Here is a 461,373-nt window from a genome sequence, read left to right on the forward strand (position 1 = left end):
GGTAGAAGGTGCCGACCATCGGCGACTTGACGATGTGGCCAACCGGCTCTTCGTCGACCGGAGCCGCAGGCGCAGCAGCCGGGGCAGGCGTGACTTGCGGAGCCATCATCTGTTGCGGTTGCATCATCATCATCTGGCCTTGGGCAGCAGGTGTCTTGACGATGCGGACCTTGCTTTCGCCCTCGGTGACTTCGAGTTCGGCGATGTCTGACTCGGCAACCAGATCGATCAGTGTCTTAAGTTTTCGTAAGTCCATGTAGAACCCCTTGGAATGGTTGCGTGTTGCAAATAGATGGGAGCCGGAACAATAACGGGTGAACCGGCAAATATAGGATGAAAATGCAGCTCAGGAGGCGCTGGTCGCGCCGGGCAACGGCGTCTTGCGCCGGTGTCGACAGGCCCCGACAGCGGCGACGCATTCTGCGAAGTCAGGGATCACCGATGTGTCCCGACCATGAAAGGCCGCCCGTCCGACAGGGCAGGGTGCCTGATTGCGTACCAGTCCTGGCACGATTCATTACGCAAAAGCAGCTTTGTAGCCATCGAAATTGCTTACTCCGTTTGACGACGATCGCCGCATTTTGCCGTGGAATGGCGTCGGGTGGCAAGGAAAACCCATGCAATACTCTTACAGGCCAGCAATATCTCGCCGGACTTCCTGCATGTTCAGCCGGCCCAGATAGGTCTTGCGAACCTGGCCGTCGCTACTGATGAGCACCGAAAAAGGCAGGCCACCGGCCTGATTGCCGAACTGGCGGGTCAGTTCGCTGCCGCCCATGCCGCCAACATAGAGCGGATAGCTGACCGGTAACTTCAAGGCGAACTCGCGCAGGCTGGACGGCGAATCGATGCCGATACCGATCACATGGATCGACTTGCCTGCCAGTTCGGTATGCAGGGCCGATAATTCCGGCATCTCTTCGACACAGGGCGCGCACCAGGTCGCCCAGAAATTGACCAGCAGCGTCTGGCCTTTCCATTGCGCCAGCGCCTGCGGCTGATCTTTCAGGTCGGGCAATGTCATGCCGAACAGATTGCTTACCGCCGTCACTTGCGGTGCGGCCGGTGCCAGCCGGTGCCAGCCGAACCACGCGCCGGCACCGGCGAACAGCACGGCGGCCAGCAACAGCACACTTGTCGATCTTTTCATGGGTATTCGCTTTTTATGAGTTGTCGGACGGCGGCCAGGTCGGCCCGTTCAATCTTGCCGTGATTGCCGCGCAGGTCATCGATCGCATGCAGTGACAGGTGCACGCCTTCGTTGTGCCACATGAAGCTGACAATTTCGAGTGGATCGCCACCGGGACGCTGACGGGCACCTTCGGAGACGTCGAACTGGACGTCCTTGTTCAGCAGGTAGATCTCGACATCTTTCGGGCTTTCGGCGAACAGGTGCAGGTGGATATCGGAATGATTGCCCGCCGTGCCATTGAGTACCGCGCCGACCAGATACGGCGAGAATTGGGTCAGCTCGGTCATCAGTTCAATGGCCAGTTCGCGCAGTTGCTGCAAACGGGCCGGTTGGGTGTCACCAAAGAACAGCTCGTTATAGAGGCGCACTTCCGCTTCGATTTCAGTATTGTCCGGGAGCACGTCGCCGCGCGGCTTGCTGTTACCCAGTAGTTGCTTGACGGCCTTGCGTTTGGCGGTGCCGAAATCGGCCCCGTCTTCGGCAATCATGCGCGCCGCCGCGGCAGCGATTTCGGCGCGCAGCAGTTCGGTTTCGGAGGGGGTGTGAATGTCCATGCAGCCGATGATAACCCGTCGCGCCGGCGCTGCGGCGAGGTAGCGCAGCAGGAGGATTTTTGCTCCGTCCGACGATCGGTTCGGCACCTCACATTTTTGTTATAATCCGGCCCCTCCTGCTTCGCCATCACTTTTCCTACTACGCACCCGACCGTTCGTAACCGGAAGCTGTTTTGATCGACGCATCCATTCACGTCGTCACAAATGCAACCCCGAATTCAGAACATGACCCTTCGCATTAAAACGTTATCGTTGAAGCCGCGCATTGCCGCCGCCACTCCTGTCGAACCTGTCGTCGTGATTGCGCCTGGCGCGCCTGCGGATGGCGAGGTAGCGGCCGGACCGGTGATCGTGGTGCGGCGTTCGCGTCTGGCACGGCATGACGCGCCGGGGTGCGTGGCGTCCAATGATGTCAATGCCGAAGTCAACGCGGAGCCGGTCGTGGAGCCCGTGGTCGAGCCGGTTGTTGAGCCTGTCATCGAGCCGGTGCCGGTCCCGGTCCCGGTAGTCGATCCCGTGATCGATCCCGTGATCGAACCGGTGATTGATCCCGTGACCGTACCGGTGACGGATCCTGTCATCGCTCCTGTTATCGCTCCTGTCAGTGATGCGGTCGACGAATTCGTTAGTGCCTACGAAGCGGTCCCGCAGCCGTCCGGTCCGCCACCTGTCGTGATCCAGAAAGTATCGCGCCGCGCGCTCGTCCGGCCGCAGGTAGCCGAGCCGGTGGCCGGGGTGCCGGTCGAAGCCGCCGTGGCACCCGTCGTCGTGCAGAAAGTCGTGCGCCGTTCGGTCGTGCTGCCGGCGGCCGTGAGTGCGCCTGTCGTCGTGAGTAGCGAACCGGTCCATTCGCTGGCGCTGGCCAAGAAGGCAGCCAAGCTGGCGTCTCCGGTGACAACAACCCGTAAAACAGCGAGCCCTGCCGCACGTGCCGGCGCGGTCAAGGCAGCGCTACAGCCTGCCGCCACAGTCGCCGTGGTTGCCGCTGCCGTCGCCATGACGATTTCGCCTGCCGTGATCGCCGCTTTTGCTGCCCCTGCACCGCGCGCGGCCAAGGGCAAGGATGGCGGATCGCGCTCGACCATTCCGACCCCGGCACTGAGCCTGGAAGAACAAGAACTGCGCCTGCTCAAGATCAAGACCCTGATCAAGATCGGCAGCGACCGCGGCTACCTGACCCACGCCGAAATTAACGATCACCTACCCGACGAAGTCGCCGAAGGCGAATCGATGGATCGCATCGTCGCGACTTTCAATGACATGGGCATTGCGGTCTACGAAAAAGCGCCGGACGCCGACACGCTGCTGCTGTCCGACAAGGTCGCGTCCAGCCACGATGGTGCCGAAGCAGCGGTGGCGACAGCGCTGTCATCGATCGATGCCGACTTCGGCCGCACCACCGATCCGACCCGCATGTATCTGCGCGAGATGGGATCGACCCCGCTATTGAGCCGCTCCGAAGAAGTCGAGATCGCCAAGCGCATCGAGGCCGGCCTGGCCGACATGATGCAAGCCATCTCGGCCTGCCCGATGGTGGTGGCTGAATTGCTGGCCGTGGCGCAAAAAATTGCAGCCGATGAAACCGCCATCGACGATGTCGTCGACGGCGAAGCCGATGTGCCCGCCGCCGATGCGTCGCAGGCCGAAGCCGAGCTTGAGGTGACTGAAGAGACCAGCGAATCCGATGAATCGGATGAGGCTGACACCGCCGCCGATGTAGTCAGTCAGGCCGACAGCGACATGCTGTCCGCCGCGCAGCTGGCCAACCTGAAGCGGACCAGCCTGGCGCGTTTCGAGACCATCGGTCAACAGCACGCACGCATGCTGGTGGCCGCCGCCACCGATGGTTTTCATTGCAGCGCGTATGCCGATGCCCAGGCCATCATCTCGGCCGAAATGCTGCGCATGCGCTTCACGGCCAAGATGGTCCAGAAATTAAGCGAATCACTGCGCGCCCAGATGAGCGAGATGCGCGGGATCGAAAAGCAAGTGCTGGAGCTGGTGGTCAATCGCGGCGGCATGCCGCGCAGCCTGTTCATCGCGACCTTTCCCGGCAATGAAATCGACCTCGGCTGGATCGATCTGGTGGTGGCCGGACAGCAAGCCTATTGCGTCACGCTGGCCCGCCAGATACCCGCCATCAAGGAATTGCAGACCCGGCTGATGGCCTTGCAGGAGCGCGTCGGTTTGCCGCTGCCGCAACTGCGCCGCGTCAGCAAGCAAATGTCGACCGGCGAATTGCGGGCCCGTCAGGCCAAGCGCGACATGACCGAAGCCAATTTGCGGCTGGTTGTATCGATCGCCAAGAAGTACATCAACCGCGGCATGCAATTCCTCGACCTGATCCAGGAAGGCAATATCGGCTTGCTCAAGGCGGTCGATAAATTCGAGTACCGGCGCGGCTATAAGTTTTCGACCTATGCGACCTGGTGGATACGCCAGGCCGTGTCGCGCGCGATTGCCGATCAGGCCCGCACGATCCGGGTGCCGGTGCACATGCTCGAAACGGTCAACAAGCTCAACCGGATTGCCCGCCGCATCCTGCAGGAAACCGGCGTTGAAGCCGACCTGCCGACGCTGGCGCTGCACATGGAACTGACCGAACAAAAAGTGCGCGAGATCATGAAGATTGCGCGCGAGCCGATTTCGATGGAGTCGCCGGTCGGTGACGATGGCGATTCGCAGCTCGGTGACTTCATTCAGGACAGCACCACCACCGCGCCACTCGAAGCGGCCGTCGATGCCTCGATGCGTACCGCCATCAAGGAAGTCCTCGATGCCTTGCCACCGCGCGAAGCGAAAATCCTGCGCATGCGCTACGGCCTCGATACGCAGTCGGATCACACGCTCGAAGAAGTCGGCAAGCAGTTCGAAGTCACGCGTGAACGGATCCGTCAGATTGAAAGCAAGGCGCTGGTCAAACTGCGCCATCCGTCGCGGGCCGACAAACTGAAGATATTTGTCGAAGGTAACTGACAAGACGCTACTTGTGGGTAATACTCGGCTCCCGGCCGGTTGTTTGGCTTGAGCCGCGCTGCACTGCCTGCCCGCCACGGAGAATCGATGCTTCAGTTATTACCGTTTTGTTGCGCATGAAGTTGGACCTGCATTCCTGGCGGACTCGCCTCGGTGCGGCACTGAGTTTGCGCATCCGCATCGTCGCTGCAGTGCTGCTGACGATGTTGGCGGCTACGGTCACCGTGATGCTGGTGTCACTGTCGCTGGGCCGGCAGGAAATGAAAGAAATCATCACGACCGAGCAGGGCGCACTGCTGACCCGCACTGCCGATCAGATCGATCAGAAATTCGAACGCCGCCTTGCCTCGTTGGCACTGCTGGCCAAAAAAATCGCGCAAACGAACGCGGCCGGCCCGCAGGCATTGCAGCATTATCTGGAAGACCAGTCCGAATTATTGGTGTGGTTCGATAACCTGCTGGTGGCCGGGATCGACGGTGCGGTGCTCGCCAACATGCATTACCCGGCCAGTCGTAGCGGGGTTAGCCTGACCGGTCGGGATTATTTTCAAGACACCCTGTCACTGCGCACCGGTGTCATTTCGCGGCCGGTCAGCAGCGTCATCACAAACCGTCCGGTAATACTGATCACTGCACCGGTATTTGACTCTTCCGGCAAGATGGTGATGGTGCTCATTGGTACTATCGAGCTGGCAAAAGATAATTTTGTTGCCAGTCTGGGTAAGGCGCACATCGGCAAGTCGGGCTATTTTTTCATCATGACGTCCGATGGCGTGTTTGTGTCGCATCCGGATACCACGCGGATATTGCAGCCGGCGCATCCGTTTCTGGCGGCCAGTCCCGCGCTGGTACGTGCGATGGAGGGCTTCGAAGGAACCATCGAGTCGCCCGACAGTCTCGGTGCCCCCAGTCTTTTTTCATTCCGCCGCCTGTACAGCACCAGCTGGATCGTGGCATCGGTACAGCCAGCCCGCGAAGCTTTTTCGACCATCGACCGCGCCGAACGGCGCTCTCTGTTATTTGTGTTGTTGCTGGCGCTGTGCGTAGGACCACTGGCGTGGTGGGCGATCGACCGCCAGTTGCGACCGCTCGATCAGCTGGCCGGTCGCATCGATGCGGTCCGGCAGCGGCCGTCGCTGGTAATGCTCCCGGTGGTGTACGCCGCGACCGAGTTCGGGCGGCTGGCACAGTCGTTCGACGAACTGATGCGCGAGCGCCTGCTAGCCGATAGCCGTTATCAGCGCAGCGCCGAGGAATTGCGGGCAGCGACCGACAGCAAGCTTGATGCATTTTTCGTTCTGCAAGCCGAGCGCAACGCAGCCGGCGAGGTGATCGATTTTCGTTTCAGTTATATCAACGACATTGGCTTGCGGCTGTTAGGACTGGCGCGCGAACAGGTCATCGGGCAAGGCCTGTGCGAGCTATTGCCGGTCAACCGGACCGACGGGTTTTTTGACCGTTACGTGCAGGTCCTGCAATCGGGCATCCCACTGAAGGAAGAGTTCGCCATCGACACGCCTGGCATCCATGCGACCTGGTTGGCGCATCAGGTCACGCCGTTAGCCGATGGCGTGGCGATCACCTCGCGTGATATCAGCCAGCGCAAGCGGGACGAACTGGAACTGTCGACCAACCGTACTTTCCTGCAATCGCTGATTGATCATTTGCCGGTGATCGTCTATTCGAAAAGCATGCAAGCGCCGACCTACGGTCAGTTCGTGTTGTGGAACAAGGCAGCCGAGCGGCTCACCGGATTGACTGCGGCGGTGGTGATTGGCAAGACCAGCGGCGAACTATTTGCGCCGGACAGCGCGGCGGTCTATGACGAGCATGACCGGAAAATCATGGCGCGCCGCACGTCCATCGGCATACCGGGTCATCCAATGCGCGCGCTGGACGGTACGGTACGGATGTTGCGCACGCACTCGCTGCCGGTGTTTGATGCGGCCGGCGAGGTCGACTTCATACTCGGCATTTCGGAAGACATCACTGAACTGCATGCCGAACAACTCGCGCTGGAAGCGAGCGAGGAACGTCTGCGCGTGACACTCAATTCGATTGGCGACGCCGTCATCACGACCGACATGCAGGCCCGGGTGACCTACCTGAATCCGGTTGCCGAGCGCATGACCGGTTGGCTGTTGAGCAACGCGACCGGCCGGCCGCTGACCGAGGTGTTCCGGATTTACGCGGGCGATGACGACGTGCCGCTGTCTGATCCGGTGGCCGGGGTGATTGCCACCGGTGTCGCCAGCAGCACGCCGGGCAGTGCGATGCTGGCCGGCCCCGGCGGGGCACGCGCTGCGATCGAGGATATGGCATCACCGATTCGCGATGCCGGTGATGCGATGCTGGGCGTGGTGTTGGTATTCCACGATGTCAGCCAGGCCCACCGGATGGCCGAACAGATGACGCATCTGGCCGCGCATGATGCGCTGACCGGACTGCTCAACCGGCGCGAATTCGAGCGCCGGCTTGAACAGGCGGTCGCGTCGGCCACCCGCGACGGCATGGAACACACGGTGATGTACCTTGATCTGGACCAGTTCAAGATCGTCAACGATACCTGCGGCCACGTCGCCGGCGATGAATTGCTGCGCCAGCTGACCACGCTGCTGCACGCAAAACTGCGCCAGAGCGATACGCTGGCCCGCCTCGGCGGTGACGAGTTCGGCGTACTGCTCGAACACTGCGGCACCGTGCCGGCGCTGCGCGTGGCCGAGCAGTTGCGCCAGACCGTCAGCGATTTCCATTTTGTGTGGCTCGACAAATCCTTTCCGATCGGGGTGAGCATCGGCCTGGTCACGTTCGGCGCGGGCATCACGACGCCGGATATTTTGCGCATGGCCGACAGTGCCTGTTACGTCGCCAAGGACAAGGGTCGCAACCGGGTCCATGTGTACTCCGAAGAAAATGCCGAGCTGGTTCACCGGCAAGGTCAAATGAGCTGGGTAACGCGCTTGCGGCAGGCGCTCGACGAAGACCGTTTCGTGCTGTTCTGCCAGCCGATCATGGCACTCGGTCAGCGCCAGGGCAGCCATGAAGAGCTCCTGCTGCGCCTGCGCGCCGACGACGGGTCGCTGATCCCGCCGATGGCCTTCATTCCGGCGGCCGAACGCTATGGCCTGATGCCGGCGCTGGACCGCTGGGTGATCCGGCGAGCGCTGGCCACGCACGCGTTGCGTCACCCGCCCGGTGGCGCACCGGCGCTGGTGGCGATCAATCTGTCGGCTACCTCGATTTGCGACGAGACCTTTCTGCCCTTCGTGCTGGCCCAGTTCGCCCTGACCGGCGTGGCACCGTCGGAAATCTGCTTCGAGGTTACCGAGACCGCGGCCATCGCCAACCTTGGCGAAGCTACCATCCTGATGCGTGCACTCAAAGCGATAGGCTGCAAATTTTCGCTGGATGATTTTGGCAGCGGGATGTCGTCGTTTACTTACCTCAAGCATTTGCCGGTGGATTACCTGAAGATCGATGGCAGCTTCGTCAAGGACATGATCGACGATCCGGTCGACCGCGCAATGGTCGAAGCGATCCACCGGATCGGCCATGTGATGGGCTTGCAGACCATCGCCGAATTCGTCGAGAGCGAGGCCATCATTGCGGCGTTGCGCGAGATCGGGGTCGATCATGCGCAGGGGTATGCGATTGGCAAACCGGTGCAGTGCGATGTGAGTTGAGGCGTGCGCTCAGGCGCAGGGTGCAATAACCGCAGGGCATTGCACCGGTTGAGTTCCGGCGACCGTTTCCTTATCTAGTCACCGTTCGTCCTGAGCTTGTCGAAAGAAGCTTGTCGAAGGAAGCTTGTCGAAGGCGCACAGTCGTGCGCGCCTTCGACAAGCTCAGCACCGTAAGGAGCAATAACCGAAGGGCATTGCACCGAATGGTCCGCTTGCGGTTGATGAAATTGTCTGTACTCCGTCACGACCAAGCCGGGAGCGGCCCGGCAGCCGGTCACTTCTTTTTGCTTCGCCAAAAAGAGAGTAACCAAGAAAAAGGCGACCGCGATGCGGCTGCCCTTCGGGTTCCCAAAAGCCGAAGCCAGTCAGGGGGAAGGCCGCAAACTCGCTACGCTCAGACAGTGCGGCCTTCTGATCCCCTGCCTGACTCCGACTTTTGGCAGCTGCCTCAATGCGGAACAGGTCAACGGCCACTTCAACAGCAACCGCCACTTCAACAGCAACCGCCACTTCAACAGCAACAGCAACCGCCACTTCAACAGCAACAGCAACCGCAACAGCAACTTTAAAAGCAGCTTCAACTTCAACAACACAGGGTTGCCGTTGCTGTTGAAGTGGCCGTTGCTGTTGCTGTTGCTGTTGCTGTTGCTGTTGCTGTTGCTGTTGCTGTTGCTGTTGCTGTTGCTGTTGCTGTTGCTGTTGCTGTTGCTGTTGCTGTTGCTGTTGCTGTTGCTGTTGCTGTTGCTGTTGCTGTTGCTGTTGCTGTTGCTGTTGCCGTTGCCGTTGTCGTTGCCGTTGAAGTGGCCGTTGACGTTGACCTTCCCCGCATTGAGATAGCTGCCAAAAGTCGGAGTCAGGCAGGGGATCAGAAGGCCGCACTGTCTGAGCGAAGCGAGTTTGCGGCCTTCCCCCTGACTGGCTCCGGCTTTTGGGAACCCGAAGGGCAGCAGTCTCGCGGTCGCCTTTTTCTTGGTTACTCTCTTTTTGGCGAAGCAAAAAGAAGTGACCGGCTGCCGGGCCGCCCCCGGCTTGGTCGTGGCGGAGCACATAAAACACAAACTACCAACGACCGTAACCCAACCCAAGCCAACCCAACCCAACCCAACCAGCGAACCGTACATACGAAAAACGTGAGCGCTCATGCCCGCCAACCCCGCTTACGCCAGCGGTGACACCGTCTGTCGCGCCACCAACGCCGCTGCCGCCGAGCGGGTTTCGACCCCGAGCTTGACGAAAATATGTTCCAGATGCTTGTTCACCGTGCGCGGGCTCATGCCGAGGATGTCGGCAATATCGCGGTTGGTCTTGCCCTTGGCCAGCCACGCCAGCACATCGTGTTCGCGCGGCGTCAGCTGGTAACCGGCAAGCGTCGGCGCTGCCGCAGCGGCTTTGGCGGTGATGACTTCATCGAACAGCAGCAGCAAATCGCCACTGCGTTCACCACGCGAAAAACGGATGCACAGCGCGCTGTCCTGTTGTTGCACCCGCAGTGGTGCCACAGCCCCCGGATCGGCGCCGGCCAGGACCAGGTGTGCATCGATCCAGCCGCTCAGCAAGGGCGGCAGCGCACCGGTATCGCGCTGCGCAAAATACTGCTCCATCCAGGCCAGCGCCTTGCTGGTCTGCCATAGCGGCAAGCCTTGCCGGTCCAGCACGATGACCGCGTGGGCACTGGCTTCGCTGGCCGTGTTCGCCAGCGAAATCTGACTCGCGCTGCGCAGTTGCGCGACGATGCGCACGATCACTTCGCGCGGTTGCAAGGGCTTGATCACGTAATCATTGCCACCGACCTCGAAGCCGCGCACCACGTGTTCGGTCTCGGTCAGGCCGGTCATGAAGATCACCGGAATATGACGCGCGCCGGGCAGCGCGCGGATGCGCCGGCAGGTCTCGAAACCGTCCATGCCCGGCATCACCGCATCGAGCAGGATCAGGTGCGGCGTGACGTAACCGAGTCGCTCCAGTGCAGCGGCCCCGTCAGTGGCGACCAGCACCAGGTAACCGGCTTCATCGAGCGCATCCGAGAGTACCGCGAGGTTCTCGGGGACGTCGTCGACGATCAGGATCACATGCTGGTCAGAGGGCAGGGGGAGCATCGTGGATGGCTTCTTTTAGTCGGGCGGCAAAGTCGTTCAGGCGGAAGCGCCTGACCAGTTCGCGTAGTTCGGTCGTGAAGGCGAGTTGCGACGGCGTATGCTGTTCCAGCTCGGTCAGCTTGGCGAGGATGCCTTTGACGTAACCGATCGCGCCGAGTTCGAGCAGCGCTGCGAGCTCCTCGGGCGGGGGCCGCGTCGCCGGTGCCCCGGGCAGGACGGCCGGCAGCGGCATGGCGATCCAGTCGAGCTTCAGATGCAACTTGATCTTGGCCAGCAATTCGAGCAGCGAGACCGGCTTGACGATAAAGCCGTCATGGCACGGGAAGCCGGCGCGCCCGGCGGCGAGGTCGAAGGCATTGGCCGAGACGATCAGCAGCGGCAGCGTCGCGGTGCCAGGAAGCGCGCGGATGGCGCGGCTGACGGCCCAGCCATCCATCTCCGGCATCGCGATATCGAGCAGCACCAGGTCCGGCGGGGCGGCACGGATGCTGGCCAGACAGGCGGCGCCGCTGCCGGCCTCGGTGATGGCAAAGCCCATCGGCAGCAGCATCTGCGCGAGCATCGTGCGCTGGCCGGGCTGGTCATCGACGATCAGGATGCGCCGGCGCGTACCGGTGTAGCCCGACAGCGGATCGACCAGCGTTAGCGCCGCACGCGGCGCATGGACCGTCGGCAGATACAGCTTGAGCAGGAAGCAGCTGCCGCGTCCGGGTGTACTGGTGACGGTCAGTTCGCCGCCCATGATATGGGTCAGCATGTTGCTGATGGTCAGTCCCAGGCCGGTGCCGGCGGCGGCGCGCAGGTCGGCGCTGACGGTGCGCTCGAACGGATAAAAGATGCGTTCGGCTTCGTCGGCGGTCATGCCGATGCCGGTGTCCTCGATCGAGAAGTGCGCCATGTCGCGCCCGTAGTTCAGGCGCAGCGTGACCGCGCCGGTATCGGTGAACTTGAGCGCGTTGCCGAGCAAGTTGATCAGGATCTGGCGCACCCGCTTGTGGTCGGCGCGGACCACATCGGGCACGCGGTCGTTGCAGACGAAGGCGAACGCCAGGCCTTTTTCGGCAGCCAGCGGGGCGAACATCTGCACGATTTGCTCGAGGAAGGCGGGCAGCGCCAGTTCGTCGGTGTCGAGCCGCATCTTGCCGGCTTCGATCTTGGCGATGTCGAGCAAGCCATCGATCAGGCTGAGCAAATGGTTGCCGCTGCGATGGATCACGTCGATCGCATCCTTGCGGTGCGGCGGCATGGCCGGATCGAATTGCAGGATTTGCGCGTAGCCGAGGATGCTGTTGAGCGGCGTACGCAATTCATGGCTCATGCCGGTGATGAAGCGGGTCTTGGCGAGATTGGCCGACTCGGCGGCTTCCTTGGCGCGCTGCAGTTCGGCATCGGTTTTTTCGTGCGCGGCGATTTCCTGCAGCAGCAACCGGGTCTGGCGATCCGACTCTTCATGCGCGATGCGACGGCTGTCGGCAGTGAGCACCAGCCACCAGACCCCGACCCCGGTCAGCAGCATCAGGCTGAAGAACAACTTGACGAAAATCCAGCCGAGCTTGTCTTGTCCGGCGATTGACGACAACGTCGTCTGCTCCTGCGCGTACAGCAGCCACAGCAGCAGCGCCAGCCCGCTGCCAAGCAGGACGAGCACAATCAGGTAGCGGCTCAGTCGGGTTTGCAGGCGATCGGCCAGCTTGGCCGGCAATACCGCCATCAGCTGTTCGGGCAAGCGCGCAGCGACCTTGCAGCGATCGTTGCAGCGTACGTCGAGCGTGCAGCACAGCGAACAGATCGCGCCCTGATAGGCCGGACAGTGCGCCATGTCCTCGGTCTCGAAGGTGTTCTCGCAGACCACGCAACGGCGCGTGACCAGCCCGTCGCGCGGCAGCGTATCGGCTCGCGCAAGGTAATAGCGCCCGCGCGTGGCAAGCGCAATCAGCGGTGCCAGCAGCAGCGCGCTGCCGAGCGCGATGAACGGGGCGAGGGCCTGCGGCAGGCCCCCGAACAAGCCCGCCATCGCCAGCGCCGATAGCAAGGTCGCACCGAGCATCGCACCCACGCCGACCGGATTGATGTCATACAGATGCGCGCGCTTGAACTCGATATGCGGCGGACTCAGGCCGAGCGGCTTGTTGATGACCAGGTCGGCGACCACCGCACCGATCCATGAAATCGGCACCAGCGAATAGATCCCCAGCACATGCTCGAGCGCTGCGAAGACCCCCAGCTCCATGAGCAGGATCGCGATGAGCACATTGAACACCAGCCACACCACGCGGCCCGGATGGCTGTGCGTGAGCCGTGCAAAAAATTCGACCAGGCCAGCGATCCGGCATACGCGTTCGTGACGTTGATCTTGACTTGCGACACCACGACGAACAGCGTTACCGCCGCCAGTATCCAGGCCGGATTCGAGAACACGTAGCCGAACCCGACCAGGTACATCCGGGTCGGTTCGATGGCCTGATCCATCGGCACTTGATGCTGGATCGCCAGGAAGGCCAGTAGCGCACCGCCCAGCATTTTGGCTGCGCCCAGCACGACCCAGCCGGGTCCGGCCAGCAGCAGGGCCGACCACCACCGCACCCGGTTGACCGCGGTTTTTTCGGGCAGGAAGCGCAGAAAATCGACTTGCTCGCCGATCTGCGCGATCAGTGCAAAAGCGACCGCTGCGGCCGCCCCGAACAGCGTCAGGTTGAACGACCCGCCGTCTTCGGCGCGGCCGGAAAAATGCATCAGGTCGTTTAGCGCAGTCGGTTCTTTGTAGAGCACGCACGCATACGGCAGCACCAGCAGCACGATCCAGATCGGCTGGGTCCAGAGCTGCAGGCGGCTGATCCAGGTGATGCCCCAGGCCACCATCGGAATGATCACCAGCGAACAGGCGATGTAGCCGAGCGCCAGCGGCAAGCCGGCATACAGCTGCACCGCCTGCGCCATGATCGACGCTTCGAGCGCAAAGAAAATGAAGGTGAACGACGCATAGATCAGCGACGTGATGGTCGAGCCGATGTAGCCGAAGCCGGCACCGCGCGTCAGCAAGTCCATGTCGACGCCGTATTTGGCGGCGTAATAACTGATCGGCAGGCCGGTCAGGAAGATCAGCACCGACACGCACAGGATGGCCCAGAACGCATTCGAGAAACCGTAGCTCAGCGTGATTGCGCCGCCTATCGCTTCAAGCGCGAGGAAGGACACGGCCCCCATCGCGGTATTGGCCAGGCTGAACTCGGACCACTTGCGAAACGCGCGCGGCGTGAAGCGCAACGCATAGTCTTCGAGCGTCTCGTTGGCGACCAGGGTGTTGTAGTCGCGGCGTATCTTGATGATGCGTTGGGGCGCTGCCGTAGGCACAGGGTTCTCCGGCGGAAGGGGACTAGGGGCAAGCAGTCTTAGCAAGTTTTAAACCAGCGGATGCGACCTTGTGGCGCAGGATTTTGTGCGACATCGGGACGACGGCGCACTGGAATGGAGGATGTTTGCCTTGGCGTGGTGCGCGTGCACGGAACCATATCGCCGGATCGGCTACTCATGGCGAGTTCAACTACCTCGAGAAATTAACATGGGCAACATGATCAGAAGAATGCCGTGCGTACGCGCGTCGCAGGTAGCAGCAAATGAATCGCCGTCGGCCGTAGCCAGCGTGCGGGAACCAGCCGATGTGCCAGTAACGTCATCATCATCATCATCATCATCGAGCAGTGAAGCGGCGCCATCCGGCTTGCCCGATCAGCCATTGGCTGCCGCAGCAGACGGTGCCGGACCATCACGCTTGCCTTTGCCGGCCGGCAATGTCATGCAAGTGCAATTGCAGCTATCTGACCTGCCACCCGAGGTTCTGGTGTGCGTTGCCCGTTACCTGGGTGTCGGTGATCGTGGCAATTTCAGGCTGGTATCACGGGGTTTCAGGACGGCGGGTGCCGAAGCGACCCGCCGCGTCGCGCTCGATCATCCTGCGCACCTCGCCCCGGCATTAGCGGCCTTCCAGGTTGGTGGCATCGAACACCTCAGACTCACTGATGGCCAGTTCACCGATGCGCATCTGCAGCTTCTTCAGCAAGGTCCGGGGCAACACCAGGCGTCCGTGCGGCGCCTTGAGTTAAGCGGCAATACCCGTCTGACCGACGCCGGCCTGGCGCATCTGGCGGGGTTGATTTCGCTGGAGCACGTGGACATGCGGCCGTGCACGCGGGTCACGGATGCCGGGCTGGCCGCCCTGGCAGCGCTGCCCGCATTGCATACCCTTGAGCTGGCCGAGTTGCCGCAAGCCAGCGGTGCTCCGCTGGCGCAGATGCCGCAATTGCGGTACCTGACTTTGCAGCGCTGTCCGGGTATTGCCACGGCGACGCTGGAGGCACTGGGCAACCGGGCGATCCTGCAGCATCTGGCGATCACGCATCGCGGTAATTTGACGGATGACGAAGTGGCGATGCTGGCGCCGCTGACCCGGCTGCGCCACTTGAACCTCAATGCCAGCGGTGGCTTCACTGGTGCCGGGCTGGCCAACTGGACGCAAATGCCCGCACTGCTGCATCTGGACCTGACCTTTTGTCGGGCGCTGGTGGATGCGAATTTGGTTCATCTGGCTAAGATGCCCAATTTGCAGCATCTGAACCTCTCGTTTTCGATGCAGCTCTCCGACGCCGCACTGGCCCATCTGCCGCCGTTGCGTGCCTTGCAGCATCTGGACCTGTCGGGGATTTATCGGCTTACCGATGCCGGGCTAACCCCGCTATCGGCATTGACTGCATTGCAGCACCTGGATGTGCATTCCTGCAATCTGCTCACGGGTGCCACGCTGGACAGCTTTCAGGGGATGCCGTCGTTACAGCACCTCAATCTCGGATTTTGTAGTTCGCTTGATGATGCCGGCCTGGCGGCTGCGGCTCGCCTGCGGCAGTTGCGTCATCTCAATCTCACTCGATGCAGGAACCTCACGCAGGAGGGACTGGCAGCCTGTCTGCCGCAACTGGCAGGATTGCAGCATCTACAGGCCAGCGGCACATACATCGCAGATCGGCAAGTGCAAGACCTGTTCGCACAGGGTTCGTTGCAACAGCTGGCGTTGCAGAATTGCGTAGACCTGACGGAACGCGGTTTGGCGCAGCTGGTAACGATGCCATCGTTGCAATCGCTGGATTTGCGTGGCTGTCCGGGCGTTGCCGGTGCGGCGATGGCCGGGTTGGGGCGGCAGAGCGCGCTGGAAACGCTGGATCTGACGCGTTGTATCGGCGTGACCGGAGACGATCTCAGGCATTTTCAGTCACTGGGCAAGCTGCAGACCTTGCGACTGACCGGATGTGCGCGCGTCAACGACGCCGGACTGGGCCACTTGCAAGCATTGCCGGCACTGAAGACGCTGGATCTTACCGGTTGTGGCTATCTGACGGACGCCGCATTGCTCCAGGTCCCCCATTTTCCCGCGCTGGAAAAATTGCATCTGCACGGTTGCCATTTGATTTCCCCGATGGCCATCCTTGACCTGCAGCAGCAGATGCCGGGATTGACGATCCTGCCATAGCAGTTCCCCGCAATCTGATGGACAAGACATGCCGCAGCATGTCGCGTCCCTCTTCCCTCCGGGTCTCCTGACCCGCATTGCCGCCAACAGGCTACGTACTCCACCGGTCACCGCACTTACGTCAAACGACGTATTGATGCACTGCAGCGCAACTCCTAATCTACGTCTCAAGGCAAACCGGTTTCCAGACAGGCAACACCGGCCAGTGTTGAAACCGGTTCGCCAGCGTATTTCCCGCCGCATCACAATCTGAAAGGAGCACTGCATGTCACCTCGTTCCCCTGCCGATATCAAGTCGGCGCAGCGTCGCAAGGTCCTCATGGGCCTGGCTGTTGCCTCTACGCTGGCCTTCCCGGTGATGGGCTTTGCCCAGTCTCCGGCCACCGCCAAAATCAACACGACCAAGCTGGCCATCACCGATACCGAAGTCACGGTCGGCCAGTTGCATTCAGCGACCGGCACGATGGCCATCAGTGAAACCGGTTCGATCCAGGCCGAGCGCCTGGCGATCGACCAGATCAATGCGATGGGCGGCATCCTCGGCCGCAAGATCAAGATCATCCAGGAAGACGGTGCCAGCGACTGGCCGACCTTCGCTGAAAAAGCCAAGAAACTGCTGGTCAGTGACCGCGTTGCCACCGTCTTTGGATGCTGGACTTCGGCCTCGCGCAAAGCGGTGTTGCCGGTGTTCGAAAAAGAAAACGGCCTGTTGTACTACCCGACTTTCTACGAAGGTCTCGAGCAATCGAAGAACGTGTTCTACACCGGCCAGGAAGCCACTCAGCAAGTGCTGGCAGGTCTGGACTGGATCGCCAAGGAAAAGAAAGCCAAGACTTTTTTTCTGGTCGGCTCCGACTACATCTGGCCACGCACGTCCAATAAAATTGCACGCAAACATATCGAGAACGTGATCAAGGGTTCGGTCGTCGGCGAAGAGTACTACCCGCTCGGCAACACCCAGTTCGGCTCGCTGATCAACAAGATCAAGCTGAAAAAACCGGACGTGATTTTCACCGACGTCGTCGGTGGCAGCAACGTCGCGTTCTACAAGCAACTGAAAGCCGCCGGCGTCACCGCCAAGACCCAGACCTTGCTGACGATTTCGGTCACCGAAGATGAAATGCTCGGTATCGGCGGCGAAAACGTCGAAGGCTTCTACGCGTCGATGAAGTATTTCCAGAGCCTCGAGAACCCGAATAACAAGAAATTCGTTGCCGACTTCAAGGCCAAGTACGGCGCCAATGCGGTGATGGGTGACGTCACCCAGGCGGCCTACCTTGGACCCTGGTTGTGGAAAGCGGCGGTCGAAAAAGCCGGCAGCTTTGATGTCGACAAAGTCATCGCCGCCTCGGCCGGACTGGAACTGAAGAACGCGCCGGAGGGCTACGTCAAGGTCCATGAAAACCATCACCTGTGGAGCAAGACCCGCATCGGCCAGGCACAAAAAGACGGCCAGTTCAAGGTGGTCTACGAGTCGGAGCTGATCGAGCCGAATCCGTTTCCTAAGGGTTATCAGTAACACCCCCCGTAGCGTGGGCACGGTGTCTTCGTGCCCACGCTACAACGGCTTTACCGCACGCCGCAGCACCCGATTTCATACGCAGCATCAACAGGAGTCACCATGGAGTGGTTATCAGAATTCGGCGCCATCTTCGCGATGCAGGGCTTCAACGGCCTGTCGGTCTTTTGCGTGCTGTTGTTGATGGCACTCGGACTGGCCATCATCTTCGGACAGATGGGCGTGATCAACATGGCGCATGGCGAGTTCCTGACCATAGGCGCTTACATGACGTATTTGCTGTCGCACCTTACGACAACCTATGCGCCGGCTTTCCAGCCCTACTATTTTTTCCTGGCGATCGTGCTGTCGTTTCTGGCAGCCTACGGCGTCGGGTACCTGACCGAGCGGCTGATGATCAGCCGCCTCTACAAACGTCCGCTTGATACCTTGCTGGCCACCTGGGGCCTGAGCCTGCTGATGCAGCAAACCTTCCGTTCGATCTTCGGTGCCAAGGAAGTCAGCGCCACTTTGCCTGACTGGTTGATGGGCTCGTTCAAGCCAACCGACAGCATCGATATCCCGATCAACGGCGCCTTCATGATGGGCCTGACCGTCGTCATGACCGGCGGCATTTTTCTGTTGCTGTTCCGTTCGCGCTGGGGCTTGCAGGTGCGCGCGACGATGCAGAACCGGCTGATGAGCGGTGCCGTCGGCATCAATACCCGCAAGGTCGACCGCACGACGTTCGCCCTTGGTTGCGGCGTCGCCGGCGTGGCCGGATCGGCCTTCACGACAATCGGTTCGACCGGGCCTACCAGCGGATCGCTCTACATCGTTGACACTTTTCTGGTGGTCGTGTTCGGTGGTGCGCAAAGCCTGATCGGCACGATTGCCTCGGCGTTTTCGATTGCCCAGACCCAGTCGACGTCGGAGTTCTTTCTGTCCGGATCGATGGCCAAGGTGCTGACTTTGTCGGCGGTGATCGTGATCCTGATGCTGCGTCCGCAAGGACTGTTCTCTTCCAAAGTCCGCAAGTAATCCATCCACCTCCAGGGACCGACCATGAACACACTGTATGAAAAAATACTGGGAGGACGGCAGGGTGCCATCGGCCTGCTGGTGCTGGGCGCATTGCTGATCGTCGTGTTCCCGTTGCTGCTCGACAGCTTCCGCCTCGGGCTGGTCGGCAAGTATCTGTCGTATGCGTTTGTCGCGGTCGGTCTGGTGCTGTGCTGGGGGTACGGCGGCATCCTGAGCCTGGGCCAGGGAGTGTTCTTCGGCGTCGGTGGTTATTGCATGGCGATGTTTCTGAAGCTCGAAGCGTCGGACCCGATCAGCACTAAAATCCAGTCGACGCCGGGCATTCCGGACTTCATGGACTGGAACCAGATCACCGAACTGCCGATGATGTGGCAGCCATTCCATAGCCTCGGCCTGACCATCCTGCTGGTGCTGGCCGTACCAACGCTGATCGCGTTCATCCTGGGCGTGGCGATGTTCAAGCGCCGCGTCGGCGACGTGTATTTTTCTATCGTCACGCAAGCCGTCGCTGCCATCCTGGCCATCCTGATTGTCGGCCAGCAAGGACTGACCGGCGGCGTCAACGGCATCACTGACCTGAAGACTATGCTGGGCTGGGACATCCGCACCGATTCGGCCAAGCTGATCCTGTACTTCGTCACCGTCGCCTTGTTGTTAGCTTGCGTACTGTTCGGCCGCTACATCCTCACTTCCAAGCTGGGCCGCCTGCTGATGGCGATGCGCGACAAGGAAGAGCGTGTACGTTTTTCCGGCTATGACGTGGCCAGTTTCAAGATCTTCGTGTTCTGCGTCGCGGCAGCTTTCTCGGCCATCGGCGGCGCGATGTTCACGCTGCAGGTCGGCTTCATGTCGCCGTCGTTTGTCGGTATCGTGCCGTCGATCGAGATGGTGATCTACGCCGCTGTCGGTGGTCGCATGTCGCTGCTGGGCGCGATCTACGGCACCTTGCTGGTGAACTTCGGCAAGACGTATTTTTCCGAAACCTTCCCCGAACTGTGGCTGTTCCTGATGGGCGGTCTGTTCATCACCGTCGTCATGTATTTCCCGAACGGAATCGCCGGATTGTACGAGTCGCATGGCCGCAGATGGGTAGAGAAACTGCTGCCGGCAACCCGCCGCAAAGGGACCGTCCAAGCTGCCGCCGAACTGGAGACCGCCACATGAGCAACGCACCCATCGGCGTCAAGAATGCCAACCGGCCGGTCCTGTCCGTCGAAGGCCTGACCGTCTCATTCGATGGTTTCAAGGCCGTCGATAACCTGAACCTGTACGTCAACCGCAACGAAGTCCACGTCGTGATCGGCCCGAACGGAGCCGGCAAGACCACGGTGCTTGATCTGATCTGCGGCAAGACTCAGGCCACCGCCGGCAGCATCCGCTTCAACGAGCGCGAACTGACGAAGATGGCCGAGTACGACATCGTCCGCGCCGGTGTCGGCCGCAAGTTCCAGACGCCCTCGATCTACGAAAACCTGAGCGTTTTCGATAACCTCGAAATGTCGTTCCCGCGTGGCCGTTCGGTGTTCGGTGCGCTGGTGTTCGAGCGTTCGGCTGACGTGATTGCCCGCGTCAATGAAGTCGCCGCCGAGATCTTCCTGAGCGAGCAATTGCATGCGCAGGCCGACCTGCTGTCGCACGGCCAGAAGCAGTGGCTGGAGATCGGCATGCTGCTGATGCAGGAGCCGGAACTGCTGATGTTGGATGAACCGGTGGCCGGCATGAGTGTGTCCGAGCGCAGCAAGACCGCCGAGCTGCTGGGCCGTATCAGCCAGGGCCGTTCGGTGCTGGTCATCGAGCACGACATGGAATTCGTCAAGAGCATCGCGCACCGGGTCACCGTGCTGCACCAGGGCAAAGTGCTGGCCGAGGGCAGCATGGAATCGGTGCAGGCCAATCCGAAAGTGATCGAAGTCTATCTGGGTCACTGAGACCGAAAGGAAACACCATGTTGAGCATCACCAATCTCGTTTCCGGCTACGGCCAGAGCCAGGTCATCCATGACATCAGCCTGAATGTCGAGAAGACCGAAATCGTCGCCATCATGGGTCGCAACGGCATGGGCAAGACCACGCTGTTCAAGACGCTGATGGGCGTGCTACCCAAGCGTAGTGGCAGCATCCGCATCGGCGGGCACGAAATCGGCGGCATGGAAAGCTACCAGCGCGTCGAAAGCGGTATCGCCTATGTACCGCAGGGCCGGATGATTTTTTCCAACATGACCGTACTTGAAAACATCCAGACCGGCTTGCCCGCCAAAGCGCGCGGCAAGGTACCCGAAGAACTGTATGCGCTGTTCCCGGTGCTGTTCGACATGCGCGGTCGCAAGGGCGGCAACCTGTCGGGCGGCCAGCAACAGCAGCTGGCGATTGCCCGCGCGCTGGCGACCGAACCGAAAGTGCTGTTGCTCGATGAGCCGACCGAAGGCATCCAGCCGTCGATCATCAAGGACATCGCGCGCAGCCTGAAAGAAATCCGCACGATGCGCCAGCTGACCATCATCGTCTCGGAACAGGTGCTCAGCTTCACGCTCGACATCGCTGACCGTTTTCTGGTGATCGACAAGGGCCGTTTTGTTTATGAAGACACGCGCGCCAATGTCGATGCGCCGACCATCAGCAAGTACTTGTCGGTGTGAACGGTGCAATGCCCTGCGGTGATTGCACCCTACGACGGCGCTACACGTAGGGTGCAATCACCAACGGGCATTGCACCAAATGCACCACCAACCTACGCCAAGGCCAATGTGGCTGGCGTCGATAAAAATTGAGTTGTACGCAATCTAATCAAGGAGTCCGCATGAGACACGGTGACATTTCCAGCAGCAACGACAGCGTCGGCGTCGCAGTCGTCAACTACAAGATGCCACGCCTGCACACCCGTGCCGAGGTACTCGACAACGCCCGCAAGATCGGCGAGATGCTGGTCGGCATGAAGACCGGCTTGCCCGGCATGGACCTGGTGATTTTTCCGGAATACTCGACCCACGGGATCATGTACGACGCGCAGGAGATGTTTGACACCGCGTCCACCATCCCCGGCCCCGAGACCGATGTCTTTGCGGCAGCCTGCATCAAGGCCAATGTCTGGGGCGTGTTCTCGATCACCGGCGAACAGCACGAAGAGCATCCGAACAAGGCGCCGTACAACACGCTGATCCTGATGAACAACAAGGGCGAGATCGTGCAGAAGTACCGCAAGATCATGCCGTGGACGCCGATCGAAGGCTGGTATCCGGGCGACACGACTTATGTCTGCGAGGGTCCGAAAGGCTTGAAGATCAGCCTGATCATTTGCGACGACGGCAACTATCCCGAAATCTGGCGCGACTGTTCGATGAAGGGCGCCGAGCTGATCGTGCGCTGCCAAGGCTACATGTATCCGTCGAAAGAGCAGCAGGTGCTGGTCTCGAAGGCGATGGCCTTCATGAACAACGTGTATGTGGCGGTGGCCAATGCAACGGGTTTCGATGGCGTGTATTCGTATTTCGGCCACTCGGCGCTGATCGGCTACGACGGCCGCACGCTGGGCGAATGCGGCACCGAAGAAATGGGCATCAACTACGCCGAACTGTCCGTCAGCAGCATCCGCGACGCGCGCCGCAACGGGCAATCGCAAAACCATCTGTACAAGCTGCTGCACCGCGGTTACACCGGCACCATCAATTCCGGCGAAGACCCGGCCGGCAAGGCCGACTGTCCGTTCGATTTCTACAAGACCTGGGTCAACGATCCGCAAGCCGCGCGGGCGCAATCGGAAGCGCTGACGCGCGCGACGGCCGGCACGCCGGAATGCCCGATCGCCGGCATCCCCAACACCCCGAATACCTGATTTTTTTCTGCCCAAGGAGAATCGCGATGATTGGCTTCATGCACTACAACAAATTCGGCACCGCCGGATTCACCGATAGCGGCAAGGCGCGTTGTGCGTCATCGGCACAAACCTGTCCGGTTTGTTTGCTGTCGTTCACTGCTTCCGGCGGCGTGCTGCCGGACGGCACCGTGCTGCAGCAGGACGCGTGGGTCAAGCTGGTCTGCACCACGATCAAGGATGAGACCGTCAGCGGCGGTTATCAGGCCGGGTGCTTTGCAGGCGCGTTTCCGTCCTCCTGATTCATCTTCCTGATCCCCGATTTTTGTTACCTAACAAGGAGCAACCATGCAGCACTTCACCATCAAACCGGGCGTCCCACTGGCCGAACAACCCGAACTGGGTCACAACCGCTGGCATCCGGATATTCCGTTCCTGTCACGCGTCAAGCCGGGCGAAGAAATCATCATCGAATCGCTCGACTTTCTCGATGGCCAGATCCATGACAACGACGACGTCGCCGATGTTCGCGATGTCGACCTGACCCGCGCCCATCCGCTGACCGGCCCGTTCTACATCGAAGGTGCCGAACCCGGCGACTTGCTGGTGGTCGACCTGCTCGACATCAAACCGATCACACCGGTCGGTTTTTCGGGCGTGTTTGCGAAGTCGAATGGCGGCGGTTTCCTGGCCGATTATTTTCCCGAACCCGCCAAGGCAATCTGGGATTTGAAAGGGTTATATGCGACCTCGCGCCACATCCCCGGCGTGCGTATCGCCGGCCTGACGCATCCGGGCCTGATGGGCTGTTTGCCATCAATGGACTTGCTCAATGAATGGAATCGTCGCGAAGCGCCACTGGCCAAGCTGGGCCTGGCCAAACCGCCGGATCCGAAGACGGCGGTGCTGCGTGGCGTGACCGGTTCGGCATTCGACCGGATGGCAGCCGAGGCGGCGCGTACCGTGCCACCGCGCGAACATGGTGGCAATACCGACATCAAGGACCTGTCGTCGGGCACGCGGATTTTCTTCCCGGTGTATGTGAAGGGCGCGGGCTTTTCGATGGGCGACTTGCACTTCTCGCAGGGCGATGGCGAAATCGGCTTCTGCGGCGCGATTGAGATGGATGGCGCGACCCACGTCGCGTTCGACCTGATCAAGGGCGGCATGGCCAAGTACGGCCTGACCGCACCGATCTTTTTGCCCAGCGTGGTCAAGCCGCACTACAGCAAGTACATCACCTTCGAAGGCATCAGCGTCGAGAACGGCAAGAACTACTACCTCGATGCGACCGTCGCGTATCGCCAGGCCTGCCTGAAGGCAATCGACTACCTGACCCGCTTCGGCTACACGGGTCCGCAAGCCTACATGTTGCTGACGGCCGCACCGGTCGAAGGTCGCATAGGCGGCATCGTCGACATCCCGAACTGCGCCTGCACGGTATCGATCCCGACCGAGATTTTTGATCAGGACATCACGCCCAAAGGCATGCTCAACGACCTCGCGCACTGGGGTCGCAAGCAGCCGTAACACGTCAGTATTGCGGCGGGATCTCCGATCCTGCCGCGTTCTCTTTTCAAGGAAATCACCATGCCGTTCTATGACATCCACTGCAGCGAATGCGAAGGCATCTTCGAACGCATGCTCAAGGTCAGCGACCTGCATACCGCGATCGACTGCCCGTACTGCAAACAGCAAACCGTCGCCCGTCCGGCCCTCAATGCATCGCGCGTGAGCTTGCAAGTGACCGACACCTGGAAGCCGCGCACCGGCGCCGAACGACTGGCCGGCAATGGCGTGGCGGGGCAAGGCACCAGCACGCGGCGCATCCGCAATAGCGTGCTACATAACTGCAAGGGGCATAGCTGCAGCATTTGTGAATTGCCTTGAGGGGGATATTTTCAATCCGTCAGGTGGCGTCAGACGGCTACGAAATTTGCTTATCGTTCAGGGATGTATGCATTTTTTTCATGAAATGAATAAGCCGTGATGCATTGAAAAGTCCGTCCGGATAACTCTCTTACACTCTCCGCTAGGCTGACGCCGCGCTTACTGCACGGCACCACTACTTCCATGCACGCACGTCATGCATGTTGCCATTCGGAGGGAATAATGAGCAGTTCAACATCTGGAAACATCACCGCCGAACAGGTCGATCGCCTGTTCCAGGAGATCAGCAGCTTGCTGCTGACGGCGCGACGCGAGGTGCGCAGAACAGTCAACGATGTGATGATCCAGACCTATTGGCAAATTGGTCGACTCATCGTTGAGGAGGAACAGAGCGGTGCGGCCCGTGCGATGTATGGCAAAGGAACGCTCGAGTCACTGTCGCGGAGGTTGACTGCGCAGTTCGGCAAAGGCTACTCGCTGGCAAATTTACGAAATTTCCGTCAATTTTTCCAAACATATTGCGCTGACGACATTCACTACACGGCAGGTAGCGAATTGAGCTGGTCCCACTATCGCTTGCTGATGCGCATCGAAAAAATCGAGGCGCGTCGCTGGTATGCACAGGAAGCTATCGCTCAACACTGGAGTGTCGCTGCGCTCGACCGGCAAGTCAGCACGCTTTATTTTGAGCGCTTGTTGTCCAGTCAGGACCAGGCCTCTGTCAAGACGGAAGCGAAGCGCCTGATAGAACGCGATGCATCAGCAGATCCACGTGACTTTATTCGCGACCCTTACGTTCTTGAGTTTCTAGGTGCCGAACCTGGTGCCGCCTTGTACGAAAAAGACCTGGAACAAGGATTACTCAACCAGCTGCAACAGTTTTTGCTTGAGTTAGGAAAAGGTTTTGCATTCGTCGCTCGGCAGAAGCATTTTCGGATCGAGAGCGAAGATTGCTTTGTCGACCTGGTCTTCTATAATTTTTTGCTGCGATGCTTTGTGCTTGTCGAGTTAAAAGTGGGCGAGCTTTCACATCAGGATGTGGGGTAGATGGACATGTATGTGCGTGTCTGCGACCAGAAATTGCGGCAGCCAGCGGATAACCCGACGCTTGGACTGATACTTTGCTCGGAGCGCAACGATGCGGTCGCCCGGTATTCGTTGCTCGCCGATAGCCCGCAATTGTTCGCCAGTCGTTACCGTGCGCTGCTTCCGACCGAAGAGGAGCTTCAGGCAGAGCTGCGTCGTGACCATGCATTGATCGAGTCAAGGAAGGCGCTGGACGACGGCGATTGATGACTAGTTGCAGATTGTTTTAACTGCTGTTCGTGCGCCCCAGCCACACATGCAGCGGCAACCCGGCAGCAAAGCCCCCCCCGATCAGCCAATGCACCCACGACCAGGCCGGCCGGGACATCTCGCCGGCGAGGTAATACAGACCGTAGCCGGTCAGGACCAGCAACCCCGTCAGCGCGATCATGCTCCAGCCGGAGCTGCGGTTGCGTCGCGCCCGCAAACCGCGCCGGATATGGTTGTTCAGCATGCTGCCGAGCAGGAATAGCAGCGCCATCGCGGCGCCACCGTGCAGCTTCATCGACCACGGTTCGAACGGACTGACCGACTCGCCGAATTCGGTGACCGGCCGCAAGAAAAAATGCGCGACGAGCCACGCCACTCCGCTCAGCGTCAGCAATGCGATCGTCAGATAAACGCTGCGGCGCTGCCAGCGTTCCATCGGCATCGACATGGCTGCGGCTTGGCGCGACGGATGGTGCAGCGTGTGTTTGGGTGGGCGCATGGATCAGAGTATGAATGCCTGCGCGCGATGTCGCGCCAGCAGCGGATGCGTGGCATCGCCGCTGGCCATGACGATCTTGGTCAGCGCATCGGCGTGCAGGCAATCGGCGGCCTGCACGGTGACACTGCGACGGCTGTTGATTGGTTCGCCACTGCGGCCATCGACCAGTGCACTGACGGCGCGCCCGCCGATTTCCCCGGCCGAAAAATACGTCGCCGAGGTGGCCAGTGCCGCGTTGGCCAGATCGACCGTGACGGTGCTTCCGGTGACGGTCGACGGGTCGCGGATGGCGATGGCAAACGGGGTTGCACCGAGCACCCGGACATCACCGCCGGCATTGACGCAAGCCGATGTCACGCCGGCCTGCTGCAAGACGGCGATGGCCTGGTCGACCGCGTAACCCTTGGCGATGCCGCCGAGATCGATCAGCACGTCGCGGGTTTTGTGCACGTGTCCATCGGCGGCAAGCAGCAGTCCGCAATCATTGGCGTCGTAGGCCGGCAAAGCGCGGCCGGGTGACGGCAAATATTCCCAGTGCACCAGCCGTGTCGCGCAGCTGATATTGAAGATCGCGTCACTGCCGGCATGCAGTTGCAGCGCGAGCCGGATGACGCAGGCGGTGTGAGCATCGATGGCAACGGTGGAGCCGACGGCAGCGCGATTGAGGCGGGCGACATCGCTGCCGGCGTCATGGAAACTCATCAGCCGGTGCACTTCGCTGATACGGGAAAACGCGGCTGTGAAGGCGGCATTCAGTGGTCCGGCATCGAGCACATCGCCAATCCGGATATCGACCAGCGTGCCTAGCCACGGTTGCGCGCGGCACTTCATTTTTTGAGAGCGACCTGCACGACGGCAGCGATGCGGCGTACGCCATCGGTGACATGATTCGAGGACAGCGTTGCACCGCTGATGTTGCTGATGCCCTCGCCGACGGCCAGTCCGGCTTGCGCCGATTTACCGACGAACTGCTTGCGCCATGCGGGGCTGCGGATTTCAAAGCCGTGGCTCTCGCGGTAGGTCAGGATTTCGATTTGTCGTACCGTCGCATCGGGGCTCAGTGCCACCGCATACGAAATCAGCTCGTACTTGCCGATCACGTCATCGAGCACGACATAGCCCAGCAGCGTCTCGCCGCGCCATGCCGACAAGACGCGCCATTGCACCGAGCGCGCCGGCAGGCCGGCAAGCTTTTGCACGTCGCGCATTTGCGCGGCAGTCAGTTCCAGTGGCTGCGGCTTGAACGTGGTGGCGTCGGCAAACATGACTTGCTGTGCTTCTTCCGCCGTCAGGTATTGGGTGGCGAACGCGCTGCCGCTGGCCAGCAGCGCGCAGGTGACCAGCGCGCTGCCGGTGCGGCCCATCAAAATGCGTAACCCATGCCGAGATTGACGCGGTCGCGGGTCCGGTCGATCTGGAATTTCTGGTAATCGGCCTTCAGTACAACGCCTTCACCGACCCGCAGATTGGCACCGGCAGTGGTGACTTTTTCGGTCGGCCCTGTCGCGACCTCGGCGCCTTGCACCTGCCCGGCATAGCTGCGCGCGGTGTTGAATTGCTCATAGCGGACGAACGGCGAGAAGACGTAATCCTGCGATTTCCAGGCTTGATAGGCGGCTTGTACATACCAGCCATCGAACGATGACGGTACCGGCGTCGGGTTGCCGGCAAACGTCAGGTTCAGGTTGGTCGTATTGCTGATCGTGCCGCGGGCGTACACGCCGGCCAGATCCCATTTGCCGGGGGTGTACCGGGCATGCACATCCCACAGCGTCACGCGGGATTTTGGTGCGGCGAAGTTGGCTGCGCCCTGCGCGACGTCACCGCTAAAGACAGAGCCGCCGAGCAGCAAGCCCGGTACGCCACGCCAGTTCAGTGCGGCGTGGCCGCCGAGGTTGCGTGATTTGGCAAGCTGACCTTCCTGATGGATCGCGGCCAGCGGCGATTCGCGGCCATCGGGCGATGCCGCATCCCACTTGCCCAGATCGAATCCGGTGGTCAGGCCGAGGTCCCAGGTCAGGCCGTTGTCGAGTGTTGACGACAGACCGATACCAGCTTCGCGCCAGGTCGACGGGATGATCGCGGTTTCGACAAAATTGCGTTCGACACCGTAAAACGCGGTCGGCTCGTGGTTGGTATTGAGCAGGCCGGCCGGCATCAGGAACAGGCCGACCTTGGCACGCAGGCCATTGTCAAATTCGCGCTCGATGTACAACTGCTCGACTGCGGCTTCGCCCTTGTCGTCGGCCGAGGTGACCGCGTGCTCCCATTCGAATTCGGAGACCAGCTTGGTCTTCGCATCGAAGCGATGCTGGATGCCGATGACGGCGCGGCGGACATCGGTCTGAGCGGCGCTGGCATCCTTGCTCGGGCGGTTGTAATTGATTTCGCCGTAGCCGGACAAGACCGTTTGCGGTTCGCTGCTCATGCCGCCTGAGGTGCCGGCCTGGCTGGAAGCGACCGGTGTTGGCCCGGCCAACTGGCGCGCTTCGACGGCATCGCTTTTTTTGCGGGTGGCGGCCAGTTCGGCCTTGACCTGATCGAGCTCGGCGGCGAGCTTGTCGAGTCGTTGCATCAGGTCGGCTTCGCTGGCATGCGCCAGCAGCGGAAGGGTACAGAAAGCGAGCGCAACAGCGCGTGCGGCAAGGGTCAGTTTCATGGTGGGGATGTGGAGTTAAGGGTTGATCTGATAGCCATCGTTGAGCGTGCCGAGAAACGTGATCACGTCGTCGATTTCCTGCGCTGACAAGGCCGGCGCCATGCCAGGCAATCGGTTGTACGGCACTTCGACGGTGTTGACATTTTTCTTGTAGGCCGCAGGCAGGTCGTCAAACTTGTCAATGCTGCCGTCGGCGGCACGCGGGTACCACTCTTCCGGGTTGGTATCGCGCCGGACATAAAAGCCGAGCACGTCGCGCAAATTGGTGAACCGGCCATTGTGGAAAAACACTTTGCGTGTGGTGACGTTGCGCAAGCCCGGCACCTTGAAGGCGCCGCACAGATCGGTGCGGCCGCTCAGGTCATTGCGGATAGGGCCGCACAGACCGAGGTCAAAATAGGCCGGGTCGGCATTGGCTGGAATGGCCGGATTGCGCGGTACGCCGATATTGTCGTAGCTGAAATCAGTGAACAGCGGCGAGCTGCCATCGGCTCCGCGGGCGCTGACGTGGCAGGCCGCACAATTGCCCTTGGCGGGATTGTTGAACAGGGCCAGGCCGCGCAGTTCTGCACTGCTCAGCGCGACTTTGCCGGCCAGGAACTGGTCGTATTTCGCGTCGAACGGGAAAAAATCGTGGTCCTCTTTCTGGTACTGCTGCAACGCGAAACCGATGCGTTCGACGGCCTGTTCGGGAGCCGCCAGGATGTCGCTGCCGAACACCTGGCGGAATTCTTCGACATAGGCGGCTTTTGCCAGGCGAGCCGTCAGATCGGCTGCGCTGATGTTGGCCATTTCATGCGCGGCCAGCAACGGCACCCGGGCCTGTCCGGCCAGCGTTGCCGCACTGCCGTCGCGGTTGAACCCGGCGGTCGGCGTGCCGTCTTTGGCAAAGAAGAACGCCGGCAGCAGGTTCAGATAGCGCAACGACGGTACGGCGCGCGTACCCGGTATTTGCTGGTTGACACCGCCAAGTTGCACGGACAAGTCGTTCGATTGGGCATGAGCGTTGGCCGGATTATGGCAAGTGGCGCAGGCCATCTGTCCGGAAGCCGACAAGGAAGTATCGCTGAAGATTTTTTGGCCCAGCAGCGCTGCTGCACTGAGGGTAATGGTCGCGGGGGGCGTGGCTACTGGAGTCACTGCGGTGCCACCGCCACCGCCGCAGCCAGACAGAAGCAGCAAAGTGAACAGGGCTGTGCGGGTGCTGCTCAGCAGCGGGAAATGGCGTCCGACGGATGATCGGCAAGGAGTGCTTGATAGCATGGGAATAGGCGGGCAACGAGTTTGATCGGGCTGGATTGTCTTCCAATGAGAATGATTCTAATTTAGAAGCAGGAATTCGGCAAGCCCCCGTCCACTCGGTTCCCGTGTTTTGAAATTTATTTTTGGCTGATTTGTCGACCGCAGGGTGCAATAACCAAAGGGCATTGCACCGAACACACTCAACCCGCCAGCGGCACCAGCAAACTACGCAGCAATTCGCTCGCACCGTCCCACACGATCTGCACGCCAAGACACAGCAGAATGAATGCAGACAGCCGCATGAAAATCACCGTACCGGCTTCGCCCAGCGGTTTCAGCAGACGCTGCGCGTAGCGGAACGCCAGATACAGCAAGCAGGCAATGACCAGCAGTGCCAGCACGCCGCCGCTCATGTGCGCCAGCGACAGCGTCAGGCGCTGGTCATTGAGCGATACGCCGACCGTGATGGCCGCCGCCAGCGAACCGGGGCCACAGCTGATCGGGAAGGTCAGCGGGTAGAACGCCTGGCGCAGCGAGTGCTCATTCGAATACTGGTCAGCCAGTTCGGTCCGGCGATCGTCGGTGACATGGCTGGCGTTGAGCAAACGCCAGGCGTTGGCCGCGACGATCAGGCCGCCGCCTACCCGCACGATCGGCAGCGAGATGCCGAAAAATTCCAGCACATACGAGCCGATCAGCATCGAACCCGCCATCAGCGCAAACATGTTGCGGGCAATCTTGCGTGCCAGCAGCGCGCGCGTCTTGGTCGATGCCCCATGCGTCAGGCTGAGAAAGATCGGTGCAGTCGCTGCCGGATTGAGAATCGGCAGCAGCGCCGCCAGCACGAAGAGAAAGCTTTTGCCCAGTACCAGTAATAGTTCAAGCGCCATGTCAGGACGCTGCTTCGGGTGGCGTCGTGAGCGCGCGCATTTTTTTGCGCAACAGTTTTTCCTGTTTCTGTTCGACCAGCCAGTCTTCACGGATGGCACGCCACAGCGAGTACGCCATCAGCATGATGACCACGGTGAATGGCAGCGCGAATACGATGGTCGCCGTTTGTACCGCTTTGAGCCCGCCGGCCAGCAACAGGCTGATCGCAATCCCGGCCACCAGCACGCCCCACATGACCTTGACCTTGTTCGGCGGATTCGGATTGCCACCGGTGCTCATGATGCCCAGCACCAGCGTGGCCGAGTCACCCGAGGTGACAAAGAACACCATCACCAGCACGGTCGCCACGCCCGACATCAGTGTGCCGAACGGCAGCGCATTGAACATCGTGAACAGCGCCGTCGAGACATCGCCCTTGACTGCTTCGGTCAAGGGCACGCTCTGCCAGATTTCCAGATAGAGCGCGGTACCACCAAAGACCGAGAACCAGACGAAGGCAGCCAGTGTCGGTGCCAGCACGGTACCGATAATGAATTCGCGGATGGTGCGGCCGCGCGAGACGCGGGCAATGAACAGGCCGACGAAAGGTGACCAGGACACCCACCAGGCCCAGTAGAAAATCGTCCATCCGCCGACCCAGCCGCCTTCGCTGAACGGCGTCATGCGCAAGCTCATGCGGACGAATTCACTGAGGTAGCTACCCAGTGTGTTGGTGAAAGTATCGATGATGGCAACGGTCGGGCCGATCACGAATACCGCCAGCGCCAGCAATCCGGCGAGGATCAGGTTGATCGTCGACAGCCATTTGATACCGCGCTCTACGCCGGTGACGGCCGAGGTCACGAACAGTGCCGTGGTGATGGCGATGATGGCGACCTGCGAGGTATCGCTGACCGGCAAGCCGAACAAGGCATTGAGGCCGCTATTGATTTGCAATGCACCGATGCCCAGCGAGGCGGCGACGCCAAATGCCGTGGCAATGACCGCAAGCACGTTGACGACGATGGCCGAGTGCTTGGCCGCACGCCATGGCAAGGCTTCGATCGAGGTACTGATCAGTGCCGCACCGCCGCGACGGAACTGGAAGAACGCAATCGCCAGCGCGACGATGCTGTAGACCGCCCATGGATGCAGTCCCCAGTGGAAGAAGCTGTAGCGCATGGCGGCATTGGCAGCGGCCGGCGTGTTGGCAGCGATGCCCGGTGGCGCAGTACCGTAATGCGAGATCGGTTCGGCCACGCCCCAGAACACCAGACCGATACCCATGCCGGCGGCAAACAGCATCGCAAACCAGGCCCCGACCGAAAATTCAGGTTCGTCGTCTTCATTGCCCAGCTTCATGTTGCCGTAGCGGCTGAACGCTAGATACACCGCCAGGATGACCAGGCTCAGTACAACCCACAGATACAGCCAGCCAAAGTCGTGAGTGATGAAGGCAAGCGCCTCGTTGAACACGTCACGCAGGGAGTCCGGAGACAACAGGCCCCACAGGACAATGGCCAGAATGGATCCGGCGGAAAGAATGAGTTGCATGGGTCAGGTCCAGGTAATTCGCTGTCGTTGACAGCGATGTTTGCCGAAAAGAGGTTCTATTCCGGTCAAAGGGGCGCGATCTTAACAGACCGCTGACGCGCGAGCGAAAACCCGGCCGCGGTCAACATCTCCGGGTCGGTGCGTACATTGCGCGTGCGAGTGTCGGCATGGTCGCAGCTTGTGGCTGGCGCGTATGTGTGCTGCCGCGCTTTCAGCGGGGATGAGGCAGCAAGGGAACGAAAAGGTGGCGATTGACTGGGGCAACCGGTGGCGATGGGACTGCGGAAGCGAGGCGTTAGCCTTTTTATGGACGGGGATGGATACTTGGTACGCGCGAGATCGGTGGGTGCATCGAGCAAAAAAGTGTCCTGGCGAAGGCCGGGAAATTGCTGACGTGTCGCTCACTACACGGCTGTATTTTTTCGCTTTTACGCAAGGCTAACCAAGAGGAGGTTGACTACGATGTCTCAAAAATTAATCAGACCCACTGATGAAGAAGACGCTGCCATTACCGCGGCAGCATTGGGCGATCCGGATGCGCTGCCGCTGACTGACGCAGAACTCATCAAGTTGCGCCCGGTGTGTGGCCAGTCGTCTGACCGCGGAACAAAAGCCGGTAGGGTGCAATAACCGCAGGGCATTGCACCAAATGCACCGGATGCGTCGGATGCACTCCCGCTATCCGCCCGGTTGAACCACCCAAAAAAAACCCCGGGAATCACTTCCCGGGGTTTTTTATCAGCCAACGTCAAGCAGGTCAGTGACCGGAAGCACCCTCGGCACCGATACCGGTTTCCGAGCGCACTTTCTGAGCCGGATAACCAGCGCGATCGAGGCGGGCCCGCTCGCTGCGGTCGGTGATCGAGAACAACCAGATACCGACGAAACCGGCCGTCATCGAGAACAGCGCCGGTGACGTGTACGGGAAGATCGCCTCGGTATGGCCGAGCACATCGACCCACACTGATTTCGACACGACCGTCAGGCCCACTGCAGTGATCAAGCCCATGAAGCCGCCGATGGTGGCACCGCGGGTGGTGCAGTCTTTCCACAGCACCGACATGAACAGGACCGGGAAGTTGGCCGAAGCGGCAATCGCAAACGCCAGCGACACCATGAATGCGATGTTCTGCTTCTCGAACACGATACCGAGGATGACAGCGATGATGCCCAGGCACAGCGTGGTGATACGCGAGACTTTCAATTCGCTGGCGCTGCTGGCTTTGCCTTTTTTGAAGACAGTGGCATACAGGTCATGCGATACCGCGGATGCGCCGGACAAAGTCAGTCCGGCTACCACGGCGAGGATGGTGGCAAAAGCGACCGCCGAAATGAAGCCCAGGAACACATTGCCGCCAACCGCTTTGGCCAGGTGAATAGCGGCCATGTTGTTGCCGCCCAGGAGCTTGCCGGCCGCATCCTTGAATTCAGGATTGGTGCTCACCAGAACGATGGCGCCGAAACCGATGATGAAGGTCAGGATGTAAAAGTAAGCAATCCAGGTGGTGGCCCAGAAGACCGATTTGCGGGCTTCCTTGGCGTTCGGTACGGTGAAGAAACGCATCAGGATGTGCGGCAAACCGGCGGTACCGAACATCAGTGCCATGCCGAACGAAATCGCCGATATCGGATCCTTGATGAAGTTACCCGGACCCATGATCGATTGTCCCTTCTCATGGACTTCGACCGATTTCGCGAACAGCGCTTCCGGACTAAAGTTGAACTGCTGCATGACGATGTAGGCCATGAAGGTAGCACCCGACAACAGCATCACCGCTTTGATAATCTGCACCCAGGTGGTCGCGGTCATGCCGCCGAACAGCACGTAAATCATCATCAGGCTACCGACCACGACGACGGCGATCCAGTACTCCAGACCGAACAGCAGCTTGATCAACTGGCCGGCACCGACCATCTGGGCGATCAGGTAAAACGCGACGACGACCAGCGTGCCGGATGCCGCGAAGATGCGGATCGGTGCTTGCTGGAAGCGATAGGCAGCAACATCGGCGAAGGTGAAGCGGCCGAGGTTACGCAGGCGCTCTGCCATCAGGAAGGTGATGATCGGCCAGCCGACCAGAAAGCCGATCGAGTAGATCAGGCCATCGTAACCATTGAGGTACACGGCGGCAGAAATGCCGAGGAACGAAGCCGCCGACATGTAGTCGCCGGCAATTGCCAGGCCGTTCTGGAAACCGGTGATGCCACCACCCGCCGTATAAAAGTCCGAGGCCGATTTGGTTTTGGAGGCGGCCCACTTGGTAATGAACAGCGTAAAGATAACGAACGCACCGAACATGCCGATGGCGGTCCAGTTGGTCGGTTGTTTGGCAACCTGACCGAGATCGGGGCCGGCAGCGTACACGGTGCCGGCAACGGCCAGCAACGCCGCTGCCATGAAAAGACGTTTAATGAACGACATTACAGAACCTCTTTGTGAATAAGTGCGGTCAGCGTGTCGAATTCGTCATTGGCGCGCCGGACGTAAATGCCGGTGATGATGACGGTAAAAATGATCACGAATAATCCGATCGGTATGCCCCAGGTCATGACGCCGGCACCGATTTTTGCTCCCAACAATTCCTTGTCAAAAGCAATCAGCGTGATGAAACCGTAGTACACGATCAGCATCAGCCAGGTCATCGTCCAGCCGTAAGACGAGCGAGTCGCCACCAGCTTCTGGTAATTGGGATTGGCCATCACCCGTTCTGCGAGGTTGTGTTCCATTTTTGTCTCCTGTTTTTGTGTCGTACGTCCGTGCTGTCTGTGGGAAAGGTCGCTAATGCGTGCTACCCACTCGCTGAGAATCAACGTGCGGCGAACACTAGCAGTCTTTTCTTACCGTCATCTTACGGTCGGGAAAAACGTCGGTAATCGATGCTTCCCGGCAGCGTCTTGTCGCAGCGGGTGCCGCCGCCGCCGGGTATGTGGCGCAACGTACAGACTTGATCGCGCAAGCCGCGCATTGTGAAAAACACGCTTGTCGCGCGAGTCCGCACGCGACGCCGGCCCGGCGCACAAGGGTGCGTCCGGCCCCACAGGAGAATTCACTATGGTTGCAAAAATCAATGGCCACACCATGACCGATACCCCGGTCTGGTTCATCACCGGTTGTTCCACCGGCTTCGGCCGCGAGCTGGCGATCCAGGCGCTCGAACAGGGCTATCGCACCGTCGTGACGGCCCGCAATCCTGCCGACGTCAGTGACCTCGCTGCGCTGGGCGACGCGCTGGTGCTGGCCCTCGACGTGACCGACCAGGGTCAGGTCGATGCCGCCATCGAGGCCGCCATTACGCATTTCGGTCGCATTGATGTGCTGGTCAATAACGCCGGCATTGGCTATTTCGGCGCCATCGAAGAGAGCGACGAAGAGCAGGTCCGGCGCATGTTCGAGATCAATATCTTCGGCGTGAGCCGCATGATCCGCGCCGTGCTGCCGGCGATGCGCCGCCGTCGCGCCGGCTTCATCGTCAACCTGTCGTCGATCGGCGGGTTGCGCTCGTTTCCGGCAGTCGGGTATTACAACGCGACCAAGTACGCGGTCGAGGGTTTGTCCGAAGCCTTGTGGCAGGAAGTCGAACCGCTGGGCATCAAGGTCATGCTGGTCGAGCCGAGCGGATTCCGCACCGACTGGGCCGGTCGTTCGGCCAATGACATCGTGGTGCCGATCGATGATTACGTCGCCACGGCCGGTGCCTGGCGCGCCCAGGTGCGGGCTTCGTCGGGCAAGCAGCCGGGCGACCCGAAGCGCGCCGCCCACGCCATCATCAGCGCCGTCTCGGCGGCCCAGCCGCCACACCGGCTGCTGCTGGGGAACCAGGCTTATGACGGCGCGATCGAAAAGCTCGACCAGTTGCGCACCGAATTCACGGCGTGGGAAGCCGTCTCGCGCGGCGCTGATTTTCCGCAGGATCCTGCCGTCCGATAACCTTTTCCGGAGAACACCTCATGAGTCAATGTCAGATCGCTGTCCTTGTCGGCAGCTTGCGCAAGGATTCCTACAACCGCCGGATGGCCACCGCCATCGCCCGGCTGGCACCGCCGGAATTTACCTTCACCCAGCTCGAGATCGGCGACCTGCCGCCCTACAACGAAGACGATGATGCCCATCAGGCCGCGCCGGTACTGCGCCTGAAAGCCGCGATCAGCTCGGCGCAGGGTCTGCTGTTCCTGACGCCCGAATACAACCGCTCGATTCCCGGCGTGCTCAAGAACGCGATCGATCACGCGTCACGTCCGTACGGCAAGAGTTCCTTTGCCGGCAAGCCTGCCGGTGTGCTTGGCGTATCGCTGGGAGCGATCGGTACGGCGATGGCGCAACAGCATTTGCGCAATGTGCTGGCCTACCTCGATGCGCCGACGCTGGGGCAACCGGAAGCCTTCCTGCAGGCCAAGGACGGCCTGTTCGATGAGTCCGGCAACATCGGTGCCGACAGCAAACAATTCCTGCAGGGCTGGATGGACAAATATGTCGACTGGGTCAAACGTCATACCGTCTGAGTTTTCCTCACAAGAAGGGGGGCGCGGAGTGTCGCTGCAAGCCGTGACGGCAGAGTCGTTGGGTCTATCACGCGAGATGTGTCGCGTAGCTCGAAAAGGGCGGGGTACCATCAGGCGTGGTAATCGATTTCTCCCGCTGCCGGTTGATGCCGTTGATGGGTACTGCCGGCCTTGAACAACGACTTGTGACTAGGAGTGCGCAATGACCTACTCAACCCTGATGGTCCAGCTTGAGCTGGGACAGCCTAATACCGATGTGCTGCGCATCACCGCCGATCTGGCGCGTCGTTTTGACGCTGCCGTGATCGGCATTGCCGCCTGCCAGCCGATGCAGATGGTAGTCGGCGACGGCTATATCTGCGGCGATCTGATTGCCGAAAACGATCAGCTTGTGGTGGCCGAACTCGACGCCGCCGAACAGCAATTCCGTACCGCGATGGCCGGTTGTTCCGGCGCACTATCGTGGCAAGGCAACCTCTCGTGTTCATCAATCGCCGACTACATTGCCCGCGCCGCGCGCGCGGCTGACCTGATCGTGGCCGGGACCGCGCCGGATGCACCGGCCGACGTGCAGCGTCGCCTGAGTCTCGACGACCTGGTCATGCAGTCCGGACGGCCGCTGCTGGTGGTGCCGCCCGGGGCGACACTGTTGCAACGCGTGCTGGTCGGCTGGACCGACACGCGGGAGACGCGGCGTGCCATCGTCGACGCCTTGCCCGTACTGAAAATGGCCTCACAGGTTGAAGTAGTTGAACTCGGTAAGGCCGGCGATCAGGACACGGCCCGTGCGCGACTCGATGACGTCTGCGGCTGGTTGCGCCGCCATGGCGTCGAATGCACCACCGTCGCAACCTTATCCAATGGCGACGACGCTAGGCAGTTGCAAGACATCGCCGCCGCGCAGCATTCCGACGTCATCGTCGCCGGTGCGTTCGGGCATAGCCGCTTGTTGGAGTGGGTGCTGGGCGGCATGACGCGCAGCTTGCTGGCACCGGTGGGACGCTGTTCGTTGTTGTCGCATTGAGGGTTGTGAAGACATCGTCGGAGGGCAGTGTTGCGTGCGTCGAACCCGCAGGTAGTGTCTGATTTTTGAACTCGGCTGGTGCAATGCCCTTCGGTTATTGCACCCTACCAATTAAGCGGGGCACCTCCACAAGACCGTTCGTACTGAGCTTGTCGAAGGCGCACATAACAGACAGTAGGGTGCAATAACCGAAGGGCATTGCACCGCGCGCTGATCAATGCTTCGCTGTCCCCCACACTTCCGCCACCCGTGCATCGCGCCCGCAGCCGTTGCGGTAGTACGCATAGCGGATCGGGTTTTTCTTGTAGTAGTCCTGGTGGTATCCCTCAGCCGGATAGAAGGTTGTCAGCGGGATCGTCTCGGTCTCGATTTGCTTGATGACGCCGGCTTTCAGAATCGCTGCCTTGCTGCTATCGATGGCGGCGCGCTGGGCATCGTTCTCAACAAAAATCGCACTGCGGTACTGGCTGCCGACATCACAGAACTGGCGATTCTTGACGGTCGGATCGATGTGATGCCAGAAGTAATCGAGCAGTGCGGCATAGCTGACTTTTGCCGGGTTGTAGACAACCCTGACGACTTCGATGTGGCCGCTCTTGCCGGCGCTGACCTGCTCATAGGTCGGATTGACCAGCTTGCCACCGCTGTAGCCGGACTCGACTTCCAGCACGCCCGGCAGTTTTTCGAAGTCGGCTTCGATACACCAGAAGCAGCCGCCGCCGAAGACGGCGCTGGCTGTGGTCGCCGCTGCCGGCACCGGCGTTTGCGCATGGGCCGCTGCACTGAGCAGCAGCGCGGATAAAAACAGGGACAAACGATTCATGTGCGTAACTCCGGAAGAGCCTGGTCGGCGGGGATGAAGTGCAGCGCGACGCCATTGTTGCAATAGCGCAGGCCGGTTGGTTTGGGTCCGTCGTTGAACACATGACCCTGATGGCCGCCGCAGCGGGCGCAATGGTATTCGGTACGCGGAAAGAGGATCTTGTAATCCGTTTTTGTCGCGACGCCGGCCGGAATGAAATCGTAAAAACTGGGCCAGCCGGTGCCGCTGTCGAACTTGGTGGCGCTCTTGAAGAGCGGATTATTGCAGGCGGCGCAGACGAAGGTGCCACTGCGTTTTTCGGCGTCGAGCGCGCTGCTGCCGGGGCGCTCGGTGCCTTCCTCGAACAGCACGTTGTAACTGGCGGGCGGCAGCAACTGCTTCCACTGCACAGGCGTCTTGCTGACAGCAAAAGCGGCCGGTGCGGAGAAGGCCGACGGTGCCAGCTGGAGTAGCGTCGCGCCGCCGAACAGGCCGGATAATTTCTGGATCAGTTGACGTCGGTTCATGATTTCTCCAAAACACAAAGTGGGTCAAAGTTTAACTGCAGTGGCCCTTTGTCGCTGGCGCCACGCATCGCTTACAGGCGATTGCGCCGCCGCCGGATCAGCAGGTACACCGCCGGCACCACGAACATCGACAATAGCGGTGCGGTGATCATGCCGCCGACCATCGGTGCGGCAATGCGCTGCATCACTTCGGAACCGGTACCGGCACCCAGCAGAATCGGCAGCAGGCCGGCGATGATGACGGCCACCGTCATCGCTTTCGGGCGCACCCGCTGCACCGCACCGGCCCGGATTGCGGTCAGCAGGTCGGCCTCGCTCGCCTCGCCGCGCGCCAGACTGGCATCCCAGGCCTGGCGCAGATAGAGCAGCATGATCACACCAAACTCGGCCGACACGCCGGCCAGCGCAATGAAGCCGACCGCGCTGGCCACCGACATGTGCTGGTCCAGCAGCCACAGCAGCCAGATACCCCCGGCCAGCGCAAACGGCAGCGTGGCCAGAATCAGCACCGCTTCATCGAGACGGCGAAAGGTCAGGTACAGCAGCAGCGCGATGATGGCCAGCGTGGCCGGCACGACGATGCGCAGGCGCTCGGTGGCGCGTTCCAGATATTCGAACTGGCCCGACCACGAAATCGCGTAACCGGCCGGCAGCGTCACTTGCTGCGCGACGGCTTGCTGCATCTCGCGCACCGCCGAGCGCAAATCGCGTTCGCGGATGTCGACATAGACCCAGCCGGACAGCCGCGCGTTTTCGCTCTTGAGCATGGGCGGACCATCGCTGATGCGGATCGCCGCCAGATCGCCCAGACGAATCTGCGCACCGCGCCCGGTCAGCACCGGTAAATCGCGCAGCGCGCCGACCGAGTCGCGCAAGCCTTGCGGATAGCGCACATTGATCGGAAAGCGCTGCAAGCCCTCGACGGTTTCGCCGATATTATCGCCACCGATGGCAGCCGCGATGATGCTCTGTACTTCGGATATCGGCATGCCGTAACGCGCCGCCGCCGCGCGGTCGATATCGATGTCGATATAGCGTCCGCCATTGAGCCTTTCGGCCAGCGCCGAACTGATGCCGGGCAGCGGTTTGACGATGTGTTCGATCTGCTGCGCAAGGCGGTCGATTACCTTCAGGTCGGGCCCGGCGACCTTGATGCCGACCGGGCTCTTGATGCCGGTAGCGAGCATGTCGATGCGGTTGCGGATAGGCGGCACCCACAGGTTCGATAGTCCCGGCACGCGCACGATGCGGTCCAGTTCCTCGACCAGCAGTGCCGGTGTCATGCCGGCGCGCCATTGGTCGCGCGGCTTGAAGCGGATCGTGGTCTCGAACATTTCCATCGGGGCCGGATCGGTCGCGGTCTCGGCGCGACCGGCCTTGCCGAAGACAGTGGCGACTTCGGGTACGGTCTTGATCAGCCGGTCGGTCTGTTGCAGTAATTCGGCCACCTTGCCGATGCCAACCCCGGGCAGTGCCGACGGCATGTACAGCAGGTCGCCTTCATCGAGCGGCGGCATGAATTCGCTGCCCAGTTGGGATGCCGGCCATAGCGTCAGCAGCGTCGCGCAGCAGGCCACGACGACGGTGGTTTTCGGGAAGCGCAACACGCCATCGAGCAAGGGCCGGTAGGCCGCGCCGAGCCAGCGGTTCAGCGGATTGGTGTGCTCGGCCGGAATCCGGCCGCGGATCAGGTAGCCCATCAGTACCGGGATCAGCGTCACCGACAGCAGCGCCGCCGCCGCCATCGCGTAGGTCTTGGTGAACGCCAAGGGCGCGAACAACTTGCCTTCCTGGGCTTGCAGCGTGAACACCGGAATGAACGACAGCACGATGATCAGCAATGAGAAAAACAGTGCCGGCCCGACCTCAACGGCAGCATCGCCGATCACGCGCCAGCGTTCTGCCGGCAATAGCTTGCGCTCCGGATGATCGTGCTCCCAGGCTTCGATGTGCTTGTGGGCGTTTTCGATCATCACGACGGCCGCATCGATCATCGCGCCGATCGCAATCGCAATCCCGCCCAGCGACATGATGTTGGCATTGACGCCTTGCATATGCATGACGATGAAGGCCGCCAGGATACCGATCGGCAGTGTGATGATGGCCACCAGCGCCGAGCGCAGATGCCCGAGGAATAGCGCGCAGACCAGCGCCACCACCAGGAATTCCTCCAGCAGTTTTTCGTGCAGGTTGCTCACTGCGCGTTCGATCAGGTCCGAGCGGTCATAGGTCGTGACGAGCTCGACACCGGCCGGCAGGCTGCTTTTCAGCGTGGCCATCTTGGCTTTCACGGCAGCGATCGTGCTCAAGGCATTTTTGCCGGAACGCAGGATGATCACGCCGCCGGCGACTTCGCCTTCGCCATTGAGTTCGGCCACGCCGCGCCGCATTTCGGGGCCGATGCGCACCTGTGCGACATCACCCAGACGCACGGCCACGCCGGCATCACTGGCGCTCAGACCGATCGCGCGGAAGTCTTCCAGCGAGCGCAGGTAACCGTTCGAGCGGACCATGTATTCGGCTTCGCCCAGTTCGAGCACGGCACCGCCGGTTTCCTGATTGGCACGCTTGACGGCCTCGATCACCTTTTCGTGCGTGATGCCGTACGCACGCAGCTTGTCCGGGTCGAGCACGATCTGGTACTGCCGCACCATGCCGCCCAGACTGGCAACTTCGGCCACATCGGGCACGGTCTTGAGTTCCGGTTTCAGGAACCAGTCCTGCAACGCGCGTAGCTGCGACAGGTCGGTCTTGCCAGTGCGGTCGACCAGCGCATATTCATAAATCCAGCCGACCCCGGTGGCATCCGGTCCGAGCGTGCTGCGCGCTTGTGGCGGCATGCGTGCCTGTGCCTGTCCGAGCGATTCAAGCACGCGCGAACGGGCCCAGTACGGATCGGTGCCATCCTCGAACAACACGTAGACGAACGAGTCACCAAAGAACGAATAGCCGCGCACGGTCTTCGCGCCCGGCACCGACAGCATCGTCGTACTCAACGGATACGTGACCTGGTCTTCGATCAGTTGCGGTGCCTGCCCCGGATAAGACGTACGGATAATGACCTGCACGTCGGACAGATCCGGCAGCGCATCGAGCGGCGTCTTGTTGAGTGCCCACAAGCCCCAGCACGTGACGAATAGCGTGCCCAGCAAGACCAGCACGCGGTTGGTGATCGACCAGCGAATCAGCAGCGCGATCATGGCGCGGCCATGCGGCTGGTGACGCCTTTCAGGCTGGCGTCGGAGTCAATCAGGAACTGGCCCGAGCTGACCACTTTCTGGCCGGCTTGCAGGCCGCTCAGCACGATGGTTTTGCCATTTTCTTCGGCACCGGTCGTGATATCGATGGGTGTGAACGTGCCACCGTCATTGGCGAGCATCACGACGGTGCGCGTGCCGGTGCGGATCACCGCTTCGGTCGGCACCAGCAGCACCGGTGCGCCGGCCGGTGCCGAAAATTGCAGCGTCGCGAACATGCCGGGCACCAGCACTGCGCCCGGATTATTGAGTTCGATGCGCACTTTCAGCGTGCGCGTGATCGCGTTGATGTCAGGCAGGATCGCATCGACCCGGCCGCTGAATGTCTTGCCGGGTAGCGCGGCGATCTGCGCACTCACGGCCATCCCCGGGCGGACCCGTGCGACCAGACTTTCCGGCAGTTCGGCTTGCAGCCAGACGGTACCGGTGCCATTGATCCGCAGCAGCGGCGCCCCGGCCATCACGGTGCTGCCGGCCCGTATCGATAACTCGGTGATGACACCGTCGACCGGCGCGCGCAAGGTCATGCGCGGCTGCACCTTGCCGCTACCGGCGACCAAAGCGATCTGCGTGTCGTTCATGCCGACCAGCACCATGCGCTGGCGTGCTCCGGCCAGCAGCATCGCGTTATCCGGCAGGCGCTGCACGGTCAGGAATTCTTCCTGCGCGGCGATCCAGTCCGGCACAGTCAGTTCGACCAGAGTCTGGCCTTGTCGCACCGGATCCAGCACGGCGCGTACCGGCAGACGTTCGACGAAGCCGTTCGCGCGCGCTTGCAGCACCACCACGTCGCGCTCGTTCCAGGCAATCGTGCCAACGGCGGCGAAGGTAGCCGGCAGCGCGCCGGACGTCACCAGCGCCGTGCGTACGCCGAGGTTTTGCTGCATGCGCGCACTGATGGCGACGCCACCCTCGTCGCTGCCGGCATCGGCATAGACCGGCACCAGCGCCATATCCATGAACGGCGACGGACCGGGTTTATCGAACTTCTGGCCGGGCACCATCGGGTCGTGCCAGTACAGGACTTTCTTGTCGGCGGCCTTTTCCGGGACGGTGCCGGCAGTGGCCGGCATCGCCATGGACTGGTGTTTGCCTAGCTGATACAGACCGGTGCCGAGGGCAATCGCGGCGATGGCAATGAGAGGGAAAAGCAGGCGGTTTTTCATTGGGTGACTCCGGATTCGTCGAGCAGCAGAAAGTTGAGTTGGGCCCACAGGCGGGCGGCGCTGGCAGCGTGATCGAGGGCCATCAGGGCGACCCCGGTTTCGGTACGCCGCGCCAGCAGCAGGTCCGGCAACGTCGCTTTGCCGCCGTTCCAGGCGGCCAGCACGGCAGCACTGCGCTGTTGTGCCAGCGGGATCAGTTCCTGCTCGTAGCGCTGGTGGCGTGCACGGTCGGAGCGCCACGCGTCGATCAGATTGCGGGTTTGCGCAGTGCGCTCACGCAGTGCTTCGTCGCGCTCGGCACGCGCTTGTCCGGCAGTGGCCAGACGTGCTGCCAGCGTGCGGTCCTGGCGATTGGCCTGGTCCAGCTGGAACGGGATCGACAGCCCGACCGACAGCATGTTCGAGTAGGCCGGGCCGCGTTGTGCATAGCCGACCTCGATGGTCCAATCGGATTTTTTCTCGGCCAGGGCCAGATTGGCATCGGCAGCGGCGACCTGTTCCTGCGCCGTCAGGACGGCGATCTGCGATTCGCGCGACAGGTCGGGGCTGCGGGTGTCGAGCGCAAGGTGATCGATGTCGGGCGGGGCGGATAAGGTGCCGGTGTCGGTTGCGCCGGTCCAGCGCGACAGCATCGTGGCGGCCGCGCGCAAGCGTTGCGACAAGTCGTCGCGCTGGTCGTCGATCAGCGCCAGCGCACTGCGCGCTGCCAGTACATCGGCGAGACTGCCGCGACCGCCTCGATAGGCCCCGTCGGCGGCGAGGATTTCCTGCTGCGCCTGCGTTGCCTGAAGCGCCACCAGCGCGACTTTCTGTTCGGCGTAATAGCGATCCAGCCAGGCCATTGCGGTCGCGCGGCGCAGTTCGGCAGCGGCGGCGCGCTGCTGTGCGTCGGCTTTGTCGGCAGTGCGCAATTGCACGTCGCGTCGCAAATTGCGCTTGTCGCTACTGGTGAGTTCCTGCTGGATGCCGACCCGCCGCATCGTCATGAAATCACGCCCGAGACTGCCCCGGTCGGGGCCGTCGGCCGGGATATTGTCGATACCGATCTTGAGCATCGGGTCCGGCAGCTGGCCGGCCGCAACCGCCAGCGAACGGGCCGCGTCGGCGGCCGCCTGATGGCTGTCGAGCTGGCGGGAATAATCGAGGGCTTGCTGCTGGGCGGCCGCTAGCGTGAGCGGGGCGGCGTGCAGCGCGCTGGCAGCCAGCACGGTGCTGGCGAAAAGGACGAACGAATGACGCATGATTTCTCCGGATAACAGGACACAACGGTGGCGCGCAGGGCGTCACCACGGACAGGTTCAGTACCGGAAAAATCAGAGCTGGAAGCGGCAGTGCAGGAGGTTGCTGGGGGGAGCGGTGGTACGCGCCAACACGAAGCCGGGCAGCAGGCTGCGCGGTGTTGGCAGCGTGGCCGGGGCCAGCAGTTGTACCAGCGCGGTTGGGATAAACAGCGCGACCGGCGGCGCGACGGGTTTGTCCGGAGCTTGGTGGCCATCGTGCTGGGAGGCATGGCACAGCGCCGGTTGCGCCGTGTCCATGCCGACACAATCAGGCATCGCCTGCACCACCATCGCGCTGGTCTGCCCCGGACACGCGTACGCGGCCAGCGCCAGCTGTGCAAATAGCACGCCGGCAATGACAACGAAGACGACCAGCAGGCGTCGCAGGGACAAAATTTTCATGCGCGCAGTCTAACCGAATTTCGGCGTCACGCTAGCCGGGAACGTCGGTGCGCGTCGATGCCGGGTTGCCTGCTCATAGGAATACGCCAGCTTGATCAGCATGCCCTCGGCATACGCACCGGCGACAAACGACACGCCCACCGGCAGACCCGCCACGTAGCCGGCCGGCACCGTGATGTGCGGATAACCGGCCACCGCTGCCGGACTCGAAAAACTCTCGCCGTAGTGATCGGCATTGACCGGATCGGTCAGCCATGCCGGTCCGCCGGTCGGTGCAAACAGCGCATCGAGTTTGAACTCGGCCAATACCTGATCGATACCTTCGGCACGCGAATAGCGCTGGTTATTGGCCAGCGCATCGCGGTATTCCTGGCTGTCGAGACCGCCCTTGGCCTCGGCCCGCAAGAATAGTTCCTGGTCGAAGAAACCCATCTCGATGGGCCGGTGGATCAGGTTGAAGGCGATCACATCCTTGAGCGAACGCACCGCTGCGCCTTGCCCGAATTCGGCCAGATAGACATTGAGGTCGGCCTTCAGTTCATACAGCATCACTTCCAGTTCCGAGTCGCCGTACTTGCTGATATTGGGTAGTTCGACGTCGATCAGGATTGCGCCTTTGGCTTTCAGGACCAGTAGCGCCGCGTCGGCGATATCCTGCACGGCCGGGTGGGAGGAGCGGGCATTGGTGACTACGCCAATGCGGGCACCGCGCAAACCATCGGCATCAAGGAAGCGGGTGTAATCGCGGGCTTTGCCGGCGCTACCGGCGGTGGCGGCATCGCGTGCATCGACGCCGGTCATCGCACCCAGCAGCACGGCGGCATCGGCGACGCTGCGGGTCATCGGGCCGGGCGTGTCCTGGCTGTGCGAGATCGGAATGATGCCGTCGCGGCTGATCAGGCCGACCGTCGGTTTGAGGCCGACCAGCCCGCAAATCGACGCCGGCGAAGTGATCGAGCCATCGGTTTCGGTACCCACCGCAATCGCTGCAAGGCTGGCAGCGATTGCCGCCGCCGAACCGGAGCTTGAGCCGCTGGTATTGCGATCCAGCGCATAGGGATTACGGGTCAGGCCGCCGCGCGCGCTCCAGCCCGAAGTCGAGCGGGTCGAGCGGATATTGGCCCATTCGCTCAAGTTGGTCTTGCCGAGGATGACGGCACCGGCAGCGCGCAATTGCGTGACCAGAAACGCATCGCGCGGGGCTTTCGCGCCGACCAGCGCGAACGAACCGGCAGTCGTTTGCATCGCATCCGCGGTGGCGATGTTGTCTTTGATGAGGACCGGGATGCCGTGCAGCGGACCGCGCGGACCGGTTGCCTTGCGCTCGGCATCGAGCGCGCTGGCAATCGCCAGCGCGTCGGGATTGCGCTCGATGACGGCATTGAGGTGCGGGCCTGATTTATCGAAGGCCTTGATGCGGGCCAGGTAATGCGCGGTCAGCGTCCGCGAGCTCAGCGACCCGCTGCGCATGGCGGCCTGCAATTGGGCCACATCGGCCTCGACCAGGTTGATCTTGCTGCCGGCCGCATCGGCGGGCGCCGCGATAGTGCCGATGGCGCCTGCAGCGGCGCTCAACTTGATGAAATTTCTGCGATTCATGGTGGCTCCGTGGTGATGCAATAAAAAAGCCCCGCCGCGGTGCCTCTGGCGGGGCGGCCATCGTTGCAGGCTAACTTAAAACTTGTACGCTGCGCCAACGTTAATGAAGCGTCCGACCGCGCCGGCTTGATGCAGGCCGGCGTCGAAGAAGGTACCACCCGCGCCGCCGTAGGTCTGGTAATCCAGCGGTGGTGCCTTGTTCAACGCATTCTGCACTGAGGCGTGGAAAGTCCAGTGCTTGTCGTACTTGTAGCTGCTGTAGACATCGAGCGTCGTGAAGCTGGCAACGCGGCAATACTGTGCCGGTACGGCTGCCGAAAACGCCGGACCGCTGAACGAATTGTTGATCGCACTGGCGCAATCGACAGCGCCAACGGTCGGGTCGGTGACCTTGAAACTACTGATCCAGTTGACCGTGCCGGCGATGCTCAACGGACCGTTCTCCCAGGTCGTGATCAGATGAGCGCGGTCACGCGGATTGCCGGTATCGCCCGAGACGCCCGACGGACCATGCGTGCCGGCCAACTGGTAGACGGTGCCATCGGCGCCGACCTGCTCGTACTTGAACATATGCGATTCCTGGAATTCGACGGTCAGCTTGCCGGCGGCTTTCAGGTTCATCGTGTAGCGCATGTCGAGGTCGACGCCGCGCGTATGGGTACTCTGGGCATTTTCATACGGGAACGGCGCGAACAGGATATTGCCGGCACCCGGGGTCTGGTTGACGCTGCCGCCGGCGCCATTGAATGGCTGAATGGTCGGCGACGAGCGCACCAGATTATTGACAAAGCTGTAGGTCGGGTCCCCCGAGCTGGAGATGATCTGGTTGGCAATGCGGATGTCATAGAAATCCGCCGACAGATTGAACTGCCTGGTCGGCTCGAAGATGATGCCCAGCGTGTAGGACTTCGAGGTTTCGGGTTTGAGCCTGGCATTTGGTTGCTGCACGCCGAGCAGGCCAATGGCGCACTGGCGCGGATAGTTGCCGGCCAGCGTGGCCGGATCGACACCCGGCGCGGTGTTCGGGCAAAGCGTGTTGTCGCGGTAAGTGGTGTAGTAAAACGACTGGCCGGCGTTGCCGTTTTCGGCCGGATTCGGTGCCCGGAATCCTTCGGCATAGGTGCCGCGGAAGGTCACCACTTCCAGTGGTGCAAACTTGAAGCCGACTTTCGGGCTGGTTGCGCTGCTGCTGCCGTTGTACTTGTCGAAGCGCACTGCGCCGTCAAGCTCGAGGTTCTTGAGCACCGGGGCGACCAGTTCGAGATACGCCGCCGCGATGTTCTGGTTGCCGATCGCAAAGGCATTATTGCCAACCTGTGTGCCATTGGCAAAGGCATCAGCGGCTTGCGAATTGAGTTCACGGTGGGTGAACTCGGTGCCGACACCAATGGCCAGCGGACCGCCCGCCAGATCCATCAGCTCACGCGTGCCGCGCAGGCTGACGAATTCGAGGATGTCGGTGGCTTTCGAACTGGTTTTCGGCGCGACGAAGGCATTGGCGGCGGCGCTGTTGCCACCGGCTGCCTGGCCAACCAGATACGGCGTGGCCGGATTGTTCAGCGCCGATTGCAGGTTCAGGAAATTGATCGAGCCATGACCGGTCAGCTTGACGATGTTTTCCGTGAAGCCGGCCGAGGCAGTCACATCCCATTTGCCGAGCGTGCCGCTGAGGTCGCCGACAAAACGGTAGGTCTGTGAATCGACGGCGGTCGAACTGCCGCCCAGGTTGGCGAAGTTGTATTGCAAGACCTGCGTCGCGCCGGTGGTGTTGCCCGGATAGGTCGATGGCACCGTGATGAGCAACGGCGCATTGGCCGGCGTGATGAACGGGATGCCGCCCGGCTTGTAGGCCACTGATGACAAGCCGCTCAGGCCGCCAGTGCTGGAATAGCCGTTGATCTGCTCGGCTTGCGAATCGAACAGCGAGCCCTTGAGCTTGAGTTCCCAGTCGCCGCCCAGTTTTTGCGTGTGCGAACCGATGATATTGATGTTGCGGGTTTGCGGCTGGACTTCGAGGTTGGCAGTACGGTACGCGCATTGTCCGGCCGCGAGGCGGGTGGCATCGCAGCCCGGCAGGAAGCCGCTGATGTTGCCGCTGACCGGATCAAGCAGGTAGCCGGTGATGCTGCCCGGATAGCCGGCATTGAGATTGTTCGGCACGCCCGACGTCAGGTTGTTGCCGCCCTGGCTGCTCAGGTCGGTATTCGTGAAGGCCATGTTGCCGCGCTGCGAGACCAGGATTTTGTCCTGCTTGCGGTATTCGATGGACAGGTAGGTATTGCGGCCGTCTTCGGCCAGATTGCCCCAGCCGATGATGCCGGAAGCGTGGCTGGTGGTGCCGCCACCGCGCGTGCTGGTGCCGGTTTCGGCAGCGATTTCCTGGCCGACATAGGTTTTTTTCAGGATCACGTTGACCACGCCGGCGACGGCATCCGAGCCGTACACCGACGACGCGCCGTCCTTCAGGACTTCGATGCGGTCGATTGCCTCGAACGGAATCTGGCTGATATCGACGAAGCTGCGCTGGCCGTCATCGGACAAGGCATACGGTGCCATCCGGTGGCCATCGATCAGCACCAGCGTCGCGCCCACCGTCAGGCCGCGCAAGGCGACGCCGCTGGCACCGCCGGCAAAAGCGCCGTTGAACGATTGCGACAGCGTGCCCGCCCCGTTGGCCGTGATGTTGCGCAAGACGCTGGACACATCGGTGTAGCCCGATGCCTTCAAGTCCTGCAGCGTGATGACCTGCACCGGACTGGGCGTTTCCTTGTCGACGCGACGGATATTCGATCCGGTCACCTCGACCCGCTGGACCTTGTCGCCGTCAACTTGTTGCGCATGGGCGTTGTGGATCGCCAGCGGCATCAGGGCCAGACTGCCCAGTGCCAGCGCATTGATCTTGATGGTTCTCTGCATGGATTTCATCGTTGATTCCAGTCTTCATCCTCGGGTTGCCGGGCACAGGATAGTGTCCCGGCAGATACAGCGGTGCGCGCAGTTCGGGAGCGCTTGCTCCCCTGCTGTCGGTTGGTAAAGAGGTGTGTTGTGCGCTCAGTCGGGACGGATTTCCCGGACCAGTGCAGTCGCGCCGTAGATCACGGACAGGGTTTCGAGGATGGCACCGCTGTGCACGGCGACCGCCCGGTTGAGGCGCGGATCGAACCAGAATGCGCCGCCCAGCGAGTGGATATTGCCGTCGAAGATCAGGCCGACGATTTCGCCATTGCGGTTGACCATCGGGCTGCCGGAGTTGCCGCCGATGATGTCGTTGGTGGTCGAAAAATTGAACGCTTGCGATAGATTCAGACGCGATTTCGCTGCCAGCCACGAGGCCGGCAAGGCGAACGGGGCGACGCCGGTATCGCGTTCGAACGCACCGCCGATCGTGGTGAATGGCGCGACCGGCTTACCGGCTTCTTCCCAGCCCTGCACTTCGCCATAGGACAGGCGCAACGTGAAGGTGGCATCCGGATAGTCGCCGGTGCCGCGCTGGGCGAAGCGGGCTTGGGCGATCAGTTCCGAGTTGCGTTCGACGATGGATTCGACCTCGCGTTCGTAGTCCTTGCGCAGCGTCCGTGCGGCCGGATCGATGGCCAGTGCGAGCCGTATGAACGGATCATCGGAGCCTTCGATGGCGGCCTGGCCGCCTTCCCACAGCGCCTTGCGTGCCGCGATGTCGCCGAGACGGGTGTTGCCGATCAGCGCGGCGGCGAGTTGCTCCGGCGATTGCCGGCCCAGTACCTGCTTGACCAGCGGATGGTCGCTACCGAGCCGTTCGCGCAGCTTGGTCAGCGAAAAGCCGAACTTGACCTGTTCGAACACGGGGTAGACCGGCGCACTGGAAAACAGCTGCTGTTCCAGTTCAGGCAGCTTGCCGTCAGTGAACTCCGGCAGGCGCTGGCCGTTCGGCAGGCTGCGTTCGCGGGCGGCACGCACCAGCAGGCGGGCGTACTCGAAATACGTGCTGTTGAAGGCGCGCCCGCGTTCGATCATGCCGTAGGGTTTTTCCAGTTGGCGATAGGTTTGCTGGGCGGCGGCGATGGCGTCCCAGGCCGGGCCGACGGTGCCGGCAAGGGCGCTGCTGGCGGCGGTATAGCGACGCAGTTCGACCTCTTCGGCCAGCTTGCGTTCGCGCAGGGCCGGGTCAAGCAGGGCGCTCAGTTCGCCGAACATCGCCTTGTAGCTGTTTTCAACGCCAAACAGCGTGCCTTCGGAAATTCGTGCGGCTTCCGGATTGCTCTTGCCGAACTGCGCCAGCACGCCGCGCAATTCGGCCAGTTCCAGCAAGCCACCGATCAGGCCGAGGTCGCGGATCGTGTCGAGTTGCGCCATCGTCAACTGACGCTGGGTCGATCCGGGATGGCCGGTGACGAACACCAGTTCCTTGTCGGCAGCGCCGTTTTTGCTGAAGGGCAGGAAGTTGGTGATGGCGGCCGGCTTACCGTTTTCGTAGGCGCGCACCAGCGCAATATCGAGGTCGAAGCGCGGGAAGTTGAAGTTGTCCGGATCACCGCCAAAAAAGGCGCTGTCTTTCTCCGGCACCCAGACCAGCCGGGTGTCCTGGAAGCGATGGTAGCGGTACAGGTGATAGCGACCGCCGTGATACAGGTCGACGACGTCGCAGCGCACGGTCTCGCGCTCCTTGCCGATACAGGCCGAGGCAAGTGTGGCCTTGATTCCGTTTTGTGCTGCCTTGAATGCCTCGCCCTGCAAGCCGCGGGTGGCGTTCTTGACCTGGCTGGTCACGTCGGTGATCAGCTCGAGCCGGTTCAGCTCGATTTCCGGACAGCGCACTTCCTGCTCGCGCTGGCGTGCCAGGAATCCATCCTGCATGTAGTTCTTGCTGGCGCTCGAGAGCTGATCGACGCATTCGGAGGCGCAGTGGTGATTGGTCATCACCAGGCCATCTTTCGAGATGAACGACGCCGAACAGCCGCCGGCAATCCGCGCCGAACCTTGCATCATCCGGTTGGTCCAGGCGGCAGTAGGAGTGAAGTCATAGCCAGCCTGCAAGCGGGCGGTCGGCAGGTTGTCCAGCGTCCACATGCCTTCGGCCGCAAAGCTCAGGCCGGGCAACGCAAACAGGATGGCTAGAAACGAAGTATTACGCACGAATATCTCCCAAGTTTTAATTATGGGAAAGACAGTAGCATAGGTTAAAAAACAATGTTTTTTAGAAACTTAGATTCGCGGAGGGAGGGGTATTGCGTGGTGTTGCGCCATCAGAGATAGCGCAAATTTGGTCAGGAAAAAAATAGAAGCGTGAAGATTTTGTCGCGGAACGGTGGGTGGGCACGGGAGAATCGTGCCCACGCGAATGTACCGCCGGACGGTCGGAAGTGGCGGGCGTCGAACGGTGCAATGCCCTACGGTTATTGAACCCTACGACGCTACGACGCTGCGCTGTTGATCTAGCCCAGCAATTTCAGCAAAGCCTTCGCAGCCGGCTCCGACGAGGCTGGATTCTGGCCGGTGATGAGCAGGCCATCAGTGACGACATACGGCTCCCAGTCGGCCAGCTTGGAGTAGGTGCCGCCGTTTTGCCGCAGCATGTCTTCGACCAGGAAAGGCACGACATCGGTCAGCCCGACCGCCTGTTCTTCGGTATTGGTGAAGCCGGTAACAGCCTTGCCGGCGACGACGGATTTGCCATCGGCGCCTTTCGGATGGCGCAGCACCGCGGGTGCGTGGCAAACTGCTGAGACCGGTTTGCCGGCTGCCAGCAGGGTTTCGATCAGTTTGATCGAGGTGGCGTCTTCGGCCAGATCCCACAATGGCCCGTGGCCACCCGGATAAAAGACCGCATCGACACTGCTGACATCGACACTGGTGAGGGTCACGGTGTTGGCGAGGGCGGCTTGTGCTTCAGCATCTTCCTTGAAGCGTTCGGTGGCCTTGGTTTGCGCTGACGTGTCATCGCTTTTCGGGTCCAGCGGCGGTTGGCCGCCCAGCGGCGAAGCCAGCGTCAGCGTCACGCCGGCGTCCTTGAAAAGGTAATACGGTGCGGCGAATTCTTCCAGCCAGAAACCGGTCTTGTGGCCGGTATCGCCGAGTTTGTCGTGTGAGGTCAGTACCATCAGGATATGCATAGCGAGCCTTTCTATCGGGGATGTGGGTGTTTTTCGCTGCGCAGCATGACGCTGGCAAGGAAAGCAATCGTGGAGCGTACGCTGCCTCCGGCGTGCTTGTCAGTGCGCTGGCGCACTTGCGACGACGCTTTGGTCATACCGTCCGGATACCTGAAAATTCTTTCCAACGATGCTAGACTCGGCCGGCTTTTCGTAATTCGGGCAGTAAGCCTTTTTCAAGCCAACTGATTTCCCACCTTGAGGATTCACCATGACCATGAACCGCAGAACGTTCGTTATCCATTCGCTGGTCGGCTCCGCCGCACTGGTATCGGCCACACTGAGCCAGGCGCAAGCCGCCAAAGTCGCTGAAACCGATGCGCAAGCCGTCGCGCTGGCCTACAAGGAAGATGCTACCAAGACAGATAAAGTCAAATACCCGAAATACGCTGCCGGCCAACATTGCGCCAGCTGCCAGTTGTACGCCGGTGGGGCGACAGGCTACGGTAATTGCGCGCTGTTCCCGGGCAAGCAAGTTGCCGCCGCCGGATGGTGCAGCGCCTACGCCAAGAAGGCATGATCGACCGGTCATCGACCTGTTGACCCACAAAAAAACACGCCGTGAGCGTGTTTTTTTTCGCCGTTCGCGGCTGACTGTCTTTTACTATGTCCACGCCGGTGACGTGCCGGCTCAACAGGATTGCCCATCATGGAAGTCGAACTGAAATTGCTGATCAATGCGAATGATGTCGCCGCTTTGCGCGCCCATCCGCTGCTCAAGGAATTTGCCCGCACCGCGCCGCGTGACCAGGTCATGCACGACCTGTATTTCGATACGCCGGAGCTGCAGTTGCGCACCGCCGGTGCCGGCTTGCGGGTCCGGCGTGTCGGCGATGAATGGATACAGACACTGAAGGCCGGCGGCAGCGTGGCCGGCGGTTTGCACAGCCGGCATGAATGGGAAACCCGCGTGGCCGGGCCGGTGCCCGATCTGGCGCTGTTGCGTGCGCTGGTCGATCGCAAAAGCGCCTGGGGCCAGCTGTTGCGTACGCCGGGTTGCGAAGAACAATTGCTGCCGATTTTCAGCACGCAGGTGACCCGCACAATCTGGGACTTGCAGCTGGCCGGCGGCGATGACATTGAATGCGTGCTCGACATCGGCTTTCTCGAGCGGGACGGCCAACGCATTCCGGTCAGTGAAATCGAGCTTGAGCTCAAGACAGGGGACCCGCTGCATCTGTTCGACGTGGCACTCGCGCTGCAACAGGATGTCGCGCTGCAGATCAGCAATCTGAGCAAGGCCGATCGCGGTTACGCGCTGTACGTGCCGCAACCGGTAGCCGCCGTGAAAGCGCAAGCGCTGGTGCTGCACCGCCAGATGACCATCGTCCAGGCGTTCCAGGTGATCGCTGCCAATTGCCTGGCGCAAGTCCAGGGCAACGAGGCGGGCGTGGTGCACCGGCTCGATACCGAAAGCCTGCACCAGATGCGGGTCGGATTGCGCCGCTTGCGCTGTGCCCTCGATCTGTTTCGCGGCTTGCAGCCCTTGCCTGCGCCGTTGCAAGCCGATCTGGACTGGCTCATGGAGCAGCTCGGCGCGGCGCGCGACTGGGATGTACTGGTCGGGACGACCTTGCCGGCGGTCGCGGCAGCGGCCCGCGGCGAAGTGCGGCTGGCCGGACTCGGGCTGGCGGCACTGGTGCATTCACGCGAGAAGCACGCCGCAGCAGCGGCCGCGGTCGGTTCGCCACGCACCACGCGGCTGATGCTGGGGCTGGCGCGCTGGTTGCTGGTGGTCGGCGCGCAGCCGGATCATCTGATGAAGCGCCTGCCGGGATACAGCCGTGGTCTGCTCGAACATCACCAGCAGCGGCTGCGCCGGCGCGGCAAGCAATTGGACGAGAGCAGCGCGCAGGCGCGCCATCGCCTGCGTATCGCGGTCAAAAAAATGCGCTATGCGATTGAGTTTTTCAGTGCGCTGTACCCGGCGAAAAAGATGCGGCGCTACGCCGAAGGACTGGCGATGCTGCAGGACCAGCTGGGCAGCAGCAACGATGCGGCGGTGGCTGATCGCCTGCTGCGGCAGTTGCAGGACGGGCCGCTGGAACTGGCCTGCAGCGCCGGCTTCGTGCGCGGCTTCCTCAGTGCCGGCGCGGCGATCGATGACCGGCTGATGCGCGAGCAGGCGCGGCGCTTTGGTGCGAAGAAAATTCCCGGGTAACGGCGCGGCGCCGGATCACGAAGCACGCCTTTCCGGCAGCTTCCTCAGCCCGGCGTGTGCCGGCTGCGCGCGCTGCGGCGGGTGCGCCACTGCCGCACGATCGCGAAGCGCCAGCCGGCATGCGTCAAGCCGAACAGCGACAGGCTCAGCAGCGCCGCGAGCAAAGGCATCCCGAGCAGCAGCGGCTTGCCGGCTGTCCGGATCCATTCCAGCCATTGTCCGCTACCGGCACCGAAGGCCTGTTCCGGCCAGGCCAGCGGGTGGCCAAGGCACAGCGCGCCCAGCATCCAGGCCAGGCACAAGAGGGGCAATGCGGTCAGCGGATTACTCAGAAAAGTCAGTACCACGGCGGTCGGCAGATGGGCCTTGAAGCGCACGGCCAGCAGCGCGGCAATCAGGGTTTGTGCCGGTAGCGGCACGATGCTGATCGCGCCACCGATGGCCGCGCCCAGCGCTACCGAGCGACGGCGCGGTATCCAGATGTGCGGTTGCGCACTACCAAGAAAGCGCGCGATCTGCGGATGCTTCTTGATCATGTCGGCGCCGCGTAACCATTCACGCAATGATTTGGCCATGCGCTTATTCCTTGGGAAAAGGGAGTTGCAGAGGGCATTGCAACGTTCGCAACGGTGGCGGACGGGCTGCCCGTTTGCGCCATGTCAGGGCCGCGATGACAGCCAGTCCGATCAGCAGGCTGACCGCCGCCAGTAGTAGCAGCGGCGGGATTTTCAGCAGGTTCAGCCCCAGTTTCCTGAGGCCTGCCATGTTAATCACGCGCACCGGGCTCCTCGCTGTGCAGGGACGTGTCCGGCATCACGTCGGGTTTCGCGTAGCGCGGTGAACTCCGTCTGTGGGTCACGACGCGGGCGCGGTAGGCGGCGCGTTTGATGGCGGCGTTGATCGCCTTGTACATGTCGCTTTGCACTTCGCGGATCACCACGGCCGGCTGGCCGGGAATGGTCACGCTGATCTGGCAGGCCATGTCGCAACCGCCGCGCGGTCCATTGAGATCGCGCAAATGTACGACGATACGCATCACGCGGCTGCTGACACGGGCGAAGGCCGCACTGAGGCGGCGTTGGAGATAATCCTGCAGCGAGGGAGTAAGGGAGAAATCCTGGGCAACCATCTGGAGGTTCATGAAATGATCCTTTCGTGGAGTAAGGAAGCGTTGATGGTACGCACTTCACGCCCGGTAAATGCCTGCCTAAAGCTGTCGATAGGTTCGGTAAAGAGAAAGTAGCGACCGGACTTGCTGCGCAGGCGTGCCGATAAAGCCGGTGACGGGTACTTTTCTTCTGTTAGTTGCCGGAAGTAACAGTTTATTTGGATATTGCTGCCGCAAGAAGGTTGGCTGTATAAAGATCAGGGCCAAGCAATATTGCGATCGGCTAACGCGATATCGCCCAAGGGAACGAAAAGTCAATTCCGCAGACTAAATCACTTTTCAGTGCGCCGGTTACCGCGGCTCTGCGTCCCGTCCTCTGTGCATTGATCACCGCCTCTTACAGGATTCCCATGCATTCAACAACTCCGCGGCCGGCGTCCGCCGGTTCACTCTGGTATTTGCTCGCATTGCTGTTGGCCGCCTGCGCCGCGCTGGCCGGCAACAGTGCCTTGGCCTTTGATTTTGCCGACGTCGCCCAGCGTGCCAGGCTGCTGTCGCAAAGTACCTATAAAAAACCTGCCAGCAATCTGCCCAAGAGCATCGACAACCTCAGCTACGATCAGTACCGCGATATCCGCTTCAATCCCGACAAATCGCTGTGGCGTAGCGCCAAGCTACCTTTCGAGGTGGCTTTTTTTCATCAGGGATTGTTTTACGATCACCCGGTGAAGATCAACGAAATCATGAACAAAAGGGTGCGCGAGATCAAATTTGATCCGCAGTCCTTCCATTACGGTAAGAACGTAGTGGATCGAAAGCAGCTTGAACAACTCGGTTTTGCCGGGTTTCGGGTGCACACGGCGCTGAACTCGAAAAAGTACAAGGATGAAGTGGTGGTGTTCCTGGGGGCCAGTTATTTCCGGGCGCTCGGCAAGGGGCAGGGTTACGGTGCATCGGCACGTGGCCTGTCGATTGATACTGCGCAAAATTCCGGCGAAGAGTTCCCGCAGTTTTCCGAGTTCTGGCTGGACCGTCCCGATGGCAATGCCAAAGAACTGACGATTTACGCGCTGCTCGATTCGCGTCGTGCCACCGGGGCCTACCGGTTCACCATCAAGCCGGGCAGCGATACGGAAGTGGACGTCAAGGCCCAGTTGTTCCTGCGCGAGAATGTCGCGACGCTGGGGATTGCACCGCTGACCAGCATGTACTTTTTTGGCGAGAACCAGCGTTCGACGGTTGAGGACTATCGGCCCGAAGTGCATGACTCGGATGGCTTGTCGGTGCAAACCGGCAGCGATGAATGGATCTGGCGGCCACTGGTCAATCCGAAGCGCTTGCTGGTGACGTCATTTGCCCTCGAGAATCCGAAAGGCTTCGGGCTGATGCAGCGCGAACGGAATTTTTCGAGCTTTCAGGATCTCGAAGCGCGCTATGAAAAACGGCCCAGTGTCTGGATAGAACCGACCGGTAAATGGGGCAAGGGTCGTATCGAACTGGTCCAGTTGCCGACGGCCGATGAAACCAACGACAACGCGGTGGCGTTCTGGACGCCGGAACAGAATCCGAAACCGGGACAACCTTTCAACGTCGAGTACAAGATGCGCTGGGAAAAAGAATCCGAGACCCGCCCGCCGCATGCCTGGGTGACGCAAACCCGGCGCGGTCATGGGTACACCAAAAAAGTCGATGAAAGCCTCGCGCTGATTATCGATTTTGAAGGGCCGGCTTTCAAGAAATTACCGGCGGAGACAAAGCTCGAAGGCGCCGTCACGATCGATGCGAACGGCAAGCTGATGGAAACCAACACCTACCGTAACGAAGTCACGGGTGGCTGGCGCATCGCCGTGCGGCTGGACCGCAACGACGATGCCAAGCCGGTCGAACTGACCGCGCACCTGCGCAACGGAAAAGAAGTCCTATCTGAAACCTGGAGCTACATATTGCCGCCCAACTGAGTCCTCTCCCGGCATCACCCGATGCGCAATGCGCTGCCTATCTCGACCGCTTGCCGCTGACACCGGCCCGTCGGCTGGTGCTGGAAGCTGCTGCCCGTGCCGCCGGTGATCCGCCAGCGGCGATGCAGGCGATCCACGCTGCTCTGGCCGGCGATGACGATGCTGCCTGTCCGGCCTACGCCTCGGTGGCGGCACGTCAGCAGCTGGCAGGGATGGCGGTATCCGGTGCGGCCCGTCCCGCAGGGGGCAAGATCACCGCGACCACGCCGGCGCTGAAACGGACCGCGATGGTGCCGCAGCCATGGGGCGAACTCAATCCGCTGGTGCGCTGGTTTCGCGCGATGGCCGGCCGCTACGATAGCGAGTCGCAGGCTATCCGGCGCGGACCGCCTGCGGCCGATGCACCCGATCCGCGCGGAAACTGGCAGCGTGGCGGCAGCTTGCGCCGCATCGTGTTGCTGATCCTGATGGTCGGACAAGGCGGTATGGCGACCTACTTCATGAGCCAGGTGCTGCCGTACCACGGTGCCAAGCCGATGGAAATGGTCACACTGGCGCTGTTCGCTATTTTGTTCGGCTGGGTATCGGTCGGATTCTGGACCGCGCTGGCCGGTTTTCTGGTGCTGCTGCGTCGCGGTGACCGTTATCTGATTTCGGCTGCCGATGCCGGTGCCCCGGTTGAGGCATCGGCGCGCACGGCCATCGTCATGCCGATCTGTAACGAAGACGTTGGCCGGGTCTTCGCCGGTTTGCGCGCGACCTATGATTCGGTCAGGCGCAGCGATGCGCTGGCGCAATTTGATTTCTTTGTCCTCAGCGACAGCAGTGATCCTGACCTGTGCGTCGCCGAGCTGGCCGCATGGCAACAGCTGTGCCGCGACGTCGACGGCAGCGCGCGGATTTTTTACCGGCACCGCCAGCTACGCGTCAAGCGCAAGAGCGGCAACATCGATAATTTCTGCCGGCGCTGGGGTGCCAGTTACCGCTACATGATCGTGCTCGACGCCGACAGCGTGATGAGCGGCAGTTGCCTGACCGCGCTGGTGCGATTGATGGAAGCCAACCCCGGCTCCGGCATCATCCAGACCGCGCCGCGCGCGTCCGGCCGCGACACGCTGTATGCGCGCATCCAGCAATTCTCGACCCGCATCTATGGCCCGCTGTTCACGGCCGGCCTGCACTACTGGCAGCTTGGCGAATCCCATTATTGGGGACACAACGCAATCATCCGGCTGGCACCGTTCATGCGCCATTGCGCGCTGGCACCGCTGCCGGGAAGCGGCGGACTGTCCGGCGATATCCTGTCGCATGATTTTGTCGAAGCCGCGCTGATGCGGCGCGCCGGCTGGGCAGTCTGGATTGCCTATGACCTGCCCGGCAGCTACGAAGAAATGCCACCGAACCTGCTCGACGAGCTCAAGCGCGACCGCCGCTGGTGCCATGGCAACCTGATGAATTTCCGCCTGTTCACCGCACACGGCATGCATCCGGTACACCGCACCGTGTTTGCCACCGGCGTGATGGCCTACCTGTCGGCACCGCTGTGGTTCTTGTTCCTGGGGCTCTCGACCGGCATGCTGGCAGCGCACACGCTGCTGGTGCCCGAGTACTTCACGGCACCGCGCCAGTTGTTTCCGACCTGGCCCGAATGGCATCCCGAAAAAGCCCTCGCGCTGTTTACGGCGACGGCGACCTTGCTCTTTCTGCCCAAGATATTGAGTGTGGTGCTGATCTCGTTGCAAGGGGCGCGGCGCTACGGCGGCACGCTGCGCCTGCTGCTGGGAATGCTGATCGAGCTGGTGTTTTCGGCCTTGCTGGCACCGGTACGCATGCTGTTCCACACGCGTTTCGTGACGGCGGCTTTTCTGGGCTGGGAAATGCGCTGGAAGTCGCCACCGCGTGGCGATGCCGAAACCAGCTGGGCTGAAGCGGTGCGCAAGCATGGCTTGCATACGCTGCTCGGTCTGGTCTGGGGCGCGGGCGTGTACTGGCTGGAGCCGGGATTCCTGTGGTGGCTGCTGCCCATTGTCGGTTCGCTGGCCTTGTCGATTCCGCTGTCGGTGCTGTCGAGCCGGGTGTCGCTGGGAAGGCGCTTGCGGCGCCTCGGCCTGTTCGTGATTCCCGAAGAAATCAAACCGCCGCCGGAGCTGCGCGCCACCACGGCTTACCTCGCCGCGACCTCGCCGGCACCGACATTTGCCGATGCCGTCGTCGATCCGCAACTCAATGCATTGGTGTGCGCCTGCGCGACCGCGCGTCCCGGCTTGCCGGCTGCCGCGCAAGCCAGTCATGCCGCGCTGGCCCGGATCGCGCTGGAGCAGGGTGCTGCCGCGCTGACACCGCAGCAGACCAATCTGCTGCTGCAGGATCCGCTGGTGCTATCGCAGTTGCATCTGGCGGTGTGGAGCACACCGCAGGCGCACGCGCAGTGGCGTGACCTGATCGCCGCTGGCTAATCCGTGATCATCCGGTCGACGGCGATGGCGTCCAGTGCTGCGCGCAGCAAGGTCACATCCAGCGGCTTCGAAATATAGTCGTCCATGCCCGCGTCAAGACAGATTTGCCGGTCCTCGCTGAGCGCGTTGGCAGTCATCGCGATGATGGGCGTGTGCTTGCCTTGCAGCAGTTCGCGCTCGCGTATCCGGCGCGTCGCTTCCAGACCGCCCATGTCCGGCATTTGCAAGTCCATCAGGATCACGTCGAAGTCATGCTGTGCCGATAGCGCGATGGCCTCAAGGCCATTACTGGCCATGCTGAAACGGTGGCCCCATTTCGTGAGCAAGACTTCGGCCAGCCGCTGGTTCACCGGATTGTCTTCCGCGACCAGTACAACGAGTGTGTTGTTGACTGCAACGGCGATTGACGGCGACGGGTCATCTTTCGCGCCAGCTAACGCCGTCGACATCGTCGGCCGGCTGGTCGCGAACAGGGCATCGAAAGTGAACACGCTGCCGCGTCCCTCCACGCTGCGCACGCCCAAAGTCCCGTCCATCGCCGCGACCAGCTGACTTGAAATCGCCAGCCCCAGACCGGTGCCGCCATATTGGCGGGTGGTCGAGGTATCGGCCTGCGTGAACGCCTCGAAGATGCTGGCCTGCTTGTCGGCGGCGATGCCGATGCCCTGGTCGCTGACGGCGAATACCAGCCGGACTGTCGCGGCACTGGCGGCGTCCAGCGTCACCTGCACCGTAATCTCGCCTTGCGCCGTGAACTTGATCGCATTGCCAATGAGGTTGGTCAGCACCTGGCGCAGTCGTCCGGGGTCACCCACCAGTATGCCGGGAACCTCGTTGCCGACGTCGATGCCCAGATGCAGGCCTTTTTCTGTGGACTGGACCGCCAGCAGCTTGGCGGTGCTGGCCAGCAGGGCAGGCAGGTCGAACGCGATCTGTTCGAGTTCGAGCTTGCCGGACTCGATTTTCGAGAAATCAAGGATGTCGTTGATGATGGTGAGCAAGGCCGCCGACGAGGTCTTCACCAGCGTCAGGTATTCGCGTTGTTCGCCATCGAGCCGGGTGTCCAGCGCCAGGTCGGTCATGCCGATGATGCCGTTCATCGGGGTGCGGATTTCGTGGCTCATGTTGGCCAGGAATTCGCTTTTGGCCCAGTTGGCCTGTTCGGCCTGGTCCCTGGCCTGTGTCAGTTCCGCCACCCGCCCGCTGACGGCGCGCGACATCGCATTGAAAGCGGTGCCGAGCTGGCCGAATTCGTCAGGCCCTTCGCTGACGCTGGCCGGCGTCAGGTTGCCGTCGGTGACGGCCTTGCTGGCGCGGGTCAGCGCACCGAGACTGCGTGTCATCCACAGTCCGAGCAAGGTCAGCAGTACCAGCGAGAGCAACAATTCGCTGCCGGCAATGATGGCGCCCTGGATCAGTACGGCCCGACGGGCGACCAGGATATGCGACAGGTCCAGGCCGAAATGCAATTCGCCGAGCGACTGACCAAAGCTGCGGATCGGCATCGCAACGTGAAAGACCGGCTCGCCGGTTTGTTGCGCCAGGTCGAAGTTCTTGTCGGGCATGGGCAGCATGCGCTCTTCTGGCCAGCCGCTGCCGGCGACCCGGTTGCCTTGCTGGTCGATGACCACCAGATACTGCACGCCGTTCCGGCTCAGACTTTCATCGAGCACCGATTGCACGGTGGCATAGTCGCGCTGGGCCAGCGGTGCCACCGTGGCGGCAATCAGGATGGGGGCGATCTGCAGCGAATGCTGCTCGACCTGGTCGAGCATATTGTTGTTGGTCAGGCGCAGGCTGTTCGAGACCAGTAAGGTCAGCATCACGGCCTCGACCACGATGGCCGCCAGCAACAGGCGTCCGCGTACCGATTTGAAGGGATTGGCCATCGGTCAGCGCAGGTTTTGCCGGACTTCCCGGGCGTACGGCTCCATGGCTTCCAGCTCGCGCGGCTTAAGCTTGCGATAGCCCTCCAGCTTGTACTTCAGGAAATAGGCTTTGCCTTCCGGCGTATCGGCAAAACTCCACAGCGCGGCGTCTATCCTGTCGCGCAGCGGCAGATCGCGCTTGTTGAGCAGGTAGACTCGACCGGCTAGCGCATCGCTGATCACCAGAAAACGCAATTGCGGCTGGATGTCGCGCGCCAGGCTCTGGTAATTGGCCAATGAAATGAATCCGGCGGCGGCATCTCCTGCCAGCACCAGTCGCGCCACGCTATCGGAAGCGCTGACGTAGCGCAGTGGCTCGGCGTTGCCATTGTTTTTCAGCCAGTTCTGGCCCCACAAGGTCACCAGCGAGGTCGACGACAGCCCGAGTACCGGCTTGCCCTTCAGGTCCAGCGCGGTTTTGTAGTTGCTGTTGCCGGCAACCAGCGCGACGGTACGGAAGTCGGCACGGTAAGTCAGCAGCGGGCTGTAACCGGCATCGGTCTGACCCATGCGGGCCTGGTGCCCGGTGGTGATGGCAATGTCGTATTCCTGGGCCAGCATGCGGCGCGCAAACTCCGTGAAGTCCGGCGCAGTGACGACCTCGACCGGCATGCCGAGGCTGGTCTCCAGATGCTGGCGCAGTGGCTGGTACATTTCGAGAATGACGCGCGCACTGCTGTGCGGGGCAACGCCGATACGCAATGTGGTCGGTGCCTGGGCGAAGGCCGCCGTGCAGGTGAGCAGGAGGGCGATCAGCGTACAGAAAAAGGGTCGCATGAAAAAATCACTTGAGAGAGGGGCGTTCAGAAGGGGTACGCACGGATTATAAGTGGTGGTAATGAAAGTTGCTAGGAAGTAATTTACTCAAAATACGTGAATCCATCCTTGGTGGCATGATAGGCAAGAAATTTCTTTTTGTTAATAAATCCGGCAGATTGGATACCAGTATGCTGAAGCCTTTTGTTCCCCTTTTTGCAAAGTCCCGCAATGAATCACTCCCCCCTTAACATCCGTCTGTCCCGCCTGAGCTGCCTGCTGCTGCTTGCCGTCAGCGCCAGCCACGCATTTGCCGCCTCCGAAGAAATCCAGGTCTACATGGATGAAATGAATGCGCCCGGCGCGTTCGGCCTGGATATCCACAGCAACTACGTCGCCAGGGGTAATCGCACACCGGACTATCCGGGGGCTCAGGCTCCCGGCAAGGTGTTTCGTCTGACACCGGAATTGTCGGTTGGCCTGACGCCGACGCTCGATCTTGGTGCTTACCTGCTGACCTCGGTCGGTCCCGGCGGGATGACCTCGATCGATGGCGAAAAACTACGTCTGAAATTCATCGCCCCCAAGGCTGCGGAACAAGCGTATTTCTGGGGCGCGAACCTGGAAGTCGGCCGCGTCGCGCACCGGCTCGACGAAAACTCGTGGAATGCCCAGCTCAAGGGCATCATCGGTTATCGCACGGCGCGCTGGACGATGGCGGCCAATCCGAACATCGACTGGAAAATTTCCGGTCCGGTGGCCGGTCCGGCGATGCTGGGTATGGATTCCAAGCTGGCTTACAAGACGGATGCGGGCTACGAGGTGGGGGCGGAGAGTTATAACGGCTTCGGGCAGATCAAGCATCTGGGCCATCTGAACCAGCAAAGCCAGACGCTGTTCGGCGTCATTGATACCGACATCCATGGGTGGGATGTCAATCTGGGTGTCGGGCGCGGTTTGACGCCGGCGAGTGATCGCTGGGTGCTGAAGGCGATTGTCAGTGTGCCGTTGAAGTCGCTTTGATTATTTGGTGGAGATGGTGCAATGCCCTTCGGTTATTGCACCCTGCTGCCTGAGCTTGTCAAAGGCGCATAGTTAAGTGCGCCTTCGACAAGCTCAGGGCGAACGGTCATTTAAAAGCGCCACGTTCCGGTAGGGTGCAATAACCGAAGGGCATTGCACCGCACACGCTCAAAGGACTCGCGTCACAGATCCGACGAAAATCAAATCCCGCCCATGCACAAGTATTTGATCTCCAGATACTCATCCATCCCGTAGCGCGACCCTTCGCGTCCCAACCCCGATTGCTTGACGCCGCCGAACGGCGCAACTTCATTCGAGATCAGTCCGGTGTTGATGCCGACCATGCCGTATTCAAGCGCCTCGGCAACGCGCCAGACGCGCCCGATGTCGCGCGAATAAAAATAACTGGCCAGCCCGAAATCCGTATCGTTGGCAGCGGCAATGACTTCCTGCTCGCTTGAAAAACGCACGACCGCAGCGACCGGTCCGAAGGTTTCTTCACGCATGATCTTCATGTCGGCCGTGACATTCGACAGCACCGTCGGTTCGTAGAAGGTGCCGCCCAATGCATGCGGCTTACCGCCGGTGACCAGCGTGGCACCCTTGGCCAGCGCATCGCGGACATGGTCTTCGACCTTGGCGATGGCTTGCCCGTCGATCAGCGGACCCTGCACGACACCGGCGCTGCTGCCATCGCCGACCTGGATTTTGGCTGCGCCTGCAGCCAGTTTTTCAACGAAGCGGTCGTAGATCGATTCATGCGCATAGAAGCGGTTGGTACAGACGCAGGTCTGGCCGGCATTGCGGTATTTCGATTGCAGCGCACCTTCGACGGCGGCATCGAGGTCGGCATCGTCGAACACGATGAACGGCGCATGGCCACCCAGTTCGAGCGCCAGTTTCTTGACGGTCGGGGCCGATTGCTGCATCAGGATGCGGCCGACCGGGGTTGATCCGGTGAACGACAGGTGGCGTACCAGCGGGCTGGCGCACAGGACCTTGCCGACCTCGATCGAGTGGTCGGCATCGGCCGTGATGATGTTGATGACGCCGGCCGGCAAGCCGGCACGATGGGCCAGTTCGGCCAGCGCCAGCGCCGACAGCGGAGTCTGTTCCGCCGGCTTGATGACGATGGTGCAGCCGGCGGCGACAGCAGGCGCGACCTTGCGGGTAATCATCGCAATCGGAAAATTCCACGGCGTGATCGAGGCACACACGCCGATCGGTTGCTTGAGCACGACCATGCGCTTGTCGCTCCAGGTCGAGGCCATCACATCACCCGAGACGCGCTTGGCTTCTTCGGCAAACCATTCAATGAAACTGGCGCCGTACATCACTTCGCCTTTGGCCTCGGCCAGCGGCTTGCCCTGTTCGGCGGTCATGATGGCAGCCAGATCATCGGCATGAGTCAGCATCAGATCGAACCATTTGCGCATGATGGCGGCGCGTTCCTTGCCGGTCTTTTTCGACCAGGCCGGGAAGGCGGCGGCGGCGGCAGCTATCGCTTGCTGCGCTTCGGCCGGCCCCAGGTTGGGCACCGTGCCGAGTACCGCATCATCGACCGGATTGGTGACGGCGAAGCTGCTGGAGCCGGCGATCCATTCGCCATTGAGGTAGGCGTGCTGGCGCAGCAAAGTCGGGTCATTGAGGGTCAGTGGCAGGGCAGGCTGTCTTGGCATGGGGGCTCCTTGGGTTGTTTTATTGTGGCACGAGGATAACCGAAAGCCCGTGCCGTCGGGCTGATCCGTCGCCGCGGGCCCGGCCGGTGACGCGTCGGGTAAAATCGTCGCATTCCAATTTGTTGAGATCCCATGCACATCCATATTCTCGGTATCTGCGGCACCTTCATGGGTGGCCTGGCAGTGCTGGCGCGACAAGCCGGCCACCGCGTCACCGGCTGCGATGCCAACGTCTATCCGCCGATGAGCACCCAGCTGCAGGAGCAGGGCATCGAACTGATTGAAGGTTTTGATCCGGAACAGATCTCGCTGGCACCTGACCTGTTCGTCATCGGCAACGTGGTCAGTCGTGGCAACCCGCTGATGGAAGCCATCCTCGACCGCGGCCTGCCCTACACGTCCGGTCCGCAGTGGATAGGCGAACACATTTTGAAAGACCGCTGGGTGCTGGCCGTGGCCGGCACGCACGGTAAGACCACTACCGCATCAATGCTGGCCTGGATCCTGGAAGACGCCGGCTATCAGCCGGGCTTCCTGATCGGCGGCGTGCCGCTGAACTTCGGCATCTCGGCGCGGCTGGCCGGTGACGGTGGCGAGTCGGCGTTCTTCGTCATTGAAGCCGATGAATACGACACGGCGTTTTTCGACAAGCGCAGCAAGTTCGTTCATTACCGCGCCCGCACTGTCGTACTGAATAATCTCGAATACGACCATGCCGATATTTTTCCGGACCTGGTCGCGATTGAAACCCAGTTCCATCACCTCGTGCGCACCGTGCCGCGCATCGGCCGCTTGCTGGTGAATCAGCGCGAAGCGGCGCTGCATACGGTGATCGAACGCGGTTGCTGGAGCGAGCTCGAATGGTTCGGTGGCGCGGAGGATGCCACCGGCTGGCAGCTCGATGAACATGCCGACGGCAGCTTTACGGTTATCTTTCACGGCGCGCCGCAAGGCACCGTGCACTGGATGCTCAATGGCGAACACAACCGCATGAATGCGCTGGCGGCAATCGCTGCCGCGCGCCATGTCGGTGTGCCGATTGCGCAGGCAATTGCCTCGCTGGGCGCGTTCCAGAACGTGCGCCGGCGCATGGAATTGCGTGGCGAAGTCGATGCGATCCGGGTCTTCGATGACTTCGCCCACCATCCGACCGCGATCACGACAACGGTGGCCGGCTTGCGCCAGGAAGTCGGTGCAGCGCGCATCCTCGCCGTGCTGGAACCGCGCTCGAACACGATGAAGCTGGGCACCATGAAAAGTGCGCTGCCGGGCAGCCTGGCCGAAGCCGATCTGGTGTTCGGCTACGGTGCCAAAGGCGACGGCAAGACCGCGCTCGGCTGGAATCTGGCCGACGCGCTCGCGCCGCTGGGACCGAAAGCGCAGGCCTTCGACGACTTGCCCGAACTGGTCGCTGCCATCGTCGCGGCGGCGCGGCCCGGCGACCAGATTCTGGTGATGAGCAATGGCGGTTTTGGTGGTGTCCACCAGAAAATCCTCGATGCGCTGGTGCTGCAACGGACGGCGCGATGATCCTGTACCTGCACGGGTTTCGCTCGTCGCCGCACTCGTTCAAGGCGCAGGTGATGGCGCAGCGCCTGCAGGCACTTGGTCGATCCGCCGAGTTTATTTGTCCGCAATTGCCGGCCTCGCCGCGCGCGGCTATCGCACTGGCGCAGCAACTGGTGGCCGGCATCGACCCGGCCACGCTGACGGTGATCGGTTCGTCGCTCGGTGGTTTCTATGCGACCTGGCTGGCCGAACAACTCGGTTGCCGCGCGGTGCTGCTGAATCCTGCGATCACGCCCTTGCATGACTTGAAAAAATACATCGGCAGCACAACCCAGTTCCACTCCGATGAACCGTTCGACTTCAAGCCCGAATACATCGACGAGCTCGACGCCATCAGCGTCGCGCAGATCACGCAGCCAGAGCGCTACCTGTTGCTGGCCGCGACCGGCGACGAGGTGCTCGACTGGCACCAGATGGTGGCCCACTATCCGGCTGCCGTGCAGCATGTGATCGCGGGCAGCGACCATGGCATCAGCGAGTTTCCGGACTACGTCGATGAAGTACTGACTTTTTGCGATCGCCCGCCGGAGCCGGCGTGACAGCGGTCGCGCCGGCGCAGTGGTCGACCCATGTCAACGCCTTGAACCCGTCGCCGCAGCAACGCGCGTGGCTGACCGCGTCCGGTTCGCTGACCGCGCGGCTGATCGCGCATAGCGAGCATTTCCGGGTGCGCCGGATCCGGCAGGCGAGCGGTCCGGTCGCCGCCGACGAGCAGTGCATCCTGCAATTGCCGCGCCGGGTGCTGGTGCAGCAACGCAATGTAGTGCTTGAATGTGATGGCCGGCCGGTGGTGTTTGCCCATACCAGCGTGCCGCTGACGGCGACGGCCACCGACTGGCCGCTGTTCGGCAGCCTAGGCGAACGCTCGCTCGGCAGCACGCTGTTCGGTGATCCGCTGGTGCAGCGCGGCGCGCTGGAATTTGCCCGGCTTTCGTCGCGTCATCCGCTGATGCGCCGGCTGGTGGCGACGCTGGGCGCGCAACCGGACTTGCTGGCACGGCGCTGCCTGTACCGGCGCCGGCACGGCATCCTGCTGGTCTGCGAAATTTTCCTGCCGGCGATTATTGGGCTGGTACCGGTCTCCAATGGCACAATAATGGTTTAGCCGATTTCGGCCCGCGTCCCTCGCGCAGACATTCCCCTCTTCCCACAGCAAAGCGATTAATGAATTTATTTTTTGAAGAATCCGGCGATTTCAAGGCCGGCGTGATGATGTCGCAAGCCGGCGAGGCCTATCAGGTCGAGATGCAGTCCGGCAAGCGCACCAAGGTCAAGGTCCGCGACGTGCTGCTGCAGTTCGCCGCACCGGCGCCACAAGAGCTGATTGCCGCCGCCAAAAGCGTGTGTGACGAGATCGATCTTGATTTCCTGTGGGAAGTCGCCGGCGAAGAAGAATTCGGTTTTGCCGACCTGGCCGTCGAATACTTCGGCAAGGCACCGCAACCGGAACAATCCGCCGGCCTGCTGTTCCTGTTGCACAGCTCCCCGATCTATTTCTACAAGAAGGGCAAGGGTCGCTACAAGGCCGCGCCCGAAACCGCCCTGAAAGCAGCACAGGCAGGCATCGAAAAGAAGAAGCAGCAGGCCATCGTGCAGGCGCAGTACGTCGAGCAGCTCAAGGTGCACGCACTGCCCGAATCGATGCGGCCGCTGGTGCGGCAATTGCTGTTCAAGCCCGACAAGAACAGCCTCGAATTCAAGGCGCTCGACGCCGCCTGCAGCGAGCTGCAAACCACCGCGCCGCGCCTGATGCTGGCCTGCGGCGGGCTGGATTCGGCCAAGCAGCTGCACTTCGAGCGCTTCCTGTACGACCAGTTTCCGAAGGGGCTGGCTTTTCCGGCGTTCACGATTCCCGCCGCGCCGAAGTTGCCGGTGGCCGACGTGCAGGCGTTCTCGATCGATGACGTCACGACCACTGAAATCGATGATGCGTTCTCGGTCACGACGCTGGCCGATGGCATGGTGCGCATCGGCATCCACATCGCTGCGCCGGCGCTCGGCATCCAGCGCGACGACGCCATCGATGCGATGGCGCGCGCGCGGATGTCGACGGTCTACATGCCCGGCGACAAGATCACGATGCTGCCGGATGACCTGGTGCAATCGTTCACGCTGGCCGAAGGCAAGACCTGCCCGGCAGTGTCGCTGTACGCGACGCTGGATCCGGCCGACTGGTCCGTCATCAAGACCGAGACCCGCGCCGAAGCGGTGCCGATTGCCGCCAACCTGCGTCACAACACGCTCGATGAATTTGTCACCGAAGAGAACCTGGCTGCCGGTACCGGCGAGTATCCGCACAAGGTGGAGATCGCGCTGATCTGGCAATGGGCGCTGGTGCTGGAGCAGGGCCGCATGGCAAAGCGCGAGGGTTTCGGTTTGCGGCCCGAGCAGAACAACCGGGTCGATTTCAATTTTTATGTCGATGATGATGTCGTCACGATCGCCAAGCGCAAGCGCGGCGCGCCGCTCGACAAACTGGTGGCCGAACTGATGATTTTTGCCAACAGCACCTGGGGCAAGCTGATGAACGATTGCGGTGTGCCCGGTATCTATCGCGCGCAGGGCGGCGGCAGCGGCGGCTGGGCCACCAAGATGGCGGTGCGCATGGTCACGCACGCGGCACCGCATCAGGGCCTGGGCGTTGATCAGTACGCGTGGAGCACTTCGCCGCTGCGCCGCTATACCGACCTGGTCAATCAATGGCAAATCCTGGCCTGCGTCGAGCACGGCGTCACCGCGCCGCTGGCTGCGCCATTCAAGCCGCGCGACGCCGACCTGTTCGCGATCGTCTCGGCCTTCGATGCGACCTACAGCGCTTACAACGAATTCCAGTCGAACATGGAGCGTTACTGGTGTCTGCGCTGGCTGGGCCAGCAAGCGTCGCACCGGCTCGAGGCGGTGGTGCTGAAGGATGAAATTTTGCGCCTGGCCGATCTGCCGCTGGTCATCAAGTTGCCGGGTATGCAGGCATTGCCGCGTGGTACGCAGGTCTTGCTGGACCTGGCGCGCTGGGATGAGGTGGATCTGAGTGTCGAGGCCCGCCTGATTGAAGTGGTGCCCGCAGCGGTCGAGGAACTGGGCGAGGACGAGGAAGAAACTCAGGAAGCCGACGCGGTGGCGGAAGTCGATGCCGATACCGAGGTCAATCACATCGTTGCTCCCGACCTGGACACGATTGTCGACGGTGCGCCACTGGCCGATGGCATCGGGCACGGTGACGGGCAGCCGATACCGTAGAATCATTGCTCCCTGATATCACTGACTGACCGCCCGTGAAGCTCATCCTGCGCAATCCGACCCTGACCATCGCCATCGCCGTTTCGGTGCTGGTGCATGGCGCGTTGCTGGCGGTGCGCTTCACGTCGCCGGAACTGTTCCGGCAAAAGCCGGACGATCCCGGTCTGGAAGTGATCCTGGTCAATGCCAAGCACAAGGCACCGCCACTGAAAGCCGAGGTGCTGGCGCAGGCCAATCTCGATGGCGGTGGCAATGCCGAAGCGGGCCGTACCAAGTCGCCGTTACCGGACCTGCGCCGCACGCAGGATGGCGACAGCGTGCAGGCTACCCGGCGGCGTGTCAGTGATCTCGAACAGGCACAAAAGAAGCTGCTATCGCAGATTAACAAGCCGACGCCGCTGGTCATCCCGTCCTTCTCCGACCTCGACCGGCTCAAGCAGCCGCTGCAGCCGGATGGCAATGACGCGCAGGACAGTACCAAGTCGATTGCCCGCCGCGAAGCCGAAATCGCCCGCAACATCGAGGAATACAACAAGCGTCCGAAAAAAACCCAGATCACGCCGAACACCCGCGAGGTCGGCTATGCGATGTATTACAAGTCGCTGCAGGACCGCATTGAAAAACGCGGCACGGTCAATTTTCCGCAGCAGGATGGCAAGAAGCTGTACGGCGAACTGGTGCTGTACATCCCCGTTTATCAGGACGGCACGATCTACGAGCGTGACGGCGGCCCGCGCGTCGAGCGCAGTTCCGGCAATCCGGCGCTCGACAATGCGGCGCTGCGCATCGTCCGGCGCGCCGCGCCGTTCGGTAAATTTCCGCCCAACATGCGTTCTTCCGACAAGGACGATGTATGGGAAATCATCACCCGTTTCAAGTTCACCCGGGAAGACGCGCTTGAGGCGGAACTTCGCGGTGGCAATAATTAAGGCGCTTTCCGTTGAATCCTTCCTCATTCCCTGCCGCTGACCGCTATGCCGTCATCGGCCATCCGGTTGCGCACAGCAAATCGCCTGACATCCATGCGGCCTTCGCCCGCCAGACCGGCCAGATCCTGACGTACGAGAAACTGCTGGCGCCGCTCGACGACTTTGCCGGTAGCGTGCGCGCACTGATTGCCGCAGGGGGCCGTGGTGCCAATGTGACGGTGCCATTCAAGCTCGATGCCTTTGCGCTGGCGACGACGCTGAGCGACAGGGCGCGGGCCGCCGGCGCCGTCAACACCTTGCGCTTCGACGCTGCCGGCGTGTTTGGCGACAACACCGATGGTGCCGGACTGGTTACCGATATCGTCGTCAATGCCGGTGTCGCGCTGCGCGGTAGCCGGATCCTGCTGCTCGGTGCCGGCGGCGCGGCGCGCGGTGTCATCCTGCCGTTGCTTTCGGGCCAACCGGCGCAACTGGTGATCGCCAACCGCAGCAGCGACAAAGCCATCGCGCTGGCGGCGCAATTTGCCCCGCATGGGGCTATCGTGGCGCAGGATTTCGCTGCGCTGGACGGGCAGTTCGATATCGTCATCAATGCGACTGCCGCGAGCCTGGCCGATGCCTTGCCACCGATCGCGGGCAGTTTGTTCGGCGCGCACACACTGGCTTACGACATGATGTATGGCGCACAACCGACGATCTTTTTGCGCTTTGCCGTGCAGCATGGCGCGCGGGTGCGCGATGGTCTTGGCATGCTGGTCGAGCAAGCCGCCGAATCGTTCCTACTGTGGCGCGGCGTGCGTCCGGAGACGGCGGCCGTGCTGGCCGGCCTGCGTGCGGCGCTGGCATCATGAAATCCCTGCGCAAGTTTCTGCTGTTGCTGGTGGTCGTGCCGCTGGTCATCGTGCTGGCGGTCCAGGCCTATTTTTTCCTGCAGATCTGGTGGTGGGTCGACCACAATCCGGGCTCGACGAGCTTCATGCGCGAGCAGGAATCGGTGCTGCGTGACAAAAATCCCGACTTCCGGATCCAGTACACCTGGGTGCCGTACAACCGCATCTCGAACAACCTCAAGCGCGCCATCATCGCTTCGGAAGATGCGCATTTTTCCGAGCATGAGGGAGTCGATTGGGACGCTTTGCAAAAGGCCTACGAAAAGAATAACCGCCGCGGCAAGGTCGTCTCCGGTGGCTCGACCATCACCCAGCAGCTGGCCAAGAATTTGTTCCTGTCGGGCGAGCGCAGCTACGTGCGCAAGGGCCAGGAGCTGGTGATTACCTACATGCTCGAATTCCTGATGGACAAGGAACGCATCTTTGAAATTTATCTGAACGTGGTCGAGCTGGGCGTCGGCGTGTTCGGTGCCGAAGCGGCGTCGCAGCATTATTTCCGGGTGTCGGCCGCCGGTCTCGGTGCCAGCCAGGCCGCACGGCTGGCCGGCATGTTGCCGCGACCACGGTTCTACGACAAGAACCGCGGCTCGGGTTATCTGGCCGGGCGCACCGGGTTGATCTTGCGACGGATGGGGTCGGCGGAATTGCCTTGAGGTGACGTGTTCGTGCGCGCGCTTGCGCCACAAACGCCGCTCAATCCGGGTCCTGCGTTCGGCTGATCAGCACCGTCGCAATCCGGCGGTCCTGCATGGCTGCAATTTCAAAGCGCAGACCATCGAGCTCGATGGCGTCGCCGACGGCCGGCAAGGTCGCAAAGCGCGCCAGCAGGAACCCGGCGATCGACGTGTAATCGTCCTCGTCGGTGACCAGCGCGCCGGTTTCCAGCACTTGTTCGAGGTAGCGTAAATCAGCGCTGCCGGCGACCTGCCAGTTATTTTCGGCCAGCAATTGCACGGTCGGTTGCTCGTCTTCGTCCGGAAATTCACCGGCGATGGCTTCGAGAATATCGAGCGGCGTGACCAGGCCCTGCAGCGTGCCGTACTCGTCGGTGATCAGGATCAACTGGCCGGACGAGCGCTTGAGCGCTTCCATGACTTTCATCACGCCGACGGTCTCCGGCAGGATGATAGGCGGGTGCACGCTGGCGTGCTCGTCGATCCGGCCATGGAGGTCGATGTCGGCGATCAGGTCCTTGGCGCGTGCCACGCCGATGATGTTATCCATCTGTCCGCGCGATACCGGGAAGGTGCTGTGCGGGATGGCGAGGATCTGGCGACGGATCGCCGCCGCGTCTTCGTCGAGGTTGATCCACGATATCTCCGAGCGCGGCGTCATGATCGAGCGGATCGACCGTTCGGCCAGGCTCAGCACGCCGCTGACCATGTTGCGTTCTTCGGCACCGAAGGTCGCCAGTTCGGCCTCCGGTTCGGTACTGGCAGCCAGTTCGCTTTGTTCGGCACGGGTACGACTGCCCAGCAGGCGCAGGATGGCTTCTGCAGTGCGGTCACGCAAGGTCAGGTGTGCAGCCTTGCGCATGAAATTGCGCTGCATCAGCTGATTGAAAAATTCGATCAGGATCGAGAAGCCGATTGCCGCATACAGATAGCCTTTCGGAATCTTGAAGCCGAGACCTTCGGCGACCAGGCTCAGGCCGATCATCAGCAGGAAGCTCAGGCACAGCACCACCACGGTCGGATGTGCATTGACGAACCGCGTCAGCGGCTTCGACGCCAGGATCATGATGGCCATCGAAATGATCACCGCCGCCATCATCACGCCGAGTTCGTCGACCATGCCGACGGCTGTGATGACGGCGTCCAGCGAGAACACCGCATCAAGCACGACGATTTGCGCAATCACCACGCCGAGACTGACGTAGACGCGCGGGCCGCTTTGCACATGGGTGATGCCTTCGAGCCGTTCATGCAATTCCATCGTCGCCTTGAACAGCAGGAACAGGCCACCCAGCAGCAGGATCAGGTCGCGTCCCGAGAAAGCCAGCGGGCCGAGCGAGAACAGCGGCGTCGTCAGCGTGACCAGCCACGAGATCATCGTCAGCAGGCCCAGTCGCATGATCATCGCCAGCGACAGACCGATCAGACGTGCTTTGTCACGCTGATGCGGTGGCACCTTGTCGGCCAGGATCGCGATAAAAATCAGGTTGTCGATGCCCAGTACGATTTCGAGGACGACAAGTGTCAGTAAGCCTACCCAGATAGTCGGGTCGAAGAGCCATTCCATGTGTAATGCCTTGTGCAATAAGAGGATAAAAAGCGCGCGCTGGCGCAGACCGAAGCGGTCCGGAAATCAAAGAAGGTGGCGGGGGCGGTCTTGTCGTGGCGGGGGCGTCGGTACCGGGAAAAACAGTATGCGCGGTACGACCGGCACGTAACCCGGCAACGATGTCGTGGCAGCGATGCTGCGCAGGCAGAAAAAGGTCGGGCTGGTCAGTGCGCTCAGGTCAGTGCTGGCCATCGGCAGGTCGGCCTCATCAGTGACAACCGATTGCGGGCACGACGAGGTGGTGTCGACAGCCGCAGCCGAAGCATGGCCATGAGCAGGAAAATTGAAGCCATCGGCAAGCAGTTGCAACGGAAGCAAACACATCAGGCACAGGACGAGGACTCGTCGCATAGATTCCGGCAGGGTTTCGAAGCGACCGAGTATAACCACAATTGCAGCTCGGCCTTTAATGGTGACTTGCGGTTGCCATGCGCCCGCGATTTTTTCGTCGCCGCCAGGAAGCTGTTTGAAATAGATTGCTGATCTTCCATCCAGGCACGCGCAACATTGCCGGCCTGCTGACCTGCCGATTGGTTGGTGGACCAGAACAGATGGGCAATCAGCTCAGGGCGAGGTCCTCAAAGACGATCCGGGCTGCTGCGATAGTCGCATCGATGACCGCGTCGTCATGCTGTGCCGACACAAAGCCGGCCTCAAAGGCTGCCGGGGCGAAATACACACCATGGTCCAGCATGCGATGGAAGAAGTCATTGAAACGGGTCTTGTCGCTGGCCATCATCTCGGCAAAATTAGCCGGCACCTGCGCCGAAAAATACATCCCGAACATGCCTCCGATGGCATCGGCGCAAAACGCGATGTCGTGTTCTGCAGCGGCGGCCGTCAGGCCCTGCACCAGGCGCAGGGTTTGTGCGGACAGCCCATCGTAAAAACCGGGTACCTGGATTAGCTTGAGGGTGGCCATGCCGGCCGCCACGGCCACCGGATTACCCGACAAGGTGCCGGCCTGATAGACCGCACCGACCGGCGACATCTGCTGCATCAGGTCGGCCCTTCCGCCGAAGGCCGCCACCGGCAAGCCCCCGCCGATGACCTTGCCCAGCGCCGTCAGGTCCGGCACGATGCCGTAGATCGATTGCGCGCCACCGAGCGCCACCCGGAAACCCGACATTACTTCATCGAAAATCAGCACGGTGCCGTACTCGGTACACAGCCGGCGCATCGTTGACAGGAATTCCGGTGTCGCCTTGATCAGGTTCATGTTGCCGGCGACCGGCTCGACGATCACACAGGCGATCTCGTTGCCCACGTCGCGGAAAGCCCGCTCCAGTTGTTCCGGGTCGTTGTAGTCGAGGACCAGCGTGTGCTTGACGAAATCCTGCGGTACGCCGGCCGAGGTTGGATTGCCGAAGGTCAGCAAACCGCTGCCCGCTTTGACCAGCAACGAATCGGCGTGGCCGTGGTAGCAACCTTCGAATTTGATGATTTTGTCGCGTCCGGTGGCACCGCGCGCCAGGCGCAGCGCGCTCATCGTCGCTTCGGTGCCGCTGGAGACCAGCCGGACCTGCTCGATCGACGGCACCAGCCGGCAGATTTCTTCGGCCATCAGCACTTCGCCTTCGGTGGGCGCGCCGAAGCTCAGGCCCAGTACGGCCGCATCCTGCACCGCCTTGACGACGACCGGGTGGGCGTGGCCGACGATGGCCGGCCCCCACGAGCCGATGTAGTCGGTATAGCGCTTGTCATCGGCGTCCCAGAAATACGGGCCGTTGGCGCGAGTCACAAAACGTGGCGTGCCGCCGACCGAACGGAAAGCGCGTACCGGCGAATTGACGCCGCCGGGCGTGGTCAGTTGCGCACGGGCGAACAGGGTGTCGTTATTGGAAGTCATGAGGGCTACGCATTCAGTAAAAATCAGTGTGGGGAGGTATCGTCGGGCGCATCGCCGGCATCGGCGTCGATATCCTGCATCGCCTCGCGCGCCCAGAAATAGCGGTCCGGGATCAGCTTGCCCATGCCCAGGCGCTGAGCCCCGAGCAAGGCAGCGTGAGTGAATTCCTGTGCCTCGAAGACGGCTTCGGGCGCTTCCAGTCCGTTTGCCATCAGCGCAGCAATAGCCGCCGACATGGTCGAGCCGGCGCCGGTGAAAGCGCCCGGCAAACGTGGCCAGTTATCCTGACGGATTACGCCGCCGTCGCTGTAGAGCGTGTTGGTGACTTCATGCACGGCGCCTGGCGTACCGGTTACCAGCAGGAAGGCGCAACCCAGTTCGATCACATGCAGTGCATCGACTTCCAGCGTGTCTTCGACGGTCGGCTCGCGCCAGGTTTCTGCCAGCCGGTCCAGTTCGCCAGCCGACAGCAGCAGCAGGGTTGCCTGTGGCAGCAGCAGTTCACGGATGGCCATCAGCACATCGTCGCCATCCTGCACGTCATCCGGAATGGCCGTGATGAACGGATCCAGGATCAGCGGGATCTCAGGGTAATCGGAGACGATTTCGGCGATCACCGAGACGTTTTCGATGCTGCCGACGGCGCTGACCTTGAACGCGGCTACGGCCATGTCTTCGAGCACGACACGCGCCTGGTCGGAGACCCAGTCGGATTCGGTGATCTCCATGTCTTCGATTTTGGTGGTGTCGCTGATCATCAGCGCGGTGACGACCGACAAGCCGTGGCAGCCCATGGCGGCAAACGATGCAATGTCGGCCTGAATGCCGACGGCACCGGTAGGATCGGCCGCGCCGAAGGTAAGGACGATAGGAGAAGTTTGGTTTTGCACGGCGGGTAGATTAAGATGGCGACTTCGCATTTTACTTGATTGAAGGGCAGCTAACTGTGAGCAACAACGGAACTTCGGACGCAGCGGTAAAGCAGGACTATCAGACATGGATGTGCCTGATTTGTGGATGGGTGTACGACGAGGAAGCGGGCTTGCCCGAAGAAGGTATCGCAGCAGGAACCCGCTGGGCGGATGTTCCGATGAACTGGACCTGTCCGGAATGCGGTGCCCGCAAAGAGGATTTTGAGATGGTGACCATGTAACGGATTGCCGACAGCCGCCCCTTGTGCAAGGGGCGTACGCTTTGATGTGCGGCAAGATATGTTAAAAGTTGGTAGAAAGCATCTTGCTTTTTCGTCGAGTTGCCCTTTATATTGACTCAAGTTAATCGAGAGCCTGCCATGACCACAGCCACTGAACAGTCGGATCCCGCCAGCCTGAAAGTCATGGTCATCGACGACAGCAGCACGATCCGGCGTTCCGCCGAAATTTTTCTGGGTCAGGCCGGTTACCAGGTAGTACTTGCCGAGGACGGTTTCGACGCGCTGGCGAAGATGAACGACAGCCGTCCTGCATTGATTTTTTGCGACATCCTGATGCCGCGACTCGATGGCTACCAAACCTGCGCACTGATCAAGAAAAGTGCACGATTCCATGCCACACCGGTCATTATGCTGTCCTCCAAGGATGGCTTGTTCGACAGGGCTCGTGGCGCACTGGTCGGTTCCGATGCGTACCTGACCAAACCATTTACCAAAGACAGTTTGCTTAAGATCGTGCGCGAATTCACTGCTACGACGCAAGCTGTACCGGTTTTACCTGAAAGTCCCTGATGGCTATCCACAAGATCCTGATCGTCGACGATTCGCCGACCGAGCGCTATTTCCTGACCGATGTACTGGTCAAGAACGGATTTTCAGTCGCGACGGCCGAGAATGGCGAAGAAGCGCTGCGCAAGATTAAGGCAGACAAGCCACAACTGATCCTGATGGATGTCGTGATGCCCGGACAAAATGGTTTCCAGGTCACACGCGCGATTTCGCGTGACCCTGAAACCCAGGACGTGCCGATCATCATCTGTACCAGTAAAGGCCAGGAAACCGACCGCATATGGGGCTTGCGCCAGGGCGCGCGTGATTACATTGTCAAGCCGGTCGATCCGCAGGAATTGTTGGCCAAAATCGCCGCGCTCGGCTAGTCCGGAAGCCATGAATCAGCCCCAAACCGAACCAGTGACGGCACATGCCGAGCGCGGCTATCGCAAACCGGACGCGACTGCGCGACGTCAGCGCATGCGTGATTTCCAGTCGCAACTGTCAGAGCGGATGCAGCAGGCGCGCATCAGTACCCGCGAGCAGACCAGCCAGCTCGGTCTGCAGATTGGTCCCGAACACTGCTTGTTGAGCTTGCGTGAGGCTGGTGAAATTGTCGCCGTCGGCACCATCGCTGGCGTACCGCTGACGCAGCCGTGGTTCCTCGGCCTGGCCAATGTCCGTGGCAATCTGGTCAGCGTGGTTGATCTGGCACAGTTACGCGGCCATGGTCCCACCATCATCGACAAGCAGGCCCGGATCATCGCCTTCGGTCCGTCACTGGGGTTCAATGGGGCGGTATTGGTCTCGCGTGTGCTGGGCTTGCGCGACGTGGCCGCGATGACGCTCCAGCCCGGTCCGGTGGAAGGGCGCATGGCGAACCGCTACCGCGACACGGACGGCACTATCTGGCGGCAGCTCGATGTCTCCGCTCTGATAGCGGATCCGCAATTTCTTCAAGTGGGTGAATGATGTCCGGGGCGACAGTGCGCCGGTATTGCAACAGGATTCAGGAGATCCGTTAATGGCATTGAAGCTTCCTTTATTTTCCGGTGCCGGCGCTGGCGCCGATGCTGGTTCCGACAAGCAGACCCCGCCCATATCGTCCCGGGAGCCCGGTCAGAATGCGACCTTCATCGGGGACGTACTCGAAAATCGCGGCGATATCACGCTGCCGCTGATTGGCCACCTGCCGCTCCAGGAACAGGTTCGGGTGCTGTTCCTGCTGATGGCTGCGGCATTGGTGGCGGTCGGGGTATTCGTCTTCCTCAATGTCAGCTATTCGACCCAGACTTCGACCCAGACCCAGATCGCCGGCGATGCGCTAATGCATACGCAGCGCGTGGGCAAAGCAGCACCGAATGCCATTCAGGGCAACCCGCAGGCATTCATCCAGCTCGACGAATCCCGCAACGAGTTCAATCACGATCTCGACGTGCTGCGCAACGGCGGCACCTTCCAGGGGCGCAGCATCCTTGCGCCGGCTGCCTCGCTGGCGCCGTTGCTCGAGCAGACCGGACAACTCTGGGCTAGTACCGACAAGGCCGCCGCGACCATCCTCAAGCTCCGGAAAGAGCTGTCCGGATTCGGCGCAACGCTCAAGCAACTCAATGCCCTGTCGCCGGACCTGCTTGAACTGACCGAACAGATCGCCACCTTGAAAGTACAAAACGGGGCCAGCCCGCGCGAAATTTCCGCTGCCGGTCAACTGGTCATGCTGACCCAGCGGCTGGGGCGCAGTGCCAATGAATTCCTGACTTCCGAAGGCGTTAATCCCGATACGGCGTTCCTATTGGGCAAGGATGCCAACACCTTCCGCGACATCGTCGAAGGCTTCCTCAATGGCAGCGAGGTACTGCGCCTCGGTGCCACCCGCGACAAAGATAGCCGCGACAAACTGCTTGAACTGCAGACCCTGTTCGTCAAGTATCAGGTAGCCGTGTCGGCGATCCTTGGTAACCTGCAAAATTTCATTGCGGCCAAGCAGGCCGAGCAATTGGTCTTCTCCGAAAATGAAACCCTCAAGCAGCGCCTCAGTGCGCTGCAGCAGTCTTACCGCGACCGGCAGGATGCACAAGCCTGGCCGTTGTATGCGATGGGGCTGTCAGCTTTGCTGGCCGTGCTGGGGGCGATCGGGATTGCGCTGGTGCTGCTGCAGGACAGCCGGAACCGGCGCAAGGAATCGGATATCCGGCGGCAGCAAGCCGAACTGCAGCGCTTCGAGGCGGAGCGTCAGCAAGAAGAAGCCCGCAGTGCCAACGACCAGAATCAGGCCGCCATCTTGCGCCTGATGAATGAACTGCAGGAAGTCGCCGATGGCGATCTGACGGTACAGGCCACCGTATCCGAAGACATCACCGGCGCGATTGCCGACTCGGTCAATTACACCGTTGAAGAATTGCGCGGACTGGTCGGGCGCGTCACCAATACCGCCGAGCAGGTGACCTCGGCCTCGAACGAGGCGCAGCAAATTTCAATTGCGCTGTTGAGTGCCTCGCAGCGCCAGTCGCGCGAAATCCGGGAAACCGGTCAGGCTGTGCTCGATATGGCGCTACAAATTACCGACGTCTCGAAGTCGGCCAACGAGTCGGCCGATGTGGCGCGGCAGTCGGTGAGCGCCGCCGACGAAGGCGCCCAGGCGGTCGAAAACGCGATCAAGGGCATGCACGAAATCCGCGAGCAAATCCAGGAAACCTCGAAGCGCATCAAGCGTCTGGGTGAGTCCTCGCAAGAGATCGGCGAGATCACCGAACTGATTTCGGACATCACCGAACAGACCAACGTGCTGGCGCTGAACGCGGCGATCCAGGCAGCGTCGGCCGGCGAGGCGGGACGCGGCTTTTCGGTGGTGGCCGAAGAAGTGCAGCGCCTGGCCGAACGCTCCGGCGAAGCGACCAAGCAGATCGGCGCGCTGGTGCGCACCATTCAGACCGATACCCACGATGCTGTCGCCGCCATGGAGAAATCCACCCAAGGCGTGGTCGAGGGGGCGCGACTGTCGGACGCGGCCGGTGCCGCGCTGTCTGATATCCGGCGGGTGTCGAACCGGTTGGCCGAACTGATCCAGGGCATCTCGCTATCGACCGAGCAGCAGGCAAGCTCGGCCAATGGCGTGGCGCAGAATATCCAAAACATCCTGAGCGTCACCGAGCAGACCCAGCACGGTACGCAGCAAACCGCCTCATCGATCCGCGAACTGGCGCGACTGGCCGAAGAACTGAAAAACTCGGTGTCGCGATTCAGGGTAACGGCCTGACAGGCTTAGCATCGTCGATGTGGATGATCCGCCCTTCATGGGACGGATTGCTTTTTGAATTTCCGCGAGGTAGTCATGAGCTCCCCAATTAGCGTCACTGCGCCAGGTGTGCGGGATAATTTCGATGCCGGATCACTGTCCTGGATCATGGCGGAAATCCGCGAGGCACTGGACCAATCCCGGACTGCGCTGATCGAAGCCATCCGGCAGGATGACGATGCCCGTCCGACCACGCTGCGGCACGCCCGCGCGTTTCTGCATCAGGCCCACGGGGCCTTGCAAATCGTCGATATCGAAGGTGTCACCATTCTCACCGAAACTGCCGAAGACCTGCTCGAACGGATGGAGTCCGGGCAGGTGCCTGCCTCGCCGCAAGCCGGGCAGGTGCTCGACAATGCCTATCAGGCCTTGCTCGGCTACCTCGATGAATTACTGGCGGGCGTGCCGCAACAGCCGGTGCGACTGTTTCCGTATTACCGTGCGTTACTCGAATTGCGTGGTGCCGAACGGATTCATCCTGCCGATCTGTTTTTTCCGAATCTGGCGGTACGTCCGCAACCGGTTCTGGTCCGCGTTGCCGGTGCGGCACCGGTCGACTATGCAAAGCTGCGTAAGCGTTTCGAGATGGCCTTGCTACCGTTTCTGAAAAAAACGGCGGAGCCGGCGCTGGCCAGTGTGGCCGAGATGCTGGACATCATCGCGCTGGTCGAGCAGGCGCAGCTGACACCGCAGGCGCGCAATTTCTGGTGGGTGCTGCGGGCATTTGCCGAGGGCGTGGCGACCAGCCAGATTCCCGCCGAGCTGTATGTCAAGCAGCTGTTTGCCAGGATTAACCTGCAAATCCGGCGTCTCAGCGAAGGCTCGGCCAGCATCGCCGAACGTCTGCTGCGTGATGCGCTGTTCTTCATTGCCCGCATTGAGCGACCGTCGCCGCTGGCGCAGCAAGTCCGCGCTGCCTATGACCTCGCCGGCAGGGTGCCGCAGGATTATGCGCGGCCCCGGTATAGCGCCGTCGATAGCGATGCGCTGGAGCAGGCGCGCGAGCATCTGCTTCATGCGAAGCAATTGTGGAATCGCCTGGCTGCCGGTGACGCCAGCGTGGCCGCCGCATTCGAAGCCGACACGCATCACCTGGCCGAGGCCGGTACCCGGCTCGGTGCGCCGGCGCTAGCCAAGTTCCTGCGTGAATTCAATGGCATCGCCCGTCATGCTGCGCACAGCCGGCCGGGCGACCAGCTGGGCCTGGATGTCGCGACCGGCCTGCTGTTTATCGATAACGCGCTGACCAATCTGGGCAGTCTCGACGAAGGCTTTGCCACGCGGGCCGATGCGCTCAGTGCGCGCCTGCTATCGCTGGTGGCCGGCGAGGAGCCGCCTGATGCCGGCGGCTGGCTCGACGACATGTCCCGTCAGGCGCAGCAGCGCCAGACCATGGCGGCACTGGCCGGAGAGATGCAATCGAACTTGCGGCAGGTCGAAAAAACCCTCGAAGATTATTTTCGCGACCCGCGCCAGCGTGCCGGTTTGCCATCGTTGCAGCCCGTATTGCACCAGATCGGGGGTGCGCTTGCGGTGCTCGATCAACAGGATGCGACACGGGCAGTCCGGCATATCGAGCGGGCGGTGCAGGCCTTTGCTGATCTGCCCGGAGATGCCGCGCCGGAGGCCGCGGCCTGCTCGGCCGTGGCCCAAAATATCGGCGCCTTGAGTTTCTTCATTGAAACACTGCAATTGCATTCCGACGCCGCCCGCGGGCACTTTAGCTTCGACGACGAGCAAGGCATTTTTCGTGCCGCGCTGACCGGAAAAAAGCCAGCGCCTGAGCGGGCACCGGCACATGATGCGGGCTTGCCGGTGCAGCCCGATCATGACCTCGCTCAGGCCAATCTCAGTGCCGTTCTGGCAGACATATCGCTTGATTTTGCAGACATTCCGGCCGTGCCGGAAGACGTGACCGTTGAGCAGGAAATGCGTCAGCACCAGCAGCAATGTGCCGACCTGGCTGTCGCGCTGGTCGAGCGTCCGGATGATCCGGCGCTGCAGGAAAAATTACGCAGTGTGCTGCAGCAAGTCCAGCGTGACGCCCGACTGCTCGACCATCCCGAAGCCGGTGAACGGGCGAGCGCAGCCATCGCGCTGCTGGCGCAAGCAGATTTTGTGGCCTCGTCCGGAGCGCTGGTCAGCCTGTTGCCCGGCGGCGCCGCGTTGCCGGTCGCACCTGCCATACCGGCACCGCAGACCAAGGCTGCCGTCGATGCCGAGCTGCTGGAAATTTTTCTGGCTGAAGCGGGTGAAGTGCTGGACGCGGTGCGCACGACGCTGCCGCAACTGCAAGCCAATCCGCAAGACAACTTTCACCTCGCTAGCCTGCGCCGGGGTTTTCATACGCTCAAGGGCAGCGGCCGCATGGTCGGCCTGGACGCCTTCGGCAATGCGGCATGGAGCATCGAACAAGTACTCAACCGCCATGTCGCCGATGAAAAAGGCGCGACGCCCGAGGTGCTCGGGCTGATCGGACAGGCCGGACAATTGCTCACCGCCTGGGTCGGCGAGCTCAGTACCGATGGACACTCCGGGCATGACGGACTGGCACTGATCGATGCCGCGCAGCGCCTGCTGGATGGTGCGCCGCTGCGGCTCGATGTGCCGGCGGCCGGCGAAGAACCTATCGCGCCTGTCGTCGAGCCGGAAGCCACGGCGGCACCGGTGACGGCCGTCGGTAGTGCTGAAGTGATCGCCTTCCCGGGCACGACTGTGCCGGTGCGCGACGACAACGTACGGCGTATCGGTGACCTAGAAATCAGCGTAACGCTGCACAGCATCTATCTGGCCGAAACCGATGACCTGGTGCGACTGCTGTCGCACGACCTCGACGAGTGGCGACATGAACCGGAGCGACGTGTCTCGGTGCATGCCGTGCATGCGGCGCATTCGCTGGCAGGCAGCTCGGCCACGGTCGGGTTCAAGGCAATGCAGGAACTGGCGCACGGCCTCGAAGACATCCTGCAACTGCTGGCGCGCAAAACTGTCGTACTGGAAGCGGCCGATTTCGACCGGATTGCGCAATGCCTGGTCCTGATGAAGGGCATGCTGCAGGAATTTGCGCTAGGCGACTTGCCCTTGCCGCAGCCGGTGCAGCTCAACCTGCTGATAGCGCTGTTGCATGAGCTCGACGCCCGCGCGGCCGTGGTGGTCGCGTTGCCCGGTGCAGACGAACCGGACGGTGCTGTCGCCGGCCCCGAGGCCGAACTCGAAGAACTGCTTCAACCTGCGTTGCTCCCAATGCCCGTTACAGCGGCTGTCATCGATGAACTCGATGCCGATCTGCTGCCGATTTTCCTCGAAGAAGGCCGCGACATGCTGCCGCAAATGGGCACCGCATTGCGCGGCTGGCAAAACGAGTTGACCAGTACTGCGCTACCGCAATCGGTGCTGCGCCTGCTGCATACGATCAAGGGCAGCGCCCGCATGGCCGGGGCGATGCAGTTGGGCCAGTACCTGCACGACACCGAAAGCCAGATCGAGACGCTCTTGCACGTCGGTCAGCCGCATCACGCTGCGCTCGACGCATTGCTGGCACGGCATGATCACAGCCTGCACTTGTTCGACTTGCTGCAGAATCCGGCAGTGGCACCGGTCGATGAAGTGCCGATGCCTGAGCGCGCGGTGCCCGCCGGTCTGTCACCGCCGGAGACCGTTACGCCGGCATTGTCTGCCGCTGCCACCGGCACCGCGACCATGGTGCGCGTGCGGGCCGATATCCTCGATCGCCTGGTCAACCAGGCCGGCGAAGTCTCGATCTCGCGGTCGCGACTGGAGACCGAAGTCGGCACGCTGCGCCAGTCACTATCCGAACTGACCGACAACGTCGCCCGCTTGCGCGATCAACTGCGCGAAATCGAACTACAGGCCGATAGCCAGATCACGTCACGCAGGGCGCTGTCGCCCGATGGCGAATTCGATCCGCTCGAATTCGATCGCTACACGCGCTTGCAGGAACTCACACGGATGATGGCCGAGAGCGTCAGCGACGTCGCTTCGGTCCAGCAAAACCTGACCCGTACTGTCGACGAGGCCAGTGTCGAACTCGTCAGCCAGGCACGCTTGACGCGCGAGCTGCAGCAAGACCTGATGCGCGTGCGCATGGTGCCGTTCTCCAGCATCGCCGAGCGGCTCTACCGCGTGACGCGCCAGGTATCGAAGGAAGTCGACAAGCGGGTCAACCTCGATATCCGCGGTGGCAACGTCGAGATCGATCGTGGCGTGCTCGAAAAAATGGCAGGGCCGTTCGAGCACCTGCTGCGCAATGCCATCGTCCACGGTATCGAGCACCGCGAACAGCGCCGCGCTGCCGGCAAAAATGAAACCGGCGAATTACGCGTCGAAATCCGCCAGGAAGGTAACGAAGTCGTGCTGCAATTTTCCGACGACGGTGGCGGGTTAGACCTGCAGCGCATCCGCAGCAAGGCCCTGGCGACCGGCTTGCTGGCACCCGGACGGGAACTTGCCGAGGCTGAGCTCACCGACCTGATTTTCAATCCGGGTTTTTCGACGGTTGTCGAAGTGACCGAACTGGCCGGGCGCGGCATCGGCATGGATGTCGTGCGTGCCGAAGCCGGCAGCCTCGGCGGTCGGGTGGCGATTGCCACGCAAGCCGGGCAGGGTGCGCATTTCACTATCCACTTGCCGCTGACGCTGGCGGTAACGCAAGTCGTCGTCCTGCGTACCGGCGACAAGATCTATGCCGTGCCCTCGGTGCTGGTCGAGCAGGTGCAGCAGCTCAAGGCCACCGCGCTGGCCAGTGCCTACAGCGACGGTGCCATCCAGTGGCAAGGCCAGCGCGTGCCGCTGTTTTATCTGCCAACCTTGCTGGGTGACCGCCAGACCATTGCCGTCACCCAGCAATATGCACCGGTCATCATCCTGCGCAGCGGCAATGACCGCGTCGCGATCCATGTCGATGACATCCAGGGCAATCGCGAGGTCGTGGTCAAGAACATCGGCCCGCAACTGGCGCGCATGGTCGGCATCGCCGGTGCCACGGTGCTCGGCTCCGGCGAGATCATCCTGATCCTCAATCCGGTGCCGCTGGCACAACGCGCGCTGCTCGAGACCGCGCGTCTGCCACTCCTCGACAATATCGGTACCGTCGCAGATGCCCGCCAGCCGGTGCAGGGCTTGCGCGCGCAATCCATCGTCATGGTGGTCGATGACTCGCTGACCGTACGACGTGTGACGCAACGTCTGCTGGCCCGCGAGGGGTTTCAGGTGGTGCTGGCCAAGGATGGCATCGATGCGCTTGAGCAATTGCAATCGATCACGCCCGACATCATGCTGGTCGATATCGAGATGCCGCGCATGGATGGGTTCGACCTGACCCGCAATGTACGCGGCGATGAACGCACCCGCGCCATCCCTATCATCATGATCACCTCACGCACGGCCGCCAAGCACCGTAATTACGCGATGGAACTGGGTGTCGATGCGTATCTGGGCAAGCCGTATCAGGAAGCGGATTTGCTGGGAGAAATTCGTGAATTTTTGGGACGCAAAGTGAGTGGCGGCTGACGCTTTGCCGGCTGCTCTGCGGGAGGAGCGGTGCAATGCCCTACGGTTATTGCACCCTACGCGGAGAAGCTGCTTTAACAAGTAGGGCTTTGCACCACGCGCACTACGCGGAGAAGCTGTTTTAACAAGTAGGGTGCAATAACCGACGGGCATTGCACCACGCGCACCGTTCGCAACCGCCAAGACCCTTAGCTTGCAGTCGGAATCAATCTGCGTCGGATTCCGCGTCCGTGACGGTCACTTTCTTGACCACCGCATAGCGCGCCAGCGTCTGCTTGCGCGCCACATCATGCTGCACCACCGGCAGCGGGTAATTGACACCCAGTTCGACGCCGGCGTGATCCAGCTCCATCTTCGTCAGTAGCCACGGCGCATGAATCTGCTTGTTACCCAGTTGCGCCAATTGCGGCAGATAGCGGCGGATGAAGCGGCCGTCGGTGTCGAATTTTTCGGACTGGGTGATCGGGTTGAAGATGCGGAAATACGGTTGCGCATCACAGCCCGACGACGAGGCCCATTGCCAGCCGCCGTTGTTGGCCGACAGGTCGAAGTCGATCAGTTTTTCAGCAAAGTAGGCTTCGCCGCGACGCCAGTCGATGCCGAGGTCCTTGATTAAAAAACAGGCAGTAACCATCCGCAACCGGTTGTGCATGTAGCCGGTCTGGTTGATCTGCGCCATCGCCGCGTCGACCAGCGGATAACCGGTGCGACCATCGCACCAGGCCTGGAACAGGGTATCGGCAGCCGGACCGGTTTCCCATTGGATCGCATCGTAATCGGGCTTGAACGCACCGCGCACCACGTGCGGATGATGCTGCAAAATCATGAAGTAAAAATCTCGCCAGACCAGTTCGGCCAGCCACGTATTCGCGCCGCTGGCATCGGCTGCGATACGCGCCGCTTCGCAAGCGCGTCGCGCCAGATGGCGGATCGACACGGTACCGAAGCGCAAATGCACCGACAGGTACGACGGTCCCTTGACGGCAGGGAAGTCGCGGGTCTGCTTGTACCTGTCGATGCGCTCCATGAAATTGTCGACCAGTTGCTGGCCTCCGGACATGCCAGTGGGTATGTTCAATTGTGCAAAATTAGAGGGTGCAAAACCGAGTTCGGCCAGCGTCGGCATGACGTGCGCGATCGCACTGACGGCGAAGCGGTCGGCAAGCGGCTCGACCGGATGGGCGCGCACGTGCACATCGGTGCTATCGAACTGCAATTGCCTGAGCCAGGCATTTTTGTACGGCGTGAAGACCGAGAACGGTTTGCCGGCCAGCGACAGCACTTCATCGTTCTCGAAGACGACCTGGTCCTTGCTACTGTGCAGCGCGATGTCGTGCTGCTGCAGCGCGGTGGCGATGGTGGCGTCGCGTGCGATCGCTTGCGGTTCGTAATCGTGATTGATGAAGACTGCCTCGACGCCCAGTTCAAGAGCCAGCGCGGGAATTGCCTCGACCGCGCGGGCATGACGCACGATCAGCGCACCGCCGAGCTTGACCAGTTCAGCGTGCAATTCGGTCAGGCTGGCATGCAGGAATTCGATACGGCGGTCTTGTCCGGGCAAGTGCTGCAGGATGTCACTGTCGAAAATGAAGACGCAAAACACAGCGCGGCTTTGCGTCAGTGCGTGATGCAGCGCGGCCTGGTCGAACACGCGCAGGTCGCGCCGGAACCACATCAGTGAGCGGGAATATGGCAAGTCAGGCAAGGAGGCAGTGGTCATGGAGGTCCGGGCAAAAAGGAAGGGCTGGCGTCATTATCCCTGTTCTGCGCAGGCGTGTCCGGCAGGGAGTCGACCCCGGTGCCCGGCCCCGCAGTGAGCACTTCAGGGCACATCAAAGCTGCTAGAATGCGGCCATGGCGACGCGCAAAAAAACTCCCCCAAGAACTGCCGGCAACGAGCCGCATCAAGACCCGGCCGGACTGGCCGACATCGATGGCGCGCCGTTCGGCATGGACCTGACGAATCACTTCCTGATCGCGATGCCGGCGATGGCCGATCCGGTTTTTGGCGGCACCGTGATTTATCTGTGCGAACACAATGCCCGCGGCGCCCTCGGCGTCATCATCAACAAGCCCACCGACATGACGCTGCAAGTGCTGTTCGAACGAGTCGACCTGACACTCGAAATCAATCCCCGGCATCCGACGTTGCCGGACCATCCGGTGATGTTCGGCGGACCGGTACAGCTCGAACGCGGCTTTGTACTGCATGCGCCGCCCGGATCGTTTTCATCGATGATGAAAGTCACTGACGAGATCGCGCTGACCACCTCGAAAGACGTCCTCGAAGCGGTCGCCGGCGGCCAGGGGCCGGAGCGCTTGCTGGTCACGCTGGGCTGCTCCGGCTGGAGCGCCGGCCAGCTCGAAGATGAAATCATCCGCAATGGCTGGCTTACCGTTGCCGCCGACCCGGCTGTCATTTTCGACCTGCCGGTCGAACAGCGCTTCACCGCCGCAATCCGCCTGCTCGGCATTGATCCGAACATGCTCAACGCCGGGGCGGGGCATGCCTGAGCAAGCCCGTTGATGGAAACCGTCCTCGGGTTTGATTTCGGCCTCAAGCGCATTGGCGTGGCTGTCGGTAATACGGTAATCCGGCAGGCGCAAGCACTCACCATCATCGATGCCGCCACCAACGACGCCAAGTTCGCCGCTATCGCCGCGCTGGTCGCCAGCTGGCAACCGGCCCGCTGTATTGTTGGCATGCCGTTCCATCCGGACGGTGCCGAACATGAAATGTCGGTACGCTGCCGCCGTTTTGCCAATCAATTGCATGGCCGCTACGGTTTGCCCACCGTGTTGGTCGATGAACGCTATACCTCGGCCGTCCTCGGCCAGCAGCGCGGCGAGCGGATCGACGATCGTGCCGCCGCGCTGATTTTGCAACAATACTTTGACGATAATGCCGATGCCCACTCTTCCCCATGAACTTGATGCCGAGGCGCTGTATGCCGACCTCGAGCGACAGATTGCCGCCGTACTCGGCAGCACCGAACACGTCGCGCTGGTCGGGATTTATTCCGGCGGTGCGTGGCTCGCCGAGCGACTGGCCAAAGCCCTGAAGATCGAAGACCGGCTCGGCTTCATTGATGTCTCGTTCTATCGCGATGACGTCGCCGAAAAAGGTTTGCACGCAGCCGTCAAGCCCACCCAGATCGGCTTCGAAGTCGAGGGTGCCACCATTCTGCTGGTCGACGATGTGCTCTACACCGGACGCACCACGCGCGCGGCCATCAATGAACTGTTCGACTACGGCCGTCCGGCGCGCGTCCTGCTGGCGACGCTGATCGATCGTGGTGGCCGCGAATTGCCGGTTGCGCCGGACTTCGTCGCCGCCACCGTCACGCTCGCGCCCGACCAGAACCTGATCCTGCAACAAGGCGCCGATGGCGCGCTCTCCCTCACGGTGAATCATGCATAACCCGCAACTGAACAAGGATGGCGACCTGCAGCATCTGCTGACCATCGAAGGCCTGCCGAAACGTATCGTGCTGGATATCCTCGACACCGCACAATCGTTTGTCGGCATCAGCGACCGCGAAGTCAAGAAGGTCCCGCTGATGCGCGGCAAGAGCGTCTTCAACCTGTTTTTCGAAAACTCGACGCGCACCCGCACCACCTTCGAGATCGCCTCGAAGCGTCTGTCGGCCGATGTCATCAACCTCAATATCCAGGCCTCGAGTGCGACCAAAGGCGAGTCGCTGCTCGACACCATCGACAACCTCGCAGCCATGCATGCCGACATGTTCGTCGTGCGCCATGCCTCGTCCGGTGCGCCGCACCTGATCGCGCGGCATCTGGTCGAGACCGGCCAGTCGCACGTCCACGTGGTCAATGCCGGCGACGGCCGTCACGCCCATCCGACCCAGGGCTTGCTGGACATGTACACGATCCGGCATTACAAAAAAGACTTCAGCAATCTGACGGTCGCCATCGTCGGCGACATCCTGCACAGCCGCGTGGCGCGCTCGGACATCCATGCATTGACCACGCTGGGCGTGCCGGAAATCCGCGCGATTGCGCCGCGCACGCTGCTGCCGGCCGGCCTCGACCAGATGGGTGTGCGGGTCTTCACCGACATCAACGAAGGCTTGAAAGGCGTTGACGTGATCATCATGCTGCGCCTGCAAAACGAACGCATGAGCGGCGCGCTGTTGCCCTCGGCGCAAGAGTTTTTCAAGAGCTATGGCCTGACTCCGGAGCGCCTCGCACTGGCCAAGCCCGACGCCATCGTCATGCATCCCGGACCGATGAACCGGGGTGTCGAAATCGACTCGGCCGTGGCCGACGGCAAGCAGGCCGTGATCCTGCCGCAAGTGACGTTTGGCATCGCAGTCCGGATGGCAGTAATGAGCATATTGGCGAGCAAATAAAACATGAAACTGCATATCCAGCACGGCCACCTGATCGATCCCGCCAACGGCATCGACGCACCGCATGACGTCTACATTGATTCCGGCATCATCGTCGGCATCGGCACCAGGCCGGACGGCTTTGAAGTCAGTCGTGTGTTCGATGCCACCGGCCTGGTTGTCGCGCCCGGCCTGGTCGACCTGAGCGTGCGCTTGCGCGAACCCGGCTACGAATACAAGGCCACCCTCGAATCCGAAATGCAGGCTGCGTTGCAAGGTGGCGTGACCAGCCTGGTCTGCCCGCCCGACACCGATCCGGTGCTCGACGAGCCTGGCCTGGTCGAAATGCTCAAGCACCGCGCGCGCATCCTGAACCAGTCGCATGTGTACCCGCTGGGCGCGTTGACGCGCGGCCTGAAGGGCGAGGCGCTCAGCGAAATGTACGAACTCACCGAAGCCGGCTGCATCGGCTTTTCGCAAGCCGATGAACCGGTGCTCGATACCAACGTCCTGCTGCGCGCCTTGCAATATGCGCAGACCTTCGGCTACACGGTCTGGCTACGGCCGCAACATCCGCACATCGGCGTGACCGGCATCGCGCACAGCGGACCGATCGCCTCGCGGCTGGGTTTGTCGGGCGTACCGGTGATGGCCGAAACCATCTCGCTGCAAACTATTTTTGAACTGGTGCGTGCCACCGGCGCGCGGGTCCACCTGTGCCGGATCTCCTCGGCGGCCGGCATCGAACTGGTGCGCGCGGCCAAGAAGGAAGGCTTGCCGCTGACTTGCGACGTCGGTGCGCATTACCTGCATCTGACCGACCTTGACATCGGCTTCTTCGATTCGAACGCGCGCCTGTCGCCGCCGCTGCGTTCGCAGCGCGACCGCGATGCACTGCGTGCCGGCCTGCTCGATGGCACCGTCGATGCGATCTGCTCCGACCATGCGCCGGTCGACGACGACGAAAAACTGATGCCGTTTGCCGAAGCGTCGCCGGGTGCGACTGGTCTGGAGTTATTGCTCTCGCTGGCGCTCAAATGGGCCGACGAAGACATCGATGCCAAGGCCGGACCACTGTCGCGGGCGCTGGCCAAGATCACGGTGGATGCGGCCCGCGTGGCCGGTTTGCCCGCCGGGAAACTGTCGGTCGGCAGCGTCGCCGATCTGTGCATTTTCGATCCGGCAGCGCGCTGGAAAGTCGAAGCCAAAGCGCTCGCCAGCCAGGGCAAGCACACGCCGTTCCTCGGCTACGAACTCGGTGCGCGCGTGATGGCGACCGTGGTATCGGGACGGCTGGCTTACCTGCGCGGCGCATGACCGCATTGCGCTTGCTGCGGGTTTTCCTGCATGTGCTGCGCGGGCTGTGGACCTGTGCGCTGGTGTTTCCGCTGGTCGGTGCGGACGGGCGCGCACGCCGCATCCGCAGCTGGTCGATCGACCTGCTGGCGATTTTCCGGTTGACGGTGGTGGTGCGGCATGCCGGCAGCGGCGCGCTGGCACCGCGTGCACTGATCGTCGCCAATCATGTGTCTTGGCTGGATATCTTTGTCATCAACGCGATGCAGCCGTGCCGCTTCGTGGCCAAGTCGGATATCCGCAGCTGGCCGGTGCTGGGGTTTCTGTGCGCGCGTTCGGGGACAATTTTTATTGCCCGCGGCCGCGTGCGCGACGTCCGGCGGATTTTTCAGGACCTGGTCAGCAGCATCCGCAATGGAGAACATGTGGCGTTTTTTCCGGAGGGGACCACCTCGGCGCAAGGATCGCTGCTGCCATTCCACGCCAACCTGTTCGAAGCCGCCATCGATGCCGGTGTGCCGATCCAGCCGCTGGCGCTGCGCTATGTCGATGCCAATGGCGCGCTCGCGCCGCAAGCAGACTTCATAGGCGAGATGACCTTCGCCGAAAGCATGATGGTGATCCTCAAAGCGCCGAGGCTAACCGCCGAGCTGATCGTATTGCCACTGATCGATAGCACTGGTGCCCACCGGCGCGAGCTAGCCCCTGCAGCGCGGACCGCTATTGCGGGGGCGCTGGGATATTCCGGTTGATTATTCATCCGGCACCTGAAACTGCGGGCAACTGACCTGCACCAGCTTGCGGTCCGACAGACGCACTGCACTCAGTTGACCACCCCACAGGCAACCACTGTCGAGGCCGATCAGGTTCGGCCGTAGCGTCAGTCCGCGTGCCGACCAGTGGCCGTAGACCACCGTCACACCGGCACTTAGACGCCCCGGTACATCAAACCACGGCACCAGTAGCTGTGCCGACTCGTCGGGATTTTTCAGGACCATGCTGCCGTCGGGCTTGCACAAGCGCATCCGCGTCAGGCCATTGACGATGCAGCGCAGGCGCTCGGCACCGGTCAGCGCATCGTCCCAGCGCTCGGGGGCGTTGCCGTACATCGTGCGCAGGAAGTCGACCCAGTCCGGGCCACGCAACGCGGTTTCGACTTCGCCCGCGCGCGCCAGCGTTTGCGCCACCGTCCACTGCGCCGGCACACCCGCATGCACCAGCAGATGGCCGTCCACCCATTGCGCCAGCGCCTGCCGGCGCAGCCAGTCGAGCAAGTCATCGCGGTCCGGCGCGCTTAAAATTTCATCGAGGGTGTCCGACCGGCTGCTCTTGCGGATACCGTGCGCGACTGCCAGCAAATGCAGGTCATGGTTGCCGAGTACGCAGCTGGCGCGTTCGCCGAGGCTGCGGATCAGGCGCAGCGTATCCAGTGAGCGCGGGCCGCGATTGACCAGATCACCGACGAAGAACCAGCGCGCGTCCGGATCGTCGCGCAAGACCTTCTCCATCAACGATTCCAGCTGGCCGGCACAGCCCTGCAGGTCGCCGATCGCGTACAGAGAGGGCCGGGCGGATAAATTATTCGTCGAAATCATGTAAGCAGTCTTGCAAGAAAGGGGAAGGGTGGATGTTTGCCTTTAAAATCACGCATCGGCATTCTGTCACGCCTGCAGCATGCCCCGCATTTTTGAACTCACTGAAAGAGTCTCCACATGTTGCCACTCTCGAAAAATATCTTCAAAGCCTATGACATCCGCGGCATCGTCGGCACCACCCTCGATACCGGCATTGCCCACAGCATCGGTCAGGCCTTCGGCAGCGCGATGCTGGCCAAAGGCGAGACCGTCGCCGTGATCGGCCGCGATGGTCGCCTGTCCGGCCCCGAACTGACGGCCGCACTGGCCAAGGGCTTGCAAGCCGCTGGCGTCGACGTAATCGACCTCGGCGTGGTCGCCACGCCGATGGTCTACTTCGGCACCAACGTGCTCGAAACGCGCTCCGGCATCATGGTCACCGGCAGCCACAATCCGCCCGACTACAACGGCTTCAAGATGGTGCTGGCCGGCGAAGCGATCTACGGCGACACCATCATGGCGCTGCATGACGCCATCGTCGCCAAAGACCTGCGCAGCGGCGCCGGCACCTACCGCACCCACAACATCAACCAGGCGTATCTGGAACGCATCCTCGGCGACGTCAAGCTGGCGCGGCCAATGAAGATCGTCGTCGATTGCGGCAACGGTGTCGCGGGCGCGTTTGCCGGCGACCTGTATCGCGGCATGGGTTGCGAAGTGACCGAACTGTTCTGCGAAGTCGACGGTACGTTCCCGAACCACCATCCCGATCCGGCCCACCCTGAAAACCTGCAGGACCTGATCCGCGCGCTGCAATCGGGCGACGCCGAAATCGGCCTGGCCTTCGATGGCGACGGCGACCGGCTCGGACTGGTCACCAAGGATGGCCAGATCATTTATCCCGACCGTCAATTGATGCTGCTGGCCGAAGATGTGCTGAAACGTCATCCGGGCGAGCAAGTGCTGTACGACGTCAAGTGCACGCGCCACCTCGCGCCGTGGATCGCAGCGCGTGGCGGCGTGCCGCTGATGTGGAAGACCGGACACTCGCTGGTGAAAGCCAAGATGCGTGAAACCGGCGCGCCTATCGGCGGCGAAATGAGCGGCCACATCTTCATCAAAGACCGCTGGTACGGTTTCGATGATGGCCTTTACGCCGGCGCGCGCATGCTCGAATTGCTGAGCCGGATGAGCGATCCGTCGGCCGTGCTGAACGCGTTGCCGCAATCGACCAGCACGCCCGAACTGCAGCTCGAACTCAACGAAGGCGAAAGCTTCGCGCTGATCGACCAGCTGAAAGCCGAGGCAACATTCCCCGGCTCGGATGAGCTGATTACCATCGACGGCTTGCGGGTCGAATATCCGGATGGCTTCGGCCTGGCGCGCGCGTCGAACACGACACCAGTAGTCGTGATGCGCTTCGAAGCCGAAACGCCCACCGCGCTGGCGCACATCCAGTCGGAATTCAAACGCGTGATCCTGGCCGCCAAGCCGGACGCCAAGCTGCCCTTCTGAGGACGGCGCGGCATTGAATATCCTGCTGGTGCGCGTGTCGTCGCTGGGCGACGTCGTGCACAACATGCCCATCGTGGCTGACATCCTGCGTCACGTGCCGGATGCCCGTATCGACTGGGTTGTCGAAGAAGGCTACACCGCGCTGGTACGCCTGAACCCGGGCGTGCATCGCGTGATCCCGTTCGCCTTGCGACGCTGGCGCAAGAGCCTGGCGAGTGCCGCCACGCGGGCCGAGATGGGTGCGTTCCGGCGCAGCCTGCGCGAGGTCGAGTACGACTTCGTCTTCGATACGCAAGGCTTGCTGAAAACCGCTGCCGTCATGCGACTGGCCCTGCTGGCACCGGCCGGCCAGCGCGTCGGCCTGGCCAACGCCACCGAAGGCTCGGGCTACGAAGCGATCTCGCGCATCTTCCATACCTTCAGCGTGCCGGTCGGCGTGCGCACGCATGCGGTCGAACGCGGCCGCGTGGTGGTGGCGACGGCGCTCGGGTATGCACTTGATACGCCGGCTGATTTCAATTTGTCGGCACCACCGGCCGGGCCGCGTCCCGACTGGTTGCCGATGCAACCGTATGCGGTGTTTTTTCATGCCACCGCGCGCGCGGCCAAGCAGTGGCAGGTCGCGCACTGGATCACGATTGCTGCCGACCTCGCCGCGCGCGGCATACCGGTCCTGCTGCCGTGGGGCAGTCCGTCCGAAAAGATCGCTGCCGGACAGCTCGCCGCGCAGATGCCGAACGCGCAGGTACTGCCCAAATTATCGATGATGGACGCGGTCCTGCTGGCGCACGATGCCGCGCTGGCGATCGGTGTCGATACCGGTCTCACGCATATCGCCGCCGCCTTCAACCGGCCCACCATTGAGCTGTACATCGATTCGCCGCGCTGGAAAACCGAAGGCAACTGGTCGCCCGATATCATCAACCTCGGTGATGAAGGACAATCGCCAACGGTCGACGACGTGCGTCGTGCGATGGCGGCGCTGCTGTAATGGTGCGACGCTTGTATTCGCTGGCCTGGTGGCTTGCCGTGCCGCTGATACTGGCGCGGCTGTGGTGGCGCGGGCGGCAGGAACCGGGTTACCGGCAGCACATTGCCGAGCGTTTCGGCCTTGCACCGCGCCGCACCCGCACGGCGCCGCTGCTGTGGCTGCATGCGGTGTCGGTCGGTGAAACCCGCGCCGCCGAACCGCTGATCGATGCGCTGCTGCTGGCCTATCCGGGGCATGACCTGCTGCTCACGCACATGACGCCGACCGGTCGCGCCACCGGTGCTGATCTGTTCGGGCATTACGGTGCGCGCCTGCAGCAAGCCTATCTGCCGTATGACACCGGCACGATGGTCGGCCACTTCCTCGACAATTTTTCGCCGCGCATCTGCATCCTGATGGAGACCGAACTGTGGCCCAACGTGATGGCGTGCTGCACCGCGCGCGGCGTGCCGGTGGTGCTGGTCAATGCGCGCCTGTCGGAACGCTCGCTGCGCAAGGCGCAACGGCTCGGTAAGCTTATTGCCGACGCGGCGGCGCAGCTGACCTGCGTCGCGGCCCAGACTCCCGACGACGCGACGCGCATCCGCAGTCTTGGCGTGCGCGATGTGCATGTCACCGGCAGCATCAAGTTCGATGTCACGCCGCCGCCGCTGGCGCTGCAGGCCGGTACGCAATTGCGTCACCAGATCGGCGCACGGCCGGTGCTGTTGTGTGCGAGTACGCGCGCCGGCGAAGAACTGCTGCTGCTTGATGCGCTGGCCCGCAGCGACCTGCCGGCCGAGGTGCTGCTGCTGATCGTGCCGCGTCATCCGCAACGCTTCAATGAAGTCGCGATGCTGATCGCCGAGCACGGCCTCGACATGCAGCGCCGTTCGGTGGTCGGCGCGCAGGCGGTCGATGCGAAGGTACTGCTGGGCGACACGATGGGCGAGATGTTCACTTATTTCAGTGCCGGCGATATTGCCTGGATAGGCGGCAGCCTGTTGCCGCTGGGCGGACAAAATCTGATCGAAGCCTGCGCGGTCGGCAAGCCGGTCCTGCTGGGTCCGCACACCTTCAATTTCGCGCTGGTCAGCGATGAAGCGATCGCGGCAGGCGCTGCCCTGCGCGTGGCCGATGCCGATACGCTGTTGAGTACGGCAGCGCTGCTGTTGCGCGATGAGGCCTTGCGGACGGCGATGGGCGAGCGTGCGCTGCAGTTTGCACAGCAGCATCGCGGTGCGACGCGCCGGACGATGGCGGTGGTGGCGGCGGTGATGCCGGATGATGCGCTAAACCGACGCTGAGGTGCCGGCGGTGGGCGACGTGTTTATATTGACCGATGATGTGTACTGGTTGACTTACAAGGAATGGCCATGAGCCCTGCCTCACCAAAAAACGTTACCGAACCAGCCACCCATATCACTCTGTCACTTGCGGTGGTCAACGAAGCCAGTGCGTTGGGAATGAATGTTTCGCAAACCTGCGAACGCTTGCTCCAGGACGCAATCCGTGTCGAGCGCGAACGGCGTTGGGCAGTGGATAACGCTGATTTCGTGCAAGCCTACAACCAGACCTTCGATGCCGAAGGATTGCCACTGGCACAGTGGCGCGCTTTTTAAAATGCCGCGCTTTGACGTGTATCGCAACCCAGGCGATCACCAGTTTCGTAGGGTGCAATAACCGAAGGGCATTGCACCGCAAACGGACCACGTGGTGCAATGTCCTTCGGTTATTACACGCTAACGACAATCGGGAAGGCAGTTACGGTGCACTAACTTGCGGAAAAGCGCCGATTTTCCCAGCCGTTTTTACAAAGGCCTTGTCGAAAGTTTTAAATCCAGCCTCTTCTGAGCTCATGGCCAGATGCAGTGCGTCCCCAAAATCTAATCCGCTTTCATACCATTGCGTGGCGTGAGCCAGTGCATCGATATGGTGAGGCCTGAAATTTTCCAGTCCGCATAAAAGCCGGATTGATTTGGCGATTTGCGATCGCTCGCAATCGCAGGATTCCAAGACCCAGACCAACTCCAGGAATACGGTAATGGGTGCCGTGCAAATATCGGACCCATGCAACAGTTTTTATGCGGCGGCTGCTTGCGCAGGGGAATCGTTTAGCAAATATCGAACAAGAATGTTGGCGTCCAGCGAAATCATGGGCGGACCGTGCCTGACGGGTGTTTATTTGCTGGCATTGTCGTTTGCCTTGAGACGGCCTTTGATGCATGCCTTGATCTCGTCATCGTTGGGCAAGGTTCTTCCCGGTTTAGCCAGGAAGCCACGAACTTCGGCTGGAATCGTTTTCGGGAAGTGCGTGGAGGGCGTCAGTGTCAGTCCGGTTGCGGTCGACCTGATAACAAGTTCCGTGCCGGCAGGCCAGTGCAAGTCATCCCGCATGGCTTTCGGAATAACGATCTGACCTTTGCTGGAGAGTTTGACTTTTTCCATGGTGTTGTTCACGAAGAGGTAAGGTTTTGATCTTACCTTACCGCGATGTGCCGTCAAACCCTCCCTGTGCTTTCGGCGGAACCGAACTAGCGACAACAACTCACGATGACTTACCCTGGCTGGGCCGTTGCCGTCAGTCCGCCACCCAGTGACCGGTATAAGTCCACCGCATTGGTCAGCCTGAGCAAGCGCGTCTGCACCAGCGCCTGCTTCGCAATGAACAGTTCGCGCTGCGCATCGACGACGTCGAGCGCACTGGAAATGCCGTTATCAAAGCGCTGTTGTGCCAGTGTCAGTCGCACGGTCTGCGCCGTGACGACGGCTTGCTGGGCGACGACCTGCTCTTCCAGCAAACCGCGCGCCACCAGCGCATCCGATACTTCACGGAAGGCGATCTGAATGACTTTTTCGTAGTCGACCACGGCAAGATCGGTACGGACCTGCGCCAGCGTCAGGTTGCTGCGATTGCGTCCGGCATCAAAGATCGGCAGCACCAGTTGCGGGGCAAATGACCAGCTGCCGGAGCCGGCCTCGAACAGGCCGGACAGCGCATTGCTGCTTGAGCCGGCCGCGGCGGTCAGCGAAATGCGCGGGAAGAAGGCGGCACGCGCTGCGCCGATATTGGCATTGGCCGACTTCAGGCGCTGTTCGGCGGCACGGATGTCGGGCCGGCGCATCAGCAGGTCCGAAGGCAGGCCGGCCGCGATGCTGGTGATGATGTTTTCATCGGAGAGCAAGGGTGCTGCGGGCAGGTCGGTGGTGGCGCGGCCCACCAGCAGCGTCAGCGCATTGCCGGCCTGGGCGCGCTGGCGTTGCAGCGTCAGTTGCGCGACACGGGCGGTTTGCACCAGCGTTTCGGACAGGCGCAGGTCAAGTTCCGACGAGGCCCCGACGTCATAGCGCTGTTGCGCCAGTTGGTAGGCCTGCACGCGACCTTCCAGCGTCTGGCGTGCCAGCATCAGTTGTTCGTCAAAGCCGCGCTCGGACAGATAGGCCTTGGCGACTTCGGCAACCAGGCTGATCTGCACCGACAGCCGCGCCTCGGTGGTGGCCAGGAATTGCGCCAGCGCCGCGTCATTGAGGCTGCGCACCCGACCAAAAAAGTCCAGCTCGAACGCGGCCAGGCCAAGACCGACCTGATACGTGCCGCCAATGGCCGGTTGCCCTGTCATCGACAGCGAACCGGGAACGCGGGCGCGGGCACCGCTGGCCGTACCGTTGATCGCGGGCAGCAGGTCAGCGGACTGCACGTTGTATAGCGCACGTGCTTCTTCGATGCGCAACGCGGCGGTGCGCAGGTCGCGGTTATCGATCAGTGCGGCGGTGATCAGCGCTTGCAGCCGCTGGTCCGGAAAAAACGTGCGCCAGCCGGTATCGGCGGCGCTGACGGTGCCGTCGGCGTTACCGGCAAACGTGGCCGCCACCGGTGCGGCGGGTTGCACGTATAGCGGGGCCATCGAGCAGGCACTCAGCAGACCGGCGGCAAGCATTATCAAAGTCAACCGGGTCATTCTTGTTCTCCCTGCTTGGTTTCATGGTGGGCGGCCAGTGCCAGCTTGCGCTCACGTTCGCTGCCCTTGAAGAAGGTCCGGATAATCACGAAGAACACGGGCACGAAGAACACCGCCAGCACTGTCGCGGTAATCATCCCGCCCATCACGCCGGTACCGATGGCACGTTGACCGGCCGAACCGGCACCGGATGCCAGCACCAGCGGCAGCACCCCGAGGATGAAGGCCAGCGAGGTCATGATGATCGGGCGGAAACGCAGGTGGACCGCTTCCAGCGTCGCCTCGATCACGCTCTTGCCCTGCGCTTGCAGATCCTTGGCGAACTCGATGATCAGGATCGCGTTCTTGGCCGACAGGCCGATCGTGGCAATCAGGCCCACTTTGAAATACACGTCGTTCGGCAAATCGCGAAAACTCGCCCCGAGCAGCGCACCCAGTACGCCGAGTGGCACCACCAGCAAGACCGCAATCGGGATGGTGGCGCTTTCGTACAGCGCGGCCAGCACCATGAAAACGATCAGCAGCGACAGCGCGAACAGGGCAGGTGCTTGCGAGCCGGAGGTTTTTTCTTCCAGTGACTGACCCGTCCACTCGAAGCCGAAGCCGGCTGGCAGCTGCTTCATCAGGTTTTCCATCTCGGTCAGTGCTTCGCCGGAGCTGCGACCCGGCGCTGCATCACCCGAGATCTTCATCGCCGGATAGCCGTTGTAGCGCACCAGTTGTACCGGACCAACGATCCAGCGGGAAGTCACGAACGACGACATCGGCACCATCGCGCCGCTGCTACTGCGCACATACAGCTTGAGCAGGTCTGACGGTTGCTGGCGTTCCGGCGCATCGGCTTGCACGATCACGCGTTGCTGGCGACCCTGGTTCGGGAAGTCGTTGATGTACGACGAGCCGAGTGCGGTCGACAGCGTGGCATTGATGTCGGCAAACGCGACGCCAAGCGCATTGGCCTTGTCGCGGTCGATATCAAGTTGCAGTTGCGGTGCATCGTCGAGTCCTTCCGGACGCACGCCGACGAGTACCTTGCTCTGTCCAGCCAGTCCGAGCAGCTGGTTGCGTGCCGCCACCAGCGCAGTATGGCCGAGGCCGGCCCTATCCTGCAGACGGAACGTGAAGCCGGTGCCGTTGCCCAGTTCGGGAATCGGCGGTGGCGTGACCGGGAAAACGATCGCGTCGCGGATGCTCGAGAACTCGCGCATCGCGCGGCCGGCCAGTGCGCTGGCGGACTGGTCGGCATTGCGCTCGCTCCAGTCTTTCAGCGGCACGAACACCAGGCCGGCATTCTGGCCATTGCCTGAAAAACTGTATCCGGCGACGGCGACGGTACGGGCCACTTCAGGCTGCTTGAGGTAAAAATTCTCGACTTCCTCGAGTACTTTCAAGGTCCGTCCGGTACTGGCACCGGCGGGCAGTTGCACGTTGGTGACGATGTAGCCCTGATCTTCGGTCGGCAGGAAGGCCGATGGCAGACGGGTGTATAGGAAGCCGACAACCAGCAGGATGCCGCCATAGACCAGTGTGTAGCGCAGCGTGCTGTTGAGCATCTTGCCGACAAAGCTCTGGTAGCCCGAGGCAGTGCGGCCAAAGCCCCGATTGAACCAGCCGAAGAAACCTTTCTTTTCGGTGTGGTGGCCGGCTTTGACCGGTTTCAGGATGGTGGCGCACAGTGCCGGCGTTAGCGTCAGCGCCAGCAGCGCGGAGAACGCCATCGAGGACACCATCGACAGCGAAAACTGCCGGTAGATGGCGCCGACTGCACCACCAAACATGGCCATCGGCAGGAATACCGCAATCAGTACCAGCGTGATACCGATGATCGCGCCGGTGATCTGGCCCATTGCCTTGCGGGTGGCGTCACGCGCCGACAAGCCTTCTTCGCTCATGATGCGTTCGACGTTTTCAACCACCACGATCGCGTCGTCGACCAGAATGCCGATGGCCAGCACCATGCCGAACATCGTCAGGACGTTGATGGAGAATCCGAACAGTGACATCACGCCGAACGTACCCATCAGGGCGATAGGCACGACGATGGTCGGGATCAGCGTGGCGCGGAAATTTTGCAGGAACAGATACATCACCAGGAACACCAGCAAGATGGCTTCGAGCAGCGTCTTGACCACTTCCTCGATCGAAATCTTGACGAAGGTCGAGGTGTCATACGGAATGTCGTAGCGCACGCCCTCCGGGAAGAATTTGGACAGCTCTTCCATTTTGGCGCGCACGGCCGTTGCGGTGCCAAGGGCATTGCCGGACGGGGACAGTTGCACTGCGATAGCGGCGGTCGGTTTGCCGTTCAGGCGTGCCGAGGTGCCGTAGGCCTGACCGCCGATATCGATACGGGCAACGTCGCGCAGCAGCACCGTCGAGCCATCCGGATTGGCACGCAGGACCACTTTGCCGAATTCTTCCGGCGTTGCGAGCTGGCCGGTGACGATGATCGGTGCCGAATACTGTTGCGTAGTCGGGCTGGGCAATTCGCCCAGCGTACCGGCCGTGACCTGCGCATTTTGTGCACGCACGGCGCTGGTGACATCGGCGGTGGTCAGCTTGTAGCCGACCAGCTTGGCCGGATCGAGCCAGATCCGCATTGCCCGCTCGGTACCGAACAGCTGGGCTTCGCCGACCCCCGGTACGCGTTTGAGTTCATTGAGGACATTGCGCGAAATGTAGTCGCCCAGTGCGATCGGATCGAGCTTGCCATCGGTCGACGATAGCGACGTAAACAGCAGAATGTTGCTGCGCGATTTGGTGACCTGCACGCCCTGCTGCGTGACGACTTGCGGCAAGCGCGCCTCGACCCGTTTCAGGCGGTTCTGGACATCGACAGCGGCTAGATTGGGATCGGTGCCCGGCTCGAACGACACGGTAATGCGAACCTGGCCGTTGGCCTGGCTTTGCGATTCCATGTACTTCAAGCCCTCGGCACCGTTCATTTCCTGTTCGATCAGGCTGGTGACGCTGTCATCGAGCAACTGGGCAGACGCGCCCGGATAGGTTGCGGCGATGACCACGGAAGGCGGAGCGATGGAAGGGTATTGCGAGACAGGCAGGCTCGTGATGGAGAGCGCACCCGCCAGCACGATGAACAGTGCCAGCATCCAGGCGAAGACCGGTCGGTCAATAAAAAAATGTGCCATGCCGGACTCCTTATTTCGCTGCAGCGGCAGCCGGTGCCGGCTTGGCTCCGGCGGCAGGAGCAGTCATTGCCGCAGGGGCGGTGTCAGTGTCTTTCCACTGGATTGTCTTGACGGTGGCTCCCGGTTTGATCTTCTGGAAACCTTCGACGATGACTTTGTCACCGGCATTCAGGCCGTCGGTGACGATCCATTTGTTGCCTTGCGACGTGCTGGTCTTGATCTTGCGCACCACGACTTTGTCTTCTGCGCCGACCAGCATCACGGTCGCTTCCTGACCAGTGCGCTGCACCGCTTGTTGCGGCACCGTGATGGTGGCTTCGTTAATGGCTTGCTCTATGTTGGCGCGGACATACATGCCTGGCAGCAGCAGCCGGTCCGGATTCGGGAATTCGGCGCGCAGCGTGATGGCCCCTGAGCTTTCATCGACGCTCAGATCGGAAAACAGTAGCTTGCCGGATTGCGAATACGTCTTGCCGTCTTCAGTCACCAGTGTCACTTTGGCCAAGCCCTTGCCGGCACTTTGTAACTGGCCGCTGGCCATCGCACGCTGCAGGCGCAGCACTTCGATGCTCGACTGTGTCATGTTGACGAATACCGGGTCGACTTGCTGGACGATGGCCAGCGGGGTGGCTTCACCGAGGCCGACCAGCGCACCTTCGGTCACCAGCGCACGGCCGATGCGACCGGAGATCGGCGCGGTAACCGTGGCGTAGCCCAGATTCAGGCTGGCAACCTGGCGTGCGGCTTTACCGGCGGCGAGGTCGGCACCGGCTTGCGTCTTTGCGGTGACCGCATCGTCGTATTCCTGCTTGCTGATGGCGTTGGTTTTGACCAGTGGCGCATAGCGCTGCACTTTTAATGATGCTTGTGCGAGGTTGGCATCGGCTTTCGCCACGACGGCCTGGGCGCTGTCATAAGCGGCCTTGAAGGCTGCCGGATCGATCCGGTACAAGACGTCGCCGGCCTTGACTTCACTGCCTTCGCGGAACACCCGCTTCTGGACGATACCGGCAGCACGGGCACGCACCTGGGCGATGCGGCTGGCTTCGATGCGACCCGGCAGTTCAGTGGTCACCGGCATGCTGCCCGGTGTCACGGTGACGATGGCCACTTCGGTGGGCGGCGCCTTGGTGGCAGCCGGAGGCTTATTGTCACTACAGGCAGCAAGCGCCGCGAGCAGCAACAGGGAAGCGCTCAAGCGCAACGTGGAATCAGGTCGGGTCAGGCGCATGGAATTCTCGCAATGGAAGGTCGTACTGTTATTGGTATAGGGACGGGTGCGACACGGGTCGCTAAAGTTGGTGCGGTGCATGAAATGTGAGTTTCTTCGTGCATGCCGGCCATGTCGTGTTGGATGGTAGTATACATACATTCAATGATGTATGTATTGTGCGGTGCAGTGCAGCATTTTTATCCAGGCAATTATGTCCCGATCGACAAAAGAAGAAGCCCTTGAAACCCGCAGCCGCATCCTCGATGCGGCTGAAAATGTCTTTCACGCTCACGGCGTGACACGCACGTCGCTGGCGGATGTGGCGACAGCCGCGAACGTCACGCGTGGCGCAATTTACTGGCATTTCAAGAACAAGGGGGATTTGTTCAATGCCATGTGTGAGCGAGCGCACTTACCGCTGGAAGCGATGGTGTTAGAGAGCGCCGATCATCCCGACCGCGAACCGCTCGACCAGCTGCGCGCCGGCATCCTGTTTGCGATCAACGACATCGTTCACAACCCGCAGACGCGGCGGGTCTTCGAAGTCATTTTTCACAAATGCGAGCTGGTCGATATCGATGACCCGATCCGTGTCCGTCAGCACGAAGGCTTCAATGACTGCATGCACAATATCGAGCGATTGCTCATTCTGGCGTGCGCGCAGGGCCAGTTGCCGGCGACGCTGGATACGCATCTGGCGACGGTCAGCCTGCATGCGATGCTCGAAGGCCTGATCAATAACTGGCTGTTTTCACCGCAAAGTTTTGATCTTGGCAGGCAGTCCGGACGGCTGCTTGATGCGTGCTTTGCTATGTTGCGCTGTGCGGAGTCGTTGCGAACGACTTAATCCCGTGAGGAGCGTTGCTGCGTCTGCGTGCGTTCATACACGTCGGCGTCGCGCACCGATCCGCCCTCTGCCTGGGTCAGCAGCATCAGCTTGAAGTACTTGTGATAAGTGGTTTCGGCCGCGCACAGCGCGACGATCAGCCCGGCCCGGCCATCCAGAAAACCGCGCTTGAACACGAACGAACGCAGGAAGGCCGACAGGGCGTGCACGAACGCCTTGCGCAGCGTGGCGCGTTTGCCGGCCGCAAAGGCCTGGCGGGCGCCCAGCTCCGAATACTGTTCCACCTTGCGCAGAAAGTCGCTGTCGTCGCGGTAACTGTAATGAATGATCGGACTGTGCAGGTAGCCGATTTTGCCGCCGTTGACCAGCACCCGTTCGTGCACCAGGCTGTCCGAGAACCGGCCGCTGCCGCGTCGCCATAACCGGATCACGTGATCCGGATACCAACCCGAATGACGGATGAACTGGCCGCAGAAACTCGACAGCCTTGGTAGCGCATACGCATCGTGTTGCGGAGCGGCGATGACGGCGAGGATTTCGTCACGCAATGCCGGCGTGATACGCTCGTCGGCATCCAGCGACAAGATCCAGTCACCATCGGCAGCGGCCAGCGCGCGATTTTTTTGTGGACCGAAGCCGGGCCAGTCGGTCGTCTCGATGACGCTGGCACCAGCAGCGCGGGCCAGTCCGACAGTGCCGTCCGTGCTACCTGAATCTACTATAATCCACTGGTTTGCAAATCCGACGCTGTCCATGCAGGCGCCGATATTTCGTGCCTCATTTTTTGTGATGACAATGACAGAGAGTTTCATAACACCTAAGGTGGGATCGCACAATTGTTCACGGGGTGCTTGCCCGAGGCCGGCAGCGGCGCTCAAGGTACATCCCGGCATGCTGCCACTGCGGCAGCCAGTCCGGAGAATTGTAAACGCTTTCTTCCGCCGTTCCCGCCTGCTTACCCCGTAAAGTCCCCGATGAAATTGCCTCCCCATCTGATGCGCCTGGCGCGCATGCTCAAGCCATTCCGTGGTCGCCTCGGGCTGGCCTTCCTGGGGATGGCGATCACCGCCTCGACCGAACCGATGTTCCCCGCGGTGATGAAAACCCTGCTCGACAATGGCTTCGTCGGCAAATCGACGATCCCGCTGTGGACCGTGCCGGTCGCCGTGATCGGCATGTTCGTGCTGCGCGGGCTCTCGACTTTTCTGACGACCTACATGATGACCTGGGTCTCGACCCATCTGCTCAATATCCTGCGCCGGCAAATGTTCAGTCGCCTGCTGGATGTGCCGGCGCAATTCTACGAGCGCACCTCGGTCGGACGTGTCATCAACTCGATGATGTTCGAGGTCCAGCAAATCATTGAAATGGTCACCAAGGTATTCACCTCGCTGATCCGTGACAGCCTTACTGTCATCGTGTTGCTGGCATTTTTGTTGTGGTTGAACTGGCGTCTGACTATCGTCGCGCTGGTGTTGCTGCCGCTGATGGCGATTGTGGTCCGGATGACCGGCAAGCGGCTGCGCAAGCTCACGCGTGACTTCCTCGATGTCAATGCCGAACTGACGCAGGTCATCGAAGAAACCACCCGCGCCCAGCAGGTCATCAAGATCTTCGGTGGCCATGACTATGAAAAAAGCCGCTTCGAACAGCGTGCGGTCAAGCTGCGCAATTATTCGATGCGCATGGCCAGTACCTTCGCCGCGACCGTCCCGATCACGCAGATCATGGCCTCTTGCGCGGTGTCGGTGGTGATCGTGATTGCGCTGTTGCAGTCCGGCCAGAACCAGATCACCGCCGGCGGTTTCGTCTCGTTCATCACCGCGATGCTGATGCTGCTGACACCGCTCAAGCACCTGGCCGAAGTCAACGGCCCGCTGCAACGCGGCATCGCTGCAGCGGAAGCGGTCTTCGCGCTGATCGATACGCCGCCCGAACGCACCAATGGCGTCGCGCTGACCGGCCGCTCGGTTGGTCACATCGAATTCCAGAACGTCTGCTTTGCCTATCCCGAGCAGACCTTGCCGGCGCTGGCCAATATCAACCTGACCATCCATCCCGGCGAGACGGTCGCCTTCGTGGGGATTTCGGGCGGCGGAAAATCGACGCTGGTCAATCTGGTGCCGGGGTTTCATACGCCGCAATCGGGCCAGATCTGCCTCGACGGCGCGCCACTCGATTCGTTGTCGCTGACCAGCCTGCGCTCGCAGATGGCCATGGTCAGCCAGAACGTCGTCCTGTTCGATGACACCGTCGCTGCCAACATCGCCTATGGCGATCCGGAACCGGATCGCGCACGGGTCGAAGCCGCCGCCAGCGCAGCGCATCTGACCGAAATGATCGCGGCCTTGCCGAAAGGTTTTGACACGCCGATTGGCGATAACGGCAGTCGCTTGTCCGGTGGCCAGCGCCAGCGCATGGCGATTGCCCGCGCGATCTACAAGGACGCACCGATCCTGATTCTCGACGAAGCCACCTCGGCACTCGACAACGAATCCGAGCGCGCGGTCCAGTCCGCGCTGGTCGACCTGATGCAGAACCGCACCACGCTGGTCATTGCCCACCGGCTCTCGACGATTGAGCGGGCCGACCGCATCGTGGTGCTGGTTAGCGGTCATATCGTCGAATTGGGCACCCATGCCGAACTCCTGGCGCGCGATGGCGTCTACGCTAGCCTGCACCATTTGCAGTTTGAAAAGGAAGCCGTCTGATGACCCTGCATGATCCGTACTTTTTCTTCCTCTCGATCGCCACCTCGCCGCCCGTCTGCGTGGCGCACCGGTGACCCGCACACTGGTTATTTCTCCCAACTGGATCGGTGACGCCGTGATGGCGCAACCGCTGCTCAAGCTGCTCAAACTGGCCCATCCCGACCGGCCGATCGACGTCCTGGCACCGGCCTGGGTGGCACCGGTGTGGTACGCGATGGCCGAAGTCGATAGCGTCATCGAAACACCGTTCCGGCATGGCGCGCTGCAGTTGCGCGAGCGCTGGCGGTTTGCGCGCCAGCTGCGCACGCGTGATTATGGCGCTGCCTACGTGCTGCCCAATACGCTCAAGTTCGCGCTGATCCCATGGCTGGCCGGGATTGCGCAGCGGGTCGGCTATGTCGGCGAATCGCGTTACGGATTGCTCAACACGCTGCACCGCGACGACAAGCAATTGCCGCGGCCGATGGTGGCGTTTTACGCCGCACTGGCGCAGCCGCCGGCGGCCTCGGTGCCACAGCCGGCCGAGTTGCCACGGCCGACACTGACGGTGGAGGCGGCGCAGGTGAACGCGGCCTGGCAGAGCGCAAAACTGCAGGTCGGACGGCCGCTGGTGGTGTTCGCGCCGGGTGCCGAATTCGGTTCCGCCAAGCGCTGGCCGATTACCCATTTTGCCGAGTTGGCCGGGCTGCTGCAGCAGGCGATTCCGGAGGTGCAGGTCGTCATCCTCGGTTCGGAGAAGGATCGCCCGGTCGGCGAGGCGATCACGACCATCATGCCGTTCGTCACCAACCTGGCGGGCAGTACCGCGCTGACAGAGGCGATTGCGCTGATCGCCAAGGCCGATGCGGTAGTCAGCAATGACTCCGGATTGCTGCACATTGCCTCGGCGCTCAACCGCAAGATCGTCGCGTTGTACGGACCGACGGATCCGGCTCATGCGCCACCGTTTGCGGATGTCTTCCGGACGATTTACCTGGCGCTGGAGTGCGCGCCCTGCAAGCAGCGCGAATGTCCGCTGGGGCATCACCGGTGCATGAAGGATATTGCGGCGGGGAGGGTGATGGAGGCGTTGCGGGAGATGGATGGAGCGGCGGTAGCGGGTTAGGCCGACGGTATTGGCGTACGGATGTGCTGCGCCTGATGCAATACCCTGCGGTTATTACACCCAACATCCTGCGGAAAGCCGCTCGTCCTGAGCGGCTCACCCGCCAATTACTCCTCGCGCAACCACACCTGCGTGCGCCCCAGCATCGGCATGCCGATATACCCGCGCACATTGAGTTTTTTGCCTTCGTCACTGAGCGTCATCTTGCTCTTGTAGACCTTGCCATTGTTCGGATCAAGAATGGTACCGCCGGTAAATTCGCTACCTTCAGCGCGCATCCCGTTGACGATGGTCATGCCCAGGATAGGCTGGCCCTTGTTGGCACCCTCGCACTTGTCGCAATTCGGATGCTTGTCATCGGTCGACGGGAAGATTTTTTCTATCTTTCCTTTCAGCTCGCCGTTGCTGTCGCTGATGCGGATCAGCGCCTTCGGCTGACCGTTGCCGTCATCGATGCTTTTCCAGAGTCCGACCGGCGAACTCTGGGCCAGTGCGCCGGTTGCCAGCAACAGTCCGACGGTCAGTGCCGCCAGGTTTTTTGTCTTGATCATGCATGTCTCCTTGTAATGGAACGGCTCAGGCTACAGGTAATTTGGCGTACTGTTCGCGCAGTTTTTCCAGCGTGCCGATAAAGCCGGCCAACCGGTCCTGTTCGCCCTGTACCACCGCTGCCGGTGCCCGCGCCACGAAGGCTTCGTTGCCCAGTTTGGCGTGGCCCTTGGTGATCTCGCCTTCGAGGCGGGTGATCTCCTTGAGCAGGCGTTCGCGTTCGGCGGCGATGTCGATCTCGACCTTCAGCATCATCCGTGCATTGCCGACGATAGACACCGGTGCCGGCGACTCCGGCAGCGCATCGACCACCTGCACCTCCGACAGTTTGGCCAGCGCCTGCAGGTACGGCGCGAACGATTGCAGTTGCGCCGCATCGGCACCCGCAGCGGTTTCGAGGATCAGCGGCACGCGCACCGCCGGCGACAACTGCATCTCGCCGCGCAGGTTGCGGCAGGCATCGGTCATGGTCTTGAGCTGCGTCATCCAGCTTTCGGCGGCCTCGTCGATCCTGTCCGCTTGCGCCACCGGATAGGCTTGCATCATGATCGAATCACCAGTCGCAGCGAGCACCTTGCCCGACAGCGGCGCGACGGTTTGCCACAGTTCTTCGGTGATGAACGGGATGATCGGATGGGCCAGGCGCAGCGTGGTTTCGAGCACCTTCAGCAGCGTGCGACGGGTGCCGCGCTGGTGCGCTTCGTTGCCGTGCTGGATCTGCACCTTGGCCAGTTCGAGGTACCAGTCGCAGTACTCGTCCCAGATGAACTTGTAGATCGACGACGCGATATTGTCGAAGCGGTAGTCGGCAAAACCCTTGGCGACATCGGCTTCGGTGCGCTGCAAGGTCGAAACGATCCAGCGGTCGGCCTGCGAGAATTCCAGATAACCCGACTCATCGCGTTCCTCGACGCCGCAATCCTTGTCGACCGTATTCATCAGCACAAAGCGGGTCGCATTCCATAGCTTGTTGCCGAAGTTGCGATAGCCCTCGCAGCGCGCCAGATCAAAATTGATGTTGCGACCGAGCGAGGCATAACTGGCCATCGTGAAGCGCAGCGCATCGGTGCCGAAGGCGGGAATGCCATCGGGGAATTCCTTGCGGGTGGCTTTCTCGATCTTGGTCGCGTCGCGCGGATTCATCAGGCCGGTGGTGCGCTTGGCGACCAGCGCATCAAGCTCAATGCCATCGATCAGGTCGATAGGGTCCAGCGTATTGCCCTTCGACTTGGACATTTTCTGGCCGGCGCCGTCGCGCACCAGGCCATGCACGTAGACGGTATCGAACGGCACCTTACCGGTGAAGTGGGTGGTCATCATCACCATCCGCGCGACCCAGAAAAAGATGATGTCGAAGCCCGTCACCAGCACCGTCGATGGCAGGAACATCTTGTAGTCGGGGGTTTCTTCCGGCCAGCCCAGTGTCGAAAACGGCACCAGCGCCGACGAGAACCAGGTATCAAGCACATCGGCATCACGCCGCAGCGTCTTGCCCGGCGCTTGCGCCTGCGCTTCGGCTTCGGTACGGGCGACATAGATTTTGCCGTCCTCGTCATACCAGGCCGGAATCTGATGGCCCCACCACAGCTGCCGAGAAATACACCAGTCCTGGATATTGTTGAGCCACTGGTTGTAGGTGCTGGTCCAGTTCTCGGGAATCATCTTCACTTCGCCGCTGGCGACTTTTTCCAGTGCGACTTCGGCGATCGATTTGCCCGGGAAGTGTGTGCCTTCCGGTGCCGGCTTCGACATCGCCACAAACCACTGGTCGGTCAGCATCGGTTCGATCACGACGCCGGTACGGTCGCCACGCGGGACCATTAATTTGTGCGGCTTGACGCTGTCGAGCAAGCCGAGCGCATCGAGGTCGGCGACGATTTCCTTGCGTGCCACGAAGCGGTCCATGCCCTGATATTTGGCCGGGCCGTTCTCGTTGACCTTCGCGTCCAGCGTGAAGATATTGATCATCGGCAGTTGATGGCGCTGGCCGACTGCATAATCGTTGTTGTCATGCGCCGGCGTGATCTTCACGCAGCCGGTGCCGAATTCCTTGTCGACATAGCTGTCGGCGATGATCGGGATTTCACGGTCACACAGTGGCAGCTTGAGCATCTTGCCGATCAGGTGCACGTAGCGCGCATCGGTCGGGTCGACCGCCACGGCGGTGTCGCCGAGCAGGGTTTCAGGACGCGTCGTGGCCACCGTCAGGTGCCCGCTGCCATCGGCCAGCGGATAACGGATATGCCACATGAAGCCTTCTTCTTCCTCCGACACCACCTCCAGGTCCGACACCGCCGTGCCCAGCACCGGATCCCAATGCACCAGTCGCTTGCCGCGATAGATCAGGCCTTGCTCGAACAGCCGCACGAACACTTCGGTGACGGTGCCCGAGAGCTTCGGATCCATCGTGAAATATTCGCGGCTCCAGTCGGTCGAGGCACCCATCCGGCGCATCTGGCCAGTGATGGTCGAGCCGGATTGTTCTTTCCATTCCCAGACTTTCTCGACGAATTTCTCGCGGCCAAGGTCATGGCGCGACAGCTTTTGCGCATCGAGTTGCCGTTCCACGACGATTTGTGTGGCAATACCAGCGTGATCGGTGCCGGGAACCCACAGTGTATTGAACCCACTCATCCTGTGATAGCGGGTCAGGCCATCCATGATGGTTTGATTGAAGGCGTGACCCATGTGCAGCGTGCCGGTGACATTCGGTGGTGGCAATTGAATGCTGAAGGCCGGCTTGTCAGCGTCGAGGGTGGCGCCGTAATAACCGCGCGCTTCCCAGGTGGACCGCCAGTGCTTTTCAATTTCGGCGGGCTCGAACGACTTGGCTAATTCCATGATGGGTGTCTGGTAGAGAAAAGAAGTCCGCATTATAAGGCAGGCATGGTGCAGGAAGCCGTTGTCCGGGCGGGCGTTGGCAGCCTTCTTCGTACAGATCGTCGATTGCCTAAAAGGACCGCATCATGACCGTCATCACCGGCACCGGTGTGCTGATAGTCAGCTTGAGCTTGGTTTTATTTACGGTATTTGCGGAGAAAAAATCGCAATCACGGCGATCTCTTTGGCAGTGCTGATGATCGCTATCAAGTCGAATCGCTCATTCCCAAGAAATAAAAACTATCTGGTCGCATAGGCATGTCAATAGTAGCCAAATGAATATCCGGGAGGAGCAAGGATGCCCACACTAAAAATGGCGATTGTTTGTACGGTAAGAAATCCTGCTGCGTCATTCAAGACGTGGATTAATTACCATTCGAAGCTGGTCGACAAGATATACCTCTATCTTGACAGTTCAACCCCCGCGATATTGTCAGGTCTGCCTACCAGTCCGGTAGTTTCTGTCTGTCCTGGTGCATGGCTGAGCACTTTTTCAGGCCCATCCGGAGTCATGCAGCGGCAATGTGTCAATGTGCGGCATGGTCTCAAGCAGTGTTCGATAGACGGAATTGACTGGTTAATTCATATTGATTCCGATGAACTGATGTATTCGCCGGTGCAGAGTTTGAAAGATTACTTCGCTCATGTCGATCCGAATGTGAGCAGTATTCAGTTTATTAATCATGAAGCAGTCAGTGCCTATGCGGCAGACGATCCGTTTCGGGAACTGAAGATTTTCAAGAAAAACAGGCGATTTGATCGATCAACCGATACGCCTCTGGCCGAAGGATCTCCTTATTACCAGGGATATACTTTTGGAAAGTCTGCGGTACGCGTCCAGAAATGCCTTGGTCCTGTCAGTGTTCATGAATTTGAAACGAGCAACGGAAAGATGGTTCGGGAGCATCAGGTTTGTGTTTTGCATTATCTGAGTGCGACCTATAAGGACTGGATAAAAAAATGCTCGGAATTGGGCAGCTTTCAGTCCTTCTGGTATGACGATGTAAAAAGTCCGATGCACCAGTCATTTTTAGTTCAAAGCCGCGATATTTATCTCAGCGCAATGCAATCGGGTGATTGGAGTCTGGCTCGTGAATTTTATGTGAATAATTTAATGTCAGATACTGAAAAAGAAAAGTGGCTGCAAAGCGGAGAGTTATTATTCATTGATCCGTTTGCAATGAGGTCTCAATAGGATGATTTATTTACTGACACCCTATTTTTTAGTGATTACGTTGATTGCGTTGACTGGCAGGGGATACTCAAAAAGCCAATTTGCTTCCTGGTCGTTGCGATCCCGCTGAAATTGAACATCAGGAATCGGGCTAGCGCCAGCAGAGTATTTTTCTTCGGTGCGTGTCTGGCCGATGTCAGAATCGCTAAGGTCCTTGCACTTGCGCGATGAGGTAGAATCCATTCGTGCTGCGCTAAAAAGGCAGCACAAAATCACCACCAAGCTAGGGGTCCTGACCGCAAAACATTCGCGCTCGGGTGAGAAATACCCTTGAACCTGATCTGGATAATGCCAGCGAAGGGAAGCTCCGGAACCCACTTCATGTTCCGTTATTCCTTCGCTTTTTCGCTCAAGCAAAGGAACATCATGAACGACAAAGCCCCCTTTCTCAGTACCAATCGCAAAACCATCGACAACGCCAAATTCGACGCCAGCACCGCCATCGTCGACGAAGCCGCCGTCCAGCCACTGCCCAATTCCAGCAAGTTTTACGTACAAGGTTCGCGGCCCGACCTGCGCGTGCCGATGCGCAAGATCGTCCAGTCCGATACTGCCGCTTCGTTCGGCGCAGAAAAAAATCCGGCGATTTACGTCTACGACACCTCCGGCCCGTACACCGACCCGGATGCCGTCATCGACATCCGCAGCGGCCTGTCGACGCCGCGCCTGCCGTGGATCCTGGAGCGCAATGACACCGAAGAACTGGCCGGTCCGTCGTCGGCCTACGGCATCGAACGGCTGAACGATCCGGCGCTGGCCGAACTGCGCTTCAACCTCAAGCGCACCCCGCGCCGCGCACTGGCCGGCAAGAACGTCACCCAGATGCACTACGCCCGCCAGGGCATCATCACGCCCGAAATGGAGTACGTGTCCATCCGCGAAAACATGCGCCGGCGCGAATACCTCGACGAGCTGAAAGCCTCCGGGCCGATGGGTAATCGCCTCGCCGACTTGATGGGCCGCCAACATCCGGGCCAGTCATTCGGCGCCGCCATCCCGGCCGAGATCACGCCCGAATTCGTCCGTTCGGAAATCGCCCGTGGCCGCGCCATCATCCCCGCCAACATCAACCATCCCGAAATCGAACCGATGATCATCGGCCGCAATTTTCTGGTGAAGATCAATGCCAATATCGGCAACTCCGCCGTCACGTCGTCCATCGGCGAAGAAGTCGAAAAGATGACCTGGGCGATCCGCTGGGGTGGCGACAATGTCATGGACCTGTCTACCGGCAAGCACATCCATGAAACCCGCGAATGGATCGTGCGCAATTCCCCGGTGCCGATCGGTACCGTGCCGCTGTATCAGGCGCTGGAAAAGGTCAACGGCAAGGCCGAAGACCTGACCTGGGAAATCTTTCGCGACACGCTGATCGAACAGGCCGAGCAGGGCGTCGATTACTTCACAATTCATGCCGGCGTGTTGCTGCGTTACGTGCCGATGACCGCCAAGCGGCTGACCGGTATCGTCTCGCGCGGTGGCTCGATCATGGCGAAGTGGTGTCTGGCGCATCATGAAGAATCGTTCCTGTACACGCACTTCAACGACATCTGCGACATCATGAAAGCCTATGACGTCTCGTTCAGCCTCGGCGATGGCTTGCGTCCCGGTTCGATTTTCGATGCCAACGACGAAGCGCAACTGGCCGAACTCAAGACCCTTGGCGAACTGACGCAAATCGCCTGGCAGCACGACGTGCAAGTGATGATCGAAGGTCCAGGCCACGTGCCGATGCACCTGATCAAAGAGAACATGGACTTGCAGCTGGAGCAATGCCACGAAGCGCCGTTCTACACGCTCGGGCCGCTGACCACTGACATCGCGCCCGGCTACGATCACATCACCTCCGGCATCGGCGCCGCGCAGATCGGCTGGTACGGCACCGCGATGCTCTGCTACGTCACGCCGAAAGAGCATCTCGGCTTGCCGAACAAGCAGGATGTGAAGGACGGCATCATCACCTACAAGATCGCCGCCCACGCCGCCGACCTGGCCAAGGGTCATCCGAGCGCGCAGATCCGCGACAATGCGCTGTCCAAAGCGCGCTTCGAATTCCGTTGGGATGACCAGTTCAACATCGGCCTCGACCCCGACAAGGCGCGCGAATTTCATGACGAAACCTTGCCCAAGGATTCAGCCAAGGTCGCCCATTTCTGCTCGATGTGCGGCCCGCATTTCTGCTCGATGAAGATCACGCAAGAGGTCCGCGATTACGCCGCCAAGCAAGGCATCAGCGATATCGCCGCGCTCAAGCAGGGCATGGAAGTCAAGGCGATCGAGTTCGTCAAGAGCGGTGCGGAACTCTATCGCAAGCAGTGATGGCCGCCACCATGATCGAGATCGAACTTAACGGCGCGCCGCACCGGATCGCGCCGGGTTGGCACTTGCAGGAGTTGATTGATGCGCTGGCGCTGGCGAACCAGTCACTGGCGGTTGCTGTCAACCGCGAGATCGTGCCGCGGCAATTGTGGCGTGAGCGACTGCTGGCGAACAGGGATCGGGTGGATGTGGTTCGGGCGATCGGCGGGGGATGAGGATCTTTTTATGAGGCATCTTTAAATTGACTCTGACCCTAATTGATTTCTCCTCGAAGTTGGCAAAAGCAGGTGGTTCCGGACGTCACAAGCTGCCAGAGCAAGGAGTTCACGGGGTCAGAGTTTTTTTCGCAGGCCGTATCGCGAAAATTACTCTGACCCCGTGAACGGACCACGGAGCGCAACCGGTCGCAAGCCGTGGTGCTTCGAGATCAGCAAGCAGGGTCAGTGTAATTTTCGCGAAAAAACCTCGCGAAAAAAAACACTGACCCTGGTTGCTGCCGATGTGGTTTGTGGCGACTGGCGGCAGGCCACGCAAGTTTTGTTCGAGCACTTTTTAAATTGACTCTGACCCTAATTAAATCTCGATTCGTGCGCTCGACCACGATCGACAATGCCTCGGGCATCAGCCGCTTCGATAACAGTCGCACCAGCGAAAGCGCGCACATCCAGCGCGGCGAGACCGAGAAAGCGGGCAGCGGCTGGGCACGATTATTCTGTACCTGACCGATGTCGAGGAGGGCGGCAGTACGTCGTTCCCGGGTATCTGCCTGGATGTGCATCCGCAAAAAGGAGGTGCCCTGTTTTTTCGTAATACCACGCCGTACGGCTTGCCCGACAAAAAGACCCTGCATGCCGGTTTGCCTGTCGAAAAAGGGACCAAGATCATTGCCAACAAATGGCTGCGAGAAAAGCCGTACTGACCACCGCAGAAGGGTACGATAACGCCGTGCCCGTTTTGCCTTAACCGAATCGTTTTTGAACCAACTCCATGACCGCTGACGCCTACCTCGACGACACTCCCCTCATCATTGCCGGCACCACCTATCGCTCACGCCTGCTGGTCGGCAGCGGCAAATACCGCGACCTCGACCAGACCCGTGACGCCACCGAAGCCAGCGGCGCAGAAATCATCACCGTCGCGATCCGTCGCGTCAATATCGGCCAGGACCCGAACGCGCCCAGCCTGCTCGACGTCGTTCCGCCATCGCGCTACACCATCCTGCCCAACACCGCCGGCTGCTACAACGCCGCCGATGCGGTCTATACCTTGCAGCTTGCCCGTGAATTGCTGGGCGGACGCAAGCTGGTCAAGCTCGAAGTGCTGGGCGACGACAAGACCTTGTTCCCCAACATGCCCGAAACCCTGAAAGCCGCCGAGACACTGGTGCGCGACGGCTTCGACGTGATGGTGTATTGCAGCGACGACCCGATCCAGGCCAAATTGCTCGAACAGATCGGCTGTGTCGCCGTGATGCCGCTGGCCTCGCTGATCGGCTCCGGCATGGGCATCCTGAACCCGTGGAATTTATCGCTGATCATCGAGCAAGCCACCGTGCCGGTGCTAGTTGATGCCGGTGTCGGCACCGCCTCGGACGCCGCCATTGCAATGGAACTCGGCTGCGATGGCGTGCTGATGAATTCGGCAATTGCGCTCGCGCAGGATCCGGTGCGCATGGCGCATGCGATGCGGCTGGCAATCCAGGCCGGTCGTCATGCGTATCTGGCGGGCCGCATGCCGAAGCGGTTTGCGGCATCACCCTCGTCGCCGATGCAAGGCCGGCCGGCATGACCCGACCGTGCGTGCTGGTGTTTGCCGGCTCAGACCCCAGCGGCGGGGCCGGTATCCAGGCTGATATCGGCAGCATCGGTGCGATGGGCGCCCACGCGCTGGCGCTGATCACTGCGCTGACGGTGCAGGACAACGACCGCGTGCACGCGGTATATCCGGTGCCGGCGCGCTGGTTGCAGCAACAGGCGCAGACGCTGGTCGACAAGATCGACATCGCCGCCATCAAGATCGGCGTCATTGGCAATCTGGCCAACGCCGCCATTATCCTCGACGTGATCCGCACGCTGCGCGCGCGCAATCCCGATTTGCCGGTCGTACTTGATCCGGTGCTCGCCAGTGGCCACGGCGACCAGCTCTCGCTCGACAACGCCGCCCTGATGCTGGCCGACCTGATCCCGCTGGCCACGCTGCTCACGCCCAACCTGCCCGAAGCCGCCATCCTCTGCGCCGGCGACCGGCGCGCCGAGCAACAGGTCGATACCTTGCTGCTGCGCGGCTGCGGCCATGTGCTGCTCAAGGGCGGTCACGGATTCGATGCGCAAGTGGTCAATCGCTGGTACACCGACGGCGCCAGCCGCAGCTGGAGCTGGCCGCGTCTGTCCGGCACCTTCCACGGCAGCGGCTGCACGCTGGCCGGCGCGATCGCCGGAGCGCTGGCCTGCGGCTTGCCGATGGAGGCTGCGCTCGACGTGGCGCAAGCTTTTTGCCACCGCACGCTCGAGCAATCTTTTGCCATCGCCGACGGGCAGCGTATCCCGAATCGCAACGTCACCTGGAATCAGGACAAGAACAAGGAACAATGACCCATGATGAACGGACTCTACCTCGTCACGCCCGACTGGGATGACACCGACCGCCTGCTGCACGTCACTGAACAAGCCTTGCTGGGCGGTGCCGCACTGGTGCAATACCGCCATAAAACTGCCGATGCCGGCCAACGCCTCGAACAAGCCACCGCCTTGCTGGCCCTGTGCCGCCGCTACACCCGGCCCCTCATCATCAACGACCATGCCGACCTGTGCATCGCGCTCGACGCCGATGGCATCCACGTCGGTGGCACCGACGCCAGCGTTACGCAGATGCGCGCATTGCTCGGGCCCGGCAAGATCATCGGGGCATCGTGCTACGGTGACCTGCAACTGGCGTTGAGCGCACAACGCAGTGGCGCCAGCTATGTCGCCTTCGGTGGTTTCTATCCGTCGCGGGTCAAGCAATATCCGGTCACGACCGCGCCGGTCATCATTGCGCAAGCGCGTGCGGTGATCGATCTGCCGGTGGTGGTGATAGGCGGCATGACGGTTGACAATGCGCGTCCGCTGGTGGCGCAGGGTGCGCAGATGGTGGCGGCCATTAGCAGTGTGTATGCGGCGGAGAAGGTGCGTGCGGCGGCGGCGGGGTTCGCCGGATTGTTTGTTTGACTTTGCCGCCCTGTTGCAAAAAATCCTATCCGGACACAGCAAATAGGATTCCGTCGCTTTGCTGTCTTGCCGGATCGGTGTGACGTTCGGTAAGTGGGCGACGTCTGTGACCAGAAATACCGTTTTTTATTCCGTCTTGCTTGGGGCGCATGCTCAGATGCCGTTGCCTGGCTTTTATTTCCGATCATCCCGCCTGCCGCTCCCAGGCAGGTTCATAGCCAATTTTCAAGGTTGGCATGAACGCCTGATGTTCGTACTACTTCATTAGTCGACGCAGTTCCTAAATCTCCTTGTAGCGCCTGTCATTTCCATGAATTGCCAACGGTATGTTGTGCACTTGATTGCTTGCCGCACATTGGAAAGTACGCATTATTTGCACGGAACTTTATAAGTGTGTTGAGCTACTTACTTGGTAATCACTACCATTTTTAATCCATAGTCGAGCTGGTTCTGATCAATGAAGACCATTTACTTTTATAGATAAAAAGTTGGGGTTGACATTTATCTGGGTAATTCAGATTTTAAATTAAGTATATTAATTAGTTATTAAGACAAATATTTTATTGGGAGTATATATTATGGGTATTGGTATCTCAAATAATACGTTGGCAGCGGGTGATACGATCGTCGGGAAGGATGGAGTATCTAAGAAAGTAACGTCGAAGGATACGAGTATTCTCAAAGAAGGGGATATTATATTTTCAGGCAATACACATACAATAGTTCAGGTCACGCATTCTGAACAAGGAAAAGATTTGACAGTAATTGTTGATGATGGAGTCGATATTGATGGTAAGAGGCAAAAATTAACAGTGGATGAGTCTAGTGATGATTATTTTGATGATAAAGAAAAGAATGAAGGATTCTGGAATCGTTTAATTAACAGGCTCGATAAAAGTGAGAATAACGGGAAGCAAGTTAGTGCTGTACTGGGAATGGCCGGTGATGATCAAAAACCAAGCGTAACACCAGACGCGAAAGTAGCCGCAATACCAGCACAAAAAACTTTGACAGAGAGACCTTATGAACTATCTGAGCTCGCCCCCGGCAGCAAGTCTGTCGGAACTGTAGGAGCGACCAACAGCGTCGACGAAAATGGCGTCGTTTGGGTAAATCCTCAGTTAGTGTCAATGTCAGAAAAAAAGGAGGCTATCGAACGTATTACGAAGAGAGAATCGCACCTTGTCAGTGGTGATGGCAATATTTATCTCAAAGACCTGCAGACGGTTGCCACCAAAGGCACGATCTGGGGGCGAAACGCGACTAAGCAGGATATCGCCGATGCCAAAGCATTGTTGGGCCCCGAGTCACTGTATCTAAAGCCTGAAATAACCGCAGAAGCGAGTGTTGCTTGGAAGCCATCAGCATTAGCTGGGATGCAGGTGCCAACGCCAACTCAAACGACAGCGCCAACGCCAACGGTAAGAGATTCCGTACCAGTACTAAAAGTACAATCATCATCATCATCAGCACCAGCACCAGCACCAGCACCAGCACCAGCACCAGCACCAGCACCAGCACTAGCACCAGCACCAGCAGCAGCACTAGCACCAGCACCAGCACCAGCACCAGCACCAGCACCAGCAGCAGCACTAGCACCATCATCCGCACCAGCACCAGTACCAGCAGCACCAGCACCAGCAGCAGCACCAGTATCAGCACCAGCAGCGACAAATCCACCGGCAACGACGTTCAACGCGAAAACGTGCCTTGAGGCCCTGAATACCCCAGGCGCAAATTCACTTTTCAACGACGTTGACAAAGGAAATGCAATTACAAAAACAGGCGGGGGGGGATTTCAAGACGGTGCGGATATGAACGATCTTTACAGAGTTGCTAACGGAGGCGCTGATATCAAGCCAGAAGAGCAAGCTGCCGCAAATTGGTTGCTACGGCATCCGGATACCTTGATTGCCGTAATGAACGACGGAAAGATGTCGCATAAAACCTTTACTGAAAAAATCAAAATAGTCGAAAATGGGGTATTAACGGCTGCGGATTCTGATCATTTTTTAAAGCAGCCTGAGGGTGCTGATGCTGTTGCCTCTGATAAACAAGCAGGGAAATTAGTTTTTAACTCAAAGAGTGATTCGCTAGATCGCTTTAAAATAAGATACCAGGACTTGGTTGCCATGGCTAAAGACAAAAATATCACGGAACAAGAAAGAAGTGCTGCCAAGTGGATATTGAATAACCCGGCATTAATGAAGCAATTATGTGGTAATAACAACGATTTTGACAAAAGAGAGCTAAATAATTTAAAGTGAATTTTTTTAAATTAAAAAAATAGTTATAAATATTGTCGGGATTACCTTTATATCATCCAGAGCGATATATTCAGTATTCAGGCAGCCAGAATCATACGGTATTGCAATGGATGAACGGTACAGGGACAGTAATATGTTTGCGACAAAACGTCGTGTAACATTTACTGTCTTTTTTTGTTGGTGAGTTTTCCTGTGTTATTCAAAAAAATAGCAAGGATTGTTGTGGATAATTATCTGCATTGATAGTCGTTTTCATAGGGTTATTTTATTGCCTGCTGTACGTGGTAATAATGTGACCGCAATCCCAATTGGTGAACGTAGTCATAAGTCAATTGAAAAACATGACGGGACCGTAGCCGATTGGTCGTGTTTAGAAAATCAACTTGTTCAATACAATGATGTCCTGGGGCGTCGTACGCATGCCATTTTTCGAAAATCGAACGTTGTGAATATCATCGTCTGATAAATTTTAATGTGCTTGTCAGACCGTACGATGTGGCCTGCGAGTGTCGATGGCGGAGGTCGGACTATCTGCGCGCCTGCAATGCGATATGGCGGGCACGACACCTCGCGACCACGAGCGCAGATCAACAATGTCCGCCCATCCCAACCGTCCACCCCACCCCCCGGACGTTATAATCCCCCGATGCAAAATCTCCTCCACAACCTCAATCCCGAACAACTCGCCGCCGTCACCTTGCCCGCGCAACACGCCCTGATCCTGGCGGGTGCCGGCTCCGGCAAAACCCGTGTCCTGACCACCCGCATCGCCTGGCTGATCCAGAACGGCGCGGTCGCGCCGAATGGTGTGCTGGCGGTGACGTTCACGAACAAGGCGGCCAAGGAAATGACGCTGCGGCTGTCGGCGATGATGCCGATCAGCACGCGCGGGATGTGGATCGGGACCTTCCACGGTTTGTGCAACCGGCTATTGCGCGCGCATCACCGCGACGCCGGGTTGCCGCAGACCTTCCAGATCCTTGATTCGTCGGACCAGTTGTCGATGATCAAGCGGATGCTCAAAGCCCTCAATGTCGACGATGAGAAATTCCCGCCACGTAATCTGATGTACTTCATCAACGGCGCCAAGGACCAGGGCTTGCGTGCCAAGGATGTCGATGCCAGCGATGACTACAACCGCCGCCTGGTCGAGCTATACGACTATTACGACAACCAGTGCCAGCGCGAAGGCGTGGTCGATTTTGCCGAGCTGCTGTTGCGCACGTATGAGCTGATGAGCCGCAACCAACCGTTGCGCGAGCATTATCAGGCGCGCTTCAAGCACATCCTGGTCGACGAATTCCAGGACACCAACAACCTGCAGTACAACTGGCTCAAGCTGATGGCCGGCAAGCGCGGCGCGGTGTTTGCGGTCGGCGACGATGACCAGAGCATCTATGCATTCCGGGGTGCCAACGTCGGCAACATGTCGGCCTTCGAGCGCGAATTCGATGTGCAAAACCTGATCAAGCTGGAGCAAAACTATCGCTCGCACGGCCATATCCTCGACACCGCCAACCTGCTCATTGCCAACAACACCAAGCGCCTCGGCAAGAACCTGCGCACCGATGCCGGTCATGGCGAGCCGGTGCGGATTTACGAATCAACCAGCGACCTGCTGGAAGCGCAATGGATCATCGAGGAAGCTAAGAGCTTGATCAACGAAGGCGCTTTGCGCAGCGAGATCGCGGTGCTGTACCGCTCGAACGCGCAATCGCGCGTGATCGAACATGCGCTGTTCTCGGCCGGGATTCCGTACAAGGTCTATGGCGGCCAGCGCTATTTTGAGCGCGCCGAAGTCAAGAGTGCGATCGCCTACCTGCAGTTGATGGATAACCTGCACAACGATTCGGCCTTTCTGCGCGTGGTGAATTTTCCGACCCGCGGCATCGGTGCACGTTCGCTGGAACAATTGCAGGACGCCGCCCGCGCGCACAACCTGTCGCTGTACGCAGCGGTGCCGCATGTGGCTGGCAAGGCAGGCTCATCGCTCGGTGCCTTCATCAAGCTAATTGAAAGTACGCGCTTTGAAACCGCCCAGCTGGCCTTGCCGGAGATGGTCAATGTGGTGCTGGCCGCAAGTGGTTTGATTGCCCATTACCGCAATGAAAAGGAAGGCGCGGATCGGGTCGAGAATCTGGAACAGCTGGTCAATGCCGCCACCGTCTTCGTCAACGAAGAAGGTTTCGGCCACGATGCGCCGGCTTTCCTCGGGCCGCAAAGCGCGCCGGTGAGCGGCACGGCGATCGTGCTCGACGACGGTTTTGAAATACTCGATGCGGATGCGCCGTTGCCGGCGGTGATGTCGCCGCTGTCGGCCTTTTTGTCGCATGCCTCGCTCGAAGCCGGCGACAACCAGGCCAGCGCCGGGCAGGATGCGATGCAGTTGATGACGGTGCATTCGGCCAAGGGATTGGAGTTCGATACGGTGTTCATCACCGGCCTCGAAGAAGGCCTGTTCCCGCACGAGAATGCGCAGAAAGAAGAGGCCGGCGTCGAGGAAGAACGACGACTGATGTACGTCGCCATCACGCGGGCGCGCAAGCGGCTATACATGAGTTTTTCGCAAACGCGGATGTTGCACGGGCAGACCCGCTACAACCTCAAGTCCCGCTTTTTTGCCGAGCTGCCGGAAGAGTCACTGAAATGGCTGTCGCCGAAAATCCAGCCGTTTTACCGTTACGATAGCCCGAAGGCGGCATGGGTTGATGTGCCGTCAACGAATTCGCTAGCGCTGGGATCCAGTCATAAAGACCTCGGCTGGCGGATTGGCGAGTCAGTCGCGCATGCCAAGTTCGGCGAAGGGGTGATCGTCAATATTGAAGGCGGCGGCATGAATGCGCGGGCGCACATCAACTTTGGCAAGCATGGGATGAAGTTGCTTGATTTGAGCATTGCGAAGCTCGATAAGGTGGTTTGAGGCGGTGATGGGGGTGTCGTCACCGGTATTGACGATGACAACTAGACCATTCGGTGCAATGCCCTGCGGTTATTGCACCCTACCTGCTAAATCGGACAGCACTCAATAAACCGTTCGTCCTGAGCCTGTCGAAGGCGCACCTGACTGTGCGCCTTCGACAGGCTCAGGACGAACGGGAAATGGTCGGTGTGCCGGCGCAGGGAACCGTGCAAGGTAACAAGCAACGAGCGACACGTAGGGTGCAATAACCGCAGGGCATTGCACCGCCGTGGCACCCGGAACGCTGCCACGAAGCGTTGCTCAACCCCGGGTTGACAGTGCCGTTGCCGCAGCTACACCACTTCAAGCATCGACATCAATCGCCGCCACCACCGGCTGCTCGGGCACCGGAAACACGTCGGTATAAGTGATGTAAAACGAGCTGTACAACACCACGGTCAGCAGCATCGACAACGGCATCATTACCATCACGATCAAACTGGCGCTGTTGAACAGCAGGGCCAACAGCAAGCTGGCCACAGTCGGCAACACCACGCCAACGGCAACCCAGGACAGGCCGTAAACGACGAAGGCCTTGAAGTGCTGGCGGACCGCAAAAAGGCTGTAGAACACCGCCTTGGTGACGGTCATTTTTTGCCACGCCACCAGCGGTGCCGCGTACCAGAAGGCCATCGCAGCAGGCAAATAGACCAGCGCGGCGGCCAATATGGCCAGGCCCATGTTGGACTCACCGATGACGGCCGGATCCATCCCGGTTTCGCCGCTCAGGACTTTCCAGAACACGCCGCCATCAATGAGCACCGACACGCCCAGCGCCAGCAGGCCGGCCGCCAGTTGCAGCGTGCCCAGCAGTAGCAGCGATTTGATCGCCGGCGAGCGGAAGGCAGAAAACAGCAGCTTCGGATAGACCCGTTCGTCATTGCGGACCTGAGCGCTGGCCGACAGGAAGGCCAGCGAAAAGACCGGTACCAGGATCATCGGCGCGACCTGGCCGATCACCGGAACGATGCCGATGGCGATCATGATGAACATGTAGCTGATGAACAGCGTCGAGAGTTCGACCGGTTGTTTGCGAAAGAGGGCGAAGCCTTCCTTGAGCCACAACCAGCCTGTCATTGCAGGAAGAGAAGTCATATCAATACAAAGTGGGGGCAGCAGTTGCAATACGTTCTTGCAGGATGCGCTTGAAGTGATCGGGATCGTGCGGCGTCAGCATTTCGGCGTCGCGCGGCAAATGTAAATCATACAGGCGTGAGAGCCAGAAACGCAGCGCGGCAGCACGCAGCATCGGTTGCCAGGCGACCTGTTCGCTGGCATTGAACGGCCGCACGGCATGATAGGCATCGAGCAGCGCGCGCACCCGGTTACTGTCAAGCACGCCGCTGTCGAGGTCGATGCACCAGTCATTGATCGTGACGGCGACATCGAACAGCCAGGTATCGCAACCGGCAAAATAAAAATCAAAAAAGCCGGTCAGGCGTTCGCCATCGAACATCACGTTATTGCGGAACAGGTCGGCATGAATCGGGCCGTCCGGTAGTGCCATATACGCTTCGGAATCGGCAAAGCCTTCCTGGTATTCCATTTCGTCGAGCAGCAGGATCATCGCGTCCGGTACCAGATAGGACAGCACCGTCGGCACCGTGCTGCGCCACCACTCAAGACCACGCAAATTGGGCTGGCGGATCGGGAAGTCGGCGCCGGCCAGATGCATGCGTGCCAGCATCGCCCCGACTGCGGCGCAATGGACCGGAGCCGGATGCATCTGGCAAGTGCCATCGAGCTTGCTGACGATCGCTGCCGGCTTGCCGTGTAATGGCGTGACCAGCGCACCACTGTTGCTGGCGACCGGTGCCGGCACGGCGACACCGCGCTCGGCCAGATGACGCATCAGTTCAAGATAAAACGGCACTTGTTCGAACGTGAGTTTTTCAAACACGGTCAGGACAAATTCGCCGCGGTCGGTATCGATGAAAAAATTACTGTTTTCAACGCCGGAGGCGATGCCGCGTAAGGCATGTGCGGCACCGAGCGGAAACTGGCTGATCCAGGAAGTAAGGTCGTCTTGGGTAACGGTGGTAAACACTGCCATAGCGGGTAAAGGTAAGGGGCATGCGACAGGTCGCAGCGCTGGTCAGAAAGCGGGCGCATCGCTGCGCCCGTGATGGTTATTTGGCCGCTGGTAGCGGCGGTGGGGGTGCATCCTGGATCGGGGCCGGTTCGCCAGGCTTGGGCTCTTTCTTGCCGCCCCAGTCGAATTCCTTGACCAGCCATTGCGGTGCCCGCACGGCATTGCTTTGGGCATCGCCCGGCGCTGCATTGCCCGGACCGGCACTTTGTTTGACACGGTAATTGCTGCCGCCGCTCTCGACCTGCACTTCGGTCACGACACCTTGTTCGCGCTTGTCGGTGGTCGTGCCGCGTTGTTGCGGCCGGATCGTGATATCGGGAATGCTGCCTTCTTCCAGTCGTTCCAGGTTCGGTGGTGCCTGATTAACCGTCGAGGTTTGGGCTTGCGCCAGCAGAGGTGTGGCGCTGGCTGCGACGCAGAGGATGAAGCAAGGCCAGATGTTTAAAGTGCGCATGATGGTCGACGCCTGACGAAAAGTGAGGCTCATTGTAGCAAACAGACGTGGCGATGCCGACAGCGATTCCGTGGCGTGCGTCAGGTGCTGGTGTGGCTACACGAAAGCGCTAATTGCGCCCTACGAAATGTCATATGGCCACGTGTTACGCTGCGGCCCCCATCGTCCTCTGTAGCCCCAATTATCATGAAATTTTCAGTACTTCGATGGACCGTCCTGTGCCTGTTTGCCGGCACCGCTTCCGCACAAACGCTTGATGCAGTGGATGCCAAAAATGCCTCGCTGATCGCCCTCGACCAGCGCGCTTACGTGTCCGGCACGTACGGCAATGGCAAGATTGATGGCGAGAATGTGCGTGGCAAGGCGACGCTGGGATGGGCATTCGAAGTGCGCTTCGGCAAGGAAGTCACCTTGCCGGGATTGGATACCGGCAAGCTGTTTTCGGCCAATGAAAAATTTCGTGTCGATGTCGTGCATTACAACGAAGGTCATCCCGATAACAATCATCGTGATGGCTTTGCGCTGCAGGGAATGTATAACAAGCCGTTGGGCAAAATCGTCAGCGCGGAAGTCGGACTCGGTCCGTACTACAGCATGAATACGACCACCATCGGCGGCGTGCAACACAACAATTCGAACCTCGGTGTGCTGCTGTCGACCGCGTTGCTGATCGATGTGGATCAGCTGGGGAGCGGGGCGCACATCCGCCTGGGTTTCAATCACGTCAGCATGCCGGGAGCGGGCGCGCATTCATCGAATGCCGTACTGATCGGCGTCGGCAAATATTTTGATACGACGCCTGCCCGCAGCATGCCGGGGCTGGTCGATGATCGCCTCTGGCTGGGCGTGGCCGCGATCAACGGGCAGACCAACCATGGCAATACCGAACGCAGTGCCGGTGCTTCAGCAGAAATCAAGAAGTACTACGGTCCGTGGGCGTTTTCCGCCTCGGCAATCGCCGAGGGCGACGACGATACCCGGGTCGACCGGCGCGGCCTGGCGGCACAGGCCTGGTATGTCCAACCGCTGGCTGACAACTGGAGCGCCAGTGCCGGTGTCGGTCCTTACGTCACCACCAACAAGCGCGGTTCCTCGGATCAGGCACGGCTGATGGCATTGATTACGATGCAAGTCGACCGCAATATCGGCAAGGACTGGAAAGCCTTTGCCAGCTTCAGCCGGGTCAATACCTTCCGCGAAAAAAATGACCGGGATCTGTTCCGGGTCGGGGTCATGCGGTCGTTCGGGGGGTGACGCTGGTCGGCGCTGCTGGCGTCCACACCACATTGCAGGGTTGAAACCATTGGTCTGTGATCTCGGTTGGGTTATTTTAAAAGCCCGAATGAGAGGTTTAGATGGCGACCAAACACCTTCCCCCCGAACACCTTGCCAAGCCCCGCAATGGGGCTTCGTTGCGTTTCAAGGCCGCTACCAGTCGGCTGGACGATACGCCATTTACCCATCTGGTTTCCGACGCACCGCTCTCCGGCTTTGCGGCAGTACAGGCAATTCGCGAAGGTTATTCAATCGGCATGATCAAGGCGGCCAGTAATTTTTTTGGTGTCGCAGACGCCCGCATTCAAAGCATTGCTCAGGTTCCGGCGTCGACGGCCAGTCGTCTCGAAAAGACCAATGCCCGCATTGATTCCGGAGCCACGGAACGACTGTTCCGGATGGGCGCGGTGACGCGCTTGGCGGTCGAGGTCTTTGGCGATAAGTTCGTCGCGATTGACTGGATGCGGCGTCCCAATCGTGCTTTGGGTGAGGTCGCCCCGCTGGATCTGATGGACACCGAACCGGGTGCCGTGTCGGTGCGTCAAGTCCTCAATGCTATCGCCACCGGCGGTGCTGCTTGAAGTTGTGGCGTATCGCGACAGCGCAGTGGGCACTCGACCGGCGGTGCGATGGTACCCGGTTATATGGCGGTCGCTGGACCCCGATCGGGTTTCCGGCACTGTATGCCGGCACGACCATCGAGCTATGCGCCCTCGAGAAATTTGTTCATTTGTCCGGCACGGTTGTCCCGCCCATGGTGCTGGTGGCGCTCGATGTACCGGAGCATGCAGCACCGGTATTCCAGCCGGCAGTAGCCGACTTGCCCGACGACTGGGCCGCGTTGCCGGCACCGGCCAGCACTCAGGAAATCGGCAAGCGATGGCTGGCATCGCCGGATGCATTCATGATGCTGGTTCCCTCTGCAGTCATTCCGGAAGCGTTGAATGCGGTCATCAATCCTGCACACCCTGCGTTTGCGCAGATTACGTTGGACGTCGTGCGGGAGTTCCGGTTTGGTGCGCGGATGACTGATTTCTGAGGGGGAGATTCAATGCGTTCTGTAATCTTCTTGCGAATCTGTTTAACCTGGAAAGCCATCGCGGTTATCGAGTCCCTGTCGGTGAGGAGGCCCCTGAAGACGCGAAGCTGGACAGAGCATCCGTAGCGTCACCTTGCGCTTATCCGCATTCTAGTTTCATCCATGCAACGAAAAATCTCAGTGAATTTCCAGAATACACAGGTACTTTCATCCGGATTGAAAAAGTCGTTGCTCTATTGCTCTGAAGAACATTACTGTAAGTATCTGCACTAAAAATACTTAAAATAATGATTATTCAAGGAGTCGGCCATGCACTATTTAGATGAGCACACCCCCCACTTTTTGCGTCGCAGGACGATGATTGCCGTCTACGGCATGCTGCTGACCGGGGTCGGACTATCTGGTATTGCCAGTGCGCAATCCAAAATAATTCCTTTGCCAACCATCATCAATCGCAGCGGCCGGTTGCGAGCGTTGTCGCAACGGATGGCCAAGGCCTACGTCCAGATAGCCCTCGGTGTGTTACCGGACAAGGCCTACGAAATCCTGGTGTCGTCACAAGCACTGATCGAACGCAATATTCTGGATTTGCGAACGGCATCCGCGACATCCTATCCGGATGCACTGGCGTTGCTCGGACCGTTGGACACGCAGGCGAAAATGCTGCTTGGATTTACGGCCCAGCCAGCCAGCAAGGAAAACACGCTGCTCGTTTCCACTCAGGCCGACCTGTTGCTGGTCGAGGCTGAAAAGACCACACGCTTCTATGAAGCCCTTGCCAAATCATCCCAGGCAAAGATCGTCAATATTGCCGGCCGTCAACGCATGCTGTCGCAACTGGCGGCGAAATCGTATTTGTTGATCCAGGCGGGTCACGATACGAAGGCAGTCAGGACGGATCTCCAGCGCGCCCGTACAGAGTTCAAGGCGGGTCTCGATACCATGGCCAGTGCACCCATTTCAACGGTATCGATCCGGCAGGATCTGGATCTCGCCAAGATGCAATGGGGCGCATTCGATACCTCGCTGGAGCAGAAGCCGAATGCGACGATGAGCCGCAATATCGCGACCACCAGTGAGCGCTTGCTCGAGTTAATGGACAACCTTACCAACCAGTACGAGCAGGCACTCAAAGAAATGCTTGGTCTATCAAATAGCATGCCGGACAACCTGGCCGCGATTGCCGTGCGCTACGAGACTTATTAGGTGAAGCGATCGCTGTGCATCCGCATCCGTGGTGAGGCTTACCGGTCTTCCCCCGCAAGGCCAACGCAAACCGTCATGCCGCCAAGCTGTCGGCACATGTGGCGCATGTCGGGATTAGCGTGGCTGTTCACCGTACATGTACTAACTGCCCCGCCGAATACGTCGCCATCACGGCTCTGTCATCGCCCAGCATGGCAAACGCAAACAGCCATTCTTCCAGGCTGTTTGTGCGCGCCGTGCGCCGCGCCAGTAGTGGTGTGGCCTGCGGATCGAGCACAATGAAATCGGCTTCCGCTCCTGCAACAAAATTACCGATCGTGCCTTCGAGCTGCATGCTGCGCGCCGCGCCCAGCGTGGCCAGATAAAACATCCGTAGCGCCGGTAAATACGTGTTGCCCATGCGCGCGACCTTGTAGGTTTCATTCATCGTCTGCAGCATCGAAAACGACGTGCCGCCGCCGACATCGGTGGCCAGCGACAAGCGCACCTGTGCTGCATCGGCCGCCGCAAAATCGAATAGCCCGCTACCCAGAAACAGGTTCGACGTCGCACAGATCGCCGCTGCCGCGCCGGTCGCTGCCATCCGCGCGCGGTCGTCGGCGTCGAGCCAGATACAGTGCGCCAGCATGGTCCGCTCGCGCAGCAGGCCGAACTGCCCGTACACATCCAGATAGCTGCGCGCTTGCGGGAACAGCGACGTCACCCAGGCGACTTCATCGGTGTTTTCGGCGACATGGGTCTGCACGTAAGTGTCGGGCCAGGCTTGCGCGAGTTCGCCGGCCAGCTGCAATTGCGTATCCGATGAGGTCGGCGCGAAGCGTGGCGTGATCGCGTACAGCTGGCGCCCGCGCTTGTGCCAGCGCCGGATCAGCGCTTCGGAATCGCGTGCGCCGGACTCGGCGGTGTCCTGCAAGAAGCCCGGGCAATGGCGATCCATCATCACCTTGCCGGCCACCATGCGCAGGTTGCGCGCTTCGCTGGCGCTGAAGAATGCGTCGACCGATTCCGGATGCACGGTGCAGTACACCATCGCGGTGGTGGTGCCACAGCGCAGCAGTTCATCGAGAAAGAAGTCTGCCACTTCGCGCGCATGCACGGGGTCCGCAAACTGCCGCTCGGTCGGAAACGTGTACGTCTCCAGCCACGGCAGCAGGCCCGGCGCGGGCGAGGCGATCATGTCGGTTTGCGGATAGTGGATGTGGGTGTCGATGAAGCCGGGCACGATCAGTTTGCCGCGGTAATCAGTCACCACCGCATCGGCTGGCAGCGTGGCTTTCAGCGTCGCGTAATCGCCGGCAGCGCGGATGCGATCACCGTCAACGATCAGCAAACCGTCTTCATGGAAAGCATGGGCATTGTCACCAAAGGCCGGATCGGCGGTGAAGTGCAGCAGGCTGGCGCGATAGGCATGCAACGGCGATGCGGTATTGATCATTGTGTTCAAGCGGATTCCCAGACTTGGAGTAATTGGGCGGCGACCGCAACGGCGATCACCGCCGGTGCCTTGCCGCTGATGCCGGCGATGCCGACCGGACAGGTCATGCCGGCCAGCCGGTCGGCGGGGATGCCGCGCGCCAGCAGGCGGTGTTCGAATTGGCGGCGCTTGGTGTCCGAACCGATCAGGCCGAACCAGCCGGCGGCATTGCGTTCGAGGATGGCGGCGCACAGTTGCTGGTCGATCGCATGGCTGTGCGTCATCACCAGAAAGCTGCTGCCGGCGGCGGCCTGCCCGACGATGTCCTCGGGCGCATCGGTGACTTCGACGGTGACATTGGCCGGCACGGTCGCCGGAAACGACTCGGCCCGTTCATCGATCCACGTCACATGACACGGCAAGTCGGCCAGCGCGCGCACGATGGCCGCGCCGACATGGCCGGCACCGAACAGCAGCAAGTGCGCCTGCCAGGCCGCGCGGCGATCGACCAACCAGCGCTGGCCGGCGGCATCAATGACGATGCGGGTCGGCAGTGCCGGGTCGAAGCCCAATGAGGCCAGTGCCGTTTCATCGCCGATCAGCAACGGCGGCGCATCGGTATCGAGCGCCACCACGCGCCAGCTGGTGCGATGCGTGTCGCGCAGCACGCGATGGCTGGCATCGACGGTTTCGAATACCAGTTGCACGACACCGCCGCAGCACTGTCCCAGGCCGGGACCGAGCGCGAAGCGTTCAAGCCGGCGCGCGTCGGGAAACGCCAGCATCGCGCGGGCGATCTCGCACGCCCGCAATTCCAGATGACCGCCGCCTATGGTGTCGCGCTGGCCGTCCTGCGTGACCAGCATTGTCGCGCCGGCTTCGCGCGGTGCCGATCCCTCGACGCTGGCGACGGTCACGAGTACGGCGTTCACGGAGTGTTCACCAGTTGTACGGCCTCGATCGCCTTCAGGATTTCTTCGCTGGTGGCAGGGGCGTTGAGCGGCGGGTTGATGCGGTAATCGCCGACGCTGGCGACCGCATCGCGGATCGCAAAAAAGACCGAGAACGGTAACAGCAGCGGCGGCTCGCCGACGGCCTTCGAGCGATGGATGCTGTCGGTGACATTGCGGTTCTTGAACAGCGCGACGCGGAAGTCGTCCGGACAATCCGACACCGTCGGGATCTTGTAGGTCGACGGCGCATGCGTGGTCAGCTTGCCGTCTTTGTTCCAGCACAGTTCTTCGGTAGTCAGCCAACCCATGCCCTGGATGAAAGCGCCCTCGACCTGACCGATGTCGATGGCCGGATTGAGTGATTCGCCGGCGTCGTACAGCGCATCGGCGCGCAGCAACTTCCACTCGCCGGTGAGGGTGTCGATGATGACTTCCGAGACCGCTGCGCCATACGCAAAATACGAGAACGGATGGCCGGTCATGCTGGCCGAATCCCAGTGCAGGCCGGGCGTTGCGTAGAAGCCGTCGGACCATAACTGCACCCGCGCCAGATACGCCTTGGCGACGACATCGGCGAAGCGGATCACCTGACCCGCGACCAGCACGCTGCCATCGGCAAACCCAACCGATGCGGCGGGCACATCGTACTGACCCGCGATGAAGGCCGCGAGCCGGTCGCGGATCTGGCGCGCCGCATGTTGCGCCGCCTTGCCATTGAGGTCGGCGCCGGTCGAGGCGGCGGTGGCCGAGGTGTTGGCGACCTTGGCGGTATCGGTGGCGCTGATCTGCACCTGCGCCAGCGGCACGCCGAGTTCGTGGGCGACGACCTGCATGACCTTGGTGTGGATGCCCTGGCCCATTTCGGTGCCGCCATGATTGACCAGCACCGAGCCATCGACATACACATGCACCAGTGCGCCGGCCTGGTTCAGGTGATTGACATTGAAGGCGATGCCGAACTTGACCGGCGTCAGCGCCAGGCCTTTTTTCAGGATCGGGCTGGTCCCATTGAAGGCACGCACATCGTCGCGGCGCTGGCGGTACGCGCTGCTGGTTTCGAGTTCGGCCACCAGCGGATAGATGACGTTATCGTCGAGTTGCTGGCCGTAGGGCGTGACGTCGCGTCCGGCCTCTGCATAGAAATTACGCTGCCGGATGTCGAGCGCATCCATGCCCAGCGTGCGCGCAATGTCATCAATGGCGTACTCGATCGCAAGCGCGCCTTGCGGGCCGCCGAAGCCACGGAAGGCCGTATTCGATTGCGTGTTGGTCTTGCCGCAAAACGCGCGCAGATCGACATCCGACAGGTAATACGCATTGTCGACATGGCAGATCGCGCGGGTCGCAACGGGACCCGACAGGTCGGCCGAATAGCCGGCGCGCAGCACCATCTCCAGCTTCACGGCGACGATGCGGCCGCTGTCGTCGTAGCCGACGTCATACGCATAACGGAAGCAATGGCGCTTGCCGGTCACCAGCATGTCGTCGTCGCGATCGGCACGCAATTTGACCGGGCGCTTGAGCTTGTCGGCGGCGACGGCGGCGGCTGCGGCCCACAAGGCCGACTGCGATTCCTTGCCGCCGAAGCCGCCGCCCATGCGCCGGCATTCGACATTGACGCGATGCGCCAGCAGGCCCAGCGCGTGGGCCACCACCTGCTGCATTTCGGATGGATGCTGGGTCGAGCACAGCACCCGCATCGCACGGTCTTCCTGCGGAATCGCATAGGCCACCTGGCCTTCCAGATAGAACTGTTCCTGGCCGCCGACCGACAGCGTGCCGCTGGCGCGATGCGGTGCCTGCGCCAGCCGCGCCGCCGCATCGCCGCGCTGCAAGCGCATCGGTGGCAGCACATACGATTGCGCGGCATGAGCGGATTCCGGCGTCAGGTGTGCGGGCAGGGCGGTGTAGTCGACCTGCGCCAGCCGGGCTGCGCGACGGGCGTTGTCGTGCGTGTCGGCCACCACGACGAACAGCGGCTGGCCGACATATTGCACCAGCCCGTCGGCAAAAATCGGATCGTCATGGATGATCGGGCCGCAGTCATTGCGGCCGGGAATGTCGGTCGCGACCAGCACCGCGACGACGCCGGCCGAGGCCTTTACGTCAGTCAGATCGATCGTCGTGAACGTGGCATGCGCCTGTGTCGACAGACCCAGCGCAGCATGCAGCGTACCGTGGATTTCGGCGACGTCATCGACATAGGTGGCGGTGCCCAGCACATGCAGTGTGGCCGATTCATGCGGGTGCGCGCGGCCGACTTCGGCCCAAATACCGGCCAGGTTCGCAGGCAGCTCAGTACGTGAATTCATGGCGTACCTCCGTGCGCAAAGGCATTGACCTGCGCTGGTGCCAGCGGGTCATCGGTGCGGGTTTCGAACCAGAAGCGGCGCAACAGGTTTTGCGCGGCCTTCATCCGGTACACGGCGGAGGCGCGCATGTCGCCCAGCGGCGTGTAGTCGCTGGCCAGCGCCGCCATCGCGCGGGTCAGGCTGGCGTCATTCCACAGCTGGCCGAGCAGCGCGCCTTCGGCGTGGCTGGCGCGCTTCGGCGTAGCTGCCATGCCGCCGTAGGCGATGCGGATATCGGTGATCAGGTCGCCGTCGAGCTTGATCGAGAAGGCCGCGCAGACCGCCGAAATATCCTGGTCAAAACGCTTGGCCAGTTTGTAGGTGCGCCATTGCCGGCCGGCTTGCGGCAGCGGGATGCGGATCGCCGTGACCAGTTCGTCGGGACGCATATCCTTTTTCTGATAGCCCAGATAGAAGTCTTCCAGCGCCAGCGTGCGCGTGCCGGCGCTGCCTTGCAGGACGACTTCGGCAGCGAGCGCGATCAGCCACGGCATCGAATCGCCGATCGGTGAGCCGTTGGCGACATTGCCGCCCAGCGTGCCGGCATTGCGCACCGGCAGCGAAGCGAAGCGCTGCCACAGCTCGGTCAGTTCGGCCGGATAGTAGTGGCAGACCGCCTGATAGGCTGCTTCGAGCGAAGCGGTCGCGCCGATCTGCAGATGAGTCGTGCTGCAGTCGATCGCATCGAGTCCGGCCACCTCGCCCAGATAGACGATATCGCCGAGCACGCGCAGCTGCTTGGTGAACCACAGGCCGACATCGGTCGAACCGGCCAGCAGGGTTGCCGCCGGATGGGTTGTACGCAATTGAATTGCCTGCGACAGAGTGCGCGGCGCGAAGAAGGTGACGCCATCGGCCAGCGCATGCGTACGCAGCGTGTCGCTGTGCAGCGCTTTCAGCGCAGCGATGACGGCGGCGCGATCGAACGCGACCGGCGGCAGTTCGCCCATCCGCGTGGCCGCCGCAATGATGGGCCGGTAGCCGGTACAGCGGCACAGATTGCCGGAGAGTGCGTCATCGACTTGCCGGCGCGACGGCGCTGCCGGCTGGCCTTCGCGCTGCAGGTACAGATTCCACAGCGACATCACGAAGCCGGGGGTGCAAAAACCGCATTGCGAGCCGTGGCAGTCGACCATCGCCTGCTGGACCGGATGCAGCGTGCCATCGGCTTGCGGCAAGTCTTCGACCGTGAATAGCGCCTTGCCATCGAGTGTCGGCAATAGCCGGATGCAGGCATTGACCGGTTCGAGCCGCAGCGCGCCGTCGTGCAACCGGCCGACCATGACCGTGCAGGCACCGCAATCGCCTTCGGCGCAGCCTTCCTTGGTGCCGGTGCAATGCAGGTCTTCGCGCAGGTGCTGCAGCACGGTGCGCAGCGGGGCAGCGGAATCGACTTCGTGGATGGCGCCACGGAAATGAAAGCGGATGGAGTCGGACATGGGGCAGGGCCTCGGTGATCGTATCCGGCTAGGTTAGCAGCTGACCGGTCGATTGCCATACGCGCCGGCTGATGACGGGTATTGCCGCCGGACAGCCGCACCATTGGTTGTCGCACGGCAGATGCTTTGTTGTCAGCCTGATCGGGTGCACTATAATTTGGTCCCTTTCTGCCTGACCATCCGGGACTGCCATCAATACCACTCTCGTTAGCATCCTGTTCGTCACGACCGTCTCGGGCGTCTTCAGCATCTCTGCCGCCGCGATTTTTTCATTCGGACTGCTCTCTAAAATGGTCGACCGCATGGTCAGCCTGTCGGTCGGCATCATGCTGTCGACCTCGTTTCTGCATTCGCTGCCCGAAGCATTCGAGTCGGGGGCCGACACGCACACGCTGTTTGCGGCATTGCTAGCCGGCTTGCTGCTGTTTTTCCTGCTCGAAAAAACCGCGATCCTGCGCCATTCGCATCACCATGAAGGCGATGGCCATGCCCATCAGCATGGCCACGATGCGCACGAAGCCGGCAAGGCTGGCTGGATGATCCTGGTGGGTGATGGCATGCACAATTTTACCGACGGCATCCTGATCGCCGCCGCCTTTCTGGCCGACCCGACTCTCGGTGTCGTCACCGGCCTGGCTATCATCGCGCACGAAATTCCGCAGGAGATCGGCGACTTCATCGTGTTGCTCAATGCCGGATTCTCGCGCAAGCGGGCGTACTTTTATAATCTGCTCAGCAGCATGATGGCGGTGCTGGGCGGCTTGCTCGGTTACTTCACGCTGGCCCAGGGCATGCAGTGGATTCCGTACGTGCTGGTGTTTGCGTCATCGGGTTTCATTTACATTGCCGTCAGTGACCTGATGCCGCAAATGCAGCGCCGCGCGACACTGCGTGAAACCATTCCGCAAGTCTTGCTGATCGGGCTGGGTGTTGCCATCGTGGTGTTCATGACAAGGTCGCATTAAAGGTCTGCCGGATCCGGATTCATCGTTATCATAAGGACCACAAAATCCGTGTGATAACCATTGATCGAGAGAAGACATTCACCATGCATAGTGACGTTGGACTGGCGGTAAAGTGGGCAGCGCTTGCGCTGATGGCATCGACGAGTGTGTCAGCGCTGGCGTTTGGCGATAAGCCTGAGGCCATGACCTTCGTGTCTCCCGATCCGGCTGGCACATTCGGCTACGCGGTCTTTGCGTCGGCGGGGAGTCTGGCGTATGCCCGTGGCTACAACATGACCGATTTCTACCTGCCGTATTTTTCCGACATGGGCATCACGGCCATCGATGCCGGATCCGTCTGGGACTTCAGGATAGAAGAAAAAAATGACCTGTTCGGATTGGGCGGCGGGGTGCTGCACTTTTTTGACAAGGCGCCTGATGCGACGCTCCATGACTACGGCGTGACCTTCTTTTTCCAGTCCGCTTACGGGGGCGTCAACGGTGCATTTGCGCAGGGTCTGGCTAATCCGCTGACTACCGATCGTATGTCGGCGGTGGGTGCGTCGCTGGTACCGGGCAGTCCGATGCTGCTGGCGGCGACAGCCTCTGCGGTGCCCGAGCCGGGCAGCACTGCGCTGATGCTGGGAGGGCTGGCACTGCTCGGCGTGATGGCGTGGCTGCGCAGGTCTAGGAGCCAGTAGCGACCGGTCGCGTGGTGTCGGCACTCCATTGGCTCCATGAGCCCGGATACAGCGCTGCCCCCGTCAGGCCGGCGATCTCCAGCGCCAGCAGGTTGTGGCACGCGGTGACGCCGGAGCCGCATTGCATCACGCTGGCGGCAGGGGTGGTGATGACGCCGGCAAATTCCATGCGTAGCTGATCGGCCGTCTTGAAGCGGTTATCGGCTTGCAGGTTGTCCTTGAAGCAGCGGTTTTTTGCGCCGGGGATATGGCCGCCGACGCGATCCAGCGTTTCGTTTTCTCCGCGAAAGCGGTCTGCAGCGCGGGCATCGACGATGACCAGCGCGGTCGAACCAAGGCTGGCGAGGACCTGGTCGACATCGACGGTGCGGGTCAGCGTCGGCCGCGCACTGATGTTGCCGCGCATGACCGGTGCGGTGGCCGTCGTCGTGACGCCGCCGTCAGCGATCCACGCCGGCAAGCCGCCATCGAGGACTGCGACCTGTGCATGGCCGGCCCAACGCAACATCCACCACAGCCGTGCCGCAAACATGCCGCCATGGGCATCATAGACGATGACCTGGCTGTCGTCGTTGATACCGAGGCGGCGCATTGTCTCGATAAAATCATCCATTGCCGGCAACGGATGGCGGCCGGCGAAACTGCCGTCAGCGGCGGTTTTCGGGCCGGAGAGGTCGTCGTCGAGCTGGACGAAACGGGCGGTGGGGAGGTGGCCTCCGGCATAGGCGATGCGGCCGGCGTCGGGTTGGGCGAGGTCGTGGCGGCAGTCGATCAGGAGTTGGGTGGCGGGGTTGATCGCACTGGCTTGGATCAGGGTGGTATAGGGCATTGCGGGACTCCTTGTTGGGTGCGGTTTTTGGCTTTGGTCACTGAAGCAAACCGCCAAATCGTAGGGTGCAATAACCGCAGGGCATTGCACCGAATGCACCACTTGCGGTTGATGAAACTGTATGTGCTCCGTCATGACCTAGCCGTAGGGTTTAATAACCGCAGGGCATTGCACCGAATGGCCCGCTTGCGGTTGATGAAACTGTATGTGCTCCGTCATGACCTAGCCGGGGGCGGCCCGGCAGCCGGTCACTTCTTTTTGCTTCGCCAAAAAGAAGTAACCAAGAAAAAGGCGACCGCGAGACTGCTGCCCTTCGGGTTCCCAAAAACGGTAGCCAGTCAGGGGGAGGGCCGCAAACTCGCTTCGCTCAGACAGTGCGGCCCTCTTATCCCCTGCCTGACTACCGTTTTTGGCAGCTATCTCAATGCGGGGTACTTCAAAAGCCACGGCAACTTCAACTTCAACTCCAACCCACTAAACCTCCGAGGCAATCGGATCCGACCTCGTCACCACCACATCCGTGCTGCTGATGCTGCGCGTGTTGTAGTACGTCGCAACCAGGCCGCTCGAGAGGATCACGGCGATGCCGCTCCAGCCTTTCCAGCCGAGCACATCCTGCCACAACAAGACGCCCCAGAAGCTGGAAAAGACGATGCCGGTGTATTGCAGGTTGGCGGTGACGAGGATTTTGCCGAGGCGGTAGGCGCGGGTCATGGCCATCTGTGCGACCGTGGCGCAGCCGCCTATGGCGAGCAATAACAGCAGTCCCCGGGTCGATGGCACATGCCACAGCGCCGCATTGGCCAGCGGGCCGGGTGCCAGCAGCACGCCACCCAGTCCGGCCAGCGTGCTGGTCAATGAAAAATAAAACACCACGCGCGATTCCGGTTCGCCCATCTTGCCCAGCTCGCGCACTTGCAGATAGGCCAGCGCCGCCAGCATGCCGGAAGCCAGCGCGATGAGCGCGCCCATCCATTGCGACGCATGCATGGCCGGTTGCAGCAGCAGCGTCACGCCGATAAAGCTGGCCATGATCGCGAGGATCATGCCGGGTTCGAAACTGCGCACGCCGCGCCACCAGCCACCGATGAACAGGATCGCAGCGATCCAGATCGGGGCCATGTAATTGAGGGTCATTGCCATCGACAGCGGCAAGGTGGCGATCGCGTAGAACCACATCCAGAAGGCGGTCACGCCCACCGTGCCGCGCCACAAGTGATGGCGGGCAAAGCGGGTGCGCAGCGTGTCGCCGCGCAGCAGCATCAGCGCGCCGATGACAATGACGCCAATGGCACCGCGCGCCATGACGATTTCGGCAATGCTGTAGTAGTCCGACGCGAGCTTGACGCAGACGCCCATGATGGCGAACAGGAAGGTCGCCAACAGCATCCAGAGCGATTGCATTGAGTGCTCAGAACGCAATATGCGCCCGATACCATTCGTGGAAATGCTGCATGCCGTCTTCCATCGGCGACTGGTACGGGCCGACTTCATTGACGCCACGCTCAAGCAGGATCTTGCGGCCGGCATCCATGCGCAGTGCGATTTCATCGTCCTCGATACAGGTTTCCATGTAGGCAGCCCGCTCGGCTTCGATGAACTCGCGCTCGAACAACACGATCTCTTCGGGGTAATAAAACTCGACCACGTTGGTGGTGGTTTGCGGGCCGGTCGGCCACAGCGTCGACACCACCAGCACATGCGGATACCACTCGACCATCACGTTCGGATACAGCGTGAGCCAGATCGCACCGTAATCGGGCACCGCGCCATTGCGGAATTTGAGCACCTGGTCCTGCCACTTGCGGTACTTGGGCGAACCGGCCTTGGCCAGGCCCTGGTTGACGCCGACGGTCTGCACGCTGAAGTGTTCGCCGAACTGCCATTTCAGGTCATCGCAACTAACGAAGCTGCCCAGGCCCGGATGGAATGGCTCGACGTGGTAATCCTCCAGATAGACTTCAATGAAGGTTTTCCAGTTGTAGTTGCATTCGTGGACCTCGACATGGTCGAGCAGATAACCGTCGAAATCGAGCGCCGGCAGCACGTCAAGCTGGCCGAGCGTGGCGGCGACATCGAAACCGTTCTGCTCGAACAGCAAGCCGTTCCAGTTTTGCAGTGCGGTCTTCGACAGGTTCAGGCACGGCGTTTCGGCAAAATGCGGCGCGCCCAGCAGTTCGCCCTTGAGGTCGTAAGTCCAGCGATGCAGCGGGCAGACGATGTTGGTCGCATTGCCGCGACCATTGAGCATCTTGGCCTGGCGATGCCGGCAGACGTTCGAGAGCAGTTCAATCCCGTGCGCATTGCGCACCAGCATGCGGCCTTCGTTTTCCCATGGCAGCGTGGAAAAGTCGCCGGCCTCGGGCACCATGAGTTGATGACCGACATAACGCGGCCCCTGGCGGAACAATTGCTGGATTTCCTGCTGATATAACTTTGCGTCGAAGTAGACGTTGACCGGAAGCTGTGCGCTGGAGCGCGCCAGTTTGGCATTGGTAGCCAGATCGGACATCCCCACCCCCAAATTAATTTTCACCAACCTAAGAGAGAAAGAACCCGCAAAAACCGGTGTTCAAATAGTATGAAAAAGGGAATTCTTGGACAGAACCGGCGATTATACCTGAGCAGGTCGCGATCGCGTCGGCGGGTTTGCCGTGGAGTAAAACGGTCTTGCGTCCGCGCCGGCGGGAACTTTTCGGCTTCATCGTGGGGATTGTTCTAAAATGGCGACCTTCTCTTTACGTGTGCCAGCCATGTCAAAAAAACTTCCTTCTGCAGATACGCCCGCCTCGTTCGAAGACGCGATGGCAGAGCTCGCCCGGCTGGTGGCGCAAATGGAAGCCGGTGAATTGCCGCTGGAGGCATCGGTGGCGGCGTACAAGCGCGGCTCCGAGCTGGTCAAGTTTTGCGCGGTTCAGCTCGACAAGGTCGATAGTCAGGTCCGGGTACTGGAAGGCGACATGCTCAAGCCACTTGATGGGGCGAATGGTGCTGCTGGCGAGGCCGGCGAATGACAGGTTTTGACGGCTGGATGCGGTCCACCCAGGCCGATGCCGAACGCGCACTCGATCAGTACCTGCCCGCAGCCACTGCATTGCCGCTGCGCCTGCATGCAGCGATGCGCTATGCCGTACTTGATGGCGGCAAGCGCGTGCGACCCTTGCTGGTGCAGGCCGCGGCCGAACTGTTTGATGCTGCGCCGGCCAATGTCGCACGGGCGGCGTGCGCCGTCGAAATGATCCATGCGTATTCGCTGGTGCATGACGACATGCCGTGCATGGATGATGATGCGCTGCGTCGTGGCAAGCCGACCGTGCATGTGGCCTACGATGAAGCCACCGCGCTGCTGGTCGGTGATGCACTGCAGGCACAGGCTTTTCTGGTACTGGCCGGCATGGAAATCGACCCGGCGCGTGCCGTGGCGATGCTGCGCTTGCTGGCCGATGCTGCCGGTTCGGCCGGTATGTGCGGTGGCCAGGCAATCGATCTGGCCAGTGTCGGTATGGACCTGTCGCTGGCGGAGCTGGAACAGATGCATCGCCTGAAGACCGGTGCCTTGTTGCGTGCGTCGGTGCTGCTCGGTGCTTGGTGCGGCACCACGCCGGATGCAGCGGCCACGGCGGCGCTGGAAGCTTATGCCGCTGCGATCGGCCTGGCGTTTCAGGTTATCGATGACGTGCTGGATGCAACCGCTGATTCGGCCACACTGGGCAAGACCGCCGGCAAGGATGCGGCGGATCACAAACCGACTTATGTTTCGATCCTGGGCCTGGAGCCCTCGCGGGCATTGGCGGAAAAATTACGTAGCGACGCGCATCGTGCCGTCCTGCCATTTGGAGACAAAGCACGACACTTGCGCGATCTCGCGGACCTGATCGTGCAGCGGAAAGCTTAGTCATGCCATTACTCGAAACAATCAACCAGCCCGCAGACCTGCGCCGTCTGCCACGCAATCAGCTGCGCAAGCTCGCCGATGAATTGCGCACCTTCGTGATCGATTCGGTCTCGAAAACCGGTGGCCATCTGTCATCCAATCTAGGCACGGTCGAGCTGACCATCGCGTTGCATTACGTCTTCAATACGCCGGAAGACCGGCTGGTCTGGGATGTGGGTCACCAGACTTATCCGCACAAAATCCTCACCGGCCGGCGCGACCAGATGCACACGCTGCGTCAGCGCGACGGCATTTCGGGTTTTCCGCGTCGTGCCGAGAGCGAGTACGACACCTTCGGCACCGCGCATTCGTCGACCTCGATTTCGGCCGCGCTCGGCATGGCGCTGGCAGCGCGCACCAAGGGCGAGAACCGTCATGCGGTTGCCATCATCGGCGATGGGGCGATGACCGCCGGGATGGTCTTCGAGGCGATGAACAATGCCGGTGTCTACGACGACATCAACCTGTTGGTCATCCTCAACGATAACGACATGTCGATCTCGCCGCCGGTCGGTGCACTGAACCACTATCTGGCGCGCCTGATGTCGGGCAAGTTCTATGCAGCGGCCCGCAATGTCGGCAAGTCGGTCCTGCCCGCGCCGGTGCTGGAACTGGCCAAACGCTTCGAGGAACACGCCAAGGGCATGGTCGTGCCGGCCACGATGTTCGAAGAATTCGGCTTCAATTACATCGGTCCTATCGATGGCCATGACCTCGATGCGCTGATCCCCACACTGCAAAACCTGAAGCATCTGAAGGGGCCGCAATTCCTGCACGTGGTGACCAAAAAAGGGCAGGGCTACAAGTTGGCCGAAGCCGATCCGGTGCTGTACCACGGCCCCGGCAAATTCAATCCCGAAGTCGGCATCAAGCCGGCGACCGTGCCGGCCAAGATGACTTACACGCAAGTCTTCGGCGACTGGCTATGCGACATGGCCGCGCAGGACAAGCGCCTGATCGGTATCACACCGGCGATGCGCGAAGGCTCGGGCATGGTCCGCTTCGAGCAGCAATTCCCGGCACGCTACTTCGATGTCGGTATCGCCGAGCAGCATGCCGTGACCTTCGCGGCCGGGATGGCGACCGAAGGCCTCAAGCCGGTGCTGGCGATTTACTCGACCTTCCTGCAGCGCGGCTACGACCAACTGATCCATGACGTTGCCTTGCAGGATCTGGATGTGACGTTTGCGCTGGACCGCGCCGGCCTGGTCGGTGCCGATGGTGCGACCCATGCCGGCAATTACGACATGGCCTTCCTGCGCTGCATTCCGAATATGGTGGTGATGGCGGCGTCCGACGAAAACGAATGCCGGCAGATGCTGACGACTGGCTACTTGTATCCGGGTCCGGCGGCGGTACGCTATCCACGCGGGGCTGGTCCGGGCGTGGCGATTACCGCGCCGTTGACGGCGCTACCGATGGGTAAGGCAGAAGTGCGCCGGCAAGGCGAGCGGATCGCGATCCTCGCGTTCGGCACGATGGTTGCACCTTGCTTGCTGGCCGGCGAACGTCTCAATGCGACGGTGGTCAACATGCGCTTTGTCAAACCCCTTGATGTCGAGCTGGTCAAGGAGCTGGCACTGACGCACGACGCTATCGTGACCGTGGAGGAGGGGGCGTTGATGGGCGGAGCTGGTTCAGCGGTGGCCGAAGCACTGGCTGCTGCCGGCATGGTCCGGCCCATCCTGCATCTGGGTTTGCCGGACCAGTTCATTGATCATGGCGATGTCGGGCAATTGCTGGCCGGTTGCGGGCTGGATGCGGATGGCATCGCCGCGTCGGTGCAGTTGCGCTTCGGGGGCGATGCGGCGAAATAACCGCCTTGTAATGACGTGTGACCTGCGCGATGTCTTACAAATCGCGCTGGCGTTCCTTTTGCCACAGCACGTCGCTGCCACCGCCAAACCGGTTCAGCACGCGTGACAGGACGAACAGCAAATCCGACAGCCGGTTCATGTACTGGCGCGGCGCATCGTTGAGGGTTTCGACCTTGCCGAGGCTGACGATGTGGCGCTCGGCGCGGCGGCAGACGGTGCGGCAGACGTGGGCAATGGCGGCGCCGCGCGAGCCGGCCGGCAGGATGAAGTCCTTCAATGCCGGCAGGTCGGCATTGTATTTTTCCAACAGCGTATCCAGACGCAGTACTTGCGCGTCAGTGATCATCGTATAGCCGGGGATGCACAGCTCGCCGCCCATGTCGAACAGGTCGTGCTGGATCGAGATCAGCTCCTCGCGCAGCGCCGGTGGCAGTTCTTCGCACAGCAGCATGCCGATGTGTGAATTAAGTTCGTCGACATCGCCCATCGCGTGGACGCGCAGCGCATCCTTGTCGATACGGCTGCCGTCACCCAGTCCGGTGGTGCCCTTGTCGCCGGTGCGGGTAGCTATTTTTGAAAGTCGGTTGCCCATAAGAGTGATCGCCAGTAAGGTTCAAAGAGGCCCGAGGATACGTCAAAACCTGAGGGCCTGCCGCACGTGCAGGGTAAAATCCGGGTCTTGAAGGAGTTCGTCCATGAACCACATCGTCAATCTCGCCGCACTCAGGAAGCCCCTGCCGTCTGCCTTGCTGGCACAACTGCGCGCGCTGCTCGGCGAACGCCTGTCGACCACGCAGGCCATGCGCGAACACCATGGCCGCGACGAGTCGTCGTATGCGCCGATGCTGCCGGATGCGGTGGCGTTCGCGCACTCGACCGACGAAGTCGCCGCCATCGTCAGCGCCTGCAACACGTATGGCGTGCCGGTGATTCCGTTCGGATCCGGCACCTCGCTGGAAGGGCATATCCTGGCGCTGCAGGGCGGCATCTCGATCGATCTCTCGCAATTCAATCGTGTCATCGCGATTCATGCCGAAGACCTGACGGCCACCGTGCAGGCCGGCGTCACGCGCAAGCAGCTCAATGTCGAACTGAAGGACACCGGCCTGTTCTTTCCGATCGACCCCGGTGCCGATGCTTCGCTGGGCGGCATGGCCGCTACCCGCGCCTCCGGCACCAACGCTGTGCGCTATGGCACGATGCGCGAAAACACGCTGGCGCTGACCGTCGTCACCGCCGATGGCCGCGTGATCAAGACCGGCACGCGCGCCCGTAAATCCTCGGCCGGCTACGACCTGACCCGCCTGTATGTCGGCAGCGAAGGCACGCTCGGCATCATCACTGAAGTCACGGTGCGGTTGTATCCGCAACCGGAAGCGATCTCGGCGGCGGTCTGCTCGTTTGCCAGCGCCGGCGACGCCGTCAATGCGGTGATCGAACTGATCCAGCTCGGCGTGCCGGTGGCGCGGGTCGAATTTCTTGATGAGAACGGCGTGCGCGCCATCAATGCGCATGACCATCTCGGCTTGCCGGAACAACCGCTGTTGCTGTTCGAATTCCATGGCAGCACGGCCTCGGTGGCCGAACAGGCCGCGCAGGTGCGCGACATCGTCGCCGGCCATCAGGCCACCGGTTTCGATTGGGCCACCCGTCCTGAAGAGCGCTCGCGGCTATGGGCGGCGCGGCACAATGCGTACTTTGCGTTGCTGCAGTTGCGACCCGGTTGCACGGCGATCTCTACCGATTGCTGCGTGCCGATTTCGCGGCTGGCCGAATGCATCCTCGATACCAAGGCCGATTGCGAGCAGCACCGGATGGTGTACTCGATCATCGGTCACGTCGGCGATGGCAATTTCCATGTGCTGATGATGGTCGATCCGAATGATGCGGCCGATATCGCGCAGGCCGAAGCGATCAATGCGCGCATGGTCACGCGGGCGCTGGCGATGGACGGCACTTGCACCGGCGAACATGGCGTCGGCTTGCACAAGATGGACTTTCTGATCGAGGAGCATGGCGTCAACGCGATCGACACGATGCGCGCGATCAAGCACGCGCTCGATCCGAAAAACATCATGAATCCCGGCAAGATCATCCGCTGGTAATGCGCTGACCTCCCATGTTCAGATATCCCCTTCCTTTCCAAGAAAAGTAATGGCCTCACGACTTCCCCCGGTTCATGCGTTGTCGGCTTTCGAAGCCGCCGCCCGTTTTTTGTCTTTTGCACTGGCTGCCGAAGAACTCTGCATTACGCCGTCAGCGTTGTCGCACCGGATCCGGCTGCTCGAGGAGTTTGTCGGCGAACGGCTGTTCATTCGCGACAGCCGCAGCGTCGCGCTGTCCGACTTCGGCCGGCGCTATCTCGAGGTGGTGCGCTCGGCCTTGCGGGCACTGAATGATTTTCCGATGCCGCATCGCGGCGTGCCGGCCCAGCCGCGCCTGAAGATCACGGTGCCGCCGACTTTCGCGCGCTACTTGCTGGTGCCGAAGCTGGCGCAATTCACACACTTGTATCCGCACATTGCGGTCGAGCTGTTCCTGTCGGTGCCGCTGTACGACCTCAGCCTGTCCGAAAGCGATGTCGAAATCCGCTTCGGTGCCGGCAAGTACGCCAACTTCGTCACCCGCAAGCTGTTCGAAGAACCCGCTTTTGCCGTGGCCAGCCCGGCCTATCTGGCCAGCATCGGTGGCATCGCCACGCCGGCCGACCTGAAAAAAGCCAACCTGCTGCGCTCGGCGCTGGAGCCGTGGCAACCGTGGTTCGAGGCGGCCGGGCTGGATTGGCCGGAGCCTGGCACGGGCTTACGCGTCGATGACCTCGGTCTGTTGCTCGAATCGGTCAAGCATGGCCATGGCATCGGCCTGACGCGCCAGCATTTCGCGGCCGGCCTGATCGCCACCGGCGAGGTCGTGCGGCTGTTCGATATTGAGCTGGGCACGCCGCCGCATGCCTACTATTGCGTCTACGAAAAGTCGGTCATCGAGCGACCCGAGGTCGCCCTATTTGTCGACTGGTTGCTCACGGCATTCGAATAAAGATGGTCACCCGCAGATGCTTCCGGGTAGCGCAAATTACTTCCCGATCATCGTCAGCCAAGCGACCCGAAACAGTTTATGCTTCGTCCCTGACTTCGGCGTGAGTGTCCTGACGCCGATCGAACACGGCACCGGAAACACCCCAGTCCTTACCCAATTCTTTACCCAGTACGGCCTGTTCCCACGCGGAACGGACTCTTGTTCTATACCAAGGAAACAACCATGAACGCACCCGTCAATTCATCCGCATTGGCTGCCACGATGGCACCACAAGATATTTCGACCGACACCATGCTCGAAAAATACGCCAAGGGCGACGAGCGCACGCTCGACGACTTGCGCACCCGCGTTGCCAAAGGCATCGCCGAGCCCGAAACCAACGCCAAGAACCGCAAGGCATGGACTGCCAAATTCCTGTGGGCTCAGCAAAACGGCTGGGTCCCGGCTGGCCGGATTAACTCCGCCGCCGGATTACCACTCAAGGCGACCCTGATGAACTGCTTCGTGCAGCCGGTCGGTGACTCGGTCACGGGTTTCAGCGACGGCAAGCCAGGCATCTATACCGCCATCGCCCAGGCCGCCGAAACCATGCGCCGCGGTGGCGGTGTCGGCTACAACTTCTCCGAAATCCGTCCCGAAGGCGCGCTGGTCAAGGGTACCAATTCGCGCGCCTCGGGCCCGATCTCGTACATGCGCGTGTTCGACAGTTCGTGCTCGACGGTCGAGTCAGCCGGTGCCCGTCGCGGTGCCCAGATGGGCGTGCTCAATTGCGACCATCCGGACGTGCTCAACTTCATCACCGCCAAGCGCGATGGCAGCCTGTCGAACTTCAACCTGTCGGTTGGCGTGACCGATGCATTCATGCAAGCCGTCGCCAGCAGCGGCACGATCCAGCTGATCCACAAGGCAGCACCGGGCAACGAACTGATGCAGGCCGGCGCGTTCCAGCGTGACGATGGCATGTGGGTCTACAAGGAAGTCGCGGCGCAGGAAATCTGGGGCCTGATGATGCAATCAACCTACGATTTCGCCGAGCCGGGCATTTTGTACATCGACCGCATGAACCAGGAAAACAACCTGTACTACTGCGAAAAAATCGAAGCCACCAACCCGTGTGCCGAGCAGCCGCTGCCGGACTACGGTTGCTGCGACCTCGGTTCGGTCAACCTGACGCTGTGCGTCACCGACCCGTTCAGCGAGCGCGCCAGCTTTGACTACGCCAAGTTCAGCCAGCTGGTGCAGATCGGTATCCGTTTCCTCGACAACGTGCTCGACGCGTCGCAATGGCCGCTCGAAGAGCAGCGCCTCGAAGCAATGAACAAGCGCCGCATCGGCCTGGGTTTCCTGGGTCTGGGTAGCGCGATGGTGATGTTGGGCATCCGTTACGATTCCGACGCCGGCCGTACTTTTGCCGCCAAGGTCTCGGAAGAAATGCGCGATGCGTCGTACCGCGCCTCGGTCGATCTGGCCAAGGAAAAAGGTGCATTCCCGCTCTTCGATGCGAAAAAATATCTCGCCGGTGCCTTCGTCAGCCGCTTGCCGGCCGATATCCGCGAAGGCATCGCCACCTTCGGTATCCGCAATTCGCACCTGTTGTCGATCGCCCCGACCGGCACCATCACGCTGGTGTTTGGCGACAATGCCTCGAACGGCATCGAGCCGGCGTTCTCGTGGAACTACACCCGGAAGAAACGCATGATGGACGGTTCGATCCAGGAATTCGAAGTGGCCGACCACGCCTGGCGTTTGTATCGCCAGATGGGTTTCGATGTCTCCGACGACAGCAAGCTGCCACCCGAGTTCGTGTCGGCGCTGACGATGTCGGCTACCGATCACATGAAGATGCTCGAATCAGTTCAGCCCTTCATCGATACCTCGATCTCGAAGACAGTCAATGTCCCGGCCGACTACGATTTTGACGAGTTCCGCAATCTGTACATGGATGGCTGGAAAGCCGGCCTGAAAGGCTTGGCCACGTATCGCCCGAATTCGATTCTGGGCAGCGTGTTGTCGGTCAAGTCAGCCACGCCGGAAGTCGCTGCCGTTGCTGCCGGTCCGGACAACGATCCGCTGCGCAAGCAGTTCGACAGCCGTCCGACCGGCGACCTGCAATCAGTCACCTCGAAGGTCGAGTACTTCACCTACGAAGGACGCAAGACGGTCTACCTGACGGTCAGCTTCATCAACGTCGCCGGTGTCGTCAATGGCCAGCCGGTGGTGATTGAGCGGCCGTTCGAATTCTTCATGCCAGCCGGCCAGAAAACCGCCGACCAGCAATGGATCACGTCGTCGATGCGTCTGTTATCGATGGCCGCACGCTCGGGTGGATCGGTGGCTAAGGCACTGGCCGACCTGCGCGAAGTGGTGTGGGACAAGGGTCCGATCCGCTGCGGTTTCTTCATCAAGGAAGAAGACGGCGCGCGTATCCCGATGCACCACGATTCCGAAGTCGCCGCCATCGGCTATGCGCTGCAGCGCATGCTGATCAAGCGTGGCTTCCTTGACGCCGATGCCAACCAGATCCCGGTGCAAGTCCTGGCGCAGCGCGCCCGGCCCGAGCTGGACCTGTTTGCGCAAGAGCCGGTCGATCAGGAAGTCCGCAGCACGATGGCCTTCACGCCGGTCGGCAAGAAGTGCTCGGAATGCGGCGCCCACGCGGTCATCAAGAGCGATGGTTGCGAGCGGTGTACGCAGTGCGGCAATATTGGCGCTTGCGGCTGATAGCTATTGATGGATTCTGACTTGTCCTGATTGTCGGGCTGGTCAGCAAGGGGTACCGCGCTTGCGGTGCCTTTTTTTGCATTTGAAGTGCGCTGGTCGCCGGGTGCAACAACCGCAGGGCATGCACTGAATAAAAAACCGTTCATCCTGAGCTTGCCGAAGGCGCACCGTGCACAGCGCCTTCGACAGGCTCAGGGCGAACGGTTTTTAATTCGCGTTGCGCCTTCGACAAGCTCACTTCGACAAGCTCCCTTCTACAAGCTCAGGACGAACGGCTGGCAGGGTGCTCAACTACCATCCCCAGTCCTCAAACAATCCCCAGATGCTCCGTCCCCTTGGACAAATCGCGTCCCTTCGCATCCTTGCCGCGCAGCTTGATCGCTAGGCGCAGGTCGTTGACCGAATCGGCGTTGCGCAGTGCGTTTTCATACGAGATCTTGTCGGCTTCGTACAGGTCGAACAGCGCCTGGTCGAAGGTCACCATGCCCAGTTCGCGGGACTTTTTCATGATTTCTTTGATCTCGTGCACGTCGCCCTTGAAGATCAGGTCCGAAATCAGCGGTGAATTCAGCATGATTTCGACCGCCACGCAGCGTCCTTTGGTATCGCGCAGTGGCACCAGCCGTTGCGAGACCATGGCTTTCAGGTTCAGTGACAAGTCCATCAGCAATTGCTGGCGGCGCTCTTCGGGGAAGAAGTTGATGATCCGGTCAAGCGCCTGATTGGCGCTGTTGGCGTGCAGCGTGGCCAGGCACAGGTGGCCGGTTTCGGCGAAGGCAATCGCGTGGTCCATGGTTTCGCGGTCGCGGATTTCACCGATCTGGATGACGTCCGGTGCCTGGCGCAGCGCGTTCTTGAGCGCCGTGGCCCAGCTGTCGGTATCGAGACCGACATCGCGCTGCGTGACGATGCAGTTGCGGTGCGGGTGGATGTATTCGACCGGATCTTCGATCGTGATGATGTGACCGTGGCTGTGCTCGTTGCGGTAGCCGATCATCGCTGCCAGCGTGGTCGATTTGCCGGAGCCGGTGGCGCCGACCATGATGACCAGGCCGCGCTTGGTCATCGCGATGTCCTTGAGTTGCGGCGGCAGCCCGAGCTGTTCGACGGTCGGGATTTCGGTGGTGATGGTGCGCAGGACCATGCCGACCTTTTGCTGCTGGATGAAAGCCGAGACGCGGAAGCGTCCCAGTCCGCCCGGGCTGATCGCGAAATTACATTCCTTGGTGGCTTCGAATTCGGCGGCTTGCCGGTCGCTCATGATGGCGCGCGCCAGTTCGATCGTGTGGCTCGCAGTCAGCAACTGGTTCGACACCGGCATGATCTTGCCGTCGATCTTGAAGGCCGGTGCAAAGTCGGTCGTGATGAACAGGTCGGAACCGTTCTTGCTGACCATCAGGCGCAGCAGGTCGTTCATGAATTTGGTGGCTTGTTCGCGTTCCATGGAGCTTCCTCGGTGAGCGGTGCAGGGCGCGGTGCCGCGATGAAAACAGATCAGCCGGGGAAATTTTCCGGTGTCTTGGCGGCAGAGCGGGCGACTTGCGGCGAAATGACATTGCGACGTACCAGATCGGTCAGGTTGTGATCCAGCGTTTGCATGCCCATGTTCATGCCGGTCTGGATCGCCGAATACATCTGCGCGATCTTCGACTCGCGGATCAGGTTGCGGATGGCCGGCGTGCCCAGCATGATTTCATGTGCGGCCACGCGACCGGCACCATCCTTGGTTTTCAGCAGCGTCTGCGAAATCACTGCCTGCAACGATTCTGACAGCATCGCCCGCACCATTTCCTTTTCATCGCCGGGGAAGACATCGACGATACGGTCGATGGTCTTGGCCGCCGACGACGTGTGCAGCGTGCCGAACACCAGATGGCCGGTTTCTGCCGCCGACAACGCCAGCCGGATGGTTTCGAGGTCACGTAATTCGCCGACCAGCACCACGTCCGGATCTTCGCGCAAAGCCGAGCGCAAGGCCGCGCTGAAGCTATGCGTGTGCGGGCCGACTTCGCGCTGGTTGATCAGGCATTTTTTGGATTCGTGAACGAATTCGATCGGGTCTTCGATCGTCAGGATGTGGGCGTATTCGTTTTCATTGACATGGTTCACCATTGCCGCGAGCGTGGTTGATTTGCCGGAGCCGGTCGGACCGGTCACCAGCACCAGGCCGCGCGGCTTGAGCGACAGTTCGGCAAAGATGCGCGGCGTATTGAGTTGTTCGAGGCTGAGGATCTTGGACGGAATAGTGCGCAACACGGCGGCGGCACCACGGTCCTGGTTGAAGGCATTGACGCGAAAGCGCGCCAGTCCGGGAATGGCAAACGAGAAGTCGACTTCGAGCTTTTCTTCGTAGGCCTTGCGCTGGCCATCGTTCATGATGTCGTAGATCATCGCGTGCACATCCTTGTGCTCCAGCGGCGGCAGATTGATGCGACGGACATCACCATGGACCCGTATCATCGGTGGCAAGCCAGCGGACAGATGCAGGTCGGAGGCGTTGTTCTTGACGGAGAACGCGAGCAGTTCGGAGATGTCCATTTATAATCCTTGATCCTGCTGATTGGCCAGACCGGTAGACGGTTGCGGAGGGCGTCGAAGATGATGCGTACGCTGGTGAATCAAGTTCCTGCTAAGCATCATTTCTAGAGCACCAATTATGTCTGTAATCTCCAGCAACTTGCAAGCTGTCCATGGCGCGATTGATGCTGCCGCGCAGGCCGTGTCACGCTTGCCACACAGCATCACGCTACTGGCGGTATCGAAAACCTTCGACGCCCGTACCGTACTCGAAGCCGCCGCCGCAGGCCAGCGCGCCTTCGGTGAAAACTACCTGCAGGAAGCGCTCGACAAGATCGCTGCCGTGCGGCTGGCACAACCGGAATTGATACTCGAATGGCATTTCATCGGCCCGATCCAGAGCAACAAGACGCGCCCGATTGCTGAATCGTTCGACTGGGTTCATTCGGTCGAGCGCGAAAAAATTGCGCGCCGCTTGTCCGACCAGCGTCCCGCCGGACTGCCTCCGCTCAACATCTGCCTGCAAGTCAACATCAGCGGCGAAGCCAGCAAGAGCGGCGTGCCGGCCGGCGAGGCACTGGCTGTCGCGCAGGCGATCGCCGCGATGCCGCGGTTGTGCCTGCGCGGCCTGATGGCGATTCCGGAACCGACGACGGTCGTGGCCGAGCAGCGCGCGGCGTTTCGTCAGTTGCACGTGCTGTTCGACCAATGTCGCGCGGCCGGCCTGCCGCTGGATACGCTATCGATGGGCATGTCATCGGATTTGCCGGCGGCGATCGCCGAAGGCGCCACCATCGTGCGGGTTGGTACCGCGATTTTTGGAGCGAGAACGTATGCACACTGACGTCAATCACACCGCATTGACTCTGAGTTTCATCGGCGGCGGCAACATGGCCAATGCTCTGATCGGCGGCCTGCGCGCACGCCTCGGTGCAGCCGCCATCATCCACGTTGTCGATCCGAATCCCGATGCACTGGCCAGGCTGGCGCAGCAGTTCGATGTCAGCACGTCGACGCAGATCGATGCGGTACTGGCCACCAGTTCGGTGATCCTGCTGGCGGTCAAGCCGCAGCAAATGAAAGAAGTCGCGCTGCAACTGGCACCGCATCTGGCCGGACAGCTGGTGATCTCGATTGCGGCCGGTATCCGCTCGGCCGATCTGTCGCGCTGGCTCGGTGGTCATGGCGCGATCGTGCGCTGCATGCCGAATACGCCGGCGCTGATCGCGCAGGGCATCACCGGGATGGTGGCCAGTGCCGGGGTGTCGGCCGGACAGCGCGCTGCTGCCGATACGGTCTTGCAGGCAGTCGGTGCCACGGTCTGGCTCGATGACGAGGCGCTGATTGACTCGGTCACGGCTGTTTCCGGCAGTGGTCCGGCCTATGTGTTTTATTTTCTGGAAGCGATGCAGCAGGCCGCGCAGGAACTCGGCCTGACCGCAGAGCAGGGCAAGACGCTGGCGCTGGCCACTTTTGCCGGTGCCACGCAACTGGCGGCGCAATCGCCGGACCCGATCGGCGTGCTGCGCGAGAAGGTCACGTCGAAAGGCGGCACCACCTATGCCGCACTGACCAGCATGGAAAGCGCCGGCGTGAAGCAGTCCATCGTCGACGCGATGAAAGCGGCAGCCGATCGGGGCAAGGCGCTCGGTGAGGAACTCGGCGCGGATTAACCCCGTGCCTGCTCAGCCCAGCCAGTAATCCAGCGCCAGCCCGGCAAACAGCGCCGCACCCAGCCAGTTGTTATGCCGGAAGGCAGCGAAGCAGCCGTCGCGTTCGCGCTGGCGGATCAGCGTGTAGTGATATACCGCGCAGCCCGCCGCCACCGCCACACCGCCGACAAACCAGCCACGCAAGCCGTGTTTCCAGCCGACCGCCAGGAACAGCAGCAGACTTACCGCATAGCAGAACATGACGGCAGCAACGTCGTAGCGGCCAAACGTGATGGCCGAGGTGCGGATGCCGATCTTCAGGTCATCGTCGCGGTCAACCATCGCGTACTCGGTGTCGTAGGCCACGGCCCAGAACACATTCCCGATCAGCAGCACCCACGCCTCCGGCGGCACCGTGCCCAGCACGGCGGCATAGGCCATCGGAATGCCGAAGCCGAACGCGATGCCCAGATACGCCTGCGGTATCGCAAAGAAGCGCTTGAAGTACGGATAGCTGCCAGCGATCAGCACGGCGGCGATCGACAGTTGTTTGGTCAGCGCGTTGAGCGGCAGAATCAGCGCGAATGACAGCAGCACCAGCACCAGCGCAACCAGCAGTGCCTCCCGTGAGCGAAGCAGGCCGGTGGTCAGCGGGCGCTGTGCGGTGCGCTTCACATGGCGGTCGATATCCCGGTCGGCATAGTCGTTGATCGCGCAACCGGCCGAGCGCATCAACACCGTGCCCAGCGTGAAGATCACCAGCAGCGACCAGTTCGGCACCCCGCCGGACGCCAGCCACAGCGCGGCCAGTGTCGGCCACAGCAGCAGCAGGATGCCGATCGGCTTGTCGAGCCGGACCAGCCGGAAGTACAACCCGAGGCGCTGCATGACGCAGCTTTTCATGGTGTCAGCCATCGATGGCGGAGGCGTCCGGCAGCATCGTCACGCCTTGCAGTTCGCAGCGCAGGACGGCCGCGCGGACAGCCTCGATCGCGGCCAGTCGCGTGAAGCTCTTGCGCCAGACGATGACGACGCGGCGCGATGGCACCGGCGGTGCCAGCGGCACGTAGCGCAACATGCCATCGCTGGCCTGCATGTCGGGCACCGACGCTTGCGGCAGCACGGTGATGCCGATGCCGGACGCGACCATATGGCGGATGGTTTCGAGCGACGAGCCTTCGAAGGTACGGGCAATGCCATCGTTGCCGGTGGCAAAGCGCGACATTTCCGGACAGACTTCCAGCACCTGATCGCGGAAGCAGTGGCCGTTGCCGAGCAGGAGCATGGTTTCGGTTTTCAGTTCTTCCGAAGAAATCAGGTCGCGATCGGCCCACGGATGATGGGCGGGCAGGGCGACGACGAAGGGTTCGTCGTACAGCGCTTGCACCGACAGGCCGGTGTCGTTGAATGGCAGCGCGATGATGGCGGCGTCGAGTTCGCCCTGGCGCACCATTTCCAGCAGTTTGACGGTGAATTGTTCCTGCAGGATCAGCGGCATTTGCGGGACGGTGGTGATCATGGTCTTGACCAGCGTTGGCAGCAAATACGGGGCGATCGTGTAGATGATGCCGAGCCGGAACGGACCGGCCAGCGGGTCCTTGTTCTGCTTGGCGATTTCCTTGATGGCGGCGGTTTGTTCAAGCACGTGCTCGGCTTGCGCGACGATCAGCGCGCCCAGCGGCGTCATCGAAATTTCGCTGCCACCGCGTTCGAAGATGATGACGCCGAGCTCGTCTTCGAGCTTCTTGATGGCGACCGACAGGGTGGGCTGGGCCACGAAGCAGGCTTCGGCGGCGTGGCCGAAGTGCTTCTGGCGGGAGACGGCGACGATGTATTTGAGTTCGGTGAGGGTCATGGGTCGGGGTGGTGTTGAATTCGGTTTTGCGGTTTGTGGTTTGTGGTTTGTGGTTTGTGGGTTTGCGGTCTCCGCGAAGCGTCGCTGCGAGCAACCAGGGTCTGAGTTTTTTTTCGCAGGGGTATCGCGAAAATTACTCTGACCCTGCTTGCGGATTGCGGAGCGCTCACCATCCAATTTCCGTGCTGCGGTTGATGAAACTGCCTGTACTCCGTCATGACTAAGATTCGTAGGGTGCAATAACCGAAGGGCATTGCACCGAATGGACTGTCTGCGGTAACTAAAACTGTCTGTGCTCCGCCACGACCAAGCCGGGGGCGGCCCGGCAGCCGGTCCCTTCTTTTTGCTTCGCCAAAAAGAAGTAACCAAGAAAAAGGCGACCGCGAGACTGCTGCCCTTCGGGTTCCCAAAAACGGTAGCCAGTCAGGGGGAGGGCCGCAAACTCGCTTCGCTCAAACAGTGCGGCCCTCTTATCCCCTGCCTGACTACCGTTTTTGGCAGCTATCTCAATGCGGGGCAGGTCAAAAGCCACTTCAACTTCAACAGCCACCTCGCCCCTACCCGCGCTGTAGTTTCTCACATCTCCCCGCCATTACACTTTCAGGAATTCTTCCTTTGCCCCAGCCATCTGGCCAGATGCATTTCGACCGTGGCCGGATCGTCGCGTAGCAGGTCCATCGCCACGGTGCGGGCCTGTTCGACCAGCCACTGGTCAGTCTCCAGATCGGCAAAGCGCAACATGGCTTGCCCCGATTGCCGCGCACCGAGGAACTCGCCCGGTCCGCGGATCTGCAGGTCGCGCCTGGCGATTTCGAAGCCATCCGTCGTTTCGCGCATGGTGCCCAGGCGCTGTTTGGCGACCTGTCCGAGCGGGCTTTGATACAGCAGCAAACATACGCTGGCGGCGCTGCCACGCCCGACCCGTCCGCGCAACTGGTGCAGCTGCGACAGGCCGAAACGCTCGGCATGTTCGATCACCATCAGCGAGGCATTCGGCACGTCGACGCCCACCTCGATGACGGTGGTGGCGACCAGTACCTGGATGTCGGCGCGGGTGAAGGCGTCCATCACGGCCTGTTTTTCCTGCGGCTTCAGGCGGCCGTGGACCAGGCCGACCTGCAGGTCGGGCAGGGCGGTCGAGAGCGTGGCGTGGGTGTCGGTCGCGGTCTGCAGTTGCAGCGCTTCGGATTCTTCGATCAGCGGACAGACCCAATATGCTTGCCGGCCTTCGAGCGCGGCCGCGTGCACCCGCTCGATGACTTCGTCGCGCCGGTTCTGGTCGATCACGCGCGTGACGATGGGCGTGCGGCCGGGCGGCAGTTCGTCGATCACCGACACTTCGAGGTCGGCGTAATAAGTCATCGCCAGCGTGCGCGGAATCGGTGTGGCCGACATCATCAGCTGATGCGGCACGATCTGCGTGGGGTCTATGCCATCGCTCAGGCCGAGGCCCTTGTTGCGTAAGGTCAGGCGCTGGCCGACGCCGAAGCGATGCTGTTCATCGACGATTACCAGCCCGAGCCGGGCGAACACCACGTCGTCCTGGATCAGCGCATGGGTGCCGATGACCAGCTGCGCGGTGCCGGCTTCGATGCGCTCTTTGGCGGCGAGCTTGTCCTTTTTCTTGAGGCTGCCGGTCAGCCACACCACCTCGATGCCGAGTGGTTCGAGCCAGCCGGCGATCTTGCGGAAATGCTGGTCGGCGAGGATTTCGGTCGGTGCCATCAGCACGGCCTGAAAACCGCTATCGATCGCCTGCGCCGCAGCCAGCGCGGCGACCACGGTCTTGCCGCTGCCGACATCGCCCTGCAGCAAACGCTGCATCGGGAACGGCGCCTGTAAATCGTGACGGATCTGGTCGAGTACGCGTTGCTGCGCACCGGTCAGTGCAAACGGCAGCACGCGCTGGAACGCCAGCGACAGCGCGCCGATCACCGGCAGCGGCGCGGCGCCCTTGGCGCGGCGGGCGACTTGCGCGCGCTTGAGCGACAGCTGCTGCGCCAGCAATTCATCGAACTTCATGCGTACCCAGGCCGGATGCGAGCGGTCTTCGAGCGCGCTTTCATCGACCTCGGATGGCGGATTGTGCAGCAGCCGCACGGCCGCCTCGAACGACATCAGGGCCAGGGATTCCACCAGTGCTGGTGCTAGCGTGTCGCGCCAGCTGATGCGCGCCATCGCGCTCGCAATCGCCTTGCGCAAATAGGTTTGCGGCAAGCCGTCACCGCTCGGATAGACCGGCGTCAGCGCCATCGGCAGTGGCGCGCCTTCGAGCACCATCTTGTACAGCGGATGGACCATCTCCGGTCCGAAAAAGCCGTGGCGCAGTTCGCCGCGCGCGCGCACCCGGTTGCCTTCGGCCAGTTGCTTGAGCTGGCTGCCGTAAAAATTCAGGAAGCGCAGCGTGACCTGTCCGGTCTCGTCAGCCAGCGTCACGACCAGCTGGCGGCGCGGTTTGTACTGGACTTCGCAGGCCGTGATCACGCCCTCGACCTGCACCGGTTGGCCACCCATGAACGACGCCTCGCGGATCAGCACGATGCGGGTTTCGTCTTCGTAGCGCATCGGCAAATGCAGCACCAGATCCATATCGGTACGCAGACCCAATCGGGCCAGTTTGTCCCCGGTTTTTTTGGCGGAAGTGGTGGGCTTGGCGGGCTTGCGCTTCGCGGCGGGCAGTTCAGGCGTCAAGAGAGTCGGCTCAGCGTAAAATGGCGGGTTGTTTGCAAGGACGCAAGCCCGCAACCTTAGCAGTTCCCGACCCGATTCGTAACCAGCACGTCACCAATTCCACGCATGTACTCACTTTCCGATTTTGATTTTGATTTGCCGCAATCCCTGATTGCCCAGCACCCGCTGGCCGAGCGCAGCGCGTCCCGTCTGCTGCAGCTCGCTGGCGACACCCCCGTAGACCGCCAGTTTGCCGACATCGTCGCGTTGCTCACCCCCGGCGACCTGCTGGTATTTAACGATACCCGCGTGCTGAAGGCCCGTTTTTTCGGCAACAAGCAGAGCGGCGGCAAGGTCGAAGTACTGATCGAACGCGTGCTTGATGCACGCACCGTGCATGCCCAGATCCGCTCGTCGAAGTCGCCCGTGGCCGGCAGTATCGTGCGCCTGTCGGACGCCTTCGATGTCACCGTCGGTGCGCGCGCCGGCGAGTTTTTCACGCTGAGCTTTCCGTCGGATGTGTTCGAACTGATCGAAACCTATGGCCGTCTGCCGCTGCCGCCGTACATCGACCACGCCGCTGATTCCTTCGATGAAACCCGCTACCAGACTGTCTACGCGCGCACGCCCGGTGCGGTTGCAGCGCCGACCGCCGGCCTGCATTTCGACCAGGCGCTGCTCGACAAATTGACCGAGCACGGCATCCGTTTTGCATTCGTCACGCTGCATGTCGGTGCCGGTACCTTTCAGCCGGTGCGCACCGAAGTGCTGGCCGAGCACGCGATGCACAGCGAGTGGTATACGCTGCCGGCGGCCACCGTCGAGGCAGTGCGCGAAACACGCGCCGCCGGCCGCGACGTGGTGGCGGTGGGCACCACCAGCCTGCGCGCGCTGGAGTCGGCTTCGCAGTCCGGCGAGCTGGTTGCCGGTAGCGCCGACACCCGATTGTTCATCACGCCCGGTTATCGCTTCAAGACCGTCACGCGCCTGATCACCAATTTCCATTTACCCAAGTCGACCCTGCTGATGCTGGTCTCTGCCTTCGCCGGCTACCCGGCGATCCGTGCCGCGTATGCCCACGCGATTGCGCAGCAGTACCGGTTCTTCAGTTACGGCGACGCGATGTTCCTTACCTGTATCGATCATGATTGATTTCAAACTGTTAAAAACCGACGGCCATGCACGACGCGGCCGGATCACGCTCAACCATGGCGTGATCGAAACGCCGATTTTCATGCCGGTCGGGACCTACGGCTCGGTCAAGGCGATGTCGCCGCTCGAACTGCTGGAGATCAATGCGCAGGTCGTGCTGGGCAACACCTTCCACCTGTGGCTGCGGCCCGGCATCGAAGTCATTGCCAAGTTCGGCGGCCTGCATAAATTCATGGGCTGGGACAAGCCTATCCTGACCGACTCGGGCGGCTTCCAGGTCTTTTCGCTGGGTGCGATGCGCAAGATCAGCGAGGAGGGCGTGAAGTTTTCTTCGCCGATCAATGGCGACAAGCTGTTCCTGTCGCCCGAGATTTCGATGCAGATCCAGCGCGCGCTGAACTCCGACATCGTCATGCAGTTCGATGAATGCACGCCCTATGAAATCGACGGCCGTCCGGCCACCGATGCCGAAGCGGCGACGTCAATGCGGATGTCGCTGCGCTGGGCAAAACGTTCGCACAATGAATTCGTCGAGGGCGAAAACCCGAATGCTTTGTTCGGGATTGTGCAAGGCGGCATGTTCGAACACCTGCGCGACGAGTCGCTGGCCGGCCTCAATGAAATCGATTTCGGCGGCATCGCCATCGGCGGCCTGTCGGTCGGCGAACCGAAAGAAGACATGATGCGGGTGCTGGCCCACGTCGGCCCGAAGCTGCCGGCCAACAAGCCGCATTACCTGATGGGCGTCGGCACACCCGAAGATCTGGTGGCCGGCGTGGCCAACGGCATCGACATGTTCGATTGCGTGATGCCGACCCGCAACGCCCGTAACGGCTGGCTATTCACGCGTTTCGGCGACATCAAGATCCGCAACGCCAAGCACAAGGACGACACCCGACCGCTCGACGAGACCTGCAGTTGCTACGCCTGCCGCAATTTCTCGCGGGCCTATCTGCATCACCTGCAGCGCACCGGCGAAATCCTCGGCGCGCGGATGAACACCGTGCACAACCTGCACTATTACCTGCAACTGATGCAGGACATGCGTGACGCCATCGATGCCGGTACCTTCCAGTCCTTCGTTGCGCTATTTCATGCGGAGCGTGCACGCGGCACCTGACAGCGGCAAAGCCGATGCTAGAATGCCGTTCAATTTACGAAACCCTTGGAGCACACCTTGTTCATTACCAACGCTTACGCGCAAAGCCCTCTGGACGGCCTCGGCCTGAGCAGCAACCTGACCAGTTTCCTGCCGATCATCCTGATGTTCGTCGTGCTGTATTTTTTGATGATCCGTCCGCAAATGAAGCGTCAGAAAGAACAGAAGTCGATGATGGACGCGCTGGCCAAGGGCGATGAAGTCGTCACCTCCGGCGGTATCCTCGGCAAAGTGACCAAGGTCACCGACGCCTACCTGACCATCGAAATCGCTGACGGTACCGAAGTACTGGTGCAAAAAGGCGCGGTCTCGACACTGCTGCCAAAAGGCACGATCAAGTCGCTGTAAGTCCTGCATGGCGATGCCTGTTCCGGCGTCGCCATCGCACCGGCCTGTTCCGGCGCTTGCCGCCCATCCCCGAACGCATTCGAACGCCTAATCATGAATCGCTATCCTCTCTGGAAATACCTGATCATCGGGCTCGCGCTGATCTTCGGCGTGATCTACACCGTGCCGAACTTCTTTGGCGAATCGCCTGCCGTACAGATCAGTAGTGGCAAAGCCACCCTCAAGCTCGAAGCCGGCGTGCTCGCCCGCGTACAGGACATCCTGGAAAAAGGTGGCTTGCCATCGACCGGCCTGTATTACGAAGTCAATGGCTCGCAAGGCTCGGTTCGTGCCCGTTTTACCGATCCCGATACCCAGTTCAAGGCCAAGGCCCTGCTGGAAAAAGAACTGAATACCGATCCGACGGACCCGACCTATTTAGTTGCGTTCAACTTGCTGCACAACACCCCGCAATGGCTGCAAAGCCTGCATGCGTTCCCGATGTATCTGGGACTGGACTTGCGCGGTGGCGTGCATTTCCTGTTGCAGGTCGATACCCGGGCGATTCTGGCTAAGCGCCTGCAGGGTTTGCAGAGTGGCGTGCGCTCGACATTGCGCGACAAGAACATCCGCCACAGCGGCATCAGCCGTAACGGCAATGCGATCGAAGTGGCGTATCGCGATGTCGCCACGCGCGACCAGTCGAAAGAAATCCTGGCTTCGCAAATGCCGGACATCCTGCTGACCGATGGTCTCGACGCCGCCAATCCGAAGTTGATCATCACGCTCAAGGAAGCCGCGCTGAAAACGGCGCAGGACGATGCGGTCAATCAGAACATCGCCACGCTCGGCCGTCGCGTCAATGAACTCGGCGTGGCCGAACCGATCATTCAGCGCCAGGGCGCCGACCGTATCGTCGTGCAGTTGCCGGGTGTGCAGGACGTCAGTCGTGCCAAGGACATCATCGGTCGTCAGGCCACGCTGGAAGTACGCATGGTCGATGAGACCGTCACCCGTGGCACCGAAGAAACCGCTGCCGTGCCATTCAATTCCGAGCTGTTCAAGGTCGGCAAGGGCGTGCCGGTCGTGCTCTACAAAGAGCCGATCATTACCGGTGACTACATCTCCAGCGCCAGCGCCAGTTTCGACCAGAATCAGCAACCGGCGGTCGGCATCGACCTCAACGGCGATGGTGGTCGCAAGATGCGCGACGCCACCCGCGGCCAGGTCGGCAAGTCGATGGCCATTGTGCTGTTCGAAAAAGGCAAGGGCGAAGTCCTGACCGTCGCGACGATTCGTGACGAACTCGGTTCGCGCTTCCAGATCACCGGCATGGGTTCACCCGAAGCCGCTGGCGATCTGTCGCTGCTGTTGCGTGCCGGTTCGCTCGCTGCACCGATGGACTTCGTTGAAGAACGCACGATAGGCCCGCAACTCGGTGCCGAGAATATCGCCAAGGGTTTCAATTCGACCAAGTACGGGTTTGCCGCGATTGCCGTCTTCATGGTGATCTATTACATGCTGTTTGGTGTGTTCAGCGTTGTGGCCCTGTCGGTCAACCTGCTGTTGCTGGTGGCGATGCTGTCGACGTTGCAAGCCACGCTGACGCTGCCGGGTATTGCCGCGATTGCGCTGACGCTCGGTATGGCGATCGATGCCAACGTGCTGATCAACGAACGTATTCGTGAAGAACTGCGAAACGGAAACTCACCGCAGGCGGCGATTTCGATCGGATTCGATCGTGCCTGGGCCACCATCATTGACTCGAACGTGACGACGATGATCGCCGGTCTGGCGCTGCTGATCTTCGGTTCCGGACCGATCCGCGGCTTCGCTGTCGTGCATTGCCTGGGTATCCTGACCTCGATCTTTTCGTCGGTGTTCGTATCGCGTGGCCTGGCCAACCTCTGGTATGGCCGTCAGAAAAAACTTACCAGCATCTCGATCGGTACGATCTGGAAGCCGGCGCCAGAAACGAAGGAACTGTAATGGAATTATTCCGCATCAAGAAAACCATCCCGTTCATGCGGCATGCGTTGATCTTCAACGCGATCTCGGCACTGACCTTCGTGCTGGCCGTGTTCTTCCTGTTCCATAACGGCCTGCATTTTTCGATCGAGTTCAAGGGCGGTACGCTCATTGAGGTCAGCTATAAGACGCCGGCCAATATCGAACAGGTGCGCCAGACGGTCGAGTCGCTGGGCTACACCGACAATCAGGTCCAGAGCTTCGGCAAGGCGGAGGATGTCATGATCCGCTTGCCGTCGCTGCCCGGCGTCAATACCGCGCAGCAGAGCAGCAAGGTGCTCGAAGCACTCAAATTGCGCGATGCCGATGTCGAATTGCGCCGCGTCGAGTACGTCGGTCCGCAGGTTGGCGCGGAGCTGGCGCAGAACGGTCTGACGGCGCTGGCAATGGTGATCGTCGGCATCATGATTTACTTGGCGATCCGCTTCGAATGGAAATACGCGGTCTCGGCCATCATCGCCAACCTGCATGACGTGATCATCATCCTGGGCTTCTTCGCGTTCTTCCAGTGGGAGTTCTCGCTGACGGTGCTGGCCGCAGTGCTGGCGGTGCTCGGGTACTCGGTCAATGAATCGGTGGTGGTGTTTGACCGTATCCGCGAAAACTTCCGCACCCAGCGCAAGACCTCGGTGACCGAAGTGATCGACAGCGCAATCACCAGCACGATTTCGCGGACCGTCATCACGCACGGTTCGACCCAGATGATGGTGCTGTCGATGCTGCTGTTCGGCGGTCCGTCGCTGCATTATTTCGCGGTGGCGCTGACGATCGGTATTCTGTTCGGTATCTACTCGTCGGTATTTGTTGCTGCTGCGGTGGCGATGTGGCTGGGTGTGAAGCGCGAAGACCTGATCAAGCCGATCAAGGAAAAAGATGAAACGGGCGGTGCGGTGGTGTAAATCGCTGCGCCTCTGCGGGATTAAAAAAGCCTGCCGGACATCGCTGTCCGGCAGGCTTTTTTGCAGTCGAAAACGGGATGATTAGTCGCAACTAGTAGCCACTAGTAGCGAATTTACAGATCGGTATTTTCGCTACCCATTGTTACCTGTTCAGATCGCCCGCGCCAGCTTCTCTGCAATACCGATGTAATTCGATGGCGTCATCGCCAGCAGCAAGTCCTTGGCATCCTGCGGAATCGCCAGGCCAACGATGAAGTCGCGCAGCGCGTCTTTCGAAATGCCCTTGCCGCGCGTCAGTTCCTTCAATTGCTCATAGGCGTTTTCGACCGCATAGCGGCGCATCACGGTTTGTACCGGCTCGGCCAGTACTTCCCAGGTGGCGTCGAGGTCTTCAGCCAGGCGGGCCGGATTGACTTCGAGCTTGTTGAGGCCGCGCAGGCAGCTGTCATAGGCCAGGATCGTATAGCCGAAGGCGACGCCGATATTGCGCAGCACGGTCGAATCGGTCAGGTCGCGCTGGAAACGCGAGACAGGCAATTTCTCCGACATGTGCTTTAACATCGCATTGGCCAGGCCGAGGTTGCCTTCGGAATTTTCGAAGTCGATCGGGTTGACTTTGTGCGGCATCGTCGACGAACCGATCTCGCCGGCTTTCAGGCGCTGCTTGAAATAGCCGACCGAGATGTAGCCCCACAGGTCGCGGTTCAGGTCGAGCAGGATGGTGTTGGTGCGGGTGATCGCATCGAACAGCTCGGCCATGTAATCGTGCGGTTCGATCTGGATCGTGTACGGGTTGTAGGTCAGGCCCAGGCGCTGCTCGATCACCTCGCGTGAAAAACTCTCCCAGTCAAAGTCCGGATACGCTGACAGATGCGCGTTGTAATTGCCGACTGCACCATTCATCTTGCCAAGGATTTCGACGGCGGCAATGCGCTGTTCGGCACGGCGCAGGCGCGCCACGACGTTGGCAATTTCCTTGCCGAGCGTGGTCGGGCTGGCCGGCTGGCCGTGGGTGCGCGAGAGCATGGGCAGCGCAGCATTGTCGTGCGCCAGAGCGGTCAGCTTGGTAATTACCGCCTGTAGCGCCGGCAGCACGACGTCATTGCGAGCGGCCTTGAGCATCATCCCGTGCGAGGTATTGTTGATGTCTTCGGAGGTGCACGCGAAGTGGATGAACTCGGACGCCGTGACCAGTTCCGGCACATCTTTGACCTGCTCCTTGAGCCAGTATTCGACGGCTTTCACATCGTGATTGGTGACGGCTTCGATGGCCTTGATGCGGGCGGCGTCGGTTTCGCTGAAATCGCTGGCGAGCTTGTCGAGCAGGGCGCTGGCCGCAGGCGAGAACGGCTTGATTTCGCTGAAGCCGGCTTGCGCCAGCGCCTGCAGCCATGAGATCTCGACTTTCACGCGGTGGTGCATGAAGCCGGTTTCGGACAGGATGGGACGCAATGCATCGGTTTTGGCGGCATAACGGCCATCGAGCGGGGACAGGGCGGAAAGAGGTGATAAAGGCATCGGGGGCGCTCGGCTGACGAAAAAGGGAAGCGCGGATTCTACCATCCGCAGCCAATGAGAAATCCGGTTTTGTCAACCGGCACGGCGTACCGCAATGACCACAAGGGCCCGCCGGAACAGCCGGTAGCCGATGCTATAATCCGCCGAAATTCACCCTCTAAGCCTCTATGAAACTCATCGGATCCCTTGCCAGTCCCTACGTGCGAAAAGTGCGTGTCGTGATGGCCGAAAAAAAACTGGATTACGAGTTCGTACTGGAGGACGTCTGGTCAGCCGACAGCACGATTCTTGTGTCGAACCCGCTAGGAAAAGTGCCGTGCCTGATCATGGAAGATGGCAGCGCGATGTTTGATTCACGCGTAATTGTCGAGTACCTCGATACCCTCACGCCGGTCGGCAAGTTGCTGCCGCCACCGGGCCGGGAGCGGGCCGAAGTCAAATGTTGGGAAGCGCTGGCCGACGGCGTGTGCGACGCGGCAGTGCTGGTCCGGCTGGAAAAAACCCAGCGTCCGGAGGCCTTACAAAGTCAAACGTGGGTGGCGCGTCAAAATCTGAAGATGCATGCCGGCCTCAAGGCCATGTCAAGCGGGTTGGCCGACACGGCGTTTTGTGCCGGCAACCAGTACACGCTGGCTGATGTGGCGGTGTGCTGCACCCTGGGCTGGCTGGGGTTTCGCTTTCCTGATATTGACTGGCGGTCTGAGTATCCGAATCTGGCCAGACTGGCCGACAAGGTCGGCGAGCGTGCCTCGTTCAAGGACACGCTGCCGCAGTAACAGTGCTACCCGCAATTGGAGTTGCTGCGTGGCCGGCTTCGCAGCGACGGTCCGGTGATGTCCGCGGTCGACAGGATTGTTGCGTTACTAAATAGAGAAGTTGCCGTTATTTTCATCTCCGAATTGCTTTTTCAGGCGTTCTGCTTCTGATGCGGCTGTTGATTGTTGATTTTGTACGGTTCCTAACTGTCCCGCGCTTTGGTTTGCTAAAGCCATAAACCCGGCAATTCCGGCCTGCATCTCCGCCGTTGTTTTGTCGCCGGGGTTGCCGCCGAGGTTGATTCCGCCGTTGTCGCCGTTGTTCGTGGCGTTGTTGGTTTTGTTGTTGCCGTTGTCGTTGTTGTTCTTGTTGCTAGGCGGGACGGTGCTGTTGTCCTTGTCGACTTTTTTGCCCATAGCGATGCTCCTCGAAAAATAATTTGTCCAGGATTGAACATTATTTTGTGGTGACAGCTCCTCGACAGGTTCCGTCCAAAAAGTGTGGTGCGGCGCGGCATGCGCTACCGGATGCTCCGGCTCCCCCTGCCGTCGCACCCATCCTCAAGTCAGCGAGCTCGCAATAATCCCGCCGCCGAGGCAGACATCACCCCGATACAGCACCGCCGATTGCCCCGGCGTGACGGCCCACTGACTGGCATCGAAGGCCAGTTGTATCCGTTGCGCATCCACCATCCCGACATGGCAAGGCACGTCCGCCTGGCGATAGCGCGTCTTGGCCGACAACTGCCCGTCATCGGGTGGAGCACCGGCGACCCAGCTCAGCTGATCGGCTTCCAGGCTGGCCGATAGCAGCCACGGATGGTCATGGCCCTGCACCACATACAGCGTATTGGACGCAATATCCTTGCGTGCGACGTACCAGGCATCGCTGCTGCCGTCGGCATTCTGGTGCGCCTTGATGCCGCCTATACCTATGCCCTTGCGTTGTCCCAGCGTATAAAAACTCAGGCCGACGTGTTCACCGATGGTGTCGCCTTCCGGCGTTTTCATCGGGCCTGGCTGGTACGACAGGTAGCGGTTCAGGAATTCGCGGAACGGCCGTTCGCCGATAAAGCAGATGCCGGTCGAGTCTTTCTTGGCCGCGTTCGGCAAGCCGAGCTGTTCGGCCATCTTGCGTACTTCGGTCTTGCGGATGTCACCGAGCGGGAACAGCGTCTTCGAGAGCTGGGCCTGGTTCAGCCGGTGCAAAAAGTAACTCTGGTCTTTGGTGTGGTCGATTGCCTTGAGCAACTCATAGCGTCCGGCGTCGGTGCTTGACTCGCGCACGCGGGCATAGTGGCCGGTGGCGATCAGGTCGGCGCCGAGGTGCATCGCATGGTCGAGGAAGGCCTTGAACTTGATTTCGGCATTGCACAGCACATCCGGATTCGGCGTGCGGCCGGCCTGGTATTCGCGCAGGAATTCGGCAAACACGCGGTCCTTGTATTCGGCAGAAAAATTGACTGCTTCGATATCGATGCCCAGCACATCGGCCACGCTGACTGCATCGATCCAGTCCTGCCGGGTCGAGCAATACGCGGCATCGGCGTCGTCATCGTCTTCCCAGTTCTTCATGAACAGGCCGATCACTTCGTAGCCCTGTTCCTTCAGCAATGCCGCCGATACCGACGAATCAACACCGCCCGACAACCCGATCACTACTTTCTTTTTGCTCATTGCGTACTACCCATCTGTGTTCAGAAAATCGAGGGAGCACTGTACAGCATCGACAGCGGAATGCGTTTGCCGGCCAGATAATCGTCGACGCACAGCAGGACGATGTCGCTGCGATGCGTTGCACGCGTGGCGACCAGTTCGTCGTAGGACATCCAGAGCGTGCGGAGGATGCCGTGGTCCAGCGGCTGATCGTGGACCGCGCCGGCATCGCCACAAAACGTGAAGCGCAGATAGGTCACATCGATGCCGCTACGCACCGACAAGTAGCGCGCCATATAAAAACCGACCAGTGCGGTCGGGATAAAATCGTGGGCGGTTTCTTCCAGGGTTTCGCGGATCACGGCCTGCTCCAGCGATTCACGCGGATCGAGATGCCCGGCCGGCTGATTGAAGCGGATGCCATCGCTGGTCTCTTCTTCGACCATCAGGAACTTGCCATTGCGCTCGACAATTGCAGCAACGGTGACGGATGGTTTCCATAGTTCGGACATAGGTTCCCCTGAAAGTGGCGTCATTTTACCGTGCCATTTCAGCGTAATGGTGGCGTTTCAGTTGCCACTATTGGTGAATAGTCTTGTTCTGTTACTGTGCGTCGGGTCAAGCTGGTTTGATCAGGAGCAAGTTTTTTTAGCAAGCATTTGGTGAATCATGAAAAAAACGGCAAAATCAGCTACCTTTTTTTCATCTGAACGCCTCCTACAACAATCAACAACAAGGAACATCCCATGAAAATCGGCCTACCCGCCGAAACGCGGCCAGGAGAAACCCGCGTTGCCGCGACCCCTGACACGATCAAGAAACTGATCGCCGCTAAACACACGGTGATCGTGCAAGCCGGCGCCGGCGTGCTCGCCAGCGTCACCGACGAGGCCTATGTCGCCGCCGGTGCCACCATCGGTAGCGCCGCCGACGCGTTCGCTGCAGCGATGGTCCTCAAGGTGCGTGCACCGAGCGCCGATGAATTGCCGCTGCTGGCTTCCGGTACCGTCGTCATCGGCATGCTCAATCCGTTCGATACCGACAATACGGCGGCGATGGCCGCGCATGGCCTGACAGCGTTTGCGCTCGAAGCCGCGCCGCGTATCACCCGCGCCCAATCGATGGACGTGCTGTCCTCGCAAGCCAACATCGCCGGCTACAAGGCCGTGCTGCTGGCGGCGAACACGTATCAGCGCTTCATGCCGATGCTGATGACTGCCGCCGGCACCGTCAAGGCGGCACGGATACTGATCATGGGCGTCGGCGTGGCCGGCCTGCAGGCGATCGCGACCGCCAAGCGTCTCGGTGCGGTTATCGAAGCATCGGATGTGCGTCCGTCGGTCAAGGAACAGGTCGAGTCGCTCGGTGCAAAATTCCTCGACGTGCCTTACCTCACCGATGAAGAAAAAGAGATTGCCGAAGGCACCGGCGGCTACGCCCGCGCGATGCCGGCCGACTGGATGCGCCGTCAGGCCGAGCTGGTCCATGAACGCGCCAAACTGGCCGACATCATCATCACCACCGCGCTGATTCCGGGCCGCAAGGCGCCACTCCTGATCATCGAAGACACCGTCAAGGCAATGAAGCCCGGCTCGGTGATTGTCGATATGGCCGTCGAGCAAGGCGGCAATTGTCCGCTGTCCGAACTTGGCAAGACCGTCACCAAATATGGCGTGCACATCATCGGCGAGCCGAATCTGGCAACGCTGCTGGCGGCGGACGCATCGGCACTGTACGCGCGTAACGTGCTCGACTTCCTCAAGCTCATCGTCGATGCCGACGGCGCGCTGGCGATCAATCGCGACGAGGAAATCGTCGCCGCCACGCTGCTGTGTTCCGGTGGCGAAGTGCTGCGTAAATAAACCACCAAGAATCGAGGACATCATGGAAGTCAGCCACACCATCATCAACCTGATCATTTTCGTACTGGCGATTTACGTCGGCTACCACGTGGTCTGGACCGTTACTCCCGCGTTGCATACGCCGCTGATGGCGGTCACGAATGCGATCTCGGCCATCATCATCGTCGGCGCGATGCTCGCTGCCGGACTCACCGAAGGCCGTCTCGGCCAGGTCATGGGCACGCTTGCCGTGGCGCTGGCGGCAGTCAATGTTTTCGGCGGTTTTCTGGTGACGCAGCGCATGCTCGAAATGTTCAAGAAAAAAGAACCGAAGGTCGCCAAGGCGCCGGTTGAAGGAAGCAAGCCATGAGCATGAATCTCGTCACACTGCTGTATCTGATCGCCTCGGTCTGCTTCATCCAGGCCCTCAAAGGCTTGTCGCACCCGTCGACGGCGCGGCGCGGCAATGCCTTTGGCATGGGCGGCATGGCGCTGGCGATCGTCACGACGATTGCGCTGATCATCAAGCTCAAATCGGAGGCGATGGGCGCGCCGCTGGGCTACGGTCTCGTCATCTTCGGCGTGGTGGTCGGGGGCGGCATCGGTGCCTATCTGGCGCGCACCGTCGAGATGACCAAGATGCCCGAACTGGTCGCGGCGATGCACTCGCTGATCGGTCTGGCTGCGGTCTGTATTGCCGTGGCTGCCGTGTCGGAGCCGTGGGCCTTCAACATCGCTGCGCATGATGTTGCAATCCCGTTCGGTAACCGGCTTGAACTGTTCATCGGCACCTTCGTCGGCGCGATCACGTTCTCGGGGTCGGTCATCGCGTTTGGCAAGCTGTCGGGCAAATACAAGTTCCGTTTGTTCCAGGGCCAGCCGGTCAGCTTTCAGGGCCAGCACTTCCTGAACCTGGCGCTGGCGATCCTGATGGTCGGCTTCGGCCTGATCTTCTGCTTCGCGCCGGGCACCGAACCGGCCTGGACCGCGTTCGTGCTGATGGCCATCATCGCCTTCGTGCTCGGCGTGCTGATCATCATCCCGATCGGCGGCGCGGACATGCCGGTGGTGGTCTCGATGCTCAACAGCTACTCGGGTTGGGCGGCTGCCGGGATTGGTTTTTCGCTGAACAATTCGATGTTGATTATTGCGGGTTCGCTGGTCGGTTCGAGTGGTGCGATCCTGTCGTACATCATGTGCAAGGCGATGAACCGTTCGTTCTTCAACGTCATACTCGGCGGTTTTGGCGGTGATCCTGCTGCTGCTGCGGTGGGTTCACAAGCGGCGCGGCCGGTCAAATCCGGCTCGGCAGACGATGCCGCATTCCTGATGAGTAACGCCGAGACCGTCATCATCGTGCCGGGTTACGGCCTGGCGGTAGCGCGCGCTCAGCATGCACTGAAAGAGCTGACCGAAAAGCTGACCAAAAAAGGCGTACTCGTCAAATATGCGATCCATCCGGTGGCCGGGCGCATGCCGGGACACATGAACGTGCTGCTGGCCGAAGCCGAAGTCCCGTACGACCAGGTCTTTGAAATGGAAGACATCAATGGCGAATTCGCGCAAGCCGACGTGGTGCTGGTGCTAGGTGCCAACGACGTCGTCAACCCGGCTGCAAAAGATCCGAAGTCATCGATTGCCGGTATGCCGATTCTCGAGGTCTACAAAGCCAAGACGGTCATCGTCAACAAGCGTTCGATGGCCTCGGGTTATGCCGGGCTGGACAACGAACTGTTCTACATGGACAAGACGATGATGGTGTTTGGCGATGCGAAGAAGGTCATCGAAGAGATGGTGAAGGCCGTCGAATAAGTCGTAGCGTGGGCGCGCGTGCCCACGCCAGCGTCCCACAGCACCCACTCGGCCTGCATCAGTCAGGCCGTTTTTTTGCGCTACCGCTGCCCGTACATCATCTGCTGCGCCAGCACCTTGCGTGCCGGCGCCACCGCATCCATCAGCCCCAGCGACAATCCCAGCAACCCTTGCGTGAGCGTGCCCTCGGGCGCACTGGCAAAGACGCGCGCCATCGCATCAGTAACGCGGATGGTCATGCCACGATCGCGGCTACGCTGTGCGTGGAATGCGCTCAGCGCAGCGGGACTGATATCGCCGGCCAGCAATCTGGCCAACACCATCGCATCGCGCAGTCCCAGATTCAATCCCTGCCCGGCGACCGGATGCAGCGTCTGTGCGGCATTGCCGATGGCGATCGTGCGGGCGGTCGGGGCGACATGCGCGTTCAGGCCGAGCGGGTACACGAAGCGCGGCTTGCAGTCGAGGAAGCGGCCGACGCGGCCGCCAAACAGCGCTTCGAGTTCGACCAGGAAAGCGGCATCGTCAAGCGCCATCAGGCGCGCGGCAGTCGCGGTCTGTACGCACCAGACCACGGCATAACCGTCGTCTTGTGGCAGCAGCGCCAGCGGACCTTCGGAAGTGAACCGTTCGAAGGCGCGCTGCATCAGCGGTGCGCTGGTCGTCACATGCGTGACGATGGCGCTTTGCTGATAATCGCGATGCAGCGTGCGCGCCGGCTGCTGGGCAAACACGCCGCCTTCGGCCTGGATCAGCACGGCGCTGGTGCAACTGCTGCCATCGTCGAAGTGCAACGTGACATGGTCGGCCTGCTCTTGCGTGGTGCTGACCTGCAGCGGCCGGCGTACGGTGATACCGGCCTGCGCGGTCGCGGTGGCCAAGGCCGACACCAGTGCACCGTAGCGGGTGACGTAGCCCAGCGCCGGCAAGTCGTAATCGGCACGGTCAAGCAGCGTGCGGCCGAAATGGCCGCGCCGCGAGACATGGATCTGCGAGATGGCCTGCGCCGGTACCGGCCACGCACCAACTTGCTGAAGGATTTGGCGGCTGCCGTACGACAGCGCGATCGAGCGCGGATCGGCGGCCGATTGCACGGCGGTCTTCGCATCGACCAGCGCGATGCGTTCCGGTGCCATGCCGCGCTGGACCAGCAAGCCAGCCAGCACCAGTCCGACCGGACCGGCACCGCAAATGGCGATATCGACGTCGGTCTGCATCATGCGTTACGCATCATGGCTTCGATGTCGGCAATGGTTTTGGGCGCGTCGCTGCTCATGACTTCGGCACCACCGGCGGTGACTGCGATATCGTCCTCGATGCGGATGCCGATGTTCCAGTACTGCTCGGGAATGCCGGGTGCCGGGCGCACGTAGATGCCCGGCTCGACTGTCAGCGTCATGCCGGGATGCAGGATGCGCCACGGCTTGTCGCCGCCGGCGGTCGTGGTGTCGTTGACTTCGCGGTATTCGCCGACATCGTGCACGTCCATGCCGAGCCAATGGCCGGTGCGGTGCATATAGAACTGCCGGTAGTCGCCATTGGTGATGACGTCGTCGAGCGTGCCGACCTTGTCGGCATCAAGCAGGCCGGTATCCAGCATGCCTTGCGACAGGATGCGTACCGCCGCGTCGTGGCCGTCCATGAAGCGCTTGCCGGGCCCGATGGCGGCAATAGCCGCGTGCTGCGCGGCCAGCACCAGCGCATACAGGGTCGCTTGTGCGGGCGTGAAGGTGCCGTTGGCCGGAAAGGTGCGGGTGATGTCGGAGGCGTAGCCATCGAGTTCGCAACCGGCATCGATGAGCACCAGGTCGCCATCCTGCAGGATCGTGGCGCCGGCGCGGTAATGCAGCACGCAGGCATTCGCGCCGGTGGCGACAATCGAGGTGTAGGCGGGAAAGTCCGAGCCGTGATTGCGGAACTCATGCAGCAGTTCGGCGTCGATCTGGTACTCGTGCAGGCCGGGCCTGGCCATGCGCATCGCCCGTGCGTGGGCTTCGGCCGAGACCGTCGCGGCGCGGCGCATGATGGCCAGTTCGGAATCATCCTTGATCAATCGCATTTCATTGAGCAGGCAGCTGACATCGTGTGCCGACGACGGTGCGGTGATGCCGGCACGTGACTGGGTACGGACTTTTTTCAGCCAGCCCCGGACTTGCGCATCGAGCGCGGCGTTGCTGCCCAGCGCGTAGAACAGCGCCGGTTCGTCGGCCAGCAGTTTCGGCAGGATCGCATCGAGCGCATCGATAGGAAAGGCAGCGTCGAAACCGAAGGCTTCGCGTGCACCCTCGGGGCCGTGGCGAAAACCTTCCCAGATTTCGCGCTCGGTATTTTTTTCGCGGCAAAACAGGATGGACTGGGTTTTTTTGCCGGCGACCAGCACGATGACGGCTTCCGGCTCGGCAAAACCGGACAGGTAGTAGAACGTGCTGTCATGCCGGTACGGGTATTCGGCATCGCTGTTGCGGTGCTGTTCCGGCGCCGTCGGGATGATGGCTACGCCGCCTCCGCGTGCCTGCATTTGTGCGATCAGGCTGGCGCGACGGGCGGCGTAGGGACTCATGGTTGTTTGCTTTCGGTAAGGGGGCGGTTCAATTGGGCCAGACGCTCGGGGGTGCCGACGTCAGTCCAGTCGCCACGATACACCTCTCCGCCGATTTGTCCGCGTGCTGCAAATTCGCGCAGCAACGGGGCCAGTTTGGCCGGTGTGCCGGCGATGATGGTCGCGAATAATTCCGGCCGGTAGACGCCGATACCCGAAAAAGTAAAGCGCGGCATGCCGTCATTGTTGACCGCAAACGTGGTCAGGCCGAAGTCGCCGTCGGGCACGTGCGGCGGATTTTTAACCAGGTAGATCCAGCCGATATCACGCTGGTCGGCAGGATACGGGTTGCCCCACATGTCGGCATCGACCAGCGCCGACTTGACTTGTTCGAAATCGAAATGCGGGCAATAGATATCGCCATTGACGACCACGAAGGGCGCATCGCCCAGCAGCGGCAGCGCCTGCGCAATGCCGCCGGCGGTGTCGAGTGCCGTGGCTTCGGCCGAGTACTGCAGCGTCGCGCCGAACTGGCTGCCATCGCCCAGCGTGTCGACCAGTTGCTGGCCCAGGTGGGCGTGGTTGATGACGATCTCGGTGATGCCGGCACGGACCAGGTTGAGAATGTGCCAGACGATCAGCGGACGGCCGCGGACTTTGAGCAGCGGTTTCGGGCAGGTGTCGGTGAGCGGACGCATCCGCTCGCCGCGACCGGCGGCAAGGATCATGGCTTTCATGCAGCAGATTTCCGGTAAGAGGTGGACATCAGAATGTATAGCCGACCGACGGTGCCTTGTCTTCGAGTGCATCGAGCAGCACGATCAGCGGTGCCAGCACCTTGTAGCGGCCGGCGACCTTGCGGGTGTAGCGCAGTACCAGCGGCAAGTCCTTCAGGTACGCATCCTTGCCATCGCGGTGCGACAAGCGGGCGAAAATCCCGAGCACTTTCAGGTGCCGCTGCAAGCCCATGAATTCGAAGTCGCGGTAGAACGCATCGATATCAGGATTGACCGGCAGGCCGGCGCGCTTGGCGCGTTCCCAGTAGCGGATGGCCCAGTCGAGTACTTGTTCTTCATCCCATTCGATGTAGGCATCGCGCAGCAGCGACACCAGATCGTAGGTGATCGGTCCGTACACCGCATCCTGAAAATCGAGGATGCCCGGATTGCCGGCCGGCAGCACCATCAGATTGCGGGCATGGTAATCGCGGTGCACGTAGACCTGCGGTTGCGCCAGGTTGTTGGCCAGCAGCGCATCGAAGACGCCATCAAGCGACTTGCGCTGGGCGTCCGTCAGCGTCACACCGAGGTGCTTGCTGACATACCAGTCGGGGAATAGCATCAGCTCGCGCTGCAGCAGCGCGCGGTCGTAATCGGGCAGCACACCGGGCTGGCTGTGCATCTGGATCTGCACGAGGGCATCGATGGCATCGAGGTACAGCGCGGGTGCCGTGCCGGCGCCGAGCTGCTGCAAATAGGTGGTCGCGCCGAGGTCATCGAGCAGCAGGAAACCTTGTTCGACATCCTGTGCCAGCACTGCCGGCACCGACACGCCGGTGGTGCCGAACAGGGCGGCGACCGCGACGAAGGGCCGGACATCTTCCTGCGGCGGTGGCGCATCCATCACGATGGCGCTGCTGCCATCGTCGAGATCAACCCGGAAGTAGCGGCGAAAACTGGCATCGGCCGAGGCCGGGCGGAGGCTGTCGATGCGGATGCCGGAAGGCAGGCTGGCGAGCCAGAGTTTTAAATTGGTCAAACGAAGATCAGTTGGCATAGGCAAAGGCAGGAAGCGGTCCGGGGAATCCGGTTAGGAGGGAATGAGTTCCCCTATAATAAGTGATTCAATTTAAAAAATCGCCTGCCACGGTGGTCACTCCCCAATTTCATGATCCGGTTCCCTGTCCTGTCCCCGACGCAGCGCCTGCTTCGCATTCTGACCGCTGTGGTCGCTGCGGCAGCCTTGCCGAATACCGTGCTGGCCCAGAGCGCGTCCAAGTCCAAGTCCGTACAGCAGAGTGATCGCGAAGCACCGGCCGAGATCAGCGCCGAGAGCATGACGGGCCGACCCGATCGCGAACTCGATCTGGCCAACAAGGTCGAGATCGTGCGCGGCGTCACGACAATCAACTCGGACAAGGCCCAGTACCACGTCGTCGAAGACGAAGTCGAAGCCAGCGGGAATGTGCGCATGCAGCGCGTCGAGGATGTCTATACCGGCGACGAGCTCAGGCTCAACATGGATGCCGGCGTCGGCTATGTGACCAATCCGACCTATCGCCTCGAGCGCACCAAAGGACAGGGCAGCGGCAAGCGCATCAACTTCGAATCCGAAACCGAAGCCACCGTCATCGATGGCACCTACAGCACCTGCGAGGGGCCGAATCCGGACTGGTACCTGCAGTCCGGCACCCTCAATCTCGATACCGCGCGCGACATCGGCCTGGCCCGCAACAGCGTCGTGTACTTCAAGGGCGTGCCCATACTCGGCGCGCCGGCGATGTCGTTCCCGCTATCGAGCGCGCGCAAGTCGGGCGTGCTGCCGCCGACCATCGGTGCGACCAACCGTGGTGGTCTCGAAGTCATGGTGCCGTATTACTTCAACATCGCACCGAATCGCGACCTGACCATTTATCCGAACATCATTGCGCAGCGCGGTTTGCAGCTGGGTGCGGTGGCGCGGTATCTCGATCCGGCGTATGCGGGCGAGACCAAGCTCGAAGGTTTGCTCAAGGACAAACTGACCGGCGCCGACCGCTGGTCCGTGTCATCCATCCATACGCAAACGCTGCGTCCCGGACTGACACTGAACTGGAATATCAACGCCGCGTCCGACAATGATTATCCGAGTGATTTCTCGCGCACCCTGACCACCGCGCAGCAACGCCTGCTGTTGCGCGACCTGAGCTTGAGTTACGGCCAGCCGTACTGGACTCTCACGGCGCGCGCCAGCAATTACCAGGTGCTGCAGGATCCGCTGGCACCGATCGGCCGTCCATATGACCGCTTGCCGCAAATTACCTTTGCGTCGGCGCGTCCCGATGTTGCCGGTTTCGATCTGGCTTTCGATTCGGATCTGACCCGCTTCGCCCATCCGACGCTGCAGCAGGGCGATCGTCTTTTTGTCAGCCCGAAGGTCTCGTATCCGCTCATCGAGCCGGGATTTTTCATCACGCCAAAACTGTCGTTCCACGCAACCCGCTACCAACTGCGCGACAGCGGTAACGGCGTCACGCCGGGCGCCGAGACCTCGCCGCAGCGGGCCATCCCGACCGCATCGCTCGACAGCGGCATGGTGTTCGAACGCGATGCCCGTTTCTTTGGCCGCGACATGACCCAGACGCTGGAGCCGCGCCTGTTCTATGTCTACACGCCGTACCGCGATCAGTCGATGCTGCCTAATTTTGACAGCGGGCTGGCTGACCTGAGTTTTACGCAGTTGTTCAGCGAAAACCGCTTCGTCGGCAATGACCGCATTGGCGACGCCAACCAGGTCACGGCGGCAGTGACCACACGTTTTCTGGAAGAGTCGGGTGCCGAGCGGGCCCGGATTGCATTGGGCCAGCGCTATTATTTTTCCGATCAGCGTGTTGCGCTGGGCAGCGTTCCCAATCAAAGCCGTTCCGATTTGCTGCTGTCGGCCAGCGGCCGTCTGAGCCAGTCGTTTTCGGCCGAAACCAATCTGCAATACAGCCAGACCCAGGGCGTGCTCAACCGCGCCAACGCCGGTATCAAATACCAGCCCGGGCCGATGAAGGTGCTGAATCTGGCTTACCGGCAGGACTTGCCGAACAATCTCGAAAAATCATTCGATGCCTCGGCGCAGTGGCCGTTTGCCAGTCGCTGGTATGGTGTGGGGCGTTTGAACTATTCACTGACCACCAGCAAGATCGCCGAAGGCTTGCTCGGGGTCGAATACAAGGCTGATTGCTGGGTGTTTCGCGTCGTTGCGCAGCGCACCCCGACGGCGACATCGCAGGCCACCTCGGCATTATTTTTCCAGCTTGAATTAAACGGGTTGTCCAAACTGGGGTCGAACCCGCTGCAAGCCTTGCGCACCAGCGTGCCGGGCTATCAGAACGTCAACCAGACTTCCTCCTATTTACCATGACCACGAATTTTTCCAGGACTCCGGATCACACCATGCGACAAGCCAACTCCCCAGTACAGTGCCTGAAAATCGCTGCCGTCCTGTTTAGCCTCGCTGCCGGCTGCCTGCAGCCGGCCAGTGCGCAATTCTCGCCGGCCGGCCAGGCTGCTCCTGCCCCTACTGCGGCACGCAAGGCAGAGCCACAGGTGATCGATTCGATCGTCGCTGTCGTCAATAGCGACGTCATCACGCGCCTCGAACTCAATGGCCGGGTTGCCCTGGTCGAGGCACGCATGAAGCAGCAAGGATCACAGCTGCCGCAGCGCGCCTTACTAGAAAAGCAAATCCTCGAGCGGATGATTGTCGACCGCGCCCAGCTGCAACTGGCAGCTGACAGCGGCATCAAGATCGATGACGTAATGCTGGACCGGGCAATGGCCCGGTTGGCCGAGCAGAACAAACTCTCGATGCAGGATTTCCGTAACCAGCTCGAACGGGAAGGCACGCCATTTTCGCGCTTCCGCGAAGAGATCCGCGAAGAAATCGCGATGCAGCGCATCCGCGAACGCGAAGTCGACAACAAGCTGCAGATCACTGAATCCGAAGTCGACAACTACCTCGACGCAGAGAAGAACGCGCCCCAGATTCAGCCCGAGTACAACCTCGCGCAGATCCTGGTCCGGATTCCTGAAAACGCGACCGCCGAGCAGATCGCCGTGCGTCGCGCGCGTGCCGATGACGTCGCGCGGCAATTGCGCAGCGGTGCGGATTTCGCCAAGCTGGCCGCGTCGTATTCCGACTCGATCGATGCGCTCAAGGGCGGTGAGCTGGGCTGGCGTACCGCCGACCGTTTGCCGCAATTGTTTGTCGATGCCGTGGCCAGACTCAACGAGGGTGAACTCTCGGCGGTCGTCAAGAGTGCCAGCGGTTTTCATATTCTGAAAGTGGTCGGCAAGCGCACCCGGAGCGCCGCTGGCGGCACCGTCGCGGCGGCACCGGCCGTCGAGCAGACGCGCGCACGGCATATCCTGATCAAGGTCAACACGATCGTGACGGCGTCTGAAGCATTGCGCAAACTGACCGACCTCAAACAGCGTCTCGACAACAAGGCAGCCACCTTCGAGGAACTCGCCAAGCTGTATTCGAATGACCTGTCGGCCTCGAAGGGCGGCGATCTGGGCTGGATTTATCCGGGCGATACCGTGCCCGAATTTGAACGCGCGATGAACCTGCTCAAGCCGGGCGAAGTCAGCGCACCGATCGAAACACCGTTCGGTTATCACCTGATCGAAGTCCTCGAGCGCAAGAGCCAGGACGTCTCGCAGGAGCGCAAACGCCTGAGCGCACGTCAGGCTCTGCGCGAGCGCAAGCTCGAAGAAGCGACTCAGGACTGGATCCGCCAGTTGCGCGACCGCGCCTATGTCGAATATCGGCTGGAAGACAAATAATGACCGCTGCCAGCATGACGGTCGCGCGGCCGACCATCGCGATCACCTGCGGCGAACCGGCAGGGATCGGTCCTGAAATCGCCTTGCGCGCGGCCTGGGAATTGCGCGATGAAGTCAATTGCGTGCTCATCGGGGACGCGCCTTTTCTGGCGATCCTGGCCGAGCAGATCGACGCGTCCATCTCGCTCGCCGCCGTTTCGGTGCAGGCCATCCGCAACGATGGCTTGCCGCGTTTTCCGCCGCACCGGCTGGTGGTGCTCGACAGCCCGCTGGCGGCGCATGTGATCCCCGGCCAGCTCGATAAACGTAATGGTCGCAGCGTGCTGCAGATGCTCGATATGGCGATCGAAGGTACGCGCGCCGGCTGGTTTGCCGCGATGGTCACCGCACCGCTGCAAAAAAGTACGATCAATGACGCTGGCGTACCGTTCACCGGCCACACCGAATACCTCGCTGAAAAAACCGGCACACCGCATGTCGTGATGATGCTGGCTGCGAGTGGCGAGCATCCGTTGCGGGTGGCGCTGGCGACCATTCACCTGGCGCTCAAGGAGGTGCCGGCAGCGATTACCTTCGACAGCCTCGGGCGCACGCTCGACATTTTGCAGCGCGAACTGCAGGAGCGCTTCGGGCTTGCCAAGCCGCGCATTCTGGTGGCCGGACTCAATCCGCATGCCGGCGAAGGTGGCTACCTCGGGCACGAAGAAATCGACATCATCATCCCTGCGCTGCAGGCGGCGCGCGCGCGGCATCAGCGTCGCCGGCCCGTATCCGGCCGACACGCTGTTCCAGCCCAAGTACCTGAAAGACGCCGACTGCGTGCTGGCGATGTATCACGACCAGGGCCTGCCGGTGCTCAAGTTCGCCAGCTTCGGTCATGGCATCAACATCACGCTGGGCCTGCCGCTAATCCGTACTTCGGTCGATCACGGCACGGCACTCGATCTGGCCGCACTCGGCGTCGGTCATGCCGACCACGGCAGCATGGTCGAAGCGATCCGCACTGCGGTACAGATGGCGGCGGTGGCTGCATGAAGCACGTCGCCCGCAAACGCTTCGGTCAGAATTTTCTGACTGACAAGCAAGTCCTGCAAGACATCATCCAGACCATCGCACCGGCACGCGCCGACGCAATGGTCGAGATCGGACCCGGTCTGGGAGCGATGACGCGCCTGCTGCTTGATGACCTCGATCAGCTGCATGTGGTCGAGCTGGACCGCGACCTTGTCGTGCGCCTGCAAAAAACCTTCGACCCGAAAAAATTACTGATCCATTCCGGTGATGCGCTGCAGTTCGACTTCGGCAACTTGCCGGTACCGGCCGGACAGAAACTGCGCGTGGTCGGTAATCTGCCGTACAACATTTCGAGTCCGCTGCTGTTCCATCTCGCCAGTTTTACGGCGCTGGTTCAGGACCAGCACTTCATGCTGCAAAAGGAAGTGGTCGAACGCATGGTCGCCGCGCCCGGTGGCAAAAGCTATGGTCGCCTGTCGGTGATGCTGCAATGGCGCTACGCGATGTCGCTGCGCTTCATCGTCCCGCCGACGGCGTTTGATCCGCCACCGCGGGTCGAGTCGGCCATCGTGCGCATGATTCCGCTGGAGTCACCGCTGCCCTGCAATCAGCAAGCGCTGGAGGCGGTGGTACTCAAGGCGTTTTCGATGCGCCGCAAGGTCCTGCGCAACTGCCTGGCCGGCATGTTCACCGAAAACCAGTTGATCGATGCGGGCGTGGATCCAACCCTGCGGCCCGAGACGATTTCGCTGGAGCAGTATGTCGGGTTGGCCAATCGCTTGCCTGTCACCGCGTAATCCCGGCCAATAAAAAGCCGGCAAGCGCTTCCTTTCGGAAGCCCTTGCCGGCTTTGTCGTTCCTGCGGTGGCGAATCAGGAGATCGTGATTTTCACGCCATCGAAGGTCGTCAGTCCGCGTGAATCGATGACTTTCAAGACTGCTTCATAGGTGCCTGGCTTGGTATAGGTATGCGAGGTAGCAGCGCCTGCAACAACAGGGGTCGCATCACCGAAGTTCCACTGATACGTGGTGACCTTGCCGCCGGCAGTCGGTACCGTTGTGCTGGCATCGAACTTGATGGCAACCGGTCCTTTGCCGGTGACTGCCGAGGTCACGATGGCCGGTGTCGTGGCGGTTACGGTAGACAGGGTGCTGGTGCCGCTGATGTTGTACTCGCCAAGGTTGCCGTAGTTGGTGTAGCCGGTGATCAGCGGGTCGCCGCGTGCCGCCCCTTTGACGCTCAGGAAGTAGGTCCCCTGGGCTGGCAGCGTGGCAGTGATGGCTTTGGCCAGCGTGGTCGCGGTTGCGCTGCTGGTGGCCAGTACCTTGCCATTGACATCGAGCAGTTGCAGCGCGATGTCGAGCGTACCGCCCAGCATCGCACCGCTGACTTTCAGGTTAACCGGACCGGCACCGGCGACAAAGCTGAACATGTCGACATCACCGGTGGTTTCGATGCGACCGAGGCCGCTCAGGTTGTTCAGGCCGTTGGCGCTTTTGGCGACCAGGGCATCGGCGAACGGAATGGTATTGCCATGGTCATCGGCACGCGGGTTCAGGCCACGGGCACGCATGACGGCGTAGGCATCCTGCGTATTGTTGGCTCTGGCGTATTCACCTTTGGACCACTGCGGCAGGTTCTTGTAATAACCCACTCCCATGATCGGTGCCCAGCCGGTTTCGCCGCTGCCCTGACCGGTGTAGTAACCGGTCGACGGCAATTGACCTTGATGGCCCAGTCCCAGCGTGTGGCCGAGTTCATGCGAGACGCAATCGGCAATGTATTTTTCAGCGTTGGCCAGGTTATTCGGGAAGCAGAATGCCGGTGCCGCACCGGCAGCGAAGGTGCTGAACGAATTCAGGTAGGCATAACCGCCCATCGAGGCAGGTTGCGGCGTGATCAGGATGGTCGCGCCGATCTTGCCCGCCGGGACGGCCGGTGCCTCGGTGGTGATATCGACGTCAAACGCGGCATACGCTTCGGCTACGCGCAACACGACTTTTTGGATCAGCAGGCGTTCGGCATTGCTGAAGGTTGCCGGTGCCTTGTCGGTGTCAAAGGCGGGATAGTTGCCCTGGCCGGTGAAGTTCAGGTACAGCACGCGGGTTGAGTCCGGCTTGGTGTGCAGCTTGAAAGTCTGATCGTACGGGAATGGGCTGGCACCGCCTGCGGTCGCCACCGAAGCAGTCACGACTGCCGTTGCCATCGTGCTGCCGTCGGCGGCACCGGGGAGGACGGTTTCTTCATCGATGTGCAGCACGCGGCCCTTGGTATCGACGTGGACGCTCTTGTCGGATAACAGCATCTGGCGAAATTCGGTGTTGCTCATGCCATACCATTTGGCAACCGCATCAAGGTTGCCGCCCAGTTGGGCAATCGCGTTTTGGCCTGATGTCATGGCATCGAGCTGGATACGGGAAAACGGTGCATTGGTGGTGGATCCGGTAGCGCTGGCCGGGACGAAATCGCTGCGCAGTTCCATGCTTGCCATCATCGCTGGCGTCAGTGTGGACCCGGCGTGAGCGGCGGCGTCGTGACCGGCATCGGCGATGGTTGCGGCAACAGTCTCCGTGGCGGCGTTGGCGATACGGGTCTGTTGATGGCCGACGGTCACGAGTTCGGCCTGTGCCAGCAACATCGGATTGGCCGCCCATGGGTTGGCAGAGGGTGCCGTGCCGGTGGCTGTCGCAAGTGCCACAGGCGCTGCTTGTTGTTCCGGTGCGGGTTGGTCTGCGGCCGTCACGGCATAGATGCCGAGTCCGCCGAAGGCGAGGGTGATGGCGGCGATGATGGCTGTGGTAGCCGGTTTGCTGTTCAGTGGTGATGTCATGGTAGTACCCCTTTGTTATATCGATGAGTCGAACAAAGGGCTTACGCGGTCAACGAGACAGCCAACTCTTGCTGGAATAGTCTTGCTGGCAACCCCGCTACCGTGATCCGTGAAGACCGTAGGCCGGAGGCTTTGCGTCCTTATTTTTCAATAAGTTTGCCCTGCAGCAATAATCTATCTTGCTTGAAAGCAAGTCAAGTTAAATTTGGTGAATTTGTTGCGCTTGTGGATAAGTTTTCCGGCCCCGCCATCGGCCGGTGTTCGCGGCCTCCGGCGAGCGGGTGGTGTTATTCGCCGGCGCGCTGGATCAGTTCGATCTTGTAGCCATCCGGATCTTCGACAAACGCGATGATCGTGGTGCCGCCTTTGACCGGGCCGGCATCGCGGACTACCTTGCCACCGTTGGCGCGGATGTCGATGCAAGCCTGCGCAACGTCGCCCATGCCGATGGCGATATGACCGTACGCGGTGCCCATCTCGTAGCTGTCGACCTCGTAGTTCCACGTCAGTTCGAGTTCGGCATGGTCCGGATTGGTGCCGTAGCCGACGAAGGCCAGCGTGTATTTTTGCGATGGGTTATCGCTGGTGCGCAGCAGTTTCATGCCCAGCACCTTGGTATAGAAATCGATAGAGCGTTGCAGGTGGCCGACGCGCAGCATGGTGTGTAGGAATCGCATGGTTATCTCCGGGAAAAGAGTGATGGTGCCGTGACGTCGTCCGCAGCACGCTGCGGGCGACGGGAAAAATCAGCACAGGGGCAAGGTTGCCGGTGCCTGCTGGCGCAGCATTTTGCGCGCCGATTCGAACTCCGGGAAGATCGATTGCACGGTGGCCCAGAATTGCGGGCCGTGGTTCATCTCGCGCAAATGCGCCAGTTCATGCGCGACCACGTAGTCGATCAGCGGTAGCGAAAAATGGATCAGCCGCCAGTTTAGCCGGATACGTCCATCCGCCGTGCAAGAGCCCCATTGGCGGGTCGCGGACGACAGCGTGTACGAGCGGTAGCTCGCGCCCAGCCGCGCCGCATACAGCGGCAAGCGTTCACCGAACAGGCGGCGTGCCTCGACTTGCAACCAGGCTTGCACGCGATCCTTAAGTTGCTGTTCTGTGCTGTCGGCCGGCAGGCAGATGATCAGTTCGGAGGTGACGTCGTCATGGCGGATCACCTTGTCTTGCAGCGCCCGCAAGCGCAGCGTCAGCGGGCTACCCAGATATGGCAGCGTCGCGCCATCGATCCACTGCATCGCGGCGGGTCGGGTGCGTGCGCTGCGCTCGCGCCGTTCGGCCAGCTTGGTCAGTATCCAGTGCTGCTTGTCGCGGATCGCATTGTCGATCTCGGTGACCGTGACCCAGCGCGGCGCGGCGACGCGCAAGCCATCGTCATCGATGATGAAGCCGATGCTGCGGCGGCTCGAGCGTCGCAACGTGAATTCGAGGATGTGATTGCCGACATGCAGGCGTCGTTTCGGCAGCGCCGCCGGCGCGCCGGTGCCCGGCGTCAGCTCTGCCGCAAACAGGTTCAGTTGCAGCTCAGGCAAAGCCGCTGAGGAAGGTTGATGGCTCAAGTCCGGACGGATCGCTCGGTAATGGGGCTTATTTTTTTATGAATGGTGTGGCGTACATCGTTGGCGAGATGACGCGCATTTCGGATTCTATCCAGTTTTCGACAGCCAGCATCAGTTCGGTAGGCGTCTTGCCTTCCGGCGAAATCGGCGCACCGATCGACACGGTGACCAGGCCGGGTTTTTTGATGAATGAATTTTTCGGCCAGCACTCGCCGGCGTTGACGGCGATCGGCACGACCACGGTGCCGGTTTCTATGGCCAGACGGGAGCCGCCGCCCTTGTATTTGCCCTGGCTACCGACTTCGGTACGGGTGCCTTCCGGGAACATGATGACCCACTGCCCATCGGCCAGCCGCTGACGGCCTTGTACTACGACCTGGGCAAACGCATCGCGGCCGTTGCTGCGATCGATAGGGATCATGCGCAGCAGTGCCAGCGCCCAGCCGAAGAAAGGTACGTACAGCAGTTCTTTCTTGAGCACGAAGATGAGCGGACGCGGCATGTCGGCCAGCAAAAAAATGGTCTCCCAGGCCGACTGGTGCTTGCACAGCAGGATCACCGGCGCATCGGGCAGATTGGCGCGGCCGCGCACTTCGTAGCGGATGCCGCAGACCACTTTGGCCAGCCAGATGACAAACACATTCCAGCGTGACGTGATGAAGTAGCGCGCCGGATACGGCAGCGGCAAGGCCAGAAAGCAGATGCAGGCCCACGGCACCGTGACGACGACCTGCACGACAAGAAAGACCAGCGACCGCAACAGCAGGATGAAACGCGACATCAGAACTCCGGAAAAAATAAATGTTGAATCAGGTCGGCAGCAGCAAGTGGTCGACGGCGACCGCCAAATTGTCAAAGACGATGGTGCCTGGCGGCAGACCGCCCTTGGCTTCGGTATTGAAGCCCTTGCCGGTGCGCACCAGATACGGCACGCAGCCCACCAGGAACCCCGCTTGCAGGTCGCGTAGCGAGTCGCCGATGGTTGGCACGCCTTTGAGGTCGACACCGTAACGCAAGGCGATTTCGTGGAGCAAGCCCGGCTTGGGTTTGCGGCAATCGCAATTGTCGTCGGCAGCGTGCGGGCAAAAGAACACCGCGTCGATTTCTGCACCGACCAGCTGCGCGGCGGCATGCATCTTCTGGTGGATGGCATTGAGCGTGGGCATGGTGAACAGCCCGCGCGCCAGGCCCGACTGGTTGGTCGCCACGACCACGCGGTAATCAGCCTGGTTCAGGCGCGCGATCGCTTCCATCGAACCGGGCAGCGGGATCCATTCGGCGGGCGATTTGATGAAGGCGTCCGAATCCTGGTTGATCACGCCATCACGGTCGAGAATGATCAGTTTGACCGGCGGGGTGCGATCGCTCATGTCGCCAGTTTCGAAATGTCGGCTACGCGGTTCATCATCGCGTGCAATTGCGACAGCAGCGCGATCCGGTTGGCGCGCAATTGGGCGTCCTCCTCCATCACCATCACATCCTTGAAGAAGGCATCGACGTTATGGCGCAGCTGCGCCAGTGAGAGCAGCGTGCCGCTGAAGTCACCTTTGGCGAAGGCCGCATCGACATGCGGCTGCAGCAAGGTCATTGCGCCATACAGTGCTTCTTCGGCGACTTCGCGCAGCAGGCCGGTATGCACCGGTCCGGGCGTACCTTCGGTCTTTTTCAGGATGTTGGTGATGCGTTTGTTAGCGGCCGCCAGCGACTGGGCTTCGGGTAGCGCGGCGAACGCGTGCACGGTATCGAGGCGGTCGATGATGTTCTCGAGCACATCCGGTTGCTGGGCCACGACGGCTTCGATTTCATTGGGCGTGAAACCGCGCTCGCGCAACAGGCCGCGCAGGCGGTCGTACAGGAAGGCCGGCAATTCCGGGCCCGGCGCGGTGAATGCAGCGTTGTCAGCAAACAGCGCGGCGGTGTCCGCCAGCATGGCTGACAGCGACAGCGGCAAGCGCTTTTCGATCAGCATGCGCAGCACGCCCAGCGCATGACGGCGCAGCGCGAACGGGTCCTTGTCGCCGGTTGGCTGCAGGCCGATGCCCCAGATGCCGACCAGGGTTTCGAGCTTGTCGGCCAGCGCGACGGCAGTGCCGGTGGCGCTGGCAGGCAGCGCATCGCCGGCAAAGCGCGGCTGGTAGTGCTCGGAAATGGCGAGTGCGACCCCGGCCGGTTCGCCGTCATGGTGCGCGTAATACGTGCCCATGATGCCTTGCAGCTCCGGGAATTCGCCGACCATGTCGGTCATCAGGTCGGTCTTGGCCAGCAGCGCGGCGCGTTCGGCCAGCGCCACATCGGTGCCACTGGCCAGCGCGATCTTGCCGGCCAGCGCGGTGACGCGCGCGGTGCGTTGCGCCTGCGTGCCGAGCTTGTTGTGATAGACGATGCCGGCCAGTCCGGGCAGGCGGTCGGCCAGGGTTTTTTTCTTGTCCTGCTCGAAAAAGAATTTGGCATCCGACAGGCGCGGGCGGACTACGCGCTCGTTACCGCCGATGATGTGTTGCGGGTCATCGGTGGCGATGTTCGAGACGATCAAAAAGCGCGAGCGCAACTTGCCGTGGTCATCGGTGAGCGCGAAATATTTCTGGTTGGTCTGCATCGTCAGGATCAGACACTCCTGCGGCACGGCCAGGAATTCTTCCTCGAAATGGCACGCGTAAACCACCGGCCATTCGACCAATGCCGATACTTCATCGAGCAGTGCTTCGGGCATCAGCACTTGGTCGGCACCGGCCGCAGCCAGCAACGCGGCGCGGATTTTTTCCTTGCGCGCAGCCGGGCTGGCGATGACCTTGCCTTGCAATTCGAGCATGCCGGCGTAGCTGTCAGCGTCGCTGATACGCAGTTCGCCTTCGGACAGAAAGCGATGACCCAGCGTGACGCGGCCGGCTTGCAGGCCCAGCAGCGAGACCGGCAGCAGTTCATCGCCGAACAGCGCGATGAGTTTGTGCACCGGGCGCACGAACTGCACGGTGCTACCGTCGGGACGCTGATAGCTCATCAGTTTAGGAATCGGTAACTTAGCGATGGCGTCGTCGAGCACGCTTTGCAAGCCATCGCGCAAGGACGCGCCCTCGGCGCTGTAATTGTAGAAAAAGCTGTCGGCCTTGCCATCGGCGGCACGTTCGAGATCGGCCAGCGTGGGCGTCGCACCGGGAATGGCGAGCGCCATCGCTGCCAGTTTTTTCAGCAGCGGTGCGCTCGGGTTGCCTTCGGCATCGAGTGCGACGGACACCGGCAGCACCTTGTCGCGCATCGTTTTGGTGGGCGAGATCGCGCGTACCTGCGTGATGGTGACGGCCAGCCGGCGTGGCGACGCGTACGTGGTGGCGACGGCGCCGTCATCGAGGAAGTCGCGTGCCTTCAGGCCGGCGAGCACGCCGCCTGCGAACGCCTCGCCCAGTTTGGCGAGGGCCTTGGGCGGCAATTCTTCGGTAAGCAATTCGACCAGTAGCGTTTGATTCATGGTTGGGCAGTCATTTTCGAAGCGGCTGCCAGCGGGTGGCAGCGTAAATTATTTGGAAGGGCGGACTTCAGGCTGGCTGTCTGGCAGCGACCGGAACATCGCACATCGGAAAGCCCAGTTGTTCGCGCGATGCCAGGTACGCCTGCGCAACCCCGCGTGACAGCGTGCGGATGCGGCCCATGTAGGCGGCCCGTTCGGTCACCGAAATCGCGCCGCGCGCATCGAGCATGTTGAAGCTGTGCGCTGCTTTCAGGATCATTTCGTAGGCCGGCAAGGTCAGCGGGATATCCATCAGGCGCTTGGCTTCGGCTTCGAAATTGGTGAATTGCGAGAACAGGAAATCGGTGTTGGCATATTCAAAATTGTAGGTCGATTGCTCGACTTCATTTTGATGGAACACATCGCCATAGGTCAGCTTGCGGGTGACGCCGTTGGTGACGGCTTCGGTCCAGACCAGGTCGTAGACGTTCTCGACACCTTGCAGATACATGGCCAGGCGCTCGATGCCGTAGGTGATTTCGCCCAGTACCGGCTTGCAATCGAGTCCGCCGACTTGCTGGAAATAGGTGAACTGGGTGACTTCCATGCCATTGAGCCAGACTTCCCAGCCCAGACCCCAGGCGCCCAGTGTCGGGTTTTCCCAGTCGTCTTCGACGAAGCGCACGTCATTTTTTTTCAGGTCCAGCCCGAGTGCCTCGAGCGAGCCGAGGTAGAGCTCCAGGATATTTTCCGGTGCGGGTTTCAACACAACCTGGTACTGGTAATAGTGCTGCATCCGGTTTGGATTGTCGCCGTAGCGTCCATCCTTGGGGCGGCGCGAAGGCTGGACATAGGCGGCGCGCCACGGCTCGGGACCGATCGCGCGCAGGAAGGTGGCGGTGTGCGAGGTGCCGGCGCCGACTTCCATGTCGTACGGTTGCAGCAAGGCGCAACCCTGGGCGGCCCAGTATTCTTGCAGTTTGAGGATGACTTGTTGGAATGTGAGCATCTTGGTCCGGATTGCAGCGTGAGAAAGGATGGTCGCGCACGATACGGCAGGACCGGCGCAAAGACCTGGATTCTAGCACTGCCGGCAAGGCTGCGGCCCCGTAATGCGTTACTGCGACTGCCCTCAACGTCGCCAGCGTGCCGCCACCAGCATGCCGGCTGCGATGGCCAGTATCAGCCAGTTACCCAGCAATATATACAGCGTCTTGCCGGTATAGCCCTGTACCGATGCCGTCAGCACGCCGGTGCTGATTGGCTTGAGTTCGCTGACCACGCGGCCGCGCTGGTCGATCACGGCGGTCGCGCCGGTGTTGGTGGCGCGCAGCATGGGCCGGCCGGTTTCCAGCGAGCGCATCTGCGAAATCTGCAAGTGCTGCGGCAGCGCGATCGAGTTGCCGAACCAGGCGATATTCGAGACATTGAGCAGCAATGTGGCTTGCGCCGCATTGCCATTGAGCTGGGCTGCGATTTCTTCGCCGAACAGATCTTCGTAGCAGATGTTCGGCAAGACCCACTGGTCCTTCACCGCCAGCGGTGCCTGCTGCAGGCTGCCGCGGCTGAAGTCGCCCAGCGGCATTTGCATCAGGTCGATGAACCAGCGGAATCCGAACGGAATGAATTCGCCGAACGGCACCAGATGGTGCTTGTCGTAGCGATACGCTTGCGAGCCGCCGATGCCGATGACGCTGTTGGTGTAACGCTGCGGCGAGTCGGCCACCGGCACGCCGACCAGCAACTGGCTGCCGCTGGCCTGCGCAAAGCTGCTCAGGCGCGGCAGATAGTCTTCCGGCAATTGGGCGAGCAATAGCGGCAGCGCGGTTTCGGGTGTGACGATCAGGTCGGCCGGGGCGGCGGTAATCATGTCGTGATACTGGATCAGCGTATCGGGCACGCGATCGGGATTGAACTTCATCTCTTGCGGGACGTTGGCTTGCAGCAGTCGCACCGAGATCGGCTGGCCTTGCGGCGTGGTCCAGTTGACTTGCTGCAGCAAAGCGCCACCGATGAACAGCAGCGCCGGCAACCAGCCCAGCCGGCGTTGGCGCGGCAGCAGGACCAGCGCACCGGCGATGACGGCGGCGATCAGGCCGATGCCATACACGCCGACCAGCGGTGCGTAACCGGCCAGCGGGCCGGCGTTGTGCGCATAGCCGGAAGACAGCCACGGAAAACCGGTGAAGATCCACGCGCGGGTCCATTCGGCCAGCATGAACAGCGCCGGCACGAGCAGCAGCAGGAATACCGTTGGCGAACAGTGCCAGCGCGCCCGCAGCGCAGCGGCCGCGCCGGTCGCAGCAGCCATCAATCCGGCCAGGAAGAGCGCCAGTCCGGCCACTGCGATGACGGTGAGGACGGCCGGCAGGCCGCCGTAATCATGCAGGCTGATGTAGAGCCAGCAAGTGCCGAATAGCAGCCAGCCGAAACCATACATCCACCCGAGCAAAGCGCTATCGCGCACCCGTTCGCTGCGCAGCAAGAGCCAGCACAGCACGCACAGCGAGAGGATTTGCAGCGGCCACAGTCCGTACGGCGCGAAGGCCAGGACGTTGGCGGCGCCGGCAGCAAAGGCGAGCGCCGGGCCCGTCTTATTCGACAGCATCCGTGGCGAGTTCGCCGAGTTTTTCGACCAGCAGCACATGGACCTGGCGCGCATCGGCACGCAGGACTTCAAAGCGCAAGCCATCGATATCGAAGACGTCGCCCTTGTGCGGCACGCGCGCCAGATGGTTGGCGACCAGTCCGCCTATCGTATCGACGTCCTCGTCCGAAAAATGGACATCCAGTTCCGTGTTGAACTGACCGATTTCGGTCAATGCCTTGACGCGCCACTTGGCCCCGAACTGACCTTCCTTGATGGCCAGCACGTTGTCGTCTTCTTCATCGAAATCGTATTCATCCTCGATGTCGCCGACGATCTGTTCGAGCACGTCTTCAATCGTGATCAGGCCGGCCACGCCACCGTATTCGTCGACCACGATAGCCATGTGGTTGCGGTTGGCGCGGAAGTCGCGCAGCAGCACATTGAGGCGTTTCGATTCGGGGATGAAGATGGCGGGGCGCAGCATGTGGCGCACATCGAAGGATTCTTCGGCGTAGTAGCGCAGCAGGTCTTTGGCCAGCAGGATGCCGACCACCTTGTCGCGTTCGCCTTCGACGGCCGGAAAGCGCGAGTGGGCGGTTTCGAGCACCATCGGCAGCCATTCCTCGATCGGCTTGGCGATGTCGACCATGTCCATTTGCGAGCGCGGGATCATGATATCGCGGGCGGACAGGTCGGATACCTGGAACACGCCTTCGATCATCGACAGCGCATCGGCGTCGATCAGGCTGCGTTCATGGGCGTCTTGCAGGATTTCAAGGAGCTCGGCACGGTTTTCCGGTTCGGGCGAAATGAGGGCGGTGAGTCGTTCGAACAGCGAACGATGGGGTTTGGCGTCGATGGGTTTCGCGCCAGTAGAGTGATCTTGCATTGGGCGGGGAGCCGTGGGTTCGGTGTAGTTCGGGAGCGCTCAGGATACACCATTAGCGCCGGCCGGCAGGAGATTCCACGCCGCAGCCGGGCCGGCCGGTTGATCCGGCTCAGCGACCGGTGCGTTGATAGAGACGGAAACGTTCGTCACGGTCGGACGGTCGACGTCCTTCCCACAGCAACTTCCAGGGGACGCCATCACCGAACGGCTCGATGACCGCGTCTTTCTGATGCGGCCGGTTACTGTCCTGGAGCAGCAAAAAATCGCAGTCGGCGCCATTGAACGGCGCGAAATTGACCTTGCCGAAATACGCGAACGTGGCGCGTTGCGTCGGGCCGACATTGGTATCGACACATTGGTTCGCTTTTGGCAGGCTCTGCGCAATCTGCTGCGCGACGCCGGCGTAGCTCTTGCCGTAATCAAGCCACGGCAGCCACAGCGTCATCAGCAACAGCCAGCACAGGATCACGCCGGCGGTCGACAGAACCACGGCGCGCCACAGCACCGAGGGCCGGCGTGAAATACGCCAGTGCACCACCGCGATCCAGCCCGCCGTAGCCAGTGCCGCGACGGCAAAGGCCACAAAGTTGAATTCCGGCTTGAAACCGGGCGCGAGTTTGAAGGCGTTGCGCGCCAGTTGCGCCGGCCAGCCGGTTTGCTTGGCGATCCAGCCGACCCAGATGAATGCCGCCGAGGTCGACAGCGTCATCACGGCGAACCAGTCCACCGCATTGATGGCGCCGCGCTTCATCGTCGGCAAGCCGAATGCGGCCAGAATCGCCAGTGGTGGCAGCAGTGGCAGCAAGTTGCCTTCGATGTGGTGCGGATTGAGCAGCACCAGTACCACGATGATCAGGACCGCAGTCAGCGGCAACAGGATGTGCAGCGCGCCGCGCTGTTTGCGCCAGGCATACACGGCCCAGCCTGCGAAGGGCCAGGCCGGCCAGGCAAACCAGATGGTGTAGCGGAAAAAGTATTTCAGTCCATCGACCGTCGGCAGCGCCAGCTGGTCGAGGTTCCAGCTCATCCATGCCGAAGCGGGCGAGCCCTCATAGGGTTGCACCAGGTTGGCTAATAGGATCCAGCTCGCACCGACGAGCAGCGCCAGTGGCAGTGTCAGGGTCAGCAGCCATCGCAGCAGTGCGCGCTGACGCCAGCCGGCCAGCAGCGTGAAACCGATGAACAGGCCGGCCGGCATGACCCAGCCGCGTGTCAGCGCGAGCAAGCCAAGTGCCAATCCCGTCACCAGTGCCGTGCGCAGTGAGGGCCGGTTGGACAGGCGGGCGACCGCATACAGCGTGGTTCCCATTAAAGCGACGTACAGTGCTTCGGCGCTGGTTTCATGGCTATGCACCAGCAAGCCAAGGCAACCCAGATAAATCAGCAGCGCGCCGTCGGCCAGCGTGCGACCGTAATCGCGTGGTTCCGGCTGACCACCGAAGGCCAGTTGCAGCGGTTGGGTTTCGGGACGGCGTCCGAGCAGATACGTGGTTTGCCAGACCGATACCGATCCCAGCAGAAAGAAGCCGACCGTGGCAACGCGCGCCGCCAGCGCATCGCCGAGCAACCAGCCGAACAGCTTGATGCAGAGCGCGCCCAGCCAGAACGCCAGCGGGCCTTTTTCAGGCATCGCCAGACCGACAATATTGGGCCAGAGCCAGTCAGCGATGCCGCCATGCGCCATGGTCCACATGATGCCGAAGCCGGCCGCATCGTCGGTCTTCCACGGATCGCGCCCGATCAGGCCGGGCAGGATGTAGAGGATGCAAAGGGCAAACAGTGCCAGGCGCGGAAGCGCTAGCGTGGCGGAGGCGGGGAGGCGGACGGGCTTCATTAAGGCGGGCAATGGGCATGGAGCCGAAGAGTTGATCGGCGTTATTGTGCAGTAAAAGGGGGTGTCATATTTAGCATCCAACAAAAAAGGCAGCCGAAGCTGCCTTTTTGTCGTGCCGGGATAAATTTAGTCCTGGGCGATCTGGGTGCGCGAACCAACCACACCGAATTTCTTGCGGAACTTGTCCACGCGGCCAGCCGTGTCGACGATCTTGTGCTTGCCGGTGTAGAAAGGATGCGATTCCGACGAGACTTCGATTTTTACCAATGGGTATTGCTTGCCTTCGAACTCAGCCATTTCACGGGTCTGAACGGTCGAACGGGTGATGAATTTGAAGTCGCATGACAGGTCGTGGACCAGTACTTCGCGATAATTCGGGTGAATGCCTGCTTTCATTTGGAGCCTCGGTAGTTGAATTTTGGTAGCCAATCGCCACTTCGTCGGTCGTTCTGCTTCTTGACCCGATTGATGATCACTTGCCGTTTAATGGAGCGCGGATTGTACAAGACAAATGCGCCCAGAAGTGCCGGGAAAACAGAAAAGCTTGCTTCCCGGTGTTTCTTTTTATGAATTCCCGCGTCGCATCATGTCGAAGAATTCGGCGTTGTTCTTGGTCGCCTTCATCTTGTCGAGGATGAATTCCATCGCTTCGATTTCATCCATGCTGTAAAGCAGTTTGCGCAGCACCCAGATTTTTTGTAGCTGGTCCGGCTTGATCAGCAATTCTTCGCGACGGGTGCCGGACTTGTTGAGGTTGATGGCGGGGTAGACGCGCTTCTCGGCCAGGCGGCGTTCGAGGTGCACTTCCATGTTGCCGGTACCCTTGAATTCTTCAAAGATCACGTCATCCATGCGGCTGCCGGTTTCGATCAGGGCGGTTGCGATGATGGTCAGCGAACCGCCTTCTTCGATATTGCGGGCCGCGCCGAAGAAGCGTTTCGGACGTTGCAGCGCATTGGCATCGACACCACCGGTGAGCACTTTGCCCGAGGCCGGAATGACGGTGTTGTAGGCACGGGCCAGGCGGGTGATCGAGTCGAGCAGAATCACGACGTCTTTTTTCATTTCGACCAGGCGCTTGGCTTTTTCAAGGACCATTTCGGCGACTTGCACGTGGCGGGTGGCTGGCTCGTCGAAGGTCGAGGCGACCACTTCGCCGCGCACCGAACGCTGCATCTCGGTGACTTCTTCCGGCCGTTCGTCGATCAGCAGGACGATCAGCGTGCAGTCAGGATGGTTCGCGGTAATCGCGTGCGCCATGTGCTGCAGGATGACCGATTTGCCGGACTTCGGCGACGCCACCAGCAAGCCGCGCTGGCCTTTGCCGATCGGTGCGATCAGATCGATGATGCGGCCGGTGATGTTTTCCTGGCCATTCATTTCACGCTCGAGTCGCAGCGGCTGGTTCGGGTGCAATGGCGTCAGGTTTTCAAACAGGATGCGGTGCTTCGAGGCTTCCGGCGATTCGCCGTTGACCTTGTCGACTTTGACGAGTGCAAAGTAGCGTTCGCCATCCTTCGGGGTGCGGACTTCACCTTCGATCGAATCGCCGGTGTGCAGATTAAAGCGGCGGATTTGCGAAGGCGAGATATAGATGTCGTCGGTCGATGCCATGTAGCTGGCGTCGGGCGAGCGCAGGAAGCCGAAGCCGTCAGGCAGCACTTCGAGGGCGCCATCGCCGAAAATTTGTTCACCGGTCTTTGCGCGCTTCTTGAGGATCGCAAACATCAGTTCCTGTTTGCGCAAGCGGGCGGCGTTGTCGATGTCGAGGCCGATGGCCATTTCGAGCAGGGCGGATACGTGAAGCGCCTTGAGTTCTGATAAGTGCATGGTCATTAGTAAAGTTGAGTGTCCCGTGACGGGAAATAGAGGTGGGGGAGTGGACTGCGTGGCGAAAATTAACGGGTAGTGCGACGAGGCAGGCGCTTCGTCGCGCTCGGTCTTAGATGTTGCTTTCGATGAATGAAGTCAACTGGCCTTTGGCCATGGCGCCGACTTTTTGTGCCGCTGGGACACCGTTCTTGAACAGGATCAGTGTCGGGATACCGCGAATGCCGAACTTGGCCGGGATAGCCTGGTTGCTGTCGACATCCATCTTGGCGATCAGCAGTTTGCCGTTGTATTCCTTGGCAATCTCTTCCAGGATAGGGGCGATCGATTTGCAGGGACCGCACCACTCGGCCCAGAAGTCGACCAGAACTGGCTGATCGGATTTCAGGACGTCGATTTCAAAGGACGCGTCGGTAATGTGCTTGATGTTTTCGCTCATGATTTCCTCGAATGAGGGATTAAGTGATTCAGTACTGAACCAGGGGTGAATCAACGTCGCAGCTCCATCGCCAGCTTTCCTGACGTTTCCTGACTTTTTCGTACGTGCCACGACGCTGCCGCAACTACAGGCCAGAGATGGTGATCACGGAATGAAAATCAAGGGAACGTGCAGGTGGGAGGAAATTCCTGCGACTAAAAAGTCTGGAAACTATAACCGATTTTTATCGGCTGCGGGTTAGCGGGAAACGCGACGCCAAACGGCTGTCGGACCAAGTGCATAAAAGGGATGAGGACCGGACGTGATCATGGCACCATGCCTGATCGTTTTTCCGGACACTGATGCCATGTTGTTATTCCCTTGCCTGATCGCGCCGTCGGCGCAGTTCTGGACCGACGCGGCAGACCACCTGCTCGTGTTTTTGCGTGACCGGCCGGCCCCCGGCGGTATCGCCGATTTTTCATCATCCCGGGTGCTGGTGCCGACCTTCGAGCAAGCGCGCCGCCTCAAGCTGGCACTGGCCACGGCCGTCGGGTCGGCCTTCGTGCCGCCTGTCATCACGACCTTGTCATCATGGCTGGCATTGCAGGTGCCGGCCGATAACGTGGCGGGTGACAGCGAACGCTTGATGGCGCTGTATGCCGAACTGCGCCAGCATGCGTGGCTCAAAAAGCTCTTTAGCGCACGCCGCAATACCGACTTGCTGCCGCTGGCGCAGACGCTGCTGGCGCTGTCGGATGAACTGACGCTGAGCCTGTTGCCGGCGATGCGCGTGTTTCCGCAGGAATCCGAACAACGCTGGCAGGCTGCGCTCGATCAATTGTCACCGGCGGCACGCGAGCTGCTGTCCGACGAGAGCCAGCTGGTCTGGACCATCTGGCGCACCCAGCTCGACCAGCGCGACGCCAATGCCAGCCGCCTCGAGCACTTGCTGCAGCTGGCTGCACGCGGCGCGCAGTCGCTGGTCTGGATCTCGCCGGTCGAAGCCGATCCGTTCGAGCAGGCATTCCTGTCGGCTTATGCAGAACGCCATGACGTGCTGCCGATCTGCCTGGATTGGCGCGCCGCAGCGCTGGCACCGGTGTGCGTCACGGCGTGGCCGGAGCTGGTTGATGGCAGCGCTGCGGTGGACGCTCCCGCTGCACTGGAACGTATCGCGCTGTTCCCTGCATGCAGTCTTGAGGACGAAGCAGTGCGCGGTGCGCAAACCGTGCTCGACTGGATCGCCGCCGGCCATGCCCGCATTGCCATCATCGCGCAGGACCGCGTGATTGCACGGCGCTTGCGGGCGCTGCTGGAACGCGCCGAGGTGTTCGTCGCCGACGAGACCGGCTGGAAATTATCGACTACCCGTGCTGCCTCGGCGCTGGCGGCCTTATTCGATGTCGTCACCTCGCGCGCCGAAACCGGTGCGCTGCTGGACTTGCTTAAATCTCCGTTCATCACGGTCGCGCCCGCCAGTGTGATGACCATCGAACTGGCGCTGCGACGGGCCAATGTCACCGGTGGCTGGGAGGCGGCAGCACTGGCGCTGAAGGCGCTGCCGGCCGAGCACCAGTTGCTGCTGCGCCTGCGCGAACAGGCCGGCCGTTTCCAGCGCAACTGTAGCCTCGGCGACTGGCTGGCGACCACGCGCGAGGTACTCGATGCGCTGGGCATGCAGACAGCCTTGTCGAGCGATAGCGCCGGCGAACAATTGATGGCATTGCTGGACCGGATCGCGCTGGAATGCAGCGGGCTGGGCCAGCCGTTTTCGTTTGCCGAATGGCGCGCCTTCGTCGGCCTGCAATGCGAGTCGGCTGCCTACGAGGTGTCCGAGTCCGACCAGCGGGTCGTGATGTTGCCGTTAAACGGCGCGCGCTTGCGCTCCTTCGATGCAGTGCTGGTGGTCGGTATCGATGCCGGCCATTTGCCGTCGCAACCACCGGAGACACTGTTCTTCGCCAATGCGGTGCGGCGCGAACTGGGCCTGGCCACGCGTGAAATCCGTCAGCGCCAGCAATTGCGCGACCTGACCGAATTGCTCTCGAGCGGCAGCACCATCGTGCTGTCGTGGCAGGCCACCGTCGATGGCGAGCCCAATACCGTCAGCCCGTGGATAGAGCGCTTGCAGCTGACCTTGCTGCGCGCCGGCTTGCCGGTGCTGCCAGAGCACCGCAGCGACATCGCGGTTCAAGAGCTGCAGCCCGCGCTGGCGACAATGCCGGCTCCTGCGGCACCAGCACTGCTGCCCGCCAAACTATCAGCCAGCGCTTACAACAGCCTGATCGCCTGCCCGTACCAGTTTTTTGCGACCCGGATGCTGGGGCTTAATGCCATCGACGAGCTTTCCGACCTGCCGGAAAAACGCGATTACGGCGACTGGCTGCACCAGATCCTGGCGCAGTACCACGCCACTGTCAGTGCCGGACAAGTCCCGCTGGCGCAGCGCGCAGCCTTGCTGGCCAGCGTGTCAGAGCAGATATTCCGGCAGGAACTGGCACGCAACGCGGCGGCCCTCGGCTATTACGTGCGCTGGCAAAAAGTCATGCCGGCGTATTTGCACTGGGCCGCCGAACGCGAAGAGCAGGGCTGGCAATTCGTCATCGGCGAGCAGCAAATGGAGCGCGAGCTGTGCTGGCCAGGCGGCGCGATCCGGCTGCATGGCCGGGTTGACCGGATCGATGAACATGCCGATGGCACGCGCGCCGTGCTCGACTACAAGACCAAGGCCGTGCAGGGCTTGCGCGACCGCTTCAAGCAGACCGAAGACCATCAGCTGCCGTTTTACGGCCTGCTGGCGGACGCCCGCATGAGCGCCGGTCACTACGTCGCACTCGAACTCACCGGCAGCAAGACCGGCGACGTCGCCGCCCCCGATTACGCCCTTTGGCAAGACACCCTGGAGCATCGCATCATCGAACAAATGCACGCCATTTCCACCGGGGCCGCCTTGCCGGCCAACGGCATCGACACCGTTTGCCAGTATTGCGACGTGCGCGGCCTGTGCCGCAAGGGAGCCTGGGCATGAACCTGCCACGCGCCTACACCATCAACGATGCCGAAGCCTCGACCGAGGCCTTTATCGCGGCGGCCTGCGATCCGCGTCACTCGGTCGTCGTCGAAGCCTGCGCCGGCAGCGGCAAGACCTGGCTGCTGGTGGCGCGCATGTTGCGCCTGCTGCTGGCCGGTACCGCACCATCCGAAATGCTGGCCATCACCTTCACCCGCAAGGCCGCGCAGGAAATGCGCGACCGCCTGATCCAGCTGCTGCGTGAGCTGGCGCTGGCCCCCGACGAGACGGTGCGCACGCTGCTGCGCGAGCGCGGCATCGCGGCGTCCGAACTGAATGTGCTGATGCCGGTCGCGCGTGGCCTCTACGAAAAAGTCCTGGCCAGTCCGCAAGCGCTATCGATCGACACCTTTCACAGCTGGTTTGCCAAGCTGATCCGGCTGGCACCGCTGGCGTCGGGCGTGCCGCACGGCTACAGCCTGACCGCCGCCACCGGCGCGCTGGCGCTGGACGCCTACAGTCGCTTCATGCAGGTGCTCAATGAAGACGGCCAGTCCGAGGTCCGGCAAGCCTTGCAGCACTTGTATGAACTGGTCGGCGACTGGAATGCGAAGAAGCTGCTCGATGCGTTTGTCGGCAAGCGCGCCGAGTGGTGGGCCGCTTCACAGACCGGATTGCAGACCGGATTGCCGCTCGACACGCTGGCCGAGCTATGCGGCGACGATGGCGTGACGGATGCCCGCCTGAGCTTGTGGAGCGACACGGCGCTGATGCAGCGCCTGCAGACGATGGCATGGCTGCTCGGGCAGGGTGCCAAGCGCAATCAGGAGCGCGCGGTGGCAATCGAGTCGGCGCTCACCGCCGGTGCCAGCCTCGACGGTTTCCAGCAATTGTTCCTGCAGTTCATGGATGACAAGGGCAAGGTGCGCGGCAATGACCACCGGCGCGGCAAGCTGCTGGCGGCCAACGAGGTCAACCTCGGCGACAACAGCGCCGACAGTTTCGAGACCGGATTCGCTACCCTCGCCGCGGCGCTGATGCAGCTGCAACGGCGCAGTAGCGAGACCACGGTGCTGGCGCTCAATGCCGCCTTGTTCACGGTGGGCGCGGCGTATCTCGCCGTCTATCAGGCGGTCAAGGCCGAGCAGCGCGTGTTCGATTTTGCCGATCTCGAATGGCAGGCTTACCGCTTGCTCGGCAATGAGGAGCATGCAGCGTATCTGCAAAGCCGGCTCGATTCGCGCTACCGGCACATTTTGCTGGACGAATTCCAGGACACCAATCCGCTGCAATGGAGCATCGTGCGCGCGTGGCTGGCGGCCTATGGCGACGACAGCGCGGCACCCAGCGTCTTCATCGTCGGCGATCCGAAGCAATCGATTTACCGGTTCCGTCGCGCCGAGCCGCGCGTGTTCCTCGCTGCGCGCGCGATGCTGGCCGCGCAGGGCGCCGCGATCCTGCAAACCAACCAGACCCGACGCAATGCGCCTGCCCTGATCGAACTGCTCAATGACAGCTTCGGTCCGAATCCGATTTTTTCGGCACAGACGACGCTGTCGGCGCGTCCCGGCATGATCTGGCGCTTGCCGCTGGTGGTGCAGCCGGCAAGCACCATCGCCGCGCCCGCCGGTCTGGTGCTGCGCGACCCGCTGGTGACGCCGCTGGAAGAAGACGAGGATGCGCGCCGTCTCGATGAAGGTCGCGCAGTGGCGGTGGCGATCCGGCGTGCGCGGCTGGAACTGGCCGCCTGCAATGGCACGTTGCCGCGCTGGTCCGACATAATGTTGCTGGTCAAGAAGCGCGCCCATCTCGGTGCCTATGAAACCGCGCTGCGCGAAGCCGGGATTCCGTTCGCGTCCGACAAGCGCGGCGGCTTGCTGGAGTCGCTTGAGATCGCCGACCTGATCGCCTTGCTGACTTTCCTGATCACGCCCGGCGACAACCGCGCGCTGGCGCACGTGCTTAAATCCCCTATCATCGGTGCCGCCGACACCGACCTGATCCGCCTCGCGCAGCACGACGGCGCTAGTTGGTGGCAGCGTCTGCTCGCGCTCGAGGACGTCTTGCCCGACGCCACCATGCAATTGCAGCACTGGCTGATGATCGCGCCCGGCTTGCCGGTGCATGACCTGCTTGACCGCATCCTGCACGAAGGCCAGTTGGTGGCGCGCTATGCGGCATCGGTGCCGGCGCTGCTGCGCGGGCAGGTAATCGGTAACCTCGAAGCCTTCACGGCGCTGGCGCTGAATCTCGATGCCGGCCGTTATCCGAGCCTGCCGAAATTTATTGATGCGTTGCGGGCCTTGCAAAATGCCGCGCACAACGACGCGCCCGACGAAGCCGATATCGACGCCGCGCTCGACGCGGTGCGCATCCTCACCATCCACAGCGCCAAAGGATTGGAAGCCGACATCGTCGTGCTGCTCGATGCCAATCACAGCGAACCGGCGCGCGACGATGCCGGCATCCTGTGCGAATGGCCGCAGGACGCGGCTGCACCCACCCATTTTTCGGCATTCGGACGGGTTGCCGAACGCGGTGCCGCGCGCGATGCCTTGTTCGCCGACGAAGACCGTTTTCGCGCGCAGGAAGACTGGAACCTGCTGTATGTCGCGATGACGCGCGCGCGGCAATGCCTGATCGTCAGCGGTGTGGCCGGCAAGCGCAATGCGCAGGCCGACGGCACGGTAGATGGCAGCTGGTATGCGCGCTTGCTGGACGCGCCGGAAATGCTGCTCGAGGCCGAGCCGTCCGGTGACGCCGACAGCATCGAGTCCGACTTTCACTGGCCGGTGTTCAATCCGGCGGTGATGCCACCGGCAGCGGTCCCGGACGTGGCTGATAGCACGCCGGAAATCGATGAAGGCATCGCCTTACATGGCTTACTGGAGCGGCTCACGCAGCATCGCGACGGCGTGTTGCCGGTGCCGGATGCCGGTGTTATCGCGCGCTGGCTGGACTGCTCGCCGGCTTGCGCGGGTGTCGTGCGCGCGCAGGCACTGACCATCCTCGCGGCACCCGGGCTGAGCCGGTTTTTTGATCCGAACCAGATCGTGTTTGCCCACAATGAAATTGAATTGCTGCACGACGGCGAACTGCTGCGCTTCGACCGGCTGGTGCAATTGCCGGATGCGTTGTGGATACTCGATTACAAGCGTCGCTTGCTGGCCAGCGAACGGGCCGACTATGCGGCGCAACTGGCGCGTTACCGGCGTGCGGCGCTGGCGGTGTATGCCGGCCAACCGATACGCACGGCATTGATCCTGGTCGACGGGTCATTCCACGAGTTCGCCACGTAATCCGGGCGCGATCTGACGTAATCGGTTGACGCCGGTTACGCCGCAAAATATAGTGCCGCATGATTCCAGATTTCAGTCACCTCTCAGCAAAAGTCAGCCAGCTCGCCGAGCTGGTTATTTCTTTGCGCAACGAAAACATCGCCTTGCAAAAATACGCTGTCAGCCTCGCCGTCGACAAGGCAGACCTGACCCGGCGCATGCAGGAAGCCCATGATCGCGTCGCCGCCCTGATGGACCGGTTGCCTGCCGAACCGGAAATTGAAGCCAAAGATGTCGAGGAATCCCCATGATCCAGTTGCCAGTGACGATGATGGGACAAGCCTACACGCTGATGTGCAAGGAAGGCGAAGAAGGCGCGCTGCAGGCCGCCGTCGACTATCTCGACAAGCGCATGTGCGCGATCCGTGATGGCGGAAAAATCAAGGGTAACGACCGTATCGCCGTGATGGTCGCGCTCGGCATTGCTGCCGAACTGCTATCAACAAAAGCGCCTGCCGGTCCGCTGTCGGAACTCTCGATGGCCGAAGTCCAGCAGCAGATCCAGCACATGCACACGGTGCTCGATCAGGCTCTGACGCCACAGGAAAACCTCTTCTGAAATGCGGTCTTTCGGCCCTCTGAAACAGGCCAAAAAAACAGCCAAAAGGGTTTGACAGCAGGATCGATCAGAGTAGACTTTGACCTCCCTGCAGTGCTCGCGATTGCCATATATTCCTAGAACCATTTATGTGCATCGGCCGCGGAATATTGTTTGGTGGGTGTGCACGTCGCTAGTCCGATGAGCCCGATATTGAACTGACTGCAGCCACCTTGAACCGGTTGGTTCGGGATGCCGGCAAAGCGGCACCAGCGGGGATTTTTTAGTGGAGCGGTTGCATGAAAATGCAGCCGTTTTTTTTCGCCTTGTTTATTTTCTCCGTTTTTTTGGACCCTCCCGATGTCCTTTTGGCTCATGAAGTCCGAACCCACCGAAGTCAGCATCGACGATGTACTGGCCGCCCCCGATCAGACCATGCCGTGGTTTGGCATTCGCAATTACCAGTCGCGTAATTTCATGCGCGACGCCATGCGGGTCGGCGATGGCGTGCTGTTCTATCACTCCAGCTGCGCGGCACCCGGCATCGTCGGACTGGCTGAAGTGGCCAGCACGTCGTATCCGGATTTCACCCAGTTCGAACCGCGCAGCCATTATTTCGATCCGAAAGCCACGCCCGAAAATCCGCGCTGGATGATGGTCGATATCCGCGCGTTGCGTGCCGTGCCGCTGGTGCCGCTATCGGCGCTGCGGGCGGCCGAGGAACTGGCCGACATGCAGGTACTCAAGCGCGGCAACCGGCTGTCGATATCGCGTGTCGAAGCGGCCGACTGGCGCTGGATCAACCAGCACCTGATTGCGCCTGCCTGATCGATCCGCTGTCCGTCTTCCTGTCACCGTAAGCCAGATTCAATCACCCGCAGGAGCATCCCGATGGACCCTAGCCTGATCATTGCTTTTCTTGTCCTCGGCAGCGCCGTGGGTTTTGCTGCCGGCCTGCTCGGCATTGGTGGCGGCATGTTGCTGGTGCCATTTATCACGGCGTTGCTGACCTACAAGGACTTCCCGAAAGAGCTCATCATCCACGTGGCCATCGCCACGTCGCTGGCCACCATCATGTTCACGTCGGTGTCGTCAGTGGTTGCGCATCACCGCCGTGGCGCGGTGCGCTGGGACATCGTCAAGCTGCTTGCACCGGGCATACTGATCGGTTCATGGGTCGGTCCGTGGATAGGCCAGCAAATGAACTCGGCCACGCTGGCGATGTTCTTCGCAGTGTTCGTCACCTTTTCTGCGGCCCAGATGCTGTTCGATAAAAAGCCCTCCGGCACGCGCGGCTTGCCGGGCAATGCCGGCATGTTTGCGGCTGGTGGCGGCATTGGCGTGCTGGCCGGCCTGGTTGGTGCCGGCGGTGGATTTGTCTCGGTACCGTTCATGACCTGGTGTCAGGTCAAGATCCACAATGCGGTAGCCACCAGTGCCGCGCTCGGTTTTCCGATTGCGCTGGCGGGGACTTTGTCGAATATCTATTTCGGCTTGTCGATCCCGGACCTGCCGTCCGGTTCGCTGGGCTACATCTATTTGCCGGCATTGCTGGTGATCTCGATGGCCAGCGTGCTGACGGCTCCGCTGGGCGCGAAGGCGGCGCATGCATTGCCTGTCAAGACGCTGAAAAAGATTTTTGCGGTGATGCTGTTTTTGCTGGCGGGGTATATGTTTTACAAGGCGTTTTCATAGGGTGCAATAAGCGCAGGGCAGTGCACCGGATGTACCTCAGCCGAACCGCTCGCGCAGTACATTCTTCTGCACTTTGCTCATCGCATTACGCGGCAACTCGTCGACGAAATGCACCTGCTTCGGCACCTTGAAATTGGCAATGCTGGCCTTCATCGCTGCAATCACGCCCGCAGCAGTCAACGTCGCGGCCTTGCTGGCGACGATGACCGCCACGACGGCTTCACCGAAGTCCGGATGCGGCACGCCGATGACAGCCGATTCCTCGACACCATCGAGCTCATCGAGAAAAGATTCGATCTCTTTCGGATAGATGTTGTAGCCGCCGGAAATGATCAGGTCCTTGCTGCGACCGACGATGCTCAGGTAGCCGCGCTCGTCGAAACAGCCGACGTCACCGGTGATGAAATAGCCGTCCGCCGTAAATTCCTGCGCGGTCTTCTCCGGCATCTGCCAGTAGCCCTTGAAGACGTTCGGACCGCGCACTTCGATGGCACCGATCGCGCCGCTCGCGCAGGGATGCCCGTGCTCATCAACGACCCGCAGCGCGATGCCCGGTAATGGCAAGCCTACTGTCCCGCCGATGCGCGCGCCATCGTACGGATTCGAAGTCATCATCGCCGTTTCGCTCATGCCGTAGCGTTCGAGGATGGTCTGGCCGGTGCGTGCGATGAAATTGTCGAAGGTATCGAGCAGCAGCGGTGCCGAGCCGGACACGAACAGCCGGATCGAGGCACAGGCGTTGTGATCGAATGCCGGATCAGCCAGCAGGCGCACATAAAAGGTCGGCACGCCCATGAAGACGGTCGCGTGCGGCAGTTGCCGGATCACGGTCGCGCTGTCAAAGCGCGGCAGGAAAATCATCTTGCTGCCATTGAGCAGCGCACCGTGGCAGGCCACGAACAAGCCATGGATATGGAATAGCGGCAGCGCATGCAGCAGCACGTCACCGGCTTGCCAGTGCCAGTACTGCTGCAGCACTTGCGCATTGGTCGCGAGGTTGCGGTGCGTGAGCATCGCGCCCTTGCTGCGTCCGGTAGTGCCGGACGTGTACAGCAGTGCGGCCAGATCGTCGTCGGTGACGGCGACGGTCTCGAAGAAGTCCGGCTGCACGGCAGCGCGTTCCAGCAGCGAGCCCTGGCGCTGGTCATCAAGCGTGAGAACCTGGCGCGTACCGGCAGCGAACGCCAGTTTCGAGATCCAGCCAAATGCCGACGGTGCGCACACCAGCAAGGCCGGTGTCGCATCGTTGAGGAAATAGTCGATTTCGGCCGCGCGGTAGGCGGTATTGAGCGGCACGAACACGAAGCCGGCGCGCAAGGTGGCCAGGTACAGAATCAGTGCTTCGGGCGACTTCTCGATCTGGGCGGCGATGCGCGAACCGGCCGGCAGCGCGAGGCTGGCAAGCAGGTTGGCCATGCGCCCGCTGGCGTGGTCGATGTCATCCCACGAATACTGCAGGCCGTCGTGGGTTTCGATGCAGCAGGTGCGGCGATCGGCCGGAAAATTGGCCGCGAATAGGGCGTACAGGTTGCTCATCAGGAGGCGACTTTCTGGCTGCGGTAAGCGATCACAAGTAACACGATGCCCAGCACGATCATGGGCACCGACAACATCTGTCCGGCCGAGATCGTCACCGGTCCGAGCGGGACCAGATAATCGGGTGTGCGGAAGTATTCCGTGAAGAAGCGGGCGCAGCCGTAGCCCAGCGCGAACAGGCCGCTGACCGCCATGCGCGGTCGTGCCTTGCGCGCATACAGCCACAGCACGATGAACAGCAGCAGGCCATCAACCAGCGCCTGATAGAGCGGCGACGGATGGCGCGGCAGGTTATCGACATTCGGCCAGATCATCGCCCACGGCAGCGACGCATCGGCGATACGGCCAGGCAGTTCAGCGTTAATGAAATTGCCGATGCGGCCAAACGCGTAACCCAGCGGCACCAGCGGCGCAATGAAATCCATCACATCCATCAGATGGCGGCCGCGCCGGCGACTCCAGATCGCCATTGCCAGCAGCACGCCAAGAAAGCCGCCGTGGAAGGACATGCCGCCTTTCCAGACCATGAAGATCTCGAGCGGATTGCTGAAATAAAAGGCAGGGTTATAAAACAGGACTTCGCCAAGCCGGCCACCAATGACGACACCAAGCACGCCATAAAACAGCATGTCATCGAGGTCTTCTTTTTTCCAGCCCATCACGGCAATGTGGGCCTGCTTGATGCGCAGCCGGCCGAGCAGGATGAATTGGGCAAAGGCGGCCAGATACATCAGTCCGTACCAGCGAATTGCCAGCGGGCCAAGGTGGATGGCAATCGGGTCCGGCATCGGATGGATCAGCATGAGAGATTTTGCATCAGGTTTTCTTTCGCAATAAGTCGAGGAAGGCGTGCAGTACCGGCGAGTGATTGTCGCGTCGCCAGGCCAGCCCGGTGTCGACCAGCGGGGTCTTGCCGCGCAAGGTTTTGTATTCGACGCCGGGGCGCTTCAGATTGGAAACGGATTGTGGCACAAGTGCGATGCCCATACCCGCAGAAACCAGCCCGACGATGGTTTGCATCTGGATCGCTTCCTGGCCGATATGCGGCGTAAGGCCGGCAGCGCGGAAGGTGGCGAGGATGGCATCGTGGAAGGCCGGGGCGATGCGGCGCGGGAAGATGATCAGCGGTAGTCCGGCCACTGCCTTGAGTGAGACGGCGGTGCTGCCGGCCAGTGCCTTGATGCCCCTCGGTGCAGCCAGGATCAGCGGCTCCGACAGCACGCGCAAATAGGCCAGTTCGGTGGCGGATTTTTCGGGCAGCGGGGCGATCAGCAGGCCGACATCGATACGGTTCTGGGCCAGGTCATCGAGCTGGATGTCGGTGGTGGCTTCGCGCAGTTCGATATGCACTTGCGGATAGTGTTCGCGAAATTCGCGCAGGAACGGCGGCAGCACGCTGTAGTCGGCGGTCGAGACGAAGGCCAGCACCAGTCGTCCCGATTCGCCCGACGCGGCCAGCCGCACCAGTTCCGGCAGCGCATGCGCCTGCGCCAGCAAGCGGCGCGCTTCGGTCAGCAGCGCGCTGCCGGCCGGGGTCAGCGCAACGCTGCGGTTGGTGCGGGCGAACAGCCGGTGGCCCAGTCCGGCTTCGAGCGCTTGTATTGTTTGCGATAACGGTGGCTGCGTCATGTGCAGTCGCGCGGCGGCGCGGCCGAAGTGGAGTTCTTCGGCCACCGTCACAAAATATCGTAGCTGACGCAGTTCGATGGTCATGGATTCCGGGGATCTCCGATTAGGTCGGGATTCGTCTCAATCCCGCGTGAATCATATATTTGACAGCCTGCAGCACGCAAGGCAATGTAGCGCTTTTATTCGCTTCCGGAGACTTCCATGGCATTCAATCGCCGCTCGAAAAATATCACCCAGGGCGTCTCGCGCAGCCCGAACCGTTCGATGTATTACGCCATGGGCTACGAGAAGGCCGACTTCGACAAGCCGATGATCGGCATCGCCAACGGTCACTCGACCATCACGCCGTGCAATTCGGGTCTGCAGAAGCTGGCCGACATCGCGATTTCGACGATCAAGGAAGCCGGCGGTAATCCGCAAGTATTCGGCACGCCGACGATTTCAGATGGCATGTCGATGGGCACCGAAGGGATGAAGTACTCGCTGATTTCACGCGAAGTCATCGCCGATTGCATCGAGACTGCCGTCAATGGCCAGTGGCTCGATGGCTGCCTCGTCATCGGCGGTTGCGACAAGAACATGCCGGGCGGGATGATCGCGATGGCGCGCACCAATGTGCCGAGCATCTATGTCTACGGCGGCACGATCAAGCCGGGCAACTGGAAGGGCAAGGACCTGACCATCGTCTCGGCGTTCGAGGCCGTCGGCGAGTTTTCGGCCGGTCGCATGTCGCAGGAAGATTTTGATGGCATCGAGCGCAATGCCTGCCCGTCGTCGGGTTCATGCGGCGGCATGTACACCGCCAACACGATGTCGTCGTCGTTCGAAGCAATGGGCATGTCGCTGATGTATTCATCGACGATGGCCAATCCGGACGATGAAAAAACCGGCTCCTGCGCCGAGTCCGCCCGGGTACTGATCGAAGCCGTCAAGAAAGACCTGAAGCCGCGCGACATCATCACCCGCAAGTCGATCGAAAATGCCGTGTCGCTGATCATGGCTACCGGTGGATCGACCAACGCGGTGCTGCATTTCCTGGCGATTGCCCATGCTGCCGAAGTCGAATGGACGCTTGATGATTTCGAAGCCGTGCGTTTGCGCGTGCCGGTCATCTGCGACCTCAAACCTTCCGGTAAATATGTCGCGACCGACCTGCACAAGGCCGGCGGGATTCCACAGGTGCTCAAGTTGCTGCTCAATGCAGGCTTGCTGCACGGCGACTGTATGACCATTACCGGTCGCACCATGGCCGAGGAACTGGCTGCGCTGCCGGACGTGCCGCGCGCCGACCAGCACGTGATCCACACCATCGAGACCGCGCTGTACAAGCAAGGCCATCTGGCCATCCTGAAAGGCAACCTGTCACCTGAAGGTTGCGTGGCCAAGATCACCGGCCTGAAGAACCCGGTCATCACCGGACCGGCACGGGTATTCGACGATGAATACACGGCGATGGATGCGATCCTGGCTGACGAGATCAAGCCGGGCGATGTGCTGGTGATGCGCTACCTCGGACCAAAGGGCGGACCGGGCATGCCGGAAATGCTGGCGCCGACGGCGGCGCTGATCGGCAAGGGCCTCGGTGAAACGGTGGGCCTGATTACCGACGGCCGTTTTTCGGGCGGGACATGGGGGATGGTGGTGGGTCACGTGTCACCGGAAGCTTTCCTGGGTGGCACGATTGCGCTGGTGCAGGAGGGCGACTCGGTCACCATCGATGCACGTCAGTTGCTGATCCAGCTCAATGTCGCTGACGACGAAATCGCTCGCCGTCGTGCCTTGTGGACAGCGCCGGCACCGCGTTACACGCGTGGCGTGCTGGCCAAGTTTGCCAGACTGGCGTCGTCTGCCAGCAAGGGGGCGGTGACTGACTGATGGGTTTCCGGCGAAGATAAACGGACTGCATGTGACGAAACGGATTACCGGCGGGGTGGTTTTTTCTCGAAGGTTTTTCTGACACGTTCTTCACGAATGCGATCCATGTCGTCGTGAGCCTTGCGCTTGTCGAGCCCGAAAATGGGTTCGATAAATTCGAACCAGATGAAGGCGACGCCGAACAAGCCTGCGATCCACCACCAGGACAAGTTGGCGACGGGGCCGAGTTCAAAGTAGCGCAGCAGGCCCAGAACAACGATGAGTATGATGATCGGCATTGCGATTCCCCTTTCTTGCAGGATATTGTGTATGGAAGTAACGGTCAATCACAGCGGTCAACGATCCCTGGCGGCGACCGTTAATTTGTCACAACTTCGCTGCGCAGGCATTCCCGTAATCCACGGTAGAATCGGTCGCTAGCCTTTAGGGAGATCGCAATGAAACAATACCTGCTCGTCGGTGTGGCCCTGAGTGCACTATGGTCGAATGGAGCACTGGCCAATGCCGATCTGGCCAAGTCAAAGAATTGCATGGCATGCCATGCAGTGGCCAACAAGGTGGTTGGTCCCGGATTCAAGGATGTGGCAGCCAAATATGCCGGACAAAAAGATGCGGAAGACAAGCTGACGCAAAAAGTCCTCAAAGGTGGCGGTGGTAACTGGGGTGCGGTACCGATGCCAGCCAATGCCCAGGTCAGCGAGGCCGAAGCGCGTACCTTGGTCAAATGGATACTGACGCTGAAATAAGCGTCGCACAGTAAAAAAAGCCGCCGGGTTTATCGACCCGGCGGCTTTTTTCATGGGTGCGACAGGTTTAGCGACCGATGCCGAACGGCGCGTACTGGACCGGTACCCAGCCATAGCCCTTACCCTCGCTGCGCAACTGGCCTATGCCAGGAAAAGGCAGATGCGCACCCGCGACATAAGTTTGCTTGCTGACCGCTTCGTCGAAGATTTTTTTGCGTGCCGGCACAGCCTTGCTGCTGTCGTTGTCAAAACCAATGGCGATCGCAGGACGCGGGAATTGCACCGCATAGCTGTGGATCAGGTCGCCCAGAATCAGCAGGGTCTGGTCCTTGGAGGTGACTTGATAGCTGGTGTGGCCGGGCGTGTGTCCCGGTGTTGCTATTGGCGTGATGCCGGCTACGAGGGTCTCGCCGCTGGTGAACGGCTTGAACTTGCCGGCATCGATGTAGGGCTGGACCGATTCGCGGGCCATCTTGAAAAAGCCTTGCGCCTCTTTCGGGGCTTTTGCAGCGATTGCCGCATCCAGCCAGAAATCTGCGTCGGCCTTGGCCGGACGCACTGTTGCATTTGGATAGGCCAGCTTGCCATCGGCATCGAGCAGTCCGCAGGCATGGTCCGGGTGTAGATGGGTGATGACGATGGTATCGACTTGCGATGGCTCGTAGCCGGCGGCCTTCAGGTTGGCAGGCAAGCCACCGAGCGTCGGACCAAAGCATTTGGCCGCGCCGGTATCAACCAGGACCAGATTGCTGCCGGTATTGATCAGGTAGGCATTGACCGCTGTCTGGATCCCTTTCTTGTTGACGAACGAGCGTGCCAGCAAGGTCTGGATTTCTTTTGGTGTCGCATTTTTCAGCAGCGCCGTATCGAGTTCGATATAGCCGTCATACAGCGCCGTAACTTCAAAGTCGCCGACAGCCATCCGGTAGAAACCGGGTACCTGAGTCTTGACCTGGGCTGGTGCGACGGCCAGTGCGGCGGTCGGTGCCAGCAAGGTGCAGGTGGCCAGTCCGGCCAGGGCCAGCGTCAGGACGCTGCGTTTTGCAAAATGAAAAGTGGTTGATGCCATGGTGATCTCTTTGGTGGATGGATTGGCAGGTGTCTTGGTAAATTTTTTTACCAGTGGGCAGGATAGGTGATCGCGGTGATGTCTGCCGGCGATGCTGTCATTGCGTTATCGCCCCAGCGTCGGGAATTTGGCAAAGCCACTGTCGACCAGAATAAATTCGCCGGTGGTGCGGGCCGCGCCGTTGCAGAGCCAGTAACAGGCATCGGCGACATCGTCGGGCTGTATCGTCGATGCCAGCGGCGTGACCTTCTCGTAGTTTGTGCGCATCGCGTCATAGCGTTCGATACCCATGCCCTGCTGCAGCCAGGGTGTCTCGACCAGACCCGGCCCGACCGCATTGACCCGGATCGCCGGTGCCAGCGCGCGTGCCATGCCAAAGGTCATCGCATTGAGTGCGCCTTTCGATGCCATGTAGGCAAGGCAGGAGCCGCTACCCATCACCGACGCCACCGACGAGACGTTGACCACGCCAGCGCCCGGATGACGCTGCATCAGCGGTACGAAGGCACGGATCATCTGGTAGGCGCCGATCACGTTGACGGCATAGATGTCATGGAAGTCCTGCGCCGACAAACCATCCAGATCGGTGGCAGCGACAAACTTCGTTGTGCCGGCATTGTTGACCAGCGCATCGGTGCGCTGCCACTTCGCATCGACCGCTCCGGCCAGCGCGCGACAGTCGGCATCCAGCGAGACATCGGCCTGCATCACCAGCACGTCTGCACCGAGCGCGCGGCATTGTCCGGCGACGACATTGGCCGGTTCCGGATTGCGCGAAAAATTGATGACGACGTTGTAGCCGTTGCGGGCAAACAAGCGCGCGGTGGCGGCACCGATGCCGGACGATGATCCGGTAATGACTGCTACTTTTTTAGACATGACACCCTCAAGAAAAAAACAGACGAAAAAAAACGCCCCGATCTTGCGATCGCGGCGTCTTGTGCAGCAGGTCAGATAATTACTTCACGACAGCCAGTTGCAGGCGCTTGCCGCCTTTGTACGAGTACAAGGTCAGTGTGCCGTCCTTGATGTCGCCCTTGTCATCAAACACGATATTGCCGGTGACGCCTTTGTGCTGGATTTTTGCCAGGACAGGTGCGTACTTGGCTGGATCTGCCGAGCCGGCCTTGACCATTGCATCGACCATGGTCATCACCGAGTCATAGACGTACGGTGCATAAATCTGCACATCGACACCGAATTTTTTCTTGTAGGCAGCCTTGAAGTCTTCCATGCCTTTTTTCTGTGCATCTTCGACGCCGCCTGCTTCAGCGCAGACGACCTGGTTGTCGGCCATTGCATCGCCGGCCAGCGTGGCCAGTGCTTCGGTACAGATACCATCGCCACCCATGAACTTGGCGTTGATGCCCAGCTGTTTCATTTGACGCAGCATCGGACCGGCAACAGCGTCCATGCCGCCGAAGAACACGACGTCCGGATTTTTCGATTTGATCGAGGTCAGGATGGCATTGAAGTCAGTGGCTTTGTCGTTCGTGTACTGTGTCGCGACGATCTCTACACCGGAGGATTTGCCTTTGGCACCCTTGATGAATTCTTCGGCAACGCCCTGGCCGTAGGCAGTACGGTCATCGATGACCGCAACGCGTTTGGCTTTCAGCACTTGAACTGCATAGCGACCCAGTGTGCCACCGAGCTGGCCATCGTTGGCGACGACGCGGAAGGCGGTCTTGAAGCCTTGCTGCGTGTATTTAGGATTGGTCGCTGACGGCGAAATCTGTGGAATACCGGCTTCGTAGTAAATCTTCGAGGCAGGAATCGTGGTGCCGGAATTGAGGTGACCGATCACGCCATTGACCTTGGCATCGACCAGCTTCTGTGCAACCGCGGTACCTTGTTTCGGATCGGCTGCATCGTCTTCTGCCAGCAGTTCGAACTTGACCTTCTTGCCACCGATGACGACGCCTTTGGCGTTGAGTTCGTCGATTGCCATCTTGGCGCCGTTTTCATTGTCCTTGCCCAGATGGGCGATCGCGCCCGAGATGGGACCGACGTGACCGATCTTGACGATCTGTTCCTGGGCGGAAGCTGTCCCTGCGAATGCGAATGCCAACGCGGCGGCCAAGGGAATCATTTTTGTATTGAACTGCATTTATATACTCCTGAGGATTGAAAAAAAACAGCCTAGCTGCAACACTGCCATTCAGATTTCTGAACATGTAGAACTTACATGACAAAAACGTGATCGCATAGCGTTTTTCTGCGTTTTTTTAACCAATTGTTTAACTTTTATATGCCTAAAATTTACGCACTCGACAAAGTCGATCGCAAGCTGCTCAACCTGCTGCAAAAGGACAACCAGACCCCCACCCGCACGCTCGCCGAAAAGACCCATATTTCGCAGCCGACCTGCCTGCGCCGCCTGCGCGATCTGCGTGCGGCCGGCATCATCAATGCCGATGTGGCGCTGGTCGATCCGTTCGCGCTGGGCTATGGAATGCTGGCATTTCTTGAGATTTCACTGACCAATCAGTCGGACGAATGCATGCAGGAATTTGAAACCAGAATGGGCAAGGAAGCCGAAGTCATGCAGTGCTACTTCGTTTCGGGAGATTTTGATTATTTTCTGGTGGCGCATGTCATCGACATGGACGCCTATTACCAGTTTGTGCGGAGGGTGATTTCGGGGTCGGGCAATGTGCGGCATTTCCAGTCACGCTTTCCAATGAAACGCTCCAAATTTGTCACGCGCATCGCCTTTGATGAAAAGTCACTGGAAGTGCAGGTGCGCGCAAAAAAGTGAGATCGTCGCAAGGTGGGCGATTTTTTTTGCGCGCAAGGACCTGATCAGGCGTAGGTCAAGGTGGTATTCGGTGCTTATTCTTCGGCATAAAAAGCTACCGAAAGGTCCGTCACCGCAAGCGCCGGCCGAACCGCAGGATATGGTCCAGTCCTGCGTGTCATGCTGCCGTACTTCGCGTGCCGGTGGCACCGCGCCAATCACGTCGGCAATCGCCGCTGTATTCCGGCAGACGCACCATGCATTGCTTGTTGACTGCATAGCGCGACTGGCTGCAGTTGCGCAGCATCTGCCGGATCAATGTGCTCGTAGCGCAATGGTGCCAGCGGTTTTAAAACGCGACTTGCACGCCGCCGTTGATGGTGGCATCGCTTCGACCGCTGCGAACTTCGCCAACGACACCGTAGAACAGACGGGTGTGCTTGCCCTGCTGTAGAGAGCCGGACAGGTTGGCTTGCAGGAAAGTGCGTCCCACGTTTGGCGTGACAATTGTCATGTCGTCACCAGCGAGTTGCGCAGCCAAAACCGGCCGGATCAGGCTGCCGGCGTCTGCGCCAATCCCCACCGTGGTTTGCCATGTACTGACACCGGCTTGCGGCTCCCTGGCTGCTGCGGAGCCTGAGCAAAGAGCGGTCAAGCCTGTCATCACCCGCGTGCCGCGTGCATCATGTTTGGCAAGGCCGATTGCGCCTACGCTACCGCCGTCTTCAGTGTAGGCACTGCGGCGCACTTGCTGCCAAAGCGCGCGAACAAAGGGCTTGACGTCGATACCCGCGACGTTGGCTGCGCCTTGCAGTCCAAGTCCGAACATGGCATTGCGGCCGCGCGTATCACCGGACAGTGCCGCATTGCTCAAGACATCGGCACGGCGGGTACTGTAAAGACTGCGACCGAAACCGGCGACGCCGTCCAGCGTAACCTCACCCAGATTGTGATCGGCATAGACAAATGCCATGGTTTGATTGAGGGTGCCGGAGCCAGCGTTAGCCGACAGGTTGTCATGCGCCTGGGATATGCCGACTCCCAGCCGGCTGGTGTCGTTACGGAAGACGTCCACGCCCACGGTCAACTGAAGGCGGTCGGCCTTGAATCCGGAGGCTGCGTCATCCCCGGAGGTGCGGCTGCGACTACCGTTGAGGTCGGTCCACAGGGCTTTTTCGCGCGGTAGCGTCAATTGGCGTGCGATGCCAGCTTGCACTGCCTGGCCGACGGACGGTACGGCGGCCATGACGGCAGCGTGCACTTCGCCTGAAAGCGAGCGCATGACGCCATCAATGCGACCCGCTTCTACCGTGGTGACCGTCGCCGCCAGCAGCGTCTGCCTGGCAGTAGCGCCGTTGGCCTGGTCAGCATTGACAGCCCGATCGACCAGTGCGGCGGCGGCGACAGTATTGGTAGTGCCGCCGGCTGACTGGACTGTGGCGGCATAAGACACGGGCAAGATACGCAGGTCAAGCGAATGGGTAGCGTCGACATCGTAGAACAGCGCAATGCGGGTGCCTGCAGCCAGACCGTCGGGCTGCGCAAAATTAGCAAATCGACCTACGATTCCGCCGTCGGCAGTGATGATCCGGAAGCTCTCACCAATCTGGGGAACATAGGGTGTGTAAGCCACAGCGCCGGTAATTTTGGTGAGATTAACCATTAGCGTGCTACTGCCAATGATGAACTGGCTGTTGCTGCCAGTGACAAGCAGACGGGAGTAATTACCTGGCCCACTGGCGATGCCGGTGCCGTTGATGTCTTCTTGAAACGTGCTGCCGTTGGCCATCGTCACGGTTGATCCCGTGGTGAGGGTGCCGGGTGAATTACCCGGTGCCAGCGTACCGGCGACCGTGATCGGTGCCTGGATGGTGCCGGTTCCGCGCAGAGTGGCATCGGCATCAACTTGCACGAAAGTTGAATCGAGCAAGCTATTGGCACGTAACGTGCCAGCCTGCACGCAGGTGCCCTGGTTGAGCGTCGCCGCAGCAGCCATGTTGAGCGCACCTGCACCACTCTTGATGAAGCAGCCGAGCCCGCCGCCCGACGTCACGGTGCCGACCAGTAGCGTTGTCGTGTTGGCATCGGTAGCGATGGTGGTACCACCGGCAATGGTGAGTGCTTGAGCGAGTTGCTGATCGACCGTGGTGTGAAGTACGCCGCTATTGAGCGCAATGGCACCACTTCCAGCTGCATTTGCCGCACCAAGCTCGACGACACCCGCGTTGATTGCCATGCCACCGGTCATGCCGCTGTTATCGCCTAACAGCGCGAGTGTGCCGCTGCCGTTCTTCTGTAGCAGGCCATTGCCGCTGATTGGTCCGGATGCCGCGAGTGTGGTGCTGGTGGCGGTATCGAGGATGCCGGTGCCGACCAGGTTCACGCCGCGTGCCAACGTGAAGGAAGCACTGCTGTTCAGTGTTCCCTGGTTCATCGTGAGAGCGCCGGCGGTGTCACCAAGATGTTGATCTGATGCGACCGACAGCCTTGCATTATTAGTGACGACTGTGCCGCCGGTATGTGTATTGATGCCGGACAGTGTTTCAGTGCCGCCGGCTATGACCAGCGCGCCGCTACCCCCGATGCTTCCGGCGAATTCGCCAGCCGCGTTCGTGAGCGTCAGGGTCTGCCCACCGAGCACTACGGCGCCGGTGCCAGCCAGGCTGGTGATTGCCGCCCCCGCAGTTGTGGCGGAAACGTTCAGCGTACCGTTGACCAGTGTATTGGTTGAGTCACTGATGCTGCCGGTGCCAGCCAGAGCGAGCGTTGCACCACTATTGATTGTTGTCGCTCCGGTGAACGTGTTCACGCCGCTGAGTGAAACACGACCTCCCGTTCCCGTATTGGCAATTGTCAGGCTGCCCGGTGTGCTGGCAGAGGCATTCGAGAGCGCGCCGGAAATAGTCGTCTCGTTACCGTTTTGATTGAGGGTGCCGCCCGCTTGACCAATCGTAAAGTTTTGCGCGAGGGACGGCGTGCTGCTGGCCAGTGTCAGAGTGCCACCAGTAAAATTTGGCGTTGTCGTGGTCGCCAGCGACGTGGATGAATAACTACCAACGGCAGTATTGATCGGATTGCTGACCGGCACTCCCGGGTTAGACGGGTTTGCCAGCTGTTGCGACGTAATGGTAAAACCGCTTGACCGGATCACAGTGTCGATCGGGTTCCAATCCTGGGACGGTGAGGAGATCGGAATATAGGTAAAAGTGTAAGCGCCGGGCACCAGGTTCATGAATTGGGCACCTTGCCAAGTACTAATAACCCGGTTCGCTGTTCCAATGAGGCTAGTGCCGTTGGAGAAAAAGTTGGTTGTGCCGTCGGTGAGCCCGGTCGGTTTAGACGTCACGCGGTTTGAAAACGCAGACTGCTGGTTGTAGCCGTTTGGTCCTGAAAAACTCAGGCTGCCCTCGGTAAATGAAGTGAAATGGTAGGTGCCGTACCAGATTTCGACTGAATTGTTCGCTCCTATGGTGTAACCGACCGACGTGGTGTGCGCCAGGGCCTCCGTGCTGCACGTCAGGCACAACATCAAAGTTCCAGTCGACGCCATCATCGTAAGTCCAGCTGTGGCGGAGGCGCTGCCGACGACACGTCGGGTCCTGCGGCCGGCACTTCTCCCGTACGAACAGGCCAGTTCCGAGACTGCAATGAACATCGAAAGACTACGGTTCCATACAAGACGATAAGTATGATTCATTGTTTTTGGCCTGAAAAGAAGCGCTGCGTTAAAGGGACAGAGGGAGACTGGATCGACTTATTGGTGTCGGCTGAACTGACAGTGCAATCGCGGGAATTCGGCACGTGACTACCCCCCATGCCGAGACGGCATCAACATGATTAATGCTTGAAAAATTTTCTTGGAGTATTGCTGTGCACTCGCCGGTCGTCAAGTGATCCAGCGCGATTACAGGCCTAAAAAAGATTAAATTCAACAAAAATAATTGTTAACATCATTGAATGTGATGATTTTTTGGTAAAAATTGCGAATTGTATCGGCGAGGCCCGAGCCATGTTTGCGACGCGATCTGAACGCCGGCAATAGACCGATTTCAGATTGCTGGTCATGCTGCGGGAACTGCGCTGCGTCGCCAACACGGCAACCTGAAATACAAGCGCAGTGAAATGAAGCTGGGTGGGACGGGATTTTCCGGCGAGCCGGATTAGATCCCGATGCATTGCCACTCGTTGCAAGGAAGCGTTGGCGTTGATGCTGGCCGCCGGCTAGCGAGACATCCAGGCGAAAAAAAACGAGACCTTACGGTCTCGTTCATCGGGCAAGCGCAGGGACTGGTCAGACTTGAACCGGTGAGCCTTTCACGCCGGCACGGGCAGGCTGGCGCGGCATGCCGGTGAAGGCAAAATCAACGTCCGGCTGGCGACCGCAAATGATGTCGGCAATCGCGCGACCGGAACCGCAACCCATGGTCCAGCCCAGCGTGCCGTGGCCGGTATTGAGATACAGGTTGCTGAACTTGGTCTTGCCGATGTACGGCACGTTCGATGGCGTCAGTGGCCGCAAACCGGTCCAGTAAGTTGGATTGTCATAGTCGCAGGCGCCGGGGAACAGTTCCTGGGTACGGCGCGTGATGGCTTCGCAGCGGGCGGTATTGAGTTCGCGGGTGTAGCCATTGAGTTCGCAGGTGCCCGCCACGCGCAGACGGTCGCCAAGGCGCGACACCACCAGCTTGTAGCCATCGTCGGTCAGCGATACCGACGGTGCCAGATCCGGATTGATTACCTTGTAGGTGGCCGAATAGCCTTTGCCCGGATAGACCATGAGGTCGATACCAAGCGGCTTGAGAATAGGCACCGAAAAACTGCCCATCGCCATCACGAAGATATCCGCATGCAGGACTTCATGACGACCGGATTCATTGATGATTTCAACGCCGGTGACTTTGGCGGAGGCACCGCTGCCCTCGGTGATCAGGCGCGTGATCTGTGTATTGAACTGGAACTTGACACCGGCTTCTTCGGCTTTTTTGGCGAGGCCAGTGGTGAACTTGTAGATGTCGCCGGACTCGTCGCTGGCAGTGAAATCGCCGCCGACGATCTTGTCACGGATGCTGGCCAGCGCCGGTTCGATGCGCACGACTTCATCGGCGCTGATCGAGTCACGCTGGCAACCGAGGTCGCACATCAGCTTGGCTGCCGGCAGCGATTCTTCGAAGTCTTTTTTGTCGGTGTAAAAATGCAGGATGCCGCGGGTCAGGCAATCGTAGTCGACACCGGTTTCGGCGCGCAGCGATTGCAGGGTCTGGCGGCTGTACTCACTGATGGCAACGATCTGGCGGATGTTATCAGCGGTGCGGGCCGGCGTGCATTCACGCAGGAAGTTGATGGCCCAGCGCCATTGCAGCCATTCGGGCCGGAAGCGGTACAGCAGCGGCGCGTCTTCCTTGCCCAGCCACTTGAGTACTTTCATCGGAGCGGAAGGATTGGCCCACGGTTCGGCATGCGATACCGAAATCTGGCAGCCATTGGCAAAGCTGGTTTCCTGTGCCGCGCCTGGCTGGCGGTCGATGACCGTCACTTCGTGCCCTGACTTGTTCAAAAACCACGCTGAGGCGGTGCCGATGATCCCTGATCCCAATACGATGACTTTCATGGCTATCTCCAATTTTCGATACCTCGATTGTAGAAAGTTCTGGTCTGTTCAGGCCGGCAATTACAGGGTTGGATTATTTATTTATCAAATTAAAATAATAATCCGTGTCGATAAAACAAAAAAGATCGTTAGTTATTTGTCGTTTTCAAACGCGACACTTCCTGGGATACGGCGCGGCGGATGAGCTCTTCGATCGTCTGCTGAAGACCATCGCGGATCTCCTGCGCCAGCCCGCCGACGGCGACCTGCAGCACGTCGGCCAGGCTGTCACGGACTCGCTGTTCCAGCACTCTGTCGATCCGGGTCAGTACCTGGCGCGTGATGCGATCGCTGATTTCAGCCTCGAGGCGGGCCAGGTCTTGCTCGCTCCAGTGCGGTTCTTGCGCAGCGGTGCTGCTCAGTACCGGTACGCTTGCTTCCAGCAGCAGCAAAGGCGGCGCAAGCAAGTCAGCGTCATGCATGCGTTCTTGCTCTAGCGGCAGGACTTCAGTGAGCAGCGGGATGCCGCTATCGGCGTCGTTGTGGCTCATCGCGGGTACCTCATTTGTCGGCAATAAAATGCGTCAACGCATATCCGCGCTGCTGATAAAAGCGGTAACGATCGCGGCCGCTGGCAATATCTGCAGCATCGGTGGCGACGATTTCAAACAGGCGTTCGAAGCGGGCAAAGGTCGGAGGCGGCTGGCTGGTCAGATTGATCAGCACCTGATGGTGCGGTAACGCGTCGGCGTCGGCATCGGTGGTCGCGAGGATCACCGGCGTATCGATCGCCAGTGCATCACCGGCCATCACGTGCGGCACAAAGTCATGCTCGGAAAAAGTCCAGAGCGCGGCATCCAGCGCGGCCAGCTGCTGCGGCTCGCCCATCAGCACAATACGCGAATGCGCGTGGCGAGCCTTGCGCACCAGCCGGCAGACGTAGCTGATCTTGTCCGGGATATTGCTATGAAAATCGACACGGGTCATGGCAGCAGCATCAGAAACGAAAGCCGGAATCCGGCTTTCCGGCGGGTGTTGACGGCAGCGGGCGACGGCTTGGCGGGTTGATCACGTCGACCGCTTCGGCCTGCCCCTTGTCAGTGACCGGCGCGGCAGCACTGGCAGGCGGATTGCGATAGCCCGATGGCAATTGGCTGTTCGCCGGATAGGCGGCAACCGTCAGCATGGCGTCCCAGGCACCGCTTTCGAACCCGGTCTGTTTTGAGCGTCCGACCAGCAGCATCGGCATCGTGCCGTCGCCACCGGCCTGCTTCATGCGGTCGGTATCGGCGGCGCTGGTGACGGTTTTTTCAGTGAACGGAATACCGCGTCTGGACAAATAGACACGGCCACTGTCACACGGCACGCAAGCTTTCATGGTGTAGAGCACGACAGGGAAATTTTTCGCGGCGCGCGCCAGTTCGTAGGGCAGGGCAGTGGCGTCGGTGGCGGCAACCGGCGCGCCTTGTGACTCGGAGCGGCGCGCCGTCGCCGGCGGCGGCGTGTCGGTGTAGTTGATCTTGCCGTCGGCACCAGTCCACTTGTACATTTGCTGTGCCAGCGCGCCGCTGCTCGCGAATGCGCCGGCCATCAGCGCGACGGTCAGGATTTTTTGCAGATGGTGCATGGTGGTGCCTCCTTGTTTCAGCTCGCTACCGGTGCCATGCCGCTGTGTCGCAGCAGCGCATCAATGTTGGGTTCGCGGCCACGGAAGGCCTTGAATGAATCCAGTGCGGGACGGGAACCGCCGACTGCCAGCACCTCGCGCAGGAAGCGCTTGCCGGCTTCGCTGTAACCCTTGTCGCCATCGGCTGCACGGGCTTCTTCGAAGGCTCCGTAGGCGTCGGCGGACAGGACTTCAGCCCACTTGTAGCTATAGTAACCCGCAGCATACCCACCGGCAAAGATGTGGCTGAACGCGTTCTGGAAGCGGTTGAAGTCAGGCGGAACCAGCACCGCGACCTGTTCGCGCACGCTGGCGATCAGGGTGGCGACAGCGTCGCTGCCGGAGGCGTCGAAGTCGTCATGCAGCAGCATGTCGAGCAATGAAAACTCGACTTGGCGCAAGGTCTGCATGCCGGACTGGAAATTCTTGGCGGCCATCATCTTGTCGAACAGCTCGCGGGGCAGCGCCGCGCCGGTATCGACCCGCGCAGTCATGTGCTGCAGCACATCCCATTCCCAGCAAAAGTTTTCCATAAATTGTGATGGCAGTTCGACGGCATCCCACTCGACGCCGGAAATCCCGGACACGCCGATTTCGTCGACCTGAGTCAGCATGTGATGCAAACCGTGACCGAATTCATGGAACAGCGTGATCACCTCATCATGCGTGAACAAGGCGGGCTTGACCTTGCCGTCGACGGTAGTCGGCTCGGTGAAATTGCAGGTCAGGTAAGCCACCGGTGTTTGCACTTGCGTGCCATGCAAGCGACGACCGCGTGCATCATCCATCCAGGCACCGCCGCGTTTGCCGCTGCGGGCATAAAAATCGAGATAGAACTGGCCGATCAGCTTGCCGTCACGTTCGATGCGGAAGAACTTCACATCCGGATGCCAGGCCGGCGCGGTATCGGCCTTGATCTCGACGGTGTACAGGTTTTGCACCAGCCGGAACAGGCCTTCGGTGACCTTGGTCTGCGGAAAATACTGCTTCACTTCCTGCTCGGAAAACGCATAGCGCTGCTCGCGCAGTTTTTCGGAGGCGTAGGCGACATCCCAAGATGCCATCTCGGTCAGCCCGAGTTCGGTTGCGGCGAAGCTGCGCAATTCCTTCAGGTCCTGCTCCGCGAATGGCCGCGCGCGCTGGCCGAGGTCACGCAGGAAGTCGCTAACTTGCTGCGGCGTGTCGGCCATCTTGGCTGCCAGCGAGACTTCGGCGTAGCTCGCGTAGCCGAGCAATTGCGCTTCTTCCTTGCGCAATGCCAGCAGGTCGATGATGTTTTGGGTGTTGTCCCACTCGGGTTTGACGCCGAGCTCGGAAGCCTTGGTCACGTTAGCGCGGTACACCTGTTCGCGCAATGCGCGGTTGTCGGCGTATTGCAGGATAGGGAAGAACGACGGGAAATGCAGCGTGAACTTGTAGCCGGCCTTGCCGTCTTTGTCGGCGGCAGCGCGAGCGGCTTCTTTCACATCATCCGGCAAGCCGGCCAGTTCGGCTTCGGTCTCAACCAGCAACGCATAGTCATTGGTCGCATCGAGCACGTTCTCTGAAAAGCGCGTCGAGATTTCGGCATGCTTTTCCTGGATGGCGGCAAAGCGCGGCTTCAGGTCATCACTCAGTTCGGCACCGCTCAGGCGGAAATCGCGGATCGCGTTGTCGATGATTTTCTGGCGCGTGGCCGACAGACCGGCAAAATCGGCGTCATCGCGCAGCGCCTTGTACTTGTCGAACAGCGCCAGGTTCTGTCCGAGCGCAGTCCAGAATTCAGTGACCTTGGGCTGGTTCTCGTTGTACACGGCACGCAGTGCAGGCGTATCCATCACGCCATTGAGATGACCGACGATGCCCCAGGCGCGGGCCAGCTTTTCGGTGGCCAGGTCGAGCGGTTCGACGAAGTTATTCCAGGTGACCGACTCCATCGGTGCTTCCAGTTGCGTAATCACGGTGCTGCATTCGGCGATCAGTAGATCGATTGCCGGCGTCACATCGGCCGGCGTGATCAGGTCGAAGCGTGGCAGGTCAGAGAAGTCCAGCAGCGGGTTGGCAACGGCGTTAGCAGCAATAGAAGTGGTCATAGGTTCAGTTTCCTTCAGCAGATTCGAGGGTATTGACGAGCAACATCGTGATCGTCATCGGGCCAACACCGCCTGGTACAGGCGAGATCCAGCCGGCAATTTCCTGTACGCCGGCAGTGTCCACATCGCCGCACAGCTTGCCGTCATCGTCGCGGTTCATGCCAACGTCGATAACGATGGCGCCGGGCTTGACCATGTCGGCTGTCAGCGTATTGCGCTTGCCGACGGCCGCCACCACGATGTCGGCCTGGCGCGTGTGATAAGCCAGATCCGGTGTACTGCTATGACAGATGGTGACAGTTGCATTGGCTTGCAAGAGCAGCAGCGCCATCGGTTTGCCGACCGTATTGCTGCGGCCGATGACCACCGCATGCTTGCCCTTGATAGTCACGCCGGTGCTCTCGATCATTTTCATGCAGCCGAACGGCGTGCACGGACGAAAGCCCGGCAAACCGGCCATCAGTTCGCCGGCACTCTGGACCGAGAAACCATCGACGTCCTTGCGGGTCGAAATCGCATCGATGACCTTGGCCGGATCGATATGCTTCGGCAGCGGCATCTGCACCAGGATGCCGTGGACGGAGGGATCGGCATTGAGGGCGGCGATGCGGCTCAGCAGGTCGGCTTCCGGGAGCGTTGCCGGATATTTTTCCAGCATGGACTGGATGCCGGTATCGGCGCAGGCCTTGACCTTGTTGCGCACGTAGACCTGGCTGGCCGGATCTTCGCCGACCAGGATCACGGCCAGGCCGGGTTGTTTGCCGGCGGCGGTCAGCGCGGCGGCGCGGGTGGCGACATCGGCGCGCAGTTGGTGGGAGAGCTGGGTTCCGCTGATCAATTGGGCTGGCATGGTGATGGATTCCGGCTGAAATAAAGACGCGATTATAAAGCCCGGTCGCGTCGGACAGGCAGGCGCTTGCTGAGTTGCGTTTGTCTGCTGCCGCCGAAAACTTGCCCGATATAAATGACGCTTCGCAGCATTATTCCGCATTATGAGAAAAGCATCCACTATTTGAAAAAGCCAAAAAGTGCTGATAAAATCCGTATCAACAAATGCGCGCCGTATCCGATTTGTTGCAGAATGCCTGGCAGCGAAGTCCGTTCGATGCAGGTAAAAAAACCAGGAGACATGCATGTCCGCTCAGCTCGACCAAGTCCTGGCGCAAGCCGCCACCGATCCCGATGTCATCGAAACGCAAGAGTGGCTTGATGCCCTCGAAGCCGTGATCGAAAACGAAGGTCCCGAACGCGCGCACTACCTGATGGAGCGCATGGTTGACCTGGCCCGCCGTCGCGGTGCCCATATCCCGTTTTCCAGCAATACCGCTTACGTCAACACGATCCCGAATGACCTCGGTGCCCACTGTCCCGGCAATCTCGAATTCGAAGAGCGCCTGCGCTCATGGATGCGCTGGAATGCGATGGCGATGGTGGTCAAGACCAACCGCGCCGATGGCGACCTCGGCGGTCACATTTCCAGCTTTGCGTCGCTGGCCAACATGCTCGGCATCGGCTTCAACCATTTCTGGCATGCCCCGACCGAAGACCATGGCGGCGACCTGCTCTACATTCAGGGTCACTCTTCGCCCGGCATCTATGCCCGCGCTTTCCTCGAAGGCCGGCTGACCGAAGAACAGATGCTGAACTTCCGCCGTGAAGTCGATGGCAAGGGCCTGTCCTCGTATCCGCATCCGAAACTGATGCCGGAGTTCTGGCAATTTCCGACCGTCTCGATGGGCCTTGGTCCGCTGATGGCGATCTACCAGGCCCGTTTCCTCAAATACCTGCATGCCCGTGAAATCGCCAAGACCGATAACCGCAAGGTCTGGGTCTTTTGCGGCGATGGCGAGATGGATGAGCCGGAATCGATGGGTGCGATCGGCATGGCCGGGCGCGAGATGCTCGACAACCTCGTGATGGTGGTCAACTGCAACCTGCAGCGTCTCGATGGTCCGGTGCGTGGCAATGGCAAGATCATCCAGGAACTCGAAGCCGATTTCCGTGGCGCCGGCTGGAATGTCGTCAAGGTGATCTGGGGCCCGGGCTGGGATGAGCTGCTGGCCAAGGACAAGGAAGGCATCCTGCAACAGGTGATGATGGAAACCGTCGACGGCGAATACCAGAACTACAAGGCCAAGGACGGCGCTTACGTGCGCAAGAATTTCTTCGGCAAGCATCCGAAATTGCTCGAGATGGTCGCCAACATGACCGACGACGATATCTGGCGCCTGACCCGTGGCGGTCACGATCCGCACAAGATTTACGCTGCGTTCAAGATCGCCCAGGAAGCCAAGGGCCAGCCGACCGTATTGCTGGTCAAGACCGTCAAGGGTTTCGGCATGGGCAAATCCGGCGAGGCGCGCAACACCGCGCACCAGACCAAGAAGCTCGACGATGAATCCATCCGCGAAATGCGCGACCGCTTCGCGATTCCGATTCCGGATGACGAACTGGCCGACGTGCCATTCTTCAAGCCATCGGAGGACGCACCTGAAATGAAGTACCTGCACGAGCGTCGCAAGGCACTCGGCGGTTACCTGCCACAACGCCGTATGCAAGCCGACGAGACCATCAAAGTACCCGAGCTGTCGGCCTTCAAGGCAGTGCTCGATCCGACTGCCGAAGGGCGTGAAATCTCGACTACGCAAGCCTACGTGCGGATGATTTCTATCCTGCTGCGCGACGCGACCCTCGGTCCGCGCGTGGTGCCTATCCTGGTCGATGAAGCGCGTACCTTCGGCATGGAGGGCTTGTTCCGCCAGATCGGTATCTTCAACCAGCAAGGCCAGCTGTACGAGCCGGTCGACAAGGATCAGGTCAGCTATTACCGCGAAGACAAGGCCGGCCAGATCCTGCAAGAGGGCATCAACGAAGCCGGTGCAATGAGTTCGTGGATTGCTGCGGCTACTTCGTACTCGACCAACAACCGCATCATGGTGCCGTTCTATACCTTCTATTCGATGTTCGGGCTGCAGCGCGTCGGCGACCTGGCCTGGGCCGCCGGCGACATGCGTTCACGCGGATTCCTGATGGGCGGCACCGCCGGCCGGACGACCTTGAATGGCGAAGGCTTGCAGCACGAAGACGGCCACAGCCATGTGCTGGCCTCGACGATCCCGAACTGCCTGCCATATGACCCGACCTTTGCCCACGAAGTCGCCGTCATCCTGCACGATGGCCTCAAGCGCATGATCGAAGAGCAGGAAGATGTGTTCTATTACATCACCCTGATGAATGAAAACTACAGCCATCCGGGCATCAAGGACGGCCAGGAAGCCGGCATCCTGAAAGGCCTGTATTTGCTGCAGGAAGGCCAGGCCGATACCAAGTTGCGTGTGCAACTGATGGGCTCGGGCACCATCCTGCGTGAAGTCATCGCGGCAGTCGACTTGCTGCAGGATGACTGGGGCATCGGTGCCGATGTCTGGTCGGCCCCGTCGTTCACCTTGCTGGCCCGCGATGGCCAGGATGTCGAGCGCTGGAACATGCTGCACCCGACCGAGCCGGCCCGCGCTGCGCATATCACGCAATGCCTGCAGGACACCAAGGGTCCGATCGTTGTCTCGACCGATTACATGCGCACGTTTGCCGAGCAGGTGCGGGCGTTCGTGCCGAAGGGTCGCAGCTACAAGGTGCTTGGCACCGACGGTTTCGGCCGTTCGGATTCGCGTGCCAAGCTGCGTGAGTTCTTTGAGGTCAATCGCTACTACGTGACCGTTGCCGCACTCAAATCGCTGGCTGATGAAGGCGCCATCGAACAGGCCATCGTCGAACAGGCGATCGTGAAATACGGGATCAATCCGGAGAAGCCGAATCCGGTTACCCAGTAATTCAACGAATCCCATCCCTACCGCAGCGACCGCGCAGTGTACTGCGCGGTCGCTGCCTATAAAAAATACGGAGCAACGACATGAGTGTGAGTGAAATCAAAGTCCCGGATATCGGCGATTTCAAGGAAGTCGAAATCATCGAACTGCTGGTGAAAGTAGGCGACACGATCAAGGTCGACCAGTCGCTGATCACGGTCGAATCGGACAAGGCCAGCATGGAAATCCCGTCCAGCGGCGCTGGCGTGATCAAGGAAATCAAGGTCAAGGTCGGCGACAAGGTGGCAATGGGTTCGCCGTTGCTGACCCTGGAAGCATCCGATGCGGCGGCCGAGCCGGCAGCTGCAGAAGCAAAGCCCGCTGCTGCAGAGGCACCAGCGCCGGCGGCTGTCGTCGACAAAACCGAAGCGAAAGCCGAAGCGAAAACTGAGGCAACTCCGGCTGCAGCGGCTCCAGCTCCAGCTCCAGCTCCAGCTCCAGCGATTCAGGCTCCAGCGGCCAGCGGCAAACCAGCCCACGCCTCGCCCTCGATCCGCAAATTCGCCCGCGAACTCGGCGTCGATCTGGTCAAGGTTGGTGGTACCGGTCCGAAGGGCCGCATCCTGCACGAAGACGTGCAGAACTTCGTCAAGGCCGCACTGGCCGGTGGCGCTACCGCAGCGTCGTCGGTGCCACGCAATGGTTCCGGTGCCGGCATGGATTTGCTGCCATGGCCATCGCTGGATTTCACCAAGTTCGGTGCGACCGAAGTGCAGCCGCTGTCGCGCATCAAAAAGCTCAGCGGCCCTAACCTGCATCGCAACTGGGTGATGATTCCGCATGTCACGCAATTCGATGAAGCCGATGTCACTGACCTCGAAGATTTCCGCAAGTCGTCGAATACGGCGCTGGCTAAATCCGGCGTCAAGCTGACGATGCTGGCCTTCGTCATCAAGGCCAGCGTCGCTGCGCTGAAAAAATTCCCGGCCTTCAATTCGTCGCTCGACGCGACCGGTGAAAACCTGATCCTCAAGCAGTACTACAACATCGGTTTCGCAGCCGACACCCCGAACGGCCTGATGGTCCCGGTCATCAAGGATGTCGATAAAAAAGGCATCGCGCAAATCGCCACCGAGATGGGCGAACTGTCCGCACAAGCGCGCGACGGCAAGCTCAAGGGCGCCGACATGCAGGGCGCGACGTTCACGATTTCATCGCTGGGTGGCATAGGCGGGACGATGTTCACGCCTATCATCAATGCGCCGGAAGTGGCCATCCTCGGGCTGTCGAAAGCGTCGATCAAGCCGGTCTGGGATGGCAAGCAATTCCAGCCGCGCCTGATGATGGGCATGTCACTGTCGTACGATCACCGCGTCGTCGATGGCGCAATGGGTGCGCGCTTCTCGGTGTACTTGTCCGAGGCATTGGCCGACCTGCGCTTGACGTTGCTGTAAGGCTGCTATAAAGCCGCACGCCACGAATGCAACCCGGCCCGCGCCTGCGCGGGTGACGAACCTGGAGACATGAATGAGTCTGATTGAAGTGAAAGTCCCCGACATTGGCGACTTCAAGGAAGTGGAAATCATCGAGTTGCTGGTCAAGGCCGGCGACACCATCAAGGTCGACCAGTCGTTGATCACGGTCGAGTCCGACAAGGCCAGCATGGAAATTCCATCCAGCCATGCCGGCGTCATCAAGGAATTGAAAATCAAGGTCGGCGACAAAGTCGCAATGGGATCGCTGATGCTGGTGCTGGAATCGGCGGAGGCGACTGAAGCTGCTCCGGCGGCGGCACCTGCACCTGCACCTGCACCTGCACCTGCTCCTGCTGCAGCTGCCCCGGCACCCGCACCCGCAGTTGTCGCACCGGCCGCTACTGCCTTTGCCGGCAAGGCCGACATCGAATGCGACACGCTGGTCCTCGGTGCCGGTCCCGGCGGTTATACCGCCGCGTTCCGCGCTGCCGATCTCGGCCAGAAAGTCGTGATGATCGAACGCTATGCGACGCTGGGCGGGGTCTGTCTGAACGTCGGTTGCATCCCGTCGAAAGCCTTGCTGCATGCGGCCAAGGTCATCACCGATGCCGAAGAGATGTCGCACTTCGGCATCAAGATGTCGTCGCCCGAAATCGACCTCGACAGCTTGCGCAGCTGGAAAGACGGCATCATCAAGAAGCTCACCGGCGGACTCACCAGCCTGTCCAAGGCCCGCAAGGTGCAAGTCGTCGAAGGCAAGGGCGTGTTCAGCTCGGCCAACACCGTCACTGTCGACACCAAGGAGGGCAGCAAGGTCATCGCATTCAAGAATGCGATCATCGCGGCCGGTTCGGCCGTCTCGACTATCCCGGGCTTCCCGTACGACGACCCGCGTGTCATCGATTCGACCGGCGCGCTTGAATTACGCCAGATCCCGAAGAAGATGCTGGTCATCGGCGGCGGCATCATCGGTCTCGAAATGGCTTGCGTGTATGACGCGCTGGGCAGCAAGATCACCGTCGTCGAATTCGCCGACGGACTGATTCCGGCCGCCGACCGCGACATGGTGCGTCCGCTGCACAAACGCATCGAAAAACGCTACGACGCGATTTATCTCAAGACCAAGGTCACCAAGCTTGAAGCACGTGACGACGGCTTGCTGGCCACCTTCGAAGGCGACAATGCCCCGAAGGAGCCGCAACTGTTCGACATGGTATTGATGGCGGTCGGTCGCCGTCCGAATGGCCGCGAAGTCGGTGCCGACAAGGCCGGCGTGGTGGTCAACGAGCGCGGCTTTATTCCAGTCGACAAGCAGCAGCGCACCAACGTCGCCAACATCTTTGCGATCGGCGACATTTGCGGCGATCCGATGCTGGCGCACAAAGCCACCAACGAAGCCAAGGTCGCCGCCGAAGTGATTGCCGGCCACAAGGTCCAGTTCGATGCGATGACGATTCCATCAGTGGCCTACACCGATCCGGAAATCGCATGGATGGGCGTGACCGAAACCGAAGCCAAGGCGCAGAACATCCCGTTCGAGAAAGTCAATTTCCCGTGGGCGGCCAGTGGTCGCGCGCTGGCGGTGGGCCGTGACGAGGGGTCGACCAAGCTGTTGTGGGATCCGGCTACCAAGCGTCTGATCGGTGCCGGTATCGTGGGCGTCAATGCCGGCGAACTGCTGGCCGAGCTGGTGCTGGCGATGGAGATGGGGGCTGATCTGGAAGACATCGCGCTGACCATTCATGCGCATCCGACCTTGTCGGAGACGCCGATGTTCGCTGCAGAAATGGCGCTGGGGACGATTACGGATTTGTATATTCCGAAGAAGTAATCACGCTAGTGGCAATACATCGAGCCCGTCAGTGCGTTGCACTGGCGGGCCTTTTTTATGGCTGCGGTATTTTTCCGGCCAGGTCAATCCCAGTGACCGAGACGCTGCATCCATCGCGCGATGGCGCGTTCGTTGTCGCCGCCGGCTTCGTGCCAGGCTTGCATGCCGGGCTGGTCTTCGGCGAGCCTGTGCTGGCCCAGCTTGAACTTGCCTTCGAGCTGGTCGACCCGGATTGTGAAGCCGACGATGGCCTTGAGCAAGCCGGTGCGCAAGCCGCTGTCGAGCTGATCGAACTGCGGCTGATAGCCCGGTTCGGTGTGCTGCACCAGCGCAGCCAGCAGCGCCAGTTTGGCGTCGCTGTCGTGTTCAATAACGGCCGTACCGCTGGCATGGACCGCGATGTAATTCCAGGTCGGCACGCGATTCTGGCCGACATACAGCGTCGGCGAAATATACGTGTGCGGTCCCTGAAAAATCACCAGCGCAGTCGGATCGTCCTGCAGCGCCTGCCAGTGCGGATTGGCGCGCGCCACGTGACCATCGATCTGCAGCGCACCATCGACCTGGCGCGCCAGCACCGGCACGTGGGTGGCAAAGGGCTTGCCGTCCACGGTCGACACCAGCGTGGCAAACGCATAGCGCTGCATCACTTCGAGCAGCAGCGCCGGATCGTCCTCGCAGAAGTGCTTCGGCACGTACATGCTTAGTGACCGAGTTCGCGCATCACTGTTGATAGCATGGCCAGCATCTGGTCGATCTCGGCATGCGTCACATTGAGGGCCGGCATGAAGCGCAGCAGGTCAGGGCGTGGCGAGTTCAGCAGCAGACCGACCGGCGCCATGTTGCGTGCCGCTTCGACGATTTGCGGACCGATGTCCTTGCCCAGCATCAGCGCACGCAGCAAGCCTTCGCCGCGCTCGCCCTGCAAGCCGTGCTCGGCGCACAAGGCCAGCAAGCCTTGCTGCAAATAGGCACCGCGTTCGCGCACCGTTGGCAGGAAACCTGGTGCCAGCATCGCATCGACCACGGCGACGCCAACCGCCGCCATCAGCGGATTGCCGTTGTAGGTACCACCTTGATCGCCCGGTTCGAAGCAGGCGATTTCTTCGCGGCACAGCAGTGCGGCCAATGGCACGCCACCGCCAATGCCTTTGCCCAGCGTCATGATGTCGGGCTCGATGCCCGACAACTGATAGCCGAACAGTTCACCGGTGCGACCCATGCCGCTCTGAACTTCATCGACCATCAGCAGGATGCCGCGCTCTTTGGTCAGCGCCCGCAGCGCCTGCATGAATTCGCGCGTGGCCGGGATGACGCCGCCTTCGCCTTGCACCGGTTCGAGCATCACGCCGATGGTGGTATCGGTGATCAGGCGTTCGACGCTGGTGATGTCGTTGAGATCGGCTTTCGGAAAGCCCGACACTTGCGGTGCATACATCGTGTCCCAGCCCGGCTTGCCGCTGGCCGACATCGTGGCCAGTGTGCGACCGTGGAAGCTGTGGTCGAAGGTGATGATTTCAAAGCGGTTCTGGCCGGCGGCGTTCTTGAATTTCTTGCCGTATTTGCGTGCCAGCTTGATCCCGCCTTCGTTGGCTTCGGCACCGCTGCTGGCAAAGAACACGCGGTCAAAACACGAGTTGGCGGTCAGGCGTGCCGCTAGCGCTATCGATGGCTCATTGAAAAAAGCAGGCGACGGATTAAGCACTTTTTTCGATTGCGCGACCAGTGCATCGCTGATGCATTGCGGCGCATGGCCCAGGCAGTTGACGGCCCAGCCCTGCAGGTAATCGAGATAGCGTTTGCCGGTACTGTCGGTGAGCCACATGCCGCTGCCTTCGGTAAAGACAATCGGCGGACGGTTCGTGATGAACATCAGCGCATTGGTTTCGTATTGATTGAATTCCATTTTCAGCGGCTCCGCAAAAGATAAGGGCAAAACAAAAAAGCAGACGAAAAAAAAGCCACAGGATTAGCCTGTGGCATCGGGATTAGTGAACAATCACCCGCGCGGCTTTCCTGACTGAGGCAGTCCGGGTCGACGTCGCGCGTTGGGTTTGGTGGGTGTCATGCAGCCGATGGTAGGGCGTTTGTCGCAGTGCGTCAAAACGTTTTTTTAATTCATCCGGCGACCGTGGCATTGGCGGCGATATCGGCTTCGCTGGTGAACGCGTCAGCGAAGAATTCGTCTTCCGGCAAATGACAGACTGCCACGAACTCGCGTTGGGCCGCATCGACCATGACCGGCACGCCGCAGGCATAGACCTGGTGGCCGCTCAGGTCGGGCATGTCGTCCATCACGGCGCGGTGGACAAAATCGGTGCGGCCCAGCCAGTGGTCTTCGGGCAGCGCATTCGATACGACCGGCACATAAGTGAAGCCGGGTACGGTGCGGGCCCATTCTTCGCACAGCGCATTCATGTACAAATCCTGCGGCCGGCGACCGCCCCAGTACAAGGCCATCGGGCGACCGCTTTTTTTGTGGATGGCTTGTTCGATGATGGCCTTGATAGGCGCAAAGCCGGTGCCGGAGGCGACCAGTACCATCGGCTTGGCGGAGTCATCACGCAGGAAAAAGGTGCCGTGGGGACCTTCGAAGCGCAGGATGTCGCGCTCTTTCATCGTGTTGAACACAGGATCGGTGAACAGGCCGCCAGGTGTATGACGGATGTGCAGCGTGATCTGTTCATCGAGATGCGGCGCGTTGGCCATGCTGTAACTGCGGCGCTTGCCATCCTTGAGCAAGAATTCGATGTATTGGCCGGCGCGGTATTGCAGCCGCTCGCTGGCCGGCAATTGCAGTGCCAGCAGCATCACGTCGTCGGTCAGGCGTTCGAGCTTCGCCACGCGCGACGGCAATTTCTTGATCGGGAACTCACCGATGCCGGCGACTTCGCGCACTTCGATCTGCAAGTCGCTGTGCGGGGTCGCGCAGCAAAATAGCGCGCCACCGGTTTCTTCTTCGGCGACTGACAAGGCCTTGGCCTGATGCGTGCCGTGAGTGACAGAGCCACTGAGGAGCTTGCCTTTGCAACTGCCGCAGGCGCCGTTCTTGCAGCCATACGGCAGGCCGACGCCGGCGCGGATGGCCGCGGCCAGGACGGTTTCATCGGCAGCGCAGCTGAACTGGTGGCCGCTAGGAGCGACGGTAATCTGGAAAGTCATACAATCCTGAACATGAATAAAAGTCTGACTACGAAAAAAATCGGCTTGCCGCGTTTGCTGATCATCGGTTGTGGCGACGTCGGCATGCGCCTGCTGCCACTGTTGCATGCACGCTTTCGCGTGTTCGCCGTGACCAGCCAGCCTGGCCGGGTCGCCGAATTGCGTGCCGCAGGGGCGATACCCATCGTCGCCAATCTGGATGAACCGGATAGCCTGGCCCGGCTATCCCGCCTGGCCCGCTATGTCGTGCATCTGGCACCACCGCAAAGCGACGGCACGACCGACCGGCGTACGCGTAATTTGTGTTCCATTTTACCCGACGCAGCCACTGTCGTTTATGTCAGCACCAGCGGCGTGTATGGCGATTGCGGTGGCGCGCTGATCGATGAAACCCGGCCGGTCAATCCGGTCAATGCCCGTGCCAGACGGCGGGTCGATGCCGAGCAGGTTTTACGGCGCTGGGCCCGCCGCGTGCATGGCCGTCTTGGCATCCTGCGCGTGCCCGGGATTTATGGCGCGGACCGCTTGCCGCTGGAGCGTTTGCGCAAGGGCACGCCGGCGCTGGTCGCCGCCGATGACGTCTACACCAACCATATCCATGCCGATGATCTGGCGCGCATCATTGCCACCACCTTGTTCCGGCTGCAGCCAAACCGGGTCGTACACACCGTCGATGATTCGGCAATGAAGATGGGCGAGTATTTCGATACGGTGGCCGACGCCTTCGGCATGCCAAGACCGCCGCGCCTGCCACGCACCGAATTGCGTGAGCTGGTGTCGCCGATGCTGCTGTCGTTCATGTCGGAATCACGGCAGTTGAGCAACCGGCGATTGAAGCAGGAACTCGGCGTGCGGCTGCAGTATCCGACGGTGGCAGATGCATTGCGTGCAATTGAATCGGCCGCAAGCGATTGAGAAGCGTGCGGGCTAAGTGAGCCAACGCATGGACGGGTGGCTGGTTTCGGTTAGGATGAAGCTTCCGTTTTCCGAAACTCACTACGACCAAGGAACCATCATGAAAAACTTATCAACGATGCTTGTTACCGGCGCACTGTTTTGCCTGTCTTCCGCCGCGTTTGCAGCCAGCCACACCGCAGCACCGATGGCACCGATGCCGGCCGACGGTGCCAAGCCGATGATGAAGCACGACAAAGGCGGCAAGCACGCAGCGATGATGAAGGACATGGACGCCAACGGCGACGGCATGATTTCGAAGGAAGAATTCATGAAGCACCATGAAAAAATGTTTGATGCGATGCCAAAGAACAAAGATGGAATGGTCGACATGAAATCCATGCATGCACCGGCAATGAAGAAGTAGATTTTTCTGCTTCGCCCACAAAAAAGACAGGCATTGCCTGTCTTTTTTATGGAGAGAGCGGGTGATTATTTAACGGTTGCTGCTTTCACGTCGGCTTTGCCTTCGGCCTTGACTGCTGCGGTTTCCGATTTTGCTTTCATCTTGTCGGCACCGGCTTCAACCTTTGTCATGCCGACTTTTTCATCGGCCTTGATGCTGGTTTTTTCAGCTTTGGCATCGGCTTTTGCGCTGGTCATGTCAGCCTTGGCTTCAGCTTTGGTCTTGTCTGCTGGTGCGGCAGCGGCGACATCATGTTTTGCTTCAGCTTTGGCTTTTGCCGACTTTGTGTGGGCCTTGGCTTTCTGGGTTTCTGCCTTGGTCACGGCTTTGTTGACGGACGCGTCGGCTTTGGCATCGGTCTTGACTTCGGCGCTCACTGCCTTGGTATCTGCCTTGGCGGCTTTGGCTTCGGCCTTGACGACGGCCGGTGTTGCAGGGGCAGCAAGGGGGGCTGGAGCTTGAGCAAAAACTGACGAAGCAAACAGACCGGCGATCAGGGTAGCGATTAACTTGTTCATTGTATTTCCTTGGCAGAGTCAGCAGCCGGGATGGCTTGCAGTGCAGTCAATAACGCCAGCCAGTGAGGCTCGTTGACCCGGTTTCGGCTTGCTTTGTGAGCGTATGTAACGGCTGGTCTGCACAAGGAGGTGGTTTATCCGGCAAGCGCTACTTGCTGGTAAGGATGTTTTACCGCTTCGTAGACAGGGCTGGCGTAATAGCCGGCACGCGAGCGCCTCAGGTCAGCGACGAAGTCACCTTCAGCACCTCTTCGGCCGTCGTGGTGCCATCGATGATTTTCATGGCGCCGGCGACGCGCAGCGGTTGCATGCCGTCGTGGATGCTTTGCTGGCGCAAGGCGTGGATGTCGCTTTCAGCCTTGATCAGTTTCGAGAAAGGTTGCGACACCATCAGCAATTCGTACAGTCCGGTGCGGCCCCGAAAACCGGTATGGCGGCATTCGGTACAACCGACCGGTCGATAGATCGCAGCGGGTTTCGGAATGCTGAATCCTTCGGTCAGGCTGGCCCAGACTTCGTCCTGCAGTGCGCCATCGGGTGTCTTGCAATGGCTGCATAAGGTCCGCACCAGCCGCTGCGCCATGATGCCGATCAACGTGCTTTCAAGCAGGTAGTACGGCACGCCGAGTTCGAGCAGGCGCATCACCGCCGACGGGGCGTCGTTGGTGTGCAGCGTCGATAGCACCAGATGTCCGGTGAGCGCAGCCTGAATGGCCATCTCGGCCGTTTCGAGGTCGCGGATTTCACCGACCATGATGATGTCCGGATCCTGCCGCATCAGCGCGCGCACGCCATCGGCAAACGTCAGGTCGATGCCGTGCTGGATCTGCATCTGGTTAAACGACGGCTCGACCATTTCGATCGGGTCTTCGACGGTGCAGACATTGACCTCGGACGTCGCCAGTGCCTTGAGCGTGGTGTAGAGCGTGGTGGTCTTGCCGGAGCCGGTCGGACCGGTGACGAGGATGATGCCGTGCGCGCGCTTGGTCAGCGTGTCCCAGCGCAGCGCATCGGCGGGCGGGAAGCCGAGCTCCGGCAAGGTCTTGACGACCACCTCGGGATCGAAAATCCGCATCACCAGCTTTTCGCCGAAGACGGTCGGCAGCGTGGACAGGCGCAGCTCGATTTCCTGGCCTTGCGGTGTGCGGGTCTTGATGCGGCCATCGAGCGGACGGCGTTTTTCGATGACGTCCATGCGACCCAGCAGCTTGATGCGCGCAGTCATCGCAATCATCACCGTGGCCGGCACCTGGTAGACCTGGTGCAGCACGCCATCGATACGGAAGCGGATCGCGCTGAAGTCGCGCTTGGGTTCGAGGTGGATGTCCGAGGCGCGCTGTTCGAACGCGTATTGCCACAGCCAGTCGACGATGTTGATGATGTGCTGGTCGTTGGCATCGACCTGCCGGTTGCCTTGCCCGAGTTCGACCAGCTGCTCGAAATTGTGGCGCGTGGCGATGTCCTGGCCGTTGAGTTTGTGGGCCCCCTTGATGGATTTGGCCAGCGTGAAAAATTGTGCAGTGTACTGCGCAATATCGAGCGGGCTGGCGACCACCAGTCGCACGCTGCGCCGGGTAATCTTGGCGATCTCGGCCAGCCAGTCGACCGAAAACGGCTCGGCCGTCGCGACAATCAGTTCGGTCGCCGTCAGTTCGATTGGCAGGATATGGAAGCGCGCCGCGTAGCTGGCCGACATCACGTCGGCGACTTTGGTGAAGTCGATTTTCAGCGGGTCGATGCGATAGAACGGCAAGTTGACCTTGCCGGCCATCCACTCGGTGAGCATGTCCAGCGTTAGCGCGCGGTGCGGTGGCAGTGCCGAGGTCAGCTTCGATTGCGCCACGGCCGTCAGCGGATGCATGGTCAGCGTGGCATTGCGCAGGATGCCTTGTGCGGCGGTGAAGCGCGCCTTGACGTCGGCTTTTTCGACGATGCCGTCAGCCAGTAACCACGTGAACACCTGCTGCAGGTCGATGAACTTGCTGTTGGCCTTGACGACGGGAACCGGTTGAGCGGACATGGCGGGCGCGCTTTCGCTGAGTGATGGACGGCGGATCGGCAGGTGTTTCAGAAGCAGTGTTCCGCAGCCGGGAAGGTCCCTTCCTTGACCGCCTTGATGTAGGCGCTGACGGCACCATCGATACTGCCTTGTCCGTCCATGAAGTTTTTCACGAAGCGTGCCTTGCGACCCGGAAACGCTCCCAGCATGTCATGCATCACCAGCACCTGGCCAGAACAATCGGGACCGGCTCCGATACCTATGGTCGGAATCGCCAGCAATGTGGTTGCTTCCTTGCCGAGTGCCGCCGGAATGGCTTCGAACAGCATCACGGCAGCACCGGCGGCTTGCAGTGCGAGCGCATCGGATTTGAGTTGGTCGGCGCTGGCGACCGACTTGCCTTGCACCTTGTAGCCGCCGAGCTGATGCACCGATTGCGGTGTCAGGCCGAGGTGGGCGCAGACCGGCACGCCGCGCTCGGTCAGGAAACGTACCGTTTCGACCAGCCAGTGGCCGCCTTCGAGCTTGACGATCTGCGCGCCGGCCTGCATCAGCAACACCGCATTGGCATAGGCGCTCTCAGGCGTGGCATAACTGCCGAAGGGCAGGTCGGCCATCAGCATCGCCGTGTGGTTGCCGCGTGCAACGCAGGCGGTGTGGTAAGCCATGTCGGCCACCGTCACCGGCAAGGTCGAGTCGTGGCCCTGGCTGACCATGCCGAGCGAATCGCCGACCAGCATAATGTCGATGCCGCAGCGATCCATCAGTGCCGAAAAGCTGGCGTCGTAGCAGGTCAGCATCGTGATTTTTTCGCCGGCCTGGCGCAGTGCTGCCAGCGTGTGGATAGTGACCGGCTTGTTGCGACCGGCGCTCTGGTTTTCTTGCAGATATCCTGCCATCGTCATTCCCCGAGGTTAAAGAACTCGCGCTTGCCGCGCATGTTCCGGATGCGCATCACCAGCTGGTTGAAGTCTTCGTCGCGCTCGATCGGATTGAAGTGGTCGGCATTGACGATGAGCAGTGGCGCCGCGTCGTAGTGATAGAAAAAACGGCTGTAGCTTTCGCACACGCGCGTCAGATAGTTTTCCGAGATGCCGGCTTCGACGGTCACGCCACGCTTGCGCACGCGTTCGATCAGGGTGGCCGGCTCGGCTTGCAGATAGATCACCAGGTCCGGCACCGGTGCTTGCGGATGCAGGTTGTCGTACATCTGCTGGTACAGGTTGAGCTCGTCATCGCCCAGCGTCAGGCGGGCAAACAGCGGGTCCTTGTCGATCAGGAAATCGGATACCAGCGAGGCATTGAAAAAATCTGTTTGCGCCAGATCGCGCAACTGGTTCATGCGCTGGAACAGAAAGAACATCTGCGTCGGCAGCGCGTAGCGTTCGGCATCGCGATAGAAACGTTCGAGGAAGGGATTCTCTTCGGGGCGTTCGAGCAGCAGTTGCGCACCGAAATTCTCGCCGAGCTTTTGTGCGAGGGAGGATTTGCCGACACCGATCGGACCTTCAACAACGATGTAATTGTATTTATCGAAATTCATGATCTTTTGAAGTAAGTCCACCCATCACAACGTCACAGACAGCCAGCCGCACGGTACCAACCATGAACAACCGGCGCTACATTTTTTGTATGACTTGCCCGGCGACGCCATCGACGTAGGTATGTGCCGGCCCGTAGCCGGGAATGCCGATCAGCGCATCAAGCTGCAACAACGGGATTAGCGTGAAGGCGCGCTGCGTCAGGCGCGGATGCGGCACCGTCAGCGTTGCACTCTGGTGCTGTTCGCTGCCGAACAGCAGCACATCGAGGTCCAGCGTACGCGGCGCGTTCGGATACGGCCGTTCCCGTCCGAAGGCCAATTCTATCTGCTGCAATTGCGCCAGCAGGGCGGGCGCAGTCAAGCTCGTGTCGATCTGCGCCACGGCATTGACATAATCGTCCCCGGTCGACGCGATGGGCGCGCTACGAAACAGGCTTGACTGCGCCTTCAGTCGGGTCGCCGGTAGCGCATCGATGGCCAGCAGCGCGCGTTCTACGGTCTCGCGCGCATTGCCAAGATTGGCACCCAGACCGACATAGGCAATCGTCACTCGCCGCCTTCGCTGGTACCACCTTCCGGTTTGGCGCGGCCGCGTCCGCTGCGGCGCTTGGCGCGTTTGGGTGCGCCGCTGGTGTCGCTACTGCGTGGTTTCTGCGTTTGCAACTGCTCGCGCGCGCCGATGTCGCCTTCCATGAAATCGGTCCACCACTCGCCCAGCTCGGCATCGATTTCGCCGGAAGCACAGCGCAGCAACAGGAAGTCATAGCCGGCACGCAGGCGCAGGTTTTCCAGCAGCTTGTACGGGGCCTTGCCGGTGCGCCGTTCGAAGCGCGGCTGCATCGCCCAGATGTCGCGCATGTCGGAGGCGATCTTGCGTTGCAGCGAGAGTTTTTCGGTCTGGCTGTCGAGCACATCGTCAGCGGCCAGATGCAGCGCCGGAATCGAGGCTTCGCCGGCGGCCTGATAGGCGGTCCATTTTTCGAGTACCTGATGCCACAGCAAGGACGCAAACAGGAAGCCCGGCGATACCGGCTTACCCTGCTTGACGCGCGCGTCGGTGCTGGCTAGCGCGAGCCGGACGAACTTTTCGCCGAGCGGTTGTTCCAGCACCACGTCGAGCAGCGGCAGCAGGCCGTGATGCAGGCCTTCCTTGCGCAGATGGTGCAGGCAGGCCATTGCGTGACCGCTCATCAGCAGCTTGAGCATTTCGTCGAACACGCGCGCCGCCGGCACGTTGTTGATCAGCGGTGCCATCGTCTTGATCGGCGCTGCGGTGGCGGCATCGATCGTGAAATCGAGCTTGGCCGCAAAGCGCACCACGCGCAGCAGACGCACCGGATCTTCGCGATAGCGCTCTTCCGGCACGCCGATGATGCGCAAGGTCTTGTTGCGGATATCGGCCATGCCGCCGTGGTAATCGAGCACCGTTTGCGAATCAGGATCGTAGTACATCGCATTGATCGTGAAGTCGCGCCGGATCGCATCTTCGTGCTGCTCGCCGAAGGTGTTATCGCGCAGCACGCGGCCATGCTCATCCTTCGGTGCAGCGTCCACCGAGGCACCGCGGAAGGTTGTCACTTCGAGCAAATCCTGACCGAACATCACATGCACGATCTGGAAGCGGCGACCGATGATGAAGGCGCGGCGGAACAACTTGCGCACCTGTTCAGGGGTCGCATTGGTGGCGATGTCAAAGTCTTTCGGTTTGATCCCGAGCAGCAGGTCGCGCACCGCGCCACCGACCAGGAAGGCCTTGAAGCCGGCCTGTTGCAGGCCTTGCGTGACACGGATGGCATTCGATGACACCAGCTTCGGATCGATGCCATGTTCTTTGGCACTCAGCATGACCGGAATGCTGCGGTCAATTGGTTTGGATTTGCTGCCCAGGATGCGGCGGAAGAATTTTGTAATCATTGGGCAGGAACACCGAACAGGTCGAGGGTAGGCCAGCCCTGCGCATGGGCATGCGCGGCCAGCAAGGCATTAGGATTGGTCGCCACCGGATGCGTCACCAGCGACAACAGCGGAATATCGTTTTGCGAGTCGCTGTAAAAGTAGCTGGTATCGAAGTCATCCAGCTGGCGCTCGGTCGCCGCCAGCCAGAGGCCGAGGTTGGTGACTTTGCCGGCACCGAACGGCGGCGTGCCGCGCGACTTGCCGGTGAATTCGCCGGCGTCATCGTGCTCGGCCTCGGCGGCAATCAGGTTGGCCACGCCGAATGCCCGGGCGATTGGTGCCGTGATGAAGCGGTTAGTGGCGGTAATGATCAGGGTTTCGTCACCGGCATCCTGATGTTGCCTGACCAGTGCCAGTGCAACGGGGCGGATCGCCGGCACGATAACTTCGTGCATGAACTGCTGGTGCCACGCATCGAGCTGCGCGCGCGGAAAACCGGACAGCGTGCCGAAGGCGAATTCGAGATATTCGACCGGGTCCAGCGTACCGTCCTGGTATTGCGCGAAGAAGGTCGCATTGCGTTTGGCAAAGGCCTCGGTATTGACGGCGCCGATGCGGCAAATGAATTGGCCCCACTCATAATCGGAGTCGAGCGGCAGGAGCGTATGGTCGAGGTCGAAGATGGCCAGATTGCTCATGGTGACAAAGTGCTTTCACGTTGCAGGAGTTCGCGCAGCAGCGGCAGGGTGACTGGCCGTTTGGTCTCGAGAGAGTATTGATCCAGTTCGTCGAGCATTGCGGAAAGGGAGCGCATGTCGCGCCGGAAGTGGGTGATGAGGTAGGGTAACACGCCGGTTGCGAGCGCAAATCCGCGGGTGCGGGCAGCCAGCGTCAGGGCAGCGATTTTTTCATCGTCAGTCAGACCATGGACTTCATAAATCAGGCCCCAGCCCAGCCGTGTGCGCAAGTCTTCGCGCAAGTCCAGCCGGGCCGGTGGCAAGGCACCGCTGGAAATCAGGGCACCGCCGTATTCACGGATCTGGTTAAACAGACCGAACGCGGCGATCTGCAGGTCGTCGGACAGACGGTCGCAATCATCGAGCAGATACAGCCCGATATCGGGCGAGTGGATGAAGCTGGCGGCGGGCGAATCCGGGCCGATCAGACGCGTGCTGGCGGTGGTGTTGAGTGCATGCAGCAGATGGCTTTTGCCGGCACCGGCTTCGCCCCAGCAATACACAAAGCGGGCACTGAGCGGCAGCTTGTCGCCATACGCATGCTGGCTCAGCAGGGCCAGCAATTCGGTATTGCGACCGGGTTCGAAATTGTCGAGGTTCTGCGGTTTTTCGCCGGGCAAATCGAGCAGCATCTGGCGCATCGGCGGGCAGTAAGGGGTCGGGTCAGGAGTGACTGCCATCGGGGTCTAGCTAGCCTGGTAGAAAGAAATTGTCATGAACTGGGAGCTCGGGGGCGCGGTTTGATAAAATGGCGGCTTCTGCAAAGGTCGTGGTTCGCAATGACCTTTGTTTCAACCGCCTATTTTACCGCCTCCGCTGCCAATCACATCATGAGTTCCCCTGCAAACGTTTCTCTTTCTTACCGCGATGCGGGTGTTGACATGGATGCCGGCGATGCGCTGGTCGAAGCCATCAAGCCTTTCGCAAAACGCACCGCCCGTGAAGGCGTACTGGCCGGTATCGGCGGTTTCGGTGCCATGTTCGAAGTCAGCAAGAAGTTCAAGGAGCCGGTGCTGGTCTCCGGTACCGACGGCGTCGGCACCAAGCTCAAGCTGGCCTTCCACCTCAATCGCCACGACACCGTGGGCATCGACCTGGTTGCGATGAGCGTCAACGATATCCTGGTGCAAGGTGCCGAGCCACTGTTCTTCCTCGATTATTTCGCCTGCGGCAAGCTCGATGTGGCCACTGCTACCGATGTCATCAAGGGTATCGCCTTCGGTTGCGAGCAAGCCGGTTGTGCCCTTATCGGTGGCGAAACCGCCGAGATGCCGAGCATGTATCCGGATGGCGAATACGACCTGGCCGGCTTCGCTGTCGGCGCGGTCGAGAAATCAAAAATCATCGATGGCAGCAAAATCAAATCCGGTGACGTGGTGCTCGGACTGGCATCGAGCGGCGCGCATTCGAACGGTTATTCGCTGGTGCGCAAGATCATCGCGATGGCCAAGCCGGACCTCGATGCCGATTTCCACGGTCGCACGCTGGCCGACACGCTGATGGCCCCCACCCGTATTTACGTCAAGCCACTGCTGGCACTGATGGCCTCGATGGAGATCAAGGGTATGGTCCACATCACCGGCGGCGGACTGGTCGAAAATGTACCGCGCGTGTTGCAGAGTCATTTGACCGTCGTACTACAAAAAAATTCCTGGGTCATGCCGCCGCTGTTCAACTGGTTGCAGATGCATGGCAATGTGGCCGATGCCGAGATGCATCGCGTCTTCAATTGCGGTATCGGCATGGTCGTGATCGTTGCCAAGGAAGATGCCGATGCAGCAATGGCACAGCTGACCGACGCCGGCGAGACCGTGTCGCGCATCGGTGTTGTGCGCGAGCGGCAGGATGGCGAGCATCAGACGCAGGTCGAATAGAAGTAGTTAACGGCAGGTCGCCCGACCTGCCGCATCAGAAAAGGCTGTCCCATGTCGATGACGCATCGTTTCCAGTTGGTCGACGTGTTCAGCGAGCAGCCTTTTACCGGTAATCCGCTGGCAGTCGTATCGGATGCCGACGATCTCTCTACCGAACAGATGCAGGCCATCACACGATGGCTGAACCTGTCCGAAACCGCGTTCCTGCTGACCCCCGATGATCCCCTTGCCGACTATCGTCTGCGTATTTTTACGCTCGATCGCGAACTGCCTTTTGCCGGACATCCGACGCTGGGCAGTTGCCACGCCTGGCTGTCGGATGGCGGCAAGCCCCGGCATGAACACGAGATCATCCAGCAATGCGGCGCCGGCCTGATCCCGCTCCGGCGTGACGACTCGACACTGGCGTTTGCCGCGCCGCCGCTCATCCGCAGCGGACCGGTTTCTGAGCCGGCCTTGCTGGAGATGGCGCGCTTCCTGCGTATCGATCGCACGGCCATTGTTGACGCGCAATGGGCCGATAACGGACCGGGATGGATGGTGGTGTTGCTCGCGTCGGCCGAGGCGGTGCTGGCGCTGGAACCGCAGCGGGATTCTCCGGTGCGCCTTGATCTGGGCGTGGTCGGCCCGTATCCGGCGGGCAGCGACGCGGCGTTCGAATTGCGCGCCTTCCTGACCGACCATCACGGTGCCATCTGCGAAGATCCGGTGACCGGCAGCCTCAATGCCTCCACGGCGCAGTGGCTGCTGGCGACCGGTCGCGCGCAGGCACCGTACTTCGCATCGCAGGGAGGCCGGCTCGGTCGTGCAGGCCGTATTCACATTAGCGTGGATGCGCAGGGTGGGGTGTGGGTGGGCGGCAGGACGATGACCTTATTTTCGGGGCAGGGCGGGTTTTGATCCAAAGGATCGAGAGCGCCGGTTTCAGGACACTGACAACACGTTTAATTGTGTGCAATCTAATTCAAGTTACTGCGCTTCCCCCTCTGCCTGGCGAATCAGTATCGCCAGCAGTGTAGTCATCGACGCCATCTTTTCTGATGAAACGCGTGTTTCGCGCAGCCTCAATCGGATTGTCTCTGCGTTGATCAGCCGGCGAGGTCGGGATATTTCCCATGCAGTGACTGACTTCCGATGATGATGAATTCGTTGTCACCGACGATCGCTGCTGCCGCCCTCAGTACGTGTTCCACTTCGGATTTTCTCATTTAATTCCCGGACTAGTGATTTGTGCAGCATCCCGACATAAGGGATGGACTGCCGCAGTCGGTTGCTATTTTCGTTCAGGCCCACCATCGCGTTAATCAACTTGCCGTCATCGTCACTGTCGATGATGTCCAGCCACTCTTCATAGGCGAGTCCCGTCGTACCGTTACGACGCCAACGGGCGATATTTTCTCTGGACCGGTCTTTGATCATGCCTATCGGGAACGACGCTAGTACTTCGCATGAAATCCGGTGCTTGATGTCGTCAAGGACATCCTGCGTGTTCGACGATGCGGCTCTTTGTATCAGTGAATTGTCGATCGACATGATGCAGATGGCGGGTTTCCCATGCTGCGTGATCACGACCGGCTCCCGCAACGCCGCGCGAAAAACTTCTCCTAGTCGATTTTTGGCTTCTTTGGCCGTGTAGGTGTCCATGGTTTTCCTAGCCGCTCAAAACAATAATAGCTACTTTAGCGATTATTATCGGCGCGGTATAGTCGCCATCGTCGCCAGTCCCAAGGTCAATTCCCGCGCCGATACCTCTCTGCACCCCGCCACATTCTGCCCCGCCCACAAGGGCGTGAAATCTCCGCTGCCCATTTTTTCGGCATGTGCCCGTAGTGGTGCGATGGCCGCGGTCGCCAGCGGAAATCCGGGTACGACGGTGCCGATCGGTCCCAGTTCGCGCATGATCCGGTTGACGATGCCGCGTGCCGGCCGGCCGCTGAAGAGGTTGGTCAGTGCGGTGTGGCGCGCGGATTCATCCTGCAGGGCGGCGCGGTGGATGGCGCTGGTGGTGGCTTCCGGGCAGAGCAGGTAGGCGGTGCCAACCTGCACGCCGGCGGCTCCCAGTGCGAGCGCGGCGGCCACGCCGGCTGCATCGGCGATACCGCCGGCGGCGATCACCGGCAGCGACACGGCGTGTACGACTTGCGGCAGCAGCGCGAACGTGCCGCTCTGCGTGCTCAGGTCATCGGTGCGGAACATGCCGCGATGGCCGCCGGCTTCGAGTCCTTGCGCGATGATCGCATCGGCACCATGGGCTTCCAGCCAGCGCGCTTCGTCGACCGTGGTTGCCGTGGAAATGACCTTTGCTCCCCAGTTTTTGACCCGTGCCAGCAGTGCCGCTTCGGGCAGCCCGAAATGGAAGCTCACCACAGGCGGACGGAATTCTTCCAGTACATCGGCGACAGTGGCGCTGAACGGTGCGCGACCGGGACCGGCCGGCTGTGCATTGATATCCATTCCGAACGCTTCGTAATAAGGCTGCAAGGCGGCGTGCCAGGCAGCATCGCGGGAGATGTCGGGTTGCGCCGGCGTGTGGCAAAAGAAATTGACGTTGTACGGCAGGCTGGTCTGCGAGCGCATCAATTGCAGCTCGCCGCGCAGTCCATCGCCGGACAACATGGCACAGGGCAGCGAGCCCAGCGCACCGGCGTTCGATACCGCAATCGCCAGCGCGCTGCCTTGCACCCCGGCCATCGGCGCTTGCACGATCGGCAGGGCGATTCCCAGCAAGGCTTGCAGGCGCGTCATGCGGCGCGCCAGTCATAGGCCAGGCGTGCCACCAGGCGTGCGGCCAAACGGGCCGTACGATGGTCAATGTCGTACTCGGGACTGAGTTCGGCGATATCGGCCACGCGCAACTTACCGCTGGCGGCAGCCATATCAACGATCATCTCGACCATATCGAGGCTGATGCCGCGCACGGCCGGTGCACTGACCCCCGGTGCGGTGTCTGCCGGCAGGACGTCGAGCCCGATCGAGAAGTACAGATGATCGACCCCGGCCAGAAATTCGTCGAGCATGTCGCGGATGGCATCGGCATCGAGCGCAGTCATTTGCTCATCGAGGCGCCAGCGCACGCCCAGCGTTTCGGCGCGATCAAACAGCGACGGCGTGTTGGCAAAGCGGCTGATACCGAGGCAGCAGTAATTGAAGTCCCAGCCGCGCTCTTTGCAGTCATCGGCGATCTGGCGGAATGGCGTGCCGGAAGTGGCGCGTTCAGTCATGCGCAAATTGAAGTGGGTATCCAGATTGAGGATGCCGATACGCGGTGCGTTGCTGCCGGTCGACAGGTGTTGCGCCAGTCCGCCGAACGAGCCGACCGACATTTCATGACCGCCACCGAGCACGATGGGCCGGTGCTGTTGGTCGAGCAAGGCGGCAACGGCGGCTGTCAGCTCCTTCTGCGCGACTTCCAGTCCATCCTCGTTGGCCTTCCAGGTGCAGCAGACATCGCCACCATCGGCGACCCGGTTGCTGCCGCGCAGCGGGATGTTGCCCAGCACGGCGCGGATGGCGGCCGGTCCGTTGTAGGCACCGGTGCGGCCGTGGTTGCGCTGGATGCCGGCATCGCACAAGAATCCGAGCAGGACGATCGCCGGATCCGTGTCGGCATTGACGCATTGCATGCGCTGGTGCCAGCGCTCGCCGGTAGGACCTTCTTCAACATCAATACGGCCGTGCCAGCGGCGCAAGTCGGGAAGCTGTTTCATCGCGGTACTCCTGAATAAGTGCAGCGTACGGTGTGCTGCAACATGGACCTGGATATGTGTCAGGCATCATCGACTTCCCTGTTCTGGACCGGTGCACGGGCGTGTCACTCGTACGGATGCACCGGTCGTCGTTGGTGCATTGTGCACCCATCGGGGAAGCGCCATCCCCGATAGCGCCATTGGCCATGAAAAACGCCGACTCGAGGTCGGCGTAAAACAGGCGGATGGTGAGGGTTTCTGTCAGGTCAGAACTCTTCCCAGTCATCGGTTGCCGCGGGTGGTGCCGGCTTGCGCGGAGCGGGCAGAGCACTGGCTTTCGCCCCGGCTTTTTCGCCGTCGGTGTGATTCTGACAGCCACGATGGCGGCTTTTTTAGGTGGCGTTGCCGGCGTTGACATCCCGTTCGCATCGATACGGAAGGTGGCGACCCGGTCGACCAGCAAGCGCGCCTGTTCTTCCATGCTCAGCGCCGCCGCCGAGGCCTGCTCGACTAACGCCGCGTTTTGCTGCGTCATCTCGTCGATCTCGACGATGGCCTGATTGACGTGCTCGATGCCGGTACTTTGCTCGCTGCTGGCGTCGGTGATTTCGGACATGATGACGGTGATTTTCTGGACCGATTCGACGATGGCGCGCATCGTCTTGCCGGCCTCGTCGACCAGTTTGCCGCCGGCATCGACCTTGTCGACCGAGTCGGCGATCAAGGCCTTGATTTCTTTCGCAGCACCCGCCGAGCGCTGCGCCAGGCTGCGTACTTCCGAGGCGACGACCGCGAAGCCGCGACCCTGCTCTCCGGCGCGGGCCGCTTCGACCGCCGCATTGAGCGCCAGAATATTGGTTTGGAAGGCGATGCCGTCGATGACGCCAATGATGTCGACGATCTTGCCGGAACTGAGCTTGATCGCGCTCATCGTCGAGACCACATCGGTGACAGTCTGGCCGCCTTCCAGTGCGACAGCCGAGGCGCTCTGCACCAGCTTGTTGGCTCTCAGGGCGTTCTCTGCATTCTGCTTGACGGTTGCGGCCAGTTCCTCCATCGCGCTCGAGGTTTCTTCCAGCGAACTGGCTTGCGATTCGGTACGGGCCGACAAATCCGCTGTGCCGGTAGCGATTTCGCTGGACGACACCGTGATCTGACCGGCGGCGTCCCGCACCTGTGCAACCACTTTGCCGAGGCCGGCGCTGACGCCATTGATGGCGTCGAGCAGTACGCCGATTTCGTCGCTGCGGTCCACGACCACGCTCACCGTCAGGTCACCCGTGGCGAGGCGCTGGGCGGCATCGGTGGCGCGTTGCAATGGCTGCGTCACCATCTTGCGTACCAGCAGGAACAGCAGGCCAACCAGTGCCAGCACGGCCAGCACGCCAAACAGCGCATAGCGGTTGCGTAATTCAGCAATCTCTTTTGTGAATTCGCTGGTGTAGGAGCCGCCTGCGACCATCCAGTTCCAGCGTGGATAGATATCAAATGCGACGATTTTTTCGGCGGGTGTGGTGTCGCCTGCTTCGGCATTCATCCACGAATAGCGGATCTCGCCTTTTTTCATCTCGAGCATGTCTTTGGCAAACAGGCGTCCTGCACTGTCCTTGGTTTCCATCATATTTTTGCCCTGCACGGTTGGATGGACAATCACCTTGCCGAGGTCGGCACCGGGTTTGGCATTGAGGACATAGAAATAACCGGTTGTGCCGACCTTGATGGAGCTGATTTTTTCTTTCAGCGATTTCATGGGTTCGACAATGTTGACGCCGACGAACAGCACGCCGATCACATTGCCGGAGGCATCGCGGATCGGATCGTAGCTGGTGATGTAATCCTTGCCGAACAAGGTGGCAATGCCGGAATACGACTGGCCGGCAGTGAGCAATGCATACGCAGGATGCGTGCGGTCCAGCGCTGTGCCGATCGCACGATCACCGTTTTCTTTTTTGAGCGAGGTCGAGATACGCATGAAATCGCTACCGCTCTTGACGAAGATGGTCGCCGGGACGCCGCTGGTGGCGGTGAATTTGTCCGGGATCGTGAAATCCATATTCAGATCGGTTTCACCGTTGCGCAATGCCGGTGTCGGCTTGCCGTTCACATCGATATTGCGGCTGAGGTCGAGCGAAAACGGGGCAGGAAAATTACTGGCGAACAGCTTGCCGGCGCGCACGGCTTCATCGGTAACCGCATGGTCGAACATGTCGATCATGTCAATGACAGCTTTGGTCTGGATACCGATTTCGGCGGTGGCACGCTGCTCCGTCAGTCGCGCGTTCGCCGCGCCGAGGGACCATGCATAGATGGCGAAGATCACCGCCGTGAGAATGAAGGTCGCAAAAGACAGCTTGATGCCGATGCCGAGCTTGCTGAACGTGGTGTTTGATGCAGACATGAGGATATCCTGAATGTAGTTACCGGCAGCATGGAACTACCGGTTCGGTATTATCTGATGCTGGTAGGTAACTGTCAGTCTAAATGTTGCCCTACATCAAAATAATATCGTACTGCTCCTGCTGATACACCGTTTCGACCTGCAGCGAAATCGGCTTGCCGATGAAGTCGCCCAGCATGGCCAGATGCTGTGATTCTTCTTCGAGGAACATGTCGACGACGATTTGCGAGGCCAGGATGCGGAACTCGCGCGGGTTGAATTGCTTGGCTTCGCGCAGCAGTTCGCGCAGGATTTCGTAGCAGATGGTGCGGGCGGTCTTGACCTGGCCGCGACCGCTGCAGGCCGGGCAGGTTTCGCACAGGATGCGTGCCAGTGATTCGCGGGTGCGCTTGCGCGTCATCTCGACCAGCCCCAGTGCTGAGAATCCCGACACCGACATCTTGGTGCGATCGCGCGCCAGCGCCTTGTGCAATTCGCTGAGTACACTGCCGCGATGCTCGGCGTTTTCCATGTCAATGAAATCGAGGATGATGATGCCGCCCAGATTACGCAGACGCAGCTGGCGCGCAATCGCATGGGCAGCTTCGAGGTTGGTCTTGAAGATGGTGTCGTCGAAGTTGCGGCCGTTGACGTAGCTGCCGGTATTGACGTCGATGGTGGTCATCGCTTCGGTCTGGTCGACGATCAGGTAGCCGCCGGATTTCAGGTCGACGCGCCGGCCCAGCGCACGCTGGATTTCTTCTTCGACGCCGTACAGATCGAACAGCGGCCGCTCGCCGGTGTAATGGCTCAGGCGGGTCAGTACCGACGGCGTGTAGCTGGTACCGAACTGCTGCAGCATCAAAAAGTTTTCGCGCGAATCGACCTGGATGGTTGATGTGTCGTCGCCGACGAAGTCGCGCAGCACGCGTTGCGCCAGGCTCAGGTCCTGATGCAGCAGTGAGGTCGGCGGCTTGCTTTTGGCACTGGCGGCGATGGTCGACCAGGTCTTGCGCAAGTAATCGATATCCATCTGCAGGTCTGCTTCGGACGCATCCTCGGCCATCGTGCGGATGATGAAGCCACCTTTTTCTTCGGGTGGCAATAGCTTCTGCACTTTGCCGCGCAGCGCTTCGCGTTCGGATTCCTTTTCGATGCGCTGCGAAATGCCGATATGCGAATCCTGCGGCAGGTACACCAGCATGCGACCGGCAATCGAAATTTGCGTCGATAGCCGCGCACCCTTGGTGCCGATCGGATCCTTGATCACCTGGACCGTGACGGCCATGCCGTCGAATAGCAATTTTTCGATCGGCAGCATCGGTGTGGCCGGCCCGTCGTGACTGCGTGCTTCCCAGATATCAGCAACATGCAGGAAGGCAGCCCGCTCCAGTCCGATGTCGATGAAGGCAGATTGCATGCCGGGCAGGACCCGTGCAACCTTACCCAGATAAATATTGCCGGCCATGCCGCGCGACAGCGTGCGTTCGATGTGCAGTTCCTGCACCGCACCTTGCAGGATCAGCGCGACACGGGTTTCCTGCGGGGTGATATTGATCAGTATGTCTTCGTTCATGGCAATCGCAATCCGGCTTGTCTGAGGAGTTGTGCAGTGTCGAAAAGCGGCAAGCCCATGATGCCGGAATAACTGCCCGCCACATGCACAATGAAACTCGCCGCGGTGCCCTGAATGCCGTAGCCGCCGGCCTTGTCATAGGGTTCCATCCCGGCACAGTATGCCCGTATTGTTTCTTCCGGCAAAGCGGCGAAAGTGACATCAGAACACTGCGTGATTTGCCAGATCGCATCATCGCAGCGCAGTGCCACGCTGGTGAGAACCTGATGTGTGCGACCTGACAAGCGACGCAGCATCGCGCTGGCCTCGGCCTGGTTGGCCGGCTTGCCGAGGATGTCCTGGTCCAGCACCACGGTGGTATCGGCACTGAGCACGGGGCGCATCGGCAAATGCCGCGCCACGATGAGCCGCATTGCGGCATCGGCTTTTTCACGCGTGACACGATGGACATAGTCGGCAGCGGCTTCGCCCGGCATCACCAGCTCGGTGACATCAGCCACGCGCCCGCTCCGGTCGCGCAACAGCAGCAGTTCGAAATCAACGCCGATCTGGCGCAGCAGTTCGCGCCGGCGCGGGCTTTTCGAGGCAAGGTAGATTTTTTGATCGTTAGGGCGCATGCCGTTCAGACCCGGTGATACGGATGGTTTTGCGTGATCGACCAGGCCCGGTACAACTGCTCGGCCAGCACCACGCGCACCATGCCATGCGGCAGTGTCAGGCTGGAAATGCGCAACAGCATGTCGGCATTGGCCTTGAAGTGCGGGTCGAGCCCGTCAGCACCGCCGATGATGAAGGCGACATCGCGCCCATCCTGTTGCCAGCTGGTCAGTTGCTGCGAGAGTTGTACGGAAGTGAGGTCGCGCCCGTGTTCATCGAGCGCAATAATGCGTGTGCCTTTCGGCAGCACGGCTTCGATGCGGGTGCGTTCGAGCGCCATCGCGGTCCCGGCGGTTTTGCTGCTGGAGCGCTCGACCGGTTTGATTTCCTTGAGCTGCAACCGGCACTCCGGCGGCATGCGCTTGGCATACTCGCCGAAACCGGTTTCTATCCACGCGGGCATTTTGTGCCCGACCGCCGCGATGATCAGCTGCATCGCGCGCCGCCCTTATTCGGCAGCTTTTGGTTTGGCAGGAGCGCGTGCGCGTTTGACCGGAATACCGCGCTCGGCGACGATTTTCTTTTCCTTGATGATGCGATCTTTCTTGACCGCAGCGGCAGCCGTGGCGCTCTTGGTGACGGCGATCTTGATGGTCTTGCCGACTGGCTTCTTGGCAGCAGGCACCTTCTTGGCGCGCACTGATCCGTCTTCGGCTTTAGCGGCCGGCTTGCGGGTGGCTTTTTTCGGCGCATCGTCGAGCGTGGTCTGGCTGGCGGTCAGATGACGGCCGGCTTTCTTCGGGGCCTCGTCTTCCGGCTCCGACGCAGTGCGCTTCGAGATACGGACGGCGGAGCCGAACTTGACTTCTTTTTCGCCCCAGATTTCTTCGAGGCGGTAGTACGCGCGGATGGCAGGCTGCATGATGTGGACGATCATGTCGCCCAGATCGACCAGTACCCATTCGCCGGTGGTCTCGCCTTCGACGCTGAGGATGGTGCCGCCGTTGTCCTTGACCTTGTCGCGCACCGAGGCAGCCAGTGCCTTGGTCTGACGGTTCGAGGTACCCGAGGCGACCACGATGCGGTCGAACAGGCTGGTCAGATGGACTGTGTCGAAGACCTTGATTTCTTGGGCCTTGACGTCTTCCAGTGCATCGATGACGAGGGCTTGCAATTGTTTGATATCCATTTAGCTTTTATAGAGATGATGTTGTTGAATGTAGTCCAGCACCGCGTGCGGGACCAGCGTGTCGGGTTGTTTCCCCTGACGCAGGGCGGCACGAATTTCAGTAGCGGAAATATCCACCGCCAGGTTCGGGGCGAGAAACGTCTTGCCTTGCGGCGTGGTACGGATTTGCGCTGGCGTGCCAGCGCGGTGTTCGAATGCTTGCCGGACCTCGTCCGGTACTTGCGGGCCATCGAGTGCAAACCCCGGGCGTGCTGCCGCGCACACATGGGCAAAATCAAACAGCTCGCGCCAGCCATTCCAGGTATCGAGATGCTGCAACTGATCCGCCCCCATCAGAAACACCAGCGACACCGCCGGGCCCAGTTCGGCACGCAGTGCCCGCAGGGTATCGATGGTGAACGTCGGATCGGTGCTTTGCAATTCGCGCTGGTCGATCAGTACAGGCACGTCTTGCTGCTGAAATGCCCGTTCCAGCATCGCGACGCGCTGCGCGCCGGAAGCTTCGAGGCCATGTTTTTGCCAGGGATTGCCAGCAGGCAGGATGCGTAACTCATCCGGTTTCAGCAAGTCGACAAAATGGTGCGCCAGCGCGACGTGACCGCTGTGTACCGGATCGAAACTGCCTCCGAGGATGGCGATGCAGTGGCGACTCACGCCAGCCAGTCCCGCTGCACCAGGAATTGTTCGTATAACGCCGCCTCTGCCGTGCCGGGAAGCGGTGTCCAGTTGTAGCGCCATTTGACCACGGGCGGCATCGACATCAGGATCGATTCGGTCCGTCCACCCGACTGCAGGCCAAACAAAGTGCCGCGATCATACACCAGGTTGAACTCGACATACCGTCCGCGCCGGTAGGCCTGGAAATCGCGCTGGGTTTCGTCGAAGGGCAAATCCTTGCGGCGCTGCAGGATGGGCAGGTAGGCAGCCAGGAAAGAGTCGCCGACGCTTTGCATCATCGCGCTGCTGCGGTCCAGGCCCAGCGCATGGAAATCATCAAAGAAAATCCCGCCGATGCCGCGCGGTTCCTGCCGGTGCTTCAGGAAAAAATACTCGTCGCACCACTTTTTGAAGCGCGGATGCAGGTCCTCGCCGAACGGTGCCAGCGCATCGAAACAGGTTTGGTGAAAATGCCGCGCATCGTCTTCGAAACCGTAATACGGCGTCAGGTCCATGCCGCCGCCGAACCACCAGACCGGCGCTTCGCCGGGGGCCGTCGCCATGAAGAAACGCACGTTCATGTGCACCGTTGGTGCCAGCGGATTGCGCGGATGCAGCACCAGCGAGACGCCCATCGCTTCCCATTCGCGACCGGCGATCTCGGGGCGGTTGGCCGCTGCCGACGGCGGCAGGTTTTTGCCGGTCACATGCGAAAAACCGACCCCGCCGCGTTCGAATACATTGCCGTCTTCGATGATGCGCGAGATACCGCCGCCGCCTTCGGGACGTTGCCACGCATCGGTCGAAAACGGCTGGCCGTCGATTGCCGCCAGTGCGCTGACGATGCGTTCCTGCAAATCGAGCAGGTAGGTCTTGATGGTGGAGGCGGTTGTGATGGCGAGGGACATTCCGTGGAAAGGATAAATAATCGAGAACGGATTGTACCTTGCCGACGGGTCTTAACCTTGCATGAACCTTGCCTTAGCCGTGCCGCTTGAGCGCCCGCCAGCCGATATCGCGGCGGAACTGGGCGCCATCGAAATGGATCTGGTCGAGTGCCAGATAAGCCTGACGTTGCGCCATCTTGACACTGTCCCCCAGACCGACCACACACAGCACGCGCCCGCCGGTGACCGTCAACTGGCCATTGTCGAGTGCCGTGCCGGCATGGAACGTGACGCAATCGTCGGTCTCGGCGGGAATCCCGCTGATGATGTCGCCCTTGCGTGGCGCATCCGGATAACCGGCTGCAGCCATCACCACGCCGAGCGCGACGCGCCGGTCCCACTCGAGTTCGACGGCGTCGAGCGTGCCATTGACGGCATGCTCCATCACGCCGACCAGATCGGTTTTGAGGCGCGCCATAATGGGCTGGGTTTCCGGATCGCCCATGCGGCAATTGAACTCCAGCGTCTTGACGCCGCCGTGCTCATCGATCATCAGGCCCGCATACAAAAAGCCGGTGAACGGGATGCCATCCTTGGCCATGCCTTGCACGGTCGGGACGATGATCTCTCGCATCACGCGCGCATGCAGTTCCGGCGTCACGATGGGCGCGGGTGAATACGCGCCCATGCCGCCGGTGTTCGGGCCGGCATCGTTATCCTGCAGACGCTTGTGATCCTGGCTGGTGGCCAGTGCGAGGATATTCTTGCCATCGACCATGACAATAAAGCTGGCTTCTTCGCCGCTGAGAAATTCTTCGATGACGACGCGGGCACCGGCATCGCCGAGCTTGTTATCGGACAGCATCATGTCGACCGCGGCATGCGCTTCGGCCAGGTCCAGTGCTACCACGACACCCTTGCCAGCGGCCAGGCCATCGGCCTTGATGACGATCGGTGCACCTTGCGCATCAATGAACGCATGGGCACCGGCGCTGTCCGAAAAAGTCTGGCTGCGTGCGGTCGGGATACCGTGCCGCTGCATGAAGGTCTTGGCAAAGTCCTTCGAGCTTTCGAGCTGCGCGGCTTCTTTGGTCGGGCCGAAAATCTTCAGGCCGCGCTCGCGGAACAGATTGACGATGCCGGCGGCCAGCGGGACTTCCGGGCCGACCACGGTCAGCGCAATATGTTCATCGATGGCAAATTGCGCCAGCGCGGCCGGATCGGTGATCGGCAGATTGACCAGCCGGCCATCCTGCGCGGTACCGCCATTGCCGGGAGCAACATAGACCAGTTGCAATCGTTCGGATTGGGCAAGTTTCCAGGCCAGTGCATGTTCGCGGCCACCTGAGCCGACTACCAGAATTTTCATGTGAGACTTCGCTGCAGTAAGAGTGTTGGCAAAACAGGGCGGGTGCCCTGGTCTGGAATTCAGGCGTCGATGACCGCGTTGCTATAGACCTGCTGGACATCGTCAAGATCTTCGAGGGCGTCCAGCAGCTTTTGCATGCGGATCGCATCGTCACCGCTGAACACGGTTTCGGTCTCGGATTTCATGACCACGTCGGCGACTTCGGCCTTGAAGCCGGCCGCTTCCAGCGCCTGCTTGACGGCACTGTAATCATGCACCGCGCACAGCACTTCGAGACCGCCTTCGTCATCGGTCAGCACGTCTTCGGCACCGGCTTCGAGGGCCGCTTCCATCAATTTGTCTTCGCTGGTACCGGGGGCAAACAGGAACTGGCCGCAATGCTGGAACAGGAACGCCACCGACCCTTCGGCACCCATGTTGCCGCCGAACTTGGAAAACGCATGGCGGACTTCGGCGACGGTACGGACCCGGTTATCGGTCATGCATTCGACGATGATGGCGGCACCGTGGATGCCATAGCCTTCGTAGCGGACTTCTTCGTAGTTGGCGCCATCGAGACCGCCGGTGCCGCGCGCGATGGCGCGCTGAACGTTATCTTTCGGCATGTTGGCATCGGCGGCTTTTTCAACGGCCAGTCGCAGGCGCGGGTTGGTAGCGATGTCGCCGCCACCGAGGCGCGAGCCGACCGTGATTTCTTTGATCAGACGGGTCCAGACCTTGCCGCGCTTGGCATCGGTGGCGGCCTTCTTGTGCTTGATGTTGGCCCATTTGCTGTGTCCTGCCATGACGATATTTCCTTGCGAATAGAGTGGTCGGAGATCGCGGGCGACTCAAAATTCCCGCATGGTCGCCGCAAAATCAATCTACAATTTTAGCACGCTGACCCTGCCTGAAACCCTTGAGAAAGCCCCACGATCATGCCAACTCCCCTCCTGATTGCGAAGAACCGCGCGCTTGAACTCTGCCTGTTGCCGCGTCTGGCCAACCGCCACGGCTGCATCACCGGTGCTACCGGTACCGGCAAGACTGTCACGCTGCAAGCGATGGCGCAAGCCCTGTCCGACATTGGTGTGCCGGTCTTCATGGCCGATGTCAAAGGCGACCTGTCCGGCATGGCCAAGCCCGGTATTGCCAGCGAGCGCATCACCGCGCGCATGAGCTTGCTGGAATTGTCCGAGCTGAAATGGGCCGCCGTACCGGTTACGTTCTGGGATGTCTACGGCGAAAAAGGCCATCCGGTGCGTGCCACGATTTCCGATCTCGGACCGCTGCTGCTGGCGCGCATGCTCAACCTGAATGACACCCAGCAAGGCGTGCTGCAACTGGTCTTCAAGATCGCCGATGACCAGGGTTTGCTGCTGCTCGACATCAAGGATTTGCGCGCGATGCTGCAGCAAGTCGGCGAGAGCGCGGCGAGCTTCCAGACCGAGTACGGCAACATCTCGGCGGCCAGCATCGGTGCGATCCAGCGCGGCCTGGTCGGTATCGACGAGCAGGGCGGCGACCGCTTCTTTGGCGAGCCGATGCTCAACATCGACGACCTGCTGCAAACCGATGCCGCCGGCAAAGGCGTCGTCAACATTCTCGCTGCCGACCGGCTGATGAATGCGCCGCAGCTGTATTCGACCTTCCTGCTGTGGATGCTGTCGGAGCTGTACGAACACCTGCCCGAAGTGGGCGACCTCGACAAGCCGAAGCTGGCGTTCTTTTTCGACGAAGCCCACTTGCTGTTTGCCGATGCCCCGAAAGCGCTGTTGCAGAAAATCGAACAGGTCGTGCGGCTGATCCGCTCGAAAGGAGTCGGCGTGTACTTTGTGACGCAGAACCCGCTCGACATTCCCGACAGCGTGCTCGGCCAGCTCGGCAACCGCGTCCAGCACGCGCTGCGCGCCTACACGCCGCGCGATCAGAAAGCGGTGCAGGCCGCGGCCGAAACCTTCCGCGCCAATCCGGCGCTCGATGTCGCCAGCGTCATCGGCGAGCTTGAAGTCGGCGAAGCGCTGATTTCATTTCTCGATGACAAAGGCCGGCCGACCATGGTCGAGCGTGGTTTTATCGTGCCACCCGCATCGCAGATCGGGCCGGTCAGCGATGACGAGCGACGCGCCTTGATGGCCGGCTCGGTCGTCGTTGGCGTCTACGAAAAAACCGTGGATCGTGAATCGGCCTACGAAAAAATCAAGGGGCGGGTGCTGGCCAGTCCTGCGGCGCCGGTGCCGGTTCCGGGTGAACCGGCCGCGCCGGCAGGCCGCTCGATCGGCGATCAATTCCGTGACGTGCTGGGTAGCGCAACCGGCAGCGGCGGGCCGGCAAGGCGCACCGACAGCCTGGTCGAATCGATGATGAAATCCGCAGTGCGGGTCATCGGTTCACAGGTCGGCCGCGAAATTATCCGCGGCGTGCTCGGCTCGATTCTGAAAAGCGGCAAGCGCTGAACGCAATGAATATTGCAGTTAGGTTGTTTTATCGTCCCGATAGGCGTTAGAATTCGGTCCGGCATGAATTGCCGGTTTTCGGGTCGTTAGCTCAGCTGGTAGAGCAGCGGACTTTTAATCCGTTGGTCGCAGGTTCGAATCCCGCACGGCCTACCACGAATACCCAAAAAGCCCACGAATACGTTCGTGGGCTTTTTGTATTTCCGGACAGCTGTTGTTCATCGGATGAGGCCTTATTCTTTCTCAAGTCAGGATGCGCGAGGAACGCCAGACTAGGGGTGATCTGTGCTGGATTTCATGCTAGCCTGATATTTTTGATGACTACTCGGGAGCCACCGTGAACAACACCTCCTACACGACGGACGTAGCGGCTTGGTCGATTGAACAGGCGCGGCTGATCCGCTCGGGTCAATTCGACAAGCTTGATCTGGAAAACATTGCAGAGGAGATTGAAGACGTCGGTAAAAGCGAACAGCGCGAGCTGGCCAGTCGTCTTGCGGTGCTGTTTGCCCATTTGCTGAAATGGGAATTTCAGGCCGACTTCCGCGGTTCCAGCTGGTCGGCAACGATCAGGGAGCAAAAACGCCAGGTGCTATTCCATCTCGACGATGTGCCCAGCCTGCGCACCAAGCTTGACGATGCACGCTGGATGGAGATGGTATGGGGGCGTGCCAAAACATTCGCTAGCAAGGAAACCGGAATCGGCTTTGACAAATTTCCCGAGAGTTGCCCCTGGGCGATCGCAGAAGTCCTCGAATCGGCTTGGTTGCCGGCCTGAGTTTGGTGGTGAGCCGGTGCAATAACCGCAGGGCATTGCACCGAATGTCCCGGGTACCGTCGCCAATACCGCCGCTGTCTCATCTCGCGTGAGCCTCAAACCTGCACCGGCAATACCGCCGTCAGCACCATCCCGTCCTCCGGCACATCCCACGCATTCCACGCATCGAGTCCGCCGACCAGCGGCCGCACCTTGACGAAACCATGATTGATCAATTTGCGCGCAATGGCCGCAGCCGATGCCTCGTTCGGGCAGCTGCAATAAATGATGATGTCGCGGTCGCGTGGCACGCTGGCGAAGGTGGCCGCGTGGTCGTCATGGCCGTACAGGATCGCGCCGGGAATCGCCGCTTCGAGCGCCTGGGCGGTCTTGCTGCGGGCGTCGACAATGACCGGGTCGAGGCCGTCATCGATCAGCGTGCGCAACTGGTTCACTGAAATCCGCGCCATGTACAGCGAGCGCATCAGGCGGCGTCGCTCGACATATTTGTAGAGCATGAACAAGCCCAGCAGCGAGCCGATCACCACCAGCGCCGTCATGCCCATCGTACTCAGCACATCGAGCACCTTGTCGATGCTCTTGTGAAAAATCGCCCCGATGGCCAGTCCGCTGCCGGCCCACAGCAGCGTGCCGCTGACGCTGAAAAAAAGGAACCTGCCGCGCGGTGTTCTCATCGCGCCTGCCAGCGGCGGCGCAATTGTATTGAAGCCAGGAATGAATTTGCTGACCAGCAGGGACTTCGGTCCCCAGCGCCGGAAAATGTCTTCGGTGTGGCTGACGCAATTGTCCGGCGACAGCGAAATACGACACAACAGGCCGAGGATGCGCTTGCCGAAATACTTGCCGGCGGCATGCCAGCTCAAGTCCGTGATCAGGCAGGCAGCGACGCTCACCAGCAGGCAGGCCTGCCAGCTGAAGTCGCCCAGCATCGCCAGCGCGCCGGCGACGATCAGGATCGGATAGGCCGGAATCGGCAATCCCATCTGTTCGAGCAGGACGTTGGCGAACACCAGCAGCAAGCCATAGTGCTGCAGCAGGAGGGTGAACTTGGGCATGGTATCGGGGGCAGTCAGGCGGGGCGGGAGCGGACTATAACAAAATCCGGCCGGCCGCGAGCGCGCTGCCCGGCAGGGCACACGGGTGCTTACGACGGCATCGCCACTTCCGGTGCCTGCTCGCGCAATTGCTGGATCAACCAGCGGGTGGCCTGCCCGGGCGGCTGGTCGGCGCGGTGGATCAGATACAGCGGATAGATGGGCGGATGCATCTCGGCCAGCTCCAGCCGCACCAGTTGGCCATTGGCGAGGTCGGCCTCGACCATCGCTTCGGGCATGTGGCCCCAACCGAGCCCGCCGCGCAGCAACGCATGCTTGGCACCGAGATCGCCAAGCCGCCAGTCGCGCATCGCGAACACGCCGAAATCCTTTCCGGTGGTCAGCGCACTGCGGTCGGTCAGCACCAGCTGCGTGTGCTCGCGGGCGATGGCCGTCGGAATCGGCGCGACCGCGTGCGCCAGCGGATGGCCGGGTGCGACCACCGGGATCAGCCGCACGCTGCCCAGCGCATGGCGTTCGATTGCATCCGGTGAACCGATCATCCAGCCCGATACGCCCAGCCGCGTCACGCCATCGAGTACCAGTTGCGTGACCGCGCCCAGCGCTTCTATGCGCAAGCGCAGCGCGACTGTCGGGAACTGGACCTGGAAGCACTCGAGGATACGTACCAGCGTCGCGGTCGGAAACATCACGTCGACTGCCAGCGATACCTCACCTTCGAGTCCCTCGGACAAGGTCTTGGCACGCGCCCGCATCGCATCGACCTTGAGCGCCACGCTGCGCGCATCGGCCAGCAGCAACTGGCCGGCTTCGGTCAGTGCCGGTTTGCGTTTGGTGCGATCAAATAGCGTGCAATTTAATTGTGCTTCCAGGTTGGCGATGGTGTAGCTGACCACCGACTGGGTGCGGTGCAGGTCACGCGCGGCACGGGAAAAACTGCCGGTATCGACGACCGCGACGAAGACACGTAATTGATCAAGAGTAGGAGAGCCGGGTTCGCGCATGGTGATTTTATCGATGCTAATGATGAAGATTCTCGGGGTTTCGTCGATAGTAATTCTTGCCTATGATGAAGGCCAGCTTATTGAATAACCCGATTCGACAGGAAGCCATCATGTCTGTACCCCTCCGTAAAATCAGCCGCATCACCCAGGCCCAGCGCGTCATCGAAGGCGCTGGTTTTGAAGTCCAGCGCGCGATCCCGGCCGCCGGTCTCGAGGCGGTCGGCCCGTTCATTTTTGTTGACCATTTCGGTCCGGTCGACTACGCCCCTGGCAAGGCCATGGGCGCACCGGACCATCCGCATGCCGGGATCGAAACACTGACGTATTTTTTTGGCGGCGGCGGCATGCGCCACCGCGACAGCCTTGGCAACGTCAGTACGATGCAGGCCGGTGGTGCGCAATGGATGCGCGCCGGTCGCGGCATCGTCCATGACGAAAGTCCCGATGAAGCCTTGCTGCGCGATGGCGGTCTGGTGCACGGCACGCAGCTGTGGATTAACTTGCCGGCTGATCACAAGATGGATGAGCCGCAATACCAGGCCTTCGATGCCGCACAGATCCCCAACTGGACCGACGCCGACGGCAGCGTGCAGTACCGGCTGATTGCCGGCGTGCTTGGCGGGCGCACCGGACCGGTCGCCAGTTTTGGCAATCCATGGCTGATGCATCTGAGCTTGCAGCCCGGTGCCCGTGCCGGGATTGCGCTTGATGGCGTCGCCGAAGCGGCGGCCTACGTGGTGTCCGGCAAGGGTGTGTTCGGCAGCGAGCGGCAAGCCGGCGCGCCGGGGCAGCTGATCCAGTTCGAGGCCACCGGCAAAGCCCTGCTGGAAGCCGGCGACACCATGCTCGATGTGCTGCTGCTGGGCGGCGATCCGCTCGATGCACCTATCGTGCGCTACGGCCCGTTCGTCATGAATACGCAGCAGCAGTTGCAGCAGGCAATGCAGGATTACCAGCAAGGTCGCATGGGTCGTATCGCGCACTAAAGCCGACCCCGACTCCGTTCAATTCACTTTCAGGAAAATCACATGACTACTCTTCTTCATATCAACAGCAGCGCCCGCACGACCGGATCAATTTCACGCGACGTCACGGCCGAATTCGTCACCCGCTTGCAGGCCGCTGATCCTGCGATCGTCGTGGTTGAACGCGATGTCGCCGGCACGCCATTGCCGCATCTGACGGAACAGGTGCTGGGCGCGTTTTTCACGCCGGCCGACGCCCGCAGCGCGCAGCAAGCCGCCGATGCCAACTTGTCGGATACGCTGGTAAGCGAGCTGAAAGCCGCTGACGTGATCGTCATCGGCGCGCCGATGTACAACTTTTCGGTGAGCTCGTCGCTGAAGGCCTGGATCGATCACGTTGCCCGCGCCGGCCAGACGTTTCAGTACACCGCCAACGGGCCGGTAGGTCTGCTGACCGGCAAGAAAGTCTATGTATTTACAGCGCGAGGCGGGGTCTACAGCAGCGGTCCGGCGCAAGGCATGGATTTCCATGAAACCTATCTGCGCGCGGTGCTTGGTTTCATGGGGCTCGATGACATTACCTTTGTTCACAGCGAAGGCCTGGCAATGGGCGACGAAGCGGTTGCCAAGGCACTGGCACAAACCCGCAGCACCATCGAGGAGCTGGTGCCGGCCTGACTTTTCAGCACGGGCAGCAATACCAGTAAAAGCGGCAGCGACGAAGCAGATTCGTCGCTGCCGTTTCCGCCTCGAAGAGGCACGGGAAATACCTATTTTCGGTAAGTAATGATGTCATCTGGTGGTAACAAGCGGTGGCTACACTCCGCCCCAATGTTTCCATTTCCAACTTTTGGTGATGGAAATAAAGCTCCCCGACGTTGTTCGCAACGACCTGATGCATCATCCTGACGAGAGATATCCCGTGGCCCATTCCTTCCGATTCAAACCTTTGACCTTGATGGTCCTGCAAGCCCTGGCCCTGTCGGCCCATGCCCAGGAAGCCGCTCCCGAAGTGATCACCGTATTTGGCCAGGGTCAAACCCGCCAGTTGCAAAAGCTCACCAGCGCTGATCTGGCCAAAGCCGTACCAGGCGCCAGCCCGCTGAAGACCCTGGAAAAATTGCCGGGCGTGAGCTTCCAGTCAGCCGATCCGTTCGGTGCCTACGAATGGTCGACCCGCTTCAGCGTGCGCGGTTTTAACCAGAACCAGATGGGCTTCACGCTCGACGGTATTCCGCTTGGCGACATGAGCTACGGTAACAACAACGGCTTGCACATCAGCCGCGCGATCTCGTCCGAAAACATCCGCACCGTGAACCTGTCACAGGGTTCGGGTGCCGTCGGCACGGCCTCCACCAGCAACCTGGGCGGCACCGTCCAGTTCCTGTCGATGGATCCGAGCGACACCATGGGCGGCACCTTTGCCCAGACCTTCGGCAGCAACAGCACCTACCGCACCTTTGCCCGTTTCGATACCGGCATGCTGCCATCGGACACCAAGATCGCCGTCAGCATCACGCGCCATCGTTCGGATAAATGGAAAGGCGAAGGCGCGCAAGACCTCGACCAGTTCAACAGCAAACTTGTGCAGCGTTTTGGCGATAACAAGCTGTCGGTTTTCTACAATCACTCGGACCGCAAAGAAATCGATTACCAGGACATGTCGCTCGAAATGACCAGGCGCCTGGGCTACAAATGGGATAACTACGCGCCTAATTTCCAGCAAGCCGTCAATGCCGCACGCGGTGTCTACACGGCTGGTGAAACCAGCATTGATGACGCCTACTACCAGGCCAGCGGCCTGCGCAAGGATGATCTGGCCGGTGCCACGCTGGACGTGAAATTGTCCGAGTCAACCGTCCTCAAGACCACGCTCTACCATCATCGCAATGCCGGCCAGGGTCACTGGTACACCCCGTATGTCGCCACTTCTGCCGCGATGCCGATTTCGATCCGCACCACCGAGTATTCGATCGGCCGTGACGGTGTCATCAGCGACCTGACCTGGGACTTCGGTAATCACACCATCAACGGTGGTTTCTGGGCCGAGCGCAGCCTGCATGACGTGACCCGTAACTTCTACGCCGTGGTCGATAACCGTGACACGAATTCGTACCTGTCGAATCCGTTCCGTACCGACTTCAAGCAAAACTACATCACCACGACGACCCAGTTCTACGCCCAGGACACCGTGTCGATGATGGATGACAAGCTCAAGCTGAACTTCGGTTTCAAGTCACCGAAAGTGGCGATTGATTCGGCCTCGGTCATCGGTACCCGCGCCGCCGGTTCGGTCGTTGCGCAAAAATCCTTCCTGCCGCAAGTCGGTCTGAACTTTGCCGTGACCCGCGATGACGAGCTGTTTACGTCGCTGGCAGAAAACATGCGTGCATTCTCGCCGGGGATCGGCGGCGTGTTCTCGCAATCGCAGACCTCGTTCAATGCCAGCAGTACCTCCCTGAAGCCGGAAACCTCGACCTCGCTGGAAGCCGGTTACCGCTTCAAGCGCGCCCAGATCAGCGGTTCGATCGCGGCTTACCATACCGAGTTCAAGGATCGCCAGTTGGGTATCGCCAACTGTCCTGCGATCGTCGGTTGCGCCTCCACCTTCGCCAACGTCGGCAAGGTCGTCACCAACGGCATCGAAGCAGCCGCCGAACTGAAACTGGCACCGCAATGGTCGCTGTTCAATTCGCTGACCTACAACGATTCGAAGTACAAGTCCGACTATTTGAATAACGGCGTCGTGGCCACCAGCGGCAAACAAGTCGTTGATGCACCACGCCTGATGTTCAACACCGAGCTGTCGTACGAGAACGAGCACTGGTTTGCCCGCACCAACGCCAAGTTCACCGACAAGCGGTATTACACCTACCTCAATGACGCCTCGGTACCGAATTTCTGGCTGATGAATCTGTCGGCTGGCTACAAGCTGAAATCGGTTGGCGGGCTCAAGGATGTGACGATCCAGTTCAACGTCGACAACCTGCTCAACAAAGATTACTTCAGCACGATCGGCAGCAACGGCTTCTCGAACTCCGATCCGACGGGTACCAGCCAGACCTTGCTGGTAGGTGCACCACGTCAAATGTTCCTGACGATAGGCGGCAAGATCTAAGTTGGCGAGGTTGTCCATACGCCCCGGCGCGGCAACGCGCCGGCAGGCTTGATTGATCAGGGGGGCACGGCATCCGTATTGCGGATGACGCGGCTCCCCGCAGTGTTTTCCGAAGGTGTTCCAATGAAATTGACCGTACCGATGATGCTGCTGGGCGTGCTGGGCTGGCCGGCCGCCGTGCTCGCCCAAACCACCACCACCACCACCACCCCGATCGAACACGTGATTGTGCTGGTCGGTGAAAACCGTACCTTCGACAATATGTTCGGTGCCTATCAACCAAAGCGCGGCCAGACCATTGCGAATCTGCTGTCGAAAGGCATCATCAAGGCCGATGGTTCGCCGGGTCCGCGCTATGCCGATGCCGCACAAAAGACCGCCGAAAATTTCGGCGCCTATACCCCGACACCAAAAACCGTCGGGACCTATCCGACGTTGCCGCAACCTTACGCCCTCGGCGCGTTCGGCCAGCGCCAGGATATTCCGGATGCGCGCTTCCCGAAGACGATGCCGAACGGCCCGTTCCAGATCACCAAACATACCGGTTACGGTGCCCATACCGGCGACCCGATCCACCGTTTTTATCAGATGTGGCAGCAGACCAATGGCGGCAAGAACGACCTGTTCGTCTGGGTCGCCGAAACCACCGGCCTGGGACCGAGCAATCCGTGGCTGCCGCTGGGTCCGGGCAAGCCGACCTTTCAGGGCGGCGTGGCGATGGGCTTCTACAACATGTCGACCGGCGACGCGCCGTACTTCAAGCACCTGGCCGACACCTATGCAATCGCCGATAACTACCATCAGCCGATCATGGGTGGCACCACCGTCAATTACCTGGCGCTGGCCACTGGCGATGTCTCGTTCTTCACTGCCGATGGCAAGCCCGCCATGCCGGCAGCCAAGCTGATCGAGAATCCCGATGCCCAGCCCGGCACCAATAACTGGTACACCGAAGACGGCTATCGCGGCGGCACTTACATCCGCTGCGACGATATGGCGCTGCCCGGCGTGGCCGGTATCCGCAATCACCTGAAAGCCTTGCCGTACAAGGCTTTCAATGATGGCAACTGCGCACCCGAGACCTACTACATGGTCAACAACATGGACCCGGCGTATTCGCCAGCGGGGGATTTGCTGCCGGTCGCACCGGACAAGTTCCTGCTGCCGCCGCAAACCATCCCGCATATCGGTGACGGCCTGACGGCTGCCGGCGTATCGTGGAAATGGTATTCGGGCGGGCGCAACGATGGCGTCAAGACCGACAAGGAATACTGCGCGATGTGCGATACGCCGACCTTTTTTACGTCGACGATGACCGGTCCCGACCGCCACAAGTTGCATGACCTGCAGCAGTTCTATGTCGATGTCAAGGATGCGAAGACCTTCCCGGCGGTGAGCTACATCGCGCCTTACGACAGCATCTCGGGCCACCCCGGCTATGCGATGGAAACCAGTTTCGATGCGTTGGCGCAGGACGTCATCACGCGCGTCAAGGCCAATCCGGCGCTGTGGAAAAACACCGTCGTGCTGGTCACCTTCGATGAAGGTGGCGGCTATTACGATTCCGGTTACGTGCAGGCGATCGACTTCTTCGGCGATGGCACGCGCATCCCGCTGATCGCGGTGTCGCCGTTCTCGAAACGCGGTCATGTCGATCACACCTATTACAGCCACGCCTCCATCCTCAAATTCATCGAGCGCAACTGGAAGATGCTGCCGCTGTCATCCCGCAGCCGCGACAATCTGCCGAACCCGGTCAGCGATCCGCGCAATCCCTACGTGCCGCTGAACCAGCCGGCGCTTGGCGACCTGATGAACCTGTTTGATTTCAAGCGCGCCGCGCGCACGGAGAAATGACATGAAACGCACACTACGCATGACACTGGCAGCGACTGCCTTGCTGGTCGCCAGCGCCGCCGCCACGGCCCAGCAACCACTCGATGCACTAATCGCCGCTGCCAAAAAAGAAGGCACCGTCAACAGCGTCGGCATGCCGCCCGACTGGGCCAATTGGAAACAGTCGTGGGCCGCGATGGAGTCCAAATACGGCATCACGCATCAGGACACCGACATGAGTTCGGCGCAGGAAATCGCCAAGTTCGATGCCGAGAAAAGCAATGCCTCGGCCGACATCGGCGATGTCGGCCATTCGTTCGGACCGATCGCCGTGGCCAAGGGCGTCACGCAAGCGTACAAGCCGTCGACCTGGAACGAGATCCCGGTCTGGGCCAAGGACGGCGACGGTCACTGGATGCTGGCCTACACCGGTACGATGGCCTTCATCAGCAACAACAAGCTGGTCAAAAATCCGCCGAAGAACTGGAAAGATCTGCTGTCCGGGACTTACCGCGTGACGGTCGGTGAAGTCGGCGTCGCCTCGCAAGCCAACAGCGCCGTGCTGGCCGCCGCGCTGGCGTTTGGCGGCAATGAAAAAAACCTCGCACCGGCCTACAAGCTGTTCGCCGAACTGGCCCGTCAGGGACGGCTGTCGCTGACCAATCCGAGCATCGCCAACATGGAAAAAGGCGAAGTCGAAGTCGCTTTGCTGTGGGATTTCAATGCACTCAGCTACCGCGACAAGATCGATGCCAGCCAGTTCACGGTCTCGATTCCGCAGGATGGTTCGCTGGTGGCCGGTTACACGACCATCATCAACAAGCACGCCAAACATCCGAACGCGGCCAAGCTGATGCGCGAATTGATTTTCAGTGACGAAGGCCAGATCAATCTGGCGCGCGGTCATGCCCGCCCGATCCGCAGCAATGTCGTGATGCCGAAAGACGTACAGGACAAGATGCTGCCGGCGGCGCAATACCAGAACGCCAAGCCGATCCAGGATTTCGCGGCATGGGAAAAAACCACCCGCGCCATCCCGCGCCAGTGGCAGGAGCAAGTCATGATGTTCAACAAGTGAGCCCGACATGAACAACAAAGTCATCCTCGTCCTGATCGACGGACTTGCCTGGCAGTCGGCTTATGACGGCATGGGCTTCCTGCAGGGACTGTGCGAGGCCGGGCAGGCCAGCCTGTACCGGATGGAATGCGAACTGCCGTCGCTGTCGCGTCCGCTTTACGAATGCATCCTGACCGGCGTGCGGCCGGTCGACAGTGGCGTGGTGCACAACCAGGTCACGCGGCTATCGCACCATGACAGCATCTTTCATCTGGCGCGCGCGGCCGGTGGCACGACGGCCGCAGCGGCCTATCACTGGATCAGCGAACTGTACAACCGCTCGCCGTACGAGGCGGTGCGCGACCGCTTCACTGACGATGACAGCCTGCCGATTCAACACGGCGTGTTCTATCACGCCGACAGCTATCCGGATGACCACCTGCTGCTGGACGCCGAGATCCTGCGCCGCCGGCACGACCCGGATTTTTTGCTGATCCATCCGATGAATACCGATGACGCCGGTCATCGCCACGGTGGCGACAGCGGCCAGTACCGCAATGCCGCGCGCAGCTTTGACAATGCGCTGTCGACGCAATTGCCGGGCTGGCTGGCGGCCGGTTATCAGGTCGTCGTCACCAGCGACCATGGCATGAACCGCGACCACACCCATCGCGGCGTGCTGCCCGAAGAGCGGCAAGTGCCGCTGTTCGTGATGGGCAGTGGCTTCAGTCACGATCCGCTGGCACGGCCGCGTCAGGTCGAACTGTGCGGCGTGCTGGCCGACCTGCTCGGGGCAGCGCACGACAAGGCAAGCAATCCGGCGCTGCTGTCTGCATGATCGCCAGCCTGCGCACGCACTGGCGACCAGCCTTGCTGCTGGTGCCGCTGCTGCTGGTGTCCGGCTTGTTTTCACTGGCACCGGCGGGCTGGGTACTGTTCAATAGCGTGCGCGTCGAGGACGCCTGGTCATTCGGCAATTTCATCGAGATTCTCGGCGCCAGTTTTTATCGGCAGGCCTTCGGCAACAGCCTGTGGATTGCCACCGGCTCCAGCCTGGCCGGCCTGCTGATCGGACTGGTTGGCGCGGCCTCGATCCGGCGCGTCGATGGCAGCGTGCGCGATATTACGGTGGCCTTCACCAACATGGCCAGCAACCTCAGTGGCGTGCCGCTGGCGTTCGCCTTCATCATCATTCTCGGTGCCAATGGCGCGGCCACGCTGCTGTTGCGCGAGTGGGGCTGGCTCGGCGAGTTCAGCCTGTATTCGCGCGGCGGACTGACGCTGATCTATACGTATTTCCAGATTCCGCTGGCGATCCTGCTGCTGTATCCGGCCTTCGACGCGCTCGATGATGACTGGCAGGCCAGCGCCGCGCTGCTCGGTGCATCACGGCTGCGCTACTGGCAACTGATCGGTTTGCCGGTGCTGCTGCCGGCGGTGCTCGGCACCTTCATCCTGCTGTTTGCCAATGCGATGGGCGCGTATGCCAGCGCCTATGCACTGATGACCTCGAACTACAACCTGGTGACGATCCGCATTGCCAGTCTGGTGGCCGGTGATATTTTCCTGGAGCCGAATCTGGCGGCAGCGCTGGCGGTGCTGCTGATCGCGCTGATGGTGCTGATGGTTAGTGTCAATCAGTGGCTACTCAAACGGAGTCACCATGCGCACTAATACTTACCACCGCATGGTCGTGGCGAGCCTGGTGATCCTGCTCGGCATGCCGATTCTGGCGACGCTGCTGTATTCGCTGTCGCAGCGCTGGGGCGCGACCGTGCTGCCGGACGGCCTGACGTTCGACTGGTATCTGGCGCTGCTGCGCGAGCCGCGTTTTCTGGTCGCGTTCGGCCATTCGCTGCTGGTGTCGGTGGCTACGCTGGTGCTGGCGACGGTGCTGATCGTGCCGGCCGCCTTTGTCGTGTTCTATTATTTTCCGCGGCTGGATCGCTGGATGAACCTGCTGATCCTGCTGCAGTTCGCGGTGCCGCCAGTGGTGTCGTCGGTCGGTCTGCTGCAACTGTATGCCGACGGGCCCTTGCCGCTGATCGGTACGCCGTGGGTGCTGGTCGGTTGCTACTTCACGATCGTGCTGCCGTTCATTTACCGGGCGCTGGCCAGCAGTTTGCAAGGACTCAATGTGCGTGACCTGATGGATGCCGCGCACCTGCTGGGTGCGAGCACGCCGCAGGCTTTTTTGCGCGTGGTGCTGCCCAATATCCGCAAGGCACTGATGGCAGCGCTATTCCTGTCGTTTTCGTTTTTACTGGGCGAATTCGTGTTTGCCAACATGCTCGTCGGCGGCCGGTTCGAGACCCTCAATGTGTATCTGTACACGATGCGTTCGACCAGCGGCCATTTCACCAGCGCGGTCGTGATGACGTATTTCCTGTTCACGCTGGTCGTGACCTGGATTGCCACCCGGCTAGCCCGATAGGAGTTTGCTTGGATTATTTACGTGTCACCGGTCTGTCAAAGACCTTCGGCAAGACCACCGTGCTGGACCACATAGCCCTCGATGTCGCCGAAGGCGAACTGGTCACGCTGCTCGGCCCCAGCGGCTGCGGCAAGTCAACGCTGCTGCGCTGCATTGCCGGACTGACTGCTCCCGATCAGGGTCGCATCCATGTCGCCGGCAGCGACATCACGACGGTCGCGCCGCAGCAGCGCGGCATCGGCATGGTGTTCCAGAGTTATGCGCTGTTTCCGAACCTGACCGTGCTCGGCAATATCGGTTTCGGCCTGAAAATGCAGCGCCTGCCTGCCGATGTAGTCGCGCAGCGCACCGAGGCCATCATCGCGCTGGTCGAACTGGGCGGCCACGAATACAAGCTGGTGCACCAGCTCTCGGGCGGCCAGCGCCAGCGGGTGGCGCTGGCCCGGGCGCTGGTCGTGCGGCCGCGCATTCTGCTGCTCGACGAGCCGTTGTCGGCACTCGATGCGCGCATCCGCAAAATGCTGCAGGAAGAAATCCGCCGCATCCAGCAGCAACTGAAACTGACCACGATCTTCGTCACGCACGATCAGGAAGAAGCGCTGATCCTGTCGGACCGCATCGTTGTCATGGACGGCGGGCGCATCGTCCAGCAGGGTGCCGCCGAGACGATTTATGCGCGGCCGGCAACTGCCTTCGTGGCGCGCTTCATCGGCAATGTCAACTTGCTTGATGCGTCGCAAGCGCGCGTGCTGCTCGGCCTGGAGATCGACGGTCAGCTCGCGATCCGCCCCGAATCGATCTCATTGGAAGCTGCTGGCAGCGCTGCTGCAGGTGGCTGTCCGGCCGTCGTGCGGCACCACCAGTTGCTCGGCAACGTGATCCGTTATCACGTCACGACGCAGGGTTGCGCGCTCATGGTCGACACGCTAAATCGCAGCCCGGCGCACTTGCTGGCTGCAGGTAGCGCGGTCGGTCTGGTCTTCGATCACAGCCAGTTTCAGCCGGTTGAGTAAGGTAAAAACATCTTTCCATGCCTGTTAAAGCAGGACGATCCCTGCTGATATCTAATGAAAAACATTCGACAATTTCCTTGAAACCCAAGCTGCGACTGGGTTTTGTTTTTTTTGTGCGATGGATGATAAGGATGCGGGACCTGCTTCGCTGAAACGCGATTGACTGACGCCAATAGGAATTACTATCATTTGGGATGCCGCATTTCCGGGCCGGTCATCAAGCGCAATGTTGCGTGCGGGATCGTCATTGAGGGTGTTGTCCTTTGAAATCACTTCCTGCTTTGCCATTTAGCCGTTTTCATCTTGCCTTTTTGCAGGCGTTTGCAAGTGTTAGTTTGCTGTACGCCACTGGCGCTGCAGCGCAGACCGAACTGGTTGAAGTGTTGGTAGAAGGTACCTCGCTGCCGCCTTACGTCGGCGGTGCATTGTCTTCCCCGAAATACACCCGTCCGCTCGCTGATTTGCCGCAAACCATCACGGTCATTCCCGATCAATTGATGGCAGAGCAGGGCGTCAAGAGCTTGCGGGATGCGTTGCGCAATATCACCGGCATCAGCATGCAAGCCGGTGAAGGCAATCCGCCCTCCGGCGATCAACTGAAAATTCGCGGATTTTCTGCGCGCGACGATATCCTGATTGATGGTGTCCGCGATGTCGGCAACTATTTTCGCGATCCCTTTTTCATTGAACAGATTGAAGTCACGAAGGGCCCATCATCGGCTTTCGCCGGGCGCGGTTCCACCGGCGGCACGATCAACCAGGTCAGCAAGGCGCCCCGCATGAATGCCTTCCGTGAAATCGAAGTCAGTGCCGGCACCGACGACCTCAAACGTCTGACGGTTGATCTCAATGCGCCGATAGAGACCTGGCCCGGCGCTGCCTTGCGCTTGAATTTGATGGCCCATGAAGCCGATCAGGCCGGACGTGATCAGGTCAGCAACCGGCGCTGGGGTGTCGCGCCGACGCTGGCCTTCGGATTGGGTACGGCGACGCGCGTGACGCTGGGATTCCTGCATACGGAGCAGGATAATCTGGCCGATTCGGGTATCCCGAATTCGCGTAATTTTTCATTGGCCGGCTCGGGTTTCGAGGGCCGGATTGCACCCGTCGATACGCGTCATTTTTATGGCTACACCACTGATTACCAGCGCCTGACGTCGGACCAGGGCAGCGTAAAAATCGTCCACGAATTTAACGAAAGCGTGTCCTTGCATAACCAGTTGCGTGTCACGCGCACGCACAACGATTCGGTGTTTTCCTCGCCACGGTACGCCCCCGGGAATCTGACGACGATCGATGCGGACACGCGTGTGGTGGGCAACCAGAAACCACGTGACCAGATTGATCAGGTGCTCATCAATCAAACCGATCTGACCGTCAAGTTCAATACCGGAAGGGTGGCCAATACGCTGGTGGTAGGGACTGAATTTTCCCGGCAAAAATCAGAAAACCGGCGGCGGCTGGACACCAACGGATCCACCACGAGTCTCTTTGATCCGGTTGCGCGTGCGGCGACAGCCTTGCCTTATAACGGTACCAGGGCACAGCTCGACACCGATCAGGCAGCAATTTATGTGTTCGATACGATGAAGCTCACGCCGCAATGGGAATTGAACGGCGGCTTGCGCTACGACTACGTCAAGACCAGCGTGCGTGGCATCGACGACAGCGGTCGCTTGCCTGGTTATGTCAGCAATCTGGCGCATGTGGACAAGCAGACCAGCGGCAGTCTTGGCCTGGTCTACAAGCCGGTGCCGCAGCTCAGTCTGTATGCCGGCTACGGCACGTCGTTCGATACGTCAGGGCGCGCTGACCTGGTGCAGCTTGCGGGTGGCAATAACAATGTGCCGATTGCGGAGAGCAGCTTTCGCGTCGCCCCTGAAAAAAGCCGGAGCGTCGAGCTTGGCAGCAAGTGGGCGGTGCTGAACAATCAGCTCGATCTCAATGCAGCGATTTTCCGGACCGAAAAGACCAATGCCCGCACGCCTGGATTACCGGGCGAACCACCGCTCGTGCTCGATGGTATCCAGCGTGTCAACGGACTGGAGTTGAGCGTTGCCGGTCGCATCAATTCCAATTGGAATGTGTTTGGCGGCTATACCTATCTGGATGGTCAAGTAACGCGGTCCAACACCGCATTTGAAGTCGGCCAGCGACTCGACAACATGCCGCGTCACAGCATCAGTGCCTGGACCACATATCAACTGACACCCAAGCTGACCGTTGGCGGCGGCGTTCAGTATATGGATGCACGCAACAGCAATATTCGTGGTGATGACCGCGACAACTTCACGATAACGGCAGCACCTTACTGGGTCGGCGATGCGGTGGCTTCTTACCGGGTCAATGCCAGCACCACGTTACGTCTCAATATTTATAACGTCGCCAACAAAACGTATACCTACGAGCTCGCCAGCGGTCAAAGCATCCCGGGTCCGGGACGCTCGGCCACTTTAGCGGCGCAGTTTGCGTTTTAACCATGATCCTGCCTATTCCTGACCTACTCAATCCCGACGAACTGGCCCGGCTCCAGGGAGCACTTGCCAGTGCTCCCTGGGAGGATGGCAAGCAGACCGCCGGCTATCAATCATCACGGGTAAAACATAACCAGCAATTAGCCGAACAAAGTGGTCTGGCACGCCAGCTGGGCGAAGTGGTTCTCGATGCGCTGCAACGCAGTTTTTTGTTTCATTCTGCCGCGCTGGCAGATAAGGTATTTCCGCCCTTGTTCAACCGGTATGAAGCAGGACACGGTTTCGGTACCCATGTCGATAACGCTATTCGTCCGGTCGCCGGTTCATCCGGTCGCATTCGTACTGATCTGTCGGCCACCCTGTTTTTAAGCGATCCCGCCAGTTATGACGGTGGTGAGCTGGTGATCGAGGATACCTATGGCGCGCAGTCGGTCAAGTTACCGGCGGGTCACTTGATACTTTATCCCTCGACCAGCTTGCACAGGGTTAATCCGGTGCGGCGCGGCGTGAGGCTGGCCTCTTTTTTCTGGGTACAAAGCATGGTCAAGGACGATGGCGAACGCAGCCTGCTGTTTGACCTGGACATGAATATCCAGCGTCTGCGCCAGGAGCTCGGCGATGATCACGGCACCCTGATTTCGCTGACCGGCTGTTATAACAATCTGCTGCGCCGGTGGGCGGTGCTGTGATTATTCATGCTGAAGGCGGGAATTATTTTATTCGTCGTGTCGATCACAGGGCAGGTAACTGATGTGGACGGCAACGGATTAGCGCTGGCCTGATATCCTTGCGGGTTGTTAAGTATCCGGTGCAACCCGAAACGGTCGCCGGATGCCTTTGCTTTTTGATTGAAGTTGCCCTCCGTGAGAAGTGCCATGTCGCAAAATAAGTTCGACCAGTCCACCAGCGCCTTGCCCCAAGCCGTGCTGGAATACGCCACCACCTGCGAGCTGCCGACACCCTGGGCGACCTTCCGCCTGCATGCCTTCACGGAAGCCGCCACCGGCAAGGAACATCTGGCGATGGCGCTGGGCGATGTCGGCGATGGTGCCCCGGTGCTGGCACGGATGCATTCGGAATGCCTGACCGGCGATGCGCTGTTCAGCCAACGCTGCGATTGCGGCGCCCAGCTTGAAGCAGCACTGAAGAAGATTGCCGACGAAGGCCGTGGCGTGCTGCTGTACCTGCGCCAGGAAGGGCGCGGCATCGGCCTGGTCAACAAGTTGCGCGCCTATCATTTGCAGGATGGCGGTGCTGATACCGTCGAAGCCAACCAGGCACTGGGCTTTCTGCCGGACCAGCGCAATTACAGCCTGGTGCTGCCGATGCTGGCCCATCTGGGCATCACGTCGCTGCGCCTGATGACCAACAATCCGCGCAAGATCAATGCGCTGGCCGTCCTCGGCATCGACGTCGCCGAACGTATTCCGCTGCTGGTCGAACGCACCACTTTCAATACCCGTTACCTCGATACCAAGGCTGCCAAGCTGGGTCATCTGATTAAGCCCGACAAGCAATAAGCGGATGACGACACTGCCGGATAGTACTGCCCGCAAGACCTTCCTGATCGGCCTGGCCATCGCCGTGACCGGCGCGATCCTGTTCTCGACCAAGGCCATCGTGGCCAAGCTGATCTATCGCTACAACGTCGATGCTGTCACGTTGATCGCCTTCCGAATGCTGTTCTCGCTACCGTTTTTTCTGGTCATCGCGTTCTGGAAAATGCGGTCCGAGCCAGCCCTGTCGAATGCCGAGCGGGCACGCATCGTAGTGCTCGGTCTGCTGGGTTATTACCTGTCGAGCTTTCTTGATTTCCTTGGCCTGCAATACATCAGCGCCGGCCTGGAACGGCTGATCCTGTTTTTGACGCCCTCGTTCGTGCTGCTGATTTCAGCACTCTTCCTGAAGAAAAAAATTACCCCGCTCGAGTGGGGCGCGCTGCTCATTTCGTACGTCGGCATGCTGCTGGTGTTTGTGCACGATGCCCGAACCGGCGGTGCCAACGTGCTGCTTGGCGCGTCGCTGGTACTCGGTGCGGCCGTATCGTACTCGCTGTATCTGCTGGCTTCCGGCGAAATGGTGCGGCGGGTTGGCGTGCTGCGGCTGGTGTCGTATGCGATGTGCGTCTCGAGCGCGGCCTGCATCGGCCAGTTCTTTTTGCTGCGTCCGGCCGGCATGCTGGTACAGCCGATGGAGGTCTACTGGCTGTCGCTGTTCAATGCGTTTTTCTGTACGGTGCTGCCGGTGCTGATGACGATGTTCGCGGTGGCGCGCATCGGTGCCGGCACCGCGTCGCAGGCCGGCATGGTCGGTCCGGTCTCGACGCTGTTTCTGGGAGCGATGATCCTTGACGAGCCGATCACCGGTTTCCAACTGGCCGGTACCGGTCTGGTGCTGGCCGGGATCTACCTGTTGTCCCGCAAAAAAGCGTGATACGGTATCGCTCGTTCAGTTTCACCCTCGACCAACATAAAAATAATCAGGAGCATCAGCATGGCAAAAGCAATTCGCATCTTCAGGACCGGCGGGCCGGAAGTACTGGAATACGTCGACGTCGAGGTCGGTGATCCGGGTCCGGGTGAAGCGCGCGTGCGCCAGGAAGCCTGCGGCCTGAACTTCATCGACGTGTACTTCCGCACCGGCCTGTATCCGCAGCCGCTGCCAGCCGGTATCGGCATGGAAGGTGCCGGCGTGATCGAAGCCCTTGGCGCCGGCGTGACCCACCTGAAAGTCGGCGACCGCGTTGCTTATGCCGGCCGGCCGACCGGTGCCTACGCCGATGTGCGCGTGATGCCGGCAGCCATTCTGGTTCGGGTGCCGGATGCCATCGGTCTTGATACTGCGGCTGCGATGATGTTGCAGGGCATGACCGTGCAATACCTGTTCCGTCGCACCTTCCCGCTGCGCGGCGGCGAAACCATCCTGTTCCACGCCGCTGCCGGTGGTGTCGGCCTGATCGCCTGTCAATGGGCCAGAGCGCTTGGCGTGACGATGATCGGCACCGTCGGTTCGGACGAAAAAGGCGCGCTGGCGAAAGCCCACGGCTGCACCCACGTGATCAACTACAACACTGAAAACTTTGTCGAGCGCGTCAAGGAAATCACCAACGGTGCCGGCGTGCCGGTGGTCTACGATTCGATCGGTGCGGATACCTTTACCCAGTCGCTTGATTGCCTGTCGCCGCTCGGCCTGATGGTCAGCTACGGCAGCGCCTCCGGTCCGGTGCCGCCGTTCACGCTTAACGAACTGGTCTCGCGCGGCTCGCTGTTCATCACGCGCCCGACGCTGTTTTCGCACGCCGCCAAACGCGAAGACCTCGAAGCCATGGCCGCCGAACTGTTCGGTATGGTCGAGAGCGGCAAGGTCAGCATCGAGATCAATCAGCGCTATCGGCTGGCAGACGCCGCCAGCGCCCACCGTGACCTCGAAGCGCGCAAGACGACCGGCTCCACCATTCTGATTCCATGAGGACTGCATGAACGTCACTCCCCCGAAAGATCCGCGGCCCAACCCGATGGACCATCCCGACGAACAGCAGCCGGACGGATCCGATGGCTCGCCCAAGTTCGGACGGCTGCTGATCGTACTGGCGATTGCGGTGATCATGATCGTCGGCATTACATTCGGATCGCAGGCGTACTTTTCCTGATTGGTGATGATGTGCGGGGTGCCTCTGACAGGACCTGGGCAAACGGTGTCAGGTATCAATGCGGTGTAATTGGCGTTGCGAAGCTCTGTCTCTGCAGCACTTGTTGCGCTAGCGCAGTAACCCGGTGGTTGAACACTCTTAGAATTTGACGGCCCTGCCGACACCTTCCCGTGGTGTCCGGCGGGTCCGTTGCATTCCACGATACGCCACCATGAAGACCCGACGCCATGTCCGACCATCCGGCCAGCCACGCTCCTGAAGTGGTTCATTGCTCCTCCTCGCAGCCCGCTGCGAGCCGGCTGCGGGTGATCGAGAGTCTGGTCCCCGTCGCCCTTGCCGAAGTCACTGCGCAGCTGCCAGGCTTCATCGAACGCCTGGCTGACGCGATGTTCCGGCTCTCTGACCAAAGCGTGTTGCCCAACGAAGCCAGGCTCAGTTTCCATGCCTGGAATTACCTCGGAAAAAACGCCGGTCAGTTGCAGCGTGGCGTGCTCGACCAGCTCTCGCAGGCGTGGCTCGGCGAAATCGCCGCGCTCGACCAGACGCCGTTGTCCGGCACGCTACAAACTGCGCCCGACTTGAGGCTGGTTAGCCTCGAGGAAATGGAAAGCCGGGTTCTGATCGGCAACCTGTCCCAGGCCGTCGAGCTGGAGAATTCGGCCGCGCTGGTCGCACTCAATATCCGGCTGGGCCGGCTGCTGCAGCGCGATGTCATCAGCATTGCCCATAATCCGTTTCGACCGGCCGTGTTCGCGCGGGCCGTGCACGATGCCTGGTGCCGCTTCGATGGGTCGGACCAGTCGCACCGGCTGGTCTTGCGCCTGCTGCGTCCTGAGGTCCTGATCGATTTTGCGCCGTTACTGACAGCCCTCAATGGGGCGCTGATCGCCCGCGGTATCGTGCCGGACTTGCTCGATGATTACCGCAGTCGCCAGTCGTCACGGCCGTCGCCAGCGCCGGCCGGAGTGGCTGACGCCGCGCTGCGGCACAAACTCGAAGAGTGGCTCAATCAGGTCGATGGCGAACCGGTCGCTGCAAGTGCAGCCGGTCCCTGCGCGACCCTGCTCGGCTATCTCGATGACTTGCGCCAGGCAGCGCCGGTGGCGAGCTTGCGTGAGGCGATACGGCAGGCACCAGCCGATGCGCTGACACCGGCCGACCACAATGCGATTGAATTACTGGCCCGTATGTTTGACTTCGTATTCGGTGATTCGACCATTCCGGAGCACGTCAAGCAATTGCTCCGGCGCTTGCAGGTGCCGCTGCTCAGGACCGCGCTGGTCGACAAGGATTTTTTTTTCAGTCCGGCCTGTCCGCCGCGGCGCTTGCTCGACCAGCTGGCTGCATCGGGGCGCGGCTTGCAGCACGATGCGTTCGCCGATGATCCGCTGTACCGGCTCATCGAGCAGATTGTCGAGCGAGTGCAACGTGAATTCGATCAGCAGATCGGCATGTACAGCACGGTCGTCGCCGACCTCGAAGCGTATCTGCTGGCCGAACAGGAGACCGAGCATAGTGCATTGCGACCACGTATCGATGAAGCACGACGCCAGGAAAACATGCAGCAGGCGCGCGAGCTGGCCGGGAACGATATTGCCCGGCGCATCGAGAGCGGCGAGGTAGCGGGTTTCGTCGAAGTCTTCCTGGAAACCCAATGGATCCACATTCTGGTGCTTGCCCACAGCGTTGCGGCACGCAAGCCGGAAGCGCTCGACAAAGCCTTGCAGGCGATGGATGACCTGATCTGGAGCGTACGTCCCAAGGTCAGTCCGCAAGAACGCAAGGAGCTGGTCAGCAAGTTGCCGGCCCTGCTGTCGCTGATCAATGCCTGGCTCAATGCGGTTAAATGGGATGCGCCGGAGCGAGTGACGTTTTTTTCGAATCTGGCCGAACGCCATGCTGCCATCGTGCGCTTGCCGGCCGAGCGCTCACCGCGTCATCGCATCGAGCTGGCGGTCAATGTGGCCCAAAAGGCCAGCGAGCGCCGGCTCAACCGACGCGCCCGCGAAATGCACGACGTACCGCTTGATCAGTTCGTGCATGTGGTCGACAGCATCGAGCCGGGCAGTTGGGTCCGGTTTGTGCGCAGCAATGGCAATGCCGGTACGTTCCGGCTGGCCTGGATCAGTCGGCTGCGCACGCGCTTCGTGTTCAGCAGCCGGCACAGTGAAGAATCCTTTGTGTTTACTGCCGGTGAATTGGCCTCTGCCTTGCGCGAGCAGGGCGCGGAGGTCTTGCCGCACGGGTCGGTGGTGACCCGTGCACTGGCGGCGGCACTAGAGCAGTAAAGTCAGCTTACGTCACTGCGCCATCTTCAGGTCGATGGTGCGTGCCATGCCATTTTTGCCCGGAAAGTCGGCGAAGGCGCTGTGCACCATGTACGGCATCACGGCGGGCAGCGACGGATTCTCGCCCTGGCTGTTGACGCGCACGTCGTACAGACTCTTGCCATCGGCATGGCGCGCGATCAGCACGTGTAGTTGCCGGCGATGGAGTTGGTAGATGCGTTCCTGGTAATCGATGACCGGTGGTCCGCGGAAAAACGGATCGTAGCCAAAGCCGAAATGGCGTCGCGAATAAAATCCGCCGCCATAAAAGAACGGATCGCCGTAGACCGGTTGCACGGTGCGGACATCGACCACATCGACGTTATAGGACAGCGTGATCTTCAGGCTAGGCGCGTTGCCGGTGCCGGTTTCGGCTTCGTTCAGGCCAAGCCGGCGCACGTCATTGCGCACGAGGTTTTCATAGGTCAGGTATTCGAGGTCCTTGTCCTGGGCCCGAGTGCGTTCGAAGACATAGGTGCGGTTGGGCAGATCGGCTGGCCAGTCACTGAAGACGGTGACATTGCTGCGCACGGTGCTGGCACAACCGGCCAGCATCACGAGCAGCACTGCCAGCAGGGGCAGGGTGAGGCGTTTCATAGTGATCTCCTTGGACAATGGCGATCAGGCTAGCGCGTTTTGGGAAATGCTGCCTGCAGCGCTCGCCACGGTTAGCGCGGGTTCTCGAAAAAAATGTAATTCGAGCCGAAATCACTGATCTCGAAATACACTTTTTTCTCGCCGGGGTCGGCGATCATGTTCAGGTTTTCATCGAGCACGCCATAGCCGAAGCGATAGGCGCGCGGCTTGTTGTCATCGGTGCCCATCGCGGTGGTGATCTTGTCGATACCAATGAAGCGACGCACCAGCTTGTCGCCGGCATAGAACTCCAGCACGCCGTTGGTGCCGGTCCAGTTTTGTACTGACCGGCTGATCTTGTTCTGCTGCTCTTTTGTGCACGCTGCGGTCAACAACACTAAAGCGCACAGCAAACCTGTTGACACAATTCTCATGCCTGGCTCCGATCCTTGTAAAATGCCACGTTGCGTTAAACGTCGAGAAGATTACCATCCCATGCGTACTGAAAATCCCCCCACCATCTTTCGCGAGCAGTACACACCGCCCGCTTATTTTGTCGATACCGTCGACATGGGGTTCGATCTCGATCCAGTCGAGACGCGCGTCACCACCCGCATCCAGCTTACCCGCAATGTTGCCAGTGACGACCACACGATTACCCTATCCGGCGATGAACTGAAGCTGGTCAATATCAGCATGAACGGCAAGCGACTCGACGAGCAGGCTTACCAGCTCCTCGATGGCACGCTGCGCATCGCCAACGCGCCGGACCAGGCCACGCTCGAGATCGAGACCGCCCTCGCGCCGCAGCACAATACCTCGCTGATGGGCCTGTACGTTTCGAGCGGCAATTTCTTTACCCAGTGCGAAGCAGAAGGCTTCCGCAAGATTACCTACTTCCCTGATCGTCCCGACGTGATGGCCAAATACACCGTGACGCTGCGCGCCGACAAGGCTGCCTATCCGGTGCTGCTGTCGAATGGCAACCTGATCGATCAGGGCGACCTCGACGATGGCCGCCATTTTGCGCTGTGGGAAGACCCGTTCAAGAAACCTTCCTATCTGTTTGCGCTGGTGGCCGGCAAGCTGGTCTGCCAGGAAGAAACCATGCGGCTCAAGTCGGGTCGCGACGTCCTGCTGCAAGTCTGGGTCGAACCCGGCAACCTCGACAAGACCCAGCACGCGATGGATTCGCTGAAGAACAGCATTACCTGGGACGAAGAGCGCTTCGGGCTGGAGCTGGATCTGGACCGCTTCATGATCGTCGCCGTCGGCGACTTCAACATGGGTGCAATGGAGAACAAGGGCCTCAACGTCTTCAACACCAAGTTCGTGCTGGCCAATCCGCGCATCGCGACCGATGTCGATTACGCCAACATCGAATCAGTGGTCGGCCATGAATATTTTCATAACTGGACCGGCAACCGCGTGACTTGCCGCGACTGGTTCCAGCTCTCGCTCAAGGAAGGCCTGACGGTCTTCCGTGACCAGGAATTTTCGGCCGATCTGGTTGGCTCCGAATCGGGTCGTGCGGTCAAGCGCATCGAGGATGTGCGCGTGTTGCGGCAGGCCCAGTTTCCGGAAGATGCCGGTCCGATGGCGCACTCGGTGCGGCCTGATTCGTATCTCGAGATCAACAATTTCTATACCGTCACGATCTACGAAAAGGGTGCTGAAGTGGTCCGCATGTACCAGACCCTGTTCGGTCGCGACGGCTTCCGCAAAGGCATGGACCTGTACTTCGAGCGGCACGATGGCCAGGCCGTCACCTGCAATGATTTCCGTGCCGCGATGGTCGATGCCAACGGACGCGACCTGAGCCAGTTCGAGCGCTGGTACAGCCAGGCAGGCACGCCGCAAGTCAGCGTCAGCACCCGCTACGATGCGGCCGCCGGCACCTATGCGATCACGCTGGCCCAGCACTGCGCTGCCACGCCCGGCCAGCCCGACAAGCTGCCGTTCCATATTCCGGTGGCGGTTGGCCTGCTAAACAGCAAGGGCGACGACATGACGCTGCTCTTGCAGGGCAGTGCGGCCGTCAGCACGACGCCGCAGCATACCGTCGTGCTCGAACTTACCGAGGCGGAACAGACTTTCATTTTTACCGGCGTGACGGAGCAACCGGTGCCATCGATACTGCGTGATTTCTCAGCACCGGTGGTGCTGAGCGTCGATTACAGCGATGACGAACTGGCCTTCCTGATGGCCCACGACAGCGATGCCTTCAATCGCTGGGAAGCCGGCCAGCGACTGGCGACGCGCCGCTTGCTGGCACTGGTCAGCGATAGCGCCGCCAACGCCGACAGCTTGCTGGCCGAGGCCTTGCGCGCCACGCTCAACGACCGCGAGCTCGGTGCCTCGTTTCGCGAAGTGATCCTGACGCTGCCCTCCGAAACCATGATTGCCGAAGCGCTGGCCGTGATTGACCCGCAAGCCATCCATCGCGCGCGTCAAGCCTTGCGCGTGGCGCTGGCAACGACTTTGCGCACCGACCTCGAAGCCGCCTATGCCGACAACCTGACGCCGGGTGCCTACCAGCCCGATGCGATCTCGTCGGGCAAGCGCGCGTTGAAGAATGTCGCGCTGTCGCTGTTGGCGGAACTCGACGATGCCGCGGTCCATGCACTGGCGCAAACGCAATACGACGCCGCCGGCAACATGACCGACCGGCTGGCGGCGCTGGCGGTGCTGATCAATACCGGCGCACCAGGGCGGGATGCGGCACTGGCCGGTTTCTATCAGGAGTTCGAAGCCGATCCGCTGGTTATCGACAAGTGGTTCACGCTGCAGGCGATGGCGCGTGGCACCGATGTCGCTGCGGTTCGCGCCCTGATGCAGCACCCGGCCTTTACCCTGAAAAATCCGAACCGCGCACGCAGCCTGGTGTTCAGTTTTTGCAATGGCAATCCGGCGCAATTCCATGCCAGTGATGGCAGCGGCTATGCGTTCTGGGCCGAGCAGGTCATCGCGCTCAATGGCATCAATCCGCAAGTCGCGGCCCGCCTTGCGCGTTCGCTCGACCGGTGGCGCAAATTTGCCCCGGCACGCCAGCCACTGATGCAGCAAGCACTCAAGCAGGTTGCCGGCTCGGCAGCTCTCTCGACCGATGTAATGGAAGTGATCAACAAGGCACTTGCCAACTGAACCGAAAGCAAAGAGACCATCATGAAACGTATCAGCCTGACCCAGCACCTGGTTGAAGAGCAACGCAACCACAACACTATCCCGGCCGAATTGCGGCTGCTGATCGAAGTCGTCGCACGCGCCTGCAAGACCATCAGCCACGCAGTCGGCAAGGGCGCGCTGGGCGATGTGCTCGGTAGCGCCAACATCGAAAACGTACAGGGCGAAGTACAAAAAAAGCTCGACATCATCAGCAATGAAATCCTGCTCGAAGCCAACGAGTGGGGTGGTCATCTGGCCGCGATGGCATCCGAAGAAATGGAAACCATCCACCTGATTCCGAACCGCTATCCGATGGGCGAGTACATGCTGCTGTTCGACCCGCTCGATGGCTCGAGCAACATCGACGTGAACGTTTCGATCGGCACGATTTTTTCTGTGCTGAAAGCACCCGACGGCATGGCCGCACCGACCGAGCAGGATTTCCTGCAACCGGGCGCGCAGCAAGTCGCCGCCGGTTACGCCGTGTATGGTCCGCAGACCGTGCTGGTGCTGACCACCGGCAATGGCGTCAACTGTTTCACGCTCGATCGCGAGATGGGTTCATGGGTACTCACACAGAGCAATATCCAGATCCCGGCCGATACCCGCGAATACGCGATCAACGCCTCGAACGCCCGCCACTGGCATCCGCCGGTCACGCGCTACGTCAATGAAATGCTGGCCGGCACCAGCGGCCCGCGCGAAGCGGATTTCAACATGCGCTGGATCGCCTCGATGGTCGCCGACGTGCATCGCATCCTGTGCCGCGGCGGTATCTTCATGTATCCGGCCGATGTGCGTGATCCGAGCAAGCCGGGTAAATTACGCCTGATGTACGAAGCCAATCCGATGGCCTTCATCGTCGAGCAAGCCGGCGGTGCCGCCACCGACGGCCACGGCCGCATCCTCGATATCCAGCCGGAAAAACTGCATCAGCGGGTGCCGGTATTCCTGGGGTCGAAGAATGAAGTCGAGCGGGTGACCGCGTATCACAAGGAGTAAGTACAAGCAGTAATTGGTCCGGTGCGAACCCTGGATGAAGGGATTCCTCCGTGGTTCGCCGGGTAAATGCAAAGTGGGCTGGTATTTCGCAGTGAAACTTTGCTAGAATACGACACTTCGCTGATGTAGCTCAGTTGGTAGAGCAACTGATTCGTAATCAGTAGGTCGGGTGTTCGATTCGCCTCATCAGCACCAAGAATTGGCAGGAAAACAAAAAGGGTTATCCGCTCAGGCGGATAACCCTTTTTTGTTGCCCGTCGTGCGCGGGTTGCTAGCGCAAGATGCTGATCATCTTCACGTCGATTTCCGGCGACTCCATGAAATCCTTTTCGACTTCGCCGCGAATTTCGATGCGGGTGGTTTCATCGATGGCCTGGGTCGGGAAATCGCGATCGTCGATCTCGACGCGGATTTCGTTTTTCCCGTCGGAAAAAATATATTTTTCCTTGCTGATTTTTTTCAGCAGCACGCCACGCAGCATCACTTCCTGGTCGTCGACCGGATTCTTCAGGATGTCCGCAACGGTCACGGTGACTTTCTGGCTGGAGGGACCGACATACTGGGCCTGGACGGCGGTCGGGATGCCGATGGCGAGGACGGTGGCGAGGATCAGGCTGCGGGCGTTGAAGTGGGACATGGGCGGGAGGTTCTCCTGGCGTGAGGCATGGATGGATTGTCGTTGTCATCGACAGGGGTGATGCGGACTAGTATCGCACTACCTGTCGGTAGTAATAATTTACCGCTCTACTAGAGGTAGGTTGCGGGGGAAGACTGCCGCACGGTCCGCAAAAACGAGCGCGGAAATCTGCGTTACATTGGCCATCACTTCACCCGGGAGAAACCCATGTATCGATCCGCACCGAGCTCCGCGAACACCGCCGCGCGCCGCACTGCCATCCTCTTTTGCGCTGCGGTCCTGACCTTGTCGGGATGTGCCGGCACCGCGCCGGTAGCGCGCACCACACCGGCCTTGTCTGCAGAGCAGATCGCAAGCTTGGTCGCCGGCCCGGATCGCAGTGATGCCGATCGAACCAATGATGCACGCCGCAAGCCGGCGCAACTGCTGGAATTTCTGGCGATCCATCCCGGCATGATGGCGCTGGACCTCAGTGCCGGCGGTGGCTATACCTCGGAGTTGCTGGCGCGCGCAGTGGGTCCGGCGGGTCGGGTCTATGGCCAGAGTGCGCCACGCAATCCTGCCGCAGTCGCACCGGCCGCGCCTGAAGGCGGCAGCGCACCGGTGGTCGTCAGTGCACCCCGGCCTGCGTCGGTGCCGTCACCGGTCGCGCTGGCCGAACGTGCCAGAAAAGCGGGGCTGGGCAATCTGATGGCTGTGGTGCAGCCCTTCGAGAATCCGGTTCCTGCTGCGGCCGGACAGCAACTTGATCTGGTCACGCTGATGTTCAATTATCACGATCTCGGCCATATGGGCGTCGATCGCGCAGCGATGAACCGGGCCGTGTTCACGGCGCTCAAACCGGGTGGGACCTATGTGATTGCTGACCATGCCGGACGTGCCGGCACCGGAATTTCCGAAGCCGGCACCTTGCACAGGATTGATGAGCAATTCCTGCGTCGCGAAATCGAAGCGGCCGGGTTTGTCTTCGTGGCCGAAGCCGGTTTTCTGCGCAATCCGGCCGATCCGCGCGATCGCAATACCCCGGAGCCGCTGCAGCCGAAGGATGACTTTATCCTGAAGTTCAGCAAGCCCTGAGGACTGCCGGCCGGTCAGGCGTTGCGCAAGGCCTCGACCATGCCATCGAGCTTGACCGAATCCGCGCAGAACGCACGGATGCCTTCGGCCAGTTTCTCGGTGGCCATCGCATCGTCGTTGCACATCAGACGGAAGGCGTTTTCATCGAGCGTGAGCTGGTGCAGGTCGGCCGCTTGGGCCAGTGCCGGGCTGAGCTGGCGTTCGACGGTGGCGCTGCTGTCGGCCAGCTTTTGCAGCAGTTCCGGGCTGATCGTCAGCAGATCGCAACCCGCCAGTTCGAGGATCTGTGACGTGTTCCGAAAGCTCGCCCCCATCACTTCAGTGGCATAGCCGAACTTGCGATAGTAGTTGTAGATGCGCTTGACCGACTGCACGCCCGGATCGTCGGCGCCGCTGTATTCCAGCCCGGTGGATTTCTTGTACCAGTCGTAGATGCGTCCGACGAATGGCGAGATCAACCGTGCGCCCGCATCGGCACAAGCGATGGCTTGCGGCAGCGAAAACAAGAGCGTCATATTGCAGCGGATCTGGTCGCGTTCGAGGATGTCGGCGGCGCGTATGCCTTCCCAGGTCGAGGCGATCTTGATGAGCACGCGCTCGCGCGGGATGCCGGCGGCTTCATACAAGGCGATCAGGTGACGGCCCTTGGCAACGATGCCGGGGGTGTCGAACGACAGGCGGGCATCGGTTTCGGTCGAGACGCGCCCGGGAATGAGCTTGAGGATTTCGCCGCCGAATGCCACCAGCAGATGGTCGACGATGCCGGCAGTGGACTTGTCGGCGTGATCGCGCACGGCCTGCTCGAGCAGGTGGCGGTAGGTGTCTTTTTGAACTGCTTTCAGGATCAGCGACGGGTTAGTCGTGGCGTCCTGCGGCGCGAAGCTGGCGATACTCTGAAAATCGCCGGTGTCGGCGACGATGGTGGTGAATTGCTTGAGTTGTTCGAGTTGGTTCATGAGCGCAATCAATGAGTGGTCGACAAGTTTTCTATTGTACTCAGTCCGTGCAGGGCTTAGCCCGCAAGTCGGTCACGGAGTCCAGCGCGGCATTCCAGTCGGCCAGAAAGCGCGGCATCCCGAAACATTCGCGGGCGCGTCGTTGCGCACCGCGTCCGAGTGCAAAGGCATAGGGCGGGTTGTCCAGCAGTTCCTGCATGTGGGCCGCGAGTTTGTCGATATCGGTGTCGACGTAACCCGATATGCCGTTCTGGATCACGCTGGCCATCGCGCCGGTGGCCAGACCGATGACCGGCATGCCACTCATCATGCCGGCAATGACGCCGGGATCCAGAGTGTGGTCGTGCCCGGGATGGAACAGGAAGCGATAGCGCGTTGCCGAGGCCGGCAGTCGACATAGCGGGTAATCGTCTCCGGCAAAAGCCCGGCAGCGCGTGGGGATGACTTCCAGGGGGATGCGCTGGCATAGCCGCCGGTAAATATCATTACCGGAACGCCGGCTGGAATGCGACCAGAGGGTGTTGCCAAGCATCACGCCGCAGGGACGGTCGCCACCGTATTCGCTACCGGGTGAGGGCATCACGCCCTGGTCGATGATACGGATGGTTTGCTGGCCGTTATCCCACATCAGAGCGTTGTAGGCAGTCACATGCACCAGCAGCACGTCCGGATCGTCGACCGGATGGCGCCTGCCGCCGGCGTGCTTGCCGGGCGCGGCATGTTCGACATAGATGCGTGGCAGGCGTCGCTGTGCCTCTGTCAGATAGCGATGTTGCTCGTCCAGATAGTGTTCCCGACGGTGAAACAGGATGCAGTCGAACTGCCCTGCATTGGCCTTGCTGGCCGGTAGTGGACGGATGTTGCTGCGTGATGGCCAGCCGTGGCCGGGACTATCCCGGTCGGTCATCAGATAGAACTGGTGCGGCAGCTGGCTAAGCGCATGCAGGTAGTTGCCGTGTGCCTGCCAGGTGAGGATGCGCAGTGGACGCATGCGGGATTCGCTTTCGGAAAACGGGGCTGTGCCGTAAGTGACTGCGGGAGCTTAGAGCGGCGGTGGTAGTTTTGTTTGTGCTGGCGCAATCCTTGTGCACCTAGTCCGCACTGTGTCGCTTACAAGCAGCACACTTCGTTTTGCTTGCATTCTCGTGACACCAACGACGGTGAATTGAGTCGGCACTTCGCGTGATTGATGCTTTCCATTGATGGCATCGATGGAGCTGGCCATCACCTTTGCAAGCAGCCATCCGCGGCACTTTCGTTCATTTCTTTTTATTTTGGAGAGCAACATGACAGAGCAAAACGGTTCGATGCAATTTAGTAGCGAGGCCGGTCAGTCACGATCACCGTCTTCGGGGACATCCCCTTCCGGCACCATGCCAACGCCGCTTGCGCAAGCGTGGACGCAACCGGCACAGTTGCTGTCGCAGCTATCGACGGCGTTCGGGCAGATGCCGGTGCGCATGCTGGAACAGGAAGCCAGCATGCTGCAAAAATCCTTTGCCTCACCCCGGCAGTGGTTGCCGAATGTATTCAATGCCTGGGAAGAGCCGCTCGTGATGATGCGCAAATTGACCGAGGACATGGATCAGTATGCCAGCCGGCTGATGCAGGGACCATTGGCCGGCACCGGCCAGCGGTCGCTGCCGGCAACGCCGCACTGGACACCGACTGTCGATGTCTCGCATCGCGGCAACGAGATCGTCATCTGTGCCGATTTGCCTGGATTAACGCGTGACGATGTGCACTTGCAGATGCACGAAGACAAGTTGACGATCGAAGGCGAACGGCATGCGGAGAGTAGCCGGCAAGTCGATGGCTATCATCGTACCGAGCGGATGCAAGGCCGTTTTTCGCGCTCGATTCCGCTGCCCGAAGGAGTCGATCCGCAATCGGCCCGCGCCAGCATGCGCGATGGCGTGCTGGAGATCGTCGTGCCGCTGCATGCCCGCCAGCACGGCGTGCGGCTGGAGATCAGCGAGGCTGGCGAGGACGGGCAGAGGGAGCAAAAGGGAGAGCAGTCGGCGTCACGCCGTGAACAGCCGCAAGGGCAGTCGCAAGCACCGCAACCGCAGCGCCAGAACGCCGGCGCTGCGCCGCGTTCCGAAGTGAAAGCCTGACGCGGCGAACTGTATTGATCGCATGGTGCGACACAGGTGCATCACCACACCCGTGTCGCGCCATGCCGGACGTCAATCAGGCTGCGAGCCTGCCGCCCATCTTGCAGCCATCGAGCAGAAACGACAGACCGACCACAAGTACCAGTTCGCCTTCGGCCGAGCGGGCCGTGCCAGTGATGCCCTGCACCGACAGCGCAGTCAGTGGCTTGATGACCATCTCGGCCGTGCCTTCGACTTTTTCGACGGCGAGAATGTACGGGCTCGGTGCCGCGATGACGATGCCGACGCGCTCCGGACCTGGCGTATAGCCGAGGATGGCGGCCAGCGAACGCACCGGCAGCGGTTGTCCCTGGTCACGCAGGACCGGCGCACCACCGACTTCCATGTAGGTTTCGGGTAACTCGACGACCCGCTGCACGACTGCCATCGGCATTGCCAGTGCGGCGTCGGCGGTACGGACCAGCATGGTCGGCACGATGGACAACTCGATCGGCAGGCGGATCGAGAACCTTGTACCACCGCCGAGTGCCGAATCGATGCTGATGGCACCGCGATGTTTTTCGACGGCAGTCTTGACGACATCCATGCCGACGCCACGACCCGATACGCTGGACGCCACCTCTTTGGTCGAGAAGCCAGGCAGAAACACCAATTGATAAGCTTCCTGATCGGTGTGCGCGGCGCTGTCGCTGATGAGGCCCTTCGAGACCGCCTTACGACGCAGTTCGGCCGCATTGAGTCCCTTGCCGTCGTCGCCCAGTACGATCATGACGCTGTTGGCTTCCTGCCAGGCTTTCAGCGAAATGATGGCGCGCGACGGCTTGCCGAGTGCGGCCCGGTCGACGGCACTTTCGATGCCGTGATCGAGCGCATTGCGCAGCATGTGGACCAGCGGGTCGTAGAGGCTGTCGACCACGACGCGGTCGACTTCGGTCTCGGCGCCTTCGATGACCAGTTCGACATCCTTGCCGAGATCCTTGGCCAGTTCGCGCACCAGGCGCGGGAATTTCTGGAACAGGCGACCGACCGGCTGCATCCGCGTCGACAACGTCGCGCGTTGCAGTTCGGTCGAATAGCGCGACGCGCGATTGAGGGTTTCGGTCAGGCTGACCATCAGCGCGGCGGCGGCACCATCGAACTTGAATTGCTGGAGTTTTTCCAGCAGCACGCTGGCTTGATTGGCTGCCTGCACCGATTCGCCGGCCACTTCAAGCAGTGCATCGAGCTTGACGGCATCGACGCGAATGCTGTCTTCCTTGATCGAGGCTACCATCGGCTTTTCGCCGGCAGCCGGTGCGGCGGTAGTGGCGATGGCAGCGGCAGCGGCCGCCATGGCGACCGCGGCGACGGCAGGAACATGCACGGCTGCGACGACCGGTGCAGCACCGGGCACGACGGCGGCGTAGAGCGCTTCCCAGTCCAGCGCGCCATTACTGGTGGTCGCCGCGACGGCGATGGCAGCGGCCGCCGTGACTGCAACCAGGGGCGCAACCGGTGCAACGTCGGCCATGGCTTTGCCTTCAATGGCCTGGGTCAGGATATTTTCGAGTGCGGCGGGCATCGCTGACAGGCTCTCGGGACGCGCACCATTAGCCAGTTCAGTGAGCTGGTCGGCTACGAAACCGCTGGCTTGCAGCGCTGCCTCGATGGCCAGTGGCGTCACCGGTGCGGCACCGGTACGCAAGGCGTCAAACAAATTTTCTGTCAAGTGGCAGGCCGAGACCATCGCCGGCAGGCTCATGAATCCGGCACCGCCCTTGATCGTGTGGAATGACCGGAAGACCGCGTTCAGAGTTTCCTTGTCGTTCGGCCGTCGCTCCAGCGTCAGCAGGTGCTCTTCCACGTTGGTCGCCAGTTCCAGCGCCTCGATCACGAAATCCTTCAGCATGTCTTCCATCAGAAGCCCAATCCATCCAGAAGACTATCGACATCGTCCTGCTGCATGGCGACACCGACAATGGCCGGGCCTTGCATCAAGTCGGTTTCTTTTTCATCGCGGCGTTCCTTGAGCAGTTCCGGCGGCGCGTTGTCGCGCAGCAGTTGCGCCAGCTCGATTTCGACTTTCTGGGTGATGACGACGATTTTCTTGATGAGCTGGCCGGTGATGTCCTGGAAGTCCTGCGCCATCATGATTTCAAGCAGGCGGGCTTTTTCGGTATCGGTGTTGGTCAGGACGGTACCGGCAAAGCTGCGCGAGTCGGCAGCCAGCACTTTGAATTCGTCGACGCTGAGCTTGCCGTCGTACAGCTGGGTCCAGCGGCTATCCATGTCGCGGGCCTGCTTGGCCAGGGCGTCTTGCGCCGGCATGCCTTCGTCGATGGTATTGAGGACCTTGTTAGCCGCCTGCTCGGTCAGCGTGGCGATGTATTCGAGGCGGTCCTGGGCATCGGTGATCTGCGATGTAGCAGCGTGCAATGTGCGGTCATAGCCCAGTTCACGCAGCGAGTCGTGCAACAGCCGGACAATACCGCCCAGGCGTTCGAACATCGGATTGTCGGAAGTTCTGGCGGGTGTGGCTTCGTGTTCCTGCTGTTGTTCCTGCTGTTGTTCCTGCTGTTGTTCCTGCTGTTGCGTGGTCTTTGCCGCGGTGGTGGCCGGTGCGGTTGTCGCTTCCGGTTCCGGGTCGGCAAGGGTGGCGGTCCGTTGTGCGGCTACTTCTTCAAACAGCGCATCGAAATCATCTGACATGGCCGGTACTTCCCTGATTGGTTGTGTGTCGAGCCGTTTGCGGCAGCGCCTGGCGCTGCGGGCATCGGGACTGTCATGCGTGACAGAGGGTCCCCCGCCAGGCATGAATGTCCCCGATGATACCCAAAAACCGGTGCGCCAAGGAACGGAACTGGCACAAAAAACTTACATTTGAGCAATCACAGTTTTTTGTCCACACGACCGTCTGACAGGCGTTGATTGACGCTGCTCTCGGCAAACGACTACACTGGCGGCGTTTTGGTGCCCGCGCGTCGTCTCCGATGCGCAGTTAAACGGGAAACACGCGTTCATCACGGACAAGCGTGTGCTGCCCCCGCAACGGTAAACAAGCGCAGAACTGATTTCTGCCGGCCGCATGTCAACACCACTGTGCAACGCTGCATGGGAAGGTGATGCGGTTCGACTTGGGAGCCCGGATACCGGCCAGGACAGGTGGAAACGCAGCATCGGAGAAGTCCGGTTTGCTGCATTTCTGATTAACCGCGCCTGCGGGGAAGCTGGCGTAGTGCTCCCTTGTTTGATTGCCTTCCATGCCCACTTTTTACCGCCCCACCTCCCGTGCTTCTGCACGGGCGCTGACCTTTGTCTCTCTGGTTTCTGTCGCCGCCGGCGCGCTCGCCGACACCAGCATGCCACCGGTCGTCGTGACCGCAGCCCGTATCGAACAGAGCCAGGCTGATGCCTTGCCGCACACCACGGTCATCTCCAGCGATACCATCCGCAACAGCCAGGCGATCGATGTGCTGACACTGCTGCGCAATGAAGCCGGCCTGCAATTTACCCAGAGCGGCGGACCGGGACAACTGGCCTCGTTTTTCCTGCGCGGTGCTTCGCCCAGCCAGACCTTGATCCTGATTGACGGCGTGCCGGTGCGGCGCGAAGGCTTCTCGGGATCGGCGGCGCTCGAGCACATCCTGCCGGAGCAGATCGACCACATCGAAATCGTACGCGGTAACGTCTCGGCGATTTATGGTTCGGGTGCCATTGGCGGCGTGATCCAGATTTTTACCCGGCGCGGCGACCGCACACCAGTCATCGGTGCCACTGTCGAAGCGGGTTCGCGCGGCACCATCAATGTCACCGGCGACATCGCCGGCCAGAGCGACGGCACGCGCTATGCAGTGACCGCAGCGCGCTTCCGCACTGATGGGTTTTCAGCGATGAATCACACCCAATTTCCGAATGAAAATCCGGACAAGAACGGCTACGACAACACCAGCGCCTCGGTATCGTTGTCGCAGCAATGGGCCAAAGGACACGAAGCCGGTATCCGCCTGTATGCCAACGAAGGCAATTTCACCTATGACGGTGGCGGCTTCGGTGCGCCGACCGACATCAACAAGGGCACATCGAAGCAGCAATCGCTGGCGCTATTTTCGCGCGACAAATTGTCGTCGTCATGGGTGTCGAACCTGACCTTGTCACAGACTCGTCTGAGCAACCGCAATATCTCGATCAGTGCCTTCGGCTACGACAGCCGGTACGACAGTACGGCCAATCTGCTGCAATGGAATAATGAGATCTCGCTTACGCCGGACTGGATATTGATCGCCGGCGCTGACCTGGGCCATGAAAAAGCCGACGTCAGCAACGACGACGGCTTTGCCATCACGCGCAACGCACCTTCACGCTCGACCTCCAGCGTCTACGCCGGTATCAGCGGCAAGGCCGATGCCCATCTGCTGCAAGCCAACGTGCGCCACGATCAGGTCGACGGCTCCGGTTCGAAGACCACCGGCTATCTTGGCTATGGCTATGCACTGACACCGGCGCTCAAGCTGATCGCCAGCGCGTCGACCGCTTTCAATGCACCGACACTGGCGCAAGTCTATGACCCCGACAATGGCAATGCCAAGCTCAAGCCCGAGACCTCACGCTCGGTCGAGCTCGGTGCGCAATACGCGCTCGCCGGCACACTGGTGCGCGCCACGGTATTCAAGACCCGCACCAAAGACCAGTTCGGCATCGATCCGGATAACTGCTTTAGCGGTGCCTATCCGTTCGGCTGCCCGACCTTCAACATTGCCCAGGCCAGTAATCAGGGTGTCGAACTCAGTGCCAGCGGCAAGCTCGCCAGCGTCGACCTGAAAACCAGCCTGACATTGCAAGAGCCGGTCGACGATGCGACCAAGCAGATTCTGATCCGCCGTGCCCGCACGCTGGCGTCGGTCTCGGCAGCGCAAGCCTTTGGCGCATTGCGGGTCGGTGCCGACGTCCAGTACAGCGGTAACCGCAACGACGGCAGCCGCTCACTTGGCGGCTATGTGCTGGCCAACCTGAACGCGCGTTACGCGTTGTCGAAATCGGTCTCGCTGTTCGCCCGGGTCGACAACCTGTTCGACCGCGATTATCAGACGATCTATGGCTACAACCAGCCACCACGTGGTGTGTTTGCCGGCTTGCGCTGGCAGCAATGAGGCAGCAGTGAATAGCGGCTCGCAGCGCGCCTGGCTGATCCTGTTGTCGATGGCGGCGACCGCTGCCCTCGCGCTGGGGGCAGCGGTCGCCTGCGGCAGCACGGGCTGCTTTGCCGGCTCGGCCGATATTGTCTGGGCCTTGCGCCTGCCGCGCGCGCTGTCGGCGTTCGCGGTGGGTGGCTTGCTGGCGCTGGCCGGTGCGTTGATGCAGGTCTTGCTGCGCAATCCGCTGGCCGATCCGTATGTGCTGGGCGTGTCCGGCGGTGCGGCCGCCGGCGCGATGACCGCGATGTTGCTGGCACCTGCCGCGCTGCTGGCCTGGAGCGCACATGTCGGTGCGCTGGCCGGTGCGCTGCTGGCGACCGGCTTGCTGTTTGGTTTGGCCCGGGGCGCGTTGTTGCGCTTGTCGGGAAGTGTTTCCGGAATTCGTTTGATCCTGACCGGCGTGATGATTGCCGCCGGTTTTGGTGCTTGCATGACCTTGTTGCTGACCCTGGCGCCGGACGCGCGCTTGCGCGGGATGATCTTCTGGCTGATGGGTGACCTTGATAATAATTTGCTGTACGCGCCGGCCTGCATCGCGCTGTTGCTGGCAGTGATCTGGTCGTGCGCCAATGCGGCACGGCTCAATGTGCTCGCGCATGGCGATGCTGCCGCGCAGTTGCTGGGCGTGCCGGTGCTGCGCCTGCGTGCGCTGACTTTGCTGGTGGCCTCGGTGGCAACGGCGGCGGCGGTGGCCGTGGCCGGCACAATCGGTTTTGTCGGGCTGGTCGTACCGCATGCATTGCGACTGCTGTTGGGCAATGACCAGCGACTGCTGTTGCCGGCCTGTGCGCTCGGTGGCGGCATCGCGCTGGTGCTGGCCGATTTGCTGGCGCGCGCCATCGTCGCGCCGACCCAGCTACCGGTCGGCGTGATCACCGCGCTGGTCGGCGTGCCGGTATTTCTGTTCCTGCTGCAGCGGGGGCGGGCGTGAATTCCCTGCGGGCTGAACATGTCAGCATCACCATCGGCGGGCGAACCCTGATCCGCGCGCTCGACTGGCAAGTCAGTGCTGGCCAGTTCTGGTGTGTGCTCGGGCGCAATGGCGTCGGCAAAACCAGCCTGCTGCATACGATCGCCGGCTTGCTGCGACCGTCGACCGGACGGGTGCTGATCGACGAGGTGGCGTTGCCGGCGATTCCTGCGCTGGCGCTGGCACGCTTGCGCGGGCTGATGCCGCAACAACATGTCGATGCGTTTTCGATGTCGGTGCTCGAAACGTTGCTGATCGGTCGCACGCCGTATCGCATCGGGCGCGGCTGGGATACCGATGCCGATATCGCTGCCGCCCGTGCGGCGCTCGATAGCGTCGATCTGGGCGGTCGCGCCGGTAGTGACGTGCTGCAGTTATCGGGTGGCGAGCGCCAGCGCGTCGCGCTGGCGACGCTGCTGGTACAGGCACCGGCGATCATGCTGCTTGACGAGCCGACCGCGCATCAGGATGTGGCGCACCAGCTGGCAATGCTGGCACTGGTGCGCCAGCTCAGCGAGCGGCATGCGGTGGTGATGAACTGCCATGACATCAACCTGGCGGCGCGCTTTGCGACCCATGTGCTGGTGCTGGGCGCGGATCGTAGCTGGAGCGGCACGGTCGACGCCGTGCTGGTGCCGGCGGTGCTGGAGCCGGCTTTCGGTTGCGCTTTCCGGGTGCTGGAAGGGCAGGGGATGCGCAGCTTTATTGCGGGGTAGCGCTGTGGTCCGGATTTTGATGAGGTTTTCCGGCGTTCGCCAGGGCATGTGGTGCCAATGCCCGTTGGTTATTGCACCCTTGTATTATGGTTTTGAAGTTGTCTTAGTTTTGAAGTTGTCTTAGTTTTGAAGTTGGTTTAGTTTTGAAGTTATGCCGGCGCGGCACTGCCGGGATAAAGCTGTAGCAGTTCTTGAGGGGCACCTCAAGATCGAGTGGCTGGATGCCGTTTGCACCCTTTGGCTTCGCGCCAGTGTCGTAGATTTTTGCAGCAGTCGCTCACCTCCACATGAAGATCGGACAGTATCTTTGGCCCGGCTTGCCGGTAGCCCGCATTCACAAGGTAGATCACGAGAGGATGTTGTATGCACAAATATCATTTGGGAATCGATGTCGCAAAAGCCAAACTTGATTGCGCCCTGCGCATGCCTGATGGCAAATACAGAAACAAAGTCGTTGCCAATACGCCCGCCGGTTATACGACGTTGAGCCTATGGCTCAACAAGCACGGCGCAACGCTGCCTCATGTGTGTATGGAAGCCACCGGGGTCTACTGGGAAGCCGTCGCAGAGTATCTGGCTAGCCAGAACATGGTCGTCAGCGTCATCAATCCTGCTCAAATCAAGGCGTTTGGCACCTCCCGCATGGTGCGCACCAAGACCGATCGCGTCGATGCGCAGCTAATTGCGGCATTCTGCGTCGAACGTTGCCCCGACGCCTGGCAAGCGCCATCACCCGCCGAACAGGCCTTGCGCGCCATGGTGTTGCGCCTCGACGCGCTGCAGAACATGCGCACCCAGGAGAGCAACCGGCTTGACGTAGCACGCGACGCGGTACAAGACGGCATCGCCGGGCATATCACCTGGCTTGATACCGAGATCAAGAAACTTAGTGCCATGATCAAGAATCATATGAACGACGATCCTGACCTCAAGGACAAGCAGGCTCTGCTTGATAGTATTCCGGGCTTGGGCGAACGTACCATTGCTGTTCTGCTGGCCTTTTATGCCGACACCCAACGCTTTGATAACGCCAGAAAGGCGGTCGCGTTTGCTGGCCTTGATCCGCGCCAGCACGAGTCCGGCAGCAGCGTCAAAGCCAAGCCCCGCATGTCCAAAGTCGGCCATTCCTTTTTGCGCAAGGCGCTTTACATGCCAGCAATGGTGACCTTGTACAAAACAGCATGGGGCAAATCCTTTCGCGCGCGCTTAGCCGCTTCCGGAAAACCGCCCATGCTCATTATTGGCGCCATGATGCGAAAACTTGTTCATGTCGTCTTTGGTGTCCTCAAATCAGGAAAATCTTTCGATCCTGCGCTGCATGGCAGTTGACCGGCATAACAGTATCTACGTCCGGGGGGCGATACGATGGCTCTTCGGGTAGGGTGCAATAACCGCAGGGCATTGCACCGGCTGCGTACCAGATCAGCGCCTGACTTTTAAAATTCTTCCCAGTCGTCGTTGGCAACGGTAGGTTTCTTCACCGCCAGCGAGGAAGCACCTGCTGCCCGTGCGATCAATGCTTTCCTGGCGACGGGGAGGCGTACGGCAGCCACCGTGCCGTTTCTGGCCGCGACCTGCAGCGGTGGACTCGTCCCGTCCAGCCGGAAAATACTGACCACGTCCGACAAATGATGGGCCTGGTCTTGCATGCTTTGCGCGGCGGCAGCGGCTTGTTCGACCAGCGCTGCGTTCTGTTGAGTGACGTCATCCATCTCGGTGATGGCCATGTTGATCTGCTCGATGCCACGGGTCTGTTCGGCGCTGGCCGACGAGATCTCGCCCATGATGTCGGTGACACGCTGCACGCTGGTGACGATTTCATCCATCGTCACGCCGGCCTGATCGACCAGCCGGGCGCCGGCATCGACCTTGTCGACCGAATCGCTGATCAATCCCTTGATTTCTTTTGCGGCGGTTGCCGAGCGCTGCGCCAGGCTGCGCACTTCGGCCGCGACGACGGCAAAACCGCGACCCTGTTCACCGGCGCGGGCTGCTTCGACGGCGGCATTGAGCGCGAGGATGTTGGTCTGGAACGCGATGCTGTCGATGACGCCGATGATATCGACGATCTTCTTCGACGAGTCATTGATCGAGGTCATCGTGCCGACGACTTCGGCCACGACCGCACCGCCACGCACCGCCACTGCCGAGGCACTGGCGGCCAGACTGTTGGCCTGGCGGGCATTGTCGGCATTCTGGCGCACCGTCGAAATCAGGTCTTCCATTGATGACGCGGTCTGTTCCAGCGAACCGGCCTGGGCTTCGGTACGGGCCGACAGGTCCATGTTACCGCTGGCGATTTCGCCGGAGGCATTGGCGATCGTGTCGGTACCGACACGCACCTGCCCGACGATTTCGCCGAGCCGGTCGCGCATGGTTTTCAGTGCAAACAGCAGGCTGGACTGGTCGCCCGGACGCAGGTCGATGGGCGAGTGCAGGTCGCCGGCGGCGATATTGGCGGTGACTTGCATCGCATAGCCAGGCTCGCCACCGAGCTGGCGCAGCAAGCCGCGCGTGATCAGGATGGCGGAAGCGAGACCGGCCAGCAAGGCAATGCCGGTGAACACGGCGATCAGCAATTGTCCGGAATGGCCGCGCCGGGCGACTTCCGCCTTGGCGTCGTCGATCGTGGCGCGTTGCTGGTTGGCCAGTTTGTCCAGCGTGGTCAGATACGCCGCCAGCGCAGGTTCGAGCTGGCCGCCGATTGCGGCTTTGGTGGCCTCGTCATTGCCTTCTTTTTTTGCACTGAAGGCGGTAGTACGGGCTTTGATGTAGGCGCTGCGGCGCTCGCCGATTTCGGTATAGACCGGTGCCTCGGTCTCATTTTTCAGCGTCTCGAGCTGCTTCTGGATTTCGCTGATGCGGGCTGACGTGGCCTTGATGTCCGCTTCAGTTTTCTTTTGTATGGCAGCGTCATTACCGCTTAATACCGTGATCAGACGCGCACCGTTCAGATGGGTCGCCGCATGCCATTCCTGCACCAGCCCGGCCTTGACCATCGTCGTGGACATCATTTTGCCGGCGATCTCGCCGACGCCTTGCAGCGACCAGATGCCGATGCCGGCCGCACACAGCAGCAGCAACAGGATGGTCGAAAAGGCCAGCGCAAGCCGGGATGCAACAGTCATTTTGGAGGGGATCATGGCAATTAGCTCCTGCAACGGGATCGATATTTTCCTGCCAGGTCGGGGACTCTGACAGAAACTTTTTTATGTTTTTTACTGCGCCGATGGCGGATTCCGGGCTGTACAGGCGCTGCGGCTGGTGTCGAAGTGCGTGCCGTATTTTTCCCTGCACCAGACGTTCATGTCGGTATGCGGTGGTCCCGACTGCGCTTGTGGCGCGGCTGCGCGCTGCAGAAAATCTTGCACGGCGGTGTCACCGATCTGATAGCTCATGGCCAGCAGGATCACGGTAATGACCAGATTAGCGATAGCTGGTAGTCGAATGCGCGCTACCGGATCATTCCAGAGTTTCCAGCTCCAGTAAATACCCGGAAGCAACAAAAAGAACGAGGCACCTGCTGCAGCCGGACTGACGCGCCATATGCGTCGGATCAGCCAGATCCATAGCACCAGACTGAGCAGCATCAGTAACAGGTAGATGACGATCAGCATGGTGGTCCTTTTATCGGGAGTCGCTTAGGAGGGACGTTTGCGGCGCGCGCTGTCGAGCTGGCGGCACAGCAGCTCGGTGCCGTCGAGCAGACGCGGGCCGCTGCGGGCCAGCCAGTCGGCATTGATGACGAACAGGTTGTTGCGCTGCACGGCCAGCAACGATGGAAAGCGACGCCAGTCGGCCAGTGCAGCCGCCTCGTCGTCACCGCCGGTCAGGATGACTTCGGGATTGGCTTGCAGTACCGCTTCGGCACCGATCACGGGGGCGAGTTGCGGTAGCTGCGCGAAGATGTTGTTACCACCGCAAAGCCGGATCGCTGACGACACCATGCTCTGTCCATTGAGCGTCATCAGCGGCGCGCGCCAGATCTGGTAGAACACCGGCACGGTCGCGCGCCGCTGGTAGGTACTGGTCAGTGTCTGCAGTCGCACCCGGAAATCGCGCGCCGCAGCGTGGCCGGTGGCTTCGCTGCCGGCCAGCGTTGCCAGCCGTTCCAGCGACGACGCGATCGTCGCGAAATCGCGTGGTTCGCTGTCGAAAACCGCGATGCCGAGGGCGCGCAGGCGTGCCAGTTGCGAGGCCGAATTGCCGCTGCCCCAGGCCACCACCAGGTCGGGCTTGAGCATCACGATACGCTCGATATCGAGTGCCGCAGCACCGCCGACCGAACCGATTATTTTGGCCGCCGGCGGGAAATCGCTGTAATCGCTGACCCCGACCAGACGCGCGCCGGCACCGGCGGCAAACAGCAATTCGGTCACGTGCGGTGCCAGGCTGATGATGCGGCGCGCCGGTGCATCAAGCCGGATCGGGTGGCCGGCATCATCGGTGGCCGACACCGGTGCGGCCCCGGCGAGCGCGCCTGATGTGGCGAGCAACAACGCGATCAGTAGTCGCGGCATCGTCACACTTCGAGGTTATCGATCAGGCGTGTCGCACCGAGTCTGGCGGCGGCCAGCACGACCAGCGGTTCGCCGCGCACGATTTCGTCGGTGCTCGGTGCCTGTAGGTCCGAGCGACGGCGCACCGACATGTAGTCCGGCTGCCAGCCGTTGGCCGTCAGCAGACCCATCGCGTGGCGCTCCAGCGCAACCACGTCATGCTGGCCGGCGCGCACTTCGGCGGCCATCGCATTGAGTGCCTGATACAACTGCGGCGCGGTGGCACGTTCCTGTTCCGACAGGTACATATTGCGCGACGACAGTGCCAGCCCATCGTCGGCGCGAAAGGTCTCGGCAGCGATGATGGTGGTCGGCAGTGCGAACTGGCGTGACATGTTCCGCACGATCATCAGCTGCTGGTAATCCTTCTTGCCGAATACGGCCACGCTCGGCTGCACGCACGAAAACAGCTTCAGCACGACGGTGGTGACACCTGTAAAAAACCCCGGCCGGAACTCACCTTCCAGCGTATTGCCCAGATCATCGGGCGGCTGCACGCGAAATTCCTGCGGCTCGGGGTAGAGGTCTTTTTCGGTCGGCGCGAACAGCACGTAGACGCCTTCTTTTTCGAGCTTCTCGACATCCGACTGGAAGGTACGCGGGTACTTGTCGAAGTCTTCGTTCGGCCCGAACTGCAGCCGATTCACGAAGATCGATGCGACCACCGGATCACCATGTTTCCTGGCCAGCCTGATCAGCGACAGATGGCCGTCATGCAGATTGCCCATCGTGGGAACGAAGGCAGTACGCAACTGGCCGCGCAACTGGTCGCGCAAATCGTCGATCGAGGAAATGATTTTCATGGATATCCAAAAGCAGGGAAAAAAGGAGGAGAGGAATCAGCCGGGCGAATACGCCAGCCGGACATAGATAGGCGCAAACGGTTCGGCCTGGGTAATTTCGATCAGGCTTTCCTTGGCCAGTTCCAGCAGCGCGACGAAGTTCACCACCAGCACCGGAATGCCGCGCGAGGGCTCGAACAGCTCGGTGAATTCGACGAAGCGCTGACTTTGCAGGCGGCGCAGGATGGCGCTCATGTGCTCGCGCACCGAGAGTTCTTCGCGGCTGATCTTGTGATGCTCGGTGAGCCGGGTACGCTTGATCACATCAGCCCAGGCCGCTTGCAGATCGATCACCGCGACGTCGGGCCAGCGCGTCACCAGCGCCTGCTCGATATAAATTTGCGGGCGGAAATAATCGCGGCCGACCTGCGGCACCGCATCGATCTGGTAGGCCGCCAGCTTCATCTGTTCGTATTCGAGCAGGCGACGTACCAGCTCGGCGCGCGGATCGCCGGCGTCGTCGTTATCGGCCTTGCGCACCGGCAGCAGCATGCGCGATTTGATTTCGATGAGCATCGCCGCCATCAGCAGATATTCGGCAGCCAGCTCGAGATTGCTCAGGCGGATCTGGTCAACGTATGCCAGATACTGGCGGGTCACCTGGGCCATCGGAATATCGAGAATATTGAAGTTCTGCTTGCGGATCAGGTACAGCAGCAAATCGAGCGGACCCTCGAACGCGTCCAGAAAAACTTCCAGCGCATCGGGCGGAATGTAGAGGTCGTTGGGCAGTTTGAACAGCGGCTCACCATACAGGCGCGCATAGCCGTTGCCATCCTCCGGAACAAGCGCCAGCGCAGGCGACACTGCGCGCATCGTTACAGCTTGTTCTGGTACACGTACGGCTGTTGCGCGACTTTCGAGTCGTTGGTGCGGTCCTGGCTATCGAGGTCGCGCGGTGCCTTGTCCCACAGCAGGGCACGGCCGGCACGTTGCTGTTCTTCGAGTTGCGGATTTTTCTTTTTGAGGTCGGCGATGAAGAGCGTGATCTCGGATTCGTAGCGCTGGAATTGCTTGGTGAATTTCATGGGGCTCTTTGCGACTGGTTGGCGGCAGCGGGCATTTTACCTTGTTCGTCACTGGCGGCGCTGAAAATGCGGGCCCGCGCATAGGCTGCATCGATACTGTCGACGCAATTGTTTTCGCCCAGCCGGTCGAGAAAGCCGGAGCGCTCAATCTGCGCGCGCGGTTGCCGGTTGGGTCCGCACAGGATCAGCTGACCGCCATGCCGGTGCAAGGCCCGGCGCACCGTATCGAGTGCATCGAGGCCGGTTGAATCGATGCTGATCAGCTGATGCAGTTCGAGGATCAGTACCCGTTGCGGCACGGCTTGCGCTTCGATCAGCAGTTCGAGCTTGCCGACTGCGCCAAAGAACAGCGAGCCATAGATCGAATAGGCCCGCACACCCGGCAACGGGCCAGGAACCGTGATGGGCGCGATCTGCGTCAGGTCGGAAATCCGGTAGATGAAGAACACGCAGGCCAGCACCAGCCCGACTTCGACGGCGGTGGTCAGGTCGACAATCACGGTCAGAAAAAACGTCGCCAGCATCAGGATGCGGTACGGCATCGACAGCCGTCGCAAGCGGACAAACTCGTGCCATTCGCCCATGTTCCATGCCATGTAAATCAGGATCGCCGCCATCGTCGCCAGCGGAACATCGGTGGCCAGCGGCGCGGCGAACAGGATCAGCATCAGCAGCGTCAGCGCATGGACGATGCCGGAGACCGGTGAGGTCGCGCCGCTGCGGATATTGGTGACGGTGCGGGCGATGGTGCCGGTGGCCGGCAAGCCACCAAAAAAAGGCGTGACGAAATTGGCCACGCCCTGCGCCATCAATTCCTGGTTCGGGTCATGGCGGGTATCGATCAGGCCATCGGCGATGCGGGCACAGAGCAGCGATTCGATCGCGCCCAGCAAGGCGATCGTCAAGGTCGGTGCGAACAATTGCTTGACCAGTTCCCAGCTGAAGTCCGGCAGCACGAACACCGGCAAGCCTTGCGGGATGCCGCCGAAGCGGCTGCCGATGGTCTCGACCGGCAAGGCCAGCAGCGCGCTGGCCAGTGTCGCCAGCAACAGCACCACGACGCTGCCCGGCACGATGCTGCAACGCTGCCGCCAGCGTGGATGCGGCAGGCCGGGGTCCAGCGACGAACGCGCCAGCCGCGACCAGCCGATCAGCAGCAACAGCGACAGCAGTGCCAGCAGCAGCGACGGCCAGTGGGTGGTCGAGGCATGCTGCACCAGCATGCGCAACTGGGCAAAAAAATCACCCGGCATGCGAGTGATCCTGAGTCCGAAAAAATCCTTCAGCTGCGATAGCGCGATCAGTACCGCAATGCCGTTGGTGAAGCCGATCACGATCGGCAGCGGAATGTAGCGGATCAGCGAGCCGAGCCGGAACATGCCCATCGCAAACAGCAGGATGCCGGCGCAACTGGTGGCGATCAGCAGGTTGGCCAGGCCGTATTTGTCGATGATGCCGTAGATGACGACGATGAAGGCACCGGCCGGTCCGCCTATCTGCACGCGCGACCCGCCCAATGCTGAAATCAGAAAGCCGGCAATGATGGCGGTGAACAAGCCGGCTTCCGGCTTGACCCCGGAAGCAATCGCGAAGGCCATCGCCAGTGGCAGCGCGACGACGCTGACGGTGATACCGGCAATGATGTCCTTGCGCAGTCGCTGCGGACTATAGTCGGCCAGCGTGTCGAGCAGGGTCGGATGAAACCGGAAGCGAAAAGATGACATGCCAGGCCCCTGGAAAAGCAGGCGACAGGTCCGGCCTGCGGGTCAGGCCATTGTGCACGGGAGTCGTGCCGGGTTTCAAGGGAAAGCAGGAAAAGTAGCAGTGAACGCGATCCGATTGTGCACAATCGGATCGCGTGCAGGGGATCAGCCCACGCGCATGCCGGGCTCTGCACCTGGCCATGGCTGCAGGATGTAGATGCCGGGGCTGGCTTTTTCATCGGCGGCCGAGGCGGCCAGCACCATGCCTTCGGAAATCCCGAACTTCATCTTGCGTGGTGCCAGGTTGGCCACCATCACGGTCAGCTTGCCGATCAATTCTTCGGGCTGGTAGGACGACTTGATGCCGGAGAACACGTTGCGCAGGCGGCCTTCGCCGACATCAAGCGTCAGTCGCAACAGCTTGTCGGAACCGTCGACGGCTTCGCAGTTGACGATCCGCGCGATGCGCAGGTCGACCTTGGCGAAGTCATCGATCTTGATTTCGTTGGTGGTGGCGACCGGCGTGGCCACTACCGCTGCTGCCGGTGCCACGGCCGGTGCCGGTGCCGGTGCCGCAATGGCTGGCGCTACCGGTGGCTCGAACAAGGCATCGAGCATCTTCGGATCGACCCGCTGCATCAGATGCACGAACGGGTTGATCTGGTGCTGGTGCGGCAGCGGCTGGCTGACATCGGACCATTGCAGCGGGGCGATGGCGAGCATGGTCTCGACTTGCTGTGCCAGTGCCGGCAGCACCGGCTTGAGGTACAGCGTCAGGATGCGGAAGGCTTCGAGCAGGCGGCTGCAGACTTCCTGCAGGCGCGCATCGTTGTCCGGATTCTTGGCCAGTTCCCATGGTTTGTTGGCATCGACATAGGCATTGACGCGGTCGGCCTGCTCCATGATCAGGCGCAGTGCCTTGCCGTATTCGCGGCCGTCGTACAAGGCATGGATGTCATCGGCGACATCGCGCAGGCCGAACAGGAAAGTGTCCGATGTGGTGGCCCAGTCGGTCACTACATGCCCATCGAAACGCTTGGCAATGAAACCGGCCGAGCGGCTGGCGATGTTGACGTATTTGCCGATCAGATCGCTGTTGACGCGGGCCACGAAGTCATCGGGATTGAAGTCGACATCCTCGACCTTGGCGCTCAGTTTGGCGGCGATGTAATAGCGCATCCATTCCGGGTTCATGCCGATGTCGAGGTAGCGCAACGGCGAAATGCCGGTGCCGCGCGACTTCGACATTTTTTCGCCGCTGACCGTGATGAAGCCGTGCACGAACACGTTGTTGGGCACCTTGCGGCCGGCAAAATGCAGCATCGCCGGCCAGAACAGCGTATGGAAATAAGTGATGTCCTTACCGATGAAATGATATTGCTCGGTATCGGGATTGGCCATGAAGGCATCGAAATCGCGACCGGTATTGTCGAAGTAATTTTTCAGCGACGCCAGGTAGCCGATCGGTGCGTCCAGCCAGACGTAGAAGTACTTGCCTGGCGCGTCAGGAATCTCGATGCCGAAATACGGTGCATCGCGGCTGATGTCCCAGTCGCCGAGTCCGCTTTCCTTGTCGTCTTTGCCTTCCAGCCATTCGCGCGCCTTGTTGGCGACTTCAGGCTGCAAGCGACCTTCGGTGAAGGCCCACTCGCGCAGGAATTCAACGCATTTATGGTCCGACAGTTTGAAGAAAAAATGCTCGGACGACTTCATCACCGGCACCGCGCCGGACAGGGCCGAGTACGGATTCTTCAGTTCGGTCGGGGCATACACCGCACCGCAGACTTCGCAGGAATCGCCGTACTGATCCTTGGCACCGCACTTCGGACATTCGCCCTTGATGTAGCGGTCGGCCAGGAACATGTTCTTGACCGGATCGAAAAACTGCTCGATGGTCTTGGTCGTGATCAGCTGCGCGTCGTCGCGCAGGCTGCAATAGATTTCTTTCGACAGCGCGTGGTTTTCTTCGCCATCGGTCGAATGCCAGTTATCGAAGCCGATATGAAAGCCATCAAGCGGCGCCTGCCTGCCGGCCGCAATGCGGGCCACGAATTCCTGTGGCGTCACGCCGGCATTATCGGCAGCGATCATGATCGGTGCGCCATGGGCATCGTCGGCGCACACAAAATGCACTTCATGGCCCTGCATGCGCTGGAAGCGAACCCAGATATCGGCCTGGATGTACTCCATGATGTGACCGATGTGGAAGGCTGCGTTGGCGTAGGGCAGGGCGGTGGTGACGAATAGCTGGCGTGGCGAAGTGGCGCTCATGAGCAAGGCACAGTGAAATAAGGAAAGTCGTGATTCTAGCAGTGCGGCCTCGCGCAGCGCGGCCGATGTCCGCGAGGGGCGCGGTAAAATGCGCTTTTCCCTCATTCGCGATGCCGCAACCCGGCGTCGACCCCGCTCGCCATGATTGTTCGCACCCGCTTTGCTCCCAGCCCGACCGGCTATCTCCATCTCGGTGGTGCCCGTACTGCCCTGTTCGCCTGGGCCTATGCGCGCCATTTTGGCGGCACCTTCATCCTGCGCATCGAAGATACCGACCTCGAGCGCTCGACCCCGCAAGCGGTGCAAGCCATCCTCGACGGCATGGCATGGCTGGGCTTGCAGCATGACGAAGGTCCGTTCTATCAGATGCAGCGTATGGATCGGTACCGCGAAGTAGTCGGCCAGCTGCTGGCTAGCGGCGCGGCCTATCACTGTTATTCGTCACCGGCCGAAGTCGAGGCGATGCGCGAGCGCCAGCGTCTGGCCGGTGACAAGCCGCGCTATGACGGCACCTGGCGGCCCGAGCCGGGCAAGACCCTGCCGGAGGTGCCTGCTGACCGTCAGCCGGTGGTGCGCTTTCGCAATCCGCTTGATGGTCAGGTGACCTGGATCGATCTGGTCAAGGGCCCGATCACGATCGCCAACCGCGAAATGGATGACCTCGTCATCGCGCGTCCGGATGGCACGCCGACCTACAATTTTTGCGTTGCTGTTGATGATTCGGACATGGAAATCACCCATGTCATCCGCGGCGATGACCACGTCAACAACACGCCGCGCCAGATCAACATCCTGCAGGCACTGGGCGCGAAGTTGCCGGAGTATGGCCATCTGCCGATGATTCTTGGCACCGACGGCGAGAAGCTCTCGAAGCGCCACGGCGCGGTCAGCGTGATGGATTATCCGGCGCAGGGTTTTCTGCCCGAGGCGATGCTGAACTACCTGGCACGCCTCGGCTGGAGTCATGGCGACGAAGAACTATTTACGATGGCGCAATTCATCGAATGGTTCGACCTCGATCACCTGTCGAAATCCCCGGCCCAGTTCAATCCCGAAAAACTGGCCTGGGTCAACAACCACTACATCAAGCACACCGACGATGCGCAGCTGGCTGAGCTGGTCCGTCCGCTGATGGTCGATGCCCAATTCGACGGCAGTCCTGACCTCGCGCGCGCCATCGGCCTGATGAAGGAACGTGCCAATACCTTGATCGAAGTGGCCGGCGCGACGATGCTGTTCTATCGCCAGCCGCAGCCGGATGCGGCCTTGCTGACGCAGCACCTGACCGATGCCATCAAGCCGGCGCTGGCCGACTTTGCTGCGCGCTGCGACACGGTCGAATGGACCAAGGTCGCGCTCGCCGTAATGATTAAGGAAGTGCTCGCCAGTCACGGCCTGAAGATGCCGCAGCTGGCGATGCCATTGCGCCTGCTATTGACCGGTCAGTTGCAGACCCCGGCGATCGATGCGGTGATCGAATTGTTCGGTCGTCCGCTGGTCTGTCAGCGCCTGGCAAAGGGCCTGGAATAATTTGCCGAATGGGATTTACAGGGGCCGAATACCTCGGCTATAATTCGGCCTCTGTCGCAAGGGGGTATAGCTCAGCTGGGAGAGCGCTTGCATGGCATGCAAGAGGTCATCGGTTCGATCCCGTTTACCTCCACCAGCATCTTGATGATGTCGGGTCAGCGCAGAAAGTTGTGAGTGGTAAGAAGTAACGGCCAGTACGGACAGTTTCTGTCCCCATCGTCTAGAGGCCTAGGACATCACCCTTTCACGGTGAGTACAGGGGTTCGAATCCCCTTGGGGACACCAAGATAAAAAATAGCCACACGCAGTGTGGCAATTTTTTTTGTAGCAGAAGCATCAAAAGACCACGCGCCTGCGCGTGGGGGGATTCGAAGGGTTTGGCTTGCAAGCCAAACCGCGGCCCGCAGCATGTGGGCGAATCCCCTTGGGAGCGACCTCGAGAAGCTGCTTCGAAGAAGATGCGAGCGAACAGGTTGCGAAATCAGCAGCCAAGCACTACCGGCCAGTACGGACAGTTTCTGTCCCCATCGTCTAGAGGCCTAGGACATCACCCTTTCACGGTGAGTACAGGGGTTCGAATCCCCTTGGGGACACCAGAATAAAAAATGGCCACACGAAAGTGTGGCCCTTTTTTTGCCGACTACGCATCAAAAGACCACGCGCCTGCGCGTGGGGGGATTCGAAGGGTTCGGCTTGCAAGCCGAACCGCGGCCCGCAGCATGTGGGCGAATCCCCTTGGGGACACCAGAATAAAAAATGGCCACACGAAAGTGTGGCCCTTTTTTTGCCGACTACGCATCAAAAGACCACGCGCCTGCGCGTGGGGGGATTCGAAGGGTTCGGCTTGCAAGCCGAACCGCGGCCCGCAGCATGTGGGCGAATCCCCTTGGGGACACCAGAATAAAAAATGGCCACACGAAAGTGTGGCCCTTTTTTTGCCGACTACGCATCAAAAGACCACGCGCCTGCGCGTGGGGGGATTCGAAGGGTTCGGCTTGCAAGCCGAACCGCGGCCCGCAGCATGTGGGCGAATCCCCTTGGCGCTACATTGCCATCCAGTACCTCCGGTGCAATGCCCTGCGGTTATTGCACCCAACGATACTGGTAGCGGCAAATCCCGTAGCGTGGACACAGTTTCACTGTGCCCACGCGCGCGCACCACATCAGTGTGACAATCCCGACTTTGTACGTTGGACACGCCGTTGACACGCACGCACTGATGACTACAACCCGACAATCACCCCACAGATTTTTTCAAGGAAGTCCATTTTTTGAATAACACCTCACCCCGCACCCTGACCCTGGTGCTGGCCACACTGGCCATGCTCGGCCCGTTCGCCACCGATACCTATTTGCCTTCCTTCGTCGCCATCGGCCAGCAGTTCGCCGTCGGCCCGATGCTGGTCCAGCAAACCCTCAGCATCTATCTGTTCGGCTATTCGCTGATGACGCTGTTCTACGGCACGCTGTCGGATTCGTTCGGCCGGCGGCCGGTGATCCTGGTATCGCTGCTGATCTTCATTGCGGGTTCAATCGGCGCAACGCTGGCGCCCAGCTTCACGTGGTTGCTGGTGTTTCGCGCGATGCAGGGCATGTCGGCCGGGGCCGGCATGGTGATCGGCCAGGCGGTCGTGCGTGATCGCCTCAGCGGTGCCGATGCGCAAAAGATGATCGCGCAGATCATGATGGTGTTCGGCATCGCGCCGGCCGTGGCACCGGTCATTGGCGGACTGCTGCAGGTTGCGTTCGGCTGGCGCGCGGTGTTCGCCTTCATGACGGCGATTGCGGTATTGCTGCTGATCGCCTGCCGGCGCTACCTGCCGGAGAGCTTGCCGCCAAGTCAGCGCCAGCCACTGCACCTTGGCACCATCGCCGGCAATTACTGGAAGGCGATTCGTCATCCGCAATTTTTGCTGCGCTCGCTGGGTATCGGCTTTGTTTTTGGCGGCTTCGGACTGTACATCGCGTCGGCGGCCAGCTTTGTGATGCAGGTGCTGCACTTGCCGGAGACCGCGTTCGCATGGCTGTTCATTCCGCTGATCGGCGGCATCGTGCTGGGATCGGCGATCAATGCGAAGCTCGCGCACCGGGTCAGCATGAAGGTGATGATACGGCGTGGCTTGGTGGTGATGGGGCTGGCCTGCGTGATCAATCTGGTCTACACCAGCTTGCAGGTCGCCGCCGTGCCGTGGGCGGTCTTGCCGTTGATGCTGTACGCATTCGGCATGGCGCTGGCGCTGCCGGGCATGGTGCTGCAGACGCTCGGGCTGTTCCCGCTGGTGCGCGGACTGGCGGCGTCGCTGCAGAACTTCGTGCAGATGCTGATCTTTGCGCTGGTATCGGGCTACCTTGCGCCGCTGTTGTTCGATAGTGCGTTCAAGCTGGCCGCCGGACTGGCGGGTGCGTGGCTGATCGGGGTGCTGTTCTGGCGCAGCGGTCGCGCCCGCACCTAAGCCGGCACACGCTTGTTGACCAGCACCAGCGCGATCCCGCCCAGCATCGCTACGCTGGCCAGTACCAGCCGCACACTGAGCGGTTCCTGCAGAAACAGTACGCCGGCGATGGCGGCCAGCACTGGTGCGCTCAGTTGCACCGACGCCGCCCGCAAGGCGGTCAGTCCACGCAGCGCCGCATACCAGACCGTGTAGCCGATGCCCGATGCCAGCGCGCCCGACAGCACCGCATACACGATGCCCATGCCATCAAGACGCTGTTGCGCCAGCAGTGCGATGGCCAGCACGATTGCCATCGGCGCGGCGCGTACGAAATTGCCGGCGGTCTCGCCGGCCGGATCGGCCACGCCGCGTCCGCGCAGCGAGTACACGCCCCACGCGATGCCCGCTGCCATCATCAGCAATGCGCCACCCAATGGCGGTGCTGATAGACCGGGCAGCAGGAACAGGACCAGTCCGGCCAGCGCGATGACGAGGCCGGCGATCTGGCCCCGACCGAAGCGTTCGCCGGCACGCAAGCCGGCCGCGATCATCGTCGCCTGCACCGCGCCGAACAACAGCAGCGCGCCGGTGCCGGTCGACAGCGACACATAGGCAAACGAAAATCCCGCCGCATAAATCATCAGCGCCAGCGCCGACCACCAGTTGCCGCCGAGCCGCATGGCGGTAGTGCCACCCGCTGGCGGCACACGTCGCAGCCAGACCAACAGCACCAGCATCAGTGCCCCCGAGACCACGCGGATTGCGGTGAAGCTGGCCGCATCGATGCCGGTGCGCTGGAAGGCCAGCCGGCACAGGATGGAATTGCCGGCGAAGCAGAGCACGGCGAACAGGGTGAAGCAGGTCAGGCGAAGGGTGGACATGGACATCCTTGCAGAGAGAAATCGCGTGCGGCACAGATCATCGTGCCGCCGGCCGGTTCAGCACTCAGCACGCGCAGCGCGTTGCCGTGTTAATCGTCGGCCCCGCAGCACTTCTTGAACTTCTTGCCGCTGCCGCACGGGCAGTCATCGTTGCGGCCGACCTTGGGCGAGTCACGCTGGACGGTCTCGACCCCGGAGGTACGGATCGGCGCCCAGTATTTGAGGATGTGCGGGATCGCCGATTCGATCTCGATGGTCATCTTGTGGGCCTTCAACGGCGTGTCGACCAGATGCATTTCGCTCTCCTCGATCTCTTCGGCACCGAGCAGATAGATCGGTCGCATGATGTCGGCCAGGTTGGAAGTCCAGATCGGCGCCCACGCATCGGCGCGCAATTGCGTGCCTTCCCAGAAGCCCCAGGCCCAGGCTTCGCCATCGAGCAATTGCTTGCCTTCGAATTCGAATTCGCAAAACAGCGGTTCGAACTCTTTCGGCGCGACTTCGAAGGTGATCGCGACTTCGTTCATGAAGCGCGAGATCAGGCCGACGATGTGGTCGAATTCCTTCGGATTCTTGAAGTCCGGACCGGTCTCGTCGGACTCGCCCCAGATAGGCGGCAGCCATTCGGCCAGCGGCACCAGTTCCGGGCCGATCACGAGGGCAGTGAAGTAGCCGTGCAGCGAATCCATCGTCATGCAGTCTTCGGCACAACGGTCGGAAAGCAGGAATTTGTCGAGTTCGTCGAACTCTTTGTCGGACAGGGGCTGGTCGAGATGCATGGAAAACTCCGGCGAATTGAATGGGGCGTAGTGTACGGCCTTGATCGCTTGCCGGTCCGATCAAATGCAGCCGGTCGCATCGGTGCGGCCGTACAATGCCCGCCATGAACCCACCTTCGATTCCCTCATTTGCCGATCTCAGTCCCGACCTGGTGCTCGATGCGCTCGACAGCATCGGCCTGCACGGCGATGGCCGTTTGCTGGCCCTGAACAGTTATGAAAACCGCGTCTACCAGATCGGCATCGACGATGGCCCGCCGGTGGTCGCCAAGTTCTACCGGCCAGGTCGCTGGAGCGATGCGGCGATCCGCGAAGAACATGCGTTCGTCGAAGAACTGGTGGCGCAGGAAATCCCGGTGGTCTCAGCCACGCGGCTTGGCGATGGCAACAGCCTGCATAAGCTGGACGGATTCCGCTTCGCGGTCTTTGCGCGTCACGGCGGTCGCGCACCGGAACTCGATGACCCCGACACGCTGGAATGGATGGGGCGCTTCATCGGCCGCATCCATGCGGTCGGCAAGCTCAAGCCCTTCATGGAACGGCCCACGCTGGATATCCACAGCTTCGGTACCGAACCGCGCGCGTGGTTGCTCGCCCATGATTTCATTCCACCCGAATTGCTGGCCGCCTGGCAGAGCGTGACGACGATGGCGCTTGATGGCGTGCGTCGCTGTTACGACCGCGCCGGCGATGTCGCCAGTGTGCGTTTGCATGGCGATGTCCATAGCGGCAACGTGCTGTGGACCGACGCCGGTCCGCACTTTGTCGACTTCGATGACAGCCGCAACGGGCCGGCGATTCAGGACCTGTGGATGATGCTGTCAGGCGAGCGCGCCGACATGGTCCGGCAGATGTCGGATCTGCTGGCCGGCTATGACGACTTCTGCGATTTCGATCCGCGCGAACTGCATCTGATCGAAGCGTTGCGCACCTTGCGGCTGCTGCATTACTCGGCCTGGCTGGCACGGCGCTGGGACGATCCGGCGTTCCCGGTCGCGTTCCCGTGGTTTAACACGCAGCGTTACTGGCAGGACCGGATCCTCGAATTGCGCGAGCAGGTCGCGTTGATGGATGAAGCGCCGTTGCGGGTGTAACGGTCGCCTTGTCCTGATTACATTCCTATCAACTCCTTTCAACTTCTTTCCTGATCATGCAAAAAATTCGACACGCAATTCTCGGCGGCAGCGGCCTGTACAACATGGACGGTCTGCAGAACCTGCAGGAAGTTACCATCGACACCCCGTTCGGCGCACCGTCGGACGCCATCATGATCGGCACGATAGAGGGCGTGCAGGTCGCTTTCCTCGCGCGCCACGGCCGCGGCCATCGCCTGCTGCCGACCGAAGTGCCGTACCGCGCCAACATCTGGGCGCTCAAGAGTCTGGGCGTCGAGTACCTGCTGTCGGTCTCGGCCGTCGGGTCCTTGTGCGAAGAGATGGCACCGCGCCACATGGTCCTGCCGGACCAGTACATCGACATGACGCGGCAACGCGTCAACACGTTTTTTGGTGACGGTGCGGTGGCGCACATCAGCCTGGCGCAGCCGGTCTGCGCGGCGCTGAGTCAGCTGATTGCCGATGCGTTCGCGGATGCGGCATTGCCGGAAGCCACGCTGCATCGCGGCGGCACCTATGTCTGTATCGAAGGTCCGGCTTTTTCGACACTGGCCGAATCACAGCTCTATCGCAGTTGGGGAGCGTCGGTGATCGGCATGACCAACCTGCCGGAAGCACGGCTGGCACGCGAAGCCGAAATCGCCTACGCGACGCTGGCATTGGTCACCGATTTCGATTGCTGGCATACCGGCCACGCGCCAGTCACGGCCGAGATGGCGATCGGCAATATGATGCACAATGCGGTCGGTGCGCAGCAGGTGCTGCGCGCCGCAATCCGCCGGCTGGCCGCCGATGCACCGGTCTCGCTGGCGCATACGGCACTGGCCCAGGCGCTGGTCACGCAGCCCTCGGCGATGCCGGCGGCGACGCGTGAAAAGCTGCGGCCGTTGCTCGCAAAATATCTGTAATCCGCGCTGTCATGGCGCGACCAACCACCTTTTTGGAGTTGTTCATGTTGCGTCCCGCCATCCTGTTCTTTGCCGCCGCGCTGTCATGTGGCACTGCCTTCGCGGTCGATACGCTGCGCCTCGGTGTGGGCTTGTTCCAGCCCGACAAAGAAAAAAACGATGCGACCTACCGCCCGCTAGCCGAATACCTGTCAAAAAAACTCGGCAAGCCGGTCGAGCTGCGCACCGTCGATAGCTGGGAAGGGCTGGCCAAATCGCTCGCCAATGGCGAAACCGATATCGCCCTGATGGGGCCGTGGGGCTATGTGCTGGCCAATAACCAGTCCGGCGCGCAAGCGGTCGCGACCATCCTGTACGACGGCAAACCCGAGTACTACGCGCTGATGATCACGCATCCGAAATCCGGCATCAACGGCTTGGCCGATTTGAAGGGCCGCACCTTCGCCTTCGGTGACAAGGGCTCGACCTCGGGTTATCTGATTCCGACCCACCAGTTCCTGAAAATGGGCATTCCCGATCCCGAAAAATTTTTTAGCAAGGTGCTGTACACCAAACATCAGGCCATCGAGACCCAGGTCACGCGCGGCGAACTCGATGCCGGTGCCGACTATGACCGCAACCGCAATGCGATGATCGAGCAGGGCTTGATCAAGGCGGCCGACAGCAAGATCATCTGGACCTCGGCTCCACTGCCCAATGACGCGGTCGCGGTCAGTGCCGACCTGATGAAAGACAAGGCACTGGTGGCGCAATTGCAGGCCGCGCTGGAGCAGGTCGGTGCCGAACTGAAGACCAGTCCGGGCTTGCTGCCGGCGCATTACACCGGCTTCGTGAAAAGTGACGACAAGCTCTACAGTTCGATCCGCGATGCCGGACTGGCGACCGGCAAACTGCAACCGCGCAAGTAAGCGCTGATGCCCGGGCCGAGCCTGACTGGCCGCACGCGCCTGTGGTTGTTTGCCTTGCTGTACGGCGTTCTGATTGCTGCCAGCGCGGTCAGTTTCGTGCGTGACGGCGACGTGCAGTTCGGCCGCAAGCCGCTGGAAAATCTGCTCAAGACCGCGCATGAACTGTCGCGCCCGAGTCTGCTCGATGTCTGGTTCGGCAATCCGCAGCTCGAATACCGCAATGACGCCGGTGTCGTGCTGCGCGTCGAAGACCAGCGCGCCACCGAACAGCGCTATTTGATTGGTCTGGCGGCAGCGATCTGGACCACGTTGAAAGTGGCCACGCTCGGTTCGCTGCTGGCAGCAGTGGCCGCGCTGCCGTTCGGGCTGGTCGCCGCGCGCAACCTGTCGATGCCGCGCTGGCTGGCATCGCCGGCACGCGGCCTGCTCGATATCGCACGCGCCATCCACGCACTGGTGTTCGGCCTGCTGCTGGTTGGCATCATCGGGCTAGGTCCGATGGCCGGCATCCTCGCCATCGCGTTCCATTCCTTCGGCACCTACGGCAAGTTGTATGCCGAAGCCATCGAGAACATCGACGAGCGCCTGATCGATTGCGGTCGCGTGATCGGCATGACGCCGCTGCAAACGGTCTGGCATGCGTTGCCGCGCACGCTGCTGCCCCAGGGACTCTCGATCCACCTGTACATCTGGGAATTCAATATGCGCGACTCTACCGTGCTCGGGCTGATCGGCGTCGGCGGACTCGGGCTGCTGGTGTCCGAAGCGGTGTCGTTGTTCCAGTGGGGCCGGCTGGCGACACTGCTGATCGCCATTGTCCTGCTGGTGACCTGCTTCGACCGGATCAGCCGGCGAGTGCGGGCGATTCTGGCGACACGGTCACATTGAAAAAGCGGCGCTCGATTTCTTCGATGACCTGATGTAAGACATCGGCGCGCACCGGACGGCTGAACAGATTGCCCTGGCCGATTTGGCAGCCATGGTTTTTCAGCCAGGTCATCTGGTCCAGCGTCTCGATGCCTTCGGCCAGCACCTCCATTTTCAGGGCCAGTCCCATCGCAAGGATGGCCTGCGTCAGTTTTTCGGCATGGCTGTCGTCGAGCATGCTCCGGGTGAAGGACTGGTCGATTTTCAGGCACTGCAGCGGCAGCTTGCGCAGATAACTCAGCGATGAATACCCGGTGCCGAAATCGTCCATGCTCATGCGGATGCCGTTGGCATGGAGCTGGTGCAGGACATGGCGGGTATGGTCGAGTTCGCGCATCAGCGACGACTCGGTGATTTCGATTTCCAGTAATGCGGGCGGGATCAGGAATTCATCGAGCAGACCATTGAGATGCCGCACCAGATCGGCCGACGCAATATCCTGCATCGACAGGTTGATGGCAACCGGCAAGTCGGCATGCCCTTGCGAGCGCCAACGTGCCTGGGTCGCGATCGCGTGGCGCATGACCCAGCGGTCGATGTGCACGATCTGACCGCTGCGCTCGGCAATCGGGATGAACACCGCCGGTGAAATCGGACCGCGCACCGGATGGTCCCAGCGCAACAGCGCTTCCATGCCGGCTACGCGAAAGCTGGCCAGGTCGACCTTGGGCTGGAAGACCAGCGACAGCTCATTGTTCTCGATCGCGCGCATCAGGTCGCTTTCGAGTTGATAGCTGTCGGCCTGATCGGCTTCCATCGCCGGATCGTACACGACGCTGCGCGAACGCCCGGCCGCCTTGGCCTGATACAGTGCCAGGTCGGCCCGTCGCAACAGGTCGCCGACGGTCTGCCCATGCAATGGCGGGATCGCAATCCCGACTGAAATCCCGAGGGTCAGTGGCTGGCCATTGAGCAGGAAAGGTGGCGCGACTGCCTCGTGCAGACGCTCCGCCACGCTGAGCACCAGCGCCGGATCGGCTTGCGGCAGGCGCATCAGCAGCATGAATTCATCGCCTCCGAGGCGCGCCAGCAAATCGAAGTCACGCACCGCCGACTCCAGTCGCGCGCTCAGTTCCTGCAGTATCCGGTCGCCGGCGACATGGCCGTAGTTGTCATTGATGCGTTTGAAATGATCGATGTCGAGCAGGATCAGAGCGGAATTGAACTTGCCGTTTTTGAGCCATCCGGTGACTTCGTCTTCCATCGCGCGCCGGTTGAACAGGCCGGTCAGCGGATCGTGATGCGCACGCCATTGCAGCTTGCGGTGCAAGACGTCGTTGGCCTGGCTCTGGCGCACGTCACAGAGGAGGCAAAGCAGTTTTTCCAGCGCGAGTGCCTCGATGCCGGTCCACGCCTGCGAGCGTCCGCCCACGGATTGCTGCCATTCTGCAAACGACCGGCGTGGTTCCAGCCTGAGCCGCCCATCGGGCAGGACCACGGTATTTTTTTCCGGTTCGCCGGCCCAGCGCACTTGCTGGACTTGCTCTTGCCGCACCAGGCAACAGAATACCTGCGGCATGCCCGCACGCCGCGCCAGCATCAGCCCGGCGGCATCCGGTAACGTTGTCAGTCGCGGCAGCGAGGCGCAGGGCAAGCGATCCCAGTGCCGGATCGTGACGGCATCGTTGGTCGCACCGGCATCCGGTCCGGTGTGTCCGGCGATCTCGTCGAGCACCTGTTCGGCGGAGCCGAGTTGCCGGTCAGTGCCGCCGACATACATCACGTCGTCGATACGCACGCTCAATCCGCTGGCACCGAACGCTGCCAGCAATTGGGGAAGTCGTGCGGCTAGTACCTGGGGCATATCGCCGACCAGGATGAGGTGTTGCTGCAAGCTGGTGAGTAGTTCGTCGATGCTGTGGCGACGCGCGACGTCTTCCAGTTCGCACAGCGCAGCGATGCGGATGCTGGCGACTTCCGCGACCAGTTCACAGATCTGGCGCAAGCCATCCCGGACCTGGTAGGGCGGCACCTTCGGTGCATGGTGGTGGCAGGTAATCAGACCCCACAGCTTGCCATCGACAATGATCGACAAGGTCATCGTTGCGCATACGCGCATGTTTCGCAGGTAGCACAGGTGGACCGGGGACAGGCTGCGCAGCAAGCCGTGGCTTTGGTCAAGCGGTCGCGTCGCCGGCAATAACGTATCGGCTTCGGCGTCGACATCGACCAGGATACGCAGGGTGTTGGTCAGGTAAAGCCGACGCGCCTGGCTCGGGATATCGGAGGCCGGGAAACGCAAGCCCAGGTAGCGTTTCTCATGCCCGCCGGCCGTGTGCTCGGCGATGACTTCCCCGCTGTCGTCGGGCAGGAAGCGATAAATCATGACGCGGTCGAAGAGGCTTAATTGCTGGACTGATTCCACGCACTCCTGACAGAAAGCGGTCAGGCCGTGGGCCTGGCGCAGCTGTGACATGGTATTGGTGATGTCGGCAAACAGCCGGGTTTGTCGCAAGCGTTCTTCGACGTTGTTATCCAGCGGCAGCCATTCGAGGATGATCGTGTCACCGGAGCGGTGGCCCAGGCATTCCCATTCGCAGTCGGTGGCACGGTTGCGCTGGCGGATGACTTTCGCCATGCGTGGTTGCCACGGCAGGATCTGCGGATTGGATGTCGGCAAGTCAGCCAGAGCATCACTGCCGGTACCATCGACCCAGTCGGTTAATGCCGTATCGAGCATCGCGGCGGCGTCCGGCAAGCCCGGCCAGTGGCGCGTGATGCCGCTCGACACCTGCACGATACGCGCACTGACCAGATCGACGACCATCACGAAGCCGTGCGGCTGCACGGTACCGAGCAGGTGGATCGGTTCCTGTGCGCAGGATTGTTCCAGCTCTGCTGAAATCGAATGGTCCGGATGGGTCATGGGGTTTGCTTTCTGTCATCGCAGCGTCAGGACGAGGACTCCTGACAAGCTAAGCGTCTTTTGGTTTTACGTGATGATAACTGAATGTCCCTAAAATATTCCAAGACAGAATCATCGGTTTTGGGAAATTTCAAGTTCCCGCGCAGTTTCGTTCCTGCTTGTCAGGATCGCCGTACCGGGCCGACCAAGCTGTTTCGGTTTATCCTGAGCCCTACCGCATCCCGAGGACCATTTATGCACGCAACACTTCCTTTACTGGTTGCCACCGACTTTCCGGCGCTGCGACGCCACCGTCCCGATACCCTGCAAATCAACCTGGGCACCACCTGTAATCAGTCCTGCCTGCACTGCCACGTCAACGCCGGTCCGACCCGCACCGAACAGATGGACCGCGCCACGATCGAACAAGTCCTCGACGTGCTGCGGCAAGGCGACATCCGCACCATCGACCTGACCGGCGGCGCGCCGGAAATGAACGTGCATTTCCGCACTCTGGTCGAGCAGGCGCGCGCCCTTGGCGTGGCCGTCATCGATCGCTGCAACCTGACCATCCTCGAAGAACCGGGCTACGAAGAATTCGCCGGATTCCTCGCCGCGCAGCAGGTCCATATCGTCGCCTCGCTGCCCTGCTACAGCGAAGACAACGTCGACAAGCAGCGCGGCGACGGCACCTTCGGCAGCAGCATCCGCATGCTGCAGCGGCTCAATGCGCTGGGCTATGGCGATCCGGACGGCGCGCTGGTGCTCGATCTGGTCTACAACCCGCAGGGGCCGGTGCTGCCGCCCTCGCAGGCCGGCCTGAAAAAAGACTATGACCACTTTCTGGGCGAGCAATTCGGCATCCGTTTCAACCAGCTCTTCACGATCACCAACATGCCTATCCAGCGCTTCGGCAGCACGCTGATTTCAAAAGGCCAGTTCCACGATTACATGGATTTGCTGCGCGGCGCGCATCAGGACGCCAACCTGGCCGGCGTGATGTGCCGCTCGCTGATTTCGGTCGATCATCTGGGTTATCTGTATGACTGCGATTTCAACCAGATGCTGGGCTTGCCATTGAGCCAGCCCGGCAAGGGCCGGCGCCACCTGAGCCACTTGCTGGAGAGCTCGCTGGAAGGCAATCCGATCAAGGTCGCCAACCATTGCTGGGGTTGCACCGCCGGTGCCGGCAGCAGTTGCAGCGGGGCGCTGGCGTGATGCCACTGGCGGTGCCACGAGCCGGGCGCAATTGCCCGACCAGTTATGCCTATGGTGCCGGCGTCTTTGCCCGCGAACCGGATCTGGCGGCGCAGACGTTATACGTGATCGGCGGGCTGTACGGTAACCCCCAGGCGCTCGATGCGATCGAGGCGCTGGCGGCATCCGAAGCCGATGTGCCGCAACTGGTCTTCAATGGCGACTTCCACTGGTTCGATACCGATCCGGCTATCTTTGCCGACCTGCATGCGCGCGTGCTGCGGCACACCGCGCTGCGCGGCAATGTCGAGACCGAGCTGGCTGCCGACGATGACGAGGCCGGTTGCGGTTGCGGTTATCCCGAGGACGTCAGCGATGACGTGGTGGCGCATTCGAACCGGATCATCGTCGCACTGCGGGCAAGCGCGCAGCAGGCCTTGGGTGACGCGCGCCATACGCTGGCGGCGCTGCCGATGCATTTGCTGGCCACCGTTGGCACGGCCCGCATCGGCATCGTGCATGGCGATGCAACGACATTGGCCGGCTGGGATTTTGCGCGCGAGCGGCTCGATGATCCGGCCCGCCGCGCGATCAATGAACAATTTTTCCGCAAGGCCGGGGTGTCGCTGTTTGCCAGTTCGCATACCTGCCTGCCGGCGCTGCGGCGCTTTCGTGTCGAAGGCCAGGAGTGCGGCGTCATCAACAATGGTGCGGCCGGCCTGCCGAATTTTTCCGGCCTGACTGCAGGGCTGATCAGCCGGATTGCACTCACGCCGGCACCGGCTGCGCTGAACGTCCAGTACGAACGGATCTTCCGCATTGATGGCCAGGACATCCATGTCGCCGCGATCGTGCTGGACTATGATCAGGCCAGCTGGCGCGCGCAGTTCCTGCGTGACTGGCCCGACGGTTCGGTCGCAAACACAGCGTATTTGCAGCGCATCGATCACGGTCCGGCGTACTCGCCGGAACAAGCCTGTCCCGCCGGATTCAAGTAATCCTCCACCGATCCCCCGAGGTCTCTTCCCATGAAAAAAAACCGCCTGTTCCTGCTGCTGCTGATCGTCGCAGCCATCATTGCTTTTTTCGCTTTCGACCTGGGCCGTTACCTCAGCCTGGATGAACTCAAGTCGCGCCAGCAGGCCTTGCAGGACGCGGCGACAGCCAGCCCGCTGGCCAGTGCCGGGATTTTTTTCCTGGTCTATACCGCGGTCACGGCGCTGTCGTTTCCGGGCGCGGCTATCCTGACACTGGCCGCCGGCGCGATTTTCGGTTTGTGGTTCGGTACGCTGATCGTGTCGTTTGCGTCGTGCGTTGGTGCCACGCTGGCATTCCTGTCGGCCCGTTTTATTTTGCGCGACTGGGTGATCCGGCGCTTCGGCGACAAGCTCAAGAGCTTCAATGAAGGCATCGCCCGCGATGGTGCGCTGTACCTGTTCACGTTGCGGCTGGTGCCGGTATTTCCATTCTTCCTGATTAACCTGCTGATGGGCCTGACCGTGATGCCGGTGCGGACCTATTACTGGGTCAGCCAGCTCGGCATGCTGGCCGGCACGCTGGTGTTCGTCAATGCCGGTACGCAGCTCGCGCAGATCACGTCGCTCAAAGGCATCCTGTCGCCGGGATTACTGCTGTCGTTCGTGCTGCTGAGCGTGTTTCCGCTGATCGCACGCAAGGCGCTTGACTGGATCAAGGCGCGCAAGGTGTATGCACGCTGGCCGCGTCCGGCCCGCTACGACTACAACATGGTCGTCATCGGTGGCGGCTCGGCCGGACTGGTCAGTGCCTACATCGCTGCTGCCGTGAAAGCCAAGGTCGCACTGATCGAGCGCCATCAGCTCGGCGGCGATTGCCTCAATACCGGTTGCGTGCCGTCGAAGACCCTGATCCGCTCGGCCAAGCTGATGTCGCACATCGGTCGCGCCCATGAATTCGGGCTGGTGCAAGCCAGCGCGCAAGTCGATTTTGCCGCCGTGATGGAGCGCGTGCAGCGCGTTATCGCCACCATCGCACCGCATGATTCGGCCGAGCGGTATCAGGGACTCGGCGTCGATAGCCTGAAAGGCTCGGCGCGGATTGTCTCGCCGTTTGCCGTCGAACTCACCGAGCCCGATGGCAGCACGCGCACGCTGACCACGCGCAGCATCGTCATCGCCGCCGGTGCGCGTCCGTTCATGCCGCCGATTCCGGGGCTCGATACGATGGATGCGTACACGTCGGACACGCTGTGGTCATTGCGCCAGCTGCCGCGTCGTTTGCTGGTGCTGGGCGGCGGGCCGATCGGCTGCGAACTGGCGCAGGCGTTTGCCCGGCTGGGCGCGCAAGTCACGCAAGTCGAGATGGCGGAGCGCGTGATGCTGCGCGAGGATGCCGATGTCTCGGCGATGGTGGCATCGCGCTTTCGCGCCGAAGGCATCGCGCTGCTGACCGGCCACAAGGCCGTGCGTTTCCTGCGCGAAGGCGCGCAGAAAATCCTGGTCGCCGAGCATGCCGGCAGCGAAGTACGGATCGCCTTTGATGAGGTGCTGGTTGCCCTCGGTCGCCAGGCCAACGTGACCGGCTATGGCCTTGAAGAACTCGGCATCGGCGTCAGCAAGACCCGCACCATCGAGACCAATGACTATCTCGAAACGCTGTACCCGAACATCTTCGCCGCCGGCGACGTGGCCGGTCCGTACCAGTTCACGCATGTGGCTGCGCATCAGGCCTGGTTTGCGGCAGTCAACGGCTTGTTCGGTCGTTTCAAGAAATTCAAGGCCGATTATTCGGTGATCCCGTGGGCTACCTTCACCGAGCCGGAAGTCGCACGCGTCGGCATCAATGAACAGGAGGCGATTGCCGCCGGCGTGCCGTACGAACTATCGCGCTACGAGCTCGACGACCTCGACCGCGCGATTGCTGATGGCGAAGCGCACGGCTTCGTCAAGGTGCTGACGGTGCCGGGCAAGGACAAGATTCTCGGCGTGACCATCGTCGGCGACCATGCCGGTGACCTGATCGCCGAATACGTGATGGCCATGAAGCACGGCCTCGGCATGAACAAGATCCTCGGCACCATCCACATTTATCCGACGCTGGCCGAAGCCAACAAGTTTGCCGCCGGCGTCTGGAAAAAAGCCCATACGCCGGAGCGCTTGCTGAAGTGGGTGGCGAAGTATCACGCCTGGCAGCGCGGCTGACGATGACCTCGTTGTCCATCATCGTGCCGGCGCTCGACGAAGCCGGTCAGATCGTCGCGCTGCTGGCGCGTCTGGCGGCGTTGCGACTAGCCGGCGCGCAAGTCATTCTGGCCGATGGCGGTAGCACCGACCGCACGGTTGCGCTGGCGCTGCCGCTGGTCGATCTGGTGGTGCACGCACCGCGCGGGCGGGCGCTGCAAATGAATGCCGGTGCGGCACTAGCCAGTGGGGACGCGCTGCTGTTTTTGCATGCTGATACGGTGCTGCCTGAGCAGGCCGGTTCGCTGATCGCGACGGCCCTGCGCGAACGGGTCTGGGGCCGCTTTGATATCCGGCTGGACGGTACGCACCGGATGCTGCCGGTGATCGCCGCGATGATGAACCGGCGCTCGCGGCTGACGGGTATCGCCACCGGCGATCAGGCCATTTTCGTGCGTCGTGCGGTCTTCGAGCAGCTGGCCGGCTATGCACCGATCGCGTTGATGGAAGACCTTGAACTGAGCCGTCGCCTAAAAAAAATCTCGCGGCCGGCCTGTCTGCGCGAGCGTGTCACCAGCTCCGGCCGGCGCTGGGAAAAGCACGGCGTCTGGCACACCATCGTGCTGATGTGGCGCTTGCGGCTTGCCTATTTTTTAGGCGCTGATCCGCGTGCACTGGCGATCGCTTACGGGTATTTGCCGCGATGACTTTGCATATCGCGGTCTTCGCCAAAGCACCGGTGGCGGGTCTGACCAAGACCCGGCTGATCCCGCTGCTCGGTCCCGATGGCGCGGCCGACGCGCACCGGCTCATGACCGAACATGCGCTGCGCAGTGCGCTGCAGGCCGCACCGGGCCAGGTGTCGCTGTGGAGTGCCGGCGCGCACGATCATCCGTACCTGGCTGATTGCTGCCAGCGCTTCGGCATCACCGCGTATCCGCAAGCCGTGGACGATCTCGGGCAGCGGATGCGCGCTTGCCTGCAGCAGCTGCTGCGCGACCATGCGCACGTGCTGCTGATCGGCAGTGATTGCCCGTCACTGGGCAGCACCGACCTGCAACTGGCGGCGCGCGCGCTGGAGCAGGGCGCGCGCATCGTCTTCACGCCCGCCGAAGATGGTGGCTACGTGCTGGTCGGCGCCGCGCGCGCCGGTGTCTGCGCATTCAGTGCGGTGTTCGAGACGATGACCTGGAGCACCGCCAGCGTGATGGCCGATACCCGTCGCCGGCTGGGCGCACTGGGCTGGCAGCAGGGGGCGGATTGGGCCGAGCTGCCGGTGCGCTGGGATGTCGACGAGCCGGCTGATTATTTGCGGGCCGTGCAGGTCGGGCTGCTGCCGGGCTAGCCTTCTAGCATTCTGGTGCCGACCGCCAGATCGCCCGCGGTCTGCGATGGATCAAGCCCGGTCACTCTACTTCTCCCTACCATAAGTCTGCCCGCATCCTGCGCGGGCGTTATCGACTTTCTTCGCGATCAGCGACGGGTGGCCTGCGCGGTGCTTGTCCTGACACCTTTGCATCTGCGTCGCTGCGACTTCCCTTTTCTGTTCAAGGACGCACCGGGTTGCGTAATGGCGTCACCTTCATTCGGGAGAACACCATGTTTTACAGAGCCATTCACCGCTTCAAATTAGGCGGCCTGTGTACCTTGATTGCCGCGGCGGCCATGCTGTCATCCTGCGGCGGACAGAAGGATCACGCCACGCCCGCCGCCGCAACGAGCGCCACACCGGCCACCATCACGTCGGCTGTCGCCGTTCCCAATCTGGTCGATGTCATCAAGGCCGATCCGCGTTTCAGCATTCTGGCCGAAGCGGTGGCGGCGGCCGACCTCGCCGGTGCCTTGTCCGGCCCCGGTCCGCTGACGCTGTTTGCCCCGACCAACGATGCGTTCGCCTTGCTGCTGGCCGAACTCAATGTCAGCAAGGTCCAGCTGCTGGCCGACAAGGCGCTGCTGTCGAGCGTACTGTCGTATCACGTGTTGCCGGCCAAGGTCGCGAAGGCCGATGTGTCCATCGGCAAAGCCATCACGACGCTGCAAGTGGGCATTTTCAAGGTCGATAGTGTTGGCAGTGATCTGGTCGTGACCGATGGCCGCAACCGCACGGCGAGGATCATCCAGACCGATATCGCCGCCAGCAACGGTCTGGTCCATGTGCTCGACAAGGTACTGCTGCCGGCCAACAAGACCCTGATCGAGACGCTTCAGACCAAGCCGGACCTGAGCGTACTCATCGAAACGATCAATGCGGCCGGGCTGGCCGGCGCGCTCAATGCGGCCGGACCATTCTCGCTGTTTGCGCCGACCAACGATGCCTTTGCCGCGCTGTTCGCCGAACTCAAGATCACCAAGTCCCAGATGCTGGCCAATCCGGCGCTGATTACGACGGTGCTCAATTACCACCTGCTGTCGTCGCGTGTACTCAAAGCCGAAGTGCCGGTCGGGTCCCCGATCAAGTCGGTACAAGGCAGTACCTTTGTGATCGATGCCGGCTTCGTCATCACCGACCAGCTGGGACGCAAGTCAAGGATCACTGCGACTGACCTGCTGGCCAGCAATGGGGTGATTCATGTGATCGACAAGGTGATTTCGCCGCCGCTACGTTGATCGACGTCGCGAGGTACTAGCGTGCCGTGGTGCCGTCGATCCTGATCGACTCGTACCACGCTGCCAGGTTGCTGATCTCGGTATCGGTCAGCGGCTTGGCAATGACGCTCATGATTTCATTGCTGCGTTTGCCGCTACGATAATTCTTTAGTTGCAGTTCGACATACAGCGCTTGCTGGCCAGCCAGGTTGGGTGCCCCCGGCATCTGGCTGATGCCGGTGGCGCCGTGGCACATTGCGCAACTCATCGCTTTTTCTTTGCCGGCGTCGAGGTCGGCCGCGACCGAACTGGTGCCCGTCACGCACAAGGCCAGCAGCAAGGCCGCCTGTGTACCGAGTAGTAAAAATCTGTCGTAAATCGTCATAAGTACCGTCGTAAAAAGTAGGGCAAAAAAAAGCCCGCCACGCAGTGCGCGTAGCGGGCAGTCGGTGCAGCTTAGGTGCCCGTGCCGGTGTACGTGATGCGATAGATCGCACCGGCAAAGTCATCCGAGACCAGGATCGAGCCATCCGGCAGGTTGGCCACGTCAACCGGACGACCGCGGTACTGGCGGGTCTTGTTGTCAAGCCAGCCATCGGCAAACACTTCGGTCTTGTCGGCGGAACCGTCGGCTTTTAGCGAGGTAAACATGATGCGCGCGCCGATCGGCGTGGTCTTGTTCCATGAACCGTGCTGCGCCGAGAAAATCCCGCCGCGGTACTTGTTCGGGAACACGTCGCCGGTATAGAAAGCCATGCCAAGATCGGCGGCATGGGCTTCCATGTAGACCTCGGGATTGGTCGTGTTGGCCGGTACCGGATCCTTGTCGTAGCCAAACTCGGTGATCCGGGTTTTGCCCTGGATGTATGGATAGCCGAAGAACTGACCTTTTTTGGTAGCGCGGTTGATTTCACCGGCCGGGATATCGTCGCCCATGCCGTCGGTCTGGTTATCGGTGAACCACAGGTCGTTGTTCTTCGGATTGAAGTCCATGCCGACCGAGTTGCGAATGCCGGTGGCATACACTTCGCGCTTGGCACCGGTGGCCGCATTCATGCGGATGATGCCGCCTATGCCCTGTTCGTTAAAGCTCTTGAGTTTTTCACGCGGTGGCACATTGAACGGCTGGCCCAGTGCGACGTACAGCATGCCATCCTTGCCGACACGGCAGACGCGCGCGCCATGGTTGTAGCTCTCGTCTTCGACCGTGATCAGCTTGCCTTGCGGGACCAGCTCAGAGACCGCGACATCGGCACCTTCATAGAAAAACTCGGCGGCCGGGAAGCTCAGGATGCGGTTGTGTTCGGTGACGATCAGGAAGCCGTCTTTGGTCCAGCACACACCATTGGGCTGGGTGAATTTCAGTGAGGGTGCGAACTGCTTGACCTCGGTGGCGGCATCGCCGCTGTTGCGGTTGGTAACGGCCCATACCGATGACTTGCGGGTACCGACGAAGAGCATGTTGGTCGACGGTGCGACCGCCATGTGGCGCGCATCCGGCACGATCGCATACAGGCTGATGGCAAAACCATCCGGCATCTTCACGCGTTTGAGGTTTTCTTTGATTGCATCGGCATTCTTGCCGGTCTGCGGGATCAGCGGCAGGTTCGGATCGATGCCCGAGACGCGCATCGATTTGAGCTTCTCCATGGCTTGTTCTTGCGCGAACGCCGACGTCGTCAATCCCATCATCAGGCCAACGGCGACAGCGGCCGTGCCCAGTCCCGACCAACGATTGTTTTGCATGTTGTGATCTCCAGATTATTTTTGTGGGGGTGCTCTTGTCCCTGTCGATAAATCGAACAGTCGTCTTATTATTCTCTGCGATGGGTACTCGCTGGTAGTAACTGAATACTACTTCCTGGTAAATTGTCGGACCGTTGGGCAGGCGTGTTCAATGGCGCTTGTTTCGGGGATGTGCGCCATCGTCGCAGCAGGCTGTGTTGGCGGGCGGGCGTGTGGCGGATTTCCTCAGCCTCCGGCAACCTGTCGCAACACGGTGCCTGTGCGCACCTGTTTCGGCGGCTCGACCACGGTGGCCTTGCCGTCAGACTTTCCCTGCAGGATAGCTGCCTTCTCTTCCTGCCCCGCCACATTCGACAGGTAGCGCATGCAGCTGACCCGCAGGAACGAACAAAAATTGCTGACCTTGCCTTGCTGGCGGATCACTTCATCGTAGAGCTGGCAGATCAGCTGATTGGTCGTCAGCCCGTCTTTCAGGGCGATTCTTGCCAGCACATCCCAGCTCATGTTTTCGAGCCGGATGCTGGTGACGACCCCGTGGATGCGGATCGAACGGGTCCGCAATTCATAGTGGATCGGGTCGGCCTTGACGTAGATTTCACACATGCTTGTCTCCTGTTTTTTTATGGTGGTAGCGCGCCGAGCTTACAGCTCCTTGCGTCGCATCGCACCGGCAATAAAATCAGCCTGCCGGATCGCCAGCGCGACGATGGTCAGAGTCGGGTTTTCGCTGGCACCGCTGGTGAACTGGCTGCCATCGGAGACGAACAGGTTCTTGATGTCATGCGATTGTCCCCACTGGTTGACCACGCCATCCTGCGCGCGCGCGCTCATCCGGTTGGTGCCCATGTTGTGAGTCGATGGATAGGGCGGGGTGTAGATCACGCGTTTGGCACCGACCGATTGGTACAGCGCACTACCCTGGCCGAACGCATGCTTGCGCATCGCAATATCGTTGGCATGGTCGCTGAACTGGACGTTCGGGATCGGCAGGCCGAACTGGTCTTTTTCGGTCGCATGCAAGGTCACGCCGTTCGATTCCTGCGCCATGTCTTCGCCGACCAGCCACATGCCGGCCATGTTGTCGTAGGCATCCATCGCCGATGAAAAATCCCGGCCCCAGCTGCCCGGATCCATGAAAGCAGCCATGAAGGGCACGCCCAGCGAGACGGTTTCCATTTCATAGCCGCCGACAAAGCCGCGCTTGGTGTCATGCCGCGCTTCATCACGCACGATCCCGGCCATCGTCGTGCCGCGGTACATGTGCACCGGTTGCTCGAAGGTGGCATAGACCGAACCGGTCATGTGGCGCATGTAATTCTTGCCGACCTGACCGGAGCTGTTGGCCAGTCCGTTCGGGAATTGGGCCGAGGCCGAATTGAGCAGCAGGCGCGGCGATTCGATCGAATTGCCGGCCACGCAGACCACCCGCGCTTTCTGAAAACTGCGGTTGCCCTTGGCATCGCTGTACAGCACGCCGGTGACCAGGCCGGCGGCGTTGTGTTCGATCTTCAGCACTTGCGCATCGGCGCGGATTTCGAGGTGGCCGGTCTGTTCGCCCTTGGGGATTTCGGTATAGAGGGTCGACCATTTCGCGCCGGATTTGCAGCCCTGGAAACAGAAACCGATCTGCTGGCAGGACCCGCGACCGTCACGCGGCTGCGAGTTGATGGCCATGTTGCCGCTGTGGTAGTCCTTGTAACCCATCTTTTTGGCACCGGCGGCCAGCACCTTGTAATTGTTGTTGCCGGGCAGGCGCGGAATGCCGTTGGTGCCGCCGACACCCATCTTGTCTTCGGCCTTGGCATAGTACGGTTCCAGTTCGGCCAGCGTGATCGGCCAGTCGAGCAGATTGGCACCGGCCACGGCACCATAGTGGGTGCGCGTCTTGAACTCGTGTTCCTGAAAACGCAGCGAGGCACCGGCCCAGTGCACGGTCGATCCGCCGACCGCCTTGACGATCCAGGTCGGCAGGTTCGGGAAGTCTTTGGCGATACGCCAGGTGCCGGAGGTCGTGCGTTTGTCCAGCCACGAAATCTTGTCGAACATCGGCCATTCATCGTTTTCAAAGTCGTTGATTTCATGCCGCTTGCCAGCTTCGAGCACGACCACGTTGATACCTTTTTGTGCCAGTTCATTACCCAGCGTGCCGCCACCGGCACCTGATCCGACGATCACGACGACTTCTTCATTCAAAGCAAATTTTGCAGCCACGTCTGTCTCCTTGGTTTTTATAGGGGCCGTGCTGATGCCGTACTGCGTTACAAGTTCTCCATCCAGGTCTGGTCATTGAAGCCGCGCTTGATGTAGCCGCCCAGTTCGGCGGAGGGGCCCTGGTAACCAAGCTTGCCCCAGACCGCAGGCTGGTTGTACAGGCTGACCACCAGGTCGCCGCGCAATTTGAGGAAGAACGGCGTACCGGCCATCGTGGTCAGGATGGCCACGCGTGCGGATTCGTCGGGGATGTCGAGGTACGGACGCGCACTGGCCTTGTTGGCCGCGGCGACGCCATCGACCAGTAGCGTGCGCAGCGCCGCATCGGTTTTGACCTGGTCGCCGTAGATCGCAACGGCCTTCGCATAGAGCGCGTCGTCAAAACGGTCATGCGGGAAAATATCGCGCGCCATCCTGGTCAGTGTCGCGAAGACATCGCGGCCCAGGGCGGCTTCGGCAGCGGCCTGGTTCGATACAAATAGTGCAGGGATGCCGGTGGCGACGCCGGCAACGGTGCCGGCCGAGGCAATGTGCAGGAAGCGGCGGCGCTTTGGTTGTTCTGGTAAAGCCATGGTTGTCTCCATTGATCGTTGTTATCCAGAAGGGCAGTGCGGGTAGTTTCCGTGTCAGCGGTAGTGACCCCATTTCTCCAGCACTTCGATCTTGTAGCCATCCGGATCGAGCACAAAGAAAAAGCGCGCGAGCAGGGTCCCGTCCTGTTTGAATTCCTTGATCGCCGCCGGGGCGCAGCCCATTGCGGACAGCTTGTCGTGCATGGCCTGCAGGTCATCGGTGACGATGCCGATATGGCCGTAGCCGTCGCCGTGCGTGTAGGGTTCGGTGCGGTCGCGGTTGTGGGTCAGTTCGAGTTCGAATTCGCTTTCGGGATTGCGCAAATAGATCAGCGAAAAATCCGGATAGTCGAGCCGGTGCGAGACGGCAAAATCGAAGCCTTCGCCATAGAACTGCAGCGAGCGATCCGGGTCAAGGACACGGATCATGGTGTGGATGATTTTTGGCATGGCGGCTTCCTGTGTAAGACGGCGAAGGTCAGTATCGTCCTTCGCCAAGGAAGCGGGGTAGCAGTGCAATACTACTTTTGAGAATTTTGTGCGGGCGCCAGTGGCAGCATCAATTCATTGCGCCGCATGAACCAGGGTGTCCACGGCGGGTCATAGCGCGCCAGCGTTGCCGGGCCGGTTGCCGATAACTGACGACGCGCGACGAAGGCATCGAGGTCGGCAGTTTTCTGCACGATGCTGTCCTCGCCGGCCAGGCCGGAGAACAGTACGACGGCGACGCGCGAGGCCGGCAGCAGGCGCAAGCGGACCTGCGGATTGTCCGGCACCGGCAAGCTCTCCAGCGTATAGGCTGCCGGCATCATGAAGCGGATGGTCCATTGATTTCCCTGCGCCGTCTGGGTCACGGGTGCCGTCATCGGGATCGCGATGCCAGCACTGTTTTCCTGCAGGACCGGTGCGGTCATGGCGATGCGTTGCTGGCGTGTATTGCCGCCAAAAATATAGCCGGCCAGCAGCTTGAAGCCGCTACTGACGGCATCGCTACGGCTGCCGCTGACGGTCACTTCGGCGGCGATCAGTGCCGGATAATCGCGTACCTCGAATGATCCTTCCTTGATCGACACGGTGTGTGCCGGTTCTTCGGTTGCCATGGCATTTCCTCCTGAAAAAAAGACGCCGAGCGCAAGTAGCAGGCGGGTAAGTAGCGGGGTCATGGGTGTCGCTTCCGGTGTGGTGTGGGACAGAATGAGCAATGAGCATAGACGTATTCGCAACGGCCTGTCTTTCACGGGCGGGTCGGCCGGGAGGAGTCTCCGCCTTCACTGTAGGGTTTTTGATCTGCATCATTTTTTTTGCAGGGTGCCGAAACTACACTTGGGCCGGTCAAACAACCACCAGTGAAAGCAGCGACCATGAACACATCAGCAGCAGTTGTCCTCGCCGTCAGCGCCCTCGGACTTTTTTCGACCCAGGCGATGGCGCAGCAGCAAAGCCCGTGGCAAGTGCGCTCGCGCGTCATCAACCTGGCGCCGGCTGACAATTCGGATCCTGTCGGCGGTGCCGGTGCATCCGATCGCTTGTCGGTCTCGAAAAAAACCATTCCCGAAGTCGATATCTCGTACTTCTTCACGCCGAATCTGGCCGCCGAACTGGTCCTGACCTATCCGCAAAAACACACGGTCTATCTCGATGGCAATAACGTCGGCACCTTCAAGCACCTGCCACCGACCTTGCTGTTGCAGTACCACTTCATGCCGGACAGACAGTTCAGCCCGTACGTCGGTGCCGGCGTCAATTACACCCGCATCTCTAGCGTCAATTTGCTCGGTGGTGCCGGCAGCCTTGAAAACAGCAGCGTCGGTTTTGCGCTGCAAGCCGGCGTCGACTACAAGCTCGACAAGAACTGGTCGCTCAATCTCGACATCAAGAAAGTCCAGATCCGCAGCGATCTGATGATCAGTGGCGTCAAGGCCAGCGCCTTGCAGGTCGATCCGCTGATGGTCGGCGTCGGTCTCGGTTACCGCTTCTGATTCTGTTGTCGTGCAATGCAAGCCGGCCGGTGTGGCCGGTTTTTTTACGTCCGGAGAGGCACAAGGCAAGTCGGCAAAAAAGTCGGCAAATAAAACTGAATTTGTCTATAGAGACTAGATATATAATGATATTTATCAGTGATTTAGCGATTATTTAATTATCAATAAAAGTCGGCAAATTATGTATGATTCCCCGCATCAGTTCGAACCGTTGATTCCATCCGTGTTGCCGGCTGGCGTATCCGACAAGGCAAACCGGCTGGCGGTTTCTGCGAGCCGCCTGGCGGCGATGGCGCATCCGTCGGTACGCGCGGTCTTGCGTGAGCTGGTGCGCTCGATGTGTTCGTACTACAGCAATCGCATCGAGGGACAAGGTACGCATCCGCGTCATATCGAGCAAGCGTTGCGCAAGAATTTTTCCGGCCGGCCTGAAGTCGCCCGTTTGCAGCGGGTGGCGGTGGCGCATATCGATGCCGAGCGGGAGCTGGAAGCGCTGGTTGGCGCGGGCACGTCGCCGATGTCCAGCGCCTTGTTGATGGCGTCGCACCGTGCCTTGTACGCGCGTCTGGCAGACGAGGATCGCACCACGCAGGATGGGCCCGTCATCGCACCCGGCGAGCTGCGTCCGGTCGATGTCGAAGTCGGCCATCATGTGCCGCCATCAGCTGCAGCGCTGCCGGCTTTCCTTTCACGCATGGATCAGGTCTACGACAAACCGATGACGCTGGAGACACGGCTGATCGCGATCGCGTGTCTGCATCACCGCGCCGCATGGGTGCATCCGTTCCGCGACGGCAATGGCCGGGCCGTCCGATTGCAAAGTCATTGCGCGTTGTGGTCACTGTCTGAAGGACTCTGGTCGCCCAGCAGGGGGCTGGCGCGATCGGTGCCCAGTTACTATGCGCGCCTGCACAATGCCGACCTGCCGCGTCGCGACGACCTGGACGGGCGCGGCAATCTGAGCACCGCCGGATTGCTGGAATGGGTCGACTTTTTTCTGGAGACCTGTCTGGATCAGGTCGATTTCATGCACCGGATGCTGGCGCTGGACAGCATGAAAATACGCATCGATGCGCTGGTTACTTTTCGCGCTGCGACGGACAAGGCGATGCGTGCCGAAGCCATCCTGCCGCTGCATCATGTCTTTTCCGCCGGGCCGGTATCGCGTCGGGAATTTAGCCAGCTGACTGGCCTGGGTGAACGGACGGCACGCTCCCTCTTATCGCGCATGCTGGCCACCGGCTTGCTGGTCAGTGACACGCCGCTTGGTCCCGTGCGTTTTGGCTTGCCACTCGATGCGCTGCAGTTCCTGCTGCCGGAGCTATACCCGGAAGCGGCGACTAGCGTTGATCAGGACTAGGAGTCTGTCGGACTTAGGGAATCGAAGCGAAAAAATAGCTGGACGAGGACAGATTTTGCCGATTTCGCCGTGCCAATAGCGAGCTATTGGCCAAGAAAGCGGTGAAATATGGACCGTCCAGGTATTTTTGCAGCCGATTCTCCCTAAGTCCGACAGGCTCCTAGCAGTCCTAGACTTTCTGCCCACCCGGCACCAGCTCATCGAGCCCGACAATCACCGCATCGACACCCGCCGGATTATTCGCAATCAGCACCGTCCATTCGATCGCCTCATCGCGCCGCATGCGCGGAAAATAGCGCAGCAGGTAATCGCCATTGTCGACCGCGGGCAAGCCACGGCCGTCGTTGCGCTTGAGCTTGCGCACGTACCAGACCGCATAGCCGTTGACTTCTTCGCAGCAGTACACCTCGACCGAATGGGCTGCCGAGAGCGGATATTCGTCCGGGTCGGTGTGCCAGACCGTCTTGCGCCAGATATGATTTTTTTTCGATTCGGCGATGAAATCCATAACGTTCCTTGTTGTTCCTTGCTTATTGCGGGTGGGGGAGGGCGGGATGGGCAGGCACCGGACTGCGGTCGATGCGGCGGGTCAGGATGATCGAGGTGGCGGTCTGGCGCACGCCATCGGCGGTGCCGATACGGTCGAGCAGCAGGTCGAGCTCGGCGGTCGAGCGGCAGCGCAGCGTCACCATGTAATCGATCGAGCCGCTGACCGCGCAGAGGGTTTCGACTTCCGGCATCGCCTGCAAGGTCTTGACAAAGCCGGCCGCGCTGCGCGGATCAAGCGAGATGCCGACATAAGCGCGCACGGCAGGCTGGAACACGGCCTGGTTCAGCCGCACGCCATAGCCGGCGATAACGCCGCGTTTTTCGAGGGCGCTGATGCGTGCAATGGCGGTGGTGCGGGCAATCGCGACGTGCCGGGCAATGGTGGCCGTCGGCATGCGCGCGTCATCCATCAATAGCGCCAGGATCTTGCTGTCAATGTCGTCCAGGGTGGCGGTCATATGGTCAATCTGTCGGAGAGCGTCGTCGATCTGCAGGAGTTTAAACCACTGTGACGACAGGCTGGGCGCTATTTCCTGACAGCACTTGCTCCTACAATTTTGCCATCCGATCCACTTCGGCAATTCCCTGAAAGTTCATCATGACGACCAAACTCATCCTGCTCGGCGCCGGCAAAATCGGCGAAGCCATCCTGAACCTGCTGTCGCATTGCGGCGATTACACGTTGACTGTCGCCGACCGCGATCCGGCGCGGCTAGCCAGCGTGCGCAAGGCCGCTTTCCCGAACGTGACCGTGGTCGAGGCCGACCTGTCGGATGCCAACGCGATCGCCGGTTTGATCAAGGGCCACGACGTGACGCTGTCGGCCTGTCCGTACTTCCTGACACCGCTGATTGCCGCCGCTGCCCGCCAGGCCGGCTCGCATTATTTTGACCTGACCGAAGATGTCGAAAGCACCCGCATCGTCAAGCAACTGGCCGAGGGGGCCAGTACGGCTTTCGTGCCGCAATGCGGCCTCGCACCGGGCTTCATTTCGATCGTCGCCAATGATGTCGCCAGCCGGTTTGAGACGCTGCGCGATGTCAGCATGCGCGTTGGTGCGTTGCCGACGTATCCGAGCAACGCACTCAAGTACAACCTGACCTGGAGCACTGACGGCCTGATCAACGAATACTGCAATCCGTGCGAAGCAATCGTCGATGGCCAGTTGCGCGAGACCTCGGCACTCGAAGAAATCGAGCATTTTTCGCTCGATGGCATCGACTACGAAGCGTTCAATACCTCAGGTGGTCTGGGCACGCTGTGCACCAGCCTGGCCGGCAAAGTCCAGAACCTGAACTACAAGACGGTCCGGTATCCCGGTCATCGCGACATCATCAAGCTATTGGTGCGTGACCTGCAACTGGGCCAGCCGGAGCGTCGCCACATCCTCAAGGAAGTCATGGAAGCGTCGATTCCGATCACGCGGCAGGATGTGGTGCTGGTGTTCGTAAGCGTAGTCGGCATGCGCGAAGGGCGGCTCGAACAGCAAGCCTACGCAAAGAAAATCTACAGTCAGCAAGTCAATGGCCAGCTGCTGTCGGCGATCCAGCTGACCACCGCCGCCGGCATTTGCGCGATGGTCGATCTGGTCGTGCAGGGCCGTTTGCCGCAGCGCGGACTGGTCCGTCAGGAACAGGCCGCACTGCCGGATTTTCTGGCGAACCGGTTTGGACAGTATTATTCGGCCTGACATCAAAGGAGACCACGATGCAATCCATCACCCAGTTGCTGTCCACCCTAGGCGTCGACCCGACGCTGTATCAAGGCCACGAAGATGGCAATGCACTGCCTTGCTTGAGTCCGGTGACCGGTGCCGTCCATGCGACGCTGCGCACCGATAGCCCGGCGCAAGTCACGCAAAAAATCACCCGCGCGCAGGCCGCGTTTGCGCATTGGCGCACGGTGCCGGCACCGCGTCGCGGCGAATTGATCCGCCTGTTCGGCGATGAGTTGCGTACCCACAAGGAAGCACTGGGCGGCATCGTCACGCTCGAAGCCGGCAAGATCCTGCAGGAAGGCCTGGGCGAAGTGCAGGAAATGATCGATATTTGCGACTTCGCGGTCGGCCTGTCGCGCCAGCTGTATGGCCTGACGATTGCGTCCGAGCGGCCCGGCCACCGGATGATGGAAACCTGGCATCCGCTGGGGGTGATCGGCGTGATTTCAGCGTTCAATTTTCCGGTCGCGGTGTGGGCCTGGAATGCGACGCTGGCGCTGGTCTGCGGCAATAGCGTGGTCTGGAAGCCGTCCGAAAAAACCCCGTTGACGGCACTCGCCACGCACGCCTTGTTCATGAAAGCCGTCGCACGTTTCGGCAGCGATGCGCCCGAGGGCTTGACCGAACTGATCATCGGCGGGCGCGATTGCGGCACGGCGCTGGTCGATGACAAGCGCGTACCGGTCATCAGCGCCACCGGCAGCACGCGCATGGGACGCGATGTCGCAGCGCGCTGTGCGCAGCGGCTGGCGCGCACCATCCTTGAACTGGGTGGCAACAATGCAATGATCGTCGCGCCCAGTGCCGACCTCGACATGGCCGTGCGCGGCATCGTGTTTTCGGCCGTCGGCACGGCCGGTCAGCGCTGCACCAGCCTGCGCCGGCTGTTCGTCCACGCCGGCATTTACGACACCCTGCTGCCGCGTCTGAAAAAAATCTATGCCGCGCTACCGGTCGGTAATCCGTCCGATCCGGCCACGCTGGTCGGGCCGCTGATCGATGTGGCGGCGTTCGATGCGATGCAAGTGGCGCTGGACACGGCGCGCGCCGAGGGCGGCATCGTCTCGGGCGGCCGGCGTGCCGAAGTCGCCGGCGGCGAAGGCGGGCAGTACGTCCATCCGGCGCTGGTCGAGATGCCGATGCAGTCAGCCATCATGCACCACGAAACCTTCGCGCCCATCCTGTACGTGGTTCGCTACGACACGCTGGACCAGGCCATCGCCTTGAACAACGCGGTGCCGCAAGGCTTGTCATCGAGCCTGTTCACCACCGATCTGCGCGAAGCCGAAACCTTTCTTGGCGCGACCGGCAGCGACTGCGGTATCGCCAACATCAACATCGGTCCCAGCGGTGCTGAAATCGGCGGTGCCTTCGGCGGTGAAAAAGACACCGGCGGCGGACGCGAGTCCGGCTCGGATGCCTGGAAAGGCTACATGCGGCGTGCCACCAACACGATCAATTACAGCAATGCCCTGCCGCTGGCGCAGGGCATCAGCTTCGACCTGTAGGAGTAGCGATCATGCGCATAGCCTTGCCTGCATTCGGAGAAGTACTGGTCGATCGCGGTCGCCGCGAACGTTTGCGCAGCAGCGTCAACGGTTGTCGTTCACTCTCACAGGATTTTTTCATGAGCACCAGCAACAGCAATCTGGCCAATCTGGTCGAAAAAGTTATCGGTGCCGACGGTGCCGCCCGGGTCTACCGCTTGCTGACCATCCCGGCTGTCTTTGCCAGCTGGGAATGCGGCCAGGTCTCGCGCAAGGAAATGGCGCAGGCACTCAACATGGTGCTGTTCCATGACCTGTTGCAGCGGGTGCCGAGCGGGCGTCGCTATACCGAAGAAGTGGCGGCCCGTGGCGACAAGGTCTGGCACGATCATGGCGCGCTGCGCACCGTACGCTGGCCCGGCAACGGCGCGCTGCCGCCGGGCGAAAGTGCCTTCACGCGCTTGCTTGAACCGCTCGGTTACCGGCTCAATGGCGTGTTTCCGCTGGGGCGCATCGGCATGACCGGGCGCTCGTATGCGCAGCAGGATTGTCCCGACCAGATCGCCCAGTTCTTTGTCAGCGAACTGCATCCGGAAAAATTTTCGGTACCGTTCCAGGACGCCGTGACGCGGGTGGTATCGACCTCGCGCGACCCGCTGTCACCGAAGGCACACTGGCTGCTGCATGAGCTGGGACGTGATAACCGGCTGTCGGTGACCGACGCGATTTCATTGCTGGCGGAATTGCAGGGATGCTTCGCGTGCCAGCATGCGCCGCCCGCATTGGCCGACTACGAACTGCTGCGTGCCGAATCGGCAGAGATGGCCTGGATCGCCACCGAGGGCAACACCTTCAATCATGTGACCGACCGGGTGGCCGATGTCGCGCAGGTGGCCTTGCAGCAAAAAGTCTTGAAGCGGCCGATGAAGGAAACCGTCGAAGTCTCGCAAAGCGGCCGGATACGCCAGACCGCCTTCCTTGCCGATAGCGTGGTGCGCCGCTTTGTCGCCGCCGATGGCACGCTGGTCGAGCGCGACGTGCCGGGCAGCTTTTACGAGTTCATTTCGCGCGATTGCATCGATGGTAGTGACCAGCTCGATCTGGGTTTCGATGCCGGTAATGCACAGGGCATCTTCAAGATGACGGCGTCCTGAGCCGGGTTATTGCAGCGACAGCGCAATAGCCATGTCCTGACCCCAGTTGGCCGGCAACTTGAAGTACGGATCCGGCATCGTCAGCGTCGTCACAAATAGCCCGCCAATGCCGCGCGAGCTGTTGATCTTCATGACGGCGGCCATGTTGGAGCGCGGGCTGCTGTGAACGATGCTGATGAACCGTTCGGCCGGATATTTGGCTTGCCATGTCGGCACGACCTGGCGTTTGAAGCGTTGCAGCGTGTCTTCGAAAACCACGAATTTGTCGGCCAGCGGCAAGCTCAGGTAGCGTTCCGGCACGCTAGTGCCGGGGTTGCCGGTGACGGTGAATTTGGGTGACAGGCCCTTGATGTAGCCGTACACCGACTGGTAATACTGCACGTTGGCAGCGCTGCTGTCATTGGTCATCTCGTCAATGAAAAAGCCATCGACCTTGTAGAACGCCAGATAGGTATTGATGTCTTTGGTCACATCCGACAGGCGGCGCTTGCCGTACGACGACGAGACATACGCGATCACTTTGCCGCCGGAAGCATGCAGGCTGGCGATGGCTTTCACGTAGTTCTGGTCAAGCGTGGTGCCGGGACCGCTGTTGGGATTGACGATGGCGGTGGTTGGCATTTTTTTGGCCAGCACGTTCAGGCTGGCCCACGCTACGCTGTTCGGGCTGGGGTAAAAATAGGCGGGTACGACCGCTTCGCGGACAATCGCGCTGTGGGCGGTGACCGGGCACAGGACGAAAGCCATCACGGCAAACATCGCCCGCGTTACGCGGTGCATTAAAAAAGAAGGAAGTGTCATGACTGCGCCTTTTATCCGGGACGTCTTCTGGGCGTCCGGATGGTTGGCCTGCCAGCGGGATGCTGTCAGGTAGCTGGCTGACTTCCGGAGAAGTCCCTGTAGCTTTGCGTCGCTGGATTGCTCCAGGTTTGCGGAGTTACTGTTAATTTTGCTGCTGGACGTAAATTATCATAAATTTCCGTGTGGAAATCTTTTTGTGCGCATATTCTCCCCCTGCGCATTGTTGATGACTTTTTTGTAGAGCTTGTCCCGCCATGTTTCTGTCCATTCCCCACCGTCTGCAAGGTATCTTTGCGCTGCTCATTGTTACGCTTGTCTGGGGCACGACTTTCCCTGCAATGAAGGATCTGACCGCCCATTTTTCAGCGGTCTGGATCATCCTTGTGCGCTTTGCGATGGCGGGCTTGCTGCTGTCGCCGTTCCTGTGGCGGGCACGCTGGCGCGATTGCCTGCCCGGTGCGCTGCTGGGTGTGACGCTGTTCCTGTGCTACATGCTGCAACTCGAAGGCCTCGCACTGACCACCTCGAACCGCAATGCCTTCGTGACCGGACTCAATGTACTGGTGGTGCCGTTGTTGGGCCTGCTGGCGGGCAAGGCACCGGAGCGGCGCATCGTGATCGCGATTGCGCTTGCCATCGTCGGGCTGTTTGCGCTGTGCTGGGATGGCGGAGCCTGGGGCTACGGCGACAACCTGGCCTTGACCGGTGCCTTCTTTTTTGGTGTCTACGTAAAGTTGCTCGAGGTGCTTACCCGGCGTGCCAGCAGCCTGATGGTGCTGACCACGGTGCAGATTCTTGTCGTTGCGCTGTGCGCCGCGATCTGGCTGGTGGTGTGGGAGTTGCCGCGTCATCCGGTCGACTGGATCGTGGTGGCGTCGTCAATGCGATCCGATGTGGTGAACTTTCTTTACCTGGGTCTGGTCGCCACGGCGGCGATCATTTCATTGCAAACCTGGGGGCAGCGGCACAGCAGCGCCAACGAAGCGGCGGTGATCTATGCCTTCGAGCCGGCCTGTGCGGCGATTGCCGCGTATTTCTGGCTCGGCGAGATGATGACCTGGCGCGGTTTGCTCGGCGCGGCATTGCTGATTGCCGGGATGATCGTCAGCCAGTGGAGTTCGCCGGGGCGCAGTCGCAAGCCGTTGACGGGTTGAACCTGTCCTGTTATGCGCGCTTCGCATAACTGATATCCAAAATGAGAATTGGCACAGGAGAAGGTCGATCGTTATAGTTTGCCTTGTCTCCTCTATGTCTACCCAAATTGATATAGATTTTGCCCACTTTCGAGTGGGCATTTTTTTTGCCCGGGTGCGATGAGTACCGTTCGCCCTGAGCTTGTCGAAGACTTACGGAGCGCATGGTGCAATGCCCTTCGGTTATTGCACTCTACGCATCTGCCGATCGCTTTGCTCTTGGTCGCCTCGTCCCTCCGCCATGAATTCAGGTCCAAATTTGGCAAACTTGACAAGGGCACCCGTGAGCAGCCGGTGAGCGGGACGGATGCGAATTTCATCGCCAACGCGCACGATGTCGACGTCGATGTCAGTGCGTTCATAGGCGAGTTCGGCGGGGATGCGAATTGCCTGAGAGTTACCGACGTTAAACGCTTTGGTGATATGCATTCTTTCCTCGCGTGGTGTGTGCTTAGGTGGATACGTCATACCGACTATCCCGCCTTTTTCATGTCAGTGGCTTACGCGCGCGTAAGATCGTCGCCACTTCACCGCTCCAAATCCAGATACCGCCACGTCGTCAGCATCACCGGATGGCGCTGGTAATGACGCAGCCACGGTTGCTGCACATCGGCCGACACCGGATGCGTGCGCAGCACCCAGGGTGCATAGCCTTGTACCAGCCGGTTCATATCCCGATACAGCAGGTTGCGCGCCGGCGAGTCCGGCAATTGCTGCGCCTGTTCGTACAGCCGGTCGAATGCCGGTAAGCGGAAGCGGGCGCGGTTCGCCGAGCCGGCGTTCGGGCCGTACAGCAGCTGGTAAAAATTCTCGCCATCGGGGAAGTCGGCGATCCATTCGGCTTCCAGCAGTTGCACCTGGCCGAGCCGCGCGGCTTTCAGCAGGTCGGTAAATTTGCCGCTGGTGAAGACCACCCGGATACCGATGGCTTTCAGGCTGCGGCTCCACAATTCGTCGCGCAAACGCCCGGTGGTCGAGGCCAGCGTGTGCATCGTCAGCGTCAGCGGTGACCCGTCGGGTTGTTCGCGCCAGCCATCGCCGTCCCGGTCGCGATAGCCGAAGCGTTCGAGCAGTGCGCGGGCCAGTGCCGGGTCATAGCCGGCATCGCTGCGCAGCGCGGCGTCGTAGCCGAATACGTTCGGTGGCAGCGGCGACTCGGCGGGAATGGCCAGTCCTTTTGACAGCACGCGAATATCTTCGGCGCGGTCGTAGCTGTAGCCGATCGCGCGGCGCAGCGCAATTTGCGGCAACGCGTAGCCGCCCAGCACCGGGTCTTCCATGTTCATCCACAGGTAATCGAGCGACATCGCCGGTGTCAGTGCCAGCGTGATGCCCTGGCTGGCCAGCGCGGGTTTCAGCTGGCCCTGTTCGAGCACCATGCCCGAGAGCGGTGCCGGCACCGGTTCGAGGTAGTCGATATCGCGATTCAGAAAAGCCAGCACGCGGGCTTGCTGTTCTTCCAGCACGCGGACATCGATGTGGCCGATCAGCGGCAGCGAGCGAGCGTGCAATGCGCGCGCGATGGCCGGATTGCCGGATGCACTGTCATCGAAAACGGTCCGCCGGTAATCGGGATTGGCGTCGAGCAGCAAGCGGCTGTTGCGCTGCCATTCGCGCAGCAGATACGGTCCGGTACCGATCGGGAAGGCGGTGCGCGCAGCGATGGTTTCGTGTGCCACCACTGACAGTGCCGGCATCGCGAGGATGTACAGAAAATTATTGTCCGGCCGATTGAGCACGATGCGCAGCGTGTGGCTGTCGGGCGCCGTCAGGCCGGCAATCGGGCGCATCGGATCGAACTTGCCTTGTGTGAGCGCGGTGTCGCCGGCCAGTTTGCCATCGAGTAAAAACAGCCACGGCGACTTCAGTGCCGGATCGTAATGGCGTTGCATGCTGTAGATCAGGTCGGTCGCGACCAGTTCGCGCGGCTTGCCGCCAAAGGCAGGATCGGGCGTGAAACGGATGCCACGCTGCAGCGTGAGCGTGTAGGTAGTGCCGTCGGCGCTGATGGTGGGCATCGCCGTCGTCAGGTTCGGTCGTAAGGCCAGCGGGCGCGCCAGATAGTCGTAGCGCAGCGGCGCATCGAAGATGTTTTCGATCAGGCTCAGCGTGTTGATGTCGGAGGCTTGCGCGGGATCGAGCACGGTCTCGCCGTTTTGCAGGACGACATGCAAGGTCTTGTTCATGTCGGCAGCGGTGGCCGGGAGACTCAATAAAACAAGGCACGCAGCGAGATAGCGCACAGCCAGGGAATGCACAGCAGTCATGGTAAAAAAAGGAAAAAGTGAACCCGGACGGGCCGGCCACTGTAGCGCAGTTTGGCGCGCCTGCGCAGCCGGTTGGCGGGTTTGGCTACGCATGGCAAAAAACGACTACCCTGTGATTCCGGTGCTGCGGCAATGGGCCCCTGTCAAACCACTTTCTCCGAGGATGTCCTGATGAAAAATAAGCACGTTGCCCATCGTTTGCTGTTTGCCGCCTGCTGCGCGCTGGGCCTGTCACCGGCGATTGCGGCCGGTCCTGCCACGGTCACGATCACGCCTCTGGGCAGTCATGACGGCGAAGTCTGTGCCGCCGACCGGGCGCTGATTTTTGAAGATCCGGATGGCACGCGCATCCTGTACGACGCCGGTCGCACGGTACGCGGCGGCAGCGATCCGCGTCTCGGCAAGATCGACGCCGTCTTGCTGAGCCACGTCCACGGCGACCATCTGGGCGACCGTCACCAGCCGTCCGCCAATGCCGGCACCTGCGGCGCACCGGATTTTTCAGTGAAGAGCACGCCGTCGTCGATCACCGAAGACATCGTGCTGGCGCAGAAAGCCAAGCTGTTTGTCGGTGGGGAAATGGGCAGCTTCTTTTCGCGTCGCATCAAGGCCGCCGGCGGCACGGCTGATCAGGTCAAGGTAGTGCGCTTCGGCGGACAAAGCCAGCTCGGTGGCGTGCGTATTGCCAGCGTGCCGGCGGCCCACTCGAACGGACTCGATCCTGTCTTCATGGAATCGGGCCATGCCGATGCACTGGCGGCCAACGGACTGACGGCCTACGTCGGTCCGGCTGGCGGTTACGTGGTGACATTTTCGAACGGGCTGGTGGTGTACCTGTCGGGTGACACCGGCATCATCGCCGACCAGGACATGGTGGTGCGGCGCTTCTACAAACCGACGCTGGCGGTGCTCAATATTGGCGGCACCTTTTCGACCGGACCGGTCGAAGCGGCCTACGTGATCAACGATCTGGTCAAGCCGAATGCGGTGATCGCTTCGCATGCCAACGAGGCCACCACGAAAGACGGCAAGCTATTGCCGGGTACCCGCACCATGGAATTCAAGTCCGCCGTCAAGGTACCGACCTATCTGCCGGTCAGCGGCAAACCGATGTCGTTCACCGCTGACGGCAAGTGCGTAGCGGGTTGCTAATCAGCGGGCGGCACTGAAGCGGGCTTCGGCATCGCGGAAGGTCGCCCGCACCTGCTCGATATCGTAGGCTTGCTCCTGCAACGTCTCGTGATCCCATTGGCGACGCGGTTCGTGCGGCTCGAAGAAGTTGCCGGTGTAGACGTGGATCGCGCAGCTCATCCGACCCAGCGGATTGAGCACCGAATGAATGATGTCGCGCCCGAGCGTGGCGACCTCGCCGGCACCGAGCGATTTGGCGCCGGCCGCCTCGATCGATCCTGGCGTACGACGCCAGAAAATATTGTCTTCGCGGCCTTCGTAGATGCCGATCACGGCCGTCATCTGGTGATTGTGCGGCAGCAGGCTCATGCACGGGGCCCAGACAAAATTGATGATGGTCAGTTCCTCCGAGCGGTACAACGGCGTGATGCCGGCATGCTGCGGTTCGCCCAGTTCAGCCATCAATGCGGCGCGTTGCGATACTGCTTCGGCAACGACTTCCCGCAAGGCCACCTGGCCGCTGGCTGCGGCCACTTTGCAGTCTTCGATAAATTGGTCTTTGGCGAACATGGTGGTGTTCCTTTCAGAATATTCAGGATTATTTCATCGGTTGCGGCGTTTGTTCCAGCAACGTCGCTAGCGAAGTCTTCCACAGCCTGGCCTGAAACGCCGTGCCATGCCCGGCCGTCAGGTCGCTGCCGGGAATGAGCAGCATCCGGGCGTTTTTGATGCGCGGCAGGGCGCTCTCCATGATGCCCAGCTCAGGCGGATTGCGTTCGTCATCGGCCGAGTTGATCGCCAGCAGCGATGCGGTGATGCGTTCGAGTCCGGCCGACGGATCGTAGTCGGCCGAGGATTCCCATTGATACAGCACGTCGTTGGCATCGGCCGGAAAGGGTGCACCCAGTCGTGCATCGAGCAGCGCATCGGCTTTGGCACGCGTCGGTGCGGCTTTCTGCAGCGCCTGGCTGCCGCCATTGGTGGCCAATCCGAAAAATACCGAGGCCAATTGCGCACTGCGCGGCTGGGTCGTGTAATTGCCGTTCATCCAGGCCGGGTCCGTGCGGATCGTGTCGATGATCAGCCGGCGCAGCATCCAGTTGCGTCCCGCCATCGCCGTCGGCAGCGACGCCATCGGCACCGCGATATCCATCATCGCCGGATACTTCTGCGCATAAATCCAGGTCTCCATGCCGCCCATCGAATAACCCAGCACCATCCGCAGATGCGCGACGCCGAGGTGCTCGGTCACCAGCCGGTGCTGTGCATCGACCATGTCTTCGGTACTGTAGCGCGGGAAGCCGGCGCGCAGGCCATCGGAGGGTTTGCTCGATTTTCCGTGGCCGATCGCGTCCGGCAGGATCACGTAATAGCGGCTCGCATCGAGCGGCTGGCCGGGGCCGAACAGCTCGCCACCGAACTGCGGTGCGAGCAGGCTGGCCCCGGATTGTGTGGTGCCATGCAGCAGCAGGACCGGGATACCGGTGGGCGCACCGATGGTCCGGTAGTGCAGCTTGAGTTCGGGCAGCACCACGCCGGAACGGAAACGGAAGTCGCGCAAGGTCCAGTTGCCTTCGGCCGGTGCCGGAAAGTCGGCGGCCAGCAGTGGCAGTGTTGCCAGCGCAAGGACTGCACCTAGCAGGATGCGGGCAGGGGTCAGGGAAGATGTCATGCCGGAGGCTTTCAAAATGGAGCGAGGGGCCAGCGTACTGGTTGGCCCGTACTATGTCTAGAAAGTAATAAGTTGCGGCGCAGCATGCTGCTGCCGGCGTCGACTTCAATCCGGTTTCCGATCGCCTGCGTAGTTGCAGTGATACTGTGCGTCGTCAATAGTCAACCCGAGGAGACCACCGTGGCCACCGATTCACTGCGCATGCCGGCCATCTTCATCCCGCATGGTGCTGGTCCGTGCTTTTTCATGGACTGGAATCCGGCCGATGCCTGGACCCGCATGGCGGATTTCCTGAAGGGCCTGTCGAGCTCGCTGCCGCAGCGTCCGGGCGCCATCGTGCTGGTCTCGGCGCACTGGCTGGCGCCGGCGTTCAGTGTCACCGGCGCGGCGCGGCCGTCGCTGATTTACGACTATTCCGGCTTTCCGCCGGACACGTACACGCTGACCTATCCGGCACCGGGCGAGCCGGCACTGGCGCAGCGCATCGCCACACTGCTGGCGCAGGTGCAGTTGCCGGCACAGGTCGATCCGCTTCGTGGCTTCGACCATGGCGTGTTCATTCCGCTCAAGCTGGTGTTTCCCGACGCCGACATCCCGGTCGTGCAACTGTCGCTGCGCAGCGACCTCGATCCGCTCGCCCATCTGCAGGCCGGACAGGCATTGGCGGCGTTGCGTGACGAAGGCGTCCTCATCGTCGGCAGCGGCATGAGTTTTCATAACATGCGTGGCTACGGCGATCCGCGCTTCGGACCGGTCTCGGACGAGTTCGATCACTGGCTGACAGCGGCAGTCGAAGCCGCACCCGACACGCGCTGGCAAGCGCTGACCGGTTGGGCCCACGCCCCATCGGCGCGCCAATCGCATCCGCCGCGCGCCGAAGAACACCTGCTGCCGCTGATGGTCGTGGCCGGTGCTGCGCAGGGCGATGCGGGCCGGAAGGTGTTTTCGGATCGGGTGCTTGAGACTACGCTGTCGGCTTTTCGCTTTGGCTGAAGCGGAGCGCACTGATCATCAATGCCGACGAAGCAGACGGGCAGCTTGCTGATACGGCAGCAATAAAACGCCTGGTCGACTCCCAGGCATGGCACGAAGCTGATCGGGCTTGTTTCGCGAAGCATAGCTGTGTATGTTGTATATACATACGTTAAAAGGAGATTTCCCATGTTGACCCGGGTTTTCAAGAGCGGTAATTCGCTGGCGGTGCGCATTCCAAAGGAATTGGGCTTTGTGGATGTGGCGCAGGACATTGACGTCGAACGTGTCGGCAACACGCTGGTGTTGCGGCTGGTTACACAAGACACGCTGGCCGATATCGGCGATATTTTTGCGATGTTCAGTCCGGATTTCATGGCCGACGGGCGCGAATTCCATGCCGAGCGGGACCGTGCATGGCCGGATACCGCGGTCGACGAGCCGGGGTGACGCATGCGCTACATGCTCGATACAAATATTTGTATTTACCTGATCAAGAATCATCCGCCACGGGTGCTGCAGCGACTGTCGCGCCTGGCGCAAGGTAGTGCAGTCATGTCGGTACTGACCTATGCCGAATTGCGTGCCGGACTGGAAATGCAGTCACCCAGTCGGACCCACAATGAGCAGGTGCTGGCGTTGTTGATCAGTCGTATTCCGGTGCTGCCGTTTTCGGAGCGTGATGCCGGGCAGTTCGGCATCCTGCGTGCCGCCGTGCGTGACCGCAGCCGCGACTGCATGGACCGGCTGATTGCCGCGCACGCCATCAGTGTCGGGCTCACGCTGGTAACCAATAACGAAGCTGATTTCGCCGGTTACCCCGGCCTCGTTCTGGAAAACTGGGCGGCCGAACCGTGATCGATCGTGTCACTGTGATCCCGGCTGCCGGCTAGCTCGCCATGCCCCTCTCCCGCCTAGCCCCGCTGTCCCTGCAATCACCAATACGCATCCAGCTGATCACCATCGGCGACCCGCACAGCATCACGCTGGCCGGGCTGGTGCAGCCATTGCGTCTGGCCGGACAGCTGCTCGGTGCCGCTCGCTTGCAACTCACCATCACCGGTCCCGACAGCGTCAGTGCAGCCGCCGACCTGAGCTTGCTGGTGGCCGATGACGTGCCGGTGGCGCCGGCCAACCTGCGCGAACTGATCGCGACGTGTCGCCAGTCGGCTTGCTGGGGTGCGGTCGGCACGGCCGTGCTGTGGCTGGTGCGTGCCGGGGCGCTCGATGGCGTGCGTGCCGCGCTGCCCTGGGCGCTGTATCCGGCACTGCTCGGCGACGACGACGATGCCGAACGCGCGATCCTGACCCCGCATCTGTACGAATGCGATGGCCCGGTGCTGACCTGCTGCGGTGGCGCGGCCAGCATTGATTTCGCACTGACGCTGATCGAGCACATCTGGGGTGCGGCACTGGCCGCGCAATTACGCGAAGCCCTCTGTATCGAGCGCGTGCGCGCGCCGGCCGAGCGTCAGCGGCAGGCGCTGCAGGCACGCTTCGGCATGCTGCAACCCAAACTGTCCGAAGCCGTCGCGCTGATGGAAGCCAACCTCGAAGAGCCGCTTGGTGCCGACGACATCGCCAGCCTGGTCGGCCTGTCGCGTCGCCAGCTCGACCGCCTGTTCAAGCAGCATCTGGCTAGCATGCCATCGCGCTATTACCTCGATTTGCGGCTGCAGCAGGCCCGCCGGCTGCTGCTGGAATCGAACCAGTCGATCGTGCAGGTCGGGCTGTTGTGCGGGTTTTCGTCGGGCTCGCATTTTTCGACCGCGTATGGAACGCTGTTCGGCATCACGCCGCGCGAGCAGCGGCAGCGGCGGGGGTGATGTTGCACCGGATGCACTCCGGTGATTTTGTGAAAAACCGCGTCCCATTTTGAAAAGACCCCGCCCGCTCCAGTGCCTATACTGGACCCAACTACTTGACGGAGTTGCGCATGAACGATTTGCCACGCACGCTGCATGAGACCACCGTTGCACCGGTGACCCGCCAGACTTTCGATGCCGTGATGGTGCCGACTTACGCCCCGACCACGATGGTGCCGGTGCGCGGGCTCGGCCTCGATGTATGGGACCAGACCGGCAAGCAGTATCTCGATTTCACGGCCGGCATCGCGGTCACCAGCCTCGGTCATGCGCATCCGGCCATCGTCGCGGCGCTGGTGCAGCAAGCCGGCCAGCTCTGGCATCTCGGCAATGGCTACACCAACGAACCGGTACTGCGGCTGGCGCGGGCACTGACCGAAGCCACTTTTGCCGACCGCGTATTTTTTTGCAACTCCGGTGCCGAAGCCAATGAAGCCGCCTTCAAGCTGGCCCGCAAATACGCCCACGAAAAATCCGGCCCGCAGCGTTCGCGCATCGTCTCTTGCGTCAATGCATTCCACGGTCGTACCTTGTTCACGGTCAGCGTCGGCGGCCAGCCCAAATATACCGAAGGATTCGCGCCGCTACCGGGCGGTATCACGCACATTCCATTCAACGATATCGATGCCGCCCGTGCCGCTGCCGGCGATGATGTCTGCGCGTTCGTCGTCGAGCCTGTGCAAGGCGAGGGCGGCGTGATGCCGGCCACCGCAGCCTATTTACAAGCGCTGCGTGCGCTCTGCGACGAGACCGGCGCGCTGCTTATTTTCGATGAAGTCCAGTGCGGCGTCGGTCGCACCGGCGCGCTGTATGCGTACATGAATTACGGCGTGGTGCCCGACATGCTGACCACCGCCAAGGCCCTCGGCAATGGCTATCCGATAGGCGCGATGCTCACCACCAGCGCGATCGCAGCGCACTTCGGACCCGGCGCACATGGCACCACGTACGGCGGCAATCCGCTGGCCTGTGCGGTGGCGCTGGCGGTGCTCGAGACCATCAACACACCGGCATTTCTATCCCGCGTCAACGAAGCCGCCGCGCTGTTGCGGCAAACATTGAACACCATCGCGAGCGATTATCCGCAGGTGTTTTCCGGCGTACGCGGCAGCGGCTTGATGCTGGGTATGGTGCTGGCCGACGGCTGGCGCGGACGCGCCAAAGAAATCAGCAAGGCCGCCGAGACCGAAGGCCTGATGGTGCTGATTGCCGGCATGGACGTACTGCGTTTTCTGCCGGCGCTGACCGTGTCGGATATCCAGATCGCACAGGCCGGTCAGCTGCTGCGGCGCGCGCTCGATCAGCTGGCCGGCGCATGACGACCTCAGCGATGCTGGTGCGACCGGCCGCCGAAGCCGACATCGCCGCGCTGGTCACGCTGGCCGCCGGTGCCACCGCCGGCGTGCATACACTGCCCAAAACCCGCGCTGCGATCGAGCGGTCGGTCGAGCGCTCGATTGCCTCTTTCGCTGCCGATGTTGACATGCCGGCCGACGAGTCCTACACCTTTGTGCTCGAAGACAGCCGCAGCGGCGCGCTGCTCGGCACGGCTGCACTGGCCGCGACGGCCGGCACCAATGGCACCTTCTTTGCGTTTCGCAACGACGTGATGCAGCAGGTCTCGCGCGACCTCAACATCAGCCACAGCGTGCATGCACTGACCTTGTGTTCGGGCCTGACCGGACATTCGCAACTCTCCAGTTTTTATGTCGCCAATGCCGATCCGGCTAGCGCCGCGCTGCTGTCACGCGCACGGCTGATGTTTGCGGCGGTCGCACCGCATCGCTTCGGCGACCGCTTTTTTGCCTCGCTGGCCGGCGTCACCGACCAGGCCGGCCATTCGCCGTTCTGGGAAGCGCTGGGCCGCAAGTTTTTCCAGATCGATTTTCTGGAGGCCGAACGCCTGATCGACGGTGGCCGCAACCGCAGCCTGATCATCGAACTGATGCCGCACTATCCGGTCTACGTGCCGCTGCTGCCGGGCGATGCGCAAGCCGCGATGGGCCAGGTGCATGTTGAGGGCGAACTGCCGCTGCAGATCCTGACCGACGAGGGTTTCGAAGCCGACGAGTTCATCGATATCTTCGATGGCGGCCCTATCCTGCAGGCGCACAAGCATGCATTGCGTGCATTCACCGGCTCGCGCCAGCGCCGCGTGATGGGTTCCGGCGGCAGCGCCGAAACCGCGACTTACCTGGTCAGCAATATCCACCAGCAGCAGTTCCGCGCGGTGCTGTGCGCCGCGCCGGCCATCGATACCTCGGACAGCATTGCGCTGTCGGCCGAGGCGCGACGCAGCTTGCAGGTCGCCCCCGGTGACACCGTCCATTGCGTGAAATTATGACGACGCCATTACTGCATCCCGGCCACTGCGTGGTGCGCGCCATCCGCGAGCAAGACCTCGATGCCCTGATGACGATGGCCAGCCAGGTCGGTGGCGGCATGACCACGCTCAAGCCTGACCTGGCGATGCTGGGCAAGCGCGTCGAGATCGCCTGCGCCTCGTTCGCCGGACAGATCGCCGCCGAACAGCGCGATTACCTGTTCGTGATGGAAGACACGCGCGATGGCCGGTTGGTCGGCGTCTGCGCGATCAAGGGCGCGGTCGGCCTCGACGAGCCGTTCTATAACTACCGGATCGGCACGCTGGTCCATTCCAGCGCCGAGCTCAATATCTTTTCAAGGATGGACACGCTGTATCTGTCCAACGACCTCACCGGCAGCGCCGAACTGTGTTCGCTATTCCTGCATCCGGATTACCGCACAGGCAGCAACGGCAAGCTGCTGTCGAAGAGCCGCTTCCTGTTCATCGCCCAGTTCCCGCACCTGTTCCCGGCGCGGCTGATCGCCGAGATGCGCGGTTTCCAGCGCGCCGATGGCACCTCGCCGTTCTGGGATCATCTCGGCCAGCATTTTTTCCGGATGGACTTCGACCGCGCCGACGACCTCAGCAGCCTCGGCAAAAAATCCTTCATCGCCGAACTGATGCCGCGCCATCCGCTCTACGTGGCCTACCTGCCGGCGGTGGCGCAGGAAGTCATCGGCATGGTGCATGTCGATACCGCGCCGGCGCGCCGTCTGCTGGAACAGGAAGGCCTGCATTACGAAGGCTATGTCGACATCTTCGATGCCGGTCCGGTGCTGCAGGCGCGCATCAGTGAATTGCGTGCGATCCGCGAAAGCACGCTGGCCATCGTCGATGCGACAGAGCCACCCGACACCGACCGCGCCATCCTGGTCGCCAACACGACGATGCACGACTTCCGCGTCATCGCCGCGCAGTCGCTGAACCGGCACGAACACATCGCGCTGTCGGCGCTGGACCGTCAGTTACTGGCCTGCGAGCCGGGCGATCCAGTGCGCACGATGTCCCTCAATTCGAGCAGAAAGTAAGCATGCACAGTCACTACATCAACGGCGAATGGATCAGCGGCAGCGGTGCCGATCTGGTCGTCATCAATCCCGCCAGCGGCGCGCAGGTCTGGCAAGGCAAGCAGGCCGGGATCAATGAGATCGAGCGCGCCTGCCACGCCGCCCGCGCCGCCTTCACGAGCTGGTCAGCCACGCCGCTGGCAGAACGCATTGCGATTGCCGTGCGCTTTCGCGACCTGTTGCGCGAGCACGCCGAAGTGCTGGCGCAGACCATCGCGCAGGAAGTCGGCAAGCCCTTGTGGGAAGCCCGCACCGAAGTCGCCTCGATGGCGGCTAAGGTCGATATCTCGGTGCAGTCGCAGGCGGCCCGCACCGGCCACACTGCCGCCTCGGTAGCCGATGGTGTCGCCGTATTGCGGCACCGGCCGCATGGTGTTTTCGGCGTCTTCGGGCCCTACAATTTTCCGGGTCATTTGCCGAACGGGCACATTGTTCCGGCCCTCATCGCCGGCAATACGCTGGTTTTCAAACCGAGCGAATATGCACCGCAAACCGCGATCATGACGACGCGTCTGTGGGCCGAAGCCGGCTTGCCGGCCGGCGTGCTGAACCTGCTCAATGGCGCCCGCGAGACCGGTGCCGCGCTGGCGCAGGACGCGACGCTGGACGGCATCCTGTTCACCGGTAGTTACCAGACCGGCGTGCTGCTACACCGCCAGTTCGCCGGTCAGCCGGGCAAGTTGCTGGCGCTCGAAATGGGCGGCAACAATGCGCTGGTCGTGTGGGATGTGGCCGACCTCGATGCGGCGGTTCATCATGCGATTTTTTCGGCCTTCGTCAGCGCCGGCCAGCGCTGCACCTGTGCGCGCCGGCTGATCGTCGAGCAGGGCGAGCGCGGCGATGCGTTCGTCGCGCGACTGGTCGAGGTGGCTGCGGCCATCCGCACTGGTTCGCCCGATGCCGATCCGCCGCCGTTCATGGGGCCAGTCGTATCGGCGGCGATCGCGACGCGGTTGCTGGCCGCGCAGTCCGAACTGGTCGGACGCGGTGGCAAGACCTTGCTGGCCATGCGCCAGCTGGTGCCCGATACCGGCCTGCTGTCGGCCGGGATCATTGACATGACCGGGGTCGATGGCGTGCCCGATGACGAGTATTTCGGACCGCTGCTGCAAGTGCTACGGGTGCCGGATTTTGCGGCAGCGATTGCGGCCTCGAATGCCACCGGCTACGGCCTCGCGTCCGGCCTGCTGTCGGATGATCCGGCCTTATGGGCGCAGTTTCTCGACACCGCGCGCGCTGGCATCGTCAACTGGAACCGGCCTACCACCGGCGCGGCCAGCAGCGCGCCGTTCGGCGGCATCGGTAAGTCCGGCAACCACCGCGCCAGTGCGTATTACGCAGCTGACTATTGCGCCTATCCGGTCGCCTCGATCGAGAGCACGGTGCTGGCTTTGCCGGCGCAGTTGTCGCCCGGCTTAACTTTTTAAGAGGATGGCGATGCTGCCTGCACGCGAGTTCAACTTCGATGGCCTGGTCGGGCCATCGCACAATTACGCCGGCCTGTCCTTCGGCAATGTCGCGTCGTTCAACAACGTCAAGAGCGTCTCCAGTCCGAAGCAGGCAGCCTTGCAGGGATTGGCCAAAATGCGCGCGCTGGCCGCACGCGGTTTTGCGCAGGCCGTGCTGCCGCCGCAATGCCGGCCCAACTTCGCGCTGTTGCGCAGCATCGGCTTTGGCGGCAGCGATGCCGACGTGATTGCGGCGGCGTTTCGCGATGCGCCGGCCATCCTCGCCTCGGCCTATTCGGCCGCGCCGATGTGGAGCGCCAATGCCGCCACCGTCAGCCCGTCGGCCGATAGCGCCGACGGCCATGTCCATTTCACGGTCGCCAATCTGAACAGCAAGCTGCACCGCTCGTATGAGCAGGAGCAGACCGCCCGCACGCTGCGCGCGATCTTTGCCGATCCGGCGCACTTCACGGTGCACGATGCCTTGCCGGCGACACCGGCCTTTGGCGATGAAGGCGCGGCCAATCACACGCGGCTGGCGTCCGCGCATGGCGCAGCAGGCGTCGAAATGTTCGTCTACGGCCGGGTCGAATTCCAGCCCGATGCACCGGCCCCGAAACGCTTCCCGGCGCGCCAGACTCTCGAAGCCAGTCAGGCCGTGGCGCGTCTGCATGGCCTGGCACCGGAGCGCACCGTGTTCGTCGCGCAGGATCCGGCGGTGATCGATCTGGGCGTGTTTCACAACGACGTGATTGCAGTCGGCAATGGCAACGTGCTGTTTTATCACGCACAGGCGTTTCTCGATGAGCCGGGCACGCTGGCGGCCTTGCAGTTTGCGATGGCCAGTGCCGGCACGCAGCTGGTGCCGATCCGCGTCACGCGCAACGAGGTCGCGATCGATGATGCGATCAGCAGCTACCTGTTCAACAGTCAATTGCTGACGCGGCCGGATGGCCGGATGGCGCTGGTGGTGCCGCAGGAGTGCCGCGACAATGCTGCCGTGGCGCGTTACCTCGATGGACTGGTAGCTAGCGGCGGACCGATCGCCGAGCTGCTCAGTTTCGATCTGCACCAGAGCATGCGCAACGGCGGCGGTCCGGCCTGCCTGCGCTTGCGGGTGGCGCTGACCGGTGCCGAAGCAGCGGCGATGCATCAGGGCGTGATCATGACCGAGACCTTGTATTCCGAACTGGTGGCGTGGGTCGAACGGTATTATCGCGATGCGCTCGCACCGGCGGATCTGGCCGATCCGCAGCTGGCGATCGAAGTGATGACCGCGCTGGAAGCATTGGCAAAAATTCTGAATTTGCCGAACCTGTACGCGGCGAAACAGCGATAATGCGGCACCCGATTCGGCATCACCCAAAAACGGTAGCCTGACCACAGGCACCACAGGCATTACAACAACACGCCATCTACCCAATGGAGAAATTCGCCCCATGAAACGCTTCCTGTTTGCTTTTTCCGTCATCACCGGTTTGCTGCTCGGCCCTGCCGTACAGGCCCGCAGTCTCGATGAAATCAAATCCGCCGGTACCCTCATCGTCGCCACCGAAGGCGCTTATCCGCCATTTAATTATTTCCAGGGCTCGAAACTGAGCGGCTTTGAAGTCGAACTGGCCGAAGCCATGGTCAAGAAGATGGGCCTGAAGATTGAATGGAAGGCGCTGTCCTTCGATGCCTTGCTGGCCGGTTTGCGGCAGGATCGCTGGGACATGGTGATGGCCTCGTTCGGTGTCACCGACGAGCGCTCGAAGGCAGTGTTATTCACCAGCCCGTACTACTGCAGCGGCGGCGTGATCGTCTCGAAAGATGCGGCCATCAAGGATGCCGCGACGCTGACCGGCAAGACGGTGGCAGTGCAGACCGGCTCGACCTACATGGAAAACGTCAAGAAGCTGGCCGGCGTCAAAGAGGTCAAGAACTTCCCGCAAGACACCGATGCCCGCTCGGCACTGGTGGCAGGACGCGTCGATGCGTGGGTCAGTGACCGTTTCGTGGTCAAGACCGCGACCGAAAGCAATCCGGGCCTGGGCCTGAAAACCGGCGATTACCTGTTCGTCGAACGCATCGCCGCCGCTGTCAAGAAGGGCAATGCGCCACTCGCCGCCGCAGTCGACAAGGCGCTGGCCGAAGTGATGGCCGATGGTACCTACAAGACCATCTCCGAGAAGTTCATGAAAGAAGACATCCGCTGCAAGTCGTAAGCTCACGCTTACCCGCTTGTGACCGGCGACACGATAGTCGGGCTGGCCTTGTTTCTGTTGCGCCAGCCCCTCCCGGGAGAACACCTTGAAAGCAGCATTCACCTTACTGCCGCGGGGCTGGTCACGCCAGCGCCGCAGTGCGGTCACGATAGCCCTGGCCATTACGGCCTTGCTGGCCTTCCTCTGGCTGATGGCGATCCCGATGGCGTTGCTGCCGGAGCCGATCGGCCCGGCTGCCCAGCAATTTGCCGAAGGCGCACGCGTAACAGTCGCCCTGACACTCGTGGCAGGCGTGATCGGCATCGTGCTCGGCATGCTGGCCGCGCTCGGCAAGCTGTCGTCGTTCCTGCCTTTGCGCTGGGCCGCCGGTTTTTATATCTGGGCCATTCGCGGCACGCCCTTGCTGGTGCAGGTGCTGTTCGTATTCCTGGCGCTGCCGGCGCTGGTGCCTGGTCTGCAATTGTCGGATTTCTATTCGGCTGTGGTGGCGCTGGCATTCAATGCCGGTGCCTACAACGCCGAGGCGATCCGCTCCGGCATCCTGGCCGTGCACAAGGGCCAGGCCGAAGCGGCGCGTTCGCTCGGACTGAGTCCGTTCCAGACTTTTCGCGACGTGGTTTTCCCGCAGAGCATGCGCATCGCGTTGCCGCCGCTGGTCAACAACTTCGTCTCGCTACTGAAGGATTCCAGTCTGGCCTACGTGATCGGCGTGGTCGAGTTGTCGAACATCGGCAACCGCATCCAGTCGGTGACCTTTCAGCCGATTCCGGTGTTCGTTACCGTGGCCGCGATTTACCTGATCCTGACCAGCGTGATGACGCAGATTTCCGGCGCGATCGAACGCCAGCTTGATGTGGAGCGTCACTGATGACCGCCACCCGAACCCCGCTGATCCGCGCCGACAAGGTCAACAAGCACTTCGGTCAGTTCCATGTGATCCGCGATGTCTCGTCGGATTTTTATCAGGGTGAAGTGACCGTCATCATCGGCGCGTCCGGCTCCGGCAAGTCGACCTTTTTGCGCATGCTGAACCGGCTCGAAACGCATGACAGCGGCACCATCGTCATCGATGGCATCGAGCTCAATGACAACCTCAAGAACATCGACGCGGTACGGCGCGAAGTCGGCATGGTGTTTCAGAGCTTTAATCTGTTCCCGCATCTGAGCGTGCTCGACAACGTCACGCTGGCACCGCGCCGGCTGCGCAACATGACGCGCGCGCAGGCCAATGTGGTGGCGCTGGAATTGCTGCGCAAGGTCGGCCTGGCCGAGCATGCACACAAGTATCCGCATCAGATGTCGGGCGGGCAGCAGCAGCGCGTGGCGATCGCCCGTTCGCTGGCGATGCAGCCGAAGGTGATGCTGTTCGATGAACCCACCAGCGCACTCGACCCCGAAATGATCAAGGAAGTCCTCGACGTCATGAAAGACCTGGCGCGCTCGGGCATGACGATGATCGTCGTCACGCACGAAATGGGTTTCGCCCGCGAAGTGGCCGACCGCGTGATCTTTTTCGAGAAGGGCGAAATCCTGCACGAAGCACCACCCGAAGAATTTTTTGGCGACAGCGGCAACGACCGTATCCGCGCCTTCCTCGGCAAGATCGGCGATGCCTGAAGACCCGTTGCCAGCACCGCACCAACAACAATAAAACAGTACCAACCCGAGTCCCACAAGGAGAACACCATGCATCTGAAACGCACCACCCTAAGCACCGCCATCCTGCTGTCGCTGGCGACGATCTCGCTGCCCTCGCAGGCTCAGAGCGCCAAGGACTTCAAGGAAATGCGCACTGAAATGCAGCGCATGCGCGCCGAACTCGACGCCTTGAAAGCAGAGAAGCGGGCCCCGGCACCGATGGCCGCTGCCGTCGCTGCGCCCGTATCTGCACCCGTATCTGCACCCGCGCCAGCGCAGGCCGCGCTCAATACCGAGCTGGCTGACCGCATCGAGCAAGTCGAACTGCGCTCCAAGGATGCGGTCGTGGTCGGCGATATCCCGAACTCGTTCCGTCTGCCCAATTCGGAAACCTCGCTGCGCATCTACGGTTTTGCCGAGCTGAACATGGTCCATGAATTCCGCGCCGACAATGCCGATACCGACTACGCCAGCTTCGTGCCGTACGCGCCATTGAACGGTTCGGCCGGTGCTAACCGCAGTGGCCGCACTTACCTGCATGCGCGCACCTCGCGTCTGGGCATCGAAGCCAGCACGCCGACCCAGTACGGGCCGATGGGCATCAAGCTCGAAGGTGACTTCAATAACGATCCGCGCACCGGCAATGCCGCCGTGACCGGCACCATCGGCAACATCTACACGCAGCAAGCAACCAACAGCTACGATTTCCGGCTGCGTCAGGCTTACGGTACTTTTGGCGGCCTGCTGATCGGCCAGACCTGGTCGACCTTCATGGATGTCGACAACGCCCCTGAGACCGTCGACTTCAACGGCCCGATCGGTTCGACCTTCATCCGCCAGCCGATGATCCGCTATGCGTATCCGACCAAGGACTACGGTACCTTCACGGTCGCGGCCGAGAACTCGGTGAGCTACGTGCTCGACAAGACCGGGTCGGTCACTACCGCCGGTTTCTCGCGCGTGCCTGATCTGGTCGGTCGCTGGGACAAGCCCTTCGATTTCGGCGCGGTCAGTTTCCGCGTGGTGTCGCATGAGCACCGGGTCAACGATGGTGCCGGCATCAATGCCTCGCGCCGTGGTTTTGGCGTCGCTGCCAGCGGTATGTATAAAACGGTCGGCGAAGATTTCCTGACCTGGAACCTGACCGGCGGTACCGGCATCGGCCGCTACTTCAATTACATCGAAGGCGCGTTCTACGATCCGGCTGCCAACCGCATCCTGATGGAAAAAGCCGTCGGCGTGGTGGTCGGTTACCAGATCAAATCGTCACCAAGCTTGCGCTACAACATGTCGGTAGGCGCGCAAAAGAACTTCAATAACGAGTACACGGAATTTGCCCGTGCCAATGCGCTCGACAGCGGTCGTTACGGTGTCAACGAATCGGTCTGGCAAACCCATCTGGGCTTCATCTGGAACCCGGTCAAGAATGTCGATATCGGTACCGAACTGGTCTACGGCAAGCGCAAGACGCTCGCCGGCGAGACCGGCGACATGAGCCGCCTGGACTTTTCGGCGAAGTACAACTTCAACTGACCGGACGGTTTTTGCAACGGCGCCACAGTGGCGCCGCACAGAGCCTCCGTTCACGGAGGCTTTTTTTTGGATTTTTTACCTGTTGTAAGTGCGCGAGCCGGCGAACAAGCTACGGCGAAAGCGGTATATTCAAAACAAGAAACGGGACCGATACTTCTAGACTGTCGGTCGAAACAGCGCCGCACGCACTCTCCAATTTCTGCTCTACAAGTCACGATTGAGGAATCTATGAACGCTTCGTCACACGATTTACGCACTCAAACTCTGCAACTGGTACTGGCGCACGCCGGTGAGGTCCAGGCCAACCCGGTAGCCCGTCTCATTGAAGTCTGGCTTGACTCGCTGCACGAAGAAGACCTGGCCGGGCTGACGCCGCAAAGCCTGGCATCGGCACTGTGGGAGGCGTTTTCGGGCACTGCGCAATGCAACGCCGGTGCCAGTCAGGTAATCGCTGCCGACTATGCCGAAGAACACGGTGGCAAGGCCACCGCCTTATTGATCCTCAATCCCGACATGCCTTATCTGGTCGATTCGATCGTGATGGCCTTGCGCAAACAGGGCGTGCAGTCGCGCGCCGTACTCAACACGGTGTTGTCGGTGCAGCGCGATGCGCAGGGTTGCATCACGGGCTCGCAATCGGCGCGCTCCGGGCCGGAACCGTTCGAGTCGTATGTGTTGTGCCTGCTCTCGGACGCGCTCGACAGCGCCACGCTGACCGCGCTGACTGCCCGCATCAACATGGTCACCGGCGACGCCGCCAGCGTGCAGCGCGATGCCGATGTGCTGGAAACCCGCATGACCGGCGTAGCCGCGCTGGCTGCCGCCAACGGCACCGAAGAAGGTCGCGAAGTCGCCGCCTTCATCGAATGGGCCCGCGATGGCGGCTACGAGGCCTTCGGCTATGCGTACTACCGCGCGTTGCCCGGCGAGCACGAGCTGGTGCGCGATGTCAGCAGCCGCTGCGGCGTGCTGCGTGATCCGCATCATCCGGTCTATGACACGTCGCTGGCCGGCATTCCCGGCGAGTTCGATTTGCTGGCCAAGCGCAATGACACGCTGTCCATCGTCAAGGCCGATGTCCAGTCGACGCTGCACCGCGACCTGCACCTCGACTTCATTGGTGTGCGCGACATCGATACCACCGGCCATCTGCAGGGCGAGCATTGCTTCATCGGTCTGTTCACCCGCGCGGCTGCCGCGACCGCGCTCGGTCGTCTGCCCTTTGCGCGCGGCCGCATCAAGCAGGTACTGACGCTGGCGGGCGTCCGCCAGCAGGGCTTCCGTGCCGAGAAATTCCTTGAAATCCTCGAATCGCTGCCGCGCACCGAAGCCATGGAAGCCGATCCGGCCTGGCTGGCGCGGCTGTGCAGCAGCGTCGTATCGCTCTACAAGCAACCGCGCACGCGGGCCTTTGCGCGCCGCGATGTCTATGACCGCCATCTCAATGTGATCCTGTATCTGCCGAGCGAACGCTTCAGCGCCGCGCTGGTACGTACCATCACGCAAGAGCTCAAGACGCGTTCGGGCGCAGCCGACGTGCGCGCAGAAACCCAGGTCAGCGATGGCCCGCTGGCACGCATCTATCTGATCGCGACCGCCGCGCGCCGTGTTGATGACCTCGATGCGGCCATCTGCCAGCCACTGGTGGCGGCGGTCGAAGGCTGGCACACCACCTTCGATACGCTGGTCGACCGCACCGCCGACACGCAGGTGCGCAACGACCTGCACAAGTTGCGCGCTGCGCTGTCGGTCAACTATGTCGCCGCTACCGCACCGCAAGTGGCTTATCGCGACGTGCTCAACTTGCAGCGCGCTGCCTCGGCCGCGCCGGTGACGGTGCGCATCGATGGCGACAGCACGGACAGCGTCAGCATCCGGCTGTTCTCGATCAACAGCGTGCCCTCGCTGTCGATGATCCTGCCGGCACTGCACAATGCCGGCGTCGAAATCGAACGCGAGCAAACCTACAAGGTGCCGCTGGCCGACGGTGCTGATTATTTCATCACCAGCCTGAGCGTCGATGCGGTCAGCGCTGTCAAGCTTGGCGACGCCCGCGTGGCAGGCGCTGCGCAGGAATTGTTCGAAGCCCTGTTCAATGACCAGGCCGAAGACGGTCGCATGAATGGCCTGGCCATCGAAGCCGGCCTGCGCATGCGCGAAGTCCAGGTCATCCGCGCTTATGCCAGTTACTGGCGTCAGGCCGGTTGCCGCTTCAGCTTGCGCTACATCGCCGATTGCCTGCGCAAGCAGCCCGGCCATGTGCGCACCCTGGTCGAAAGTTTCCAGCAACGCTTTGATCCGGCGGCAAGCGAGATGCAACGCGCGGCCGGCACGGCGGCCCTGTCGGCGCTGCGGGCCAATCTGCTCGACGTCAACCATGCCGATACCGAAGACATCCTGCGCAGCGTGGCCGACCTGATGCTGGCGACGCTGCGTACCTCGTATTTCCAGCCTGGCCAGCGCGGCGACACGCTGCTGTTCAAGTTCGATGCCAGTGCCTTGTCGCTGTTGCCCGAGCCGCGTCCGTACCGCGAGATCTTCGTGTTTGCCCGCCGCTTCGAAGGCGTGCATCTGCGCGGTGGTCCGGTGGCCCGCGGCGGCTTGCGCTGGTCCGACCGGATGGAGGATTACCGCACCGAAGTGATGGGCCTGGTCAAGGCCCAGATGGTCAAGAATGCAGTCATCGTGCCGGCCGGTGCGAAGGGCGGTTTTGTCTGCAAGATGATGCCCAAGGATGCGGCGCGCGAGACCATCGCGGCCGAAGGCGAAGCCGTCTACCGGCTGTTCATTGCTGGCCTCCTCGACCTGACCGACAACCGCGAGCAGGGTGCCATCGTGCCGCCTGCTGATACGGTCTGCTACGACAGCCCCGATCCGTATCTGGTGGTGGCCGCCGACAAGGGCACCGCAACCTTCTCCGATATCGCCAACGGCATTGCCGTCCAACGCGGCTTCTGGCTTGGCGATGCGTTTGCCTCGGGCGGCTCGAACGGCTATGACCACAAAAAACTCGGCATCACCGCCAAGGGTGCGTGGGAAGCCGTCAAGCGCCATTTCTATGAAATGTCGCATGACATCAACACCACGCCGCTGACGATGGTCGGCGTCGGCGACATGTCGGGCGACGTGTTCGGCAATGGCGTGCTGCTGTCGCGCCAGCTCAAGCTGGTGGCGGCCTTCGATCACCGCCACATCTTCATTGATCCGACCCCGGACGTGACGACCTCGTTCGCCGAGCGCCAGCGCCTGTTCGCATTGCCGCGCTCGTCGTGGGATGACTATGACAAGTCGCTGATCTCGGCAGGCGGCGGCGTGTGGCCGCGCAGCGCGCGCAGCATTCCACTGTCACCCGAAGCGCGCAGCGCGCTTGGCATCGATGCCATCAGTCTCGCGCCCGAAGCCTTGCTGCACCAACTCCTGCTGGCACCGGTCGACCTGTTCTACAACGGCGGCATCGGCACCTACATCAAGGCCTCGACCGAGACCCACGCGCAGGTCAAGGACCGCGCCAACGATGCCATTCGCGTCAATGGCAATGCGCTGCGCTGCAAGGTCGTGGCCGAAGGCGGCAACCTCGGCGCGACGCAAGCCGGCCGCATTGAGTTCGCGATGGCCGGCGGCGCGATCTTTACCGATGCGATCGATAATTCGGCCGGGGTCGATTGCTCCGACCACGAAGTCAACGTCAAGATCTGGCTCGATACCGAAGTCAATGCCGGCACCCTTGATGCTGCGCGCCGCAACGCCGTGCTGACCGACATCACCGACGATATCGAACGACTGGTCTTGCGTGACAACACGCTGCAAACCCATCTGCTCACGCGTGAAACCCAGGCCCAGCAAGACCGTTCGGTGCAGGACGCGTATGCCGCGCTGATTACCGAACTCGATGCCGACGGCGTGCTGTCGCGCGAACTCGAACAGCTGCCCGGCGTGGCCGAACTGGCGCGCCGGCAGGCGCTCGGCCAGGGCCTGACCGCACCGGAATTGGCGGTGGTGATTGCCAACGTCAAGAACCATTACAAGGCGCTGCTGGCCAAATCGCCGCTGATCGAGGAAAGCTGGGCGCGCACCGTGCTGTCACCGTATTTTCCGCCGGCGCTGGTGGCCAGCCGCGATCCGCTCGCTCATCCGCTGGCCAATGCGATCCTGGCCACGGTGCTGGCCAATGAAGTCGTCAATCGCTGCGGGCCGTTGCAGGTCGGCGTGCTGGCGCGCCAGTTCCGCGTCAGCAGCACCGAAGTCGTCTGTGCCTGGGCGCGTGCCTGGGCCGCGCTGAACCTGGCGCCGCTGTTCGAGACGCTCGACACCCATGCGCTGGCAGTGCCGGTGGCGGTCTCGAAAGAGGTCGACCGCCGCACCCGCGGGCTGCAGCAGGCAGTCATCGCCGGCGTGTTGTCGGTGCCGTCCGAGCAGCGGCGCGCCACCGGCAGCATGGATGAACTGACCAGCTTGTTCGCTGATGCGTCGGCGGTAGGCGCGCTGGTGGGTGAGGCCGATCTGGTGCTGGGGGATGCCGCCGGTCAGTTGCCCGACGATTTCGTGGCAGCCGTGCGCAACCTCGATGCGATCGCCGGCATGGCCGACTTCCTGTTTGCCGCCTTGTCGGTGCCCCGTCCGGCCGGCATGAGCCTGACGGTATTCCTGCAAGCCGGGATGCTGTTGCGCCGCCAGTCCGGCATCGACCTGCTCGAACGCGCGCTGACGCAACCATCGGCCAGTGCGGCGCAGGACGGCTTGCGCAGCCATGCGCTGCAGGCATTGCGGCGCGCCCAGCAACGCTTGCTCACGCACGTGTTACCGCGACTGGCAGCGGATCCGGCCGGCGTGATTGCCGCTACGATTGCCGCGCTAAACCTCAAGCTGACTCCGGCCGACGCTGGTCTTGAGTCCGCCGTGCTGCAAGCCTGGTCGCTGGCCGATGCGGTGGGCGATACGGTGGCCGGTATCGTGCCGACTGCCGTGGCGCGTGCAGCGTGAGCTTGCCACCGGCCGTCGCGGCGCTGGCCGCAGCCGATTTCAGTGGCATCGTGCCGCGCTTTGTCGCGGCCGGTTTTGCCGTCAGCGAACCGGCTGCGGGCGTGCTGCAGATCGTCAGTGATCCGTCGCGCGCCAGCGTGCTGCTGTCGGTGGGCGTGCATGGCGACGAAACCGCACCGATCGAATTGCTGGCGCACTTGCTCGACGCGCTGGCCCGTGAACCGCAACAACTGGCGGTCAACCTGATGGTCGTGGTCGGCAACATTGCCGCGATCCGGCAGGCGCGGCGCTTCATTGACGTCGACTTGAACCGCTTGTTCTGCCGCGAGCGCGGCTTGCTGTCGGCGGTCGCCGAAGCAGCGCGTGCCGACGATCTGATGGCGGCCGGCAGCGCGTTTTTCACGCGGGCTGCCGGCCCGCGCTGGCATCTTGATCTGCACACCGCCATCCGTGGTTCGCTCTATCCGACCTTCGCGATGATCCCCGAGGGGATAGGCGACGCGCCCAGGCAGGCGCTGATCACGCTGCTCGGTCATGCCGGCATTGCCGCCGTGATCCTGAACCGGAGCGCGGCCAGCACCTTCAGTGCCTACACCGCAGCGCAGCTCGGCGTGACCAGCGCGACGGTCGAGCTGGGGCAGGTTAGTGCGCTCGGCGACAACGACACCGGTCGCTTCGCGGCCGCTACGGCGACGCTGGCGCGGTTGCTGCGTGACGACAGCGCACCGGCCGATCCGGTGGCGCCGCTGGTGTTTGAAGTCGTGCGCGAAATCATCAAACACAGCGACGCTTTCCGGATGGCGTTCGATGGCACCACGCCGAACTTCACGGCGCTGCCGCGTGATGCGCTCATCGCTACTGATGGCACGCAGGTGTACCGGGTCGAGCATGACGAAGAGCGGGTTGTGTTTCCGAATCCGGCGGTGCGGATTGGATTTCGGGCGGGATTGATGGTGGTGCGTTCGGCGTAGAAAGTAGGGTGCAATAACCGCAGGGCATTGCACCGGATGCTCCGGTCACCGTCGCCAATCCCGATGACCGGCAACATCCCGACGCTACGGCGCCGTCAACCCCCGTCTTACCAGCAGCGGCTCGATCTTCGCATCCCGCCCACGGAAATCGCGGAACAGCTGCATCGCATCGACGCTGCCACCGCGCGAGAGCAAGCTCTGGCGGAACCAGTCGCCGTTCTTGCGCGTCAGGCCGCCGTGTTCCTTGAACCATTCAACGGTATCGGCATCCAGCACCTCGCTCCAGATATAGGCGTAATACCCGGCCGAATATCCCCCTGCGAACACGTGCGAAAAGTAGGTGCTGCGGTAGCGCGGCGGTACCGGCGCGTAATCGACACCGGCATTTTTCAGGGCGTCGGCTTCGAACGCAATCACGTCGGTTGGCATCTTGCCGGCCGCCAGTTGATGCCATTGCTGGTCGATCAACGCGGCTTTCAGATACTCGGTAGTACGAAATCCTTCGTTAAACGTCCGCGTGGCCAGCACCTTGTCGAGCAGCGCCTGCGGCATCGGTGCGCCGGTCTGGTAATGCCTGGCGTAATTGGCCAGCACTTCCGGCCAGACCGACCACATCTCGTTGACCTGCGAAGGGAATTCGACGAAGTCGCGCGGCACGCTGGTGCCGCTGAAGGTCGGGTAGCGCACGTTCGACAGCATGCCGTGCAGCGCGTGGCCGAACTCGTGGAAGGCAGTCGTGACTTCATCGAACGTCAGCAGGGTCGGTTCGCCGGCGGGTGGCTGCGGGATGTTCAGGTGGTTGGCGACGACGGGTCTGGTGCCGAACAGCTCGGATTGCTCGACATAGCTGTTCATCCAGGCACCGCCGCGCTTGCTGCTGCGGGCGTACATGTCGGCCAGGAACAGGGCCAGCGGTTTGCCATCGGCATCGAAGACTTCGAACACGCGCACGCTGGGGTCGTACACCGGCAAGTCCTTGCGCTCCTTGAAGCTCAGGCCGTAGAGCTTGTTGGCAGCGAAGAACACGCCGTTTTGCAGCACGCTCTCGAGTTCGAAGTACGGACGCAATTGGGTTTCGTCGAAATCGAAGCGGGCCTGGCGGACTTTTTCGGTATAGAAGGTCCAGTCGGCAGCGGTCAGCGTGAAGCCGCCTTTGTCGGCGTCGATGATCTTCTGGATTGCGCCGCCTTCGGCGCGCGCATTGGCGAGCGCCGGTGGTGCCAGGCGGGCCAGTAACTGGTTGACGGCGGCGGGGGTCCTGGCGGTTTCTTCCTGCAGCACATACGCCGCATGGTTTGGATAGCCGAGCAGCACTGCGCGGTCGGCGCGCAGGCTGGCCAGTTGCAGCACGATTGCGCGGTTATCGAATGCGCCGCCGCGGCTGCCACGAATCGTCGAGGCATCGTACAGGCGCTGGCGCAAGGCGCGGTTGGTCAGCGATGATGCCGGTGGCTGGCCGGTGGTATTGACCAGCGCCAGCACGTATTTGCCATCGAGTCCACGCACCTTGGCCGCCAGCGCAGCAGCGGCGATGGCGTTATCGGACAGGCCATCGAGTTCGGCGCGGGTGTCGACGGTGATGGCCGAGGCATTGATTTCATTGAGCACGTTCTGGCTGAAGGTAGTCGCCAGCGAGGCTAGTTGGCTATTCATGTCGCGCAGCTTTTGCTGGCTGGCCGGCGGCAGTGGCGCACCGGCGCGCACGAAGTCGGTGTGGATGCGTTCGAGCAGGCGCAGCGATTGCGCATCCAGCGCCAGCGTCGTGCGCTGTCCGTAGAGTTTGTCGATGCGGGCATACAGTTTGCCGTCGAGCTGGATCGCATCGCGGTGGGCCGACAGCTTTGGCGCCAGGTCGCGTTCGAGCGCCTGCATCACCGCATTGGTGTTGGTACCGCTGAGATTGAAGAATACTTCCGAGACCCGGTGCAGCAAGCGGCCCGAGCGTTCCATCGCAACGATGGTGTTGTCAAAGGTTGGCGCGGCCGGATTATCGGCGATGGCGCGGATCTCGGTCATTTGCTGGCGCATGCCATCGGCAAAGGCCGGCGCGTAGTCGGCATCCTTGATCCGGTCGAACGGCGGCAGCTGATAGGGCAGGGTGCTGGCGGCGAAGAAGGGGTTGTCGGGAGTGATCGTTGGCAATGCGGGAGCGGCTTGGCTGGACATCGAGAGCAGGCTTGTGGCCATGATCAGGAACAGGTGTCGGGACATGGTGGGTTCATGGGAGAGGGGGTGGGCAGTCGGGTGAGTTGCTGCGGGGGATCATAGCATTGCGATGGTTGCGGGTCCGGGCTTGCCAGTTGGTCGAAGGCACACCAAATTGCACGCTTTCGAAAAATCGTAGGGTGGGCACAGGGCTATCGTGCCCACGCGAATGCACCAGAAATCGGTGGGACTTGACGATGGTTTGTGGTGCGCACGCGTGGGCACAAGGGGCCGTGCCCCATATGCATCAATTTAAGCCCATCCCGATTCCGCAGTCGTAGCGTCGTAGGGTGCAATAACCGCAGGGCATTGCACCGAATGTTCCGTTTGCGGTTGATGAAACTATATGTGCTCCGTCATGACCTAGCCGGGGGCGGCCCGGCAGCCGGTCACTTCTTTTTGCTTCGCCAAAAAGAGAGTAACCAAGAAAAAGGCGACCGCGATGCGGCTGCCCTGCGGGTTCCCAAAAACGGTAGTCAGGCAAGGGGAGGGCCGCAAACTCGCTTCGCTCAAACAGTGCGGCCCTCTTATCCCCTGCCTGACTACCGTTTTTGGCAGCTGCCTCAATGCGGGGCAGGTCAAGGTCAACAACAACGGCAAAAGCAACCGCAAACGCAACTTCAAAAGCAGCCGCAACTTCAAAAGCAACTTCAACTTCAACGACACGGTGTTGAAATTGAAGTTGATGTTGAAGTTGCTTTTGAAGTTGAAGTTGAAGTTGAAGTTGAAGTTGAAGTTGAAGTTGAAGTTGAAGTTGATGTTGGAGTTGAAGTTGCTGTTGAAGTGGTCGTTGACGTTGACCTGTTCCGCATTGAGATAGCTGCCAAAAGTCGGAGTCAGGCAGGGGATCAGAAGGCCGCACTGTCTGAGGTGAAGCAGGGGTTTCGGATCGCATGCGATCCGCCTGCGTAACGGGATTCGCTTGCAAGCGAATCTGCGCCCTGCAAGGGAAGCGAGTTTGCGGCCTTCCCCCTGACTGGCTCCGGCTTTTGGGAACCCGTAGGGCAGCAGTCTCGCGGTCGCCTTTTTCTTGGTTACTTTCTTTTTGGCGAAGCAAAAAGAAGGGACCGCATGCCGGTCCGGCTGCCGGGCCGCCCCCGGCTTGGTCGTGGCGGAGTACAGACTGTTTCATCAACCACAAGCGGTGCATTCGGTGCAATGCCCTTCGGTTATTGCACGACGCTTAAGTTGATGCATATGGGGCACAAGGGGCCGTGCCCACCCTACAGTCCGTACAGGATCGCAATGTTAGCGCCTATGCGGGCCGCCCCGGCTTGGTCGTGGCTGAGTACTCGAGGTTTCAGCGACCGATGACACTAATCTGTCAACCAGGCAACCCGCCCCCCTCACTCCCGCCGCTGATAAGACAAGCGCAACAGCACCAGCGCCAGCACCGAAAAAATCCAGTAGTCCACCGGCGCGCCCATCGCCCAGTGCTTGTGCCAGGTCACGTTGACCGGATCAAACCGCGCCAGGCCAAACGCCGGATTGAGGACAAACCAGAGGAAGTCTTCGCCGATCCAGAACAGCATGACGCACGCCGCCACGCGTGCTTCGGCGCGCCAGGACCAGTGGCCGACGAATAGCAGCGGGAAGTGGAAAAACAGGATGATGAACGGGAAGACCCAGGCGTGATAGCCGGTCATCGCGCGGCCACCCCAGAACAGATCAAGCAGCCAGTGATGTTCGATGCGCCAGGTCGGCAGGTTGATGGCCCAGCCGGAACCGCCTTCGATCTGGATTTCGGTCTGGGCAAAAAACAGCGCCAGTAAAAATACCCAGACCACAGTCAGCAGGATGTGCAGCGGGCGGCTGGTCAGATGGGTCAGGCGGGTGATGCGGCTCATGGGCAATGCTCCAGTACGGTGTGCAGGACGGCGCGGGCGGCGTCGGGGTGGCCGAGTGCGCGCGCCTTTGCTGCCATGTCGGCCAGTTTTTCGGGGTGCGTCATCAGGAGGCCAATCCGGTAATCAAGCGTGACCGCGTCGATGGCTTTCAGGGCGACACCCTGTTCCAGCAGGAAGTCGGCATTGCGTTCTTCCTGCCCGGGAATCGGCGTGTTGATGATCATCGGCAATCCCATTGCCAGGCATTCCGAGGTGGTCAGCCCGCCGGGTTTGGTGATGACCAGGTCGGCGCACGCCATCAGCTGCTCGACCCGATCGGTATAACCCTGCGCCAGCAGCCGGTCCGGATAACGCAGCGCCAGCGCCTGCAGCCCTTGCAGGGCCGGCAGGTTTTTTCCGGCCATGACGATCAGCTGGAAGTCATGCGGCAAGGCCAGCAGGCGTTCGGCGACTGCATCGAGTTTGCCCAGTCCGGCACCGCCGCCCATCAGCAAAATGGTACGACGCTGCGGGTCAAGACCGAGGCGGGCCGCACAATCGGCACGGCTGCCCGGTGCGCGGAACGCCGGCATGACCGGAATCCCGGTGACGTGGATGCCGGCCGGATCGACGCCCAGCGCGGTCATGCGGAACGCCACTTCAGCGGTGGCGGCAAAGTAGCCGGTGATGTCGTCGTGCACCCACATCCGGTGCAGGTCGAAGTCGGTGACCTGTACCCATACCGGACAAGCCAGACTGCCTTTGCGGCGCATCCGTGCCAGCAGTTCGGCCGGCAGAAAATGGGTGCAGATGATGGCGTCCGGTTGCCAGTCATCGATGGCACGGCGCAGGCTGCGGGTGCTCAGGCGTTCGATCGCACGACGGAATTTTTGCAGCGAGCCGTCCGGTGGCGCGTCATTGGTGAGCCGGTACACATAGCCCCACAGCGCCGGGTGCCGGTCTACCAGCGTGATGTAAAAATCGGTATAGACCTTGCGGAAGGCCGTCGAGACGAACTGCATCACGTCCAGATGGCAGGCGCTGACGGCGACGTCGCCGAGCGCGGCCTGGGCACGCAGCGCGTCGGCCGCACGCAAGTGGCCGGAGCCGGCGGAGACGCTCAGCAGCAGGATGCGTTTGGGCACGACCATGTCTACAGGATGTCGTCGTTGGAAGCGCTCAGGTCACCCAGATCGCCAAATAGCGAGAGCCGGGTTTCCTTGCGGTCCAGTACCTTGCGCTGGGCTTTTTCGGGGAGGTCGGTGAGCATGATGACGTGCTTCTGGATCAGTACGTCGACCAGATCCTCGACCACCCGGATCATCGCACTGTCGAGCGTAGCGAGCACGTCGCGCGGATCGGTGGGAGGTGTCGTGGCACTGTCAATGGCAAGAAAGGCGAGCACGTCCGGATGGTCGGAAAAAAGCCGTTCGGCATCGGCGGCAGGCGCATCGCGGAACAAGGCGATCACGCTGCCGGTGCTGTCGCGCTGGATGTAGGGCATGGCAAACCGTTCAGGTGGGTTGGTCGAAATGGCAATGGCTATTCCAAAAGCAGTGTGTTAAAAAAGTCCACCCACGCTTTCAGAGAGAGTTGTCCATGCTTTTGCTGGTCTCGCGCTGCGCCGTCATCATAGCCAAGTTTCATGACATCCTGATGGAAAAAAGTCCGTTGATACAACGCGATGGCGTAGCGATGCTGTGGCCGCTGCTGGCTGGCGGGGAACCCGCTTTGCTACTGCTGGATCTGGATTTACCGGCGCTCGATGTCGCGGCCACGCTGGCCGAACTGAGGGACCGTGCGCCCGCCTGCAAAGTGCTGGTGCTGCATCAGGATTTTTCGACCGGGGCAGAGCTGGCGCTGCTCGGGGCCGGCGTGGCGGGTTGCTGCAGCGCTGCCTTGACGCGCGAGACCGTGCTGCGCATCGTCGACGTGGTGCAGGATGGCGGCGTCTGGATTTCGCAAGCGGTGATGCCGCTGCTGCTGCGCCAGATGCAGGCGCGCGGGACGCTGTCGACACCGGTCGCGGTAGGGACAGCGTCTTCACCCAACCCCCGGCTACAACTTCTCACACCCCGCGAACGGCAAATCGCCAGTCTGGTCGGCGGCGGTGCCAGCAACAAGCTCATTGCCCGCGAACTGAGCATCACCGACCGGACCGTGAAGGCGCATCTCGGGGCGATTTTTCAGAAGCTTGGTTTGCCGGACCGGTTGCGACTGGCCTTGTTCGTGACCGGGAAATGACGTCATGCCTCCGGCAGCAGGCGCCGGTGCGGCGCGAAGAAGGTCCACATCATCCGGCTGGCATCCGGTCCCTTGCGTTCGTTGAACGGCAACGCCGGATCGCCGCCGCTCCAGGCATGCTTGAGCTGCTGGATTTCACATAGCCGCAACAGGATTTTTTTACCGGCCCGGTAATCGAGGGTACTGAAGCCGTGGGCCGCACGGGCGCTGCGTCCGGCGGCACGGTAAGTCGGCTCCTGGCGCTCCGCTGCTGTCAGGCCATTGAGTTCGCAGAACTGCTGCTCGAGCTGATGAAAATTAATCGGCCGTACCACGCTGTCCTGCTGGCCCTGAATCAGGATCGCCGGCATCGTTGGAAACGGCGCAGCACTGGTATCGGTGACGGCCTGGATCGCCGCGCCCACCCGTGTCAGGCCACCGCGCTGCATGACGCCATACGCACCCAGGGTGGTGCTGGCCGCGCCGAATACCGGTGCCGAATGCAGACCGACTGCGGCGATCAGTTCCGGATGGCGTAGCGCCAGGATATGCGCCATCGCGGCGCCGGCCGATAGTCCGGCCACATACACGCGCTGCGGGTCGAAGCCCTGCCGTGCCACGACGCGCCGGATTATCGCTGCGATCAACAAAATTTCGCCGTCACCGGCCTGGACTTCATTACGAAACCACGGCCAGCAACGGTTGCGCTGTGCGCGTGCCGATTGCTGCGGATACAGCACGCCGAAGCCCTTGCTTTCAGCTAGTGCATTCATGCGTGTGCCCTGCGCAAAATCGACCGCACCCTGTTCGCAGCCATGCAGCATCACCACCAGCGGCAGCGTTGCATCGGCACGCATGCCGGCGGGCCGGTAGAGCCAGTACTCCATGCGTTTGCCGGCGACGATGCCGCTGGCGACGTCATCGATGCCGGCGATGAAGGTCGAGCGGCCCCAGACGCCACCGCCCGGCGGGCGCACGACGGAGGGTTTGCCGGCGGCTTTGCCAGCGGATTGCCGGCGGGATTTTTTGGCTTTCGGTACTGCCGGAGTGACGGCCTCGAACAAGTTCCTGACGATCTTGCGGGTTTGCTTGCGTTGCAGGCTACCGAGCTTGCGGGCACTGCCCAGCCAGAGACTTCTGAACATATTCACCATAGGGATATCCCTGAGAAAGGCGCTCGAACCGGCGCTTCATTGCGATGGAGTATGAGGGTCTGCCACCTCGCTATGATGCGAGCGTAATGGATACGAGTCGGGGTTTCAGTTGGACAGCGCACTTAGGATTGGCATTTGTCGGGCGAATTGCTGCTGCACAATAATCACGAATAGTCACGAATAGTCACATTAAAAAAATACAAAAAAGCAATTTTTTCATGGGGTACAGTCTCGGCAGGAATCCAAACTTGCTGAAAAAGTCTTTGGCAGAGTGTTAGGGCGGACTCCTGCGGGTCTTCTGTCAACACGCACATGTCATGGGTCAGTCAATGAAAATCACGAACAGGTTTGCCATTTTTGCCGTCGTTGTCGTCTCGTTGGCGGGCGCCGGCCAAGCGCTTGCTGCAGACTATCTCCTCAAACCGGGCAAGGAAGATCACAAGTGGTTGCTGCCAGCGAGCCCGGTCGCACCGGCAGACAACCAGGTGACGCCGGCGCGTATCGAACTGGGCAAGGCACTGTTCTTCGATCCGCGCCTGTCGTCGGATGGCAACCTGTCCTGTGCCAGTTGCCACAGTCCGATGATGGGCTGGTCGGATGGTTTGCCGACCGCCAAGGGCAACAAGAGCAAGGTGCTCGGTCGCGCCACGCCAACCATCACCAATACTGCGTACAACACGCTGCAAATGTGGGACGGTCGCAAGTCCTCGCTGGAAGACCAGGCGCTCGGACCGATGGAATCGATGGACGAAATGGCGATGGACCTGACGGCGCTGTTCAAGTGGCTCAATGCTGAACCGACTTACAAGGACATGTTTGCCCGGGCGTATCCCGGCGAGCCCATCGACCGGACCACCGTGGCCAAGGGCATCGCTTCATTCGAGCGCACCGTCACCAGCAGTAATTCGCCGTTTGATCGCTGGTTGCGGGGCGACGAAAAGGCCATGACACGGCAGCAAATCATTGGTTTCCGCTTGTTCAGTGACGCCGGCAAAGGCAATTGCATCGCCTGTCACCACGCTCCGAACTTTACCGACGGCGGCTTTCATCACATCGGCCTGGCCGCGCATGACAAGGTCAATCCGGACGTCGGTCGCTATGCGATCAAGCCGGTGGCAGCGATGAAGGGCGCATTCAAGACACCGACCCTGCGCGATATCAGCCTGACCGCACCGTATTTTCATGATGGTTCGGCACGCACACTGGCCGAGGTGATGGCGCATTACAACGCCGGCGGCGTCAGCAAGAACAATCTGTCGCCGAACATGAAGCCGCTGGCGCTCAGTCCGGAAGAGGCTAGTGCGATCGTCGCTTTCATGCAGGCGCTGACTACGCCGGCGCAACCCTTCGTGCTGCCGCAACTGCCATTTAACTGACAAGGCAGGTGCCAGATGTTGATCCGGCGGCCTGCCGCAATCTGTTCGAGCGAGATCACGGCGGAATCCGTGTATCTGGCACGCCGGCGCTTTTTGCGTCAGGCCGGCTTGCTCGGAATAGCCGGTGTCGGTTTTGGCAGCAGCCAGGCCGAAGCGCTGTCCGAACCGCTCACTTCCTGGGATGACATCACCCGCTACAATAATTTTTACGAGTATTCGAGCGATAAGCGTGCGGTGGCGACGCTGGCACAAAATCTGGCACCGCGACCGTGGACCATCAGCATCGAAGGCGAGGTGGCACAGCCCCGGATCATCGATATCGACCAGTTGCTGCGGCAGTTTGCGCCGCAGCAGCGCATCTGCCGCTTGCGCTGTATCGAAGGCTGGTCGATGGTCATTCCGTGGGATGGCATTGCGTTGTCTGCCCTGCTGGCGGCGGCGCAACCGACCACGAATGCGCGCTTCGTCAAGTTCGTCAGCCTGCAGGATCCCGCTCGTTTTTATGGCCAGCGCAGATCGACGCTAGCGTGGCCCTATACCGAAGGACTGACGCTGGCCGAGGCGATGCATCCGCTCACCTTGCTGGCCACCGGTTTGTACGGCAAGCCCTTGCCGAATCAGAATGGCGCACCGTTGCGCCTGGTGGTGCCCTGGAAATATGGCTTCAAGAGCATCAAGTCCATCGTCACGATACGTCTGCAGTACGAGCAACCGCAGACCACCTGGCCGCAGGCATCGTCCGACTACGGATTTTTTGCCAATGTGGATCCGCGTGCAGCATACGGACGCGGATCGCAATCCCGTGAAACCCGCATCGGCGAACTGCACAAGCGCCCCACGCTGCCGTTCAACGGCTATGCCAGCGACGTTGCTTATCTGTATCCGCGACATGATGGCTATGCCTACCGATAACCTGCCGACGCGGTTATTGCGTGCCGCCAATTGGGCACCACTGCCTGTGATGTTTTTTGCGAGCGTGCTGCTGGCCTTGCCGGCGGCCTCGTTGGCCACACGGATGATGCTTGGCCGGCTGGGTGTGAATCCGGCCGAAATCCTGCTGCGCCAGCCCGGCAGCTGGAGCCTGGAATTGCTGCTGCTGGTGCTGTCCGTCGGCCCGCTGCGGCAGGCACTCGTCATGCTGTCGTGCTGGCACCGTGCGCCGTTTGGCAAGCGTCTGTCCGACTGGAACTGGCTGGTGCGCTTGCGCCGTCCGATCGGCTTGGCGGCGTTTTTTTATGCATTGCTGCATGTATCGGTGTATGCGCTGCTCGACCTCGATGGCGACTGGCAGGAGTGGCTCAATGATCTGCGCGACAAGCGCCACATCGCGGCCGGCACGGCCAGCCTGCTGCTGCTGGTGCCGCTGGCGCTGACCTCGACGGCGGCAGCCGTGCGTCTGCTCAAGCGCTACTGGAAACGGCTGCACCTACTGGTTTATCCGGCGGCGCTATTGGCGCTGCTGCACTTCGTTTTGCTGTCCAAACCCGGCGTGGTCGCGCCGTTGGTGCACGCTGTCCTGCTGGCAGGTTTGCTGTGCTGCAGTGGCTGGCAACGACTCTTTCGGAGTCATCCATTGATGCAAGCCGATGGCAGCGTACCGGAACGCTCCGGTACCCCACCGGCGGCATCGTCCTGAAGTATTTACTTTCACCGGGAGTCACCATGCTGCATCCGTCCATCAACATCCTGCCCCTGCTGTTGCCTTTATTGCTGGTCTTGCCGGCACAAGCAAAAGACTTCACGGTCACGCAAAAGGATAAAAAATTCAGCCAGACCAAGCTCGAGGTCAAAGTCGGCGACGTCGTCAATTTCAAGAATGAAGACCCGTTTGCCCATAATATTTTTTCGTTGTCCGATATCAAGACCTTTGACCTGGGCTCGTATCCGCAAGGCCAGTCCAAGTCGGTCGCATTCGACAAGCCCGGCACAGTCGAGATCGAATGCTCGGTCCATCCCGACATGAAGCTCATTGTCGAGGTCAAAAAATGAGCCCGGGCCGTGTTGCGCTGGCGAGTGTGCTGTTGCTGCCTGTCATGGCCCGTGCAGCCGCCCCTGACTACCCTGTCAAAGACACCCCGGAAGCAGCCATCCATCGCGGCAGCGTGGTGTTCCAGCACTACTGCATCCTGTGCCACGGTGCCAAGGGCGATGGCACGGGCAGGGCCGCCAGGTTATACGACCCGAAACCGGCCAATCTGGTCCTGAGCAACAAAAATGACCACTACAAGGAACTGATCATCCGCATGGGCGGCAAGGCGATGGGGCGCTCCGAATTCATGCCGTCCTGGGGCAACGAGCTCACTGACGAGCAGATTGCCGACGTCGTCGCCCACTTGCGCAGCATCCGCTCACCTGCTGTTGTCATGCCGTGACAGGGCGGGCACACCGATTGTTGTGCGGCCTGCGTGCCGTCTGGAGGACGCAATGCTGACCTGTATCGGCAACATGAAAATCCGCACCAGGTTATATGCCGGCTTTGGTGCCATCGTCATTGCACTCATCGCACTGGTGGGCATTTCCTATGACAGTTCCTCCCGGCTGGCCCGCGCCAACAGCCTCAATGTGACCTCATATGAAACGCAGGAACAGATGCATGCGCTGCTTGAAAGTCTGGCCAATATCCAGACGGGTGCGCGCGGTTATGCACTGACCGGCGATGACATGTTCCTGGCGCCGCTGCAGGCCGGCAAAATCACGTTTAACGAGCGCATGGAAAAAGCCCGGGCACTCGTGCGCGGCCACGGGCAGCAGACAGCGCGTCTCGATACGTTGGCCGTTGAGCAAAAAAAATGGCTGTAGGCCGCGATCGAGCCGGTCCTGAAGATGCGTCGTGGCGTGACCGCAGGCGTGATTCAGCTCGAATCGCTGGTGCAGTTCGAGCAGGGCGGCCGGGGGGAGCGCTCGATGACGACGATGCGCGGCATGCTCGATGAAATCAATGCCACTGAAACTGCCCTGCTGCTGCAGCGTGCCGGCGATGTCGCGACGTTCGAGCGACTGGCGCTGCGGGTGCTGGTCGGTGGCGGGATCGTGGCAGCACTGCTCGCCGGTGCGGTCGCGATGCTGATGATCCGCAATATCGTGCAACCGTTATTGAAAGCGGTGCGGGTCGCCGAAATGGTCGCCGCCGGCGACCTCACCAGCCGGATCGAAGTGCGTTCCGGCGACGAGACCGGACAGCTGCTGGCGGCTCTGAAACTGATGAACGATAGCCTGGCGGGCATCGTCGGACAAATCCGCGACGGCACGGCGACGATTGCGGCGGCTTCGGACCAGATTACGACCGGTAACCTGGCGCTGGCGGAACGCACCGGACAACAAGTGGACACGCTGAAAAAAACCGCCTCGTCGATGGAGCAGATGACGGCCACGGTCCGGCAAAATGCCGCGCATGCCAGTCAGGCAGAGGCGCTGGCGACATCGGCGTCCGAAGTCGCCCGCAAAGGCGGTATTGCGGTGATGGAAGTGGTGCAGACGATGGCGTCGATCCGCACTTCGGCGCAAAAAATCAACGACATCATCAGCGTCATTGACGGTATCGCTTTCCAGACCAACATCCTCGCACTCAATGCCGCCGTCGAAGCGGCGCGGGCCGGCGAGCAGGGGCGCGGGTTTGCTGTGGTGGCAACCGAAGTGCGCAGTCTGGCGCAACGCTCGGCCAGTGCCGCAAGGGAAATCAAGGTGCTGATCGCCAATTCGACCGAGCAGGTGGCAGCAGGCAGCAAGCTAGTGCGCAATGCCGGCGCGACCATGGAAGATATCGTCGCCAGCGTCAGGCAGGTCGGCGACATCATCGGCGACATCAATCAGGCCGGCCGCGAACAAAGCATCGGGATCGGGCTGATCAATCAGGCCATCGTCGAGATGGATCAGGCTACCCGCAAGAATGCGGAACTGGTGCATGACGCTGCCGCAGAAGCGCAGGCCTTGCAGGAACAGGCGCGCCGCCAGGAACAATTGATGAGCGCCTTTCAGCTCGGACCGGCTCCGGCTCAGGGCAACGCCCGTCGCACCCTGAATGACGACGACAGCGTCCGCAGTTGACGCGCGCTTGCTTGATCATTCTCAACGCCCGGGGCGGTGCCCGTCTCTAAGATGGTTTGTCGAATTGCCGGCCACTCGCATGGTCTTCCTTGAATGCCGGAGTCACGGCAGTTGACGTCCCTTAACTTTTTTACGAGGTGCATCATGCCAATCGATCTCTCCAAGGTCACACGTGAAGAACTGATGACCATCCATAGCGAGGTGCTGCGCAATATCGCATTGCAGACCAAAGAAGACCTCGCCAAGGACATCACCGCCGCCGGCCACGACTCCCACGGCAGCAACCATTCCAACAACAAGATCGTCGATTTGCAGAGCCAGGTTTCCGAGATATTGCGACGCTGATCCGGCGCATGGCAGGGTGCCGGTAATCGGCCGGCACTGTCTTTGAGCTGGCACGGCACGGAATCGGCAGCTGGTCCGGTGGACCGGTTTGAACAGCGGCAAGCGGGAGCAGTGGGAGGCGTGGCATGGATACGCAACGGGCAGGCAAAGAATCGGGGGGCGCGCGCGCTCCTGCAGGTGACGACTATCCTGGCATGCCGGAGGCAATCGCCCCCGTCGTCACTGCCTGCAACCACCGTGCGCCGGAGCATGCGGTGGTCAATCAGGTCATCCTCAAAATCGTCCAGCGCTGCAACCTTGATTGCACGTACTGCTATGTCTACAACCGCGGCGACGATTCCTGGAAGTCGCGACCGCCCGTCATTTCCGAGCGCGTGCTGCTCCGCCTGGCCGAGCGGATCAATGAACATTGCCGTCGCCATGCGCTATCGAGTTTTACGATCGAGCTGCACGGCGGCGAACCGCTGCTGATCGGCAAACGCAAGATGCAGGCGCTGCTGACCTTGCTGCGCTCCCGCATCGATGCCGCACATGTGCGCTTCACGATGCAGACCAACGGCTTGCTGCTGGACCCCGCCTGGATCGATTTGCTGGCGCAACATCAGGTCTCGTTCGGCATCAGCCTCGACGGACCGCCGGCGCTGGCCGACCGGTATCGCATTCAACGCAAGGACCGTTCCGGTTCGACACAACAACTGCTCGACATCATTGCGCAACTGCGTAGCGAGGGACCGCTGTTCGACCAGCTTTTTGGCGGCTGCCTGTGCGTGGTCAATCCTGATATCGACGGTGGCGAACTGGTCGACTGGTTTGTCGCGCAGGGTGTCGATGCCTTCGATTTTTTGCTGCCGGACGGGAATCGATTGAACCCGCCGCAAGGCTGGACCGGTGTCGCACCGTACCGCCGTTTCCTGTTGTCGGCCTTCGAGCGCTGGCATGCACTCGGGGCAAGCGCACCACGCATTCGCAAGTTTGAACTGATGATGTCCGGGCTATTGGGTGGCAAGGTTTTTCTGGATGCGCTGGGGGGCGATTTGCGTTTGCTGTGCGTCCTCGAATCCGACGGCTCTATCGGTGTCAGCGACGTCACGCGCATCTGCGGCGGCGAGTACGCCAACGATGTCCTGAACATCTTCGATCACGCACTCGACGAACATGTGCGGCGCTATCGTATCGACGAGGTGCAGCAGGTCTGTGGCACCTGCCGCGCCTGTCCGCACCTGGCCAGTTGCGGCGGTGGTTATTTGCCGCATCGTTTCAATGGCATCCATTTTGCCAATCCATCGATCTATTGCGAGGCGCTGTACGCGGTGTCGGCACGGATGACGCAGCTGTTGCACGAGCACTTGCCGGCCGGAATGCTTGCCGATATGGCGACACCTGCATTGCCGGCGTCATCGGCTGCGTCACGGGTCGCCTCCGGAGCAACGCGATGACCAGTTGGGTACGACAGTTCAGCTTGCCGTGCCCGGGGTCCGGCGAAGCGGTCTTCGATACCATCGTCACCTCGCACGGGGTTGCCGTAGCCACCGGATTGCTGGAGCGCCATGCCGATGACATTGCCAGCGCCAGTGACGGCCTGGTCGATTTCCTGCGCAGCTGGATCGCGGATCCGCAGGTCTCGACCGTGGCCTGGGATAGCGCGTTCGGACGGGCGCACCTGGCTCTCAAGGAGGGGCGGCACGATGCTTCAGGTGCGCTCGATGCCGCCGTGCGGATCGGCTTGCGGCTGGTGGCCAGCGGACAGCCGGGACGCTGGAGTGCGCAAATGGCGCCGGCCTCGATACAGCTCGATGAGCGCATCATCGATGACGTCGAACAGATCGAAGTGCATGTCGACGCAGTCAGCTGGGATGCCGGTTGCCGGCTCTGCCTTCGGCTTACCGATGGCAGTGCGCTACTGTGGCGACGCGATGGCAATCACTGGGCCGGCGACGGCGGTAGCCGGCTGGCATCAGTCGGCCGCTCGCGTCCGATTTACCTGCTGCCGCGCCAGGCCTTGCCGGGCGATGCGCGCAGCGATGAAATTTTTCGTCAATGCCAGCCGGTCGACAGTATTACCCCATCAATGGCCCGCTCGTTCGAGGATGGCATGACGGTACTGCAGCACAACGTGCCCGATTATTTGCCCTGGGTCGAACGGGTGCTCAATGGCATCGTCGTGTGCCCGCTGCAGGCACCTTACCGGCTTGTCAGCGGTAGCTGGGAAGATGTGCCCGGTTTCGTTCACATGTCGAGTCCGCATGGTGGTATCGATATCGCCGAGATCCTCGTCCATGAATGTGCGCATCAGTACTTTTACATGCTGCAGCGTGTCGGCGCGCTCGATGATGCGTCCGACAGCGCACTGTACTGGTCACCGCCCATTCGCAAGAATCGCCCACTCAGCCGCATCCTGATGGCCTACCACGCGCTGGCCAACGTGCAACTGCTCTATCACGCGGTGCGCAGCAATACGGCCAATCCTTCGCAGGACATTCGCTACGTCGCGCTCAACGAGCCCGACTTGCAAGCGGCAATCCGCGCGCTGGACGCGCCGTTGCGCGACAACCCGGCACTGACGCCGCTGGGTCGTGCGCTGTACATGCCGCTGGCAGAGCGCCTCGCCGCGTTGGTGCACTGAATGAAGCTGCAGATGGCAGGGGGTACAAAACGCTCCGCTGAACAGGATTTTTCAGCGGCATCTTCGCTTCCATCGATGCTGTCGTGGGATCTCTGGCGGCCGGCCGAGACCTGCTACCTGCACGATGCCGGTGGGATTCATGGCACCGGACACGCGGGCAGGATGCTGGTGTGGTCCAGTGTGATTGGCGGCTGGATGCGGCAGCAGGGGATTGCGGTCGATCTCGATGTCGTGCGCTGGTCCGCCGTGTTGCATGACGTGCGCCGGCTTCATGACGGACATGATCCGCTGCATGGTGCACGCTGCGGTGCGTGGATTAGCGAAGGCGGGTTCGCCGCCAGGTACGGCCTGCGCGCCAACGTCCTCAATGCCCGCCAACTGGAGCAGATTGCTTACTGCTGCACCTGGCATGTGCCGCCTGATCAGGCGGTACCGGCGATGACGCCGGAGCTGATATGCCTCAAGGATGCGGATGCACTGGACCGGGTCCGGCTAGGCGGACTGGACCGGCGGTTCTTGCGCACCGGCATCGCGGCGGCGCTGGTGCATCAGGCGCAATTTCTGTGCGATACCAGCGAACTGCAGGCCGGTTTTCGGGATGACCAGTGGGATGCCGTCCGTCTGGCGGCGCAGCGAATGGGTGTGTGGTCCCGGCCGGACGACGTGCGCCCGTCCGCCGGCCGGTGGCATTTTTTTGCGACCTGAGAACGCCGCCATGCAAGCCGACACAACGGGGATGCGTGAACAGGTCACGCCGGTCGATCTGACTGCCGCGCCTTGCGAACGGGTACTGCTGATGTGCGAGGCGCTGGCAGGATGTGGCACGCTGGTTCTTCATGGCAGCAATGTCCGACCGGTGCTGCAGACGCTGGAACCACGTCAGGCCAACGACCGCGCCAAGGTATCGGGCAATCAGTGTGCGGTGTACGCCAGCCTCGATGCCAGAGTAGCGTTGATGTACGCCTTGCTTGACCGGTGCTATCTTTCAGCGCGGTTGGGTTCGTGGCGGGTCGCTTATTGCTGGCAGGCAGGCCAGCTCCGGTTTTGCGTCAGCGACAACCTGTACCAGCTGTTTTGTAACGGCGATCCGGCACTGCTGTCTGACGGTGTGGTCTATGTTCTGGAGCGACGTCGATTCGTGCCGGCAGCGGACTCGGCGACGGAGTTCCACGCGCTATTGCCGCAACGCCCCGTGCACATGCTGAGCGTTGCTGCAACGCTCGGACGGGAGCTGTTTTATGCCGATGGTGATGCCGATGGTGATGCCGCTGGTGCTACCGTCATTCGCTATCCGCAGACGTAGTCTGATCCCCACGTCAATGCAGTGCCCGTTCTCAGTCCAGCTGCACCGAGCCGTCGGCTCCCCAGTTGACTTTCGTGATGCCGGGTTCGTCGGCCTCGAGCTTGCGCAGCGCCAGTTCCTGTGCGCTCAGGCTGGTTTGTTCCAGAGTGAGGGCGACATTCTGGTCGCGGCGTGCCAGAGCCAGCACGATGGTTTGCTGCAGTTCTTCCCATTGCCAGGGTTTCGGAATGAAACGGAACACTTCCGCCTCATTAATAGCCCGCACCGCCGTGTTGAATTCGGTCGAGGCGCTCAGCACCATGCGTACCGCATCCGGCTGGATTTGCCGGAAGCGGTTCAAGAATTGAATGCCGTTCATTGCGGGCATGTGGTAGTCCGAAATGGCCAGGTCGATGTCGATTTCGGCGGCACGCACCAGAGCCTCGGCGGGGTCCGTAAAAACCTCAATCCGGAGTTCGACATCGAACTTGCATTGCCGCAGTGTGCGTTGCAGTGCATGCAATATCAGCGGATCGTCGTCAAGCAGGAGTAGTCGTCGCATGAATTGTGTTCCTCGGATTAGTCGTGATACACCGTGAGACGCAACGGGTGTAACAGCGTTTTTTCGTAATTGATGATCTGGCGTACCAACCCGGCATCGAGCACATGGTCGGCCGACAGCAGCAGGGAGCCATCCGGTAACACCAGATCTTTTGCCAGTGTCATGCCCGGCTGCACTGCGGCGACGGGCACCACGACGGTGGCATGGGCCGGCTCACGCACCGGCACCAGTGCGGCATCGAGCATTTGCACGAAGGCATCGACTACCGCCGGATCATAGCGCTTGCCGCGGCTATGGAGAACGGCGGCGCGGGCTTCTTCGGGACGCAATTTTTTTGGCATCATCATGCCGATTTGCAGCTTGTCGTAATCGCTCGCCAGCGCCAGAATGCGGGCCCCGAGCGGGATGGCCAGTGCGGCCAGTTGATCCGGATAACCGGTACCGTCGAAGCGTTCCTGATGGGCACGCACCAGCAGTGCGGCACCGCGTAATTCATCCAGCGGCATCAATAACTGTTCGGCCCGGACCGGATGCTTGCGGTACTGGCCAAGCTGTTCGCCGCTCATGGCCGTTTGCGGTAGCGCCAGCAGTTCGTCACTCAAGCCGATTTGTCCGATGTTGTGCAGCATCGCCGCGACGAACACATCCTGCACGGTGGCATCGTCGCAATCGAGCCTGACGGCCAGCTTGCGTGCCAGGTCGGCTACCCGCAGCGCATGCCCGGCCAGACCACCGCCACGCATTTCGATCAGATTGGAAAATACCTTGATCGACAGCAGGAAATTCGTCTTTAGCTTGGCATTGAAGCACAGCAAACCGTCATGCGCTTTGCTGAGGTCGGCAGTGCGTTGCCTGACCTTGTCTTCGAGGCTGGCATTGAGTGCCTTGAGTGCTTCGTTCTGGGTGTGCGTGAGTAGCTCGAGACGCTGCTTTTCGTGTTGCAGGCGCTGGCGTTCCAGCGTGTGGCGCACGATCAGCTGGATGTCGTTGTCATCCCATGGTTTGGTGATGTAGCGATATATTTCACCACGGTTAATGGCGTCGAGGATGGACTGGACATCGGCATAGCCGGTCAGCAGCAGGCGCATCGTCCCGGGCCATTCGCTGCGGACGGCTTCGAGGAACTGGGCTCCGCTCATGATCGGCATGCGCATGTCCGAAATGACCAGGTCGACCGCTTGCTGGCGCAGCAATTCCAGTCCGGCCGCACCGCTGTCGGCGGTCAGTATCCGGTAGCCCTGGCCGCGAAACAGCCGACGCAGCGATGACAGGATGTTCGGTTCGTCATCCACGAACAGGATGGTGGGCAAGGGGGTGGCGGCGTCCATATCAGTGCGGGTCGGTGGCAGGCTGGTGGATGGGGAGCGTGATACGGAAGGTCGAGCCGGTCCCGACGACGCTCTCGACGGTGATCTGGCCACGGTGTTTCTGGATGATGCCGTAGGCCATCGACAAGCCCAGTCCGGTACCGATGCCGACCGCCTTGGTAGTGAAGAACGGATCGAACATCCTGGCTTGCGTCCCGGCGCTGATACCGCTGCCGGTATCGCTGACTTCGATGGATACCGAGGCGTCCGGCCCATCGTCATAGCGGGTCCGTATCGTGATGGTGCCGCGCTCCGGACCGATCGACTGTGCGGCATTGACGATCAGGTTCATGATCACCTGATTGAGTTGGGAGGGCAGACATTCGATGTCGGGCAGCTCGCCGTAATCGCGCACCACGTCAGCCTTGTACTTGACTTCGTTGCTGACAATATTGAGGGTCGAATCAATGCCGCGATGCAGGTTGGCCCATTGCCACTCCATGAAATTATCGACCCGCGAAAAATCTTTCAGGTCCTGCACGATCTGGCGGACGCGCACGATACCCTCCATCGATTCGCGCATCATGACCGGAATGTCTTCTTTCAGGTAGTCGAGTTCGATACGTTCGCGCACCGCGCGGATGTTGTCGCGCACAGGACCGGCACCGAGCGCCTCTTCGGCTTGCTCGTAGATATCGAGCATTTCCATCAAGCTGGCCAGATAGGTTTCCAGCGTGCCGAAATTGGAAAAGATATAGCCGATCGGATTGTTGATTTCATGGGCGACGCCGGCGGCCAGCTGTCCGATCGAGGCTAGCTTGTCCGATTGCACCAGTTGCTGCTGCACCGACGACAGGCGCTCGTTGACCTCGGTCAGTTCGGCGTTGCGGCGCAGCAGCTCGGCGGTGCGCTGTACCACCTGGCATTCGAGATCTTCCTGTACCCGGAGCAGCGCTTCCTCGGCCACTTTTTGCTGGGTCACATCCTGCAGGATTTCCATCGCGCCCACCACGTTGCCGTGCTGGTCAAAGAGCGGCGAGGCCGAAAAACGCAGCCATGCCGGACCATGTGCCAACTGCGGGAAAAAGCCCACGGCATCATAGGCTGACGGCGTCAGTGTCGAGGGCTGTGCATTGCCGGCATAGTGCGCGTTGACGGTGGCCGTGGTGGCGGCATCGACGATCAGGTCGGCCAGCAGCGGACGTGCCGCATCGTAAAAAGGCCTCCACTGGTCGCGGGTGCCTATCATCTCGGCTGCGGTGACGCCGGTTATTTTTTCGCAGGCGTTGTTCCATTTGATGACAACGTGATCACGGTCGATGGCAAAGGCCGGTACCGGTGAGCCGTTGAAGTATCCGGTGATGCCGGACAGGTCTGTGGCGGGTGGCAGATTGGTCGTGCTGGTCATGGTGCGAGTGCCTGGCAAATGCTGTTGTATTCAAGGCGGGCGTTGTCAAGCAAGAACGACAGCGCAGCCGGTTCGATGGACAGCCGCGCCCAGGCGATGTCGCTTACCGGCGGTACCGCTTCGGCGACATCGCCGGTGAGATCGAGGGCGTGGGCCAGGACGCTGGCAAGGTGCACGGTGATGGCCAGCGCGTCATCCGGTAGCGGGTTGTCATGGTGGGCGATGGCGCTGATGATGGTGTCCGGAAAGCGCCAGTGCAGCAGCAGCGCGGCACCGACGGCGCTCTGTTGAAAGCCAATGACGGCTAGCTCGGCATCCCGTTGCGGGCAATCCATCGCGCTCCGGTAGGCAAGTATTGCCGCGTATTCGTCGGGGCAGCGGGTCGCGATGACCAGCTCGCCGATGCCATGCAGCAGGCCGGCGAGGAAGGCCGTTCCCGGAATCTGGTCGAACCGGGCGGCCAGATTTTTTGCGCAGATCGCGGTGGCGATCGCTTTCCGCCAGAAGTGGTCGGCGTCGAATGCGGCATTGCTGTCGCGGCCGAATGCCGTCGTCATCGAGATGGCGGTCACGACCATGCGCACGGTGCTCATGCCAAGAATGGTGATGGCTTGTTCGATCGTGACGACACGCGCCGTCATGCCATAAAAAGGCGAGTTGGCCAGGCGCAGGGTCCGGGCTGCCAGTGCCTGGTCGAGCATGATCTTGTCGGCCAGCTGGCTGATGCGGATATCCGCCTGGTCCAGCGTTGCCATCAATTCCAGCACCAGTGCCGGCAGCGACGGCAGGTCGCGCGGATCGCCAATGAGCGCCTCGAGACGCAGTGCCGTCATCGGGCATCCCTGAGCGCTTGCGCCAGCATGGTCGCGCGCAGCCCGGCACTGGCGCTGCCGCTGGTGTGCCGGAAAATGAAATCAATACGTGCCGTGACCGCTTCCGGCGAAGGTGCGGGGCTTCGGGCAACGGGCGCCGGTAGTTCGTCATTGATCTGCACGCGTCCAATGCCACGCCGGCGCAGGCTGGCCAGCAGTGCCTCGGTGAGCAAGACGCCTTGCGGCAGCAAGGTATTGCCACTTGCATCGGCGACAGCAGCACCGAGCACCATGCCTGCGCGAGCGGCTTCCAGGGCGATGGTGGCGCTCATGATGCCGGCATCCGTTGCGGGTCCGGTGTCAGCGTCACCAGCCAGCCGGATGACGACGAGCCCTGTCCCATCAAATGGGTGCCGAGCAGCAAGAACTGGCCATCCAGCTCGACCGGATGTGGGCGTGGCGGTTGCTGGCCGGGAGGCGTCAGGTGGCGGACGATCTCCGGCAGCAAATAGCGCGCGTCACCGCCGAGCAACATGCCGCGCTGCGGCAGCATGCGCGCGGCGGCATCGTTGATGAAGGCAATCATGTCGCTGTCATCGATCGCCAGCACCGCTATCGGTATATGCCGCATGGCTTCGCGCACGATGTGCAGGCTGCTGGCGTCGCGGGTGATTTGCTCCTGCCGCAGTCCGAGTAATTCTTGCTGCTGCCGGTTCGCGGCGGCCAGTCCGAGGTTGACGGCGTAGACCTCGCGCGTTAGCCGGCGGTTGTCGTCAGCTAGTTCCTTGCGATGAAAGGCTTCTTGGATGTGGCCGCGCAGCTTGGCGTCATCCCATGGCTTGGTCAGGAACTTGTAAATCGCGCCTTCATTGACGGCATCGGTGACCGATTGCAGTTCGGTGTAGCCGGACAGAACCAGTCGTACGGTACGTGGAAAACGGGTTTTGGCGATGCTCAGGAATTCGACACCTGTCATGCCCGGCATGCGCTGGTCCGACAGGATTACATCGACCGGATGTGCGGCCAGGATGGCCAGCCCTTCGGCGCCGCTGTTAGCGGTCAGGATATGGTAATCGTCGCGGCGCAGCAGGCGTTTCAGTGATGACACCATGTTGACTTCATCATCGACCAGCAGCAGCGTGCGCAGTTTTTTCGGAGGAGCGCGCAAGTGCTCAGGCATCGACAGGCCCGAGATCATTAGTGCGTTGAAGCCGTCGGCGCTGACTGCCGGCGAAAACAGATGGCCCTGGATGTCGTCACACATGTTGTCACGCAGAAAATGGCATTGCGCTTCGGTCTCGACACCGTCGGCGACGACGGCGATGCCCAGCGTGTGTGCCATCGAAATGATGGCCTTGATGATGGCAGCATCATCGGGATTGCCGGTCAGGTCATGAATGAACGAGCGGTCGATCTTGACGGTCTTGAACGGGAAGCGGCGCAGGTAACTTAGCGACGAGAAGCCGGTGCCGAAATCATCCAGCGCCAGCCCGATGCCCATCCGGTGCAGGCGCGCCAGTGTGGTCCGGGTCAGCTCGTCGTCCTCGAGTACGGCGGCTTCGGTAATTTCGAGTGTCAGCAGGGCCGGTTCGAGGCTGGACGTCGCCAGGAATGCCGTGATCTGATCCGCCAGTTGCGGATCGCGCAGCTGTACCGGCGAGACATTGATGGCAACCGGCACTTTCGGCATACCGGTCACATGGCAAGTGGCCAGGTCGAGGCAGACCCGCTCCAGCACCCATAGCCCGATGTCATTGATCAGCCCGGTTTCTTCGGCCAGGGCAACAAACTGTTTGGACGGCACATCGCCGAGGGCGGGATGGTGCCAGCGCACCAGCGCCTCGGCACCAGAGACCTCGCCGCTGGTAAGATTAACCTGCGGCTGGTACAGCACGGACAGTTCGCGATTGCGCACGGCGTTGCTCAGGGCGGACTCCATGACAGTGCGATCGTGCAGTTGCTGCGACATGCTTGCCGAGTAAAACACCTGGTTGTTGCGTCCGGTTTGCCGCGCCTGCGTCAGCGCCATGCCGGCATATTTGAGCAGGTATGCGCTATCGCACTGGTCTTCGGGGAACATGGCCAGGCCGATCGAACAGGTCAGATAAATCGCCTGCGTCGCCAGCGGGATCGGCTGACCGAGCGCGCGTTGCAGGGCCTGACAGCGGGCGGCGGTGTCCAGACGCTTGCCGGTATGGAGGACCAGGGTGTAGCTGTCGCTGCGCGTACGTGCAACGATTTCGCCGGTCGTGATGCAGCTTTGCAGGCGTTCGGCGACAACCCGCGCCAGCGTATCGATAGCCTCCTCGTCGAGACTGTCGGACAGCACCGCAAGCTGGTCGATGGCAATCGTGACGATCGCCAGACCGGTGTCGCGGTAGAGCGGATTGATGAGTGCGGCATCGAGATACTGCTGCAGGCCGATACCGTTGGCCAGGCCGGTCAGGACGTCTTGCGAAGATTGTGTCGAGAGCAACTGCGCGGCAAGCTTGCGCGACGTAATGTCAGTCATCATGCCGACGAAACGGCAGGCGCTGCCGGTGTCGTCAAAGTAGGGCGTGATACACAGTTCGTTCCAGCGCAACACGCCGTTCATCCGGTAGTTCCGCAGCTCCACCGTCACCGGACGGGCGGCATGCATTGCCGCCAGCAGCACGGTGCGTTCGGGCTGGTCGCGTTCGTCGATTTGCAGGAACCAGGAGTGGCGTCCTGCCAGGTCGGCTTCGGTATAGCCGGTCATCGCCAGGAACGCGGCATTGACATACAGGATGCGGCAGTTATCGCTGACCCCGGCCATGATGATGATGCCGCAGGTGCTGATATCCATGACGAAATCGCTCAGCGCCCGGGGCGCGCCGGTCGTCGTATCGATAAGCTGTTTTGTGGAACTGGTCATCGCTAGCCTTTTGCGGGTGCCCGAATATATTTTTAGAAATGTTTCCGCAAAGAATCATAGCACGGTGCCGTGACGGGCATTTGTTTGTGGTGATCGTTGGTTGTTTCTTGCGGCGAGGTATTTTTTTCAGTCAGAAAAGGGCGCTGGGTGTCCGAATTGGCCATTCTCAAAACTGCCGGCGGGTGTTAGCCACTATAATGCTGCCCATGATTTTGTGCTCCAGATTGACTCTTCTATCTTGTTTTTCAGCCATGCTGCGGCGGGCACGTCTGCGCGCCGGCGCTATCCTCGCTGTCATGCTGTTACTGGCGAGCACGGCTACACCGGCCCAGACTGCCGGTTATGCGGTCGAGGTCAGCGGTGCCGGAGCGCTGACCGGTCTGCTCAATGATTTTCTGGATATCCGTCGTCGCGCCGCCGATCCTGCCATCGATGCCGGCGAACTGCAGCGCCTGGCCGCAGCAGCGCCGGCCCAGGTCCGCGAATTGCTCGCTACCGAAGGGTATTTTTCGCCGGCGGTGAAGCAGGAAGTGCTGGCCGATGGCGGGCAACCGCTGGTGCGACTGACTGTTGATCCGGGCACAGTGACCCGCATCGATTCCGTTGACGTGCGCTTTGCCGGCGCGATTGCGCAGGGCGATGGCAACGATACCGAACGCATGGCACGCCTGCGCCGGCAATGGAGTCTGGGCGGCGGCGCAGTATTCCGCCAGGCCGACTGGGACGACGCCAAATCCGTCCTGCTGAAAAACCTGCTCGCACGTGATTACCCGGCCGCCCGCATCGTGCAAAGTGCGGCGGTCATCGACCCGGTGCGTCACAGCGCCGCCTTGACCATCGATGTCGATTCCGGACCACCGTTTACGTTCGGCACCTTGCAGGTGAACGGCCTGAGCCGCTACCCGCAAAGTCGCATCGACCGGCTTAACCCTATCGTGCCGGGCGAACGCTATGCGCAGGACCGGCTCAATGAATTGCAGGCGCGCTTGCAGGAAAGTGGTTATTTCAAGTCGGTGATTGCGACCATCGATGCCGATCCGGCTACACCGGCGGCCGTGCCGGTGCGGGTGGATGTCAACGAAAACGAGCGGCGCCGCTTGCAGTTGGGTGGTGGTTTTTCGACCGATACCGGACCGCGCTTGCAAGCCAAGTTCCTCGACAGGAATTTTCTGTCGCGCGACTGGCGTCTCGAATCCGAATTGCGTATCGACCGCGGAACTCCGCTGCTGGCAGCCGAAGTGACGCTGCCGCCGCTGGACAATGGCTGGACGCCGAGCGTGGCCGGGCGCTTCGAGCGGTCCGATCTCTCCGGCGAGGTCAGCGACAAGATCCGCAACGATGCGCGTCTGACCAGTCCGGATCGCAATAACGAGCAGGTCATTGGCGTGTCGTTCCTGGCTGAACGCCAGCGCATCGACGACGCCGCCATCAACAACCGCCATGCGTTGATCGCCACCCATACTTTTACCCGCCGCCGGGTTGACAACTTGCTTGATCCGCGGCGCGGTTATGTGGCGGCGCTCGAGCTTGGTGCGGGTGTGCGCGGGGTGCTGACCGAACAAAGCCTGGTGCGCGTGGTCGGCCGCGTGACGTGGCTGGAACCCTGGACGCGCGAATGGAAAACCGTGCTGCGTGCGCAGGTCGGGCAAGTCTTCGGTGCCCGCCGCGAGACCGTGCCAGGCGATCTGCTGTTCCGTACCGGTGGCGACCAGACCGTGCGCGGCTACGGCTATAACAGCCTCGGTGTGGCCGAAAACAATGCGGTAGTGGGCGGGCGCGTGTTGGCCGTGTTCAGCGCCGAACTGGTTTATCAGATCACGCCGCAATGGGGTGCTGCGGTATTCAATGATGCCGGTAATGCGGCCGATTCCTGGCGCGACCTGAAGCTGGTCATGGGTACCGGCGTAGGTGCACGCTGGCGCAGTCCGATCGGGCCGGTCAATCTTGACCTGGCATTTGCTCACGAGACGCGCAAGCCGCGTCTGCATTTTTCTATCGGCTATGGCTTCTAAACCTGTTGTCGGACCGACCGCGCTGCCTCGCCGGTTGCTGACAGCCTGCGCTGTGCTGCTGTTGCTGGTTGCCGTCCTGTTGGCGGGCCTGCTCGGCACCGAGGCTGGCGCGCGTCTGCTGCTGACGCGCCTGTTGCCGGTGCCGGGATTGCAGATCGATGGCGTGCAGGGCCGCTTGCCTGGTCCGTTACGCATTGCCCGCCTGACGTTCGAGAATGCCGGCCAGTCCGTCGTGCTCGATGATCTGCGGCTGGACTGGCGACCGGGTGCGTTGTTCAATGGCCGCTTGCATGTGACCGCGCTGCGTCTGGCGCGGTTGCAAGTCACCAGCAAGCTGGACCAGCCGGCCGAGCCGCTGGTCTTGCCGGCCCGGATCGCATTGCCGCTCGATGTGCAGATCGATCAGGTCCGGGTTGATGGCGGCGAATTGCGCAAGGGTGCTCTCAGTCTGGTGACGCTGGGTGCTTTTGGCTTCAAGCTCGATTTCGATGGCGCGCGCTACTTGCTGCAACTCGATAATCTGGTCGCCAGTTCGGGCGCGGCCAGCGCGAACGTCAGTGGCCAGGCCACGCTGTCGGCGGTGAGTCCGTATGCGTTGCAGGCGAACCTGGTCAGTGCCGCGCGGGCGCAAGTGCAGCAGCAGGCCATCGGTGCCAGCGGTCAGCTTGACCTGAGCGGCTCGCTGGCCGAACTGGTTGCCGATATCGACCTGACCATCAATAAGGCACGCGTCACGGGCGACGCGGTACTGCGGCCTTTTGCCGAGCAGCCGCTGGGTCGCACCCGTTTGAGCGCGCGCGGGCTGGATCTGGCTGCGGTGCAGTCGACGCTGCCGACAACTTCGCTTGACGTGATGCTGACGGCGGTCGATGCCGGCAGCGGCCAGCTCACGCTCAGCAATGCCGATGCCGGCACCATCGATGCGCAACGCTTGCCGGTTCAGGATCTGCAGATTGACTTCACGCAGCAGGATGGCCGCATTGATTTCAGCCGGATCACGGCGGCGCTCGGCTCGTCTGCCCGGCCGGCCGGCAAACTCAGCGGCAGCGGAAAATTCGATCAGGGAGCACTGACACTGGCGCTGGCGATTGATGCGCTGGATGCGCAGCGGCTTGATCAGCGCCTCAATGCGACCCGGCTCGATGGCCGCATCGGCTTGCAGTCAGACGATGGCAAACAAGCGCTGACACTCGATCTGAGTGCACCGGCCGGGCGCAACAAGCTGTTGTTGTCCGCCCGGGCGACACTGGCCGACGCGGCACTGACGCTCGAGAAAGCCGAAGTGCAGCTGGCCGGCGGACGCCTCGATGCGACCGGCAAACTGGCGCTGGACGGCACCCGGGTATTTGCGGTTGACGGCAAACTGGCGCGCCTGCGCTTGCAGGATCTGGGCACGTTTGCCAATGTGCCGGCACTGGAGCTGACCGGTGAGTTCGCTATCGCGGGGGCGCTGGTGCCGCAGCTGAGTGCCGACTTGCACTTCCGCCTGGCCGATAGCCGGATCGCCGGCCAGCCTTTGCGCGGCGAGGGCGACGCCCGCTTGCGCGCCGACACGTTGCGGGTGCCGAACCTGCTATTGGTTGCGGGCGACAACCGGCTCAGCATGCAGGGTGAACTGGCCGAAGCGCAGTCGACGCTGACGTTTGCGCTGGAGGCGTCCCGGCTCGATCAGCTCGGCCCGGCGTTCGGCGGGGCGCTGACGGCCAAAGGCACCGTGCGCGGCAGCTTGCGCAAGCCGGCCGTGATCGCTGACTGGAAGGCGGTCAATGTGCGTCTGCCCGGTGCGCTGCAGATCGCCAGCCTGCAAGGCAAGGCCGACATACGGATCGATCCGCAGCAGGCGTTTTCGCTCGACCATGCCGTTGTCGAGGCTGACGCCAGCGGGCTGCGCGATGCCACACGACAGCTTGCCAGCCTGACCGCGCGTCTCGATTTTTCGACACAGAAACAAGCGCCGCTGGCAATCTCGGTTGCCGGTACGGGCTTGCAGGCCAGCGGCATCGTCGCCGATCAGTTCGCGCTGACAGTCAACGGCACGACCGCGCAACACGTGCTGACGGCCAGTCTTGGCGAACCGTCACAGCGCTGGCGTCTTGGCGCGACCGGCGGCCTGGCGGCGCTGGGGTCGGACGCACGCTGGGAAGGACGCATCGACAGTCTGGAAGGCAGTGGCAAATACGGCTTGAAATTGCTCGCGCCGGCACCGTTGTCGGTGTCGCGGCAGCGCACGGCGCTGGCGGATTTCCGGCTGCAGACGGACAACGCGACGCTCACGCTTGAGCAATTCATGAGTGACGACAAAGGCATCACCACGCGCGGGAACTTTGCGCATCTCGATGTGGCAGCACTGCTGGCCTTGCTGCAGCAGCCACCCGCAGTGGCCACCGACCTGAAACTGGGCGGCAGCTGGAATGTGCACATGACCGATGCGCTGAATGGCCGCCTGCAGATCCAGCGCGAGCAGGGCGACCTGACTGTGCGCGGCAGTAAACCGGTGGCGCTGGGCTTGACACGGCTCGACGCCGTGCTGGAGGCGGTCGACGGGCGGCTTGATGGCCGCGTGGCGATCGAGGGTAAGCAGCTCGGCCAGATTGTGGTGTCGGGCAAGACCACGACCGGCCGCGGCGATGCGCGTTTTACGCTGCCGCCTGATGCGGTGCTGGACGCCTCGGCCAGGCTGACGATTCCGGCACTCAATTGGGTGGGACCGCTGGCGATGGCCGGGCTGGTCACCGAGGGGCAACTGCAAAGCGCAATCATGATAGGCGGTACCGTTGCGCATCCGCGTTTTGGCGGCAGCATCACTGGTAATGACTTGCGCATCGTGCTGGCGGAGCAGGGCATCGACTTGCGCAAGGGGGTGCTCGACAGTCGCTTCGAGGGGGAGCGTTTGCTGGTGCGCAAGCTGCATTTCGAGAGCGGCAGCGGCACGCTTGACGCGTCCGGTCCGATCAACCTGGCGAGTGGTTTGCCGGAGGCGCAGATCCGCCTGATTGCGGATCATTTTCCGCTGCTCAATCGCAGTGACCGCAAACTGGTTTTGAGCGGCCAGAGCGATCTTGGCTGGCGCGACCAGCGCGCGACGATTAGCGGCGCGTTCAAGGTGGATTCAGGCAGTTTCGACCTGGGTCGGGCCGATGCGCCCGCGTTGTCTGAGGATGTCGTCATTCTTGGCAGCAGCCCGAAAAGCGGACAGCGGATGGCCGCAGCCATCGATATCGGTATCGACCTGGGGACTGGCGTGACGCTTGGTGGTCGGGGTCTCGACGGAGTGATCAATGGCAACTTGCGCATCGTCAGCACCGGTGGCGAAGCGTTGCGTGGGCAGGGCACGCTCAATGTCGTGCGCGGCACCTATAGTGCCTACGGTCGCAAGCTGGCGATCGAACAAGGGGTGCTGCGGTTCAATGGCCCGCTGAACAATCCGTCGCTCGATATTCTGGCCATGCGGCGCGGCACCGACGTTGAGGCAGGCGTAGCCGTGCGTGGCACGGTGCTGGTGCCGCGTGTCACGCTGGTGTCCGAGCCGACCGTGCCGGATGCCGAAAAACTCTCCTGGCTGGTCCTGGGGCGGGCATTGTCCACGGCAGGGAGCGGTGATGCCGGCGTACTTCAAGCAGCTGCTGCGTCGCTGTTGTCGCAGGGCGCTGCCGCGGGTGTGGAGTCACAACTGGCGTCGTCGTTCGGACTGGAGAATTTTAGTGTGGGCAAGAGCAGCGACAGTTTGCAGCAGCGCATCGTCACGGTCGGCAAGCAGATTTCGGCGCGCCTGTATGTCAGTTACGAGCAGGGCCTGGAAAATACCAGTAGCGTGCTGCACTTCAAGTACACGCTGACACCCAAGCTGACGCTGGAGGCCGAAGCCGGCGCGCGCAGCGCCTTGTCGCTGTTTTATAACCTGGTATTCGACTGACCCTGGATCGGGTCAGGGCGCGGTGGCTGGTACCGGTTCGCTGTCATGGGGCGGCAGGTCATGGACGATCACACCGACGCCATCAGGGATATCGGTGAGCCAGCTGCCTGAGTCGATTGCGCGCATGGCATCGCGATAACCCTGGTCCCAGCGCCAGTCGATCGACCCTTTCGAAAAATTGATGTCCTTCGATGCCATGTGCCAGTCGCGTCCTGCATACGGCAAGCGCACGATATGCATGGTGGTGTTGCAGCCGAGCGTAGCCAGTTGGCGGGCTTCGCCGGCGGTCTTTAGCGCTGCCGGCATTTTTTCATGCAGTGCATGCAGCGTGCGACGCAGGTTGTGCAGCTTCAGGTATTCGTTGATCACTTGCTGTGAACGCGATGCAAACATCACGTCTTTTTGCCGGGTCTGGACCTGATCCAGCGTGACCGGTTCCGGGCCATCAGCACTCCAGAGGTCCACCATGAAACACAGCGTATCGGCGCGTGGTTCATCATCAAGCACGGTGTCGAGCGGCGTATTCGAATACAGCCCGCCGTCCCAGTACAGTTCGCCATCGATGCGTACCGGGGCAAAGCCTGGCGGCAGGGCGCCGCTGGCCATGATGTGTTCGACGCCAAGGCGTTGCCGGGTATTGTCGAAGCTGGTTAGCGCACCGCTGGTGACTTTGAGCGCGTTGACGCTGAGTCGCATCTGGTGTTTTGCATTGATCAGGTCGAAGTCCACCAGTTCGGTCAGCGTTTTCGCCAGATCACTGGTGTCGTAGAAGCTGGCAAATTCCGGATCAACAGCCATTCCGAGCGGAAACAGGCTGAATTGTCTGGGGGTAAAAAACCCCGGCACGCCGCATGTCATCGCATCGGCTGTCGCCAGCAGTGTGTTGAGGCGACGCGCCTCATCCGGCACCCGGCTCAGGTCAAAGCCATCGTTATGCGAGACGCGATCCCAGAATTCGCGCAAGCGTGCCACGCGCATCGCCTTGGGATTGCCGGCAATGAGTGCGGCATTGATTGCCCCGATCGAGGTACCGACGACCCAGTCGGGCGTCAGATCGTGTTCGTCGAGTGCCTGGTAGATCCCTGCCTGGTAAGCGCCAAGAGCGCCGCCGCCTTGAAGGACCAGGGCGATGCGCTGTTTGCGCGGTTTTTTCAGCTTGGTGATGGAGGATGGTTTCATGTTGAGACCGTACCATGAACCGGGTCAGAAAAAGTGTGACCACTCGGTCATCCAGCCGGGCAATGCTGTCGCTTCCATCGGTTTGGCAATGTAGTAGCCCTGACCGTAAGTACATCCCATTTTTTTTAATAGGTTCCATTCGTCGCGGGTCTCGATCCCGACCGCGACTGACAACCGGTCCAGTTTGCTGGCCAGCGCCAGCGACGAACTCAGTACCAGGGCGAGGGCATTATTTTCGGCTGCTCCTGCAACAAATGAACGGTCAATCTTGAGTTCTGAAAACGGTATGCGCAGCAGTTGCTGCATGCTGGCGTTGCCGGTGCCGTAGTCGTCGACCGACAGTTCAAAGCCTTTCATGCGCAGGCGCAGCATGTTTTCAAGGCAGGCTGGGGTCTCACTGCGCAGTGCCGATTCGGTGATTTCGAAAATCACGAAGGGTGTTGCCAGGCGGTGGGCAGCGACCTGTTCGGCAATTTGGTCGGCGATACGCGGATCGAGCAGCAAAGCCGAACCAAGATTGATGGATACCGAGATCAGGAAGCCGGCATCATGCCAGCGCCGGCATGCGGCAGCTGACTGGTCGATCATGGTACTGGTGAGCCGGTCGAGTTGTTGGTGCTGTTCCAGTACCGGAATAAATCGATCCGGCAGAACAATACCGAAGCGGGGATGGTGCCAGCGCGCAAATGCCTCTACGCCTCGGACTTGACCACTGGCCAGTTCCACTTTCGGCTGAAACCAAGGCTTTATCTGGCTGTTATCGAGCGCATGGAGGATGTCATCGATATTGAATATTGGAGAAATCACGGTGGCGCAATCGGCATCTTCCTTGCAGCGCGCGGTATAACTGGAGATGAGTGAGGCAAGGGTTTCGTTAGTGGCAGGTCCTTGTACGAAACCGAGCAAGTTGATGCCGTATGCCCTGGACATCGTTTCGACTGAAAAAATCAGCGCCGGATCTACTACGCCCGAGATGATGATCGCCGTGGTGCTGTCAAATTTACCCATGTGGCGGATTAACTCTATGCCGTCCATCCCGTCCATCTGCAGGTCAATGAAGCCAATGTCGATGGATTGAGACTGATCCTGCAGCAGGGCCAGCGCTGCTGTGCCATCCGGCAAATCGATTACGTTCCGGGCCCCCAGATTGCCTAACAGGACATTCAACTTTTGCCGTTGTAATGCGTCTTCCTGCACCACAAGAAAGTTCATATCCGCAATATTCATCGCTCGCCTATCAGGAAATCGTGGTCGTAGCTTTTCATTAGGAGTCGTTCTGGTACCGATGGTACACGCTTTTTTATTGATTATTAGTAACTTTGGCGAGCGAAGATTTAGTCGCTGCAAAATGCGATTGCGAGTTAATAAATTAACCACGGAACCTTCTTTTCGCTTGAGTCGACTTATCGGTGTGTGCATGGTTAAACAGACAAGTTGTCAAACGCACGATCATACGGAGAAGTTATGACTACCAAATTACTCAATTCGTCCGATGTCATCGACATCATGGTGGCTGTGGTGCACGATCAAATTGACACCGACCCTTGCCGCGCACGTTACCGTGAAGCACTTAACAGTCTGGTACGTCTGGTGCGCGCCGAGCAAATGCTGGAGATGCAACGCGACTTCAATAAGCTGACCCAATTCTGCGATACCCGTTCCCATTATTAAGTACCAAACCGTGATTGCCGCGCAGGCGGATAATCACGTCATTCTTAATGATGATGACTTTCCATGAATCCATTGCCTGCTCGTCCCGATACGCCCTGCGTGGCTGTTTGTTCAACTACCTTTGATGATGTTTGCCGTGGCTGCGGCCGCACTGTGGCAGAAGTTGCACAATGGGTTTTTCTCAGCGAGTCTGACAAGGAGCGCGTCTGGGAGCGCATCATCGCCGAGGGCTATCCCCGACGCGAAGGCTAATCCGCTTCCGCAACAAAGCCTTGCGGATTGTTACTTTGCCAGCGCCAGTGATCGGCGCACATCTCAGCAATACCACGCTCAGCTTTCCAGCCGAGGACGTCTAGCGCTTTGCTCGCGTCTGCAAAACATTTGGCAATATCGCCGGGTCGCCGGGCCGTAATCTGATATGGGACTTCGCGGGCGCTGGCGAGTTCGAACGCCCGCACGACTTCCAGCACGCTGTAGCCCTCGCCCGTACCCAGGTTGACAGTAAATCCCTTATTGTTTTCGAATAGCTCCCGCAAGGCGGCTACATGCCCGATTGCGAGGTCGACCACGTGGATATAGTCGCGCATGCCGGTGCCGTCGACGGTCGGATAATCATTCCCGTACACCGACAGCTGCTTCAATCGACCAACCGCTACCTGCGCTACATACGGCATCAGGTTGTTGGGTATGCCGCGCGGATCTTCTCCAATCAAACCGCTCGCATGGGCACCTACCGGATTGAAATAGCGTAGTACGCCGATGGCCCATGCCGGATCGGATTTCTCCAGGTCATTCAATAGCTGTTCAACCATCAGCTTCGACCGGCCGTAAGGATTGGTGGCCGAGAGCGTTGCATCCTCGCGGATCGGTACGCTGACCGGATCACCGTAGACCGTGGCAGAGGAGCTGAAGACGACATGATGAACGCCGGCGCGCTGCATCTCTTCGAGCAGAATGACGGTCCCGCCGACATTGTTGTCGTAGTACATCAATGGTTTGGCGACAGATTCGCCGACTGCCTTCAATCCAGCAAAATGAATGACCGCATCGATCCTGCCGGCACTGAAAATGTCGCGCAGCACAGCGCGCTCCCGTACATCACCTTCCCGGAAATCGACTGGCCGGCCGGCAATCTGGTGCACTTGTTTCAGTGACAGTGGTGAGCTGTTGCACAGGTTGTCGAGCGCGATCACGTCATAGCCGGCAGCCAGTAGTTCGACGCAGGTGTGCGAGCCGATGAAGCCGGCTGCACCGGTGACGAGGATGGTTTTTTTACTTGTCATGGAAAGTCTGCCGTAAGAAAAGAGTAGGTTGCCGGATTGGAGGTCGTGCTTCGCCTTGCTTTTGTCGGATTGTACTTGAGCGTTATCTGGTCATTGCCTGGTCATATCTCTGTTCTATCGTTTCCGGCACGCGTGGCTGCTTGAAATTAAATCACAATATCGTTTATACCAATTGCGATACCGTACACTCACGACTGGATAATTATGTCGCAATCATAGAAAAGAGAGATGGCATGTTCGCTGCAGTGGATTTGGGATCGAACAGTTTTCGCCTGCATATCGGCCGTTATGAAGAGGGCGTTATTCGTATCGTCAAGACAGCACGCGAGCCGATCCGCCTCGGTGCCGGGCTTGATAGCCAGGGTAACCTCACTGAAGCGGCGATGCAGTCGGCAATTGCGTGCCTAACGCGCTTCGCCGATGTCCTGAGTGCCTACCCGCTGACCGCAGTGCGGGTGGTAGCGACGAACACCATGCGTATCGCAAACAACGCAGCGTATTTCTTACCGCTGGCCGAAAGAGCAATCCGCCATCCAATCGAAATCATTTCCGGTGAGGAGGAAGGGCGGCTTATTTATCTGGGCGTAGCCAGCACGCTCGATATCGAGCATGAGCGCCGCCTGGTGATCGACATCGGTGGCGGCTCGACCGAACTGGTACTTGGCTTTGGACCGGAAATCGAGCGTGTTGAATCGTTTGGTATCGGAACCGTGAAGCAAAGCACGACATTTTTTCCTGATGGCAACATTACCACCGCGGCTTATGCGCAAGCTATCTTGTCGGCACGTTCTGTTTTTGAGGATGCCGCGCCACCGTATCACCCGCGCTTCTGGAATATTGCTTATGGGTCATCAGGCACGATACGCGTGATTGCCGAGGTGATTGCCCGCAATGATCTGGGTGATGGTCGTTTGTCTATTGCAGGGCTTGACGCACTAATGAATCGGTTTATTGAGGCTGGTCAGGTCAGTCGAATTGAGCTGGCGGGCATGAAACCAGAGCGGGCTGCAGTGATGGTTGGCGGATTGGCCATCCTGATCGGATTGATGCAGGAACTAGGGATTACTGTGCTGGCACCCATTGAGGCTGGCTTACGGATGGGGGTTTTATGGGAGTTGCAGCTACGTGCCACCAAGCGGGACAGGCGGGAGCAATCGGTACGCAGTTTCATACAGCGCTTTCGGGCTGATGAACGACGCGCAGCACAGGTTGCCGTGTCTGCCAGTGCCATCTACGGCCAACTTAAACCGTCATCCGATAGCTGCGTGAAACTGCTGTATTGGAGTGCTCTTTTACATGAAGTCGGCATTGCGATCTCCCAAAGCGGATATCACAAGCATGCGGCGTACATGATTGAGCATGGCGACTTGCCCGGATTTACGACACGGGAACAGCGCACGATGAGTTCGCTGATCCTTGGACAAAAAGGGAATTTGCGCAAGCTCAACGATGCATTAGCGGATCCTGATTTCGCCAAGGCGATACTGGCCATGCGACTCGCCGTCCTACTGATGCACGCACGTATTGATATTGATTCTGGGCAACTTCGACCGCGCATGAAAGGCAAGATCGAGATTGAAATCCGACGCGAATTGGTGGTTCTTCATCCCACGTTGGCTTACTGGATGGGCAAGGAGCGAGAGTGCTGGCTTGAGGTTGGAGTTGATTTTTCAGTTCGTTACATCGGCTAGATTTTCGGTTGCCTGAAAAAAATAAACGGTTTATATTGTTTATACGATTACTAACATTGAGGACAAAATGACACCCGCCTTGCCATCGAAAACAACGTCAAAAAAACCGACTCCAACCACAGTTGCGAAGCCCGTTGCTGCTAAGGCCACCGCCGCTGCGAAACTAGCAACGACAAAGCCGGTTCGTACAAAGCCTGTGGCGGCCCAAAAGACTGTGCCGACCGCACGTGCAAAGCCTGTAGCGAAAGCGAAAGTAAGTACATCGATTGCTTTCCCAAAAAGTCTTCCTGAGACGGTTGATATCTCTGTTACCAAGGAAAAAGTGAAAAAAGCGAAGCTGGTGCGTGATAGTTTCACGATGCCGGAGGTCGAATACGCGGTTTTAAGTGACGTCAAGAAGAATTGCTTGAAAGCTGGCTTTGAAGTGAAAAAAAGCGAGCTTTTGCGCATTGGTGTTGCATTGATACGAGACCTTGATCTGGCTGCATTGAAATTGGCCGCGGCAACACTGTCTCCCTTGAAGCCGGGACGTCCACGGAAAGAAAAGTAGCGAACAATGCATCCGGGTTGTTGCCATGTCATTGAACGGACATCCTGCCGTCATTTTGTTGAAGTAATCCGCAGTTACGCTTTGGTCGTGTCAATGACAAGGGTAAATAATGCGAATTCTTACGACCATGGCGACTGGCGGTGCGCCGGACGCTGCAACTCTGTGCTTGAGCCTTGCGAGTACCGATGAGGAGGTAGTTGAAGTGCAGCGCTTGCGCTACAAGGTCTTCATTGAAAGTATGGGGCTGTCAGCGCTCGAAAACCGGGACGGACTAGATCGCGACGAGTTCGATGCCTGCTGCGATCATTTGATCGTGCGTGACACACGTTCGCTGAAAGTTGTTGGTACCTATCGGGTAATGAGTCCTCAGGCTGCGCGCAAAATGGGGCAGTACTATTCCGAAAAAGAGTTTGATCTAAGTCGTCTGGATAATCTTCGGTCCCGCACTGCCGAAGCCGGGCGCGCTTGCATCCATCCGGATTACCGTAGTGGTGGCGTCATCATGCTGTTGTGGGCGGGACTCGCTGCATTCATGAAAAAAGAGCGCTGCGAGTACCTGATCGGGTGTGCAAGTATCAGTCTTGCCGATGGTGGACACAATGCTGCCGCTCTTTACCGGGGACTGGCCGAGAGCAATATCGCACCGCTGGATTATCGGGTGACCCCACATTTACCATTCCCTATCGATGGCCGCAAGTCCTGCATCAAGCCGCAACCCCCCCCTTTATTAAAGGGTTATTTGCGCAGCGGTGCATGGGTTTGCGGAGAGCCTGCTTGGGATCCCGATTTTCACAGCGCAGATCTATTTATGTTGCTGCCACTTGCTCAACTTGACAGCCGCTATGCGCGCCACTACCTCGGCGCTCAAAGACCGGAGTGACATTGACCTGCTAGTTTTTGAATGAGGGGCAGTGCTGACGCACAACAACGGGTGACTTTCGATGGCGACGCAGTTCGATGTTTTTGCAATCGAAAAGTACCTGTCAATAGTGAAGTGCGTTCTCGTCTTGCGATGTCGTTGGCTCATCCGCGCAGGTAAAGATGCTGTTACATGCTAAGATCATGACCTCTCTGGGGAGACATACTATGTAACCCTGAGGCGCAATTTCATTAAACGAAAAAAGAAAGCCGGTTATGACGCAGCGAACTTGGATCACCGCGCACAATTGTTATTAACCGGGTCTTTTTTGCTGGTGCTCCACCGAAAAAGCGCGACTAGATCGCGTTTTTTTTCGCCCCGGTTTTTTTGTTTCGTCTGGTATTCAATTCAATTCAATTTGGCATCGGCCTATGTGTCATGTCATGGAGCTAAAAATGGTTTCAGTTCGTCTTCCCGATGGTTCGCAGCGGCAATTTGATAGCGCCGTTACCGTCGCTCAAGTTGCTGCCAGTATCGGTGCAGGGCTTGCGAAAGCGGCGCTTGCAGGAAAAGTGGATGGCAAGGTCGTTGATACGTCGTTTTTGATTGATCGAGATGTTGATCTGGCGATCATCACGGATAAGGATGCCGAAGGCGTCGACATAATTCGTCACTCTACGGCACATTTGCTAGCCTATGCGGTCAAAGAATTGTTTCCCGATGCCCAAGTAACCATTGGGCCGACAATCGAGAACGGCTTTTATTACGATTTTTCCTACAAGCGTCCGTTCACCCCGGACGATCTTGTTGCCATTGAAAAGAAAATGTTGGAACTGGCCAAGCGAGACGAGCCGGTGACACGGCAGGTAATGTCCCGCGATGATGCGATTGCCTATTTTCTAGCGCTTGGTGAAGCCTACAAGGCTGAGTTAATAGGGACAATTCCGGCCGATCAGGAAGTGTCGCTCTATACGGAGGGGAAATTTACAGACTTGTGCCGCGGCCCGCACGTACCTTCTACCGGCAAGCTAAAGGTGTTCAAGCTGATGAAGTTAGCAGGGGCATACTGGCGCGGTGATTCGAAAAATGAAATGTTGCAGCGAATCTATGGGACTGCCTGGGTACGCAAGGAAGATCAGGAAGCGTATCTGCATATGTTGGAAGAGGCTGATAAGCGGGATCACCGCAAACTCGGCCGGTTGCTGGATCTATTCCATTTTCAGGAAGAGGCGCCGGGCATGATTTTCTGGCATCCAAAAGGTTGGTCAGTCTGGCAACAAGTTGAGCAATACATGCGGCGTGTTTACCAGGACAACGGATACCAAGAAGTCAAAGCGCCGCAGATTCTTGACATCAGTTTGTGGGAAAAATCCGGGCACTGGGAAAACTACAAAGAAAACATGTTTACCACCGAGTCGGAAAAAAGGTCGTATGCGCTAAAGCCGATGAACTGCCCGGGCCACGTGCAGATATTCCGGTCAGACATGCGCTCGTATCGCGACTTGCCGTTGCGTTATGGCGAGTTCGGCCAATGTCATCGCAATGAGCCATCAGGCTCTTTGCATGGAATTATGCGTGTGCGTGGATTTACGCAGGACGACGGGCATATTTTTTGCACCGAAGACCAAATCCTTGAAGAGTGTGTTGCCTATACTGCGCTGCTGCACAAAGTGTATGCGGATTTTGGCTTTGCCAAGATCACTTACAAAGTGGCAACGCGTCCAGAGAAGCGTGTCGGATCAGAAGAGGCATGGGATAAAGCTGAAAACGCGCTGATTACATCGCTCGAGCGTTCCGGTTGTGAATTCGAGATATCGCCTGGCGAAGGGGCTTTTTATGGTCCTAAAATCGAATATACACTGACAGATGCCATTGGACGTGCCTGGCAGTGTGGCACGATGCAGGTGGATTTTTCGATGCCTATCCGCTTGGGTGCGGAGTACGTTGCCGAAGACAACAGTCGCAAGGTGCCGGTGATGCTGCATCGCGCAATATTAGGTTCTTTCGAGCGCTTTATCGGCATGCTATTGGAAAACTACTCAGGTGCGCTGCCAATGTGGCTCGCCCCAGTGCAAGTTGTCGTGCTGAATATTTCAGAAGGGCAGGCTGACTATGCGCGCAGCGTAACCCAATCCCTGAAAAAACAAGGATTTAGGGTGGAGTCCGATTTGCGCAATGAGAAAATAACCTTTAAAATACGTGAGCATTCTGTCCAGAAGGTTCCATATATCATTGTTGTTGGTGACAAAGAGCGGGATGCAGCAACAGTGGCCGTGCGTGCGCGAGGTAATGCGGACCTAGGAACGATGCAAATTAGTACACTAATCGATCGCCTCCTTTCCGACGTAGCCGAGAAGTCCTGATCAGGATTATCTGCCGCATAACAGCACCGCCGTTTCAATTGATTTTTAAAGGAAATTACAATAGCTACTGACAAGTCACATCGCATCAACGGCGAGATCACTGCACCCGAGTTGCGTTTGAGTGGCGTAGAAAACGAAGCACTTGGTATCGTTACGCTCGCCGAGGCCTTCCGCATGGCGGAAGAAGCAAACGTGGACCTTGTCGAGATTGCGCCGACTGCGCAACCTCCGGTTGCGCGCTTGATGGATTATGGCAAGTTCAAGTATCAGGAGCAAAAAAGAGCTCATGAAGCTAAGCTGAGACAAAAGATCATTTTGGTGAAAGAAGTGAAATTCCGCCCTGGGACCGATGACGGTGACTATGGAATCAAGCTTCGTAACCTGATTAAGTTTCTTGATGATGGCGACAAGACCAAAATCACCTTGCGCTTCCGTGGCCGTGAGATGGCGCATCAGGATATTGGTGTGAGGATGCTTGAGCGACTCAAGCTCGATCTTGAGCCGTACGGTCAGGTTGAGCAGTGGCCCAAAATGGAAGGGCGTCAAATGATCATGGTCTTGGCGCCGAAGAAAAAGAAGTAGAATTCGCCGGGCCCTGTATTTCGTAGGGGCCGGTAGTAGCGGTGGACTCGATTCCATCGCATAACAAGTGAGAGCAGGCATCCAAGTGCAGCGAAATGCTGCCACCTGCAATCATGTTAAAAACGGAGCTGTCTCAACGACAGATTGCTATGCCTAAAATGAAAACGAAAAGCGCCGCAAAAAAGCGCTTTCGCGTCCGTCCAGGTGGTACCGTCAAGCGCGGTTCGGCTTTTAAACGCCACATCTTGACCAAAAAGACGACCAAGACCAAACGTCAATTGCGCGGTGCCAAAGAAGTCCATGCCACAAACATGGTTTCGGTTCGCTCAATGCTCCCGTACGCTTAACCTCACACTCAAATTTAAGGAGTTACTATGCCTAGAGTAAAACGTGGGGTCACAGCACGGGCCCGCCATAAAAAAGTTTTAGACCAAGCCAAAGGCTACCGCGGTCGTCGTAGCAAGGTCTACCGTATTGCCAAGCAAGCAGTCATGCGCGCTGGACAATATGCATACCGTGACCGCCGTAACAAGAAGCGCGTCTTCCGTGCATTGTGGATCACGCGTATCAACGCGGCATCCCGTGAGCATGGCATGACTTACAGCGTTTTCATGAACGGCCTGAAACGTGCTTCCATCGGTTTGGATCGCAAGGTCCTAGCTGACATGGCAGTAATGGACAAACCGGCTTTCGCCGCGATTGTCAATCAGGTGAAAGCCAACTTCGCCGCTTGATTGTAGTCGAAATACGAGTCGTCCTCGGACGACTTGTCAGGCGGGGCAGAGGTTTTAGACCTGTGCCCCGTTTTGTTTTCAACTCCTGCTTCGGCAATTTTTCCTGAACGGGAAACCGCGCATGAACCCTCTAGAACAACTCGTAATGCAAGCCCAAGCTGACTTCATTGATGCGCCCGATGCGGCTGCACTGGAAAATGCGAAGGCAAAATATCTTGGAAAAACTGGCCAGATTACAGAGCAAATGAAAGGCCTTGGTAAGCTTGCCGCCGATGATCGCAAAGTGCAGGGTGCCACTATCAATGCCGCAAAAGAGAAAATCGAAAAGGCATTGACTGCCCGGCGAGATGCGCTGGCAGATGCTCAGATGCAGTTGCGGTTGAACGCCGAAGCGATCGATGTGACATTGCCTGGTCGGGGTCGAAGTGTCGGTGGTATCCACCCCGTGATGCGGACCTGGCAACGCGTCGAGGAGATCTTCGGTTCGATAGGATTTGATGTCGCAGACGGACCTGAAATCGAAAACGACTGGACCAACTTCACGTCGCTCAACAGCCCGGAAAATCATCCTGCACGGTCAATGCAAGATACGTTCTACATTGACGGCGATGATAGCGAAGGGAAGCCATTGCTACTTCGGACGCATACGAGCCCGATGCAGGTCCGCTATGCCCGTATGAACAAGCCGCCAATCAAGGTGATCGCTCCAGGCCGCACTTACCGAGTCGACAGCGATGCCACTCATTCGCCGATGTTTCATCAGGTTGAGGGTTTATGGATCGACGAAAATATCAGCTTTGCCGACCTGAAAGGCGTGTACCTGAACTTCGTCAAAGCATTCTTCGAGACCGACGATTTGCAAGTACGATTTCGGCCTTCGTATTTCCCATTTACTGAGCCATCGGCTGAAATTGACATTGCGTTTGGTAGCGGTCCGCTGAAGGGGCGCTGGCTAGAAGTATCGGGTGCCGGTCAAGTTCACCCCTCCGTTGTACGCAACATGGGCATCGATCCTGAAAAGTACATTGGATTTGCTTTTGGTTCAGGCCTTGAGCGACTCACTATGTTGCGATACGGCATTAGTGATCTCCGCCTATTCTACGAAGGCGACTTGCGCTTCCTTAAACAGTTCAACTGATCAGTATGTTGTCGTGACGAGGGGGAGGTACAGAAAGTACCGCCTGATTTATTCGTAGTTCATGACGCTAGTCGTCAAAGGGTTCACAAATGCAATTTTCCGAAAACTGGCTCCGTTCCATGGTCAATCCGACGATGACGTCGGATGCGTTATCGCACTTGCTCACCATGTCGGGACTGGAGGTTGAAGAAGTCAATCCGGTAGCGCCTCCGTTTTCTAATGTTGTTGTTGGCAAGGTTATTGAGTTGGCACGACATCCGAACGCCGATCGTCTCAATGTTTGCCAAGTTGATGTGGGTACAGGGACGTTGCTTAATATCGTCTGTGGTGCGCCGAACGTACGGACCGGAATGAAGGTTGTTTGTGCGATTGTCGGTGCAATACTTCCGCCTGGAGAGGATGGTAAATGCTTCGAAATCAAGGTCGGTCAACTGCGCGGTGTCGAATCTCAAGGAATGTTGTGTTCGGCGAAGGAATTGAAGCTGTCAGACGAGCATAGCGGTTTGATTGATTTGCCCGATGACGCTCCCGTAGGACAAGATATACGTGACTATCTGCAGTTAAATGACTTGACGTTCACTATCAAGCTCACTCCCAACAAGGCGGACTGTCTGTCGATTCTTGGTGTTGCTCGCGAAGTATCTGCATTGACAGGTTGCACATTAAATAAGCCCACTTATCAGCCGGTAGCGGTCACCATTGCAGACGTGTTGCCGGTGAAGATCAGCGCACCAGATTTGTGTGGACGTTTTTCCGGACGCATAATCCGCGGTTTGAATGCCAAAGCTGCAACACCTGAGTGGATGAAACAGAGACTCGAGCGGAGCGGGCAACGATCGATCGCCGCATTAGTCGATATTTCCAATTATGTGATGCTCGAACTAGGGCAGCCCTCTCACGTTTTTGATTTAGCCAAAATTCATGGCGGCCTCGATGTCCGTTGGGGACGCGCAGGAGAAGCATTAAAGCTGCTGAACGGTAATGTCGTGGCAGTGGACGACTGGGTTGGTGTCATTGCAGACGAGCAAGAAATCGAATCATTGGCTGGAATTATGGGCGGTGATGCTACGGCAGTGACGTTGGAGACAACGGATATCTACCTTGAAGCAGCTTTCTGGTTTCCGCAAGCGATACAAGGACGGGCGCGTCGTTATAATTTTTCTACCGACGCTGCACATCGATTCGAACGTGGTGTGGATTTTGCTGCGACAGTCGAAAGTATTGAGCGCATTACGGCGCTGATGATCGAGATATGCGGACAAGCAGGAGTTACGCAGGTTGGACCAATCGACGACCAAGTCACTAACTTGCCATCCAGGTTGCCAGTACCATTGCGAACGGCTCGGGCCAGCAAAATCATCGGTGTGTCATTTACTGATGCAAAAATCGCCGAAATTTTCTTGCGTCTCGGTTTCGAGTTTACGCAAAAAACTGGTGTGTTCGAGGTAACGCCCCCTTCATTTCGTTTTGATATGGAAATTGAAGAAGATCTGATCGAAGAAATTGCACGGGTTTTTGGCTTTGAAAATATTCCCGCGTTGCCACCTGTCGCGGCAAATGCAATACGAGTGCGTTCGGAGGCGGTGCGGTCGTTGTTCACGCTGCGCAGACAGATTGCGGATCGGGATTATCAGGAGGTTGTGAATTTCAGTTTTGTCGAAGAGTCGTGGGAGCATGATTTCGCAGGAAACGATACACCGATCAAGTTACGCAACCCGATTGCCAGTCAGTTGAGCGTGATGCGTTCAACTTTGATTGGAGGCTTGATTGCGAATGTCCGCTATAACCTCAATCGAAAAGTATCTCGCATTCGAGTGTTCGAATTTGGCACGGTATATCGGCGCGATAGTACGGTGAAAGATGGTGCGTTGACAGTTGCCGGATACGCGCAAGATAAACGCTTAGCGGCACTGGCGTACGGTCCGGTAGTCGAAGAGCAGTGGGGACTTGGTACTCGCAATGTCGATTATTTTGATGTGAAGGCGGACATCGAAGCGTTATTGGCTCCGGTAACTGCGCATTTCGTTTCGATACAGCACCCTGCATTGCACCCTGGCCGCTCAGCAACCATCCTCGTTGAAGGCAAAGATGTGGGATTTATTGGAGAACTGCACCCGCGTTTGCAGCAACGCTACGAGTTGCCATTGTCGCCGGTATTATTTGAGATCGATGCTACGGCGTTACAGTCACGATCACTGCCTGTATTTCAGGAGATTTCTAAATTTCCTGCAGTTACTCGCGATCTAGCGTTCGTCGTCGACCACACAGTCCAGGTACAAGATTTGATTGATACTTTCAACGCAGAAAAGAGGGAAAATATAGCGTGTAGCCCAATGCAAGCCATTGTTTTATTTGATGAATATCGCGGTTCCGGTTTATCTTCTGACGAGAAAAGTCTTGCTTTCAGATTCACCTTGCAAGATACTCAAAGTACACTGCAGGACGAGAAAGTTGATGCCGCGATGTCTGCATTTGTATCATCTGTCAATAAAAAACATGGCGCGAAATTGCGTACTTAGGGCCGGGCCGGAGAAAGCTAATGAACGACGTTATCTCGACCGAATTTCAATCTGTGTTGAGTGCCGACCTAGACCGCGCAATGTTAGAGGCACAGGCCAGGTCACAAGCGGAAAAGGATTTGCCAACGCTAACCAAGGCCGAGCTAGCCGAGCTGCTGTTTGAGCAAGTTGGCTTAAATAAACGTGAGGCTAAGGATATGGTCGAAACTTTTTTCTATGAGATCAGGGATGCACTAGAGCGGGGGGAGTTAGTGAAGCTATCCGGATTTGGTAATTTCCAATTGAGAGACAAGCCACAGCGTCCCGGTCGGAACCCGAAAACAGGTGAAGAAATTCCTATTACTGCGCGCCGTGTTGTTACTTTTCACGCCAGTCAAAAATTGAAAAGTATGGTTGAACACGAATATCCTGTATTGCCTCCTCGCATGGCCTAATTAAAATCAATGAACGATCGATCAAGTAAGCCAGAGCTTATGGTATTGCCGTTAATCCCAGCAAAACGTTACTTTACTATCGGTGAGGTTAGCGAGTTGTGCGGTGTAAAGCCGCATGTTCTGCGTTATTGGGAACAAGAGTTTACCCAATTAAAGCCGGTTAAACGACGCGGGAATCGGCGCTATTATCAACACCATGAAGTCTTATTGATCCGTCGTATTCGTGAGTTGCTTTACGAACAAGGTTTTACTATTAGTGGAGCGCGCAATAAACTCGACACTCGCTGGAGTCAGAGTGAAGAGGTAAACCTCGCTACTACTTGTTCTACGGCTGTTGATCCGTTATACACGGATATTCGGACTGAACTTTTCGAGATAATGGCGTTACTCGAACCGTAAAAACTTCGTTTTAGCCTTTTCTTGTTGACGTTGATCTATCTGCCTTGCAAGTCAATGAGCTCACAACCGTCCCATCTGGCGCGATTGTGTCCAAATGAACATCAAATCCCCAAAGACGTGCTGCATGCTTTAATACTTCGTCGGCGTGCTGGTTGAGTGGACGGCGCTGAAATTCCATGTGGCGTAAAGTCAGCGCCCTATCACTACGTGTGTCCACTGACCAGACCTGAATATTTGGTTCTCGGTCACCGAGATTATATTGGTTTGCCAATACACGCCTTACGTAGTGATAGCCACTATCGTCGTGAATAGCAGATATATGCAAGTTCTTGTCACTGTCATCATCCAGAATCGAAAAAAAATGGAATTCTCGAATCAGCTTTGGTGAAAGGTATTGAGCGATAAAACTTTCATCCTTGAAGTTGCGCATAGCAAAATCCAATGTTTGATGCCAATCCGTATTTGCAATGTCCGGAAACCATACTTTATCCTCTTCGGTAGGTTGTTCACAAATACGACGAATATCGCGCATCATTGCATAACCTAATGCATAAGGATTGATGCCGTTGAAATTCGGACTATGCACTGACGGTTGGAAAACCACGTTGGTATGGCTCTGTAAGAACTCAAGCATGAAGCCGGTACCGACTACTTTTTCTTCGTATAGCTGGTTTAGGATTGTGTAATGCCAGAAAGTCGCCCATCCTTCATTCATGACTTGTGTCTGACGCTGAGGGTAAAAATATTGTGATATTTTCCGCGTGATTCGAATGACTTCACGTTGCCAAGGCTCAAGTAGAGGGGCATATTTCTCGATGAAATAAAGAAGATTCTCTTGGGGTTCTGTTGGGAATCGTGTTGTTTCAGTATTTTCTGTTTCGTCTTCTCTGCGAGGTAAAGTCCGCCACAGATGATTTACTTGTGACTGTAAATAAGCTTCGCGTTCTTCCTGGCGCGCATGTTCTTTTTCAAGCGATAGCTTCGCTGGGCGTTTGTATCTGTCCACGCCGTAATTTTGCAGTGCATGGCAGGAGTCGAGTAAGAGTTCGACCGCATCGATGCCGTGCAAGCGCTCGCACTGGGCGATATAGTTGCGGGCAAAAACCATGTAATCAACAATAGCTTCTGCATCGGTCCACGTTCGAAACAAATAATTGTTTTTAAAAAAAGAGTTATGGCCGTAAGCGGCGTGCGCAATGACCAACGCTTGCATTGTCAGACTATTTTCTTCCATCAGATAGGCGATGCAAGGATTCGAATTGATGACGATTTCATAAGCCAACCCCATTTGGCCTCGTCTATAGCTTTTTTCAGTTGAAAGAAAGTGTTTTCCGAACGACCAATGATGATACGAAACCGGCATTCCGACAGATGCATAAGCATCCATCATTTGTTCGGCGCTAATAATTTCTAATTGATTGGGGTAGGTGTCTAGGCCGAAGTCGCTGGCAACGCGGCGAATTTCATCATGTATATGTTCTATTAATTCGAAGGTCCATTCGGACTGTTCCGGCAATTTATAATGCGGCGAGTTGACCGGCGAAAGATTTTTTTTCATTGCGGCACCTGCTTTCGAAACAATTCACGAAATACGGGATAAATATCGGCACTTGTAGTGATCTTCTTCATCGCGAAATGCGGATAGATAGTGGCCACTTGAGCGTATTCTTGCCAGAGATTCTGTGCTGCTCCGTCGGTAATCTCGATATACGCGAAATATTGCACGGCAGGCATTACCATGTCGATCATCAGTTTTCTGCAATTGACAGAATCACTGTCCCAATTATCTCCATCTGATGCCTGGGCCACATAACTATTCCAGTCCGCTCTTGGATACCGTTCTAGAATTATTTTGGTGAGGAGATGTAGTGCCGAAGAGACTACCGTTCCACCAGACTCGCGTGAATGAAAAAAGTCATCTTCATTTACTTCAGTCGCAGAAGTATGGTGCCGAATAAAAACAACGTCGATTTTCTCGTATGCTCGTGTCAGAAACAAATGAAGCAATATAAAAAAGCGTTTTGCAGTATCTTTTTTCTGTTGATCCATGGATCCCGAGACATCCATAATGCAAAACATTACTGCCTGACTCGAGGGCTTTGGCGTCTTTATACGATTGCTGTATCGAAGATCAATCGGATCGATGAAGGGAATCGCCCGGAGCTTGGCCTTAAGTCGGTGGATGCTGCCTTTTAGCTCCTTAATACTCATTTCATCCGGAGGGACGATCCTGCCTAATTTTTCCAACTGATTTTCGGCTAAACGCAATAACTTATTCGAACTGCCACCAGCGGCAATTCGACGACCAAGTGCGCCGCGTAACGATCTCAAGACGTGTATGTTGGAGGGAGTGCCCGTTGTGTTATAGCCAGACCGCGCCGTTTTGAACTCTTTAATCGCTGTAATTTGCCGCTTAACCAAATAGGGAAGCTCTAGATCTTCAAAGAAGTAATTCATGAATTCTTCCTTGGTTAGCTCAAACAGAAAGTTGTCGTCGTCTGTCTGGTCGCTGTTGCCAGCGCTTCCTTTCCCGGAGCCGGAGGCATTTTCTGGTCTTGGAACGGAGTCACCTCTCAGATAATCCTGGTTCCCCGGGCGAACCACTTCCCAGACTCCACCGTGGGCATGTCCAAAATGGGGCTCATTGACATCTTTGACCGGTATGGAGAGCTTTTCACCGGTTTCCATATCGGTGATCGAGCGATCTTTGATAGCACGGGCAACAGCATCTTTGATCTGGTTTTTATACCGGCGTAAAAAACGCTCACGATTGACTGCAGATTTATTTTTGCCTTGTAATCGTCGGTCGATAAGATGAACCAATATGACCTCCTACAAATAAGATTACCGAAAATACGCATATATAATCAGTCGTATGCGTTTCGTTTCATGCATTATGAAGATTTACGCACTCTCAAATACCACTCACATAAAAGACGAACCTGTTTAGCCGTATAGCCTTTCGCTATCATGCGGCTGACAAACTCTTGGTGTTTATTTGCATCCTCTGCACTGCCTTTTGCGTTGAATGAGATAACCGGTAAGAGTTCTTCGGTGTTGGAAAACATTTTTTTTCGATTACGGTTCGAAGTTTTTCATAACTTGTCCACAGTGGATTTTTACCTCCGTTCTGGGCGCGTGCCCGGAGAACAAAATTAACTATCTCGTTACGAAAATCTTTGGGATTCGAAATGCCTGCTGGTTTTTCAATCTTTTCAAGTTCCTGATTGAGCGAATTTCGATCAAAACTTTCACCTGTATCCGGATCCCGGAATTCTTGATCCTGAATCCAGAAGTCTGCAAAGGTTACATATCTATCGAAGATGTTTTGGCCGTATTCAGAATAACTCTCGAGGTAGGCAGTTTGGATCTCTTTGCCAATGAACTCTATATATCGCTGCGCTAAATGTTCTTTAATATACGCAAAATACTTTTGCTCTGTCTCTATTTGGAATTGTTCGCGTTCAATTTGCTGTTCTAGTACATATAGTAAATGCACTGGGTTAGCGGCTATTTCAGTGCTGTCGAAATTAAACACTTTGGATAATATTTTGAAGGCGAAACGTGTCGACAGTCCAGTCATGCCTTCGTCCATTCCAGCGTAGTCTGTGTATTCATGCATTGACTTTGCTTTTGGATCTGTATCTTTCAGGTTCTCACCGTCATAGACCAGCAGTTTGCTGAAAATACTCGAGTTTTCTGGCTCCGCTAATCGAGACAAAACGGCAAATTGAGCCATCATTTTCAAAGTGCCTGGGGCACAGGGCGCTTGCATTAACGATGAATTTTTTAATAATTTTTCATAAATTTTTGTTTCGTCACTGACACGAAGACAATACGGTACCTTTACAATATAGATTCGGTCTAAGAAGGCTTCGTTATTTTTGTTATTCTTGAAAGTCTTCCATTCGGATTCGTTGGAATGCGCAAGGATGATGCCATCGAAGGGGATAGCCCCAAAGCCTTCTGTTCCTTTGAAGTTTCCTTCCTGAGTGGCGGTCAATAGCGGATGAAGTACTTTGATAGGAGCTTTGAACATTTCTACAAATTCCATTAATCCCTGATTTGCAAGACAGAGACCGCCGGAATAACTGTAAGCATCAGGGTCATCCTGTGAATATTCCTCCAGTTTTCGTATATCAACTTTACCAACCAACGACGAAATGTCCTGATTATTCTCATCGCCTGGTTCAGTTTTCGAAATTGCAACTTGCCTAAGAATGGATGGATAACGCCTTATCACACGGAGCTGATTGATATCACCATTCAATTCCTCGAGACGCTTGACTACCCAAGGGCTAGGGATAGATCTGAGGTAACGACGTGGGATGTCGTATTCTTCTTCAAGAATTTCACCGTCTTCGATCTCATTAAACAGACCAAGGGGACTTTCATTGACCGGCGAGCCTTTGATTGAGTAAAAAGGTATTTTCTCCATTAGTGCTTTTAGTTTTTCGGCGATTGATGATTTGCCGCCGCCCACCGGTCCAAGTAAATAGAGTATTTGTTTGCGCTCCTCCAAGCCTTGAGCCGCATGTCGAAAGTATGAAACAACTTGTTCGATGACTTCTTCTGTTCCGTAGAATTCTTTGAATGCAGGGTAGATTTTGATAATTTTATTCGCAAAAATACGCGAAAGCCTGGTGTCGGTACGTGTATCGATCAGTTCAGGCTCACCGATAGCAGCGAGCATTCTTTCCGAGGCTGTGGCGTAGGTAAGCCTGTCTCTTTTGCACAGATCAAGATATTCTTGCAAGGAGAATTCGTCCTCCCGGGTCCGCTCATAGCGTGCTGCGTAATTGTCAAAGATTTTCATGAAAATGTCCTTTGGAGTTATGCCAACGACGAGAATCCTTTTTACTTCTTGAATCTGCTTGCGGGAGTGATTAAATAATACGCGTAGTTTAGAATTTTCGTGTCGTTTCTATGTCTCACTGGCACCTAGAAAATGTATTTCGTTTTTCAAGCCATCTGGTGGGGCTGACAGGAGATGATTGGTAGAAAGGTGATTCCTTGAAAAAAGCGATGATTCTCTTTTTGGTATATCCCTGGCAGGTAGAGAAAGGAGGAAGTTGTCTGCTTGTATCGCACCGTAGTGGCAAAAATCTAGCGCTGTTTGCTTCTATCGTGGCGTTGTCAGATAGAAAGTTGCCCGCACATCGCTCGAGGGAAACGCTGATTTAATCGCCTGATTTTTGGCGAAAAAATATTGGATGGACGTGCAATTTTAATGAGATGACGATGGCCATTAAGCAAACCAGTTCTTCGAATGTCGAATTTTCTACGAAGAAGCACACCACGCGTTAGCGACCACCCAGTGGCGTTATAGGTACGCAATAAGCTCCTCCGTCAGAATTGATTTTTGATCAATGACGCGGAGACGTAATGAATACTCCGTTATCACCGACCCTTAATGCCACTGCCATTGCGGCGATGGCGTCGCCAACGCTGATCTCTATAATCGGCAAACTGGAGCACGAGAACGTTCATCAGTGCTGGCAAGTTGCTTGTTTTCAGCACCAGATCTTTGTCTGGAAGACCGAGTGTCGTTTGCGGTTACCCGACTCGGATCAGGGTGGACTGGGCGAGGACTTCGCCGGTGTACAAGATGTCGCGTCCGCACCAAAAACCCGTGTTGCTGGTCATGAGCGCGACACCAAATCCGCCCGTGGTCAGCTTGCTGCCGACGAATCGACTCTGTTCTTTGACAAGACCAAGGTGCCGGCCGAAATCGTCGTCGGGCCGAATCTGGAAATTGCCGGACTGACACCGTCGCAGTACGAAGTCATCGGCGAGAGTGCCAGCTATCGTCTCGCGCAGCGCCAACATGCTTTCGTATTTGCCCAATCCTGACAGGCAAACGGAATGGTCTGCCCCATATTTGTCCAGAACTGCTCAAGCAATAGCCGACAACGTTTCTTGAGGCGCTCGTCCCGGAAATTACAGGCGGCATTTTCTTTGTCCATCCATGTCTGCTCCTGCTCATGGGACACCAGGCGACGAGACCCGGAAGCGCTTGGCATCTCCCTCGTCGTCATCTGATTGCGCTCGAATTCCTCATGCAAAAAAGTTAACAGAGCTGCTGAGGGTTTACAAGTAATTTGTGGGTAATTGAAAGACTTGTGAGGCGCTTACAATTAGTAGGAGCAGCGAGACAGAGATCGCATGATCAAACATTTGCACCGACGTCGAGCTTAATTCGGTTTCGTCTACTCTGCAACGTAGTTGCGGTGGCAGACTGCGCGTGGGGGGTGTTTCGCCGAAAGTATCGGCCTTGTTCACCCAAGAACTGAAGCGAGCCACCAGCTGGTAACACAGTTACACAACTAGGCTATATCGACTGCTCGTAGTGATCAGTTGCTGGCGGTTAGCCGTTCGGGGTATTACGACGCACAGTCTCGTCCTGCCAAACCGCTTTTTACAAAAGAAGCGGTCCACATGACAGCTGCCTTTGTCGCTAGCTGTCAAAACTACGGCAGTCGGCGCAATGACACTACTTCAAGGCGCGTAGTCTGATTCGCCAGGCCGGCCTGAGGCCGGTGCGGAAGCAAAAGCTCATTTACACCACCGGCAGTAAGCATGACCTCGCGATCGCCTCCAACGTGATCATCCGGAGGTTCGAACCGTTGGGGCTGAACATCTCCTGGGTGAGTGATATCTGTACCGGCTGGCTATATTTAGCCACGGTATTGGACGAGTTCTCGCGCAAGCTGATCGGCTTTACCACTGCGCCTGCTATGCCTGCTGCGCTGGTTTGCGTAGCCTTATGCATAAGAACTGCCAGTCGAAGTCTGTCACCGAGTTTGATCGTGAATACCGGTAGTGGGAGTCAGTACGCCAGCATCAAATACCAGACCTTGCGGAAAGGGTGCTGCCTGGTGTGCAGCATGAGCTGAAAAGGCACTGTTGGGACAATGCAGTCGGCGAGCGCGTCTTCCTGAATCTGCGGATGGAATGTGCCCGACGCACATGGTATGCCAATCAGGAAGAGACCCGCAGTGATATCGCTGCCTATATCGTTGACTTTTATAGTTGCACGCGTTTGCACTCCGTATTGGGCACCCTGACGCCCGGGGTCTTCAAACCGAAAATGGCAAAAAACTTTCACTGAAGTGTCGGAAATAAATTGACTATTACATCTAGATATTTTGGGCTGCCCGCGGAAGATTGAAAGAAGCGATGACATTATGCGTGGTCCACAATAAGTGCCGCCGGTTGTGGAGAAAGTGAGGACGCAAGTCCGCAGTTCGCCAATTGGGTATTGTTATTCTACTGTTGTGGAGTGGTTGGCCGAGTTCTAACAAATACGTCGAAATTCGCCAACGAAAAGGTTGACGCCAACATCGCAAAGCAGCATAATCTCGTTTCTCTGCAGCAGACAAACAAAACGCTTTGTCAGCAGCACACAAGACGGCACGGTCGGTGAGGGTAATCGAAGTGTTGTGGATGGTGCGGTAAGTTCTTTAACAATTAACAGTTGATAAGTGTGGGCACTTGGTGGAAGTGCACTGTGGTGACTTAGGTTGCTACGGAGTCTTTACATATAAGCAAGTGCTCACGAAGAAATATAGGAAAGATTGAAAGATTGATCCTGTCAGTATTTTGAGTGAGCGACCGGTCAGCGATGACCATGTCCGAGAGGACATAAAACACAGAGATTAAACTGAAGAGTTTGATCCTGGCTCAGATTGAACGCTGGCGGCATGCCTTACACATGCAAGTCGAACGGCAGCACGGGGGCAACCCTGGTGGCGAGTGGCGAACGGGTGAGTAATATATCGGAACGTGCCCTGGAGTGGGGGATAACGCAGCGAAAGTTGCGCTAATACCGCATACGATCTACGGATGAAAGTGGGGGATCCGCAAGGACCTCATGCTCGTGGAGCGGCCGATATCTGATTAGCTAGTTGGTAGGGTAAAAGCCTACCAAGGCGACGATCAGTAGCTGGTCTGAGAGGACGACCAGCCACACTGGAACTGAGACACGGTCCAGACTCCTACGGGAGGCAGCAGTGGGGAATTTTGGACAATGGGGGCAACCCTGATCCAGCAATGCCGCGTGAGTGAAGAAGGCCTTCGGGTTGTAAAGCTCTTTTGTCGGGGAAGAAACGGTTCATCTTAATACGGTGGGCTAATGACGGTACCCGAAGAATAAGCACCGGCTAACTACGTGCCAGCAGCCGCGGTAATACGTAGGGTGCAAGCGTTAATCGGAATTACTGGGCGTAAAGCGTGCGCAGGCGGTTATGTAAGACAGATGTGAAATGCCCGGGCTCAACCTGGGAACTGCATTTGTGACTGCATGGCTAGAGTGTGTCAGAGGGGGGTAGAATTCCACGTGTAGCAGTGAAATGCGTAGAGATGTGGAGGAATACCGATGGCGAAGGCAGCCCCCTGGGATAACACTGACGCTCATGCACGAAAGCGTGGGGAGCAAACAGGATTAGATACCCTGGTAGTCCACGCCCTAAACGATGTCTACTAGTTGTCGGGTCTTAATTGACTTGGTAACGCAGCTAACGCGTGAAGTAGACCGCCTGGGGAGTACGGTCGCAAGATTAAAACTCAAAGGAATTGACGGGGACCCGCACAAGCGGTGGATGATGTGGATTAATTCGATGCAACGCGAAAAACCTTACCTACCCTTGACATGGCTGGAAGCTTTGAGAGATCAGAGTGTGCTCGCAAGAGAGCCAGTACACAGGTGCTGCATGGCTGTCGTCAGCTCGTGTCGTGAGATGTTGGGTTAAGTCCCGCAACGAGCGCAACCCTTGTCATTAGTTGCTACGAAAGGGCACTCTAATGAGACTGCCGGTGACAAACCGGAGGAAGGTGGGGATGACGTCAAGTCCTCATGGCCCTTATGGGTAGGGCTTCACACGTCATACAATGGTACATACAGAGGGCCGCCAACCCGCGAGGGGGAGCTAATCCCAGAAAGTGTATCGTAGTCCGGATTGTAGTCTGCAACTCGACTGCATGAAGTTGGAATCGCTAGTAATCGCGGATCAGCATGTCGCGGTGAATACGTTCCCGGGTCTTGTACACACCGCCCGTCACACCATGGGAGCGGGTTTCACCAGAAGTAGGTAGCTTAACCGCAAGGAGGGCGCTTACCACGGTGGGATTCGTGACTGGGGTGAAGTCGTAACAAGGTAGCCGTATCGGAAGGTGCGGCTGGATCACCTCCTTTCTAGAGCATGCGCGGAAGCCCTGTGTCCACACTTATCAGCTGTTAGTCGAGAGAAGAACAGCAAGCAGTAAAAACAAGCAAGCGATGACAAGGAAGTGCACGAGAGTGTGGTGATATGTCGTGGTGAAGTGGCGCGGGTTCAAGCGGGTCTGTAGCTCAGTTGGTTAGAGCACCGTGTTGATAACGCGGGGGTCGTTGGTTCGAGCCCAACCAGACCCACCAAGACAGAGTAGGGTGGTAAGCAGCAAGTAGTTAAGCAGTCAGTGAAACACCTGGGGGGTTTAGCTCAGCTGGGAGAGCACCTGCTTTGCAAGCAGGGGGTCGTCGGTTCGATCCCGTCAACCTCCACCAGAGAACGATGAATAAATGCAGTGAAGTAAAAATGCAAACCTAAGCAGCGTCATTCGCGAAGCGAATGACAAGGTATTAGGTTTGGTTTTTTATAACAAGAAACCATGAGCTGTTCGCTCTTTAACAATTTGGAAGAAGTAAAGATTTATCAGTGTCGATGAGACTCGTGAAAGCGAGAATTAAAGGCGCTGGTGGGTAGTGATTGTAATCAACAAACATGGATTCAACATGCTTGCATCTAGCTGGGCTACGCAAGTAGCTACAAAGGTGCAAGTGCATACGTAGTACTCAGTTGTTCTAACCGTCTTTGTGTCACCGGTGCATTTCGAAAGAAAGACGCTGGTGGTACAGAGGTCAACGTTATAGGGACAAGTGACTAAGTGCACATGGTGGATGCCTAGGCGATATCAGGCGATGAAGGACGTAGTAGCTTGCGATAAGCTGCGGGGAGCGAGCAAACACGCTGTGATCCGCAGATTTCCGAATGGGGTAACCCGGCCTTAATGGTCATTGCAACCTGAATACATAGGGTTGCAAAGCGAACGCGGCGAACTGAAACATCTAAGTAGCTGCAGGAAAAGAAATCAACCGAGATTCCCAAAGTAGCGGCGAGCGAAATGGGAAGAGCCTGCAAGATCTAGCATGAGACATAGTGGAAGCCACTGGAAATTGGCGCCATAGTGGGTGATAGCCCCGTACACGAAATGTCTGGTGTGGAACTAAGCTTGCGACAAGTAGGGCGGGACACGCGAAATCCTGTCTGAAGATGGGGGGACCATCCTCCAAGGCTAAATACTCGATATCGACCGATAGTGAACCAGTACCGTGAGGGAAAGGCGAAAAGAACCCCGGAAGGGGAGTGAAATAGATCCTGAAACCGTGTGCATACAAACAGTAGGAGCGGACTTGATCCGTGACTGCGTACCTTTTGTATAATGGGTCAGCGACTTACATTCAGTGGCAAGGTTAACCGTATAGGGTAGCCGTAGAGAAATCGAGTCCGAATAGGGCGTTCAGTCGCTGGGTGTAGACCCGAAACCAAGTGATCTACTCATGGCCAGGATGAAGGTGCGGTAACACGCACTGGAGGTCCGAACCCACTAATGTTGAAAAATTAGGGGATGAGCTGTGGGTAGGGGTGAAAGGCTAAACAAACTTGGAGATAGCTGGTTCTCTCCGAAAACTATTTAGGTAGTGCCTCTTGTATCACCATCGGGGGTAGAGCACTGTTATGGCTAGGGGGTCATCGCGACTTACCAACCCATTGCAAACTCCGAATACCGATGAGTGCGAGCAAGGGAGACAGACGTCGGGTGCTAACGTCCGGCGTCAAGAGGGAAACAACCCAGACCGCCAGCTAAGGTCCCAAAGATTGGCTAAGTGGAAAACGAAGTGGGAAGGCTAAAACAGTCAGGATGTTGGCTTAGAAGCAGCCATCATTTAAAGAAAGCGTAATAGCTCACTGATCGAGTCGTCCTGCGCGGAAGATGTAACGGGGCTAAGCCAGTCACCGAAGCTGCGGATATTAACGTCATTTATGACGTCGATATGGTAGGAGAGCGTTCTGTAAGCCTGCGAAGGTGTCTTGTAAAGGATGCTGGAGGTATCAGAAGTGCGAATGCTGACATGAGTAGCGATAATGGGGGTGAAAAGCCTCCACGCCGTAAGCCCAAGGTTTCCTGTTCAACGTTCATCGGAGCAGGGTGAGTCGGCCCCTAAGGCGAGGCAGAGATGCGTAGCTGATGGGAAGCAGGTTAATATTCCTGCACCGTCGTATGATGCGATGGGGGGACGGATCGCGGAAGGTTGTCCGGGTGTTGGAAGTCCCGGTCCTTGACTTGTAGAAGGCATCTAGGTAAATCCGGGTGCGTAATTCAAGGGGTTGAGGCCAGCTTATTTATAAGCGAAGCAATCGGAAGTGGTTCCAAGAAAAGCCTCTAAGCTTCAGTCATACGAGACCGTACCGCAAACCGACACAGGTGGGCGAGATGAGTATTCTAAGGCGCTTGAGAGAACTCGGGAGAAGGAACTCGGCAAATTGGTACCGTAACTTCGGGATAAGGTACGCCCTTGTAGTTTGACCTCCCTGCGGAGGAAGGACGAAAGGGTTGCAATAAACTGGTGGCTGCGACTGTTTAATAAAAACACAGCACTCTGCAAACACGAAAGTGGACGTATAGGGTGTGACGCCTGCCCGGTGCTGGAAGATTAAATGATGGGGTGCAAGCTCTTGATTGAAGTCCCAGTAAACGGCGGCCGTAACTATAACGGTCCTAAGGTAGCGAAATTCCTTGTCGGGTAAGTTCCGACCTGCACGAATGGCGTAACGATGGCCACACTGTCTCCTCCCGAGACTCAGCGAAGTTGAAATGTTTGTGATGATGCAATCTACCCGCGGCTAGACGGAAAGACCCCATGAACCTTTACTGTAGCTTTGCATTGGACTTTGAACCAATCTGTGTAGGATAGGTGGGAGGCTTTGAAGCGGGGACGCTAGTTCTCGTGGAGCCAACCTTGAAATACCACCCTGGTTTGTTTGAGGTTCTAACCTTGGTCCGTTATCCGGATCGGGGACAGTGCATGGTAGGCAGTTTGACTGGGGCGGTCTCCTCCCAAAGTGTAACGGAGGAGTTCGAAGGTACGCTAATTACGGTCGGACATCGTGATGATAGTGCAATGGCATAAGCGTGCTTAACTGCGAGACTGACAAGTCGAGCAGGTACGAAAGTAGGACATAGTGATCCGGTGGTTCTGTATGGAAGGGCCATCGCTCAACGGATAAAAGGTACTCTGGGGATAACAGGCTGATTCCTCCCAAGAGTTCATATCGACGGGGGAGTTTGGCACCTCGATGTCGGCTCATCACATCCTGGGGCTGTAGCCGGTCCCAAGGGTATGGCTGTTCGCCATTTAAAGTGGTACGTGAGCTGGGTTTAAAACGTCGTGAGACAGTTTGGTCCCTATCTGCCGTGGGCGTTGGAAATTTGAAGGGGGCTGCTCCTAGTACGAGAGGACCGGAGTGGACGAACCTCTGGTGTACCGGTTGTCACGCCAGTGGCATTGCCGGGTAGCTAAGTTCGGAAGAGATAACCGCTGAAAGCATCTAAGCGGGAAACTTGCCTTGAGATGAGATTTCCCAGGAACTTGATTCCTTTGAAGGGTCGTTCGAGACCAGGACGTTGATAGGCTGGGTGTGGAAGTGCAGTAATGCATTAAGCTAACCAGTACTAATTGCCCGTAAGGCTTGTCCCTATAACCTTGATGGGTTAGAGACGACGAGTATGGCGTATGCGATTGTTGATGCATCACGCCCGCTAACTGCACACTGAAGATGATTTCAAGGTGTGTGTTGTACTTCTTTACTTCTTCCGAATTGCGTCCCCTGAGGGAGCCAGATCAACGGCCCCCACAGAGGATTCTACAAGTTAAGCCTGATGACCATAGCGCGTCGGTACCACCCCTTCCCATCCCGAACAGGACCGTGAAACGACGTTGCGCCGATGATAGTGCGTCAACACGTGTGAAAGTAGGTCATCGTCAGGCTCAGTTACATGCAGCAAACAAGAAGGCCCTTCGAAAGAAGGGCCTTTTTGCGTTGGCGCGGATAGTTGCCAGCTTGATTAATTTGCAGATTTTATGACCGTAGTATGTATCGCGAGTCAATTCCCAATATGGTTTAGACTACGCCAAGAAAAATTATGGAGAAGGTTAAATGAGCATCACAGCAGAGATGGTAAAAGAAACACTTTCGAAGGTTATTGATCCGAATACAAATAAAGACTTGGTTACAAGCAGATGCATCAAGAATATCAAGCTGGACGGCAGTGATGTCGCCTTCGACGTAGAACTCGGTTACCCGGCAAAAAGTCAGATTGATGGAATTCGTAAAGCGACTATTCTAGCCTTGCGCCAATTACCGGGTATTGGTAATGTCAGTGTGAATGTGTACTCAAAAATTATCGCTCATACCGCCCAGCGCGGCGTCAAATTAATGGCGAATGTGAAAAATATTATCGCTGTTGCATCTGGTAAAGGCGGCGTAGGTAAATCAACAACAGCCGTCAATCTCGCTCTGGCTTTGGCGGCGGAAGGAGCGCAGGTTGGTATTCTCGATGCGGATATCTATGGCCCGTCTCAGCCAATGATGATGGGAATTTCCGGACGTCCGGAAACCATCGATGGCAAGACAATGGAGCCGATGGAAAACCATGGTCTACAAGTCTCAAGTATCGGTTTCATGATCGACCCTGACGAACCGATGGTATGGCGCGGTCCCATAGTTACACAAGCGCTGCAGCAACTGCTCGACCAGACAAACTGGCGTGACCTCGATTATCTAATCGTGGATATGCCGCCAGGTACAGGCGATATCCAATTGACGCTCTCACAAAAGGTGCCAGTGACTGGCGCGGTAATTGTCACAACACCACAGGATATCGCACTGCTCGATGCGCGCAAGGGTTTGAAAATGTTCGAGAAGGTTGACATTCCTATTCTTGGTATCGTCGAAAACATGAGCACACATATATGTTCAAATTGTGGCCATGCCGAAGCAATTTTTGGCCATGGTGGCGGCGAAAAAATGTGTCTTGAATATGGTGTCGACTTTCTGGGCGCATTGCCATTGACCATGTCGATTCGCGAACATGCGGACTCGGGCATGCCGACTGTCATTGCCGATCCGGATGGCCCAGTTGCGGAAATTTATAGAAATATTGCACGCAAAATCGCTATCAAGGTGGCTGAAAAAGCAAAAGATATGTCGAGTAAATTCCCAAGTATTGTTATTAAGAATGACTAATGGAAACTGACGCACTAAGCGTTGGCGTTGTCATGCAGCGCCGGCGCATTGATAGCAGGTGGCAATCACATCAGTGGCAACCCCTCGAGATTCTCAGTGGTGTTCCCGATGAACGGCATAAATTGATAGACAGCGATGAGGATCAGCGTTGGCTGTTCGGTGGCTTCGATGTACGTTTGTTTAGCGACGAGTCAGAAGGATATTTTCTGAATGTGAGTGCCCCAGAACCTTGTTGGTTCGTGATGTGGCGCATGGAAGATATTGATGGCGTCGACATCGCCGTACCGAAGGTTGTTACCTTGTCTTATCACGAGGGTGCGAGGTTAATGGACGGTGGAGAAAAGGTTGACACTATTCCTGCCTCGTCTGAAATCGTTGAGCGAATGACTGCCTTCGTCAAGACTTACTATGTCCCTGAGCAAAAACGGAAACGTCGAAAACCTTCTTTTGAGGGCGGTGCTGCCGTAGCACAAATGGCTATTGATGAAGGAAAACCGCGTGGCCGCTAACGACTTTTTTTCCCGGTGGGCCAGAAAAACAGAGTCTGCTAATCCGGAGGTGAGTCAAGGCAATTTGCGATCTGAACCTTTGCCTTTGCCGACCTCTGATGATGTTGATGCGCTCAATACGTCTTCTGATTTCACGCCATTTTTTGCGCAAGGCGTGGACGATCTGGTGAAGCGATTGGCATTGAAAAAATTATTTTCTGATCCACGCTTCAACATCATGGATGGACTCGATATCTATATTGAGGACTACAACACTTTTGTGCCAATGACTGCAGAAATGGTATCCGAGCTAAATCACGCTAAGTTACTTATGGATCCACTCGCACATCTAAAGCAACCGATCATGCAAATGCTTGAGACGCCGTTGCCCAAGTTGGTCGAAGAGAATGATGACGCGGTTGATGCCAGCGAAGGATTGGCCGTCGAAGCAGCCGGCACCGATATCGAAACCACAAAGGTAGCCGAGAAAAATACTGCGCCCGAAGACGACGCTCCAGACATAGTCGAGCCAACAGATACGGCCGGCTCCCGGTTGCCTCAAGAAGCACTATCGACTGATCTAGTTATTCCTGTATCGACGTCTTGACGTGATTCGACGTACTGCCGCGCTTGCTTATCAAGCCGGTTCAACGCTACGCTGAAAACGGTATTTTTTTGCTTATTTAAAAATTAAATTTGGTTCGCTAAACGGTACCTTCCGTATGTCGCGGTGCGTCATGATTTATTTCCCATTGACGATTACAATAGCGGAACTTTTTCAGTTCTGATGATTTATTCAATTACCCATTAAAAGCGGTGTTTTCATTTTGACCACACAATTTAAAGTTTGTAGCTGCAATCACACAATGCCGTTAGATGAAGCCGCGGGAATTCGACTCGGGGCTGTACTAGGTACCGGCAATCCACTGCCGATAGTCACTGAGTTGTGTCGCCATGAAGTCGGTGCGTTCCTGGCGGTTGCGGGCGGAGTCGACGACGTCGTCGTGGCTTGTACCCAAGAGCGGGCTTTATTTTCGGAGCTGGCAATTCAAAAATCGGCGGTGTCGCCGATTCGGTTTGTGAATATTCGCGAGACAGGTGGTTGGAGCAAAGACGGCGCAAACAATCTGCCTAAAATGGCGGCGTTGTTAGCCGCTGCAGCGCTGCCTGATCCAGAGCCCGTGCCCATTGTGTCCTATCAATCAGGTGGGCATTTGCTGATCGTCGGCCCCGGCAATCGTGTCCTCCCTTGGGCAGAAAAATTTGGCGGGCAGCTAGATGTCAGTGTGTTGATCACTGATGGTGGCACCGGAATGTTGCAGGATCGTACTTTCCCGACCTATTCTGGCGGTCATATTCAATTGACCGGTTGGTTGGGTACATTCACGGCGCGTTGGCAGCAGTCCAATCCGATTGATCTCGAGATATGCACTCGATGTAACGCTTGTGTAGATGCTTGCCCTGAGCAAGCGATTGATTTGATGTACCAGATCGATCTAAACAAATGTACGTCTCACAGTGATTGCGTGAAAGCCTGCGGCTCGATTGGGGCGATCGATTTCAATCGCACAGCAACCCAGCGTAGCGGTGACTTCGATTTGGTATTGGATTTGTGCGATGCACCGCTATTGGCGATGCATCAACCACCGCAAGGCTATTTTTCTGCCGGTGATGACGTGCTGAGGCAGGCTGACGCGGCATTGAAGCTGGTAGCGCTGGTTGGAGAATTTGAGAAGCCGAAATTTTTTATCTATAAAGATAAGCTGTGTGCACATGGCCGCAACGGTCAGATTGGTTGTACATCGTGCATCGACGTCTGCTCGGCGGATGCGATTCGCCACGACGGTAACCTGGTCAAAGTGATTCCTAACCTGTGCGTGGGATGTGGTGCGTGTACGACTGTCTGTCCGTCAGGTGCTTTGACTTACGCTTACCCGCGCGCGCCGGATACAGGGCAGCGCATCAAGACGATGCTGACGACTTTTGCGAAGGCCGGTGGCGAGCAGCCGGCACTGCTTCTGCATAGCGCCGATAAAGGTGCTGCGTTAATCATGCAATTGGGGCGGTTGGCAAAGTCAGGCGGAAAACTGCATGGTGTACCGGCACGTGTGTTGCCGCTGTCCTTGCACCATACGGCATCGACGGGTATTGATCTTTGGCTGGCTGCAATTGCCTATGGCGCTAGCCACGTGGCAATTCTGCTCAGTGGCGAAGAGGCACCGGATTATGTTGCCGCGCTCGAAGATCAGATGGGAGTCGCCCAGACGATACTGGCGGGGCTGGGTTACAGCGGAACGCATTTATCGTTACTGCGCGCTGTTGCGCCTGCTGCGTTGGATAGTGCATTGCAAGGCCTTGAGGTGGCACAGGTGCCTGTTCAGCGCGCCCTGTTCGCTGTGGCCGCTGAAAAGCGCGGCACGCTCGATCTGGTCATCGGGCATTTGCTGAAGTATGCGCCTCTCAAGCCGGAGCAGATTGCGTTGCCTGCGGGGGCGCTGTACGGCACTGTCAACATCAATACATCAGCCTGTACGCTGTGCATGTCGTGTGTCGGAGCTTGTCCCGAGTCCGCGTTGATGGATAACGCTGATCTGCCGCAATTGCGTTTTGTGGAAAAGAACTGCGTGCAATGTGGATTGTGCGAAACGACTTGTCCTGAAAGCGCCATCACGCTGACCCCCCGCCTGCTGCTGACTGATGTGGCAAAGCAATCCCGCATACTCAACGAGGCAGCGCCATTTCACTGCATCCGGTGCAGCAAGCCATTCGGTACCGCGCAGATGATCCAGACCATGCTCGGCAAACTGTCGTTGCATGGTGCTTTTGCCGGCAATCTTGATCGCATCAAGATGTGTTCGGACTGCCGAGTGATAGACATGATGACCAATCCCAAAGAACCGTCGATCACTAACCTGAAGCGACCATCCTGATGACAAAGACTACGCATCCACTGGTATTCGAGCGCCAGGACCAAGGTGAGGAAACCGCCCGTGCTGACCTGTATGGCTTGTTAGCAACTCTGTTCTATGCGCCTCCATCGCAGGCATTACTGGACACAATAGCTTCGGCACAGTCGGAAGGCGACGGCGTGCTAGAGCGCGCCTGGGCGGATCTGGTCATTGCTTGTAAAACGGCCAATGCCGAAGTAGTGCGCGATGAATACGAGTCCCTGTTCCTTGGCGTAGGCAAGCCTGAAGTCATGCTCTATGGTTCGTATTATCTGTCCGGATTTCTGATGGAAAAACCGCTGGCGGCTTTGCGTACCGATCTCTCGATGCTCGGCATAGAGCGCGTTCAAAGCGTGGTCGAGAGCGAAGACCATATTGCTTCGTTGTGCGAAGTGATGCGCTACCTGATTGCCTCAGACGATGTGTTACACGCAAATCTGGCAACTCAGCAGACATTCTTCAGTGACCACATGCAGGCGTGGGTGGATGACCTCTGCAACGCACTTGAAGTCCATCCGGTCGCGGTCTTTTACTTACCCGTGTCGCGGTTGGCCAGAGCGTATTTTGCTGTCGAAATGCAAGCCTTTGACATGGGCTGAAACAACCGAGTTTTTATTTAAAGTAAATAGTAAAATATTGCCTTGTGGCACTACATGGCGATGGATTTTCATTCAATGTCAGGTCAACAGTATCGATATGGGTCGCTACTGGTTGTCCGGTATTTCAGGAGATAAACATGGCAGAACAACAAAAAATTGCACGGCGTAGTTTTTTCGCCGGACTTGGACTAGTCGCGGCAGCCGGTGTTGCCGTAAAACTAGCACCGCAAGCTATTACGTCGACGGTCGTGACGCCTGCCGAGCCTGAGGGCACCGGCTATCGTTTGACCGAGCACGTAAAAAAATACTATCGCACCACCACTCTTTGATTTTCGGAGATCCAATATGCTCTTAACTCGCAAAGGCCCGGATGGCCAACGCTCGTCCACACGCTTTTCTGCCGGTTTGGCCGACAGTCTCGCGCGTGCCTTGCCCACAATGGACCGACGTTCGTTCCTGAAACGCTCGGGTATCGGCGTCGGTGCCGGTATCGCTGCTGCGCAACTCGGCTTGATTCAGCGCGCCCGCGCTGCCGATGGCTCAACCGCCAAAGGCGGTGCCAAGATTGAAGTCAAACGTACCGTCTGTACGCACTGTTCAGTTGGCTGCGCGGTTGATGCCGTCGTGGAAAATGGAGTGTGGGTGCGCCAGGAAGCGGTCTTTGATTCGCCGATCAACCTCGGTGCACACTGCGCAAAAGGTGCAGCACTGCGCGAGCATGGTCATGGTGAATATCGCCTGAAATATCCAATGAAGCTTGTCAACGGCAAGTACCAGCGCATCAGCTGGGATGTCGCTTTGACCGAAATTTCAGCTCAGTTGCTTGATGTAAAAAAAACCAGCGGTCCGGATTCCGTGTTCTTTGTTGGTTCGTCTAAGCATAACAACGAGCAAGCCCAACTGATGCGCAAGTTTGTTTCGTACTTTGGTACCAACAACACCGACCATCAGGCGCGTATTTGCCATTCGACCACGGTTGCCGGCGTTGCCAATACCTGGGGCTATGGCGCGATGACCAATAGCTTTAACGACATGCAGAACTCACGGGCGATCATGTACATCGGCTCGAACGCTGCCGAAGCCCATCCGGTATCGATGCTGCACATGCTGCACGCCAAAGAAACCGGTGCCAAGATCATCGTCATCGACCCGCGTTATACCCGTACTGCAGCCAAATCGGATCAGTACATCCGCATCCGTTCAGGGTCGGATATCCCATTCATCTGGGGCATGCTTTATCACATCTTCCAGAACAAATGGGAAGACACCAAGTACATCAATGACCGCGTTTATGGCATGGACAAAGTCCGCGCCGAAGTCATGACCTGGACGCCGGAAAAAGTAGAAGAAGCTTGTGGTGTGCCGGAAGCGGAAGTCTACAAATGCGCCGAAACAATGGCGAAAAACAAGCCGTCGACATTGGTCTGGTGCATGGGGCAGACCCAGCACACCATCGGCAACGCGATCGTACGCGCGTCATGCATCTTGCAATTAGCACTGGGTAATATCGGTAAGTCGGGTGGCGGGACGAATATTTTCCGCGGCCATGACAACGTGCAGGGTGCCACCGACGTAGGCCCGAATCCGGATTCGCTGCCAGCCTATTACGGCCTTGCCACGGGTGCCTGGAAGCATTGGGCTGCTGTTTGGGGTGTCGACTACGAGTGGATCAAAAAGCAGTATGCATCGCAAGCGATGATGGAGAAATCCGGCGTCACCGTATCGCGCTGGATCGACGCAGTACTCGAAAAGAACGAGCTGATCGATCAGGAAAACAATGTCCGCGCGATGGTGTTCTGGGGCCATGCACCGAACTCGCAAACGCGTGGTCTGGAAATGAAGAAGGCATTCGACAAACTCGACCTGCTGGTGGTGATCGACCCGTATCCGTCAGCGTCAGCCGCAATGGCCAACATGAAAGTCGATGGCCAGGAATTGAACCCGAAGCGCGCCGTCTACCTGCTGCCGGCTGCTACTCAGTTCGAAACCTCAGGATCAGTCACCGCCTCGAACCGTTCGCTGCAATGGCGCGAGAAGGTCATCGAGCCGCTGTTCGAATCGCGGACCGACCACATGATCATGTATCAGCTCGCAGAGAAACTGGGCTTCGGCAAGGAGCTAGTCGCACGGATCAAGCTGGTACCCGGCAAAGGCGGCATGATGGAACCGGAACCGGAATCGATGCTCGAGGAAATCAACCGCGGTAGCTGGACCATCGGGTACACCGGTCAATCGCCGATGCGCCTGAAAGCGCACATGAAGAACATGCACCTGTTCGACGTGAAGACCTTGCGCTGTATCGGCGGCAAGGATGCCGCATCAGGATACGACATGACCGGCGATTATTTTGGCTTGCCATGGCCATGTTATGGCACGCCGGAGATGAAGCATCCTGGCACGCCTAACCTGTACGACACCAGCAAGCACGTCATGGACGGCGGCGGAAACTTCCGCGCCAACTTTGGCGTCGAGCGCGAAGGCGTCAGTCTGCTGGCGGAAGATGGTTCCCATTCGCTGGGTGCCGACATCACCACCGGCTATCCGGAATTCGATCATCTGTTGCTGAAAAAACTCGGCTGGTGGAGCGATCTGACCGAAGCCGAACAGAAGGCAGCTGAAGGAAAGAACTGGAAAACTGACCTGTCCGGCGGTATTCAGCGCGTGGTCATGAAAGTGCATGGCTGCTACCCGTTCGGTAACGCCAAGGCGCGCGCCGTGGTGTGGAATTTCCCTGACCCTGTGCCTCTGCATCGCGAGCCGCTGTTCGGTAACCGTCCTGATCTGGTCGCCAAGTATCCGACCCATGAGGACAAGAAATCGTTCTGGCGCATGCCGACGTTGTACAAGTCGGTTCAGCAAAAGAACGTCGAGAACAAGCTGTTCGAGAAGTTCCCGCTGATCATGACATCAGGCCGGCTCGTCGAGTACGAAGGTGGCGGTGAAGAAACTCGATCCAATCCCTGGCTGGCAGAGCTGCAGCAAGAGAATTTCGTCGAGATCAATCCGAAGGCCGCTAGCGATCGTGGACTGCGCGATGGCGAATACGTGATCGTCTCGACGCCGACCGGTGCACGTCTGAAGGTCAAGGCCATGGTGACGCCGCGTGTGGGTGTCGATACGGTATTCATCCCGTTCCATTTTTCCGGCTGGTGGCAAGGCAAGGACATGCTCGAGTACTACCCGGAAGGTGCCGCACCGATGGTGCGTGGCGAAGCGGTCAATACCGGGACGACGTATGGCTACGACTCGGTAACGATGATGCAGGAAACCAAGACAACAATCTGTCAGATCGAGCGCATCGCTTAAGCGACCTCGACCACCACAGAAATCAGGAGAGACACCATGGCAAGAATGAAATTCATCTGCGATTCCGAGCGCTGCATCGAATGCAACGGCTGCGTTACCGCCTGTAAAAATGAGCACGAGGTCCCTTGGGGCGTTAATCGCCGTCGCGTCATCACGGTCAACGACGGTATCGTTGGTCAGGAAAAGTCGATGTCGGTCGCCTGTATGCATTGCTCCGATGCCCCGTGCATGGCAGTGTGTCCGGTGGACTGTTTCTATCGCACCGACGAAGGCGTTGTCCTGCATGACAAGGACATCTGTATCGGTTGCGGATATTGTGCGTACGCCTGCCCGTTTGGTGCGCCACAGTTCCCGTCGAATGGCGTGTTCGGCTTGCGCGGCAAGATGGACAAGTGCACCTTCTGTGCCGGTGGCCCGGAAGAAGATGGCTCGAAAGAAGAGTTCGAGAAATACGGTCGTAACCGTTTATCCGAAGGCAAGCTGCCAGCCTGTGCCGAAATGTGCTCGACCAAGGCATTGCTCGGCGGTGACGGTGACGTCATTGCTGATATTTTCCGCAGTCGGGTTGTGCGTCGCGGCAAGGGCAGCGAAGTGTGGGGCTGGGGCACGGCGTATGGCAAATCCCACAATCCGCAAGCCAAAGCACCAACGGAGAAATCATGATGGGCGCCCGGACAGCATTAATCACCGTAGCAATTGCCGTGCTGGCACTGGCTGGTTGCGGTGAAAAAAGCCAGGTGATGAGCAGCTCTGCGAGCAAGCCGGATGGTAAGCCCTGGCAGGGCGAACTGGACCGGTACGCGGCCAAGGGTTGGGAGAAGGGCGACAAGACAAAATGGGAGCTGCAGTTGCGCGCCCGCGCCCAAAACCAGAATGAATACGTCAAATCCAATTGATCGCGTAGCGACGGGAGCCATCATGAAATACGGGATTGCACGCTTGGTTGTCGGCTTGTCGCTGGCGGCCGCTGTCATCGGGTCGGCGCTGGCGCAGCAGGCAGCACCAGCACCGGTAACTACGGGGGGTATCGAATCGATTGATATCCTGAAACAAAACCAGGCCGAGCGCACCCGCGATCAGCCTGGCAATTCAGCACCGGTTTTCCGCACGATCAAGGAAGGCACGAAGAATTACTCGAGCTTGCCGGCGCTGGAATCGGGCGTACTGATCCAGGGGAAGCAACAGTTTCCGGGTCAGGCTCGCGCAACCACGGCCGGGGAAGCCTGGCGGCTGTATCGCAATGGTCCACTGACACTGATCGGTGGCTCATTGCTGCTACTGGCTGCGATCGGTGTGGCGGGGGTGTATTTTGTCGCCGGGCCGGTCAAGCTCAAGGCGAGTCCGACCGGCCGCCTGATCGAACGGTTCACGTCGATCGAGCGTCTGGCGCACTGGAGCACGGCGATCAGCTTCGTGCTGCTGGCTGTGTCTGGCTTGATATTGTTGTTTGGCAAGCACATTCTGTTGCCGGTGTTCGGCCACACGCTGTTTGGTTGGCTGTCGTTTGCCTGCAAGAATGCGCACAACTTTGCCGGACCGGTATTTACGGTGTCGCTGGTCGTGACGTTCATTATCTTCGTCAAGGACAACTTTCCTGCCAAAGAGGACCTGCAATGGCTATTCCGGTTGGGTGGCATGTTTGGCGGCAAGCACGCCTCGTCGGGGCGTTTCAATGCAGGTGAAAAGCTCTGGTTCTGGAGCGGTGTTGTGGTGCTGGGTCTGATCATCAGCGCGTCCGGTTTCGTGCTTAACAAGTTGGTGCCCGGCATGGACTATCCGCGTAGCGTGATGCAGATCGCTAACGTAATTCACTTGATCGCGGCAGTTCTGGTGTCGACCATGGCAATGGGTCATATCTATATCGGCAGTATCGGTATGGAGGGCGCTTACAAGGCCATGTCGACCGGCTATGTCGATGATGCCTGGGCCAAGGAACATCACGACCTGTGGTACGCCGATATCGAAGCCGGCAAGGTGCCGCGCAATCGTACCGAAGAAGCGGCTGAGCGCATTCAAGTGCCACAGCCACGCAGCGCAACCTGACCAGGACATCACCATGAAAAAAATTATTGCACTCCTCGTCGGCATGCTGTTTGCCGGCATCGCCACTGCCAAATTGCCAGCCCCGAGCGACGAAGCCAAAGCCAAGGCAGACGAAGCCAAGGCTAAGACCGCCTGGGGCGACAAGACTGCTGCCTACAAGTTGTGTCTGGCACAGGGCAAGACGGTCGCGTACTATCTGAAAACGAAAGCGCCTACCGGCAAGCCAGTCGAAGGTTTGCCGGCCTGCGCGGATCCTGGTCCGTATGTGGCCGCACCGGCGGCCGCTATCGTGACCGCGGCCGTTGCCCCAACGCCGAATAAAGACCCTGTCAAAAAATAAGGAACCCTGATGATGAAACATCTCTCTTTTTTGTTTGCCTCGCTACTGTTGTCATCGATGGCCCACGCCGCTTCGGTCTCGTTCGTCGAGCCGGCGAACGGTGCCACCGTGCCCACCACGTTCCCGGTCAAATTCGCAGTCGAAGGCATGGAAGTCAAACCGGCCGGTGAATTGTCGCCGACCAGCGGCCATCATCACTTGCTGATCAATGCGACGGCTATCCCGGCCGGTGAGCCTGTACCGTTCGATGAGACGCATATTCATTTTGGCAAAGGTCAGACCGAAGCCACCGTGACGCTCAAGCCGGGTACTTACCAGCTGACGCTGCAATTTGCCAATGGTGCGCACCAGTCATATGGCGCACCACTGAGCAAGACCATCACCGTCAACGTCAAGTAATCCGCTTTGACCCGCTATCGTCCCGAGCTGACCAGTGCGCATGTCGATCTGACCCGTGAAGTCGAGGTCACCGACGAGCGTGGTCGCGTGTCGCTCATCGCGATCCCGGCCGAAAGGCCGCTGACCGTGTATGTCGACAAGCGTGAACTCGTCACGCTGATGACCCTGGGCGGCGCACCCGAGGCGCTGACGCTGGGCTATCTGCGTAACCAGCGCTTCATCCGTCAACTCGATGACATCGTCTCGGTGCAGGTGGACTGGGATGTCGAAGCCGTGGCGGTAGTCACGCGCAACGGTATCGATGACATCGAGGCGCGCACTGCCAAGCGGGTCGTCACGACCGGTTGCGGTCAGGGCTCGGTGTTCGGTGGCTTGATGGATGATGTGGCAGCGATCCGTCTGTCGCCGGATGCCCGCCTGAAGCAATCAGTGCTGATCCGTATCGTTGACACGATACGGACCCAGCAATCGATCTACAAGCAGGCCGGTTCGGTGCATGGCTGTGCGTTGTTCACGTCGGCCGGTGAACTGCTGTATTTCGTCGAAGATGTCGGTCGCCACAATGCGGTCGATGCCATTGCCGGACGGATGTGGCTCGATGGCATGGCCGGCGACGACAAGATTTTTTATACCACCGGACGCCTCACGTCCGAGATGGTCATCAAGGGCGGGCAGATGGGAATTCCGTTCCTGCTGTCGCGCTCCGGCACCACGCAAATGGGACACATGGTCGCCGAGCAGCTCGGCATGGCATTGCTTGCGCGCTGCAGTGGCAAGCATTTTTTGCTGCTGACCGGCAAGGAACGTCTGGTGTTCGAACCGGAACTGTTCGATGGCGCGTTGAAGGTCGCCTGACCTGAACGTGGGGATGAAGACATCATGTCGCTGATCGACGCGACGCTTGCCGCTTTTGCCCTGCTCTGGTCTGGTGATAGTGCACTGTGGGGCATCGTCTGGGTCTCTGTCTCGACGTCCATAGTGGGCTTGCTCATTGCCTCACCGTTCGCGATATTACTCGGTTATGTCGTCGCAACCCGGCTGTTTCCGGGGCGCCGCATCGTCATCTGGCTGGCCCAGGTGTCGCTGTCGCTGCCAACCGTACTGATCGGCTTGCTGCTGTATTTGCTACTCTCCCGCAGCGGGCCGGCTGGCGAATTGCGCTGGCTGTTCTCCCAATCGGCATTGATTGTCGGACAAGTCCTCATTGCAATGCCGGTACTGATAGCTTTTACGCTGGCTGCGGTGCAGGCTGCGGATCCGCGCCTGGCTGAAACCGCGATTACGCTTGGTGCATCGCGCTGGCGCGTCATGTGGACGGTGCTGCGCGAAGTGCGCTTTGGCGTCATGGCGGCGATTATCAACGGGTTTGGCAGGGTGATTTCAGAGGTCGGCTGCGCGATGATGGTCGGCGGTAACATCGCTGGCGAAACGCGCACCATCACCACGGCGATCGCACTCGAGACCAGTAAAGGCGAGTTTGCGCAAGGCATCGCGCTGGGCATGGTTCTGATCGCCATCGCGCTGGCCATCAACGCAGCGTTGCTATTGCTGCAGGGGGATACGCGATGAACAACTTGCTCACGATAGATGGTCTGCAACTGCAATTCGGCGAGCGATTGCTACTCGATATCGACCGTCTTGACATCACTCCGGCCAGCGCTTACGTGCTAACCGGTGCCAATGGCTCCGGCAAAAGTACGTTGTTGCGGGTTCTGTGCGGGCTTGAGCGGGCTCGCATCGATGCTGCGACTTTCATGGGCGCGCCAATCGCGCTGTGGCCGTATCCGGCTGCGCTGCGTGATGCGGTGCTGTATGTGCATCAGCATCCGGTGATGTTTTCGACGACGGTCGAAGCCAATGTCGGTTACGGACTGGCTGCGCGCGGGATCGCCAGGGCAGCGCTGAAGCAACGCGTGGCGGATGCCATGGAGTGGGCCGGCATTACGCATCTGCATGGCACGCAACCGCAGCACTGGTCGGGTGGTGAAAAGCAGCGTGTCGCGCTGGCACGGGCACGCGTGCTGCGCCCCAAGTTACTGCTGCTCGACGAGCCGACCGCCAATCTGGACGGTCCGGCGCGCGAGCAAGTCATCGGATTGATCCCTACTTTGCTTGCCGAAGGGCGCAGCGTCATCATGGCTTGCCATGATCGCGACTTGATCGGCTTGCCTGGCGTGCGACGCCTGAAACTGAAAGATGGCCGGCTCGAAATGCGCGAGCCGACCGTTGCTGCCGATTCACCACCCTGAAGGAAGTCCCATGTCCCGTCGTCTTGTTCTCCAACTTTCCGTCGCCTTGTTCGCCGGCGTAGTTGCACCTCTGGCTAGCGCCCAGCAAATCCTCAAGCTGTCGACCACCACTAGCACCGAGAATTCCGGCTTGCTCAAAGTCTTGCTGCCTGTCTTTGAAAAGCAGTTCGACATCAAAGTTCAGGTGATCTCGGTTGGTACGGGCAAGGCGCTGGAACTGGCCAAGAATGGGGACGTCGATGTGACATTGGTGCATGCCCGTTCCTCCGAAGACAAGTTCGTCACCGCAGGCTACGGTGTGAACCGGCGCGACGTGATGTACAACGACTTCATCCTGGTCGGTCCGGTCAATGACCCGGCAGGCATAGCTGGCAGTAAAGACATTGTCGCCAGCCTGAAAAAAGTTGTTGCCAGCAATACCAAATTTATCTCCCGCGGAGATAATTCCGGCACCGAGCAGATGGAGCAGGCTTACTGGAAGACGGCCGGCGTCAAACCGCAGGGAAGTGCTTATGTATCGGCCGGTCGCGGAATGGGGGAAGTGTTGACGATGGCCGGTGAACTACAGGCCTACACGCTGACCGACCGCGCCACGTTCAGCGCCTACCGTGCCAAAACCGGACTGGCCATTGCGGTCGAGGGGGACAAAGCGATGTTCAATCCCTATGGCATCATCGCCGTCAATCCGGCGCGGTTCCCTGACACCAACCAGAAGGGGGCCAAACAGCTGATCGACTGGATCACTTCACCGGCTGGTCAGCAGCAGATCGCTGCCTTCCGCGTCGATGGCGAGCAAGTATTTTTCCCTTCGGCAGGGCGCTGATTCGGGTCTGATCTACCAAGGCACTTCGGTGCCGTCCCATGCGACAAAGCGCCCGCTATTAGCAGGCGTTGCCGTCGCGATCACGGCCAGCAGTTGCGCGGCAGCGCGCGCCGGATCAAACAACTTTCCCTCTGCAACACCACGCTGGAACGGCCGCGACAGCGCACTGTCGACCGTGCCCGGATGCAGCAACTGGATGCTCAGTCGCGGATGGGTGCGTCGGCATTCGATCGCTGCCGTCTTCAGCAACTGGTTCTGTGCCGCCTTCGCGGCCCGGTAGGCATACCAGCCGCCGAGCTGGTTATCCGTGATCGATCCGACGCGCGCAGAGAGCGATGCGAAGACTGCCGATGTGTTGTGCCGCATCAAGGGCAGCATTGCCTGCGCCAGCAAAATGGGGCCGAAAGCATTGACCGCAAAGACGCGTTCCAGGTTCGTGTCCGTAATCGCAGACAACGCTTTTTCGGGTGCCAGTGCTGTTCCGTGAAGCAATCCAGTGGCATTGATAACCAGATGTAGCGAGGGCGTAAGCAGGCCTGCTGCTAGTGCTTGCAGGCTAGCGCTGACGGTGATGTCGGCATTGGTAACAGTCAGTCTGGTCGGATGGGCTTCGGCAAGCGCCAGTAGTGCTGTCGCACCGTTGGCGTGACGGGCCGCTGCGGTGACATGTGCTACGCCGGGGTGGGCCAGCAGCTGGGTCGTCAGTGCCAGTCCGATCCCGCCCGTAGCACCGATGATCAGTACCTGTGCGGGTTCGTTGAGATTGGCAAACAAGTGATTGACGATAGGGGGTGTCATGGCGGGTCCGGGATGATGGCGAAAGGAGAAGTGCGAACGATGCTAGCACGTCGGGCGGAAGCTTATTTTTCAGTGATAGACCGTTGGCAATCATGAATCCTGCTGATGCCGATACCGAACTGACCATGTCGCAGCAAGGGGTGTTCGCCGACCAGCACCGGATCAGGACCTTGCTCGATATCGAAGCAGCACTGGCCAGCGCGCTGGCCCAGCACGGCGTTATCAGCCCGACATCCGCCGCGCAGATTGCGCATTGTTGCCGTGGTGAGTTGATCTCGACGGGGCTACCGCAAGACGTGGTCCGGCAACTCACGATGGCGGTCGCCGGACGGGATGCCGAGGCAGCCAATTACGTGCATTGGGGCATGTCACTACAGGACTTGTCCGATACTGCCCTGGTGTTGCAATTGCGGGTGGCGCTCGATGGTATCGAGGCGGATCTCGCCCGCTTTGTTGCCGTTCTGGCCGAGTTTGCCGAGCGTCACCGGCATACCGCGCAGGTCGGGCGGGTCGGTTTACAGCATGGCTTGCCGATTACTTTTGGCTTGAAGACGGCCGGTTGGCTCGATGCCATGTTGCGCCATCAACAACGCCTGCAGGCGCTGCGGGTTCGCTTGCTGACGCTGCAGTTTGGCGGTGCCACCGGTACGCTCGCCAGCCTCGGTGATGCCGCCTTGCCGGTTGCCACTGCGCTGGCGGCGACACTGGATCTGAGCTTGCCGGACATACCCTGGCATGGTCAGCGCGATCGCTTTGCCGAGGTGGCGACCACGTTAGGCCTGCTGGCCGGATCACTCGGCAAGATCGCCCACGACATGATCCTGCTCACTCAGACGGAAGTCGCCGAGCTGGCTTTTCCGGTGATGCCATCGACCGGGTGGTCGGCTACGCTGGCGGCGACGCAGCAAGTGCCGGCGCTGGTGGCGGCCATGCTGGCGGTGATGCTGCCGGATCATGAAGGCGAAGTCGATGAAAGCGACGACGCGGCCGCGCGCCTGCTGCCACAAATCGTGGCGCTGTGCGCCGGTGCATTGGAGCAACTGCAGCGGCAGGCGGGCAGCATGAAAGTCGATGCGGCGCGCATGCAGGCCAACCTCGCACTGACGCGTGGTCGCCTGCTTGCCGAACCACTGACACTGGCGCTGGCCCGCAAGATCGGCAGGCAGCCGGCCGAGGCGCTCGTGCGGCAGGCGAGCGCGCACGCGGCGCAGAGCGACCAGGCTCTGCGTGAAGTGCTCGATCAATATGGTGTGGTGAGCCTGCATTTCAGTGCACTCGAACTCGACCGCCTGCTTGAGCCGGCCAGCCACAGCGGCCAGTCGGCCAGCTTCGTTGACCGGGTCTTGCAGAGCTGGCAGCAGTCTTCCGGTATGCCGGCAGTCGTCGAGCAGACGCGCGCGAGCTTTGCGGCTGGCCATGCACAATTGCATTACCGGATAGATGGTCTTGCCGACGCACCCTGGCTGGTGCTGTCGAATGCGCTGGGTACCGCACTCGATCTCTGGGAGCCGCAGATGCCGCTCCTGTCGGAGCAGTTTCATGTGTTGCGTTATGACACGCGTGGCCATGGCCAGTCGGTCATGCGCGATGGTGCGACGACGTCGCTGGCCGACCTGGGTGATGACGTGATCAGCCTGATGGATCACCTCGGCATCGCACGCGCGCATTTTTGTGGCAGTTCGCTGGGTGGCATGACAGGGCTCTGGCTGGCGATCCATCACCCCGCCCGCATCGAGCGGCTGGTGGTGTGCAATGCCGCGCCGTTATCGGGACCTCCATCGATCTGGGATGGCTGGATCGAACAGATCCGCCAGCACGGCGTCGAAGCAGTTGTGCCGGCCTTGATGGAACGCTGTTTCACACGCGACTTCGCGCGTCACGCCGGGCATCAGGTTGCCGTTGTACAGGAGATGCTCCTACAGACCTCACCGGCCGGATTTATTGCCGCCTGCACGGCGATCCGCGATATGGATTTGCGAAGCAAGCTGCCTGATATCAACGTGCCGACCCTTGTCATCGGAGGCAAGCAAGACCGCATGGCGCCGTCCGCACAGACTCGTCGATTGGCTGCGCACATCAATGGTGCCCTCTATCTCGAGCTCAATGCCGGGCACTTGCCGAATCGGGAAGTCGCACAGCGCTTCAATGCAGAACTGACTGGCTTTTTGCTGACGGATCCGGTCTAGTCATCGCCGGATTTCAGGGCCGCCAATTCCGGCCTTTCGACCGTGGCTGACCCCTGCCACTACTGCTCGCACGTGGTTCCTGCGGCATTCCAGGTCTGGCATGTTGTACCTGTTCCTGATGCGGATTCTGACGATGTTGACGGTGACTACGACTGTCCAGACTTGCGGTCGCGGTTCTGTTCGGTATATCGAGGCTGGATAATTGTCGGTTGAGTTGCGAAGCCGTCGACACAGGGGACTGCACACCCTCGCTGGAGCCGGACAGCAGATCGCCTTTTTCATTCACATATTCCTTGGCATCCTTGCGCGCAAGATCCCGGTTGGTGATTTCCTTGCTTAACTGTAGAAAATAGTCAGGGTCTTTTGCTTCATATTCGGCCAGCATCCAGCGCCGTAATTCCTTGGGCCGTAAGTTGTCTGCGGCCGGATCAAGGAGCAGATCAGCCATGCCTGGCAAAATATGCTGCTTGAATTTCTTGCAGTGTTCGCGCCCGCCACGAATGACGCGTTCGTAGTTGGTCACAAGAATTTTTTGCAGCACGTCCTCGGACAATTTTTTGAACAGCCCATCCGGCGCATCGTAGATGGCATAGGTTTGCCTCAGCACCTGCGCATCATGCGGGGCCAGCGCGTCCGACCCCATGATGAAGCGCTCAGGATGGTTATTGATGACGGCGGCAACCTTGTCGGGGTCGAGCTTGCTGGCGATCCGGCTCCAGGACAGGTCGATCATCAGGTTAGGAAACCGGTGCAGCATCGAGTCGAGGTTGTCATAGTGCTTCTCCGGGACCGGGCCGAACCGGTTGATTCCCCCGAAATGCGCCCAGATAATCGTTGTGTCCTCGACCTGGCCATCGCCGAGCAACTTCATCATGCCATTCAGGTTGGCCGGGTGGCCCGCCCTGATACCTTCCGTTATGGCCGTGTCGATATCGCAATGCAAAGTCATCGGCATGCCGGTTAGTCCAACCATCTCGACCAGCGTACAAAACGGCTTGATGTGGCTCTTCAGGTGTGCCTGGCTTTCATTTGGCAACAGGTGCATGACGATTTCCTTGGCCAGCGTGACTTCACCGACCAGCGAAAAAGGCACGTCGTTATCGGCAATTTTCTGGAGCAGAGAAAAATGGGCGCGCGGGTCACCAAGGTGCAAGCCCGTGATGGCAAGATCGATCCGTTCTTTCTGGTCGTCAGTGAGTTTGTTGTACTCGGCGGCTTGTACCCAGTCGGCTTCCGAGTTGACATACAGCTCCACCTTTTTTTTCATCTCGAGGATTTTTTCCCGGTTGAGCGTCTCGTCATTGTTGAACATCGAGGGTTCAAGGTAGTAGGTTTCGCCGCAAGAGCTGGCCAGATCTATATAGCGCCGGTCCGATTGCAGCGAGATCACATTGGTCGCAATTCGCATGGCGACAAAATATTTGACGTTGTTTTCGTTCGCCATCTGGATCATTTTTAATAGCGAGGGCCCTTTTTGATGGTAGCCGGCCGGATGCACATGTCCATCGCAGCTGACGCGCATTGGCACTTTGCCTTTGGGTGATTGCGTGCTTGCCTGGTTGTCCGTGGCGGCAGGGGAATAGGGAGTTGGCGTGAATTCCCCTTTGACGTCTTCGTTGCGCAAGGGTGTGCTGAGTTCGTGAAAGTCGTTATGGAGTACAACGATTTTTCTGTATTGGTTTCTGCTGAGGCTATTTATTTGGGGCATGGTGACTTATCCGTGATGAGCGTGTGTGCGTAAACGCGTGGCTTCGTTGCGAGATGCATGGTGTGGTCCGATACGGGTGCTGCGATGGTGCTTGTTGAAGTAATTGGCCCGGTGCGCCAGGGAGCGCAACAGCGCCAGCAGGCTCTCGGGCGTTTGCGCCGACAGGGAAATCTTTTCGATCATGACGACGCTATCGTTCGTTGCCGCGACGCTGAAAGTGCCTTCCCGGCTGCTGAGCATCAGCATGTTTTCCTGCAGCATGAGCGGGTACAGCGCGGCTTGCTGTTCCAGGTCGAGCTGGCCGAAATCGGCATACAGAAAGAGGGCGTCGGGATCGGCTTTTGGCTTATAGGTCAAGGCAAAGGTGACTCCTTCGAAAGTGATACCGCCACCATCGATAATCTGTTGCGGGTTGGCATAACGGGTTACTTTGCAAAGTCCTTGGATCAGCTGTTCGAATGCGGTGTGCATGGGCGGCCTCGCTTGTCGGGTTGCGGAGCGGTCCGGCCCGCTCTCAACGCAGTGAGTGAGGCAAGCAGCAGCGTGGTTCCATCCCGCCTGAAAGAAAATCGTGGCAGGAACCCCGCCAACGGTTTGGTGACCCATTAACACACATTGAGCCAGCCAGGGAGATCCGATGAAGCACCAGTTCGAAGCCGTTGTCCGCACCTTTTGCGAGGCCGAAAAATTCAGCCAGCCGGAACGCTTGCTGGAAGACGGGTCGATGGAGTTGCACGGGGTGGAATTTTCATTGATGTACGAGGAAGACATTGCCGTTGATGCGATGTATCTGCGTGTGGTCTTCGGCAACGCACCACTCAAGGATGAGACGGCCATTTATCGCACGCTGCTTAACGACAACCATGCGGGTTATTGCGGTGATGGCCCCGGATTTTGCGTCTCGCCCGCGTCGGGACTGGTGCTGTATCTGCTAAAAATGCCGCTGTGTGACGCCTCTCCGGCGCGGCTGGCCAGCACGATGCTGTATTTCAGCGGCAAGGTAAAAGAGTGGCAAAGCACCTATTTTCTCAAGCCGATGGTGCGTCGCGAGCGGCGTTTTCCGGTCGCTTGAGCGCATCTCCTGTCCAAAAAAAAGCCTCTGCAATGCAGAGGCTTTTTTGATTTCACAGCAATGACATCACCAGATAATCACCCGCTGCGCTGCAGGCAAATACATCTTGTCGTCTTCTTTCACGCTGAACGCATCGTAAAAACCGGGTTGGTTCGACAGCGAACCATTGGCGCGGTATTGCGCCGGCGAGTGCGGATCAGTCTTGATCTGCACGATGGTTTGCGCATCACGCGACTTGGCGCGCCAGACCTGCGACCAGCCCATGTACAGACGCTGGTCGCCGGTCAGTCCGTCGATCATCGGCGCTTCCTTGCCACCGAGCGATAGCTTATAGGCCTTGAACGTAATGGCCAGACCGGAGTTGTCGGCGATGTTTTCACCGAGCGTCAATGCGCCATTGACGTGATAGCCGGGCAGCGGCGAAAAGGCGTCGTACTGCGCGATCAGCATCTTGGTCTTGGCGGAAAATTTCTCGTGATCCTGCTTGGTCCACCAGTCGCGCAAGTTGCCATCGCCATCGTATTGCGCTCCCTGGTCGTCGAAGCCATGGCTGATCTCATGGCCGATGACACCACCGATACCGCCGTAATTGACAGCATCATCGGCATTGGCATCGAAGAAAGGCGGTTGCAGAATCGCCGCCGGGAACACGATTTCATTGAGCTCCGGGTTGTAGTACGCATTGACGGTTTGCGGCGTCATGCCCCACTCGTCGCGATCGATCGGCTTGCCCAGTTTATTCAGTTCGTATTGATACGCAAAAGTGGTTGCACGCATGACGTTACCGACCAGGTCATCCTTGTTGATCTGTACGCTGGAATAATCTTTCCACTTGTTCGGATAGCCGATCTTCGGCGTGAACTTGGCCAGCTTGATCTGTGCTTCCTTCTTGGTTTCAGGGCTCATCCAGTCGATGGTCTCGATGCTCTGGCGATATGCCACCAGCAGGTTTTGCACCAGCTTTTCCATGCGCACCTTGCGCTCCGGAGGAAAGTGTTGGGCCACATAGACCTTGCCGACGGCTTCGCCGAGCGAGGCTTCGACCAGCATCACGCCGCGCTTCCAGCGTGGTTCGTTCTCGGGGATGCCGCGCAACGCCGTGCCCTTGTAAGCAAAGTTGGTGTCGACATACGGCTTCGACAGCATGCCGGCGTAGCGGCTGATCAGCTGGGTTTCGAAGTATTTTTTCCAGACCGGCAGCGTGGTCTTCTGATAGACCGTGTTGAATCCTTTCAGATAGCTTGGCTGGCTGACGATCACGTAGTTGACCTTGCCATCAATGCCAGCGGCTGTCAGGTATGACGTCCAGTCGTATTTCGGTGCCAGTGTATTGAGCTCAGTGAAATCGAGCTTGTTGTAGGTTTTGATCGGATCGCGGTTTTCGACGTTGGACCACTGTACTTTGGCCAGCGCAGTTTCCAGCGCCACGACATCGCGTGCGCTGGCAGCAGCAGCCTTGTCACCGGCCATCGTCAATAGCGCTTGCACGTATTCCTGGTACTTCGCGCGCGCTGCCACCAGCTTGGCATCGTTCGGTTTCAGGTAATAGTCCCGATCCGGCAAGCCGAGCCCGCTCTGCGCCAGGTCGACCACATACTTGGTCGAGTCGCGCGCATCCTGATGAATGCCGAAGCCATATGGCGTGTTCACGCCAAGCTGGCCCAGATGTGCGATCAGCGCCGGGATTTCCTTTTTGTCTTTCAGTGCGGCGATTTTTGCCAGCTCCGCTTGCAGCGGTTTTAGGCCCAGTTCCTCCAGCTTCGCTTCATCCATGTAGCTGGCGTAAAGGTCACCGATCTTGCGGGTTTCAGGTGTGCCGCCGGTGTCCTTGGCGGCGTTTTCGATAATTGCGCGCAGCTGCGGCAACGTGTCATCGCGCAATTTGGCAAACGAGCCCCAGCTCGATTTGTCCGCCGGAATCTCGGTCGTGGAGAGCCATTTGCCGCTGGCATATTTGAAAAAATCGTCCTGGGCGCGCACGCCTTTGTCGATGTATTGCAAGTCGATACCGGAGGCCAGTTGTGCCGGCTTCGCTGTCGTTGTGGCGGTCGTTGTTACTGTCGCAGGAACATCGGCAGCGATAGCTGTCGAGGCAGAGGCGGCCATGCTGAGATAAAGCGCGTTCACCAGATAACGATTCATGGAGGTTTTCCTTTTGGATTCCTTTGCCAGTGGTCGGCAAAGCAAGGGCAAGAATTTACCATAGCCGGACAGGGCAAGAGTCCGGCAGCAGGAAGCGCTTACCGGCGCGCCGGTTTATGGTTCAGAATAGGGCGCTCGCTGGGCCGGCTGATCGTTGGCCTGGTCCGTGATCCTCACAACACCGGAGAAAACTGCATGAAGCAACAAGGCACATTGATCTTCAAGGCCAGCCTGATTGCGCTGCTCTGCGCATCGGCAGGGTTTGCCACTACCGCGAGCGCTGCCAAGACCCTGGTATTTTGCTCGGAGGGCAGTCCGGAAGGTTTCAATCCGCAATTCTTCAGTACCGGCACCACGATGGATGCCTCGTCGGTCCCGATGTTCAACCGGCTGGTCGAATTCGAGATGGGCACCACCAACATCGTTCCCGGCCTGGCCGAATCGTGGACCATCGCACCGGACGGCATGAGCTACACCTTCAAGTTGCGCAAGGGCGTCAAGTTCCACAGCAGCGCCAAGTTCAAGCCGACCCGCGACATGAATGCCGATGACATCATCTTCACCTACAACCGCATGGCCGATCCGCAGCATCCGTTCCACAAGAACACGCCGGGGACGACCTACGCCTATTTCGAAGACATGGGCATGAACAAGATCGTCGACAAGATCGAGAAGGTCGATGCGATGACGGTGCGTTTCAAGATGCTGCATCCGGAAGCCCCGTTCCTGGCCGATCTGGCGATGGATTTCAATTCGGTGCAATCGGCCGAATACGCCGACAAAATGAAAGCTGCCGGCACGCCCGAAGTGATCGACCGCGAGCCGATCGGCACCGGCGCGTTCCAGTTCGTGTCGTACCAGAAAGACGCGGTGATCCGCTACAAGGCATTCGATGCGTACTGGGATGGCCGTCCGAAAATCGATAACCTGATTTATGCGATCACGCCGGATGCCTCGGTGCGTTACGCCAAGCTGAAAGCCGGCGAGTGCCATGTCATGGCGTTTCCAAAACCGGCGGATATCGCGCTGATGAAAGCCGATCCGAATCTGACGATGCTGACCAAGGAAGGCCTGAACATCGGCTACATCGCCTTCAATGTCGAGAAAAAACCCTTCGACAACAAGCTGGTGCGCCAGGCATTGACGATGGCCGTCGACAAGCAATCGATCCTGAAAACCGTGTTCCAGGGCTCCGGGCAAAATGCCAAAAATCCAATTCCGCCGATGCTCTGGTCGTACAACGACAAGATCGTCGACTATGCGTATGACCCTGTGAAGGCCAAGGCCCTGTTGGCCAAAGCCGGTTATCCGAATGGTGCCGAAGTCGACCTGTGGTACCTGCCGGTCAGCCGGCCGTACAATCCGGACGGCAAGCGCATGGCTGTCCTGATCCAGGCCGACTGGGCCAAGGTGGGTGTCAAGGCCAGACTGGTGACCTACGAGTGGGGCGAGTACCGCAAGCGCAGCAAGACCGGCGAGCAGCAGGCAATGATGTTTGGCTGGTCCGGCGACAACGGCGATCCGGATAATTTCTTTGGTCCGCTACTCGGTTGCGATGCGGTCGCCGGCGGCGGCAACGTGGCACGCTGGTGCAACAAGGATTTTGAAGCCCAGCTGCAAAAAGCCAAGGCGACGTCGGTGCAGGCCGAGCGCGCCAAGTTCTACGAGCGCGCCCAGGAAATCGTCCATGAAGAAGCACCGCTAATCGAGATCGCCCACTCGGTGCGCTTCACGCCGGTGCGCAAGGAAGTGATCGGCTTCAAGATGGATGCGACCGCGCATCATTATTTTGACAAGGTGGATCTGGCGAAGTAACCGTGATGGTGGCGCGGGCACGGTGTTACGGTGCCCACGCTGCCTGCCGCGTTACTCCTCCACCCACTGCTTGATCCCATTAACCCAGCTCTTCGCTGGTAACTTCGTGCGCGCCACGACATTGGCCGCCCGCGCATACAGGTCGGCAAAGTCGATCTGACGACGGCGCCGGAACGCCAGCGCCACGACATTGCCTTCATGGACTTCCGGCAGGCAGATCACGTCATCGAACGCAAATCGCATCGCCTTCAAGTTGCGGTTGAAGCTGGGATGATCGCCAAATAGATTGACCGTCATGATGCCGTCCTCACGCAGACAGGCCGCGCAGGATTGATAGAACTCGGCCGATTCCAGCACCGGCCCCTTGGCGGTCGCGTCATACAAATCGACTTGCATCGCATCGATGGAATCGAGGTTCGCCGGATCATTGACAAAGTCATTGGCATCCATCTCCAGCACACGCAGGCGGTCGTCTTCCGGTGGCATCTTGAACATCGTCTCGCAGATCGTGATCACCGAGGGATTGAGCTCGACGGCAGTGACGCGGGCTTCGGCAAAGGTCCGGTAGCAGAATTTGGTCAGCGCACCGGTACCCAGTCCCAGCTGTACGACATGTTCCGGATTGTCGATGAACAGCATCCAGCCCATCATCTGCTGCGCGTATTCCAGCTCGATCCAGTCCGGCTTGCGCAGGCGCATCGCGCCTTGCACCCACTCGGTGCCGAAATGCAGGAAGCGCACGCCATCCTGTTCGGACAGCGTGACCGGGGCGTACTTGATTTTGCGCGGGGGTTTCGAGACGGGGGCGACGGGAGACTTCCTGCCGGGACCGACCATGTGATTGGCCTGGGCTTCGATGGACTTGCGTTTGATGAGCATGGGGTAAATTCGTGGCCTGAAGAAAGTCAGCCAATGATACCGCGCCAGTGTTCCAGCTTCTGCGCAAAGCTCGACATGGCATTGGCGGGTGACGACGACGGCAGCACCAGCGTGGCGATACCGCGGGCCGAAAAATCAGCCGCAAACTTGCCGGCAGCCTTGCCATTGAAGCAGACCCGGCGCAGCTGCGGACAGTCGCGTTGCAGGCGTGCGAGGTCGTTGGCGCGGGCATCCCGGATCGCACTATCGAGGCTGCCACGGCGCTGGCAACTGTTGATCACGTCCCACAGACCGATGCCTTGCGCGAGCAGGTGTTGCAGTCGTTCCGGATACGGCAGATCGACCAGCGCTTGCTGCAGCACGGCCCCCAGCAAGGGCCAGAACTGGTTGCGCGGATGGGCGTAATACTGGCCGGCGGCGAGCGAGGCGACACCCGGGAAACTGCCGAGTATCAGGACTCGGGTCCGGCTATCGATGACCGGGGCAAAGCCGCCAAGCATGGGTGTCGTGGGCAAATTTTCCATGCCGGAAGTATATCCGCCGGTCGAGGGTACTGGCTGGCGTTACACTGTTGGCAATCTTGTTCTTCCAGGGTCGACATGCCAGTCCCGTTCTTGCGCAATCTCACCGGTACCGTCCGCACGCGGCGCGCCAATCGCCAACTGGGCGCAGTGCTGGCCTTCGTCGCAGGCGCCGTGAACGCCGGCGGTTTTCTGGCCGTGCAGCAGTACACCTCGCACATGACCGGTATCGTGTCGATGATCGCCGATGAGTTCGTACTCGGCAATTTGCTGATGGTGTTTGCCGGCTTCTGCGCCTTGGCGGCGTTTATTTCCGGTGCCGCCACGACGGCCATCCTGATCAACTGGGCGCGGCATCGGCAGATGTACAGCGAATACGCGATGTCGCTGGCGCTCGAGGCAATTCTGCTCCTGCTGTTCGGCTTGCTGGGTGCCAACCTCGAGACGTATGTCACCGTGATTTTGCCGGCGACCGTGATGGTGCTGTGCTTCATCATGGGCTTGCAGAATGCCATCGTGACCAAGCTGTCGCAGGCCCAGATCCGCACCACGCACGTCACCGGCCTGGTGACCGACCTCGGCATCGAACTGGGTAAGCTCATTTACTGGAATCGCCGGCACAAAGATGGCACCAGCAGCCTAGTGCGGGCCGACCGCGACAAGCTGGGGATCCATTGCCTGATCCTGTCGATGTTCTTTATCGGCGGCGTCGCCGGTGCCTTCGGTTTCAAGCACATGGGATTCAGCGCCACGCTGCCGTTGGCAGTGGTCCTGCTGGTGATGGCGGCGATTCCGATGTTCGATGATATTGCCCCGCACCTGCCGAACCTGCGGATCCTCAAACCATCGATGCCGATCGATGCCGACAAGGCTCCCGAAAAATGACGATGCGTATTGTGGTGCTGGGCAGCGGTTCGGTGGGCACCTATGTCGGCGGCGCGCTGCTCGATGCGGGCGCCGATGTGGTGCTGATCGGTCGCGAGCGGATGCGGCAACGTCTGCTGCAACACGGACTGGTGCTGACCGACATGCAGCAGCGCGCAGTGCGGCTTGCCGGCAGCGACGTTCCCTATTCTGTGGACCCGCAGGCATTGGCGGGTGCGGACCTGATCCTGCTGACGGTCAAGAGCAGCGACACCGCAGCGGCAGCGGAACTGATCCTGCAACATGCCGCAGCGACCGTGCCGGTACTGAGCTTGCAAAACGGTATCGGCAATGCGGCGACACTGCGGCAAGTGCTGCCGGACTGGAATGTACTGGCCGGCATGGTGCCCTTCAATGTGGTGCAAATGGACGACGGTCGGCTGCATCGCGGTACGCAAGGCGAATTGATGGTCGAGGCATCACCCCTGCTGGCGGCCTGGTTGCCCCTGTTTGCCCGGGCGCATCTGCCACTGATCGAACGGGTCGATGTGGTCGAAGTTCAGTGGGGCAAGTTGCTGCTGAACTTGAACAATCCGCTCAACGCCTTGTCCGGCTTGCCCCTCAAAACCCAGTTGTCGCAGCGCGCCTGGCGACGTTGTCTGGCCCTGCTGGTCGACGAGGCACTCGCTACGCTGGATGCTGCCGGCATCGTCCCGGCACAAGTTGCCAGGATCGCGCCGCGTCGGTTGCCGTTACTGTTGCGCCTGCCGAACTGGCTGTTCACGCGCGTCGCCGCGCAAATGCTGCGGATCGATCCGGAAGCCCGCTCGTCAATGTGGGAAGACTTGCAAGCCGGGCGGCGTACCGAGATTGATTACCTCAATGGTGCCGTGGTGGCGCTGGCGGCCTCGCTGGGCCGGACTGCTCCGGCCAATCAGCAGCTGGTGGCACTGGTCCGGCAGGCTGAAAACGGTACTCTGCCCGCGCTCGACGGCAAGGTGCTGTGGCGTCAATTGCAGGCGCGATAGCATCCCTGGGCATTGGACAGTTCCGGCTAGCAGGGCTGAGCAGATAGATCATGGAACCCGCTGGATATAGTTGCCACTGAAGTGAGCCCTGTTCGCGGCGATACCGCCCGATGCAAGACCGGGTAACTCCGCGCCGGCTGACACTGCCGACGTGCCGCACCCCCTGTCAGGATTTCCACTTCCATGGACTTGTTACGTCAATCATTGCTCTCGCTGGCGCAGCTGCCACCCGCTTCCAGTGCGCCCTCGTCGCCGTCATTCGAGCTACGCGAAACGCAGACCTTTCCCGGTAGTGTGCCGACCAGGATACTGCTCGGCAGGCCGGCGGACCGCGACACGCCACCGACCCGACTCACCGCGACATCACCGCCGGCCAGAATAGCCCCGTCAGATTTTCTATCGGTAGACCTGGATGCGCAGGCCATGGACGAGTCTGAAAAATATGACAAGTATTTTCATGAAATTGGCTGCGGTTACAAAAAGCTTGTCGACTACATGTACATCGAGCCAGCGATTTGCCAGCCGACGCCGGCAGGACTGTCGTTGCTGGTCGAGGATTTCGTGGTCCGCACCAATCACGATTTGCGGGCTGTGGATCAGCAGAAGAGTGACGGCCCGGTGCCGACAATGATTGCCCGCTTCAAGGAATTTAGCACCCAGGCAGCGGGAATTCGGTTTGATCCCTTGCGGCCGGTCGGTGTCATTCTGACCCATGGTCAGCACCATGCTTGTCCGGTACTGTTCATGCGAAAGGGCCAGACCAACTATGTGCTGATCTTCGATTCGACGTCCGGCTCGATGAAAAAGGCGTATCGCAAGGTCGGTACCTTTTTTCCGGATTGCCAAGTCTTGCTCAACGATGGCACGCGGCAGTCCGATAGTCAGTCCTGCATCACGGATGCCTACGAAATCCTGACCCGGGCATTCACCGTCGACGACCTGATCGGCAAGGTTGAGGAGCGCATTGCCGATGAATGCAGTGCATCGTCGAGCACGGCGGCAGCCAGCCGCGTCTTCCGTTTTTCGGCACCGGAGGTGGATAATTTCCGGCTCTTCAGGATGCCGGAAGAGTTGTGCTTTACGGCGCAGAGAACCGCCTTTGTCACGCAGACGTCGAAGGCCAAATTACAACTTCCGATCCGCGACAGAACCGGCCGGCTCACCACGTTGAAAGACATGATGCGCTTGAAGAAAACCGTGGCAATCGGCAACCAGTCCGAGAAGTGGATAGGGATTAATTCCTACCTCCATGAGGTCAGTCTCGAACACAGGGAGCGCATCAAGCAGCTGGTTGATCAGCGTGCGGTGGATCCCGGGCCGGTTATAGATGATGGCCCCCGGTGACCTCACGTCCGGACTGCGATTGGCCCCCTGACGAATTGGCCACTCACCAGCCGGATTAGAGTAAACCCATTTTTTTCGCGGCCGTCGTCAGCTCGGCACGGAAATCCGGATGCGCGATCGAGATCATTTCGCGGGCACGCTGACTGGCCGATTTGCCGCGCAGTTGCGCCACGCCGAATTCGGTCACCACGTAATTCACGTCGTTCTTGCTGGTGCTGACATGGGTGCCCGGACACAGTACCGGCGCGATGCGTGAAATCGTGTCGCCCTTGGCCGTGGCGGGGACGACGATGAAGGCCTTGCCGCCTTCGGAGCGATTGGCTGCACGGACAAAATCGCTCTGGCCGCCGGTGCCCGAGTAGGGCATCGATGCCAGGCTTTCGGAGCCGCACTGGCCCAGCAGATCGACTTGCAAGCTCGCATTGATGGCCGCGAGTTTGTTGTTCTGGCCGGCCAGGTATGGATCGTTGGTAAAGTCGGACGGATGCATCTCGACCATCGGATTACGGTCGATGAACTTGTAGAGCTTGCGCGAACCAAGCACGAAGGTGCCAACGATCTTGCCCTTCATGTAGGTCTTCTTGCTGCAGTCGACGGCGCCACTCTCGACCAGCGACAGGATGCCGTCGCCGATCATTTCGGAATGGATGCCAAGATTTTTCTTGGCGCTTAGTTGCAGTACCACCGCATCAGGAATCCCGCCGTAGCCGATCTGCAGCGTCGAGCCATCGTCGATCAGATCGGCGACATAGCTGCCGATGGCTTGCTGGACCGGGCCGATGACCGGCATGCCAACCTCGGTGAGGGCTTCGTCGCTCTCGACCAATGCGGTGACTTGCGAAATATGGATGTGGCAATTGCCATTGGTGAAAGGCACATTCGGATTGACTTCCAGCACGATCGCGCGCGCCTTGCCCAGCGCTGCCATCGTGTAATCGGTCCCCAGGCTAAGCGAAAAATAGCCATGCTCATCCATCGGCGAGGCGATCGAAAACACCACGTCAGCGGCGATCAGGCCCTGCCGGATCATGCCCGGAATTTCGGAGAAATAATTCGGCAGAAAATCTGCCCAGCCCGCCTGTCCCGCCGCCCGTGAAGCCGGCCCGAAGAACAGCGCCGAATGCCGCACATTGCTGGCGGTCTCGGGATCGAAGTAGCCGTACTTACGCACCGCCAGAATCTGCAGCACCTTCACATCCTGGAAATCGCGCCGATGTTCTGATAGCGCCGTCAACAGGGTCGGCGGTTCGCCAACGCCGGTCGGCACAATGATCGAATCGCCATTGCGAATCAGACGGATAGCCGCTTCGGCGGTGGTGCGCTTGCTGCGATAGGACTCTTGGGTGGACATGCTGTCTCCTGATGGGGCCGTGATCGTCTTAGCGCGAGTGCGGCGATGATGGTGCCGGACGAATTTTCCGGTTACTTGATGCGTGTAACTCAGCATCATGCGACTGTTTTCTTTCCGCTACCTTACAGCAGCTTGGTTTTGATGGGGGCACGTGGACATCACAGGCGAATGGATCGCGCGACAAGGTACAGGGTTTGCCGCCGGCATTGACGGTGTCCCGGCCCACGCAGACTGATGCCAGGACGTAAAAACGGCGCAGCCACCGGAAAGTGTTTGCGCCATTGTTTGATGAGACCGGATTTCTCCGGCCTGTCCTGGGTGCTTGACTTACCGGCTAGCCATCCCCAGCAACAGTTCATTCAACCGCTTCACGAACGCCGCCGGATCCGTCAGCGCGCCGCCTTCGGCCAGCATGGCCTGGTCGAACAGGATGTTGGACCAGTCATCGAACTTGGCTTCTTCGTATTTCAGGCGTTGCACCAGCGGATGATCTGGATTGATCTCGAGGATCGGTTTCGAGTCCGGCGCACTCTGGCCGGCAGCCTTCAGCATACGCATCAGGTTGCCTGACAGCTCATTCTCGTCGGCCACCAGACACGCCGGCGAATCGGTCAGGCGGAACGTCACCCGCACATCCTTGGCCTTGTCGGCCAGTGCGGTTTTCATTTTCGCGACCAGGTCGTGGTACTGGACTTCGGTTTCTTCGTGCTGCTTTTTCTCGGCGTCGTCTTCGAGCTTGCCGAGGTCCAGTCCGCCCTTGGCGACCGAGGTCAGTTCCTTGCCTTCGAATTCGGTCAGGAACGACAGCATCCATTCATCGACGCGATCCGTCATCAGCAGGACTTCGACACCCTTCTTGCGGAAGATCTCGAGGTGCGGGCTGTTCTTGGCGGCAGTGAAGGTTTCACCGGTGGCGTAATAGATCTTGTCCTGGCCTTCTTTCATGCGGCCGAGGTAGTCGGCGAACGAGGTGGTCTGGGCGCTGTCGTCGGTATGCGTCGACGAGAACCGCAGCAGCTTGGCGATGCGATCCTTGTTGGTCGCGTCTTCGCCGATGCCTTCTTTCAGGACCTGGCCGAACTCGTTCCAGAACGTGACGTACTTGTCCTTTTCGGCTTGCTCGTCATTGTTGGCCAATTCTTCCAGCATCGACAGCACGCGCTTGGTCGAGCCTTCGCGGATCACCTTGACGTCACGCGATTCCTGCAGCAATTCGCGCGAGACGTTCAGCGGCAGGTCGTTCGAATCGATCACGCCCTTGGTAAAGCGCAGGTACACCGGCATCAGCTGCTCGGCATCATCCATGATGAAGACGCGCTTGACGTACAGCTTGATGCCGCCGCGCTTGTTGCGGTCCCACAGGTCGAACGGGGCGCGCGCCGGAATGAACAGCAACTGCGTGTATTCGCTGCGGCCTTCGACGCGGTTGTGCGTGTAGGTCAGCGGCGCTTCGTAGTCATGCGAAACATGCTTGTAGAACTCGACATACTGTTCCGGCGTGATCTCGTTGCGGTTGCGCGCCCACAGTGCGCTGGCCTGGTTGATGGTTTCGAGTTCGGTGGTGACAACCGATTCTTTTTTCTCTTCGTCCCATTCTTCCTTCTGCATCTGGATCGGCAGCGAGATATGGTCCGAGTATTTGCGGATAATCGATTTGAGTTTCCAGTCCGACAGGAACTCATCCTGGTCGGCGCGCAAATGCAACGTGATCGTGGTGCCGCGCTGTGGCTTGTCGATGGCTTCAACGGTGAAGTCACCGGCGCCTTCGGATTCCCAGCGCACGCCTTCTGATGCAGGCAAGCCGGCACGGCGGGTGTCGACCGTGATGCGGTCGGCGACGATGAATCCGGAATAGAAGCCGACGCCGAACTGGCCGATCAGCGCAGCGTCTTTTTGCTGGTCGCCCGAGAGCTGCGAGAAGAAATCCTTGGTGCCTGATTTGGCGATCGTGCCGAGATGGGCGATCGCTTCATCGCGGCTCATGCCGATGCCGTTGTCGGCGATGGTGATGGTGCGCGCGGTCTTGTCGAAGCCGACCGTGATCTTCAGTTCGGCATCGTCTTCGACCAGCGCCGCATTGTTGATGCCCTCGAAGCGCAGCTTGTCGGCCGCGTCGGAGGCATTCGAGATCAGCTCGCGCAAGAAAATTTCCTTGTTCGAGTACAGCGAGTGAATCATCAGCTGCAGCAGTTGCGTGACTTCGGTCTGGAAACCAAGGGTTTGCTTTTCGGTTGTGGTCATTGTGGCCTCGGGAATGGAAATGGATGTTGGTTGCTGCTGACGGGGAACGTGGGGATGGTGTCGATGAATTCAAGGCAGAGAGTTTGACAGCCCGGGATCCCATTCCAGAAGATGGCGAGTGTATCAAAGCGCACTTTTCCAAGTTTCAACTCAATAAACCCGCTTTGCCCTTCATCGCCAGCACATCAATCACCTTCCTGAGCTTGGGCAGCAGATGCCGTGTCTGCGGCCACACTGCATAGATCTCGCTCTCGCAGGTCGACACCGCGTCCAGCATGCTGACCAGCGCGCCGCTGCGCAATGACTCCCTGACCAGAAACGACGGTAGCTGGCAAATCCCGCAGCCGGCCAGCGTCATCGCCAGCACCGCGTCGCCATCGCCGACTTCGTAGGTCGATGGCGGCGCAAAGCGCACTTCCTTGCCATCGGTATCGACCGTGCGCCACGGCATCGGCGTATTGCGCCGGTAGCCGACGATGCAGGCGTGCTGCTCCAGATCGGCAATCGATGCCGGCGCGCCGTCCTTGCGCGCCAGATAGGCGGGCGAGGCGCAGATCAGCAGGCGCTCGCGGCTGAGCAGTTTGGCGACCAGTCCGCCGGACTCCTTGATTTCGCCGAAGCGGATCAGTAGATCGATGCCTTCCTCGATCGGATCGATCAGGTTATCGGTGAAGGTCAGCGTCAGCGTCAGTGCGGGATAGGTCTGCGTCAGTTCGGACAGGATGGGCAGGATCACGCCGCGGCCGAAGGCGGCCGGCATGTCGATGCGCAAGCGTCCACTGGGAACCTGATGGCCGTTTTGCAGCGCCAGTTCAGCGTCGGCGATGCCATCAAGCGCGGTGGCGCAACTGGCGAAGTAGGCGGCACCGTCGACTGTCAGCGTGATTTTCCGGGTGGTGCGATGGAATAGCTTGATGGCCAACCGTTGTTCGAGCCGGGCGATACTTTTGCCGACGGCCGATTTGGTAATGCCGAGGCGTTCTGCCGCTGCCGTGAAGCTGCCGGCGCGTGCTGCTGCGACAAAGATAGCGACACCGGTAAATTGTTCTGCATGGGCCATTGTGGATTTTTAGTCTACTGAGTGGGGAATCAAAGGAGGTTTATTACAGAAAAATTCTACAGTAGACTGGCTCCATTGAAAATCTCGGAGGTACAGCATGCAGAAAACAGCATTGGTAGTAGGCGCAAGCGGCATCGGTGGCAGCAACGTGGCTGCCGAATTGATCGATCAGGGCTGGATCGTCTACGGGCTGTCGCGCCATCCGCGCGATGACATCCCCGGTCTGCGCCCGATCGCCGCCGACCTGCTTGACCAGGCCAGTCTGCAAACGGCGCTGGCCGACATCGCCCCGACCAACGTCTTCCTCACCACCTGGATGCGGCAGGACACCGAGGCCGCCAACATCCGCGTCAATGGCGCGCTGGTGCGTCACGTGCTGGCCGCACTGGCACCCAAAAAATCCGTACGCCACGTGTCGCTGGTCACCGGCCTGAAGCATTATCTCGGGCCATTCGAGTCCTACGCCAGTGCCGGTACCTTGCCCGAGACGCCGTTGCGCGAAGAGCAGCCGCGCTTGCCGGTCGAGAATTTCTATTACGAGCAGGAAGACGAGCTGTTCAAGGCCGCTGCCCGCGACGGCTTCAGCTGGAACGTGCACCGCCCGCATACCGTGATCGGCAAGGCCGTCGGCAATGCGATGAACATGGGCACCACGCTGGCGGTCTATGCGTCGATTTGCAAGGAAACCGGACGACCGTTCCAGTGGCCCGGTTCGCAAGCCCAGTGGGAAGGTATTTCGGATGTGACCGACGCGCGCCAGCTGGCCCGCCAGCTGGTCTGGGCAGCCGACACCGAAGCCGCCCACAACACCGCCTTCAACACCGCCAATGGCGATGTATTCCGCTGGCAGTGGCTATGGGGCCGGCTGGCCGCCTGGTTCGGTGTGGAGGCCGCGGGTTTCGATGGCGCGGTGCGCCCGCTTGAGCAAGCCATGTCGGCCGATCATGCGGCGTGGCGCGAGATCGCCCAACGGCACGGCCTGGTCGAAGCGGACCTGAACCGGCTTGCATCGGCGTGGCATTCCGATCTCGATCTGGGCCGGCCGATCGAAGTGATGACCGACATGACGCGCAGCCGCAAACTGGGCTTCAGCGACTATCAGTCGACCGAAGAATCGTTTACCGAGCTGTTCGCCCGGCTGCGTGCCGAGCGCTTGATTCCTTAAAAAGCCGTGGTCCTACCAGCCTGCGTTACGCGCCATCGGCGGGGTAGCGCAGGCCGATCTGGCTGCGCATCTGGTCCAGGCTGTCGAGCAATGCCACTGTCTGATCCAGCGGCATGACCGGACTTTCCCGCAATCCTGCGCGCAGGCAGCGACCCACTTCGATGGCTTCGTGCGCGTAGCCGTTGCCGAGCAGCGGCATCGTCAGGTGCCGTTCTTCCGCTCCTGTGACATCAATCGTGATGTGCCGGGCTTCCGAAAACGGCCGTGCGATCCGCACCGACCCCAGCGGTCCGGAGATCACCAGTTCGCGCGGCGTGGTCACCCTGAACGAACAGAAGCACGACGACAATCCCCCGCCTGCATGCCGCAACGTGAACGCTGTTTGTTCATCGACGCCGGTCAAGCCGATTTCAGCGATCGCGTGCGCCGATGCCACCGGCCCGAGAAAATACGCTGCCATCGATAGCGGATAGATCCCCAGATCCAGCAGCGCACCGCCACCCAGTGCCGGATCGAGCAAGCGGTGCTCGGGACCGACCCCGGAGTAGTAGCCGAAATCAGCCTGCACATGCTGCGCGCGCCCGATGATGCCGGAATCGATCAGTCGTTTGGCTTCGACGATGCCCGGCAGGAATCGGCTCCACATCGCCTCCATCAGGAAGAGCTCTTTCTCGCGCGCGAGTGCGACGACGCTGCGTGCTTGCTCTGCATGCATCGTGAACGGTTTTTCGCACAGCACCGGTTTGCCGGCCTGCAGGCACAGGCGCGCATTGTCGGCATGCAGCGGATGCGGCGTGGCGATATAGATCACGTCGACCTCTGGATCTGCCGCCAGTGCGGCGTAGTTGCCGTGGCAGGTCGGTACGTCGAAGTCCCGGCCGAACGCCAGTGCGGTGTCTTGCGTGCGCGAAGCGACGGCTTGCAGCTGTGCATCAGGGACATGGCGCAGGGCTTCGGCAAACTGGCGGGCAATGATGCCGGTGCCGAGGATGCCCCAGCGGATTGCTTGGTTCATGGAGTGCTCCGGTGAGGGGGAGGGAGGTGAGTGCGCATGCAATGAGGGTGCAGCATATACCGTAGGC

The 461,373-nt window shown here is 60.1% G+C and carries 392 protein-coding genes, 7 tRNA genes, 3 rRNA genes, 1 other RNA gene, 6 pseudogenes and 4 riboswitches (1 of these 413 cut by a window edge); of the genes and pseudogenes, 227 read left to right on the top strand and 182 right to left on the bottom strand.

Going from position 1 to position 461,373, the window contains the following annotated elements:
• The 3 genes from accB to RHM62_RS04625 all read right to left on the bottom strand — a co-directional run.
• Positions 1 to 256, bottom strand: the 5' portion of a protein-coding gene (gene accB, locus RHM62_RS04615; RefSeq protein WP_322124385.1) for an acetyl-CoA carboxylase biotin carboxyl carrier protein. 194 nt of this gene lie to the left of the window's left edge; 256 of the gene's 450 nt are visible here — the first part of the coding sequence; it begins with the start codon at positions 254 to 256; its stop codon lies off the left edge, out of view.
• 372 nt (positions 257 to 628) lie between these two features.
• Entirely contained in the window at positions 629 to 1,150 is a 522-nt protein-coding gene (locus tag RHM62_RS04620) for a TlpA family protein disulfide reductase (RefSeq protein WP_322124386.1), read from the bottom strand.
• Positions 1,147 to 1,746, bottom strand: coding sequence for a hypothetical protein (locus RHM62_RS04625; protein WP_322124387.1), 600 nt, complete (start codon positions 1,744 to 1,746; stop codon positions 1,147 to 1,149). The genes RHM62_RS04620 and RHM62_RS04625 overlap by 4 nt, the downstream gene beginning before the upstream one ends.
• A 225-nt stretch (positions 1,747 to 1,971) precedes the next feature.
• Between RHM62_RS04625 and rpoD the strand changes: the two genes are divergently transcribed.
• From rpoD to RHM62_RS04640, 3 genes are all read left to right on the top strand, one after another.
• Entirely contained in the window at positions 1,972 to 4,722 is a 2,751-nt protein-coding gene (rpoD, locus tag RHM62_RS04630) for an RNA polymerase sigma factor RpoD (protein ID WP_322124388.1), read from the top strand.
• Positions 4,723 to 4,838: 116 nt separating this feature from the next.
• Positions 4,839 to 8,405: an EAL domain-containing protein gene (locus RHM62_RS04635; RefSeq protein ID WP_322124389.1), complete on the top strand. Its 3,567-nt coding sequence runs from the start codon at positions 4,839 to 4,841 to the stop codon at positions 8,403 to 8,405.
• A gap of 327 nt (positions 8,406 to 8,732) precedes the next feature.
• Positions 8,733 to 9,242, top strand: coding sequence for a hypothetical protein (locus RHM62_RS04640; RefSeq protein WP_322124390.1), 510 nt, complete (start codon positions 8,733 to 8,735; stop codon positions 9,240 to 9,242).
• A 320-nt stretch (positions 9,243 to 9,562) separates the two neighbouring features.
• Here RHM62_RS04640 and RHM62_RS04645 read toward each other — a convergent pair whose 3' ends face one another.
• Together RHM62_RS04645 and RHM62_RS04650 are read right to left on the bottom strand one after the other, a co-directional pair.
• Positions 9,563 to 10,501 carry a response regulator transcription factor gene (locus RHM62_RS04645; RefSeq protein WP_322124391.1) on the bottom strand — a complete coding sequence of 313 codons (939 nt, stop codon included), beginning with the start codon at positions 10,499 to 10,501 and terminating at the stop codon, positions 9,563 to 9,565.
• Positions 10,482 to 13,852: pseudogene (locus RHM62_RS04650) on the bottom strand (ATP-binding protein). The gene RHM62_RS04645 and the pseudogene RHM62_RS04650 overlap by 20 nt, the downstream one beginning before the upstream one ends.
• A 208-nt stretch (positions 13,853 to 14,060) precedes the next feature.
• Between RHM62_RS04650 and RHM62_RS04660 the strand changes: the two are divergent.
• The 11 genes and pseudogenes from RHM62_RS04660 to RHM62_RS04710 all read left to right on the top strand — a co-directional run bounded on the left by RHM62_RS04660 (position 14,061) and on the right by RHM62_RS04710 (position 25,551).
• Entirely contained in the window at positions 14,061 to 16,019 is a 1,959-nt protein-coding gene (locus tag RHM62_RS04660) for an F-box protein (RefSeq protein ID WP_322124393.1), read from the top strand.
• 265 nt (positions 16,020 to 16,284) lie between these two features.
• The gene (urtA, locus tag RHM62_RS04665; RefSeq protein WP_322124394.1) at positions 16,285 to 17,538 is read left to right on the top strand and encodes an urea ABC transporter substrate-binding protein; all 1,254 of its coding nucleotides are present in this window, start codon (positions 16,285 to 16,287) and stop codon (positions 17,536 to 17,538) included.
• Between the two features lie 102 nt (positions 17,539 to 17,640).
• Entirely contained in the window at positions 17,641 to 18,558 is a 918-nt protein-coding gene (gene urtB / locus RHM62_RS04670) for an urea ABC transporter permease subunit UrtB (protein WP_322124395.1), read from the top strand.
• A 24-nt stretch (positions 18,559 to 18,582) separates the two neighbouring features.
• Entirely contained in the window at positions 18,583 to 19,725 is a 1,143-nt protein-coding gene (urtC, locus tag RHM62_RS04675) for an urea ABC transporter permease subunit UrtC (protein WP_322124396.1), read from the top strand.
• Positions 19,722 to 20,489, top strand: a complete 768-nt coding sequence (gene urtD / locus RHM62_RS04680; protein ID WP_322124397.1) for an urea ABC transporter ATP-binding protein UrtD — start codon at positions 19,722 to 19,724, stop codon at positions 20,487 to 20,489. The genes urtC and urtD overlap by 4 nt, the downstream gene beginning before the upstream one ends.
• 17 nt (positions 20,490 to 20,506) lie before the next feature.
• On the top strand, positions 20,507 to 21,196 hold the full coding sequence (gene urtE / locus RHM62_RS04685; protein WP_322124398.1) for an urea ABC transporter ATP-binding subunit UrtE: 690 nt from the start codon (positions 20,507 to 20,509) through the stop codon (positions 21,194 to 21,196).
• A gap of 161 nt (positions 21,197 to 21,357) precedes the next feature.
• Positions 21,358 to 22,389: an aliphatic amidase gene (locus tag RHM62_RS04690; protein ID WP_322124399.1), complete on the top strand. Its 1,032-nt coding sequence runs from the start codon at positions 21,358 to 21,360 to the stop codon at positions 22,387 to 22,389.
• Positions 22,390 to 22,415: 26 nt separating this feature from the next.
• Positions 22,416 to 22,670, top strand: coding sequence for a hypothetical protein (locus RHM62_RS04695; RefSeq protein ID WP_322124400.1), 255 nt, complete (start codon positions 22,416 to 22,418; stop codon positions 22,668 to 22,670).
• A gap of 46 nt (positions 22,671 to 22,716) precedes the next feature.
• On the top strand, positions 22,717 to 23,898 hold the full coding sequence (fmdA, locus tag RHM62_RS04700) for a formamidase (RefSeq protein WP_322124401.1): 1,182 nt from the start codon (positions 22,717 to 22,719) through the stop codon (positions 23,896 to 23,898).
• A 60-nt stretch (positions 23,899 to 23,958) separates the two neighbouring features.
• A complete protein-coding gene (locus RHM62_RS04705) occupies positions 23,959 to 24,258 on the top strand; it encodes an FmdB family zinc ribbon protein (RefSeq protein ID WP_009667427.1) in 300 nt (99 codons plus the stop codon).
• Between the two features lie 222 nt (positions 24,259 to 24,480).
• Positions 24,481 to 25,551: pseudogene (locus RHM62_RS04710) on the top strand (PDDEXK nuclease domain-containing protein).
• Between the two features lie 19 nt (positions 25,552 to 25,570).
• On the opposite strand, the gene RHM62_RS04715 reads toward RHM62_RS04710, so the two are convergent.
• From RHM62_RS04715 to RHM62_RS04755, 9 genes are all read right to left on the bottom strand, one after another.
• The gene (locus RHM62_RS04715; protein ID WP_322124402.1) at positions 25,571 to 26,053 is read right to left on the bottom strand and encodes a DUF4405 domain-containing protein; all 483 of its coding nucleotides are present in this window, start codon (positions 26,051 to 26,053) and stop codon (positions 25,571 to 25,573) included.
• 3 nt (positions 26,054 to 26,056) lie between these two features.
• Positions 26,057 to 26,884, bottom strand: coding sequence for an FAD:protein FMN transferase (locus RHM62_RS04720; RefSeq protein WP_322124403.1), 828 nt, complete (start codon positions 26,882 to 26,884; stop codon positions 26,057 to 26,059).
• Positions 26,881 to 27,417, bottom strand: a complete 537-nt coding sequence (locus RHM62_RS04725; RefSeq protein WP_322124404.1) for an FMN-binding protein — start codon at positions 27,415 to 27,417, stop codon at positions 26,881 to 26,883. Before RHM62_RS04725 ends, RHM62_RS04720 begins: the two co-directional genes overlap by 4 nt.
• Complete coding sequence (locus RHM62_RS04730; RefSeq protein ID WP_322124405.1) at positions 27,417 to 28,712, bottom strand: hypothetical protein; 1,296 nt, start codon at positions 28,710 to 28,712, stop codon at positions 27,417 to 27,419. The genes RHM62_RS04725 and RHM62_RS04730 overlap by 1 nt, the downstream gene beginning before the upstream one ends.
• Positions 28,713 to 28,727: 15 nt before the next feature.
• Positions 28,728 to 29,852, bottom strand: a complete 1,125-nt coding sequence (locus RHM62_RS04735; protein WP_322124406.1) for a cytochrome-c peroxidase — start codon at positions 29,850 to 29,852, stop codon at positions 28,728 to 28,730.
• Positions 29,853 to 30,154: 302 nt separating this feature from the next.
• On the bottom strand, positions 30,155 to 30,844 hold the full coding sequence (locus tag RHM62_RS04740; protein WP_322124407.1) for a MarC family protein: 690 nt from the start codon (positions 30,842 to 30,844) through the stop codon (positions 30,155 to 30,157).
• A 1-nt stretch (position 30,845) separates the two neighbouring features.
• Entirely contained in the window at positions 30,846 to 32,378 is a 1,533-nt protein-coding gene (locus RHM62_RS04745) for a BCCT family transporter (RefSeq protein WP_322124408.1), read from the bottom strand.
• Positions 32,379 to 33,135: 757 nt separating this feature from the next.
• Positions 33,136 to 34,800, bottom strand: a complete 1,665-nt coding sequence (locus tag RHM62_RS04750; RefSeq protein WP_322124409.1) for a cation acetate symporter — start codon at positions 34,798 to 34,800, stop codon at positions 33,136 to 33,138.
• Entirely contained in the window at positions 34,800 to 35,105 is a 306-nt protein-coding gene (locus tag RHM62_RS04755; RefSeq protein WP_322124410.1) for a DUF485 domain-containing protein, read from the bottom strand. Before RHM62_RS04755 ends, RHM62_RS04750 begins: the two co-directional genes overlap by 1 nt.
• A gap of 325 nt (positions 35,106 to 35,430) precedes the next feature.
• On the opposite strand from RHM62_RS04755, the gene RHM62_RS04760 reads away from it, so the two are divergent.
• The 3 genes from RHM62_RS04760 to RHM62_RS04770 all read left to right on the top strand — a co-directional run bounded on the left by RHM62_RS04760 (position 35,431) and on the right by RHM62_RS04770 (position 37,902).
• Positions 35,431 to 36,306 carry an oxidoreductase gene (locus RHM62_RS04760; protein WP_322124411.1) on the top strand — a complete coding sequence of 292 codons (876 nt, stop codon included), beginning with the start codon at positions 35,431 to 35,433 and terminating at the stop codon, positions 36,304 to 36,306.
• 20 nt (positions 36,307 to 36,326) lie between these two features.
• Positions 36,327 to 36,878 carry an NAD(P)H-dependent oxidoreductase gene (locus RHM62_RS04765; protein ID WP_322124412.1) on the top strand — a complete coding sequence of 184 codons (552 nt, stop codon included), beginning with the start codon at positions 36,327 to 36,329 and terminating at the stop codon, positions 36,876 to 36,878.
• A gap of 202 nt (positions 36,879 to 37,080) precedes the next feature.
• Positions 37,081 to 37,902: a universal stress protein gene (locus RHM62_RS04770; RefSeq protein WP_322124413.1), complete on the top strand. Its 822-nt coding sequence runs from the start codon at positions 37,081 to 37,083 to the stop codon at positions 37,900 to 37,902.
• Positions 37,903 to 38,116: 214 nt separating this feature from the next.
• Here RHM62_RS04770 and msrA read toward each other — a convergent pair whose 3' ends face one another.
• The 10 genes from msrA to RHM62_RS04820 all read right to left on the bottom strand — a co-directional run bounded on the left by msrA (position 38,117) and on the right by RHM62_RS04820 (position 53,024).
• Positions 38,117 to 38,725 carry a peptide-methionine (S)-S-oxide reductase MsrA gene (gene msrA, locus RHM62_RS04775; RefSeq protein ID WP_322124414.1) on the bottom strand — a complete coding sequence of 203 codons (609 nt, stop codon included), beginning with the start codon at positions 38,723 to 38,725 and terminating at the stop codon, positions 38,117 to 38,119.
• Positions 38,722 to 39,231, bottom strand: a complete 510-nt coding sequence (gene msrB, locus RHM62_RS04780; protein ID WP_322124415.1) for a peptide-methionine (R)-S-oxide reductase MsrB — start codon at positions 39,229 to 39,231, stop codon at positions 38,722 to 38,724. Before msrB ends, msrA begins: the two co-directional genes overlap by 4 nt.
• A gap of 71 nt (positions 39,232 to 39,302) precedes the next feature.
• Complete coding sequence (locus tag RHM62_RS04785; protein WP_322124416.1) at positions 39,303 to 42,431, bottom strand: efflux RND transporter permease subunit; 3,129 nt, start codon at positions 42,429 to 42,431, stop codon at positions 39,303 to 39,305.
• A complete protein-coding gene (locus tag RHM62_RS04790) occupies positions 42,428 to 43,654 on the bottom strand; it encodes an efflux RND transporter periplasmic adaptor subunit (protein WP_322124417.1) in 1,227 nt (408 codons plus the stop codon). The genes RHM62_RS04785 and RHM62_RS04790 overlap by 4 nt, the downstream gene beginning before the upstream one ends.
• Entirely contained in the window at positions 43,651 to 44,895 is a 1,245-nt protein-coding gene (locus RHM62_RS04795) for a TolC family protein (RefSeq protein WP_322124418.1), read from the bottom strand. The genes RHM62_RS04790 and RHM62_RS04795 overlap by 4 nt, the downstream gene beginning before the upstream one ends.
• Before the next feature lie 72 nt (positions 44,896 to 44,967).
• Entirely contained in the window at positions 44,968 to 45,336 is a 369-nt protein-coding gene (locus tag RHM62_RS04800) for a hypothetical protein (protein ID WP_322124419.1), read from the bottom strand.
• 9 nt (positions 45,337 to 45,345) lie between these two features.
• Positions 45,346 to 46,935: an amidase gene (locus RHM62_RS04805; protein WP_322124420.1), complete on the bottom strand. Its 1,590-nt coding sequence runs from the start codon at positions 46,933 to 46,935 to the stop codon at positions 45,346 to 45,348.
• A gap of 75 nt (positions 46,936 to 47,010) precedes the next feature.
• Positions 47,011 to 49,860, bottom strand: coding sequence for a TonB-dependent receptor domain-containing protein (locus RHM62_RS04810; RefSeq protein WP_322124421.1), 2,850 nt, complete (start codon positions 49,858 to 49,860; stop codon positions 47,011 to 47,013).
• 126 nt (positions 49,861 to 49,986) lie between these two features.
• Positions 49,987 to 52,047 (bottom strand): S46 family peptidase, encoded by a 2,061-nt coding sequence (locus tag RHM62_RS04815; RefSeq protein ID WP_322124422.1) that lies wholly within the window; start codon positions 52,045 to 52,047, stop codon positions 49,987 to 49,989.
• Between the two features lie 299 nt (positions 52,048 to 52,346).
• Positions 52,347 to 53,024, bottom strand: coding sequence for a type 1 glutamine amidotransferase domain-containing protein (locus RHM62_RS04820; RefSeq protein WP_322124423.1), 678 nt, complete (start codon positions 53,022 to 53,024; stop codon positions 52,347 to 52,349).
• 250 nt (positions 53,025 to 53,274) lie between these two features.
• Between RHM62_RS04820 and RHM62_RS04825 the strand changes: the two genes are divergently transcribed.
• Both RHM62_RS04825 and RHM62_RS04830 read left to right on the top strand, forming a co-directional pair.
• Positions 53,275 to 53,583: a high-potential iron-sulfur protein gene (locus RHM62_RS04825; RefSeq protein WP_322124424.1), complete on the top strand. Its 309-nt coding sequence runs from the start codon at positions 53,275 to 53,277 to the stop codon at positions 53,581 to 53,583.
• Positions 53,584 to 53,712: 129 nt separating this feature from the next.
• The gene (locus tag RHM62_RS04830) at positions 53,713 to 55,224 is read left to right on the top strand and encodes a CHAD domain-containing protein (RefSeq protein ID WP_322124425.1); all 1,512 of its coding nucleotides are present in this window, start codon (positions 53,713 to 53,715) and stop codon (positions 55,222 to 55,224) included.
• Positions 55,225 to 55,268: 44 nt separating this feature from the next.
• On the opposite strand, the gene RHM62_RS04835 is transcribed toward RHM62_RS04830, so the two are convergent.
• The 3 genes from RHM62_RS04835 to RHM62_RS04845 are packed head-to-tail and all read right to left on the bottom strand — an operon-like array spanning position 55,269 to position 56,365.
• Positions 55,269 to 55,799 (bottom strand): DUF2062 domain-containing protein, encoded by a 531-nt coding sequence (locus tag RHM62_RS04835; protein ID WP_322124426.1) that lies wholly within the window; start codon positions 55,797 to 55,799, stop codon positions 55,269 to 55,271.
• A 4-nt stretch (positions 55,800 to 55,803) separates the two neighbouring features.
• On the bottom strand, positions 55,804 to 55,989 hold the full coding sequence (locus RHM62_RS04840; RefSeq protein WP_322124427.1) for a hypothetical protein: 186 nt from the start codon (positions 55,987 to 55,989) through the stop codon (positions 55,804 to 55,806).
• A 1-nt stretch (position 55,990) separates the two neighbouring features.
• On the bottom strand, positions 55,991 to 56,365 hold the full coding sequence (locus RHM62_RS04845; RefSeq protein ID WP_322124428.1) for an HPF/RaiA family ribosome-associated protein: 375 nt from the start codon (positions 56,363 to 56,365) through the stop codon (positions 55,991 to 55,993).
• Between the two features lie 377 nt (positions 56,366 to 56,742).
• On the opposite strand from RHM62_RS04845, the gene RHM62_RS04850 reads away from it, so the two are divergent.
• Complete coding sequence (locus tag RHM62_RS04850; RefSeq protein ID WP_322124429.1) at positions 56,743 to 58,290, top strand: glucan biosynthesis protein G; 1,548 nt, start codon at positions 56,743 to 56,745, stop codon at positions 58,288 to 58,290.
• Positions 58,263 to 60,746 (top strand): glucans biosynthesis glucosyltransferase MdoH, encoded by a 2,484-nt coding sequence (gene mdoH, locus RHM62_RS04855; protein ID WP_416172313.1) that lies wholly within the window; start codon positions 58,263 to 58,265, stop codon positions 60,744 to 60,746. The genes RHM62_RS04850 and mdoH overlap by 28 nt, the downstream gene beginning before the upstream one ends.
• Here the strand turns inward: mdoH and RHM62_RS04860 are convergent.
• Complete coding sequence (locus tag RHM62_RS04860; protein WP_322124430.1) at positions 60,743 to 62,635, bottom strand: response regulator; 1,893 nt, start codon at positions 62,633 to 62,635, stop codon at positions 60,743 to 60,745. The two genes, mdoH and RHM62_RS04860, sit on opposite strands and share 4 nt — an antisense overlap.
• Positions 62,636 to 62,638: 3 nt before the next feature.
• Positions 62,639 to 63,451: a phosphate/phosphite/phosphonate ABC transporter substrate-binding protein gene (locus tag RHM62_RS04865; protein ID WP_322124431.1), complete on the bottom strand. Its 813-nt coding sequence runs from the start codon at positions 63,449 to 63,451 to the stop codon at positions 62,639 to 62,641.
• A gap of 210 nt (positions 63,452 to 63,661) precedes the next feature.
• Here RHM62_RS04865 and RHM62_RS04870 point away from each other — a divergent pair, with 210 nt between their 5' ends.
• Entirely contained in the window at positions 63,662 to 64,453 is a 792-nt protein-coding gene (locus RHM62_RS04870; RefSeq protein ID WP_322124432.1) for a hypothetical protein, read from the top strand.
• Between the two features lie 200 nt (positions 64,454 to 64,653).
• Here RHM62_RS04870 and RHM62_RS04875 read toward each other — a convergent pair whose 3' ends face one another.
• Positions 64,654 to 66,132, bottom strand: a complete 1,479-nt coding sequence (locus RHM62_RS04875; protein ID WP_322124433.1) for an NAD-dependent succinate-semialdehyde dehydrogenase — start codon at positions 66,130 to 66,132, stop codon at positions 64,654 to 64,656.
• Positions 66,133 to 66,264: 132 nt separating this feature from the next.
• On the opposite strand from RHM62_RS04875, the gene mpl reads away from it, so the two are divergent.
• Genes mpl through mtgA form a run of 7 tightly spaced genes read left to right on the top strand, consistent with a single transcriptional unit; the run spans position 66,265 to position 73,410 of the window.
• Complete coding sequence (gene mpl / locus RHM62_RS04880; protein WP_322124434.1) at positions 66,265 to 67,662, top strand: UDP-N-acetylmuramate:L-alanyl-gamma-D-glutamyl-meso-diaminopimelate ligase; 1,398 nt, start codon at positions 66,265 to 66,267, stop codon at positions 67,660 to 67,662.
• Positions 67,659 to 68,240: a YqiA/YcfP family alpha/beta fold hydrolase gene (locus RHM62_RS04885; RefSeq protein ID WP_322124435.1), complete on the top strand. Its 582-nt coding sequence runs from the start codon at positions 67,659 to 67,661 to the stop codon at positions 68,238 to 68,240. Before mpl ends, RHM62_RS04885 begins: the two co-directional genes overlap by 4 nt.
• A complete protein-coding gene (locus RHM62_RS04890) occupies positions 68,237 to 68,806 on the top strand; it encodes a chorismate--pyruvate lyase family protein (protein ID WP_322124436.1) in 570 nt (189 codons plus the stop codon). The genes RHM62_RS04885 and RHM62_RS04890 overlap by 4 nt, the downstream gene beginning before the upstream one ends.
• Before the next feature lie 59 nt (positions 68,807 to 68,865).
• The gene (locus RHM62_RS04895; RefSeq protein ID WP_322124437.1) at positions 68,866 to 70,938 is read left to right on the top strand and encodes a ribonuclease catalytic domain-containing protein; all 2,073 of its coding nucleotides are present in this window, start codon (positions 68,866 to 68,868) and stop codon (positions 70,936 to 70,938) included.
• Positions 70,939 to 70,973: 35 nt separating this feature from the next.
• A complete protein-coding gene (locus RHM62_RS04900) occupies positions 70,974 to 71,867 on the top strand; it encodes a TonB family protein (RefSeq protein ID WP_322124438.1) in 894 nt (297 codons plus the stop codon).
• 11 nt (positions 71,868 to 71,878) lie between these two features.
• Positions 71,879 to 72,718: a shikimate dehydrogenase gene (gene aroE, locus RHM62_RS04905; protein WP_322124439.1), complete on the top strand. Its 840-nt coding sequence runs from the start codon at positions 71,879 to 71,881 to the stop codon at positions 72,716 to 72,718.
• Positions 72,715 to 73,410 carry a monofunctional biosynthetic peptidoglycan transglycosylase gene (gene mtgA, locus RHM62_RS04910; protein WP_322124440.1) on the top strand — a complete coding sequence of 232 codons (696 nt, stop codon included), beginning with the start codon at positions 72,715 to 72,717 and terminating at the stop codon, positions 73,408 to 73,410. The genes aroE and mtgA overlap by 4 nt, the downstream gene beginning before the upstream one ends.
• A gap of 40 nt (positions 73,411 to 73,450) precedes the next feature.
• On the opposite strand, the gene RHM62_RS04915 is transcribed toward mtgA, so the two are convergent.
• From RHM62_RS04915 to RHM62_RS04930, 4 genes are all read right to left on the bottom strand, one after another.
• Positions 73,451 to 74,998 carry a TerC family protein gene (locus RHM62_RS04915; protein ID WP_322124441.1) on the bottom strand — a complete coding sequence of 516 codons (1,548 nt, stop codon included), beginning with the start codon at positions 74,996 to 74,998 and terminating at the stop codon, positions 73,451 to 73,453.
• Between the two features lie 66 nt (positions 74,999 to 75,064).
• Positions 75,065 to 75,391, bottom strand: a complete 327-nt coding sequence (locus tag RHM62_RS04920; protein ID WP_322124442.1) for a hypothetical protein — start codon at positions 75,389 to 75,391, stop codon at positions 75,065 to 75,067.
• Positions 75,392 to 75,599: 208 nt separating this feature from the next.
• Positions 75,600 to 76,889: a glutamate-1-semialdehyde 2,1-aminomutase gene (gene hemL / locus RHM62_RS04925; RefSeq protein WP_322124443.1), complete on the bottom strand. Its 1,290-nt coding sequence runs from the start codon at positions 76,887 to 76,889 to the stop codon at positions 75,600 to 75,602.
• A 23-nt stretch (positions 76,890 to 76,912) separates the two neighbouring features.
• On the bottom strand, positions 76,913 to 77,779 hold the full coding sequence (locus tag RHM62_RS04930) for a hydroxymethylpyrimidine/phosphomethylpyrimidine kinase (RefSeq protein WP_322124444.1): 867 nt from the start codon (positions 77,777 to 77,779) through the stop codon (positions 76,913 to 76,915).
• A gap of 110 nt (positions 77,780 to 77,889) precedes the next feature.
• On the opposite strand from RHM62_RS04930, the gene RHM62_RS04935 reads away from it, so the two are divergent.
• From RHM62_RS04935 to RHM62_RS04960, 6 genes are all read left to right on the top strand, one after another.
• Positions 77,890 to 78,042, top strand: a complete 153-nt coding sequence (locus tag RHM62_RS04935; protein ID WP_322125322.1) for a rubredoxin — start codon at positions 77,890 to 77,892, stop codon at positions 78,040 to 78,042.
• A gap of 138 nt (positions 78,043 to 78,180) precedes the next feature.
• Positions 78,181 to 78,612 (top strand): response regulator, encoded by a 432-nt coding sequence (locus RHM62_RS04940; RefSeq protein ID WP_322124445.1) that lies wholly within the window; start codon positions 78,181 to 78,183, stop codon positions 78,610 to 78,612.
• Positions 78,612 to 78,977, top strand: coding sequence for a response regulator transcription factor (locus tag RHM62_RS04945; RefSeq protein WP_322124446.1), 366 nt, complete (start codon positions 78,612 to 78,614; stop codon positions 78,975 to 78,977). Before RHM62_RS04940 ends, RHM62_RS04945 begins: the two co-directional genes overlap by 1 nt.
• 10 nt (positions 78,978 to 78,987) lie before the next feature.
• On the top strand, positions 78,988 to 79,563 hold the full coding sequence (locus RHM62_RS04950; RefSeq protein WP_322124447.1) for a chemotaxis protein CheW: 576 nt from the start codon (positions 78,988 to 78,990) through the stop codon (positions 79,561 to 79,563).
• 52 nt (positions 79,564 to 79,615) lie between these two features.
• A complete protein-coding gene (locus RHM62_RS04955) occupies positions 79,616 to 81,847 on the top strand; it encodes a methyl-accepting chemotaxis protein (RefSeq protein WP_416172288.1) in 2,232 nt (743 codons plus the stop codon).
• Between the two features lie 75 nt (positions 81,848 to 81,922).
• Entirely contained in the window at positions 81,923 to 87,415 is a 5,493-nt protein-coding gene (locus tag RHM62_RS04960) for an Hpt domain-containing protein (RefSeq protein ID WP_322124448.1), read from the top strand.
• 205 nt (positions 87,416 to 87,620) lie between these two features.
• On the opposite strand, the gene RHM62_RS04965 is transcribed toward RHM62_RS04960, so the two are convergent.
• Entirely contained in the window at positions 87,621 to 89,135 is a 1,515-nt protein-coding gene (locus tag RHM62_RS04965; RefSeq protein ID WP_322124449.1) for a deoxyribodipyrimidine photo-lyase, read from the bottom strand.
• A gap of 134 nt (positions 89,136 to 89,269) precedes the next feature.
• On the opposite strand from RHM62_RS04965, the gene RHM62_RS04970 reads away from it, so the two are divergent.
• The 6 genes from RHM62_RS04970 to RHM62_RS04995 are packed head-to-tail and all read left to right on the top strand — an operon-like array spanning position 89,270 to position 93,815.
• Positions 89,270 to 89,929, top strand: coding sequence for a YqgE/AlgH family protein (locus tag RHM62_RS04970; protein ID WP_416172289.1), 660 nt, complete (start codon positions 89,270 to 89,272; stop codon positions 89,927 to 89,929).
• A gap of 12 nt (positions 89,930 to 89,941) precedes the next feature.
• Positions 89,942 to 90,343, top strand: a complete 402-nt coding sequence (gene ruvX / locus RHM62_RS04975) for a Holliday junction resolvase RuvX (protein WP_322124450.1) — start codon at positions 89,942 to 89,944, stop codon at positions 90,341 to 90,343.
• On the top strand, positions 90,324 to 90,836 hold the full coding sequence (gene pyrR, locus RHM62_RS04980; RefSeq protein ID WP_322124451.1) for a bifunctional pyr operon transcriptional regulator/uracil phosphoribosyltransferase PyrR: 513 nt from the start codon (positions 90,324 to 90,326) through the stop codon (positions 90,834 to 90,836). The genes ruvX and pyrR overlap by 20 nt, the downstream gene beginning before the upstream one ends.
• Positions 90,829 to 91,788 carry an aspartate carbamoyltransferase catalytic subunit gene (locus RHM62_RS04985; RefSeq protein ID WP_009665600.1) on the top strand — a complete coding sequence of 320 codons (960 nt, stop codon included), beginning with the start codon at positions 90,829 to 90,831 and terminating at the stop codon, positions 91,786 to 91,788. Before pyrR ends, RHM62_RS04985 begins: the two co-directional genes overlap by 8 nt.
• Before the next feature lie 3 nt (positions 91,789 to 91,791).
• Positions 91,792 to 93,084, top strand: coding sequence for a dihydroorotase (locus RHM62_RS04990; RefSeq protein WP_322124452.1), 1,293 nt, complete (start codon positions 91,792 to 91,794; stop codon positions 93,082 to 93,084).
• A complete protein-coding gene (locus tag RHM62_RS04995) occupies positions 93,081 to 93,815 on the top strand; it encodes a lysophospholipid acyltransferase family protein (protein WP_322124453.1) in 735 nt (244 codons plus the stop codon). The genes RHM62_RS04990 and RHM62_RS04995 overlap by 4 nt, the downstream gene beginning before the upstream one ends.
• On the opposite strand, the gene RHM62_RS05000 is transcribed toward RHM62_RS04995, so the two are convergent.
• Positions 93,816 to 94,658 (bottom strand): symmetrical bis(5'-nucleosyl)-tetraphosphatase, encoded by an 843-nt coding sequence (locus tag RHM62_RS05000; protein WP_322124454.1) that lies wholly within the window; start codon positions 94,656 to 94,658, stop codon positions 93,816 to 93,818.
• 117 nt (positions 94,659 to 94,775) lie between these two features.
• Here RHM62_RS05000 and RHM62_RS05005 point away from each other — a divergent pair, with 117 nt between their 5' ends.
• The 4 genes from RHM62_RS05005 (at position 94,776) to RHM62_RS05020 (ending at position 98,744) form a co-directional block, all read left to right on the top strand.
• Positions 94,776 to 96,152, top strand: a complete 1,377-nt coding sequence (locus RHM62_RS05005) for a phosphomannomutase/phosphoglucomutase (RefSeq protein ID WP_322124455.1) — start codon at positions 94,776 to 94,778, stop codon at positions 96,150 to 96,152.
• Between the two features lie 13 nt (positions 96,153 to 96,165).
• The gene (waaC, locus tag RHM62_RS05010; RefSeq protein ID WP_322124456.1) at positions 96,166 to 97,143 is read left to right on the top strand and encodes a lipopolysaccharide heptosyltransferase I; all 978 of its coding nucleotides are present in this window, start codon (positions 96,166 to 96,168) and stop codon (positions 97,141 to 97,143) included.
• Entirely contained in the window at positions 97,143 to 98,429 is a 1,287-nt protein-coding gene (gene waaA / locus RHM62_RS05015) for a lipid IV(A) 3-deoxy-D-manno-octulosonic acid transferase (protein WP_322124457.1), read from the top strand. The genes waaC and waaA overlap by 1 nt, the downstream gene beginning before the upstream one ends.
• A 69-nt stretch (positions 98,430 to 98,498) precedes the next feature.
• Positions 98,499 to 98,744: a type II toxin-antitoxin system CcdA family antitoxin gene (locus RHM62_RS05020; RefSeq protein ID WP_322124458.1), complete on the top strand. Its 246-nt coding sequence runs from the start codon at positions 98,499 to 98,501 to the stop codon at positions 98,742 to 98,744.
• Between the two features lie 142 nt (positions 98,745 to 98,886).
• Here the strand turns inward: RHM62_RS05020 and RHM62_RS05025 are convergent, their stop codons facing one another.
• The 5 genes from RHM62_RS05025 to RHM62_RS05045 all read right to left on the bottom strand — a co-directional run bounded on the left by RHM62_RS05025 (position 98,887) and on the right by RHM62_RS05045 (position 105,461).
• Complete coding sequence (locus tag RHM62_RS05025) at positions 98,887 to 99,138, bottom strand: hypothetical protein (RefSeq protein ID WP_322124459.1); 252 nt, start codon at positions 99,136 to 99,138, stop codon at positions 98,887 to 98,889.
• Positions 99,139 to 99,303: 165 nt separating this feature from the next.
• Positions 99,304 to 99,570: an AbrB/MazE/SpoVT family DNA-binding domain-containing protein gene (locus tag RHM62_RS05030; RefSeq protein ID WP_322124460.1), complete on the bottom strand. Its 267-nt coding sequence runs from the start codon at positions 99,568 to 99,570 to the stop codon at positions 99,304 to 99,306.
• Between the two features lie 110 nt (positions 99,571 to 99,680).
• Positions 99,681 to 101,081 (bottom strand): efflux transporter outer membrane subunit, encoded by a 1,401-nt coding sequence (locus RHM62_RS05035; RefSeq protein ID WP_322124461.1) that lies wholly within the window; start codon positions 101,079 to 101,081, stop codon positions 99,681 to 99,683.
• The gene (locus tag RHM62_RS05040; RefSeq protein WP_322124462.1) at positions 101,078 to 104,230 is read right to left on the bottom strand and encodes an efflux RND transporter permease subunit; all 3,153 of its coding nucleotides are present in this window, start codon (positions 104,228 to 104,230) and stop codon (positions 101,078 to 101,080) included. The genes RHM62_RS05035 and RHM62_RS05040 overlap by 4 nt, the downstream gene beginning before the upstream one ends.
• Before the next feature lie 10 nt (positions 104,231 to 104,240).
• A complete protein-coding gene (locus tag RHM62_RS05045; RefSeq protein WP_322124463.1) occupies positions 104,241 to 105,461 on the bottom strand; it encodes an efflux RND transporter periplasmic adaptor subunit in 1,221 nt (406 codons plus the stop codon).
• Positions 105,462 to 105,654: 193 nt separating this feature from the next.
• Here RHM62_RS05045 and RHM62_RS05050 point away from each other — a divergent pair, with 193 nt between their 5' ends.
• Positions 105,655 to 106,290: a TetR family transcriptional regulator gene (locus RHM62_RS05050; protein WP_322124464.1), complete on the top strand. Its 636-nt coding sequence runs from the start codon at positions 105,655 to 105,657 to the stop codon at positions 106,288 to 106,290.
• Here RHM62_RS05050 and RHM62_RS05055 read toward each other — a convergent pair.
• A complete protein-coding gene (locus RHM62_RS05055) occupies positions 106,287 to 107,102 on the bottom strand; it encodes a glycosyltransferase family 2 protein (protein ID WP_322124465.1) in 816 nt (271 codons plus the stop codon). The genes RHM62_RS05050 and RHM62_RS05055 overlap by 4 nt on opposite strands.
• A 162-nt stretch (positions 107,103 to 107,264) precedes the next feature.
• Between RHM62_RS05055 and msbA the strand changes: the two genes are divergently transcribed.
• Together msbA and waaF are read left to right on the top strand one after the other, a co-directional pair.
• Positions 107,265 to 109,001: a lipid A export permease/ATP-binding protein MsbA gene (msbA, locus tag RHM62_RS05060; protein WP_322124466.1), complete on the top strand. Its 1,737-nt coding sequence runs from the start codon at positions 107,265 to 107,267 to the stop codon at positions 108,999 to 109,001.
• A gap of 70 nt (positions 109,002 to 109,071) precedes the next feature.
• Complete coding sequence (gene waaF / locus RHM62_RS05065) at positions 109,072 to 110,106, top strand: lipopolysaccharide heptosyltransferase II (RefSeq protein WP_322124467.1); 1,035 nt, start codon at positions 109,072 to 109,074, stop codon at positions 110,104 to 110,106.
• A gap of 107 nt (positions 110,107 to 110,213) precedes the next feature.
• On the opposite strand, the gene RHM62_RS05070 is transcribed toward waaF, so the two are convergent.
• Positions 110,214 to 110,657, bottom strand: coding sequence for a DUF2147 domain-containing protein (locus RHM62_RS05070; protein WP_322124468.1), 444 nt, complete (start codon positions 110,655 to 110,657; stop codon positions 110,214 to 110,216).
• Between the two features lie 25 nt (positions 110,658 to 110,682).
• Positions 110,683 to 113,496: a valine--tRNA ligase gene (locus RHM62_RS05075; protein ID WP_322124469.1), complete on the bottom strand. Its 2,814-nt coding sequence runs from the start codon at positions 113,494 to 113,496 to the stop codon at positions 110,683 to 110,685.
• Between the two features lie 337 nt (positions 113,497 to 113,833).
• On the opposite strand from RHM62_RS05075, the gene RHM62_RS05080 reads away from it, so the two are divergent.
• The 10 genes from RHM62_RS05080 (at position 113,834) to RHM62_RS05125 (ending at position 125,481) form a co-directional block, all read left to right on the top strand.
• Positions 113,834 to 114,730 carry a glycosyltransferase family 2 protein gene (locus RHM62_RS05080; RefSeq protein WP_322124470.1) on the top strand — a complete coding sequence of 299 codons (897 nt, stop codon included), beginning with the start codon at positions 113,834 to 113,836 and terminating at the stop codon, positions 114,728 to 114,730.
• A gap of 254 nt (positions 114,731 to 114,984) precedes the next feature.
• Positions 114,985 to 115,089: riboswitch (TPP riboswitch) on the top strand.
• A 46-nt stretch (positions 115,090 to 115,135) separates the two neighbouring features.
• A complete protein-coding gene (gene thiC / locus RHM62_RS05085) occupies positions 115,136 to 117,088 on the top strand; it encodes a phosphomethylpyrimidine synthase ThiC (RefSeq protein WP_322124471.1) in 1,953 nt (650 codons plus the stop codon).
• An 11-nt stretch (positions 117,089 to 117,099) separates the two neighbouring features.
• Positions 117,100 to 117,303 carry a sulfur carrier protein ThiS gene (thiS, locus tag RHM62_RS05090; RefSeq protein ID WP_322124472.1) on the top strand — a complete coding sequence of 68 codons (204 nt, stop codon included), beginning with the start codon at positions 117,100 to 117,102 and terminating at the stop codon, positions 117,301 to 117,303.
• A gap of 372 nt (positions 117,304 to 117,675) precedes the next feature.
• Positions 117,676 to 117,810 carry a hypothetical protein gene (locus tag RHM62_RS05095; protein ID WP_322124473.1) on the top strand — a complete coding sequence of 45 codons (135 nt, stop codon included), beginning with the start codon at positions 117,676 to 117,678 and terminating at the stop codon, positions 117,808 to 117,810.
• Positions 117,807 to 118,007, top strand: a complete 201-nt coding sequence (locus RHM62_RS05100) for a 2OG-Fe(II) oxygenase (protein ID WP_322125325.1) — start codon at positions 117,807 to 117,809, stop codon at positions 118,005 to 118,007. The genes RHM62_RS05095 and RHM62_RS05100 overlap by 4 nt, the downstream gene beginning before the upstream one ends.
• A gap of 68 nt (positions 118,008 to 118,075) precedes the next feature.
• Entirely contained in the window at positions 118,076 to 118,876 is an 801-nt protein-coding gene (locus RHM62_RS05105; protein WP_322124474.1) for a thiazole synthase, read from the top strand.
• Positions 118,873 to 119,679, top strand: coding sequence for a hydroxymethylpyrimidine/phosphomethylpyrimidine kinase (locus RHM62_RS05110; RefSeq protein ID WP_322124475.1), 807 nt, complete (start codon positions 118,873 to 118,875; stop codon positions 119,677 to 119,679). The genes RHM62_RS05105 and RHM62_RS05110 overlap by 4 nt, the downstream gene beginning before the upstream one ends.
• Positions 119,680 to 119,685: 6 nt before the next feature.
• Positions 119,686 to 120,294, top strand: coding sequence for a thiamine phosphate synthase (thiE, locus tag RHM62_RS05115; protein ID WP_322125326.1), 609 nt, complete (start codon positions 119,686 to 119,688; stop codon positions 120,292 to 120,294).
• Between the two features lie 578 nt (positions 120,295 to 120,872).
• Positions 120,873 to 122,561 carry a hypothetical protein gene (locus tag RHM62_RS05120; RefSeq protein ID WP_322124476.1) on the top strand — a complete coding sequence of 563 codons (1,689 nt, stop codon included), beginning with the start codon at positions 120,873 to 120,875 and terminating at the stop codon, positions 122,559 to 122,561.
• 646 nt (positions 122,562 to 123,207) lie between these two features.
• Positions 123,208 to 125,481, top strand: a complete 2,274-nt coding sequence (locus RHM62_RS05125) for a UvrD-helicase domain-containing protein (RefSeq protein ID WP_322124477.1) — start codon at positions 123,208 to 123,210, stop codon at positions 125,479 to 125,481.
• A gap of 342 nt (positions 125,482 to 125,823) precedes the next feature.
• On the opposite strand, the gene RHM62_RS05130 is transcribed toward RHM62_RS05125, so the two are convergent.
• From RHM62_RS05130 to RHM62_RS05140, 3 genes are all read right to left on the bottom strand, one after another.
• Entirely contained in the window at positions 125,824 to 126,615 is a 792-nt protein-coding gene (locus RHM62_RS05130; protein ID WP_322124478.1) for a BPSS1780 family membrane protein, read from the bottom strand.
• Between the two features lies 1 nt (position 126,616).
• Positions 126,617 to 127,573, bottom strand: a complete 957-nt coding sequence (locus tag RHM62_RS05135; RefSeq protein ID WP_322124479.1) for a homoserine kinase — start codon at positions 127,571 to 127,573, stop codon at positions 126,617 to 126,619.
• Positions 127,574 to 127,649: 76 nt separating this feature from the next.
• On the bottom strand, positions 127,650 to 128,066 hold the full coding sequence (locus tag RHM62_RS05140) for a hypothetical protein (RefSeq protein ID WP_322124480.1): 417 nt from the start codon (positions 128,064 to 128,066) through the stop codon (positions 127,650 to 127,652).
• A gap of 186 nt (positions 128,067 to 128,252) precedes the next feature.
• Here RHM62_RS05140 and RHM62_RS05145 point away from each other — a divergent pair, with 186 nt between their 5' ends.
• The 4 genes from RHM62_RS05145 to RHM62_RS05160 all read left to right on the top strand — a co-directional run bounded on the left by RHM62_RS05145 (position 128,253) and on the right by RHM62_RS05160 (position 131,586).
• On the top strand, positions 128,253 to 129,320 hold the full coding sequence (locus RHM62_RS05145; protein WP_322124481.1) for a hypothetical protein: 1,068 nt from the start codon (positions 128,253 to 128,255) through the stop codon (positions 129,318 to 129,320).
• A gap of 101 nt (positions 129,321 to 129,421) precedes the next feature.
• Positions 129,422 to 129,922 carry an antitoxin Xre/MbcA/ParS toxin-binding domain-containing protein gene (locus RHM62_RS05150; protein ID WP_322124482.1) on the top strand — a complete coding sequence of 167 codons (501 nt, stop codon included), beginning with the start codon at positions 129,422 to 129,424 and terminating at the stop codon, positions 129,920 to 129,922.
• Entirely contained in the window at positions 129,919 to 130,380 is a 462-nt protein-coding gene (locus RHM62_RS05155) for an RES family NAD+ phosphorylase (protein ID WP_322124483.1), read from the top strand. The genes RHM62_RS05150 and RHM62_RS05155 overlap by 4 nt, the downstream gene beginning before the upstream one ends.
• Positions 130,381 to 130,689: 309 nt before the next feature.
• Entirely contained in the window at positions 130,690 to 131,586 is an 897-nt protein-coding gene (locus tag RHM62_RS05160) for a type IV pili methyl-accepting chemotaxis transducer N-terminal domain-containing protein (RefSeq protein ID WP_322124484.1), read from the top strand.
• Positions 131,587 to 131,713: 127 nt separating this feature from the next.
• Here the strand turns inward: RHM62_RS05160 and guaD are convergent, their stop codons facing one another.
• From guaD to xdhA, 4 genes are read right to left on the bottom strand one after another with little or no spacing between them, the layout of a single operon-like run.
• On the bottom strand, positions 131,714 to 133,021 hold the full coding sequence (guaD, locus tag RHM62_RS05165) for a guanine deaminase (protein ID WP_322125327.1): 1,308 nt from the start codon (positions 133,019 to 133,021) through the stop codon (positions 131,714 to 131,716).
• A 5-nt stretch (positions 133,022 to 133,026) separates the two neighbouring features.
• Positions 133,027 to 133,932, bottom strand: a complete 906-nt coding sequence (xdhC, locus tag RHM62_RS05170; protein ID WP_322124485.1) for a xanthine dehydrogenase accessory protein XdhC — start codon at positions 133,930 to 133,932, stop codon at positions 133,027 to 133,029.
• Entirely contained in the window at positions 133,929 to 136,265 is a 2,337-nt protein-coding gene (gene xdhB, locus RHM62_RS05175) for a xanthine dehydrogenase molybdopterin binding subunit (RefSeq protein ID WP_322124486.1), read from the bottom strand. The genes xdhC and xdhB overlap by 4 nt, the downstream gene beginning before the upstream one ends.
• A complete protein-coding gene (gene xdhA / locus RHM62_RS05180) occupies positions 136,262 to 137,743 on the bottom strand; it encodes a xanthine dehydrogenase small subunit (protein ID WP_322124487.1) in 1,482 nt (493 codons plus the stop codon). The genes xdhB and xdhA overlap by 4 nt, the downstream gene beginning before the upstream one ends.
• A 290-nt stretch (positions 137,744 to 138,033) precedes the next feature.
• On the opposite strand from xdhA, the gene RHM62_RS05185 reads away from it, so the two are divergent.
• The gene (locus RHM62_RS05185) at positions 138,034 to 138,708 is read left to right on the top strand and encodes a ZIP family metal transporter (RefSeq protein WP_322124488.1); all 675 of its coding nucleotides are present in this window, start codon (positions 138,034 to 138,036) and stop codon (positions 138,706 to 138,708) included.
• Between the two features lie 83 nt (positions 138,709 to 138,791).
• Positions 138,792 to 139,388: a PEP-CTERM sorting domain-containing protein gene (locus RHM62_RS05190; RefSeq protein ID WP_322124489.1), complete on the top strand. Its 597-nt coding sequence runs from the start codon at positions 138,792 to 138,794 to the stop codon at positions 139,386 to 139,388.
• Here the strand turns inward: RHM62_RS05190 and RHM62_RS05195 are convergent.
• The 3 genes from RHM62_RS05195 to RHM62_RS05205 all read right to left on the bottom strand — a co-directional run bounded on the left by RHM62_RS05195 (position 139,375) and on the right by RHM62_RS05205 (position 142,729).
• Positions 139,375 to 140,217, bottom strand: a complete 843-nt coding sequence (locus RHM62_RS05195; RefSeq protein WP_322124490.1) for a sulfurtransferase — start codon at positions 140,215 to 140,217, stop codon at positions 139,375 to 139,377. The genes RHM62_RS05190 and RHM62_RS05195 overlap by 14 nt on opposite strands.
• A 474-nt stretch (positions 140,218 to 140,691) precedes the next feature.
• The gene (locus tag RHM62_RS05200) at positions 140,692 to 141,621 is read right to left on the bottom strand and encodes a DMT family transporter (RefSeq protein WP_322124491.1); all 930 of its coding nucleotides are present in this window, start codon (positions 141,619 to 141,621) and stop codon (positions 140,692 to 140,694) included.
• Between the two features lie 7 nt (positions 141,622 to 141,628).
• Complete coding sequence (locus RHM62_RS05205) at positions 141,629 to 142,729, bottom strand: aromatic ring-hydroxylating dioxygenase subunit alpha (protein ID WP_322124492.1); 1,101 nt, start codon at positions 142,727 to 142,729, stop codon at positions 141,629 to 141,631.
• Positions 142,730 to 142,970: 241 nt separating this feature from the next.
• Between RHM62_RS05205 and RHM62_RS05210 the strand changes: the two genes are divergently transcribed.
• The 3 genes from RHM62_RS05210 to dxs are packed head-to-tail and all read left to right on the top strand — an operon-like array spanning position 142,971 to position 145,968.
• Positions 142,971 to 143,231, top strand: coding sequence for an exodeoxyribonuclease VII small subunit (locus tag RHM62_RS05210; protein WP_322124493.1), 261 nt, complete (start codon positions 142,971 to 142,973; stop codon positions 143,229 to 143,231).
• Positions 143,228 to 144,112: a farnesyl diphosphate synthase gene (locus tag RHM62_RS05215; RefSeq protein WP_322124494.1), complete on the top strand. Its 885-nt coding sequence runs from the start codon at positions 143,228 to 143,230 to the stop codon at positions 144,110 to 144,112. Before RHM62_RS05210 ends, RHM62_RS05215 begins: the two co-directional genes overlap by 4 nt.
• Before the next feature lie 2 nt (positions 144,113 to 144,114).
• Positions 144,115 to 145,968, top strand: a complete 1,854-nt coding sequence (gene dxs, locus RHM62_RS05220) for a 1-deoxy-D-xylulose-5-phosphate synthase (protein ID WP_322124495.1) — start codon at positions 144,115 to 144,117, stop codon at positions 145,966 to 145,968.
• 34 nt (positions 145,969 to 146,002) lie between these two features.
• Here the strand turns inward: dxs and RHM62_RS05225 are convergent, their stop codons facing one another.
• Positions 146,003 to 146,560 (bottom strand): cob(I)yrinic acid a,c-diamide adenosyltransferase, encoded by a 558-nt coding sequence (locus RHM62_RS05225; protein ID WP_322124496.1) that lies wholly within the window; start codon positions 146,558 to 146,560, stop codon positions 146,003 to 146,005.
• A gap of 103 nt (positions 146,561 to 146,663) precedes the next feature.
• Here RHM62_RS05225 and RHM62_RS05230 point away from each other — a divergent pair, with 103 nt between their 5' ends.
• The 3 genes from RHM62_RS05230 to RHM62_RS05240 all read left to right on the top strand — a co-directional run bounded on the left by RHM62_RS05230 (position 146,664) and on the right by RHM62_RS05240 (position 151,725).
• Positions 146,664 to 148,073 carry an FAD-binding oxidoreductase gene (locus RHM62_RS05230; RefSeq protein WP_322124497.1) on the top strand — a complete coding sequence of 470 codons (1,410 nt, stop codon included), beginning with the start codon at positions 146,664 to 146,666 and terminating at the stop codon, positions 148,071 to 148,073.
• Between the two features lie 49 nt (positions 148,074 to 148,122).
• Positions 148,123 to 149,004 (top strand): LysR substrate-binding domain-containing protein, encoded by an 882-nt coding sequence (locus tag RHM62_RS05235; RefSeq protein ID WP_322124498.1) that lies wholly within the window; start codon positions 148,123 to 148,125, stop codon positions 149,002 to 149,004.
• 222 nt (positions 149,005 to 149,226) lie between these two features.
• Positions 149,227 to 151,725, top strand: a complete 2,499-nt coding sequence (locus RHM62_RS05240; protein ID WP_322124499.1) for an adenosylcobalamin-dependent ribonucleoside-diphosphate reductase — start codon at positions 149,227 to 149,229, stop codon at positions 151,723 to 151,725.
• Positions 151,726 to 152,032: 307 nt separating this feature from the next.
• On the opposite strand, the gene RHM62_RS05245 is transcribed toward RHM62_RS05240, so the two are convergent.
• On the bottom strand, positions 152,033 to 153,169 hold the full coding sequence (locus RHM62_RS05245) for a PilT/PilU family type 4a pilus ATPase (protein ID WP_322124500.1): 1,137 nt from the start codon (positions 153,167 to 153,169) through the stop codon (positions 152,033 to 152,035).
• 50 nt (positions 153,170 to 153,219) lie between these two features.
• The gene (locus tag RHM62_RS05250) at positions 153,220 to 154,263 is read right to left on the bottom strand and encodes a type IV pilus twitching motility protein PilT (RefSeq protein ID WP_322124501.1); all 1,044 of its coding nucleotides are present in this window, start codon (positions 154,261 to 154,263) and stop codon (positions 153,220 to 153,222) included.
• Between the two features lie 118 nt (positions 154,264 to 154,381).
• Between RHM62_RS05250 and RHM62_RS05255 the strand changes: the two genes are divergently transcribed.
• Together RHM62_RS05255 and proC are read left to right on the top strand one after the other, a co-directional pair.
• Positions 154,382 to 155,086, top strand: a complete 705-nt coding sequence (locus tag RHM62_RS05255; RefSeq protein ID WP_322124502.1) for a YggS family pyridoxal phosphate-dependent enzyme — start codon at positions 154,382 to 154,384, stop codon at positions 155,084 to 155,086.
• Positions 155,076 to 155,915 carry a pyrroline-5-carboxylate reductase gene (proC, locus tag RHM62_RS05260; RefSeq protein ID WP_322124503.1) on the top strand — a complete coding sequence of 280 codons (840 nt, stop codon included), beginning with the start codon at positions 155,076 to 155,078 and terminating at the stop codon, positions 155,913 to 155,915. The genes RHM62_RS05255 and proC overlap by 11 nt, the downstream gene beginning before the upstream one ends.
• A gap of 12 nt (positions 155,916 to 155,927) precedes the next feature.
• Here the strand turns inward: proC and ubiA are convergent, their stop codons facing one another.
• From ubiA to recG, 3 genes and pseudogenes are all read right to left on the bottom strand, one after another.
• On the bottom strand, positions 155,928 to 156,782 hold the full coding sequence (gene ubiA, locus RHM62_RS05265) for a 4-hydroxybenzoate octaprenyltransferase (RefSeq protein ID WP_322125328.1): 855 nt from the start codon (positions 156,780 to 156,782) through the stop codon (positions 155,928 to 155,930).
• 19 nt (positions 156,783 to 156,801) lie between these two features.
• Entirely contained in the window at positions 156,802 to 157,749 is a 948-nt protein-coding gene (locus RHM62_RS05270) for a LysR substrate-binding domain-containing protein (RefSeq protein ID WP_322124504.1), read from the bottom strand.
• A 592-nt stretch (positions 157,750 to 158,341) separates the two neighbouring features.
• Positions 158,342 to 160,428, bottom strand: a pseudogene (gene recG / locus RHM62_RS05275) (ATP-dependent DNA helicase RecG).
• A 117-nt stretch (positions 160,429 to 160,545) separates the two neighbouring features.
• On the opposite strand from recG, the gene queA reads away from it, so the two are divergent.
• From queA to secF, 5 genes are all read left to right on the top strand, one after another.
• Entirely contained in the window at positions 160,546 to 161,571 is a 1,026-nt protein-coding gene (queA, locus tag RHM62_RS05280; protein WP_322124505.1) for a tRNA preQ1(34) S-adenosylmethionine ribosyltransferase-isomerase QueA, read from the top strand.
• Positions 161,564 to 162,691 (top strand): tRNA guanosine(34) transglycosylase Tgt, encoded by a 1,128-nt coding sequence (gene tgt, locus RHM62_RS05285; RefSeq protein ID WP_322124506.1) that lies wholly within the window; start codon positions 161,564 to 161,566, stop codon positions 162,689 to 162,691. Before queA ends, tgt begins: the two co-directional genes overlap by 8 nt.
• A 57-nt stretch (positions 162,692 to 162,748) precedes the next feature.
• The gene (yajC, locus tag RHM62_RS05290; protein ID WP_322124507.1) at positions 162,749 to 163,078 is read left to right on the top strand and encodes a preprotein translocase subunit YajC; all 330 of its coding nucleotides are present in this window, start codon (positions 162,749 to 162,751) and stop codon (positions 163,076 to 163,078) included.
• Positions 163,079 to 163,171: 93 nt separating this feature from the next.
• Entirely contained in the window at positions 163,172 to 165,046 is a 1,875-nt protein-coding gene (gene secD, locus RHM62_RS05295; RefSeq protein WP_322124508.1) for a protein translocase subunit SecD, read from the top strand.
• Entirely contained in the window at positions 165,046 to 165,984 is a 939-nt protein-coding gene (secF, locus tag RHM62_RS05300; protein ID WP_322124509.1) for a protein translocase subunit SecF, read from the top strand. Before secD ends, secF begins: the two co-directional genes overlap by 1 nt.
• Before the next feature lie 150 nt (positions 165,985 to 166,134).
• Here secF and purB read toward each other — a convergent pair whose 3' ends face one another.
• Positions 166,135 to 167,502 carry an adenylosuccinate lyase gene (purB, locus tag RHM62_RS05305; RefSeq protein ID WP_322124510.1) on the bottom strand — a complete coding sequence of 456 codons (1,368 nt, stop codon included), beginning with the start codon at positions 167,500 to 167,502 and terminating at the stop codon, positions 166,135 to 166,137.
• 167 nt (positions 167,503 to 167,669) lie between these two features.
• Between purB and RHM62_RS05310 the strand changes: the two genes are divergently transcribed.
• On the top strand, positions 167,670 to 168,278 hold the full coding sequence (locus RHM62_RS05310; RefSeq protein WP_322124511.1) for a glutathione S-transferase N-terminal domain-containing protein: 609 nt from the start codon (positions 167,670 to 167,672) through the stop codon (positions 168,276 to 168,278).
• 87 nt (positions 168,279 to 168,365) lie between these two features.
• Here RHM62_RS05310 and RHM62_RS05315 read toward each other — a convergent pair whose 3' ends face one another.
• The 3 genes from RHM62_RS05315 to RHM62_RS05325 form a co-directional block, all read right to left on the bottom strand.
• Positions 168,366 to 168,674 carry a hypothetical protein gene (locus tag RHM62_RS05315; RefSeq protein ID WP_322124512.1) on the bottom strand — a complete coding sequence of 103 codons (309 nt, stop codon included), beginning with the start codon at positions 168,672 to 168,674 and terminating at the stop codon, positions 168,366 to 168,368.
• A gap of 144 nt (positions 168,675 to 168,818) precedes the next feature.
• The gene (gene mnmA, locus RHM62_RS05320) at positions 168,819 to 169,934 is read right to left on the bottom strand and encodes a tRNA 2-thiouridine(34) synthase MnmA (RefSeq protein WP_322124513.1); all 1,116 of its coding nucleotides are present in this window, start codon (positions 169,932 to 169,934) and stop codon (positions 168,819 to 168,821) included.
• 20 nt (positions 169,935 to 169,954) lie between these two features.
• Positions 169,955 to 170,425 carry an NUDIX hydrolase gene (locus RHM62_RS05325; protein WP_322124514.1) on the bottom strand — a complete coding sequence of 157 codons (471 nt, stop codon included), beginning with the start codon at positions 170,423 to 170,425 and terminating at the stop codon, positions 169,955 to 169,957.
• Positions 170,426 to 170,659: 234 nt separating this feature from the next.
• On the opposite strand from RHM62_RS05325, the gene RHM62_RS05330 reads away from it, so the two are divergent.
• The 3 genes from RHM62_RS05330 to RHM62_RS05340 are packed head-to-tail and all read left to right on the top strand — an operon-like array spanning position 170,660 to position 173,566.
• Positions 170,660 to 171,775, top strand: a complete 1,116-nt coding sequence (locus tag RHM62_RS05330; protein ID WP_322124515.1) for a Re/Si-specific NAD(P)(+) transhydrogenase subunit alpha — start codon at positions 170,660 to 170,662, stop codon at positions 171,773 to 171,775.
• 22 nt (positions 171,776 to 171,797) lie between these two features.
• A complete protein-coding gene (locus tag RHM62_RS05335; protein WP_322124516.1) occupies positions 171,798 to 172,124 on the top strand; it encodes an NAD(P) transhydrogenase subunit alpha in 327 nt (108 codons plus the stop codon).
• Complete coding sequence (locus RHM62_RS05340; protein WP_322124517.1) at positions 172,121 to 173,566, top strand: NAD(P)(+) transhydrogenase (Re/Si-specific) subunit beta; 1,446 nt, start codon at positions 172,121 to 172,123, stop codon at positions 173,564 to 173,566. The genes RHM62_RS05335 and RHM62_RS05340 overlap by 4 nt, the downstream gene beginning before the upstream one ends.
• Before the next feature lie 80 nt (positions 173,567 to 173,646).
• Here RHM62_RS05340 and RHM62_RS05345 read toward each other — a convergent pair whose 3' ends face one another.
• From RHM62_RS05345 to RHM62_RS05360, 4 genes are read right to left on the bottom strand one after another with little or no spacing between them, the layout of a single operon-like run.
• Entirely contained in the window at positions 173,647 to 174,786 is a 1,140-nt protein-coding gene (locus RHM62_RS05345) for an FAD-dependent monooxygenase (RefSeq protein WP_322124518.1), read from the bottom strand.
• Positions 174,783 to 176,126, bottom strand: a complete 1,344-nt coding sequence (locus RHM62_RS05350; RefSeq protein ID WP_322124519.1) for an aminopeptidase P N-terminal domain-containing protein — start codon at positions 176,124 to 176,126, stop codon at positions 174,783 to 174,785. The genes RHM62_RS05345 and RHM62_RS05350 overlap by 4 nt, the downstream gene beginning before the upstream one ends.
• Entirely contained in the window at positions 176,123 to 176,842 is a 720-nt protein-coding gene (murU, locus tag RHM62_RS05355) for an N-acetylmuramate alpha-1-phosphate uridylyltransferase MurU (RefSeq protein ID WP_322124520.1), read from the bottom strand. Before murU ends, RHM62_RS05350 begins: the two co-directional genes overlap by 4 nt.
• A 28-nt stretch (positions 176,843 to 176,870) precedes the next feature.
• Positions 176,871 to 177,881 (bottom strand): aminoglycoside phosphotransferase family protein, encoded by a 1,011-nt coding sequence (locus RHM62_RS05360; protein ID WP_322124521.1) that lies wholly within the window; start codon positions 177,879 to 177,881, stop codon positions 176,871 to 176,873.
• Positions 177,882 to 177,992: 111 nt separating this feature from the next.
• Between RHM62_RS05360 and RHM62_RS05365 the strand changes: the two genes are divergently transcribed.
• The 4 genes and pseudogenes from RHM62_RS05365 (at position 177,993) to rsmA (ending at position 183,453) form a co-directional block, all read left to right on the top strand.
• Positions 177,993 to 180,215: an LPS-assembly protein LptD gene (locus RHM62_RS05365; RefSeq protein WP_322124522.1), complete on the top strand. Its 2,223-nt coding sequence runs from the start codon at positions 177,993 to 177,995 to the stop codon at positions 180,213 to 180,215.
• Positions 180,216 to 180,247: 32 nt separating this feature from the next.
• Entirely contained in the window at positions 180,248 to 181,642 is a 1,395-nt protein-coding gene (locus RHM62_RS05370) for a peptidylprolyl isomerase (protein ID WP_322124523.1), read from the top strand.
• A pseudogene (gene pdxA / locus RHM62_RS05375) lies at positions 181,642 to 182,677 on the top strand (4-hydroxythreonine-4-phosphate dehydrogenase PdxA). The gene RHM62_RS05370 and the pseudogene pdxA overlap by 1 nt, the downstream one beginning before the upstream one ends.
• On the top strand, positions 182,674 to 183,453 hold the full coding sequence (gene rsmA / locus RHM62_RS05380) for a 16S rRNA (adenine(1518)-N(6)/adenine(1519)-N(6))-dimethyltransferase RsmA (RefSeq protein WP_322124524.1): 780 nt from the start codon (positions 182,674 to 182,676) through the stop codon (positions 183,451 to 183,453). The pseudogene pdxA and the gene rsmA overlap by 4 nt, the downstream one beginning before the upstream one ends.
• A 75-nt stretch (positions 183,454 to 183,528) precedes the next feature.
• Here the strand turns inward: rsmA and RHM62_RS05385 are convergent, their stop codons facing one another.
• The 13 genes from RHM62_RS05385 to trxA all read right to left on the bottom strand — a co-directional run bounded on the left by RHM62_RS05385 (position 183,529) and on the right by trxA (position 198,076).
• Positions 183,529 to 185,487: a PKD domain-containing protein gene (locus RHM62_RS05385; protein ID WP_322124525.1), complete on the bottom strand. Its 1,959-nt coding sequence runs from the start codon at positions 185,485 to 185,487 to the stop codon at positions 183,529 to 183,531.
• Positions 185,488 to 185,571: 84 nt separating this feature from the next.
• Positions 185,572 to 185,658: riboswitch (cyclic di-GMP riboswitch) on the bottom strand.
• Positions 185,659 to 185,774: 116 nt separating this feature from the next.
• Entirely contained in the window at positions 185,775 to 186,164 is a 390-nt protein-coding gene (gene gloA / locus RHM62_RS05390; protein WP_322124526.1) for a lactoylglutathione lyase, read from the bottom strand.
• A gap of 69 nt (positions 186,165 to 186,233) precedes the next feature.
• On the bottom strand, positions 186,234 to 187,052 hold the full coding sequence (locus RHM62_RS05395; RefSeq protein WP_322124527.1) for a SprT family zinc-dependent metalloprotease: 819 nt from the start codon (positions 187,050 to 187,052) through the stop codon (positions 186,234 to 186,236).
• A gap of 28 nt (positions 187,053 to 187,080) precedes the next feature.
• On the bottom strand, positions 187,081 to 187,833 hold the full coding sequence (locus RHM62_RS05400) for a lysophospholipid acyltransferase family protein (RefSeq protein ID WP_322124528.1): 753 nt from the start codon (positions 187,831 to 187,833) through the stop codon (positions 187,081 to 187,083).
• Positions 187,834 to 187,861: 28 nt separating this feature from the next.
• On the bottom strand, positions 187,862 to 188,422 hold the full coding sequence (gmhB, locus tag RHM62_RS05405; RefSeq protein ID WP_322124529.1) for a D-glycero-beta-D-manno-heptose 1,7-bisphosphate 7-phosphatase: 561 nt from the start codon (positions 188,420 to 188,422) through the stop codon (positions 187,862 to 187,864).
• A complete protein-coding gene (gene glyS, locus RHM62_RS05410; RefSeq protein ID WP_322124530.1) occupies positions 188,419 to 190,515 on the bottom strand; it encodes a glycine--tRNA ligase subunit beta in 2,097 nt (698 codons plus the stop codon). Before glyS ends, gmhB begins: the two co-directional genes overlap by 4 nt.
• Before the next feature lie 67 nt (positions 190,516 to 190,582).
• On the bottom strand, positions 190,583 to 191,503 hold the full coding sequence (gene glyQ, locus RHM62_RS05415) for a glycine--tRNA ligase subunit alpha (protein WP_322124531.1): 921 nt from the start codon (positions 191,501 to 191,503) through the stop codon (positions 190,583 to 190,585).
• Between the two features lie 123 nt (positions 191,504 to 191,626).
• Positions 191,627 to 193,102, bottom strand: a complete 1,476-nt coding sequence (lnt, locus tag RHM62_RS05420; RefSeq protein ID WP_322124532.1) for an apolipoprotein N-acyltransferase — start codon at positions 193,100 to 193,102, stop codon at positions 191,627 to 191,629.
• Positions 193,089 to 193,973 (bottom strand): HlyC/CorC family transporter, encoded by an 885-nt coding sequence (locus RHM62_RS05425; protein ID WP_322124533.1) that lies wholly within the window; start codon positions 193,971 to 193,973, stop codon positions 193,089 to 193,091. Before RHM62_RS05425 ends, lnt begins: the two co-directional genes overlap by 14 nt.
• A 109-nt stretch (positions 193,974 to 194,082) precedes the next feature.
• A complete protein-coding gene (locus tag RHM62_RS05430) occupies positions 194,083 to 195,807 on the bottom strand; it encodes a glycosyltransferase (protein ID WP_322124534.1) in 1,725 nt (574 codons plus the stop codon).
• Between the two features lie 126 nt (positions 195,808 to 195,933).
• Positions 195,934 to 196,203: a type B 50S ribosomal protein L31 gene (locus tag RHM62_RS05435; protein WP_009667743.1), complete on the bottom strand. Its 270-nt coding sequence runs from the start codon at positions 196,201 to 196,203 to the stop codon at positions 195,934 to 195,936.
• Between the two features lie 168 nt (positions 196,204 to 196,371).
• Positions 196,372 to 197,637: a transcription termination factor Rho gene (rho, locus tag RHM62_RS05440; RefSeq protein ID WP_322124535.1), complete on the bottom strand. Its 1,266-nt coding sequence runs from the start codon at positions 197,635 to 197,637 to the stop codon at positions 196,372 to 196,374.
• A gap of 112 nt (positions 197,638 to 197,749) precedes the next feature.
• Positions 197,750 to 198,076: a thioredoxin TrxA gene (trxA, locus tag RHM62_RS05445; protein ID WP_322124536.1), complete on the bottom strand. Its 327-nt coding sequence runs from the start codon at positions 198,074 to 198,076 to the stop codon at positions 197,750 to 197,752.
• 346 nt (positions 198,077 to 198,422) lie between these two features.
• Here trxA and RHM62_RS05450 point away from each other — a divergent pair, with 346 nt between their 5' ends.
• The 7 genes from RHM62_RS05450 (at position 198,423) to RHM62_RS05480 (ending at position 206,639) form a co-directional block, all read left to right on the top strand.
• Positions 198,423 to 201,086 carry a PD-(D/E)XK nuclease family protein gene (locus tag RHM62_RS05450; protein ID WP_322124537.1) on the top strand — a complete coding sequence of 888 codons (2,664 nt, stop codon included), beginning with the start codon at positions 198,423 to 198,425 and terminating at the stop codon, positions 201,084 to 201,086.
• A complete protein-coding gene (locus RHM62_RS05455) occupies positions 201,083 to 204,367 on the top strand; it encodes a UvrD-helicase domain-containing protein (RefSeq protein ID WP_322124538.1) in 3,285 nt (1,094 codons plus the stop codon). Before RHM62_RS05450 ends, RHM62_RS05455 begins: the two co-directional genes overlap by 4 nt.
• A gap of 59 nt (positions 204,368 to 204,426) precedes the next feature.
• Positions 204,427 to 204,657, top strand: a complete 231-nt coding sequence (locus tag RHM62_RS05460) for a DUF904 domain-containing protein (RefSeq protein WP_322124539.1) — start codon at positions 204,427 to 204,429, stop codon at positions 204,655 to 204,657.
• Entirely contained in the window at positions 204,654 to 204,965 is a 312-nt protein-coding gene (locus tag RHM62_RS05465; RefSeq protein WP_322124540.1) for a cell division protein ZapA, read from the top strand. Before RHM62_RS05460 ends, RHM62_RS05465 begins: the two co-directional genes overlap by 4 nt.
• 82 nt (positions 204,966 to 205,047) lie before the next feature.
• A non-coding RNA gene (gene ssrS, locus RHM62_RS05470) (6S RNA) lies at positions 205,048 to 205,227 on the top strand.
• A 77-nt stretch (positions 205,228 to 205,304) separates the two neighbouring features.
• A complete protein-coding gene (locus RHM62_RS05475) occupies positions 205,305 to 205,772 on the top strand; it encodes an EVE domain-containing protein (RefSeq protein ID WP_322124541.1) in 468 nt (155 codons plus the stop codon).
• A gap of 63 nt (positions 205,773 to 205,835) precedes the next feature.
• Complete coding sequence (locus RHM62_RS05480; RefSeq protein WP_322124542.1) at positions 205,836 to 206,639, top strand: sulfite exporter TauE/SafE family protein; 804 nt, start codon at positions 205,836 to 205,838, stop codon at positions 206,637 to 206,639.
• Positions 206,640 to 206,675: 36 nt separating this feature from the next.
• Here RHM62_RS05480 and RHM62_RS05485 read toward each other — a convergent pair whose 3' ends face one another.
• The 3 genes from RHM62_RS05485 to RHM62_RS05495 are packed head-to-tail and all read right to left on the bottom strand — an operon-like array spanning position 206,676 to position 209,888.
• Positions 206,676 to 208,178 carry a malonyl-CoA synthase gene (locus tag RHM62_RS05485; protein ID WP_322125330.1) on the bottom strand — a complete coding sequence of 501 codons (1,503 nt, stop codon included), beginning with the start codon at positions 208,176 to 208,178 and terminating at the stop codon, positions 206,676 to 206,678.
• Positions 208,175 to 208,978 (bottom strand): prolipoprotein diacylglyceryl transferase, encoded by an 804-nt coding sequence (gene lgt / locus RHM62_RS05490; protein ID WP_322124543.1) that lies wholly within the window; start codon positions 208,976 to 208,978, stop codon positions 208,175 to 208,177. Before lgt ends, RHM62_RS05485 begins: the two co-directional genes overlap by 4 nt.
• 13 nt (positions 208,979 to 208,991) lie before the next feature.
• Positions 208,992 to 209,888, bottom strand: coding sequence for a LysR substrate-binding domain-containing protein (locus RHM62_RS05495; RefSeq protein WP_322124544.1), 897 nt, complete (start codon positions 209,886 to 209,888; stop codon positions 208,992 to 208,994).
• Positions 209,889 to 210,005: 117 nt separating this feature from the next.
• On the opposite strand from RHM62_RS05495, the gene ilvD reads away from it, so the two are divergent.
• Positions 210,006 to 211,679: a dihydroxy-acid dehydratase gene (gene ilvD, locus RHM62_RS05500; protein WP_322124545.1), complete on the top strand. Its 1,674-nt coding sequence runs from the start codon at positions 210,006 to 210,008 to the stop codon at positions 211,677 to 211,679.
• Between the two features lie 44 nt (positions 211,680 to 211,723).
• On the opposite strand, the gene RHM62_RS05505 is transcribed toward ilvD, so the two are convergent.
• Positions 211,724 to 211,957, bottom strand: coding sequence for a TIGR04438 family Trp-rich protein (locus RHM62_RS05505; protein ID WP_322124546.1), 234 nt, complete (start codon positions 211,955 to 211,957; stop codon positions 211,724 to 211,726).
• A gap of 159 nt (positions 211,958 to 212,116) precedes the next feature.
• Between RHM62_RS05505 and RHM62_RS05510 the strand changes: the two genes are divergently transcribed.
• A complete protein-coding gene (locus RHM62_RS05510; protein ID WP_322124547.1) occupies positions 212,117 to 212,425 on the top strand; it encodes a c-type cytochrome in 309 nt (102 codons plus the stop codon).
• Positions 212,426 to 212,492: 67 nt separating this feature from the next.
• On the opposite strand, the gene RHM62_RS05515 is transcribed toward RHM62_RS05510, so the two are convergent.
• The 3 genes from RHM62_RS05515 to RHM62_RS05525 all read right to left on the bottom strand — a co-directional run bounded on the left by RHM62_RS05515 (position 212,493) and on the right by RHM62_RS05525 (position 215,604).
• Positions 212,493 to 213,494, bottom strand: coding sequence for an MBL fold metallo-hydrolase (locus RHM62_RS05515; protein ID WP_322124548.1), 1,002 nt, complete (start codon positions 213,492 to 213,494; stop codon positions 212,493 to 212,495).
• A 105-nt stretch (positions 213,495 to 213,599) separates the two neighbouring features.
• Complete coding sequence (locus tag RHM62_RS05520; protein ID WP_322124549.1) at positions 213,600 to 214,373, bottom strand: SDR family oxidoreductase; 774 nt, start codon at positions 214,371 to 214,373, stop codon at positions 213,600 to 213,602.
• A gap of 79 nt (positions 214,374 to 214,452) precedes the next feature.
• The gene (locus RHM62_RS05525; RefSeq protein ID WP_322124550.1) at positions 214,453 to 215,604 is read right to left on the bottom strand and encodes a branched-chain amino acid ABC transporter substrate-binding protein; all 1,152 of its coding nucleotides are present in this window, start codon (positions 215,602 to 215,604) and stop codon (positions 214,453 to 214,455) included.
• 141 nt (positions 215,605 to 215,745) lie between these two features.
• Here RHM62_RS05525 and RHM62_RS05530 point away from each other — a divergent pair, with 141 nt between their 5' ends.
• Positions 215,746 to 216,255: an Lrp/AsnC family transcriptional regulator gene (locus RHM62_RS05530; RefSeq protein WP_009666750.1), complete on the top strand. Its 510-nt coding sequence runs from the start codon at positions 215,746 to 215,748 to the stop codon at positions 216,253 to 216,255.
• Between the two features lie 328 nt (positions 216,256 to 216,583).
• On the opposite strand, the gene RHM62_RS05535 is transcribed toward RHM62_RS05530, so the two are convergent.
• The 8 genes and pseudogenes from RHM62_RS05535 to folD all read right to left on the bottom strand — a co-directional run bounded on the left by RHM62_RS05535 (position 216,584) and on the right by folD (position 226,409).
• Positions 216,584 to 219,466: an autotransporter outer membrane beta-barrel domain-containing protein gene (locus RHM62_RS05535; protein ID WP_322124551.1), complete on the bottom strand. Its 2,883-nt coding sequence runs from the start codon at positions 219,464 to 219,466 to the stop codon at positions 216,584 to 216,586.
• A gap of 336 nt (positions 219,467 to 219,802) precedes the next feature.
• Positions 219,803 to 219,931 (bottom strand): annotated as a pseudogene (locus tag RHM62_RS19025) (ESPR domain-containing protein); the annotation flags it as partial.
• 594 nt (positions 219,932 to 220,525) lie between these two features.
• Positions 220,526 to 221,842: a D-amino acid dehydrogenase gene (locus RHM62_RS05540; protein WP_322124552.1), complete on the bottom strand. Its 1,317-nt coding sequence runs from the start codon at positions 221,840 to 221,842 to the stop codon at positions 220,526 to 220,528.
• A gap of 128 nt (positions 221,843 to 221,970) precedes the next feature.
• Entirely contained in the window at positions 221,971 to 222,372 is a 402-nt protein-coding gene (locus RHM62_RS05545) for a hypothetical protein (protein ID WP_322124553.1), read from the bottom strand.
• A gap of 10 nt (positions 222,373 to 222,382) precedes the next feature.
• A complete protein-coding gene (locus tag RHM62_RS05550; RefSeq protein WP_322124554.1) occupies positions 222,383 to 222,808 on the bottom strand; it encodes a DNA polymerase III subunit chi in 426 nt (141 codons plus the stop codon).
• Between the two features lie 10 nt (positions 222,809 to 222,818).
• A complete protein-coding gene (locus tag RHM62_RS05555) occupies positions 222,819 to 223,448 on the bottom strand; it encodes a glutaredoxin family protein (protein ID WP_322124555.1) in 630 nt (209 codons plus the stop codon).
• Between the two features lie 17 nt (positions 223,449 to 223,465).
• Complete coding sequence (locus RHM62_RS05560) at positions 223,466 to 225,559, bottom strand: M3 family metallopeptidase (RefSeq protein ID WP_322124556.1); 2,094 nt, start codon at positions 225,557 to 225,559, stop codon at positions 223,466 to 223,468.
• A gap of 4 nt (positions 225,560 to 225,563) precedes the next feature.
• Positions 225,564 to 226,409 carry a bifunctional methylenetetrahydrofolate dehydrogenase/methenyltetrahydrofolate cyclohydrolase FolD gene (gene folD / locus RHM62_RS05565; RefSeq protein WP_322124557.1) on the bottom strand — a complete coding sequence of 282 codons (846 nt, stop codon included), beginning with the start codon at positions 226,407 to 226,409 and terminating at the stop codon, positions 225,564 to 225,566.
• 283 nt (positions 226,410 to 226,692) lie between these two features.
• Here folD and aceE point away from each other — a divergent pair, with 283 nt between their 5' ends.
• The 3 genes from aceE (at position 226,693) to lpdA (ending at position 232,671) form a co-directional block, all read left to right on the top strand.
• Positions 226,693 to 229,389, top strand: a complete 2,697-nt coding sequence (gene aceE, locus RHM62_RS05570; protein ID WP_322124558.1) for a pyruvate dehydrogenase (acetyl-transferring), homodimeric type — start codon at positions 226,693 to 226,695, stop codon at positions 229,387 to 229,389.
• An 80-nt stretch (positions 229,390 to 229,469) separates the two neighbouring features.
• On the top strand, positions 229,470 to 230,819 hold the full coding sequence (aceF, locus tag RHM62_RS05575; protein ID WP_322124559.1) for a dihydrolipoyllysine-residue acetyltransferase: 1,350 nt from the start codon (positions 229,470 to 229,472) through the stop codon (positions 230,817 to 230,819).
• Positions 230,820 to 230,892: 73 nt separating this feature from the next.
• On the top strand, positions 230,893 to 232,671 hold the full coding sequence (lpdA, locus tag RHM62_RS05580) for a dihydrolipoyl dehydrogenase (protein WP_322124560.1): 1,779 nt from the start codon (positions 230,893 to 230,895) through the stop codon (positions 232,669 to 232,671).
• Positions 232,672 to 232,754: 83 nt separating this feature from the next.
• On the opposite strand, the gene RHM62_RS05585 is transcribed toward lpdA, so the two are convergent.
• From RHM62_RS05585 to RHM62_RS05595, 3 genes are all read right to left on the bottom strand, one after another.
• Complete coding sequence (locus RHM62_RS05585) at positions 232,755 to 233,366, bottom strand: FMN-binding negative transcriptional regulator (RefSeq protein WP_322124561.1); 612 nt, start codon at positions 233,364 to 233,366, stop codon at positions 232,755 to 232,757.
• A gap of 8 nt (positions 233,367 to 233,374) precedes the next feature.
• Positions 233,375 to 234,577, bottom strand: coding sequence for an acetylornithine transaminase (locus RHM62_RS05590; protein ID WP_322124562.1), 1,203 nt, complete (start codon positions 234,575 to 234,577; stop codon positions 233,375 to 233,377).
• A 212-nt stretch (positions 234,578 to 234,789) separates the two neighbouring features.
• Positions 234,790 to 235,833: a CDP-6-deoxy-delta-3,4-glucoseen reductase gene (locus RHM62_RS05595; protein WP_322124563.1), complete on the bottom strand. Its 1,044-nt coding sequence runs from the start codon at positions 235,831 to 235,833 to the stop codon at positions 234,790 to 234,792.
• Between the two features lie 12 nt (positions 235,834 to 235,845).
• Here RHM62_RS05595 and RHM62_RS05600 point away from each other — a divergent pair, with 12 nt between their 5' ends.
• Entirely contained in the window at positions 235,846 to 236,748 is a 903-nt protein-coding gene (locus RHM62_RS05600) for an SDR family oxidoreductase (protein WP_322124564.1), read from the top strand.
• Positions 236,749 to 236,848: 100 nt separating this feature from the next.
• Positions 236,849 to 237,154, top strand: a complete 306-nt coding sequence (locus RHM62_RS05605) for a hypothetical protein (RefSeq protein WP_322124565.1) — start codon at positions 236,849 to 236,851, stop codon at positions 237,152 to 237,154.
• 65 nt (positions 237,155 to 237,219) lie between these two features.
• Here the strand turns inward: RHM62_RS05605 and RHM62_RS05610 are convergent, their stop codons facing one another.
• The 8 genes from RHM62_RS05610 to hda form a co-directional block, all read right to left on the bottom strand.
• On the bottom strand, positions 237,220 to 237,711 hold the full coding sequence (locus RHM62_RS05610) for a hypothetical protein (RefSeq protein WP_322124566.1): 492 nt from the start codon (positions 237,709 to 237,711) through the stop codon (positions 237,220 to 237,222).
• Between the two features lie 217 nt (positions 237,712 to 237,928).
• Positions 237,929 to 239,731 (bottom strand): GspE/PulE family protein, encoded by a 1,803-nt coding sequence (locus tag RHM62_RS05615; protein WP_322124567.1) that lies wholly within the window; start codon positions 239,729 to 239,731, stop codon positions 237,929 to 237,931.
• A gap of 47 nt (positions 239,732 to 239,778) precedes the next feature.
• A complete protein-coding gene (gene panB, locus RHM62_RS05620; protein ID WP_322124568.1) occupies positions 239,779 to 240,609 on the bottom strand; it encodes a 3-methyl-2-oxobutanoate hydroxymethyltransferase in 831 nt (276 codons plus the stop codon).
• A 2-nt stretch (positions 240,610 to 240,611) separates the two neighbouring features.
• Entirely contained in the window at positions 240,612 to 241,253 is a 642-nt protein-coding gene (locus tag RHM62_RS05625) for a deoxynucleoside kinase (protein ID WP_009667816.1), read from the bottom strand.
• A 76-nt stretch (positions 241,254 to 241,329) separates the two neighbouring features.
• Positions 241,330 to 241,803, bottom strand: coding sequence for a 2-amino-4-hydroxy-6-hydroxymethyldihydropteridine diphosphokinase (gene folK / locus RHM62_RS05630; protein ID WP_322124569.1), 474 nt, complete (start codon positions 241,801 to 241,803; stop codon positions 241,330 to 241,332).
• Positions 241,800 to 243,167 (bottom strand): polynucleotide adenylyltransferase PcnB, encoded by a 1,368-nt coding sequence (gene pcnB, locus RHM62_RS05635; RefSeq protein ID WP_322124570.1) that lies wholly within the window; start codon positions 243,165 to 243,167, stop codon positions 241,800 to 241,802. The genes folK and pcnB overlap by 4 nt, the downstream gene beginning before the upstream one ends.
• Positions 243,164 to 243,847 carry an HAD family hydrolase gene (locus tag RHM62_RS05640; RefSeq protein WP_322124571.1) on the bottom strand — a complete coding sequence of 228 codons (684 nt, stop codon included), beginning with the start codon at positions 243,845 to 243,847 and terminating at the stop codon, positions 243,164 to 243,166. The genes pcnB and RHM62_RS05640 overlap by 4 nt, the downstream gene beginning before the upstream one ends.
• Complete coding sequence (gene hda / locus RHM62_RS05645; protein ID WP_322125331.1) at positions 243,844 to 244,527, bottom strand: DnaA regulatory inactivator Hda; 684 nt, start codon at positions 244,525 to 244,527, stop codon at positions 243,844 to 243,846. The genes RHM62_RS05640 and hda overlap by 4 nt, the downstream gene beginning before the upstream one ends.
• A 189-nt stretch (positions 244,528 to 244,716) precedes the next feature.
• Here hda and purM point away from each other — a divergent pair, with 189 nt between their 5' ends.
• Together purM and RHM62_RS05655 are read left to right on the top strand one after the other, a co-directional pair.
• Positions 244,717 to 245,760 carry a phosphoribosylformylglycinamidine cyclo-ligase gene (purM, locus tag RHM62_RS05650; protein ID WP_322124572.1) on the top strand — a complete coding sequence of 348 codons (1,044 nt, stop codon included), beginning with the start codon at positions 244,717 to 244,719 and terminating at the stop codon, positions 245,758 to 245,760.
• Between the two features lie 57 nt (positions 245,761 to 245,817).
• Entirely contained in the window at positions 245,818 to 246,660 is an 843-nt protein-coding gene (locus RHM62_RS05655; RefSeq protein WP_322125332.1) for a PhzF family phenazine biosynthesis protein, read from the top strand.
• Between the two features lie 252 nt (positions 246,661 to 246,912).
• Here the strand turns inward: RHM62_RS05655 and RHM62_RS05660 are convergent, their stop codons facing one another.
• The 12 genes from RHM62_RS05660 to RHM62_RS05715 form a co-directional block, all read right to left on the bottom strand.
• The gene (locus RHM62_RS05660; RefSeq protein ID WP_322124573.1) at positions 246,913 to 247,404 is read right to left on the bottom strand and encodes a type II toxin-antitoxin system Phd/YefM family antitoxin; all 492 of its coding nucleotides are present in this window, start codon (positions 247,402 to 247,404) and stop codon (positions 246,913 to 246,915) included.
• A 45-nt stretch (positions 247,405 to 247,449) separates the two neighbouring features.
• Entirely contained in the window at positions 247,450 to 248,505 is a 1,056-nt protein-coding gene (locus RHM62_RS05665; protein WP_322124574.1) for a nitronate monooxygenase, read from the bottom strand.
• A complete protein-coding gene (gene hutG, locus RHM62_RS05670; protein ID WP_322124575.1) occupies positions 248,502 to 249,467 on the bottom strand; it encodes a formimidoylglutamase in 966 nt (321 codons plus the stop codon). Before hutG ends, RHM62_RS05665 begins: the two co-directional genes overlap by 4 nt.
• Positions 249,424 to 251,844, bottom strand: coding sequence for a Cache 3/Cache 2 fusion domain-containing protein (locus RHM62_RS05675; RefSeq protein ID WP_322124576.1), 2,421 nt, complete (start codon positions 251,842 to 251,844; stop codon positions 249,424 to 249,426). The genes hutG and RHM62_RS05675 overlap by 44 nt, the downstream gene beginning before the upstream one ends.
• Before the next feature lie 91 nt (positions 251,845 to 251,935).
• Positions 251,936 to 253,399: a ribonuclease G gene (gene rng / locus RHM62_RS05680; protein ID WP_322124577.1), complete on the bottom strand. Its 1,464-nt coding sequence runs from the start codon at positions 253,397 to 253,399 to the stop codon at positions 251,936 to 251,938.
• Positions 253,396 to 254,016, bottom strand: coding sequence for a Maf family protein (locus RHM62_RS05685; protein WP_322124578.1), 621 nt, complete (start codon positions 254,014 to 254,016; stop codon positions 253,396 to 253,398). Before RHM62_RS05685 ends, rng begins: the two co-directional genes overlap by 4 nt.
• Positions 254,017 to 254,021: 5 nt before the next feature.
• A complete protein-coding gene (rlmH, locus tag RHM62_RS05690) occupies positions 254,022 to 254,492 on the bottom strand; it encodes a 23S rRNA (pseudouridine(1915)-N(3))-methyltransferase RlmH (RefSeq protein ID WP_322124579.1) in 471 nt (156 codons plus the stop codon).
• 12 nt (positions 254,493 to 254,504) lie between these two features.
• Positions 254,505 to 255,185 (bottom strand): ribosome silencing factor, encoded by a 681-nt coding sequence (gene rsfS / locus RHM62_RS05695; RefSeq protein ID WP_009667246.1) that lies wholly within the window; start codon positions 255,183 to 255,185, stop codon positions 254,505 to 254,507.
• The gene (locus tag RHM62_RS05700; RefSeq protein WP_416172290.1) at positions 255,186 to 255,839 is read right to left on the bottom strand and encodes a nicotinate-nucleotide adenylyltransferase; all 654 of its coding nucleotides are present in this window, start codon (positions 255,837 to 255,839) and stop codon (positions 255,186 to 255,188) included.
• Positions 255,836 to 256,750, bottom strand: a complete 915-nt coding sequence (hemF, locus tag RHM62_RS05705; RefSeq protein ID WP_322124580.1) for an oxygen-dependent coproporphyrinogen oxidase — start codon at positions 256,748 to 256,750, stop codon at positions 255,836 to 255,838. The genes RHM62_RS05700 and hemF overlap by 4 nt, the downstream gene beginning before the upstream one ends.
• Positions 256,751 to 256,823: 73 nt before the next feature.
• Positions 256,824 to 258,098: a phosphoribosylamine--glycine ligase gene (gene purD, locus RHM62_RS05710; protein ID WP_322124581.1), complete on the bottom strand. Its 1,275-nt coding sequence runs from the start codon at positions 258,096 to 258,098 to the stop codon at positions 256,824 to 256,826.
• A gap of 59 nt (positions 258,099 to 258,157) precedes the next feature.
• Positions 258,158 to 258,883 (bottom strand): YebC/PmpR family DNA-binding transcriptional regulator, encoded by a 726-nt coding sequence (locus tag RHM62_RS05715; protein WP_009666276.1) that lies wholly within the window; start codon positions 258,881 to 258,883, stop codon positions 258,158 to 258,160.
• A 132-nt stretch (positions 258,884 to 259,015) separates the two neighbouring features.
• Between RHM62_RS05715 and RHM62_RS05720 the strand changes: the two genes are divergently transcribed.
• The 3 genes from RHM62_RS05720 (at position 259,016) to RHM62_RS05730 (ending at position 261,311) form a co-directional block, all read left to right on the top strand.
• Complete coding sequence (locus RHM62_RS05720; protein ID WP_322124582.1) at positions 259,016 to 260,533, top strand: DUF853 domain-containing protein; 1,518 nt, start codon at positions 259,016 to 259,018, stop codon at positions 260,531 to 260,533.
• 80 nt (positions 260,534 to 260,613) lie between these two features.
• Positions 260,614 to 260,689: transfer RNA gene (locus tag RHM62_RS05725), tRNA-Lys, on the top strand.
• 181 nt (positions 260,690 to 260,870) lie between these two features.
• Complete coding sequence (locus RHM62_RS05730; protein ID WP_322124583.1) at positions 260,871 to 261,311, top strand: DUF29 domain-containing protein; 441 nt, start codon at positions 260,871 to 260,873, stop codon at positions 261,309 to 261,311.
• A 95-nt stretch (positions 261,312 to 261,406) separates the two neighbouring features.
• On the opposite strand, the gene RHM62_RS05735 is transcribed toward RHM62_RS05730, so the two are convergent.
• Positions 261,407 to 262,366, bottom strand: coding sequence for a DedA family protein/thiosulfate sulfurtransferase GlpE (locus tag RHM62_RS05735; RefSeq protein ID WP_322124584.1), 960 nt, complete (start codon positions 262,364 to 262,366; stop codon positions 261,407 to 261,409).
• An 89-nt stretch (positions 262,367 to 262,455) separates the two neighbouring features.
• A complete protein-coding gene (locus RHM62_RS05740; RefSeq protein WP_322124585.1) occupies positions 262,456 to 263,370 on the bottom strand; it encodes a LysR family transcriptional regulator in 915 nt (304 codons plus the stop codon).
• Positions 263,371 to 263,480: 110 nt separating this feature from the next.
• On the opposite strand from RHM62_RS05740, the gene RHM62_RS05745 reads away from it, so the two are divergent.
• The 9 genes from RHM62_RS05745 (at position 263,481) to RHM62_RS05785 (ending at position 273,793) form a co-directional block, all read left to right on the top strand.
• Complete coding sequence (locus tag RHM62_RS05745; protein WP_322124586.1) at positions 263,481 to 264,356, top strand: pirin family protein; 876 nt, start codon at positions 263,481 to 263,483, stop codon at positions 264,354 to 264,356.
• 42 nt (positions 264,357 to 264,398) lie between these two features.
• Positions 264,399 to 265,013 carry an FMN-dependent NADH-azoreductase gene (locus tag RHM62_RS05750; protein ID WP_322124587.1) on the top strand — a complete coding sequence of 205 codons (615 nt, stop codon included), beginning with the start codon at positions 264,399 to 264,401 and terminating at the stop codon, positions 265,011 to 265,013.
• A gap of 244 nt (positions 265,014 to 265,257) precedes the next feature.
• Positions 265,258 to 267,453, top strand: a complete 2,196-nt coding sequence (locus RHM62_RS05755; RefSeq protein ID WP_322124588.1) for a TonB-dependent receptor — start codon at positions 265,258 to 265,260, stop codon at positions 267,451 to 267,453.
• A gap of 123 nt (positions 267,454 to 267,576) precedes the next feature.
• Positions 267,577 to 269,310: an alkaline phosphatase family protein gene (locus tag RHM62_RS05760; protein WP_322124589.1), complete on the top strand. Its 1,734-nt coding sequence runs from the start codon at positions 267,577 to 267,579 to the stop codon at positions 269,308 to 269,310.
• Position 269,311: 1 nt separating this feature from the next.
• Complete coding sequence (locus RHM62_RS05765) at positions 269,312 to 270,367, top strand: ABC transporter substrate-binding protein (protein ID WP_322124590.1); 1,056 nt, start codon at positions 269,312 to 269,314, stop codon at positions 270,365 to 270,367.
• 7 nt (positions 270,368 to 270,374) lie between these two features.
• Positions 270,375 to 271,184: an alkaline phosphatase family protein gene (locus tag RHM62_RS05770; protein WP_322124591.1), complete on the top strand. Its 810-nt coding sequence runs from the start codon at positions 270,375 to 270,377 to the stop codon at positions 271,182 to 271,184.
• Positions 271,181 to 272,020: an ABC transporter permease gene (locus tag RHM62_RS05775; protein WP_322124592.1), complete on the top strand. Its 840-nt coding sequence runs from the start codon at positions 271,181 to 271,183 to the stop codon at positions 272,018 to 272,020. The genes RHM62_RS05770 and RHM62_RS05775 overlap by 4 nt, the downstream gene beginning before the upstream one ends.
• Complete coding sequence (locus RHM62_RS05780; protein ID WP_322124593.1) at positions 272,010 to 272,780, top strand: ABC transporter permease; 771 nt, start codon at positions 272,010 to 272,012, stop codon at positions 272,778 to 272,780. The genes RHM62_RS05775 and RHM62_RS05780 overlap by 11 nt, the downstream gene beginning before the upstream one ends.
• Positions 272,781 to 272,788: 8 nt before the next feature.
• Positions 272,789 to 273,793 carry an ABC transporter ATP-binding protein gene (locus tag RHM62_RS05785; RefSeq protein WP_322124594.1) on the top strand — a complete coding sequence of 335 codons (1,005 nt, stop codon included), beginning with the start codon at positions 272,789 to 272,791 and terminating at the stop codon, positions 273,791 to 273,793.
• A 51-nt stretch (positions 273,794 to 273,844) separates the two neighbouring features.
• Here the strand turns inward: RHM62_RS05785 and RHM62_RS05790 are convergent, their stop codons facing one another.
• The gene (locus RHM62_RS05790; RefSeq protein ID WP_322124595.1) at positions 273,845 to 274,081 is read right to left on the bottom strand and encodes a hypothetical protein; all 237 of its coding nucleotides are present in this window, start codon (positions 274,079 to 274,081) and stop codon (positions 273,845 to 273,847) included.
• A gap of 47 nt (positions 274,082 to 274,128) precedes the next feature.
• Here RHM62_RS05790 and RHM62_RS05795 point away from each other — a divergent pair, with 47 nt between their 5' ends.
• The 7 genes from RHM62_RS05795 (at position 274,129) to RHM62_RS05825 (ending at position 282,204) form a co-directional block, all read left to right on the top strand.
• A complete protein-coding gene (locus RHM62_RS05795) occupies positions 274,129 to 276,270 on the top strand; it encodes a TonB-dependent siderophore receptor (protein ID WP_322124596.1) in 2,142 nt (713 codons plus the stop codon).
• Positions 276,271 to 276,272: 2 nt separating this feature from the next.
• Complete coding sequence (locus tag RHM62_RS05800) at positions 276,273 to 276,956, top strand: Fe2+-dependent dioxygenase (RefSeq protein ID WP_322124597.1); 684 nt, start codon at positions 276,273 to 276,275, stop codon at positions 276,954 to 276,956.
• Positions 276,957 to 277,142: 186 nt separating this feature from the next.
• Positions 277,143 to 277,787 carry a GTP cyclohydrolase II gene (gene ribA, locus RHM62_RS05805; protein ID WP_322124598.1) on the top strand — a complete coding sequence of 215 codons (645 nt, stop codon included), beginning with the start codon at positions 277,143 to 277,145 and terminating at the stop codon, positions 277,785 to 277,787.
• 4 nt (positions 277,788 to 277,791) lie between these two features.
• On the top strand, positions 277,792 to 278,700 hold the full coding sequence (locus RHM62_RS05810) for a DMT family transporter (protein ID WP_322124599.1): 909 nt from the start codon (positions 277,792 to 277,794) through the stop codon (positions 278,698 to 278,700).
• A gap of 60 nt (positions 278,701 to 278,760) precedes the next feature.
• Entirely contained in the window at positions 278,761 to 279,735 is a 975-nt protein-coding gene (locus RHM62_RS05815; protein ID WP_322124600.1) for a quinone oxidoreductase, read from the top strand.
• 7 nt (positions 279,736 to 279,742) lie between these two features.
• On the top strand, positions 279,743 to 279,916 hold the full coding sequence (locus RHM62_RS05820) for a hypothetical protein (RefSeq protein ID WP_322124601.1): 174 nt from the start codon (positions 279,743 to 279,745) through the stop codon (positions 279,914 to 279,916).
• 227 nt (positions 279,917 to 280,143) lie between these two features.
• The gene (locus RHM62_RS05825) at positions 280,144 to 282,204 is read left to right on the top strand and encodes a DUF1631 family protein (protein WP_322124602.1); all 2,061 of its coding nucleotides are present in this window, start codon (positions 280,144 to 280,146) and stop codon (positions 282,202 to 282,204) included.
• Positions 282,205 to 282,216: 12 nt separating this feature from the next.
• Here RHM62_RS05825 and RHM62_RS05830 read toward each other — a convergent pair whose 3' ends face one another.
• Positions 282,217 to 282,840, bottom strand: coding sequence for a DUF4136 domain-containing protein (locus RHM62_RS05830; protein ID WP_322124603.1), 624 nt, complete (start codon positions 282,838 to 282,840; stop codon positions 282,217 to 282,219).
• Between the two features lie 71 nt (positions 282,841 to 282,911).
• Positions 282,912 to 283,253 (bottom strand): hypothetical protein, encoded by a 342-nt coding sequence (locus tag RHM62_RS05835; protein WP_322124604.1) that lies wholly within the window; start codon positions 283,251 to 283,253, stop codon positions 282,912 to 282,914.
• Positions 283,254 to 283,314: 61 nt separating this feature from the next.
• Here RHM62_RS05835 and pepN point away from each other — a divergent pair, with 61 nt between their 5' ends.
• The 3 genes from pepN to RHM62_RS05850 all read left to right on the top strand — a co-directional run bounded on the left by pepN (position 283,315) and on the right by RHM62_RS05850 (position 287,181).
• On the top strand, positions 283,315 to 285,963 hold the full coding sequence (pepN, locus tag RHM62_RS05840) for an aminopeptidase N (protein WP_322124605.1): 2,649 nt from the start codon (positions 283,315 to 283,317) through the stop codon (positions 285,961 to 285,963).
• Positions 285,964 to 285,984: 21 nt separating this feature from the next.
• Positions 285,985 to 286,986: a class 1 fructose-bisphosphatase gene (locus tag RHM62_RS05845; protein WP_322124606.1), complete on the top strand. Its 1,002-nt coding sequence runs from the start codon at positions 285,985 to 285,987 to the stop codon at positions 286,984 to 286,986.
• A gap of 119 nt (positions 286,987 to 287,105) precedes the next feature.
• Positions 287,106 to 287,181 (top strand) — tRNA-Thr (locus tag RHM62_RS05850).
• Between the two features lie 76 nt (positions 287,182 to 287,257).
• On the opposite strand, the gene RHM62_RS05855 is transcribed toward RHM62_RS05850, so the two are convergent.
• Positions 287,258 to 287,623 (bottom strand): NirD/YgiW/YdeI family stress tolerance protein, encoded by a 366-nt coding sequence (locus RHM62_RS05855; protein WP_322124607.1) that lies wholly within the window; start codon positions 287,621 to 287,623, stop codon positions 287,258 to 287,260.
• Positions 287,624 to 287,830: 207 nt separating this feature from the next.
• Here RHM62_RS05855 and RHM62_RS05860 point away from each other — a divergent pair, with 207 nt between their 5' ends.
• A complete protein-coding gene (locus RHM62_RS05860) occupies positions 287,831 to 288,700 on the top strand; it encodes a hypothetical protein (RefSeq protein WP_322124608.1) in 870 nt (289 codons plus the stop codon).
• 14 nt (positions 288,701 to 288,714) lie between these two features.
• Here RHM62_RS05860 and tal read toward each other — a convergent pair whose 3' ends face one another.
• Positions 288,715 to 289,656 carry a transaldolase gene (gene tal / locus RHM62_RS05865; RefSeq protein WP_322124609.1) on the bottom strand — a complete coding sequence of 314 codons (942 nt, stop codon included), beginning with the start codon at positions 289,654 to 289,656 and terminating at the stop codon, positions 288,715 to 288,717.
• 40 nt (positions 289,657 to 289,696) lie between these two features.
• Complete coding sequence (locus tag RHM62_RS05870; RefSeq protein WP_322124610.1) at positions 289,697 to 290,647, bottom strand: glycosyltransferase; 951 nt, start codon at positions 290,645 to 290,647, stop codon at positions 289,697 to 289,699.
• A 295-nt stretch (positions 290,648 to 290,942) separates the two neighbouring features.
• Here RHM62_RS05870 and RHM62_RS05875 point away from each other — a divergent pair, with 295 nt between their 5' ends.
• Positions 290,943 to 291,773, top strand: coding sequence for an Hsp20/alpha crystallin family protein (locus RHM62_RS05875; protein ID WP_322124611.1), 831 nt, complete (start codon positions 290,943 to 290,945; stop codon positions 291,771 to 291,773).
• A 76-nt stretch (positions 291,774 to 291,849) separates the two neighbouring features.
• Here the strand turns inward: RHM62_RS05875 and RHM62_RS05880 are convergent, their stop codons facing one another.
• Together RHM62_RS05880 and RHM62_RS05885 are read right to left on the bottom strand one after the other, a co-directional pair.
• On the bottom strand, positions 291,850 to 293,670 hold the full coding sequence (locus tag RHM62_RS05880; RefSeq protein WP_322124612.1) for a chemotaxis protein CheA: 1,821 nt from the start codon (positions 293,668 to 293,670) through the stop codon (positions 291,850 to 291,852).
• Complete coding sequence (locus RHM62_RS05885; RefSeq protein ID WP_322124613.1) at positions 293,670 to 294,461, bottom strand: protein phosphatase CheZ; 792 nt, start codon at positions 294,459 to 294,461, stop codon at positions 293,670 to 293,672. Before RHM62_RS05885 ends, RHM62_RS05880 begins: the two co-directional genes overlap by 1 nt.
• Positions 294,462 to 294,703: 242 nt before the next feature.
• Positions 294,704 to 294,925, top strand: a riboswitch (cobalamin riboswitch).
• Between the two features lie 87 nt (positions 294,926 to 295,012).
• On the opposite strand from RHM62_RS05885, the gene RHM62_RS05890 reads away from it, so the two are divergent.
• The 4 genes from RHM62_RS05890 to RHM62_RS05905 all read left to right on the top strand — a co-directional run bounded on the left by RHM62_RS05890 (position 295,013) and on the right by RHM62_RS05905 (position 299,959).
• Complete coding sequence (locus tag RHM62_RS05890) at positions 295,013 to 296,899, top strand: TonB-dependent receptor plug domain-containing protein (protein WP_322124614.1); 1,887 nt, start codon at positions 295,013 to 295,015, stop codon at positions 296,897 to 296,899.
• Positions 296,900 to 296,906: 7 nt separating this feature from the next.
• The gene (locus RHM62_RS05895; RefSeq protein ID WP_416172291.1) at positions 296,907 to 297,875 is read left to right on the top strand and encodes a FecCD family ABC transporter permease; all 969 of its coding nucleotides are present in this window, start codon (positions 296,907 to 296,909) and stop codon (positions 297,873 to 297,875) included.
• Positions 297,872 to 298,630, top strand: coding sequence for an ABC transporter ATP-binding protein (locus RHM62_RS05900; RefSeq protein ID WP_322124615.1), 759 nt, complete (start codon positions 297,872 to 297,874; stop codon positions 298,628 to 298,630). Before RHM62_RS05895 ends, RHM62_RS05900 begins: the two co-directional genes overlap by 4 nt.
• Positions 298,631 to 298,993: 363 nt before the next feature.
• Positions 298,994 to 299,959 (top strand): IS110 family transposase, encoded by a 966-nt coding sequence (locus RHM62_RS05905; RefSeq protein WP_322124616.1) that lies wholly within the window; start codon positions 298,994 to 298,996, stop codon positions 299,957 to 299,959.
• Positions 299,960 to 300,066: 107 nt separating this feature from the next.
• Here the strand turns inward: RHM62_RS05905 and RHM62_RS05910 are convergent, their stop codons facing one another.
• The 8 genes from RHM62_RS05910 to metG all read right to left on the bottom strand — a co-directional run bounded on the left by RHM62_RS05910 (position 300,067) and on the right by metG (position 309,033).
• Complete coding sequence (locus RHM62_RS05910; RefSeq protein ID WP_322124617.1) at positions 300,067 to 301,773, bottom strand: methyl-accepting chemotaxis protein; 1,707 nt, start codon at positions 301,771 to 301,773, stop codon at positions 300,067 to 300,069.
• Positions 301,774 to 301,848: 75 nt separating this feature from the next.
• Positions 301,849 to 302,247: a hypothetical protein gene (locus RHM62_RS05915; RefSeq protein WP_322124618.1), complete on the bottom strand. Its 399-nt coding sequence runs from the start codon at positions 302,245 to 302,247 to the stop codon at positions 301,849 to 301,851.
• Between the two features lie 24 nt (positions 302,248 to 302,271).
• Positions 302,272 to 303,150, bottom strand: a complete 879-nt coding sequence (locus RHM62_RS05920; protein ID WP_322124619.1) for a cobalamin-binding protein — start codon at positions 303,148 to 303,150, stop codon at positions 302,272 to 302,274.
• A 2-nt stretch (positions 303,151 to 303,152) separates the two neighbouring features.
• Positions 303,153 to 303,992, bottom strand: a complete 840-nt coding sequence (gene panC, locus RHM62_RS05925) for a pantoate--beta-alanine ligase (protein ID WP_322124620.1) — start codon at positions 303,990 to 303,992, stop codon at positions 303,153 to 303,155.
• 36 nt (positions 303,993 to 304,028) lie between these two features.
• Positions 304,029 to 304,847 (bottom strand): ScpA family protein, encoded by an 819-nt coding sequence (locus RHM62_RS05930; RefSeq protein ID WP_322124621.1) that lies wholly within the window; start codon positions 304,845 to 304,847, stop codon positions 304,029 to 304,031.
• Between the two features lie 2 nt (positions 304,848 to 304,849).
• A complete protein-coding gene (locus RHM62_RS05935; protein WP_009666064.1) occupies positions 304,850 to 305,059 on the bottom strand; it encodes a DUF3460 family protein in 210 nt (69 codons plus the stop codon).
• Positions 305,056 to 306,783: a SulP family inorganic anion transporter gene (locus RHM62_RS05940; protein ID WP_322124622.1), complete on the bottom strand. Its 1,728-nt coding sequence runs from the start codon at positions 306,781 to 306,783 to the stop codon at positions 305,056 to 305,058. Before RHM62_RS05940 ends, RHM62_RS05935 begins: the two co-directional genes overlap by 4 nt.
• A 144-nt stretch (positions 306,784 to 306,927) precedes the next feature.
• A complete protein-coding gene (gene metG, locus RHM62_RS05945; protein ID WP_322124623.1) occupies positions 306,928 to 309,033 on the bottom strand; it encodes a methionine--tRNA ligase in 2,106 nt (701 codons plus the stop codon).
• A 141-nt stretch (positions 309,034 to 309,174) separates the two neighbouring features.
• Here metG and gltX point away from each other — a divergent pair, with 141 nt between their 5' ends.
• The 5 genes from gltX (at position 309,175) to RHM62_RS05970 (ending at position 313,016) form a co-directional block, all read left to right on the top strand.
• Entirely contained in the window at positions 309,175 to 310,563 is a 1,389-nt protein-coding gene (gltX, locus tag RHM62_RS05950) for a glutamate--tRNA ligase (RefSeq protein ID WP_322124624.1), read from the top strand.
• A 60-nt stretch (positions 310,564 to 310,623) separates the two neighbouring features.
• Positions 310,624 to 310,699: transfer RNA gene (locus RHM62_RS05955), tRNA-Ala, on the top strand.
• 73 nt (positions 310,700 to 310,772) lie between these two features.
• A tRNA-Glu gene (locus tag RHM62_RS05960) sits at positions 310,773 to 310,848 on the top strand.
• Positions 310,849 to 311,083: 235 nt separating this feature from the next.
• Positions 311,084 to 311,159 (top strand) — tRNA-Glu (locus RHM62_RS05965).
• A gap of 675 nt (positions 311,160 to 311,834) precedes the next feature.
• The gene (locus tag RHM62_RS05970; protein ID WP_322124625.1) at positions 311,835 to 313,016 is read left to right on the top strand and encodes a multidrug effflux MFS transporter; all 1,182 of its coding nucleotides are present in this window, start codon (positions 311,835 to 311,837) and stop codon (positions 313,014 to 313,016) included.
• Here the strand turns inward: RHM62_RS05970 and RHM62_RS05975 are convergent.
• Complete coding sequence (locus RHM62_RS05975; protein WP_322124626.1) at positions 313,013 to 313,879, bottom strand: DMT family transporter; 867 nt, start codon at positions 313,877 to 313,879, stop codon at positions 313,013 to 313,015. The two genes, RHM62_RS05970 and RHM62_RS05975, sit on opposite strands and share 4 nt — an antisense overlap.
• Before the next feature lie 89 nt (positions 313,880 to 313,968).
• A complete protein-coding gene (locus tag RHM62_RS05980) occupies positions 313,969 to 314,658 on the bottom strand; it encodes a UPF0149 family protein (RefSeq protein WP_322124627.1) in 690 nt (229 codons plus the stop codon).
• Positions 314,659 to 314,762: 104 nt separating this feature from the next.
• Between RHM62_RS05980 and RHM62_RS05985 the strand changes: the two genes are divergently transcribed.
• Genes RHM62_RS05985 through RHM62_RS06000 form a run of 4 tightly spaced genes read left to right on the top strand, consistent with a single transcriptional unit; the run spans position 314,763 to position 318,477 of the window.
• Positions 314,763 to 315,752 carry a serine/threonine protein kinase gene (locus RHM62_RS05985; protein WP_322124628.1) on the top strand — a complete coding sequence of 330 codons (990 nt, stop codon included), beginning with the start codon at positions 314,763 to 314,765 and terminating at the stop codon, positions 315,750 to 315,752.
• Between the two features lie 56 nt (positions 315,753 to 315,808).
• Entirely contained in the window at positions 315,809 to 316,681 is an 873-nt protein-coding gene (locus RHM62_RS05990; protein WP_322124629.1) for an S-methyl-5'-thioadenosine phosphorylase, read from the top strand.
• Positions 316,682 to 316,725: 44 nt separating this feature from the next.
• Positions 316,726 to 317,589, top strand: coding sequence for a phosphate/phosphite/phosphonate ABC transporter substrate-binding protein (locus RHM62_RS05995; RefSeq protein ID WP_322124630.1), 864 nt, complete (start codon positions 316,726 to 316,728; stop codon positions 317,587 to 317,589).
• Positions 317,590 to 317,595: 6 nt separating this feature from the next.
• The gene (locus RHM62_RS06000) at positions 317,596 to 318,477 is read left to right on the top strand and encodes a PhnE/PtxC family ABC transporter permease (RefSeq protein ID WP_322124631.1); all 882 of its coding nucleotides are present in this window, start codon (positions 317,596 to 317,598) and stop codon (positions 318,475 to 318,477) included.
• On the opposite strand, the gene RHM62_RS06005 is transcribed toward RHM62_RS06000, so the two are convergent.
• Positions 318,434 to 321,382, bottom strand: a complete 2,949-nt coding sequence (locus RHM62_RS06005) for an EAL domain-containing protein (RefSeq protein ID WP_322124632.1) — start codon at positions 321,380 to 321,382, stop codon at positions 318,434 to 318,436. The genes RHM62_RS06000 and RHM62_RS06005 overlap by 44 nt on opposite strands.
• Before the next feature lie 234 nt (positions 321,383 to 321,616).
• Between RHM62_RS06005 and arsS the strand changes: the two genes are divergently transcribed.
• The 6 genes from arsS (at position 321,617) to RHM62_RS06035 (ending at position 328,323) form a co-directional block, all read left to right on the top strand.
• On the top strand, positions 321,617 to 322,579 hold the full coding sequence (arsS, locus tag RHM62_RS06010) for an arsenosugar biosynthesis radical SAM (seleno)protein ArsS (protein WP_322124633.1): 963 nt from the start codon (positions 321,617 to 321,619) through the stop codon (positions 322,577 to 322,579).
• Positions 322,576 to 323,556, top strand: a complete 981-nt coding sequence (locus RHM62_RS06015) for a hypothetical protein (protein ID WP_322124634.1) — start codon at positions 322,576 to 322,578, stop codon at positions 323,554 to 323,556. Before arsS ends, RHM62_RS06015 begins: the two co-directional genes overlap by 4 nt.
• A 30-nt stretch (positions 323,557 to 323,586) precedes the next feature.
• Complete coding sequence (locus RHM62_RS06020; protein WP_322124635.1) at positions 323,587 to 325,737, top strand: FAD-dependent oxidoreductase; 2,151 nt, start codon at positions 323,587 to 323,589, stop codon at positions 325,735 to 325,737.
• Positions 325,701 to 326,423 carry a TIGR04283 family arsenosugar biosynthesis glycosyltransferase gene (locus tag RHM62_RS06025; protein WP_322124636.1) on the top strand — a complete coding sequence of 241 codons (723 nt, stop codon included), beginning with the start codon at positions 325,701 to 325,703 and terminating at the stop codon, positions 326,421 to 326,423. The genes RHM62_RS06020 and RHM62_RS06025 overlap by 37 nt, the downstream gene beginning before the upstream one ends.
• A complete protein-coding gene (locus RHM62_RS06030; protein ID WP_322124637.1) occupies positions 326,420 to 327,061 on the top strand; it encodes a TIGR04282 family arsenosugar biosynthesis glycosyltransferase in 642 nt (213 codons plus the stop codon). The genes RHM62_RS06025 and RHM62_RS06030 overlap by 4 nt, the downstream gene beginning before the upstream one ends.
• A gap of 254 nt (positions 327,062 to 327,315) precedes the next feature.
• Positions 327,316 to 328,323, top strand: coding sequence for a fasciclin domain-containing protein (locus RHM62_RS06035; protein WP_322124638.1), 1,008 nt, complete (start codon positions 327,316 to 327,318; stop codon positions 328,321 to 328,323).
• Between the two features lie 16 nt (positions 328,324 to 328,339).
• Here the strand turns inward: RHM62_RS06035 and RHM62_RS06040 are convergent, their stop codons facing one another.
• The 7 genes from RHM62_RS06040 to RHM62_RS06070 form a co-directional block, all read right to left on the bottom strand.
• Positions 328,340 to 328,687 carry a cytochrome c gene (locus tag RHM62_RS06040; RefSeq protein ID WP_322124639.1) on the bottom strand — a complete coding sequence of 116 codons (348 nt, stop codon included), beginning with the start codon at positions 328,685 to 328,687 and terminating at the stop codon, positions 328,340 to 328,342.
• 71 nt (positions 328,688 to 328,758) lie between these two features.
• On the bottom strand, positions 328,759 to 330,048 hold the full coding sequence (locus RHM62_RS06045) for a PQQ-dependent sugar dehydrogenase (protein ID WP_322124640.1): 1,290 nt from the start codon (positions 330,046 to 330,048) through the stop codon (positions 328,759 to 328,761).
• Between the two features lie 225 nt (positions 330,049 to 330,273).
• Entirely contained in the window at positions 330,274 to 330,651 is a 378-nt protein-coding gene (locus tag RHM62_RS06050; protein WP_322124641.1) for a ribbon-helix-helix domain-containing protein, read from the bottom strand.
• Between the two features lie 39 nt (positions 330,652 to 330,690).
• Entirely contained in the window at positions 330,691 to 332,259 is a 1,569-nt protein-coding gene (locus RHM62_RS06055) for a GMC family oxidoreductase (protein ID WP_322124642.1), read from the bottom strand.
• A gap of 47 nt (positions 332,260 to 332,306) precedes the next feature.
• On the bottom strand, positions 332,307 to 332,831 hold the full coding sequence (locus RHM62_RS06060) for a gluconate 2-dehydrogenase subunit 3 family protein (protein WP_322124643.1): 525 nt from the start codon (positions 332,829 to 332,831) through the stop codon (positions 332,307 to 332,309).
• Between the two features lie 54 nt (positions 332,832 to 332,885).
• A complete protein-coding gene (locus tag RHM62_RS06065; RefSeq protein WP_322124644.1) occupies positions 332,886 to 333,281 on the bottom strand; it encodes a VOC family protein in 396 nt (131 codons plus the stop codon).
• A gap of 71 nt (positions 333,282 to 333,352) precedes the next feature.
• Positions 333,353 to 333,931: a heme-binding protein gene (locus RHM62_RS06070; RefSeq protein WP_322124645.1), complete on the bottom strand. Its 579-nt coding sequence runs from the start codon at positions 333,929 to 333,931 to the stop codon at positions 333,353 to 333,355.
• Between the two features lie 261 nt (positions 333,932 to 334,192).
• On the opposite strand from RHM62_RS06070, the gene RHM62_RS06075 reads away from it, so the two are divergent.
• Both RHM62_RS06075 and RHM62_RS06080 read left to right on the top strand, forming a co-directional pair.
• Positions 334,193 to 334,810 carry an OmpW/AlkL family protein gene (locus RHM62_RS06075; RefSeq protein ID WP_322124646.1) on the top strand — a complete coding sequence of 206 codons (618 nt, stop codon included), beginning with the start codon at positions 334,193 to 334,195 and terminating at the stop codon, positions 334,808 to 334,810.
• Between the two features lie 181 nt (positions 334,811 to 334,991).
• Entirely contained in the window at positions 334,992 to 336,170 is a 1,179-nt protein-coding gene (locus RHM62_RS06080; RefSeq protein WP_322124647.1) for a Fic family protein, read from the top strand.
• 169 nt (positions 336,171 to 336,339) lie between these two features.
• Here the strand turns inward: RHM62_RS06080 and RHM62_RS06085 are convergent, their stop codons facing one another.
• Positions 336,340 to 336,678, bottom strand: coding sequence for a hypothetical protein (locus RHM62_RS06085; protein WP_322124648.1), 339 nt, complete (start codon positions 336,676 to 336,678; stop codon positions 336,340 to 336,342).
• Between the two features lie 22 nt (positions 336,679 to 336,700).
• Positions 336,701 to 337,177 (bottom strand): Lrp/AsnC family transcriptional regulator, encoded by a 477-nt coding sequence (locus RHM62_RS06090; protein WP_322124649.1) that lies wholly within the window; start codon positions 337,175 to 337,177, stop codon positions 336,701 to 336,703.
• Between the two features lie 140 nt (positions 337,178 to 337,317).
• Between RHM62_RS06090 and RHM62_RS06095 the strand changes: the two genes are divergently transcribed.
• The 3 genes from RHM62_RS06095 to RHM62_RS06105 all read left to right on the top strand — a co-directional run bounded on the left by RHM62_RS06095 (position 337,318) and on the right by RHM62_RS06105 (position 341,077).
• The gene (locus tag RHM62_RS06095) at positions 337,318 to 338,409 is read left to right on the top strand and encodes a saccharopine dehydrogenase family protein (RefSeq protein WP_322124650.1); all 1,092 of its coding nucleotides are present in this window, start codon (positions 337,318 to 337,320) and stop codon (positions 338,407 to 338,409) included.
• 17 nt (positions 338,410 to 338,426) lie between these two features.
• On the top strand, positions 338,427 to 339,944 hold the full coding sequence (locus RHM62_RS06100; protein WP_322124651.1) for an aldehyde dehydrogenase family protein: 1,518 nt from the start codon (positions 338,427 to 338,429) through the stop codon (positions 339,942 to 339,944).
• Between the two features lie 119 nt (positions 339,945 to 340,063).
• A complete protein-coding gene (locus RHM62_RS06105; RefSeq protein WP_416172314.1) occupies positions 340,064 to 341,077 on the top strand; it encodes a DUF1338 domain-containing protein in 1,014 nt (337 codons plus the stop codon).
• 6 nt (positions 341,078 to 341,083) lie between these two features.
• On the opposite strand, the gene RHM62_RS06110 is transcribed toward RHM62_RS06105, so the two are convergent.
• Complete coding sequence (locus RHM62_RS06110) at positions 341,084 to 341,878, bottom strand: spherulation-specific family 4 protein (protein ID WP_322124653.1); 795 nt, start codon at positions 341,876 to 341,878, stop codon at positions 341,084 to 341,086.
• Positions 341,879 to 341,943: 65 nt separating this feature from the next.
• Positions 341,944 to 342,021: riboswitch (cyclic di-GMP riboswitch) on the bottom strand.
• A 111-nt stretch (positions 342,022 to 342,132) separates the two neighbouring features.
• Here RHM62_RS06110 and RHM62_RS06115 point away from each other — a divergent pair.
• Complete coding sequence (locus RHM62_RS06115; protein ID WP_322124654.1) at positions 342,133 to 343,032, top strand: DMT family transporter; 900 nt, start codon at positions 342,133 to 342,135, stop codon at positions 343,030 to 343,032.
• 222 nt (positions 343,033 to 343,254) lie between these two features.
• Here RHM62_RS06115 and RHM62_RS06120 read toward each other — a convergent pair whose 3' ends face one another.
• Together RHM62_RS06120 and RHM62_RS06125 are read right to left on the bottom strand one after the other, a co-directional pair.
• Positions 343,255 to 343,500 carry an AbrB/MazE/SpoVT family DNA-binding domain-containing protein gene (locus RHM62_RS06120; RefSeq protein WP_322124655.1) on the bottom strand — a complete coding sequence of 82 codons (246 nt, stop codon included), beginning with the start codon at positions 343,498 to 343,500 and terminating at the stop codon, positions 343,255 to 343,257.
• Between the two features lie 98 nt (positions 343,501 to 343,598).
• The gene (locus RHM62_RS06125) at positions 343,599 to 345,257 is read right to left on the bottom strand and encodes an ABC transporter substrate-binding protein (RefSeq protein ID WP_322124656.1); all 1,659 of its coding nucleotides are present in this window, start codon (positions 345,255 to 345,257) and stop codon (positions 343,599 to 343,601) included.
• A gap of 252 nt (positions 345,258 to 345,509) precedes the next feature.
• Here RHM62_RS06125 and RHM62_RS06130 point away from each other — a divergent pair, with 252 nt between their 5' ends.
• The gene (locus tag RHM62_RS06130) at positions 345,510 to 346,490 is read left to right on the top strand and encodes an MBL fold metallo-hydrolase (RefSeq protein WP_322124657.1); all 981 of its coding nucleotides are present in this window, start codon (positions 345,510 to 345,512) and stop codon (positions 346,488 to 346,490) included.
• Here RHM62_RS06130 and RHM62_RS06135 read toward each other — a convergent pair whose 3' ends face one another.
• Both RHM62_RS06135 and RHM62_RS06140 read right to left on the bottom strand, forming a co-directional pair.
• On the bottom strand, positions 346,491 to 347,039 hold the full coding sequence (locus RHM62_RS06135; RefSeq protein ID WP_322124658.1) for a hypothetical protein: 549 nt from the start codon (positions 347,037 to 347,039) through the stop codon (positions 346,491 to 346,493). It abuts the gene before it with no gap.
• 28 nt (positions 347,040 to 347,067) lie between these two features.
• Positions 347,068 to 348,141 (bottom strand): alpha/beta fold hydrolase, encoded by a 1,074-nt coding sequence (locus tag RHM62_RS06140; protein ID WP_322124659.1) that lies wholly within the window; start codon positions 348,139 to 348,141, stop codon positions 347,068 to 347,070.
• A gap of 201 nt (positions 348,142 to 348,342) precedes the next feature.
• Here RHM62_RS06140 and RHM62_RS06145 point away from each other — a divergent pair, with 201 nt between their 5' ends.
• The 15 genes from RHM62_RS06145 to RHM62_RS06215 all read left to right on the top strand — a co-directional run bounded on the left by RHM62_RS06145 (position 348,343) and on the right by RHM62_RS06215 (position 367,187).
• On the top strand, positions 348,343 to 349,134 hold the full coding sequence (locus RHM62_RS06145) for a DODA-type extradiol aromatic ring-opening family dioxygenase (RefSeq protein WP_416172315.1): 792 nt from the start codon (positions 348,343 to 348,345) through the stop codon (positions 349,132 to 349,134).
• A gap of 168 nt (positions 349,135 to 349,302) precedes the next feature.
• The gene (locus RHM62_RS06150) at positions 349,303 to 349,563 is read left to right on the top strand and encodes an AbrB/MazE/SpoVT family DNA-binding domain-containing protein (RefSeq protein WP_322124661.1); all 261 of its coding nucleotides are present in this window, start codon (positions 349,303 to 349,305) and stop codon (positions 349,561 to 349,563) included.
• 3 nt (positions 349,564 to 349,566) lie between these two features.
• Positions 349,567 to 349,971, top strand: a complete 405-nt coding sequence (locus RHM62_RS06155) for a type II toxin-antitoxin system VapC family toxin (RefSeq protein WP_322124662.1) — start codon at positions 349,567 to 349,569, stop codon at positions 349,969 to 349,971.
• Between the two features lie 41 nt (positions 349,972 to 350,012).
• Positions 350,013 to 350,939 carry a GlxA family transcriptional regulator gene (locus RHM62_RS06160; RefSeq protein ID WP_322124663.1) on the top strand — a complete coding sequence of 309 codons (927 nt, stop codon included), beginning with the start codon at positions 350,013 to 350,015 and terminating at the stop codon, positions 350,937 to 350,939.
• A gap of 110 nt (positions 350,940 to 351,049) precedes the next feature.
• On the top strand, positions 351,050 to 352,297 hold the full coding sequence (gene astC, locus RHM62_RS06165) for an acetylornithine/succinylornithine family transaminase (protein ID WP_322124664.1): 1,248 nt from the start codon (positions 351,050 to 351,052) through the stop codon (positions 352,295 to 352,297).
• On the top strand, positions 352,294 to 353,322 hold the full coding sequence (locus RHM62_RS06170; RefSeq protein ID WP_322124665.1) for an arginine N-succinyltransferase: 1,029 nt from the start codon (positions 352,294 to 352,296) through the stop codon (positions 353,320 to 353,322). The genes astC and RHM62_RS06170 overlap by 4 nt, the downstream gene beginning before the upstream one ends.
• A complete protein-coding gene (astA, locus tag RHM62_RS06175) occupies positions 353,319 to 354,371 on the top strand; it encodes an arginine N-succinyltransferase (protein WP_322124666.1) in 1,053 nt (350 codons plus the stop codon). Before RHM62_RS06170 ends, astA begins: the two co-directional genes overlap by 4 nt.
• Before the next feature lie 2 nt (positions 354,372 to 354,373).
• Positions 354,374 to 355,837, top strand: a complete 1,464-nt coding sequence (gene astD, locus RHM62_RS06180) for a succinylglutamate-semialdehyde dehydrogenase (RefSeq protein ID WP_322124667.1) — start codon at positions 354,374 to 354,376, stop codon at positions 355,835 to 355,837.
• Positions 355,838 to 355,847: 10 nt separating this feature from the next.
• A complete protein-coding gene (gene astB, locus RHM62_RS06185; RefSeq protein ID WP_322124668.1) occupies positions 355,848 to 357,197 on the top strand; it encodes an N-succinylarginine dihydrolase in 1,350 nt (449 codons plus the stop codon).
• Between the two features lie 100 nt (positions 357,198 to 357,297).
• Entirely contained in the window at positions 357,298 to 358,065 is a 768-nt protein-coding gene (locus RHM62_RS06190; protein WP_322124669.1) for an ABC transporter substrate-binding protein, read from the top strand.
• 85 nt (positions 358,066 to 358,150) lie between these two features.
• Positions 358,151 to 358,933 carry an amino acid ABC transporter permease gene (locus tag RHM62_RS06195; protein WP_322124670.1) on the top strand — a complete coding sequence of 261 codons (783 nt, stop codon included), beginning with the start codon at positions 358,151 to 358,153 and terminating at the stop codon, positions 358,931 to 358,933.
• On the top strand, positions 358,933 to 359,682 hold the full coding sequence (locus RHM62_RS06200; protein ID WP_322124671.1) for an amino acid ABC transporter ATP-binding protein: 750 nt from the start codon (positions 358,933 to 358,935) through the stop codon (positions 359,680 to 359,682). Before RHM62_RS06195 ends, RHM62_RS06200 begins: the two co-directional genes overlap by 1 nt.
• 69 nt (positions 359,683 to 359,751) lie before the next feature.
• Positions 359,752 to 361,236 (top strand): DcaP family trimeric outer membrane transporter, encoded by a 1,485-nt coding sequence (locus RHM62_RS06205; protein ID WP_322124672.1) that lies wholly within the window; start codon positions 359,752 to 359,754, stop codon positions 361,234 to 361,236.
• 228 nt (positions 361,237 to 361,464) lie between these two features.
• A complete protein-coding gene (locus RHM62_RS06210; protein WP_322124673.1) occupies positions 361,465 to 366,216 on the top strand; it encodes an NAD-glutamate dehydrogenase domain-containing protein in 4,752 nt (1,583 codons plus the stop codon).
• Complete coding sequence (locus tag RHM62_RS06215; protein WP_322124674.1) at positions 366,213 to 367,187, top strand: succinylglutamate desuccinylase; 975 nt, start codon at positions 366,213 to 366,215, stop codon at positions 367,185 to 367,187. The genes RHM62_RS06210 and RHM62_RS06215 overlap by 4 nt, the downstream gene beginning before the upstream one ends.
• An 84-nt stretch (positions 367,188 to 367,271) precedes the next feature.
• On the opposite strand, the gene RHM62_RS06220 is transcribed toward RHM62_RS06215, so the two are convergent.
• Positions 367,272 to 369,398: a M3 family metallopeptidase gene (locus RHM62_RS06220; protein WP_416172292.1), complete on the bottom strand. Its 2,127-nt coding sequence runs from the start codon at positions 369,396 to 369,398 to the stop codon at positions 367,272 to 367,274.
• A gap of 342 nt (positions 369,399 to 369,740) precedes the next feature.
• Here RHM62_RS06220 and RHM62_RS06225 point away from each other — a divergent pair, with 342 nt between their 5' ends.
• Positions 369,741 to 370,304 carry a hypothetical protein gene (locus RHM62_RS06225; RefSeq protein WP_322124675.1) on the top strand — a complete coding sequence of 188 codons (564 nt, stop codon included), beginning with the start codon at positions 369,741 to 369,743 and terminating at the stop codon, positions 370,302 to 370,304.
• Between the two features lie 434 nt (positions 370,305 to 370,738).
• Here RHM62_RS06225 and RHM62_RS06230 read toward each other — a convergent pair whose 3' ends face one another.
• Genes RHM62_RS06230 through RHM62_RS06240 form a run of 3 tightly spaced genes read right to left on the bottom strand, consistent with a single transcriptional unit; the run spans position 370,739 to position 372,722 of the window.
• Positions 370,739 to 371,239, bottom strand: coding sequence for a hypothetical protein (locus tag RHM62_RS06230; protein WP_322124676.1), 501 nt, complete (start codon positions 371,237 to 371,239; stop codon positions 370,739 to 370,741).
• Entirely contained in the window at positions 371,236 to 372,369 is a 1,134-nt protein-coding gene (locus RHM62_RS06235) for an MGDG synthase family glycosyltransferase (protein ID WP_322124677.1), read from the bottom strand. Before RHM62_RS06235 ends, RHM62_RS06230 begins: the two co-directional genes overlap by 4 nt.
• A gap of 2 nt (positions 372,370 to 372,371) precedes the next feature.
• Complete coding sequence (locus RHM62_RS06240) at positions 372,372 to 372,722, bottom strand: hypothetical protein (protein ID WP_322124678.1); 351 nt, start codon at positions 372,720 to 372,722, stop codon at positions 372,372 to 372,374.
• Between the two features lie 95 nt (positions 372,723 to 372,817).
• On the opposite strand from RHM62_RS06240, the gene RHM62_RS06245 reads away from it, so the two are divergent.
• Positions 372,818 to 373,462, top strand: a complete 645-nt coding sequence (locus tag RHM62_RS06245; protein WP_322124679.1) for a response regulator transcription factor — start codon at positions 372,818 to 372,820, stop codon at positions 373,460 to 373,462.
• 2 nt (positions 373,463 to 373,464) lie between these two features.
• Here RHM62_RS06245 and RHM62_RS06250 read toward each other — a convergent pair whose 3' ends face one another.
• Positions 373,465 to 374,595 (bottom strand): PHB depolymerase family esterase, encoded by a 1,131-nt coding sequence (locus tag RHM62_RS06250; RefSeq protein WP_322124680.1) that lies wholly within the window; start codon positions 374,593 to 374,595, stop codon positions 373,465 to 373,467.
• Between the two features lie 329 nt (positions 374,596 to 374,924).
• Between RHM62_RS06250 and RHM62_RS06255 the strand changes: the two genes are divergently transcribed.
• From RHM62_RS06255 to RHM62_RS06310, 12 genes are all read left to right on the top strand, one after another.
• A complete protein-coding gene (locus RHM62_RS06255) occupies positions 374,925 to 375,971 on the top strand; it encodes a cytochrome-c peroxidase (protein WP_322124681.1) in 1,047 nt (348 codons plus the stop codon).
• Between the two features lie 15 nt (positions 375,972 to 375,986).
• Positions 375,987 to 376,883, top strand: coding sequence for a protein-methionine-sulfoxide reductase catalytic subunit MsrP (msrP, locus tag RHM62_RS06260; protein WP_322124682.1), 897 nt, complete (start codon positions 375,987 to 375,989; stop codon positions 376,881 to 376,883).
• A complete protein-coding gene (locus RHM62_RS06265) occupies positions 376,870 to 377,607 on the top strand; it encodes a ferric reductase-like transmembrane domain-containing protein (protein WP_322124683.1) in 738 nt (245 codons plus the stop codon). The genes msrP and RHM62_RS06265 overlap by 14 nt, the downstream gene beginning before the upstream one ends.
• Positions 377,608 to 377,633: 26 nt before the next feature.
• The gene (locus RHM62_RS06270) at positions 377,634 to 377,960 is read left to right on the top strand and encodes a cupredoxin domain-containing protein (RefSeq protein ID WP_322124684.1); all 327 of its coding nucleotides are present in this window, start codon (positions 377,634 to 377,636) and stop codon (positions 377,958 to 377,960) included.
• Positions 377,957 to 378,343, top strand: a complete 387-nt coding sequence (locus RHM62_RS06275; protein WP_322124685.1) for a cytochrome c — start codon at positions 377,957 to 377,959, stop codon at positions 378,341 to 378,343. The genes RHM62_RS06270 and RHM62_RS06275 overlap by 4 nt, the downstream gene beginning before the upstream one ends.
• Before the next feature lie 52 nt (positions 378,344 to 378,395).
• Positions 378,396 to 378,770, top strand: coding sequence for a CHASE3 domain-containing protein (locus RHM62_RS06280; protein WP_322124686.1), 375 nt, complete (start codon positions 378,396 to 378,398; stop codon positions 378,768 to 378,770).
• Positions 378,771 to 378,794: 24 nt separating this feature from the next.
• On the top strand, positions 378,795 to 380,015 hold the full coding sequence (locus tag RHM62_RS06285; protein ID WP_322124687.1) for a methyl-accepting chemotaxis protein: 1,221 nt from the start codon (positions 378,795 to 378,797) through the stop codon (positions 380,013 to 380,015).
• A gap of 144 nt (positions 380,016 to 380,159) precedes the next feature.
• On the top strand, positions 380,160 to 380,360 hold the full coding sequence (locus RHM62_RS06290; protein ID WP_322124688.1) for a hypothetical protein: 201 nt from the start codon (positions 380,160 to 380,162) through the stop codon (positions 380,358 to 380,360).
• 125 nt (positions 380,361 to 380,485) lie between these two features.
• Positions 380,486 to 381,796: a radical SAM protein gene (locus RHM62_RS06295; RefSeq protein ID WP_322124689.1), complete on the top strand. Its 1,311-nt coding sequence runs from the start codon at positions 380,486 to 380,488 to the stop codon at positions 381,794 to 381,796.
• The gene (locus tag RHM62_RS06300; protein ID WP_322124690.1) at positions 381,793 to 382,983 is read left to right on the top strand and encodes an HEXXH motif domain-containing protein; all 1,191 of its coding nucleotides are present in this window, start codon (positions 381,793 to 381,795) and stop codon (positions 382,981 to 382,983) included. Before RHM62_RS06295 ends, RHM62_RS06300 begins: the two co-directional genes overlap by 4 nt.
• Positions 382,984 to 382,995: 12 nt before the next feature.
• On the top strand, positions 382,996 to 383,688 hold the full coding sequence (locus RHM62_RS06305) for a metal-dependent phosphohydrolase (protein ID WP_322124691.1): 693 nt from the start codon (positions 382,996 to 382,998) through the stop codon (positions 383,686 to 383,688).
• A gap of 10 nt (positions 383,689 to 383,698) precedes the next feature.
• On the top strand, positions 383,699 to 384,286 hold the full coding sequence (locus tag RHM62_RS06310; protein WP_322124692.1) for a hypothetical protein: 588 nt from the start codon (positions 383,699 to 383,701) through the stop codon (positions 384,284 to 384,286).
• Positions 384,287 to 384,317: 31 nt separating this feature from the next.
• On the opposite strand, the gene RHM62_RS06315 is transcribed toward RHM62_RS06310, so the two are convergent.
• The 6 genes from RHM62_RS06315 to RHM62_RS06340 are packed head-to-tail and all read right to left on the bottom strand — an operon-like array spanning position 384,318 to position 391,250.
• Entirely contained in the window at positions 384,318 to 384,827 is a 510-nt protein-coding gene (locus RHM62_RS06315) for a response regulator (RefSeq protein ID WP_322124693.1), read from the bottom strand.
• Between the two features lie 17 nt (positions 384,828 to 384,844).
• Positions 384,845 to 386,155, bottom strand: a complete 1,311-nt coding sequence (locus RHM62_RS06320; RefSeq protein WP_322124694.1) for an HD domain-containing phosphohydrolase — start codon at positions 386,153 to 386,155, stop codon at positions 384,845 to 384,847.
• 1 nt (position 386,156) lies between these two features.
• Positions 386,157 to 387,542 (bottom strand): ATP-binding protein, encoded by a 1,386-nt coding sequence (locus RHM62_RS06325; RefSeq protein WP_322124695.1) that lies wholly within the window; start codon positions 387,540 to 387,542, stop codon positions 386,157 to 386,159.
• On the bottom strand, positions 387,539 to 388,375 hold the full coding sequence (locus RHM62_RS06330) for an HDOD domain-containing protein (protein WP_322124696.1): 837 nt from the start codon (positions 388,373 to 388,375) through the stop codon (positions 387,539 to 387,541). Before RHM62_RS06330 ends, RHM62_RS06325 begins: the two co-directional genes overlap by 4 nt.
• Entirely contained in the window at positions 388,372 to 388,686 is a 315-nt protein-coding gene (locus tag RHM62_RS06335; protein ID WP_322124697.1) for a hypothetical protein, read from the bottom strand. The genes RHM62_RS06330 and RHM62_RS06335 overlap by 4 nt, the downstream gene beginning before the upstream one ends.
• Positions 388,683 to 391,250, bottom strand: a complete 2,568-nt coding sequence (locus RHM62_RS06340) for an EAL domain-containing protein (RefSeq protein ID WP_322124698.1) — start codon at positions 391,248 to 391,250, stop codon at positions 388,683 to 388,685. The genes RHM62_RS06335 and RHM62_RS06340 overlap by 4 nt, the downstream gene beginning before the upstream one ends.
• Positions 391,251 to 391,501: 251 nt before the next feature.
• Here RHM62_RS06340 and RHM62_RS06345 point away from each other — a divergent pair, with 251 nt between their 5' ends.
• Complete coding sequence (locus RHM62_RS06345) at positions 391,502 to 393,262, top strand: autotransporter assembly complex family protein (RefSeq protein ID WP_322124699.1); 1,761 nt, start codon at positions 391,502 to 391,504, stop codon at positions 393,260 to 393,262.
• Complete coding sequence (locus RHM62_RS06350; protein WP_322124700.1) at positions 393,252 to 397,175, top strand: translocation/assembly module TamB domain-containing protein; 3,924 nt, start codon at positions 393,252 to 393,254, stop codon at positions 397,173 to 397,175. The genes RHM62_RS06345 and RHM62_RS06350 overlap by 11 nt, the downstream gene beginning before the upstream one ends.
• 12 nt (positions 397,176 to 397,187) lie before the next feature.
• On the opposite strand, the gene RHM62_RS06355 is transcribed toward RHM62_RS06350, so the two are convergent.
• Positions 397,188 to 398,354 carry a patatin-like phospholipase family protein gene (locus RHM62_RS06355; RefSeq protein WP_322124701.1) on the bottom strand — a complete coding sequence of 389 codons (1,167 nt, stop codon included), beginning with the start codon at positions 398,352 to 398,354 and terminating at the stop codon, positions 397,188 to 397,190.
• A gap of 24 nt (positions 398,355 to 398,378) precedes the next feature.
• A complete protein-coding gene (locus RHM62_RS06360) occupies positions 398,379 to 399,731 on the bottom strand; it encodes an EAL domain-containing response regulator (protein WP_322124702.1) in 1,353 nt (450 codons plus the stop codon).
• Between the two features lie 87 nt (positions 399,732 to 399,818).
• Between RHM62_RS06360 and RHM62_RS06365 the strand changes: the two genes are divergently transcribed.
• Entirely contained in the window at positions 399,819 to 400,025 is a 207-nt protein-coding gene (locus RHM62_RS06365) for a hypothetical protein (protein WP_009665402.1), read from the top strand.
• 63 nt (positions 400,026 to 400,088) lie between these two features.
• The gene (locus RHM62_RS06370; protein ID WP_322124703.1) at positions 400,089 to 400,277 is read left to right on the top strand and encodes a DUF1289 domain-containing protein; all 189 of its coding nucleotides are present in this window, start codon (positions 400,089 to 400,091) and stop codon (positions 400,275 to 400,277) included.
• On the opposite strand, the gene galE is transcribed toward RHM62_RS06370, so the two are convergent.
• Positions 400,274 to 401,308, bottom strand: coding sequence for a UDP-glucose 4-epimerase GalE (galE, locus tag RHM62_RS06375; protein WP_322124704.1), 1,035 nt, complete (start codon positions 401,306 to 401,308; stop codon positions 400,274 to 400,276). The genes RHM62_RS06370 and galE overlap by 4 nt on opposite strands.
• 233 nt (positions 401,309 to 401,541) lie before the next feature.
• Between galE and RHM62_RS06380 the strand changes: the two genes are divergently transcribed.
• The 11 genes from RHM62_RS06380 (at position 401,542) to RHM62_RS06430 (ending at position 412,577) form a co-directional block, all read left to right on the top strand.
• On the top strand, positions 401,542 to 402,999 hold the full coding sequence (locus RHM62_RS06380) for a Ppx/GppA phosphatase family protein (protein ID WP_322125336.1): 1,458 nt from the start codon (positions 401,542 to 401,544) through the stop codon (positions 402,997 to 402,999).
• 67 nt (positions 403,000 to 403,066) lie between these two features.
• On the top strand, positions 403,067 to 403,549 hold the full coding sequence (locus RHM62_RS06385; protein WP_322124705.1) for a hypothetical protein: 483 nt from the start codon (positions 403,067 to 403,069) through the stop codon (positions 403,547 to 403,549).
• Between the two features lie 109 nt (positions 403,550 to 403,658).
• Positions 403,659 to 404,429, top strand: coding sequence for a GNAT family N-acetyltransferase (locus RHM62_RS06390; RefSeq protein ID WP_322124706.1), 771 nt, complete (start codon positions 403,659 to 403,661; stop codon positions 404,427 to 404,429).
• Between the two features lie 434 nt (positions 404,430 to 404,863).
• Entirely contained in the window at positions 404,864 to 406,771 is a 1,908-nt protein-coding gene (gene thrS / locus RHM62_RS06395; RefSeq protein WP_322124707.1) for a threonine--tRNA ligase, read from the top strand.
• A 54-nt stretch (positions 406,772 to 406,825) separates the two neighbouring features.
• Positions 406,826 to 407,353 (top strand): translation initiation factor IF-3, encoded by a 528-nt coding sequence (infC, locus tag RHM62_RS06400; protein WP_416172316.1) that lies wholly within the window; start codon positions 406,826 to 406,828, stop codon positions 407,351 to 407,353.
• Between the two features lie 149 nt (positions 407,354 to 407,502).
• Positions 407,503 to 407,700, top strand: coding sequence for a 50S ribosomal protein L35 (rpmI, locus tag RHM62_RS06405; protein WP_040723346.1), 198 nt, complete (start codon positions 407,503 to 407,505; stop codon positions 407,698 to 407,700).
• Positions 407,701 to 407,727: 27 nt separating this feature from the next.
• Positions 407,728 to 408,087: a 50S ribosomal protein L20 gene (rplT, locus tag RHM62_RS06410; protein WP_322124708.1), complete on the top strand. Its 360-nt coding sequence runs from the start codon at positions 407,728 to 407,730 to the stop codon at positions 408,085 to 408,087.
• Between the two features lie 121 nt (positions 408,088 to 408,208).
• Entirely contained in the window at positions 408,209 to 409,225 is a 1,017-nt protein-coding gene (gene pheS, locus RHM62_RS06415) for a phenylalanine--tRNA ligase subunit alpha (protein WP_322124709.1), read from the top strand.
• A gap of 89 nt (positions 409,226 to 409,314) precedes the next feature.
• Complete coding sequence (gene pheT, locus RHM62_RS06420; RefSeq protein WP_322124710.1) at positions 409,315 to 411,744, top strand: phenylalanine--tRNA ligase subunit beta; 2,430 nt, start codon at positions 409,315 to 409,317, stop codon at positions 411,742 to 411,744.
• A gap of 20 nt (positions 411,745 to 411,764) precedes the next feature.
• Positions 411,765 to 412,178: an integration host factor subunit alpha gene (locus RHM62_RS06425; protein ID WP_322124711.1), complete on the top strand. Its 414-nt coding sequence runs from the start codon at positions 411,765 to 411,767 to the stop codon at positions 412,176 to 412,178.
• A gap of 9 nt (positions 412,179 to 412,187) precedes the next feature.
• Positions 412,188 to 412,577 carry a MerR family transcriptional regulator gene (locus tag RHM62_RS06430; RefSeq protein ID WP_322124712.1) on the top strand — a complete coding sequence of 130 codons (390 nt, stop codon included), beginning with the start codon at positions 412,188 to 412,190 and terminating at the stop codon, positions 412,575 to 412,577.
• 10 nt (positions 412,578 to 412,587) lie between these two features.
• On the opposite strand, the gene RHM62_RS06435 is transcribed toward RHM62_RS06430, so the two are convergent.
• From RHM62_RS06435 to RHM62_RS06450, 3 genes and pseudogenes are all read right to left on the bottom strand, one after another.
• Positions 412,588 to 414,135: a SpoVR family protein gene (locus tag RHM62_RS06435; RefSeq protein WP_322124713.1), complete on the bottom strand. Its 1,548-nt coding sequence runs from the start codon at positions 414,133 to 414,135 to the stop codon at positions 412,588 to 412,590.
• The gene (locus tag RHM62_RS06440) at positions 414,132 to 415,400 is read right to left on the bottom strand and encodes a YeaH/YhbH family protein (RefSeq protein ID WP_322124714.1); all 1,269 of its coding nucleotides are present in this window, start codon (positions 415,398 to 415,400) and stop codon (positions 414,132 to 414,134) included. Before RHM62_RS06440 ends, RHM62_RS06435 begins: the two co-directional genes overlap by 4 nt.
• 158 nt (positions 415,401 to 415,558) lie before the next feature.
• Positions 415,559 to 417,393: pseudogene (locus RHM62_RS06450) on the bottom strand (PrkA family serine protein kinase); the annotation flags it as partial.
• Between the two features lie 569 nt (positions 417,394 to 417,962).
• Here RHM62_RS06450 and RHM62_RS06455 point away from each other — a divergent pair.
• The gene (locus RHM62_RS06455; RefSeq protein ID WP_322124716.1) at positions 417,963 to 418,430 is read left to right on the top strand and encodes a hypothetical protein; all 468 of its coding nucleotides are present in this window, start codon (positions 417,963 to 417,965) and stop codon (positions 418,428 to 418,430) included.
• Here RHM62_RS06455 and RHM62_RS06460 read toward each other — a convergent pair.
• Positions 418,382 to 418,615, bottom strand: coding sequence for a transposase DNA-binding-containing protein (locus RHM62_RS06460; protein ID WP_322125339.1), 234 nt, complete (start codon positions 418,613 to 418,615; stop codon positions 418,382 to 418,384). The two genes, RHM62_RS06455 and RHM62_RS06460, sit on opposite strands and share 49 nt — an antisense overlap.
• 609 nt (positions 418,616 to 419,224) lie before the next feature.
• Between RHM62_RS06460 and RHM62_RS19030 the strand changes: the two genes are divergently transcribed.
• The 23 genes from RHM62_RS19030 (at position 419,225) to RHM62_RS06565 (ending at position 440,117) form a co-directional block, all read left to right on the top strand.
• Positions 419,225 to 419,473, top strand: coding sequence for a DDE-type integrase/transposase/recombinase (locus RHM62_RS19030; RefSeq protein WP_416172317.1), 249 nt, complete (start codon positions 419,225 to 419,227; stop codon positions 419,471 to 419,473).
• Complete coding sequence (locus tag RHM62_RS19035) at positions 419,458 to 419,688, top strand: integrase core domain-containing protein (RefSeq protein ID WP_416172293.1); 231 nt, start codon at positions 419,458 to 419,460, stop codon at positions 419,686 to 419,688. The genes RHM62_RS19030 and RHM62_RS19035 overlap by 16 nt, the downstream gene beginning before the upstream one ends.
• Before the next feature lie 549 nt (positions 419,689 to 420,237).
• Positions 420,238 to 421,770, top strand: a 16S ribosomal RNA gene (locus RHM62_RS06465).
• A 145-nt stretch (positions 421,771 to 421,915) separates the two neighbouring features.
• Positions 421,916 to 421,992 (top strand) — tRNA-Ile (locus tag RHM62_RS06470).
• A gap of 53 nt (positions 421,993 to 422,045) precedes the next feature.
• Positions 422,046 to 422,121: transfer RNA gene (locus RHM62_RS06475), tRNA-Ala, on the top strand.
• 366 nt (positions 422,122 to 422,487) lie between these two features.
• A 23S ribosomal RNA gene (locus tag RHM62_RS06480) occupies positions 422,488 to 425,373 on the top strand.
• 178 nt (positions 425,374 to 425,551) lie between these two features.
• Positions 425,552 to 425,664, top strand: a 5S ribosomal RNA gene (rrf, locus tag RHM62_RS06485).
• Together the 16S, 23S and 5S rRNA genes with 2 tRNA genes alongside form the textbook arrangement of a ribosomal RNA operon.
• Before the next feature lie 169 nt (positions 425,665 to 425,833).
• A complete protein-coding gene (apbC, locus tag RHM62_RS06490) occupies positions 425,834 to 426,922 on the top strand; it encodes an iron-sulfur cluster carrier protein ApbC (protein ID WP_322124717.1) in 1,089 nt (362 codons plus the stop codon).
• Positions 426,922 to 427,431 carry a DUF3305 domain-containing protein gene (locus tag RHM62_RS06495; protein ID WP_322124718.1) on the top strand — a complete coding sequence of 170 codons (510 nt, stop codon included), beginning with the start codon at positions 426,922 to 426,924 and terminating at the stop codon, positions 427,429 to 427,431. The genes apbC and RHM62_RS06495 overlap by 1 nt, the downstream gene beginning before the upstream one ends.
• Positions 427,421 to 428,017, top strand: coding sequence for a DUF3306 domain-containing protein (locus RHM62_RS06500; RefSeq protein ID WP_322124719.1), 597 nt, complete (start codon positions 427,421 to 427,423; stop codon positions 428,015 to 428,017). Before RHM62_RS06495 ends, RHM62_RS06500 begins: the two co-directional genes overlap by 11 nt.
• A gap of 259 nt (positions 428,018 to 428,276) precedes the next feature.
• The gene (locus RHM62_RS06505; protein WP_322124720.1) at positions 428,277 to 430,340 is read left to right on the top strand and encodes a 4Fe-4S binding protein; all 2,064 of its coding nucleotides are present in this window, start codon (positions 428,277 to 428,279) and stop codon (positions 430,338 to 430,340) included.
• The gene (locus RHM62_RS06510; RefSeq protein WP_322124721.1) at positions 430,340 to 430,957 is read left to right on the top strand and encodes a TorD/DmsD family molecular chaperone; all 618 of its coding nucleotides are present in this window, start codon (positions 430,340 to 430,342) and stop codon (positions 430,955 to 430,957) included. Before RHM62_RS06505 ends, RHM62_RS06510 begins: the two co-directional genes overlap by 1 nt.
• A gap of 137 nt (positions 430,958 to 431,094) precedes the next feature.
• Entirely contained in the window at positions 431,095 to 431,286 is a 192-nt protein-coding gene (locus RHM62_RS06515) for a hypothetical protein (protein WP_322124722.1), read from the top strand.
• 16 nt (positions 431,287 to 431,302) lie between these two features.
• Positions 431,303 to 434,263: a formate dehydrogenase subunit alpha gene (locus RHM62_RS06520; protein WP_322124723.1), complete on the top strand. Its 2,961-nt coding sequence runs from the start codon at positions 431,303 to 431,305 to the stop codon at positions 434,261 to 434,263.
• A gap of 36 nt (positions 434,264 to 434,299) precedes the next feature.
• Positions 434,300 to 434,926: a formate dehydrogenase FDH3 subunit beta gene (fdh3B, locus tag RHM62_RS06525; protein ID WP_322124724.1), complete on the top strand. Its 627-nt coding sequence runs from the start codon at positions 434,300 to 434,302 to the stop codon at positions 434,924 to 434,926.
• Entirely contained in the window at positions 434,923 to 435,159 is a 237-nt protein-coding gene (locus tag RHM62_RS06530; RefSeq protein ID WP_322124725.1) for a hypothetical protein, read from the top strand. The genes fdh3B and RHM62_RS06530 overlap by 4 nt, the downstream gene beginning before the upstream one ends.
• 22 nt (positions 435,160 to 435,181) lie before the next feature.
• Positions 435,182 to 436,306 (top strand): formate dehydrogenase subunit gamma, encoded by a 1,125-nt coding sequence (locus RHM62_RS06535; protein WP_322124726.1) that lies wholly within the window; start codon positions 435,182 to 435,184, stop codon positions 436,304 to 436,306.
• A gap of 13 nt (positions 436,307 to 436,319) precedes the next feature.
• A complete protein-coding gene (locus RHM62_RS06540; protein WP_322124727.1) occupies positions 436,320 to 436,646 on the top strand; it encodes a hypothetical protein in 327 nt (108 codons plus the stop codon).
• A 9-nt stretch (positions 436,647 to 436,655) separates the two neighbouring features.
• Positions 436,656 to 437,045 (top strand): DUF4399 domain-containing protein, encoded by a 390-nt coding sequence (locus tag RHM62_RS06545; protein WP_322124728.1) that lies wholly within the window; start codon positions 436,656 to 436,658, stop codon positions 437,043 to 437,045.
• A gap of 6 nt (positions 437,046 to 437,051) precedes the next feature.
• A complete protein-coding gene (locus RHM62_RS06550) occupies positions 437,052 to 437,900 on the top strand; it encodes a formate dehydrogenase accessory sulfurtransferase FdhD (protein ID WP_322124729.1) in 849 nt (282 codons plus the stop codon).
• Between the two features lie 24 nt (positions 437,901 to 437,924).
• Entirely contained in the window at positions 437,925 to 438,614 is a 690-nt protein-coding gene (locus tag RHM62_RS06555) for an ABC transporter permease (protein ID WP_322124730.1), read from the top strand.
• On the top strand, positions 438,611 to 439,294 hold the full coding sequence (locus RHM62_RS06560; protein WP_322124731.1) for an energy-coupling factor ABC transporter ATP-binding protein: 684 nt from the start codon (positions 438,611 to 438,613) through the stop codon (positions 439,292 to 439,294). The genes RHM62_RS06555 and RHM62_RS06560 overlap by 4 nt, the downstream gene beginning before the upstream one ends.
• A 10-nt stretch (positions 439,295 to 439,304) precedes the next feature.
• Positions 439,305 to 440,117, top strand: coding sequence for a substrate-binding domain-containing protein (locus tag RHM62_RS06565; protein ID WP_322124732.1), 813 nt, complete (start codon positions 439,305 to 439,307; stop codon positions 440,115 to 440,117).
• Between the two features lie 12 nt (positions 440,118 to 440,129).
• Here RHM62_RS06565 and RHM62_RS06570 read toward each other — a convergent pair whose 3' ends face one another.
• The gene (locus RHM62_RS06570; RefSeq protein ID WP_322124733.1) at positions 440,130 to 440,915 is read right to left on the bottom strand and encodes an SDR family NAD(P)-dependent oxidoreductase; all 786 of its coding nucleotides are present in this window, start codon (positions 440,913 to 440,915) and stop codon (positions 440,130 to 440,132) included.
• Between the two features lie 92 nt (positions 440,916 to 441,007).
• Between RHM62_RS06570 and pcaD the strand changes: the two genes are divergently transcribed.
• The gene (gene pcaD, locus RHM62_RS06575) at positions 441,008 to 443,101 is read left to right on the top strand and encodes a 3-oxoadipate enol-lactonase (protein ID WP_322124734.1); all 2,094 of its coding nucleotides are present in this window, start codon (positions 441,008 to 441,010) and stop codon (positions 443,099 to 443,101) included.
• Positions 443,102 to 443,114: 13 nt separating this feature from the next.
• Here pcaD and RHM62_RS06580 read toward each other — a convergent pair whose 3' ends face one another.
• Both RHM62_RS06580 and RHM62_RS06585 read right to left on the bottom strand, forming a co-directional pair.
• Positions 443,115 to 444,725 (bottom strand): amidohydrolase family protein, encoded by a 1,611-nt coding sequence (locus tag RHM62_RS06580; protein WP_322124735.1) that lies wholly within the window; start codon positions 444,723 to 444,725, stop codon positions 443,115 to 443,117.
• 90 nt (positions 444,726 to 444,815) lie between these two features.
• Positions 444,816 to 445,280, bottom strand: coding sequence for a CesT family type III secretion system chaperone (locus tag RHM62_RS06585; protein WP_322124736.1), 465 nt, complete (start codon positions 445,278 to 445,280; stop codon positions 444,816 to 444,818).
• 166 nt (positions 445,281 to 445,446) lie between these two features.
• On the opposite strand from RHM62_RS06585, the gene RHM62_RS06590 reads away from it, so the two are divergent.
• Positions 445,447 to 445,881 (top strand): CesT family type III secretion system chaperone, encoded by a 435-nt coding sequence (locus RHM62_RS06590; protein ID WP_322124737.1) that lies wholly within the window; start codon positions 445,447 to 445,449, stop codon positions 445,879 to 445,881.
• 66 nt (positions 445,882 to 445,947) lie between these two features.
• Here RHM62_RS06590 and RHM62_RS06595 read toward each other — a convergent pair whose 3' ends face one another.
• Positions 445,948 to 448,023, bottom strand: a complete 2,076-nt coding sequence (locus tag RHM62_RS06595; RefSeq protein WP_322124738.1) for a M13 family metallopeptidase — start codon at positions 448,021 to 448,023, stop codon at positions 445,948 to 445,950.
• A 195-nt stretch (positions 448,024 to 448,218) separates the two neighbouring features.
• On the opposite strand from RHM62_RS06595, the gene RHM62_RS06600 reads away from it, so the two are divergent.
• Positions 448,219 to 449,838, top strand: coding sequence for an ABC transporter substrate-binding protein (locus RHM62_RS06600; RefSeq protein ID WP_322124739.1), 1,620 nt, complete (start codon positions 448,219 to 448,221; stop codon positions 449,836 to 449,838).
• A gap of 51 nt (positions 449,839 to 449,889) precedes the next feature.
• On the opposite strand, the gene RHM62_RS06605 is transcribed toward RHM62_RS06600, so the two are convergent.
• Positions 449,890 to 450,717, bottom strand: a complete 828-nt coding sequence (locus RHM62_RS06605) for a methyltransferase domain-containing protein (protein WP_322124740.1) — start codon at positions 450,715 to 450,717, stop codon at positions 449,890 to 449,892.
• A 26-nt stretch (positions 450,718 to 450,743) separates the two neighbouring features.
• Entirely contained in the window at positions 450,744 to 451,217 is a 474-nt protein-coding gene (locus RHM62_RS06610; protein ID WP_322125340.1) for a DNA-deoxyinosine glycosylase, read from the bottom strand.
• A gap of 99 nt (positions 451,218 to 451,316) precedes the next feature.
• On the opposite strand from RHM62_RS06610, the gene RHM62_RS06615 reads away from it, so the two are divergent.
• The 3 genes from RHM62_RS06615 to RHM62_RS06625 all read left to right on the top strand — a co-directional run bounded on the left by RHM62_RS06615 (position 451,317) and on the right by RHM62_RS06625 (position 454,474).
• Entirely contained in the window at positions 451,317 to 452,123 is an 807-nt protein-coding gene (locus RHM62_RS06615) for a YoaK family protein (protein ID WP_322124741.1), read from the top strand.
• The gene (locus RHM62_RS06620) at positions 452,120 to 453,130 is read left to right on the top strand and encodes a 2-dehydropantoate 2-reductase (protein WP_322124742.1); all 1,011 of its coding nucleotides are present in this window, start codon (positions 452,120 to 452,122) and stop codon (positions 453,128 to 453,130) included. Before RHM62_RS06615 ends, RHM62_RS06620 begins: the two co-directional genes overlap by 4 nt.
• 183 nt (positions 453,131 to 453,313) lie before the next feature.
• Complete coding sequence (locus RHM62_RS06625) at positions 453,314 to 454,474, top strand: hypothetical protein (protein WP_322124743.1); 1,161 nt, start codon at positions 453,314 to 453,316, stop codon at positions 454,472 to 454,474.
• A gap of 55 nt (positions 454,475 to 454,529) precedes the next feature.
• Here RHM62_RS06625 and RHM62_RS06630 read toward each other — a convergent pair whose 3' ends face one another.
• From RHM62_RS06630 to RHM62_RS06640, 3 genes are all read right to left on the bottom strand, one after another.
• Positions 454,530 to 455,825 carry an acetyl-CoA hydrolase/transferase family protein gene (locus RHM62_RS06630; RefSeq protein ID WP_322124744.1) on the bottom strand — a complete coding sequence of 432 codons (1,296 nt, stop codon included), beginning with the start codon at positions 455,823 to 455,825 and terminating at the stop codon, positions 454,530 to 454,532.
• A gap of 327 nt (positions 455,826 to 456,152) precedes the next feature.
• Positions 456,153 to 458,066: a molecular chaperone HtpG gene (gene htpG / locus RHM62_RS06635; protein ID WP_322124745.1), complete on the bottom strand. Its 1,914-nt coding sequence runs from the start codon at positions 458,064 to 458,066 to the stop codon at positions 456,153 to 456,155.
• Between the two features lie 145 nt (positions 458,067 to 458,211).
• Positions 458,212 to 459,126, bottom strand: a complete 915-nt coding sequence (locus RHM62_RS06640; protein WP_322124746.1) for a LysR family transcriptional regulator — start codon at positions 459,124 to 459,126, stop codon at positions 458,212 to 458,214.
• 97 nt (positions 459,127 to 459,223) lie between these two features.
• Between RHM62_RS06640 and RHM62_RS06645 the strand changes: the two genes are divergently transcribed.
• Positions 459,224 to 460,291, top strand: a complete 1,068-nt coding sequence (locus tag RHM62_RS06645; RefSeq protein WP_322124747.1) for an SDR family oxidoreductase — start codon at positions 459,224 to 459,226, stop codon at positions 460,289 to 460,291.
• Positions 460,292 to 460,316: 25 nt separating this feature from the next.
• Here the strand turns inward: RHM62_RS06645 and RHM62_RS06650 are convergent, their stop codons facing one another.
• Positions 460,317 to 461,306 (bottom strand): Gfo/Idh/MocA family oxidoreductase, encoded by a 990-nt coding sequence (locus RHM62_RS06650; RefSeq protein ID WP_322124748.1) that lies wholly within the window; start codon positions 461,304 to 461,306, stop codon positions 460,317 to 460,319.
• Positions 461,307 to 461,373: the final 67 nt, after the last annotated feature.

Origin of the sequence: Actimicrobium sp. CCC2.4, from assembly GCF_034347385.1 — a bacterium.
Classification (GTDB): domain Bacteria; phylum Pseudomonadota; class Gammaproteobacteria; order Burkholderiales; family Burkholderiaceae_D; genus Actimicrobium.

Excerpts from the sequence above, each read along its gene's own strand:
- RHM62_RS05035 (WP_322124461.1), bottom strand. The coding sequence starts at position 101,081 with ATGACCCGGTTGACTTTGATAATGCTTGCCGCCGGTCTGCTGAGTGCC.
- RHM62_RS05985 (WP_322124628.1), top strand. The coding sequence starts at position 314,763 with ATGAACCCACCTTCGATTCCCTCATTTGCCGATCTCAGTCCCGACCTG.
- RHM62_RS06290 (WP_322124688.1), top strand. The coding sequence starts at position 380,160 with ATGCCAATCGATCTCTCCAAGGTCACACGTGAAGAACTGATGACCATC.
- RHM62_RS06505 (WP_322124720.1), top strand. The coding sequence starts at position 428,277 with ATGCCGTTAGATGAAGCCGCGGGAATTCGACTCGGGGCTGTACTAGGT.
- RHM62_RS04995 (WP_322124453.1), top strand. The coding sequence starts at position 93,081 with ATGACCGCATTGCGCTTGCTGCGGGTTTTCCTGCATGTGCTGCGCGGG.
- RHM62_RS05255 (WP_322124502.1), top strand. The coding sequence starts at position 154,382 with ATGTCTGTAATCTCCAGCAACTTGCAAGCTGTCCATGGCGCGATTGAT.
- RHM62_RS06155 (WP_322124662.1), top strand. The coding sequence starts at position 349,567 with ATGCGCTACATGCTCGATACAAATATTTGTATTTACCTGATCAAGAAT.
- RHM62_RS05150 (WP_322124482.1), top strand. The coding sequence starts at position 129,422 with ATGGCGACCAAACACCTTCCCCCCGAACACCTTGCCAAGCCCCGCAAT.
- hemF (WP_322124580.1), bottom strand. The coding sequence starts at position 256,750 with ATGTCCCTCGCCATCACAACCGCCTCCACCATCAAGACCTACCTGCTC.
- RHM62_RS05740 (WP_322124585.1), bottom strand. The coding sequence starts at position 263,370 with ATGCGCGAACCCGGCTCTCCTACTCTTGATCAATTACGTGTCTTCGTC.
- RHM62_RS05525 (WP_322124550.1), bottom strand. The coding sequence starts at position 215,604 with ATGCAGTTCAATACAAAAATGATTCCCTTGGCCGCCGCGTTGGCATTC.
- RHM62_RS06535 (WP_322124726.1), top strand. The coding sequence starts at position 435,182 with ATGAAATACGGGATTGCACGCTTGGTTGTCGGCTTGTCGCTGGCGGCC.
- RHM62_RS06275 (WP_322124685.1), top strand. The coding sequence starts at position 377,957 with ATGAGCCCGGGCCGTGTTGCGCTGGCGAGTGTGCTGTTGCTGCCTGTC.
- RHM62_RS05715 (WP_009666276.1), bottom strand. The coding sequence starts at position 258,883 with ATGGCAGGACACAGCAAATGGGCCAACATCAAGCACAAGAAGGCCGCC.
- urtB (WP_322124395.1), top strand. The coding sequence starts at position 17,641 with ATGGAGTGGTTATCAGAATTCGGCGCCATCTTCGCGATGCAGGGCTTC.
- RHM62_RS06555 (WP_322124730.1), top strand. The coding sequence starts at position 437,925 with ATGTCGCTGATCGACGCGACGCTTGCCGCTTTTGCCCTGCTCTGGTCT.
- RHM62_RS05830 (WP_322124603.1), bottom strand. The coding sequence starts at position 282,840 with ATGAAACGCCTCACCCTGCCCCTGCTGGCAGTGCTGCTCGTGATGCTG.
- RHM62_RS06045 (WP_322124640.1), bottom strand. The coding sequence starts at position 330,048 with ATGCAAAACAATCGTTGGTCGGGACTGGGCACGGCCGCTGTCGCCGTT.
- folD (WP_322124557.1), bottom strand. The coding sequence starts at position 226,409 with ATGCCAGCCCAATTGATCAGCGGAACCCAGCTCTCCCACCAACTGCGC.
- thiE (WP_322125326.1), top strand. The coding sequence starts at position 119,686 with ATGAACGGACTCTACCTCGTCACGCCCGACTGGGATGACACCGACCGC.
- RHM62_RS05495 (WP_322124544.1), bottom strand. The coding sequence starts at position 209,888 with ATGACCATCGAACTGCGTCAGCTACGATATTTTGTGACGGTGGCCGAA.
- RHM62_RS05455 (WP_322124538.1), top strand. The coding sequence starts at position 201,083 with ATGAACCTGCCACGCGCCTACACCATCAACGATGCCGAAGCCTCGACC.
- RHM62_RS05200 (WP_322124491.1), bottom strand. The coding sequence starts at position 141,621 with ATGCAATCGCTCTGGATGCTGTTGGCGACCTTCCTGTTCGCCATCATG.
- RHM62_RS04875 (WP_322124433.1), bottom strand. The coding sequence starts at position 66,132 with ATGCCAAGACAGCCTGCCCTGCCACTGACCCTCAATGACCCGACTTTG.
- RHM62_RS04755 (WP_322124410.1), bottom strand. The coding sequence starts at position 35,105 with ATGGAACACAACCTCGCAGAACGGGTGATGGCCAATCCCAATTACCAG.
- RHM62_RS05940 (WP_322124622.1), bottom strand. The coding sequence starts at position 306,783 with ATGTCATCTTTTCGCTTCCGGTTTCATCCGACCCTGCTCGACACGCTG.
- RHM62_RS05505 (WP_322124546.1), bottom strand. The coding sequence starts at position 211,957 with ATGCCGATCATCATACTCATCGTTGTTCTGGGCCTGCTGCGCTACTTT.
- RHM62_RS04865 (WP_322124431.1), bottom strand. The coding sequence starts at position 63,451 with ATGCGACCCTTTTTCTGTACGCTGATCGCCCTCCTGCTCACCTGCACG.
- RHM62_RS05920 (WP_322124619.1), bottom strand. The coding sequence starts at position 303,150 with ATGCCGCGACTACTGATCGCGTTGTTGCTCGCCACATCAGGCGCGCTC.
- guaD (WP_322125327.1), bottom strand. The coding sequence starts at position 133,021 with ATGATCAATACCGCATCGCCGTTGCATGCCTATCGCGCCAGCCTGCTG.
- RHM62_RS06610 (WP_322125340.1), bottom strand. The coding sequence starts at position 451,217 with ATGCTTGGCGGCTTTGCCCCGGTCATCGATAGCCGGACCCGAGTCCTG.
- RHM62_RS06350 (WP_322124700.1), top strand. The coding sequence starts at position 393,252 with ATGGCTTCTAAACCTGTTGTCGGACCGACCGCGCTGCCTCGCCGGTTG.
- msbA (WP_322124466.1), top strand. The coding sequence starts at position 107,265 with ATGAAATTGCCTCCCCATCTGATGCGCCTGGCGCGCATGCTCAAGCCA.
- RHM62_RS06425 (WP_322124711.1), top strand. The coding sequence starts at position 411,765 with ATGAACGACGTTATCTCGACCGAATTTCAATCTGTGTTGAGTGCCGAC.
- RHM62_RS06245 (WP_322124679.1), top strand. The coding sequence starts at position 372,818 with ATGCTTTTGCTGGTCTCGCGCTGCGCCGTCATCATAGCCAAGTTTCAT.
- RHM62_RS06265 (WP_322124683.1), top strand. The coding sequence starts at position 376,870 with ATGCCTACCGATAACCTGCCGACGCGGTTATTGCGTGCCGCCAATTGG.
- RHM62_RS05885 (WP_322124613.1), bottom strand. The coding sequence starts at position 294,461 with ATGTCAGATGATTTCGATGCGCTGTTTGAAGAAGTAGCCGCACAACGG.
- RHM62_RS05040 (WP_322124462.1), bottom strand. The coding sequence starts at position 104,230 with ATGGCACATTTTTTTATTGACCGACCGGTCTTCGCCTGGATGCTGGCA.
- thiC (WP_322124471.1), top strand. The coding sequence starts at position 115,136 with ATGAACGACAAAGCCCCCTTTCTCAGTACCAATCGCAAAACCATCGAC.
- RHM62_RS06030 (WP_322124637.1), top strand. The coding sequence starts at position 326,420 with ATGACTTTGCATATCGCGGTCTTCGCCAAAGCACCGGTGGCGGGTCTG.
- RHM62_RS06255 (WP_322124681.1), top strand. The coding sequence starts at position 374,925 with ATGAAAATCACGAACAGGTTTGCCATTTTTGCCGTCGTTGTCGTCTCG.
- RHM62_RS05530 (WP_009666750.1), top strand. The coding sequence starts at position 215,746 with ATGCCTAAAATTTACGCACTCGACAAAGTCGATCGCAAGCTGCTCAAC.
- RHM62_RS06365 (WP_009665402.1), top strand. The coding sequence starts at position 399,819 with ATGACTACCAAATTACTCAATTCGTCCGATGTCATCGACATCATGGTG.
- RHM62_RS05510 (WP_322124547.1), top strand. The coding sequence starts at position 212,117 with ATGAAACAATACCTGCTCGTCGGTGTGGCCCTGAGTGCACTATGGTCG.
- RHM62_RS06560 (WP_322124731.1), top strand. The coding sequence starts at position 438,611 with ATGAACAACTTGCTCACGATAGATGGTCTGCAACTGCAATTCGGCGAG.
- RHM62_RS04850 (WP_322124429.1), top strand. The coding sequence starts at position 56,743 with ATGCATTCAACAACTCCGCGGCCGGCGTCCGCCGGTTCACTCTGGTAT.
- RHM62_RS05820 (WP_322124601.1), top strand. The coding sequence starts at position 279,743 with ATGAACGTCACTCCCCCGAAAGATCCGCGGCCCAACCCGATGGACCAT.
- RHM62_RS04985 (WP_009665600.1), top strand. The coding sequence starts at position 90,829 with ATGCATAACCCGCAACTGAACAAGGATGGCGACCTGCAGCATCTGCTG.
- RHM62_RS06020 (WP_322124635.1), top strand. The coding sequence starts at position 323,587 with ATGAAAAAAAACCGCCTGTTCCTGCTGCTGCTGATCGTCGCAGCCATC.
- RHM62_RS05205 (WP_322124492.1), bottom strand. The coding sequence starts at position 142,729 with ATGTCCGATCTGGCTACCAATGCCAAACTGGCGCGCTCCAGCGCACAG.
- RHM62_RS05800 (WP_322124597.1), top strand. The coding sequence starts at position 276,273 with ATGATCCTGCCTATTCCTGACCTACTCAATCCCGACGAACTGGCCCGG.
- RHM62_RS06615 (WP_322124741.1), top strand. The coding sequence starts at position 451,317 with ATGCCAGTCCCGTTCTTGCGCAATCTCACCGGTACCGTCCGCACGCGG.
- RHM62_RS04935 (WP_322125322.1), top strand. The coding sequence starts at position 77,890 with ATGTGCCTGATTTGTGGATGGGTGTACGACGAGGAAGCGGGCTTGCCC.
- RHM62_RS04965 (WP_322124449.1), bottom strand. The coding sequence starts at position 89,135 with ATGACCACTGCCTCCTTGCCTGACTTGCCATATTCCCGCTCACTGATG.
- tgt (WP_322124506.1), top strand. The coding sequence starts at position 161,564 with ATGATTGATTTCAAACTGTTAAAAACCGACGGCCATGCACGACGCGGC.
- RHM62_RS05345 (WP_322124518.1), bottom strand. The coding sequence starts at position 174,786 with ATGATGCAGACCGACGTCGATATCGCCATTTGCGGTGCCGGTCCGGTC.
- RHM62_RS04895 (WP_322124437.1), top strand. The coding sequence starts at position 68,866 with ATGAATTTATTTTTTGAAGAATCCGGCGATTTCAAGGCCGGCGTGATG.
- RHM62_RS06080 (WP_322124647.1), top strand. The coding sequence starts at position 334,992 with ATGTATGATTCCCCGCATCAGTTCGAACCGTTGATTCCATCCGTGTTG.
- RHM62_RS05460 (WP_322124539.1), top strand. The coding sequence starts at position 204,427 with ATGATTCCAGATTTCAGTCACCTCTCAGCAAAAGTCAGCCAGCTCGCC.
- secF (WP_322124509.1), top strand. The coding sequence starts at position 165,046 with ATGGAATTATTCCGCATCAAGAAAACCATCCCGTTCATGCGGCATGCG.
- RHM62_RS06625 (WP_322124743.1), top strand. The coding sequence starts at position 453,314 with ATGGACTTGTTACGTCAATCATTGCTCTCGCTGGCGCAGCTGCCACCC.
- RHM62_RS04635 (WP_322124389.1), top strand. The coding sequence starts at position 4,839 with ATGAAGTTGGACCTGCATTCCTGGCGGACTCGCCTCGGTGCGGCACTG.
- RHM62_RS05080 (WP_322124470.1), top strand. The coding sequence starts at position 113,834 with ATGCCCACACTAAAAATGGCGATTGTTTGTACGGTAAGAAATCCTGCT.
- RHM62_RS04860 (WP_322124430.1), bottom strand. The coding sequence starts at position 62,635 with ATGGCCAATCCCTTCAAATCGGTACGCGGACGCCTGTTGCTGGCGGCC.
- RHM62_RS04830 (WP_322124425.1), top strand. The coding sequence starts at position 53,713 with ATGGAAGTCGAACTGAAATTGCTGATCAATGCGAATGATGTCGCCGCT.
- RHM62_RS04645 (WP_322124391.1), bottom strand. The coding sequence starts at position 10,501 with ATGCTCCCCCTGCCCTCTGACCAGCATGTGATCCTGATCGTCGACGAC.
- lgt (WP_322124543.1), bottom strand. The coding sequence starts at position 208,978 with ATGCTGATCCATCCGATGCCGGACCCGATTGCCATCCACCTTGGCCCG.
- RHM62_RS05055 (WP_322124465.1), bottom strand. The coding sequence starts at position 107,102 with ATGAAACTCTCTGTCATTGTCATCACAAAAAATGAGGCACGAAATATC.
- RHM62_RS05790 (WP_322124595.1), bottom strand. The coding sequence starts at position 274,081 with ATGGCAAAGCAGGAAGTGATTTCAAAGGACAACACCCTCAATGACGAT.
- RHM62_RS05110 (WP_322124475.1), top strand. The coding sequence starts at position 118,873 with ATGACCCGACCGTGCGTGCTGGTGTTTGCCGGCTCAGACCCCAGCGGC.
- RHM62_RS04660 (WP_322124393.1), top strand. The coding sequence starts at position 14,061 with ATGGGCAACATGATCAGAAGAATGCCGTGCGTACGCGCGTCGCAGGTA.
- RHM62_RS06150 (WP_322124661.1), top strand. The coding sequence starts at position 349,303 with ATGTTGACCCGGGTTTTCAAGAGCGGTAATTCGCTGGCGGTGCGCATT.
- RHM62_RS06170 (WP_322124665.1), top strand. The coding sequence starts at position 352,294 with ATGACGACCTCAGCGATGCTGGTGCGACCGGCCGCCGAAGCCGACATC.
- pyrR (WP_322124451.1), top strand. The coding sequence starts at position 90,324 with ATGCCCACTCTTCCCCATGAACTTGATGCCGAGGCGCTGTATGCCGAC.
- RHM62_RS05720 (WP_322124582.1), top strand. The coding sequence starts at position 259,016 with ATGCCAACTCCCCTCCTGATTGCGAAGAACCGCGCGCTTGAACTCTGC.
- RHM62_RS06130 (WP_322124657.1), top strand. The coding sequence starts at position 345,510 with ATGAAAAATAAGCACGTTGCCCATCGTTTGCTGTTTGCCGCCTGCTGC.
- mtgA (WP_322124440.1), top strand. The coding sequence starts at position 72,715 with ATGAAATCCCTGCGCAAGTTTCTGCTGTTGCTGGTGGTCGTGCCGCTG.
- RHM62_RS05190 (WP_322124489.1), top strand. The coding sequence starts at position 138,792 with ATGCATAGTGACGTTGGACTGGCGGTAAAGTGGGCAGCGCTTGCGCTG.
- RHM62_RS06390 (WP_322124706.1), top strand. The coding sequence starts at position 403,659 with ATGCGAATTCTTACGACCATGGCGACTGGCGGTGCGCCGGACGCTGCA.
- RHM62_RS05230 (WP_322124497.1), top strand. The coding sequence starts at position 146,664 with ATGAACCACATCGTCAATCTCGCCGCACTCAGGAAGCCCCTGCCGTCT.
- murU (WP_322124520.1), bottom strand. The coding sequence starts at position 176,842 with ATGAAAGCCATGATCCTTGCCGCCGGTCGCGGCGAGCGGATGCGTCCG.
- RHM62_RS04920 (WP_322124442.1), bottom strand. The coding sequence starts at position 75,391 with ATGCGACGAGTCCTCGTCCTGTGCCTGATGTGTTTGCTTCCGTTGCAA.
- RHM62_RS05545 (WP_322124553.1), bottom strand. The coding sequence starts at position 222,372 with ATGAGCCACAACGACGCCGATAGCGGCATCCCGCTGCTCACTGAAGTC.
- RHM62_RS05765 (WP_322124590.1), top strand. The coding sequence starts at position 269,312 with ATGAAACGCACACTACGCATGACACTGGCAGCGACTGCCTTGCTGGTC.
- RHM62_RS06385 (WP_322124705.1), top strand. The coding sequence starts at position 403,067 with ATGACACCCGCCTTGCCATCGAAAACAACGTCAAAAAAACCGACTCCA.
- RHM62_RS06300 (WP_322124690.1), top strand. The coding sequence starts at position 381,793 with ATGACCAGTTGGGTACGACAGTTCAGCTTGCCGTGCCCGGGGTCCGGC.
- RHM62_RS06565 (WP_322124732.1), top strand. The coding sequence starts at position 439,305 with ATGTCCCGTCGTCTTGTTCTCCAACTTTCCGTCGCCTTGTTCGCCGGC.
- RHM62_RS06050 (WP_322124641.1), bottom strand. The coding sequence starts at position 330,651 with ATGTGTGAAATCTACGTCAAGGCCGACCCGATCCACTATGAATTGCGG.
- pheT (WP_322124710.1), top strand. The coding sequence starts at position 409,315 with ATGCAATTTTCCGAAAACTGGCTCCGTTCCATGGTCAATCCGACGATG.
- RHM62_RS05995 (WP_322124630.1), top strand. The coding sequence starts at position 316,726 with ATGTTGCGTCCCGCCATCCTGTTCTTTGCCGCCGCGCTGTCATGTGGC.
- RHM62_RS05400 (WP_322124528.1), bottom strand. The coding sequence starts at position 187,833 with ATGTCGCGTTTCATCCTGCTGTTGCGGTCGCTGGTCTTTCTTGTCGTG.
- RHM62_RS05870 (WP_322124610.1), bottom strand. The coding sequence starts at position 290,647 with ATGCGTCCACTGCGCATCCTCACCTGGCAGGCACACGGCAACTACCTG.
- RHM62_RS05225 (WP_322124496.1), bottom strand. The coding sequence starts at position 146,560 with ATGGGCAACCGACTTTCAAAAATAGCTACCCGCACCGGCGACAAGGGC.
- RHM62_RS05595 (WP_322124563.1), bottom strand. The coding sequence starts at position 235,833 with ATGACTTTCCAGATTACCGTCGCTCCTAGCGGCCACCAGTTCAGCTGC.
- RHM62_RS05475 (WP_322124541.1), top strand. The coding sequence starts at position 205,305 with ATGTCCTTTTGGCTCATGAAGTCCGAACCCACCGAAGTCAGCATCGAC.
- fmdA (WP_322124401.1), top strand. The coding sequence starts at position 22,717 with ATGCAGCACTTCACCATCAAACCGGGCGTCCCACTGGCCGAACAACCC.
- RHM62_RS06315 (WP_322124693.1), bottom strand. The coding sequence starts at position 384,827 with ATGCGACGACTACTCCTGCTTGACGACGATCCGCTGATATTGCATGCA.
- RHM62_RS05125 (WP_322124477.1), top strand. The coding sequence starts at position 123,208 with ATGCAAAATCTCCTCCACAACCTCAATCCCGAACAACTCGCCGCCGTC.
- RHM62_RS05750 (WP_322124587.1), top strand. The coding sequence starts at position 264,399 with ATGACTACTCTTCTTCATATCAACAGCAGCGCCCGCACGACCGGATCA.
- RHM62_RS06085 (WP_322124648.1), bottom strand. The coding sequence starts at position 336,678 with ATGGATTTCATCGCCGAATCGAAAAAAAATCATATCTGGCGCAAGACG.
- RHM62_RS06620 (WP_322124742.1), top strand. The coding sequence starts at position 452,120 with ATGACGATGCGTATTGTGGTGCTGGGCAGCGGTTCGGTGGGCACCTAT.
- RHM62_RS05135 (WP_322124479.1), bottom strand. The coding sequence starts at position 127,573 with ATGGCAGTGTTTACCACCGTTACCCAAGACGACCTTACTTCCTGGATC.
- RHM62_RS06325 (WP_322124695.1), bottom strand. The coding sequence starts at position 387,542 with ATGACCAGCACGACCAATCTGCCACCCGCCACAGACCTGTCCGGCATC.
- RHM62_RS05140 (WP_322124480.1), bottom strand. The coding sequence starts at position 128,066 with ATGCGCACTTTAAACATCTGGCCTTGCTTCATCCTCTGCGTCGCAGCC.
- RHM62_RS05780 (WP_322124593.1), top strand. The coding sequence starts at position 272,010 with ATGCGCACTAATACTTACCACCGCATGGTCGTGGCGAGCCTGGTGATC.
- RHM62_RS05310 (WP_322124511.1), top strand. The coding sequence starts at position 167,670 with ATGAAACTCATCGGATCCCTTGCCAGTCCCTACGTGCGAAAAGTGCGT.
- astB (WP_322124668.1), top strand. The coding sequence starts at position 355,848 with ATGCTGCCTGCACGCGAGTTCAACTTCGATGGCCTGGTCGGGCCATCG.
- RHM62_RS05360 (WP_322124521.1), bottom strand. The coding sequence starts at position 177,881 with ATGCCAACTGATCTTCGTTTGACCAATTTAAAACTCTGGCTCGCCAGC.
- RHM62_RS05330 (WP_322124515.1), top strand. The coding sequence starts at position 170,660 with ATGAAAATCGGCCTACCCGCCGAAACGCGGCCAGGAGAAACCCGCGTT.
- fdh3B (WP_322124724.1), top strand. The coding sequence starts at position 434,300 with ATGGCAAGAATGAAATTCATCTGCGATTCCGAGCGCTGCATCGAATGC.
- RHM62_RS06140 (WP_322124659.1), bottom strand. The coding sequence starts at position 348,141 with ATGACATCTTCCCTGACCCCTGCCCGCATCCTGCTAGGTGCAGTCCTT.
- msrP (WP_322124682.1), top strand. The coding sequence starts at position 375,987 with ATGTTGATCCGGCGGCCTGCCGCAATCTGTTCGAGCGAGATCACGGCG.
- RHM62_RS05120 (WP_322124476.1), top strand. The coding sequence starts at position 120,873 with ATGGGTATTGGTATCTCAAATAATACGTTGGCAGCGGGTGATACGATC.
- RHM62_RS05020 (WP_322124458.1), top strand. The coding sequence starts at position 98,499 with ATGAGCCCTGCCTCACCAAAAAACGTTACCGAACCAGCCACCCATATC.
- astA (WP_322124666.1), top strand. The coding sequence starts at position 353,319 with ATGACGACGCCATTACTGCATCCCGGCCACTGCGTGGTGCGCGCCATC.
- proC (WP_322124503.1), top strand. The coding sequence starts at position 155,076 with ATGCACACTGACGTCAATCACACCGCATTGACTCTGAGTTTCATCGGC.
- RHM62_RS06075 (WP_322124646.1), top strand. The coding sequence starts at position 334,193 with ATGAACACATCAGCAGCAGTTGTCCTCGCCGTCAGCGCCCTCGGACTT.
- RHM62_RS06095 (WP_322124650.1), top strand. The coding sequence starts at position 337,318 with ATGACGACCAAACTCATCCTGCTCGGCGCCGGCAAAATCGGCGAAGCC.
- RHM62_RS06515 (WP_322124722.1), top strand. The coding sequence starts at position 431,095 with ATGGCAGAACAACAAAAAATTGCACGGCGTAGTTTTTTCGCCGGACTT.
- RHM62_RS05195 (WP_322124490.1), bottom strand. The coding sequence starts at position 140,217 with ATGCCCTATACCACCCTGATCCAAGCCAGTGCGATCAACCCCGCCACC.
- RHM62_RS04785 (WP_322124416.1), bottom strand. The coding sequence starts at position 42,431 with ATGATCGCGCTGCTGATTCGCTGGTCGATCACCAACCGCGTGCTGGTC.
- RHM62_RS06295 (WP_322124689.1), top strand. The coding sequence starts at position 380,486 with ATGGATACGCAACGGGCAGGCAAAGAATCGGGGGGCGCGCGCGCTCCT.
- RHM62_RS05745 (WP_322124586.1), top strand. The coding sequence starts at position 263,481 with ATGTCTGTACCCCTCCGTAAAATCAGCCGCATCACCCAGGCCCAGCGC.
- RHM62_RS05930 (WP_322124621.1), bottom strand. The coding sequence starts at position 304,847 with ATGCGCGCAGTGTCGCCTGCGCTGGCGCTTGTTCCGGAGGATGGCAAC.
- RHM62_RS04845 (WP_322124428.1), bottom strand. The coding sequence starts at position 56,365 with ATGAACCTCCAGATGGTTGCCCAGGATTTCTCCCTTACTCCCTCGCTG.
- ribA (WP_322124598.1), top strand. The coding sequence starts at position 277,143 with ATGTCGCAAAATAAGTTCGACCAGTCCACCAGCGCCTTGCCCCAAGCC.
- RHM62_RS05605 (WP_322124565.1), top strand. The coding sequence starts at position 236,849 with ATGAAAAACTTATCAACGATGCTTGTTACCGGCGCACTGTTTTGCCTG.
- lnt (WP_322124532.1), bottom strand. The coding sequence starts at position 193,102 with ATGCTGTCGAATAAGACGGGCCCGGCGCTCGCCTTTGCTGCCGGCGCC.
- RHM62_RS05760 (WP_322124589.1), top strand. The coding sequence starts at position 267,577 with ATGAAATTGACCGTACCGATGATGCTGCTGGGCGTGCTGGGCTGGCCG.
- RHM62_RS05030 (WP_322124460.1), bottom strand. The coding sequence starts at position 99,570 with ATGGAAAAAGTCAAACTCTCCAGCAAAGGTCAGATCGTTATTCCGAAA.
- RHM62_RS05905 (WP_322124616.1), top strand. The coding sequence starts at position 298,994 with ATGCACAAATATCATTTGGGAATCGATGTCGCAAAAGCCAAACTTGAT.
- RHM62_RS04765 (WP_322124412.1), top strand. The coding sequence starts at position 36,327 with ATGAGTCAATGTCAGATCGCTGTCCTTGTCGGCAGCTTGCGCAAGGAT.
- RHM62_RS05240 (WP_322124499.1), top strand. The coding sequence starts at position 149,227 with ATGAACGCACCCGTCAATTCATCCGCATTGGCTGCCACGATGGCACCA.
- urtE (WP_322124398.1), top strand. The coding sequence starts at position 20,507 with ATGTTGAGCATCACCAATCTCGTTTCCGGCTACGGCCAGAGCCAGGTC.
- RHM62_RS06090 (WP_322124649.1), bottom strand. The coding sequence starts at position 337,177 with ATGACCGCCACCCTGGACGACATTGACAGCAAGATCCTGGCGCTATTG.
- gltX (WP_322124624.1), top strand. The coding sequence starts at position 309,175 with ATGATTGTTCGCACCCGCTTTGCTCCCAGCCCGACCGGCTATCTCCAT.
- RHM62_RS05770 (WP_322124591.1), top strand. The coding sequence starts at position 270,375 with ATGAACAACAAAGTCATCCTCGTCCTGATCGACGGACTTGCCTGGCAG.
- RHM62_RS05735 (WP_322124584.1), bottom strand. The coding sequence starts at position 262,366 with ATGCCCAAGTTCACCCTCCTGCTGCAGCACTATGGCTTGCTGCTGGTG.
- thiS (WP_322124472.1), top strand. The coding sequence starts at position 117,100 with ATGATCGAGATCGAACTTAACGGCGCGCCGCACCGGATCGCGCCGGGT.
- xdhB (WP_322124486.1), bottom strand. The coding sequence starts at position 136,265 with ATGAATTCACGTACTGAGCTGCCTGCGAACCTGGCCGGTATTTGGGCC.
- rsmA (WP_322124524.1), top strand. The coding sequence starts at position 182,674 with ATGAAGCACGTCGCCCGCAAACGCTTCGGTCAGAATTTTCTGACTGAC.
- RHM62_RS06210 (WP_322124673.1), top strand. The coding sequence starts at position 361,465 with ATGAACGCTTCGTCACACGATTTACGCACTCAAACTCTGCAACTGGTA.
- RHM62_RS06285 (WP_322124687.1), top strand. The coding sequence starts at position 378,795 with ATGCGTCGTGGCGTGACCGCAGGCGTGATTCAGCTCGAATCGCTGGTG.
- RHM62_RS05860 (WP_322124608.1), top strand. The coding sequence starts at position 287,831 with ATGTATCGATCCGCACCGAGCTCCGCGAACACCGCCGCGCGCCGCACT.
- rpoD (WP_322124388.1), top strand. The coding sequence starts at position 1,972 with ATGACCCTTCGCATTAAAACGTTATCGTTGAAGCCGCGCATTGCCGCC.
- RHM62_RS05660 (WP_322124573.1), bottom strand. The coding sequence starts at position 247,404 with ATGGACACCTACACGGCCAAAGAAGCCAAAAATCGACTAGGAGAAGTT.
- glyQ (WP_322124531.1), bottom strand. The coding sequence starts at position 191,503 with ATGCTCACATTCCAACAAGTCATCCTCAAACTGCAAGAATACTGGGCC.
- RHM62_RS04950 (WP_322124447.1), top strand. The coding sequence starts at position 78,988 with ATGAATCAGCCCCAAACCGAACCAGTGACGGCACATGCCGAGCGCGGC.
- purD (WP_322124581.1), bottom strand. The coding sequence starts at position 258,098 with ATGAAAATTCTGGTAGTCGGCTCAGGTGGCCGCGAACATGCACTGGCC.
- tal (WP_322124609.1), bottom strand. The coding sequence starts at position 289,656 with ATGAACCAACTCGAACAACTCAAGCAATTCACCACCATCGTCGCCGAC.
- RHM62_RS05185 (WP_322124488.1), top strand. The coding sequence starts at position 138,034 with ATGGTCGACCGCATGGTCAGCCTGTCGGTCGGCATCATGCTGTCGACC.
- hemL (WP_322124443.1), bottom strand. The coding sequence starts at position 76,889 with ATGACTTCCAATAACGACACCCTGTTCGCCCGTGCGCAACTGACCACG.
- RHM62_RS05910 (WP_322124617.1), bottom strand. The coding sequence starts at position 301,773 with ATGATCCCCTCCAAAATGACTGTTGCATCCCGGCTTGCGCTGGCCTTT.
- RHM62_RS06240 (WP_322124678.1), bottom strand. The coding sequence starts at position 372,722 with ATGCCCTACATCCAGCGCGACAGCACCGGCAGCGTGATCGCCTTGTTC.
- RHM62_RS04960 (WP_322124448.1), top strand. The coding sequence starts at position 81,923 with ATGAGCTCCCCAATTAGCGTCACTGCGCCAGGTGTGCGGGATAATTTC.
- purM (WP_322124572.1), top strand. The coding sequence starts at position 244,717 with ATGAGTTCCCCTGCAAACGTTTCTCTTTCTTACCGCGATGCGGGTGTT.
- RHM62_RS06280 (WP_322124686.1), top strand. The coding sequence starts at position 378,396 with ATGCTGACCTGTATCGGCAACATGAAAATCCGCACCAGGTTATATGCC.
- glyS (WP_322124530.1), bottom strand. The coding sequence starts at position 190,515 with ATGAATCAAACGCTACTGGTCGAATTGCTTACCGAAGAATTGCCGCCC.
- RHM62_RS05130 (WP_322124478.1), bottom strand. The coding sequence starts at position 126,615 with ATGACTTCTCTTCCTGCAATGACAGGCTGGTTGTGGCTCAAGGAAGGC.
- RHM62_RS04805 (WP_322124420.1), bottom strand. The coding sequence starts at position 46,935 with ATGAATCGCAGAAATTTCATCAAGTTGAGCGCCGCTGCAGGCGCCATC.
- RHM62_RS05855 (WP_322124607.1), bottom strand. The coding sequence starts at position 287,623 with ATGTCCCACTTCAACGCCCGCAGCCTGATCCTCGCCACCGTCCTCGCC.
- RHM62_RS04770 (WP_322124413.1), top strand. The coding sequence starts at position 37,081 with ATGACCTACTCAACCCTGATGGTCCAGCTTGAGCTGGGACAGCCTAAT.
- lpdA (WP_322124560.1), top strand. The coding sequence starts at position 230,893 with ATGAGTCTGATTGAAGTGAAAGTCCCCGACATTGGCGACTTCAAGGAA.
- RHM62_RS06330 (WP_322124696.1), bottom strand. The coding sequence starts at position 388,375 with ATGACGGCACTGCGTCTCGAGGCGCTCATTGGCGATCCGCGCGACCTG.
- RHM62_RS04955 (WP_416172288.1), top strand. The coding sequence starts at position 79,616 with ATGGCATTGAAGCTTCCTTTATTTTCCGGTGCCGGCGCTGGCGCCGAT.
- pepN (WP_322124605.1), top strand. The coding sequence starts at position 283,315 with ATGCGTACTGAAAATCCCCCCACCATCTTTCGCGAGCAGTACACACCG.
- RHM62_RS06270 (WP_322124684.1), top strand. The coding sequence starts at position 377,634 with ATGCTGCATCCGTCCATCAACATCCTGCCCCTGCTGTTGCCTTTATTG.
- dxs (WP_322124495.1), top strand. The coding sequence starts at position 144,115 with ATGCCATTACTCGAAACAATCAACCAGCCCGCAGACCTGCGCCGTCTG.
- RHM62_RS05835 (WP_322124604.1), bottom strand. The coding sequence starts at position 283,253 with ATGAGAATTGTGTCAACAGGTTTGCTGTGCGCTTTAGTGTTGTTGACC.
- RHM62_RS05075 (WP_322124469.1), bottom strand. The coding sequence starts at position 113,496 with ATGGAATTAGCCAAGTCGTTCGAGCCCGCCGAAATTGAAAAGCACTGG.
- RHM62_RS05845 (WP_322124606.1), top strand. The coding sequence starts at position 285,985 with ATGAAACGTATCAGCCTGACCCAGCACCTGGTTGAAGAGCAACGCAAC.
- RHM62_RS05480 (WP_322124542.1), top strand. The coding sequence starts at position 205,836 with ATGGACCCTAGCCTGATCATTGCTTTTCTTGTCCTCGGCAGCGCCGTG.
- urtD (WP_322124397.1), top strand. The coding sequence starts at position 19,722 with ATGAGCAACGCACCCATCGGCGTCAAGAATGCCAACCGGCCGGTCCTG.
- RHM62_RS04820 (WP_322124423.1), bottom strand. The coding sequence starts at position 53,024 with ATGCATATCCTGATGGTACTGACCTCACACGACAAACTCGGCGATACC.
- RHM62_RS06040 (WP_322124639.1), bottom strand. The coding sequence starts at position 328,687 with ATGACGATTTACGACAGATTTTTACTACTCGGTACACAGGCGGCCTTG.
- purB (WP_322124510.1), bottom strand. The coding sequence starts at position 167,502 with ATGCCTTTATCACCTCTTTCCGCCCTGTCCCCGCTCGATGGCCGTTAT.
- RHM62_RS06310 (WP_322124692.1), top strand. The coding sequence starts at position 383,699 with ATGCAAGCCGACACAACGGGGATGCGTGAACAGGTCACGCCGGTCGAT.
- RHM62_RS05535 (WP_322124551.1), bottom strand. The coding sequence starts at position 219,466 with ATGAACCTGGTGCCCGGCGCTTACACTTTTACCTATATTCCGATCTCC.
- secD (WP_322124508.1), top strand. The coding sequence starts at position 163,172 with ATGAATCGCTATCCTCTCTGGAAATACCTGATCATCGGGCTCGCGCTG.
- RHM62_RS04885 (WP_322124435.1), top strand. The coding sequence starts at position 67,659 with ATGATCCTGTACCTGCACGGGTTTCGCTCGTCGCCGCACTCGTTCAAG.
- RHM62_RS04795 (WP_322124418.1), bottom strand. The coding sequence starts at position 44,895 with ATGCGTCATTCGTTCGTCCTTTTCGCCAGCACCGTGCTGGCTGCCAGC.
- RHM62_RS06345 (WP_322124699.1), top strand. The coding sequence starts at position 391,502 with ATGCTGCGGCGGGCACGTCTGCGCGCCGGCGCTATCCTCGCTGTCATG.
- rplT (WP_322124708.1), top strand. The coding sequence starts at position 407,728 with ATGCCTAGAGTAAAACGTGGGGTCACAGCACGGGCCCGCCATAAAAAA.
- RHM62_RS05245 (WP_322124500.1), bottom strand. The coding sequence starts at position 153,169 with ATGGAACGCGAACAAGCCACCAAATTCATGAACGACCTGCTGCGCCTG.
- gmhB (WP_322124529.1), bottom strand. The coding sequence starts at position 188,422 with ATGAGCGATCGCACCCCGCCGGTCAAACTGATCATTCTCGACCGTGAT.
- RHM62_RS04740 (WP_322124407.1), bottom strand. The coding sequence starts at position 30,844 with ATGGCGCTTGAACTATTACTGGTACTGGGCAAAAGCTTTCTCTTCGTG.
- RHM62_RS04945 (WP_322124446.1), top strand. The coding sequence starts at position 78,612 with ATGGCTATCCACAAGATCCTGATCGTCGACGATTCGCCGACCGAGCGC.
- RHM62_RS05685 (WP_322124578.1), bottom strand. The coding sequence starts at position 254,016 with ATGCGCCCTAACGATCAAAAAATCTACCTTGCCTCGAAAAGCCCGCGC.
- RHM62_RS05430 (WP_322124534.1), bottom strand. The coding sequence starts at position 195,807 with ATGAAGCCCGTCCGCCTCCCCGCCTCCGCCACGCTAGCGCTTCCGCGC.
- RHM62_RS06005 (WP_322124632.1), bottom strand. The coding sequence starts at position 321,382 with ATGACCCATCCGGACCATTCGATTTCAGCAGAGCTGGAACAATCCTGC.
- RHM62_RS06520 (WP_322124723.1), top strand. The coding sequence starts at position 431,303 with ATGCTCTTAACTCGCAAAGGCCCGGATGGCCAACGCTCGTCCACACGC.
- arsS (WP_322124633.1), top strand. The coding sequence starts at position 321,617 with ATGCACGCAACACTTCCTTTACTGGTTGCCACCGACTTTCCGGCGCTG.
- mnmA (WP_322124513.1), bottom strand. The coding sequence starts at position 169,934 with ATGAGCAAAAAGAAAGTAGTGATCGGGTTGTCGGGCGGTGTTGATTCG.
- RHM62_RS06585 (WP_322124736.1), bottom strand. The coding sequence starts at position 445,280 with ATGCACACCGCATTCGAACAGCTGATCCAAGGACTTTGCAAAGTAACC.
- gloA (WP_322124526.1), bottom strand. The coding sequence starts at position 186,164 with ATGCGATTCCTACACACCATGCTGCGCGTCGGCCACCTGCAACGCTCT.
- RHM62_RS05810 (WP_322124599.1), top strand. The coding sequence starts at position 277,792 with ATGACGACACTGCCGGATAGTACTGCCCGCAAGACCTTCCTGATCGGC.
- RHM62_RS05935 (WP_009666064.1), bottom strand. The coding sequence starts at position 305,059 with ATGAAATTCACCAAGCAATTCCAGCGCTACGAATCCGAGATCACGCTC.
- RHM62_RS06645 (WP_322124747.1), top strand. The coding sequence starts at position 459,224 with ATGCAGAAAACAGCATTGGTAGTAGGCGCAAGCGGCATCGGTGGCAGC.
- RHM62_RS05560 (WP_322124556.1), bottom strand. The coding sequence starts at position 225,559 with ATGACCACTTCTATTGCTGCTAACGCCGTTGCCAACCCGCTGCTGGAC.
- pcnB (WP_322124570.1), bottom strand. The coding sequence starts at position 243,167 with ATGATTACAAAATTCTTCCGCCGCATCCTGGGCAGCAAATCCAAACCA.
- RHM62_RS06110 (WP_322124653.1), bottom strand. The coding sequence starts at position 341,878 with ATGACACTTCCTTCTTTTTTAATGCACCGCGTAACGCGGGCGATGTTT.
- RHM62_RS05105 (WP_322124474.1), top strand. The coding sequence starts at position 118,076 with ATGACCGCTGACGCCTACCTCGACGACACTCCCCTCATCATTGCCGGC.
- RHM62_RS06250 (WP_322124680.1), bottom strand. The coding sequence starts at position 374,595 with ATGGTGAATATGTTCAGAAGTCTCTGGCTGGGCAGTGCCCGCAAGCTC.
- RHM62_RS06510 (WP_322124721.1), top strand. The coding sequence starts at position 430,340 with ATGACAAAGACTACGCATCCACTGGTATTCGAGCGCCAGGACCAAGGT.
- RHM62_RS06640 (WP_322124746.1), bottom strand. The coding sequence starts at position 459,126 with ATGGCCCATGCAGAACAATTTACCGGTGTCGCTATCTTTGTCGCAGCA.
- RHM62_RS05070 (WP_322124468.1), bottom strand. The coding sequence starts at position 110,657 with ATGATCAAGACAAAAAACCTGGCGGCACTGACCGTCGGACTGTTGCTG.
- panB (WP_322124568.1), bottom strand. The coding sequence starts at position 240,609 with ATGGCAGGATATCTGCAAGAAAACCAGAGCGCCGGTCGCAACAAGCCG.
- RHM62_RS05590 (WP_322124562.1), bottom strand. The coding sequence starts at position 234,577 with ATGGAATTCAATCAATACGAAACCAATGCGCTGATGTTCATCACGAAC.
- ubiA (WP_322125328.1), bottom strand. The coding sequence starts at position 156,782 with ATGCAGCGCCTCGGGTTGTACTTCCGGCTGGTCCGGCTCGACAAGCCG.
- RHM62_RS05465 (WP_322124540.1), top strand. The coding sequence starts at position 204,654 with ATGATCCAGTTGCCAGTGACGATGATGGGACAAGCCTACACGCTGATG.
- RHM62_RS06570 (WP_322124733.1), bottom strand. The coding sequence starts at position 440,915 with ATGACACCCCCTATCGTCAATCACTTGTTTGCCAATCTCAACGAACCC.
- RHM62_RS05515 (WP_322124548.1), bottom strand. The coding sequence starts at position 213,494 with ATGGCATCAACCACTTTTCATTTTGCAAAACGCAGCGTCCTGACGCTG.
- RHM62_RS05325 (WP_322124514.1), bottom strand. The coding sequence starts at position 170,425 with ATGTCCGAACTATGGAAACCATCCGTCACCGTTGCTGCAATTGTCGAG.
- panC (WP_322124620.1), bottom strand. The coding sequence starts at position 303,992 with ATGAAAATCATTTCCTCGATCGACGATTTGCGCGACCAGTTGCGCGGC.
- rpmI (WP_040723346.1), top strand. The coding sequence starts at position 407,503 with ATGCCTAAAATGAAAACGAAAAGCGCCGCAAAAAAGCGCTTTCGCGTC.
- RHM62_RS04840 (WP_322124427.1), bottom strand. The coding sequence starts at position 55,989 with ATGGCAGGCCTCAGGAAACTGGGGCTGAACCTGCTGAAAATCCCGCCG.
- RHM62_RS06065 (WP_322124644.1), bottom strand. The coding sequence starts at position 333,281 with ATGCCAAAAATCATCCACACCATGATCCGTGTCCTTGACCCGGATCGC.
- RHM62_RS04940 (WP_322124445.1), top strand. The coding sequence starts at position 78,181 with ATGACCACAGCCACTGAACAGTCGGATCCCGCCAGCCTGAAAGTCATG.
- RHM62_RS05880 (WP_322124612.1), bottom strand. The coding sequence starts at position 293,670 with ATGGAAGACATGCTGAAGGATTTCGTGATCGAGGCGCTGGAACTGGCG.
- RHM62_RS04695 (WP_322124400.1), top strand. The coding sequence starts at position 22,416 with ATGATTGGCTTCATGCACTACAACAAATTCGGCACCGCCGGATTCACC.
- RHM62_RS05000 (WP_322124454.1), bottom strand. The coding sequence starts at position 94,658 with ATGATTTCGACGAATAATTTATCCGCCCGGCCCTCTCTGTACGCGATC.
- RHM62_RS05335 (WP_322124516.1), top strand. The coding sequence starts at position 171,798 with ATGGAAGTCAGCCACACCATCATCAACCTGATCATTTTCGTACTGGCG.
- RHM62_RS04915 (WP_322124441.1), bottom strand. The coding sequence starts at position 74,998 with ATGGAATGGCTCTTCGACCCGACTATCTGGGTAGGCTTACTGACACTT.
- RHM62_RS05540 (WP_322124552.1), bottom strand. The coding sequence starts at position 221,842 with ATGAAAGTCATCGTATTGGGATCAGGGATCATCGGCACCGCCTCAGCG.
- astD (WP_322124667.1), top strand. The coding sequence starts at position 354,374 with ATGCACAGTCACTACATCAACGGCGAATGGATCAGCGGCAGCGGTGCC.
- RHM62_RS05915 (WP_322124618.1), bottom strand. The coding sequence starts at position 302,247 with ATGCTGATCGTCATCTACCTGTTACTGATGCTGCTCAGTCTGGTGCTA.
- RHM62_RS05450 (WP_322124537.1), top strand. The coding sequence starts at position 198,423 with ATGTTGTTATTCCCTTGCCTGATCGCGCCGTCGGCGCAGTTCTGGACC.
- RHM62_RS06455 (WP_322124716.1), top strand. The coding sequence starts at position 417,963 with ATGAATACTCCGTTATCACCGACCCTTAATGCCACTGCCATTGCGGCG.
- RHM62_RS05370 (WP_322124523.1), top strand. The coding sequence starts at position 180,248 with ATGCGACAAGCCAACTCCCCAGTACAGTGCCTGAAAATCGCTGCCGTC.
- RHM62_RS04750 (WP_322124409.1), bottom strand. The coding sequence starts at position 34,800 with ATGTCGTTCATTAAACGTCTTTTCATGGCAGCGGCGTTGCTGGCCGTT.
- RHM62_RS06590 (WP_322124737.1), top strand. The coding sequence starts at position 445,447 with ATGAAGCACCAGTTCGAAGCCGTTGTCCGCACCTTTTGCGAGGCCGAA.
- RHM62_RS06135 (WP_322124658.1), bottom strand. The coding sequence starts at position 347,039 with ATGTTCGCCAAAGACCAATTTATCGAAGACTGCAAAGTGGCCGCAGCC.
- RHM62_RS04720 (WP_322124403.1), bottom strand. The coding sequence starts at position 26,884 with ATGAAGTGCCGCGCGCAACCGTGGCTAGGCACGCTGGTCGATATCCGG.
- apbC (WP_322124717.1), top strand. The coding sequence starts at position 425,834 with ATGAGCATCACAGCAGAGATGGTAAAAGAAACACTTTCGAAGGTTATT.
- RHM62_RS06070 (WP_322124645.1), bottom strand. The coding sequence starts at position 333,931 with ATGGCAACCGAAGAACCGGCACACACCGTGTCGATCAAGGAAGGATCA.
- hda (WP_322125331.1), bottom strand. The coding sequence starts at position 244,527 with ATGCGCCAGATGCTGCTCGATTTGCCCGGCGAAAAACCGCAGAACCTC.
- RHM62_RS05640 (WP_322124571.1), bottom strand. The coding sequence starts at position 243,847 with ATGAGCAATCTGGCCATCTTCGACCTCGACCATACGCTCCTGCCGCTC.
- RHM62_RS06600 (WP_322124739.1), top strand. The coding sequence starts at position 448,219 with ATGAAGCAACAAGGCACATTGATCTTCAAGGCCAGCCTGATTGCGCTG.
- RHM62_RS04620 (WP_322124386.1), bottom strand. The coding sequence starts at position 1,150 with ATGAAAAGATCGACAAGTGTGCTGTTGCTGGCCGCCGTGCTGTTCGCC.
- RHM62_RS06200 (WP_322124671.1), top strand. The coding sequence starts at position 358,933 with ATGACCGCCACCCGAACCCCGCTGATCCGCGCCGACAAGGTCAACAAG.
- RHM62_RS06630 (WP_322124744.1), bottom strand. The coding sequence starts at position 455,825 with ATGTCCACCCAAGAGTCCTATCGCAGCAAGCGCACCACCGCCGAAGCG.
- RHM62_RS05160 (WP_322124484.1), top strand. The coding sequence starts at position 130,690 with ATGCACTATTTAGATGAGCACACCCCCCACTTTTTGCGTCGCAGGACG.
- RHM62_RS04970 (WP_416172289.1), top strand. The coding sequence starts at position 89,270 with ATGGCGACGCGCAAAAAAACTCCCCCAAGAACTGCCGGCAACGAGCCG.
- urtC (WP_322124396.1), top strand. The coding sequence starts at position 18,583 with ATGAACACACTGTATGAAAAAATACTGGGAGGACGGCAGGGTGCCATC.
- RHM62_RS05550 (WP_322124554.1), bottom strand. The coding sequence starts at position 222,808 with ATGACCCGTGTCGATTTTCATAGCAATATCCCGGACAAGATCAGCTAC.
- rlmH (WP_322124579.1), bottom strand. The coding sequence starts at position 254,492 with ATGCAGCTGATCATCGCGGCGGTCGGGCACAAAATGCCCGCGTGGATA.
- RHM62_RS06205 (WP_322124672.1), top strand. The coding sequence starts at position 359,752 with ATGCATCTGAAACGCACCACCCTAAGCACCGCCATCCTGCTGTCGCTG.
- RHM62_RS05875 (WP_322124611.1), top strand. The coding sequence starts at position 290,943 with ATGACAGAGCAAAACGGTTCGATGCAATTTAGTAGCGAGGCCGGTCAG.
- RHM62_RS06000 (WP_322124631.1), top strand. The coding sequence starts at position 317,596 with ATGCCCGGGCCGAGCCTGACTGGCCGCACGCGCCTGTGGTTGTTTGCC.
- RHM62_RS06355 (WP_322124701.1), bottom strand. The coding sequence starts at position 398,354 with ATGAAACCATCCTCCATCACCAAGCTGAAAAAACCGCGCAAACAGCGC.
- RHM62_RS04790 (WP_322124417.1), bottom strand. The coding sequence starts at position 43,654 with ATGAAAAACCGCCTGCTTTTCCCTCTCATTGCCATCGCCGCGATTGCC.
- RHM62_RS05665 (WP_322124574.1), bottom strand. The coding sequence starts at position 248,505 with ATGACGCGCCTGCAAGCCTTGCTGGGAATCGCCCTGCCGATCGTGCAA.
- RHM62_RS06370 (WP_322124703.1), top strand. The coding sequence starts at position 400,089 with ATGAATCCATTGCCTGCTCGTCCCGATACGCCCTGCGTGGCTGTTTGT.
- RHM62_RS04835 (WP_322124426.1), bottom strand. The coding sequence starts at position 55,799 with ATGGCCAAATCATTGCGTGAATGGTTACGCGGCGCCGACATGATCAAG.
- RHM62_RS05655 (WP_322125332.1), top strand. The coding sequence starts at position 245,818 with ATGACGCATCGTTTCCAGTTGGTCGACGTGTTCAGCGAGCAGCCTTTT.
- RHM62_RS04800 (WP_322124419.1), bottom strand. The coding sequence starts at position 45,336 with ATGAAAATTTTGTCCCTGCGACGCCTGCTGGTCGTCTTCGTTGTCATT.
- RHM62_RS04870 (WP_322124432.1), top strand. The coding sequence starts at position 63,662 with ATGAATCACTCCCCCCTTAACATCCGTCTGTCCCGCCTGAGCTGCCTG.
- galE (WP_322124704.1), bottom strand. The coding sequence starts at position 401,308 with ATGACAAGTAAAAAAACCATCCTCGTCACCGGTGCAGCCGGCTTCATC.
- RHM62_RS06460 (WP_322125339.1), bottom strand. The coding sequence starts at position 418,615 with ATGACGACGAGGGAGATGCCAAGCGCTTCCGGGTCTCGTCGCCTGGTG.
- waaA (WP_322124457.1), top strand. The coding sequence starts at position 97,143 with ATGGTGCGACGCTTGTATTCGCTGGCCTGGTGGCTTGCCGTGCCGCTG.
- RHM62_RS06125 (WP_322124656.1), bottom strand. The coding sequence starts at position 345,257 with ATGAACAAGACCTTGCATGTCGTCCTGCAAAACGGCGAGACCGTGCTC.
- msrA (WP_322124414.1), bottom strand. The coding sequence starts at position 38,725 with ATGAATCGTTTGTCCCTGTTTTTATCCGCGCTGCTGCTCAGTGCAGCG.
- RHM62_RS06340 (WP_322124698.1), bottom strand. The coding sequence starts at position 391,250 with ATGACCAGTTCCACAAAACAGCTTATCGATACGACGACCGGCGCGCCC.
- RHM62_RS04705 (WP_009667427.1), top strand. The coding sequence starts at position 23,959 with ATGCCGTTCTATGACATCCACTGCAGCGAATGCGAAGGCATCTTCGAA.
- RHM62_RS05145 (WP_322124481.1), top strand. The coding sequence starts at position 128,253 with ATGAAATTTTCAGTACTTCGATGGACCGTCCTGTGCCTGTTTGCCGGC.
- RHM62_RS05385 (WP_322124525.1), bottom strand. The coding sequence starts at position 185,487 with ATGACATCACCACTGAACAGCAAACCGGCTACCACAGCCATCATCGCC.
- RHM62_RS05210 (WP_322124493.1), top strand. The coding sequence starts at position 142,971 with ATGTCAAAAAAACTTCCTTCTGCAGATACGCCCGCCTCGTTCGAAGAC.
- astC (WP_322124664.1), top strand. The coding sequence starts at position 351,050 with ATGAACGATTTGCCACGCACGCTGCATGAGACCACCGTTGCACCGGTG.
- RHM62_RS06380 (WP_322125336.1), top strand. The coding sequence starts at position 401,542 with ATGTTCGCTGCAGTGGATTTGGGATCGAACAGTTTTCGCCTGCATATC.
- RHM62_RS04625 (WP_322124387.1), bottom strand. The coding sequence starts at position 1,746 with ATGGACATTCACACCCCCTCCGAAACCGAACTGCTGCGCGCCGAAATC.
- RHM62_RS05340 (WP_322124517.1), top strand. The coding sequence starts at position 172,121 with ATGAGCATGAATCTCGTCACACTGCTGTATCTGATCGCCTCGGTCTGC.
- pcaD (WP_322124734.1), top strand. The coding sequence starts at position 441,008 with ATGAATCCTGCTGATGCCGATACCGAACTGACCATGTCGCAGCAAGGG.
- RHM62_RS06060 (WP_322124643.1), bottom strand. The coding sequence starts at position 332,831 with ATGGCTTTACCAGAACAACCAAAGCGCCGCCGCTTCCTGCACATTGCC.
- RHM62_RS05675 (WP_322124576.1), bottom strand. The coding sequence starts at position 251,844 with ATGTCTGCATCAAACACCACGTTCAGCAAGCTCGGCATCGGCATCAAG.
- RHM62_RS06320 (WP_322124694.1), bottom strand. The coding sequence starts at position 386,155 with ATGGACGCCGCCACCCCCTTGCCCACCATCCTGTTCGTGGATGACGAA.
- rsfS (WP_009667246.1), bottom strand. The coding sequence starts at position 255,185 with ATGGATATCAAACAATTGCAAGCCCTCGTCATCGATGCACTGGAAGAC.
- RHM62_RS06190 (WP_322124669.1), top strand. The coding sequence starts at position 357,298 with ATGAAACGCTTCCTGTTTGCTTTTTCCGTCATCACCGGTTTGCTGCTC.
- RHM62_RS06220 (WP_416172292.1), bottom strand. The coding sequence starts at position 369,398 with ATGTCCCGACACCTGTTCCTGATCATGGCCACAAGCCTGCTCTCGATG.
- RHM62_RS05890 (WP_322124614.1), top strand. The coding sequence starts at position 295,013 with ATGCCCACTTTTTACCGCCCCACCTCCCGTGCTTCTGCACGGGCGCTG.
- RHM62_RS05315 (WP_322124512.1), bottom strand. The coding sequence starts at position 168,674 with ATGGGCAAAAAAGTCGACAAGGACAACAGCACCGTCCCGCCTAGCAAC.
- RHM62_RS05980 (WP_322124627.1), bottom strand. The coding sequence starts at position 314,658 with ATGCATCTCGACCAGCCCCTGTCCGACAAAGAGTTCGACGAACTCGAC.
- RHM62_RS04725 (WP_322124404.1), bottom strand. The coding sequence starts at position 27,417 with ATGGGCCGCACCGGCAGCGCGCTGGTCACCTGCGCGCTGCTGGCCAGC.
- RHM62_RS06305 (WP_322124691.1), top strand. The coding sequence starts at position 382,996 with ATGGCAGGGGGTACAAAACGCTCCGCTGAACAGGATTTTTCAGCGGCA.
- RHM62_RS06605 (WP_322124740.1), bottom strand. The coding sequence starts at position 450,717 with ATGCTCATCAAACGCAAGTCCATCGAAGCCCAGGCCAATCACATGGTC.
- RHM62_RS04640 (WP_322124390.1), top strand. The coding sequence starts at position 8,733 with ATGCGGCTGCCCTTCGGGTTCCCAAAAGCCGAAGCCAGTCAGGGGGAA.
- RHM62_RS04730 (WP_322124405.1), bottom strand. The coding sequence starts at position 28,712 with ATGAAACTGACCCTTGCCGCACGCGCTGTTGCGCTCGCTTTCTGTACC.
- trxA (WP_322124536.1), bottom strand. The coding sequence starts at position 198,076 with ATGAGCGAAAACATCAAGCACATTACCGACGCGTCCTTTGAAATCGAC.
- htpG (WP_322124745.1), bottom strand. The coding sequence starts at position 458,066 with ATGACCACAACCGAAAAGCAAACCCTTGGTTTCCAGACCGAAGTCACG.
- RHM62_RS05610 (WP_322124566.1), bottom strand. The coding sequence starts at position 237,711 with ATGAACAAGTTAATCGCTACCCTGATCGCCGGTCTGTTTGCTTCGTCA.
- RHM62_RS05625 (WP_009667816.1), bottom strand. The coding sequence starts at position 241,253 with ATGAATTTCGATAAATACAATTACATCGTTGTTGAAGGTCCGATCGGT.
- RHM62_RS05615 (WP_322124567.1), bottom strand. The coding sequence starts at position 239,731 with ATGTCCGCTCAACCGGTTCCCGTCGTCAAGGCCAACAGCAAGTTCATC.
- metG (WP_322124623.1), bottom strand. The coding sequence starts at position 309,033 with ATGAGCGCCACTTCGCCACGCCAGCTATTCGTCACCACCGCCCTGCCC.
- RHM62_RS06595 (WP_322124738.1), bottom strand. The coding sequence starts at position 448,023 with ATGAATCGTTATCTGGTGAACGCGCTTTATCTCAGCATGGCCGCCTCT.
- RHM62_RS06545 (WP_322124728.1), top strand. The coding sequence starts at position 436,656 with ATGATGAAACATCTCTCTTTTTTGTTTGCCTCGCTACTGTTGTCATCG.
- RHM62_RS05435 (WP_009667743.1), bottom strand. The coding sequence starts at position 196,203 with ATGAAAGCAGGCATTCACCCGAATTATCGCGAAGTACTGGTCCACGAC.
- RHM62_RS04990 (WP_322124452.1), top strand. The coding sequence starts at position 91,792 with ATGAAACTGCATATCCAGCACGGCCACCTGATCGATCCCGCCAACGGC.
- RHM62_RS05520 (WP_322124549.1), bottom strand. The coding sequence starts at position 214,373 with ATGTCTAAAAAAGTAGCAGTCATTACCGGATCATCGTCCGGCATCGGT.
- mpl (WP_322124434.1), top strand. The coding sequence starts at position 66,265 with ATGCACATCCATATTCTCGGTATCTGCGGCACCTTCATGGGTGGCCTG.
- rho (WP_322124535.1), bottom strand. The coding sequence starts at position 197,637 with ATGCACTTATCAGAACTCAAGGCGCTTCACGTATCCGCCCTGCTCGAA.
- pheS (WP_322124709.1), top strand. The coding sequence starts at position 408,209 with ATGAACCCTCTAGAACAACTCGTAATGCAAGCCCAAGCTGACTTCATT.
- RHM62_RS05555 (WP_322124555.1), bottom strand. The coding sequence starts at position 223,448 with ATGCACCATCTGCAAAAAATCCTGACCGTCGCGCTGATGGCCGGCGCA.
- RHM62_RS06540 (WP_322124727.1), top strand. The coding sequence starts at position 436,320 with ATGAAAAAAATTATTGCACTCCTCGTCGGCATGCTGTTTGCCGGCATC.
- thrS (WP_322124707.1), top strand. The coding sequence starts at position 404,864 with ATGGTTTCAGTTCGTCTTCCCGATGGTTCGCAGCGGCAATTTGATAGC.
- RHM62_RS05775 (WP_322124592.1), top strand. The coding sequence starts at position 271,181 with ATGATCGCCAGCCTGCGCACGCACTGGCGACCAGCCTTGCTGCTGGTG.
- RHM62_RS04760 (WP_322124411.1), top strand. The coding sequence starts at position 35,431 with ATGGTTGCAAAAATCAATGGCCACACCATGACCGATACCCCGGTCTGG.
- RHM62_RS06160 (WP_322124663.1), top strand. The coding sequence starts at position 350,013 with ATGCCCCTCTCCCGCCTAGCCCCGCTGTCCCTGCAATCACCAATACGC.
- RHM62_RS04825 (WP_322124424.1), top strand. The coding sequence starts at position 53,275 with ATGACCATGAACCGCAGAACGTTCGTTATCCATTCGCTGGTCGGCTCC.
- hutG (WP_322124575.1), bottom strand. The coding sequence starts at position 249,467 with ATGAAACAGCTTCCCGACTTGCGCCGCTGGCACGGCCGTATTGATGTT.
- RHM62_RS06495 (WP_322124718.1), top strand. The coding sequence starts at position 426,922 with ATGGAAACTGACGCACTAAGCGTTGGCGTTGTCATGCAGCGCCGGCGC.
- RHM62_RS05825 (WP_322124602.1), top strand. The coding sequence starts at position 280,144 with ATGTCCGACCATCCGGCCAGCCACGCTCCTGAAGTGGTTCATTGCTCC.
- urtA (WP_322124394.1), top strand. The coding sequence starts at position 16,285 with ATGTCACCTCGTTCCCCTGCCGATATCAAGTCGGCGCAGCGTCGCAAG.
- RHM62_RS06115 (WP_322124654.1), top strand. The coding sequence starts at position 342,133 with ATGTTTCTGTCCATTCCCCACCGTCTGCAAGGTATCTTTGCGCTGCTC.
- aceF (WP_322124559.1), top strand. The coding sequence starts at position 229,470 with ATGAGTGTGAGTGAAATCAAAGTCCCGGATATCGGCGATTTCAAGGAA.
- RHM62_RS05235 (WP_322124498.1), top strand. The coding sequence starts at position 148,123 with ATGGCCTCACGACTTCCCCCGGTTCATGCGTTGTCGGCTTTCGAAGCC.
- RHM62_RS05050 (WP_322124464.1), top strand. The coding sequence starts at position 105,655 with ATGTCCCGATCGACAAAAGAAGAAGCCCTTGAAACCCGCAGCCGCATC.
- RHM62_RS06435 (WP_322124713.1), bottom strand. The coding sequence starts at position 414,135 with ATGAAAAAAAATCTTTCGCCGGTCAACTCGCCGCATTATAAATTGCCG.
- RHM62_RS05975 (WP_322124626.1), bottom strand. The coding sequence starts at position 313,879 with ATGTCCACCCTTCGCCTGACCTGCTTCACCCTGTTCGCCGTGCTCTGC.
- RHM62_RS06230 (WP_322124676.1), bottom strand. The coding sequence starts at position 371,239 with ATGAGCCGCATCACCCGCCTGACCCATCTGACCAGCCGCCCGCTGCAC.
- RHM62_RS06100 (WP_322124651.1), top strand. The coding sequence starts at position 338,427 with ATGCAATCCATCACCCAGTTGCTGTCCACCCTAGGCGTCGACCCGACG.
- RHM62_RS06035 (WP_322124638.1), top strand. The coding sequence starts at position 327,316 with ATGTTTTACAGAGCCATTCACCGCTTCAAATTAGGCGGCCTGTGTACC.
- RHM62_RS04810 (WP_322124421.1), bottom strand. The coding sequence starts at position 49,860 with ATGAAATCCATGCAGAGAACCATCAAGATCAATGCGCTGGCACTGGGC.
- RHM62_RS05215 (WP_322124494.1), top strand. The coding sequence starts at position 143,228 with ATGACAGGTTTTGACGGCTGGATGCGGTCCACCCAGGCCGATGCCGAA.
- RHM62_RS04745 (WP_322124408.1), bottom strand. The coding sequence starts at position 32,378 with ATGCAACTCATTCTTTCCGCCGGATCCATTCTGGCCATTGTCCTGTGG.
- RHM62_RS06105 (WP_416172314.1), top strand. The coding sequence starts at position 340,064 with ATGAGCACCAGCAACAGCAATCTGGCCAATCTGGTCGAAAAAGTTATC.
- RHM62_RS06335 (WP_322124697.1), bottom strand. The coding sequence starts at position 388,686 with ATGAGCGCCACCATCGCCCTGGAAGCCGCTCGCGCAGGCATGGTGCTC.
- RHM62_RS06530 (WP_322124725.1), top strand. The coding sequence starts at position 434,923 with ATGATGGGCGCCCGGACAGCATTAATCACCGTAGCAATTGCCGTGCTG.
- RHM62_RS05005 (WP_322124455.1), top strand. The coding sequence starts at position 94,776 with ATGTTGCCACTCTCGAAAAATATCTTCAAAGCCTATGACATCCGCGGC.
- RHM62_RS06235 (WP_322124677.1), bottom strand. The coding sequence starts at position 372,369 with ATGGTCGTGCCCAAACGCATCCTGCTGCTGAGCGTCTCCGCCGGCTCC.
- RHM62_RS05270 (WP_322124504.1), bottom strand. The coding sequence starts at position 157,749 with ATGACCCTCACCGAACTCAAATACATCGTCGCCGTCTCCCGCCAGAAG.
- RHM62_RS06650 (WP_322124748.1), bottom strand. The coding sequence starts at position 461,306 with ATGAACCAAGCAATCCGCTGGGGCATCCTCGGCACCGGCATCATTGCC.
- xdhA (WP_322124487.1), bottom strand. The coding sequence starts at position 137,743 with ATGTCCGACTCCATCCGCTTTCATTTCCGTGGCGCCATCCACGAAGTC.
- RHM62_RS06145 (WP_416172315.1), top strand. The coding sequence starts at position 348,343 with ATGCCGGCCATCTTCATCCCGCATGGTGCTGGTCCGTGCTTTTTCATG.
- msrB (WP_322124415.1), bottom strand. The coding sequence starts at position 39,231 with ATGAACCGACGTCAACTGATCCAGAAATTATCCGGCCTGTTCGGCGGC.
- RHM62_RS05365 (WP_322124522.1), top strand. The coding sequence starts at position 177,993 with ATGATCCGGTTCCCTGTCCTGTCCCCGACGCAGCGCCTGCTTCGCATT.
- RHM62_RS05990 (WP_322124629.1), top strand. The coding sequence starts at position 315,809 with ATGCAAAAAATTCGACACGCAATTCTCGGCGGCAGCGGCCTGTACAAC.
- ruvX (WP_322124450.1), top strand. The coding sequence starts at position 89,942 with ATGGAAACCGTCCTCGGGTTTGATTTCGGCCTCAAGCGCATTGGCGTG.
- RHM62_RS05250 (WP_322124501.1), bottom strand. The coding sequence starts at position 154,263 with ATGGACATCTCCGAACTGCTCGCGTTCTCCGTCAAGAACAACGCCTCC.
- RHM62_RS05425 (WP_322124533.1), bottom strand. The coding sequence starts at position 193,973 with ATGCAAGATCACTCTACTGGCGCGAAACCCATCGACGCCAAACCCCAT.
- RHM62_RS04690 (WP_322124399.1), top strand. The coding sequence starts at position 21,358 with ATGAGACACGGTGACATTTCCAGCAGCAACGACAGCGTCGGCGTCGCA.
- RHM62_RS05045 (WP_322124463.1), bottom strand. The coding sequence starts at position 105,461 with ATGCGCCTGACCCGACCTGATTCCACGTTGCGCTTGAGCGCTTCCCTG.
- RHM62_RS05350 (WP_322124519.1), bottom strand. The coding sequence starts at position 176,126 with ATGAGTCCCTACGCCGCCCGTCGCGCCAGCCTGATCGCACAAATGCAG.
- aceE (WP_322124558.1), top strand. The coding sequence starts at position 226,693 with ATGTCCGCTCAGCTCGACCAAGTCCTGGCGCAAGCCGCCACCGATCCC.
- RHM62_RS05815 (WP_322124600.1), top strand. The coding sequence starts at position 278,761 with ATGGCAAAAGCAATTCGCATCTTCAGGACCGGCGGGCCGGAAGTACTG.
- queA (WP_322124505.1), top strand. The coding sequence starts at position 160,546 with ATGTACTCACTTTCCGATTTTGATTTTGATTTGCCGCAATCCCTGATT.
- rng (WP_322124577.1), bottom strand. The coding sequence starts at position 253,399 with ATGAACGAAGACATACTGATCAATATCACCCCGCAGGAAACCCGTGTC.
- RHM62_RS06120 (WP_322124655.1), bottom strand. The coding sequence starts at position 343,500 with ATGCATATCACCAAAGCGTTTAACGTCGGTAACTCTCAGGCAATTCGC.
- RHM62_RS04715 (WP_322124402.1), bottom strand. The coding sequence starts at position 26,053 with ATGCGCCCACCCAAACACACGCTGCACCATCCGTCGCGCCAAGCCGCA.
- ilvD (WP_322124545.1), top strand. The coding sequence starts at position 210,006 with ATGGCATTCAATCGCCGCTCGAAAAATATCACCCAGGGCGTCTCGCGC.
- RHM62_RS06430 (WP_322124712.1), top strand. The coding sequence starts at position 412,188 with ATGAACGATCGATCAAGTAAGCCAGAGCTTATGGTATTGCCGTTAATC.
- RHM62_RS05600 (WP_322124564.1), top strand. The coding sequence starts at position 235,846 with ATGAATAAAAGTCTGACTACGAAAAAAATCGGCTTGCCGCGTTTGCTG.